The organism is uncultured Pseudoteredinibacter sp., assembly GCF_947502065.1.
GTDB lineage: Bacteria > Pseudomonadota > Gammaproteobacteria > Pseudomonadales > Cellvibrionaceae > Pseudoteredinibacter.
This window is the reverse complement of sequence record NZ_CANMYE010000003.1, coordinates 1-461,373: the sequence shown is the minus strand read 5'-3', so window position 1 is coordinate 461,373 and position 461,373 is coordinate 1. Positions and strand designations below refer to the sequence as shown.

Genomic DNA, 461,373 nt, shown 5'->3' with positions numbered 1-461,373 from the left:
TCAATACCTTTTTCAATATAGGCGGGCAGGGCCTTAGCATAGAGCTCAGCCATATCGGCTTGGGTTGCAGACTCTGCAACGGCCAAATAAGACAAGGCTTCTGAGCGCAGCTTATCTAATAGTAGACGAGCCGTGGCGTAGCTGTAATTCGGTTCTTGCTCTACTAGGGTACGTGCAGTAATCACAAGTGAGGTATTAACATCCTCTAGAGAAACACCATCGTAAAGATTACGCATGGCTTCATCTAGGATAGCTTTTGGTTCTACTTCTTCTAGACCGGCGCAGGCGTCATTCACAATGGTGCGAATACGAGCAATATCTAAAGACTCGCTTTCACCTTTGTTATTGATAACGCGAATTGCTGGGTAATCTGGGTCTTCTGCCTGCTCGGTTTTGTCACCGCGCAAGCGGGCGTGTTCTTCGCGATACAAAACGTAATCGCGAGCCACTTTTTGCTCGCCTGAGCGCATTAAAGCAAGCTCTACCTGGTCTTGAATATCTTCAATATGGATAGTGCCGCCTGAAGGCATGCGACGTTTAAAAGTAGCGCTAACCTGATGGCACAGGCTAGAAACAGTTTCATGAATACGCGAAGACGCTGCTGCGGTTCCGCCTTCTACAGCCAAAAAGGCTTTTGTCATAGCGACAGCAATTTTGCTGTCGTCATATGGCACAACAGTACCGTTACGCTTAATAACCCGCAATTGTCCTGGAGCGGTTGCCGAAACGGTTGAGCTGCTCTGCTCTGCCGGGGCAGGAGCGGCTGGGCTAGATTCATTCACTGAAGTGTCAGTTTGCATTTAATTCTCCGCGATAAAGCTGCAAATTCTAATGTGATATATCAGCCATTTTTTTTAATGTGGAAACGGGAAACCACTACATAAGCTGCCAAAAGCTTTGGCAGCTTATGAGGTAAACTGTTTTAAATGTTTGTTGATCGAAAGATCATTACGCTTTGATATAAAGCGCAGGCTAAGCTCAGGTTGGAAACTGTCGATTGACGGTGCCAAGGCAAGACTTGATGAGCTGCTTAGTTCATGAGAACAGCCTGTCTCGTCATTGATTCTGTCTGCTGAAGAATAGCTTGCTAAGCTGTTCATTGACTTTGTAATACCCCTGACCCTTCCATTTGCCAACACAGTTACTGTGTTGTGCGGTTATGCTCTTTATACTACTCGCGACTAACGTTTTCGGCGTAAATTGCGGGCGTACCCCAACAAAGTTCTGCCATCAGCAATCGTTTTATGTATTGCTAATCCATTCAGGCAGAGTGCTGAGTAAAGCCTTACGTCTTTCCTTAACGCTGCTTATTCCTCGTTATTATTTCCGCTAGAGTCGTGTTTCGAGGTGCTGATATTTCCTTCCAAAATCAGCCCCTTAGCCCCGAATAGCTTATTGAGTGAATATTTCACTTGTGTTTTGTGGGGTGTCGAAACACTAAAACCCCTATATCTAGGGGCTCAACAATCAATACACACAAGATAATGCGCTTGGGCTTGAAAATCAATAGAAAGATTTTGGGGGTATGCTGTGGATAAGTTGTGATTTTATTGCTGTGTCAGTGAGCACTAATCTCTAGGCCTTAGTCCATCTGGGCCCGAGCCAGTTATAGGCTTTATTCAGGCTTGGGGAAAAAATTTATACTTTCTCGATATCAATTTTTGAAAATTTATAATGAAAAATTAGCCTCTGCTAGAGATTTTGAATACGAACTGAACCAATGCGTAAGCATGGCACTTAAAGTGGCCTTTTTCAGTTTTATCCCTCTTAAAGGACAGCTAGGTTGTCTAAAGTGTGAAGGCTATGCCATGGTCTGCACTGAGCTGGATTTTTAGTTGCTCGCCGAGCTGGCAGTCGATGTGACTGCCAAGGGCGGCTTCGACCCGGCTACCGGTCGGCAGTCTAAGGGTATAGAGGTTAGCAGTGCCCGTGAATACCTTATGTACCACCTCGGCCAATTGGCCATGCTCTTGCCCTGGCACGATATCGTCAGGGCGCAACAAAACGTCAACCCGAGTGCCGGCAGCTTCGCTTAAGGTACAGGGCACTGGTCCAAGTTCGGTGTCAATATGCCCGTTTGAACTAATGATGCCGGGCACAAAGGCTCCTCGCCCAATAAAGTTGGCGACAAAGCGAGTTTGGGGTTGGTGGTAGAGTTGGTAGGGGCTGGCCCACTGTTCTATTTTACCCGCATAAACCACGCCGATATGGTCGGCAAATGCAAAAGCTTCTTCTTGATCGTGGGTCACCAAGATGGCCGTTGTACCTTGTTGCTTTAAAATATCTCGTACTTCCAGAGCAAGCTTGCGGCGTAACTCCACGTCTAGGTTGGAAAAGGGTTCATCAAGTAGCAAAAGCTTAGGCTTTGGCGCCAGGGCCCGTGCTAACGCGACACGTTGTTGTTGGCCACCAGAAAGCTCATGAGGGTACCGCTCGGCTAGCCCGCTTAAATTGACCAGGTCTAGTAATCGCTGCAGCTCTGTAGATTGCTGTTGATGTGTTTGCCCCTTTAAGCCGAAGCAAATGTTTTCGCCAACCGTTAGATGTGGGAATAACGCATAGTCTTGGAACACCATGCCGATCTCTCGCTTTTCCGGAGCTAGGCTATGTGCGGAAGAACTTATTTGCTGATTAGCTAAACATATTTGACCTTGAGCTAAGGGGTGAAATCCAGCAATGCTGCGAAGAACCGTGGTCTTACCACAGCCGCTTGGCCCTAGTAGGCAGGCAATATCACCTTCTTGCATTGTAAATGACAAACCGTCTACAACAGGTTTATCTTGATGACCGTTGTAATAACAGCCTAGGTCTTCTACGAGAAGGTGAGGGCTCAAAGTGGTATCCAGATAAAATAAAGCGACGGCGAATTATAAACCTATTTTCTTGGCTTAACACGAGTCAAAATAAAGGTGTACTTAGCGTTTGAAGTATTAGCTGGGTGTAATGCGCCTCAGCTAATACCCTGCAAGGCTATATTGCAAGCCTTACTATAATGCAAATGCGTTTAATGTTGAGCTAGTAAAAATTCCATCAGTGCCTTTTGGGCGTGTAATCGGTTTTCAGCTTCATCCCAAACAACGGAATCATCCTGATCTAAAATTGTTTCGCTCACTTCCAGGCCTCGATACGCCGGTAGGCAGTGCATCATAAGTGCATCGCTGTTTGCCAGGCTCATGAGCTCTTCATTGACTTGATAGCCTGTAAACGCTTTTTCACGAGCAAGCTTTTCTTCTTCTTGGCCCATCGATGCCCATGTATCGGTAACAACCAAGTCGCTGTTGGCGACGGCTTGCTTAGGGTCGCGAAACAGTTCAATACGCTGTTTATTCAGTGCCATAAGTTCGCTATCCGGCTCGAAACCTTCTGGGCAGGCGATGTTTAATTTGAAATCGAACTGCCTAGCTGCGTTGATATAGGATTGACACATATTGTTGCCATCGCCCACCCAGCTGACGGTTTTACCGGCGATATCGCCGCGATGCTCCCAATAGGTCTGCATGTCTGCCAACAGTTGGCAGGGGTGGTAGTCATCGGTCAAGGCGTTAATCACAGGAACAGTTGAGTGTTGGGCAAAGGTTTCTACAATGTCATGTCCGAAGGTGCGGATCATTACGATATCAACCATGCGTGATAATACTCGAGCAGAATCGGCAATCGGTTCACCACGACCTAGCTGGGTATCATTGGAAGACAAAAAGAGGGCGCTACCGCCCATTTGTGCCATGCCTGCTTCGAAGGATACTCGTGTGCGGGTGGAGGACTTTTCAAAAATCATACCCAGCACTTTGCCAGGTAAGGTTTTATCCTCAGAGTCTTGTTTGCGAAGTGCTTTCAGCTCAACGGCGCGCTCAATAACTTGTTTAAGTTCGCTTGGGTTGAGATCCAAAAGTGTTAAAAAGTGTCTAGGCTTCATAGGGCTTCTCCGCGTAATTCTCAGTCTTCACGCACTATGTCGTTGATGATGGCGATAATATGGTTGACCTGTTCTTGATTGATAACAAGAGGTGGTAAAAGTCTTATTGTACTGCCAGCAGTTACATTAATAATAAGACCTTTCTGCCAGGCCTTTTCAACCAGCTGGCCACAGTTTTCATTAAGCTCGATGCCTACCATCAAGCCCTTGGCTCTAATTTCTTTTAGTTTTTCGCAATCCTTTAGGGCAGTAGTTAATCCTGTTAACAATTGTGCGCTGCGTTCGCGCACATTATTCAACAGTTCTTCTTTGCGAAGCTCATTAACGGTCGCTAAGGCGGTTGCGCAAACAAGTGGGTTGCCACCATAAGTTGAACCATGGCTGCCAGCTTGTAATAGCTCGGCGGCTTTACCAGCAGCTAAACAAGCACCAATGGGTACACCGTTACCTAGGCCTTTAGCGGTAGTTAGAACATCGGGTTTTATGTTGTTGTGCTGGAAGGCAAAATATTCACCAGTACGGCCATTGCCTGTTTGGATTTCGTCTAGCATCAACAAGCAATCATACTGATCGCAGATTTGACGTAAGCGCTGCAGATAATTTTCGTCTGGAACTCTTACACCGCCCTCACCTTGAACGGGTTCCACCAGAATAGCGACAACATTACCGGCTTTGCATAGTTCCTCAATGGCGGCAGGGTCGTTGTAAGGGGCGTGTTTAAATCCATCAACTAAAGGAGAAAAGCCTTCTTGAACCTTGGGATTGCCTGTGGCCGATAGTGTCGCCATCGTGCGGCCGTGAAAACTACCGTGAGTGGTAATCACAATGGGCTCGGCTATGCCTTTAGATTTCGCATATAGGCGCGAGATTTTGATGGCAGCTTCATTCGCTTCAGCACCGGAATTGGAAAAAAACGCTCGCTCCATGCCGCTAATCTCGCACAAAGCCTGTGCTAGCTGCTCTTGTCGCTCGATGTTGAACAGATTGGAGGTGTGCAGCAGTGTGCCGGCTTGCTCGGTAATTGCCTGGGTGACTGCAGGGTGGCAGTGTCCAAGGCCACATACGGCGATGCCGCTTAGCGCGTCTAGGTAGCGCTTATTGCTATCATCAAAAAGATAACAGCCTTCGCCACGGCTCAAGCTATGGCTTCTATTGCCATAGTTGTTCATTAAATATTGACTCATGATCTTTACTACTTGCTATGTTGCGATTAAGTCGCTGTTTTAATTGTTAGTGGTCGTATGAGCAAAGCTTAGCAGTGGGCAGCATAGCTCGATAAACCAACGACCAAGCCCTCCATCATAAATGAAAATAAGTGCAAAAGCATTGAAATTACTGGTTAGTGGGCTTGGCTTTCGGGTAGAATACCGCAGCTTAGTGCTTGGGTATTAAATGCTAGTGCAATGGGTAGTCTGATTAGATTATTCAATTAGCTAGATACGGCCCAGCTCACACCCACAAGATATATAGATAGCGTTAAAAGGTTAGCCCATGGATATTTTGGATACCATCAAACAGCAAATTGAAGAGAATACTGTACTGCTTTATATGAAAGGTTCTCCTAATGCACCTCAGTGTGGTTTTTCCATGCGTACTTCACAAGCTGTAATGGCCTGCGGCCAGCGTTTTGCTTATGTCGATGTGTTGTCCAACCCTGAGATTCGTGAAAACTTGCCTAAATATGCCCAGTGGCCAACATTTCCACAGTTGTGGGTAAATGGTGAGCTTATTGGCGGTTGCGATATCGTAACTGAGATGCATGAAAACGGTGAGCTAAAGCCATTGCTTGAAGAAGCTACAGCGGCCGGTGGTGAAGAGGCCTAATTTTCTTAGGTCCATTTTGGGTCGTATTGCTTTAGAGTGAAAAAACGCCGGCAAATAGCCGGTTTTTTTTACTTCTATTCTAGGTCTTGGCGTTGAATTAGACGGTTATAAGCTATAGCTACAATGTGGCTCACTAGAAATCGTTGGTCCATATTTTTGCCTACTCTTAAGCGCCCAACAAGGTATTGTTGCCCTTGTTTCTCACAATTGCTGCTGTATGATATTCCTCTTGTTCATATTGATAGAACAAATATAAATAGCGTTTTTAAACGTTACTAAAGATAGTGTCATTAGGAGTAAATTATGGAATATTTTATGGATGCCCTTAAGCGATATGCAGACTTTAGCGGTCGCGCAAGGCGTAAGCAGTACTGGATGTTTGTTCTGTTCTACTTTATTTTTTCAATCGTTGTTACGATTGTAGATAGTATTTTAGGTACGGCATTCCTGGGCATGATCTTTGGCTTGGCGATGTTAGTTCCTTCGTTGGCAATTGGCGCGCGTCGTCTGCATGATACTGGCCGAACCGGCTGGTGGCAGTTGATTGCATTAATACCGCTGATCGGCATGATTGTGTTGATCGTGTTTTACGTACAAGACAGCCACCCTGATAATGAGCATGGCCCAAACCCAAAGGCGGGTGAAGCTTAATTATTATCTTGGCGATCTTCACGACTTCTTAGAAGATCGCCTTGAACCTGCTGGCTTTATTGTTCTTGAAGCCAGCTTCGTATAACAAAAGCCCCTCTAATATCACCTAAGCTGTAAGCCGTTGCTTTATCATTTGGGTATAGCTCATTAAGCTTTGCGGATAAGCTAGAATTCAATTGTGAACCATGGCAGTTAAGACATAATCCTTGTGTGGGAATTGGACTCATAAATTCTATTGCCACTTTGCCGTTGGACTCTAAAACTCTATAGCGAAAACCCGCCTTAAGCCCTTTGCTTTGTAGCTGATCAAAAGCCCGTAGTTGTTCCGCCTGCCAGGTGGTTGCTTGGTTGTTTTCGTTGCGGACTTTAAGTGAGGTTCTGCTTGCGCTAATAAGTGTATGGGGGTGCTCTGCTTTAAGCTGCTCTGAGATTTCGGGAGCGGCGATATTGCATTGGGAGATGCCGGCTTCTAGACCGCCACTTTTGACGGCAGATATCAGGCGCTCCTTTAATCTTCCAGCCAGCGTTTTACTGATGGTTTGGTTGAACACAATGGCCTGCTTTAGTTGTTGAGGGGTGATAACGGTACTTTTGGGAGTTAGCCCAGAAGCGAATCCATTAAAAGCTTGGCTCGTTAATAGGCTGCAAAGCAGTATTTGGCGAATCACGGTGAATGCCCTCTGTATTTAATTTAGATTATTCTAATATAATAGCTTGAAACATGCTACAGGTAGGCATTTGTCTATGAGTTTATTTGGCGATTTTCAGTACAGGTGGACGTTTTACCGTTTGTTCTAGCAGGCTAACAAAATCAGCCTCGGGTAAAGGGCGGCTTAATAAATAACCTTGAATCATCTGACAGCTATGCTGGCTCAACCATTGAAGTTGTTGATCCTCTTCTACGCCCTCAGCAACTAATTGTAATTTCAGCTTCTGGGCAAGATCGACGATAAACTCGGTTACAGTGGGGTTGTCTAATAGCTTGTCGACAAATATTTTGTCTATTTTTAAGGTGTCTAAAGGCAGGCCTTCTAATTGACCTAGATTGGAAAACCCTGTGCCAAAGTCATCCATGGCGACAGATATACCCATATCCCTTAGGACTTGTAATTGATTTTTAATGTCTTCTCCGTGAGCGAGGTAGCTTTCGGTGATTTCGATCTCAATCAGGCGGGGGTCTAGCTTGTTATCCTCGATAATGCCTTTGACCATTTTTAATAAGGAAACACCATTCAGTAAGCTGGTCGGGGAGAAGTTGGCGGCAATTTTTATTGATATCCCTTGCTCTTGTAGTTGTTTACCAAGCAGCCAAGACTTTTCCATGATGACCTTGTCAAGATCGGCAATCAAATTACACTCTTCGGCAAGTTTGATGAACTCAAAAGGCGATATATTCTCACCCTTATACTGCCAGCGCGCTAAGGCTTCTGCGCCGACTATTTTTTCGGGTTGATGGCAGTCGTATTTTGGTTGGAAGTGGACTTGTAATGATTTTTCACTAATTGCTTGACGAAGACCTTGTTCAAGGTCATTACGTCGATTAACGCTCTCTAGAATGGATTCGTTTACAAAAGCGTGATTCAGTTGCTGAGACTCGGCAAACTGCAGTGCGGCCGATGCAGATTGCAGGCATTCACTAAAGCTATCCTTGGCGCCGTTATTGAAAGCAAGTCCGCAATGTATCCCCATACTGACATTATGCTTATCAATAGACTCGATAGCGCGAATGCTGCCTTCGAGTTCGGCAATCAATAAATCAAGTTCAGTTTTGCTGCGTTCAGTAATGATGACAAACTCTTTGGCAAAATTTCGTCCCAGAAAGTCTTTGTTACCAACGGCAGATATCATTTTTCGACTGGCAACCCAGATGGCGCTATCACCTGCAGAAAAGCCATAGGTGTCATTAATCTGCTTGATTCCATCTAGAGTGAAAAGCAGTAACCAGTAGCTCTGTTCTCGGTTGGCCAGGGCTTCTGCATGCTCGTTAAGGCAGCGACGATTGGGAAGTTGAGATAAGGGGTCGCTATTGGCTTGCATGTAAAGCTGTCGGTTGAGCTGAACAATGATATTAGTGGCTAGCACAAGAGCAAGTACGCTGTAACTGATAAGGTGTATCCAAAAGTGGCTTTGGCTCAAACCCGTTACTGCAGCAAAAGCTAAGGCTATACAAGTGGCCCAAGTGTATAGATTGCGTGTCTGATCGCTTTTTAGCCCAATGGCTGCTATAGCAAACAGAGTGACTGCCTCAAAGATAGGTAGCCAAGAAAACGGGATTACTGAGCCTGTGAGGATTAAAGTACAGCAAATAGCGGCTAATCTTGCTGCTGAAAGGGGCCATGTTTTTATTACATAATTGGCCAGCAAGAGACTAAGGGCCGCGCTTATCAAAAGCTGCGAAACTACCACATTGGCGCTTAGGTATAAGCTTAAAAAATATCCGGCAAATGCAATTGCTGCTCCCAGCAGTATTTTGCCGCTGTTTTCTAGGTGATATCGACAGCTAATGATGACTAGCAGCAGTAGGCTGTATACCACGGTATTGCTCGCGCTTAAGAAGTGCTCTAGCACAAGTTGATCTCCAATCGTCTTCAATCAGGCTGCTGTTGATACGCTTCAGCCTCTATTTTCCCTGATTTGAGTATAGCTAGAGATTTTGTAGCTGCGCTAATGGGAGCTTGCAGTTGGTCGGAAATAAGAAGAGGGGGGTGGACCTAGGTGACAAAAAAGCCCGGTCACGATCCGGGCTTAAGAAAATTAACCAGCTTTCGATTGGATGTAGTTTTGTAGGCCCATTTTATCGATAAGGTCTAGCTGGGTTTCTAGCCAATCTACATGCTCTTCTTCTTCGCTGAGGATTTTTTCTAGCAGGTCACGACTTACGTAATCTTGTACTGACTCGCAATAAGCAATGGCTTCGCGAAGATCGGGTATGGCTTGCAGTTCAAGGCGCATATCGCACTTAAGCATTTCTTCGGTATTTTCACCGATCATCAGCTTACCCAAATCCTGTAGATTAGGGATGCCTTCTAAGAATAAGATGCGCTCGATAATGTCATCGGCGTGCTTCATCTCTTCGATAGATTCTTTGTACTCGTGTTCGGCCAGCTCTTTAATGCCCCAGTCTTTGAACATTCTTGAATGTAAAAAGTACTGATTAATGGCAATCAGTTCATTGGCCAAAACCTGGTTCAGGTGCTCAATTACTTTGCTGTCGCCTCTCATAGTGGAATTCCTATCTAGCTATCGGTTTATCGCGGCTTGCGGTACATCGCTCGATTCTGCCTATAGGTTGGCAGATTAGCTTAGTGTGGCCCTCGCAACCTTCTAAGTCAAGCCTGTGATGGCTCTAAGTTGTTGATTTTCAAGTAAAAATTAATGATATTGAATATGATTATCAGGTGCTTTTAGCTTAGTGGGGTGCATTGTATGTTTAAGCGGCAGAGTGCTTCAAAACAATTTGCCAGCTATAGCAGGTGTTATTGGGTAGATGGATTTAGAAAGGGGGGAGCAATTTGGTGGGTAAAGCGGGCAGACAGAGGTTTATTAATTGGCTGCGTAAAACAGGGATTCGTTGGCGTCAAGATTACGCTGCTCTACAGTTTCCTGCACGATTTCCTTCGTTAGAATGCCGCACTTACCACATTGAGACATGACGCCCAGCTGTTTACGAACCTGACGCAAAGAGCTGGCACCGGCGCAAACCGCATCGCGGATCTGGCTATCGGTAATTCCTTTGCAAAGGCATACGTACATGGTGAATTAAGGCTCTACGGATCAATTTGGCGGTATGTTATTGTTAATGATAATGAGTGTCAATAAAATTTGCACTTAATTCTGACTTGCATCAACAAAAATTGATAAGCGGATCTATCGATACTATTAAAAAAAACAATGGGACAGGAAATATAAGGGGTGTATTATAGTTTTCAGCTATTACACAACCTGTCTTTGATTGTTTTTTGCGCGACAAGTGCTTGCTGTTTTAAAGCTGTAACAAGGCTTTTAGTAACATCAAGAATGCGCTTAAAGCGAGCAGGCGATAGCACACTGTATTTTCGGGCTCAGCATTGGCTGGGCCTTTTATATGTTTCTTTATTAAGGGAGAACGAATATGGGCGTTTTAGTTGGTAAGCAAGCTCCAGACTTTACAGCACCAGCAGTTTTGGGTTCTGGCGAAATCGTAGATAGCTATAACTTAGCTGAAGCTACTAAGGGCAAGAAAGCGGTTGTTTTCTTCTACCCGCTGGACTTCACCTTTGTATGTCCTTCTGAGCTATTGGCTTTCGATCATCGTATCGCTGAATTCGAAAAGCGTGGTGTTGAGGTTATCGGTGTTTCTATCGATTCCCACTTTTCTCACAACGCATGGCGTAACACCCCAGTAAACGAAGGTGGCATTGGCCCAGTTAAGTACACCTTGGTTGCTGATATGAATCACGCTATCTGTCAGGCATATGATGTTGAGTCTGCTGGTGGCATGGCTTTCCGTGGTTCTTTCTTGATCGACGAAGATGGCTTGGTACGTCACCAGGTAGTTAACGATCTTCCTCTAGGTCGTAACGTTGATGAGATGCTACGCATGGTTGACGCTTTGGCATTCCACCAAGAGCACGGCGAAGTATGTCCTGCTGGTTGGACCGAAGGTGATAAGGGTATGACTGCCTCTCCAGACGGTGTTGCTGCGTACTTGAGCGAGAATGCTGATAGCTTGTAATAAGCCTAAGCAAAACTCCTCTAAAAAAGCCGCTAGCGAAAGCTAGCGGCTTTTTTTGTGTCTTGAATAGGCGCATAGGTGAGCGTTTGCCATTAGGTAGAATAAAGAAGAGGGGATGGAGTGGCCGATAGGGGGCAAAGTCAGATGCGCTTGAGTCGTGGCCTAATTTGGCTTGTCGAAATGGTGAGCAGTAGGGGCTGCCTATTAATCAGGCAATTATGTGGGAAATTCGGTTTTAACTTACATATGACGACAAAAGTAGCAAAAAAGTTCCAAATTTTAATATTTTTTTTGAGGGCGAGGTTTTTACTTTCGTTAAGTTTACGTTAACCCTTTATGAAATTTTTGTCATGTCATATTTGGCGAAGTTATATAGGGGGTGAATAACAACTATAAAACATCGGAGAGTATGTATGATCGATCGTCATAAGACCGCAATGTGGCAGCTAAAGCCTCTAGCGGCTGGTGTATCTGTTGCAGCCTTGATTTCTGCGGTATCTTTCCCGGCGTATGCCCAGGAAATTACCCAGCAGCAGGTTGAAGCCCAGGCTGAAGAGCAGGTAGAGCAAAGTTCTGGCCGCTTGGCCAAAAACCGCGATATCGAGGAGGTGGTAGTAACCGGTTCTCGTTTGAAGCGTGACACTTTTAGTAGTGTATCGCCTTTGCAGGTAATTAATGCTGAAGGCGCAAAAGATGTGGGTTTGATTAACCCAGCAGATATTTTGCAGTCTACCGGTGCCGCCGCTGGTCAGCAGATCGATTTGACCTTCTCTGGCTTTGTATTGGATAACGGCCCTGGTTCGCAAACTGTAGACCTACGTGGTCTAGGTGCTGGTCGTACCTTGGTATTGTTGAACGGTCGCCGTTTGGCTCCTGCCGGTGTTGAGGGCGCTCCGTCTGCTCCAGATTTGACCTTGATTCCTTCGGGTATTGTTCAGCAATATGACTTGCTGTTGGATGGTGCTTCATCTATCTACGGTTCTGACGCTGTAGCGGGTGTGGCTAACGTTATCCTGAAAAAAGATTTCGATGGTTTGGAGGTGAGTACTTTCACAACCATGCCTGAGCACAGCAATGGTGAAGAGACCACCTTGACTGTAACTTGGGGCAAAAACTGGGATCGTGGCTTTGTTGGTTTTGGTTTAGATTATTCTGTAGCTGATTCTGTCGCGTTTGATGATCGCCCATGGACTGCTGGCTGTGATAAGCACCGTGAGATTGGTTTGGATGGCAACATCTATTCTGAAGAGCGCCGTTATGAAGAAACTCTTGGTATGGTTACTACAGGTGGTTGTAAGGTAACCTCTAGTTTAGTTGGCCGTACAATCGTCCCGAGTGCAGGTAGTATTTATTATACGCCTGGTAGCTCCAATGGTGGTTGGGGTAACTTTACTGAAACTAACCTTTTTGGCCTTGGTATTGATATCAATGGTGATGGTGTCGCTGATACTTCTTATCAGGATTACAGTCAGAACGGTAATCAGGGTTATGCTCATTTATACCCTGATCAAGAAACTACTAATGCGATGTTTTATGGTGAGTACACCTTTGACGGTGACATGAACCTTACTCCATACTTTGAGACTTTGTACTCGAAGCGTGAAACTACCGCTTTGAACGACGAGCCACAACTGTTTCCAACAGTACCGGCAAACAACCCGTTTAACCTATGTAACCCAGACGGCGTAAATGGCGTTGACTGTGGATTGGCATATGACGAGTTGCTAACTAACCCTGCCTTTGCTGAGCAGGTTCGTGCGCGTTACGGTGGTACGCCAGCTGATTTTGGTTTGCTAGTAGGCCCAATTGGCGCTGCTTCGACACAGCCGGTTGTGAATGTTCGTGGTGATCGTAATATCAGTAACGTCGAAATTGAACTGTTCCGCTTTGTGGGTGGCTTGCGTGGCGATTTGCCTCAGTTGAACATCGGTTCAATGAGCGATTGGACCTTTGATACCTATTGGTCATTTAGTAAGTCAGAAGGTGATTCAAGTCGTCCGGGTATTCGTGGTGACCGTTTAAGCTTATCCTTGAATACTACCATTGAGGATCCTAACAACCCTGGTTCATATATCTGTGGTGCAGATAACAATGGCGATGGTATCCCTGATGGTACTGACGGTTGTGTGCCTGTAAACATGTACGCACCCTCCCTTTACACTATTGGTGTAGGTGACTTTGCTACACAGGCCGAGCGTGATTACTTGTTTGATACTCGTGATTTTAAAACTGAATACTACCAGAGTATTTTCTCGGCTTTTGCAACGGGTAACCTATTTGAGTTGCCGGCCGGTAATGTGATTGCGGGAATTGGTGCTGAAATTCGTGACGACCGCATTAAATCTATTCCTGATGATGTGGCTCGTGATGGCTTGTTCTTTGGCTTCTTCTCTGACGGTGGCGCTACAGGTAGCAAGTACACTCGCGAGATGTACGCTGAGGTTGAAGTACCTCTATTAGCTGACAAATTTTTGGCTACTGAGTTAACTGCGAACTTGTCTGGTCGTTATACCAAGGACGAGCTATATGGTAGTGCTTCAACGTATTCTGGTAAAATCGCTTATCGACCAGTAGATTCCTTATTGCTGCGCGCGACTTTCGGTACCTCTTATCGTGCTCCGAACCTGCGTGAAAACTTCTTACAGGCCCAAACTGGTTTCAATGATGTATTCGATCCATGTTTAATACCGGGTGATGCTATCGATCCTATTAATGGCGGCTACAACCCTGCTCTAGATGACCGTGGTCCTGAGGTTTTGGAAAACTGTCGAGCGCAAGGTCTGGATCCTACATCCTTAGAAAACAATGGCTTCAATACATACAGTGTTGAAATCGCTGAGGGTGGTAACAGGGACTTGCTAGAGGAAACTTCTGACTCTTTCACTGTTGGCTTTAGCTTCGAGCAGCCATTTTTTGAAGAGTTTGACCTAACCTTAGGCATGACTTACTACGATATTGATATCGATAACTCCATTGTTGAGCCATCTGCCCAATTCTTGGTGAATGATTGTTACTATACGACCACTGTGAGTACTTTCTGTGGCAATATTCAGCGTGGTTCTGATGGCTTGATTGATTATGTCGATGCGGGCTTTATTAACCGTGATAATGAAACTGCTCGTGGTATCGATATCAACTTGTTGTGGAAGCAAACTGTAACAATGTTTGACTTGCCATTTGATCTAAGTGTTGATGCTCGTTTCAACCGTTTGATCGAGCGTTCTACTACCTTCACCAACGATGAAGGTGAACAGGATTACGACAATGATGTAGGTGAGTTTGGTTATGCTGAATGGCGTAGCAATACCGCCTTCCGTGTAGAGTATGGTGATTACCGCTTTACTTGGGCAGTGCGCTATATCGGTTCTGTAGAGCAAGAGTTTGAAGGTATTGACGCTTACAGTGACGTTTATGACACCAACGATACTGGTTTCACTTCTGATACTTGTGTGGGTGTTGCAAACGGTGGTACGGACTGTCGCGATGTAGGTTTCGCCGATAACTACTTCAAGCATGACGTTTCTTTCTACTACAATGGTGATGTTTGGACTATTGGTGGTGGTATTCGTAACGTATTTGACGAAGCTCCACCTCAGGTTGATGGTAACGAAGTGTTTGCTTTGAATAACACTCCAATTGGTGTTGGTTACGATTTACGTGGCCGTACCTTGTTCTTCGAGCTAGGGCGCAAGTTCTAATTTGAAGCAAATAAAGCCCGCGCTTGCGGGCTTTTTTTTCCTTTGTTTTTCTAAAAGTGCCAATTTCGGCATCAAAATAACAATGGTGTGATGTATGAAAACACTAAATTTGGCTCAGTTATTATTACTGTCCTTTTCGGTGATGGGTGCTGCACTACTAAGTGCTGCAGAGCCCTATCCTCTAGACTATTTCGCCGTGCGCTCAGCGGTGTCTAATGTGGAGGTTTCTCCAAATGGAAAGCATGTGGCCATGCTTTCCAATCCTTCGAAAGACGGCGATCCGTATATCGAGGTTTATAAAACTGACAGCTTAAGTGCGAAACCTTTTCGCTTAAATGCTGATCCAATGGAAATTACCAGCTTTTATTGGGCAACAGATGATGTGATCGTTTTCCGTGCAAGGCAGCAAGTTCGCGATAAGATCGATGGTTTTAATCAAGGTGTATATGAATTTGTTCTAGCTTCTGTAGATATTAAAAAGAAGAAGATCAAAAAGTATGAGCAAGCTGGCGCGAGTATTTCCAATATTTTACCTGCAAAAAAGAACAAGGTGATTTACTCCTTTGTTCCTGGAAACTTTAAGAGTTCTAAGCTTTCCAGCGCATTCCGCCCTCGCGCTTATTACGAATTAAACCTTAAAACAGGCGCTAAGCGATTGTTGTTTCGTGGTAAGGTTTCCATGGGGCAAGTTGAAACGAATGGCGAAGGTAAGCCTTGGTTGGCGCGAGGTTTTGATATACAGACTGGAACTCTTAGTTGGTATGCTCGCGTAAATGGTGAGGGTGAGTGGGAAGAATTCTACAGTCAACACGAAGATAGTTTCGAAGAGTTTAGTGTAACTGGTTACGATACCGAGAAGCCCAACATCTATTTTGTAGTTGCGAACAACGGTAAAGATAAAGCCGGTTTGTGGGAGTATGATGTTAAGGCCAAGAAATTTGGTGAATTAATCTATGCTCGCAAAGATGTCGATATCGTCGGCACCTTGTCTCATAGTAACTATTGGACTGATCCCGATAAGCAAGTAGCTGTAAGCTACACTACTGATCGAACTCATCGTGAATTCTTTGATGGCCAAGAGGCTGCAGTTTATCAGCAGCTTCAAGGCATAGTGCCTAATGCATACTATCTTCGAGTTAACAGCCGTTCTCGTGACGGTAATACCTTAACGGTATACAACCAGGGTCCTCGTGATCCAGGCTCTTATTACCTTCTTCATAAAGGTAATTTCAACAAAATTGGTAGTACTTATCCATTGCTGAAGCCTGAAGGTCTGGCTGATGTTAAATATATTAAGTACAAAGCTCGTGACGGTCGAACCATTCCTGCTTATATCACGGTTCCTAATGGCAAACCTCCTTTCCCGGCTGTGGTAATGCCGCATGGTGGTCCGTTTGTTGCTGAAGGTATTCGTTACGATGAGTGGGCGCAGATGTTGGCCAATAACGGCTATCTAGTATTGCAGCCGCAATATCGAGGTTCGCGTGGTCATGGCATGGAGCATTATCTATCGGCATTTAACACTGAGGCTGGTGGCCAAGGTGGCTACAAAATGCAAGATGATAAAGACGACGGCATGATGTACTTGGTAGAGCAGGGCTTGGCGGACAAGGATCGCTTGGCATTCTACGGCTGGTCATATGGTGGTTATGCGGCGCTAATCGCAGCCGCGCGTACGCCGAATATCTATCAGTGCTCAATTGCGGGTGCTGCAGTGACTGATAACCAATACCAGGTGAACCACTATCGAGCTCGTATTCGTGGTGCGGGTAAGTTAGAGCAACTGCGTATGTGGGATGACAGTATTTCACCTATTGAAGAAGTGGAAAAGGTGAATATTCCATTGTTGGTGATTCATGGTTCTGTGGACCAGCGTGTACCACCTGCCCATGCTCGAAAGTACATGGATGAAGTGAAGAAGCACGGTAAGAAAGTTTCTTATGTGGAGCTCGATGGCGCTGATCACTTCTCTAATACCCTGTTCTACAATCATCAAAAGGAGCTGTATGAGTCAATTATCGGCTTCTTGAAAAATGAATGCGGTCCAGGCGGCTTATAAGCCATAGGCACTATTCTGATCAAAAGGGGCTTTTAGCCCCTTTTTTTATGCATTTCAGATTGATACAGTGATTGTGTATAAATTCTACGATTTATAAGCAATGGAGGCTGTATGGTTAAATTTATTTCTCTTTTTTGTGCTATTTGTGCGGCATTATCTTTGTCGCGAAACTCATTCGCAAACGCCCCATATCCTTTAGACTATTTTGCGCTTCGCGAAGTGGTAATGGATGCTCGTTTATCCCCTGACGGCAAGCGCTTAGCGATTCTTACTATCCCTTCAAAAGAGGGTGATCCGATCGTTGAGGTCTATAAAACCGACAATATGTCGGCCAAACCTTTTCGGCTAAATGCCGATCCAATGGAAGTACGGAATATATACTGGGCAACCAACGACAATATCGTGATGCGCTTGCGACAAAAAGTTCGTGACAAAATTGAAGGTTTTAATCGAGGTGTGTTCGAGTACAAGCTGGCTTCGGTAGATCTTAAAACCAAGAAATTTAAAGAGTACGATCAGATTGGAGCTTCAATCTCCCATCTTTTACCTGAAAAACCAAAAAAGGTGATCTATTCATTTACGCCTGGCGAATTTGAAAATAACCGTTTGTCAGAGCCGTTTAGACCAACGGCTTATTACGAGTTAGACCTGAAAACAGGGCGTAAGCGGCTAATATTGCGTGGCAAGATTTCCTTAGGGCAGGTGGAATTTGATGGCAAAGGTAATCCCTGGTTAGGGCGCGGTTTTGATATCGCTAATGGTGAGTATGTTTGGTATTTCCGTCGCCCTGGAGAGACTGACTGGAAGGAGTTGTATCGCTTAAGTGAAAACAGCTACGAAAATTTTAGTGTTGTAGGCTTTGACGTTGGCAACCCCCATTTATTCTTTGTTGTCGCCAACAATGGCCATGATAAAGAAGGTTTGTGGGAATTTGATTCGAGTAGTAAAAAATTTACTGAGTTAATTTACCGTCGTAATGATGTCGATGTGCGTGGTATACGTAGTCATAGTAATTCGTGGACTTCTTATGATGAGGTGGTGGCTGTTAGCTATGCGACTGACAAATTGCATTATGAGTATTTTAATGCCGAAGAGGCCGCTATTTATAAGCAGTTGGAGCAGCTCGTTCCTAATGCCTACCGCACCTCAATTTTGAGTCGCACTAAAGATAGTCAGTCCCTAGTGGTCTACAACACGGGGCCTAGAGATCCAGGTTCTTATTATCTGTTGCATAAAGGCAAGTTTAGTAAGGTGGGTAGTGAGCAGCCTTTGCTTGAAGCGGATAAATTGGCAGATCTTAAATACATAAAATTCAAGGCTCGCGATGGTCGAGATCTGGCCGCTTATGTCACTGTACCCAACGGGAAGCCTCCATTCCCTGCGATAGTACTTCCGCACGGCGGTCCATTTGTCCCACAATTAGTGGTATATGATGAGTGGGCGCAAATGTTGGCGAACAATGGTTATATGGTTGTTCAGCCCCAGTATCGAGGATCCTTCAACTACGGCATCGATTTTCATAAAGCCTCTTTTATCAATGGCAGTGAAGCCGGTTATAAGATGCAAGATGATAAAGACGATTCTGCTCTTGAGTTGGTAAAAAGAGGTTGGGCCGACAAGGGTCGCCTAGCCATGTACGGCTGGTCTTATGGTGGTTATGCGGCATTGGTTGCTGCTTCTCGCACACCGCAGATTTATCAGTGCAGTATTGCCGGTGCCGCCGTTGCCGATATGACTATGCAAGTAAATTACTATCGTTCTCGCCTGCGGGGCGTGCAAAAGGAGCGTCAACTTAAGTATCGATTGGGTGCGGTTAATCCGATTGATGAAACTGCCAAGGTGAACATCCCCTTATTGATGATTCACGGGTCAGTAGATCAACGAGTGCCTGTTGATCATGCTAAAAAATATCGCAAGGCTATTGCGGATCAAGGTAAAGACTTTAAATATGTAGAGCTTGATGGTGCGGATCACTTCTATGGCACATTGAACTATGATCACCAAAAACTTCTCTACGAATCAATTATTTCATTCTTAAAGAACGATTGCGGCCCAGGTGGCTTGTAAGTTTTGAGATGCATAAGGGCAGCGAAAGCTGCCCTTGTTTTGTTTATGCCGCCGGAAGTTTAAACTTTTGGGTAAGTTGGTTAAGGTTGCTTGTGTGTTGTCCGACTAATTGAGCTGCAGAGTCGGTTTCGCGCATATTGGTCATCGCATTTTGGGTTTCTCGGCGAATCTCATCGATACTCTCGTTCATGTTTTTGGCGACGGCATTTTGCTCTTCAGTTGCAGAGGCAATCTGAGCATTCATTGAGTTAATAGTGCTTACTGAGCTTGTAATGCTTTGTAGTGATGAGCTGGTACTCTCAGCACTTTGAACGCTTTCGTTAGTTTGTTCCTGCCCTTGTTTCATTACGTTAACAGCTTGTAGGGCGCCATTTTTAAGTTTTTCTAATAGTGAGTTGATTTCGCCGGTGGAATCGCGTGTGCGGCCGGCCAGCGTCCTAACCTCGTCAGCTACTACCGCAAAGCCGCGTCCTTGTTCGCCAGCTCTTGCTGCTTCGATGGCGGCGTTCAAGGCCAGCAGGTTAGTTTGTTCTGCAATATCGTTGATCACCTGCACGATCGCATCGACGCCTTTGGTATCTTCTTCAAGCTCGGCAATAGTGCTTGCGGCGCCTTCAATGCGTTGAGCTAATAGGTTGATTGAAGTCATATTTGTTTCCATGATGCTGTAGCCATCACGGGATTCTTGATCGGCAGAGTTGGCGGCATCGGCTGCCATGGAGGCGCTTTGGGCCATGTTCTCGACGGTGCGAAACATTTCATCCATGGCGGTTACCACTTGACCGCTGATTTGCTCTTGAGATTCCATGCCCTTACTGGTTCTCAGTGAGCTGCCGACCAGTTGCTCCGCTGCGCTGGCAAGATTGTTGGTGGCATTTTGAACTTCAAGTAATAGGCTTCGTAAGCTGTTTGCCATTTCATTGGTGGCATTGGCAAGTTCTCCCAGTTCGTCTCCTCCATCCAATACAAGATCGTCAAAGTCTAAGTCGCCTTTGGCGATGCTTTTGTTCACGTTTAGAATCTTATTAATCTTGCTGACAATTGTTTGACTCAGCGTTACGGCAATGCCAATACCTATGATTAAAGCTAGGCTTGTGCCGATGGTTAGGGCAACATTCGAATAATCAATATCGGCAGCTAGTACTTTGACATCGGCTTTCATTAACTCGTTTTGGTTCTTTCTCATTTCAGTTAAATTAATTTGAATAGCACTGGCTCGCGGCGCCGCTTTTGTTCCGAGCCAGTAATTGGCTAGGTTCCAGTCGTCGGCTTGCCGGCTATTTATGATGCTGTCAGCAATGGCCTTAAAGTTGGATCGACTGTCACTATAGTTGCTCCAGTTGCTATTGGTTTGTAATCGATTGAGTTGATTTAGGCGTTCAAAACGTGCTTGGTTCTTTTTCCATTGTGTATTGAACGTATTTAAGTCGCTGCTTTGCCCGTTTTGAACGTAAGCTCGCAGACTTTCCATGCTGCGATACATGCTGCTCATACTATCGCTGAGATCCTTAAGGCTTTGTGGGCTGCCACCACTGCTGGCGCTGCTTTGTAATAGTTGGTTCAGAGCTAGCGTGCTGGCATTGGCTGCTGGTTTAGCTTCTTCATCGAGCTGAATTAGGATGGGGATATTTTCCTGTGCGTGGGCAATATCTTCAATTTCTTTTTGCGCAACTCGAAATTCCTCAATTTCAGCTTTCATCTCGTTTAAACGACGAACGTTTGTTGGGTCAGTCCAGTTTCTGGCTAATGTGTTTAGCTCGCTCAAGCTGTCGTCAATAAGTTTCCAGCCCTCTGCTCTGTCGGCACGAAATTTCTCTGCCTTTTCGGGAATGTTTCCAAGAATCATATAGCCTCTTAGCCCGGCAAGCGTAATGTTGATTCCCTTGCTGAGGTTTAAGCCAGCGATAACCGTTGGTTTGCGTACTTCGGTTAGGCGAGATTCAATTTCAGAAATCTCTTTAATGTTTAAAAATAAGTAAACTGCTGTTGTTGCAACAAGAGTTAGAACGGCAGCAAAACCAGCCAGTAGTTTAGCGCGAATAGATAAGCGCATAGAGATCACCCTAAGTAAATAAATTTTGTTCTAAATATCACTATAGGATGGGAATTTGAATTGGACAAAATCTTGATAGGCAAAAAGTAATTGAGCTGGCAGCTGAATGTAGAAAGGGTGATATTAGTTTTTCTTAATAGTAGATACGGCGCTAACTTTGTGTTGTGCTTTGAAATAAAATTTTGCGTGTAGGTGGGATTGGTGAAAGAAATATCACCAAAGCCCTAGAGGGGCTAGGGCTTTAGTTTTGGTAATTTTTATTCTTGCGGTAGCGGCCAGCCACCCATGCTTTGCCATTTGTTGACTATCAAACAAAAAAGATCGGCTGTTTTTTCGGCATCGTAAGCGGCGCTATGTGCTTCGCTGTTGCTAAATTCCATACCGGCGACAATGCAAGCTTTTGCCAGTACAGTTTGTCCATAGGCAAGCCCTGCTAAAGTCGCAGTGTCGAAGCAAGAGAATGGATGGAAAGGGTTGCGTTTGATTTGGCAACGGTTTGCGGCCGCATTAATAAAGCCCAGGTCAAAATGAGCATTATGTGCAACCATGACCGCTCGAGTGCAACCATTTGCTTTTACTGCTTTTCGAATGGCGGAAAAAATCTCAGGTAGAGCAAACATTTCTGGTTGGGCATCGCGCTCTGGGCTTGATGGATCAATACCGGTGAAATCGAGGGCCGATTGCTCGATATTGGCGCCTTCAAAAGGGTCTAAGTGGCAGGCGAAGGTTTCGTCGCGATGCAGTAGGCCATCTTCGTCCATGCGAAGGGTTACAGCTGCTACCTCGAGAAGTGCGTCTGTTTCTGCGTTAAAACCACCTGTTTCTACGTCAACAATGACGGGCAAAAAACCGCGAAAGCGCTGCGCAAAAAGGGTTTTAATTTCCGGTGTTTCTTCGGCCGGGCTCATGACTGCCACACTGGCTCCTTAATTCTATTACTGTTTAATCGGCAACGCGCCAGCGCAAGGTTTCGCCGGCTCTAAGAGGAACAAGGTCGCTGTCACCAAAATTCATGCTATCCGGTACCTGCCAGTCTTCCTTAACTAGAGTGATAGTGTCGCTATGTCTGTCAAGGCCATAAAAATCAGGACCAAAGTGACTGGCAAAGCCTTCTAGCTTATCGAGTGCGTTGGCTTCCTCAAAAGCTTCTGCATACATTTCAATGGCAGCAAAAGCCGTATAGGCGCCGGCGCAACCGCAGGCGGCTTCCTTGGCGTGTTTGGCATGTGGTGCTGAATCGGTGCCTAGGAAGAATTTGGGGCTACCGCTGCAAGCTGCCGCGATCAGTGCTTCTTGGTGAGTTGATCGTTTTAAGATGGGTAGGCAGTAATAGTGTGGTCGAATTCCGCCAGCTAACATATGGTTGCGATTGTACAGCAGGTGGTGGGCGGTAATGGTGGCCGCCATATTATCGCCAGCAGCGTTTACGAAATCCGCCGCATCTTTAGTGGTGATATGCTCCAAAATCATCTTAAGCTCAGGGAAATCTTGATTAAGCTGCTTTAATGTTGAATCAATAAAGCGCTGCTCCCTATCAAAGATGTCGATACTGCTATCGGTTACCTCGCCGTGCAGACAAAAGCGAATGCCGTGCTTTTGCATGGCTTCTAAAGCCGGATAGATATTTTTAATATCGGTAACGCCTGAATCAGAGTTTGTGGTGGCCCCGGCAGGGTAAAGCTTACATGCGACAACACCGGCGGCCTTCGCTGCAGCGATATCTTCTGCGTTGGTGTTGTCGGTGAGGTAAAGCACCATTAGTGGCTCGAATTGAGAGCCCTCTGGGCGATTAGCCTGAATGCGATCCTTATAGGCAAGCGCTTGGTCTGCATTTAAAACGGGAGGAACCAAGTTGGGCATAACAATGGCTCGGCCAAAGTAGCGCGAGGCATCCCTAACGGTGTGTTCTAATGCGACTCCATCTCGTAGGTGGATATGCCAGTCGTCAGGGCGGCAGATGGTTAAGCGTTGGCTCATTAAGGTTCCTTGCTAGCAGTATTCAAGCTATTGATAGTAACTATAGTTCTTTGACGCGGCATCCTACCAAAATTGGGCCTAAAGCACATCCGCTGTGTGCCGATATTCTTAGTCTAAGCTTCAGTTATTGAATGTATCGCAAGGGTGTGGGCCAATGTTGCAGTCGCTTAAATCTAATCGTCACCTTGATTTGCTGCAGTCGGCGCTATGCCTGTCCCTGCTTTGTGGTGTTCTGCTTGCTTCAAATGCTGAGGCTGTGCGCTTTGAGGCGGGATTTGATAAGTCTAGCTGGGAGAGCGAGTCCTCCATTTTTGAGTGCCGCATGAGCCAAATGGTGCCTCAATATGGCCAGGTGGTGTTTTACCGTAGGGCAGGGGAGAGGCAGCAGTTCTTCCTGGATACTAAGAGCGTATTCTTTAAGCGTGGCCGAGGCTCCTTGCAAATAACAGGGCCTGTCTGGAAGCCGCGTTCTGCCGTGACAAACCTTGGTTATATAGATGTTGTTGAGTCCAAGCGCCCAGTAACATTAGGGCCAAAACTAGCTGAGCGTATTATGGCTGAACTGGGTAAGGGTCAGCAGGTAGTGATTACCCGTAAACCATGGTATGGAGATAGTGAGTCGCTGTCTGTGGCTTTTAATTCGATGAATTACCGGCCAGTATATGATGACTACATTGGCTGCGTATCTGGCCTTCTGCCTGTGAACTTTGATCAGGTTGAGCGTACGACACTATATTTTGGCGGCTCTAAAGAGTCGCTAAGTAAGCAGCAAAGAGCTTCTCTTGATAAGGTAGTGGTATACGCCAAGGCCGATTCTGAAGTGACCACCTACTATATTGATGGGCATACTGATAGCCGCGGTATCATGGCTGAAAACCTCGAGTTGTCTAAAAAACGGGCCGAGCAGGTAGCAGAGTATTTGCTGCGTGCGGGCTTAGATAAAGATAAAATTCAGATACGTTGGCATGGTGAGCGCTACCCGGTAGCGAGCAATAGCACCGCTAAAGGACGTGCTGTAAATCGTCGTGTAACTGTTCGCCTTGAGAAGGGCGAAGTCTCCTTGGATATGGCTTCACGCTAGTGCTTAGAATTTTCTTCAGCGCTGTTTCTAGTGACGTTTGAACTCAGATACCCCAAAGAGTGTAGTTGTTTTGCGCTAAATTTAGGGATAGTTCTGTGAAATATTTATCCCTCTATGTATAATACGTGCGCCAAATTTTAGGCGCGAAAACCCTTGTTTTCGGCTAAATCGTTCAAAATTTGACTAGCAGATAGAGACTGCGTAACAAAATGGCGAGTAACAGCCATAGGCCTCTGGCAATCACAGGGCTATTAAGCAAGGCTTGTTATGAATGGCGAGCCAAAGTTATCGATCCATAGCGGGAGACAATTATGTCCTCAGTAAAAAAAGTAGTGTTGGCCTATTCCGGTGGTTTAGACACCTCGGTCATCGTGCGCTGGTTGCAAGAAACCTATAACTGCGAAGTGGTAACGTTTACCGCTGATATCGGCCAGGGCGAAGAGGTAGAGCCAGCCCGAGCCAAAGCGGAAGCGCTAGGCGTAAAAGAGATCTACATTGACGATTTGCGTGAAGAATTTGCCCGCGATTTCGTTTTCCCAATGTTCCGTGCCAATACTATTTATGAAGGCGAGTACCTGCTAGGTACTTCAATTGCCCGTCCGCTCATTGCTAAGCGTTTGATTGAGATTGCGAATGAAACCGGCGCTGATGCGATCTCCCACGGTGCGACAGGTAAAGGTAACGACCAGGTTCGTTTCGAGCTAGGCGCTTACGCCCTTAAGCCGGGTATTCAGGTAATTGCGCCCTGGCGTGAGTGGGATCTAACTTCCCGCGAAACCCTTATGAAATATTGCGAAGATCACAATATCCCTGTGGACTTCGCCAGCAGTAAGAAAAAATCTCCCTATTCAATGGACGCTAACTTGCTACACATCTCTTATGAGGGTGGCAATTTGGAAGATCCTTGGTGGGAGGCTAACGATGCTGAAATGTGGCGTTGGAGCGTCTCTCCAGAAGAGGCGCCAGATGAGCCTACTTATTTAGAACTGACCTATGAGAAAGGCGATATTGTTGCCATCAATGGCGAAGCTATGAGTCCAGCGACGGTATTGGAGTATCTAAACAAGGTGGGCGGCGAGAACGGTGTTGGCCGTTTGGATATCGTAGAAAATCGTTATGTAGGCATGAAGTCGCGTGGTTGTTATGAAACTCCCGGTGGCACCATTATGTTGAAGGCACACCGTGGTATTGAATCACTTACTCTAGATCGCGAAGCGGCTCACCTTAAAGATGAGTTGATGCCGAAATACGCCGATCTAATCTATAACGGCTACTGGTGGAGCCCAGAGCGCAAAATGTTGCAAGCCGCTATCGATGAAAGTCAGCAACATGTGAATGGCGATGTTCGCGTAAAACTATACAAAGGCAGTGTGTCGGTTGTAGGTCGCCGCAGTGCTGATAGTCTGTTTGATGAGGCGATTGCAACCTTCGAGGATGACGCAGGTGCCTATGACCAGAAAGATGCTGAGGGCTTTATTCGCCTAAACTCTTTGCGTTTACGAATTGCGGCCGATAAAGGTCGAAATAATCTATAAAAGCTGGCAACAGCAAATAATTAGCCCATACTCCATGGACGGAGGGGCAGACCGTGTTCAGCCAACTTCTTTGCCTAGACTGGCCCTTTTTTAGCTGGCTGACTGGTCTTATTGATCGGAATCAAGTGATAAAAACCTGACATCGTAGATAATTTGCGGTGCATTGGGGTAATTAAAGAAGTATCCAATGACAGCCGAAAACACTCCCTAGGAGTTTTGAGGCGTTGTTAGGTCGAAAAAAGAATCCTCAATTCTTAAAATCAATTAGGAAAGTCGCTATGAGTAGTAACTTGGCAACCGCTGGTGAACAGCCGGCATATAACTACGATATAGTACGTAAATTCGCCGTGATGACCGTCGTTTGGGGCGTGGTCGGAATGACGGTGGGCGTACTGATCGCGTCGCAGCTAGCCTGGCCGCAACTGAATGACATTATGCAACCTTTCTCACACTTTGGTCGCTTGCGTCCATTGCACACCAATGCGGTAATCTTCGCATTCGGTGGTTGTGCCTTGTTTGCAACGTCATACTACGTGGTACAGCGTACCTGTCAGGCAACCTTGTTTGGTGGGTTCTTAGTCCCATTCACCTTCTGGGGTTGGCAATTGGTTATTCTATTGGCTGCAATTACGCTGCCTTTGGGTATGACCTCTTCAAAAGAATACGCTGAGCTAGAATGGCCAATCGATATCTTGATCACCTTGGTATGGGTGTCTTACGGTATCGTGTTCTTCGGCACTATTATTAAGCGTAAGACCTCGCACATTTATGTTGCGAACTGGTTCTTCGGTGCCTTTATTCTAACGGTTGCGATATTACACGTAGTTAACTCTGCGGCTATCCCAGTAACCTTGACCAAGTCGTACTCTGCTTACGCAGGTGCCATGGATGCGATGATCCAGTGGTGGTACGGTCACAATGCGGTAGGTTTCTTCCTAACTGCAGGTTTCTTGGGCATTATGTACTACTTCGTACCTAAGCAGGCTGAGCGTCCTGTTTACTCGTATCGTCTATCCATTATCCACTTCTGGGCTTTGATCTCCCTATACATTTGGGCTGGTCCTCACCACTTGCACTACACTGCATTGCCAGATTGGACCCAGGGTGTTGGTATGGTGATGTCTTTGATCCTATTGGCTCCATCTTGGGGTGGTATGATCAACGGTATCATGACTTTGTCTGGCGCATGGCACAAATTGCGCACTGACCCAACTCTTCGTTTCTTGGTGGTATCTCTGTCTTTCTACGGTATGTCTACCTTCGAAGGCCCAATGATGTCTATCAAGACTGTAAACGCTTTGTCTCACTACACTGACTGGACTGTTGGTCACGTTCACTCTGGTGCACTTGGCTGGGTTGCCATGGTATCTATCGGTGCTCTATACCACTTGATTCCTGCTTTGCTAGGTCGCAAAGAAATGTGGAGCGTGAAGTTGGTTAACTTGCACTTCTGGATGGCGACTATCGGTACTGTATTGTACATCGCCTCTATGTGGGTGAACGGCATTATGCAAGGTTTGATGTGGCGTGCATTTAACGCTGACGGCACCTTGACCTATAGCTTCGTTGAATCTGTAGAAGCCAGTTACCCAGGTCACTATGTACGTGTACTAGGTGGTGCAATCTTCTTAGGTGGCATGCTGTTTATGGCCTACAACACCTACCGTACATTCCAAGCTGAATCTGATAACGCTGCTGCTGCGCAGCCTCAGTCGGCTTAAGGTAGAGGAGAGATAACCGTGAAGAATCACGATAAAGTAGAAAAGAATATCGGCCTGATGATGATCCTGATGGTCGTAGCCATCAGCTTCGGTGCGTTGGTAGAAATCGTGCCTCAGTTCTTTAACAAGGCAACCACCGAGCCTATCGAAGGCCTGAAGCCTTACACTGCTATGCAGTTGGAAGGTCGTGACATTTACATCCGTGAAGGTTGTAACGTATGTCACTCCCAGATGGTTCGTCCATTCCGTTCTGAAACTGAGCGTTATGGTCACTACTCTGTTGCAGGCGAGTCTGTTTACGATTACCCATTCTTGTGGGGCTCTAAGCGAACTGGTCCTGACTTGGCTCGTGTAGGTGGTCGTTACTCTGATGAGTGGCACCGCGCGCACTTATACAACCCACGAAATGTAGTACCTGAATCCAATATGCCTGCTTTCCCTTGGCTGTTTGACAATGTGTTAGATCACACTGTGACTCCTAAGAAAATGGAAGCATTGCGTACCTTGGGTGTTCCTTACACCGATGAAGATATTGCTGGTGCTGAGGAAGCTGTAAAAGGTAAGACTGAAGTTCAAGCTTTGGTTGCCTACTTGCAGAACCTGGGTTTGTTGTTGAAACAGAAGCGTTAATCACTGGGTAGAGCGTTATGGATATTAACGATTGGCGTGGCATCTCAACGGTTTTTTTGATGATTTGCTTTATCGCAACTTGGATTTGGTTGTGGAGCAGCAAGCGCAAAAAAGGCTTTGATGAGGCTGCAAACTTACCGTTTGCCGACGAAGTTGATCACCAACAGGCGTCGACCGAGAAAGACGCCCGGTCCAGCAACGCTGAATAAAGGTATTTGAATATGTTGACTACATTTTGGAGTTGGTGGGTAATTTTATTAACCTTAACCAACTTAGTATTGATCTGCTGGGTCTTGTTCGCGAACAAGAAAGTTGCTGTTAGCGATGATGATGATCCAGAAAACGAAACCACTGGCCACGAGTACGACGGCATTCAGGAATACGATAACCCGCTTCCAAAGTGGTGGTTCCAGATGTTTGTTATTACTTTGGTGTTCGGTGCGATCTATTTTGTAATGTACCCAGCTCTAGGTAACTGGAAAGGTGTTTTAGGTTGGACTTCTGTCGGTCAGTGGGAAGCTGAGATGGAAAAAGCCAATGTAAAATATTCTGAGACTTTCGGTCAGTATAAAGACATGAAAATCGAAGATATTGCTGCAGATCCTAAGGCCATGAAGATTGGTACTCGTTTGTTCGCCAACAACTGTGCTGTATGTCACGGTGCTGATGGTGGCGGTAACGTGGGCTTCCCGAACCTAACCGATAAAGATTGGTTGTACGGCGGAACACCTGCTGAAATTGAAATGAGTATTACTCACGGTCGTAACGGTGCAATGCCTCCTTGGGGTGATGTAATCGGTGAAGATGGTGTAGTAGCTGTTGCTGAGTATGTTCTGAAGATGTCTGGCCAAGAGCACGATGCTGCTAAGCTAGAAAAAGGAATGCAGGTTTACAATACGACTTGTGTAGCTTGTCACGGTCCTGATGGTACAGGTAACAAGATGTTGGGTGCGCCTAACTTGACTGATAGCATCTGGCTATACGAAGGAACTGGCGAAGGTATCCGTCACTCTGTTCGTGCCGGTCGTGCTAACGTAATGCCAGCTCAGGCTGATAAACTACGTGAAGACAAGATTCGCATGTTGACCGCTTATGTATACAGCTTGTCTCAAGATTAATTTTTAATTAATCAAACAAGCTTAAAACGCCACCCTGGGAAACCAGCGTGGCGTTTTTGTTTTTTATCTACTGTGTTTATCAATTTCCTATTTTGATAAACACGTCGCCCTCAACCAGCTGTCGCAATCCTGGGTGGAACATCTTTCGTTGTAATAATTAGTTGGCGGTATTTTGGCCGGAACTCTTATTATTAAAAGAGAAGTTATAGTTTTTGATTACAGTGACTACTGACCAGACACTGGGCTGGGGTAGTGATTTTCCGTTCCGAATGCTGCGTCCATGCAGCCACCCGTTCCATCCAGGAGCCTAGTCACTCCAAATCACTACCCCAACCCAGTATCTTGCATTTGTGGCTCTAACTTATAATTAGCTAGGTTTTGGCAGTATTGCTGGCAATTGAAATGAGGTGATGAATTCACGTCTTGATCAATGTACTAATTATGGAGGAGCCTATCAGGTGGTTGGTCAGCTTTCCGCTTTAAAGCTATCCTGAATAGAAAGCTAATGTAGGATGTTCTAATTGCTATAGGGCTTTTTAGGGCTTGTCCGATTCGGATGAGGACGAGAGCTGGCATGGATGCCGTTTTTTGCGCCCCTAAAAAGCCCTATAGCAATTAGAATAGCCGGTCAGATCTCCAGTTTTTTAAGGCAATGGGTGGTCAGGTAGTGCTAAATGAATCTCACTATTACCGAGTAATTGCCGATAGAGAAGGGGATAGGCTTTTAGTTGATCCAGTGCAAGTAAATGGACTTATATAAGCTAGAGTTAAAGTAATAAAAGGTTTAACATTCGCGCCATAAAAGATTGTGGCATATCCTTAGTGTAAGGCGTTATTAAAACCATAATTTTTAAAGGGCTAAAGCCCAACCTAGATTGCTCGTCCGGGCGATCAACTAAAAAGAACCGCTAAAGCGGCACGAGCGATTGATGGAAGCATGTAAAGCATGTGAATAGCCGTGATACCCAGACAAATACTGGGAAAACCTGAAGAGGTCTCGTTGTGACTGATAAGATTCCTACCACGGAAGTGGAAAGCAAGCCCAAAAAGCAATATATCGACTTATATGAAGCGGGCTCCAACAAAATTTATACCCGAAAAGTAAAAGGCTTTTACCAACGCTTGCGACGTTATACCGGTATACCGCTGCTGCTGGGCTTTATGTTGTTGCCTTGGTTTAACATTGAAGGGCGACAAGCCGTATTGTTTGACCTGCCGGAGCGCAAATTCCACATTCTATGGACAACCTTCTGGCCCCAAGACTTTATGCTGCTGGCCTGGTTGTTAATTATTGCTGCATTTACCTTATTTACCGTCACCGTACTAGTTGGACGAGTGTGGTGTGGATTTACCTGTCCACAAACTGTTTGGACACTAATGTTCATCTGGGCGGAAGATAAATGCGAAGGTGATCGTAATGCTCGAATTAAACTTGATAAGGCCCCATGGAGCTTTACCAAGTTTCGTAAAAAAGCCGCCAAGCATGGCTTGTGGTTCTTAATCTCATTTATTACCGGTCTGACATTTATTGGGTATTTTTACGGAGTAAAAGACTTAACCGTAGATTTATTTACTTTTAATGCGCATCCAGCCGGTGCCTTTTGGGTCTTCTTCTTTGCCGCAGCGACTTATGGCAATGCAGGGTTTTTACGCGAGCAGGTGTGTAAATACATGTGCCCATATGCTCGCTTTCAGTCTGTTATGTATGATCGCGACACCATGCTGGTTACCTATGATGAGGCTCGCGGTGAATCGCGCGGTAAGCGTAAAGCGCGTGAAGATTACAAAGCCAAAGGCTTAGGTGACTGTATTGACTGCGGCTGGTGTGTGCAGGTCTGCCCAGTAGATATCGATATTCGCGATGGCTTGCAGTATGAGTGTATTGACTGTGGTTTATGTGCGGACGCCTGTGACAGCGTCATGGATCGAATGAAGTACCCGCGTGGTTTGATTCGATTTACAACGCAAGATGCCATGGAGACTGGCGAGACTCATGTACTTCGCCCACGATTCATTGGCTATGTAATAGCCGTGTGTTTAATGATCGGCTTATTTGCTTATACCGTTGGCACTCGTACTCCATTAGGAGTAGATGTTATCCGGGATCGTGGCGCCAAACTGTTCCGCGAAACGCCTGAATACATCGAGAACGTCTATATGGTTAAGATTAACAATATGGGCCGTGGTGAAAGTTATTTCAGTGTGGACGTTCAGGCTGACGAGACGGGTGAGTCACCAAGCGACTACCGCATGAAGAAGAAATATCGCGCCTACTTGGAAGAGGGTGAGATTTTCTCCTTACCAGTGAGTGTGAGAATCGATCGAGACAAACTGAATTCCACCAAATCGACCATTTATTTCGTGGTTGAAGCTGAAGACGATGAAACCGTGCACGCCATTCAAAAGGCTAGCTTTATCGGACCGGCACCGAAGTAATTGCCACCAAGAGTAGCTTGATGTAAGCAAAAGGCAGCCTATTGGCTGCCTTTTTATTTGGGCTTTAGGGTTCTTAACAGGTAAAGAACCTGCATCTACTTGATCCAGATACAGCACTTTCAAGGGGCTTAGTTTATAATGCCCCGGATTAAAGGGCCCTGTAAAAAGCCCTTAGTTTCTAGCCAGTTATAAGTTTTAGCGAATAGGATGCTGATATGCCTGCGCCCATTGAAGATACCGTACCTTGGTACAAGCAGTTTTACCCTTGGTTACTCATTGCCTTACCAGGCTCTGTTGTTATTGCCTGCGCCTATACCATTTACTTGGCAGTTAACGCTGATGACTCAGTGGTCAGTGATAACTATTACAAAGATGGCTTAATGATCAATCAGCGTTTAGAGCAGGATGAGCGAGCTAAAGAGTTAGGCTTGGCCGCTCAGGTTGAATTTGATCTTGAAGTTGGCGATATTTTGATGGATGTAACAGGTCTGGTGAATGACCCTGAGCAGCTACAGCTAGAGATTATTCACCCGACCAACCATGAATATGACCGCATTGTGCTTATGCATCAGCTGCAAGGAAATCGCTATCGTGGTGATTTAGAGCATCAGCTTACTTTCCGTCAGTATCTTCGCCTGTCTCCGGTAGGTGATATCAATGAAGTGGAATGGCGCCTCAATGGTGACATTAACTTCAAAGACAGCAAGATCGCCAAGATGGGTGGCCAGTGAGTCAAGCAGCCGAAGAGCGCTGTTTTCACTGTCAGTTAGAAATCCCAGCCGGCGCTGATTTCCCAGTAGAAATTGAAGGTGTCTCTCAGCCCATGTGTTGCGTGGGCTGTCAGGCTGTGGCCAGTGCTATTGTGAATGGCGGGCTAACTCAGTTTTACCAGTATCGCAGCGAAAGCGCTGATCGTCCTGACGAAGACTCCCAACACAGTTGGACCGTTTATGATCTGCCTGAAGTCCAACAGGACTTCGTATTACAGTTGGACGGCAGTGAAAGACAGGCGCAATTACTGCTAGGTGGAATTACTTGCGCGGCCTGTGTTTGGTTAATCGAGCAGCATGTTCAACGTTTGCCTCAAGTGAGCAAGGTTCGGGTTAATGCCAGTACCCATCGCTGTTGGATAAGTTACGATGAGTCTGAAGGCTCACTTAGTGAGATTTTTTCCAGCCTAAGCGATATTGGCTTTAGGCCACAGCCGGCGACTGATGAAAACCAAAATCGCCTACTCGATGATGAAAACCGCAAGGCTTTACGTCGCTTAAGCATTGCCGGCCTAGGCATGATGCAGGTCGGCATGGTAGCAATTGCGTTGTATGGCGGTGAGCTATTCGGCATAAGTGATCAATGGCAGGGCTATTTACGTTTTATCAGCTTTCTTTTTGCAACGCCGGTAGTCTTCTACAGTGCCGTGCCTTTTTATCAAGCAGCATGGCGCGCTATTAAAACTCGCCATCTGGTTATGGATGTGCCGGTTTCCATTGCCATTATCCTAGCGTATTCAGCTAGTGTGTGGGCCACGATAAGCAGCGGCCCTGATGTCTATTTCGATTCTGTTTCGATGTTTACCTTCCTGCTCTTGATTGGCCGCTATCTAGAAATGCGGGCAAGGCATAGAGCCGGCTTTGCCGCGGGTAATTTAGCGCAGTTGTTACCACCTACCGCGCATCGCTGCGATAGCGATAAAAATGTAGAGACAGTACCCTTAAAATTAATCAATGCTGGCGACACTGTAATGGTGATGTCGGGGGAAACGATTCCCTGTGATGGTCATGTATTGGAAGGGCGTAGCCAAGTTGATGAATCCTTGTTAACGGGTGAATCAATGGCGGTGGCGAAAACTGTTGGCCAAAATGTTGCGGCAGGCACAGTCAATGGCGAAAGCCCGCTTTGGATTAAAGTTACAGCCCTCGGAAATAACACGCGCTTATCTTCTATTTCGCGTTTAGTGGCCCAAGCGGAGCAGGAAAAGCCCGCCCAGGTGGCGATAGCCGATAGAGTGGCAGCCTATTTTGTTGCGGCAGTTTTGATTATCGCGGCCGCTGTGTTTTTATTCTGGTGGCAATATAAACCAGAAGATGCGCTTTGGATCACCTTGTCGGTATTGGTGGTTACCTGTCCTTGTGCATTGTCATTGGCTACACCGGTGGCGCTAACGGCGGCGACTAATCGCCTGCGTCGACAAGGCTTATTGATTGTAAAAGGTCATGTGATTGAAACGCTGACTAAGCTTTCCAGAGTGGTTTTTGATAAAACCGGAACCTTAACCGAAGGACAGCCAACGGTTGCCAAGGTGATATGCCATCAAAACGACCTAAGTGAAGAAAAGGTTCTTTCCTTGGCGGCAGCACTTGAACGAGGTAATAGCCATCCGATTGCCAAGGCGTTTCGTGGTTTTGAGCAGCAACTGGAAATAGAGAATATTCAATCCCATACCGGAGCGGGTGTAAGTGGCTTGTGGCAGGGTAAAGAGCTTCGACTGGGCCGCGCCGCATTTGTGTTGGCGGACAACCCTATTGATACGCAAGCTATTGTGTTGGCTGTCAATGGTGAGCTTACTGCGGAGATATTTTTACAAGATCCACTACGTGAGAGTGCAGAGCCTGCTATTTCGCAGTTACGTGACAAGCAAGTACAGATAGAACTCTTATCTGGCGATGCCACTGCGACGGTATGTCACATTGCCGAGCAATTAAATATCGGCGAAGCTAGCGCCTTGGTTTCCCCTGAGCAGAAACTTTCGAAGGTTCGATCGTATCAGGAGCAGGGCGAAACGGTAATGATGGTTGGGGATGGTATTAACGACGTGCCGGTACTTTCAGGTGCCGATGTTTCTGTCGCTATGTCTGGCGCCAGTGATATTGCACAGACCCATGCCGATAGCTTGTTATTAAGTGGTGATCTTCGAGCATTGCCAAAAGCGATAGACAGTAGCTTTTTTGCCCGAAAAATTATTTCCCAAAATATGGCTTGGGCAATTGGCTATAATGTCTGTGCATTACCTTTGGCAGCTGCGGGCTTGGTGCCTCCATATGCGGCGGCTATTGGAATGTCGGCCAGCTCGTTAATTGTGGTGCTTAATGCACTGCGTTTAAACAAGCTATGAGTCAGCCTTAACGCTGAGGTGCAAAATGGACAGCTTATATATTTTAATCCCCATCGCCATCGTCTTTGTAATTGTCGCTGCCAAGGTATTTTTTTGGGCAGTTGATAATCATCAGTTTGACGACTTGGATACCGAAGGGCAGCGCATTTTATTTGATGAAGAACAGCCTGCCCCAAAACAAGAGAAGCGCCAGGCTGAAAGTAGCGAAAGCAGCAACCCAGATTAATGACAGAAAAGTTGAAGTATGGCGGATATTGTTTCTCTTTGGCCGGTTTTTCTAACCACGTTTAGTGTAGGCCTATTAGGTAGCGGCCACTGTTTAGGAATGTGTGGCGGAATCGCCTCGGCTTTGGGCTTTGCTATAGGCCCTGAGAAGCGAGTCAAGCGTTACGGCATTCTGCTGAGTTATAACCTTGGACGCATAAGTAGTTACGCCTTGTTGGGGCTACTTGCTGGTACCATCGGCAACCAAATAGGGGCGAACTCTGTACTGCGCATTATTGCAGGGCTTTTATTGATTGCTATGGGGCTCTACCTCGCTAATTGGTGGCGCGGTTTGAGTTATCTCGAGCGAGTTGGGTCTTATCTATGGCGATATATTCAACCTTTAACGAAGCCCCTGTTGCCCGTCAATAATTCTGGCCAAGCAGTATTGCTTGGTCTGGCTTGGGGCTTTCTCCCCTGTGGCATGGTTTACAGTGCTCTGGCTTATTCTGTTGCGCAAGGTAGTTCCTATGGTGGTGCTATTGCGATGTTGGGTTTTGGCCTAGGAACACTTCCGGCGGTGTTAGCAAGTGGATGGGCCGCAGAAAGCTTTAAGTCTTTGTTTCAAAATATTGCCGTTCGGCGTTTCTTCGCGCTGAGTATTATTGCTTTTGGTGTTTGGACGCTTTGGATGCCCCTATCTCATTCTGGGCATGGTGCACATGCAGGACATGGTTCAAGTCATCAAGGTATGAAGCATGAAGGCATGAACCACGAAGGCATGAACCACGAAGGCATGAACCACGAAGGCATGAACCACGAAGGTATGAACCACGAAGGCCTGAATAACAAAGCCTCAACTGATGACTCAGGGGAAAAACAGTAATTGCTTTGCTTAGATTTCGTCGCTGCAGGGTTTGATAGATTAAAAGGCCGGCGAACCTCTACCGTTACTGAGTAACTCTTCTCTATGTTTAGTTGGGGATTGTCCATCCCACCAGCTTCGGTGCCAAGACGTGAAGGCGCTATTGTCTGAAAACCCTAAAAGTAGTGCCACGTCTAATATAGACAGGCTACTATCTTTTAAGTATTGCTCACAAAGCTCCTTTCTTAAAGTGTTTAGAACCGCTCTAAAGTTTGTTTGTTCCTGCTCAAGTTTGCGCTGCAATGTTCTGCGATTAACTGTCAGTGCAAGAGCGACACTTTCAATATTCGCTTCTCCTTTGGGGAGTAGTCGGTAGAGGTGGTGGCGAATAGTGGCTGTTGTGGAGCTTTGAGAATTAAGTTTATCTAAAAAGTTGCAGGCTTGTTGATTAAGCGCTTCAAAAATTTCGATGTTGGCTTGTGGTGATGGACGCTTTACATCTTCGCTGCGCACATAGATGCGATTGTGCGGGCAAGAAAACTCGACTTCGCAATCAAAAAGCTGATGATGCTCTTTGCTACTAGCTGGTGCTTCGTAGCTGAGTTCTACTTTTTTGACAAGGCCCTGCATGGAAGTGCTCAAGGCGGTAAAATGGACCCAGCCAGAAAAGATAGCGTCTACTAAATAACGCTGCTCGGAATATTCTTTCTTGATTGCACTCCAAGTATAGACCGTCATATCGCCTTCTTCGTGCATATCGGTGTCACCCGCATCGAAAACGATTCTCTTGAATTTGATCATTAACTGACTGGCTTCTAAAACGCTCGCACTGCATTGGCTCAAGTACCCCAAAAGGCCAAAGGAGCCAGCTTTAATATGCTGTCCAACATAGAGGCCTATATCTGGATTTCCAGATAATTTTGCACCCAGCTCTAATAGTTGCACAGCTTTGTCCATTGGAATGCGGCCATTCGGCTCGGCAATTAAATCTGTTGAGATATCTAAGGTTTCAAGCAGGGAGGCTCTTTCAAGGCCTAATGAAACCGCAGTATCTAAGACGGCTCTGAAATAGGCGTTGGAGCAACTGTAATTGTGCTGGGGCACTGGCTTATTAAATGTCATTGCCCACCAATTGTTGTGTCATGTTTGATAAAGAGCTAAAGCAAAAAATCTATAGAATTCGAAAGTCATAGTAGCGGTAAACACGCAAGCTTTTCACTATGCCTCTACTGCCTAAATTAAGGGCAAAAAGACATCAAAATATTAGTGGGACTTATTTAGTGATATTTATAATGCAAATACTAAATTCTAATAAAGTAACAGCTACCTTAACGGCGCTTGGCATCATAGCAGTTAGCATACTGTTGTCTCAAGATTGGCAAGATGAAGCGGCAAAGGATCTTGCGGACCAGATTTATACTAATGCAGAAGTAGTAACCATCAATCCATCGCAAGCTGAAGCCCAAGCCGTGGCGGTAAAGAACGGAAGAATCATAGCCGTTGGCAGTAATAAAGAGATTGCTCGATTTAAAGGGGCTTCGACTGAGCAGTACGATTTATCGGGTTATACTTTAATGCCAGGCTTTATTGAGCCTCACACCCACCCAATAGCGTCGGCTATATTGACTGAGCCAAAATACGAACGCTTCAGTCGGCGATTTTTAACGCCTTTGATTGACTTGAGTGGGTTCAGTCATCCAAACCCAGAAAGCTTGTTTCGGCGTTTAAAACTAGCCGTTGAAGCGGCCGAGCCTGGAGAGTGGGTGCTGGCCTTTGGTCTTGATCCATTATTGACCAAAGACTTAATTCCACCTGATCGCCACAAATTAGATGAAATAGCGCCCAATAACCCTGTTTTTATTCTATCTCAGGTTATGCATACAGCTTATGTTAATAGCTTGGCCTTGGAAAAGTCAGGCTTGACTAAAAGCACTGTCGACCCAAGTGGCGGGCACTTCGAACGTGAGGTCGATGGTAATCTTTCCGGAATTCTTCACGAGTCAGCGATCGCCACTATTAAGTATCAAGATGAGGCTGGCCTGATAGACAAGCTTTCACAGGCTTGGGCCGCTCGCACAGCTTTAATTGATCAATATCAAACGTTTGCAGATGCCGGATACACCACCATAGGCGTTCCGGGTCCGGTTGCCATGTTTGAAGGCTATCTAGATCTATTGGAGCACGTTGCGAGCCGAGAGAGCAGCCCGCTGCGCAGCTATGTTTATCCGATGGTAGATGAAATGCCCAAGACTGACTATACGCCAGGATACCAGAACGGGCGCTTTCACGTTTTGGGGGTTAAAATTTATCTTGATGGCTCACCTTGGACGGGAGCAATGGCGACAGCAGAACCTTATTTGGAAAACAGTTTTACCCAAGACATTATTAAAATGAAAAAGGGAAATCGTGGGCTGTTAAAGGAAACTCGTCGCTCTTTGCAGCAGAAGGTAAGGGATGCTCACGAAGCTGGTTGGCAGATTGCCATTCACAGTCATGGAGAAAGAGCTCACGCTGAGGCTTTAGATGCGCTAGAAAATGCGCAAAAACAATTCGGCAAGAAAGCACTGCGACATCGCCTAGAGCACCTGGGTTTGATTCGTTACGAGGACTTAAAGCGGGCTGCGGAATTAGGCGCTACTCCAAGCTTTTTCATCGATCATGTCTATTACTTTGGCGAGGCTGTAAAAAATTTATTGCTAGGCCCCGAAAGGGCAGAGCGCTTTATGCCACTTCGTTGGGCAACAGAGTTGCATGATCGGGTGAGTATTCATACCGATAATCCCGCAACCCCTATAGATCCTATGAGAGCGCTAAAAACATCGGTTAGGCGTGTACCCAGATTTTCTAATGAAAGTATGAGCGCTTCTCAAAAAATGTCTATCGAAGATGCTTTAGAGGCGATAACTATCGATGCAGCCTGGCAAATGCATGCCGAAAAAGACATTGGAAGTATTGAGGTTTCTAAACGAGCGGACTTTACATTGTTATCCGCTAATCCTAAAACAACAGCGCCAGAAAATTGGCATAAAATTAAAGTTCTAGGGACTTGGCTGGAGGGTGAGCAGGTTTCTGGTTCATCACTTTGATTGATAATTAAGCTGTTTTGAAAAGACGTCACTAATTCGCAAATATGCTGTCACCGAAGAACAATGAAGCTTATCTAGCTTGAACTATTATTGCGCGCCGGAATTCGGCCTTAGATAACAACAATAGCAATTTGAACTAGAGAGCGACAAACATGCGAAGTGAATTTTTACCCAAGCAATTGGCTCAAGCCATTGCGTTGACTGCTTTATCAAGCGGTATAGCCATCGCACAAGAGAGTAGTTTTGCCTTAGAGGAGGTGGTTGTAACCGCCCAGAAGCGCAGCGAAAATATTCAAGATGTACCCATTTCTATTTCGGCGGTTAGTGGCGCTAAGATTGCAGAGGCCGGCATTAAAGATATGGATGATTTGGCAGCCTATGTGCCAAACCTTGATATCAGTACGGGGAACAATACCCAGATTAGGATGCGTGGTTTAGGATCGGGTTTGAACAAAGGCTTCGAACAATCTGTCGGTATGTACATCGATGGCGTATATCATGGTAGGGATCGCTCTTATCGTGGCAGTTTATTAGATTTAGAGCGGGTAGAAGTCTTACGTGGCCCTCAAGGTATCTTATTTGGCAAGAATACAATTGCAGGCGCGATCAACATCGCTACAGCTAAACCGAGCAGTGATTTTTCTGGCGAGCTTGGATTTTCGCTTGGTTCGGATGAGCTGCGTAAGGCCCATGCTGTTATTAACGGTTCACTAAGTGATACTGTTTACGGCCGTGTTGCGCTTATGGGTAGTAGCCAAGATGCTCAAATTGATAATAGCCTAGCGGCGCCAGGTGGTGTCGAGACTGATGATCGCATGATTCGTGCATCACTATTATGGGACGCGAATGAAGATCTAGAGGTTAGTTTAAAGTTAGAGCAAGGACGTTTTGAACGTGCAGGCACTACCTATCAGGTTACCGACAGCGGTGTTTATACCGACGCCTACTTCGCACAGTTCGCTCCATCATTTGAAAGCAATTTTGATGAGCTAACTCATATCGATAATACTCTAGGTGAGCAAAGCGAAAACACAGAGAGTGATAATCTAACCTTAAGTGCGGTATATAGTCTTGGTAACCACAGCTTAACATCGACTACCGCTTATATTGGCTTTGAAAGCCAGGATGGTTTAGATACCGACTTCTCACCCGTACCTTTGTTGTTTAATGAGACCAGTCAAGACTTTAGTCAATTCAGTCAGGAAATTCGCTTGGCCTCAGAAGGCGGTGAGTTATTGGACTACATCATTGGTTTTTACTACCAAAATAGCAATCTGAAATATCGCGATCTTGGACGCTACAATTTGCAGCCTATTGCGGTGCCAGCTCGGGCGGGCAGCATAAAGACCTTTGATCAAGACAGTGAAAGCTTTGCGGTATTCTCTGAGGCCACCTGGAATGTCAGTGAGGCATTCTCTGTGACAGCGGGCTTGCGATACGCAAGTGAAACCAAAGAAGCCGACTCTGAACTGAGTATAATAGAATTTAATGGCCAGGCAGCGTCGCCAGCGACAGCGGGTTTAATGCAGGCATTTGGGTATTTTGCTCACCAGCAAGACGCTAAGCGACGTGAATCAAATATTACCCCCTTGATTAAATTCTCATATTTTCTGACTGATGATGTGATGTTTTATGGTACCGCTTCTACAGGTTTTAAAAGCGGTGGTTTTAATACGGAGGTGCTGAACCCTGCGACCTCGCCATTGGAGTTTGACAATGAGAAGTCTAAGGCCGTGGAGTTTGGTTTAAAAAGCACGTTGCTAGATGGCGCTGCGCAATTCAACCTTGCTATCTTTAGAACCGAGTTTGAAGACTTGCAAGTGTCAGGTTATGACGGCCTAGCATTTATTGTGGGTAATGCCGCCGAGGCTACCTCTCAAGGTATTGAGATGGATGGGATGTGGCGAATTAATGAAAACCTGACCATTGGCGGAAGTTATGCCTATTTGGATTCTAGCTACGGAAGTTATGCCAATGCACCTTGTACCTTTGTACAAAAAACTCAAAGCCAAGGCGTGTGTGAACAAGATTTGAGCGGACAAACTCTGCACTATGCGCCTGAAAGCACAGCCAATCTTAATATCAGCTATGAGTTTGATCTTAATGAAGACTATTCATTGGAGCTGGCAGCCGACGCCAATTACAGTGATGACTTCCTCTTACAAACCGATTTAGATCCAGAAGATAGCCAAGAAGCTTTCACTAAGTTTAATGCGCGAATTGTATTGCGAAATACCGCAAGCGATTGGGAGTTGTCGCTGCTGGGTAAAAACTTGAGTAATGAGTACACCGCTAATAATGGCGTTGATATTCCTTTATTGGAAGGCGGCACTCATATTAAGAACACTCTACCGCTTCGATCTCTTGCTTTGCAGTTCCTGTCCAGGTTCTAGAGCAATTGTTGTATCGCTCGGCCCTCGTGGTCGAGCGCTTTTTACCCTCAGCGAACTATATCCAATTACTTAAGGGCAATTGGACTAAACACTTTCCTGCGCTCACACTTATCAAGCTTGTCTATTTTTTAGGTGGCCGTGTGATTTCATTAGCCTTCGCGCTGCTGCCAACTCATCGTATTCATCCAAAGACTAAGTAGTACTTTTTGACTAATTGATCGAATGATGATCGATCAACAATTTAGGCAAAAATGCTTATTTTTAATAAGGGTTTTTAAGCATATCTTGGGGTGCAAATTTGGCGTGTAATTCCTTATATAAAAATGATTCATATGAGTGCTTGTCTCGGCCTTAGCTTTTCTGTGGTTATATAAGGTGTTGATTTTAAAGGAAAATAATTCCCTCTATATTGTCAATTTGAACTATTTTGGTGCGCTTAAAAAATAATCAAAAAAACTCTGCTAATTTAAATAAAGAAGTTTTTTTTCTGCCGATAGAAGGAATACGAGGGTACGTAAGAAGGCGGGCACTGAAGCCCTGAAAAAATGAATCCGTTGCTATTGAAGTGATTAGGAAATAACAGCGCCATGAGAAAAAATTTACCAATTAATGACAATGAAATTGTTCTAAATGAGTCATCGAATATTTTGTCGACGACGGATTTTCAGGGCAAGATCAGATATGTAAACGATGATTTTATTAAAATCAGCGGCTTTGAAGAAGAAGAGCTTATTGGTGAGGATCACAATATTGTTCGCCATCCCGAGATGCCACCCGCCGCGTTCGCAGGGCTTTGGTCTAGCCTCAAGGATAATAGGTCTTGGAAGGGTATCGTTAAAAATCGCTGCAAGGACGGCAGTTACTATTGGGTAGATGCTTACGCAATTCCGATTGTTAACGGCGATGATATTGAATATCAGTCTGTACGACAAAAAGCTAAGCCTGAGGTGATTGCCCGCGCTAAGGACAGCTATGCCAAGATCAACAATGGTGGTTCTTTACCCTTTTATCTATCCACAAGGTCAAAAAACTTAGCTACCTTGGGTTTGATCAGCTTGCTGTGTGCAGGTATAGCTGGGGTATTTTTTCCAATCTCCATAGTGCAAGCGTTGATGTTAGCTGTTGTAACTATGTTGTGCTTTTCCGCAGGTTTATATGTCTGCAACAAGCCTATCATTAATGCGATTGAGGAATGTAAAGCTGTCTCTGAAGATGAGCTTGCTCGTTATATCTATACTGGAAGGCAGGATGATGCCGGGGCGATATCATTTGCTTTGCAAATGTTACGCTCGGAAGCTTCAGGCCTAATTGGAAGGATGCAGGCTACCTCTAAAGACTTTCAGAAGAAATCGAGTTATGTAAGTGACTTGCTAAAGCAGAGCAAGGATGAGACTCGTAAGCAGTTTTCCGAAACAGATTCAGTAGCGACGGCAGCAAATCAAATGAGCGCTAGCATTCAGGAGGTTGCAAGCAATGCTCAGTTAGCAGCAGATTCAGCCATGGACGCTAGAGAATCAGCTCTGTCTGGTAAGTCGGTAGTGGAAGATACTCAGTCGCTTATTGAATCGTTTAAAAATGAAATGGAAAGTGTCTCCAGTTCTTTAAATAAAGTGGAGCAAGACGGAAATAATATCAGTTCAATATTGGATGTTATTAAGAACGTTGCTGAGCAAACCAATTTACTGGCTTTAAATGCCGCCATTGAAGCGGCTAGAGCCGGTGAAATGGGGCGTGGTTTTGCCGTGGTTGCTGAAGAAGTGCGTACCTTAGCCAATCGAACGCAGGATTCAACGGCTCAAATCGAATCGATGATTGTTGCTTTGCAAAGCAGTACAAAAGAGTCGGTTAATATGATGGGGCAAGGTATAGCGCAGGCTAGCGAGTGTATGGAAAAAGGAATGCAGGCTGTGCAGTCCCTAGAAGCCATTGAAAAATCTATTAATAATATTAACGGCATGAATCAACAAATATCGTCAGCTGTAGAGCAGCAATCAAATGTTTCCGATGATATTAGTCGCAGCGTAACTCACATTCGGGATATTTCAGAAACCAATTTGAAAGCTGCCGAGACATCCGACAATGAAAGTAAAGAGATCGACCAATCGGCCAGGGGTTTGCATTATCTTTCGGAATTTTTCTGGGAGCGTAATCGTCGCCTAAGTCGTTAAAATATGAAATTGCAGGGGTATGGTTTCCGGTGCCATACCCTTGCCACACTTATGGATGGGCATACCGATATACAAATCGAATATATCCTGATGCTTTAGTTTGGTTTTTTGATGGCCTTCCTCTGTTTTTTTAATCCTTCCTGATTACGTTTTAATTCCCTTCTTACACGTCAAATATTCTTACATAATGCGCCCAATGGAATTGCATCTATACTAAAGCGACTCACTGATCTCGGGGCTTGGCAGTGTGAAATGAAAATTTCTGTGGGATTAAAAATGCTTAAAAAATATATTGGTTTAGGGCTTTTCGCCAGCGTCACTTTTCAAGTCTCATATGCAAGCGATATTCTGGAAGAAGTTATTGTATCTGCTCAGAAGCGCGAGCAATCCCTTCAAGATGTGCCGGTTTCCGTATTGGCTTTAAATAGCGCTAAGCTTGATGTTCTCGGTATATCCGACATGGTATCTCTTTCGTCTTATGTGCCCAACCTGACTATTGGCGAAGGTGTTGTCCATACTAATATCTTTATGCGGGGTGTCGGCTCCGGAAACAATCAAGCCTTTGAGCAATCAGTGGGTATGTATATTGATTCGGTTTACATGGGGCGAGGACGGCAATATCGAGCTCCCCTGTTTGATATCGAGAGGGTCGAGGTGCTTCGCGGACCACAGGGTACCTTGTTTGGTAAAAACACGATTGCCGGTGCAGTTAATATCATTACCGCTTCGGCTGATTACGGCGAAGAGTTTAATGGAAAGCTATCGCTCAGCTATGAAGACCCAAAAGGTTATGGTGGAGACTTAATTCTTAGCGGAGCTTTATCTGATGACCTATCCATGAGATTCGCAGCTAGGGTTAAGCAAAGTGACGGTTTCATTGAAAACAAATTTTTGAATCGGGATGAGCCTGCAACTGAAGAAACCTATATTCGCTGGACGACAAATTGGAAAGTGAGTGATGAGATAGAGGCTCAGTTTAAATACAGCTACGCAGATTTTTCTAGGGTAGGGGCTAAAGGCTATATCTATGAATATTTAAGCCCTAAAGATTTGCCTGTAAAGTTTCCAAATTCCAATGGCTTTGCGCTGACCGCCTACGGTGTAGTCAATGTGTTTTTCCCTGAATTGGCATCCTTTGCTGAAGAAGAATTTACCGCCTATCGAGATTCTGGTTTGGGCAACGACAAGAGCAGTTTGTCTCTTGGTAATAAGCCAGATGGCAGCGAAAATAATATTCATAATGCACAACTCAAATTCAGTTACGACGGGGTGCAGCATCAACTCGTTTCGATTAGCGCTTTTTCAGCCTATGACTACTTAGATGGAATGGATGCGGACTGGCTTCCTTTTACTTTTATTAATCGCGATGACGATCAAGATTTTCAGCAGTTTTCCCAAGAGTTTCGTCTCTTAAGTAAAAATGATGGCCCGCTTAATTATCTTGTCGGGGCCTACTTCGAAAAACAAAAATTGGAATACCAGCGCCATATTGGTGTTGATTTTACCTTAGGTGGTTTTTATCAACCCTTAACCGGCAGCCCCAATCGTTCATTGATGACCGATATTACCGCAGGAGCTTACAGTCCTGACATTACCGCGAGAAATACGGATTATCGTTTAGATACTCAGGCTTGGGCTTTTTTCACTCAACTTAGCTGGCAACTTGCTGAACAGTGGTTGCTCAATATTGGTTTGAGATATACCAATGAGGACAAAGATGTTCGTGCCATTACTTTTTTAAATGACAGCATAGATGGCTTAAATACACCAAGCAGTAATCCTGTCGGTGCGGCAATTCAAGGGACTTTCTTTGACGGCTGGGCAAGGAACTTTAATGAATCAAGATCTACTGATAAGTGGTTGCCCTCGATGCAGCTGCAGTGGCAAGTAAGCGATCAGGATATGTTGTATTTATCGGCATCTGAAGGCTTCAAAAGCGGTGGTTTTAGTGCTTCCGATAATGGTAGACCAGCTGACGCCGGTGCTGATAATTGCGTAAGCGTTTGTACTGTGCCAAATGATGATTTTGAGTTTGACGATGAAGAGGTGCTTGCTTTGGAGTTTGGTGGTAAACACGAATTAATGGACGGTCGTCTCAGAGCCAATTGGGCCTTGTTCAGAAGCCAGTATGAGAATCAGCAAGTCTCTGTTTTCAAGGGGCTCTCATTTGCCGTAAGTAATGCCGCCGAGTCGACCATCCAAGGTCTAGAATTGGATTTGGCTTGGCAAATAAATGCAGCTTGGAGAATGGATTTTTCGATAGCCTTACTTGATGCTCAATATGACAGCTTTGTTGATGCCCCGTGTACAGCCTTGCAAATTGATCGTGTCGGCGCCGCCTGTGGTTTGAATGGTGAAAACGATCAGTCTGGTCAAACGACGAATTATGCCCCTGATCAATCTGCCAGCTTAAGTCTGAATTATCAAAACCAATTAAGCCCCGAATGGGAGCTTTTCTGGACAGCCAATATAAATTATTCCGCTGAATATTCCTTAGATGGCGATAATGATCCGGTCGACATCCAAGATAGCTACAGCAAAGTAAACAGTAGGGTGAGCTTAAAAGGGCTGCGCAATGGTTGGGAGTTAAGTTTGTATGGGCACAACCTAACAGATGAGGAAGTTGCGATGTTTAAGTTTGATGTGCCTATCTTGGGGGGAACGCATGGCCATACTCCTGAGCCAGGCCGCACAATTGGCCTGCAAGGCGCCTATCATTTTTAGTTTGGCATAGCTTTGGCAGATTATTTAAGTTCTAGTCGAGCGCTCCTTATCGGGCTGCCCAACAGGCAGTGCTGGCCTGTTGGCTGATTAAATTTTGGCTCGACTTTGGTCACTTTACAGGTAAAGTGACTAGACCCGAAGGCGTCATTCTGACAGTATTAACGCTATATAATAAAAGTTTCACAATGCTGAAGCTTATAATAGCTCGCGGATCAGCCATGTCTGAGCCGGCGAGCTCTAGCGTGAGAAAGCCCTATGTCCACACATATCGAAACCCTAGAAAGCTTCGATAGCTTCCAAAATCATGTCAGCACAACCTTTTGCGATATGAGCTGTGTGCCGGTTGAGCAAAGCAGTGCGAATGGCTTTCAAAGTAGAATTCAAGCCCGTGAAATGAGTAAGCTGGGTGTTGTGGATATCACCAGCAGCGCTATAAATGTATTCCGCCGCAAAGCCCATATGTCCACCATTGACAGTCCTCAGTACCTGGTAAAATTCCAATCATCTGGAGAGGGTTTGGTAAGGCAGCGTGGACAAGAAGCCCACCTTCGCCCCGGCGACTTTGTGCTGTGCAGTAATACAGAACCCTACGAGTTACATTTCCCTGACCACTATCGTCAAATCGTGTTAGCGGTTCCACAGGACGCGCTTCGCCAAGCGGTGCGTGAGCCTGATAGCTTTCTAGGGCAGCGTATGGCAGCTAATGTGGGGGCTAATGGCTTGCTCAGCCAGATGGTACACAGCATGGGGCCCATGCTTGATAATATGGACCCGTTACTGGCCTCTAAGTTAGAAAACAATGTCTTCGATCTGTTGGCGACGGCTTTAGAGCATGGTCAAACCAATCCTCGTCTCGATAATGATGGCGTTAAAACTGAGCACCTATTTCGAATTAAGGCCTTTATCCGCAAGCATCTTGGGGATTCCCGCTTGTGTCCTGATTGGATAGCTAAGGCCCATGATATCAGTACACGCTATCTGCACATGCTCTTCAATGATGAAAACACCTCTGTATCGCGTTATATCCAGCGTGAAAGGGTAGAAGCCTGTAAGAGCTGTCTTGATGACCCAGCAATGGATATCTACACCATTACTGAGATTGCCTTTCGCTGGGGCTTCAATGATGCATCCCACTTCAATAGGGTGTTCAAATCCAGTTTCGACTTAACGCCTAGGCAGTATCGCCAACGACATCAATTGAAAAACGGCTAAGATAGCTGTTTCCCTATTCCTTGTAGCTTGTCTGCCCAAAGTGATACGCAAAAAATAATATCTCTATCATTTTTGTATCTTTATGTGTAATCTAAGTGTCTAGGGCCTGTTAACACTAATTCGGCCATCACTGTTAGAGCTAAAATCGCCTTAATCAAGGTGCGAGGCGCGTGGTTTGGTCGCTCCAAATAAGCAACGAGCAATACCGAGTAAGGCGATTTTAGCCTAACCCTTCGGGCCGACTTATTTCATCGCTCGGCTGTGTTAGTGCTCGCTATAGTGGAATGACCACAATACGCTCACCCCGCCTTGCCGAATCGAAGAAATAAGTTCGGCAGTGACGGCCGCATTAGTGTTAACAGGCCCTAGCTAATTTGGCCGCCCTGTGGCTGTCTTGTCAGAAGAATAATGAGGAGTGAGCATGAGCTTTGAAACCATTGAATTCTCCATCAATGATGGTGTTGCGGTTCTAAAACTGAATCGTCCCGATAACCTAAATAGCTTCAATACCCAAATGCATGAAGAGGTGCGCCAAGCCATAACTGAGGTGCGTACCGGTGGTGAGGCTCGCTGCTTATTGATTACAGCTAACGGCCGTGGCTTTTGTGCGGGTCAAGATCTAGGCGATCGTTCTGTTTCGGCCGATGGCCAGATGCCTGATCTTGGCGATTCGGTAGAGAAAAACTACAACCCTCTTATTCGCTCAATACACAACCTAGAAATGCCGGTAGTTTGTGCAGTTAATGGCGTTGCCGCCGGTGCAGGTGCAAGCATTGCACTGGCCTGCGATATCGTTTTGGCAGGCAAGAGCGCAAGCTTTATTCAAGCCTTCTGCAAGATTGGCTTGATTCCAGATTCCGGTGGTACTTGGGCGTTGCCACGTTTGGTGGGCTTGGCGCGAGCAAAAGGCTTAGCGTTATTAGGTGACAAACTATCGGCTGAGCAAGCTGAAAAATGGGGTTTAATCTGGGAGTGTGTGGAAGATGATGCTCTTATGGAAAAAGCCATGGGCTTAGCTACCCATTTCGCTAGCCAACCGACTAAGGGTTTGGCGATGACCAAGCGCGCCTTGCGTGAATCTACCTCTAACAGTTTGCATGAGCAGCTAGAGTTAGAAAAAGAATATATGCGTATTGGCGGACGTACCGAAGATTACAAAGAAGGCGTAGCGGCTTTTAAAGAAAAGCGTAAGCCAGAATTCAAAGGTTGTTAGTATGGCTGATCAATATTCTGCAGCAGATGTAGCAGCAATGAGCCCTGATGAATTAGCTTGGGCATCAGCCAAAACATTGTTTGATCGCGAGCCTGCCGCACAAGATATGGGAATAGAAATTATTACCATGTCAGCGGGTAAGGCGGAGCTAAAAATGACCGTGCAGCATCGTATGCTAAATGGTCATGCAACTTGCCATGGTGGTTATTTGTTTGCGCTGGCCGATACCGCCTTTGCTTACGCCTGCAATAGCCGTAATCAAAATACTGTAGCCGCAGGTTGTTCAATTGAGTATTTGGCTCCTGGGCGTGAAGGCGATGTACTGCGAGCCGTAGCTGAAGAGCGCTCTCTAGCAGGGCGTACGGGCTGCTACGATATTTCTGTGTTTAATCAAGACGAAACGTTGCTAGCTCTGTTTCGTGGCAAATCATACAAAATTCGCGGCGCCGTTATTGAAGGCAGCGAAGACTGATAAAAGCAATAGCTCTAGTTTGAGGATATTATGAAAGACGCATTTATTTGTGACGCGATTCGAACCCCAATTGGCCGCTATGGCGGCAGCCTTTCCAAAGTTCGCACTGATGATTTGGGTGCGGTGCCGATGCAGGCCTTAATGGAAAGAAACCCGTCCGTTGATTGGACCCAGTTGGACGAAGTATTTTACGGCTGTGCCAACCAGGCTGGTGAAGACAACCGAAATGTTGCTCGCATGTCAGCCTTATTGGCAGGTTTGCCGATTGAAGCTCCAGGCTCAACCATCAATCGCCTGTGTGGCTCCGGAATGGATGCTGTCGGTATGGCGGCTCGTAGTATCAAGGCCGGTGAAGCTGATTTGATCGTTGCCGGTGGCGTCGAATCTATGTCACGTGCGCCCATGGTAATGGGTAAGGCCGAAACCGCCTTTAGCCGTAACGCTGAAATTTTTGATACCACTATCGGTTGGCGTTTTGTTAATAAGCAGATGAAATCTCAGTACGGCATCGACTCAATGCCGGAAACTGCGGAAAACGTGGCGGAAGATTTTAAGGTCAGCCGTGAAGATCAGGATAAGATGGCTCTGGCGAGTCAGACAAAAGCTGCTGCAGCGCAGCGCGAAGGTCGCTTTGATGATGAAATCGTTTCGGTGACCATCCCGCAACGTAAAGGCGATCCCATCGTAGTCGGTAAAGATGAGCATCCGCGTGAAACCAGCATTGAAGCTTTAGCAAAATTACGCGCTCCGTTTCGTGAAGGTGGCAGCGTGACCGCAGGTAATGCCTCGGGTGTAAATGACGGTGCTTGTGCTCTTTTGGTAGCCTCTGAGGACGCCGTAAAACAACATGGCTTGACGCCAAAAGCGAAAGTTATTGCTATGGCGACGGCCGGTGTTGAGCCTCGCATTATGGGTATTGGGCCTGCGCCAGCCTCTAAGAAAGTCTTAGAGAAAGCCGGCTTGAGCATCGATGATATGGATGTGATTGAGCTTAATGAAGCCTTCGCAGCGCAAGGCTTAGCTACCCTGCGTGAGTTGGGTGTTGCTGATGATGATGTGCGTGTGAATCCAAATGGTGGCGCGATTGCTTTGGGTCATCCATTAGGCATGTCCGGTGCTCGCTTGGTTACAACCGCCATGTATCAGTTACATCGTACTGGCGGTCGATATGCGTTGTGCACCATGTGTATTGGTGTGGGGCAGGGGATTGCTTTGATTATTGAGCGCGTTTAATGCGCTAAAGGAGTGCGGAGTAGCTAAGCGCTACTTCGCATTTCAACTGCTGTTCTATAATTAAGGCCAGATCAAATAGAGTCCAGCTAAGCTACTAATTCGCAAAAATTCTCTCAAGTATTTTCTTGGTTTATCCTCAAGAGAGCTTCCTATCCAATAAACATTCACAGCAAACACTCCAGTAGCTATTGAGTTAAATAAAATACTCTGCTTATCGGCAATCGACAAAAATAGCATCAACACCAGTATCAAAATAAAAAACTGGATGGCAAAATACCATTGCAATTGCATTGTCGGTTTAGCATCGAACTTTTGATAGCTCTTGTCTCGCTTTGTCAGTGGATACTCTATAACGACATCACTTGGGCGCCAGCCAGTGGGCATAAACCAGATGAGTAATTTGTCCTTCCAGGAGTTGCAGCGCCAAGCATCTAAGGCGAGCTGGTGGTAAAATACCACATTAGCCCACAGGGGGTTCCAGCTGCGGATGGGGGTGGAAATTCCGTATTCGACGGGTTCTTTGTCGAGTTCCTCTTGGTAAGTGCCAAATAAACGATCCCAGATAATAAATACACCGCCGTAGTTTTTATCCATATAGCAGGCATTGCAACCGTGGTGCACTCGGTGGGCGGAAGGTGTAACGAAAAACTTTTCTAGCCAGCCGAGCTTGGGGATATGTCGGGTATGAATCCAAAATTGATAAAGTAAATCTAGGGTACCCGCAAAAATAAAAACATATAAAGGAATGCCGGCCAGCGCCATAGGTACATAAAACATCCAGCTAAAAACCCAGCTAAAGCTGGTTTGTCGAAATGATGTGGCTAAATTGTAATCTTCGCTTTGATGGTGCACGGAATGCGCGGCCCAGAGGATATTGCGCTCGTGCCCAAGGCGATGGTTCCAGTAATAGCAAAAGTCGTAGGCGATAAAGCCTAATAGCCATGTCCAGATGGATTCGCTAGGCAGCTCCTTAGGGGCGAACTGCAAGAAGAAGCTGTAAATGGCTATGGTGGCAAATTTACTTACCGTGTTACTGCTAATGTTTAATACGCCGGTAGACAGGGTGTTGATGGTGTCTGTTATGCGATACCAGTCTTTTTTGCGAAGTAGGGTGGCGATAATTTCTATCAAAAACAGCAGCATGAATATGGGGATACCCATGGCGAATAGGTCTGGTGCTTGATCCATAAGTCTTATTATCTTTGTTTTGGGCTAGTGTAATAGAGTTCTGCTGACTTAGCGGCAGTTAAAAGCGATAGCTTTTGTGCACTAAAGACCCTTTTCATCCTAAAATTTTGCTGACTAAGACTAGAATTACGGACTTCATTGCAATCTCTTTGCGTGTAAGTGTCTGTTTTATATCGATATATTTGCTTTTGCCTTGAAATGATACAAAAATATTGACTGTGGCCGACAAAAACGTATCATAAACGTATAAAGTAAATTCGACTGGTCTGATTAATGGCCTGCTCTCTAAGGTGTTTGCTTTAGAAGTAGAACAATAATTAGCCAGAGCTAACGCAGTGATAAGCCCCAGGAGGAACGACAATAATGACTCCGCAAGATCAAGTCGTCGACATCGACGCATTAGAAACAGAGTTTCAGGAGCGCATCGACGCTGAAAAGAAGATCGAACCTAAAGATTGGATGCCTGAGGCTTACCGCCGTACGCTCATTCGCCAAATTTCCCAGCATGCCCACTCCGAGGTGGTTGGTCAGTTGCCAGAAGGTAATTGGATCACTCGTGCGCCGTCGCTACGCCGCAAAGCCATTCTACTGGCCAAGGTGCAAGACGAAGCGGGCCATGGCTTGTATCTCTACAGTGCTGCAGAAACCCTAGGGTCTTCTCGTGAGCAAATGGTAGATGATTTGCACGCAGGTAAGGCGAAGTATTCCAGTATCTTTAATTATCCAACCCTAAGTTGGGCGGATATTCCCGCAATTGGCTGGTTGGTTGATGGCGCGGCTATCGTAAACCAAGTTGCCTTGTGCCGTACTTCCTACGGTCCTTATTCACGGGCCATGATTCGTGTTTGTAAGGAAGAGAGCTTCCACGCTCGCCAAGGTTTTGAAGGCATGTTGGCGCTAGCTCGCGGTAACGAAGCCCAAAAGAAAATGTGTCAGGATGCGATCAATCGCTACTGGTGGCCTGCCTTGATGATGTTTGGCCCAAGTGATGCAGATTCACCAAACTCTGCTCAGTCTATGAAGTGGAAGATTAAGCGCTTCTCCAACGATGAGCTTCGTCAGAAGTTTGTTGATCAGACGGTTCCTCAAATCGAGTACTTGGGTATGGAAGTACCTGATGCTGACTGTAAGTGGAACGAAGAACGTGGCCACTATGATATTGGTGAAATGCCTTGGGAAGAATTCTTTGCTGTCATTAAAGGTCATGGCCCTTGCAATCATGAACGTTTGCAGGCTCGCCAAAAGGCTCATGACGAAGGCAACTGGGTGCGTGAAGCAGCCCTTGCTTACCAAAAGAAACAGGCAGATAAAAAACAATCCGTCGCCTAAGGCAGCGCGATTGGCGAATTACAGTTAACGCCAAAATTGGCGACTGAAGGAGAAGAATAATGGTTGATCAGTATTTACCTCTATGGGAAGTTTTTGTACGCAGTAAGCGTGGTATGGACCACAAGCATTGCGGTAGTGTTCACGCTGCCGATGCAGAGCAAGCATTGCAATATGCCCGCGACGTTTATACTCGCCGTAGCGAAGGCAATAGCATTTGGGTTGTGGAAGCCAAGCACATTGTGGCGAGCCAGCCTGATGATCAAGAGGCATTTTTCGAGCCAGCGGACGATAAAGTTTATCGCCACGCCACATTTTATGATGTGCCCGCTGACGTAAAACACATGTAAGCCAACCCATAATATTAGGTAAAAGCAATGAGTGAATTAACACAGCAAGATGCTTTGTTCACCTATACCTTAAGGTTGGCGGACAATGCATTGATTTTAGGGCATCGCTTGTCAGAGTGGTGTGGTCACGGTCCTTTTTTGGAAGAAGATATCGGTGTAATTAACACCGCTTTGGATCTCTTAGGGCGTTGCCGCATGCTATATAGCTATGCTGGTGAAGTAGAAGGTAAAGGTCGCGACGAAGACGATTTAGCTTATCATCGTGATGAGCGTGAATTTACCAACTACCTGCTCATGGAGCAGCCAAAAGGTGATTTCGCCTACACTACGATTCGCCAGTTCTACGCGGATGTTTGGAACCTGCACTTTTATACAGAGCTTTGCAATTCCAAAGACGAGACCCTTGCTGCTATTGCGAAGAAAGTAGTTAAAGAGTGCCGCTACCACTTCCGCCATAACGCCGAATGGGTTAAACGTTTAGGTGACGGTACAGAAGAAAGTATCCAGCGTATGAACGATGCCATCGCTGAAGCCTCTCGTTTCGTTAACGAAATGTTCGAGATGGATGATGTTGACCAAATGATGGTAGATGCGGGTATCGGTGTTGATCTAAACGAAGTGAAAGCCAAGTGGATCGCAAGCGTTGATGAAGTGTTTGCCGAAGCGACGCTGCAGCGTCCAGAGCCTGAGTATGATCGCAGTGGTGGCCGTCTAGGTTTGCACACTGAGCAACTGGGCTTTTTGTTGGCTGAAATGCAGTATGTTCAACGTTGTCACCCCGGCTTACAGTGGTAAGCCTTTAGGTAGCAGCTTTTGAACTCAATTGCGTAAAAGCAGACGGCTTTTAGCCTAGGAGCTTAAGGTGGATTACAACCCAGTTGGCAGTTTTATTGGTAGTAACTTAATCAGCAGCGATAAGCCTATGGCCCTGAGCGTTGCAGAGGCGCAGGCTATTCCGATGACTGAAATTGAGGAAGCCTTAAGCTCGGTAGTCGACCCCGAGATCCCTGTTTTATCGGCAAGGGAATTGGGTGTTCTGCGTGATGTGCAGTGGCAAGAAGATACCCTTGTTGCCACTATCACACCGACTTACTCTGGTTGTCCAGCGATGGGGCACTTCGAGGACGACATTCGAGTGTGCTTGGAAAAGTTGGGTATACCGAATATTAAGGTAGACACCCGTTTGTCTCCGGCTTGGACTAGCGATTGGTTGAATGATGCGGCGAAAGAAAAGCTGCGTGACTATGGTATCGCGCCTCCAGTGGAGTCGACCAATAGTTTAAAAGTCATGCTAGGACATGCCCCTGAGGTTAGTTGTCCCAAATGCCATTCGCATGAAGTTAAAGAAATCTCCAGGCACGGTTCGACGGCTTGTAAAGCGTTGTACCAATGTAATAGCTGCCAAGAACCTTTTGACTATTTTAAATGCATTTAGCAAGTCAGCGGTTTGTAATTAAACAATAAGCGGCCATTTGGCCATAGCGGCACCTGTAAAAAGTGTCGCCAATAAAAAGACGAGTGATTAACCATGACCGATCATCATTTTCACGATTTAACGGTTGCTAAGATTCAGCAAGAAACCAATGATGCAGTGTCCATCGTATTTAATGTGCCTAGTGAGCTTCAAGATCTCTACCTTGGCTTTACTCAGGGTCAGCACCTGGTAATGAAAGCTGACATTCAAGGTCAAGAAATTCGCCGTAACTACTCTATTTGTAGTGGTGTACACGATGGCGAATTACGTGTTGGTATCAAAAAAATTGAGGGCGGCTTATTTTCAAGTTTCGCCAATGATGAGCTTAAAGAAGGTGATACTTTAGCGGTAATGCCACCTGAGGGTAGTTTTAATACACCATTAGACTCGACTGCTCGTAAGCACTATTTGGGTTTTGCCGCCGGCTCTGGTATTACACCCATTTTATCGATTTTAAAAACCACTCTGGAATCTGAGCCAAACAGTGTTTTTACGCTGGTATACGGTAATAAGAGTGTTTCCAATATGATGTTCCGCGAAACTATTCTTGGCTTGAAGAATCGCTATCCTGAGCGTTTTCAGCTATTAAATGTGCTCAGTCGCGAGGAACAGGAATCTGAAATTCTTAATGGCCGTATTAACGCCGAGAAGGTTAATATGTTGGCTGATAAGGTCTTGGATGTGGCCAGTGTTAACGAGGTTTATATCTGCGGCCCGCAGGATATGACCGAGGCGATTCGCGATACGCTACAAGAGCGTGGCATGGATAAAAAGAATATTCATTTTGAATTGTTCGGTGTTGCGCCAACGGCCGTTAAAAAGCAAGCTGTAAATCCTGAAGATGCTGGCCCGGTACGCCAGGTTGCCGTTATTGTTGATGGTATGCAAACCAACCTAGAAGTCGCTGAAGGTGGCGTGAATATTCTGGACGCCGCTTTAGAGGCCGGTGCCGATCTACCATTTGCCTGTAAAGGCGGTGTGTGTTGCACTTGCCGAGCTAAGGTTGTCGAAGGTGAAGTTAAGATGGATGTTAACTATGCCTTGGAAGACTGGGAAGTGGAAGAGGGCTTTGTTCTGACTTGTCAGTGTCACCCAACTACCGATAAAGTGGTTATCGACTTTGATGAGAAGTAATAGTTAATACAGCAAGCAATAAAAAAGGGGCTTTAGCCCCTTTTTTATTGCTTGCTTAAAGATCTTTGTTTTTACGGACTATGGTTTTACGGGCTACGGTTTTACCACCAAGATATCGGTATAGAGCTTTTGAACAATCGCCTCAGCGGAATTGCCCATTAGTTTTGCTTTGACACCTTTTCTTGCCATAGAGCCGCAAACTAAGGCATCTGCCTTTACCTTATTGGCAATACTGGGCACTACCTTGCTGGCATCGCCTTGTTTGATATGCACGTTTTCTTTTTTAAGTTGATATTCTTCACAGAGCTTTTCAATTAAAGGCGCTAGTTTCTTGCGTTTCTCCGCGACGTACTTTCTTGGATCGATCAAGTCCATATCTGCCAATACCTCCGGCACTTTTAAGGCGTAGACTAAATGAACCTCATCGTTGAGATCATGAGCGAGCGCTTTAGCTTGCTCGATCACTGAGTGATTGAGTTTTATCTTGGCTTTATTGCGGCTACCTAGATCAACAGCTGCCAAAATCCGTGGTTTTTTCTTCCAGCCTTTACCGGCGGTGATCATTACGGGTGATTTACAATAGCGGAATAGTTGCCAGTCGGTAGAGGTATACATCCAAGTTTCACTGCGATGCCCTGACTTTATCACTAAGTCGACGTCATGATTTTCACAAAACTTACAGATTGCCTTGCTGATGTCTTTGCTCCAAACGGCTTTGGCGGTCACCTGCTTGGCGCTTAGTTTTTCTTTCTTGAGTAGAGTTTTAAGTTCGGTATTCCGTTGTTTTAAAACAAAATTCTCAAGATCTTTGCGACTGAGTTTGGCCGCTTCCAGATCTTCTGGGTTCTTGATATCGGCGTAGCAAAACCCTAACAAAGTGATGTGGGCCTTAGTTTTCTCCTGTAGGCTTAAGGCTCTTTTAAGTGCGGAGTTTTTGCCACCGCTGCGATCACAAACAACCAGTATGTGCTTCATAGATATCCCCGTTTGGCTAGTCTATACCCAATATATTAAGGGGGTGGTTGGTTTTCAATCAATTTACCTACTTATCGAATTGAAGTTTGTCTTAGATCATAAATTAGACGTCGTTAAAATATGAAGGGGCTGGGTGAGTGCTCAGAAATCACATGTTCTGAGCACCGCTATTGATTTGAGGGCTAAGCAGGCCGCTACTTCGAGCTACGTTTTGCGGCAATGACATGTAATAGCTCGAGAGCTAAGGTAGCGGCCACCAAGGATGTTACTTCGGCATGGTCGTAGGCCGGAGCGACTTCCATGACATCGGCCGCGACTATGTTTAAATCTTGTAGGCCCCGTACAATTTGTAGGGCTCTGTCGGAGCTTAGGCCACCACTCACGGGGGTGCCAGTTCCAGGCGCATAAGCTGGGTCAAGGCAGTCGATATCAAAGCTTAAGTAGACGGGCATATCAGCAACGCGTTGCTTAATATTGCTAAGCACTTCGCCTAGCGAATGCTCATTTACCCAAGCAGCATCTAAAACTTGAAACGGGTGATTATCATAATCGTACTCAGTGCGGATACCCACTTGAATGCTGTTTTCGGGTTTTATTAGGCCTTCTTTGGGGGCATGGTAGAACATCGAACCATGGTTGTATTTGGCTTCGCTGGCTTCGGTATCGGTATGGGCGTCAAAGTGAATGAGCGCCATTTGACCATGCTTTTCAGCCGCAGCTCGTAGTAGGGGGAGGGTGAGAAAATGATCCCCACCAAAACTAAGCAGGGTTTTATTGGCGGCAAAAATTTTGCTCGCCTCGGCTTTTAAAACCGCTAGCATCTCGTCGCTGTCACCATCGGTAAAGCAAATATCGCCATAATCCACACAGCGGAGCTTATCGGCTAAATGAAATGTCCAGGGCCAGCGTTTTTCTTCCCAGCGTAGTTGGGCGGAAGCTTGGCGGATACCTGTGGGGCCCATACGAGCCCCAGAGCGCCCAGACGTGGCTAAATCATAAGGGATGCCTAGGATCACAGCATCAACGTCCTCGCTTAACTCTCGGCTCAGTGGTAGACCCATAAAGCTAAATACATTGGCATAGGTATTGGGTTCGTTATCTAGATCTCTAACATAAAACATAGGCTATCGGGTCTCTTTGATTTCATTATTATGTGTTTAGCGGGTACGGCTACAGTAACGGTTTTCACTACTCAGCTGTTAACAATTTGACAGATTATTCGAGCTTAAAGCCGGATTTTCAAGGGGGATATACCACTTGAGGGGTAGCTGTAGCAGCTAGGTACTCACAGTTAAATGAACAGCGGCCTGCCAGTAATCTAAAATATCGATTGGAAAATATTCTGATACCGGCATAAATTTGTTAGTTTTTATACTTCAATTCGTGACTGGCAGAGAGGCTTGTGATCGCTATCAACTGCACAGAAGAATCAATAAATAGGATGTTTATATGCTTCAGAAACCTTTAGCCCGTACGCTCTTTGTAGGCGCACTTTTAAGTAGTAGTTTTGTTTATAGTGGTGTTGCAAGTACCGATAAGAGCTCAGCCCCGCATCTAAGTGGTCAGCTTAAAGTGTCTATTGAGAATGGGACTATTGATGCAAATATTAGCATCAGCAATATTCCTCGCTCAAAGGATCATAGCTTTCAGCTTAATACGGGCTTGAATATAAAGGGCATTACCAGCGAGGACGGTTCGGTAAACTTCGCTTATCGGAGAACGTCGCTGGAACAATTCTATGAAAGCTTTGCTTATACGATACCTAGTGATGCTCCCAACGAGTTGTATCAGCCTAAAGCCTTGAACTTTCGCTACAGTGGTAAATACCCGGTGTATGGCCAAGCTTTTAAAGCTCGTAGCGATTGGAAAGGTAATATTGCTTTTAATGGCAAAAGCCTCAGAGTTGACGGCATGCAAACGGCTATACTGCCCATTTACTATGACAAACTCAATGACAGGCTTTACAAGGATGTTAGTTACGATATTCAAATAGACTGTGTAGATTGCAAAAGTCTTTTTATTAATGGTTCAACACCGGTTCGCGCTTTCGCTCACCGTTTTGTATCTGAGCATCCTGTCGAACCTATGATGTTCCTTGGAGACTTTGATTTTATAGAGCTCGGCGGAAATCGTGTTTTGAATCCACTTGTCAAAAAGGATCATATTGAGCAAGGCTTAAGTGTCGTTGCGCAGTATAAATCATTGCTAAGTAAGTGGTTTGATCAACCATTAACTAATGGCATTACCTTTATTCAAACTACACCGGTGAGCGAAAAGAACTCTTGGCTATGGGTGTCGGGCAGTACCATTGTTTCTATTTCCCATGATTATTACGCTTTGGATCGCTTGTTCAGTGAAGAGGGCGATGCTCGCTTTAAGGCTCATGATTTTATTGCCCATGAACTTGCTCATGTGCTTTTCAATAGTTACCCTGGCTTGCAAGGTGAGTTATCCAATATTATTGAAGAAGGTATGGCAGAGTACTTATCGTGGAGCTTGGTTTCAGAGTTTAACGGAAAAAGAGCTAAGCAGTACTTGCTCGATTGGCGAAGAGAGAAGCTTGAAGATAAGAAGCTTAAACCCTTGATTGAATTGAGCTTGGATGATGAGTTTTTTCAGTCGAATAGCTTTCGTTACAATGTATTGCCACTGATTATCCATTCAATGGAAACCATAATTGGGAAAGAGCAGGTCATTCAATGGATGCAAAGTTTGGCCACTCGAGAGAAATCTCTTAATCCTGAAAGCTTCCTTTCTTCCATTGAGTCCGCCATCAATAATCCCGAGCAGTATGAACACTTAGCTCAAAAGGTAGATTGGTAATTTGGCTGATAGTTGGCTTGCTTGTTTCGCAGATAAGTATATGGAAATTAGCGATCTAATTTATGGTTGCTAAAGTATATAAACGGCGGGCCGTTAGGCCCGCCAGGTATTTTAGATCATGTGGTTAATGTCATGAGCATCTTGCAGAGGGCTCATCTCTGCAAGTGAAAGCTGTAAATTTCCAAGGTCTATATAACTGCCCATCGAGCTGTCATTCCAAAGCGAATCTTGCTCGTTTAATTCTGTGCCTAACTCAAAGTTGGTAGCCCCAACTGATAGCAAGTCATCGAATAAAAGAAAGCCCTCTTGATTTGTTAGTAGTGCCTCTTCTGAAGGTTCATTGAAGTCTACTTGTTCAAAATCATTGCTGCCCTCGGCAAGGCTTGGAATTGTTTCGTCGCTCATCTCAGCTACGAGGTTGTTTTCGGAGGTTACATTTTTATCAACAGTGGCTGTAGTAACGACAAAGTTATCTCCTGATAAGCTGCCGTCTGCATTGAATTGTTGCCCATGTACACCTAGCAGCTCGCCGTCTTCATTGACTTCCACCCAGGTTATTAGGTAGCCCCCATCTTTCAAACTCAAAGTGTGTGATTCGACTTGTTGGCCAGCTTGATTTTGGTTAACAAGCGTTTGCTCTACAAGCACCTCTCCGCTAGGGGATACAATGCTGTAATAAACACCGGTGTTATCGTCATCATCTGAGACCCAACTAACAAGAATGTTACCGTCTTCCAAGCCCGCAATTTCTGCTTGTTCTCCGGCGGTGGCATTGGCGATAAAAGATGCTTCATCATTCAGCGCTGTGCCGTTCTCATCGAAGCTCTGAATCATTACCGCCGATTCACCATGCTCATTGTTCTCATGCCAACTTACTGCAAAACCACCATCATTTAGCGTGCTGACGTATGGCCACTGCTGAGCTGATGCGCTTGAGCTGACATCTAGGTTCCCCTGGATTAATTCACCTTTAGAGGAATAGATGGCGGCCTTAATAGCGCCGGCTTCACCGTTATTGTGATCTTGCCATGCAACAACTATGTTTCCATTGTTTAGGCTAGAAATAGAGGGGTTTGCTTGGTGAGAAAAGCTACTGTCTGCGACTTGGATGTCGCTGGTAATAGCGTTGCCTTGGTCATCATAAATCTTCATGAAGATGCCCAGCCCGCTGCCATCTTGACCGTCACTCATCCAGGTAATGGCAAAGCCACCGCCTTCGATTGCTGTAATTTCGGCTAAGGACTGATTGTTATTTGTAAAATCATTGATAAGAATTTCATCGCTAACCGCTATGCCTTCAGCATTGTATTTTCGAGCATAGATACCCAGCTTGTCACCATCTTGGTTTTCTGATTGCCAGGTGAGTACGAATCCGCCGTCGTCCAAACCGATAACATCAGAGTGGGTTTGATCGCCTACAAGTTCCTGGTTTACGGCAAATGCACTGCCAACTTCAGCCCCGTTTGAATCGTACCTCTGAGCATAAATATCAAAGCCATTACCTTCTATGTTTGATTGCAAAGCGAAGCTCACAATATAACCACCGTCTTCCAATGCTGCTATCGGATCATAATGTCTTGGTGGTGGTGGTGGAGCAGTACCGTAACGAATAGGCATTACACCGTTATATTGATTACCTGCCCGGTCTTCTAGATTTACATAAACATAGGCAAAGGTTCCCCAAGCTTGATTAGGTGATAGGTCATAGCCTGAGGTTACACCACCGTTGCCATACAGTGTGCCTTTGACGTCGTCAGAGCCTGTTAAATGATATCTAACGGTTTCATTTGCCGTGATTGGGATCCCCCAATTGTTGAGGGTCAATACACCGTAGCCTGTACCCGGAGCTGCAGGAGTGTAATAGCCGTCTACATAGGTATCTATATCTACAGATAAGTTGCTAGATTTTCTGCTTAAGCCAAATCCGTTGCTGGTAACATGAAATTTATGAGTACCGTGATATGTATATGGCACATCAAATTCCCATCTACCATTACCATCCACTCGAACATCGGCTATTTTAGCGCCATCTCGGAATAATGAGATTGTGGAGTTCGCGCGCGCAGTGCCTTGTAGTGTGGGAGTTGTGTCATTGGTTATATTGTCCCAAGAATACCACCCGCTATCACTTGAAGCTGCAAGATCAATTGTTGGTGTTGGTAATTGAGGGGTGACTGCAAGGTTGACCGTGGCCGTAGAAGTACCTCCTCGGCCATCGCTTATGCTGTAGGTGATCTGATCATTTACCGCATAGCTAAGATTAATGTCGGGGGTGTAAAGTAAATTGCCAGCGCTGGTAATGGTAACGGTGCCATATGACGGGCCACTTTCAATTTTACTGATTGTGAGCGGGTCGCCATCAGGATCGCTATCATTTTTAAGAACATTTAGGTTGCTTGGCCCAGTAACATTAAAGCTGTCGTCTACCGCAGTCGGGGCAGTGTTTAATACGACATCAAATTGAAACTTATCAGACTTTCCGCTTTCATTACCGGCAATATCTGTTTGAGACGCTTTGATATTATGAGAACCTTCTTTGAGGTCATTGGTGGTTTCAATCGACCACTTGCCTTTCTTATTGGCGGTAGTCTCACCAATTTTCTTACCATCGACCCATACTGTTACTTTTGCAAAGGCCTCGGCGGTACCTACAATTGTAGGGTTAACATCATCGGTCTCTTCTTGGTGATTTACTTTGCCTTTTGTCGCGCCCACATTGTCCGTTAAATGGGTAATTTCAGGTGCCTCAACAGAACGGTCTACGGTGATTTCAAATTTATTGCTTTCCTGGCTTAAGTTTCCGGCCATATCAATCGAGTAAGCTGTGAATGTGTGTTCACCTTCAAGTAAAGCGACAGTTGGGTTATAGGACCAAACACCGTTGCCGTTACCATCATCGAGAACTTTCGAGAATCCAAAAAACTGGCCAGCGTTATATATTGCAATGGTGCTTCCTATTTCACCGGTGCCGCGTAGCCTAGGGGTATCATCATCAGTATGATCCTTATGCTGCAGATCATCCTGAATCATGCCAACGTTATCTTCTGCATCTACAATCACTGGGCTATCGGGAGCTTCTGTATCGATAATTATGCGATATCCAATGTAGGCATCTCCGGCATTATTACTGGCCTTGGCTGCAAATATTGATTCCCCTTCGGGTAATGGAACGGTTACAGGAATTGTCCAAACCCCGTTGCTGTCTGCAGTTACGGGGCCGTAGGTTTGCCCCTGTACTGTCATGGTAACTTCAGCGCCGGGTTCGGTTGTACCTTGTATAATTGGGGTGCTGTCATTTCTGAAACCATCGTCGACTATACGGGTGCCTGGCGGTAGAACGACTTCCGGTACATTATTAGCAGGGTTAAACGCTCGGCTATTAGCCGCTGTTTGAGCTTGTTGTGAGGCAAGAACTTCTAGGGTGGCTATATTTTCTATGGCGCTTGTATTACCCGCAATGTCTGTTACCTTGGTGGAAATTTCGTGATCCCCACTGCTTAAGTCAAGCTCGACTGACCAATTGCCATTTTCATTTGCAGTTACTGTAGCAATGACGTTATTGCCGTCGATAATCTCGACAGTAGCATTGGCTTCTGCATTCCCTTGTAGCTGGACTTTACCATTATCTATGGATTGGCCACTCGATAATGACTGATTGTTACTACTCAGGTTCACATTGCTTGTTACGCTCACACTACGATCAATAATCACATCGAAAGAATTACTTTGGCTAGACTCTACACCGTTACTGTTTATCGTAGTAACAGTAAATGACGCATCACCTTCATTCATGCCATTGGTGACAAACTTCCATACCCCGTTATTGTTTGCCGTGGTGGTGCCAAGGAGCTGCCCATCTTTGTAAACATTTATTTTCTGCCCAGCTTGGGCTGTGCCATTTAGCTGAAGAGATTTATCGTCAGTGACACTTCCCTGACTTATTTGTCCTTGGATTGAGCCGTAGTTGTCTGAGATGTTTGTGATATTGGCCATGTCAATTCTCTGCTTGGCGTAAAACTGAATCGCATTCGATGATTTTAAAAGTACTGTTGAGCAAGGTGATATTATAAAAACTGTGATAAAGATCTAGTTTTTTGCTGGAAAATACGCAATCAGAACTAGCTAATTTAACAGGTGGTAGTAACGCCTGGTTCTTTAGTTTTAGGGCTGGGGGCTGAGGTTTGGCAAGGAAGTTAGGGGTGAATGAATAAGGGCAAAGGTACTTGAAAGAGGCTGCTGCTGTTTATGTCATGGTTTGCTGCTTAATTGTGATTAGTCAGCATAATAAGTGCCTAGTGAAAACCACCTCGGCACTTAAAGATTGTTGCTTGGGCATGTTAGAAAAAGATGGTGATTTACCTATTCGAGAGCGGCCTCTTAAATCCCGGTAATTTAAATCTCAGCAATAAAAACAGCTCTTCTAGGTGCGGGGTGTCCTTCGGCAGTTTTACTTTTGTCCTGAGGGTGAAGGAATTCATTAAGTGAATGAAACAGCATCCAGTCGGTGCTGCGTTGCTCCTCACAGCTTGTTGTATTTTCATCGACAACCCGAGGGTTTTTAAAACCACACTTTCGCATCCAACTTAGTAGAGTTTCTGAACTGGGTAAAAACCACACATTATTCATCATTGCATAACGATCTTCGGGAACTAGGCAATCGCCTAATTTCCCTTCAATTACCAATGTTTCTAGGACCAGTTGGCCGCCTGGCTTTAAAGTCGATTTTAACTCACGCAAATGATCCATTGGGGAGCGCCGATGATAAAGAACACCCATACTGAATGTTGTATCAAAAGCCTGCAGATTAGCGGGAAGCTCTTCGATTCCAATCGGTAAGAGGTCAACTGGTGCTTTTCCAATCAGTTGCTTTAGCATATAAAACTGAACTACAAAACGTGGTGACGGATCAATTCCTATTACTTGTTTTGCACCTTCTCCAAACATTCTCCAGCAATGGTAGCCATTGCCACAACCTACATCCAGAACGGTTCTGTTGCGCAAAGGTGCAAGGTGGGGCAATACGCGATCCCACTTCCAGTCCGAACGCCACTCGGTATTGATAAAGCTATCAAAAACTTGATAAGGCCCTTTACGCCAGGGAATTAGTGCCCTTAATTGCTGCTCTATAAGGGCTTGTGTGGCATGGTCGATTTCGCTGCTATGCCCAATGTGAACTTTATCTTTGAAGTCCAGGTGCTTGGCCTTGATTGTCGGCATGGCGGCCATGGCGGCTTGCCACTTAGGTAAATCCCCGTAGCGTTTTTCATTGAGGTGAGCTGAAATCTGCTCTGGCATAATTTTGGCCCATTTTTCTAGCGGGCCTGAATCTATACTGTCTAGTAGGTCTTGGTAATACTCAATCATTTAATGGCTATTAAAGAGGCAAAGTTAAAACATTGAAACCACACATCAGCACTGCTAAAGCCGGCTTCGCTTAATCGTTCTTTGTGCTCATCGAGAGTTTCTGGAATTAGCACGTTTTCTATGGCACTGCGCTTTTGAGCGATTTCGAGATCGCTGTAGCCGTTGGCACGTTTGAAATTATGGTGCAGCTCGACCATCAGCTCTTGGTGGGCAGGGTTTTCGAACTGCACTTTTTCTGAAAGAATCAAAACCCCACCGGGCAACAAGCCTTGATAGATATTTCGAATTAACTGGCTGCGCTCTTGCTTAGGGATAAACTGCAGGGTGAAGTTAAGCACCACCACAGATGCCTTTTCTATTTGGCAATCTTGTAAATCTTGACAGCGCAGGTCCACCGCTAGCTCGCTGCTATCGGCTGCCATGACCTGACGACAGCGATCTATCATCGCTTCAGAATTATCAATCGCGATGATTTCACAGTTGCTGGCACGAATATGATGGCGCATAGCTAGCGTAGCGGCTCCCAAAGAGCAGCCTAGGTCATAGCAAAAGCTATTGCTTTGCGCGTATCGCTGGGCAAGGTCACCAATCATGCTGATGGTGGTGGCATATCCTGGTACAGACCGTTTGATCATGTCCGGAAAGACATCTACGACCTTTTTATCGAACGTGAAACCCGCGATATTGGCCAATGGCTCGGCGAAAATTTGATCGCTTAGCCCGCTATCTATAAGGGTAGTAGGGGATTTTGGCTGATCTGACACCTAATTTACCTTTTTTGATGGCCAAGCTGCAGTTTAGTCGTAAGTGGCCGATACATTGAGGGCGAGATTTTAGCGGTGCCTTAAGCAAGTGACAAATGTAAAAGCAGAATTCCGTAAAAGTGCTATAACAATAGATAGAAAAATACAAAAGCAGCCGCTTCTCGCGGATAGTGTTTGCTGATTTTAGAGTTAATCATCTATGTCCTACCCCAATTATGGTTCCTTAAGGATGTTAGTTGTCGATGACTTCGATAACTTTAGGGTAACTGTAGCTAAATTAATGCAATCCCTCGGGGTTGCTGCTGTCGATATGGCTGTCAATGGCACCCAGGCTGTGAGGGCCTGTAAATCACGGCGTTATGACGTGATCTTATGTGATTTCAGCTTGGGCCAAGGTAAAAACGGCCAGCAAGTTTTGGAAGAGCTCATGCAGGAAAAGCTGTTGCCAAAAACGAGTTTATTTGCCTTTGTCTCGGCAGAATCCAGCCGCAGTGTGGTGCTTGCAGCGAATGAATTTGAGCCCCATGGTTACTTTACTAAACCGATTAATGGGAAGGCTCTGCAACAGCGACTAGAGCGCATGTTGCTGCAGCGAGATGCTCTGATGCCGGCCTTAAGAGCACTGGACGAAAGTAATCATGAAGCCGCTATATCCCATCTTCAGGAGCTGATTGATGCCGGTAGCCGATATACCACTGCCTGCCAAAAGCTGCTGGGCCAGCTATATATAGATACTGAAAACTATACCTTGGCAGAGCTGCTTTATGAAGGTGTTCTAGAAGCACGTAGGGTTGATTGGGCAGCTGTGGGATTGGCCAAGGTAAAGCAGTGCCAAGGTCTCTGGGATGTGTCTACTAAGATGCTTCGCGAGATTATCCTAGAAAACCCTTTGTGCATGATGGCCTATGATACTTTGATTGCTGACTATGAGCGCAAAGGAGACAGTATAGGCCTGCAGCAGCTGTTGCAAAAGGCTGTGAAAGTCTCTCCTTTATCGCTTCGGCGCAATAGAGAGCTGGCATATGTATCATTAAAGAATAATGATTCCGCTGTGGCGGCTGGGGCATTTAGAAAAACGGTTCGCCTAGGGACTAATTCCTGCAACGATGACGTAGAGCACCATTTGCAGTTTGGTCGCACTGCCGCAGCTATGTCCCAAGAGGATCACGACGATGGACGAGATTACTTGCGTGATGCCTTGATCAACCTTGAAAGTCTGGATCGACGTTTTGAGCTGAGTGAAGACGAGAAGCTGCAAACGGGTTTGATTGAGTCTCGTATATACCTAGCCCAGGGCAATACTAAAAAGGCCAAGGAAGTGCTTAGCCAAACCGAAGGCTATATGGGGGCTGATGGTCGCAGGCAAGAGTTTGAAACTGAATTGGATCGAGTATATGCCTTATTTGATTTAGGTGAAAACACTCGCGCCAAACAGTGTCTCAATGAGCTGGTAAGACTCTACGAAAAAGACCAAAAGGCTTTAGAGAAACTGGATGTGCTTCTGGACGAACCGCTTAGTGAAGAAAACCGAGCAAAAGTTAAAGATATTAACCGTGAGGGAATTAGCTTCTATAAGAATCACCTTTACGAAGATGCAATTAATTGCTTTGTACAGGCGCGCCAGCTATTCCCAAATCATGTAGGCATTATGCTCAACTTGGTGCAGGCCTATACAGGGCATATCAAGGCCTTTGGGTTTAGCACAGAAAGAATGCAGCACTGCGAAAAAGTATTGCAAGCTGCGGAGTCTAGAATAGCTATGGATAACCCACAATATGAACGTTTCAGGCAGTTACGTGATATTTGCCGTTCAATCAGTCAGGGTAGCCATCGGGCTTCATTTGAATAAGACAGTATAAGGGCCCACTGTGATACAGGATCTACACATGAGCAATGATAATATTAGTTTTCCTCAGGTTTTAGCGGCCAGTGTGCAGGATATGAAAAGCTCCTTGAGCATGCTGCTTAGCTCGCTTGATGTGATTACTGATCTGCAGGAAAACCTTGACGATACTCAAAAGCAAACCCATGCCACCTTGCATTACGAAGCGGCTAGATTAAATACTGAAATATTTCAGCTACAGCTATTCCATAAGTTATCTAAGAATGATCTAGTTCCTCAGATTGATGAGCACTACCTTATTGATATCTTGCAAGAACAGTTGGCCAATTGCGATTCGCTCTTACAGATTCGTGGTGTTGAGGTGGAGCTTGAATGTGATGAAGATTTTAACTGGTATTTTGACAGTGAGCTAATCGCCTCGTTAATCTACAAAACACTGGTGAACTGCGCACGTTATAGTCAAGGCCGTATCAAATTATCTGCAATAGAAGATGATGGGCAGCTGCTTATTTCTATTTCAGATGACGGCAATGGCTATCCGCAGTTTATGTTGGAGCAGGCTCGTTTGGAAAAATTACCTGAACAGTTTAATAGTACACAGTTGGACTTTTTCTGCAGCCGAAGAGTTGCAGAGCTTCATACTAAACAGAGTGATTGTGGTAGTTTGAGTATTGCTAATGGCGGGGCCTATGGTGGTGGTCTATTCCAGGTGCGCTTACCGTAAAGAAACGGCTTAGAACAAAAAAATAGCTGCCATTGGCAGCTATTTTTTTGTTCTAAATCTATGCAATTCGCGATTAGATTTTATGGGCTTCAAGCTGCGCTCTGATATCATCAGGGATCGGGCTAGCCTTTTGAAGTTCGTAGTCAAAATGCACCAGAACGGCTTTGCCCTTGGCTACAACTTGGCCATCTTGCTCTGCAGTTTGAATAACTTCAAATGAAGAATTTCCGATTTTACCTAGACCCGTTTGAATACTCACACTCTTTCCGATAAAGGTCTGCGCCGTATGGTCAATTTCTTGCCTTGCTAAAATCAAGGTCCAATTATGTACATCCATTTTGGGGTTGAAAATTTTAAACACTGGCGTGCGAGCATCTTCAAACCATATTGGGAAAATCGTGTTGCTGATGTGGCCGAGCGCATCAGTTTCGGCAAAACGCGGCTCTAGTTGGTGAATGAACATTGGGATTCCTACTGCTAAATGCTTTATGGTGAGCTTGCGCCCGCTAGGCGGGCGCATTGTTATTAATTAGTTGTTTACTAAAGATTGATAATTTCTAAGCCAAGCTGAGTGGCAGCTTCTTCGCCTGCTGGTGGGCAGATGACGACGGTAGAAGCACGTTCCGGTGTTAAATAGCTTTGCGCTACACGTTGCAAATCTGCAATCGTTACTTTCAGTATGCGCTGTCTAAAATCTTCACGAACTTCGGGGCTGCGACCATGTAAGCGAGCATGAAAATCCTGTTTGGCTTCGCCTGCAGGGGAGCTTGGCTTGTCAATGGCGCTTATCACACCAAGAATGGCTTCTTCTAAGGCTTGCTCATCGTGTTCAGTATTGGCTAGCCAGTCGAGTGCCTTGTCAAAATCATCCAGTGTTTCATTAAAACGCGGATCGCGATACGAATAAAACCTAAACGATGCAATATTGTTATCTTGGCTCGCACCACCGCCGTAGGCACCACCTTGTTCGCGGATGGCTCTATGCAAAAAACCATTTCGTAAGAAGCCGCCTAGCACCGAAAGTGCTGCTGCATCTTGGTGGCCGGAAGCTACGGTTGGATAGGCTTTGGCGCAGAAGTTAACTTGGGTGTTGGTCGTCCAAGCTTGCTGAATACGTGAATCCTGTTTAGTAAGAGATAGCGAGCTGTTTTGCGCTTCCTCATGTTTTGGCCATAGCGCTTGTAAATTATCGCTGAGTGCAGGCAAAGAATCTTTATCGCTGACCAGTAGGTATTGCTTGCTTGAAGCGAGAACTTTTTTATGAATAGTTTGTAAGCGGGCGGCAAATTGTTTCAAGGCCGCTTCGTCGGCAAAGCTATCATCCAAGTTTTTAATTGCTTGAATACCAGCTAAACCGGTAAGACGATGGGTTAAATTAGCGCACGGGCTAATCCCAGCGCTAGCGGCAGTCATTGCCAAGCTATGTCCGTTTCCGGTGATGCTTTGCTGCATACGCGCCCGAGCGTGCGCAACCAACTCTTGCAGGCGCTGAAGCTCATCAAAGCGAACATTTTGTAGGGTGTCTAGCATTAGCTCGCAGAGGGCTTTGTGGTTTCTTGATAAAGCTTTTGCCGACAAAGTGATATAGGCATTTATCTCTTGGCTATCATTGACTGTACCGCGTACGCTTGAAAATGCCGACATTGAGCCGACGATTTGTGATTGCTTCATCTGGCTTTGCAAATAATCAAGCTCACCGACACCTAGTTCGGTAAGCGCCATGCAGTAATAGGGCAACAGGGAAATCAATTCTTCATCGAGCTGCGGAGTCTGAATGATAATTTGCTGATACACCAAGCCATTGGTGCCGGCGGCGTAACGGTTGTAGGGAAGCTCACCAATAGCGCCTTTGATGGGCTCGGGGTATTGGCTGCTATCAGGAACATCAGCGATACCTACTTTCGGTAGAATCGATGCATCGTCCTGTTGGTTCTGTCGCTCAAGTAAGGCAAGGCTTTGATCAATAATCGCCTGTTTTTCTTCTTCATTGAGCTGCGCTTTGATGTCGGCCAACTTCTGTTTTTCAGCGTCAAGCTCCTGCTGTGCCAACTGTGGATCAGGTGACATGGTCAGGGTGACCCGGTGCTGATTATCCAGCAGTAAGCGGCGCGCTAAGTTTTGAACGAAGTCCGCTTTTTCAGCTTTTGCCCTAAGCTCTGCAAGTGCTGGCTCAAGGTTTAATAGGGCCAGTACATCGCCGCGATGGGTGGCTGCAGTAAGGCCCGTTAAAATTAACTGTAAACCATAAGGGTAGCTATCACCGCCGATCTCGCGTTGTTGCAACTCTAGCTGATGCAAGGAAGCTTCAACCTGTTCCTGGGGAAGGCCTTGCTCGGCAAGCTGACGTAGAACACCCAATACCAAATCTTCAACGGCTTGAGTTTGTTCTGGGTTACTGCCTTCGATACCACAGCAGAAGCTCAGTTCGAATTGTGAATCATCGAGGCCACAAAGCGGAGATGGCGCACTGCCAAGATCAGTAGTTTCCAAAGCTTGCTGCAATGGAGAGGCACTGTTATCAAACAATAGGCTCGATAGTAATTGGGCTTCGAGTGTAGCTGCAAGATCGGTACTTTTGCCAAGCAGCCAGCTCATTACGATATGAGTTTTATCGTTTAGATCGGCCTCCGGGTCATCTAAGGGGTAATTGGCCTGGCTGTGTTGCGGGCTGTTGTAGCGTTGCTCAGGCGGTACCGAAATTGTTTTGTCGAGGGCGCTGAACTGGTTCAGTGCTTGCTGTTCAAACTTTTCCTGGAGCTCTTGGGCTGGAATATCACCAAAGGTCATAAAAATGGCATTGCTTGGGTGATAGTGGCTTTGGTAGAAGGCCTGCAGCTCTTCATAGCTAAGCTCGGTAATTTTGGCTGGGTCACCACCCGAATTATGATGATAGGTGGTGGTTGGATATAACTTTTCACAGAGCGTATGCCACAGCTGTGATGGAATAGAGCTCATCGCTCCTTTCATTTCATTAAAAACTACGCCTTTGTAAACCAAATCGCTATCGTCGTTTTGGGTGTCTTCGAACTCAAGGCGATGGCCCTCTTGGGCGAAATCTAATGGGTCTAGACGTGAGAAAAATACCGCGTCGAGATAAACGTCCAATAAATTGTCGAAGTCTTTGCGGTTTTGACTGGCAAAGGGGTAGGCCGTCCAATCTGAACTGGTAAAAGCGTTCATAAAAGTATTGAGTGAGCGACGAATCATCATGAAAAATGGATCGCGTACCGGGTACTTTTTACTGCCACATAGTGCCGTGTGTTCAAGTATATGGGCGACACCGGTCGAATCTTCGGGAACTGTTCGCAAGGCCACCAAAAATACGTTTTCACTATTGTCAGCTTCGATGTGAATATGTTGGGCTCCAGTGACCTTGTGGCGGTATTCGTGGACAACAATATTTAATGAATCCACGGCTTCGCTGCGGATCATTTCAAAGCTCGGGTGGGGCAATTGGCTCATGCAAACCTCATATGTGACACCAATAAATGGCGATATTCCGTAAAACCAGCATTCTAGCGGTTTTGGCGGCTAAGTGGGAGTGGCGATAGCCGCAAGGGCCGCTATCGTTTAGTCATCAGCGCTAGTGTATTTAGCGAATTTTATTGCGCCTGCACCATGGCTAGAATGCTAGGCCAAGCGGCCTCCAGCAGGGCACTCTGAGCACTGGCATTTGGGTGAATACCGTCAGATTGCATGGCATCGGGCTTTACCGCGACGGATTCCAAAAAGGTGGGTATTAAGCTGACCTTATACTTTTCAGCCAATTCTGGAAAGGCTTCGCTAAATAGACGGGTGTAGCGTTTACCGTAATTGGGGGGGATTTGCATGCCAATCAGTACAACTTGAGCCTTCGCCGCTTGGCTTTGCTCAATAATACTGGCCAAATTGTCTTTCATTTTTCCAATTGGATAGCCCCGTAGCCCATCATTTCCACCGAGCTCGATAATAACCCAGCGTGGCTTGTACTGCTCAATAAGTGCGGGCATTCTTGCAAGCCCCCCAGCCGTCGTCTCGCCGCTGATGCTGGCATTTACGGTGCCTACATTGTACTGTTGTAACTTTTCCTCTAGCAGCGCAACCCAGCCTTCTTCCGGCTTCATCCCGTAGGCAGCGCTGATGCTGTCTCCGAGTACCAATAGATTTTGTGTTTGAGGGCTGGCTTTGTCGGCGAAGGCCAGTTGAGTGGCCACTATGGTAATCAGTAGGCAAATGCTGTGCGCTATTTTCATTTTATCTCGCATGCTTGGCAATTTATCGGTTTGAGCAGCCTTTATTCTAAAATCATGTTGAAATCCTAGCCAGTACCCTTGGGTAAAGTAGTGTGAACCATCTTGCTTGCAAGGGATCAGCTGCCAAAATACCTTAGATAACGTTAACTATAAGAGAATTGTACATGCTAAAGGTTACCGAACTTGGGAAGGTTGTGAGTACAGCCGCTGGAGATTTGGAGATACTGCAAGAAATCTCCTTTGGGCTGGCAAAAGGTGAAAGCCTGGCGATTGTTGGGGCATCTGGTTCGGGTAAATCAACCTTATTAGGCATTCTCGCTGGTTTAGATACGGCCAGTCATGGTGATGTTGAGTTAGCAGGGCAAAGTCTCCGTTCGCTAGATGAAGAGGGGCGAGCGGCGCTTCGAGCTGAATATGTAGGCTTTGTGTTTCAGTCCTTTCAACTTTTACCTGGGCTATCAGCCTTAGAAAACGTTATGTTGCCCTTAGAGTTACATGGCCATAAAGATGCCCAGCAGCAAGCCGAAAAGTTCCTACAGCGAGTTGGCTTGGAGCATCGCTTGAACCATTATCCCAAGCAACTATCTGGTGGAGAACAGCAGCGCGTTGCCATCGCGCGTGCTTTTGCCAATGAACCGACGATTTTATTTGCTGACGAGCCTACTGGTAATCTCGATGCTAAAACTGGCGCCACCATCATTGAGTTGTTGTTTGAACTGAACCAAGAGCAGGGTACCACCTTGGTTTTAGTGACCCACGAAGAGCGCCTAGCCGCTCGCTGTGAGCGTCGTATTACCTTAGAAGCTGGCCGTCTTGAAGTGACTGATGCGGCGGCAGAGGCCGTGCCATGTTGAGTTTGAAGCTACTCTGGCGCAATTGGCGCAGTGGTGAGCTTCGATTATTGGCGGCTGCTTTGCTATTGGCCGTGGCTGTTGTCAGTGCGATCGCCATTTTCACGCAACGCTTAGAAGGAGCTTTGATAAAACAAAGCAATACCTTTCTAGGTGCTGATCGGGTAGTGCGCTCATCCCGTCAATTACCTCCTGCCTGGTACGACAGCGCCGAAAAAGCCGGTTTACAACAGGCTCAAACACTCAGTTTTAACTCCATGAGCTTTGCTGGCGATGCGATGTATTTGGCCGATATCAAAGCGGTGAGTGATGCTTACCCCTTGCTTGGCGAGCTGGAAATTAGTGAAGAGCCTTTTAATCAGCAAAGCGACTCCCTGCAAAAGATTAAATCAGGCCCACCTAGAGGTGAGGTTTGGGTAGATTCACGTTTATTGCCGCTGTTAGGTATCGAGCTAGGTGGCCAGCTATTTATTGGTGAAGCTGAATTTACCGCCAGTAAGGTTATCGTTCGCGAGCCTGATCGCGGAGATAGTTTAAGCTTATTGGGTACACGCATCATGATGCATATCGATGATGTGCCCGCGACTGAGGTTATTCAGCCTGGAAGTCGCATCCGTTATAACTGGCTTCTCGCTGGAGAAGAGGCAGTATTGACGTCTTTTTTGGATTCCGCCAAAGAGCAGTTTAGTTCTCACGAACGTATTATCGATTTGCAATCTTCGCAGCGTGGTTTGGCGCGAACCTTAGACAGGGGCAAGCAATTTTTAGGCTTGGCGGCGATGATAGGTTTGTTACTCGCGGGCCTTGCGATAGCGATCGCCGCACAGCAGTTTGCTAGGCGACATACGGATCAAGTAGCACTGCTAAAAAGCTTAGGTGCCGGTGCTAATAAAATCCGTAGCTTGTATGCAAAACAGTTATTTGTTTTAGCGCTTATTGCCTCTGTTGGTGGACTGTTATTAGGTGAGCTATTGCAGCGTTTAATTGCTTCGGTAGTAAGTTCAATGTATCCATTGGATTTGGCCTTTGCTGGACTATTGCCATATGGCTTGGGGCTATTTACTGGCCTTTTATGCTTACTGTGTTTTGCTCTGCCGCCTTTGTGGAATTTGCCTACGATTCCTCCTATCCGTGTTTTACGCCGCGATATTCATATTGCCAGTGTATCTAGCTTTTGGCAGGCGGCACTGGGAATTATTGCGGTCTTTATTTTGGTCGCTGTCTACAGCCAAGATTTGATTTTAACCGCTGTGGTTATGTTAGGCTTTTTTGCGCTATTAAGTTTGGCCGCCTTGATTGCTTTACTTATGTTGAAGTTAGGTAGGGTTTGGGGTAGCCGAAGCGGTAGCAGTTGGCGATTAGCTTGGGCGAGCTTATTGCGTCACAGAGGCCAGACGGTTGCACAAATTTTAGTATTCGCCACGGCCATTATGCTGCTGCTGGTGATTTTTGTTGTCCGTACCAGTTTGATTGAGGAATGGCGATACAAGCTACCAGAGGAAGCACCCAACCACTTCTTGGTGAATATTGCCCAGCATGAAGTGGAGCCCATCAAACAGTTGTTCGCTGATGAGCAATTGGAATTGCAAGGCCTGTTTCCAATGGTTAGAGCACGCTTGGTGGAGATCAATAACAGCAAGCCTGGCGATAAAGTGAAAGAACAGGCTGAAGTGATGAATCGCGAAGCCAATCTAAGCTGGACGGACACTTTGCCGGATGATAATCAAATCTTAGAAGGAAAGTGGTGGCCCCAGCTGGAGTTGGACGGCAAAAAGCACTTTGTGTCGGTAGAAAAAGAAATTGCCCAAAGACTAAAGCTAAAACTGGGTGATCAGCTGAAGTTTAGTGTTGGCGGCTTGGCTCTAGAAGCGGAGGTGAGCAGCATTCGATCCTTAGAGTGGGATAGTATGCGTCCTAACTTTTACTTCCTTTTCTCTCCAGGTGCCCTAGATAGCTATGCGCCGACCTATCTCAGTAGCGTTTACATTCCGGCCCAACAAAAGCCAGTGATCAACAAGCTATTACGCCAATCGCCTACGGTATTGGTGGTGGAGCTGGATCTGGTTATTGAGCAGATTCAGAACTTAACGGCGCAGGTAAGTGATGGCGTAGAGCTGGTCTTGGTCTTGGTGCTACTCGCCGGTGTAATGGTTTTGCTAGCCGCGGTAAATGCCAGCATGGATTACCGCTTACAAGAGGCTGGAATTTTGCGTGCTTTAGGCAGCAGTCGCCGTCGGATTCTAGGCAGCACCGCTCTAGAGTTTATCTGCCTAGGGGCGTTAGCAGGATTGCTAGCCATGATTGGTGCCGAGCTGCTGTTACTGGCCATGCAGCAATGGGTATTGGAAACGCCGCTACAAGCGCACCCTGAGCTGTGGCTAGCTGGCCCCTTAATTGGTGCCATCATCGTTTGTTCTATGGGACTCTGGGCAAGCCGTAAAGTCGTCACGGCCCCGCCCATGCAAGTTTTACGAGAGCTTGCTTAAGAACAGAGTTGTACGTCATTATTCGACAATGCCTTACTGACAGCTGTTGACAGGGGGTTGTTGAATAATGGTCGCTCACTTAAGGCGCCGCTGAGCAAAACCTGCATCAATCAGAGCAGCCTTAAATTAAGCAATCCCAATAATAGGATTATTGGGTAGACGAGGATAACTTGATGATCAAACTGTATGGCTTTGGAAGCGCTTTTGGAATGCCGGACCCGTCTTCTTTTGTACTGAAAGTGGACTGCTATATGCGCATGGCTAATATCGATTTTGAGCGGGTAGACGGACAAGAGTACTTACGCAAAGCGCCAAAAGGGAAACTGCCGTACATTAATTGGGATGGCAAAGTCATTGCTGACTCTCAAGCTATTATCAATGCGCTGGATGAACATTATCACTCCCCATTAGAAGCGCAACTTAGTGAAGATCAAAAAGCTCAATCTTATTTGCTGACCAAATCTTTAGATGAAAATTTGTATTGGTGTTTGGTGCATTCACGTTGGATTCGCGACGACGGTTGGCCGACAACCAAAGACGCATTGTTTTCATCCTTACCTGCACCTTTGTCCACCTTAGTACCTATTATCGTTCGCCGTGGCATTCGTAAAACCTTGAACCAGCAAGGTTTGGGGCGTCACAGTGAAGAAGAAATCTTATCAATCGCTAAGCAATCTATTGATTCTTTGGCCGTTCTATTGGGAGACAAGCCGTATTTCTTTGGAGAGACAGCCAGTAATTTTGATGCAACAGCCTTTGGATTGTTAGCGCAGCTTGTGTTGTCGAATAGTGAAACGGCGATATCACCTTATGCCAAAGCCCATGCTAATTTAGTGGCGTATTGTGATCGAATTGCAAAAGCCTATTACCAAGAGGCTTTTTAAAGCCTTGTAGGGGCAGAGCTGTTAGAATTGCTAACGGGCAGGCGAGTAAGAAGAGTGCGTTGTGGGAATTGAATTAGAGTTTATAGCAAGGGTTCGCTCCCCTTATGTCGAGAAGTTCGCTATCCCCCGTCAACCTGGCCTGGCCCCTGGAATTCGATCCCGCATTGAGTTAATAGGTGAGTATGCCCAAGCTGATTGCTTGCAGGGTTTAGAGCAGTGTAGCCATATCTGGCTGCAGTTTATCTTTCATGAAAGCCAAGATACTCCCTGGAGGCCAAAAGTGCGACCACCTAGGCTGGGGGGGAATCGCAGCATGGGGGTGTTTGCGACGCGCTCTCCTGTTCGTCCTAATCCAATCGGTCTATCGGTTGCGAAGATTGAAAGTATTGATTTGCAAAACCCAGCCATTGAAGTTTCGGGGCTCGATCTTTTGGATCAAACTCCTATCCTCGATATCAAACCCTATGTTCCTTATGCTGACGCAATAACGGCTGCGCATAACGACTTTGCTACAGAGCCGCCGGCAAAGTTAGACGTTAGCTTTTCTGTACATGCTGCTAATGTTCTTGAAAATTTGGCTGACGATAGTTTGAAAGAAATCATTACTCAATTATTAGCGCAGGACCCAAGGCCTGCGTATCAGCGAGGCCAGACCAGTGATCGCGAATATGGTGTAAAGCTTCGCTCATTACTCTTAGAAGAAAGCTTTAATATTCGCTGGGTTTATAGACTTACTGAAAATGGGCTAGAGCAAATAAACGTTTTTTCTATCGAAAGAATTTAGCCCTTGCTTGATAAATAAGGCCACTGCTGCCATGTACCTATTGCATAGGTAAGGCCGTAAAAGGTGCAGATGGCGGAACTCCATATCCAAAAAGAGCTTTGAAACTCTGTGTTGAACGGCGCGATAAACAGAACAGATAGGCCGCGCAACAAATAGATCGTAGTAATCACTACAAGGGCGGTTCTTATCAAGGGCAGTCGCGGAGCTTTGCCTGCGGCTGATAATGCATAAAATCCCCAGCTGAACAAAACGGTGGCGATCCCTATAGTGATTAGGGTGGGTTGTAATTCACCGGCTTCGGCCATTTTTGCCATCGCTTCGCCTGCACCAAAGAAACGATACCAATCTGGCCCGCCAATAATAATAGCGATATGCAATGCCGCCGCTACCATGCTTAATACTGCAGCCATAAGTAGAAATTTATTATTGGGTAATAGTGGTTGCATAATATCTCTGTCCTAGTCAGTGGGTGGTAGATTAGGGCCTGTTAACACCAATTCGGCCGTCACTGCCGAACTTATTTCGTCGATTCGGCAAGGCAGGGTAAGCGTATTGTGGTCATTCCACAATAGCGAGCACTAACACAGCCGAGCGATGAAATAAGTCGGCCTTTATGCCATTTGGGTACGAAGGGTTAGGCTAAAATCGCCTTACTCGGTGTTGCTCGTTGCTTATTAGGAACGAGCAAACTACGCTCCTCGCGCCGTGATTAAGGCGATTTTAGCTCTAACAGTGATGGCCGAATTGGTGTTAACAGGCACTAGCCTGTTTTTAATGAATTTTCTCTATTTTCGGTATCTCAACTGTACAGATTCGTTTTAGCGACTAAACTGTGATGGCGTATTTTGTGGCCAGAGGTATTCAGGGCTTTGCTAGCGAATCAGACTTATGAGTACATCAAGGCTTTGGGTTAATATTGCCCTGTTTATATTTTGCTCTATTTTTGCGAGATTTGCATTTGCAGACTGCGCGGATAGCAAAGCAAACTCCCTTGCTAATTCTATCGACCCTGCCTGCCAAAATTACCAGCTAAGCGGTGAGTGGTCGGGTGTTTCGGGCGTGCTGATCCCACCTAAGCAAATCTCCTTATCTTCACATGACCATCTCGACCAAATAGCCAAATATATGATTCCAGGTTACTGGGACTTAAATAGCTTAGGTATTACTGAAAAAGAGCCCCGGGCTTACATTAGCCTTTGGACTGAAGTATCTCTTTCCGAAGAGCTTAAAGAGGGTGAGCGCTTAGCCCTGTGGCCAGGGCGCTTTCAATCGGCCTATCGCATTTACGTTGACGATGGGCGTGGGAACATTGTTAAGACCTACGATACTTTATCTGAATTTGTTCCAGAATCCGATCAGCCAATAACTGAATTACCCCAAGGGCGTGCTGCGGGGAAGCTTATGAATGGCGCTCACACCCAGCTGCCAAAACTGTACCCGGGTGCCAAAGTCATCATTCACATGTATAACGAAGACTTTAGAACCGGTGGTGCATCTCAGCCTCCGCTATTGGGTAATGCCGATATTTTATATCGCGAGATGATGCAGCGCTGGTCTTGGCATATTCTGTTTTTAGGAGCCTGCCTGTTGGTCGCCATCTACTCCGCTTCTCAAGCGCTCTTCAGTCGTAGCCGCCGGGCCATGTATGCTTTTTCGGTGGTGATGTCACTTGGTGCGGGTGTACGCCTTTTGGTGACAGGAAGTTTGCTTGCCTATTTTGTTCCTGGCTTAACCGTCGTCAGTCATTTCTATTTTACTTGGATTAGCTTTCTAGGATTATTGGCTATTTTTATTTATGGTCAAGCTCATATTTTACCCGAGGTGTTTGAATCTAGGCCTAAACTGAAAACCCTTAGTGTAGCCTTGGCTGTGTTGCCGATACTTTTGCTGCTGTGCATTCCTTTGGTCGACTTGCATCAGTTTCTATTACTAGGGCATGGTATGCGCTTGCTATATATCGCGCTTGCCTTGTTATATGTCGTATTTTTGATCTATCACGTGATCAGGTTTCCTTTTAAACAATGGATTCCCTTCGTGGGAATAATGCTGATTTTGATTGGGGGAACCTCAGACGCTCTCTACTATCGCCGCAATACCGACCCTTATATAGAGCTTTTTGCCATCGCCATGTTTACGTTTATAGCGGTGCAGGTAATGTATGTCGGTTGGGGTTATATGAAGTTACTAATCCGCGAAAAAGGCCTGAGCTTGCGTTTGCAAGAGCTCAATGAAAGTTTGGAACAACAAGTTAAGTCCCGTACTCAAGACTTGCAAGAGGCTAATAAACGCTTGGCGCTAGCGGCGACGACAGATGCCTTGACTAAACTTCCTAATCGCAGAGCTTTTGATTCCAGAATAGAACATGAGCTTGATCGAGCTAAGCGGGATCATAGTGAATTATGCCTTGCTATCGCCGATGCGGATTGGTTCAAAAGAGTAAATGATAAATATGGCCATGATTTTGGTGATCGAGTATTGCAGAAAATGGCAGAGTTTTTCTCCCAGCGATTACGAAGAACAGATTTTGTCGCCCGGATGGGCGGTGAAGAATTTGCGATAATTTTACCTGTAACCAACCTGCTTGCTGCTCAAAAGCTGATGGCTGAGCTGTGCGAAAACATTAAGCAGCTTAAGTTTGAAGGGCAACCCGATTTTACTGTCGGTATTAGCATAGGCGTGGCGCAGTGGCAGCCTAAAGAGAGCTTTGTGGGCTTATATCAACGTGCAGACAAAGCTCTGTATAATGCTAAACATTCTGGTAGGGGGACAGTGTGTGTTGATAATTCTTAAGCGACCCCATGCTAAAGCTTGTTTTTTACAGTATTCTCGAAGTAGCTGATCACTAAGCTTACAAAAAACAATGCGATACTAAGAACCCCCGCATAAAAACACAATCCAAGCGCCCAGCCCCAATTCAGTTGGCAAGTGTAAACGGCCAGTATCAGTAGTATGGCGCCTAAGTACTGCATGAGCTCTTGAACTCTTTTTCCGGGGTGGCGAAATTGACTCAAAAAAGGGATAACTTTCCAGTGTTTTGGCTTCGCAAAAGCCATGCAGGAAAGCCCTAAGCAGCTAATGATCAGTACAGCAAAAATAGTCATCGATATTCCCTTTATGCGACTGCACTATGTGCGTTTGAGGATCTAATCGGGCTCTGTTGTCGTTGCTCTTTTTTACTTAAGATGGCCCATAGCAGAAGGCTGATAGCTGCCATGCTAAGCATAACAACATCAGTCGCAACAAATAGAGTGTCGTTTTGCCAGCTGCTCTGACCTAGGCCTCGGTTCGTACTGAAGAAGTTGACGATAGGTACGGTGAAAAGCGCGATGCTGAGCACAAGAGTGAGCTTTTTCCACATAGCATCTTTTACCCAAAAGGCAGCCAGTACAAAACTCGCTAACCATGCCAAAAACATACTGTGAACCTCCCAATCGGCTCGCTGATCAAGCTCTATTGCCAATAGTCGATTGGATATCATAAAAATGCAAATTGAGATGGGGAGGCCGATAATAGTGCCGCCATTTACGATGTTGACTAACATCTGTTGTTTACTGAGCGCATGTGTAGGGCGTTTGCGTTTTTGGGCATAGTAAATTGCACCGGTAGCTACCATCAAAGTGCCTAATATTCCGGATAAGATATAGAGAAGCCTTAAAGCTGGCCCGGCAAATAAGCCTTCGTGCAAATTAATGAAGACATTGCGAGTTTGCAGGGCTCCACTTTGCTCTTTGCTAGATTCGAGCTTGCCACTGCGACCATCAAACTGAAGCTTGTTTTGTTCTTGAACTGGACCACTCAGGTGGGGGTTGACGAATATCTTAGCATTGCGATCATTTGGATTTTTAATTTCGATAAAGCGCACTAAGGCACCGTCGTTGATGGAGGCTTCAATATTTTGGCTCAATATGTCCATACCAACCAAGTTAGCACTTTCTCCGGCCGCTTTGACGCTAGATCGGCCGCGCATTTCATTGATATCAGCTCGCAGCGATTTGACATCGAAATCGTAGGCCGCTACGCCAACAAAGGGCATCCAAGTACTAATAGCGAAGATGAGTCCGCTATAGGTAATCATAAGCTGAAAGGGAAGGGACGCGATGCTGCTTAGATTATGCATATCAAGCCAGGCGGTTTTACCTTTTTGGGGGCGAAAGCTAAAGAAATCTTTAAACAATTTACGGTGAGCGACCACACCGGTAAGCAGGGCGATAAACATGGCTAAGGTGAAAATCCCCACTAAGCGAAAGCCCCAACCGCTCGGTAAATAGTGTAAGCGGTAATGCATTCGATATAAGGTTTGCCCGCCTGCCGTTTCTCTGTGATGGAGTTCTTCGCCAGTATCTCGGTTAATAAGCTCTCGACCGTTGCTTTTTTCTGAATCTCTCGGGTATCGCCAAGAGACTCTTAATTGTGGGTTGTCACGATGATTGGCAGGTGAAATAAACCAGCGTTCAGCATCGGCGGCATGAGCTTGAAGATAAGTTACCGCTGCACTGAGATCAGTTTCTAAACTGACTTCCTCGGCCGCACTCAGCTCAGGCTTCATCCAGCTATCAAGCTCGCTATCTAGGTAACCTAAAGTGCCGGTAACAAACATAAAGTAGAGCAACCAGCAAAACACTAGGCCTGCCCATGTGTGCAGCCATATCATTGAATGTCGGAAATCTTTTTTCATGGTATTCGTTTCTTAGAATTGTCGATCTAGCCTGCTAAATAACATAAGCCAGAACTGCGAAAATGAAAGTGAGCACTGATAGCTGTCGCCATAGTTTCTTCTGGGAGCGCACGCTAAATGCCCAGAGTATGATCACGCTGTAAATGAAAAATGCACTCAAAGAAGCGTATAGGCTTGCTTCAGACAAGTGTAGGCTGGTCCATCGATCTAGGGACTTCGCCATTACTACGCCAATCGCATTACTTGCCAGGTAACCGATAAGAATGGCTGCAATTAGGCGTAGCAACACCTGGCCATTGTAAGATCTAAAATATGCATTCAGTTTTTTCATTAGGTGTCAGCCCATTGACGTAGCAGATTAGCGTGACTTTTAGTGATTTTATCGAAAGCTTCTGTCTTGCCTTGCTGTTGCATTACATCGCGTCTTGCACAGTCCAAATCGTAGAGAATTTCACGTTTGCTGGCGTCACGCACATAGCTTTCTATCCATGTTAAGGCAACTCTTCTGGTGCCGTTTGTAACCGGCTTTACTTCATGCAGGGTAGTACTTGGATAAATAATGGCATCGCCAGCGGCAAGCTTAAATTCTAAGCCTTGCCCAAAGTAATCCATATGAAGTTCACCGCCTTGATAGCTTTTGGGGTCACTCAAAAAAATAGTGCAGGATAAGTCGCTGCGAGCGATCCCTTCTTTACCCATCAATGCGTCATCGGTGTGCATACCATAATGGCCGCCATCACGGCTTTCGCTGACCATAAAAGGCTGAATGTGCTTAGGGTAACTGGCGGTAGTGAATTTGGTATTTTGGCTGAGAGCGATACTAAGAAAATGATCAAGTTCGTCTTGCTGTTCTTGATTACCTTGCCATTGTCGATTTTGCTTTACTGTTTTTGCATGCCAGCCAGCAGTATTTTGGCCATCTTCGAAGTGGCCACTATCAATGAGTTTGTTAATAGCGGAAACTTGTTCAGTTGTTAATAAGCTATCTACGGTAATAATCATGTTTTATCTAAAATGTAGGTATTAGGTTACTTAAAAATTTGCGATTTATAATCGTAAACAGCGCAAGCCTTTGGGGGGCCTGCGCTGCCACTAGTTAAGGAGTTAGTTAAAAGCTGTAACTAACACTTAGGTTTACCGAGCGAGGATCGTTAGGTTGTACGGTTACCCAGTTTGCACCAGCTTCAGCACGGTTCTTATCAAAAGCGTTTCTTAGAACCAAGGAAGCATTGATGCTATCGGAGTCGTAGTAAACGCCCATATCCGCTTCAACATATTCCTCAAGAATATAGTTTCCATCGTAGCGGTCTGACTCGAATCGCACACCGCCACCAAGGCGGAAGTCTTCTAGATCACCTGTTAGTTGGTAAGTATTCCACCAAGCTAGACTGTGTTTTGGGGTATTAGAAGCCTGACGCCCTTCGCTGTTGCCAATGGTGTCATAGGCTCGAGTGAAGGCGTAACTGATATTACTTAGCCACTGATCGCTGATGGCTAAGCTTGCATCCCACTCTAATCCTTCTGAGCGGAAGCTTGCACCTTCTAGCTGGGTCAGGTGCCACACACCATCAATACGTTCAAACTTGGTGCTGTTAGATCGCTCTAAACGGAACAGAGTTACACCTGAGCTTAGGCGTTTGTCGAAGAAATCGCCTTTGACACCGATCTCGTAGTTATCACCCTCAACTGGTTGGAAGTTGGTTTTTCCTTGGCCGTATTGAGTAATCCAGCGTGCACTTACAGGGTCGTAAGAACGGCTGTAGGTAGCAAAAACATTAATATCGTCATTTAAGGCGTAAACGGCGCCAATATCCCAAATAGTATCGCTGAATTCTCCGCTATAGGAGTTACCACTGCGACTTTCCTGCTGTTCTTGTTTTACGTAGGCAAGGCCAGCAGCCAGCGTTAAATCACCGAAACTGATACGATCTTTTATATAGATATTGGTATCTTTTTCGTTGCGAGGCGTTAAGTCCACCTCCATTAAATCTGCGGGTACTGGACCAACGAGCTGCTGGCGAGGGTTTGATGCTGAAATGGTATTCTTGCCAACCGCATCGCTGTTGCTTTGAAACTTACGCGCAAAGCCTACGTCCATGTCACGATAGTTGGCACCCAGTAATAGGTGGTGCTCGATATCTCCAGTAGAAAATTTACCTTCGATAGCAGCATCATAAAGTACGTATTCATCATCGCCTTTGGCGTATACCCACTTACGATTGATTTCATCTTCGCCGATGCTATTGCCAAGTCCGCTGCTGTCGCTGATGTATAAATCTAGCGACTCAGATTCGGTCTCGTTTTTACGGGCTCGTAAACGCAAATCCCAATCAGTGTTTAATTCATGTTCAAATAAAACACTAAAACTGCGCGAAGAGTTATCGCCCTTGTCTTTGTTGCTACCGTAGTAATAGCTGCGGTTGACAGGCTTGCCGTAAGTGCTGACATCGCCGCTAAAGAAGTTGCTTTCGAACACGCCGTCGGCATAGCCGCTGCCGCCCGAGCGCTCTCGCTCAGAGCTTTCAATACGAGGTGTGATGCGAGTAGAGTCACCAACATTAAATGTCATAGCGACATCGATTAGTTTTTCATCAACACTGCGACCTTCTTGGAAGTGGTCTCCATCAGGGGTGTATTGCGCGATTACCCGATAGAGTACGTCCTCTTCGATCAGTGCCCCGGTGCTATCTAAGCCCAATGTGAAACGGTTAGAATCAAAGCTGCTGCCATCGGTCACATAGGAGCGGCTACCCAGGGCAAGAGTGGTTTTACTGTCCGCCTCTGGCTTTTTAGTGGTGATATTGATCATGCCACCGCCAACACCTGCACCGTAGAGTAAGCCCGCTGGACCACGCAAAAACGTTGTCGCTTCTGCGTTGAATGTGCTCGGTAAACGCGAACCTGTACCCGCTTCTCCCCCTTGAAGCGAGCGTAAGCCATCAACCATTACATTATCGATACTGGTGCGAACGCCGCGCGCCGTATAAGTACGGTCGGCAGGACCGTTACCGCGAAAGCCTGCAACATAGTCGAAAGCTTGGCGAACATTTTCCAGTGCCAAGTCTTTTAGTTGTTGTTCGCTTAATTGAGTGATTGAACGACCAGTTTCTTTAAATGACAAATTCATTTTACTGGCGGTAGGGCTTTTAACTTGCATTAGACCATCTTTGTGGCCAATAACTTTCAGCTCTTCGATCTGCGAATTTTTTTGCTGATCGGCTTGGGCTAGAGGGCTGATGGTGAGGGCAGAGAGCAAAGCTGTGCCCAGCATATTTTTCTGTTTTGTGTTCTTAAACGACATGTAACTGTAGTCTCCAATTAAATACCAAAAAACTTGGCTATCACAGCATTGTCGTGAGGCTTACTGGCGGCCCCATCTTTCGATTTGTGCGCACAGTATCATTAATGATAATCATTAACAAATATTAATTGTTACTATCTAGAGCGGGTGGTTAAAAGCAAGAATAGAAGCGGGCTAAATAAGAGGGGAATATGGCCATCAATTGCAGCAATAACAGGCGATGGCCATGATGCTTAATCGCTGATGGTTACACCAGTGGGTTTTAGGCGGTAAAGGGTCATGCCCTCTGTTACCGAGGCGGGGTCAAATTCAAGCTTATTTTCTTCAGCTCGGTGGGCTAAGTAGGCTTGAGTCTGCTCGATATTTAATTCCGTACTGTTTAATACGCCGGTCGCATAAGCTGTTTTTCCTCTAGCACTAATAGGAAAAACCATATCTCCGTCTTTTACCTTTACGATCAAGTTGTCGTATTGCTCGCCAGCACTTAACTCCATCCAGCAGCCTTTTTTATGGCAGACCTCTTTGATGATACCTTTTACGGTAATGGTCTGCTTATTGTAATTTTTCGGTGCCTGCATCACTTGCGCCAAATCTTCTAACTGATTCATTTGGGCGCCGCTGCCATATTGGGTATCAGCGAGAGTGCAGGCTGAGCTAATGGCCAAATAGATTGGAATGATAATTTTTAGGTGGTTCATCCTTAACTCCTTGGGCGAATTCGATGCGATTTTATCGTTAATATATTGCATAAGGCCATATTGATTATGGGTTTTACCTGCAAGAGGAGAGAAACTAGCCTACATCTTGTTGATAATTATTTGCATTTGGTGGTAGAGTTTCGGGCTCAAAATGTACCACAAGGCCGTCATCTGCATAGGCTGAACTCTGCTTGGCAAGCGGCGGTATCAAATAGGCACTGTATATTCAACACAGCAACTAGCTCGAGGAAGCTCCATGTTATTTAGCTCTAAGCGTTTTATTTTAAAAGCTATCGCTATGGCCGCGGTGCTATCGCCCAATCTTTATGCTGAAGGGGAGACTGAAAAGCAAGTCGTTACGCATTATGCCGATATTGCTCACGCGACCTTTGAGGATGCTTTACAAACTGCCAAGAAGTTAGCAAGAGCATTGCTAGTCTGCTGGCCTACCCTAGGGCAAAAGCGCCCCAGGGTTTAGGATTATTTAGTCTTTACTTGGGTCCGTTAGATCCTGCTCTTGTCGTAAATAGCCAGCCGCTTCCTCATCCTGTTGGATAAGGTTAGCTTGATTTTGCATCGGGATAGCGCGGGACTGTTGATTGATGTCGTGAATCTGAGAAGCATTGTGCAGATCACGTTCGCTGGTAATCGCTGCGATAGATTCGCGATCTTTCAAGAAGCCGATAACGTCACCACGAATACTGGCCAGCTCTTGATCGTTTTTATGCATTTCCAAAATATAACGTGGGTGCTCTAAGTTGCGCATACCGCTGGCGGCGAAGGTGCTGGAAACGATACGGCTGACAATGACCCATGGGGTAATGCTAGAGCGCACCAAGGTATTTTCTGAGCGGGTAGAATCGTGAATGCTGGTGCCGGTGGATATTTTCGATTCGGTAAATGTACCTTCCACTTTTACATAGATTAGGTGGCTCTCAAATTGCATTTCCGCAAAGAAAACATGGGCTGCATTACTTAAGATGCGCGCAAAAGCACGAATAAATACCGCCGCTAAAAACACATGAATAACCGAGCCGGCCAGTGTTGACAGCTCCGTAATTTGAGTATCACTAAGGGCAGAGCCTAAACGCTTAAAGCCAATGTCATTAATGTAGTTGTAAAGCTCACCCACATTAAATGCTAGCCAAACAGTTAATAGGGAGGCTAGCAAAAAGCCGATATTGCCTGTAATTAGGCTAAGCATACGGCTGCTATTAAAAGCTGGACCTAAATCCATCGCTTTAAATTTAGGTTGCACTTCTTGAATCATCTCGCCAAAAAACTTGCCTTTACCTTCTACCTGCTCTTCAAGGTTGGGTTCTAACTCTTGATAAACACGGTTAGGCACCTCTTTATAACGGCGATTAGCCATGACCAAATTGTCGAGATTAATAAAAATCTCATTGGGGTGAACAGATTCCTGCCAGTTCTCTCTAAGCTCTGAAACTTCGGCCTTAGGGTCACAATAGGCTAAACGCTTTTTCAACATCAAGGCACAGAGAATAGTTACGATAACGGCGGCTACACTTATGCCTAGAAGATAAGCCCAGGTGTTGGGCGCCGGCAGCCAAGCCAAAGTTTCGCCCAGTTTAAGCGTGCTCCAACCACTGGCCTTTAAGGCGAATGACAAAGCCAAGCCAACGATGACAGGCAGCAATATAGCGCCGGCGACTACTTTCGTCAGCTCTTTACCGCCTAAGCTAGAAATACGTTTATCCGCTGTGCGATTAATATCTTTTCCTGCAGCGCGCCAAACTAATAATAAGTAGATGGTCAAGGCTACAGAATAGGCAGGGAAGGCAAACTCTCCAATATCGCCTGCAAAGCCTGCCAGCGAGACAAAAGCTGTTAGGGCGTAGGCAATAAGCGCGACAGCGGTTCTAACCCAAGCACCAAAAAGATGTTGTGCCATATTGCGAACTGGGTAGGGCATAAAGGTAAGTTTTGGAAACACGCTGTGCATAAAGCGGGCGACAATACCTTCTGGTTCTACAAAGGTGGAATTCTTACGGCCCACCAGCATCTCGGTAAGGCCTTGGCGGGTATAAGCGAGATGGTCGTATTCTTCCTTGGCGGTACTGGCTTCTGAATGACTAAAGTTCTGCGCCAGTGAAGTTGGGTGATTACGACCAACAAAGAATCGCAATGTAGCGATGATACCACTGGCACAAAAGCGAATGCCGCTGGCTAATAGAAATAAACCGAACAGCACCAAGATCCATCCGATACCAGCATTTTCTTTAACAACAGCGGCCGCTTTAAATAGTAGGAACACGCCCATCACTACTTCGGCAGCCCCTCGAATTGCAGTTACCGCCCCTTCCTTTTTAAAGGGGTTTCTGAGTCCGAGATCAATCGAGCCGTAATCAAAAGCCATTTTGACATCCTTAGCCTATATTAGAGAAACGGCGCTTAGTGTGCCCCAGGGCCGCTTGACCATCAAGCTTCCATTTTCACAATAAAGTGCTCGAAAAGTGATCAGTTTTTGGGGCGTGTGATGTCATTTCACGTTTTATAATCTCAATTAGCTAAGGCTGTGCTCAGCGCTTGATATAGGCTGCGTTGATCATGAAGGGTCGTGGATGTGATATCTGAATCTCATGATTGATTATAAAGTGCTAGTTTGTAATTTATCTGGTTAATAACTAAGCGTTAATTGTATGAATGGTGGACTCGGGCCCCAACTTAAGTGTGTTAGCTTTAACTAAGATACTCAGGGGAAACGGGGAGGCGCTCAAGCCCCATTAGCCTGAATAGCTGTGATTACGAGTCTAGTGAGTCAGGTTAAAGATGCGAAATAAGAATAAAGCATGGCTGCTGTTAATTTCTATGTTTGCCGCCACCATAATCAGTGGGGCACCCCAGCTTTGGGCAGAAGGGCTTCCAGATCTTTTATCCAAGATTGAAAAAGAGCGTTTTCTGATGAAGTCCGATTTGCAAGAGAGGCAAAAGCTTGAAGCCTATATTGAGCAACTTCCATCATACTCTCTTGCTATTCAAGGTGAGTTCTATCTTTATTATCAAAACGCGCTTGTACGAACAGGAAAGCTGCAAGAGTCAATTGACGCACGGCGAAAGCTACTTGCTATCCATGAGCAATCTCCGGTTTCTCCTTCCTTTCTTCGCTATAGCAAGATGTTGCTAGGCTTGGCCTATGCCAATTTGTCTAAGGGTGATCAGTCCAAACCGTGGTTGATCGAAGTTATACAAGATGCCGAAGCTACAGGTGATTATCAGATTGCGTTTCACAGTGCTCTGATATTGGGTGATGTTTACTCTGGGGAAAAGAATTTTTCGCAAGCTTTTGCAAGTTACCAAAAGGCCCAGGCAATGCTATCGGAAAAAATGTTGCCTAATAATAAGAAGCAGCAGGGCTATGCATGGCAGGCAGAAATGAACTATCGGACTGGCTATGTATATAGGCATATGTGGCGTGATGCCGATGCTGCAGATTTTTTTAAACGGGCCTTAGAGTTTGACAGGTTAACCGGAAATGCTCGAAATATTAAATATGATCTGAATCAAATTGCAGATGCCTATTATCGTCTGGGTAACTTTGAACAAGCCATTGTTTATTACAAGCAGCTCGAAGAGAGCCTGCAGCAATCTAAAACGGCTGATAAAGGGCGGCATTTAGATTTTGCTAGCTCTATGGTTAATTTCTTTGTAAAACAAAACAGACTAGATTCCGCAAAGATCTACTTGGAGAAAGCTCAAAAGGTATTTTCATTGGTTCAGTCTACCTCAATAAGAATTCGCTATTTTTTGGCAAGGTCGAACTATTCTCTTTTGTCGGGAGATTTTAAAGCAGTGCTAGAAAACTGCCAAGCCATCGAAGCAGAACTTACAGAGAAATCCTGGGCTGAATATGGCAGCGAAATGTTACGGCTTAGGGCCGAGGCTTATTATGGTTTAGGAGAATACCAACAATCGGCTGAGCTCTTTGAAAGGGTGCATCAGTTGTATCTTGAGCGCAGTGATCATGTGCGCTTGATGACGGCTGAAGTAGAGCGGGCTCGTTTTGATTTCGAGGCTGAAACTTTAAAAGTAGAGCGCTTAATGCAAGATAATCAATTCAAAGAGCTTGAGCTGAAGTCAGAAAAAGACAAGTTTCGAGTTTCTGTGCTCATTATTGTGTTGGCTTTATTGCTCATTTTATCTTTGGTAGCCATGATGGTTATTGCCTTAAGAAATGAAAAGAAATTAAAGTTTCTAGCCGAGTATGATGCCTTGACCTCGGTGCCAAACCGTCGGTCTATTATTGCATTTGGTGAGCAGTTGTCTGATGCTGGAGGGCAGTTCTCCGTATTGCTAATCGATGTTGATCACTTTAAAAATATTAACGATAGTTTTGGTCATGCTCAGGGTGATAGGGTGCTTCAATACATAGCATTGGTGGCTTCTAGCTTCTGCAGTGAGTCGGTGCGCTTTGGCCGCTTGGGTGGTGAAGAGTTCCTTTTTGTTGTTAATAGTGATGCCGAAAATGTGGCCTTGTCACTTGCCTGTTCCTTCTCCGATAAGTTAAAAGAAAAAGTGGTGGGTGGAATTAAGTGCCCTACTGTAAGCGTGGGGGTGGCGTTTAGGTCGGAACTCTCCTTGAGTTTTGGTAAGCTTTTGGAGCAAGCTGATGAAGCGCTCTATCAGGCCAAAAGTAATGGTAGAGACTGTGTCAAACAGTATTGTGCAAGCGAGGCAAAGCAGCTGTTTGATCAGCAATCAAATAGCACGGCGGTGTAAGATGGCATAGTTAATTTTTAATGGGCTTCAATTACTATCTTTTACCCAGCGTTTAGCTGCTACAAAAGGCTCAAATCAAGCAGTATTGAGAATGAGTTAATGATTGAAAGAATGCACAGTATTGGAACCGATAAGGCAACTGCAGTACAAAAATCATTTGGCCTAAAGCCTCAAGTTTACTGCAGTGGTAGATAGCCCAGCTTAAGCTAAGTAAATCCGAATGTGGCTGGGCACTAAGCCCTAAAAACCAGAAAATTGAGAGAAGCCTGATACGGCTTCGCGCTCTGTACGCAAGCTGTTAACGGCTTTACTCTTATCTGGGTGTCCCAGCGCGAGACCAGCGTATATAACGTCTTTGTCATCTAACTGTAAATGGCTGTGTAAAGAGTTGCGAACCATTGCCCAAATCTCCTGCATACAAGTGCCATATCCCTTGGCATGGGCGACTAGGCAGACTGTCTGCATAAACATACCGAGCGATGCCCATTGGTTGCGGCCGTGAACACGATCGATGGTAAAAAAGATAGCTACCGGTGCGCCGTAGAAATTAAAGTTATCGACTGCCCAAGCTTGGCGTGCGGCTTCGTCTTGTCTTTCTATACCCATAAGTTCATACATGGCTTTGCCCACGCCAGCACGGCGATCCTGATATTTTTGCGGCAGATTGTCAGGGTATACCGGAAACTCATCGGCTTCTCCAGCAGGGTTTTTCATTAGCGTGTTTAGAGCTAAGTCGGTAGCTGCTTTGCGAGAGTCACCAGCGAGAACCACGGTGCCCCATGGTTGAAGGTTAGAGCTTGAAGGCGAGAAGCGCGCAATATCTAGTATCTCTTCCACCTCGGCCTGGCTGATCGGAGTATCAAGAAAGGCGCGCGTAGAAATGCGAGTTTTAATTGCGTCGATAGTATCCATAAAAATCCTGCGTTAATAGAGTTTGTGATTTCTCTATACTCCTTGGGCGACGATAAGCTGTAAAGTGTGATTTGGAACAGTTAGTGTGTCAGATGCGATGCGCAAGAGCAGTATTTGTTATACTCCCTTATTTGCTTGCAGAGACTTTGTCTAATCACTTTGCAACTGCAAAGTACCTTGCCACTGGAGATAAAAATGCCCCACTGCATTATTGAACATTCTGAAAACCTTAGCGCTGAGCCACTTATAGAGACTGTGTTCGATACTGTTGTCGCTTCAGGTCTATTTTCAAAAAACGGGGATGATGTAAAGCTTCGGGCGGCTAAATATAGTGACTATAAAGTAGGCAATAGCTCGAGGGGTTTTGTACATATTGTTTTGAAGATTCTATTGGGGCGCAGCACTGAGCAAAAAACTGAATTGGCCAAGATAGTTTTAGGTGGCCTGCAAGGCCTAGCAATTAAAAATTGCTCTTTTACGGTGGAGGTGGTTGATATGGATACACCGAGCTATGCGAAACTGGAAAACTAGTATGCGTTTGTTTTTGCTTGTACTGCTGCTAGGGTGCTCTGCCTTCTCTCATGCTGAGCTGAGTTTAGCTAAGGTGAAAGGCCTAAGTATAGAGTATGAAATTACAGGCCAGGGGCGGCCGGTGATTTTTCTTGAGGCAGGAGGCTCAGCGGGTTTAAGTGATTGGGAGTCGGTTGTAGAAGGTTTTGCAAAGCTAGGAACCGTCATACGATATTCTCGAGTTGGTAATGGCAATTCACAAAAACTACGTAAAAACTACAGCTCAGAAGAGTATGCCCAAGAGGCACTGTTATTGCTCAAAGAGTTGAAAGTCGACGAACCCGTAGTGTATGTGGCGCATTCATACGGAGCCTATATCGCAAGAGTCTTTGCTGCAGCCTATCCCGATAAAATCTCTGCGCTGATGTTGATTGAGCCTGCCTCAGAACATGATGTAGATATAATGCGCGAAATAGACCTTGCTCAAGCTGAGAAAGAAATTGCGCAAATTAAACGCGATGATATGGCTAATGGGATGTCGAATCAGTACCTCGACTTTTGGGCTAAACGCCCCCTACCTGATTACCCTGCGATCCCTGATGTTCCTGTGACGGTTATTGCTTCAGTTAAGAAATATGAGAACCCTGCGGTATTATTCTTTAGCGATGAAGGGCGAGAGAAGTGGGGAATGCTGCATAAACAATGGGCCGAATCTTTTCCCCGGGGGCAGGTCGTGCTAACTAAAAAAAGTTATCATTATCCGCAGTTCGATGAACCTGAAATGGTGATTCATGAACTGCAGCGTTTGATCGAGAGAACTCTTCAATAGGGGCTTTATTTCGGGGTTTAAGTTAGCGTTAATTTGCTGGAAACTGTTGGCCAATCGCACGCAGCAGCTCAAACGTCGCCATTTCTTTATTGCTCGCTTCACCTTCAGTCGTGCCGTACTCGGAATTCGCCGATAGTTTTACGATGACTAAATCGCGGCTAGGGTTTACATAGATAAATTGGTTGTAGACCCCAATGGCAGAGTATTCACCTTCCTTGCCCTCAGGTATCCACCATTGGTAGCCATAACCTAGCGGAAACAATTCATGAATACCTGGGCGCAAGTGAGGAGCTTGTACCGTGGTGGATTTTTCGATCCATTGTGGACTTAAAAGTTGCTTACCTTGCCATAAGCCATTTAAACGATAGAGCTCGCCCAGTTTGGCATAATCCCTGGCCGTAGCGTTCAGCCCCGCAAAAGCCATTTCAACATTGAAATCATCAATTAGCCAATAGCCCGGTGAATTCATGCCCAATGGCTGCCATACCTTTTCCTGCAGGTAATCTGTTACAGAGCGGCCTGTAGCCGCGGCTAGTAGCATACCTAAAGCTTGGGTGTCGGCGGAATTATAGTGATTCACAGTACCTGGAGTATTTTCGCTGATTAGGCTGGGTACAAATTCATCGAGCGAGCCACCCATGGCCATGATTCTACCTAAGCGCAATACGTCTGAATCAGGGTTGCTATAGTCCTCATTCCAGGCGGCGCCGGAAGACATTTGCAACACATGCTCAACCGTGGCTTGATCATAAGCCGAACCTTTGAGGCTAGGCAGGTAGTCGATAATGGGTTTTTGCACATCGATGGAACCTTCGCCAACAGCTATGCCAATACCGGTGGCGATAAAACTCTTTGCGACCGACATAGATAGCCAGTTAACATCTGGGCCGCCACTTAGCCAGTATCGTTCAAAGCGAATATTGCCCTGATGAATCACCAATAAAGCAGAAGTGTCAGTATCGCTAATAAACTGCTCGCTGGAGTAGCGTATGCCATCGTAACTAAAATGCTCCGGTAAAGTGATCTCTGTGCCCTTAGCAAAAGTATAGGGAGTAGGAGAGGGGCTCATGGTGCTAACGGGGAATATCTCCGCTAGGCGGCCAAAGGTTTGATATTGCTCTTGGCCATTAAATAACGACGCGACAAAATGAGCACGCTGTATATCGCGCTTAAAATATAATCCAGCGGCTATTAGCACCAGCAAGGTGACGCTGAGGCCTATAATTAATGGTTTTTTCATAGTCTTATCCATACTACATTGAGCCCTTTGGGCTTGATCATTTACTTGGCTAAGGTTTAATGTAACAAAAATGGCCGAGCAAAATTTATGGGCTTGGCCATAAAAGTTATGCGAATAGTCGCGTGGAAGACTCGATGACAGATAAGAAAGAACGGCGCTCTCAGAATCTACCCTTTTCAGATCCAAGTCGATATCAACAGCGAGATGCTAATCATTACATTGAGCATGACACCCACAACGAAGTGGGCTATGAAGCGCTGTATCAGCTGCCTGGGAAAATTTTGCTGCGAGTTCTAGATCTAAAAAGTTGCAGTGGAGAAGCTGCGGCGATAAGCATTCCACAAGAGCAGTTGGTGTTTTGTTTCAAAACCGCCGGTGAGAATGTGCTTCAAGCAGATGGTGTGGATGTGCGCATGGGGCCAGGACGCTTTCTGATGGGCTATGGTGGAGGCGGCGAAAAAATCACCGACCAAGCCGATGCCGGGCAGCCTTACCAGTTACTGATGTTGGTCTGCCCGCCTAGTGTCTTTAATGAGATGCCCTTTGCTATAGAAAACGAACAACTGCCCCAAGCTATCTTGCAAGCTACTGCAGGTGAAGATCGTTATGTAAGCAGTTATGCCATGGGAACTCAAATGCTTGCGGCTGCAAAGTCCTTATTTGAGCAAAAGGAAAGGGGGCCATGGAATATGGCTTTCTTGCAGGCTAAATCGACAGAGCTGCTATGTTATGCCATCGATGAAATAGGGCGGCACGAGTTGCAAGAGCAATGTAAGCAAGTTTCGCCTCGGGAGCTAGAACAAATACGAGAAGCCCAAGATATTTTGCAATTAGAAATGCAAACACCGCCAACCCAAGATGAGTTGGTAAAACGCTTAGGTATTGGTAAAACTCGTTTAAAAAACTGTTTTAAAGCCGTAACTGGCTGCTCCATGAGTGATTACCTTTTATCGCTACGCATGCAAAAGGCTCAGCAGCAGCTTCATATTGGCGATCTTTCTGTAGCTCAGATTGCAGAATCTATAGGCTATGAGCACGCTGGTAATTTTGTTGCAGCCTTCAAGCGGCGTTTTGGTACCACACCAAAAGCCTACCAGAAGGCATTGCAGTCATTAGCGGATTGATCGTAGTTGCCTACGCTATATCGGATCAACTTTGTGCATATCTACGGATTTGACCATATCCTTGGTGGCCGCTAAATAGGCGGCCATATGCTCTGAATTGGCGTGCGCCAAGAAGGCGTCTTTATCTTGGTAGCATTCCTGCACATAGAACATAGTAGGGGCCTTGCGATCTTGATAGAACTGATAACGCAGGCAGCCAGGTTCTTGGCGGGTAATCTCTTGGGCTTTATGCATCTCGGCTTTTAAAGCTTCGATACTTTCTTCATGGGCGCTGACGCGGACTAAAAGGTTAACTTCTGACATCTACTGCTCGCTTAATTGTTTGAGTGAACGATCGTTCGATATTATTGCTAAAGCAGGGCAAAGGCAAGTGGAGTTGAGTATTAATGGAAAAGAGCAGCTCTGCTGCCATAAAAAAGGGGGCGTATTATGCGCCCCCTTTTTGGGGTTTATAGCTTAGATTATTTTTTATCCTGCTAAGAACTTACGGTAGGGTGCTACAACTGGCTGCGCTAAATGCACTGCCGATGCTGATGCTTGTTGTACCGGTGTTGGATTTAGTTGTATTGATATGAGTGCTGATATCGCCAGAGCTCGTTCCGTTACCAATAAAACCATCTAAGTTAAATGTTGTACCAGGGCGTTGTCTTAAACGATATCCTGGGTCGCCGCTAGCGGTTGTAGAATTGTTATTGCTTATATTTAAGCACAGCAGCTCTCCTGTACCGCCAGCACTTGAACCAGATTCCACTTCAATCCCGCGAAACCCTGTGCCTGAAACAGTATTACCTTCTATAGTTACGTCCATGCTAAGGCTTCCTTGGTTGCTTGGATCTCTCGCTTGGACCCTGATGCCGGAATCACCATTAATATTTGGGTTGCCGGTGCCGCCACTAAGAACGTTATTTTTAATTTCTACAATGCCGTTGCCGGCACCTTCGATAACATTGCTAATGTAAAAGCCTGTGCCACCTCGGCCGACTCGGCTAACGGTATTATTATTAATTAGGCCTAAGATGTTACTGGCATTAGTCGTATTCGCACTATTGGCGTTGATCCCGGTTGACCCAGTGTCGGTAATCTGATTATTTTGAATGGTAAAATTAATACGGCTTGCGTTAAACGCTCCTACATTAAAGCCCGTGCCCGTGCCATTGGTGCGCAGGTTATTATTGATGTGGACCTCGAGTTGTCCAGTACTGCTTGATACGGCTTGAACACCGTCTTGCCCTGTATCAAAACTATTTCTGTTGGCCGTACTACCATCGCCAATATTAACAAGCATATTGGATGTGCCACCGGCCTCAATGCTGAGGTGATCACCAAAAAATATACCGTTGTGACTGCTAAATTGGTTAGCTAAGAAGTTAACGGTATCCGTTCCTCCACTATTGGATGTGTTGTTGATATAGAACTGAAGGGTCGCAGAGTTTGTGAATTGTGACCCTTGAATCGTCGAGTTGCCAAATAAATTATTGATCACGAATCCGTGCTCACTGGCAGAATTGCCACCCGCATTAAAGCGTGAGTTAGAGACGCTTAGGTTGCTAAGTTGAGAGCCTTGAATTGCGCCTTCACCAATTGCACCTACGCCCGCAGTATCAAAATCCACGGCCTCTAAGCTTAAGCCCGTAACACTTGTAGCATCAAGATGATGCAGTGTGCTGTTTTCGATACGCATATCCCTTAGGCTAAGGTTTGCCGTATTGCTAGCAAAAATAGCGCTGCTACTGCTATTACTAATACGCCCACCACTGTAGTTTGCATCCAGATTACCCTCAGTCCCCGTTACTACTAAACCACCGGCACCGCCAGTATTGTTCAGGAAGATAGTATTCGCGGCGCCACTGCTGCTGATCGACTGGAAATTTAAATTGTTACTAGCGATATTGGTATTTACCACAGAGATCGCTGTACCCGTGCTGGTATTAATCGTGTTATTGGGGCCTGTAATCTCTACCGTGCCACCATTAAAAAATTCAGCGCTTAAGCCGCTGCTGCTCTGAAGCTGCAAACCCCCATTGCTCATCTGAAACTGGCCACCGGTATTGTTGTTGATATAAATACCGCGGTTGCTTGCAGTGTTAATTTGCTTGCTCAAACTGCTTATTTGTAGCGTTGCACTGCTATTGGTGAATTCGACACCGCCACCGACGTTACCATCATCTATTAGATTTCCTGAAAACAGCAGAGTACCAGCGCTAATATTGTTGGCGCGTATCGCTAAGTTGTTTTGGCCCGAGGAATTAATAGTGCCTGCAAAGCTAAAGTTCAGATTAGTAGCGTCAGAAAGATCAACAGCATTTAGATTGGCGCCTGCAATCGATGATGCGAGGCCCGCTACAACATTGCCATCGACATTGATAAAAGAAATGGCCTGGCTGCTACTGCTAGTCGATTGCATGCTACTGACATTGATATCAACGGTTCCAGTGGATAGCGCTAAAATTCGCCCAGCACCACTAAACTCGGTTACTTTAACTTCTAGGTTCCCAAAGCCAGTTCCAATCACTTTGTTAATGGCGTCGCCAATTTCGATGCCGTGGATTAAATTGTTTTGCGCGATACTAACCGCGTTACCACTTGCGTTTGAAATGATGGTATTGCTGTTGTCTGGGTTGTCGATGCTCCCACTATGACTTGCCAGTGTTATGCCGCTAATACTGGCTAGGGTGCTATTGCTCATACTGCCAATAAGCTTCTGGCCATTTTTTAAGGCCAATTCGCCTTGATAATTGCCGCCGCGCAAATAGATTGTATCGCCGGTGGAATCGGCCGCATCACTGCCAAAACTATTGCTACCGCTTAACTTTTGGAATGGGCTGCTAAGGCGACCATCGCCCGCCGTGCTGGCGCTACTGTCTACAAACCATATGCGATCGCTAACGGTAACGCTGACGGCACTCGCCTGGGTACAGGCATTGGCATTGTCACAGATATAGTAGCTAAAGCTGTCGGTACCATTGTAGCCAGCGGCTGGGTTGTAGCGGTAGGTGCCGCTATTACTATCGAGCAGAGTCACAGTAGCCCCATTGCTGGTGGTTAAGCTGTTGGTGCCGGCCGTATTGGCTAAGCTGACGCTAAAGCTATTACTGTCAGGGTCTACAATGGTTAAACCGCTTCTCAAACTGTTTGCGCTACCAGGCTCGATAAAAACATTGCCTGTTGCGCTTTGATTATTGGCACTGCCGCTAAGGGTAGGGGCGTCGTTTACCGGAGTAACCGTGATATTCACTGTTGCTGTGCTGCTACTGCTGCCGTCAGAAACTTCTATCGTAAAGCTATCGCTACCAACATAGTTAAGATCGGAGGTGTAACTAACGCTCGCGCTATCGCTACCGGTGCTACTAACGGCCGATAAGCTACCGTTACTTGGTCCGCTTGCTATAGTGAAGCTTAGGTTTTGTCCTTCTGGATCGCTGGCGCTGAGTGCTAGCGACTGTGCTATATCTTCAGGCACAGAAAAGCTGAGTGCGCTCACGACAGGGCTCTGGTTTTCCAGCTCATTAACATCTAATCGCAAATAGAGATTTCGGCCATCGTCGGTAAGGAATGCAGCCTGCAAATCGGCGGCAGCACTACCGGCATCATCAGCTGGATCGGTGCCAGCACTACTGACCGAACTCCAATCGCTAGTTAAGCCGTCTACAGAGATCACAACTGCCCAAGCTAAGGGGATACTGAGTAAGGGCAGCATAATAATAAACACTGCAAGCTGTGGCAGGCGCTTAGGAAGGTGCTTGCGCCCGCTAACAAAAAGCAAAACTCCCATTGCCAGGGCCAACCAGCCTAGGGTTGGAACAGCTGTAGGAGCCAAGGGGGTTAAAGCAATATCGATACGGCTGGCCGCTCCGATGATATCGGCTTGGCCTCCGCCTTCGCTGGTAAAATAAATTCGCACATTGCTAGCATCCACAATACCCAGCTGCGCGAAGCTCAGCTGTGCTTCGATTACATCGCTACCGCCGCTGCCCGTATTGCTGCCAAGTGCCGCTGGGCTAACGCTTGCGCTAGGGCCAAAGCTAGCGCCGCTGCATTGAGCCAGCTCGGTGCTGCTAACCGTTACCGGTGCTGCGCTTAGCGCAATGCTTAGCTCGTATTCCGCCCCTAAAACGGCTGGAAAGCCGGCAGGGTTACAGCCTGTTGCATTGTTATCGTCAGTATCAAAGTAGATGCGATATGTAGATTGTGCTTGAGCATCGGTATTCAGCGTGAAGAAACAGAGACTAGCTAACAGGGCAAGGCAGAAACGCAACATGGCGAACTCTCTATAAGTAGACCGTAAAAAGAAATAGGCGACATGTTAGGGAGGCTGGCTATAGCTAGTCAATAAGTATTAGGTGCACCCCCCTCGTATGGGGGGGATTGAACAGGGTTTGCAACGCCTATTAAGGTCCTAACAAAAATAGCTTGGCCCTAGCTGTTCTTGCTCGTATTATTTTTGTAGAAGCAAAATAACAAGAAGAAAAGCAAGCATAAGGGAGCCACTATGTTTCAAACCAGTAAGTACTACTCAAAGAAGGTATATTTGTTAGCGCTAATATTGCTGCAGTTTGCGGTCGCGATGCTGGCGAACGCTGAATTGAGAAAACAAGGCGACCCTTGGGGCTACTGGGAAGCGGCTGATAAAGGCGCGATAGCGGAAATCTACCCATGCAATCAAGATCGCCAAAGCCTTTGCGCAAAGTTACTGTGGATTAAAGATGACCCAGATGGCACTTTATTAGATAGCAATAACACAGATGCCCAGTTGCAGCAGCGCAAGCTTACGGGTTTGGTATTTGTTGATGGCGTCGCCTTTAAAAAAGCAGGCAAATGGTCTGGGGGTAGCATTTATGATCCTAAATCCGGCAAATCCTATAAAGCCAAGGTTGAGCTAAAATCGGCTGACAAAATTAAGCTAGGTGGTTGTATTGCGTTCTTATGCGATAGTGAAACTTGGAGCCGAACCTCGAAGCCCAAACAGAGCAAATAATAGAGATCGCTGGTGGCGCCAACAGCCACCGATAAGATGCATAAAGTTAACCTGCTGTTTACCCCCAATAGCTGCTATAGTGCAGCTATCGAATCAGAGCTGGCCTTTGCTTAAATATCTTGGCCGGCTTGCGAGTGTTACCTCTATTTAAATACCGAGAATTCCATGCCGTTTACCTCTCTTGGCCTTTCAGAGCCAATTTGCCGCGCTTTGAGCGATCTTGGCTACAGCAAACCGACAAGCATTCAAACACGAGCGATACCGGTGGTATTGCAGGGTGAGGATGTGATTGCTACGGCGCAAACGGGTACCGGTAAAACGGCAAGCTTTGTATTGCCGTTGCTAGAAGCTTTTCAAGCCAAAGAGCCGATGCGCGGAAAGCGGGTGCGTTGCTTAATACTGAGCCCCACTCGTGAGCTGGCCGAGCAGCTACATAAAAACATCCAACAGTATGCTCGCTATTGCGATCAGAGCAGTACGGTGATGGTAGGCGGTGTGGATTCTGGCCCCCAAAAAGAGGCCCTAATTAAAGGCGTGGACTTTCTGGTGGCCACACCTGGTCGCTTAATCGATCTGCTGCATCAGCGTGCGCTGTATCTGGATGAGCTTGAAGCGTTGGTGATCGACGAAGCCGATAAGATGTTAGATATGGGCTTTATTGATGACATTAATCGAATCATCGATCGTGCACCGGAAGATCGACAGAGTTTGCTGTTCTCAGCCACCATGCCACCACCAGTGCGCCAGTTGGCTAAATCGACGATGTACCGTCCCAAAGAAATCAGTATTGATGCCCAGCATCGCGGGGCCGATACGGTAGAGCAATGGTTGGTCGCAGTTGATAAAGATACCAAGTCGGCATTGCTAAGCCACCTGATAAAAGAAAACGATTGGCAGCAGGGTTTGATTTTTATCGAAACAAAGCATGGCGCGGCAAAACTGGCGGAGCAATTGGGCAAGCGCGGTATTGAGGCCGAAGCTTTTCATAGTGGTAAAAGCCAAGCCTCTCGCGAACGTGCGCTAGAAGAGTTTAAAGCAGGCAAGCTGCCGTTCTTAATTGCCACTGGCATTGCGGCTCGTGGTTTGGATATTGAAGCCTTGCCGAGAGTGATTAATTATGACCTGCCTTTTGATAGTGATGAATTCATCCATAGAATCGGCCGTACAGGGCGAGCAGGGGCGAAGGGTGAGGCCATTAGCTTATTGTCTCTGGATGACTTTAAAAACTTGTGCGCGATTGAGAGTCGTTTGGGCCATATTATTGAGCGTCGTGAAATAGAGGGCTTCTCTCCTCGAAAAGAAGTGCCAATTTCGATCCTTAACTATCAACCGAAAAATAAACCCAAGGCTAAACCCAAGGCTAAACCCAAAAAGGATCGTGCTAGCAAATCGGGTGCCGATTTCAAACCCGCTAATAAAGGGCGCGGAAGCAACAGTAATAGTGCCTGGTCTAAAGCCTCATCTACGGAAACGGCTGATCAAGACAAGCCGAGCTTTCGAAAGCATGCCCCTAAAAACACTAAGTCTGAAAAAGCTAAAAAGCCATTTAACCCTTGGCTGAAGTAATGATCATTCGATTCTTAGTTGATAGAGGGGCGAGTTCTATTTGCCCCTAGCGTAAGGCCTTGTTAAGCTAAATCTATAACTTGCAGCAGCATGGCTAAGCCCTGTGTTTAAAAGGATGTAGGCAAAACTATGGATTATTTTGCACCGCTTTCACGACGCATAAAAGCTTTGATGATAGATGGCCTATTGATAGCCTTGTGGTTGTTTCTGGCTATTTTAGTTGTCTCCAAATTGGGTATCAATAACAGCAAATTGGAATCGTTATTGATACTTTTTGTTGTCGTTTCGATAGAGCCCTTATTGCTGAGTCTGACAGGCTCGACAGTTGGTCAGCATCTCTGTGGAATTCGCGTACGTCGTATTGATAGTGATAAGAAGTTAAATATATTGCTTAGCACTATTCGTACTTTATTAAAGCTTCCTTTTGGTATTCTTTCTTTAGCAACCGTTTCCGCCAGTGAACGCCACCAAGGCATTCATGATTTTATCAGCCGCAGTATTGTGGTGCACAAGAGCCCCGAAAGCGCTCCTGTTGGTGAGCGATTAAAAGCGCGTATAAAAGATACGGAAAATTACCGTTACCCATCAGTCATTCGTAGGGTTTTCGTAATATTTTTATACCTGCTAATTAGCATTATTGTGGTTGCCATATTGCCGCTTCTGTTCATCTCAGAGTCATGTTTTGAGGGCCATAGCTGCAGCGATATCGACGGCGTAATCAATATAGGCTTTAGTTTATTGTTTTATATTAGCGTGTTTGTAATTATTGCACTTGCTTGGCAGGCTCGCTTATGGGGGTGCCGAAAGCGTGCTATAAAAACAGAAGAAGGCTCCAGCTAGCACTCTTAGTTCTGTTGCTTCTCATTGTGTTGTATGGCCGGCATGAGTTGAAAGAGGGGCTTGGCACCCACAAAATTTCACTTTTAGCCCTATCAGCTTCTTGGCTATCTGATTAAGCTTGTAAATCTGAGTCTACGCCTACCGGAGCTTAATGATGATCCACTTAAAAACCCTATTTTATGTATTGCTTCTTGCCTGCTTTACCCCCTTTCAGTTCGCCAATGCCGAAGATAACAAGCAACCCCAAAAAGCTATTTTGATAACAGGGGCGAGCTCTGGAATTGGGCTTAGCATGACCAAGCTGTTATCCCAAAACGGTTTTTACATTTACGCCGGGGTTTTGCATAAAGAAGAAATGGCGGCGCTAGATAAGCTGGATAACGTTAAGGCCGTTCAGTTCGATGTGCGAAATCAAGCGCAAATTAATGCGGCCGTAAAAGTTGTAGAGAACGAGGGAAGGGGCTTATATGGCCTGATTAATAATGCCGGCGTCTCGATTTTCGGCCCCATGCTGGAGCTGCCCGTGGAGCAGGTGAAATACCAAATGGATGTTAATGTTTACGGGCCAATGCGCGTAAGCCAGGCCTTTGCTCCGTTAGTTATGCAAAGCAAAGGGCGTATTGCTACCACAGGTTCTATTGCGGGTATTCTTTCGCCTCAGTTTATGGGGGCGTACAGTATGAGCAAGCACGCCATCGAAGCTTACACTGATGCCTTTGCCCAAGAGATGGCAGGCTTTGGCGTTAGTGTGCACGTGATCGAGCCGGGTAATTACGGCACTAATATTGGTAATGCTGCAAAAAAACGCTTGCTTGATATGGACTACTGGCCAGCGACTACGCGTTATGGCAAAGCGCGCAGCCATTTATTGGGGCGTTTAGATCAAACCGAAAAAGGCCCTGATCCAATTGATGTTGCCGAGGCGGCCTTAGAACTTATGCAATCAGAGAATCCAAAAATTCGCTATATGGTAACGGCTACACCAGCGCAAGCGGAGATTACGCTTAGACGTCAGCTTAGCAAAATGCTTGAGTTAAACGCTCAGCAAAAACATGAAATGTCTCGCGACCAGTTGATTAAGTTGTTGGATGAGGAATTAAGCAAAAGCCAGAAAAAATAACTGGCTTAGTAGGTGCTTGGCGCTACATATACCGCCAAGCATTTTCCGCCAACCATTATTGGAATTTCAAATTAACTGGAAAAGCACTTATTAATCCAGGTGCCAATGTCCTGAATCTGCTCCATCACAACTTGATGCTCCATTGGATAAGTCTTCCACTCAACGGAGTAATCGAATTTCTTTAATGTCTCTACCGCATGCTCACCTAAGTCTATAGTCACCACTGGATCGTGAGTACCATGGCTGGCAAAAAACGCCGTGTTTAGATTCGCTTCACTACGTTCTTGCTCAAGCTGATCGGTGAAAACCATATAGGTGGACATGGTTAGTACACCAGCGAGCTTATGTTGAGTACGTAATGCAGTGTAGTAACTGATAACACCACCTTGGGAAAAGCCTGCAAGAATAATATTTTCTGAAGGTATACCTAGAGCAATTTGCTCTTCAATGAGTTTTTCTACCAAAGCATAAGATTCTTCAATTCCTTGGCGATCTTGCCGGCCTTCAATGGTCATGCCTTTGATGTCGTACCAGCCAGGCATCTGCATTCCGCCATTAATGGTAATAGGGCGGTTTGGCGCCTGGGGGAATATAAAGCGTATGGCAGGGCTAGCGTTTAAGCCCAGATGTGGGACAACGGGAGGGAAATCATTGCAAGAGGCACCTAGGCCGTGCAGCCAGATGATGGCATGGCTAGGTTCGCCGCTGCCGTGCGTAAGCTCGATGGTCATAATGAAAGCATCCTAGGAATAAAACGACGCTGCATAATACAGCGTCCGAGTCGAATTCCCAATGATGCTTGATGAAGGGCTAGGCCTAGCCTCCCAAAAGGGCGAGGCTATATTGCACTGAAACTACATTGCACTGAAACCGCCATCCATCAATAGGGGATGGCCGGTCATATAGGTATTGGCGGGGTCGCAGGCGAAGAGCATGCCGCGCACAATTTCCTCTGGCTGAGCGTGGCGTTTCAGGCAAGTGTCAGCACCGATACGCTTAATGGCGGTATCTCGGTCCTTAACACCCTCTAATGCGCGGTCGAACATATTGGTTTCGGTAACGCCTGGACAAATCGCATTTACACGAATATTAAAACGGCCATATTCAACAGCGGCCGATTTACTCATCCCAATAACAGCGTGCTTACTGGCGGTATAAGCACTGCCGGCGGCAAAACCGTTTAAGCCTGCAATGGAGGATACATTCAAAATTGCACCAGATTGCTGTTTCAACATGGCCTTAACTTGATGCTTCATGCCTAAAAACACGCCGCGCACATTGATATTCATCATGCGCTCAAAATCTTCTAAAGGCATATCTATTAATGGCGTTCCTTCAGGATCCAGGCCTGCATTATTAATCGCCACATCCAGCTTGCCAAAGCTAGCAACAGTTTGGCTGACAAAATCTTCTACTTGGCTTTCTGAGGTAACATCGCAGCTCTGATAAAAAACCTCGCTGCCTTGCGCTTGCAGCTCTTCAGCAAGCTCTTTTAGCAAGGTTTCATTGATATCGCTTAAGGCTAACTTTGCCCCAGCCGCAGCAAACTGCTTTGCAGCCTCACGTCCAAGGCCACCACTGGCGCCAGTGATAAGAACAACTTGATTTTGAAACTGTGACATAAATAACCCTCAAGAAAAGACCAACGTGCTGCTTTTATTCTATCGCTGTGAGTTGCTCAAACTAGGGGAGATTGCTACCAATATAATGGTGTAAATGAACAGCTAAGAGATAAGGTAGGGTTGCTTAGCGAGGCGATCGACCATAAACAAACGGTGCTTTCCTATAAGCCAAATTGCTTTGCTAGTTTTATCATTGGTATTTTCCAGGCCAATTCATACCGTTCTTCTCTTGCCGGGCTTTGTGTGACTTTCATTGCTAATTACTCCTAAATCGCGCTCTCTATTCAGAGGGCCCAGTGGCTTGTATATACGTACAATAAGTGGTTCTATACGCTCTCTATTTTTGCAGTAAACGGTTGAGATACAGAAATGGCGTCTTCTCTGGTCTCATGGATAGGGCTGGCAGATTTGTCAGCATCAGAGGGGACTCTAGAAAAAGGCCAGCTTGGGCCTATAGGTAGTGCTCTTGAACAGATGGAGTTTGATCAAATATTCCTCATTTATGATCACAGGGCTGCCACAGCTAAAGCCTTTGAAAGATGGCCTAAAAAACATACAGGTCAGCCCTTGTATTTACACAGAGTAAAGCTGTCATCTCCAACGTATTTTTCCGATATCCATAAGGGTTTTGATGACTTTCTGAGTTCTAAAGTTATACCGGCTAGTATAGGCCGCTTAATGTTTCATCTATCCACAGGGGCACCGGCAATGGCCACTGTTTCCATTTTATTGGGGAAGATTGAGTACTCCACTGGATTTCTTTAGTTACCTCCACAGAGTGGGAAAACTGCCTTTCGAAATTGCCATAGGGTTTTGCCGGATTATTCAACAGAAATAGAAAAGCTCTCTTTTGTTATAGATATTAACTGCACTTTTCCTTTAAAATCAGAGAGTTTGGGCTAACAGTAGGCGTGGTTATAACAGGTGAAGCAGGACAAATAACAACCAGATACCGAATGGAAGCACTTGGGATGAAATTTGAGCATATTGAATATACCTCCCCCCATTGGCTAGGCCACAGGGAGAGGCAATGAATAATAAATCTAATTTTGAATTTCTTAGTAAGCACGATCCGCTGCTGCTTCAGCTCGCTCATACCGCTGAGAAGTCCTTCGTTCCAGACCCTAACACGACCCTAGTTAAACTTCGCCAGTTAGGTGAAGCCATCGCGCAAGATGTAGCTGCCCAGGTCGGCATTGAATCCGATAGCCAAACCCGGCAGTTGGACCTTCTAAGACAAATTGATTTCAAGCTCCGCCTCGACCGTAATGTTTCAGACTCTTTCCATCAAATACGAAAGTTAGGCAATGAGGCGAATCACGATTTCAGTTCCAGTACTCATGGTGATGCTCTCAAAGCACTACAAATAGCCTGGGCTCTTTCGGGTTGGTTCCACAAAACCTTTGGGGGAGATAAAGCGAAAGGGTTTAAGTTAGGTAAATTTGTTAAGCCTACAGACCCTTCAGAACATGTACGTGAGCTTGAAGCCCAGGTTCGTTTGCTTCAAGCAGAACAGCAACGAACCACTGAACGTCTTAAGATGACAGAGGCTCTACAAGCGGCCGAAGCAGACAAGGCAGAAGCAGAGCGTCAGCGCGCTGAACAAATGGCTGAAGAGAGAGCTGTTTATGAGGAGCTGGTCCAAGAAAGTGAAGCCCAGCTAGCAAGCTTAACTACAGAGTTTACCCTTGCTAATCATAACCGAGTAGAGAATTTCACTAAGCAGAGTAAAGATGACCAAATAAACTTTATTCAACAGGTAGAATCCTCAGCTCTAGATCTTTCAGAGCCAGAAACCAGGGTAATGATTGACCTGCAATTGAGAGAGGCTGGCTGGGACGCTGATACCGTCAATCTCAGATACTCTAACGGCTCTCGTCCCGAACAGAATAAGTGTAAGGCCATTGCAGAGTGGCCTACAGAGTCTGGGCCAGCAGACTACGTTTTGTTTAATGGCTTAACGCCGGTTGCGGTTGTAGAAGCCAAGCGAAACTCTAAGAATGTTTATGGCGCGATCGATCAAGCCAAGCGTTATGCCAAAGGGTTAAGCACTAAAAACGCCTTTACTATCGAAACTCAGTGGGGAGACTACAAGGTCCCCTTAACCTTTGCGACCAACGGTCGGCCATATCTAAAACAATTAGAGCAAGAAAGCGGCATCTGGTTCTTGGATGTACGAGACAATGCCAATCGCCGTAAAGCACTCAAGGGGTGGTATTCTCCCCATGAAATCAAAACCTATCTTAAGCAAACACCGCAAGAAGCTGAGCAAAAGCTTGATGATATGGACTTTGCTTACAACCTCCAGCTGCGCGATTACCAAGTTGATGCCATAAGAGCGATTGAAAATACTATCAAACAGGGTAAGTCTCAAGCGTTGGTAGCAATGGCAACGGGTACCGGTAAAACTAAAACCTGTATTGCATTGTTATATCGCTTACTCAAAGCCGAACGTTTTCGCCGCATTCTATTTTTGGTCGACCGTTCAGCGTTGGGTGTGCAGGCTACCGACGATTTTGGAGAGGTCAGGCTTGAGAGTCTGAATACCTTTGCCGATACGTTTGAAGTGATGGGGATGGAACTCAACAAGCAACCAAAAGCGAAGCCGGAAGACGACACCAAAGTACATGTCGCTACGGTGCAGGGTTTGGTTAAGCGCATTATGTACACCGGAGATGACGATTTTAAACCTGGCGTTGGTCAATACGACTGTATCGTGGTTGATGAATGCCACCGTGGCTATCTCTTAGATCGCGAGCTAAGCGATACCGAGCTAGTTTTCAGGGATCAAAAAGATTACCAGTCAAAATACCGTGCAGTCATTGAGTATTTTGATGCCTTTAAAATTGGTTTAACGGCAACGCCTGCTCTACATACCACTGATATCTTTGGTAAGCCCGTGTTTAGCTACAGCTATACCGAAGCGGTGCTGGATGGTTACCTCAACGACCATCTACCACCAGTTCGTATCCATACAAAATTATCAGAGCAAGGTATTCATTATGAAGTGAATGAAACCGTGCAAGTCTATAACCCCGAAGATAACAGTGTTGAAACCTACAACACACCGGACGAGCTAAATTTCGATGTTTCTCAGTTTAATAGGCAAGTCATCGCGCCGGAGTTTACAAAGGTTGTAACTAAGTGGTTGATAGAAAGTGATTCCATAAACCCCTATTCTCAAGCCAAAACGCTTATCTTTTGTGTTACGGATAAACATGCGGATGAAGTGGTAGAAGCTTTAAAAGAAGCCTGTGAAAGCTACCACGGTGAAGTCGAAGATGATGCTATTCAAAAAATCACTGGCGCCAGCGATAAGCCGTTAGACAAAATTCGTTCCTATAAAAATGATCGTCTGCCCAATATAGCCGTTACAGTTGATCTGCTAACAACCGGAATAGACATACCGTCCATCTGCAATTTGGTCTTCCTGCGTCGCGTAAATAGCCGTATTTTGTTTGAGCAGATGCTGGGGCGTGCAACCCGCCTTTGTGATGAAATTGGCAAAGGTCCATTCCATATCTATGATGCGGTTGATATCTACAAGCAGCTAGAAAAAGTCACTACCATGAAGCCGGTAGTGACCAATGTCGATATTAGCTTCAGTGAGCTAGAGCAAGAGATTACCAAGCCCAATGCATCGGACCTCAATGAGCTAGCAAGAAATCAATTCGTTGCCAAGTTACAGGTAAAGCGTCGTCATCTCAGTGAAGATCAACAAGAAAAGTTTGAAACCATAGTCGGTAAGCCGGCCAAGGAGTTCGCTAAAGAAATCAAAGAGATGCCTGTTAATGAAGTGGCGCAATGGTTTACTAACAATCCAGGTTTAGGCGAATTATTGGATCAGCGAGTAACTGGCGCAGGAAGAACAACGCCATTAGTCATCGCGCCAGAAGAAGATGAGGTTACCAATATCACCACCGGCTACGGTGATGGGCAAAAGCCAGAAGATTATCTGCAATCCTTTAACGACTTTGTGAACGCCAATAGCAATCGTTTGACTGCCATTCAAACAGTGGTAACGAAACCCTGGGAGCTAACCCGTAAAAGCCTTAAAGAACTGGCTGTAGAGTTAGAGCAAAACCACTTTAGAGAGAAAGATTTACAAGTGGCATGGAGCGAGGTGAACAGCGAGCATATTACGGCCCGAATTATCGGGTTTATTCGCCAGGCTGCATTAGGCGAGGCGTTGATTCCATTTGAACAAAGAGTAGATAATGCCTTAGCCAAAATACTCGCTAGTCAAGACTGGAAAACACCGCAAAAACAGTGGCTAGAGATTATCGCAAAGCAAATGAAAGCTACCACCATTGTTGATGAGGCTGCATTGGATCAAGGCTTTTTCAAAGATCAAGGTGGTATCAAGCGAGCCAATAAGTTATTCGATCAGCCAATTACTGAAGTATTGGCTGGTTTCAATGAAGCACTTTGGAAACAAGATGAATCGGCATGATATTTATCTTGTTTGAACAGTTTATAAATGAGTGGTCCCAAATGAGTACACAAGATTTAGTCGCCAAACTATGGAATCTCTGTAATTTACTCCGTGATGACGGCGTAACTTATCACGAGTACCTAAATGAGCTTACTTTCCTCGTTTTCCTTAAAATGGTAGACGAAACAGGTAGGCACGAAAATATACCAGAGGGGTATCGCTGGAGTGACCTAGAAAATTACAACGCTGCTTCACGCTTGGAAGAGTATAAAAAATTATTGATACACCTTGGATCACATGGTTCACTGATTACGCAGGCTATCTATGCCAATGCGAATACTGTAATACGCAAGCCAGCTACGCTCACCAAATTAGTGAGTGAAATTGACAAGCTTGATTGGTACAGCGCCAAAACTGAAGGCTTGGGTGATATGTATGAAGGACTGTTAGAGATTAATGCTGGAGAGAAAAAGTCCGGTGCAGGTCAATACTTCACGCCGCGTGTGCTCATTAACGCGATGGTCGAGTTGATGAAGCCTAATTTAAAAGATGTGATTGTGGACCCAACCGCAGGAACAGGCGGATTTTTGATCAGTGCTCACCACTATATCAATGAGAATAACGATGTCAGCACGCTGAATGAAAAGGCTTACGATAAATACCAGCATAAAACCTTCTTTGGAATGGAGCTAGTTCCCGACACCCGCCGCTTGGCAATGATGAACTTGATGCTGCATGACTTGGCGGTAGATGATGAGCACTCCGGTATTCTATTTGGTGACACCTTGTCGAATGAGGGTAAAGCATTACCACCGGCAAGTTTGATTTTGGCTAACCCTCCTTTTGGTACCAAGCAGGGGGGAGGTGTGCCAACCCGTGATGACTTGTTGTATTACACCAGTAATAAGCAGCTCGCCTTTTTACACCTAATGTATTTAAAGATGCTTAAACCTGGTGGCCGCGCTGCAATAGTACTGCCAGACAATGTTTTGTTTGAAGGCTCTACGGGGCAAACAATCCGTAAAGACTTAATGGAGAAATGTGATCTTCATACCATTTTGCGATTACCAACTGGTATCTTTTACGCAGCGGGAGTAAAAACCAATGTGCTATTTTTCTCAAAGCCAGAAAAAGTTACCCAAGATAAAGGCAATACCAAACATGTATGGGTGTATGACTTACGCTCCAATATGCCACAATTTGGTAAGAGAACAACATTTAACGAAAGCCACTTTGAAGAATTTTATGAGGCTGTAGGTGGCGACTTAACTCAAGTAGATGAAAAGGCCCGAAAAGCATTTGTTAAAAAACATAAAGATGATCCCGATGGATGTCGCCTTCGCTGCTTTAGTCGAAAAGAAATTGCTGAAAAAGATGATTCCTTAGATTTATCTTGGATCCGTGATAACAGTGTCGAGGATGCAGATAACCTGCCCGAGCCGGATGTATTAATTAACGAAGCGTTAGAAGAAATGGCTGGGGCGATGAATGAGTTGCAGGCTATTTTGGTGGAGCTAGGTGCAGTTGAAAAAGGCGAAGAGGTTGTGCTGTGAGTGAGTTGCCTAGAGGGTGGGTAAATACAGAATTAGATAATCTTTTCTCATTTGTTATAGGTGGTGATTGGGGGAAAGATCCAGGGTTTTCAGATACCGACTTTGATGATGCATTATGTATTCGAGGATCAGAATTTAAAAAATGGCATAGAGACAAAGGGTCAACGGCTTCCTTTCGCAAAGTGAAGCAAGCAAGTTTAGAAAAAAGAAAGTTAGAACTTGGTGATATATTAATTGAAATATCTGGTGGCGGCCCAGATCAGCCTGTTGGCAGAACTGTACTCATAGATGATCTTGCCCTTAGTCATAATCCTGGCGTCCCTAAGGTATGCACAAATTTTCTTCGATTAGCTCGACCGAGCAAAAAGATAGACTCTCGATACCTAAATTATTATTTACATAGTTTCTACCTTTCTGGTGAAGTGGTCAAATACCAAGGTGGGAGCAATAATCTTAGAAATTTAAAGTTTAAAGAATATAGCAAGATAAATATCCCTCTTGCTCCTCTGAATGAACAAATCCGCATCGCCAATAATCTCGATTCCATCTTAGCCAAAGTCGACAAAGCCCAAACACGTTTGGAGAAAATCCCCCTCATCCTAAAACGTTTTCGGCAGTCGGTACTTGCTGCTGCGACATCTGGGGAGTTGACGAAGGAGTGGAGGAATGAGAATTTTTACTCCACATCAGAGATGCTGAAGGAATTGGTCAAGCCCAAAAAGCCTGCTCGTTATAAGTCAAGGAACATCGGCTTTATAGAAGGAGTGGTTGCTACGGCTGTTGGAAAGCCGAACTCAAAGTTGGTCGATAGCTGGGAATGGGTGCCACTCGTAGATATTGCAGTCATGGGTACCGGGCATACTCCTAGCCGATCGAAGTCAGAGTATTGGGGGGGAGAGGTAAACTGGATCGGAATAAAGGATGCTCGTAATAATCATACTGGAACAATTTTGGAAACTGAGCAGAAAACCAATGAACTGGGGCTTGAGAATTCTGCGGCCAGAATATTGCCCAAAGATACTGTATGCATTAGTAGAACAGCCTCAGTTGGATATGTTGTGAAAATGGGAGTGCCAATGGCTACTAGCCAAGATTTCGTAACTTGGACCCCTACAGATGTTCTTGATCCAGATTGGTTAAAATGGCTGTTTGTTTCTGAAAAAGAATCTCTTTTTCGGTTTGGTAAAGGTACTACTCATACCACTGTATATTTTCCAGAGTGGCTTTCTATGCATGTTGCCTTGCCACCTATCGAAGAGCAAAAGGAAATTGTTCGCCAGGTAGAGTCGTTGTTTTCATTGGCAGATGATGTCGCAAAGAAATATCATGATTCCAAGCAGAGGACTGACCGTTTAACTCAATCTATTTTGGCTAAAGCTTTCCGGGGTGAGTTGCTTCCCCAAGATCCGAGTGATGAGCCTGCTGAGGTTTTGTTAGAAAGCATTAAATCAGTAGTGTCCAAACCTAAGGCGAAGTCTAAAAGATGAGACTTAACCGCTTAGAGATCGTTGGTGAATATAAGTCTATACGTGGAGATAGAGAGAATCCTTTCGTTTATGATTTCGTAGACTCACACAGTAATTACTCCCCTCTATGCCTTGTCGGTTTAAATGGATCGGGAAAATCCAACTTTATAGAGCTGATTGCAGATATATTCGGATATGTTGATCGGTATTACAATAATCAATATATTTGCAAAGAAGATTTAACTTACGATTTCGAAATTGACTATTCAATAAATGATGCCGGGTCATATCGAAGCATCAAGATAATTGGCCGAAATTCACGGCTAGATATGTTCACTTTAGTTGACTCTGTGATTAGAGATTCAATTCAGAGTGGTTACCATCAACTGCTACCATCAAATATTATTGCTTATTCATCAGGACATAATCAGGGTTTAAGTTCAGTTTTTGCTAAGTCTCAATTTCAATATTATGAAGTGATCCGCAAGCAGGCGGCATTTTATCGTGGCTTTCAGCAGCGTTATGAAGCTATTTCTGGTCGCGAGGATCGCTCTGAACAGGAACTATCCAGCTATGTGAGGGAGCGCTATAGGGCCAATTCTAATTTGTTTGAAGTCCCTCGTGGTATAGATGATCTAGATGACTATTTTGACGAGTTAGATTTAGGTGAGCCATTAACATACAAGAAAGCGAATTTGCCCATAGGTATTTTTACTGACCATTCTTTTAACCAGCTGGTGTTTATTTACTTACTGATATCGAATAATCAAGCGTTTAAGCATTTCATCTCTGAAGAAATAAAAATCAGTCATCTGTGTGGTTTTGAATTGGACCTGAGGTTGTCCACCTATAGAGACTTTGAAGTGGTTAATGATATTGCATCTCGTCTCATCGAGTTGAGCGCGGATTCTCTTGGACTTCCAGCTATGGGGTGCCCTCCCACTTTTAATAAAGACACCTTGTCAGGTGTTCTTAGGTTCAATTTGAATCATAACTTCTTCAGCAGTTTTGAGCGACTCTACCTAGATACCTCAATCTTTCTCGAGCACTTAGTGACGCTAATTCAACTATCGGCTAAAAAGTGGAGTTCTGATGAGTGCAGATCACTAAAAACGAGTCGGTATATTAGGAATGTCCCAAATGTGAGTGGCGGTTTAGCTCCCATCAGGTTCATTAATACGAAGATTCAGCTATTAGAGCCAAACGTCGAAACCTTGTATGACAGATTAAGTGATGGTGAACATCAATTAATGCAAATTATTGGTAGTTTGATCATGTTTGGTGAGGAGGAGTCACTTTTTATCCTCGATGAACCTGAAAGCCATTTCAATCCAGAATGGAGGGCCGAGTTTCTTTGTTTGATATCTAAATACACGGATCTTCATAACATAGAGTTGATTATATCGACACATTCACCTTTCGTTTTATCAGCTTGTAAGGCTGACAGAGTATTGGCTTTTAATAAAGATGAGGAAGGTAATGTCTCTGTTCAGTCGCCAGGTGTAGAAACTTATGGAGCTTCTTTTGATTCACTTTTGACATCTGTCTTTGATTTAGATGTTTTAATATCCAAAAAACCCAAGGCTGAGATAGAAAGGGTTATAGAGCTTCAGAAGCTTGACCAAATATCTCGTAACGAGGCGCTAGAAAGGCTCGAAATATATGGGGATTCTTTCGAGTTAAACTTCCGAAGAAATCAGCTAAGAAGAGATGCTTCTAGTCAAGAGCGAGGGAACGAATAGATGCTATGGCAAGTTACTAAGCCTCCTGCTTCTGGCCTATATTGGCTAGATGAAGTCCATAAGAACTTTTATATTGAGTTGTTCGATGGTAAGAACTTTGATGATTGTTTTGTTGATAGGTTTCAGCCGGTTTTAGCCGCAAGTGTTAAGACAAAACGGCTATTTCAATCAGTTTATAATCTTTATACAGCGCTTGGTCTGGCAGAAAAAATTGCGTTTCAGGCTCTGTATCAAAATCATCTTTCCTATCAAGATTGTTTTGATGACACTGCTTTACCCGTATTGCGTCCCGCTCCTGGGTATGCCGACTTATGGGTGGCGGTAAAAAAACTAGGTGGGTATTTGTATTCTACGACAATAGGCTTAGATTGCTTTGCCGATGCAGCGATTAATGATCCATCGATGGATCAGCACTACGAAGACTATAAGGCTTTAAACGGCAAAGTCTGTTGTTTTTGTGGTACAGAAGAAATGATGGAGGAAAGAGATATTGTGCCCGATGAGGGGAATCCTGAAAATGACGAGAAGCAGTGGCGAGCGTCTTATGATCATTATTTGCCAAAAAAGCATTATCCGTTTTTAGCTGTTGATTTTAACAATCTAGTACCTTGTTGTCAGAAGTGTAATGAGAAGGCCAAAGGTGAAAAAGACCTGCTAGAAAATGGAGGAAATCGAGTTCTAGCTTTTAATCCTTATCAGGATACTGACGGTGTACGATTGATTGCAAATTACAAATGTGATGGATTAAAAAATATAATGTCGGTCGAAATAGAGGGAACGGGTTGTACTTTAGAAGATAAGGGCAATACATGGAATGGCACATTTCTTGTTCTCGATCGTGTCAACAAGCGTTTAAATGATTTCGATAGTTCCTGGCTGGCTCCATCCCTGAACGGTTGTGATAACGCAGAGACTGCTAGGAATGCCCTTGGCCAAGAAGCGGCTAGATGTAACGCGGTCAAGACTACAGAGCGTGAGGGCTATTTTAAGTCTCTATGCTTCTCCGAGGTTTTAACTAAGTCTGATGAGCAGATCTCTGATTTGTTACTGGCAGTTGAACAAATATATTCAGGTAGAACACTAGCTTAATCAGAGTTAATAGGAGAACTCTTAAATGGAAATAACATCGAATGTAAGCTCAAGCCATGGCAAGTTAGTCGCAGATTTATTATCCGATTCTAGTAGTGATTTGTTCTTTGTTTCCCCATTTTTAACTGGTGATTTTGAGGCTTTATTCAATGAGGTGGACTTTTCAAAGATAAACTCTATTGTTTTGGTAACAACGCTCAAGAAAAACGATCAGGATCAAATCACAAAACCCAAGTCATTGAAGTCCTTTTATAAGCTAATAAAATCTAACTGCCCCAATGCTAAAGTAAAAGTTCATATTGATAATAGCCTGCATGGAAAGATCTATATTTTTAGGGAAAATGACTCGCAAAAAGCCATAGTGACGTCTGCCAACCTAACTCAAAATGGTTTTTATAATAATAACGAGTGGGGTTTATTAATTGACGATAAAGAAGCCATAGAGCAGCTAGAGAATGAAGTACTTGAATGCATCGATTACCCTGATGTTACAGAATCAATCGTAGATAGATTGCTTATGTTCTCTGAGCAGTATCAACGTGATAACCCTGAATGGGCTAAGGTGGTAACTCCAGACTCTGACATCATGGAGAATGTTTATAATCAGGGAGCTAATAACAACGATAACCCTCGATACTGGCTAAAACCTATTGGTGTCTCAGAAGATCCTATTTACAAAGAAGATAGGCGCGACTTTTCTGACTTACACCAAGATCTAGCCTTTTCCAAAAAGGGAGTCGGCGCAATAAGAGCGGGCGATATTATAATAACCACCGCTGTGGGTTGTGGCTGCTTGCTCTCCTATTTCCAAATTACCGGCTCACCTAAAGAAGCTACACACGAAGAAAAACAACAAAACCCCTGGAAAGAACGCTGGCCCTGGCATATTGAAGGTCGAAGCCTGTCTACGGAGTATGGTGCTTGTTGGTGGGAGTATGATCTTGATAGAAAGGTTCTTCTTGAGCGGTTTCTTGAACAGAACCCTGATGAGATTGTTACTCAGGCTGGGGCTAGGAGTTTGGGCACCCTAAATTTTGGCAGCGATAAAGTAGAAATAACTAAAGGTTTTGCGGAGTTTCTTATATCTGAAATTCGAAAATTTGATTAGCAGTTAATAAATTTCGATTTTTAATAGGATTATTCATACAGCCAGCAACAATTAAGATCTTCCTGCTAGATGGAAAGCCGGCAGGTATACGTACCGCAGAAATTTCCAATTGGACGGGGAAAGCCATTGCGGGGCCGCGTTCTGAATTATCTGAACTATTAAAACGAGAAAAATTGGTTAGTCCAGGTGTCTATCTTCTCACTGGTATCGATCCTGAAAATGACCAAGAGACCTTATATATAGGTGAAGCTGAGTCAGTGGTTAAACGTCTCAAGCAACATCGTGAACGTGATGATTGGACGCATGTTATTGCTTTTGTATCCAAAGATGAAAACCTTACCAAAGCGCATATGATATACTTGGAAGGATCATTAATTCAACAAGCCAACAACGCAGGCAGAGAACTTGTCCAAAATAATGCTAGTAGCGGAGCTAAACTGCCGGAAATGGATCAAGCTGAAATGGATGTCTTTCAGGAAAAGATGTTACAGCTTTTGCCAGTATTGGGTGTGGATTTATTTAAAACACTTGCCAGGGCACCTGTTCAACAGGAGGCTTTGTTGGTGGGTACTATAAAAGGCCTTAAGGGTAAAACTCCCAGATTAAAGCCCTCGTCTCCCATAAAAAACGGGCCCTCAGGCCCGTTAGTAGTTTTCACAATCTTTATTCAAAATCGACAAGATTGAATGTTAATCCATATACTCTTCAATACTAGGACAAGAACACACCAAGTTACGATCACCATACACATTATCAATACGGTTCACTGTTGGCCAAACCTTATGATGCTTTAACCACTCGGCTGGGCGGGCTGCGATTTCGCGACTGTATGGGCGATCCCATTCGGCGGCCATGACATCGTCTTGGGTGTGTGGGGCGTTGTGTAGTGGGTTGTTATCCTTTGGATACTCACCGGATTCTACCTGGGCGATTTCCTTGCGGATAGTAACCATGGCTTCGATAAAGCGATCCAATTCTTCTTTCGATTCGGATTCGGTTGGCTCGATCATTAGCGTGCCCGCTACTGGGAAACTCATAGTCGGGGCGTGGTAACCGAAGTCGTTAAGGCGCTTGGCGATATCTTCTTCGGTAATGCCGCTGGCTTCTTTTAGTGGGCGTAGGTCTAGCAAACACTCGTGGGCCACAAAACCGTTTTTGCCTTTAAACAAAATAGGGTAGTGCTCGCCTAGTTTTTTGGCGACATAGTTGGCGTTTAGCATGGCGTATTGGCTGGCCATTTTCATGCCTTTGCTGCCCATCATCTTAATGTACATATAAGAGATTGGCAGGATAGAGGCGCTGCCCCAAGGTGCGGCTGATACCACACCGTTGGCCACTTCGGTGCCTGGCACTGGTTGTACCGGGTGACCGGCAACAAACGGTGCTAAGTGTTCTTTCACGCCGATAGGGCCCATACCCGGACCGCCGCCACCGTGTGGAATACAGAAGGTTTTGTGTAGGTTTAAGTGAGATACATCACCACCAAAGCTACCTGGGCCGGCAATGCCTACAAGGGCATTCATGTTGGCGCCATCGACATAAACCTGGCCGCCTACGGAGTGAATCAAATCGCATAGCTCTACGATTTCTTCTTCAAATACACCGTGGGTGGATGGGTAGGTCACCATAATGCAAGAGATACGCTGACCGTATTCTTCCACCTTCGCGCGGATGTCATCCATGCAAACGTTACCGTTGGCATCGCACTTGGTTACCACAACTTTCATGCCCGCCATTTGTGCAGAAGCTGGGTTAGTACCGTGAGCTGAAGAAGGAATCAAGCAGATATCGCGATCGAATTCGCCTTTGCTTTGATGGTATTTTTTGATGGCTAGCAGGCCAGCGTACTCACCTTGGGCACCGGAGTTAGGCTGCAGGCTTACCGCATCGTAACCGGTACATTCTTGCAGCATTTTTTCCAGCTCGGTAAACATCTGCTGGTAGCCTTTGGCTTGATCGATCGGTGCGAATGGGTGGATGCGACCAAATTCAGGCCAGGTTACTGGAATCATTTCGGCGGTAGCGTTTAGCTTCATGGTGCAACTGCCCAATGGAATCATCGAGTGATTCAGGGCGATGTCCTTGCTTTCCAAACGCTTCAAGTAACGCAGCATTTCGGTTTCGCTGTGGTAGCGATTAAATACTGGGTGGCTCAGGATAGCATCGTCACGGACTAGCTCAGCTGGAATACCTTCGTTGGCTTCAAGCTCGGCTTCAATGGCAACCGCATCGATCGCTTGGCCAGTAATTACTTCCAATAGCTCGCTTACATCGGCCAGCTTGGTGGTTTCGTTCAAGCTAAGGGTAATGTGCTCTTCGCCTAGCTGACGTAGGTTGATTTCTTTAGCTGCAGCGCGCGATAGAATGTCGGCGCTGTTGTCGGCTTCGATAGCTAGGGTATCGAAATAAGTATCGTGTACCAGTTTAACGCCAGCTTGTTCCAAGCCTTTGGCCAATACGGTCGTTAGGCGGTTGATACGATTGGCGATACGACGCAGGCCATCTGGGCCGTGGTATACCGCGTAGAAGCCGCTCATCAGAGCCAGTAAAACTTGTGAGGTACAAATATTGGAGTTCGCTTTTTCGCGGCGGATATGCTGCTCGCGAGTTTGCATGGCCATGCGGTAAGCTTGTTTGCCGCGGGCATCGATAGAAACACCAATGATACGCCCAGGGGCGGAACGCTTGTACTTTTCGCGGAAAGCAAAGAAAGCAGCGTGTGGACCACCAAAGCCCATGGGTACACCAAAACGTTGGTTGGTACCTACCACTACATCGGCGCCCATGCTGCCTGGTGATTTCAATAGCACCAAGCTCATGATATCGGCGGCTACAGTTACCAAAGCATCGGCGGCGTGCGCCTGATCGATGATGGCTGTTAAATCTTTGATCTCACCACTGGTGCCTGGGTATTGCAACAATACACCGAAGTATTCCAAACCTTCTAGATCGGTTTCAGGATTACCCACTTTGATTTCAAAGCCGAAGTGTTCGGCGCGGGTTTCAATCACCGCAATGGTCTGTGGGTGAGTCGCCGCATCAATAAAGAAGGTATTAGATTTGTTCTTCTTCATCTGGCGCTTACACATGGCCATGGCTTCGGCGGCCGCCGTGCCTTCATCCAACATAGAGGCGTTGGCGATTTCCATACCGGTTAGATCCATCGCCATTTGCTGGAAATTAATTAAGCCTTCCAAGCGGCCTTGGGCAATCTCCGGCTGGTAAGGGGTGTAGGCGGTATACCAACCTGGGTTTTCCAATACATTGCGCAGGATAACATTAGGTACATAGGTATCGTGGTAGCCCATGCCAATGTAGCTTTTAAATACCTGGTTTTTATCGGCAATCGTACGGATTTCCGCTAAAGCCTGTTGCTCGCTTACGGCATCAGCCAAGTCCAAGGCATCTTTTTTCAAAATGCCATTGGGTACGGTTTTCTCGATGAGCTCTTCAACAGTACTTACACCTAGCTCGGCCAACATGGCCTCTACTTGGGCGGAATTAGGACCAATATGGCGGCTGATAAACTCATCGTGATGGGCCAGGGTCTGATACGGAGTAGCGGACATAGACATACCTTTGTGCGGCGCAATCGCTGCTTTTGCTTCATCTTAGAAGCTTTCAGCAAGGCGCAAATCTCGCCCAGGCCAGTAACGGCGGGCGTTTGGGTGCATGGGGCCAAAATGGCAATTAAAAAGTGGCGGCAATTTTAGCAAACGGGTTTCCTATAGGGCAATGGAAATTTCCTATAGGAAACAGCTTGTCTAATAAACGACCATTTACCCGATGTATGTTCACTAATTGCACTAAATTAGCACTTAAGTGCTGGATTGGCGCTCAATAATCATATTTATTGCTTAAGCTATGACCTTATCGGGCGATAACCTTCAATGTACTAATAAAAACAGGGTTTTTGATTGGAAGCGCCGCACTTGCTGATTGGCAGGAAGCAGGAGCCTTACAATCATTCCCTGCGATGAGTGGCTAAAGCCTTGATACCTATAAAAGCAATAACAGATAGATTTGAACAAAGACGCATATTCCTACAGCTTTTGTTGCTGTTAGTTGTGTTGTTTGTTGCTGGTGCTTCTTATGGTGATTCAGCGCAAAACCTGCCTTTACCCAGCGTTGAGGATACCGCCACTTCTTTAAACGCTATTAGCTTGCCCGCGACAGACATCACTCCGCCACACAAATTACCTGATCTGGGCTTACACGATGTGCCTTCTTTACTGATCGGTGCAGTTGCCGCAGCCTTCGCGCTTATTCTTTTGATTGTCGTGCTGGCCTTTATCAATTTAAAAACTAGCCGTCAGTGGGCCTTCTTAGCTGGGGTGTTAGTACTGCTTTTCGCTTTGGAAGCGTGGTTAGAACACTACATTTCCTATCGCTATGAGCAGGATGAGCGTGCCAATGTCGCAAGGCGCTTAGATATGGTGCGGGCCAATCTTGATAGCATCTTAAACAATAACCTATCACTTATTAAAGGGATGGGTATCGCGATTGCGGCTAACCCAAAGCTCAGCAAGGATGACTTCAACTCCTACGCCAAAGAAATTTTAAGAACCGAGACTTTACTGCTTAATTTTGCCGCGGCACCTGATTTTAAGATTCGATACGTTTACCCCTTAAAGGGTAATGAATCTGCCGTTGGCCTAGATTACATGCAGCTAGTAGATCAGCGTGATGATGTACTGAGGGTTGCCCAGCAGCGACGTATGCTGGTAGCGGGCCCGATTGATCTTGTGCAAGGCGGGCAGGCCTTCATTGGGCGAGCGCCGGTATATTATGTTGAACCTGAATCAGGAAAAGAGCTGTTTTGGGGGATTATTTCATCGCCAATGCTGGTAGCTGAGGTGTATCAGGTTGCAGGGCTAACTGAGTTAGCGAAAACCGAAAAAATAGCGGCTCGTAAAAAACGTTTTAGCGGTGAGCACAGTGCGGTATTTTATGGTGATGCCGCTATCTTTGACAGCAGCCCCGTGATCAGTGAAATGCTGATTGGTGCCGAAATATGGCAATTGGCTTCAATACCCAGTAACACCCCTGAAAACCTACCCTCCGCCTTAAACGGCTTACGCTTGGCATTTCTATTTTTGATAATGATGGGTGGTTTTTTATTGCAGCTTAGAATTCGCCAAAGTGATGAGCGCAAAAAGCTGATTTCTGCTTTGCGATATCGAGAGCGAATGTTGGCGCAAGTAGGGCGAATTGCCAGTGTTGGGGGTTTTGAGTATGAAAAGGGTAAAGGCTTTGTTTATTGGTCCAGAGAAGTCTTTAAAATTTTGGGGGTGCCCTTCAATAAAGGGCCGCTTGGCGATACTGAGTTTTTGGATATTATCGAAGCCGAATGCCAAGAAAAGGTTATTGAATCTGTTCGTCAGCTCAGTCGATCTGCTTGTGAGTCCTCCCTAGAATTACAGCTTAATTTAGATGATGGCCGTAAAAAGTGGGTCGCCATACAAGCCTATTCAGAAATTCATTTAAATGGGCATGTGAAGATTAAAGGCGCCATTCAGAATATCACTGAACGTAAAAAATCTGAGCTGACCATCTTGCGCCAGGCCAATTACGATACGTTAACACAATTGCCCAATCGTAGTTTGTTTGATAATCGTTTGGTTGCTGCTGTGGCGAGCGCCAGTAGAAGCGGCGAAAAATTTGCCCTATTGTTTATTGATCTTGATCGCTTTAAGGCGGTAAACGATTCCTTAGGGCACGCGGTGGGTGATCAGTTGCTGCAAATAGTGGCTGGGCGCCTAAGTGCTTGTACCCGCGAGTCGGATACGCTATCGAGGCGCAGTGGCGATGAGTTCACCTTGATCGCCAGTCAAATCAAAGATGAAAAGTGCGTTGATATCGTAGCTCGAAAAATTATCGAAGAATTAAAACAGCCAGTTTGTATCAGTGGGAATCAGATCTATGTTACCGCAAGCATAGGGGTGACACTATTTCCAGATGATGCCCAATCTGCCGACGTCCTATTAAAAAATGCAGACCAAGCCATGTATGCGGCTAAAGAGCTTGGGCGTAATCGCTTCCGTTACTATACCGCGCTAATGCAAGATGATGCTGATGAGCGATTGCGCTTACATATGGATTTGATTGATGCGATTGAGAAAAATCAATTAAAAGTATTTTATCAGCCAATTATCGATCTCCACAGTGGCGAGATATGTGAAGTGGAAGCATTGCTTCGTTGGCAACATCCTAAGCAAGGCTTTATTTCCCCCGACAAGTTTATCCCTTTAGCTGAGGATGTTGGTTTGATTACTCAGTTGGGGGAAATTTCAATGGAAACGGCGATATCGGATATATTAAAAGTTAATCGCGAATTCGATTTGGATATTGGCCTGTCGCTAAATAAATCTTATCGGGAATTCTTCGGCTCCGCTGGCTGTGAAGAGGTTTGGTTGCAAAATTTGCTGTCACCTGCCGAACGCCCGCCAATTACCATTGAGATTACCGAATCCATCCTGATGGAAGATGATCGTGTATACGAGATATTGGATCAGCTTCGTAAAGCCGGCATCAAAATTGCCATTGATGATTTCGGTACGGGTTATTCATCCTTGAGTTATCTGCGCCGCTTCCCGGTAGACTGGCTCAAAATCGACCGCTCTTTTGTGCGTGATATTGTTGATGATAAAGAGGATCTGGCGCTGGTTGAGAGCGTATTGGCCATGGCTCATAAGCTTGGCTTATCGGTAGTGGCCGAAGGTGTTGAAACCGATGAGCAGCTTCAACTACTGCAGATGCATCAGTGTAATATGGCCCAAGGCTTCTTTTTTGCTAGGCCCATGCCTCTGGCCGATCTTAAAATGTGGCTCAATGAGCGCTACAGCCCTGTAAAGCTGGTTCCTCGTAAATCCAGTAGTCTCTAGTCTAGGCGAGCCTCCAGTTTAGGCTGGCCGTTTTCTTCCATCCTGCCGCTGTCGCAGTTCCTTTGTACACAAGCTATAATCGCCCACTTAATCTTCAATCGTAGGTGATGCAGTGAGTGTAGAAAGCGGAGATGTATCCGTATTGGCGGTAGCCCGTAAGGACGACGATAGTTTTGTCGAGCCATTGCAATTGGGTAAACGACTCAAGGAAATCCGTCTAGCCAATAGTCTCACCTTGGAAGAGGCCAGCAATCTTACCGGCCTTGCTCGCTCGACCTTATCCAAAATAGAAAACGAGCAAATCTCGCCAACCTTTCAGGCTGTGCAAAAGCTGACCAAAGGCTTGGGGATCGATATTCCCCAACTTTTTGTACCTCCAGCGGATGGTCCTGAGGCAAATGGTCGCCGTGATGTGACTCGCGCCGGCGAGGGTAAAGCTCACCCAACCAGTACCTATGAGCACGAGCTGCTGGCATCCGATATTCGTCACAAAAAGATGGTGCCTTTTAAATGTACAGTAAGAGCCCGCTCTTTTGATGATTTTGAAGATTGGGTTCGCCACGAAGGTGAGGAGTTTATGCTGGTTCTATCGGGGCGGGTGGCAGTGCATACCGAGTTCTATGAGCCAGTGGAGCTGGAAGAAGGTGATAGCATGTATTACGACGCCAAAATGGGGCATTGCTTGGTATCTTTGAGCGAAGAAGATGCCCAGGTGCTTTGGGTAACGACCCGTTAAACACATGAGCTAATCGATTTTAAGGCGAAACACTGGGGGATATGATGGGGCTGTTCAGTATAGTTTTCCTGATCTGTTTGTTGTTGGGGCTCTATATAGGCTGGCGTAATGGTTGGCTAAAGACGCTTATTCGCTTACTGTCTTTTCTTGGTGCTTACGGGCTTTTATATCTCTACCTAAAACCTTTTTCTGCCTATCTTAGTGAGGTTGCTGGGATTGGCTTTTTATTCAGTAATCTGTTGGCTGGTGGTGCATTGTTAGGGCTTGGTGGCTTTGCCATCTCTCTTTGTTTGCGCATTTTAGTGGCCCTGATCAAATTGCTATTACCTTGGAAAGCGCCAACTGAAGAAAAGCCGCCAAGCAGTGCAAAAGATCCCTTCGGAGCAATTATTGGGGGTGGGCTTGGCTCTATCTTTGCGCTGTTTTTAATTTGGGCAATGAGCTTACTATCTTCAGAATTACCCCAGTTAACGCCTAAAGCCAATCATCAATGGGATCTAAAATTATCGAGCTTGGCCAAGGGTATGGTAGGGGGCTTAAGCGGTCGAGCTCTTCAGTTAGCGGGCGCAGAAACTGAAGATCAAGCCTTAGTGCAAGCTATAATGCGCGATCCGCTATCCAACGCGAAGCGCTTGCGAAGTATCGGTGAAAGCCCCGCTTTTAGGGAATTGTTGCAGGATAAAGATAGCGTTCAATTAATGCGAAGCGGTGACAGCGAAGCGCTATTGAAAGACAAGAAATTTCAGGCCGTCATGCAGCAGCCTGCAATGCAGGATTTGGTAAAAGAATCCGGCTTGGCGGATCAGGCCGGCGGCGAGCAAGCCCTGGCCAAGACTGTAGGAAGTGCTTTTAGTCGCATGGAGTCTTTGCGTAACAATCCAAAAATTATGCAAATCATGCAAGACCCTGAGTTACAGAAGCAGATTAAAAATAAAGACTACTTCGCATTGTTTTCGAACCCAAAGTTTGAGCAAATACTGGAAGCTTTCCAAAATACTCCAGCGCCGAAAGGTGAAGCATCGAATAATGAGACAGAACAGAAAGCTTCATACCCAGAGCCTAGCGATAAGGTTTACCATTGGGTAGATGACGAGGGTAATCATCACTACTCTGATCAGAAACCGGATTAGAGCTGTAAATCAGCACTCAATCTGGCAATCGCCATAATGAGTGCAATGGAAGTCTTATTTCTAAAAAATTGAGCAGTATAAAAATTGTGAAGATCGTAATCTTAGCCTTATCGATATTATTCATTGCATTAAGTGCGGCCGGCAAAGAGGGGGATGTTCCAGATAGAACAGATGCAAATGGGTTTATCGAGCCATTTCAGATGTTTGATAATGTGTATTACGTCGGGGATAAATGGGTGTCTTCGTATCTAATCGATACATCAGGGGGCCTTGTTCTTATAGATACTTTGGAAAGTCCTTATGGGCGTTGGATTCCAGGTAGTATAAAAAGCTTGGGCTTTGCTCCTCAAAACCTTAAATACATAATAATTACTCATGGACATTCAGATCACGTTGGTAATGCCGCCTACCTTCAAAGTAAGTTTGGTGCCGAAGTAATAATGTCTTCTGATGCTCTTGACCTAACAGCCAAGGAAGCACAGGAAAGTAAAGGGAAAAGCCTATTTGTCGCCCCCAAAGTCGAAAATTTTGTCAACGATGGTGACGAATTAACAGTAGGCAACACTAAATTTAAACTCTATTTAACCCCAGGGCACACATTAGGTGGCTTATCTATAGACTTCCAGGTGAAAGACAATGGCAAAAAGCATCGAGCCTTTGTTGTAGGTGGAAATGGTACAAATTTTAAAGGTCTTGAGCTTGCCAAGAGCTATGTTGAAAGCGTGCAACGAATTAAAAAGTTGTCTCAGATTGAGCCAGTCATTGAAGTTAACCTAGCAAGTCACCCACGGATGAATCAGCTTTTTGAAAGGAAAAGTGGGGTTGGCCATGACAAAAACCCGTATATAGATGCAAAGGGTTTTCAAGAATTTCTTGGGTTGCTTGCATCTCGTGGCTCCAAAAAACTAGCCGAAGAGATGGCAGAATAGTCTCCATTGGGTGTAGCGGAGGGTGCCGGGCTTAATTTTAACAAGAGACTGAACGATAGAGTCAAATCCCTAACAGCCGAATTATCAGATTAGGTTTGAGTCTATATATTTGGAGTATTGCTATTTGAAGGCGATTTTGGCTACCCTGATTAAACAGGGTAGTTTGCTAGCTGGCTAAGCTGTATTCTAGTATTTATCCCGGCTTTCTCATAAATTTCTTGAGGTGATTATTAACACTCCAAGGGCTGGCTGCGAGTTGTTACTCACCTTGAGTCTATAATAACGGGCTCAATACATTTGCCAATATCTCCGTTATCAATTGTGTCAATAACACATCGAGTGTTGAAAAGTTATTTTCTTCGTTAGAGAAGGTAATACATGATACATGTCAAAATATCATCCTGCTTGTGCACGGCTATAGTGAGCGCTTAGTCTCGATCTATGGTTTGCATGAGCCCAGTTAGTAGTATGGGCTCAACATTTTAATGTATCTGGGTGCTTAGCTTAGTGTTACGCTCGATTGGTAACTTAGAATCTCGCTGATCAATTCGTGACGGTCAAAATAGACTTCATTGCGGTAGATTTTTCCATCACGCAGGTGCACAAGACAAACTCCGTCAATTTCCACGGTTTTATCGCCGACGGGTGCGCTGACATGCCAATGGTTCACAAATCCATCCTGCATGGGGATCGCGTAGCGTTGTCGCCATACCCAGTTTGGGTTTTGGCTTAAGAGTTTTTCAAAGTGAGGCCTAATTTCTTCGTGCCCCTTAAGAGGCTTAATTAGACCTCCATCCATATAAATAGCGTCTTCGCTGTAAAAGCTGAGAAGTAACTCCGGTTGGTTTCCTGTCCAGGCGGGGTGCCATTTCGCGGCGAAATCCCTGGCCTGTTCTTCGCTGAATCCTGAAAATTGCATGTTAATCACCTATTTAGTTTTTAATTTCTTCTCTGCCCTGTATGCACATTAGCGTTGCACTCATTGTTGCAATACAGCTTTCTTTCCCTTCGTGAATAGCGAAGGCTTTGGCCTGGCTAAAATACAGTTGGCGTCCGGCTCGGATTAACTCGCCTCGATAAATGAAATACTCCCCCTTAGCGGGAGCTAATAGTGTGGTTTTAAATTCCACGGTGAGGATGCCACTTCCCTCTGGCATTTGAGTAAAAGCCGCGTAGCCGCAGGCGCTGTCTAGCGCCGCGGTCGTTATACCAGCGTGAATAAATCCGTGTTGCTGGCATAAGCTTGGCTGATATGGCATGTGTAGTTCTATGTGCCCGCTGCTAACGGATTCGATGCCGATCCCCAGTGTTTTCATCGCATTTTGCTGATTAAAGCTGGCTCGTAAACGCTCGAAGTTCGAATTTGTCGAGCTTATTTCTGTAGACATGGTCGCTGCTCTCTAGTGGTGGAGCAGCAATCCTAAATCGGCAATGGGGTGAGGGGATTGAATAAATCGGACAGTTTTTTGTTGCCAGCTTTTCCTGAATTGCCCGGGTGTCAGCTTAGTAAATTGTTTGAATTCTCTAATCTGGTGGGCCTGGTCGCTATAGTAACTGCGTGATAAATGACAGTCTATTAGACCGTTTTTTAGACTGTATTCACGCCTAAGTTGCAATAGCCACTGCTTAGGGCTAAAACCTAAGGTGCTTTTACAAAGGCGTTGCAAAGTGCGTGGGTGCATATGCATTTGTTCGGCAATAGACTCGACATTCGAATACTGCTCAAGGCTGTTGTTGCTGTTGAGCAGCTGTTGCTGCCTTTCACTATAATAGTCGTTTGCACGATTTTCGATGCGATCTAATAGGGGCGCAAAAGCAGCTATGTCTTTTGGGCAGTTCGGTTTTAGAGGGTGTCGTGCGGATATATAGTTTATCAGGCCCTGGGTTTCTTCCCAGTTTAGAATGTCGTGCAGGCTCAAACCCGGGTTGTAAAAGTGGATGCCGAATAGGCATAGAGGGGATATGGTCGCTCGTTTTTTACTGAACAAATTCCCGGTCTTCAAATGTGGTCTAACCTTTACTTCTTTTTCACAGGGTTCTATGAAAAAGAACAACTGAGACATATGATTGGAAAAGACTTGCCCGCTAGTTTTTTGTAGCGAGCCATCATCATTGAAAAACACTAGTCTCTGCACGTGCTTAAAGCGCGCTTTGCTAAGAGCGAACTCAATATAATAACTATTCTTTGGGCTCGCGGATAAAGTCTCCATCGGGTCCATCTGTGTTCTAAAGAGTCTTATTTTTGATAACGATAGCAGCCATCTTCATCAAAATCGCGCTTGATTAACCCTTGCTTCCAAAGATGGTTAAGGTGGGCGAGGGCCTCACCCATAGCTAGGCGAAACTGAATGCCTTTTAATTCGCGCTTATAAATAATATCAATACTATCAACTGCACGAATCGGCTTTTCGCAAGCCTCTAATAGCCCATCGAGATCTTTCTTGTGGCCAGCTTTTAGTTGATTAAGACGGTTGTGCAAACCGTAAAATGGGTCGCCATGGGATGGCAGCACTAAGCAATCTTTTGGTAGCTTGAAGAACTTTTCCATCGAGATTAAGTATTCACTTAAGGGTGATTGGTTTGGCTCAAGGGACTGCACACTAATATTGGGGGATATTTTAGGTAATATTTGATCACCTGATAATAAGATATTGAGTTCAGGGCAATACAAGCAGGCATGCTCTGGAGAGTGGCCGTAACCAATAATAATTTGCCAGCGACGGCCGGCGATATTGAGCTCTTGCCCTTCTTCTAAACGTTCGTAGCAGATGGGTAGTGGCGCGGTAATTTTGGATAAACTGCCGGTATTTTTAATGAAATCTTCCATCTGCTCGGTATTTAAACCGCAGCGATGATAAAACTGTGTGAGCTCCCAGTTGTTTTCGCGATTATTGCCCTTAAAAAGTGCGCGAGCTGTTAGGTATTCACGCTGAGTGATATAAAAGCTCGCCTGGTATTTGTCGCACAACCAGCCGGCTAAACCAAGGTGGTCGGGGTGCAGGTGAGTCGCGATAACCCCAAGCAGTGGTTTTTCGATCATCATGCGATCGCAAATTTTTTCCCACAGTTGCTTGGTTTCTTCACTGCCGATGCCGGTATCAACGATATACCAACCTTTGGCATCTTGTAAGAGATAAACATTGATGTGTTTTGGGTGGAAGGGAACCGGCATTCTAATCCAGTACACCCCAGTTGCCACTTCCGTTAAATCACCGGCTTGCGGAACGGCAAGCTCACTGTAATCAATGCTAAATTCACTCATATCACTCTCTCAATCGGTGCCGCTTAATAAGAATATTGAATCATCGGGCGACCGCGTGGCTATCGACTAATAGGCCTTTATTATAGGGTATGCTCTAAATTATGTCGTTTCAGCAGGATAGCGGCCGAGAATCGTCTTGAAATCGCTACTGGTATTCGGCTCGGCTAAGCGACATAATTTCTTTGTCTATCATACTAGGCCTTCCCGCTGAGCGAACAAAGGGTAAAAAGGATCAAGCAGTCTGTCTAAAAAGGACATTTGGGGCTTTTTTAGACAGCCTAGCCTAATCTTGCAGCTCATCAGGTCCAGATGAAAAATAAATCAATAAGGAATGTATCCGCATGAAAAAATCCTTTAAGCAGCTATCTATTGCCGCGTTGGGTGGCTTGGCTGCCATTGCACTACCGGCAGGCTTACAGGCCGGTGCTGCCAACACCATCGCCAAAGGTGAAAATGCCAGCTTTGTAGAAGCCTCGGTAAACAAGCAGGCTAAGCAGGCAACGGCTTTAGCCGATAAACTGTGGTCCTTGGCTGAAATGGGCTATCAGGAGCATAAAAGCTCAGTAGAGATGCAAGAGCTGCTTAAGCAGGCAGGTTTTAAGGTTAAAGCCGGGCTTGCGGGTACAGAAACTGCCTTTGTGGCCAGCTACGGTAAAGGCGGGCCCGTAATTGCCATATTGGCTGAAATGGATGCCTTACCGGGTTTTAGTCAGGCTGCAAAGCCTGAAAAAATGGCCGAGCCTGGCATGAATTCGGGCCATGCTTGTGGCCATCACCTTTTTGGTGCCGGCTCGTTAACTGCGGCGATCGCGGTGAAAGAATGGCTGAAAAAAAACAAGGTGGCGGGCCAGATTCGTTTATACGGCACGCCAGCTGAAGAAGGCGGATCAGGCAAAGTCTATATGGTACGCGAAGGCTTGTTCGACGATGTCGATATTATGTTGCACTGGCACCCTGCCAATAAAAACATCGCCCCTGTGGGTACTTCTTTAGCCAATAAATCCGCTAAATTTCGCTTTCATGGTATCGCCTCTCATGCTTCGGCGGCTCCGCAATATGGCCGCTCGGCTTTGGATGGCGTAGAGGCCATGAACATGATGGTGAATATGATGCGTGAGCATATTCCTAGCGATGCGCGTATTCACTATGTGATTACCAACGGTGGTGAAGCGCCTAATGTGGTGCCTGAGTTCGCTGAAGTTTTTTATTATGTGCGCAGCCCTGCAGCAGAAACCCTAGTGCCTATTTGGGAGCGTGTAGAAGATATTGCTAAAGCCGCGGCCATGGGGACGGGAACTAAGGTGGAATGGGAAGTTATCCATGGCAACCACAGTGTTTTACCTAATGTGGCCTTGGCTGAGTTAATGCACAATAGCTTGGCGCAGTTTGGTGGTTTTAGCTATAGCCCTGCAGAGCAAAAGTTTGCCGATAAAATACGTATCAGTTTGGGCGAGCGTGGTGAAAAGGCCAAGGGTGACGAAGCCAAAATATACCCCTTCAGCAAAGCCATTAATTCATCTGGTGGTTCAACCGATGTAGGTGATGTCAGTTGGGTAGTGCCAACCGTTGGTTTGCGTACCGCGACTTGGGTGCCTGGCACTTCGGCCCATAGTTGGCAGGCGGTTGCTGCTGGTGGTACCAGTATTGGCCATAAGGGCATGTTGCTGGCTGCCAAGACGATGGCGACGACTATGATCGATCTCTATCAGCAGCCTGAAGTTATTAAGGCAGCGAAAGCAGAATTTGAAGAGCGCCGAGGCAAAAACTTCGAATATAAAGCCTTGCTCGGTGATCGTAAGCCGCCACTAGACTACCGCGTTAAAAAATAATCTTTTCTATCATGCCTAATAGCGTTTTCCAAAAACCACACAGTAAAGGGGAGCGCTATTATGCAGCCCAGGGCCTGTTAACACTAATTCGGCCATCACTGTTAGCGCTAAAATCGCCTTAATCACGGCGCGAGGCGCGTAGTTTGGTCGCTCCAAATAAGCAACGAGCAACACCGAGTAAGGCGATTTTAGCCTAACCCTTCGTACCCAAAGGGCATAAAGGCCGACTTATTTCATCGCTCGGCTGTGTTAGTGCTCGCTATAGTGGAATGACCACAATACGCTCACCCTGCCTAGCCGAATCGATGAAATAAGTTCGGCAGTGATGGCCGAATTAGTGTTAACAGGCCCTAAGAACTTGCCCAGAAATACGATAAAATCGCCAGTTGGTGGCAGCAGCAACATCGTGATTCGCAATATGGCATTCACCAGTTTGAGCAAGCGCTAAGGTTTACTAAGCAAGAGGGCCAGGCCTTAGATGTTGGCTGTGGTGCAGGTGGGCGATTTATCAATCGTTTGTTGGCTTCGGGTTTTAGTGTGGATGGCGTGGATGTCTCCCCTAAAATGATCGACCTGGCTCGGCAAGCACACCCTAGTGGTAATTTTTACTGTGAAGATATTTGTCACTGGCAGACGAGTAAACAGTATGACTTTATACTGGCCTGGGATAGCCTGTTTCATTTACCCCTCGACCAACAGGTTCCAGTTTTGAAAAAGCTAACGAGCATTCTCAAAAGCGGTGGAGTATTGTTTTATACCTTTGGGGATGCCGAAGGTGATCATTATGATCGTTGGCGTGATGATGACTTCTATTACAGCTCGGTAGGTATTAATAAAAATATTCAAGTGCTTTTGGAAAACAATATGCAGCCTAAACATTTAGAGTTGGATCAGTTTCCAGAAAAGCATGTCATGATGATTGCTATAAAATCCGGCGGTTAAACGTTTGGCATTGCCAGAGATATATCACTAAAGCGTTAAGCGAATTTAAGAGCTGGGAAGGTGAGGCCTGAGCCAAACCTTTGAGTAAAAGCGATAGAAAATCAAAATGGCTTTTACAATATAATCTGCAATCAAAGCGCCAAATATCCATTCCACCGAGAGGCCTAGCATTTTAAATACTAGGGCTACGGCCATGCGGGTCAGCAAAAAGCCACAGAAAGTTGAAAGCAATGGGAAGCGTGTATCACCCGCACCGCGCAGGGCGCCGCCCAGAGCAAAATCTACCGCCATTAAGGGCTGAGAGATGCCTAGCATTAATAAAAATACAGCCGTTAAACGTATAACTTCAGGATCATTCACCATAAAGCTGGCTAGCGCTGTGGCGTAGTAAATGGTAAGTCCGCCCATTAGGGTCATGGTTAATACGGCCCAAAACAAGGTGCGATAACCTATGCCAATGGCTAGCTCTGGGTTACCTGCGCCTAATTCCTGCCCGACTAAGGCTGAGGCGGCCACACCAAAGCCGGCACCAATCACGATGGTGATGGATAAGATTCCTAGACCAACGCCGTATGCTGCAAAGGCTTCGGTGCTATAAGTTGCGACTACGGTTAAAAATAAAAATAGGGCGATTTGAATCACTAGCTGCTCGGCGATTGCCGGATAAGAGATGTGCCAAAGCTTCTTTACGGCTAACCAATCATTTTTAATGCTGCTCGATAGGTAGGGCAGTTGCAGGCAGTGTCGGCGCCACAGCAGCCAAGTTAAAATGCTGCCCAATACATAAGCAATGCCACCACCCAGTGCCGTGCCACGAATGCCTAATTCCGGAATATTCAGCAAAGGCCAACCAAAGGTAAGGGCCGCACAAAGCGGTAGGAATAGCGCATTGCAAACCGCAGTGATATAAAGCGGTACCCAACCATCGCCGGTAGCTCGCAGTGCCGAGGTAATTAAAACGATAATCGCAAAGTTTGCATTGAAGGCGCTGGAGAAGCGCACATAATCAATGGTTGCTTGCTTAGCTTCGCCTTGTAGTTGAAACACATCGGCTAAATAAGGCACCAGCCACATAAACAGGGCGCTGGCTACAATACTTAGTGCGATGCCGAGCTTTACACTAAGGCTGGCTTGTAGCGCCGCTTCTTTGGGGTCACCCGCACCCCAAGCATGGGCGATTAATGCCGTCGCACCAGCACTTAAGCCCATAATGCCAGCATAAACAATAAAGAAGATTCTCGAGCCTGTGGTAACAGCGGCCACTTCAGCCGTGCCTAAGGTGGCCACAATTTTTATTACGGCAAGATTAACCAGATTAAATATCAAAAATAAAGAAATACTCGGCAGAGCGAGGCCGAGAATAGAGGGGCGCTTAGAGTTGGCTGTCGCTTCCATGGTTGCAGGCTTTGGCCCTGTATCAATGCTCGAATATATCGCAGGCATTTAATCTTTGAAATTATCCCTCCAGTGTAGCAGCTGGAGCTGATTTCTAAACAGAGCCAAAGTGTCACCTTCCGTGGTGCGAAATGGTCAAGGGGCGTTTAGCTGGCCTTACTTTGGGGCACCGCTTTTAAAAGCCCTAGTAGGCGTTGTCTTGGTGTCATTATTAAAACATTGCCAATCAGCACCAATAACAGTCCTAAGATACTTAACCAAGTCCACTGGAAGCTTTCAAACCAGGCCGATAATTGCAGCGCAATCACTGGGAACAGCAAGCTGGCATAAGAGGCCTTATCGGCACCTAGACGGCCGACCAAGGTTAGATAGCAGCTAAAGGCAATAATGGAGCCGAATACAGAAAGATAGAGCAAGGAGGCAATATATTCTGGGCGGCTATCAAAATTGAATTCTAGCCCCATCAGCGCGGCAATTACCATCATACTCAGCGCTCCGTAACTCATGCCGAAAGCATTGGCTTGTAGCACGGGTATTTTTCGTTCTTGATTGTGTGAAGACAAAATATTACCGAGCGAGGCACAGTAGGTGGCGGCAAAGCCTAATCCCAGCGCCAGCCATATATCGCCACCTGCACTTTCTACCGCAGCAAGCTCAGGCCAGAACACCATGGAAATACCGATAATACCTATCATGGCGGCCAGCAAAACATGGCTTTGTATTGGGCGGCCTAAAATGATTCGCCCATTGAGAATATTCAAAAATACAATGCCTGCGAAAATCACCGCCACTAGACCTGAGCTGATTCTTTCGGTGGTTAAATACATAAGCCAGTAATTTAAGCCAAATAAAAAATTGCCCTGCAAAAACATCAGCAAATGTTCACGCCAAGCAAAGCGCAAGCGTTTGCCGAACAGGGCACAGAAGAGCATTAATAGAATACCTGCGAGGGCAAAGCGATAGGCCACAGAAACCAAGGATGCAACTTCACCAAGCTGAAAGGTGATTGCAAACCAGGTGGAGCCCCAAATCAGGACGGTGGTGAGGTAAAGACTCAGATTATTCACGGTAACTCTCGGTTAAGGGGCTCTTAGTTCTCGCTATACATTGTCGCTTTAAATAGCGCCTTAGCAGCGAAATCGGGCCCATTGCTATGACAAAAGCTTTATGAAAAGATAAGCCATTACAAGCTGACAATACATGTACAGTTGGGTAAACGGTACATGCCACTGTCATGGTGCTTTTACCAATACACTTTTCTATTTTGGATTCAATGTTGCCGTATAGCATCGGCGAGGAGAGCAGTTTGGCATTGCTAGCGATTAATCGCCACGACGAACAACCCCTAGTAGAGCAAATTGTTCAGGGCTTTAGTCAAAGAATCGAGCAACGCTCGATGCGATCAGGCAGCAAAGTCCCTTCAATTCGTCGTTTTGCTGAGGAACATGGGGTAAGCCGCTTTACTGTGGTGCAGGCCTATGATCGTTTAGTTGCCTCCGGGCATTTGCAGTCTCGTAAAGGCTCTGGCTTTTATGTTGGCAAGCTGGCGGCAACAGAAAATGTGCAGACGGCTTGTCGGCTAGATAGGGCGGGCGATATCTTATGGTCACTGCGCCAAGCCTTAAAAGACGGCCAGCATCGCCTTCAGCCAGGCTGCGGTTGGCTGCCAGCTACCTGGATGGAAAGCACCAATGTGCAGCGCAGTTTACGCCAGCTTTCTCGCCAAAACGGTGGGCACTTAGTTGAGTACAGTCAAGCGGGTGGCTATGTACCATTGCGTCAGCAACTTTCAAGACGTATGGAAGAAGCTGGAATTCGAGCTGAAGTGCCGCAAATAATTACTTGTCACGGCGCATCTCATGGGGTGGATTTGGTTTGTCGATTAATGCTCCGCCCGGGGGATAAGGTATTAATTGATGACCCGGCTTATTTTAATCTATTCGGCATGCTTAAACTTTTTGGGGCGGAAGCATTACCTGTGCCACGAAACGAAGATGGCCCGGATATAGCGGCCTTAAAAGCTTTATTGCAGGAGCATCAGCCCAAGCTGATGATGACCACGGCGATTTTGCATAACCCGACCAGTAGCTGCATCAGTCCAGGTGTTGCTTTTGAATTACTAAAGCTTGCAGAGCAGCACGATTTTTATCTTTTAGAAGATGATATCTATGGTGATCTACACCCCAATCCTGGCCCGCGCTTGGCCTCATTGGATCAATTAAATCGGGTGATTTATGTCAGCAGCTTCTCCAAGACCATATCCGCAGCATTGCGGGTGGGTTACATCGCTTGCCGACAAGACCTCGCCAACGAACTGATGGATTTAAAGCTACTCACCCAGTTAACCTGCAGTGAAATAACCGAGCGCACGGTACACGCTACCTTAGTGGATGGCTTTTATCGTAAGCACTTAAGCCGTTTGCATGGCCGCTTAGAAGAAGCTCGAGAGCAAGCCAGCAATGGCTTAGAGCAGCTTGGTTTTAAAATTTTTGGGCAAGCCGAGCACGGTCTCTTTCTATGGACTGAAGTGCCTGAGGGCTCATTGAATTGTATTGAGCTCGCCCAGAAGGCCATGGAAAATGACATGGTGCTCGCACCCGGTAATGTCTTTAGAGCCGAAGGGCAGGGTGCGAACTCGATGCGTTTTAATGTGGCCAATACCGGGCAGGAAGCATTAAGTTTATTAGCTAAAATACTTGATGCAAACTAGCTCCGCTTTCGCCAGATGATGGCGTATAGGGCTTGGCTTATAGGCCTTGGCTTGTAAAGGTTGGTTTAGCCAAGGGAGTAGTCCATAAAAGCATCATCTAATTTGTTGGCAAATAAATGGTTGCTGTAATTACTAAGAGTCTTAGCAGAAATGGCGACGAGAATTGCCAAGACTACTTCTTCTTCATAGCCTTCGGCAAACGCCTTAGCGACCACTGCCTCACTAGGACGACCCCGGCTTTGATTAAGCTCTATAGTGAGATCTCGCAAAGCTGACAACTTGCTATCATCGATAGCTTCGCCACTGCGCAGGGCGCTCAACAAGGTTGCGGGCATCTGAGCCACTTTATCGGCAATCATGCTGTGTGCGGCTAAGCAATATTGGCAGCCGTTATCCTTACTGATCGCCAAAAAAACCACTTCTTGCTCAATTGGGCTGAGCTTGCTGTTCTCGCGAAACTCAGAGTAGCTCTTTAAGTAACTGCGCAGCAGAGCCGGTGAGTTGGCCATGCTGCGATACATATTAGGTACCAGGCCTAAATTCGCCATGGCGGTGCCGAAAAGCTCAGCTTGTTCTGGTCCGGCCACCTCATCACTGATGGCTTCAAGGTTTTGAAATACAAAGTGCTGTTGTACTGACATAGTGTTCTCCAATGCTTAAATTTGCTGAATGTCTGTTTGCTCAGACAGTGGAGCTAGTCTATTTTTGTGTTTATATTGGAACAATAACCTTGTAATTAACATATTGTTTAATAAAATGAACAATGGTTCGAGGGGTATTTCCAAACAAGGCTGAAACATTTCAAGAAGGCTAAATAGATGCAAAGAAGTAAGTTGCTACCAGCATTGATCAGCTTTGCAGAAGTCGCAAAGCAGCAGTCTTTTACAGCGGCGGCTCAGCAATTAGGATTAAGTAAGTCGGCCGTAAGCCAACAGATAAAGCGCCTTGAAACGCAGCTTGGCCAGCAGCTGCTGTCCCGGCACACTCGTGGTATGAACTTGACGGCACAGGGGCAGCGCCTACTGGCACGCTGCGAGTTCCTGCAGCAGCAAGTGGATCATATAATCAACGAAGTAGAACAGCAGAAAGAACGCCCATCTGGGCGTTTTGCCGTTACGCTACCGCATTCTTGTGAGTTGGATATTGTGATTCCTGCTGTTCAGCAATTATGTGTGGAATTTCCTGAAATTGAGCCCCATGTCGACGTCAGCGATCAACCTAAGGATTTAATTCAAGATAAATACGATGTGGCCATTTACGCTGGTGATCTGGCTGATAGTCAGTATCGCGCGCTGAACATTGGCAAAAGCCAAGAGCTGCTCTGCGCGGGTGCAGCTTATTTGCAAACGGCGAGTAAATTATCTTCCCCCGAGCAATTGCTGGAGCAAGCGATGGTTGCGGCGCCATGGCAAGATAAAAGCATTGAATTGCATCATGAGCTGCATGGGGCAATGTCATTGGAGCCACAATTTATTTGTCGCTGTAATAGCCTCAGCAGCAGCTTGAGTTTTATTGAGAATGGCCTGGGGATTGGACTAATTCCTGAGTTTGCTCTCGCTCAGGCCTTGCGTGCAGGGCGTTTGATAAAAATCCTTGAGGGTTATCGCGGAAAAACTTGGCCGTTTTATTTTCTGCACCGTTTTCACGGAGAAAAGCCAGTTCATGTTGAGCGTTTCTACCAATTGGTAAGGTACTATTTTGAGCAGGCTAACAAGCGATGATTTAATAGCTGTTCTATATTTTGATTTTGGCTTTATGGAAAGCCAGAGCTTTTAGAGTTTTCCTTCTTGGGTAGCCTTCTTCTTACAAATAAAAAACGGGCAATAGCAGTCCAACTACTATTGCCCGTTAGCTCCTCGAACTCGCTTGGCTCAGATTACTTTTTTTGAGCCATATAATCCATAGTTAAATTCACCAATAATTTAACACCTAGCTTCATGCCCTCGTCTTCAACACGAAACTCAGGAGTATGGTGCGCAGGCGCCTCACTAAGTGGACGGTCTTTTGCTTTGCCACCAACAAATAAGTACACACCGGGAACTTTTTCTTGGAAGAAAGAGAAATCTTCAGCACCGGTCACTGGGTTTACTTCTTGCACGTTCGCATCGCCTGCTGTGCGAGTCAGCGTTGGTAACATTTGACGCATTAGCTCTGGAGTGTTGTAAGTTACCGGATAGCTATAGTTCAGCGGCAGAGTTACCTCAGCAGTAGCGTTCATGCTCTTAGCGATATGCTCAGCCTTGCGACGTACCCCTTCGTGTACCTTTTCACGCACGCCTTCATCTAAGGTGCGAATTGTACCGATAATTTCAACTTCATTTGGAATAATGTTTGAGCGAATGCCGCCTTGAATCTTGCCCACAGTCACTACGGCGGCTGATTGAGTAAGGTTGGCTTCGCGGCTTACTACGGTTTGTAATCCCATGATGATTTGTGCCGCGGTAACGATCGGATCAGTACTTAACCATGGGTAAGCGCCGTGGGCTTGTTTACCTTTTACGACAATCTTGTATGGGTCAACGGCTGCCATAATGCCGCCGCTACGATATTTCACTACGCCAACATCGGTCTGTGAATTGATGTGCAAGCCAAAAATTGCATCTACATCCGGGTTTTTCAGAACGCCTTCTTTCACCATCAGTTCAGCACCGCCTTCTTCACCATCTGGGGCGCCTTCTTCGGCAGGCTGGAAAATAAACTTCACCTTGCCCTTAAGCTGATCTTTATGCTCGACAAGAATTTTAGCCGCACCCATCAGCATGGCCATATGGGTATCGTGGCCACAGGCGTGCATAACGCCGGTTTCTTGACCTCGATAGGTAGACTTAGCTTTGGAGGCGTAGGGTAGGTCAACGGTTTCTGTTACCGGCAGGCCATCCATGTCAGCACGTAGCGCAACGACAGGGCCGGGCTTGCCGCTATCTAATACAGCCACAACACCGGTATGAGCAACTCCCGTTTGTACCTTCAGACCTAAACCTTTGAGGTATTTGGTGACATATTTGGCGGTTTCAAATTCGCGATTGGAAAGTTCAGGATTGGCATGAAAATGGTGGCGCCATTCGATGACTTGAGGCTCGATTTTATCGGCCATTTTGCTCACGCTATCGCTGGCGAAAGCCGGACTTGCTACGGCAACAGCTAAGCTGGCCAAAGCAAAGGAGAGGGGCTTCATCATAATACTTCCTTTAGTTTTTGTTTTGCTATGTAAGAGTATAACGATTGAGGAAAGAGAGACCAGAATTAGCTTAGGCATATCAGTAAGTTTTACAAATGCTTTAGCTTGCTTATTCTGCTGAGTCTTTGCATAAAATGATTTTTATTGTGTTGGGGCGGCCAAAATCATTTTTTGCTATTGTATGTCGACTTAATTTTCACAATGGAGCCCACCATGAAAAAAAATGCTCAGATAGCCACCGTTTTATTTTTACTCAGCTGTTTATCATTTGCCCAAGGGCTGCAATCCAAAGAGGTCTTATCTTGGCTGGAGATGGTAGATAGCGGTAAATATGCACAAAGCTGGGATTTGGCTGCACCATTTTTTAAATCTCAGGTGGCCAAAGAAGATTGGCAAAAAGGCCTAACTCAGGTGAGAAAGCCGCTTGGTAAGGTGCTGAGTCGTCAGATCAGCAATAGTGATATTCGCTCGTCATTGCCCGGAGCGCCAGTAGGTGAATATATCGTGGTGACTTTAAACGCCAGTTTTGAAAATATGGCTAGGGCGACAGAGACTGTGACCTTAAAGAAAGAAGGTTCTGATTGGCAGGTTGTTGGCTACTATATTAAATAAAGCTTGAATTGAGAGCTGTAAACCAATTTTCTCTTTAGTTACCCTTTGGGGCTGCCCGGGTTAACTGGTTGGTCGTTATGTGAGCTAAACAGAGGTAATTTAGGCGAGTTACCGTATTTGTTTGCGATTAGATTGAATTGTTGTCTTAAAGACCTTGACTTTATGTGGTCTGGACTATAGCCTGCCTTCAGCTGAAAACGAGTAGCTTTTTACAGTTCCATTACGACGTAATTTATATTTCATCGTCCTGCAGTTGTTAAAGAATTTATCTGTTTCTTCATGCTAAACACGCCTCATGAAGGCACTATTATTTTTACCTACGGGATTTTATCTAATGTCTGACACTGTTACTGGTACCGTTAAGTGGTTCAACGAAACTAAAGGTTTTGGTTTTATCGAGCAAGAGAACGGTCCTGATGTATTCGCACACTTCAGTGCTATTTCTGGCAACGGCTTCAAAACTTTGAATGAAGGCCAAAAAGTTGAGTTCACTGTAACTCAAGGTCAGAAAGGCCCTCAGGCTGAGAATATCGTTGCGCTATAAGCAAAAACGGTAGACATCTCTCAAAAAGCAAGCTTCGGCTTGCTTTTTGCGTTTTTAAGGGGGTAATTTGTTGTTATCCCGCTGGATTTAGAGCCTTGATCCTTTGCAATACAAAAATTAAGGGCTTTTTTAGCTTACCATGATGCCGCAAGTCTTTATTCTTATACTTTGCCTATTCCCCATAGGCCTCAATGCCCAGCAATTGGTCGATAAGCATTATCAAGTCAAAAACACACAAGACTACTTCCCAAACAGTAATCGACCGCGGGTCAAAATAGATGCCGCTCATGCCAATTTCCATACCTTGGAGGGCAAATATCAGCCCTTTGCTAAGGTGCTCAGCAATGCGGGCTTTCAGGTTTCCAGTAATCTGAAAAGCATCGATCGGGACTTGCTTAAGAGCACTGATATCTTGGTGATTGCCAATGCCTTACATCCGCAGAATCGTAGAAACTGGGATTTACCCAATTACCCTGCATTTAAGCGCAGCGAAATAGAAGCGCTTTTTAATTGGGTGAAGGCGGGCGGTTCATTGATGTTGATTGCCGATCATATGCCCTTTCCTAAAGCGGCAGAAGAGCTGGCTGAAATTTTTGGTTTTCACTTCTCAAATTCTTATGTCGAAATACTAGGTAGCCGTGAGCAGTATTTTGAGATTAGTGATAACAGTCTCCAAAGCCATGCGATTCTTACAGGGATGCAAGGCTCACAATCGATCTCTAAAGTTCGTGGTTTTATGGGGCAGGCCTTTCTTTCGCCCCCGCAAGCTAAACCTATTATGAGTTTTAGCAAGGCGGCTGTGGCTTATATGCCGAAGAAGTCTTGGGGTATAAACGATGATACACCAACTATTCCAGTTCAGGGCTGGCATCAGGGGGCAAGCTTAGAGTTGGGAAAAGGTAGGCTGCTGGTGTTTGGTGAAGCCGGTATGTTTACGGCTCAAGTGTCCGGTAAAGAACAATGGAAAATGGGTTTAGCTGCGAAGGGCGCTGAACAGAACGAGCAGTTTTTAATTAACAGCTTGTTGTGGTTGGCGAGAAAGATATAAGTTCCTCGCCCCGGAGTATGTCGTTTTACGGTTTGCTGAATGCAAGAGCGACCTTGCTAGGGCTTATAAATTTAATTTCTTGAATATTGCCATTCTCCAGGCGAAAAACGAGCAGTTTATCTTCGGACGGACTGAGTCTCTCAGCAAGCACTTTGTCTTTAATCAGTAGCAATGTGTAAGTGTAATCTCGCATTTTAGGCAGTGCGAACATCTTGCTAATAAGGCTGGGCATGCCGCTGATATCTGCGATATAGCGTGCATTGTGCTTACTCAGAAAATCTTTTTCTTGCGTACTCAAAAATTCATGAACCTGCTCGGAAACCTTTTTATCAAAGGATATTAAGAGCAATTTATCTTGATTGTTGATTTTGTGTTTTTTGTCGAATTGATCAGTGAATTCAATATCGGGAAACCGATCGCCGGCTTTAAGCTCGGCAAAAGTGGGTAGTGATAATAGCAGGCAAAATGCTATCGCGAGGCTCTTGAATAGAGGCATAGACTGAACTCCAATAAATGGCTAGTAGAGAGGCTGATCAGGGTTCGTAGCTTAGAACCAATAGTGGGCAGGAATGAAAAGGGCCCCTATGATTTTTATAGGGGCCATATTAACACAAGTCGGAGTCATTCATTGAGTCAAAGCGTAGGATAGATTTCCTTTTATTCGCTTTTCTCCCACTGCGGGGCAATTAATCGGCGGCGACCATCTTGGCTGAGGGTGGCTGAGTCTTCGTCACGACCTACTTTATCCCAAAGGTTGCAGGTGACTTCTTGGTGATTTTGATCAAGCCGTTCGCAATAGTTACTGTACTCGCATAATCTTACTTCGGCTCCGCAGCCACTTTTTACTTTGCGAAACCAATCTGGATCTGCAATAGCTTGGCGAGCGATACCAATAATATCAGCCTGCTCTTGCTGCAAGATATTTTCAGCTTGCTGGTAGCTGTGAATGCCGCCGGCGACCACCACGGGGGTATGAAAGCCTGCTTTGCGTATGGCCTGTCGGATGCTGGCTGTGGGCTCAATATTGCGGCCAAATGGGCCTTGTTCATCGGACTGGAAGGACGGCATGCACTCATAGCCGGATTGGCCGGTGTAAGGGTAGGCAGCTTGCCCAACTTTCGGGCGTTTGGCATCGTCAAATTTTCCGCCGCGAGATAGTGAAATAAAGTCCATGCCGGCGCGTGCAAACTCGGTGGCAAAGTACTGCGCGTCGGCTAAATGACTACCACCTTCGATGATTTCGTCACTTAGAAAGCGACAGCCCAATGGATAATCCATTCCTACACGCTCACGAACTTTGGCAAAAACCTCTAAAGGGAGGCGAACTCTGTTTTCGCGCGGACCGCCATAGCCATCGCTGCGAATATTTCGGGCAGAAAGAAAAGAGGCCATGGTGTAGGCATGGGCATAGTGCAGCTCAATACCATCAAAACCCGCAGCCTTGGCACGCTCTGCGGCATCTGCAAACAGGCCAGGCAAAACTTGGGGCAGCTCTTGTATGTGTGGCTCTGGATCAAAAACCCGCTCGCGAAAGCCTTGGTATAAAGATTCCAGCTGGCGCTCATCAAGCACTCTGGCTAAGGTCTGTTCATCCATATCCGCTAAAGCGGATCGAATCTCAGCTTCGCTTTTATCTGTCTCTAAAGTTTCGCGCTCAAATTTTTGTCGCAGCTCCTCGTCGATCTGTAAAAAGCGCTGAAAGAACTTTTCGGGCTCAGGGCGACGTCGTATCGACAAGAAGTCGATCAACTGAATATAAATTTTTGTCTGTCCCTGGCTGGCTTCATGGACAGTTTGAGTTAGCTTTTTTAGACCTTCTATGTAGCGATCATGGCCGATTCGCAGAAGGGGGCCACTGGGCACATCGCGAATGCCGGTAGCCTCAATAACGATTGCGCCCGGCTGGCCTTCGGCAAAGCGGCGATACCAATCCAGCACATTGTCAGACACATAGCCGTCTTCGGTGGCCCGCCAAGGAACCATAGCTGGAATCCAGCTGCGCTGGCTGAGTTCTAACGGACCATGTTTAAAACTTTGGAACAATAAAGCTTTAGCCGCTTCCGCTTGGCTTGGCCAAGGCTCATCCAATGGAGTGAATTTGATTCTCTGGGGCGGCTTCCACATAAGTCTACAACCATTTATTGATAAAAAATTTACATGTAATGTTAATTTTTATGGCTTCAATAAGCAAGCGCGCCCTTAAAGGGGCTTGGTTGCGGCTTTATCTCAGTGGGCTTTGATGCAGTGGCAGAGGTTTCGGGCTATGGGTATATCGGGTTTGATGATATGAGCATTATAGGGAGCGCTCAAGATCAATAACCGCACGATCTAGAACCTGATTGAGGATGATAGTCGACTCAATATGGGCCACCTTATCGACATGGGCCAGATCATGCTTGATGAAGCGCTCATAGGACTCCAGATCTTTAGTAACAATACGTAAGCTGTAATCATGCCTACCGGCAAGCACACAGCATTCCATTACCTGGGGTAATTCGGCAACGGCCTGTTCAAACTCTTTGCCATTTTGAGCGGTGTTGCGCTCGAGTTTTACAAAAACAAAAGCCGATATTTGTAAACCAAGCTGCTTGCGATCGAGCTGGGTGCGGTATTGCTTGATTAAGCCCTGGGCTTCGAGCTTGCGTAGGCGTCTCAAGCAAGGCGTTTGGGACAGGTTAACAGCCTCGGCTAGGTCGGCATTGCTAATACGAGCATTGGCCTGTAAGGCCTTTAGTATTTTTATATCGATCTTATCCAACTTGATCGCTTCTTCTATATTCATTGGCAAAAATCACTCAAAATATTCACTTCAGGGGGATTTTATGCTTGGTAGAGTAAAAAACATAGCCCGCTTCGCCAAAGGGTGCCGATTGGCAAGCTCCTTTGTTTTAGCGGGCCGAAAAAGAAATAATGTCTTAATTTGTGCGCTTAAGCTGCTGCAGCGGCTTCAAACTCTTGAGTGAGCTGTTCCACCCAAGCCTGAACTCGAGCGTCGGTTTGCTCAAACTGCTGGTCTTCATCAATAGCAAGACCAAAGAAGTAGGACTTGTCTTCACTGCAGCCTAAGGAAGCTTCAAAATCGTAGCCCTTAGTTGGCCAGTAGCCAATCATTTTGGCACCTACCTTCAGCACGCGCTCATGCAGCCAACCCATGGCGTCGAGGAAGTAATCACCGTAGCCTAGCTGGTCTCCGAGGCCATACAAGGCGATTTGCTTACCCTGCAAGTTGGCATCTAGGATAATGTCTTCACGCTCTTCCCAGTCTTCTTGGATGCCGCCAAAATCCCAGGTAGGAATACCCATTAGGATTAAGTCGTAATTGGTAAAGTACTGGCTATCAATATCAACGATATTAACCATCTCGACTGCTACGCCTAAGCCGGTAAACTGTTCGCATATCTTTTCACCAACGTCTTCGGTATTGCCGGTATCAGTGCCAAATACCAAGGCTACTCGAGCATCGCTAATTGCGCTCATGGGGAAGGCCTCCAGATTTCAAATTTCGCTAATGATAATGACAATGATTATTATTAACAAGTTTCAATTGGAGTAAAATAAAACTTTATTGCACATAGGTAGGTTTGAACCCCATTGCGAGGCTTTGTACACTTAGGGCTATTCGTCGATTGGGCTTTAAGGCATTGGGGTCGGCAGCTAAGCATTTGATTTGGAAATAATTTTGACTGATAGTTCTGAACTAGAGAATACCGAGCCGGCTAGCGGCAATTTACCTGGTTTAAGCCAGCTACTTGAGGCCTTTCAGAAACAGCGCCCGCTAAGAGGGGGCTCGCTCATTATCACGGTTTTCGGTGATTCAATTTCCCAGCATGGAGGCTCAGTATGGTTGGGCAGCTTGATTGAGGCACTTGAACCCTTTGGTTTAAACCAACGCTTAGTGCGGACATCGGTTTACCGCTTGATTCAAGAGGGCTGGTTGGATTCAACTCAGGTTGGGCGACGTAGCTATTATCGCTTTACCGAGTTTGGTTTACGCCAGTATCAAAAGGCCGCTCGCAGAATCTATGCGCAATCGCGCCAAGACTGGGATGGCAAATGGACGCTGGTGATGCCAGCCTATGTCGTCGATGACGCCCGTGAGCAAATGCGTAAAGAGCTTACCTGGGCGGGCTTTGGACAGCTTACCGCTGGCGTGATGGCTCGTCCCGGTGCCGAGCGACAAAGCTTAGACGAAACCCTACAAGAGTTAGAGATTCACGATAAAGTCGTGGTGATGACAGCTTCAACCGAAGATCTCTTATCCCAGTCAGCCCTTAAGCAGCTTTCGGCAAGCTGTTGGAATTTAGATCAGCTGGAAGCTCGATACCTTGAGTTTTTGGATAAATTCCGTCCACTGCAAGCGGCAATTCCCAAAACCGGCCCGCTTGACCCAAAAAGCTGTTTTCAATTACGCAGTTTATTGGTGCATGAATATCGCCGAATCCTATTAAAAGATTCTGACCTTCCGCAAGAGTTACTGCCCAATGATTGGGCAGGCAATGCAGCGCAACTACTGACAGCCAATATTTATAAGCGGGTACATCGCTACGCTAAACAGTATTTATGTCAGATGATGGAAACCGCTGATGGGCCATTGCCTGAAGCATCAGCCAGTTATTACAAGCGCTTTGGTGAGTTGAGTGAGTGATTTAATTGGCTTCAGTAGAACTCGAATTTTTTAACTGTTCATAAATACCATTGGTAGACTGCTCGTCAAAAAACAGCTCGAATTTTTCATACAGTTTTATCCAAATTGAAAAGTATCCATCTTTGAACTTGGAGTCTTGAGTAAATTGGGTAGAAACACTGTAACTAAAGCTAAATCCGTCACTTGGAATGCTCCCACTGTTGGGGGCGTACCAGTGGGAATATTCTTTTTGCCAATCTTCTTGTAATCGCCGAAAGTCCTCAATCCCTTGAGCGCTAATTTGCCATTCGCTGTACTCTGCGAGTTCATCCTTGCCCAGCCATTTCTTAATTGTTATTTGCTTGTGTAGGTTTCTTGCAAGAGGGAAGTCATAGGATTTCTTTTCTTGATCGTACTCGATCTCGACACTTAAGTAAGTCTGAGTAATGACTAGGTCTTGACTGCTCTGTACCTTGGCTCGAATATTTTGAGGCTCTAAAGCCATAAATTCCTTAATGCCGTGGTTGCGATACTTCCAGGCTGTGGCCAAAGGAATGCTGCTGCAGGCGCTAAGGTGTACAAAGATAATCGTTAGAAAAATTCGCCAGAAAACAAAACTCAGTTTTAATCGCTTGCCTTTAGATTCCATTCTTTCTCCTTGTATAAAAGCTCCCAGTTAGAGCTTCGCCTACCTAAATACCTGCGGTAGTTTAATATCTTTGCCTGCGATAGCAAGACCAAGAGCTTATCGCTCTATCAAAGCCTCTATATCCGAGAGCCCGCCCTCATATTCCCAATACATTACCCGCCCGTGGCTACCGCTCACTAATAGAAAGTTTTCACTAACGGAAAGAAGGCGATCTATTGAAAGCAGTTTGGTGGTGAAGTTCTCCTCTTTAAATTCCTCGATGATTTCCTGGTTGTGGCTGTCGTAACCGTGCACGATTGTGGCAGTTTTAACACTAACTTTGATAAATGACATGACAGGCTCCGTGATTGGGGTTAGATTCTTTGCCCTACTGTATTATAAATCCCCACAAGGTGGATTTAGTTTTATCGATAAATGTAAAGCTGTTCACTGTAGTACTTGATGACAAAAATAATAAGGAATACTTGAGATGCACGCCATTCCCTTTCCGAGCTCTATCGGTGAAGTATTTGCTTTAGGCTTAACCTATAAGGCTCATATCGAAGAAGTAGGGGCGACAGAAACTGAGCCCATGATGTTTGCCAAACACTGCGCAGCAACTGTGGGTGATTGTGATTTAAGCTTGCCCAGTGAAGAGTCTTTATGGCAAGCCCTTGAAACCTTAAACCCTGACATTGCCCAAAAGGTGAAAGCCGCCGTTCCTGCAATGCCACTGATGCTGGATTATGAAGTAGAGTTGGGCATGTATTTGGATGAGGATGTCACTTCGGAGCAATTAAATCAGCCTGACTGGATGCCTCGCTTAGGGCTTTTCTTGGCCAATGATATCAGTGCCCGCAGTTTGCAGATTTGTGGGGAGCTTGCGGCCAGCGACAAAGAACGCATGGAGTATTGGACCTTATCCAAGAGCTTGCCAGGTTTTTTACCGGTGGCTGAAACTATTTTCTTTCCCGAAACACTATCTCCAGAAGCATTCCCTGATATCGAGCTGAGCTTATCGGTGAATGGCGAGCCGAGGCAAAAAGACAATTGTCGCAATATGATTTACCCACCCAAGCTCATGCTGGAATACGCCCTTAAGGCTGCCGGTGATAGGGGTTTAAAAGCAGGGGATTGTATTCTGACGGGTACCCCAGCGGGGGTGGCTCTGCGCCTAAGCCCATTTAAAAAGTTTATGGCGAAGATATTGCCTGCGAAGCTAAGGGTTAAGTTAGCACTTAAAGGCGCGGCGAAGGAGCCAAACTATTTGAAAGCGGGCGATGTCGTGGAAATTTCCGCTAACGGTTTAGGGGCACATTGTTTGCGAATATGTGAGTGAATATTGAGTTTTTGTTGCTCTAAGGCGACAGCTCATTTGTCTGTTTAACCACAAATAGCGATTGTCAGATTTGTCACACTAAAAGTGTGCGCTGGTTCACAAGGGGCGCCCCCCATTTTTGCTACTTTGCAACTGCGGTACTAGATTGTATCGAGTGACTTGGCCTTTTTGATGGTATTTAAAGCCTGATTGATCAGGAATTATTACTACCGTGGAAAACGTGGCCAAGCCAAAACAGTTTTGGAAAAGGATGCCTTTCCATGAGAGCTTTAGTAGCCAGTATCTGTTGCTTGTTCAGTTCTTCTCTTTTGGCCCTGGAAGCCCCAGAGGCCATGGTTCCGAAGGGCGTAAAGCCAGGTGAAACCTTCTATATCGTCTTTGTCACAGCCGCCAATGATATTGGTACCTTCAGCAGTGTCGAAAAACTCAATGAAATCGCCAATTTAGAGGCTGATTCGAGTAATTTCAAAGGCACTGATGACCCTAATATCGAATGGAAGGCGATGTTTGGTCATGCCGATGGTACCGTGCAAACAGCTAATCTGTTTGAGCAGGCCGACGCTGCCATTTATAACCTAAACGGCGATAAAATCGCTGACGATGTCGCCGATATGTTTGACGGCAATCTGGACGCCCCCATCGCCTACGAGCAATCAGGCTTTCAGGTGAGCAGTTTGGTATTGACCAGTTTTAGTGCAGAGGGCGAAACAGTTGCCGGTGGCTTGGCGACAGCCGATGGTAGCTGTCCGGTTGGCCTGGCGGGGCATAAGGGCGCTGCTTGGGCGATGAGTGGCCCGAGCTACTGTGGTAGCGGCAAAGGGGATGAGCGAATGGGCGCCTTGTACGTTGTTTCACCCTTGCTTACCGCCCCGGGTGAGCCTGAAGTGTCCCAGCAAATGGCGGTATTAAACTTCCTTAGCAATTTACTTCCTACAGCCGCTGGCGGTAAAAAGGAAGATGAAGAGCAGAAAGAATGAGCTTGTTTGCACAGCGTTGCACAAAATAGCATTGTACAAAAAAGCGTTGAACAAACAAAAAAAGGCCAAGCGAGTTGCTTGGCCTTTTGCTTCTTAGCGGGCTAAAAACTTCGCTTTACTCTACGTCTAAAGCACCGCGGCGAATTTGATCGCGTTCCATCGACTCAAATAGCGCTTTAAAGTTGCCTTCACCAAAACCATCGTCTTCTTTACGCTGAATAAATTCGAAGAAGATGGGGCCTACCTGGGTTTCTGAGAAGATTTGCAGTAATAGGCGTGGCTCACCACCTTCGGTGGTTCCATCTAACAAAATACCGCGTTTTTGCAGCTCATCTACTGGCTCGCCATGGCCAGGTAAACGCTCTTCTAGCATCTCATAATAGGTATTTGGCGGGGCTGTCATAAAAGGAATATCCTTTTCTTTTAGCTTGTCCCAGCACTCGATAAGATTGTCGCAAGAAAAGGCAATATGCTGAATCCCTTCGCCATTATAGGCCATTAAGTATTCTTCGATCTGACCTTTACCACCTGCAGCTTCTTCATTCAGAGGAATACGGATTAGACCGTCGGGTGCAGTCATTGCACGCGACTGTAAGCCAGTGTATTCGCCTTTAATATCGAAGTAGCGAATCTCTTTAAAGTTAAAGAGGCTCTCGTAGTAATTCGCCCAATAATTCATACGACCGCGATAAACATTGTGGGTAAGGTGATCGATCACTTTAAAGCCACAGCCCTCAGGGTGCTTATCAACGCCTTCTAGGTAGACGAAATCGATATCGTAGATACTTGAGTTGGGCTCAAAGCGGTCCACGAGGTATAGGGCGGCGCCTCCAATACCTTTTACGGCAGGAAGGTTAAGCTCCATGGGGCCGGTTTTAACGTCCATTGGCTGTGCGCCGCGCTTAACAACTTCATCATAGGCATGACGGGAATCTTTTACGCGAAAGGCCAGGCCGCAGGCACAAGGGCCGTGCTCTTCTGCAAAGTAATAAGCTGGGCTGTTCTTCTCATAGTTGGTGATAAAGTTAATATCACCTTGGCGCCATAATTGGCAGTCTTTGCTGCGGTGGTTGGCGATATGGGTGAAGCCTAGTGATTCAAATACAGGCTCTAAAACCCCTTTTTCAGCGGCAGCAAACTCTACAAATTCAAAGCCACAAAGGCCTATTGGGTTCTCAAATAAATCGGCCATTAATGGCTCCTTATCATCAATAAATATCATCGGCTTAGTAAGGCTCACAGGATAAGGGCACAGAGTAGGAATTATCTGTCTATTTTCCCCTGTTTTAACGGAAATAAAGGTGGTATCTTTCTTCTTACCATAAATTACAGGTGATTTTCTTCATGTCTATAGAAAAGGCGAGGTTTTCCACCTCCGAAAAGGCCATTTTGGGGGCATTACAGCGCGAAGGACGAATGTCCAATGTTGAATTGGCCCAGCAGGTGGGTCTATCGGAATCGCCGTGTTTCCGCCGAGTGAAGCAATTAGAGGATGATAAGGTAATTACAGGTTACTGCGCGGTAGTCGATCAACGTCGTTTGGGCTTAGAAGTGACAGCTTTTGTGCAAGTGGATTTGGAGCAGGGCTCAGAGGCCGATACCGAGCTCTTTATGGATGCCGTTAGAGCCGAAGAGTACATTACCGAGTGCTATGCCATGAGTGGTGAATATGATTATCTGTTAAAGGTGGTGGCCAGAAGTATCGACCACTTCGGTGAGATTAGCATGAAGCGTATTCTCAAGTTCCCTGGCGTTAAAAATATTGTGTCGAGTTTTAACTTGCTAGAGGTTAAAAACACCCGCCAACTGCCACTTTCTTAAAAACAAGAAAGCCATATTTTCTGTTGAGGAGTAATAATTGTTGGAAAGCTCTATCCAAGTAAATCAAAACGATATGAACCTAGCGGGGCATGTCGATAACGTGAATTTGTATCGCTGGTTTAATGATCAACGCTTAGAGTTGTTTGACATTATTAGCAGTCGAGTAGGGCAGCCCTTTGTGCCACCTTATGTCAAAACCGAATTGCAGTTTATGCGGGAAGTTTTCGATCATGAGGCGGTATTATTAAGGCTTAACATTTGTCATATTGGTGGGAAGTCTTTTCGTATCGAGCAACAGCTTATGCAAGATCAAACCTTATGTGCGATCTGCGAAACCACGGCTGTTAATTTCTCAGTGGAATCGCAAAGCGCTTGTGTTATCGAAGGCAGCATAAAAGCTGCCTTGGAAGCGTTTAGCCGTAAATAATGTATTTACAGTGATTCAATAAAGCGCTTCATTTTTTGTCGAGCGGCTACGGCTTCTGCAATATGAAAAAAGAAGCCTTGGAACACATGGGGCATCCCTTCATAGATATCGAGTTTGAGTTTTCTATGACCGTCATCCAATTTCTGATACAAGCGTATGCATTGACTCAATAGGGCTTCGCGACTACCGCACTGGATGAGTGTCGCCGGGAATTTGGATAAATCCCCATAAATAGGCGATACCAAAGGGTTTTGCCATTCGGCTTTATTGGGTGCAAACGCTAATGCGGCTGCTTCCATATCCTGACGCTCCAAAATTGGATCAGCATCCATAAGAGTAATCATGGTGTCGTCTTTGGCCGCTATATCCATCCACGGTGACCACAGCAATAGGGCAGCAGGTTGTGGCAGCTTTTCTTGAGCAATGCGTAAACTTAAGGTGCTGGCCAACCCCCCCCCGGCCGAATCTCCAAAGAGAATGATGTCACTCGCTTGATGGCCACTTTCCAATAAGGACTTGTATACCGCTAGAGCTTCGTCATTGATCTGTTGATAGTTAGCCTTTGGCGCTAAGCTGTAATCAACGGCTAAGGTTTTGATGTTGAGATCGTTTGCCACCGGCACAGAGGACGATAGGGTGCTCATTGGACTAAAGCGCGTGTAAGCGCCACCATGAAAGTAGAGCAGTCGCTTGTTGTTCTCTTGCCAGTTATTGGGGGTGATTTCTAAGACCGGAATGCCGGCAACTTTTCGGTTTTTTAGTGTGGGCTGGTAGGCGCCGAGAACCGCGTCTTTAAATAGGGTTTGAAATTGAGCTTCAAGCCGTTTTTGTAGCTGCTGCCATTGGGCCTCGTTTTGTGGTGCAGGGCGTGGAGTATTATTCTGGTAAACGATACTGATGGCTTGTTTACTAGCCTCGCTAATGGAATTGGGTAGCTCTAGGTTTTTAACTGAGCCTTGTTCGGCTAAGGTTATTGAAGATAAACCCAGCAGGAACAAAGAGGTTTTTATTGCTTTTAGCATTGCTTTATTCTCGTTTTGTTGTTTTCGTTTTGCTGATTCCGTTCTCAATTAATTAGTGGCCGTTTAACTGTGGCTTGATCCCGGTGGTATAACCCCTTTGCGTATTAAACAGTTTGCGTATAAACGACGCTCTGATGTGGCGACGATACAAAACGCATTTTTTGCTTGCTGGTAGAAATCTTGTCGGCTGAGCCCATGGGGCAATACCTCTTTCTCTTCAGCAAAATGGCAAATTCTAGAAAAGTCTTGGGCAATTGTTGGGAGTTCACCATTGGCCATGGCCATCACTCGCAAGGAGTCGTCTGTAAAATCATCGACTGGCATCAGTTGTAAAATGGCGGAAAGCAGTTGATCACTGTTGCTAGCATCAGCACGAATGAGTCTTTGAGCGTGGCTTGTCGCTGGAAAGTTGGCATCGACAATCGCTATATCATCACCGTGTCCCATCTGGGCCAATGCATATAAAAGATCTGGACTGATAATATCAGGGATTTTTTTGAGCATGGGAGTTCCTGATAGCTAGCTTGAAGCTCTGAATTTGAACATTCTATAAAAAGCCACGAGCCGATAAATTGTCTATTAAAGAGCCAATGCCAAATGTCCAAGGCCGTACCTGATTACTTTTACCCACCACGTTTGCCAGCAGTCCCAGTTGCTCATTGTAGATCTCTACTATATCCCCATCGAGGTGAGAAAAACCCTGGCCATCTTCAAAACGGTCATCTACAGGGGCATACATGGTGCCGGTAAACAGCATGATGCCATCGGGATACTGATGATTTTCACCGATAACTTGCTGCACAAGTTGCTCGACATCGCGACTGATTCGACTCATATCGCTGCTGCCTTGTAAAAGATAACCATCCTGCCCGAGGATTCGCAATTCGACTCTTGCTCGGCGAATATTGTCGAGGCTAAAACGTTCATCGAATAGGCGAATAAATGGGCCGATGACGCAAGAGCCGTTATTATCCTTAGCGCGCCCAAGTAATAAGGCACTGCGTCCTTCGACATCACGAAGATTGACATCGTTTCCTAAGCTTGCACCTACGATTTGTCCGCGGTTGTTTACACACATTACCAGCTCTGGTTCTGGGTTATTCCAAGTGGAATCTGGATGTAGACCGATAGTGTCCCCCAAGCCAATTGCCGACATGGGTTGAGATTTTGTAAAGACCTCCGCGTCAGGTCCTAGTCCGACTTCAAGATACTGTGACCACATGCCTTTGCTTTGAAGAAGCTCCTTTAGTTTTAATGCTTCCGGGCTGGCGGGTTTAATATTGCGAATGTCGGCGCCAATACTGCTTAGTATCGATTGTCGAATGGCGGCAGCCTCTTGGCGATCACCTAGAGCTTTTTCTTCAACCACACGCTCAAGTAGGCTATCGATGAACGTTACCCCACAGGCTTTGATGCTCTGCAAATCGCAGGGCGCCAATAAGTGGTTGCCGCTTTGTTGCTCAGTACCACTGAGAAGTTCCTGAATATTGCATAGCGGATTGGATAGCTCCAATTCCTGCAAGCTTTCTAAGGGGTTCTGCGTGTTAATCAGAGCAGATGAAGTAGGAAAATACTCGGTAATATCATACACCTGCTCATTCTGAATAAGGATCACACAGGGCCCTCCTTGCTGTTCGCTCCACATACGACCGATTAGGGTAGCGTGCTTAGCATCACGAGGCAGGCAATTGTGGGCGGTAAAGGTTTTTGCGTTTTGCATGCTTAACTTATCCTTAGTATTCACAGCACGGCTCCTAAACTCCAAGGGTGAAAACCATCATCAAATAAAGCGATCTGCTCACCTTTGCTGGGTTCACCTGAAGCGGTATGAATAATTTTTTCTACAATCTCTTGGGCAAGAGAATCCAAATCGACTTCGCCATCGATTAAACGACCACAGTTGATATCGAGATCATCTTGCATGTGATTAAAAATGTTCTGATTGCTGGCTAATTTAAGGCTGGGAACGCTTGGGCAATTGAAGTTAGAGCCACGACCGGTGGTAAAGCAAATCATGTTAGCGCCACTTGCCACTTGGCCGGTAATCGACACTGGGTCATAGCCTGGGCTATCCATAAATACCAGGCCTTGGCTTTGCATGGGCTGGCCATAGTCATAGACATTATTGATGGTGCTTTTACCGGCTTTGGCAACTGCACCAAGAGATTTTTCGATAATGGTGGTAATGCCACCAGCTTTATTGCCGTGGCTTGGATTGCTGTCTAGAGTCTCACCTTGTTGCTTGGCATACTGTTGCCACCAGTGCACTTTTTGTTCTAGCTTTAGAGCAGTTAATGGATCTTTACAGCGTTGGTAGAGCTGCTGTTCGGCACCAAAGATTTCCGGCGTCTCCGCTAATATTGCTCTGGCGCCTTGCTTGCACAGTATATCGACGGCGCGCCCTAGGGCGGGGTTAGCGCTAAGGCCAGAAAAGGCATCACTGCCGCCACACTGCAAGGCAATACTTAATTTTTCGAGACCCTGTGCGCTGCGCTTTGCTTGGTTGGCTTTTTCCATTAAGGGCTTAATTTTATCTAAGCCTTCCCGAATGGCTTGATGGCTGCCACCGCAGGCTTGAATTCCCAAACTTTGAATACGATCTTGTGGCTGAGAGCAGGTTTCGCTGCCAAGCAATTGATCAACTTGATTGGTTTCACAGCCAAGTGATACCAACAGTACTGCGGCAATGTTTGGATGTAAGATCCAGCCCCTAAGCGTTCTCTGTAGGAGTTCCAGTGATTGGCCATTTTGATTTACGGCACAACCGCCACTATGACAAATCGGAATCAGTGCATCGACATTTCTGTATTGCGGCATGTATTGCTGCGCGCTTTGGCAAATCCCGCGTACCACGCTATTCGCACAGCTAACCATGGCGACTACGGCCACTATATTTCTGCTGCCAATCTCTTTTGTGTATTCACGCTTGTAGCCAAGAAATTGTGCATCATTGGTTTTTCTTGTAGCAGGCTTTTCTGGGGGGATAGTGCTGTCTAAACTTTCGGAAGCGAGATGAGTAATATCATTTAGCCCCTCAGGCATGCTGCAATTATGGCTATGTATATGCTCGCCCGCTTTGATATCCAGTGTTGCGGTGGCGATACATTGACCGTATTTTAGGATGCTTTGCCCTTTTGGAATATCATGTAGTGCGATCTTATGCCCGGTAAGGATATTTTCCTGGCAAGTAATTTCAAAGCTGGCAATTTCGCTATGAGCAGCGATGTCCTCCAATGCAACAATGCAGTTATCCCGGCCGGACAGTCGTATACATTGAGTCATGGGAGAAGCTCCTCATGTTGCCTTGTTGAGTTCGCTTCTTTTGAGTTGAATAGAGGCGCTTCTAGTTTGACGCCATAAAAACTCAGTGCATTTTCACCGATTATCTTTTGATAGTCTTTTGTACTTAGTGATTTGCATAAAGTCTCGGTAATATTTTGCCAATCCTGATAACTCGCTGCCAATTTAAGTACCGGCCAATCACTGCCCCACACGAGACGATCTACTCCAAACTGTTCGATTAAAATATCAGTGCAGGGCTGTAGATCAATAGCCGCTGCGGATGATTTTGCCTCTGTCAGTAAACCAGATAATTTACAGTAAATATTTGGCATGCCCGCCAAAATCGACATGTACCTTTGCCATTCTTCCAGTTGTTGTTCACGCAAATTGGGCTTAGCGGCGTGATCAATAATGATCCTGAGCTTAGGGAGCTGTACGGCCGCTTCGCAGAAATAGGGAAGTTGCGCTGGGGTGATAAGGGCATCTAGGCTTAAATTGAGCTCAGCACAGTAATGTAGATTATCGATAACTTGCGCTTGTAAAATCCAACTCGGGTCTTCGATGTCTTGCAGCATGGGGCGTATGCCAACTAATTTATTATGCTTGGCGAGTGCTTTAAGCTCTTGCTTGGCTTCCTTTTTGCTCAAATCAACCCAGCCAACGACGGCTAGAATATCGGCGTTCTTGTCGGCAGTTTCTAAAAGAAACTCAGTTTCCGCCAAAGTAGGGGCGCACTGAACCAAAATGCCAGCACTAACATCACGGCCTCTCTCTTTTTGCCAATCACGGTGTTGATAATCCCGATACAAAGAAGTCAGCTCTGGAGTAATCCATCCATAATCTCCTCGCTGTAGCTTCCAGAGGTGAAAATGCGCATCGATAATCATGCAAGAGCCTCCGGGCATTGAGTTGGTGCGTCTCTATGGAGTAGCCCCTTGTCTTTCAGTGTGTCCCAAAACTCTAAAGGTATATCAGCTTGTATAAGCGTTAAATTATTCTCTACTTCTTTGGTGCTACGTGCTCCCGGTATAACTGAAGCAACGGCAGGGTGCAGTAAAGGAAAGCGCAGGGCAGCGGCGGCCAAGGAAACTGAAAAGTCATTGCATATGGCTTCCATGGCTCTGACTTTAGCGAGAATTTCTTCGGTTGCTAGGCTGTAATTGTAGTAAGCGCCTGCAATGGCGCCGGTGGCGAGTATGCCTGTGTTATATGGCCCGCCAATAATAATATCAATGGCACGTTGCTCGCAGGCGGGTAAAAAGCTTTTGAGTGCTTCCTGCTCGAGTAAGGTGTAACGGCCAGCGAGGAGAAAGCAATCAGGGTCACTATCCGCTAAAAATTGCTCGCAAACTTGCCACTCATTGACGCCTAAACCAAAGGCTTTTATCAGCCCTTGTTCGCGCATTTTCAACAAAGCTTTATTGGCGCCATTTAATGCCTCTGAGTAGACTTTGGCCTGTGCTGAACCATGGGTCCAGCAATCAATATCATGGATATAAACTATATCTAAATAGTTACACCCTAAGCGTTGAAGGCTTTGTTCTACACTGCGCCAAGCACCGTCATAGCTGTAGTCATAATGAGCATGAAAGGGAGGTGCCTGTTGGTATAAGCCGGCGTCGGCGGTTTCGCCTCTATCGCAGGCTTTCAGTAAACGTCCTACTTTGCTTGAGATACACCAGCTTTCTCGATTGGATTCGTTGAGGGCTAAGCCTAAACGACGCTCACTCAGGCCATGACCGTAAAGCGGCGCGGTATCGAAATAATTGATGCCGTTTGCCAGTGCTGTAGAAACACATTGCAAAGCAGTAACGTTATCAAGACCCTGGTAAAGGTTTCCTAGTGGCGCACCACCAAAGCCGATTTCGCTAAGAGCAATCTGACTGCGTTTTAATTTGTTTGTCGCTAACACGATGATTCTACCTTGGCCTCAACGATTGGCTTTGAGATAAGCATCTACAGTGCTCTCATCGATAGTCTGAGTGGGTAGATCGATATATTTTTCCAGCTTCTCGCCTTTCAATAGACGTAGTGCTTCTTGTAGAGCTTTAATCCCAGGAGCGGGATAAACAAAAGTCGCGGTTAAAAATCCACGCTTAACCCAAAGTGCGCCTTCTTTCGGGATAGCATCAACCCCCAGAAAGAACATATCTTTTTCTCGTTGCGCATCGCGTGCCGCTAAAAAGGCGCCAAAGGCCATTGGGTCGTTATGGGCGTAGACTAAGTCAATTTTGGGATTTGCACGCAGGGCATTGCTCATAATGTTATAGGCTTTATCTTGTTTCCAGTCGCCATCTTGTCGATCGACCAACCAATTTAAGCCTTGCTCGTTTTGCAATACTTCTACAAAACCCTGGTGGCGCTCATGGGCAGGGGTAGAGCCCATGCCACCCCAGATCTCGACAATATTTCCATGGGCATTCCCTTGACCACCTAATAGGGCTAGTGCCTTGTGGCCCGCTTGTCGGCCAATTTCTAGGTTATTTCCACCGATAAACTGGGTGAAATGATCACCGTTAATTTTTCGGTCAAGTACGATAACGGGGATGCCTGCTGCCATGGCTTCTTTAACAACGGCCGTTAAGCCCGCACTTTCTTTGGGTGCGAGCAATATGATATCGACCTTTTGCTGGATAAAAGATTGAACATCAGCCACTTGTTTTTCCGTCCGGTCTTGGCCATCAGCGATATACAATTGGATGTCAGGATGTTTCTTGGCTTCAGCGCGTAATTGTTTATTAAAAAGAACTCGCCAGGGCTCTGTGGTCGTCACTTGGGAGAAACCAATACGATAGCCCCAACTTGACGAGGCGCTTATTAATAACAGTAGGGTAGTGACTAGCGTAGCTAGAATTCTAATGTTCAACATGGTGATCCCCTTTGGTCTTATATTGTTATTATTCAACTCGCCTTTAATCGAGTTTTGAGCTTGCTCCAGTCAAACTGTTGTAACAAAACAGCTAAGACTATGATGATACCCTTGAGTAAAAGTTGAGTATTGCTGTCGACATTATTGAGCTGTAAGACATTACTGAGTACACCAAAAATTAGAACACCCAATAAAGTGCCGGGCACTGTACCGCGACCACCCATAAGGTTTGCCCCGCCAATGACTACAGCGGCAATGGCATCGAGCTCCATACCAGTTCCAGCATCGGGCTTGCCTTGAAGATATTGAGCGCAGTACAAGACACCCGCTATTCCGGCCAGTGCACCGCTTAAGGTGTACACCCAAACTTTTACTTTGGCGACTGGGATACCTGATAGATAAGCGGCTCGTTCATTACCGCCGATGGCATATAGGTAGCGTCCAAACCTAAAGTGGCGCAATAGAATCGTGAAGCTCACCACGATAAGCAAAAAGATAAAGCCTGGCACAGGAATACCGAAAATCGATTTACGCAGCCATTCAAAGTTCTCATCGCTGTTGATACCGCTATAGATAGGAAAGACAGACATATCTTGCCCTGCCATCAGACGTGCAATGCCAAGCGCCGCCACCATCATGGCTAGTGTAGCAATGAAAGGTTGGAGTTTGCCTCTTGCGATGAGTTGCCCACTAATTTGACCGAGTAGGGCGGTTGCTGTGATGCTTGCTAAAATAATGGCTAATAGTGAGGCTTGATTGTGCAGGTTGTTGAAATATTGCCAGCCTATATACGCAGCTACCAACAGTCCTGCGACTCTTAAACTTTGACAATAAACCTCGGCCAAGAATCTTCTGATATAAGCCATGACAGGAATCGTGATTAAGTAAGCCACAACAAAACCTAGGGTCATGCCACCAATCCAGCTGCCGTTATGAGCTTCTTCTAAGGTGAGTAACATGGCGCAGAGCGTTGCGGCAAAGGCCATTAATGAGCCTACCGCCAAATCGATACCTCCGGTTAATATCACCAAGGTCATTCCAACGGCCAAGATACCTGTTATGCTAACTTGTCGAAGGATATTTAATAGATTGCCAGAGGCTAGAAATATAATGTCGCCGGCACTGTCTTGTGGTGAGAAGAATATTCCACCTGCAAAAAGCAAGGCGAGGCCTAGTAACAGTTTGCTGCGCCAAAACCAATAGCTGATCGAACGATTCTCTGTCACTTATGTGCTTCCTCTTTAAGATTGCTGCTACTTTGTTGGCTTGATCTACTCAGTTGTCCCTGTGCGGCATTGAGAATTTCACTTTGAGTAAATGGACGTTGTTTGAAGTGTTCAATAATCGAGCCCTCATGCAAGACAAGTACGCGATCGCATAAGCGACAGAGCTCAGCTAAGTCTGTACTGGCAACAATAAAACTCATTCCTGATTGCATTAACTCATCTAAAATCTGATAAATTTCAGCTTTGGCTGCGACATCTACCCCTCGCGTCGGCTCGTTCATTAAAACCAGCTTGGGCTGTAGCGCTAACCATCTGGCAATAACCAGTTTTTGCTGGTTTCCACCAGATAGACTTGCGGCACTTTGCGCTACGCTTTGATACTTAATCGTCCACTGCTGCAGTAGTTTGCTTTGTTTTTCTGTGTCTTCAGTGATGAGCAGGGAATTTTGTTGTGCAAGTGCTGGTAGGCCAAGATTGAAGAGTAAATTTTGATCCAGTACTAAACTGTCGTGTTTTCGATCATCACTGATATAAGCTAGCCCTTGCGAGATAGCATCACTTGGCGAGCCAGGGGTGATAGTTCGCCCATCAAATACGACACTATCACTACTAAAATCGCGAAGACCAAAAAGGCATTCTAGTAACTCGCCACAACCGCTTCCTAGCAATCCGGTAAGGCCTAGAATTTCACCTTCTCGCAAGTTAAGACTGATGTTCTTGAGCTTCCTCTTATCCCAACGACCGTTTAAATTTTCTATGTTCAGAAGTGCTGTCTTTGTCTTTGCAATGCTGGTGTGAACTGGCGCATCGGCTAGTTCCTCTCCGATCATTAACTTAATAACTTGCTTGGCCGAATAATCCTTCATCAGCCCTTCAGCAACTAAAGCCCCATTTCGTAACACCGCAAGCTGATCGGCTATCTGACTAAGCTCATCGAGTCGATGTGAGATATAAATGATACTAACGCCTTGCTTGGCTAAGCGACGCAAGATCGTGAACAACTGCTGGGTTTCTTGATCGCTTAAGGCTGCGCTGGGTTCATCCAAAACTAAAACTTTGGCATCTCGAAGTAAGGCTCGAGCGATTTCTACGAGTTGTTGCTGGCCTATATTAAGCTCTTTTACTAAGGTGCTAGCAGGTAAGCTTAAGCCCAGTTGCTCAAGTATTGATTGAGCCTTGCTCGCCATAGAATTATGTTGAATCAGGCCCAGCTTGTTCTTTTCTTCATTGCCTAGAAATATGTTCTCACTCACGCTTAATTCTGGTAGAAGATTTAGCTCTTGGTGCACCATGATTACACCAGCTGTCTCGGCAGACTTTGGCGAGTCAAAAGTGTAGGGGGTTTCATCAATATAGATTTGCCCTTGATATTCTTGGTAAACACCGCAGGCAATATTCATTAAGGTACTTTTACCGGCGCCATTTTCGCCCATTAACGCAAGCACCTTACCGGCTTCTAGCTGAAGATTAACGCTCTCTAAAACCTTTTGCTTTCCAAAGGATTTGCCGATGCTTTCCAACCTTAAACGCGTAGACATAATTAGCTCTTCGAACGGCTCATTAAAGGCTTAATGAGCCGCTTCCTCCGCTGCTGGCAAGTCAGCAATGCGAGATTTTAGCGCGGGTATTTGGGGTAGAGGGGCGCTTGGAATGGCTTCATACCAAAAGCTAGCCGCCGACCAGTCATCTTCACGTTCATAAAGATCAGACAAATATTCTTCCAGGGTAGTTGGGGTATCGCCATTGTGACCAATTTGCTGAATAGTAATACGTGCCTCTTCTTGCCAATAAATTGGGTCACGTAAATGCCAGCGGTACATGGAAACGCGTCCGGTATCACCATCGTCACTTTTCTCGCGATAGCTAGCACCGTTATATAAAAAGGCAGAATCTTGTAAGCCCCAAGATAGCCCTACATAATCTTCGGCACCGCTGCCGTTCAGGGTAGGAAATTTATCATCGCCATCTATATAGGCTTTCATTTCGCCTTCGCCCCACCAGTTAGTGTCGCTAGGGCGAACGCCTATCACCGTGCCAATAAAGCGGCCCTTGCCTGTTCGTTTTGGGAGCAGGCTGAAGTCTTTGGTTTTTGTGGTCGGGTTTTGGCGCTGAAAGTTTACATGCAGTCTGCCTACTTTTGGGCCGTGATGATCACCCAAGGTGTAATCGATCTGATAGAAAAATGGCATAGACTGTGGCAGCTCATTGGTGATGGTAAAACGAGCCGCTTTAGTAAAGGGCATGGGAAGCCAAATATTCATCCCAGCTTTTGGTCCTACTGAATGAACAGCACTTTGAAATGATGTCGCTTTGCCATGTGCAAAGCCAAAAAAATCTCCCAGCGGGGCTTCGATGCTTGGATGTTCTTGGCCATCCCAATAACCACGAATAACAGCTCCACGCAAAAAAGCAGGCACAGGGAATGTAGTGGCCCAAATATGTCGAATCGTGCCGCTGCCTTGAATATTGGCAAGTTCTACCGTTTCCCCAGGTGCTAATAAGCGAGCTGGCGAGCCCTTGCGGCCTTGGCCAAGTGGACTGGAGGCTTTACCACCTTCACCTTTGGCTCCGGTAGGGTTTTCAAAACTAATGGTTCTTGATTGTAAGGGCGAATCTAAATGATAGGGTTCGCTAAGCAGCTTGTGACTATCATCGGCAATGCTCGCTGGGCTGAAAAAGCAGGCGCATAACAAGGTTGATCGATATAAAACCTTAGCACCGAGAGCAACAAGGGGTTTTGGAAATACGATTTTATTTTTAGTCATATGCATTTCTCTAGAATATAGGTTTAGGGCGATAGCCCAGTTCGCGACTTAGGGCCAAGCACGCTTGTGCTAAATCTTGGCCATTACTTTGGGCGTTTTCCATGCTGGCTTGGGAGGTGGTGCCTGAAATACTAATGCCGGCAAGTGGGCGACCATTGTGGTCCAAAATAGCGGAGGCTACACAGCGAATCTCTACTTCGTTTTCGCGGTCATCAATGGCATAGCCTTGCTTTTTAATTTCTTGCCAAGCGGCTCGTAAATCATCAGCGTTAGTAATGCTATGTTCGGTTTTGGCTTCCATTGGTCCTTGTAAACAGACTCTTTGATTGTCTCGGTCGGCGAATGCCATCATGGCCTTGCCAAGTGCTGTGCAATGCATTTTGCCGCGCCAGCCAATGCCTGACGCTAATACAATTGGGTGACGACTTTCAATCTTGTCAATGTAGACAACTTCATTGCCATCGAGGATAGCGAGATGAATGGTTAAGCCTGTTAGCTCTGAAAATTGCAGCATAATTGGCTTAGCCAGCCGGCGAATATCCATAGTGTTATAGGCTTGCGCCGCTAAAGATAATACCTTGCCGCCGAGTTGAAAACCTTGCTCATCTTGAGTGACTAAACCATGGCTTTTTAAAGTGCTCATAAGACGATGCACCGTCGGGCGTTGAAAGCCTGAGCTATTAACAAGATCGACGATACGTACACGCCCTTGCTGGCTTAGTTGCGCCACCAAATCTAAGAGAATAAGGGCTTTATCAACCGCGGTGGGTTTATTATCAGCTTCACTCATAGTCGGCCTTGAGGATTTTTTGAAATTATTGTTATTGATCTCATATACGTTCTATCTATTGTTGCTGCCCATTGTTACCGGGCAAAAGAAAGATCGCAAGCTAGCTTGCGATCAATTACCTCACTGTACCACTACTTTTTTTATCTATTAAAACTGGTATTTGAAATTCATACCAATGGTTCGCGGGCGAATGGTAAAGACACGTTCGTCAACAACATTTATTGCAGTAGTACGTGCTCTTTCATCCGTTAGATTTTTGCCAAAAAGGCCCACTTCAATATTGTCGCCTAACAAAAGGTTTATGTTGGCACTGAGTACGGCATAGTCGCCGATACGATGCTGCGGGCCGGCGACAAATTCATATTCCATAAATGATTCATCGACGTATTGGTATGCGAGTAAGCCGCGCAATGCCATATCATCGGCGATATCTTTGTCAAAATTGATAGCAAAGTTATAGCTGAACTCTGGAACACCTTGTAGACGGTCGCCATCAGCACCTTGTTGGGTTCCGGCGCTGATATAGTCTTCTTCAAGCTGAGCTTCTTTAATGTCGAAGCCAAAATCTACCGACCAGATGTCATCAATTTGCCAAGCGCCTTCAAGTTCGAAACCGGTAATGGATGCTGAGCCTGCATTATCAATGTAACCAAAGCCATTACTGAGCAGCGATTTGGTTTGAATATCACTCCAATCTAGATAGTAGATGGCGCCGTTTAGGCGAAGCTGATTACCCATCCATTGGGTTTTAAATCCAAGTTCATAATTCCACAGGCTATCTGACTTGTATTGTGCTGGGGCGCCACCGGCGACAGCGATATCTGAGTTGGCGCCACCAATGCGATAGCCCTTTGAGGCGAGGGCGTAGATCATACGATCATCATCAGGTCGAAAGCTCACTTCAAATTTTGGATTTACTGAATCTTCACTTGAGGATACTGAGCCCGTACTGATGCCTGGCGGCGTTCCCACTCGACCGGTTAAAAGATTCTGAATACCACGGCTACTGCCCGCGTCACTGATCTCAGTTTCAAAAGCACGGAGTCCTATGGTTGCAGACCATTGATCGTTAAAGGCATAACTGGCTTCACCAAAAATAGCTTTTTGCTCAATTTGGAAATCATTTTGGTTGCGGTAGACGACTTCATCACCAACATAGAATGGGCCACCTGGTGCCACTAAAGCTCCGCTAATACCCGGTTGTAGTAGACCTAAAACATCAAGTAAACCCGCTAGATTATCCACCACAACGATTTGTTCATGATCAACTTTATCTTTTTGATAGAACAATCCCGCGGTCCATTGAAAAGCGCTGTCGTCAACGGATTGCAGGCGAATTTCCTGGGCGAAAATATCAAATTCTTCATTAAAGTGATGTGGACTAATGGCTTCGATACCAGAGAAGTCATATATCGGCTTAAGAGCAAGGTAGGCGTTTTCAGAATATTCGAATACCCAATCGTTGTCCCCATTAAAGTAGCTAGATGAGGCGTATAGTGCGATGTCACCGAAATCATAATCAACGGTGAAGTTGTAGATTTTAGTGCTATCTAATTGTTCATCTTTAACAGGAGCGTCGATACTCAGATCGCTGCCTGGGTTGAACCACGCCTTACCATTAATGTCTGACTCTTGATAAATATAACTGGCATTTATTTTTAGTTGATCATTGGGCTCATAAGCTAAGGCCAGGCGGCCGCCCTTGGTGCTGATGTCATTGGCATCTTCTTCATTCACCCGTGCGTGGGTATAGTCGATAAAGCCGCCATCGTCTTTCTTATAGGCCACCGCACGCAAAGCTAAGTTATCGCTAAGCGGTATGTTCATCATCATATTGACGACAGTGGCTGGATCGCCAGATTTGGTCGCGCCGTAACTGCCATCAATTTTACCTTGGAACTCGCCTTGTACGGGCTCATTGGTGATGATGCGCAGTGTTCCGCCTAAAGAGCCAGCACCATAGAGTGTCCCTTGTGGCCCACGCAGCAACTCAACCCGAGCAATGTCCGTCATATGAAGATCCGGAGCACTGACACCGCTGGTGAGAGGGATATCATTAAAATAGATCGAAGTGGTAGCTTGCAGCTGTGCGTCAAATTCGGTGCCATCTGATAGACCGCGCACGGTTAACTTTTTCTTACCTGAACCTGCATCCACGTAAGAAAGCCCTGGCAAAAGACGAGCATAGCTTTCAAAGTCGGTCGCGCCTTTGTTTTCCAGTGATTCTCCCGAAAGGGCCGATATCGCAATGGCCACGTCCTGCATACCGAGTTCACGCTTGGTTGCGGTTACCACTATCTCTTCTAATGCCGCGCTGTGGGCAATGCTGATTTGGCTGGCGATAATGCTCGCCAAGAGGGTTTTAGGGAACAGGTTCTTCATAGCAGGCCACTCCTTATAGTCTGTTATGTGGGCGTCGAGCTGATTGCCGCTGGGTCGCTTATTGATTGCTTATTAGCTGTTTATTCGCTATTTATTATTTTAATGTCCATAATATGGACTATTGGTTTTTAATTTGGACGAAAGGATGGTAATGAGGCGAATCTTTTAATGCAAGTGTCCATAATACGACCACTTTATGTGTGTATTTTTTATTTGGGGCGGGTTTAGTAGAATGTTCGCCTAGGCAGCCGTGACTCAATTCATTGAGTGAACCTAGACTTAAGAGAATTAATCCATTGAAAAAGCTCAGTTACTTATTCGAGGCCAACAAAAAGTGGTCTGAATCCATCAAAGACAAAGACCCAGAATTCTTTAGCCGACTCTCCAAGCAGCAAGCTCCCGATTACCTTTGGATAGGATGCTCAGATAGCCGTGTACCGGCTAATACTCTAGTAGATCTCCCCCCCGGGGAGGTCTTTGTGCACAGGAATATCGCTAATGTTGTCGTTCACACCGACCTTAACATGCTGTCGGTATTGCATTACGCTGTAGCGGTATTGAAAGTGAAACATGTAATCGTTTGTGGCCATTATGGCTGCGGCGGTGTAATGGCGGCGATGGAAGATAAGAGCCACGGACTCATTGATAACTGGTTGCGACATATTAAGGACGTAGCTCGATTCCACAAAGAAGAGTTGGCTAAGCTGCCTGAGTCAGAACGTATCGATCGTATGTGCGAGCTCAATGTTATGGAGCAGGTGCGAAATGTCGCCAACACCAGTGTGGTGAAAAATGCTTGGAGTGAAGGCCAAGAGTTATCGGTGCATGGCTGGATCTACAACATCAATAATGGTGTGCTGAACGATTTGGATATGTGTGTTTCTGATAGTTTAGAGCTATCTTCTGAGATTTGATTTTAAAACCGTAGAGCTTGGTGTTATTCAATTCCAAGTTCTATGGCTAAGCGGGTGGCTTCGGCTCTCGAGGATATGCCCAATTTACGATAAATCGATTTAATGTGATCGGCTATTGTATAGTGGGAGAGCGTTAACAGCTCGGCAATATCTGTACGATTTAAGCCCTTAGAAATCAATGACAGAATCTCAGACTCTCGCGGGGTTAAGTCGTGTTTTTTTTGCTTTTTTTCTAACTGCCTAAAATGCTGTAGTATTTTCTTTGATATATCCCCCGAAAGAGGAGGAGCACCATTGACGATATCTTGTAGCTTATCAATCAGCACGCTACCTGGTTCATTTTTAAGCAGGTAACCATCAGCCCCCATTTGTAAACACTCGAATACTGTCTCTTCATCATCAGCTATCGTAACGATAACACAAAGAATTTCTTCATTAGCTTCTTTCAATTTGGGGATAAGCTCACAACCTCGACCATCCGGTAAACTTATATCGATTATTGCAAGTTGAATTGGATGCATTGCTAGCAGTTGTGTCGCTTCAGCCACGTTATTGGCATAAAAAGCTTGATTACTATTGGGGAGTGCTTGTTGAAGGTAGCTGCTCATCAAGTCTTGAAACAGTAGTTCATCTTCTACAATTAAGCATTGTTCAATGTTCATCGATACATCCGTACATCAAAAAATACCCAGCACATAGTTGGGTGTTCATTAAATCTTTCGGCCCAGATTACATAGACAGCAAAAGATAAACGACTACAAGCGATTACGATGACATTATGAGGGGATTGGCAAGGAAACAAAAGCTGTTGTTTGAAGCTGGTATTACTAGTACTTAAGTTTTTGTATAACATTTATAGCGCCAAGGGCTTATTCTGTGCAGCGCAGGGCTTGCGGCACGGTCTAAAGCTATTGCCCTGGGGTATATTGCAGCGTCAATCTGTGTTGGTTTTTTGCGCAATTTGCTGGCTTAGCCAGCTAAGTCCGTTTATGAGGCGCAGTTGAAATTGCCCAATAGCAATATTAATTGCTTTCCATTGAATATGGTTTGCTTCATCCCCACCTTCACTGAGCTGCTGCAACTGTTTGGCTTTTGTGGCGCAGTCTAAGATGCCCAGTGCCGCGCAGAGACCAGCTAAGCGGTGGCTACACGCTGCTAGTTCAATATGGTTTTTTTCGATAGCAAGTTGTTCTAAGCTACCGGATAGCTCAAGACAACTCTTTTGATAGCGCTTAAAGAAATCTTTTAGTTCGATAGCTGTTTTGTACTGTGCGATATCATTGACGAACTGGATATTGTAACGTTGTTCAGAAATATCAGAGCTAAACCCTGTTTGGTGCCGTTGAATCAAACTGTAAAATATCGGCAATGAGAAGGGCTTTTCCATTAGTAATTCCATGCCCTTATGTTGAAGCTGTAGACTAAGTTCTGGAGTGAGGCCAGCGCTAATACCAATTATTGCGCAATCTGCTCCCACCGCTTGAAGTTTGGGCATGAGATCTTGCCCAGAGATAAGTGGCATATGAATATCTAGCAAAATGGCATCGAATTCATGTTTTTCTGCAACCGCGATGGCGTCGTTCGGATCGGTCGTGCTATAGACGGTATGCCCAGCGCCTTTCAGTAAGCTGGTAATAATCTCGTTGTTTAACTCGATATCATCTACTAACAGAACAGAGAGACTCTTGTCGATACTATTGCCATGTGTCGCTATGCGAACTTGTAAATGAAACTCGAAAGTACTGCCCTTGCCTGGAGTAGAGTTAAACTCAATATGCCCACCTAAACGTTCACTGATGTTTTTTACGATGGCAAGGCCCATGCCTGTACCTACAAGATGATTGTGATCGTTGTTACTGGCTTTGGTAAAACTATGAAAAATTCTATCTTGATCTTCGTATGGAATACCAATTCCGGTATCACTTACTGAGAAGCATAAGCCCATATCGCCTTGTTCTAAGTATCTGCCACTGCAGATAACTTTGATTTCTCCGCTGTCAGTATATTTGGCAGCATTATTTAAAAGGTTGTTGATCAGCTGCTGTAGAAGGTCAGGATCTGTTTCGATAACAGTAGGGACATTGGGTTCAATCAGATACTCCACTAGGATGTTTTTTTCATCACACAGCCCCTGAATGAGAGAAACTGAAGAATCCAAAGTGTCTAGTAAAGAGGTGGCTTGAGTTTTAACTTGTTGCTGCCGGCCTGATTCCAGTAATAAAACACTGTTTAGTTGCTGTAAAAGTTGGTGCCCGCTACGATTAATTTGTTCGACGTATTTGTTTTGAATGGGCTCCAGCGATGTTTGTTTGAGAAGTTTGATTAAGCCCAGTATGCCGTTGATGGGTGTTTTTACTTCATGGCTAAAGTAGGAGATAAATGCTGAGCGCGACTTGTCGGTTTCTTTCGCTGCAATATTGTCTAACTGAATGGACCTGAATTTTTGAGAAATAGCCAAAGAGAGCATGTACATCTCAAAGACATGACAGGACAAACCAACCATTAAGATACTTTCAAAGCCTGGTACCAAACCAATGGTTACCAAGGCTGGAAAAGTTGAACCTGCAATAAGTGCAATCCATCCAATGCAAACATAAATAGCGGGTTTTAAGCCTCGAATATAAGCCCATGCGGCAGAAACTATCATCAGTGTGCCGAAAATGGGGTGAGGAGCTGCTGAGGCAATACTAAATGCCTCTCGGCTCATAAACGGGTAAGCCATTAATAGAAGCACATAAAATATGATCAGCGTTTTGAAAGCCCAGTTTAACTCGCGTAGCCGCCTCGGAACTTGAAAAAATACATAGCAAAACCAAGTACCAAATAACTGTACCCCAACGCTGGCGGGTTTATAAAAGTAGAGTTCATAGTCATAAAACCCGAATACTGTTTTGAACAGGCCGTAAGCACTGATGATAAATAGGACTCCACAGAGTGAGTGAATCGCATAAAGAATATGACTTATGTCGCGCACACTCGCGCCGAAGAATAAATTATGAAGGGCAAGTGATAGCGATATCCCAATCAGAAAAAACAGAAAACTAGTACGGGCCACCGAATAGATAAGGGCTTGATCATAACTCTCAATATGAACATTAAGAGAGGATACAATAGGGGATGCGACTCGAATTATAAGCTGGTAGGTTTGCCCGTTTTCAAGTGGTAATTCGCTGAGCCAATCCACCGATAAGGTGTGCAGGCCTTCGGTACTCGCTCGATAGCCGCTCTGTACTTGGTGTAACAATTGGCCATTGCTGTATAAGAATGCATCAATTTCTTTAAAGTGAGCATTGGCTAGGCGAACAGCCCAGCGTTGTTGTGTATTCGGCCTTAGCTCCAGTGCGAACCAATATTGATTTTCATGTTTAGGAAATCCTGTGGCCCCGCTGAGTTCATTGCTACCGGCCTGCAATAAGCGCTCAAGAACTTGGCCAGAGTTTAGCGTTTTCTCGCTATCTAATATCAATATTCCTTGATCACTGACATTGTCGCCTTGGGCAAAGCTGAAGCAAAAGCTTAGTAGTAGCCCTAAAAAGTACTGAACTGTCGGATATTTAATCGAATTAAATGGGGGCATAGGGCTAATTTATCTCGGCAACTAGATAATTCTTATTATTCCACTTTTTGATATCTCGTACTAAGGAAGGTTTCCATACCTTAAGCACATCATAATCTTTGCCCGATTGCGATGCACCCCCCTATGTGAGGGAGTTACATTTGATTTTAAGTAACCATAATGCGACCCATTATCGATGTGCTGTGTACACATTGGGTTCACTGAGGTATCGCTGTATGAAAAAATGGTTGGGCTTAACGTTAACATTATTGGCTATCGAAAACTCGATAGCGGCAACTTGTAATTGGGATTCTACGAGAAGTAATTGGGATAATTGCGAGTTTTTCAGCGAGTACATTTCATTAAATCCAAGCCTTTCATACAGTTTTAACAATGTTACTGTGCAAGGCGGAACCCTAGAGGGTGATTTTTCAGAAGTTGATCTAAGCACAGTGAGGTTCCGACGTGCTGGCGATAATCTCGGGGATGAGGTTGATATAGGGCAGGCTGACTTTTCGCCTTTTCAATGGATTAAGGTTGAAAACAATGGTTTGAACATCTTCTATCTGCTTAGTGGTATGGTCGATGACCCAGATCAGCGGCGTCATGAAGCCAGCGGTAATTTACTCTTTGCCGGTGAGCCCGACATTCTGCCAGCTTCGCAAGCAGGAATAGGTGACCTTGGCGTTTATATTGTTGGTCAGTTTGAACTGAAAGATGAATATCCAATGGGCGCTGCGCCGGTTACGGAAAACCCGCTGTCGAGTTCTTCAGGATCAGCTGAAGCGGCGATCTCAGGGAGCGGTTTTAGAAGCAACGCAGGCGAAGCTCACTTTTGGCAGCTGGACTTTAAAAATAGCTACGAGATTAGTCGACTTGAGCTGCTTCCAAACGCCGGTCAAGAACAGGAGTTGGCTGGTGCTACTGTCTTATTATCCGATTACCCTTTTAGCGTAGACCCATCTGTTGCAAAAGACTTTGATTATATCGCTAGGTTTACATTGCCTGCACTGGAGACTGGGCAGAGCAGTTACCACATCCCTGTGGAGCGTACGGCGCGATTTGTTCGAGTGATTAAACAGGATGGAGAGCGCTTAGGCTTTCATAAAATCCGTGTGATGGGTGAAGTAGGCATTAAAACCCCTGATACGCCATTGCCTGCAAACGCCGTTCGCCCTAGTTGCGGTGGTTTTAGTATTGCTCTAGTTGATAAAGCGAAGCGTTGTGACGTGACGCGATTGCCAGATAGTGGCAGCAGCAATGTTAATATCGATTTCAGCTTTTGTAATTTTAGCGGGCGAGATTTAAGTGGCTTGAATTTCTCTGGAGCTCAGCTCAGCAATGCTGATTTCTCTCAAGCTGATTTAAGTGGTGCTAGCTTTGATAGCTCACAAGCGGAAAATGCTAATTTTTCTGGCACAAACCTGAGTAATGTTGATTTTTCCAGGGCGAACCTTCGTGAGGCCGATATGCGCGGAGCTATTTGGTCGGCCACCTTCTTTGACCAAACCGAGCCGGAAAATGCCTGTATTGATCGTTCTGTATGGGAATCGCGCGCTGGTACTACAGGCGAGGATGGACGCCTAGTTGGTGATACCAGTGATATTAGTAGCGGTGTGAGTAGCCCGCCGCAGTTGGTAGACGAGCGATTCAATAATAGCTTTCAATATGCTCGCCAGCCCAGTGTGGATAATAATGGAGCGGCTGTAAATGCTATCGATGGCAATGCGGCGACACAGTCTCAAACCCGAGCTGATCAAAGCAAACCATGGTGGGTACTTGATCTTGGTGCTACGTTCTTTATTAACGATGTTGAGCTAGATTTAGGTAGCCAGTGTACAGCGGCTGTTTGTTCTGATTTACAGTTGTTAATCAGCGACTGGGATCCGATGAGCTACCCTGTAAGAGACTTGCCTGCAGAAAATCAAAATGATGAGCTGTTTACATGGCAGGCGGTAAATAGAGATGATAAATATAGCTTTAATCGCACTGGTCGATATATTGTGGTGCAAGCAGCCAATGATGTGACAGGCGCTCTTGCGATTGCGGGGCTAAAAGTAAATTCCTCAAGCGAGCCTGTTTTCCCAAGTACTAGACAGCCAATTAGCCCAACTATCTCAAGCAACTTTGGCTCTGCGGTGCGGCTAGGCACGGAGTTAGAGAAGCTGAGCTCAAACTTAGAAAGCTTGGATAGTGATCTAGGTCAGTTGCGCGTACACGCTAGCCAGGCTTATGACGCCACTTTAAAAGTGAAGCGTTTGCATGATCGCCTAAAACGAATCAAGCGTGATCTTGGTCGTGCCGATACCATGTTAAAGGCGGCCAGCTTCTTGGGGCCCATTAAGGCACAGAGCGCACGTATTCGTCAGATAATTTCTACGGTGAAGCCTGGTGTGGATACGGTTGAGAGTTTTGTTGGCCGGGTCGAAAACGACGGGGTTAAGCCCTTACGTGAAAAAATTGCAAAACTGCGCAGTAAGGCAGAACAGGGCCAGCGAGCCAGTGACAATCTCTATCAGTATGTCGATAAAGGTTATGGTTTGTATAGTGATGCGTTTTTCTGTGCGGCGAATACTGAAGGCAATAAGGGGATGGACGCCCTAGAGATTATTGCTACGGGTAATGGTTCGGCGGGAACCACTGTCGATAGCTTTGTCTATACGGAGAGCGGCATTGTTGGCGGTGTAACCCAGTATCAGGTCAGTAGTACGCCAGTAACTTTTAATATTGATGCCCCTCTGGGTTTTAATCCAATTTTAAACACGGCCAGCAAAATGGTTACTGGTCAAAATGATCGTTACGATCGTAGCTCTGTGGCCTCGGGCGTAGATTTATCCAGTTTCCCTTCTGGTCGGCAGGCCCTTGAAGATCGCATTAAGAACTTTGCTGCTGATCAAAACGTTGGCTTAGATACTATTGTTTACAGCACTGATCAATCGGTATTACTAGTTCGTGATGCCTTCACGGCACCAACAGATCTTGCTGATTTAATGGCGGTACTGGATCAAATTGAAGAACAACTGAAGCGCTTAGAAGATGCTTTTTATGCGTTTTTCGACCCATTGTCTCAGCTTATCGCCTTATTTGAGATTCGTATTGATGCTGGTTTTACAAGTTTTTCCGTACTTTCTATCTTAGAAGGCCTTAGTAATATTCCAGGTTTGGATAAGCTAGAGGAATTGGCCAATAAAATTATTGAAGCCATCCTAAGTCAATTGAAGTCACTGTTGCCAGATGTAAGCCTACCCGGGTTTAACATCAGTTTGCCTACTATTCCTGATTTCCCGGATCTATTTAATTTTGATTTCTTGGCATTTCCAAGTTTGAATCTGGTTAAATTTGATTTGCTTGTGGCAGAGCCTTTCCCATTCTGTTTCGATCGACCTGAAATACCCAGCTACCCGGAATTCTACGCTGATCTTGATGGCGATAAGCTTATAAATGGCCAAGAAGCGGAAGCTTGTACACCACCGTCTAGTACACTGCCTTATCGCGCAGGAGACCGCCAAGATCCAAACCCTGGTTGCGACAGTCACCCATTCTTTGGCAGTAATGCTGATACTGTGGATAGCGATGGCGATGGCTTTGATGACTACTTTGAGGCGACATATCATCAGGCCTTTACCGGCTTGGATTTAAACCCGATCGATTCCAATATGCCCAATGCCGCAGCCTTAGCGGGTGATAGTGATGGCGATGGTTTAACACTGGCCGAAGAGTACGCGGCAGGGACCAACCCGACAGAAACCGATACGGATGGTGATGGTTTAAGTGATCAATATGAGCTGGAGTATCAAAATCTTCCCGATCGCCTAAATACTTTCGTACAGGCAAAGCTTCAGCTTGGGAATTTTAATGATTTTCTAAACCCAGTGTCCGGTGAAGCTATTAGCACCGCGGGATTACATTATGAGGCCGCGGCTGACTATGATAATGATGGACTCAATAACTTAGCGGAAGCACAAAACGGCGCAAACCCATACCACCACGATAGTGATGATGATGGCATGGACGACGTCTTTGAATTGGCCAGCGCCAGCCAAGCAAGTTGTGTCAGCTTGTCTTATCGCTTACGTTTAAATGATGCTAGTGACGCAAACGCTGATCCGGATGGCGATAAGCTTAGTAATCAGCTTGAGTCTGAGCTGGGCAGTGATATTTGTAACCCCGACAGCGATGGAGACGGCATCAATGATGGTTTCGAGCATAAATCCAATACTAGCTTGATCTCAGCGGCAGAGAGGCCTGTGGACAGTGATGGCAACGGTGTACCCGACGATATCGAAAACCTTGTTGATAGTGATGGCGATGGCTTTAGTGATGGTGACGAAAAGGCCAACGGTACTGATCCTGACGATGCAGCAAGCAAACCTGCCAACGATGTTGATGGCGACAACATTTCCGATCTGAGCGATACCGATAATGATAACGATGGTTATAGCGATCAAGATGAGCAGGATAACGGTACTAACCCAAGAGACTCTGGCGATACCCCCGTTGATTTTGATGGTGATAAAATATCTGATCGTAACGACGACGATGATGATAACGATGGCTACAGTGATGCCGACGAAGAAGCCAATAAAACCAATAGCAAGGATGCTGCTGATAAACCCGCAGATTTAGACGGCGACTTTGTATCTGACTTGTTGGACGCTGATGCCGATGGCAATGGCAACAATGAGCCTCGTATTGAAAACCTACGAATTAGCGGCAGTCCTGAGGTGGGCGGCGAGCTTATAGCGAGCTTCGATTATGTAGATGATGAAGGTGATGCGGAGCAGGGCACAGAAGTGCGTTGGTTTAGAGTGGTAAACGGCATGAAAGAATTTATAACGGCTAGCCCTCTTAAGAAATCGTCATCACTTAAAGTTCATACAAAACACGCGATGTCGGTACCCAAAACCACCAGCTATCGTCCAACCAAGCAAGATCAAGGCCGTCCACTAGGTGTCCAGATTACGCCAAGAGATGGCGCTGCAAATACCGTAGCGGGCAAAGTGGCCAGCTTTCAGTTGGCATTGAGTAGCGGTGCCAATGGTATTCCAACTATGCCGGTCGGATTGCTGTTTGTGATGGGTTTGCTGATCAGTGTTTTCGCCAGACGCAAACTTTCCGTTCAGTGATTATTAAATCTTGCTTGGAATACTGTGACATCAAAACGAAAATCACAGTAGCAAGACTCTAGTCCAGGGTAGTGCTTTGGAGCGACTAGGCTCCTGGATGGAACGGGTGGCTGCATGGATGCAGCGTTGGAGCGGAAAAGCACTGCCCTGGACTAGAGTCTGGTCAGTATCTACCGAATAGAAAGCCCGACCATTGTTTTACAACACAGTGTTTGGCGTATGATCGCGCTCAGCTATGGAGTAGGTGGCAGCAGTGCTTTTCTGCTCGCAGCAGAAAAGCACTGCCCCAAGCTAGATTCTGGTCGGAAACCACCAAATAAAAAAGCTCAATATTGAATTTCAATATTGAGCTTTTTGCTTGTCGGTTGTCAGAGCCGCCATTTAGAGCGGCTTTTTTATACCAACACGAATACTCAATCAAGCAATTCGCCCCGTCTCAGAACTTTGCACAAGACGATCAAAACACTCACGATCTTGCTTGGCACGCTCAGAGTTATCCATAATGGATACAAGCCAAATAGCCAAGAAAGCTGCAGGCATAGTAAACAAAGCGGGATAATCATAAGGGAAGAGGGCCGTTTCAAAGCCTAAAATATCTACCCAAACCTTCGGCCCGATAATTATAAGACCAATCGCCGACACAAAACCCACAATGGCACCTGCTACAGCACCGCGAGTTGTAAGCTTCGACCAATACAAAGACAGCAGCAAAATAGGAAGGTTAACACTGGCCGCCACAACCATTGGAAGCGTCGCAATAACCGCAACGTTTTGCTCCTGGAAAACAATACCTAATGCAACTGCCAAGAGGCCCAAGACCAAAGTAACGATACGAGTTAAGCGAATCTCTTTATCAGGATCTGGCTTGCCCTTGCACAGAACTTGCGCGTATAAATCGTGAGAGATGGCTGCTGAACCTGCCACCGTTAAACCGGCGACCACCGCTAAAATAGTGGCAAAAGCTACAGCCGACATAAAGCCCATCAAAAGATCGCCACCAACCGCATTGGCTAAGTGAATGGCCGCCATATTGCCGCCACCTAACAACTTACCCGCAGAGTCGGTGTACTCAGGATTACCCATCACATAGACAATGGTGCCAAAGCCCGCCACGATCAGCAGCAAAAAGAAGTAACCAATAAAGACCGAAGCGTAGAATGCTGACTTACGTGACTCTTCCATATTCGGTACAGTGAACAATCGCATTAAAATATGGGGCAAACCTAAGGTACCAAACATCATGGAAACCAAAAGCGTAAGAATCTGAATGGGGTCGCTGATCCAAACACCATTGGTTAAAATGTCACCGCCGCGCGGGTGTTTATCAACCGCTTGCTGAAGCAGTTCATTGAAATCGTAATCGACACTGTGCAACACGAGTACACCGATAATGGTAATACCGCTTAGCAGAAGCAATGCCTTAACGATCTGAACCCAAGTGGTTGCTAGCATGCCACCAAAGGCAACATAAGCCATAACTAAAGCGGCCACGATAATAACAGCCACTTCATAAGGCAAACCAAATAACAGCTCGATAAGTTTACCGGCACCGACCATTTGAGCGATCAAATACATAATTACAACGGATACCGAGCCCAAAACGGCGATCACACGAGTTTTGGTTTGCTCTAATCTAAGCGCCACCACATCGGTAAAAGTTACCTTACCTAGGTTGCGCACTCGCTCAGACAGCAAGATCAGCATCATTGGCCAACCGGCAAATGCCGCAAGTGCCAAGGTCATGCCGTCTACGCCGGTTGCGTAAATCAGTGCGGTAATACCCAAGAATGACGCGGCGGACATAAAATCGCCAGCAATGGCAGCACCGTTTTGCAAGCCACTGATACCACCACCAGCAGTGTAAAACTCGGCACTGGTATTGGTGCGTTTAGAAGCCCAATAGCTGATAAACAGAGTAATACAGACGAAGACCAAGAACATGGCAATCGCGGTGGGGTTAACGCTCTGGCGCTCTACTTCACCATCGATACTGCCCGCAGCCAAAGCTAGGCCCGGTGCTAGCAGTAATAGGCCGGCCAATAGGCTCTTATTTCGCATAATGGCTTACCTCATCTTCTTTCGGGTCGAGCTGCTTGGCTATTTTTAGATAGATCATTTCAATGATTACAAAGCTAAAAATCAGGCCTACAAAGTAAACCAAGCCAAAGGGTATGAGGCTACCGGCCATTTTCTCGGCAAAGAGTTCATTCAGTGGGCCATAACCAAGGGCGAAGCCAAAGTACAAGGCCATAATGACCAGCGCCATGATTAGGCGAAGGCGGTTTTTTTTACGGATAAGCGTCTGCACATCCTGGGGAGTGGACATAGTCATCATCTCTTCTTATTGCTGTTATGTGAGCCTTGCCGCGACGGTTAGACAAGTTGATTAATCCTTGCACAATTCAAAGCTAAAGGCTAGATAGGGCTCAAGCCATATAACACCACAGTGGAGAATAACCTCCATACAGACCGCCCAAAAGGAAAAGGTTTCTGTTTCGGTGTGTGCTCTGAAAGTTGTTTAGAACTAGCTGCAGGTTGTGGGGGAGCTGAACTAGCCACGACAAACAGCTGTGAATGACTTTTATTGATTACTTCGCAGTATGTTTCTACAGTGTCGCTTCCACGCTTAAACCAAATGTCCTAGGAGTACCGTAAAGGGCATAATCGTTGCCGCCCAAAATATAAAGGTGGGTGATATAGGCTCGATCGCTCAAGTTTTTACCCCAGATGCTCAGTTTCCAAGGCTTATCGTTGGGCTGCCAGCTGAGCTTGCTGTCCAATAATGTGATGGCCGGCTGTATGGTAATCTGATTGTTTGGCTCGCGATAACTTTCGCCCTGATATTGAACGCCTAAGTGCCAATTCAGCTTTCCGCTAAATAGGCCGTCATCTATGTTACGTTGATAGTTAGCGCTTAAATTGGCAGTGTGTTCTGGGGATTGTCTAAGAATACTGCCTTTGTAATCACGGCCGTCCGCAGCTAAAAAACGATCGTAGCGTGCATGCAGATAAGCGTAGCTTCCGTTTAATGACCAATGTGAGTTTGGCGAGTAAACGGCCTCTAGTTCAATACCTGATAAGCGGGCAGAGGTGGCATTGGTCGTTTCGAATACACCGAAGTTATCAATGGTTCGAAACTGTACGACCTGTAAATCTTGATAGCGGGTAACGAAGGTCGCTAAGTTTAAGCGCCAACGATTTTGCCATTGTGCTTTTAGCCCCATTTCATATTGCCAAGCCGACTCTGGTTGAATAACCCTTTGGGCTGCCTCAATATTTCCGGGGACTCCTTGAAAGCCTCCGCTTTTGATGCCCTCGGCAATCGAGCCATATACCATTAATTCATCTTGTAATTGATGTCGCCAGGTTAAGCGAGGTGAAAAGTCCTGCCAGCTATTACTTTGCTGATGTTCAAAGTCTTGTAATATGATGGCAGGAGAGTTTCCGTTAAGTGCGCTTTGATTTAGGGTCTTTTTATCATAGTTGTATCGCGCCCCGACACTGATATGATTTTTTTCACCAATATTCCACTCTATCTCACCAAACAAGGCGAGATTTTGGGTGATGTTAAACTGCTGTGAAACTGCCTCGGCACCGGTAAAGAAAAAGGTTTCTTTACGGCGTGTAAGTTCCCTCAAATAATAAATACCTGCGATCAAACGCCAATCTTCTCGTGCTTGCCACTGAAAGCGAAATTCTTGGGAGTATTCACGATAACTCTCGGTAACATTTAAGTCGACGGTTTGAGCGGTTGCGCTGGCTGGTAAGCCCGATGAATCTTCTAGCCAATCAAATTGGCTTTGGCGGTAGGCGCTAATGCTGCTCAGCTGCCATTGTTCCCGCTGCCACCTTAGGCGCTGGGACCCCCCCCATATTGTACGATCGGTATAGCCTGCCAAATCGTTAGTAGCGTTTTCATAGTTACCGCCTAGCTCAGCAAATAGCTGAGTGGGAAGTGCGCTGCCATTGTGGTCTTGACGATTCAGGGGGACTCTTGCAGAAACCGGAATACGACCAGTGGAATTGAGATCGTCTCGGCTGAAATCCAGATTCCAATCAGCATCAAACTGCTCATCAAATTGGTGGCGTAATTGGCCTCGCAGGCGAGTCTTTATTTTCCCCATCTGCTTTTCGCCGCCGCGAACTAGATTATTTTGCCAGCCATCACGATATTGATGATCGGCCGTCAGTCTGGCTTGCCATTGTTCTAGCTCGTCGAGTGCTCCATTGGCACTTAACTGCAGTTGGCGGGAATTATAGTTACCAAGGCCCAATTTGAATCGAAGCTGCTTATCGGCGCTGGCTTGTTGAGTGCGGATATTAATGGCACCACCGATAGAGTTTTTGCCATATAGAGTACCTTGAGGTCCACGCAAAACTTCTACCTGTTGAACATCCAATATATCCAAATCGATATTAGATATACGACCTATATAGACATCATCGACGAATAGCACCACTGAGGAATCCATCGCGGCGCCATCATCATTTGAGCCGATTCCTCGTAGGTGAATTGAAGGCTGCCCAAGACTGTAAGAGCTAATAGAAAGTCCCGGTGTACGATAGGCAATTTCTTGTAAGTCGTTAATTTCGGCGCCGTCGATTTGAACATCATCAATTACACTCAGCGCGATAGGTACTTGTTGCAAGTTTTGACGATAGCGTTGAGCGGTCACTATCACCTCCTCAATTGGGCGATAGTGATCTTCACCGAGAGGTGGCAAGGCTCGTGTCGCAGTTATTTTTTCAGCAGCAATGTGATCTTTTTTGCTTAGCAATAATTGTTCGTTTTGCCAGCTGAGCTGCAGATTGCTGTTCGACAGTAGTGCTTGCAAAGCAAGCTCAATGGTCATCTTGCCCTGTACTGCGGGGCTTTGTTGGTCTGAGATTAAGTGGCTGGGGATCGCAATATTAATTTTGCTGGCTCTTGCCAGTTCCAAAATAGCGGCAGCTAAGGGGCCAGCGGGGATATTAAACTGAAATGATTTTTCGCGTTGCGCTTGGCTAATACTACTAATGAGCTGTTCTGAATTTTGAGCGACGAGCGGGCAGGGCACTATCGCTGCTAACGCAGTTATCGCAGCGACAGCAATTCGCGGCTGCAATCGCCAGTTGATTAGGGCCTTTTGATCACGCAAGGCAATTCCTGAGTATTATCATTATTGTTGCGCAGATCCACTCTGCGTGGGTCTATTTGACCCTTTTATTTTCAGTTTCCTATGCCGGGGGCGGCTAGGAATTATTATTTTACTTTCGTTGTGCTTTTAACAGAATTTCGTCATTGGCCAGTTTAACAATATCTAAAGACATACTGCTTGCCAAAGTATTCAGTGCGGCTTCTTTGTCATCAAGGCGTAGGGCGGCGACTAAGGTTTGCTGGCCTAATGCTTCATCTTGTAAGCGAATGCCGCCTGGGTAATAGCGATTCAAATCATCTATCACTTCACTCAATTGGTTGCCGTTGTAAATGGCTTCGCCACGTTGCCATGCCATTACATCGCTACTGTTAACGCTGCTAACTTCGCTGCGCTTACTAGCAGGGACTTTACCGAGTAGCTCTTCCAACCAATTGTTGCTGTTGAGGTATTTTAATTGAACCTGCTGGTTGGCACTTAATGCTTGTTTACTGCGGTAGCTGAGCTGGCTCAGTTCGCTTAATGATTTATCAGTGCTAACATCAACACTGCCTTCAGCAACAGTAACCTCGCTTCGGGTCTCATCAGTAAACACGTTAAATCGTGTACCTAAAACTCGCACATAGGCGCCGTTGATTTTTACAATTAAGGGCCTACTTGGATCGTGGGCGACATCAAAATATACCTCGCCGTGATCTAACTCTAACAGGCGATAATCATCATGCATTTCGATGTTTAGGGAAGACTGGGTGTTCAGTTGCACTCGGCTGCCATCGGTAAGACTTATTTGCAGTTGCTCGCCGGTTCCAGTTTCTACCTGTTGACCGTTTAAAAGTCCCCAACTTGGCAATAGCGCTACAGCAGCTAAGGTGGCGGCGGTCGCTAAGCTGCCCCAAAGTGCCCAATTTTTGCTGCGAGCCTTAGAGCTATTGAGGCGTTCATCTAACTCTGGTGAATGACCCAAGCTATGCCAAAGTGCTTCTGCACGCAGGTAGGCGGCTTGATTGGCGGGGCTAGATTCCAGCCACTGAAAGAACTCATGCTCTTCAGATTGCGAAAAACTGGGGGATTGTATGCGGATTAGCCAAGTTTCAGCGGCTTCATCCACAGCTGAGTCGGCTGGCCAGGAAAGGTCCTCAGGGCTCGGCGCACGCTGGGGCTTTCCCAGCTCGTCGTTTGCTGCGTTAGCAAAATTGTTTTCGGCCATTCCTGCGTTATCTCGTGTATCTACTTACCTCTATAGACACACAAGTATGCCATAGCCTCCTGCATTAGTTGCAGAAAATTTGGATTTCAGTGGCTGAGCTAATCAGATCCCAGTTTTTGCGGCATTAAAGCGCTTCTCGCATCTCTTTTAAGGCACGAATCAGGTACTTTTCCACGGTGCTAACGGCGACATCTAGCTCTTCGCTGATTTGCCGGTAGCTGTAGTGCTGTACCCGGCTCAGAATAAAGGCTTGGCGGCACTTTTCCGGTAAGCGTTCAAGTACATGTTCGATTCGCTCGAGATCTTGCTGGGCCAATACAGATTGCTCAGGTGCTGGTGCCTCTTGAGACTCTCTATCGGCTTCGGTCAGCTGTTGATAGTTGGTATGGCGACGCAGTTTTCTAATACGATTTAGCGCTAGATTGGCCGCTGTTTGGAATAGGTAGGCCCTAGGGTTTTCAAGGGTTTCGGTATTCTCACTACGAATCAAATTATGATAAGCGTCTTGAGCGATATCTTCAGCTTCGCTGCTGCTACCAAGGCGAAAACGTAAAAAGCGCAGCAAGGCAGATTGATTCTGCTGATAGAGCGCCTGCACAGCTTGGCGATTGGGGTCTGGCTTGACGGACATCTCGGCTACCTCGTATCGGTTTTACCGATTAGGGCTAGAGCTTATTATTTTTGTTTCAGCGCCTGTTTCAGGCAACTAATTGCTAGTTAAACACTTAATTACATGTAAAGCAATACCGAATCGCCTCATATGAGACGATCCGTGTATCACGTGCTTTGAGCTACAGTTTACGGTGATCGATCACGCGCTTGGCCTTGCCTTCTGAGCGAGGTACTGAGCCAGGTGGCACAATCTCAATGCGGGTAGATACGCCAACGATCGATTTAATATGGTGTTGCAGTTCTTTCGAGGTGAGCTGCTTTTGAGCATCGTCCATATTATCTTGGCTCTCTACTTGTACGCTCATGGTGTCCAAGTTGCCATCACGATTAACTTCGATCATATAGTGAGGTGCTAACCCAGTAGTGCCGATAATCTGTTCTTCGATCTGTGTAGGGAATACGTTAACACCACGAATAATAAGCATATCGTCGCTACGACCGGTAATACGATCCATGCGGCGCATGGTACGTGCTGTGCCTGGTAGCAAACGGGTAAGGTCGCGGGTGCGGTAGCGAATAATCGGCAGGGCTTCTTTGCTTAAACTGGTAAATACCAGCTCACCTTCTTCGCCATCAGGTACCACTTCGCCAGTTTCGGGATTGATAATTTCTGGGTAGAAGTGATCTTCCCAAATCGTCGGGCCATCTTTGGTTTCGGCACATTCCATGGCTACACCTGGCCCCATAACTTCGGAAAGGCCATAGATATCAATAGCATCAATGCCTAAGCGCTGCTCTAGCTCTTCGCGCATCGAGCCAGTCCAAGGCTCGGCACCAAAAATACCTAGGCGTAGGTTTAGTTTGTGTGGATCAATACCCTGGCGCTCCATCTCATCGGCAATGTTTAGCATATAAGAAGGGGTAACCATGATGATGTTTGGATTAAAGTCCTGAATCAGCTGAACTTGCTTTTCAGTTTGTCCGCCAGACATTGGAATAACTGTACAGCCCAAGCGCTCGGCACCATAGTGAGCACCTAGGCCTCCGGTGAATAAGCCGTAACCATAAGCTACATGCACAAGATCTTTACGGCGGCCACCAGCGGCGCGAATGGAGCGGGCGACGACATTGGCCCAAGTGTCGATATCATTTTGGGTGTAACCCACTACCGTTGGTTTGCCGGTTGTGCCACTTGAAGCATGCACTCGAACGATATCGTCCATGGGGGTGGCAAACATTCCAAAAGGGTAGTTCTCACGCAAATCTTGTTTGGTGGTAAATGGAAATTTGGCGAGATCGGAAAGCTCTTTCAGCTCGCTTGGGTGAACACCGTGGGCATCGAATGCCTTGCGATAATGGGGGGAATTCTCATAAGCGTGATGCAGGCTTTTCTGCATTCTTTCCAATTGCAAAGCCCGCAGCTCATCAATGCTGGCTTTTTCGATGGATTCAAGTTCATCGCTTATCACTTCTCTGGTCACTGTCTGCCTCCAGGTGCTAGATCCGGAATAATTTTATGGGGAAACTCGTCAATATCGCCTTGAGTTTCGATTTATCGTTGTGACGTTTGGGCGTTTATAATTTTATGTTTATCTTGTTAATCTTATAAGTTATTGATTTACATGCAATATTTTATTTTTAACAACATAATCGCGGGGTGCTCGCCCTGATTTCAATCAAATATAACACGAAAAATCCGTTGTAAGCACTATTTTTGTATCATATACTTTTTTCAACTTTAGTCGATGTGCAAGAGTCGACGTGTAAAGGTCGATGTGTAGAGATTTATCTAAAGTCTTTGCAAAGCAAGATAAAAGCACTGCCAAAATTTTTGGTGGTGCTTTTTAGTAACGGTGTTACAACAGTGTTACTAATATGTATCGCAATCACAGTTAATGCTGGTGATAGCAAAATCGACCCCGCCCAATGTTAATCACAAGTGGCTTGTGATGACTAAACAATAAAAGTGAGGCCTAGATGAGCAAAAAACTGCAGAGTTACGTCAACGGACAATGGCTGGAAGGTCAAGACGATGGAGTTATGGTGTACAACGCCATTAACGGTGATGCCATTGCCAGTGTGAGCAGTAAAGGCGTCGATTTCCAGGCGGCTATTGATTATGGCCGCACTGTGGGTGGCCGTGCACTTCGCGCTATGACATCCCATGAGCGTGCTAATCGCCTAAAGGCTTTGGCCCAGCACTTGATGTCCATTAAAGATAAATTTTATGCCGTATCGGCTTGGACTGGCGCAACGAAAGCTGATAGTTGGGTAGATATTGAAGGCGGTTTAGGTACTTTGTTTACCTACTCTTCATTAGTACGTCGCGAGATGCCAAATGAAACCTTTTGGTTGGAAGAGGGCGTAGAGCGACTTTCTGCTAATGGTACCTTTTTAGGTCGTCACGTATTGGTGCCCAAAGAAGGTGTGGCTGTTCACATCAATGCCTTTAACTTTCCATGCTGGGGCTTTTTAGAAAAAATGGCGCCAAGTATTGCTGCCGGTATGCCAGTAATTATTAAACCGGCAACGGCATCTTCTTATTTAACCGAAGTTATGGTTAAAGAAATTGTTGATTCAGGTATTTTGCCAGACGGCGCCATTCAGTTAATTTGTGGTAGCGTTGGCGATACATTAAATCGCCTAAACGAGCAGGATGTAGTGACCTTCACAGGCTCTGCTTCCACTGGTCAAATGCTTCGCTCGCATCCAAATATTGTGGCTAAATCGATTCCATTTACCATGGAAGCGGATTCATTAAACTGTTCAATTCTAGGTGCGGGTGTTGAGCCAGGCAGTCCAGAATTTGATTTGTTTATCAAAGAAGTGGCCAAAGAAATGACCACTAAAGCGGGGCAAAAATGTACCGCAATTCGTCGTACTATTGTGCCGCGTGATCGTGTTGAAGCCGTACAAGAAGCCTTAGCTAAGCGTTTGGATGGTATTAAAATTGGTGATCCAGCCGCTGAAGGTGTGCGCATGGGGGCATTGGTTGGTCGCGATCAAATGGCCGATGTTCGCTCTGCCGTTAATAGCTTATGTGAAGCTGCCGAAGTAGTTTACGGCGGTAATGATGATTTTGATGTTGTCGGTGCTGATAAAGACAAAGGTGCCTTCTTCCCAAGTACGGTTCTGTACTGCGATAAGCCTTTAAGCACTGAAGTGCCGCATTCGGTTGAAGCTTTCGGTCCAGTAACCACTATGATGCCTTATGATTCCACCGAAGACGCTATCGAGCTGGCGAAGATGGGTAAAGGTAGTTTGGCGGGATCTTTGGTTACGGCGGATGATCAAGAAGCTGCAAAAGTTATTCTAAGTACTGCGGCTTATCACGGTCGTATGTTGGTGTTAAACCAAGAGTGTGCCAAAGAATCAACGGGTCACGGCTCTCCAATGCCTACCTTGGTACATGGTGGCCCAGGTCGCGCTGGTGGTGGTGAGGAGCTCGGTGGTTTGCGTTCGGTAAAACACTATATGCAGCGTACTGCGATTCAGGCATCGCCAACTACCATGACGGCGATTACCAAAGAATTTAACCCAGGTTCTGAGCAATTAATCGATAAGGTTCACCCATTCCGTAAGAACTTTAATGAAGTTCGTATCGGTGACACTTTGATTACCCATAAGCGCACAGTTACCGAAGCTGATATTGTTAACTTTGGTTGTATCTCTGGTGATCATTTCTATGCGCACTTTGATGAAACAGCTGTTGCTGATTCGCTATTTGGTAAGCGAGTAGCACACGGTTACTTTATTATCAGTGCCGCCGCAGGTATGTTTGTTGATCCAGCACCTGGCCCAGTATTGGCCAACTACGGTTTGGAAAATCTACGCTTTGTAGAGCCTGTTGGTATTGGTGATACCATTCAAACGCGTTTGACTTGTAAGAAGAAAATTAAGAAAGACAAGCGTCCAGATGAAGATAAAGCCAACGGCGTGGTTGTGTGGGATGTCGAAGTTCGCAACCAACACGACGAGCCAGTAGCGCTTTATAATATTATGACCTTGGTTGAGCGTGAGGAAGACGAGTAAGTCTTTCTTGCAACTGACTGAAGGCTCATAGCGAATTGATTCAGTCGATCATACTGTTCCCGCAGTAACTTCAAGCCGCGCCTAGCGCGGCTTTTTTTGTGCCGTTTTTTTATAAACGATACCGGGGTCAGAACCAATAGGTTCTGACCTCGTTCGAAGCCAATAGAGTAAAATTACTAACTGAATATTTAAAAGCCCCGAAACTCGGACTTTGATGAGTAATATGCTGTGATTTAGATAAATCGGCTTCGAAGAGGGTCAGAACCCACAGGGTTCCGCCCCTGGTCTAGTTAGCGCAAACATTATGCAGTGTCGGGGTCAGAACCAGCAGGTTCTGACCCCACTCGAAGCCAATAGAGTAAAATTAATAACTGAATATTCAAAAGCCCCGAAACTCGGACTTTGATGAGTAATATTCTGTGATTTAGGTAAACCGGCTTCGAAGAGGGTCAGAGCCCACGGGGTTCCGACCCTGGTCTAGCTAGCGCAAACATTTATTCAATGTCGGGGGGAGAACCAATAGGTTCTGACCTTTTTAACCCCAGGGTGATTTAGGCTTATTTTCAAAGGTTGAAATATAAAGTTCTTCAACTTGATCCCTAGCCCATTGTGTTCTGCGCAAAAATTTCAATGATGACTTCACTGAGGGCTCATTCTTAAAGCAGTTGATATTAACTCTATTTGCCAAGCCATCCCAACCATAGTGCTCTTCTAACTGCACCACGATCTTTTCCAGGGTAATGCCATGTAAGGGGTTGTTGGGTTGTTCCTTGCTCATAGTTATATCGCACTGGGTACAAATGGATCAGCAAGAGTAATGGAATAGGGGGAAATAACAAGCTCTGATAGTATTGCTGTCTGAGATATTAGGCTCAGACAGAGTACCTCAGGTGTCTAAGGCAGGCTTTCAGCCACTATAAAGCCCGCTAGAAAGGCGATAATAATATAAACCCATATAGCCTGTTCTTTGGATTTTTGCTCTCGTAGGTACAAATCCTTAATTATGGCGTCCTTTGAGGCTTGGTACGGCCCTGTTCTATTGAGTACATACTTTTCGCTGCCACCAACCGAGCAAATGTAGTCTTTATTAGCCTGGAAAAATTCCCGTAAGCTACTTTGGGGGATGTTGATTTTATTGGATAAGCCGATAACGGTAGCCCCCTTAGGGCTGGTTTCGGCTAGGGCTTCGATCAATTTAATTTTATCGTCAAGATTCATGCTCGGTTCCCGAATAGGCTATTGTTCAATAGGCTTTTTAGATATTACCAATTAGGAACATCTAAAGACTTTGCTTTGGCTCCCATAAACGCTGCCATGATAAAGCCAAATAAGCCCCCGGCTATAGCTGCTAAGAACAAAAGGCCGAGTATCCAGTCGCTTTGCCAATATAGAAAGTTCATTAGCAAAGTCCACGGAGGGCCGAATAGAAGCGCAAACAAAAGGAAATTAATAAAAAATGTTGAACTCAGAGGAGGTGTAATATTGATGCCCAATTTAAGTATTAGCCGATGAAGCAGCGGAACAGAGGTGTAGGGGCTAACACCTTGCTTTTTGAGCTCTGTGGTATAGATATCAATTTTTTCTTGGGTACTTCTTTGCATCCGTTCAAGCCTCTCGTTTAGCCTATTATCCTTTTAAGGCTTCATTAGGGGTGGGTGTCCATATGTATGGATCTTTTTTCTCTAGGTTAAATCGCTGAATTTGATAGCTTTTTTCAGCTACTGTAGCAGTTGCCATTGTCTTTAGGTCGCAGCTAAACGGCCTATAGATCTAAACATCTGGCTGGGCTTCAAATTCCAAACGTTTGTCATTCAGCCATTTGCCCATGGCTTCAGGGTTTTGCATAAGTTTGCCCATCTCCCGCATGGCGTCTAAATGTGCTGGGTCTTGTTGTTCATGCATGGCCATGCCATGTTGCTGGCTTAGCTCAGCGATTTCTTCAAAACTATTGGCGCGAAATTCCAAATCGCAAGCGCCGCCGAGCTGTTTGCAGGTCATGGATTTCATAGTTTTCCTCTTTTATTGAGTAGGTTTAATGAGCTACTTTGAAAGAATGAAACGTCAGAATTAAGCCTATATCTATTAGGTTCATCTCGCAAGATTATATCTCATGACTTATGTGGGGCCTATAGTTGGCTCAATATGTAATGTCCTTAGAAAATAAGGTATAAGAATGAAATCATAAAGCCAAAAGCCGACAGGAATCCAGTCCAGTAAATCGGCTTTACCCAGTATGTAGGAACTATTTCGTTTAAGTGCTTATACCAGTGACCAATAGATCTAGTTGCCAGTAAGCCTAGGTCGACACCCTCGTTTTTCTTAGCGAAAAGTAGAAGTCCGGATAAGATTCCAAGAATAGAGGAGGAAAAAAACAGCAAATGGAATATAGCATCAAACAATGAGCATGACCTTATTGTAATTGGCTTTCTAAGAACTTTGGCATTATGCCAAAATTGTAAGCCAATGTAATAGCCACTAAACCACCTTCTTTGATTAAGTAAACCCAATCACAACGGAGGTGCAATATGGCGAAGTATCGAATTTTAAGTTTAGACGGTGGCGGTCTGAGAGGTTTGATAACGGCGCGTATTTTACAGCGCTTAAATGATCATTCAGACACTAAAAACTTTTTGGATAAAGTTGATCTGATAGTGGGGACGTCCACGGGCGGTATCTTGGCTTTAGGTTTAGCGAAAGGATTGAGCCCGGAAGATATTTGCCAGCTTTATATCAAGCGGGGCGGGAAGATTTTTGATGACAGCCTTTTGGATAATATTCTCGATCTCGGTAAAGTTATCGGCGCTGAGTACTCTACAACAGATCTCAAGCGGGAGCTCAAAAAAGTATTGGGTGCCACTACGCTTGGCAAGTTAAAACGAAACGTCGCCATTACGGCCTTCGATTTAGATAATGGCGCCAAGCAACGCAAAGACAGGCATTGGAAGCCTAAAATTTTTCATAATTTTAAGGGTAAAGGTAATGACTCAAAATTGTCGGCCTTAGATGTTGCGCTTTATACCAGTGCCGCGCCGACTTACTTTCCATCAGTGGACGGCTATATCGACGGCGGGGTTTTTGCCAATAACCCCAGTATGGTCGCTATAGCCCAGGCGATCTCCGAGGATAATGTTGCTGCGGAGCGGGCCAAACTTGCTGATATCGTTTTGCTTTCAGTTGGTACCGGTTATACACCCACTTATATCAAAGGGCAGCGTTTGGATTGGGGTTTAGGGCAGTGGGCAAAACCTCTAGTCGATGTCTTAATGGATGGTGTGAGCGGCATTGCCGACTATCAGTCGCGGCAGTTATTGGGTGACCGCTATATCAGAGTACAGCCAGAGTTACCTGAAAAGCCTGCCATTAAGCTAGATAGCGTAAAACAGATACCGCTAATGGATCAGTTAGCCAGTGATTATTCCATTTCGAAAACGAGCGCTTGGATAAAACAAAACTGGTGAACGCCCTAGGCTCAGAGCCTTTCGGCTCTGAGCCTGACTTAAGGAAGGTGGCTCAGGCATGGGATGGAGGTCTAAGAAGGCACAAAGCAACCATGAAAACCAAAGGGAAACTGCTCTTCGGCCCAGGCCATGGCTATCGGTCCGGCTTTGAGTTCGCCGGATCTAAATAGGGCCAATCCACTGCGAGATTTTTGACGATCAGCTAAGCTGTGAATGACGTATTCTTGGCCACTAGCACCATTGATAAACAAGGGCTCTTCAATGGTGAAGCCACTGCCGAAATCGTATATCTCGCGCTCGCCGCTTAGCGGATGATAGCTAATAAGATAGTCTTGATCGGCTTTATCAGTTGGCCCAGTTGGGCGTCCCATACCGATAAGATTTTGAGCGGTATATGGCGTGGCCTCCCTAAAGTTCGGAAATTCCATAGCTAGCTGGCTGCTTTGTTTTTGCCATTTCCCGTTTTTTAAGTTGATACGATATACGCTTAAATCGCTGTTGTATTGGGTTGCTTCCTTGGCAAAGGCTGATTGTGGTCCTAGCCCTAAGCCTTTAGCCATGATATCGGCGTTATGGTATTGGGCCATTGAAATAAACAATTCATCACCTTGCTCAAAGGCATTGCCAAAATGGAAAACAAAATTGGCGGGTATCTCGATGGTTTTGAAGACACTTAGGTCATTTTTATCGAGCAGCACGATTTCCGTTTTACCTTTGGCATCAAAGTTAAAGCTATCAAAGTATCGTTTACCTGGCGTATATAAATGGGCAGTGTTCACAAGAATGACAAATCGTTGGCTCAAGGCAAAGGCGTGCATATAGCCTGCTTGGTTCATTGGGATGGCTTTGACTCTTTTCAGCTTCGCCTGTGCGTCAAGCTGGTAAATAATCGTGCGAGCTTGCCCACTGTATATCCAAGAACCAATATTCCACCAATCGCCGTTGGCATCACGCAGGGGGTGTGCTGAAAAGGGTAGGTGTTTGAGATCTTCACCCCAATCAACACGTCCGTAGGTCGACAAATTTTCAGGGTCGATTTCATAGGCAGAGCCTGCCTCCCATAAGGCAAACAGTTTGTCGCCCATTTTGCGTACAGAGATATTGGCAGGATTGGCGCTGTCATTATTGCGCGCTGCTCGAGCATTTGGCGGGCTGCTGCCAAGGCCGTGATACAAAAAGCGCTCCGCATCTTCCTCCTTCAAAAACTTATCAGTGGCGACCATCTGTGCTTGGTGAAAGACTTTGCCACCTTCCAAACTGAATTTCTGAATCATGCCATCACCATCAAATAGATGGCTGTGTTGAAAACCGTTGCGCTCTAGCATAGCTGGGCTATTACGGTAGAGTGAGCCGCGCAAATCAGCCGGCCAATTACCCTCCAGTGTTAAAGCACGCTTTTCGAAACTCTTGGGTACGGCTTTAAAGGCTCCACCCAAATCAGCTGGCATTGCTGAGCCAGAAGCTAAACTTAGGCCACTCTTCGCTGCTAAGCCACAGGCTGTGCCTGCCGCTAAGGTTTGTAGAAACTCTCTTCGATTACTCATCATGAGCCCCTTATCGTAAATTAATGACTACGGTCTTATCGCCATCTAGTTTGAAGCTGGCTTTATCGAATTTTGCCGGGCCAAATGCCCCTGCGTCATTGGAAAAACCATATTGCTCACTTGGGATACCTAAGAGGTTACGATCCAATTTGCGATTATTGTTTGCATCGTGATACAGGCTAATCGCATATTCGCCTTTGCTGAGCTGGTTAAAGCTAATACTCAAGGTATCGCCCTGTATTTGGTGTTGAACATTGGCAATGGATTTACCATTCATGCTGTTGAAATTCTCTGCATTGTCGTAAAGGCTCAAATAGGTGACACCCTGCTGTTCTTCGTAACCTTTAATCAGCAAGGTCAGTTGGTGTTGCGATTCTTCGGCCTGAATTTGGCTGGCAAAACTTAGAGTCGGGTAAAGCGCCGAAGCGAGTACTGAACTGAGAGTCAGGGCGGCTAGCATAGATTTACGAAAAGGGTTGCATGGCTTAGTGATATTCATGTGGCTGTCTCCGTTTGGATATCTCTGTAATTGTCGATGATGCTAGTGTGCGAGAATCCAGCCCTGCAGACAGCTGCCAAAGGTCACTTCTTTTGCTCGGCTAAAACATGACTTTCGTCATTGTGGCTAATTCTTGATCAATTAACGAAAAGGCTATGAATGACTAGAGGTGGAAGCCCCTAAGCGGGATAGGTGTTGAAGGGCCGCAGCTAAGAAATCAACGTCGGTCAGATGAGTGTAAAGCTAGACAAACAGTATGCAGATATAAGCTACGCGGCCGATAAAACTAAGATAAGTAGTTTTCCAAGGCCGGACAATGAATATTAATAGCAGTAATTTCAATACTACCATCACCTCGCTTAGCTCAAGTTTGTCTAAGTCAACAGTGGCACCAGAGTCTACAGCTTTATCTTCAGAGCAAATAGCCTCGGTGCAGCTCTCCATTGAATCTTTAAGCGCTGAATTAGAGCGTAAGCCAGTGCTGAATCCGGATCTGGATCTGCCCAAATTTGCGGTATTCCAGGGTAATAATTATGGCTTGATCATGCCTGAATCCGAGAAGACGGATCGTATGCAAGCCCAGCTGGATCGCTTATCGAGTTCAGCTGGCAAGGGCTTGGTAGACTCAGGTCTATTGGAGAGTGAGAAGTTTCTGGAGTTTGCCGAAGGGCTTACAGATCAAGAGTTGGCCGATTTTGCCAAGGTATCCACGGCGATTCAAACGCCCGGGAAGTTTGAAAACTACCGCTTTGATGGCTCGCCAAAGGATAAGGCCGAAGCCTTTATGAACAACCTAAGCAAGATGGGCAGTGAGCTTAGAAGTGAGGTGCTAGCAAAAGCTGCAGAACTTAGCCATGGTGTGCCGTTAAAGGACAATAGCGCGACATATAGCGTGAAGGGCTTGCTGGATACTGGCTCCATTAAGGCCAATGATATCCATAACTTCTTGAATGCCATCAATCAGTTGACTGGAAACGCTGAGGCCCAGGGATCCTTTATGCAGGGTCTGGCTTCTTATCAAGAGGAGCAGCAGAGCAATATATTATCTGTGGCCGCCCATAGCGCTGATCATGCCTTACGATTAATGGACAGTCTGCAGCAATTTGAAAAAGATGTGCAAGATGAGACTCTTGATTATCTGGCACAAGTCATTGCTAAAAAATCATCTTTTGACATAGTGCCTCAAAAAGCGACTGACCCAGAAAACTGGAGTGGCGCGATATTGGGGTACGATAATCACGCGCCGACTGTGGTGGCCGGCTTAGTTGAGGACATCACTAGCCTAAGCGAAAACTACCGCTTTAATAATGAGCAGTGGCAGACAATGATGGGTGAGCTTTCCGGGCTGGATGCCGCTGCCCAGCGATCCTATGTAGCCATTACTAAAACCGGCTTAGATACCTTATTCGATGGCAGTAAAGATAAGCCTCAAGATCTGCAAGCCCAAGGCCACGCGATGGAAACCATCTCGCGATTGCGAGATAACGCGGTGATTCAAGATATAGTGTTGAAATCTAGGGTTGGAGAAGAGCGAATTTCAGGTGGGCGAAGCTATTTTGCCCACAAAGATCCAGCTGATTCTGAGCGAGACCAACAGGCAATGGTGTCCTTTTTAGTAACGGATGCCTGGTTAAACCGAGAAGATGAAGCTCGCACTAGCCTAATTGCTTCTAAGTTCAACAGCCTAAGTGCAGAGCAGCGCGACGAGCAAGTTGCCAAGATTAATGCGCTTGCTGGCGATAGCGAAAAACCCCTAGCCCTACAAAGTGATTTGCAAAACCGAGAAGATTACAGTGAGTTTTTACAACGTAGCGATGTAATGCGCTATAGCAACGATATAGCAGCCGTGGCAGCTCTGGATGAATCTCTCGAGGGCGTGCAAAATGAACAGTTTTGGTCATTGGCGCCACTTATGGAGCAATCTGTAGACAGCTTTGTCGCGACCTTAGCGGCCGCTCCTGAGCCACAGCAAATTATGATCCTAGAATATCTCGACTCCATTCAAAAGCAACAACTGCAGGACGAAGAAAACGGCCTTGAAACTATGAGCAAAGAGCAATTGCAAAGCACCTTAGTGGACTTTGTTGAGCAGTTTGCCAAAGCACAGCCAAATAACTAAAACGTCGTCAAATAACTAAATGCAATAGCTGCTTCAGGAACGAACGTGACTTTTGGCACCTATACACCTCTACATTAGAACTTATAATAGGCTCCATTACGCTTTTTACAGCTGATTGTTGGTGCCAAATAAGTTGTCGTTTATGGGGGGAATGTCTATGTCTATACCACGCTTGAGCCTAGGGGAGTGGGCGCTTATCGCCAGTGGCCTGCTCACCGTCTTGGTCGTAGCGGCGGTAGATTATCAAGTCAATAATCAATGGCAGCTCGATCGGGCGATTGCGTTTTTTGCTTTTATGTTGTGTTTTACTTGGTTCTGCCTAATGGCCGATGTTGAGAGCAGCTTGTTGGCAAAGGGGCTGGTGGCCTTTGAGGTTGTCAGTGCGTTTTATTTGTTTGCCGGTTATGCCTTTGAACCCATTATGGTGCTGTTGGTTGTAAGTGCAGGGCAGATGCCTTATGTGGCCGGGCGATATAACAATCTAATTCTGATTATTCTCAATATTCCTTTCTTTGTTTATTCCCAGTATTTCACCGAATCTCCATTACATTTGTTGAGTTTGGTCATGTTCATCGGCTTTCAGTTATTTGCCAGTTCTTCCAGCCAAGCGCGAAAAGAAGCGAAGGAAAACAAAGAGCAGCTGGAAGCCACTAACTTAAAACTACATGCTACTCAGGCTTTATTGGCTCAGCAAAGTCAGCAGCAAGAACGCATGCGTATCGCTAGAGATTTGCATGACAGTATTGGGCATCGCCTTACCGCCCTGAGCTTACAGCTAGAACATGCTAAACATGCCGAGCCATCGGACTTCCAGCTGTGGCGTGATGAAATCGGCCAGCAGATAAAGGAAACCCTAGGGCAGTTACGTGAGATTGTGAAGGCACGTAGGCAGCAAGAAGCTATTGATTTGGTGGCGGTACTTGATCAGCTACATAAACATTTACCCGAGAATATTGAGTTGAGATATCCAGCTTCACTAGCGCTTGAAGCGCCGGAGCTTGCGGAGCAAATGGCTTTTTGTTTGCAGGAAGCCATTAGTAATGCCTTGCGCCATGGTGCTGCTACTCGAATTGAAATTAGCTGTCCTAGCGAACAGCCCTTTCAGTTAAAGGTGAGCGATAATGGCCGATCAATCCAGCAGTGGCATGCCGGCAGTGGTTTATTGGGGATGCGTGAGCGTCTAAAAGAGTTTGGAGGCACGGTTGAGCTCAAACCCAATAGTGAAGGTATGGACTTACACCTAATCACAGCAAAAACCTTATAGCGAGTTACAGATGACGATTTCGATAGCGCTAGTGGATGATCAAGCTTTAATCCGCGAGGGCATTAGCCGTTTATTACAGTTGAATCCTCAGTATCATATGAGTTGGGAATCTAGCAACGGTGAGCAAGCCCTGAATATTCTCGAGGAACAGCCAGTAGATATTATTATTAGCGATATTCGAATGCCTAAGATGGATGGTATTGCTTTTGTAAAGTCGCTACGAGAACAGGGCAATAATACCCCAGTGCTTATGTTGACGACATTTGATGAGCATCAGTTGTTTATTCAGGCTTTACGGGCGGGCGCCAATGGTTTTTTATTAAAAGACGTCAGCTTAGAAAAATTGCACAGTGCCGTAGAAGCCGTCGCTGCAGGTGGCTTTTTGGCTGAGCCAGAATTGCTACAAAATGAATCGCTTCAGAGCATCGATGATGAACAATTAAGCCGCCCTTTGCTGATGGAGCAGCTGAGCGAAAAAGAATTACAAATTTTGCGTTACATCGCTGCCGGATTCAGTAATAAAGAGATCGCAGCGGCTGTTTTCTTGTCTGAGGGAACGATAAAAAATCATATATCCGCCATTCTACAGAAAATGGATGCTAGGGATAGGACCCAAGCCGTGGTGAAGGCACTTCGCTGGAAGCTCTTAGACTAGGCAAACAACAGCAGTCTATTGATCTCAGTGCGCGATAAGCCACATCCATATTCGCCCAAGCTATTATTCGGGTAACTTCTCAAGCCTTGTCTATACTGCTAACAATAATAAATGTATTTGGAAAAATGTTTGCATAATCAACTAGGTGATTGATTATGCAAACTACCATGCAGTATCCGCAAGGAGAAGTTTATTGATGAACGGCGGTAGTTTACACAGTGCGACAAAGAAGTTTTTTAGCCGGGGGGACCGCAATAGTGTGGCCTGGCGATTGCTGTTGTATGTGCTCTTGGTAAGCAGCCTATTTGCTTGTGTGCAGACTGGGGTTCAAATCTATTTGGATTATCGTTCTGGCATAAATCACATCGAAACTCAATTTCAACAAATAGACAGTAGTTATCGTTCAAGCTTATCTAGGAGTATATGGGAAGTTGATCGTGGCCAGGTCAAGAGTATTGCCAGCGGCTTAAATTCGCTACCTGGTGTTGAATTGGTGGTGGTGGATGAGTTTATCGGTGAGGCTAATAAGACGCAATGTGAGGGTGGTGAGTTTAGCGAGTTGGCTAGAGTGGCTGCCGGCCAATCGCTTGATTTTATCGAGAGGGTGTTTTTAATCCATAAAGGAGGAAACGCCAATGATAGTTGTATCGGTCGGCTAATGGTCCGGGTGTCGCTATCACCGCTTTATATCGACTTGACCAATAAATTCCTATTTATATTGGCGTTTCAAATGATTAAAACGCTTTCCGTCTCAATATTTATATTAGCAATATTCCATTATTTGGTCGCAAGACATCTGAATAAAATGGTTGATTTTGCCAACGCTATGGACAGTAACCCCGGAGGGGATCGACTGCGGCTTGATGGCGTAGATAAAGCAAACGATGAGTTGACGACTCTTGCGAGTGCTTTAAACAAAGCCAAAGAAAATATGCATAATCTGGTTGAATCCCGAACGGCGCAATCTTTGTTAACCCACGAATTGCAAAGCCGAAAAGACAAAGAAAAGTTAGAGAAGCAGCATCGTGAACAAATGCAGCGGAAAAATGAGGCGCTCGCTGAAGCTAATGAAGAGCTATTAGCTACCGTTGAACAGCTCGGCTCTACCCAAGAACAATTGGTTCGTTCAGAAAGGATGGCATCTATCGGCAATATGGTCAGGGGCGTTGCCCATGAGCTGAATACCCCAATAGGTGTGGCCGCTACTGGTGCAAGTCTCATTCAAAGTAAAGTTGTACACCTTAAGAGTCGATATCAAGCCGGCAGTTTAACCTCTAATGATCTTGAGGCAGGACTGGGATCGACTGAAGATTCGGCGGATGTAGTCGTTAATGCTCTAGGGCGCGCGGGCAAACTTATTAGAAGCTTTAAGGCCGTCTCGGTTGATGATCAAGATGACCAGCGAACGGTATTTGATATTGTCGAACACATCGAAACGGTAATGGGCTCTCAAGGACGGGAGCTGAGTGAACATAATATTGAATTTAAGGTTATCGGTGTTGACGCTCTTGAAATTAATAGCTTTCCGTCGGCTATGTATCAGGTGCTGACCCAGTTGGTTAGAAACTCTATTACTCATGCTTTTGAAAGTGATAAGGAAAACTATATAGAATTTCAAATTCAGCAATCCGGAGAAGATCTTGTGCTCCATTATCGTGATAATGGTAGGGGACTATCTTCGGAAGAGAAACAAAATATCTTCGATCCCTTTTTTACGACCTCATCGGATAGTGATCGAACGGGGCTGGGAATGAACATTGTTTATAACCTGGTACGGGATAGGTTCAATGGCACTATCAATGTCATGAGTGAACCAGGGAAAGGCGTGGATTTTCAGCTTCGCTTTTGCGAGGTCTTAGTCGATGAAACTAGCGAAGCTTAGCTATTGCTTGCTGCCTATTTTTCTTCTGCTTTCTTTACAGGTGTGGTCTGCAAATAGCGATCAAAGGATATTTTACAGCATAGCCCAGCTTTCAGTAGGCGATGAGGACAAAACCAATGTGAGCTTAATGCTTGCGGAGATGGTAAAGGAGATTGGGGGTACCAAGGAGCATGGTGAATACGATTATGGAGTTTTCCCTTTCCCTCGTTCTTTATCTAATTTGGCCTTTGCTAGAGCTGATGTCCATCTACCCGTTGTAGTGAATAAGGCCGGAGCCTCTGAGCTGGCTAAGCGTGGTTATGCCTATATTTCTGAGCCATTTGGCGAAGTGTCTTTTTCGGTCGCTTATCGAAGGGATGACTTAAAAATGCAAACTTGGCGAAAGGCAAACTTCGCAGCACAGCAACAAGGTGAGCTAAGTTTGATCAGTGATTCCTCTCAGGAGTGGTTTTTCTCTTACTTCAATAATATTGAATTTTCGAGTTGTCGGGCCTGCGCACTGGAAATGGTCGCTCGAGGTAGAGTAGGTGGCTTCTTGTTTGCGACGTTAGAGCTTGATATTTTAGTCAGTAATAGTGACTACGATAATATTGTTATAGAGCCGCTTGAAACTTTTCCAATGTCTATGATTTATCGTATGGATAACACTAAGAATGTAGAGAGGCGGGTAACAAGGGCCTTACGCGGCTTAAAACAAGATGGCCGGATAAAAGCCATAACTAAGAAATTTATTGATTTTCATCAGCAGCCCAATCAGCCGCTGATGAATAGCTCGGTTAGTAACTAGGCTTCATAGCCAAATGGGTCGTCAACAGAATAGCTTGGCTCCGTAAACCAAACAGGCCCGTCTTCGCCCATATAGAAATGATCCTCTAAGCGCACACCAAACTCTCCAGGCAGCACTAACATCGGCTCATTGGAAAAAACCATGCCCGGAGCTAAAGGCGTCTTGTCTCCGCGAACTAAGTAAGGGCCTTCGTGAATATCGATACCGCAACCATGCCCGGTGCGGTGAGGTAGGCCCGGTAATTCATAGTCTGGGCCAAAGCCTGCCGCGTCTAGGACCTCGCGCGCAGCGTAATCCGCTACTTCACAGGCTTGCCCTAGCTGGGCGGCGGAAAATGCGGCGGCTTGCGCATCTTTTTCAACCTGCCAAGCCTGACGCTGACGGTCAGTGGCATCACCATAAGCGTAACTGCGGGTGATATCGGAGTTATAACCTTCGACAAGGCAGCCCGTATCGATCAGTACCCAGTCGTTCTCTTGCAAAACTTGCGGATCTTTCACACCGTGTGGAAAGCTGCTGGCAAGGCCAAATAATACAATGCAGAAGGAGGAGCCGCTGGCGCCTACACGTTTATGGGCTTCATTAATAAACTGCGTGACCTCAGTAGTGCTAATGCCAGGGCGCAAGATTTTAGCCGCTGCTTTGTGCACTTCCAGTGTCATATCTTTAGCTCGTTGCATCAAAGCCAGTTCGGCTTTTGACTTTTGAGCGCGACAGGCCGTGCTAACACTGGCACCGTTTACAATCTCAAGCTGAGGGTTGGCTTTGGCAATAGCGTCCACTTGAAAGAAGCCTGTGGAATCGTCAATACCGAGTTTGCCGGAACCAATACCGGCTTGTTTTAATACCTCGCCCAACAGCTGATGTGGGCTTTCATGCTCATGCCAGCCGTGAAATGGGGCGTCGATCAGCATAAAGTCTCTTAAAGAATTTTCTTCAAAGTGCGGTGCGATATAGTGAAGCTCACCATTAGCCAAAAGAAGGGCACCGACCAAACGTTCACTGGCATACCATTTAAGACCAGTGAAGTAATACAGATTTGTACCAGCATTTAGATAGCAGGCCTCTACACCCTGTGATTGCATGAGTTGACAGGCACGCTGCTGGCGTTCGATAAATTCTTCTTTACTGATAGGCACAATATTACTCATATCTGCCGCTATCTCGCTCAGTTTTGCCAATTCTACTTCGGGGCTCGAGCCGCCTACGCCTATGGTCATGCTAATCTCCATGAGTATTTTTAGTTTAGGGGCTTATTATTATGTCTATCGGCAAAAAGGTGTAGCGGTTTTCTGCAGTCCCCTCCAAGTAGAATGCGGAAAAATTCGCTTCGACGGCATAAAATTTGGCTGGCCTAGGGCCTTGTCATGGTGGGGGCGGCAGTGGAGAGGGGCCAAGGTGGGCTAGTGTAGGACAAGGGTGGAGTAAGTGGAGGGCTATACAAAGAACCAGCAAAGCTCTTTGTATGTTATCTGATCAGTGTTTTATTGCATTGTCATACTGGATTTCACGGTAATTAATAAAGTGCCTGCAAAAATTAATACGACACCGCTTATTGCCGCCGTATCAAAACGTTGTTGCCAGATAAAGACCGAGGCTATACAAACTAAGGCGATACCTACCCCAGACCAAATTGCATAGGCTAGCCCAACATTCATGGATTTGAGCACAAATGCAAAAACAAGCCCAGACAAGGAGTAAAAGAATATCGAGCCCATGCCATACTCCCATTTCTCCCATCCATTTGAGGCTTTTAATAACAGCGTGGCGCAAACTTCGGTGATGACAGCCGCAGCTAAGAGTAGATAAGTCATTTCTATGCTCTATTTGACGTTAGGATTTTACAACCAGCCTTTCTGCTTGGCGATTCTTGCCGCGTCGATACGGTTACTGGCGCTAAGCTTGGCTATGGCTTCTGATAAGTAATTACGGACTGTGCCTTCCGATAAAAATAACTTTTCTGCGATTTCACTGGTCTTTAAGCCTTCTCCGGCTAGACGCAAGGCCTTGCGCTCCTTATCGCTTAACGGGTCATTATCGCCAAGTGCACTTAAGGCTAGCTCTGGATCGATAACTGTTTTGCCTTGCATAATCTGTGAGATTGCTGCTAGCAGGGTTTCTGAGGGCGCTTCTTTTAAAATAAAACCACCGACACCCGCTTCGATCGCTCGTCGAATATAACCCGCGCGAGAAAAGGTGGTCATTATAGCTACGCGAATTTTGGGAAATTGCTGACGCAGCTTTTCCGCTAGCTCAAGCCCGGTCATATTGGGCATTTCAATATCGCTCAATACCAAATCAGGTTGCAATTCTTCAATCAACTTCAAGGCTTGCAGACCGTCTTCCGCTTGCCCAACCACCTCCAAACCTTCCTCTAGCTGAATTAATGCGGCGATAGCACCGCGCACCAAGGCTTGATCTTCAACAATTAAAACTTTAGTCATTACTTATCTCTTTTCGAATAATCACAGAAGTGCCTTCAGGGCCTGCGCTAATGCGGTAGTCGGCCGCAATGGCGGAGCAACGCTCTTGCATGCCTAAGGTTCCATTGCCGGGTTTTATCTCGGCGTTTTCGCCGTTGTCCCAGATGCTCATGTACAGCTCAGCCTGCTCCAGCTTTAGACATAGGCGAGCTTTGTTACCTTTGCTGTGGCGTAAGACATTCGTGCAGGCTTCTTTCAATAGCAGAATAAAAGTGGTTTCGAGCTCGGGACTTAAGATTGAGTCCGCCTTGAGTTGATTGTCACACTCAGATTCAAATCCGGCACTTGTTAGCCTCTCACACATCAGTTTGAACTCTGCGCCTAGGCCTGTTTTCTTTAAACCGGAAACACTTTCGCGGACTTCGCTCAATGTGCTGCGGCTTAGCTCAGCCACCTCGCCGATTTCTTTGGCGGCATTGTCATGTTGACCAGCCTTCAGCAGTTTCTCAGCTAGGTCGGCTTTTAGTGCAATACTCGATAAGCTGTGTCCTAGTAGATCATGTAGGTCGCGGCTGATACGCTCACGTTCAGCGATTGTTGCCAATTGTTGAATCTGTTCTTGATCTTTCGCTTCGGCGAAGCGATGCAGTAAATCTTTGCGTACGAAAACGGCGTTAATAAAAAGGGCTAAGCTCAGAAATATCGCGATCCCCAAAAACATAAAGTCATAGTTGCGCAGCAAAGCGAAAGCAACGATCTCCGCAGCAATCGTTAATGCAAGTATCCACAAGGCTTTAGGTAATGGAAAATAGTAGGCGGTAAGAAACATCGCAAAGCCAAACAGAGCGTTGCTGCCAGGCGTAAAGCTAGAAACATAAATGCAGCAAATGATCAGTGCCGCTATGGGGTAGATTGCATTTTTCGAATCGCTCTTTAAGCCCCAAAAATACAAACCGAGAAATACGGCATAGCTAACAAAGATTTTAATCCAATCCGCTAGCTTCAAATACTCTGCCGACATAATGACAGGTAGGAAATAGAACAAGGAAAATAATAGTGAGATCATATTCCACTTTTGCGCCCGAGGGGCAAAGAGTGAAGGCATATAGTCGTTTTTCATTATGTTTCCTTATTTTTGAAGCACACATTTTTAGGGATTGTGTAGGCGCTGTAAAGTACCTTATCCGAGATAAGGTACTTGCTCTTTAGCGAGTGGATATTTTTATTGATGCTTTTCGATCAATGAACTGGCCCAGTAGAAGTTTGGCTCGATAGCCACTGCAGCGCGCCAGTCATTTAGTGCCTTATTGCTCTCACCCAGTTCCATTTGTGCAAGACCGCGCCATACATAAGCTTCCGCAAGACCCCAATGGTAACCAGAGTCGCTGTCATCAGCGTATTGATTGATGGCAGAACTTAGTGACTTGATGGCTGTGGTCTTACTGCCGCCAAACAAAGTTGGGGTAAAGTAATCGCTAACGCCTGATACCAAATTTACTCTTGGGTTTTCGGGGGCTAGCTCTTTCGCTTTGGCGATGCTTTTGCCAGCCTTAGGGCCGTAATACATGCCTTTCATTGGGTTAAAGCCGATCTTGGTGCCGTAGATATGTCCCAATAGAGCCCAGGCTTCTGGATTTTCAGGCTCTTCGGCCGTTAGACCTTCCATGGTTTCCATGGCTTTGTCTAAGGCGGCGTTAGCGGCTTCGCTATCGGCTTTTACATTAAAGCTCACCGCAAGGCGATAGTTGGCCAATGCGCTATCATAGCTGTCACTGCTTTGGCTCAGCTCTTGTAGGCTGACGGTATCGAGGGCGCGAGCTGCGGCTTCGATGTCATTGATGGTGGCTTGGTCCGCTAGGATGTTCATGCTGTTTAGACTAAAGATACCAATAACCGTTGCTAAGATTTGCTTTTTCATAATGATCTCCCGAGGGCTGTTGTTTAATGTGGGATCAGTATGCAAAAACTCAGCAAGAGTTTTTAGAGAGCTTTGTCAGGAGTTTTGGGTGACAAATGTCATAAGATGAAAAGTGGATGAATGAGCTTCGAATTGTTAAGAGGGGCGGGTTGATTGGGGTTTGATTAAGGCGTGATGAGGGAGGCGTGATGAGGAAGGCGATATAGAGATGGGGAGTTATTGATGCGTGTTAACGGATGTCTAAGTCGGGGAAGGCAGTAAGATTTCTACCTTCCCCATAGCTTTAGCTCGCTGCGCGTAGGCCTTCAGGAGCGTAAACGCGTTGCGCAGCAACTTGATCAGCAACGCGATTGGTCGGTAAACCTTGCTCTTGGGCACGCCCAAAGATCTCTTCAAGTGTGTGCGCAATCGTATCGACGTGGGCTAGCATCTCGTCGCGACTTTTGCCTTCACGTTGATAAGCGATATCAATGATGCCACCGGCATTCAAAACATAATCCGGAGTATACAGAATGCCTTTTTCTAAAAGGGTTTCGGCAACCTGGGCTTGTGCCAGCTGGTTATTGGCGGCGCCGGCGATGACCTTGGCCTGCAGCTCCTGCACGGTATCTTGATTAATACTGCCGCCTAAAGCACAAGGGGCAAACACATCGGCTTGCACGCCGTAAATATCAGTGGGGGCCACTACGGTTGCGCCAAGTTGTTCAGCGGCACGCTCGCTATTCTGGGCGAAAATATCGCTTACGATAAGCTCAGCACCGGCATCTTTCAGATGTCGCGCCAAGTGAAAGCCAACATTCCCGACGCCCTGGATAGCGACTTTTAAGCCAGTCAGATCGCTTTGGCCGAAGCGGTGCTTCACGGCAGCCTTCAAGCCTACAAAAGTGCCGTAAGCCGTAGTAGGCGACGGATCTCCACCGTGCTCACCTTCGGGATTAATGCCGGCAACATAGTCTGTACTGCGAGAGATGACCTCCATATCGGGCACAGAAGTGCCGGAATCTTCGGCAGTAATATAGGCGCCTGAAAGGCCATTAATATACTCTCCCAGTGCTAGTAGCATCGCTTCGCTTTTGTTCGCACGCGGATCGCCAATAATGACGCATTTACCGCCTCCAAGTTGCAAGCCAGCAACAGCCGATTTATAAGTCATGCCTTTGGATAGGCGCAGCACATCTGTGAGTGCATGTTGAAACGAGGCATAGGGCCACATGCGACAGCCGCCTAGTGATGGGCCAAGATTGGTATTGTGGATAGCAACAATGGCCTTTAAGCCAGATTGTGGGTGGTTAAAAAATACCACTTGTTCATGTTGGTCAAAGTCTGGATGGTCAAAAACAGACATAGTCTCGCCTCGTTCTTTCTAATTCATTGTACTGTTTAATGCCAAGCTTATTGGGCTCGAATAGCCCTCAAATATAGTCCTATCGGGATGTAAAATTTATGCCTTTATTTAGAGAATATGGCTATTTTGTGAATAATAATTACCTTAAATATGTATATTGGATATAAAATATTCTTTGTTGTGGCAGGCGAGGCTTTAAAAGATACTTCCATATATAAAAAGCTCGATTGTTTGCGGGGCCTGCCTTCTTTGTGGCCAGGCTTTGGGTGAATTGATAAAAGGGGTAAACATGGATCTCGATAAAGTCGACCGAAAGATACTCAAGCTTATCCAGCGCGATGCCAGTCTAACGGCCTCAGAAATCGCCGAGCGGGTAAACCTCTCACAGCCGCCGTGCTGGCGCCGAATAAAAAGGCTAGAGGAGGCCGGTTATATTAGGGCGAGAGTGGGGCTGCTTAATCGGCAAATGTTGGGCTTAAATACCGTCATCTATACCGAGGTTAAGCTTACCGCCAATGGCCGACAGGAATTGCATGCCTTTGAGGAGCGTATTCGAGAGGTGGATGAGGTGACGGAGTGTTATGTGATGCTGGGGCGGGTGGATTTTCTATTGCGCATTGTCACTAAAGATATGGAGCACTACGAGCGCTTGTATCGTGATGTTTTATCCCAATTGCCAGGGGTGCAAGAATTCAACTCCAGTGTAGCGATGAGTGAAATTAAATTGAGCACAGAACTGCCCTTGGATGCGGTTTAACGGTGGTTTGCAATCGAAGCAAGGCGGCTCTGCAGGTTACCAACATGTAATTCAAGTTGATGGCCATCTGGATCTAAAAAGTATAGCGAATCGCCTTCGCTGCTATTGTCTTGCCATTGTTGTACCTTGGCGGCCTGCAATTTGTTTTTCCAGCTTTCAAAATTTTCTTGGGCAACGCTAAAGGCTAGATGACTATAACCTTGTAGTGCGGCTCGATAGTTTTCTTTTTCTACCAGGCAAAACCATAAACTACCGCAGCTAAGGTATACGCCTTTGTCCCAGCGGTGCTCGATATCAAACTGCAGTAGGCCATGATAAAAAATAAGGGACTTTTCGAGGCTACTGCAGCTTAAGGTAATATGATTTAAACCGGTAATCATAGTTATTTAGGTATAGTTATTTAGGTATAGTTACTTAGGCATTGTCGGCGTATTGCCTTGTAACACTTGGCTAAACAGTTCTCGATCGATATTAGCGCCACTCAAGACTAGGCCAATATTCTTGTTCTGTTGTAGATCCCGTTCTTGTTTGAGTGCAGCTAGCGCAGCAGCGCCTGCGCCTTCAGCAACAGTATGGCAGCATGAAAATAGTTGTCGCTGGGCTGAGGCTATCTCGTCATCATTTACACTGACAATACGGCTGGCACCATTTTGAATGATATTCATGGCGGCTGCTTGAGGTTCACGACAGGCCATACCGTCGGCATAGGTATTTACACTGTCGGTACTAATTATTTTCTTTTGTTCGAATGATTGCTTAATGGCATCGGCACCAGTAGAAACCACACCAATAACTTCGGTATCCAGCTTGAGTAAGTCCCTTATGGTTATGACGGCGCAAATACCTGAGCCCATGCCAATGGGGATATAAACAGCATCAAGGGGCTGGCTATTGAACATTTCATAAGCGTAACTGGCCACCCCCAAAACTAAATCTCGGTGGAAAGAGGGCACCATATGCCAGGACCTTTCTTCCGCCATTTGTGTAGCAACTTTTCTGGATTCGTCAAAGTCTTTTCCGGCGATTACAAGTTCAGCCCCAAAGGCCTTCATAGCGGCATTTTTCTCAATTGAATTACCCTCTGGCACAACAATCAGAGCTTTGAGCCCCAGCTTAGCCGCGGCCATTGCGATCGATTGTCCATGATTACCGCGGGTAGCCGATGCGATGCCCTGGCAAGTCGGCTCACGTTTTAACAGGTTTTCCAGATATACCAAGCCGCCTCTGACTTTAAAGGCGCCGGTTGGATTGTGGTTTTCATGCTTGAGGAATGCTGAGCACCCTAATTCATCGCTCAACAGTGGCCACTGTCGGCAGGGACTGGGATTTAAGGTTTGATAAATTTGGGGTAATACGGTTTCTAACTCTGCCAGTTCAAACAGGGGTTGCATCTTAGCCTCGTAACTAGATCTATATTCACAGTACTTGTTGTAGCATGAATATATTTGCAGGCCAAGTTTTGATCCGCTGAGGCTGTGCTTAGTTGGAAATTGCGAGCAGTGGCTTTGGGTTACTGCAATCCCCTCTTTGCGCACGATTGCGGCCCGCTTGCTTGGCTTGGTACATGGCAGCATCTGCTCTTTGGAGCATGGTTTCCAAGTCATAGTGGTTGCTGCTATCTACCCAACCAATACTCACTGTGTAGGCGATGCAGTGTTTGCGGTCAATATAGTTTTCTTGAGCAACAAGCTGGCAAATCTCGTTTAAAAACTTCTCACATTGTCGAGCACTCATATTGGGCAAAAGCAACACAAACTCTTCACCTCCATAGCGTACAAAGGTGTCGGATTGGCGAGTGCGGCTACCAACGATTTTACAAAAGTGTTGCAAGATATGGTCGCCAATCTGGTGGCCAAAGTTGTCATTAATTTTTTTAAAGTGATCGATATCCATCAAAGCAAGGCAAACGGCGTTGCCGTGTCTACGATGATATTGTAAGTACTGCGGCCCGTATTCAGATAGATATTTGCGATTGTTTATTCGGGTGAGATGATCCTTCATGGAGAGGCTAACAAGTTCTTTGTGGTGGCGATTAAAACGAATATTGATCATGACAAAAATTGCGGCCATCAGTAAGGTGTTTAGACCTAATAGAATTGGCAAAGACTGGGCCAAACTTTCTTCCCTTTGGTGTAAATCTCTAAGCGTATTAGCCAGACGTTTATTGAGTAGAATTAGAAACTGATCAATAGGGGCCATTATACTATGCTTGGCTTCTTTGTAGCGCTCACCAAATAGCAGCGCTTTGGCTTTTTCCTTGTCGTTTGGCGCCAATGTAAAAGCTTGTTGCTCGATAAGTGCCAATTTATCAGATTGGTTTTGAGCAAGATTAAGGAGCGCGAATTCGGCCTCGCTATAAGGCATTTTGTTCATCAGCTCAGTCAGAGCGACACGTTCCTGGCCATAATGCTGTGAATTACGTTCACTCTCATTTAAATTCCAGTAAGTGGCGTGATAATCCTGAGGACGCGCTGTGATACCGTCACGTATAGCAAGGATTTGCTGAAAAGATTCTAAATATTGTGCTTTTCCGGTAACGACATAGTTTTGAGCAAAAAAAGTGAGTTGATCCGAGCTTTGTTGCAACTCATTGGCAAGAGCCACCATGTCAAAGCGGTTGTTCTCGACTCTGGCAATTTCATGGGTGAGTTGATAAAAGTCGTTTATGAGGTAGGCACTATAAACCAATAGGCCCAGTAGCAGTGCCTGTAATGCATAAAAGTAACGATGGAATCCCTCTGACAGCTTCATAAATACCATTTACCTTGACTTTCCTACCCTGCCTGGCCTGCTGCCTAGACAATATCCTTCGCTTTGCTAACGGCAGAAAGTGATGATAATTGAGTAAGCCATTAGTATTTGTATGGCTTTATGACAGGCGGTAGTTTGATGATGCCGCTGCTTGGGCGCAATAGTGTGAATTAAGCTGGCTGGCTAGGGGCATCATTAATCTTGGCTTTAGCGCAGATGCATAAAGGGAGCACTTTGGGCGGCGCCAATCTGCAGTGTCACCCTAGAGTTGCTGGGGGCCTTGGGGTACAATTCGCGCCTTTCAAATTACCAGTACAGCCCCAAAACGGTGGGCCAAATAGGCTGGTGATGCATTAATGAACAGTGATTTAGTGACTCTTTATGGAAATCAACCCCATTATTAACCAGTTAAAAGACCTACAAACGCGTACCGATACGCTTAGGGGGTATCTTTGACTATGAACACAAGAAAGAGCGCTTAGACGAGGTAGAGCTGTTGTTGGGCGAGCCTGATGTCTGGAATGACCAGGAAAAAGCCCAAGAGCTTGGCCGTGAACGATCTTCTTTAGAGGCGGTGGTTGAGACCATTGATACTCTAAATGCGGGTATAGCCGATGCCCATGAACTGCTCGAAATGGCTGTTGAAGAGGACGATGAGGATACCGTTGCTGAGGTAGAGTCCGAGCTTGAGGGGCTAAATCAGCACCTAGCCAAACTAGAGTTTCGTCGTATGTTCTCCGGCGAGATGGACCCCAACAATGCCTATCTTGATATCCAATCAGGCTCTGGTGGCACCGAGGCTCAGGATTGGGCTGAAATGGTTTTGCGCATGTATTTGCGCTGGGGTGAAGCCAAAGGCTTTAAGACCACCTTAGAAGAGGCTTCGGCAGGTGATGTGGCAGGTATTAAGTCTGCCACCATCCGTTTTGAAGGTGAGTATGCTTTTGGTTGGTTACGCACCGAAACGGGTGTTCATCGTTTGGTGCGAAAGTCTCCCTTTGATTCGGGTAATCGTCGCCATACCTCATTTTGTTCGGTTTTTGTGTCTCCAGAAATTGATGACAATATCGAAATTGATATCAACCCTGCCGATGTTCGTACCGACACCTATCGCGCATCGGGTGCGGGTGGTCAGCACGTTAACAAAACCGATTCTGCGGTGCGTTTAACCCACGAACCCACCGGTATCGTAGCGGAATGTCAAAGCCAGCGCTCACAACATAAAAACCGCGATCAAGCTTGGAAGATGCTGCGTGCAAAATTGTACGAGCAGGAAATGCTTAAGCGCAACGAAGAAAAGCAAGCCGCTGAAGACAGCAAGGCCGACATCGGTTGGGGCAGTCAGATTCGCTCCTATGTGCTGGATGATCAACGCATTAAAGATTTGCGCACCAGTGTGCAAACCAGCAACTGTAATGCGGTACTCGATGGCAATCTCGACCAATTTATTGAGGCAAGCCTGAAGGCTGGTCTATAAAAATTTTACTGAATTAACTAACGAAAGAGCTTTAATCATGAGCGATAACAAGCCACAAGACGAAAACAAATTAGTTGCCGTGCGCCGCGAAAAATTAGCCGCGCTGCGTGAAGCTGAAGGTCCAACCTTTCCGAACGATTTTCGCCCGAAACATAAAGCTCAGGACGTACAAGATAAACACGCCCAAATCAGCAAAGAAGCCCTAGAAGAAGACGATATTCAAATTTCTGTGGCTGGCCGAGTGATGGCGATGCGTGGCCCTTGGATTGTGATTCGTGATGTTAGCGGCACTATTCAGTTGTACATCACTAAAGAAGCTCGCCCCTTTGCTAAGAAGCTCGACCTAGGTGATATCGTTGGCTGTGAAGGTAAATTGCACCGCTCGGGTAAAGGCGATCTTTACGTTAACATGGACAGCTATCAGCTGTTGACCAAATCTTTGCGCCCGCTACCTGATAAATACCATGGCCTGGCCGATCAGGAGATGCGTTATCGTCAGCGTTATGTCGATTTGATCGTTAACCCCGAAGTGCGCGATGTTTTCCGTACCCGTTCAAAAGTTATCGAGTTTATTCGCAGCTACTTAAACGGCCAAGATTATATGGAAGTGGAAACGCCCATGTTGCAGGCGATTCCAGGAGGGGCGACAGCGCGTCCTTTCGTTACCCATCACAATGCTTTGGATATCGATATGTATCTTCGTATCGCGCCAGAATTATACCTTAAGCGTTTGGTTGTCGGTGGTTTCGAGCGTGTTTATGAAATTAACCGTAACTTCCGTAATGAAGGCTTGTCGACTCGTCACAATCCTGAGTTCACCATGTTGGAGTTTTACCAAGCCTATGCAGATTACAATGATCTGATGGATCTCACCGAAGATATGTTGCGCAAAATGGCTGATGCGGTGTTGGGCACCACCAAGGTTCGCAATACGGTGAAAAACGCCGAAGGTGAAGTAGAAAGCGAAACCATTTACGATTTCGAAAAACCTTTTGATCGTATTTCTGTATTTGACTCTATCTTGAAGTACAACCCAGATATGGACCCTGCGGAGCTTGCTGATGAACAGGGCGCTCGCAAGATTGCTGAAGGCTTGGGTATTCCAATGAAAGATATCTGGGGCTTAGGCAAGGTACAGATCGAGATCTTTGAAAAGACCGTTGAGCACCGCTTGGATAATCCAACTTTTATTACCCAGTATCCAGCTGAGGTTTCACCGCTAGCGCGTCGTAATGATGACAATCCATTTGTTACCGATCGCTTTGAGTTTTTCGTCGGTGGCCGTGAAATCGCAAACGGTTTCTCAGAGCTTAATGATGCGGAAGATCAGGCTGAGCGTTTTCAACAGCAAGTTGCCGAAAAAGATGCCGGTGACGATGAAGCCATGCATTACGATGCCGACTATGTTCGCGCATTGGAATATGGTTTACCGCCAACGGCGGGTGAGGGCATCGGTATCGATCGTTTGGTAATGTTGCTCACGGATTCCCCGTCAATCCGCGACGTCTTACTATTCCCAGCTATGCGTCCGGAATAATTAGGCTTCACTTGTGTACAGTGCTCGCGATATTCAATTAGAAGGCAGTTGGAATAGGCTTCTCGCAGAAGAATTTGAGAAGCCGTATATGCAACAGCTGGGTGATTTTTTGCGAGCCGAAAAAGCGGCGGGTAAAACCATTTACCCGCCGGCCCCCTTGATGTTTAACGCCCTAAATAGCACCCCTTTTGATAAGGTCAAGGTCGTGGTATTAGGACAGGATCCGTACCATGGGCCAGATCAAGCTCATGGTTTAAGCTTTTCTGTACCCGCCGGTGTTCGAATACCCCCGTCTTTGTTGAATATTTATAAAGAAATCGAGCGGGATTTAGGCATTCCCATTGCGAGTCACGGCTGTTTGCAAAGCTGGGCTGATCAGGGAGTGTTGCTGCTTAATGCAACGCTTTCGGTTCAGCAAGCCAGTGCAGGCTCTCATCAAAATAAAGGCTGGGAGCCGTTTACCGACCGCATAATTGCTTTGCTAAACGAGCAGCGTGAAGGCCTAGTGTTTCTACTTTGGGGTAGCTACGCCCAAAAGAAAGGACGTATTATTGATACCCATAAACACTGCGTTCTCAAATCTGTTCATCCATCACCACTGTCGGCTCATCGAGGCTTTCTTGGTTGTGGTCACTTTTCTGCTGTGAATCAATATTTGCAGCAACATGGATCGAGCCCAATTAACTGGGCGGTGCCTGCGGTATAGTTTGTAATAACAGCACTCCGCCTACGGTTTATTGTATATTTTGACGACTTTTTCTTCGAACTCATAAGTTTTTGTGATATTTCCGTGAGCAATTACGCTCATGCTATGGCCAAATAAATAAAATTATTAAAGGCCTTTGAGTGAGTACGCATCTTAGTTGGTCACAATATTGGCGCGGTGGTGCTGGAGAATCTTTACAGGCTCACCCTGCTAGCCCGTTGTATGGCTTTGCCTCTGAATATTTTCTTAAGCGCATAAGCACTCAAGAATCAGTATTGGATATAGCAACTGGTAATGGAGCGCTTTTACGGCGTTTGCCTCTTGAACACGGTGGTCTGCGTGCAGGGGTTGATTACAGTGATATCTCGCCTCAGTTAGAATTGCGAAATAAACATAGCTTCGTCCGTATGGACGGCTCGCGCCTAGGGTTTGCAGCGAGTAGCTTTGACTGGGTTGTCAGTCAATTTGGTTTTGAATATGTAAGCAGAGAGCCGGCATTAGCTGAGTTGTTTAGAGTTTTGCGTGAGCGGGCACAGGTTATGCTGTTGTGTCACCGTGAAGGCTCTTACCTTTGTGCTCACTCTAAGCAGCAGTTGCTAGAAGCGCAGCTGCTCATGAAGAGCCCCTTGTTTCTATTGGCGCGGCAATGGTCGGAGTGTTTTCACTGCGAGCAATTCGAGCGTTGCGAGCTGAAATTATGTATGGATTCCTTATTTGCCCAGATTCGTTTGCCAAAAGAATCGAGTTTATTGTTGGCGCTACTTCACGGTGTGATGCAATGGGTTCGGGATGTTCAATCCGGACGCTATACCGGGCAACAAGCTCAACAAATCGTCAATCAATGGGTGATAGCCTTAGAAGCAAACATTGAGCGCTTAGCGCATCAATTGGATGTTGCTTTAGGCACTAAAGATCAGAAATATCTGATCAATGAATTTAAGCGCCAAGGCTTTAAAGCCAAGACCGTTGCCATTTCAGAGCAGGGGCGGTCATTGGCTTGGGGGATGTATTTTTCGAGAGGGGGCTAGGCTAGCATGGACATTGCTGCTTCCATCTCAGCCGAAATATCTTCGCCTTCGGCATCTTCCATATTGGGGTCTAGGCCTAGTCGTTTAAAGGCAGTGACTGTAGCGTAGTCCGTATTGGCAAATGGGTGGTTGCCGCCCATATAGTTTTGCAGCATGGCTACAGTAACAATATCGGCGTAGCTTACCTCGTCGCCTTCTCGGTTAAAATCTAGGTGCTGACTTGGTACGTGCACTAGTTCTGGCGAGAATTCCCAGGTGCTTAAAATCTTGTCGCCAAGTTCTGCGCCGAGATCATAGATAAGCATATCCAATACAAAGGGGTTGTTTAAAGATTCTGGGTTTTCTTCAGCGTATTTAAATATCGGTAGGGTGCCAATATTATGTACCAGGCCAGCGAGTGTTGCTTGGTCTGGTTGCAGGTCTGTACGAAACTTGCACAGCACATTGCACATCCCGGCAATTTCGCTGGAGCGGCTCCAAACTTCACGAATTCGACGATCGATCTCCTTGGATTTGGCTTGGAACATTTGCTCCATCGCAAGCCCCATAGCTAGGGAAGCCGTAAACTGTAGGCCAAGGCGTGAAAGGGCCATTTGTAGGTTGGTGATTTCCTGCGCTCCGCGCATTGTCGGACTGTTGGCTACTTTAATGATTCTGGCGGTAAGCGCTACATCATTGCCAATAACCTTATTTAGATCCATTACTCCGGCATCAGGGTCTTCAGCGACCTCGCGCACTTGCAAAGCTATCTCAGGCAGGCTGGGCAGTACCAATTCGTCATTATCAATGGCGGAAAGAATATCTGTACGGGCTTGGGCCGCTAGTGGATTCATTGCGTCGTCTCGTTTCAAGCTGCATTTAGGCCGCCAACGAGCGACCGGTGTTTAAGTTATAGCATATGGCAGCGGTTCTATCGTGAAATTCCAGGGTCCATCCTCAGACAATGCTAGTGCAGTTTGCTCAGCACCATCTTTGACAACAGCTAATGCTTCAAGGCCTTGGGGCCCTTTGGCAAAGTTAACCAGTTCACCGACAGCTTGTTTGTTGGCACCGTAAACACTCATGCCGCTGTATAAGCTTGCAAGTTCAACTTGCGACTCGGTTATCCCCTCGACGAGGCGAACTGTGTGGCGTTTAACATTACCCCGGTATTGCATTCTGGCGATAATTTCCTGGCCGGTATAGCAACCCTTTTGATAGTTAATGCCGTCCAGTTCATTGAAATTGAGCATTTGAGGAATGATTGCTTCCTCAACACCCGCTTCAACTTCAGCGATCCCCGCTTGAATATCTAATAACTTCCAATGGGAGCTATCGACCAAAGTGGCCTCAGACTTTAGCTGTTCAAGCAAATTCTTTATATTTTCTTGCTCTGCCCAAAGTTCGAAGCGCCCCTTGCCAATATTCAGCACATGCACACCGTCTTTATAGGCGCTATTCCCTTCTTCAATGGGCAGCTCCCAAGCGGACAGTTGTTGCTCAGCTTGCTCGCCGGCAAGACCTAAGCCCATCAGTTTGTCGTTAAGGCTAAGTTCTACCTTTGAAAAGATCGCATATTTAGCCAAAGCGGCAAGGGCGGAGTCGCTAATGTTGTGGCGTAATGTAAGAAGGATATGCTCATCGCTAAGTGCGCTGGCGCGAAAACTGCTGATCATGCGTCCTTTGTGATTGCAGTGTGCCCCCAGCTGCCATTGACTGGGGCTAACGTCATCTAAATTACAGGTCAGCTGTCCCTGCAAGAACTTTTTGCTGTCTGGGCCCACCACAGCAATGGCGCATTTGTGATCTAAGCTGCAAAGCTGCAGCGGGCTATTAAAACTCTTAGCGGCTTCGCTGTTGCTTAGCTCGAGTGAAAGGGCTTGCTTAAGTTCTGACCAGTTGCTCATGGTGATTCCTAATTGAATTAGCCCGATATTGTAAAATATTTTTTAACATCTGTGGTCGCTGTCGCAGGCTTTCAATTATAATTAGTCAAAGCTGAAATTGAGGTACCTATGGAGAAGAATCGCCTATTCTGGGGCAGTCGTCGAGGCATGCTAGAGCTAGATCTGGTGTTGTTGCCATTTCTAGAGAATATTTACCCTAATCTTGAACAAGAAGATAAGGAGCGTTATTGGGCTCTTTTAGAGTGTGAAGATCAAGATATGTTTGCTTGGTTTTTAAAGCGCCAGGACCCTGAAGACCCAGAATTGCTGAAAATCGTCACTATTATTCGCAATAACACTGGTCTGCAAGACTAGAATTTTGGATCAGCTGTTGCCGCCAAGTAAATTTTCGGGCGGAGCCGTTGAGGCCTTTAGGCTGCCCTTGCAGCCTTCTCGTTTGCTAGCCCTCTCGCTGTGCACTTTACACTTCATTATAGCCGCCTGCGTTCTGTGGCTTTTACCTTTAAATAGCTGGCTGCTGTGGCTTATTGTCCTCACCTTGCTACTCAGCTGTGCTTTATGGCTGCTTAAGCATTGGTCCATGTCTGGCTTTCAGTTGTGTTGCTGTTCTTGTGAGCATGCTGGAGTAGAATTTACATTGCAGGCGGTTGGTGAGGATCTGCTCAATGCGGTTAGGTTAGAACTGGAATGGCAGCATTATGAGATGATGATTTGGCGAGCCAGGTTATCTTCTCGTAGGCTTGCAGCACTGTTATTGGCGCAACAAAATCAAGCCGAAGCGGCAAACATCGGTAAGCTATATGGTCGACTTTTGTCTTTGCTACCGGATCATAGAGTAGGGTGGCGCCTGCAATTGCTGCGTCGTTGCCATGATGCAAATAAGTGGCGCCTATTGTGCCAGCGAGTCAAATATCAATAACTGCTGCGTCGCTTTAAAGCTTCTGAGAGTTATTGACAATTAAATCTTGCCCGGCGAAATTCATAGGTACCAAAATTGTGTCTTTGGCCACTGCCGATAGTTCTGGGTAGTCCAAAGAGTAATGTAGCCCGCGACTTTCTTTGCGGCTCATGGCGGATCGAATAATTAATTCTGCCACTGTTGCCAAGTTTCTTAGTTCAATTTGGTCGTTACTCACTTTGTAGTTGCTGTAGTATTCAGCAATTTCTTTTTGCAGTAGCTTAATTCTGTGGGTAGCTCTTTCCAGGCGTTTACGGGTTCTTACAATGCCGACGTAATCCCACATAAATCGTCGCAGCTCATCCCAGTTGTGGGAGATAACCACGTCCTCGTCTGAATCGGTCACGCGGGAGGCATCCCAAGGGGCGATAGGTTGAATGTCGGCGACATCGCTAATTGTATCACTGATGTGTCGTGCGGCCGCTTGGGCATAAACGATACACTCGAGTAGGGAATTACTGGCCATCCGGTTAGCGCCGTGCAGGCCAGTAAATGAGGTTTCACCGATCGCATAAAGCTGTTGTAAATCGGTTTGGCCTTTGTGATCAACTACGATACCGCCGCAGGTGTAGTGGGCTGCAGGTACGACGGGAATCCATTCTTTGGTGATATCGATACCGAATTCAAGGCAGCGTGCTTTTACGGTGGGAAAGTGTTCAGCGATAAAGGCTTCGGGTTTATGGCTGATGTCGAGATACAAACAGTCGCTACCTAGGCGTTTCATTTCATGGTCAATGGCGCGGGCGACGATATCTCGCGGGGCCAATTCTTCCCGTTCATCGAATCGGTGCATAAAGCGCTCGCCATTTGGCAGGCGTAGATAAGCGCCTTCACCTCTGAGGGCTTCGGTGATCAAGAATGATTTTGCCTTTGGGTGGAATAGACAGGTCGGGTGGAATTGGTTGAATTCCATATTGGCTACTCGACAACCTGCGCGCCAAGCCATCGCGATGCCGTCACCGGATGCTCCGTCGGGGTTACTGGTGTATAGGTAAACTTTGCTGGCTCCGCCGGTTGCTAAAATTACCGCCTTTGCCTGAAACAGATCGACTCTATCTTTGGGGCGGTTATAAACATAGGCGCCTGCGCAGCGTAACTTACGACTATTAGGGCTTGGCTGTTTGACCAGATCTACGGCGACATGGTGCGCATAGACATCAATGTTTTTATGGCTAAGAGTACGATCAGAAAGGGCTGAATGCACCGCCTGACCTGTGGCGTCAGCACTGTGAATGATGCGTCGATGGCTGTGGCCACCCTCTTTGGTTAAATGGTATTCCTCGCTTTCGGCCTCGCGGGTAAAATCGACGCCTTGATCGATCAGCCAGCGGATAGCATCGGCGCTATTTTCTACGGTAAAGCGCACAGAATCTTCGTGGCACAGCCCTGCGCCTGCATTTAGTGTGTCTTTGACGTGAGCTTCTACAGAATCATCAGAGTCTAAAACCGCCGCAATACCCCCTTGTGCAAACCAAGTTGAGCCTTGATTGATGTCGGATTTACTCAATACGGCCACTTTAAATTTTTCGGCAAGATTCAGTGCTAAAGTGAGACCTGCGGCGCCACTGCCAACAATTAACACGTCGTATTGGTGTCGAGTTTTCATTCTGTAGTTCCTAAAATCCACTGGCACAGAGTGCGAAGTTGGGCGCTAGTATACCGTATCTCAAGCTTTCAGGGGCTGATGGATAATCTTTGCAAAGACAGTGGCTTAGTTTGGCTAACTTAGGTAAAACCTCAGCAAGTAAATTGCTAATTGATTTGGGAACTTGTCTCAGCTTAACCAGTCTATGAGCTATCTTAGGCTCGTCCGTGGTAAAATTAAGCCCAGAATCGGCCAGTGAATTAGTAAAAGAACAATATAGCATCCATCTGAAGGTGGATTGATTGGAGTGAGGCATGGCAGCGCAGTCGGCGCCAACAACAGACCAGCAGTTGGTCGAGCGTGTTCAGAAAGGGGACAAGAAAGCCTTCGATTTGCTGGTGTTAAAGTACCAGCATAAAATCCTGTCTATTATCGGCCGCTATATTAAAGACTCGGCTGAAGTGCATGATGTCGCCCAAGAAGCCTTCATTAAAGCCTATCGCGCTTTGCCCAATTTTCGGGGCGATAGTGCGTTTTATACTTGGCTTTATCGGATTGCTATTAATACCGCTAAGAATTTTTTGGTTTCTCGTAATCGACGCCCACCCGCAAGTGACGTTGAGGTAGAGGACGCCGAATTTTATGGTGGTAGTGAATACTTAAAAGACGTTGATAGCCCAGAAAACAACCTGTTTCGCGATGAGCTGCAAGAAGTGGTCGATCGCGCAATAACTGAATTGCCTGAGGATTTACGTACCGCGGTAACTTTGCGAGAAATGGAAGGCTTAAGCTACGAAGAAATTGCCAGTGTGATGGCCTGCCCGGTAGGTACTGTGAGATCCCGTATTTTCCGTGCCCGAGAGGCGATCGAGAAGGCGATAGCGCCTTTGCTTAAATAGTACGGGCTTGGGCTTAGGTCGCAAAATGTGCGCGAGTTCAAATTTGGCTGAGCTTTTTGTGAACCTTTTGTGAGTCACTGAGTCATATTGAATGATTGTTAGACTAGTCATTTAGCCGTCGTGTTTAGCGGCTCCTAAGTGGCTTTGATGGTGAGGGGTCGCAGCTTCACTATCGCTGCAACTAAGCTAATTGCTTGCAGCAAAACGTATATGGCCTTCAATTGGAAGAGCCGTAATAGATTTGCAATAACTTAAAGCACCGCCAATAGGGTGCTTAACGGGGAAATGCTATGACCGATAAATCCATTGATCAGCATCGTCAGCAGGGTCAGCAATTGGCTGAATCACTGTCGGCTTTGGTAGACGATCAAGCCAGTGATATGGAATTGCGTAGGCTGCTTAAGCAGTCAGATGCTAAGCTGGAGGAACAGTGGTCCCGTTACCATATGATTGGCGCTGCCATGCGTGGTGAGTCGGTTACAGCCAGCGGCAGTCTGCTGCCTGGTGTTCAAGAGGCTTTAGCAGAAGAAGCTCCGCACAGCGCTAAGCCAGCAGGCTTTTGGGCCGGAGCCGGTCGTTTTGCCATTGCCGCTTCGGTAGCTTGTGTAGTGGTTTTAGGTGTGCAGCAAAATTGGCAACAATTTGCGGAGCCTGTTGGTGAAACTGCTGTAGCCGAGGCGCAAGCCAGCCCAGTTATTAGCCAGCCTACCCTGGTAGAGCAGCCCGTACTGGCAGCAGGTGTTAACAGCCCCTTACCAAGAAGTCAGAATCCGGCTATCGTCAATCGCAGCCCTAATTTCTTAATGCCCAGCCAGCTAAGTGGTCAGCAGGCCGCACAAAAGGCCTTAACTGAGGAGCAGCTGCAGCGACGTCTTAATATTTTAATGATGGAACATGCCAATAATGCGGCGGCTAACAGTGGTCGAGGTGTGTTACCTTATGCGCGTGTTCCAAAAATCGAACAGTAATCTGTAAATACCCGCTGTTTTATGTTCCTGCCATAGGGCATGTTGGTGAGCGGTGTGAGGTCATGATCTAACATGCAAGCTAGCTATTTGGCTGTGGCGCTGTCTCTTTTCAGCGCCATGGCTGTTGCTCAAACTGAGCCAAATCCTGAACATTCTCCTAGTAACTCCGCCGCCGCTAAGGTGTCCGATATACCTTCATCGGCCGCGCCTCTTGAATCGTCCGGCGATGCACCGTCTGCACAGGGGCAAGGCCCCCAAGGCTCGAGGACCCGTCCTTTAACTGAGCAAGAGCGCCAAGTGATTATTCACAAAGAGGTGCAGCTCATCCTCAATAAAATGTCTCGCGCCGTTCGTGAGTTGGATTACCAAGGCTTGGTGACCTTTGAGTTTGATAATCATGTCGACAGTATGCGCATCTCACATAAAGTGATTGATGGGGTTGAGCATGAAAGCTTGATTCAACTCAACGGTGCACGTCGTGAAGTCCGCAGTGTTGGTCGTGGAGCCAGTTGTACGGCGATTGGTGAGCATCTTTTACGTGGTGCCAGCATGCGCTTAGGTGAGCGTATTTTACGTCTTTGGGATCTTTATCAATACAGTATTCTAGGTCGGCAGCGGATTGCTGATCGCGATGCGCTGTTGCTGGGCGTAAAGCCTCGTGATGAGCACCGTTATGGATATGTTATTGCGGTCGATCGTGAAACGGCTTTGCCGCTTATGCTGGAGCTGGTTGGCGGGGCCAATAAAGTTCGTGAGCGCTTCCAGTTTGTTGACTTGAAATTGGGGCCTGAGGTGGAGCTTTCACCATCGGATGCCACCGATGAGAAGGTGGAGCAGGTTGATCGTTCGCATCTGTGTAGTGATAAAGAACAGTTGCCAGAGATACATAAAACCCGACAAACTTGGGAGGCAAGCTGGTTGCCCGAAGGTTTTGTATTTTCAGGGCAGCAAGCTTCCAAAGCCGGCGGCGATCAAATTATGTATACCGACGGTTTAAATGCCTTATCTATCTTTATTCAGCCGGCTACAGAAGAGCAGGTGATCATTGGAACAACGCATCGTGGCGCAACCTCCGTGGTTATGAGTAAAATGTCCCTAGGGCAGCAGTTGTACACGGTGACAGCGGTTGGGGAAATTCCTGGTGGCAGCCTGCGGCAGATTGCCGAATCGGTGAGACCAAAAGCGCGCTAGCGAGTATAAGTAACACATGGTTGAAGAAGAAGGCCGCATAATAGCCGTGGCCGAAGATCATTTGTGGTTGCAGACCACCCAAAAATCCAGTTGTGATAGCTGTCGAGGCCGTAATGTGTGTGGCCAGCGCTTATTGCAAAACCTTAATGAAAGTCATGGCTTGCTTAAGGTGCCTTTAGATGGGCGGGCGCAACGCGACTTTAAGCTACAAGATAGGGTGAGTATTGGAATCGAAGAGTCTACTTTGGTTCGAGCTAGCGCTATCGCCTATTTAATTCCTTTGCTAATGTTGATTGTATTGGCCTATGTTGGCCAGCAGTTGGGTGGTGAAGGCCTTTCAATTCTGGGTGCGGTGTTGGGCTTGTTGTTGGGGAGTTTGTGGGGGCGTTACCGTCTAGCCGCAGCGGATTGCCAGTCTCGCTATCAGCCGCGCCTCCTTCAATGATATCTGTGTGTAAATTGTACAACTGACAAAATTACCTTTGAGTTTGGAACCAAGTTGTCAAAGGCACATCCAAATTATGACTGTTACGGCTTGAGCCGTTTTTAGAAAACGCTATTGAGGTTAACTATGACGCGACGCAAAGCATCGTCTCTAAAACACTTTCAAAGTTATTTTTACATGATTCTGTTGTTGTTACCGGCTGCTCTGCAGGCGCGCGGACTCCCAGAATTTACCGATTTAATTGAAGAGCGCTCGCCAGCGGTGGTTAAGATTAATACCATCGAAAAAGCTCGTAGTCGTCGCTCTGCGCCCCAGCGACAAGATATTCCGGAAATCTTCCGCCACCTTTTTGAGCAGCGTCAGCGGCAGCAACCGCAGCGTCAGGCTCGCTCTATGGGCTCTGGTTTCATCATCTCTGAAGATGGTTACCTGTTGACCAATAATCACGTTATTGATGGTGCCGACGAAATCAGTGTCAGCTTATTGGACCACCGTGAGTTTGAGGCTGAAGTTATTGGTGTGGATGAGCGCTCTGATCTGGCGCTCCTTAAGATTGAGGCGAGCGACCTGCCTTTTCTAAGCTTTGGTGATTCTGATGAACTCAAAGTAGGCCAGTGGGTGTTGGCTATCGGCTCCCCCTTTGGGCTCGATTTTACTGCTAGTCAGGGCATAGTGAGTGCCATTGGCCGCAGCATTCCGACGGAAAACAACGAAAACTATGTCCCTTTTATCCAGACCGATGTGGCTATTAATCCTGGTAATTCCGGTGGTCCACTGTTCAATTTGGCGGGTGAGGTGATTGGTATTAATTCCCAGATCTTTACCCGCTCTGGTGGGTCTAACGGTCTTTCATTTGCTATTCCTTCAACTGTTGCGCAAGAAGTGGTTAGGCAGCTGCGCGAAAAAGGCCGTGTTGATCGTGGTTGGTTGGGTGTTGCTATCCAAGATGTAGATTCAGATTTGGCCGCTTCCTTAGGAATGTCAAAACCGGTCGGTGCCTTGATTTCTCAAATTGACCCGAAAGGCCCCGCAGCGGAATCCGGTTTGCGTGCTGGGGATGTGATTACCAAGTTTAACGGTTACGACATCAACACTTCTGGTGACTTGCCCCATGCGGTAGGTCGAACTCAACCCGGTAATCAGGTTGATGCCAAGGTAATGCGCGAAGGTAAGGAAATCACACTTGAGGTGACGGTTGGCTCGCTTGGGGGTGAAAATGACCAGGTCGCCGGCACTCGAGCCAATATGGGTGGCAGACTTGGGGTCGAGGTTGAAGAAGTAGGTGATCGTTTACGTCGTGCATGGAACCTAGATGGTGGTGTGATTATTAAGCGCGTTCGCCCTGATAGTCCAGCATCCAAGGCCGGACTGCGCCCAGGGATGGTGATTGTACAGATGGGCTTTAAGGCAGTTAAGGATGTTGAAGGCTTCCATAGCATCATGTCTGAGCTGCCCGCCAAAGAGCTGCTGCCCATTCGCTTCTTTGTGAACGGTCGCCCTGTCTTTAGAAGCTTCTCGCTACCTGAGTAAATCATTGCCGGCGCGCGCCTGAAATGGCGCCGCCGGGCTAAATGAGGTAGACTTGCGCCCTATAATTTTCCTGTGCCTTGGCTTTTGCCGGGGCCGTTTTATTTATGGCGCCTGATAAAGCGCGCCCCTGGATGTTTTGACTATCGTGACTGACCTCAGCCATATCCGTAATTTTTCGATTATTGCCCATATTGACCATGGTAAATCCACCATTGCTGATCGCTTTATTCAGCATTGTGGAGGCCTTTCTGACCGTGAAATGGAAGCCCAAGTACTGGACTCCATGGATCTTGAGCGTGAACGTGGTATTACCATTAAGGCCCAAAGCGTGACCTTGAACTACAAGGCCCGCGATGGTGAAACCTATCAGCTGAACTTTATTGATACTCCAGGGCATGTGGATTTCTCCTATGAGGTATCTCGCTCTTTGTATGCCTGTGAAGGTGCGCTTTTGGTTGTCGATGCCGCGCAAGGGGTCGAGGCTCAATCGGTGGCGAATTGTTACACCGCTATCGAGCAAGGCTTAGAGGTTATTCCAGTACTGAACAAAATGGATCTCCCTCAGGCTGAGCCTGAGCGTGTGGCCCAAGAGATTGAAGATATTATCGGTATTGAAGCTCTTGAAGCGGTGCGCTGCAGCGCTAAGTCGGGTTTAGGTATTGAAGATGTCTTAGAGGAGCTGGTCAGCGGGGTACCTGCGCCAGTCGGTGATACTGAAGCGCCACTACAGGCCCTGATCATTGATTCTTGGTTTGATAATTACCTGGGTGTGGTGTCTCTTGTTCGTGTTAAGGAAGGTACCTTAAACGTTAAAGACAAGATCATGCTGAAATCCACCGGCAAGGCTCATGTTGTTGATGGTGTAGGCATCTTTACTCCTAAGCGCCACCCAACCAAAGAGCTAAAAGCTGGTGAAGTTGGTTATGTGGTTGCCGGTATTAAAGATATTCAGGGCGCACCTGTAGGCGACACAATTACTCATGCCAAAACCGAGCAGGTTGAAGCCTTACCGGGTTTCCAAAAGGTCAAACCACAGGTTTACGCTGGCTTGTTCCCCATCAGTTCTGATGATTATGAAGCCTTCCGTGATGCCTTGGCCAAGCTAACGCTAAACGATGCCTCCCTGTTCTATGAACCCGAGAGCTCTGATGCTTTGGGCTTTGGTTTTCGCTGTGGTTTCCTTGGCATGCTGCACATGGAAATCATCCAAGAGCGATTGGAACGTGAGTACAATCTCGATCTAATTACCACCGCACCTACCGTGGTATTTGAAGTCGTCAAAAAAGATGGTGACACGATTTATGTCGACAACCCATCAAAACTACCAGAACTTGGCGATATCGAAGAAATGCGTGAGCCTATCTGCCAAGCCAATATTTTAGTACCCCAAGAACACTTAGGCTCAGTGATTACCCTTTGCGTTGAGAAGCGCGGTGTGCAAAAAGACATGCAGTATGCGGGTAAGCAGGTATCGGTTACCTACGATATGCCAATGAACGAAGTGGTGATGGACTTCTTCGACCGTTTAAAATCGGTAAGCCGTGGTTTTGCTTCTTTGGATTACAGCTTTGATCGTTTCGAAAAGGCAAATCTGGTTCGTTTGGACGTATTGATTAATGGTGAGCGCGTTGATGCGCTTGCGCTGATCGTGCATAAAGACAATGCGCCGTTTAAGGGGCGTGCACTTGCTGACAAAATGAAAGAGCTGATTCCTCGCCAAATGTTTGATGTGGCAATCCAGGCGGCTATTGGTGGCAATGTTGTTGCACGAACTACAGTAAAAGCACTGCGTAAAAACGTAACCGCAAAGTGTTATGGTGGTGACGTTACCCGTAAGAAAAAACTGTTAGAAAAACAGAAAGCGGGTAAAAAACGTATGAAACAAGTTGGTCGAGTAGAGATTCCCCAAGAGGCATTCTTGGCGGTTCTTAAAGTCGACGGTTAATTGATAAGACCTTGGTGAATTCTTTTAATGGATATTAATTTCCCCTTAGTGCTGGTTCTTGCGGTTGCGATCACCGGTGCAATTTGGCTGTTTGACGCTTTGATGCTGGCGCCTGGTCGTAGGCGTCAATTGGCTGAAGTGAAAACGAATCAACAAGGCTCCAAGGCTCTAAGTGAAGAGCAGCAGGCTGATTTGGAAGCGGCGGCGGAGCAAGAGCCGGTGGTCGTTGAGTACGCCAAGTCGTTTTTTCCGGTGTTGGCCATTGTATTGGTTTTACGCTCTTTTATTGCTGAGCCTTTTCAAATTCCGTCGCCATCAATGGTGCCCACATTAAAAATTGGCGACTTTATTTTAGTCAACAAATTTACCTACGGTTTACGTTTGCCGGTTGTGCGCAGCAAGGTGCTTGATATCAATGATCCAGAGCGTGGCGATGTAATGGTGTTTTTCCCGCCCCACAAGCCCGATACTTATTATATTAAGCGGGTTGTTGGCTTGCCTGGTGATCATATTCGCTACACTAATAATGTCCTGTACGTTAACGGTGAAGAGATGCCTCAGAAGGTATTGGCTTCATTACCACCGGCACGACCGCAATATCAGCTGGTAAAAGAAAAGCTGGGTGAAGTCGAGCATGATATGCGCAAGAGTATTATTCCAGGCCGTCTAAGTCGCCACGGTGAGTGGGTGGTTCCTGCAGGTCATTACTTTATGATGGGCGATAATCGCGATAATAGCTCGGATTCACGTGATTGGGGCCCGGTTCCCGAATCGGCAATCGTAGGTAAAGCTTTCGCCGTTTGGATGACTTGGGAATCTTTATTAAGCTTGCCCAGTTTTGATCGCGTCGGCGGTATTAACTAAGCTAATTTGGGAGTAAACATGTCATCTAAGAACTTGTCTCGCCAGCAGGGTATGTCACTAACGAGTATGTTGGTGGTGGCCTTTATTTTTGGCTCGTTGTTAATGTTCCTAAGTCAGACGGTACCGGCCTTTATCGACGACCGCTTTGTAAAGTCTACTTTGGTTTCTCTCACCAATGGGTCGATGAGTGTAGTTGGTAAGTCACCGCGAACTGTGCGAGATAACTTATCGAAGCAATTCTCTTTAAATAATGTTCGTGGTGCTGCCTCAGACCCGAAGAACTGGACAATTGAGCGTATTGACGATCATTTTATTGTGATTATCGATTATGAGGTGCGCAACAATCTTATTTCTAATATTGATGTGGTCATGCATTTTAGACATCGTTTAGATACCCGTAACCCAGAGATTTGTTGTACCGATCGTGCCAAACCCTAATACTCAAAGCCCAAGCCGCATTCGCTTGTTACAGCGCCTCGGGCATGACTTCGAAGATGTTGAGCTGCTTGAGTTGGCTTTAACTCATCGCAGTTGCGGAAAGCGTAACAATGAGCGTTTGGAGTTTCTAGGAGACTCCATTTTAGGTTTTGTAATCGGCCAGCGCTTGTTTGAAATTATTCCCGATGCCAGCGAAGGCCAGTTAAGTCGCGTTAGATCAGCCTTGGTTAAAGGTGAAACCTTAGCAGCCATTGCTCGGGAGTTTGATTTGGGCGAAAGCTTAAAGCTAGGCGGTGGCGAAATAAAAAGTGGAGGCTTTCGCCGAGAATCCATTTTAGCCGATGCTGTTGAAGCGCTTATTGGCGCCATTTATGAAGATGCTGGCTTTGAAAAAGCAAAATCTTGCGTTTTAAATTGGTTTGATAGCCGTTTAGATGCCCAGCAGTTGATGGAAACAGACAAAGACCCCAAAACCAGTTTGCAAGAGCTTATGCAGTCTCGCAAGTTAGCTTTACCGGTTTATGAGGTGGTGTCAGTTGAAGGTGAGCACCATCAACAGAGCTTTGTTGTTCAATGCCGCGTTGCGCTATTGGCGGAGCCTGTTAAGGCTGAAGCGACTTCCCGCCGTAAAGCCGAAAAAGCGGCTGCTGCGGATGCTTTGAATATGATCAAACAACAACAGTTGTAAGGGTGATTTATGACTTCTAAAAACGTTCAACCCGAACGCTGTGGCTATATAGCCATTGTTGGACGCCCCAATGTTGGCAAATCCACTTTGTTGAATCATATTCTGCAGCAAAAAATCAGTATAACCTCGCGTAAACCCCAAACTACAAGACACAATGTGCTTGGCATCAAAACTGAAGGGCCGAGTCAGTTTATCTATGTTGATACTCCGGGTTTGCATTTGCAGCATAGTCGGGCAATTAACCGCTATATGAATCGTGCTGCTACAACGGCAATTCGCGATGTAGATTTGGTTGTTTTTTTAGTTGATCGATTGGCTTGGACCGAAGAAGATGAAATGGTCGTTAAGCGCCTGCAGAACCTCAATTGCCCCATTATATTGGCGGTAAACAAGGTTGATATGTTGGAAGATAAAGAACAGTTACTTCCGCATCTGCAAACGCTTATGGACAAGCTTCCCATTGAAGAGGTCGTACCGATTTCGGCTCTACGGGGGCATAACCTAGAGGCGCTGGAAAAAGAAGTGGAAAAACGATTGCCAGAAGGCATGCACTTTTTTCCCGAAGATCAGGTTACCGATCGCAGCTCCCGGTTTATGGCAGCGGAAATTGTACGAGAAAAAATTACTCGCCAGCTAGGCGATGAGTTGCCCTATCAGATGACCGTTGAAATTGAAGAATTTTCAGCGCAGGGCCATGTATTGCATATTTCTGCGCTAATATTGGTTGAGCGTGATGGCCAAAAGAGAATCCTTATTGGTGATAAGGGCGCGAAGATTAAAAACATAGGTTCTCAAGCACGAGAAGATATGGAGCATTTGTTCGATTGTAAGGTGATGCTGAAACTTTGGGTTAAAGTGAAGTCAGGCTGGTCGGATGATGAGCGGGCTTTACGTAGTTTGGGCTACGACGACCTGTAAGAATCGGCGGGTTTTTTAGGTGACGATTTATGGCCCAGCTTGAAGTTGTCGAAAACCAAGAAGTCTATGTTCTTCACAGCCGCCCGTTCCGTGACAGTAGTCTATTAGTAAACTTAATTAGCCCAGAGTATGGTCGCGTTAATGTCATCGCAAAAGGCGCGCGCAAACAATCGGGTAAACGCCAACTTCGCCAACCCCTGCAGGTTTTGACCCCCTTATTGGTCGACTGGCAAGGGCGCACTTCTTTAAAAACGCTATTGCGCTGGGAGTATCGCCAGAGCGCGCTTCCACTTCAAGGGGAGCGCTTGTACAGTGCGCTTTATCTGAACGAGCTACTGCTAAAGTTATTGCCAGAGAACGACAGTTCGAGTGAGTTATTTAAACCCTATGAAAGTTGTTTGCAGAATTTGTTAAAGGACCAACCTTTACAGCCTGTACTGCGTAACTTCGAGTTAGATTTACTGACATGTTTGGGTTATGGCTTAGATTTTGAGCACGAAGAGAATGGCCAGGCCATCAGTTCTGAGGGCTATTATTGCTGGCAAAAAAGCGGGCTGTTTTGCCAGGCTAGAGGCCCTAATGCATACGCTGGCACTCATTTGCTTGCCATCTCTCAGCGTGACTTTTCTGAGCTGCCAGTGCTCCGCAGTGCCAAAATGTTGATGCGAGAGGTTATAGATCAGCTACTTGATTACCAGCCATTAAAAACTAGAGAATTTTTCCGACAGATGCAGTCTTCAAAATCCAAATCGAGCTCAGCCTTTACACTCGCTAGCGCTGCTTCGGTAAAGGAAGGGAGTCATGATTAAAGGTTTGGGAACCGATATAGTGCAAATTGCTAGGGTGGCTGCTAGTTTAGAGCGCACTCAAGGGCGTTTGCTGCAACGTATATTGACCCCCACCGAACAGGAAATATATGCGATAAAAGCGGCTGCGGGTGAACAGCAAGCGCTGCATTATTTTGCTAAGCGATTTGCGGCGAAAGAAGCCGTAGGCAAGGCTTTGGGTACGGGTATAGGGCAAGGGGTTTCCTGGCACCATATTGAAGTTCGCAATAACGACATTGGGGCTCCAGAGGTCTTCTTAAGTGACAAGGCTTCCTTCCATATGCAGCGCCTAGGTGCAAACAGCTGTCATCTAAGTCTCAGCGATGAACAAGAATACGCCGTAGCTTTTGTAGTTTTGTCTTAACTTAGGCCAGACTATTATTACGCTATTTTTAATGGAATTTAAGGCTACTTATTTGCCTATTCATAAGCCGCCGGTATCAATGGCATTTCCATTTAGCCGCAGACTTGGGTCACTAGTTAAGATAACGATGACCATTGTTAGAACAAATTGCCCCAAGCAAAGACCTTATCGCTCTAAGTGAAAGGTTTTCCCTATTTACGCTTGGCATTAGAATGCAAGCTCATAGACGTGAATAATCATAGAGAGCCAGCCTGTGTTTCCAAGCATTGAAGATTATATCGGTAATACCCCTTTGGTCCGTTTGCAGCGCCTGCATGGACAGAGTAGTAATACAATTTTGCTTAAATTGGAGGGTAATAACCCAGCTGGCTCTGTAAAAGATCGGCCGGCTTTATCGATGATTCAAAGGGCCGAAGCTCGTGGAGATATTCAGCCCGGGGATACCTTAATTGAGGCCACCAGTGGCAATACTGGCATTGCTTTGGCGATGGCGGCGGCCATTAAAGGTTATCGAATGGTTTTGATCATGCCTGCCAATTCGACCCAAGAACGCAAAGATGCCATGGCAGCTTATGGTGCGACCTTAATCGAGGTAAGCCAAGAGCAGGGTATGGAGTACGCCCGCGACCTTGCAACGCAAATGGCGGAGCAGGGTGAGGGCAAAGTACTTGATCAGTTTGCGAACCATGATAATCCACTGGCCCATTATCAGGGCACAGGGCCGGAAATTTGGCGTCAGAGTGAGGGTAAAATCACTCACTTTGTGAGCTCAATGGGTACAACTGGAACCATTATGGGTACATCTCGCTACCTAAAAGAGCAGAATGCTGATATTGAAATTATTGGTTTGCAGCCTGAAGATGGCGCTAGTATTCCAGGTATTCGCCGTTGGCCTAAGGAATATTTACCTAGCATCTTCGATGAGACTCGGGTCGATCGGGTCATCAATATGGGGCAGCAAGAAGCTGAAGATACCATGCGCCAATTAGCGCGCGAAGAGGGGATCTTTTGCGGTGTCTCATCGGGTGGCTCGGTAGCGGGAGCCTTACGATTAAACCAAGAGCTGGAAAACGCAGTGATCGTTGCGGTGGTGTGTGATCGTGGCGACCGTTATTTATCCTCTGGCCTATACACGGCTAAATAATCACTGGCTAGTATTGCACCATGCTCTCTACTTTCTTAGGTGATCGGTACTGGATTGACAGGTGATCGGTACTGGATTGGCACGTAAAATTGCCGGCAGCCTCAATCAAGTTGGATTGAGCTTGCAGGCAAGGTAAAATGCGATTCGCTTTTACATCACGTTGTTCTGCTATGTCTCGCTCTGCACATTTTTCTCGCCTAAAAACGGCCAAATCATTTAGCAATAAAAGTAAGCTCGCTGGGCAACCATCGCAGGAGTTGTTGTTAGATGTTGTGCGCTTGGACGATGAAGGAAATGGTATTGCAAAAGCTCCTATAGGGGGGCTAAACCAGACCACAGACATAAAGATACCGTTTTCTTTACCAGGCGAGCGTTGCCTCGTTAACTATGTTGAGGGCTCTGACTCGGCGGAACTGGTCGAGCTTGTGCGCCACTCACAGCAACGTCAAGAACCACCCTGTGAGCACTTTGCTCATTGTGGCGGCTGCCAGCTGCAACATATGACATACTCGCGACAGCTGGAATTTAAACGTGATCGAATGTGGGCGGGTTTACAGGGTTTGCTAAACCTCAAAAGCCAAGCTACAAAGTCGAAGGTCAAACCTAAGCTAGGCAAAAAGCCAGCAAGCAAAGCCTCAATACCCTCTGTCATCCAAACTAGGCTCAAGTGCCGCGAAGACATTTCCTTATTGTCCTGTGACCCTTTTGAATATCGGCGCCGGGCGCGTCTGGGGATCAGCAAGGGGGGGCAGTTAGGGTTTCGCCGTGCGAATAGCAACGACACAATAAGTTTGGGCAATTGTCTTAATTTAAGTTCAAATTTACAGCAAGTCATGCAGTCTTTGAATGAGTTTTTCATTCGACACAAAGATGTGCCATGGTCGAAGCATGTTGGCCATGTCGAATTACTGGACGTCGCACCTAGCCCGCTAATTTTAATGAGGCTTGTAATGCCTGTCGCCGATAAAGTATTTGCTGAGCTAAATGACTTGATCGCAGCCCGTAACTGGCGCTTAGCTGTTCAAAGCGAAAAGTCAGGGAATTACACTCCCCATCAGGGGCTCTTAAACAGTTATTACCCTTTACATGGTTTGGATATTGTCTTTGAACCAGGAAAGTTTATTCAAATAAATGATTCACTAAACCAAGCAATGGTGTCACAAGCCCTAAGCTGGTTAACTTTAGAGGGTACTGAACGTTTACTGGACCTGTTTTGCGGTACTGGAAATTTTAGCCTTACATTTGCGCAACATGCCGGCCAGGTCTTAGGCGTAGAACTAAGTCCAGAGATGGTCGCCATTGCAGCGCAAAACGCTGCGGATTTGGGGATAGAAAATGTCGAGTTTGTGGCGGCGAATCTTGATGCAGGTGAAAGTTTCCTCCGTGCTCACGAAAAACTGGCGCAGGCGAAGCCAGATATTGTCGTTTTAGATCCGCCAAGGGCCGGTGCAGCGGGCTTTATACCAACTTTGTTAGAACTTTCACCGCAGCGAATACTCTATATTTCTTGCCATCAAGGCAGCTTTCTTCGAGATTTACGCAAACTTGGCGGTGCATCGTATCGACTCGAAAAATTGTCTGTTATGGATATGTTTCCAAATACGGAACATGTAGAATGCATGGCGCTGTTGTCTAGGTAGACTTTCTAGACCACCCATTTAGTGCCTTCAAGGCACCGAAGAGAAAAAAACAATAACAAGTAAATGCAGTATTTGTCAGCAGGAGCGAGCACAATTCTATAGTCTGATTTATTAAAACGGGGCGATTTGTAAATACTGCCCTAGTTCGACTTGCAGTTGTGAATTTAATATATGGTCAAAGTACGTGAAGATCACCCCATTGGTGCCGACGGCAGTGTAGATATCCCCTCTTGGATAAGGCGCCTACAAACTCGTTTTGATGATAGCGAGCATCTGAGCCCTGGCGACCAAGCTCTGCTGCTCCAAGTTTGTCAATTTGTGCAGGAAATTGAGGCCAATGTAGAGCCTTCCGAGAACAGCTGGGCTGACAGTCAAGGCTGCTTCCGCACAGGCTTGGAAATGGCTGAAATTTTGGCTGACTTACAAGCCGACACTGATGTCTTATTGGCAGCCATTTTGTATCGCGCCGTACGAGAACACAAATTAGCTTTAAATACTGTAGAAAAAAAGTATGGCTCACAGATATCGGCCTTGATATCGGGTGTGTTGCGAATGGCTGCCATTAGTAATTTACGCAACGATAGTGAAGAAAGTGTTTTAGGTAGCCCGTCTGCTGAGCAAGCAGAAAATATCCGCAAAATGCTTGTGGCCATGGTGGATGATGTTCGGGTTGCTTTGGTAAAGCTTGCGGAGCGTACCTGTGCAATTCGAGCCGCCAAACATGCGAATGACGATAAAAAGCGCCGTGTTGCCCGTGAGGTAGCCGATGTCTATGCGCCTTTGGCCCATCGTTTAGGCATTGGTCATATCAAGTGGGAGCTGGAAGATTTATCGTTTCGTTATCTCGAGCCTGATGACTATATGCACATCGCTAAACTATTGGATGAGCGTCGAGTCGATCGACAGGACTATATCGAAAATGTGATTCAGCTTTTGCAAGATGCCGCTGAGGAGTCACGCATTGAAGCCGAGATCCAAGGTCGTGCTAAGCACATCTACAGTATTTGGCGCAAGATGCGTCGTAAAGACATTGGCTTTTCACAAGTTTACGATATTCGGGCGGTGCGGGTTTTAGTACCGACAGTGCGTGACTGTTATACCATCTTAGGAATTGTTCATAGCCAGTGGCGCCTGATCCCCAATGAGTTTGATGACTATATTGCCTCGCCGAAAGAGAATGGCTATCGCTCTTTACACACCGCTGTTATTGGTCCGGACCGTAAAGTTTTAGAGATTCAGATTCGCACCCATGCTATGCATGAAGAAGCCGAGTTTGGCGTTTGTGCACATTGGAAGTATAAAGGCACTGACGACAATCAAAATCAAGATAGTTACGAGCAAAAAATTGCCTGGCTGCGACAGGTCCTGGAGTGGAGTGAGGAGCTTGGCACCAATGCCTTGCAGGATGACCTGCAGCGTGGAGTAGAACAAGATCGAGTGTATGTTTTCACACCCGATGGCCATGTTATTGATTTGCCACCCAACTCTACGGTTTTGGATTTTGCTTATCGCATACATACCGATGTAGGGCATCGCTGTTGTGGAGCGAAACTCAATGGTCGTATTGTTCCTTTGAATCATACGGTAAGTACCGGTGATCAAATTGAGATTTTGACAGGCAAACGGGAGTCACCAAGTCGAGATTGGCTATCTCCAGCATTGGGTTATTTGAATACCGCACGGGCTCGTGCAAAGGTTCAACAGTGGTTTAAATTACAGGCGAGAGATCAGCACCTGGCTAGCGGACGAGCGTTGTTAGATAAAGAATTCAAACGCTTGGCTGTGGAAAATTTGGATTTTGAAGCGCTGGCACAAAAGCTCAACCTAAAAAGCTTAGAAGGCTTGTACGTCGCGGTTGGGGCAAGTGATATTAGCGTAGGGCAGGTATTAAATGCGGCCCAAAAACTGCTTGGGGTCGATCAGCACCATCCTACCCAACTGGTTGGTCGCGCCAGCGAGCAATTTAATAATGATGATGTTTACATTGATGGTGTCGGTAACCTGATGACCAGCTTTGCGCGTTGTTGCCACCCTGTTCCTGGCGACAGTATCGCTGGATACATAACCCTAGGGCGTGGTGTATCTATTCATCGGCAGGATTGTTCCAATTTATTGCAGCTGCAAATGGAAGAGCCGGGCCGCATTATTGAAGTTTCTTGGTCGGCGGCGCCACAAGATGTTTACGCCGTTTCTATCGCTGTTGAAGCTATCGATCGCCATGGCTTGCTTCGTGATATTACGGCATTGTTGGATGTCGAGCGTATTAACATTACCGCAATGCTTACGCAGTCAAATAAAAATTCTCATACCGTAAGTATGCAGTTCGATATCGAAATCCACAGTTATAGTGAGTTGAGCCGTGTGCTAGAGCGACTCAATCGATTGCCGAATGTGGAATCAGCAAGCCGTAAAAAATAAGACGAAATTTATTGAAGACCATGAAAGATCAACCAGGTATTAGAAAACTCTTAGAGATTATGGCTCAGCTCAGAAACCCTGATGGTGGTTGCCCCTGGGATTTAGAGCAGAGCTTTGCATCTATTGTACCTTCTACTTTAGAAGAAGCGTATGAGGTGGCCGATGCTATTGAAAGCCAGGACATGTCTCAATTAAAAGAGGAGCTTGGCGATCTATTGTTTCAAGTGGTTTTTTATAGCCAATTGGGTAAAGAAGAAGGCCTGTTTGACTTCAACGATATCGCTCAAAGTATGAGTGATAAACTCATCCATCGGCATCCACATGTTTTTTCGGATGAGTCACTGACGCAAGAGTCAGATATAAAAAGCAATTGGGAAGCGCTTAAAGCCGAGGAGCGAGCAGCGAAAGGGCATGCTTCGGTATTAGCCGATGTGCCAGTGGCTTTACCGTCATTAAGTCGTGCCCAAAAACTCCAGCGACGTGCAGCTAATGTTGGCTTCGATTGGCAAGATAGTGGCGCTGTGCTTAACAAACTCGATGAGGAACGACAGGAGTTTGAAGAGGCGCTAGCTGAGCATGATCAGGCCGCCATTGCTGATGAGTTGGGTGATATGATGTTTTGTATGGTCAATTTATCTCGCCATCTTAAGCTTGATGCTGAAAGCGTTTTACGCGCTGCGAATCGCAAGTTTGAGCGTCGTTTTACAGAGGTGGAAAGCTTGGTCGATAGCAGCCAGAAAGATTGGCAAGACCACAGCTTGGATGAGCTAGAACACTATTGGCAACAGGCTAAACAAAGCACGGATACGAAATAGATCGACCGCCTTACAAAGTGACTTAGGGGCTCGACTAATGTCCACTAATCCAGTTCGAGCTATCCTTATATAGTGGCAGCCATATGGGGCTACCGTAAACGTGTAATGCCAGCTAAAGCGTCGCTTGAGCTTTTAATAGCTAAGCAATTTGTAAAATTGTTTAAATATTGACCAGTTGAGCTGCTCCTTGGCGCTAATCCCCTTGTGATTGACACGGCCTAAGTGTATGGTTACGGCCCTCTCAATCCCGTATTAGAAGAAGCTCCCAAGACGAGCCTCGGGAAGCCGAGCCGCTAGGCGGCCTCGCGATGAACAAGTTTCTACATAATTAGGAGAACTCCGTAATGCGAGTCATTTTATTAGGTGCTCCAGGCGCTGGTAAGGGTACGCAGGCCCAATTCATTATGGAACAGTACAATATTCCACAGATTTCAACTGGGGATATGCTACGTGCGGCGGTTAAAGCGGGCACCGAACTGGGCTTGAAGGTTAAGGATATTATGGCCAGTGGCGGCTTGGTATCTGATGAAATCATTATTGCTTTAGTAAAAGAGCGAATCGCCCAGGATGACTGTGCAAATGGTTTCTTATTCGATGGTTTTCCACGCACTATTCCCCAAGCCGAAGCTTTATTAGAGTCTGGCGTAGATATTGATCATGTTATCGAGATTGATGTCGATGATGAGGAGATTGTTTCTCGTTTGAGTGGTCGCCGTGTGCACGAAGCTTCTGGTCGCGTTTACCACTTAGTTTACAATCCACCTAAAAACGAAGGTGTGGATAATGAAACTGGCGATGCCTTGGTGCAACGTCCAGACGATCAAGAAGACACTGTGCGTAAGCGTTTAGCGGTTTATCACGATCAAACTAAGCCACTGGTTAACTTTTACCAAGACTTATCTAGTGCTGGTAAGGCTGACACTAAATACGCCAATGTTCCTGGTGTAGGCAGTATGGAAGATATTAAAGCTAAGGTTTTCGCTGCCTTAGCTTAAGTTTATCGCTTTTCTAAAAACCCCGCCTAGCGGGGTTTTTTTATGTGTATCGAAAATGGCCATGCAATATTGACGCTTGATCAAAGTGAGTAAATTCACCACATAATTGCGTCGCTGTATGGCTTTTCGATAGTATGCAGGTTGAATGATGAGTACCGTTAAAGGAAGCCGCTATGCCCACTAATACAAAACACCCCGCTGTGCAGATTTCCAAAAATCTCGCCGTGTTGTTGGTAAATTTGGGCACCCCTGAAGCTCCAGATGCGACCTCAGTTAGGCGTTTTCTATCTGACTTTTTAAGTGACCCTCGGGTAGTGGAAATCCCCAAACCCATTTGGTGGGTGATTTTGAACGCTTTTATTCTTCCCACACGCCCTAAAGCAGTTGCAAAAGCTTATCAGAGTATCTGGTGGCCCGAAGGCTCGCCTTTACGTGTGATCACTGAGAGGCAGTGCAGCGCACTCGAAAAAAAGCTTAATGTTCTTTACCCTGGGCAGGGTGTTAGCGTTAGACATGCTATGAGTTATGGCAAGCCCAGCATCGCTGAGCAGCTTGATGAATTGCAGCGGCAGGGGATTGATAAAATTGCGATAATTCCCTTGTATCCACAATATTCGGCAACTACCACAGCGGTTGTTTATGATCAGCTCGCAAAGCTACAGACAAAACAGCGAAATATTGTCGATACACGGGTGAATAAACAGTATTTTGAGCGGCCCGCTTATATACACGCCTTGGCTCAGTCGGTAATCAGGCATCGCCAGCAACACGGTTCAGCCGATAAACTGTTAATGTCCTTTCATGGTATTCCTCAGCGCTGTGTCGAATTGGGCGATCCCTATTATGAGCAATGCGTTGCTACAGCACAGGCACTTGCTCAGAAATTAGAACTATCTGAAGATCAATGGGGAATAAGTTTTCAATCCCGACTCGGAAAAGCTCAATGGTTACAGCCTTATACTGTGGATGTTGTAAAGCAGTGGGGAAGTGAGAAGTTATCTTCATTGGATGTGATTTGCCCGGCTTTTGCTGCAGATTGCCTCGAAACCTTAGAGGAAATCTCAGAAGAGATCTGCGAAGATTTTCAAAATGCAGGAGGAGGGCGCTTTTCTTATATCCCTTGTTTGAATGACAATGAAGAGCATATCGATTGTTTGGCCGAGATATCTCAGGAATTACTAGCCTTAAATTAGACGTTTGTCTCTGCTGTTTATTATCTGCTGTCAAAAATAACCAGCCGTGATTATCGCTCTGCGCTTGCTCAGTGCAGGCTATAAATTGAATTTTCTAAAACGAAGGAGATCTTTTTTGATGCTTTTATCGAAAAGCTCTCGACAGAATTCCTTTTTTAACAAGAAAATTCTTAGAAACAGCCCGTTCTACTCTCCGATTTTTTAAAAAAAACGAAATTTTCACTTCAAAACGCAAAAAAAGCGTTGTAAAAACGTGCAAATTGGTTTTTTTTTAAATAATATCGGCTTTAGCCCTTGGGCTGTTGAATTTTTGTGCTATTGTTCTAATTGCTAGTGGACTGGCAAATATCGAGGAGAAACCTTATGGCCAAAGTTGCAAAAAAGACAGCAAAACGTAAAGCTGCATCAACAAAAGCAAGTGCAAGCAAAACAAAGGTAGAAGTATCACCTGCAACCGCACGCGCTCAAACCTCATTAGATAAATTAATAAAGGAGCTAACCGCGCAAGCGAAGAAAGTCGCTGCTGCTCGTAAAAAGGCAGCTTCCGCTAAAAAGAAGTCAGCGAAAAGTAAAAAAGCTACTGATAAACGAGCGGCGAAATCAGCTGCTGCTGCGGTAAGTAAAGCGGCTGATAAAGCGAAAGCGCTTCGTGCTAAAGTGGCAACTTCTAAGCAAAACTTGGCAAAAGCCAAGAAAGCAGAAGCGGCCAAGGCTGCGCAAGCGGCTGCAAAAGCTAAAGTTGATGATTTAGAAGCCAAATTGGCTGCTAAATCAGAAGCCGATTTAGCAAAAGCCATGAAAGCCTTCCAGAGTAAATGGGAAGCTAAGCGCAAAGCGGCCGATAAGAAGAAGGTTGGTTCTTTAGCTAAAAAGCTAGCGGCTAAGTTGAAAGCGGCTGAAAAGAAAGAGAAGGCAAAGACCAAAGCGGCAGAGAAGAAAGCAGCCGCTAAAGCTAAAGCTGCAGAGAAGAAGGCCGCTGCTAAAGCAAAAGTCGCCGCCAAAAAAGCCGCTGCCAAAGCAAAAGCTGCTGAAAAGAAAGCTGCTGCTAAAGCAAAGGCTGCTGAAAAGAAGGCTGCCGCCAAGGCCAAAGCTGCCGCTAAAAAGGCCAAAGCTAAGCCAAAGGCCAAGCCTAAGGCCAAAGCCAAACCGAAAGCCAAAGCTAAGCCAAAAGCCAAAGCCAAGCCAAAAGCCAAAGCTAAGCCAAAAGCTAAAGCCAGTAGCGCTAAAACCAAGAAACGCGGCCGCCCAGCTAAAAAGAAGTAATCATACTTAGCTTTTAGGCACGCAAAAGCCCGCTGTGCATACGCGCAGCGGGTTTTTTTATGCTTTTTTTACATTACCACTGTAATAGGGGCCTAAATCTTCGCGTCGCAAGCGAGATCGCATCTATATGGGCCAATTGGGGGTAAACAGTACTGGGGATTTGGAGTAAAATTACCTTTTTAATTCCCTATTAGAATACCCTATGAGCTACATTCTTGCCCTGGACACCGCTTCGGATTATTGCTCCGTGGCCCTTATGAATCCATCTGAGCCAAGCAGCCAATTATTAGAAATTCGCCGCCATGCACCAAGGCAGCATACCCAACTGCTCTTACCCATGGTTGATGAGTTACTAAAACAGGCCAATATTACTCGCAAGGACTTAATCGCTATCGCTTTTGGCGCAGGACCTGGCTCCTTTACTGGCTTGCGAATTTGCTTTGCTGTGGTGCAGGGTTTGGCCTTTGGTTTAGACATTCCGGTTATACCTGTTTCAACATTAGCGGCTATGGCCAATGCCCAACATCAGCAACTCTTAGACAAGCCGCTTGAACAAGCGTTAAGTGAAGACGCTCTTTATTTCAGTTGCTTGGATGCCAGAATGAATCAAGTCTATTGGGGAGGATATCGCTTCGATGGCCGTAAACTTATAGCGCTGCAGGATGATGCCTTGGATGACCCTGCTGCAGCGCTCGAAAAGATGCAAATGCTCGCCAAGCAAGCGCAAAGCCAAAAACCAACAAAGCTCTATTGCGGTGGGCCTGGTTGGCATTACCCTGAATTAAATGTGTTTTCCCAACAAGCTACGGGGCTGGATCAAAATATTGAACCTTGGGCTGGCGATGTTTTAACTATTGCCTGTAGAGAATGGGCGGACGGCGTAGCTGAAAATATTCGCCAGGTGCAGCCGGTGTATTTAAGAAACGAAATCAGCTGGGAAAAAAGAAAACGAATTCGCCAACCTTAATTTGCTAACTAAGTTGCCAGCTAGGAGGGCAACTTACCACTATCGTCAGGAGACAATATGGATAGCTTGCAGGCTATTTTACTCGCCTTAGTTCAAGGATTAACGGAATTTTTGCCCATATCAAGTTCAGGGCATTTAATTCTTCCCTCGGTTTTATTGGGTTGGCCAGATCAAGGTTTAGCTTTTGATGTTGCAGTGCATGTGGGCTCTTTGCTGGCTATTGTATGGTTCTTTCGCGGTGAAGTTTTTGCCATAGCACAAGGCTCTGTGACTACTATAAAAACACGCCAACTCAATGAGCATAGCCAACTGCTAATTTTTTTAGCGCTTGCCACTGTGCCAGCGGGCCTATCTGCTTTGAGCTTTAATGATTTCATTGAGGCTCAATTGCGTTCTCCGTTGGTTATTGCAACAACGACCTTAGTTTTCGCTTTGCTGTTGTTGTTAGCCGATAAAACCGGTGCTCGACGTAAATCCATTATTGAAATGAGTCTTTGGGCGGCGTTTATAATTGGTTGCGCCCAAGCTATTGCCTTAATTCCTGGCACCTCCCGCTCGGGAATTACCATGACTGCCGCATTGCTACTGGGCTTTCAAAGAGATGCGGCGGCACGCTTCTCATTTTTAATGTCGATCCCAATTATTTTTCTAAGTGGTGCATACAAGGGCATAGAGTTATTGTCGATGCCGGCGCCAGCTTGGGACTTAATCGCTATTGGAGTGGTTGTTTCGGCGGTATCAGCTTACGCCTGTGTTTATTGGTTTATGGCTGTTATAGAACGCATGGGAATGTTACCGTTCGTTTTATATCGAATAGTTTTAGCTGCTATTCTTTTTGCTCTATTTCTATAATAGAAGGCGAGAGTAGGGCCTTAAAGCAGGGCGAATCCTCTACGCTAGTCTATTATGAGATTAAATAATCAATTTGTCGTTAGCCTCACAAGCCGTGGCTAGCGAGGCTAACTGGCCTTTTATTGGAGGATGTTATGCATCAAAAAGTCGCATTTATTGGATTGGGTGTGATGGGCTACCCTATGGCAGGCCACTTGCAAAAAGCGGGCTGTACCGTGACGGTATACAATCGTAGCAGCCAAAAAGCCGAGCGCTGGGTAGAAGAATTTGGTGGTTCGATGGCGCTTACGCCTCGAGAAGCGGCCGAGGGTGCTGAAATCGTTTTCACTTGTGTAGGTGATGATAGTGACGTGCGTCAGGTTTGCTTAGGTGAAAATGGCGCATTTGCTGGCATGAAAGTAGATTCTGTTTTGGTCGATCATACAACGGCCTCGGCGGAATTAGCCCGCGAGCTCTATCAAGAAGCGAAAAATCGTAAATTACATTTTCTTGATGCCCCAGTATCTGGTGGCCAAGCTGGCGCAGAAAACGGCAGTTTGACGGTGATGGTCGGTGGCGATACCACGGTGTTCAACCATGTCGATCCGGTTATCGATCATTACGCTCGTTCATGTCGACTATTAGGGCCAAGCGGCTCAGGTCAGCTCTGTAAAATGGTGAATCAGATTTGTATCGCGGGTTTGGTGCAAGGTTTAGCGGAAGGTTTGAATTTTGCCGAAAAAGCGGGTTTAGACCCACATCAAGTTGTCGATGTAATCTCCAAAGGTGCAGCGCAATCGTGGCAAATGGAAAATCGTTATCGCACCATGTTGGCCGGTGACTATAATCACGGCTTCGCCGTTGATTGGATGCGTAAAGACCTCTCTATCGTTTTGCAAGAGGCTGCTCGAATTAATGCCTCGCTACCAGTGACGGCGACAGTTGATCAATTTTACAATGATGTACAGATAATGGGCGGGGGGCGTTGGGATACTTCGTCCTTGTTGGCTCGTCTAAAACGCAGCTAGTTTTCTTTAAGTCCAAGATAAAAGCGGCCAAGCCTAGCGTTTAGCCGCTTTTTTTGTTTTATATTTATCAGATGCTGAGTCTTTGCGACAAAACTGCTAAGATCCATAAGCTTAGTTTCTAGTGAAATTCCTAAATTGAGGATCTATGACTGCTCATGACTCCACCGCTGCGGCGGACTTTCTAAACCGCTGTATAGCGTTTCTTAATGAATCTGTAACGCCTTTCCATGCGGTAAAAGCTATGACCTCTCGACTGGAACAGGCCGGCTTTACAGCATTGCATGAGTCTGAACATTGGCAGCTTAACCCCGGCAATAAATACTACGTGTGCCGAAACGACTCATCTATAATCGCTTTTGTTTATGGCACTGAAGACCCTCTCGAATGTGGTTTGAGAATGGTTGGGGCTCATACTGATAGCCCTTGTTTAAAGGTAAAGCCCCAGCCAGATTTACATCAACAAGGCTATGCTCAATTGGGCGTTGAAGTCTATGGCGGTGTTTTGTTGAACCCTTGGTTTGATCGTGATTTGTCTTTGGCAGGTCGTGTTAGCTTTAGCGATAAACAGCAGCAGTTACAGTCTGCATTAGTAGATTTTAAGCGCCCAGTGGCAACCATCCCGAGCTTAGCAATACACCTAGATCGCGGTGTTAACGACAAGCGCAGTGTGAATCCACAAACCGATATGCCGCCGGTATTATGTCTGAGCGAATCAGCCCTCTGCTTTGAAGATTTGCTAAGGGCGGAGTTATTAGCCTCGCAGCCTGACTTGGATATCGATAAAATCTTAGATTTCGAGATTAGCTGTTATGACTGTCAGGAGGCCGCCAGGATCGGCTTGCACGGAGACTTTTTAGCCAGTGCTCGATTGGATAATCTACTCAGTTGCTTTATCGGCTTAGAATCGTTGTTGCAAGCTGGCATTGAGCAGAGCAGCTTGCTGGTGTGTAATGATCATGAAGAGGTCGGCAGTGCTTCGGCCTGTGGGGCTCAAGGCCCAATGCTGGCAAGCTTCTTAGAGCGAATTTGGCCAGAAATTAACCCGCGTGAGCAGATTATCAGCCGAAGCTTGATGATTTCGGCCGATAATGCCCACGGAATCCACCCGAACTTCCCCAATAAGCACGATGGCAATCATGGCCCCAAGCTCAATGCTGGCCCGGTGATCAAAATTAATGCAAATCAGCGCTACGCCAGTAATAGTGAAACCTCTGGCTTGTTTAAGCTATTGGCAGAGGAATTACCGGTGCAAACCTTTGTGACCCGTGCTGATATGGGCTGTGGTAGCACTATTGGGCCGATTACGGCAACTGAAATTGGTGTCAGAACCGTCGATGTCGGTGTTCCGACCTTCGGTATGCACTCTATTAGAGAGCTCGCCGGTAGCGAAGATTGTTATACCTTGCATCGCATTTTTAATAGATTTTTAGACAGACAAAGGGTATAACCTGAACCACATTTTGGCATGGATGGTGGTAATAACTGTGTAGTTACAAATGTAGTTACGAATGTAGTTGTAGAGATAATTACCTAAGTGGTAGCTGCTTGAGTTACCGGGCCGGGCAAAAGCCAATGGAGTGGCCGTTTTAGCTAAGCTAGCTATTATTAAGTGTAAGCGACGTTGTCAGTGCGAATCTGGCGATGGTGATCTCCACGGTTATGGATGTTCGACTAAGTAATGACAATAAGTAAAGAAATATTACAAGAGTTCTCGCCATTTGATAGCCTTTCTAGTGATTTCCTAGAGCGTGCATTGGGGCGTATAAGCGTAAGAGAGTTTAAAAAGGGAGATGTGCTGTTTCAGCGCGGCAAAAACCTCTCAGAAACCTTTTACCTACTCAAAGGTGGGGTAGACCTGCTGGCCGCTGACCTGTCTCGTATTAGCGTAAATCACACCAGTCCACAAGCTCGACACCCCTTGTGCAACACTCAGCCAGCAAGGGTATCAGCATTCGCCAAAACTGATGTTACCGCCTTGGTTATCGAGCGTGACTTTCTAGACCTTGTGATGGTCTGGAGTGAATCAAGCTTGGTCGAAAATAGCATACCTATTGATCCTGATGATGAGGTCGACGCTGACCCAATTATTGAAGAGCAGCTGAGCAAAGACTGGATGAGTGTTTTGTTATCGGCGCCATTATTTTCCAGAATTCCCCCTGGAAATATCCAGGCTTTATTCCAGCGATTTATCCCGCGCAATGTCAGTAAAGGTGAAAAGGTCGTTGTGGTGGGCACTCAAGGTGACTATTTTTATGTTATTAAATCCGGTACAGCACAGGTATTAGATTCGGCAGGGTATTGTAAAGCCAATTTATCTACCGGTGATTATTTCGGTGAGGAAGCTTTAATCGGTAATACCACCCGTAACGCTACTGTGGAAATGAGCAGCGATGGGGAGTTAATGTGTTTAGGTAAAGAGAGTTTTGCCGAGCTGCTCCACAAGCCTTTGGTGAGTTACGTTTCAGTCGCTGAGTTTTTCAAATTGCAGCAAACAGGGCGCTCTATTCGTTTAATCGATGTGCGTTTGCCCATTGAATTTAAACAGCAGCAGCTTTCGGGCTCGGTGAATATTCCTTTGTCTTACTTACGTCCAAAATTGGACGAAATGTCGAAAGACATTTTGTACGTGGTTAGCGATTACGGTGGTCGGCGTTCAGAGGTTGCAGTGCAGCTGATGGTTCAGGCCGGTTTAGATGTGTTGCTGCTACGCAGTAGCGATGTACAAGAAGTAGAGCTGTAAAGCGTTCAACACGGTAAGCCGTTAAAAGCCTTTATTTATGACAGCTTTATGAAAAAACAGTGTGCTGCCCCTAAAGCCCTGCTGTTATCGGCCTATGATGCTCAAAGCCATGCTTACTGGAGAAATCAACTCACCACTGGCTTAAAGCAATGGCAATGGACTCAGCTTTGTCTGGCGCCACGCTATTTTAGCTGGCGTCAGCGCGGTAATAGTTTGAGTTGGGCTTTTAATGAGCGTGAAACTCTTCAGCAAGATTACCAATTTTTGTTAGCCACCTCGATGGTTGATCTTTCTGCCCTGCGCGGATTTGTGCCTGAGCTGGCTCAATTACCTACCATTTTATACTTTCATGAAAATCAGTTTGCTTACCCCAAGAGCGCCAAACAACACAGTCTGGTAGAGCCACAGTTAACCAGTATTTATAGCGCCTTATGCGCAGACCGTTTGATCTTTAACAGCCAATACAATCAGCAAAGCTTTTTGAATGGTGCAAAAAAACTGCTAAAAGCGATGCCGGATAACGTCCCGAAGGGGCTGTTAGAGCGATTGCGTTCAAAATCAGAGCTTATTCCTGTACCTATTGCAGCGGCAAAGGTTAGCGATAAAGCGGTTTATGCCGGGCCTGGGGCCTTACGTATCCTATGGAACCATCGTTGGGAGTACGACAAGGGGCCCAATCGTTTGCTGGCTTTAATTCAATCTTTACAACATATGCTTCTGGCCCTTCCAGCACAAAAGCGACCGAGTATTGAGTGGTATATTGTTGGGCAGAGCTTTCGGCAAGTGCCCTCTGAATTTGAGCAGATTCATAAGCTGCTCAGTGCTCACGATAGCCCTATGAAACTGGTGGCATGGGGCTATCAGGAGTGCCTTGAGGACTATCATGCGCTATTGACCAAGGCAGATATTGTGTTATCTACCGCCGAACATGATTTTCAAGGCTTAGCCGTTCTGGAAGCTTGTAGCTATGGTTGCCTGCCGCTACTGCCTGATCGCTTGGTATATCCAGAGTGGTTTGCTAAAAACGCTTGTTACCAATCAGGTAGTATAGAGCTAGAGGCCAGTGGCTTGGCGGCTAGAGTACTGGATATGGCATTGTCTCGGGCGGCGGGACAGCCATTAGAGGAAGTGCAAGCGAAGCTTGATTTCAGCTGGCCCAACCTTGGCCCCAAGTATCTACACTGTATTCGTAAGCTGCTTGAAGGCCGCCAGGCACCCTGACTTTGCTCCATGCTCTATGTTCTTAGCCCTAGGCACTGTATCATAGCGGCGCCCGGCAGCTAAGGCTGCCCCTATATAAGATTTTTGGACCAAGCATGAGCAGCAAAGAAAAACAGCGTATTCTCACGGGGATTACAACTTCAGGTACCCCGCATATCGGTAACTATGTTGGCGCCATTCGCCCCGCGATTGAGGCAAGCCGCAACCAAGATAACCTATCATTTTATTTTTTGGCGGATTTCCACGCCCTTATTAAATGTCAGGATCCGGAACTCGTTGCGCAATCTACCAAAGAGATTGCCGCCAGCTGGCTGGCTCTAGGTTTAAACCCAGAAGAAGTCGTTTTTTATCGTCAATCGGATATTCCGCAAATTGCTGAGCTGTGCTGGATGCTAAATTGTGTGTGCGCCAAAGGCTTGATGAATAGAGCACATGCCTATAAGGCGGCCGTAGATCAAAACGCTGAAGCGGGAGAAGATCCTGATTATGGCATCACCATGGGCTTGTTTAGCTATCCGGTCTTAATGGCAGCAGATATTTTAATTTTTAATGCGAATAAAGTACCTGTTGGGCGCGATCAGATTCAGCACGTAGAAATGGCCCGTGATATGGCACAGCGTTTTAACCATTTGTTCGCGAGTAAAAAGCAGCCAGTTTTTACCTTGCCTGAATATCTTGTTGATGATGACGTTGCAGTTTTGCAAGGTTTAGACGGCCGTAAAATGAGTAAGAGTTATGGTAATACCATTCCCTTGTTCTTAGGTGAGAAGCCGCTACGTAAACACATCAATAAAATTAAAACTAACCTGCTTGAGCCTGGTGAAGCAAAAGATCCTGATACCTCGACGGTATTTCAAATCTGGAAGGCCTTTGCCAATGAGCAACAGCAAGCGGAAATGCGTCAAGCCTTTGCTGACGGCATCGCTTGGGGTGAAGCTAAGAAGCAACTGTTTGAGCTAATTAATGCCGAGCTGGCAGAGCCGCGTGAGCGATATAATGAGTTGCTGGCGAACCCTTCTTATATTGAAGATGTTTTACAAGCCGGTGCTGAAAAGGCCCGAGGGTATAGCGAGCCGCTGTTAGATAAACTACGCAGCTCGGTTGGTATTCGTAAATTGTCTTAATAACTGCTAGCCTAGCGTCGTTAGAAATACAAAAAAAGCCCTGATGAATATACCATTCGCCAGGGCTTTTTAGCTTTTGCGTTTGAAATCAATGTGTTAATTTGAATCTATGGAACGGCTGGCATGTTGCAAAAGGAGATTTGAGTATATGGCTGCATTCGCATTCCTATATTTAATTCTAATTATTTACTCAGTTGTACTTAGGTTAAGTGTTAGAGCTCAGATTAAAGAAAGTGGTTGTGTTGGTTCACTTTATAAAATTCAAGCCATTACCGTAATTGTCATTTCACTTGCTTCAGGCTCGTGGCTAAGTCATCTTTTTGCGCAAAATCCAATAGATTGGTTGTTTCAATATATACCAACCATTGTCTGTATAGGTGTTTTAGTTGTGTGGCAAAGAGTTAAGGTGAGCAACGCGACATAGCAAGTAATCCAAAAGGACACAAAGCGCTTGGATTTTGCTCCTTTGTCGCTAATTTAATCTAAGCATTTATGCGCCCATTAGTAAGGCGATCTATTGGCTTAAAGTCTCCACCATTGCGGAGCAAAGCTGCTGTAACTCTTCATTGGTACTTACAAATGGAGGCATGGTGTAAACCAGCTTGCCAAAAGGGCGCAACCATACACCGCGCTCAATCAATGCACTTTGCAAGGCTTCTTTATCAACGTCCTGTTTCATTTCCACCACCCCGATGGCGCCCAATACTCGTACATCAGCGACATCGGGAGCATTTCGCAATGGGGCAAGGCCAATACTTAGCTGGGTTTCAATGTTCGTTATTTGGCTGGCCCAGTCCTGTTGAAGTAGCAGCTCAGTGCTGGCCAGCGCAGTAGCACAAGCCAGGGGGTTTGCCATAAAGGTGGGGCCGTGCATAAAAACTGACGCTTCTCCATTGCATATGCCATTGGCAATTTTTTCGCTGCAAAGTGTCGCCGCCAAAGTCATGTAGCCTCCACTTAATGCTTTACCTAAGCATAATATGTCGGGGCTGATGCCAGCATGCTCGCAAGCAAACAATTTACCACTGCGGCCAAAGCCAGTTGCAATTTCATCGGCGATGAGCAGTAAGTCAAACTCATCACAAAGCACCTTAATCTCTTGTAAATACGCTGGTGAGTAAAAGCGCATACCGCCAGCCCCTTGAACAACAGGCTCCAGTATAAAGGCGGCAATTTCATGGTGATGCTTAGCAATGTAATCTCTGATGTCTTGTAAATAAGCAGAGCAGGGGGGCTTATCAAAACCCATCGGTGGTGCTTCTAAAAAGTGATGTTGTGGCAAATTAGCACTAAAAAGGTGGTGCATGCCGTTTACCGGATCGCAGCTGGCCATCGCGCCAAAAGTATCACCGTGATAGCCATTTTTGATGGTAATTAAACGCTGTTTTTCAGGTCGGCCGAGGGAATGCCAATACTGCAATGCCATTTTAATTGCGACTTCGACACTCACAGAGCCCGAGTCGGCAAAGAAGACCTTATCCAAACCGGCAGGAGTGATATCTACCAGTAACTTTGCCAATCTAACGGCCGGTTCATGGGTTAAGCCTCCGAACATGACATGGGACATTTTATCAAGTTGGGCCTTGGCGGCGGCGTTTAGTACGGGGTGATTATAACCATGCAGCATGCACCACCAGGAGGACATACCATCAATTACCTGCTCGCCGCTGGCCAGCTTTAAATAGACGCCTTGGGCGCTATCAACTATGGGTAGGGCAGGGCTTTGATCTTGGGCTACTTGACTATAGGGATGCCAGATATGCTGTTTATCGATGGCTTGGAGTTGTTCGGGGCTCATGGCCATGTTGTCACTCATGCTCAATGTTAACCAAATGTTATAAATTGGTTAACTATTCTAGAGTATCGATGGGCCACATGCCATGGCAAACTAGAACTTAGCCCTTAGTCACCCATAAATATTGGTTTACGGAGTGTGCGGCCAAGCTTGTTATTGACATAAACTGGGAATTCTATGAGTCGTAAATCCTTTCGATTGTTGCTAAACCTTTGCCTTTGCGGCGTTCTTTGTTTTACGTTTACTTTAGAGGCTGCCCCACAGGCTGAGCTCTGGGAAGAGTGGCTGCCAAGCCCATCAGCTACCGAAGAGTACACAGAGAGGCCCTCTTGGGCGCTTTGGCAGGCGTTTTTAGAGCGTTATGTCAGTACAGACAGCTCTGGCTTAAATCGTGTGGACTACGCGGCGGTGACTGAAGACGATAAGCTTGCTTTAAATCGCCTGCAAGACTCATTGGTAAATGTTGATCCGCGCGGCTGGAGCGATAGTGAACAGCAGGCATTTTGGATTAACAGTTACAATTTGAGCGTGGTTAGCTTGGTGTTGCAACATTATCCCGTATCTTCCATTAAGGACATTCGATTAAGCTTTAAAAGCCTGTTTAATGGCGGCCCCTGGGAAGACAAGTTGATTAAAGTTGCTGGTATTAAATTATCTCTAAACGATATAGAGCATCGAATCCTTAGACCTATCTGGAAGGACCAGCGCTTTCATTTCGCCTTAAACTGCGCCAGCGTAGGATGTCCGAATCTGGCGAATGATATTTATCGTGCGCAGACACTTAACGAGCAATTGAACCTTGCTGAAAAAACATTTTTGCAGTCGCTCAGAGGTTTTGAGCGTACAGATAATGCTTATCAAGTGTCCAGTATCTTCAATTGGTACTGGCGGGATTTCAGTGATAAGAAAACCAATCTGTGGGAGTATTTTCAAAAGCAGGGACTCATTGACGAGCCTGTTGAAGGATTTCAGTATCAATACGACTGGAGCTTGAATGAGGCTATGCCTGAGACTAGGTGATGGAGGTGAGAGTTGAGAGGTGAGGGGATAGAGGTGTGAAGTGAGAGGATAGAGGTGAGGTGCTAGCTGTGAACTATAGTGCTGTTAAAGCGTCTAGGTATTTATCATTAACTCAATTGCATTTAGGTGCATCATGTCTATTAAAGCGAAAGCGCTGCTGTTGTTCACAATGATATTGGCTGTACAGGCCTGCACGCAGCAGGATATCTATGAAATGGCCCAAGACAATCGAAAGCAAGCTTGCCACAAGGAGCCGCTAGCGCTGCAAGAGCAGTGTCGTCAACAATACGAACAGAGCTTTGCTGAATATCAGCGCGAGAGGAAAGCATTGCTAGAAGATGGCAAGAAATAAAGCAAAGACTTCAACTTTATTTTAGTCGACAACAGATTTTAAATTGCTTGCGCTTGTATTTGTTGTTGCTGCATTGATTTTCGCAGCATCTTGCTGCAAAGATTTAATTGGAAAGCTTGCCGCTTGCAGCCATTTCTGCATGGCGATTTCGTCCAACGGTTTGGCGATAAAATAGCCTTGCATATAATTACATCCCCAGTTAATTAGCTGCTTTAGTGTCGCTTCATCTTCAACACCCTCAGCCACCACCGACAAGCCTATATTGTGGGCCAGCTCGATAGTAGAGCGGACTATGGTGCGATCTTCTTCATCAGTTGCCAGATCTTGTACGAAGCTTTTATCAATTTTCAATTCATGCACGGGCAATTGCTTTAACTGGGCTAGGGAAGAATAACCTGTCCCATAGTCGTCAACCGATAGCTTAATACCAATATCTTTAAGGTGGCTTAATTGGGCAATCGCTTGTTCTGGGTTTTCTACAGCCGCACTTTCAGTAACTTCAATGATCAGTGCGCTTGAAGGTAAACCTGCTTCTTTTAGCATTTGCGCAACGTCTTTATCGAAGTTTTTTTGAGCTAAATCCAAGGCGGAGATGTTAACCGCAATGGCAATATCAAATCCTTGCTGTCGCCAGCTGATACATTGCATTAACGCATTTTTCAAAACCCAGCGTGTCAGCTCTACGATGTAGCCGGTTTTTTCTGCAAGGCCAATAAAATCATCTGGCGGGACAAAACCCAACTCCGGGTGTTGCCAGCGTACCAAGCATTCAACGCCCTCTACCTGAGTGCAGCCATCAATGTGTCTAAGTTTAGGCTGGTAGTGCAAGCAAACCTGATTTTCACTAATGGCTTTGGGCAACTCAGCCATCAAAGTAAGCTTACGGACACTATCTTCATCGTGCATTGGATCATAGGTCACCGTAGCTCTTTGGCTATGGCAGGCTTCATTTAGAGCCACGCCAGCACGGCGTAACAAACCTTCAGCGTCCAAAGCACTGAAAGGGTAGAGCACTATCCCCACTGAAATTCTTAGCGTTAAATCGATACCGCTTACACAAAATGGGTCTTCTAAAGCGTGATGAACCTGATCGTTTATCTCTTTGGCGCCCATGATATCTTTGGTTTTTGCCAATAGCACGAACTCATCGATATTTAGGTGTGCCAAGACTTGGCCGTCCAGCCGCTTGCGCAAGCGTTCAGACACTAAATTGATTAGTTTATCACCCCAGGAATAGCCCAAAGCGTCTACAATATCTTGGAAATAATTCAGCTTAAAATTAGCCAGCACAGCAATTTCTCTATTGCTATCGAGATCTTTTATGGTTTCGTCGATGCAATCAATCAAGCCTTCGCGGTTCAATAATCCGGTGAGGCTATCGTGGCTGGCTTGGTAGGTAATATGATCTTCTCGTTCAGATACGGCTTTTTGCATTCTAGAAAAAGCTTTCGCCAGACGACCAATTTCATCGCGCCGGTAAATTCGAATTGGGGTGTTGTAGTCGCCTTTGGAGACATCGTCAATAACGTGTAATAATTGATTAAGTGGTTTGGAAATGCCCCGTGAAAAGATATAACCAAAGGCCAGCGCTAAGACAGATATCAAGCTGAATATTGACAATAAACTCAACCACCACTGGCTAAATTTTTCTCTTGGTTCATTAAGAGACTGTTGAAATAAGATAGCCAAGCCGCTACTCGATTTCTCATCGAAGGGACTGTAAAGTGCGAGATCTTCCCAGCGTCCCTGTTGTATTACCCATGGCTTTTCGGTTATTTCTCCAGGCGTAGGGGGCATGCTCTTCAATCTTTCAGGGGGGAGGCTGCTAGCGATAAATTGTAAGCTATGGCTCATTGGTAAAACAAAGCTAATGTTAACGCCACTAATTTCGCTGTAGCGATTTGCCATGTCGTCATCAATTTCGAATCCCATTCCAAGCCAGCCAACCCGAATGGGCGCCTTGACCTCTGTAAGTACTAATTGATAGTGGCGCTGATTGATTTCTGTGATGGTCTGGAAGGTTATGCTGCTGCTATTGTTAACTAGATCCAAGATTTGCTGTGGCAGATCTTTATTTTGACGAATGGTGCTAACGGCTAGTGCCCCTTCGTTATCAACAAAGAGTGCCACATCGGCTCCTACACGATTGCTGTGGTTTTGTAACACGCTTTGCAAGGTATCAAAATCACGTTGCCCAATCGATTGGCGCAGGCCCCAATCTTTTACAACGGTTTCCACGCTGGTATTAAGAAGATGGTGCTGATTGTCTAATACATCAAAGAAGGTCTTTTGAGCAACAAGCAGTTTGTCTGAGGCGTCTTGTTCGACTTTCTGGCTAGAAGACTGATATAGAAATACCATGCTTGAGATACCCAAGCCTATCAGCGTTATAGCCAGCAATGCGAAGATTCGAATATGCAGTTTCATAGAGGTCGGTGCTTGCCGTTAAAAATAATATCGCGCACTGAAGCTTAATTGCTCTTCTTTGGCGTAGTTGGGCACTTGGCGGTAACTACGCCTAGCTTGCCGGGATCGTCTTTGCTGATATTCTCCGCTAAATTTCCAGTGGGGCGCTAAGTAATAACTGTAGTTCAAATTGAAGCTATTGCCCGCTTCGTTATTATCATCCAGGACGGTATCGTCCAAATCATCTATTACGGCTCGCTCAAAGCGGGCTGTCAATCGATGCGGCCCTTGGTTTTTTGCGATAGCGATAAAAGCCGATTCAAAGCGGTTATTGACGAAACCGTTTCCCATGCTGGTACGACCGCGAAGGTATTGGCCGAAGGCCTCCAGCTCTTTTGTTAAAAAATAGTGGGCGCTGATATGATCAAATGTGGTATGCCAAGCGTAATGGCCGTTTTCAAATGCGGTGTCCTCAGCCTGGTTGTCATAATGAAACCATTCCACTTTAAAAGATTTTTTACGGGACAGACCTATACCTATATAAGCGCCAGGGCGATCATCAATTTCTCTAAAGCTTTGAAAGTTACTGGCTTGGCTGTTATCAGCCGCTGCCACACCGGGTGGTGCCGAAAAAGGTAATTCATTATCAATGCCGCTTTGTAAATCATGATTAGACCAGCCTTTCCAGGCGAGAATGGCCCCAGTAGGATCGTTGTAAGCAAAAGCCGCGGTTGTGAGGTTTAAAGTTAACGGGGCCTTACCATAAACCGGCTTATCGATTTTCCAGCTCCAGAGACCTTCGACTCCAAAGGTACGAAGCTCTTCGGCTATCCATGAGTTAATAGCAGAGTAATTAATATTGTAGAGCGAGCTCCAAACGCTGCCTCGATTTTCAATAGATAGCTTGGGATAAAAGAATCCCACTCTCCAGCGGCTGCGCATTGCTGAAAGGTGAAGTGGTCGATATTGCCAATAGAGCTCGGTAATCTCTAGGCCGGCGTTTTGTTCCGGATAGGCATGTATCTGAGTGATGATTTGGCTCCCGGCTTTCAAGTCCGCTTTAATTTCGGTGGCGAAATCTGCCAGCAAAGGGCGGTTGTTGTGGCTGCGATCAAAGCGAGAGTGACCGGTCCCTGAATCTAGCCAGCTTTCATTGCCGCGAAAGTGCTGCCAACGAAAATCAATATAGCCCTTAGCCGAAATGCGTTGGCTTAAATTGCTTGGACGGTCACCGGAGGCATTGGCTGCTCCAGCAAGCATGCCACTTAGTGCAAGACATAAGCCCTTAAAAGTATGCGGCCAGCTTGCCCGCCAGGGTGCGTTTTTATTGTTGTTGCTTTTATAGGGCTTAATAGGCATGAGCTAAAATAAACAATCAGTGCTAAATGGGGCTAGTAATCATCGTCTTCATCCAGCCGCTCAGCGGGCGCACGGACTTGGGCTCTGCTGACCACCTTTTGAGGCATTGGCCAATCAAATATCTTTTGGCCTTGATAGTTCAGTTCGGTCTTAAGTACCTGAGCCGAATTAATATCAGGGTGCCAAAGTAGTGCTTGATACTTGCCATGGGGTAGATCGTTGAACTCGACACTGTGCCCTTGTAATTGACCATAAAAAGGACTGTCTACAACCAGCAGATAAGCAATCATCCAATCGTGAATATTGCAGCCCAGAGCGATGAGTCCAGGCTTGTCTACTCGAATAGGGGCCGGTGTGCGCTTTTTAAAAAGTGGCAATTCAAAACTCAGCGGCTCGGAGAAGGAGTAAACATGATGGGCGGTATTGTCACGGTTAGGAAACTGAATATCGCTACCTACCTGAGTGACACTAATATAAGGCGAAAACTGCCGATCTTTTTGTTCGATAATATGAGGGGGCTTTGCTTCTTGTGCTGCGGTTGTATTACCTTGTTGAATTTCGATTGGCTTGAGCGCTTGCAGCCACATTACTGCGCCCGGAGCCGATTGCAGCTGCCCTTGATGTGTTAGCTGGATTGAGAGGGGCTCACTGATGCTCCAGCAAGAATAAAGACTGAATAATATCGCGGCGAGCCTTGGAGTACGAAACACGAACCACCTCTAGGTACAAAAGACTGTTGTTTATTGAAAGGCATCTGAATATAGAAATTAGTGCTTAAAGCTTAGTTTGTTTTCTATATGCTGCAAGTTGAGCAAACTAAATGGCGCTTTTTTTATTTCTTTGGGATGGTTTTGTGATATTTACCCAAAGTATATTAGCCGCATCTTGTATTCCCTATGTTATTTCTGGCGTTAATTTTGTCGCGCTCTAAGCTGCCACATCACAGCGCTGGCCAATGGCTTCGATAAGCCCTTCGAGTTGCTGTCGTTGTGCGGGTGCTAAATCTAAAAAGCTGAGGCTTATGCTGGTATGGCGCCGCGGCTGTCGTAAAAATTGTATGCCTTTAAGCTTGGCTCGACAGCGAATGTTAAAACCACCGGGAAAAGCGAGATCACACATGGGTAAGACAGCGCCGGGGTAAAGGTCTTTTAATTGGTTGCCCGAAAACCTTAAGCGTACGCCGCCACATGATAAATTTTCCACGCCGCCAAACAGCTTTTGACCCACAGGAGTTTGTAAACTGGCGGCGATAGGGAAATCCTCGTCAATAGCAATGCGCCGTTGTTTGCGGCGTTGGCCATATGCAATACGCTCTGGAATCGCTAGGCTGTAATAGGGCATGGCACTGTGGTGGTGATAGCTCAGCACAGAGCATTCCATTTCTTGCACCTGGCCGCCATTGTGAACGCGGATATGGAGTGAATCGCCAGCCCTAATTTGGCCGTGATATTGGCTGGGAAATAGCTCATCAATCTCAAAACTTCCATTGGCGAGGTCCACGGAAAGTATAAGGCTTTGTTGATATTCACTCTGGCGGGCGCTTTTTACCTCAATTAACTGGCGCTGCTTTTGCCACACTCGCAACTGCCGAATTACTTCAGGGTTAATATTCCTGGTATCGGCCGTCTCATGTTGGCTTAACTCATTGAAAAAGCCTGGCATGGTGCGCTCTTCAGCAACAGCTGCTCTACCAAACATTTTTTGCCATAAAGTCATAGCGAGTCCTAGCATTTTAACTGGATTATAAAGTTGGCCTAAAGCCTAAGTATTGATAGTTCAGCAAGGAGCATGCCAAGAAGGAAATTGCTTATGAGCCTTTGAGTTGGCGGGGGAGGGGGCCCTTATAGGGCGTACTTAGGGCTAAATTGAATGCGTTGCTTTTGCCGTAGGAAAATCATTGCCGCTTTAGCTGGAACTTGTCATAAGCGGGTGACAATAGGATTTTAGGTGCAGATCACGATGCGCGTGGGGCACTCCTGCACCGGCTTAAAGCCCACAGAATCATAGCGCGTCAGATTTAAACACCGTACAATGCCGCCTTTTTGCCGGATGATTTGAGCACAGCATCAGAACACTATGAGTACAGCACAACATGATGGGCGCCAAGCCCGTATCGAGTTCAATAAACTCCAAAAACGTCTACGTCGCCACGTAGGCAGCGCTATTATCGACTTCAATATGATTGAGGAAGGTGACAAGATAATGGTGTGTTTGTCAGGCGGCAAAGACTCCTATGCGATGCTCGATATCCTGATGAACTTGCAGCGCACTGCGCCAATCAACTTTGAGTTGGTGGCGGTTAATATGGATCAGAAACAACCTGGGTTCCCAGAAGAGGTGTTGCCAAGCTACTTAGAAAAGATCGGTGTGCCTTATCATATCATCGAAAAAGACACTTACAGTGTCGTTAAAGAGGTTATCCCAGAGGGTAAAACCACCTGTAGCCTGTGTTCAAGACTGCGTCGTGGAACCTTATATGGATTCGCTGAAGAGATTGGGGCTACTAAGATAGCTTTGGGGCACCATAAGGACGATATTGTCGAAACTCTATTCCTCAACATGTTTTACGGGGGCCGGCTGAAGGCGATGCCGCCGAAGTTATTGGCTGATGACAAGCGCAATATAATCATCCGACCATTGGCCTACTGCCGCGAAAGTGATATTGCCGCTTATGCAGAATTAAAGGCTTTCCCCATCATTCCATGTAACTTATGCGGTTCGCAGGAAAACCTGCAACGCCAAGCGATCAAGCAAATGCTACAGGACTGGGATAAAACCCAGCCTGGCCGCACTGACACCATTTTTGCTGCCTTGCAACGAGTATCTCCTAGTCAGCTCGCCGACCGTGATTTATTTGACTTCTTATCCCTTTCTCTTGATCGAAGCGGTGAGGCCAGACCTGGGCGTGAGGATGAAGATCTATTTGGTACCCAAATGCCCGAAGTTGATAATAAAGAAGCAGGCGTACAAATAATGGAAATAATGCCTTCTTCTTAATTTTGCCCAGCGGTAGGCACTATGTGACGCGTTTCACACTGATTGTGTTAGCTTAATATCATTGGCTGGATTCATCGGCCATAAGGTTAATTAAGTTTAGGTCTGTGAAACACATGAGTGCGCTAGAGTTTGAGTACGCTGTCATCTTCCACAATACTTGTCCGCAAAGCCGTGAGGCTGAACTTATTTTAGAGCGGATACGCAAGCGTTTTGGCTTAAGTAATGACCGCTTATCACTATTGGCTCAAAGTAGTCCTTTGGTGGTAAAAAGAGCCTCTGAAGCTGCCTTGGCTAAAAAGCTGAAAGACATGCTGCTTGAGTTAGGCGCTGTAGCTTGGGTGCAGCAGCTTCAAATCGGGCAGGAGTATAGCGATCGTCGTGGAGCAAAGCGCCGCCAGCAGCCAGATCGCCGCAGTGCATATCGCCATACCTTGTCAATCCCTGAGCGTCGTTTTGGTGGTGGTCGCCGCCGCAGCGATATCGGGATGAGTAGCCGAGAGTACTGGCGCGGCTTGGTTGTCTAAGTCTTCGCGTAGGCCATAATCGCTTTTAAAATAACGGTATTACCCTATTGCCTTCCTGGCCTCAAATACTCGCTTTTTGCACAGCCTGATTTTTTTGCTATGTTTGCTAGCGGTTGTAATGCACAGGGATTTCTAGGGTTTCTTTGACCTGTTCCATCACCACATAGCTGGTACATTCTTGCACGCCCGGCAGGGTAAGTAAGGTTTCACCATAAAACTTACGGTAGGCACTCATATTGGCCACCCGAGCTTTTATGAGGTAATCAAAGTTTCCTGAGACCAAGTAACATTCTTGCACCTCTGGCAATGCGGCTGCGGCATTGCGAAACTCTTCAAATATATCCTGGGCAGATCGTAATAGACGAATTTGCACAAATACCACCAGGGCGGCATCTAAATATTCAGGGTTGATAATGGCCGAGTAACCTTGGATGACATTATCTTTTTCCAGCTTTTTGACTCGCTCCATGCAAGGCGTCGCGCTGAGCCCGACCTGCCTCGAAAGCTCAGCATAGGTGCAGCGCCCATTACGTTGCAGTACCCGTAATATATTTCGATCAATTGTATTGAGTTCGCGATCACGCTTAGACATGTTTACCTCGGCACGGTTTACAACGTTTTATAAAGTCTTGCTTATGGCGTTGTTTTATAGGTTTTATATAGTTGAATTCGCTGACTATAACTCAAATTCAGATGAAAACACTAATTTTCTCACTTTAGAATAGCGGCATCCTCTGTTGAGGCCGAGTTGATTAAGGTCTTCCTACTCCAAGGGCAGGCCATTACTTATTCTGGAGAAGCGATTATGTTGATCGGTGTACCTAAAGAGATTAAAAACCACGAATACCGTGTTGGTCTAACCCCAGCCTCTGTTAAAGAGCTGATTAACAATGGCCATCAGGTCATTATTGAAACCGAAGCGGGTAGCTCAATTGGCTTTGATAATCAGCAGTATATCGATGCTGGTGCCACTATTATCGATACTGCTGAAGAAGTATTCGCGCAAGCGGAAATGATCGTAAAGGTGAAAGAGCCTCAACCCAATGAATGTGAGATGCTGCGCCCAGATCAGATTCTTTATACCTATTTGCACTTGGCCCCAGATCCACGTCAAACCGAGTTGCTGGTTAAATCTGGTGCAATCTGCGTTGCCTATGAAACTGTCACAGCACCAGATGGCACCTTACCGCTATTGGCTCCTATGAGTGAGGTTGCTGGCCGTATGTCGGTTCAGGCGGGTGCACATCACCTTGAAAAAGCACAAGGTGGTCGTGGTGTATTGCTAGGTGGTGTACCTGGTGTTGCGCCGGCAAAAGTATTGGTTATCGGTGGTGGTGTTGTTGGTGATAACGCAGCGGCGATGGCAGTGGGCATGGGTGCTGATGTGACCATTATGGATCGCTCACTACCACGCTTACGTCAGTTGGATACCGAATATGAAGGTCATGTTAAGTGTGTTTATTCTACCGGTGCTGCGATCGAAGAATACGCACTAGAAGCCGATCTTGTTATCGGTGCAGTATTGATTCCAGGCGCTGCTGCCCCCAAATTGCTAACTCGCGATATTATCAGCCGTATGAAGACCGGTTCAGTCGTTGTTGATGTGGCGATTGATCAAGGTGGATGTTTCGAAACGTCTAAAGCAACGACCCACCAAGAGCCAACTTATGTGGTAGACGGTGTCGTACATTACTGCGTAGCTAATATGCCCGGCGGTGTGGCTCGCACTTCCACCATGGCCCTAAACAATGCCACCTTGCCTTACGCACTTGAGATTGCCAATCGCGGTGTTAAAGAGGCTCTTGAGCGTGACGCAGGCTTGATGGCCGGCTTGAATGTTTGCCGTGGCAAAGTGACCTATAAAGCGGTTGCTGATGTGCTAGGTTATGACTATGTTGAACCAGGCGCCGCTTTATAAGTAAGTAGTCGCAATATCTATAAAAAAACCGCCATTAGGGCGGTTTTTTTCGTTCTGGGATGTTCTTTTTGTGCAAAGGACGTTATGTTCTCCCTCCTTTGGTCGACACAGTAATAAAGCATTCATTTGTCTGCTGTTTAAGGCAGTTTTCGCTTATAATTTGAGCCGGCCATAAAGAGAGTTAGTGATAGCTAGCTGGTAACTAAGTACTAATTTTTGTAGGGTTGTTGTGCCGTTTTTTTTCTCTAGTATTTCATTTCGAATGATGCGCATTAGTGTGCTGTTGGCCATGGTATTGGGCCTGCTGACAGCAACTTTGCAGTTCTACTTGGATTACAAAGAAGAAGTGACTGGTCTCGACGATCTCATCGAACGCATCATGGAGGCTTCTCGCCCTCCAACCGCGAAAGCCATTCATACCCTCGATCATGAACTCGCCACTGAAGTTGTCAATGGAATTTTAAGTTACGACTTTGTCCAGCGGGTAGTTATCCGAGATGAAATGGGTATGATTTTGGCGCAGGGGGAGCGCCCTCCAAGGCAAAGTAATACTCTGTGGTTAACAAGCCAAATTGCAGAGCCTGTTAAGAACTATGAAAAGTTAATTCGCTTTCCGGTCTTTGATAAGCAAAGCCACGGAAAAATGGAACTATTGGTGGACGTGGATTGGGCGCTTGCCAGTTTTTATCGTCGTTCAGGCTTGGTGGCGGGTGCAGGCTTTTTACGAAATGTAGTGTTGATTCTCTTATTGTTCACCGTTTTCTATCAAGTGTTGGCTAAGCCCTTGGCAAGACTGGCGAGAGAGGTTAAATCTATTAACCCTGACCACCCGGGGGAAAAGCGCCTGACACCTATTAATTATAGTGGTGAACATGAATTGGCTCAGGTAATCGATAGTTCAAACAGCTTATTGGATGCTGTAGATCTATCGCTAGCAAAGCGCCGAGCGGTAGAGCTTGCTCTTCGTAAAAGTGAGGAGCATGTTCGCCAGATTATTGATAGCTTGCCTGTTCTTGTAGGCGCTAGAAATCGCGACGGAATATACATATTCGCCAACCATGCTCTTGCTAAATTCTTGGGCAGCACGGTTGAGGATATGCAAGGCTGCAGCATCCATGATTTCTCTGAATATTACCTGTCGGATATTGCTCGTGTTCAGGCTTTGGATTTAAAAGTCATTGAGTCAGGTAGTGGTGTAGAAGTCATTGAAGAAATCTATGTGATTAATGGTCGCCAACGCCACTATTTGCAAACTCATATCATGCCGCTCGACTTTTACGATGAAGTCGTTTCATTGGCGGTATCTACCGATGTAACCGAGCAGCGCCGTGCCCAAGCAAAAATGGAGCATATGGCATACCATGATTCGCTCACCAACTTACCAAATCGTCTGCACCTTGTTGAACGTCTAGAGCATGAGTTACGTCGTGCTCAGCGTCACCATTATTTCGGTGCGGTGCTCTTTATTGATCTCGACCAGTTTAAGAATATCAATGACTCCTTGGGGCATCCGGTGGGGGATGCTGTTCTCAAAGAAATGGCGGCACGACTTTTAGATTCGGTGCGCCAGGAAGATTTGGTCGCCCGCCAAGGCGGTGATGAGTTTGTAGTTATACTCACGGTATTGGATACCGAAGCCAGCACCGCCGCCATTAAGGCGGGTGAGGTTGCCGAAAAAATCCGCCAACAACTATCAGCCCCTTTTTACTATGGCGATATGGAGCTGAGGGTAACCTGCAGTGTAGGGGTGGTTATTTACCCTGATTTTAAATCTTCTGTGCATGAACTGCTTAGCTTTGCCGATACTGCAATGTACCAAGTTAAAGATAAGGGCCGTGATGCGGTAGAATTTTTTAACGAAGATATGGCCGACCAGGTTAGTCGGCAGTTGACGATGGAAGGGGATCTGCATCGGGCCATCGAAACTGATCAGTTTGAACTTTACTTCCAGCCAAAAGTTAATACCGAAACGAATCATATCGTGGGTGCGGAAGCATTAATTCGTTGGCACCACCCTAATGATGGCATGGTTTCTCCGGCGGTGTTTATTCCAGTGCTGGAAACTTCTGGGCAAATCATCGAGGTTGGTAATTGGATTGTCGAGCAAGCCTGCATAAAATTGCGTGATTGGTTTGATCGAGGGTTATGGCAGGAGGGCATGACCCTTAGTGTGAACATCAGCCCGCGACAGTTTCGACATCAGGGCTTTGTTGATGATGTTAGCCAGATATTGGCTGATGTTCAAATTCCCCATGGCGCCTTGGATATGGAAATCACCGAAGGTGTTGTTATTCAAGGTGTTGAAGAAACCATCAGTACCATGCGTTCATTATCGGTATTGGGGGTGAGTTTTTCCTTAGATGATTTTGGTACGGGTTACTCTTCGATTAGCTATCTAAAGCGTCTTCCTGTAGCGACCTTAAAGGTTGATCAGAGTTTCGTGCGTGATATACCCGAGGATCGTAGTGATAGGGTGTTAGTGGAAACCATCATAGCGATGGCAAGGCTACTGGGTTTAAACGTAGTGGCTGAAGGGGTAGAGACACGTGAACAGCTGGATCTATTGAGGCAATATGGCTGCCACCAATATCAGGGTTATTATATTAGTCCGCCGATTCCTGAACATGAATTTATCCAATTACTGACAGAGAACCAAAAGCGCTCTCACGGTGAAGAGCTTGATCTAAACAGTGACTAATTAGTATTCATGTTATAGCGCTTATTCAGTTCGCCAGCTTGGCTAGTAATACCGGAACCGCCGTTTCAACTCGCAAGATTCTAGGGCCTAGCGACAAGGTCTGCATACCCGCTTGTTCAAACTTTTCTACTTCGTAATCCGTAAAGCCTCCTTCAGGGCCGACAGCTAAATAGCAATCCTGCTGGCAGGCTTTGGCTGACTTTGCATTGGCGCTGGGGTGGGCAACATAGGCTTTATGGTTTTCAATTAACTCAGGTAATTGATCTTCCACAAAAGGTCGAAAACGTAGGTGCTTGCTGATCTTGGGCAATACCGTATCGACACCTTGCTCTAAGCCCAATAGGGCTTGCTGAAATATTTCTTCATCACTAATTTGCGGTGATTGCCAGTAGCTTTTTTCAACCTTATTGCTGTGAATTAGATGAATTTCCTTAACCCCCATGCTTACCGCACTTTGCAGTACCCGCTTTAACATGAGTGGACGAGGTAAGGCTAGAATCAACTTTATAGGATTGGCAGCGGGTGGTTCGCTGGATAGAGACACTTCAATCGTTGTGCTGTCTTGATCCTGTTCCACAATCAGGCCACGACCCATATTGCCATTGAGTAAGCCGATCTGAATTTCTCGCCCTGGCCCTAACTTTTGAATTTTGACAATATGCTCGTGTTGGCGATTTTTTAGACAAACCCTGATGCGCTCATCGGATTGCGATAAAATATTCTCGTTTTGGAAAAGGGCAAGGTTCATTTGGCTAAAATAGCTGTAAATATTGATGTGTTGGGCCGAAAAATGGCGCCCCCGGCTGGAATCGAACCAACAACTAAGTCTTAGGAGGACCCTATTATATCCATTTAACTACGGGGGCGAAGTTGGCTATTCTATCAATAGCATCGTAATTTTGAAATCTCTGTGAGGAATTCCAACTCAGCTGGAGTACACTTCCTTACCTTAAGCGAACTTACCCTTTATAAAAGCATATCTTTAATGTGCTAATAGCCATAAAAATGACTATCGATTAATAAGAGGCTTGCCTTGAAAGATTCCCGTGATTTGTTATTCCCCAGTGATTTTCCAAGCTTAAAGCGTGGTCGATTGAGCATACTTCAGCTTAATTTGGGCTATTTATGTAATTTAAGTTGCACCCATTGTCACGTTAATGCTGGGCCTAAGCGTACCGAATTAATGGACAGTGACACTATTGATATCGTCATTAAATTGCTTGAGCGCGGTGATATTGAGTGCCTAGATCTAACCGGCGGTGCTCCAGAAATGAATCCTGAGTTCAAGCGACTAGTAATCGAAGCTAAGGCCTTGGGTGTTAAGGTTATTGATCGCTGTAATCTAACCATTTTGCAGGAGCCTGGGTATGAAGATTTAGCACAATTTCTCGCCGATAATGAAGTGGAAGTCTGTGCCTCTTTGCCTTGCTATAGCGAGCAAAATGTTGACGCCCAGCGAGGGAAAGGTGTATTCGAAGAATCCATAGAGGCACTGCAGAAGCTCAATAAACTGGGATATGGCACTGGCTCAGGCTTAGTCTTAAACCTTGTCTATAACCCAGGTGGTGCGTTTTTACCACCACCGCAAGAAAGCCTGGAAGCCGACTATAAGCGTGAGCTGGCCGAAAACTATGGCATTAGTTTTGACCATCTTTTAACCATTACCAATATGCCTATTAGTCGCTTTGGTGCAGTGCTGCATGCAAAGGGTGAGTTTGAAAATTATCTGCAATTGTTAAAAGATAACTTCAGCTCGGAAAATCTCGCCGCTGTAATGTGTCGCCAGTTGGTGAGCGTCGATTGGCAGGGCTTTATGTATGATTGTGATTTCAATCAGATGTTAGAGATGCCTATGACCACTTCATTATCGTCGAATGATTTAATTGTCAGTGATCAACGTCTGCATATTCGCCAGTTACTTGAGCAGTCTTTTAGTGGTAAACCAATCCAGGTGGCTGAGCACTGCTACGGTTGTACCGCAGGCCAAGGTAGCAGCTGCAGTGGTGCGTTGTGACAGCTAAACGGCCAGCTAAACCTTTCATATCGGGTAGAGTAAAACCCTATTTGTCGGTAATAGTACCGATTTATAATGAAAGTCAGAATCTCCACCATGCCTTACTAGGCTTCCAAGCCTTAAGAGAGTTGGGTGCAGAATTAATTTTGGTGGACGGCGGTAGTAGTGATGGTAGCCATGCATTATTGTGGCGTTATCGAAACTTGTGGGATAGCTGTATTGTGGGCAGCCCTGGGCGAGCTAGACAAATGAACGCTGGGGCAGCTTTAGCCCAAAGCGAGCTGCTAATGTTCCTTCACCTTGATTCAAAACTTATCGGCTCGCCTCCTCTTGATAAGCTTTTAGAGCTTGCCGAAATGGGTAAGTGGTCGTATTTCACTTTAGCCCTTAGCTCTAAAAAGTTCCCCTATAATTGGATTGCCTCGTCTATAAACTGGCGTTCTCGGATAAATTCGAATGTAACCGGCGATCAGGTCTTTTGTCTTTCTAAAAAGCAATTTATGGCTCTTGGCGGATATCAAGATATCCCTTTGATGGAAGATGTGGCCTTGTGTGATCGATTAAAACGTCAAGCACGTGGTGTCTGTTTATCATATAAAGTAGAGACATCCTGCCGTCGTTGGCAAAAAAACGGTGTACTGAAAACCATTGTCATGATGTGGTGGTTTAGGTTTTTGTATCGCTGCGGTGTCAGTCCCAACTCACTCGCCAAGCGTTATTACCCAGGTATTAATTTTGACGCGCAGCCCCCCCCAAGTTACCAGCCTTTAGAATCTCTAATTCAGCAACAATCATTTGAGGCCTCTTTGAGTGTCTAAGCAAAATCGTAGACTGCTTATCCAGTTCGCCAAATGGCCAGAATTGGGCAAAGTTAAAACAAGAATGCAGCCTTATCTCACGGTGCAGCAAAGCAAAGCGCTACACAGTAATTTATTGAGGTTCTGTGCAGATCGCCTGTATCAGCCTGAGAAGTGGCAGTCTCAACTTTGTTTGGCTGGCAAAAGCTTTGACCCGACGCTTGATCGGCAAGAGATTTTATCTGAGCTTGGCATCTCGCGAGCGCTTGATTGTTCCTCGCAGGGGAGGGGTGATTTAGGCGCGCGAATGAAATTGGCGGCAACAGAGGGATTGCTGTCAAATAGTAGCGTCGTCATTATTGGCAGTGATTGCCCATTTATCGAGCCAAACTATATTGAAGAGGCTTTTTTAAAGCTTGAGTCATCAAGTGATGTTGTTCTGGGGCCAGCCTTTGATGGTGGTTACGTCCTAATAGGCTTATCTAAAGCCGCAATACTGAATGTAGTCTTCGATGATATGCCATGGAGCCAGAGCCACCTGTTTGAGAGGACCCTGGCTGAATTACAAAGTCATAATGTGAGCTATAGCACTTTAGCCGGCTTGAATGATATTGATCGCCCAGAGGATTTGGCTTTGCTTGAAAAGATAAATTATGAAAAGCTTTGGTTTTAAGCTCTGTCTTTCAAAGCGCAAAAAAGCAACGGTAATTGGAGTTAACTGGCAAATAACCATTGGGGCTAAATTTAAAAGGGCCCTGTAAAATGGGCCCAAGAATAGGGGGGAATAAATACGGCTAACGAAGCGATAAAGTATGCTTAGGCTTGAATAGCGGCGTTGTTGATAAGGCCGGAGCGATTCGTTGTGCCACTGGCATTATATAAACCTTGCTTGCCGTCTTCGCCGCGTATTAGTTGCATCAAACTGCGTACGGTCTGCTGGCTACGAGCGATAATTTTGCCATTGACTTCATTAAGTTGCTGGCATTGTGCAATAGTGTCCTTGAGTGATTGCCAGTGATCTTTTAAATCGGCATCCCCCATAGCGTCAATTAAACTTTCCCACGCGAACTGATCATTTGGCTGCTGTAATTCCTTGAGAATCTCTGCGCGTTGCAATGAACCTGAGTCTAGGGTGTTAAGCAGAGCCGTTTTCTCTTCGAGCAGCTCTCGAAGATATTCGTGGTCACGCTCCTGCAGCGCTTCTTGTTCTTTCTCAAGTAAGTGTAGCAGGGCAAGGCTGCTGGTTAGGTCCTGATCTACCAAGTCAGCAATTGCCATAGAAGAGGCGCTGCGGTTTTTCTGGCCTTGGCCATGTTGGGCTTGTAGTTGTGACATCTGTCTCTCCTGTAGAGCAATAAATTGTGCCGCTTGCACTAGTCCTTTATGTCTAGCCGGCCGAGCGAGACCGGCTCAGATTTAACGAGTAAACACGAGCTGCTTATTCTGGCTTTAGCTGAATAAGTCTTCTTGTTGCAGCATCTTTGCTGCAATGCGCTCTGGGTTTACTTCAAATTTTCCTTCAGCGATCGCTTTTTTAATATTGGCTACCTTTTCGCTGTCCACTTCAGGCGCCTGTGCAACTGCAGCAGATAGCTTGCCGAATGATTTAGCTTCGGAGCTCAACATAACTTTGTCGCCCATATTGGCGGCTGTGGCACCATCTTTAGCGTTGCTGCTGGGTGCTTTGGCATTACTTTCGATGCCGTTACGTTCGCGTGTTGTATTGGTCTGGTTGGCATTGTTAAAGCCGTTGTTGGTATTGATGACCATAATCGTAAGCCTCTGATAAGTATCGTGTTTTTCGCTCGTTTAGATGTTGCATAAAGGGCTCAGTTGCTCTACTGAGAGTTTTCCTTACCCTTGTTGTCGGCTGCTCAAAAGTAATCTTTAGTGTTTTTTTAACTTTTTTTACTTTTTATTTTGGCAATCGCCAAGTGCTTATTCAGCCTATAGTACAACCTCCACTCGACCGGCGGCCACGACACGTGCCTTTACTATTTGTTCTGAACGGTTATTTCTAACCCGGATATGTTGGCCGATCTTACCATCAGCCATTGCAGTGGCTGAGGTGCTGACGCTGGCGCTGCCTAATCGTGCTGCAAGTATTAAGCTGTCCCCGCGACGAATGACTTTGGGTGCTGTCACATAAATCTCTCTTAAGGCTTCACCCTGTGGAACAGAGCGCTTCATTTGTTGGCCGATCAACTGTTCTTCTTGTAATAGCGTCTGACTGGGGCTTACGCTTTGGCTCTGCCAGGAAATATCGGCCTTTTCTATGATTTGCCCTCTGACCAATGGCTGCGCAGCCACAAGAATTTTGGCATAAGCTGAAATACGTGCACTTATAAATATTGCCCAAGGCTTTGGTGCTGCGCAGCTAAGTCTGACACTGGTCTGATTGCGCAGCTTACTCGGGTTGTTTTGTTCAAACTTAATTGGATCAGAGCAAGGCGTTAAACGCAGGCGCTTATCCACTTGGTTTACTCGAACATCAACCCGCTCATAGCCTTGATCTAAGAGGTTGGCGTATTGGGACTCCAAATAGAGTTTGGTTTGCTGCTGCAATAACGTGTTGTATTCAGACTGGGCCGCGCTCACACAGGAAAACAAAAGGCCTGCGCATAATAGCGCGGATCTAAACAGTAGTTTCTGTGCCATGTTGAAGCCCTATTGAATAATTACATTAAAGTGTTGCTTTTGATCGCCGCTAACTTTGCTAATCGCTGTATCACAGCCACGCAAAGCCAAGCGCTGAAAAATTGACACTTTTGCCCTTTTGGGGCGGCTTATTGAATACAAAGCAATAAGTGTGCCCAAAATTAAGGCGGCTGAGAGGCGAGAATTAACCCGGTACCAGGTTCACAGTTTCCGAAGGAATCAAAAATGACAAGATCAAATGCGGCTTATAAAGAAGCAATCAGTGCGGTTGGTAATACTATTGAGGTACTGCTGTTTAAGCTAACAGGTGATCAGCTTTATGGCATCAATGTGTTTAAGGTAAAAGAGGTTTTGCCTTGCCCGTCACTAAGCAGCATCCCGAACAGTGACGATAGTGTTCCTGGCTGTGCCCATATTCGCGGACAGACGATCCCAGTTATTGATCTAGCTAAAGCCGCTGGGATGGGCGAAATTACAGATTTTGATGATCGTTTTTTGATCGTTACCGAATACAGCCGATCGATTCAGGGCTTCTTGGTTTATTCAGTGGATCGCATTGTGACTCTTCAGTGGAGCGACCTGTCAAAGGCTCCTGCGGGGGTCGGTGAGGACAATTACTTGACGGCGGTAGCAAAGATAGACGAGAAGCTTGTCGAGATTATGGATGTAGAGAAAGTCCTTGATGAGGTCAATCCCGTCGATGAGGAAATTGAGGAAGATGTCGTACCTGATGAAGTGATGCATGAAGCGCATGAGCGCAAGCTTCTGATCATTGATGACTCGGCAGTAGCGCGTAAACAGATCAAGCGTGTAGCCGATAAAATGAACATCGACTCAGTCCAGGCTATTAATGGTCAAGATGCTTTGGATTATCTCAATAAGCAATCTGCTGAGGGCCATAACCTCAACTCTGAAATTTATGCCGTTGTGTGTGATATCGAAATGCCAGGTATGGATGGCTATACCTTTGCAACTAAGGCGAAAGGGGATGAGCGATATAGTCAGATCCCGATCCTGTTGCACAGCTCATTGGGTGGGGTTTTGAATGAAGAATTAGTTAAGAAATCCGGTGCCAACCAGTTTTTGGCGAAATTTGAGCCTAACGAGCTTGCCAAGTGGATTAGCACCCAGGTTATAGCGCGTGGAGGCGTTGTAGAAGAGGGTTGATTGGCCTTCTAATTCAGAGCTCTGTGATACGGAGCTCTGTGAGCATGGCCAAAGATGCCGGCAGTCATAGGGTTTATAGGGATGGAAGTAGCATTGGCAATAGCACCAGAAGAAGCGATCGAATTTGAACGGTTCAGGCAGTTTCTGAAAACCGAGTGCGGTATTCACCTTGCTGAAAACAAGCAATATTTGGTGCAGACGAGAGTTAAGCAAATTCTCGAACACAATAAGTTGTCTAGCCTTTCAGAGTTAATTAGTAGGGCAAGCTTGTCACCGCAGCTTAGGCTCGAAGTGGTTGATGCAATGACTACTAATGAAACCTACTGGTTGCGCGATAGCTATCCATTTGAGCTGCTAAAAGACAGTTTGTTGCTAGAGGTTCAGGCTCGCAAGATGGCCACACGAGGGCGCATTAGAATCTGGTCGGCAGCGGCATCTTCAGGGCAGGAAGCCTATTCGATCAGTATGACGGTCGAGGAAACCCCAGCATTACAAATGCCTGTAGAGATTGTTGCTAGCGATATTTCACCCACGATGCTAGATCAAGCTGCGAGCGCTAAATATGATGGCTTAGCCATGGCACGAGGCTTAAGCCCGGTATATAAAGACCGATACTTCACTCAGCAGGGTGAGGACTCATGGCAGGTCAATGGTGATATTCGTCGCCGAGTTAGTTTTCAAACGCTTAACTTAATGAGTAGCTACGGCGGTTTGGGTAAATTCGATATTATCTTTTGCCGAAATGTGCTGATTTATTTTGATCAAGAATTGAAACAGGATATTTTACGTCGCCTGCACGCCTGCCTGAACCCTTCTGGAACTTTGTTCTTGGGGGCCTCTGAAGGTATCAGCGGGGTAGAGGATTACTATGAGATGATAAATTGCCGCCCTGGCATCTGCTATGTAGCTAAGCCCCTGAGCGTCTAATAAACCGATCGATTCCCTGCTCATTTTTTAAAGCCTCAATAGAGGCTTATACCTCTCACGATAAAGCGGAGGCAATGGCTTGCCGCTTTGCCTCCTTGCGCTGTTCCAGTTTATCCATCTTGTTTTTCTTATAGCGTGGTTATTTCAGTAAAGCCTATATAAATCAATGGGTTAAGATTTTTATTTTGTTTTGGCCCAGCTCTTGCTTTGTTTAACGCAACGTCCATTGGACAACTTATTTAGCAGGAGATCTATCGTGGCTATTAGTTTTCAGAACGCTTTAGGAATTCATGATTCGGCCCTTCGCATTCGCGCTCAGCGAGCAGAAGTCATTGCTGAAAACCTAGCCAATGCTGATACCCCTAACTACAAGGCCAGAGATCTTGATTTCCAATCGATGTTGCAAAACCAGCAGCAGCTGCAAAGTCGTGGATTGGAAATGAATGTGAATAATGACATGCATCGCCCTGGCGGCGCGACTTTATTCACTGAAGAAGAGCTGATGTATCGCAACCCATTAGCCCCCTCAGTTGATGGTAATACTGTTGAGGCGCATGTGGAGCACGCTAAATATATGGAAAATTCTTTGGCCTTTCAAAGTAGTTTCACCTTTTTAAACAGCAAATTTAAAGGCCTGATGACGGCCATCCGTGGCGAGTAAGGGGAAGTATCATGTCTCTAAACAATGTATTTAACATTTCTGGTTCCGGCATGAACGCCCAGAGTGTTCGCTTAAACACTACCGCCAGTAACCTTGCCAATGCGCAGTCAGCGAGTTCGAGTATTGATCAGGTTTATCGCGGTCGTCATCCAGTCTTTGCTGCGGCTCATCGCGATGCCATGAATGTAGATTTTGACACCTTGGACGACGGCTTGCCGGCAGCGGCGGGTGTGCAGGTGCTAGGTGTAGTAGAAAGCGATGCTCCATTGCAACGCCGTTATGAACCTCACCACCCTGAATCTGATGAGGAAGGTTATGTGTATTACCCCAACGTTAATGTCGTTGAAGAGATGAGTAATATGATTTCAGCTTCGCGTTCGTTTCAAGTCAATGTCGAAGTGATGAATTCAGCTAAGCAAATGGTTCAGCGCGTCTTAACCCTCGGCCAGTAATTTAACTCTAAGTTTTATAGCAGGAAATTAACATGAGTACGGTGAACGGCAGTATTCAAGACAATCCTTATCTCAGCGGCTTGATTCAAGGCAATGGGACTCAGGCAGCTCAGTCCGGTGGCACTAAAGAGGCCGATAATGAGTTGGGCAAAGATGCTTTCTTAGAGTTGATGGTTGCCCAGTTGAAAAACCAAAGCCCCTTAAACCCTACTGAAAACGGTGAGTTTGTAGCTCAGCTGGCTCAGTTTAGTAGCGTTGAATCCTTGGATAACTTAAATACCAGCTTTGATACTTTTCAATCCAACTTTCAATCGAATCAAGCCTTGCAAGCGTCTTCGCTGGTGGGCCGTTATGTCACAGTACCGGCCAGTGAAACTCAGTTGCCGCCTAGTGGTGTTGTGTCTGGTGTGGTCAAAATGCAAAACGCGGCGAGTGATGTTTTCCTTACTGTTAGTAATGAGGCGGGCGCAACGGTTGATCAAATTCCATTGGGTAGCTTGCCGGCGGGTGAGCACAATTTCCGTTGGGATGGTAAGCAGTTAGAACTTAATGGACAGCTATTGGATTGGCAATCGGAAAACGAAACCGTAATTCCAGGTGAATACGGCTTTAGAGTGGCTGGCAGCAGTGGTGGGAATAGCGAGCAATTTGATACTTCTTTAAGTGCACAAGTTAGCAGTGTCACTATGGGAGCAAATAGCCAGCTTACTCTGAATCTGAAGGGTATGGGATCAGTTGGGTTTGATCAAGTTGAGCAATTCAATTACTAATTGGGCACGATTTTTGAATCGTATTTAACAAGAGTGCTAAACAGCTGGGCAGCACTAAAGCAGTAATCGTGTAGCGCAGTAGGTATAAAATTTTTTAGTAAAAAATTTGCCGCAGCGGCAATAAGTGTCCCGCGGCGAGTAGAGGAAGGCCTCTACTTAAAATCAGGAGTAGATTATGTCATCGTCATTCAATATAGGTTTAAGTGGTATTCGTGCGGCAAACTCTGATTTGTCGATCACTGGTAATAACATTGCCAATGCCAGTACCGTTGGCTTTAAAAACTCCCGTGCGGAATTTGGGGATGTTTACTCCAATCAGCTTTTCGGTTCAGCTTTGAATCGTCCTGGTTCAGGTGTGGGTTTGCAGGCGGCCGCCCAGCAGTTTAACCAAGGGAGTATTAACGAGACCTCCAACGTATTAGATATGGCGATTAGTGGTGATGGTTTCTTTGTTGTTAATCAAGGTGGCGAGCAGCTATATACCCGTGCAGGCACCTTTGGCTTGGATAATGAAGGTTATATTATCAGTAATACTGGAGCAAAGTTGCAGGGTTTTGATGTTGATGAGACCGGCAAACCCAATGGTATTTTGGGCAATTTGCAAATTGATGCAAGCTTGCAGCAACCGCAACAAACAAGCTCTGTAGACTCCTCTGTTAACTTAGATGCAAATGAGCCGGTGCTGGAGCGAATTGGTAAAAAGTTCTCAACAGATGGCAATTCGGTTGCGGTTACCCAAGTGGGTATAAGCAATCCGACTCGAACTCAGGCTGATGGTGCCAGTACTGCCTTCCCTGGTGGTGGTTTTGATTTCTCTACCGATAATGTGACTTTCGATATCACCTTGGCGAATGCCGACTCCGGTAATAATGGTACCGTTAGCATTAATCTGAATTCCGCTGCAGGTTTGCCAAACAACGTTAATAATTACAATGATGTTCGCACTTTAGTGAATGTTATTAATGCTCAAATCTCTTCTCCTGATTTACCACAAACCGCTATCGATGTGCAGGCGGTAGCCGTTAACGACGGTGGCGGTAACTTCCATATCGAGTTTAGAGCGCTACGAGACGGCGATCCATCGCAGGTTACTATTGATAATGGTAACGGTAATGTTGGCCAGCTGGGTTTAACCTTGCCGCTTACGGATAACTCCGGCACGCCGGCAGTAAACAATGGTTATCCAGAACAGTCCATTGATGTAACTGGGCCGGATGGCAGCACAATCACCTATCAAAGTACCCAGGGTGCGACCGCCGCAGCGACCTCAGCAGAATTGAATGCTTTGGCCGGGGTAACGGCAAAGGCGTCAACAGAGGCTAAAATTACGGCAACCAACTTTAACAACCCCAATGGCAATATGGTACTGGAGTTAAATGGTGTTGCGCTAAATGCTGATGACCTTGAAGGTTTAGCGACCCAGATTAATAATCTTAGCGATACTTCGCTTTCCGGTATTTCAGCTGAGATGGATGCTGGCGATCTGGTGATTAAATCCAGCATAGGACATGATTTAAAATTCGCCTTAACGGCAGGTGACGATGAGACGTCCATTCAGGTCATTGGTAATGAAGATGCACCAGAGCAAATTTTAGAAATTGATTCTGCCGGTGGACTTGCCATCGCTACCGCAACCAATGCGGCCGGTAATTCAATTGTTGTGGGCGGTAATATCGACATCCAATTGGAAGATGGTTATTCCGTCGATAACTTAAATCCTCCAGCCTTGGGTTTGTTCCAGCCATTTAATGCTAATAGTTTTGAAGAGGTTGTGCTGAACCCCTTTGATCCTAATGACCCGGATAGCTATAACCATACAACAGCGGTTAAAGTTTTTGATAGCTTGGGCAACGCCCACACCATGAACCAGTACTTTATCAAGCAGGACTATGACCCAGCAGTGGCGGGCAGTTCTCCAAACCACTGGAAAATGGTCGTTACTATTGATGGTAAAGACGTTGGTGATCCGGATACTTCTTTGGCGGCGCCTGATAATAAACTGGCGACTCGTGCGGAATTCGATTTGCATTTCAAAGAGAATGGTGATTTTAACTCAGCCTTGTCAGATGACGTTTTGATTTCCAACTGGACTCCCTTAGACGCACAGGGGCAGGAGCTCGGTACATTGAAGCCTTTACCGGTACTAGAGGGTGGGGTAGCGCCAGTGCCAAAGCCTTCGACCACCTCTAACTTCACCATTGATATGAGTGAGTCCAGCCAGTTTGGCGACAAATTCACCGTGAAGTCTGTAGATCAGGATGGTTTTGCCACAGGTCGTTTGACCGGCGTGACTATCAGTGATGAGGGTATTATTTTTGCGCAATTCAGCAACCAAGAATCAGAAGCCTTAGGGCAGGTTGCGATGGCTAACTTTACTAATAATCAGGGCTTGCAGCCACAGGGTAATACCATGTGGGCAGAGAGTTTTGATTCTGGTGTACCGAGTATCGCCTCTCCGAAAAGTGGTGGTCTTGGTTCCATTAAGGCCTCGGCGCTAGAAGACTCGAATGTGGACTTATCGACCGAATTAGTGGATTTAATTATTGCCCAGCGTAACTATCAGGCAAACGCTAAAACCATTGAAACGGCCAACCAAACCACCCAGACCATTATTAATCTACGTTAAAGGTAGCGGCGGCAATGCTTTGCCTAGGGGCTTTGCCGCTGTTTTTCTCCTTGTCTATATATCCATTCTTCTTAGCAGTCTAATTTAAAAATGCCTGCGGCGTAGCTCTTTATCCCTTTGAATTTCATAGGTTTTTTCCTGCTTATTCTAGCGTGGAGAATTCTGGCATCCATATTGCAATTAACTTCTTGAATGAAAAAATGCGGCGATAGTGTCGATTGTGTGACGCTTGTAATTGCCGGCCAAAGATTTCGAGAAATGCCCTAGAGCAGAGATATAGCAATGGATAGAGCCCTTTTTACGGCCATGAGCGGCGCCAAGAACAATATGTTGGCACAGAGTAATCACGCCAATAACTTGGCTAATGCCAATACACAAGGTTTTCGTGCCGATTTCACCCAAGCTCGTAGCATGGCCGTTTATTACGGCGAAGGTCACCCCAGTCGAGTGTTTTCTCTTACCGAAAACCCAGGAACAGACTTTCGTCCCGGTCCCATTGACTATACCGGTCGCGAACTCGATATCGCTATGAATGGCGAAGGTTTTTTTGCCATCAGTGCGCCAGATGGCACCGAAGCCTACAGTCGCGATGGTGCGCTTAGCATCGATATCAACGGCATTTTACGCAATAGCTCGGGTCATCCAGTGTTGGGTGATGGTGGTTTTATTGCGATTCCGCCGGCGGAAAAAATTGAAATTGCTTCCGACGGCACGATTTCAGCTGTGCTGTTAGGGCAGGGTGTCGATCAGCCGGTTCAGATCGATCGCATCAAGATGGTTAGCATTGATCATCAGGAACTTGAGAAGTTTGAAGATGGCTTAGTTCGCTTGCGCGAAGGTGGCCTTGATGGTGCCACACGTGATGCCGACGTAAACCTGCGTTTACAGTCGGGATATATAGAAGCAAGCAATGTAAATCCCGTTGAAGAGTTTACAGATCTTCTAAGCCTGGCAAGACAGTACGAAGTGCAGGTGAAAATGATGAAAACTGTCAAAGAAAATTCAGAAGCTTCTGCGCGATTGTTGCAGAGCTCTTAATCAAATTTGTACGGCATTGCCTTTAGCTAATAGGCAATAGGAAAAAGGTAACGATATGCACGCAGCGCTTTATGTCAGTAAAACCGGTTTGGCCGCACAAGATAAGCAGCTAACAACCATTTCAAATAACCTGTCAAACGCTTCAACCGTTGGTTTTAAACGTGACCGAGCGGTATTTGAAGATTTGATGTATCAGATTCAGCGCCAACCTGGTGGTCAGTCTACGGTAGATACCCAGCTACCTTCGGGTTTGCAGCTTGGAGCTGGTGTGCGTGTGGCCGGAACCAGTAAAGAGTTTACCGTTGGTAGTATGCAAGTGACGGATCAAACCTTAGATGTCGCTATCAATGGTCGAGGCTTCTTTCAGATAGTTCAGCCCAATGGGGATATTGCATACACCCGTAATGGCCAATTCAGTCTTAATCGCGACGGCCAAGTAACCGATGTAAACGGCTTGCTACTTGAACCTGCCATTACTATTCCAGAGGGAACCAATCGAGTAACGATTGGCACTGATGGTGTCGTTACCGCTTATACCGATGGCCAGGTTACCGGCCAGCAGTTAGGGAATATTCAGCTTGTAGATTTTGTTAACCCAGCAGGTTTGCAGGCCATTGGTAGCAATATGTATTACCAAACGGCCGCCAGTGGTGATCCGATTAATTCGATTCCTGGGCAAAACGGTATGGGCTCTTTACAGCAAGGTGCTTTGGAGAATTCCAATGTCGATATTGTTGAAGAGATGGTCAATATGATTACCACTCAGCGAGTCTATGAAATGAACTCAAAAGTGGTATCTACTGCCGATCAAATGCTGCAGTTCGTTTCTCAGAATATTTAATTTGAATAATGGTTAAGCCAATGAAATTGCTCAATGTAAATAAAGTTTTCCGCTTCAGCGCTGTGGCCTTATTGTGCGGCTCATTGGCAGCCTGTGTTATTCAAGCGCCAGCGGAGCCAGGTGCGGCTGCCTTTGCGCCTGCTCACGATGTACCAGCGCCTTTACCAACCCCCACTTCTGGCTCTTTGTATCGTGAAGGCGTCGGCTTGGCACTATATAGCGATCGTAAGGCCCACCGTATTGGTGACATTATCGAGATCATTTTGTCTGAACGGACGACTTCAACAAAATCATCTAGCTTGGTAACCAAAAAGGAAAACACCATCGATATTCAAGAGGCTCAGGGTGGTGTGGGTACTATCTTGGGCAGCAATGTGTCGGCGGCAAATCTCAGCCTGCTTACCGATTTGATTGGCAAACGTAACTTTAGCGGTAATGGCGATGCTGAGCAAAACAACAGCCTAGATGGCAGTATCACGGTAACGGTTTCGGGCGTGCAGAGTAACGGCAATTTGCTCGTACGCGGTGAGAAGTGGATGACCTTAAATCAAGGTGATGAGTATATTCGTATCAGCGGTATTTTACGCCCGGATGATATCGCCCCGAACAATACCGTTGCCTCTACCAAACTGGCCAACGCACGCATTACCTACAGCGGCGAAGGTGCGGTTGCGAATTCTTCTAGAATGGGTTGGCTATCTCGTTTCTTTAACAGCGAATACTGGCCCTTTTAAAGGCAGTGGATATGATTTTTATGAAGCATATTGGCCTAGCATTAGTTTTGTTATTCAGCTCTACTTTAAGTATGGCAGATCGTATTAAAGATCTGGCTTCGGTGGCGGGAGTACGCAGTAACCAGCTAGTTGGCTATGGGTTGGTGGTTGGTTTAGATGGTACGGGTGATCAAACCAATCAAACTCCGTTTACTACTCAAACCTTTCTCAGCATGATGAAACAATTTGGCGTGACGGTACCGGAAGGGGAGCGTGTAACGTTAAAAAATGTTGCTGCGGTGGCTATCCATGCCGAATTACCTCCATTTTCCAAGGCCGGTCAAACTATTGATGTTACGGTCTCTTCTTTAGGCAATGCAAATAGCCTTCGTGGCGGCAGCTTGTTGATGGCACCGCTAAAAGGTGTTGATGGAAACATCTATGCCTTGGCCCAAGGTAACCTTGTTGTCGGTGGTTTTGGCGCCGAAGGTGCCGATGGATCTCGTATTACCGTTAATGTGCCGGTAGCAGGCCGCATTCCAGGTGGCGCAATCGTCGAGCGAGAAGTGCCCAGTAATTTTAATAATGGTCAGCCTTTAGTGTTTCATTTAAAACGCTCGGACTTTACCACCGCTAAACGCGTAGCCGATGTTATCAACACCACTTTAGGCCCTGGTGTAGCGCGCCCAATGGATTCTACCTCGGTAGAAGTGGATGCCCCGATAAATCCTTCCCAGCGTGTTAGCTATTTATCGATGCTTGAAAATCTTGAAGTTACTCCAGGTGAAGAGGCGGCCAAGGTAATTATTAATTCACGCACTGGCACCATCGTTGTGGGTAAACACGTAAAAGTAGATCCCGTTGCGGTAACTCATGGCAATCTAACTGTGACTGTTTCTGAAAGCGTCGAGGTCAGCCAGCCCAATGGCTTGGCAGCAGGTACCACGGCGGTCGTTCCGGATAGCCAGGTAGCCATCGAGCAAGAAGATAACCCAATGTTTAAGTTCGCGCCAGGTCCTTCTTTGGAAGATATTGTTCGTGCAGTCAATAAAGTCGGCGCGGCTCCTGGTGATTTAATGGCAATTTTAGAAGCCTTAAAACAATCCGGTGCCTTAAAAGCAGAATTGGTGGTGATTTAATGAATAATCTAGATACCTTATCACGTCCAAGTTTGGTGAACGCCGGGGTTAATTACAATGATCTTAATTCTCTCAACAATATTAAGCAGGCGGGGCGAGATAAAGATCCGGAATCCTTGCGTAAGGTAGCTCAGCAATTTGAGGCTATGTTTATCCAAACCATGTTGAAAACTATGCGTCAAACCAATGAGGTTTTTGGTAAAGATAATTTTTTAAACAGTAATGAAACATCGATGTATCAAGGCATGCTGGATGATCAGATGAGCCTAACCTTGAGCAGCGGTCGAGGTTTGGGCCTGGCCGATGCTTTCTTTGAGCAGATGAACAATCAATACAATTTTTCCAAGACGAACTCGCAAAGTACCGAGCCTGAAGATAAGCTGGCCAATACTATGCTTGATCGTAGCACTGCACCAACAGGGGATATTAATTGGCGTGCTATTACAAGCAGCTCGGCTTTCGAAGGTGTTGATCTAGATGCGATGCGTGTGAAGATGGCGGAAGCCGCTGAAGCTCGTAGAGCCTTTTTTGAAGCCGGTGCTAATAAAGCCCGGGAATTACAAAATGGCGTTTCAACCCAATCGATTGCCAGCAGCATTCAAGATTTTATCGAGCAACTGGCTCCGGCTGCAAAACGAATTGCCAATTATCTTGGTGTCGAGGCTAAAGGTATTATCGCGCAAGCGGCCCTAGAGACAGGCTGGGGGCAACATATTATTCAAGATTCGACGGGCAATAGCAGTTTCAATCTATTTAATATTAAAGCTCGTAAGGGCGAACCGAGTGTTCAAGTCGGTACTGTAGAGTATCGTGATGGAAAACCCGTAACTGAACAGGCGGAGTTCCGTAAGTACAGCAGTATCCAAGAGAGCTTTAGCGACTATGCCCGCTTACTGAAAAGCAATCAGCGTTATCAATCTGCGCTCGCCGAAGGCGGTGACGCCAACGCTTTCGCTCAGCAGCTACAAAACGCCGGCTACGCTACCGATCCTAAGTACGCCGAAAAGATCCAACAAATTTTGCAACGTCAGGAGTTCAAGCTGCTAGATTAAAGCAGTCTTGATAGGCATCGATTATGACTAACAGCCTTTTAAATATTGGACGTACGGGCTTACAAGTAAGCCAGAGCCAGTTAAATACGACGGGTAATAATATTACCAATGCTAATACACCTGGTTATAGCCGTCAGCGCGTCGATGTTGTTACTCAAGATAGCTTTTCTACCTCGGCAGGTTTTATTGGCACCGGGGCCAAGGCGGTTGATATCGAGCGGGTTGTTAATCAGTTTGTCATCGAGCAGGTACGTACCAGTGGCTCAGCATTCAGTCAGTTAGAGGAGTACTCGACCAAGCTTTCACATCTGGATAATTTATTGGCCAATGAATCCAGCGGAATGTCAGGCGTTTTGAATAGCTTTACCTCGGCTGTCGCAACTGCGTCCGATGACCCAGCTTCCTTACCAGCACGTGAATCAGTATTGGCACAAAGTCGTATCCTAGCCGAACGTTTTAATACACTTGATAACACCATGAACGACATCGCTGATGGTATTAATGATGAGCTGGAAAGCACCACTCAACAAATTAATATTTTGGCGAACGCAATCGCAAGCCTAAATCAACAAATAGTTGAATCTACCGGCAACAGCAATATTCAAGTACCCAATAACCTGTTTGATCAGCGCGATGAACTCTTGCGGGAGTTGTCTAGCCTGGTAAATGTGTCGGTCGTCAACGAAGGTAATGGCAATGCCAATATCTTTTTTGGTAATGGTCAGAGCCTTGTGGTGGGGTCAACTACCTATGAAATCATGGCTATTCAAGGTGAAGAAGACCCATCCCGTTACGATATTGCCATTCAAGATGGTGGAACTTTAAAAACCATCACTAAGGATGTTACCGGTGGCAAAATGGGGGGCTTGCTTGAATATCGTCAAAATTTCCTAGACCCCGCGATCAGTGAGCTGGGACAAATGGCGATTACGATAGCCGATACCATGAATCGTATACAATCGGGTGGTTTGGATTTAGAAGGGCATTATGGTTCTGAGTTGTTTCGCGATATTAATGACCGTGAATCCACCTTGGAGCGAGTTGCCTATCACAGCGGTAACAAATCACCGAATGATCGAGTAGTGAGTGTCGAGATTACCGATACCAGTAAGCTCTCTTCCGACAACTTTCAGATGCGTTTGTCGGGCGGTGCTCCCAGTGTTTTTGAGGTGCTAGATAGCAGTGGCAATGTTGTCAAAACGGGTGGCCTTAATGGTGTATTCCCGCAAACCATTGAAATGGATGGCTTTAATATTAAGCTGGAAAGTGGCAACTTCAGTGCTGGTGATCAATTCTTAATAAAGCCCACTCATAATGGCGCGGCCAATATCAGCCTTACTGGTATTCAGGCCGATGGCTTAGCCTTTGCGCAGCCTATTGTAACGGGTACTTCTTCCGGAAATACCGGTAACGGCAGTATCTCAAAAGGTAATGTGGTATCAGCGGTAGATCCGAAAACAGGTGAGCTTTTACCCAGCTTTCAAAAAGCCGGCGAGTTGGCGCCGCCACTGATAATTCGTTTTACCTCAGAGACATCTTACGATGTCTTAGACAACACTGACCCGTCGAATCCAATCAGTTTAGTTCCGCCACTAGAGAATCTGCCATTCACTCCGGGTATTAGTAACGAGATATTGCCTGGGAATACGGGGCAGACCTTTATGATTAGCGACGGTTTTAACGCCGGTCGCACACCCTTATCAACCGAAATTCAAACCGGGCCCATTGGTACCGAAGCCAGCAATGCCATTGTCGAAGAAGTGATAACGATTTCTAGACCATTGGATAATGGCAAGACAGAAACTCAAAAATTAGTTATTCCTCAAGGACAATCTGCACAGGCGGCGGCAGCTTTATTGAGCGAAGCTAATGGGGTAAGTGCCACAGCATCAAGCTATGCAGAGCTGAATGTTAACGATAACGGTGTGGGTACTGATTTTGAGCTGTACTTAAATGGAAAGCAGCTAACTCTATCGCAACCGAATCTATTAGGAGATTTGCCGTCTCCAATGACGAATGATTATTTGGCTGATGCCATCAATGCCGATGGTAATTTACAAGCCCAAGGAATACGGGCGATCAGTGATGGGAAAAGTGTAAAGATCTACTCTAATCAAGGTGTCGATTTAAAGTTTCAGGTCGAAGGTGGTACGGGTGACAGTGTTGAATTCAAAGGTAATAAGCCAGCTTCGGCCTTAGGTACGGTTGATGTAAATAACCCAATAAACTTCAATGCCGGCGGCCCAAATAGTTTTAATTTAGATTTATTTGATGGCCCGGGTGGTGCAAGTAACCCGAGAACTGTGGAGTTGGAGGGCAGTTTCAGCGACACCAATTTGCTACTTCAGCACGTGCAGACCCAAGTTGATAAGGCCTTTGGTGAAGCTGGCAAAGTTATCGTAGCGAAAAATGCAGATGGAACGATTCGCTTTGATACCGTCGATAACGATATGTCTACACAGCTGCGTGTTACGGGGCCTTTGGGGGCTGATCCTTTAGGTATGGCTGCGGCGGTAGGGCAGGGTACGCTTCGCCCCGATGACATTATCGAAGTTAACGGTGTTGGGGCAGGTAATGTTCAAGCGTTAACTTTTGCTGGTGATGTCTCGGTGACTATGGAAGATGGGTATGAACTAAGCACCGATGCCGCGTCTCAAGGAAACTTCTTTAGTCAGAACAGTACGGCGCAGTCAGCCTTTATGGGTTATGGCCTGAGTATCAGTGGCAACCCCGATAAGGGCGACGAGTTTACCGTCGATTTTAATACCGATGGCCACTCTGATAACCGCAATGCTCAAGCACTTATTAATCTAATGAGTGAGCAGACCGTTGGCGGCCAAGCAAGCTTTCAAAAAGCCTACTCGCAGATCGTCGAAAAAGTCGCTACAGAAACCTTTGAGGCAAAAAGTAATCGCGATGCGGCCAAGGTAGTCTATGAGCAATCGGTGGCACAGCGTAATAGCATTTCGGCGGTAAACCTAGATGAAGAAGCCGCCAATCTCATTAAGTTTGAGCAGATATACAACGCTTCTTCGCAGGTGATTAGCGTCTCAAGACAAATTTTCGATACCTTACTGGGAATATTCTAGTATTCCGGGATCTAACTCATGAGAATTTCATCAATACAAACTTTTACTACCAGCGTAAATCGAATTGTTGATTTGACCGGCCAGGTAGGTAAAACCCAGAGTCAAATCTCGGCAGGAACTCGAATCCTTCAACCTTCGGATGATCCAGTTAATGCCGCTAAAATTCTCGATTTAGAGCAAGAGCTGACTTCTAGAGATCAATATGTAAAAGATATTAACCTGTTGGAAAATAGAGCGAAGCTAGAAGAATCGACCCTTAAGACGGTCAATGATACTTTGATTCGTATTCGAGAATTGACGACCCAAGCGGGTAACGGCGCCTTGATTCCATCGGATAAGGAAGCGATTGCGGCAGAACTTCGCCAGCGTCTCGATGAAATGCAGAATTTGATGAACACCAAAGATACCTCCGGTGAGTATTTATTTGCAGGCTATAAAGGGCAGAGCGAACCCTTTGTAGATACGGGTAATCGTAACTTCGTATTTGAGGGTGATGAAGGCCAACGGTTTATTAAAATATCCAATACGGTGAGTATACCTGCCAGTGATTCTGGTAAAGATATTTTTGTGGATATCAAAAGTGCTCAAAATACCTTCACCACCCTTGCCAGTGACAGCAATACGGCCGTTCCTCCGGCTACGGTATCAGTGGGTTTAGTGGTTGATCAAGAAGCTTATGATGAGTTCTATCCAGAAGATATTATCATCGAGTTTCAAAATCCAGATGAGCGCACGTTGGTAGGCCTGCCTGCCCAAGCTAACTTCAATATTATCTCTAAGTCTGACGGTCGCGTTTTGCAAGAAAACCTGCCGTATATTTCGGGTAAGCCTATCGAGATTAATGGTGTGCAGGTACAGATCGAGGGCAATCCAAATACCGGTGATACCTTCTTAATCGAATCATCTGAAAATCAAGGTTTATTAACCAGTGTTAGCCGTTTGATTTATGGCTTGGAAACACTTGGAGATAGCGAAGAAGATAAGAAGGCTTATACCCAGTTAATCGAAGACTCTATTACTAATTTAAAAGCGGCGGAAGACAGTGTTCTTGAAACTCGCGCCGAAATTGGTGCGCGCCTCAATACCATGGATAGTACCCGAAAGCTACATGAAGATCTTAAAATAGTCAGCACAGAGTTATTATCCAATATCCGTGATTTGGATTTTGCAGAGGCCAGCAGTCAGTTGTCCTTTGAATCTTTTGTGCTGAAGGCAGCGCAGCAAAGCTATGTGAAAATAGCAGGCCTATCGCTGTTTAATAACCTTCGCTAATTGCATAACTCGCTTACTTAGATAACGAGTTATGAAAAAACACCAGGCATAAAAAAGCCGCTCAAGCTAGCGGCTAAAATTTCCGAGAATATTAATTCCTACTGCGGAAACGTAATGGTACAGACTGCAGATTGCTCTGTGTTATGTTCGTAGCTGTTTAGTTACGAACATAAAATTGGTACATGGCCCCGAAAGTTTGTGGGTTTCTTTTTTCATAGGCGTCCCAGTAACTCAAATTGCGCATTGCTTCGTCGCAGGGGTAGGTGTTCTTATAAGCTTGATAATGTTTAGCCGGTACGCGAACAAAGCCTAAGAAATCCATGTCGAGATCCTCGCAAAAATTTTCCAGCTCTAATGGCGTAAAGCGGTGCTCTTGTTCATGAAACAAGAGATCGCGACAGCCGCTAAGGCTGTAAAAATCCGGTGAAGCCAAGACGGCCGGCCACTGATCAGGGCGCTCTAAGATTTGGCGACGAAGCTCGCGCATATCTTTCGGACGGCTTTTTAAGCCTTGCTCGGCGATCATTTCGCGACAGCGAATGACTTCTTTGCGGGCACGCTCACTGTAGAGCCCGATTTTCATTAGGCCACCAGGTTTTAGCAGTCGTTTCAACATTTGAGCCCCCTCAAGCGGAGAGTTCATATGATGCAAAACACCACTACATTCGATTATATCAAAACGCGTTTCAAGATCGGCAAGTTCAAGTATGTCGGCTTGTAAAAAGACAATATTGTTTAGTTGATACTGTTCAGCTTTTTCCTTGGCGTAGGCTAAGCTAGCTTGACTAATATCAATGGCCGTTACTTGAGTGTTGCGAAAGTAGCGCGCGCATTGTAGGGCGTGTTTGCCTGTACCGCAGCCGGCTACCAGAACTTTTAAAGTTTTGCCTTGTTCATTAGGCATAAAACCATGCTCTGGCAGTGCAGCATCTAGCGCATGCTGATATTCAGTAGGGGTCTGATAGGGTAAGGCCAGCCAGCGTGGATAAGGGTTCTCCTCATACTGGGCCTTTACCTTGCAAGAGACGCTGTCACTGATTGTGCCAAGGCTTTCAATATTGATTTTTTTCTCGACATCGCTAAAGCACAGTTTCAACAGCTGCCCTAGGTTGCTTAGCAGCTCACCTCCAGTGTTGATATTGCTGGCGGTATCGATAAGGTTATTTAATAGGGTGCCAGTATAAAGGCTTGGAAAGTTCGCGCTGGGCTCGTACATCATTAAGCTTACCCAGTTATCTAATAGGGCAAGCTGCTCAGATTGCCCAATTTCGCTACTTTGCAGTATTAATTCGGATTGCTGGATGCGGCTTTCAAGAATCATCCGCTCGCTGTCGTCGTAAGCCATAACATGTTCATTGTTATAGGCTTGAATCGCGAGGCTGATTTTTAGATTTAGCTCATCCAGGCTGCAGCGTCTTGCGAACAATAGATGCTGCCTGACCGAGCTGTTTAAGTCTTCAATTAGATCACTGCTAAAAATGACAACTCTTAGCGCCTTTAAATAAAGCTCATCTACACAGAGTCCGGCGATGTCAACTTGGCTGTCTGCGTCTTTTAGTTGGTAGCGATGAATCAGTAGGGATGCGATTAAACGTGAAAGGTCGCTATGATCGACATCTTCTAAGTTAAGATAAAAGCGCAGCTGTTCGTCCAGATCTTCGGTGTCAGCGTCGGCGGTTAATTGCTTTAAGCAGGCAAAAAGATTGCTTTTAACGTGGGCGTCATCCGGATTTTGATGAATCAGTTTCTTATAGATATTAAAGGCACTGACAATTTCACCTTGATGAAAGCAGCTGTAAGCATAGGCAGCCTTTGCGCGAAAGTGACTAGGCTCAAGCTTGACGGTTTTTTGAAAGCACTCGCGTGCTTTTTTGTGTTTGTCTTCGGTCAAATAGATGTGACCTAAGCTAAACCAACAAACGCTGGCCTCAGGGGCGTGTTGCAAGGCTTGGCGAATCAGTTTTTTCGCTTTGCCCAGTTCATTACAGTCCAAAGCAATACGTGATAAAAGGGCGAGTGCATCAGCACATTGTGGATAGATATGCAGAATATTTTTGCAGTACTCACGGCATCGTTGGCGAAGCTCGGCGACTTCCCGTTGTGAAATTCCTGGTGCTAAGCTTTTGCCATAGCAGTCTGAAGACTTTTTCAGTAGCTTATTTAGGATTTTCCACTGCCCAGAGCTTAAGTCGAGCTGCTGGTGCTGCCCGCTATAATCTCTAGCTAATGTCTGCTTTATCGCTGCTTGTGTCACAATCTAGCTTCCCATTGTTCTTTTATGTACCCAGTTTGCTGCCAAATTTTTAACAGTTAACGAAGGGCACAATTCACTTATTGGGAATAAGCAAAATATTTGCCAATTGCTTTGTTTTTGTTCGATATTTTAGGTTTTTGCTTATAAGTTTATTAAAAACAATAGCTTATGATATTTGAGGGGAGTCTTTTAAAGCTGCAGAAAATGGCAAAAGAAAGCCGCAGGCTAGGCTGCGGCAAAAAATTGCCATTGGCAATTGGGGGAGTAGTCTGTGTAAAGTCTGTGCGGTTTGCCCTATTCGGCTACTTAGCGACGCTCAGATAACTGATCGCGCCACGCTTGGCTTTGTTAAGTGCATCGGCCTGCTTGCTTAGATCTTCTTGCCTCTGCTTTAGGTCTTCAATGACTGATTGATAACATTCCAAAATTCTACCTAGCTCAAGAATATCTTGTTCAGTAGCGGCGCCTTGGCCGGGAATCTGTCCGCCATCCAGGATGGTTCTCAACTGCTGATCGATATCCAGTAATTGATTCCAGCTTTCTTCTTGCGCGGCATCGATAATGGCCAGGCGCAAATTGCGAATAGCGCTCATAAAAGTCCTATCTTTGTGTGCTGGGGCATTGTGCCCTAAATTCTGTTTCACGGTGCTGTCCTTTTCCACCTGCAGCGCAGATGTCATTCAGGCAATTAGCGATATAGCAAATTGCAGGCCAAACTTAGCTATCGATTTCTTGCCAGGCGGTATAGATGCCATGCAGCAAGCTATATACCTCGTCGATCATCGCCGGGTTATTTTCAGCATTGGCGCTGAACAAGCGAAAGGTCATATAATCGTACAGCTGCTCTAGATCGCGGGTCATCTCCGGGCTATGTTTGTGATCCAAAGATTCACGCAAGCAATCGATCATTTCTGTAGCCTTACCGATAAAGCGGCTGCGCTGCTCGTGCTCGCCGCGCTCTGCGTGACCTTTGGCCTTAGCCAGGCGATCAAGGGCGCCGCCCATTAAAAGGCTGATCAATTTATGTGGCGATGCATCTAGTGCGCTATAGCTATTGTTTCGCTGGTATTGCGCTGCTGCAGAACCTGAACCGTAAAACATAAAAAACCCCATTTGTTTTTAACGACGTACCATCGCACCTGTGTCTTATATTTAGGTTTACGGCCGTAGGCGGGGTGGCTTTAACAAAAAGCGAAAAAAAGTTTTACCACTGGTCGAGCGGCAAGATTTCGCTTAAATACTCTTTGTAAGCGGTAGCGCTTTGCCGTTCATCGGCCAATCTTTGTTGGCTTCTTTTTGGATTGCTGTTCCTGTTGCTCAACATTCTTTCATTATCTTGTTTCTTTCTTCTTTATATAGCCAGTTTAAACATTTTCTCATTTGGCAAAAAAGTAAGCTTGGTATCTAGCCAGAGCAGGGGGCTTGCCTGATTAATTTTTTTAGAAAAACTGACAATCTAAAAAATTTTGTCTATATATAAGGTCCGTAAAAATAGTTTAGGCAATTATTGCTTTGGCTTAGTTGGATGAGGCAATGCTGCTAAAACAACTATTTTTAAAGTACTTTTAAGAGCTTGCTTGTGAAGTCATCCTCTTATTCCCATCATTTTTCCACCAGCTTTGTGGGTGTTTTGATTAAAAACACGACAAACGGTCAAATTCAACCTAAAGCATTTCCCTAGGGTGCCGTTAAGACCATTGAAACATTTTGCTTTGGCAAATATGGATCAAAGTGCAGTTACCTAATCTGGTATGGATTGTGCAACCGATGATTGTCCAATTATGGATGCATCAAAGATTGAGCAATCATCTTCGTCAGAACGCACGATTGAGCACTTTGATCAACAAGGTCGCGAGCTTGCTTAGGCAGGAGCGCAGGTAATCTCTAAGGAGTAATGATATGGCTTCGGTTATTAATACAAATATGGCGTCGCTGACAGCGCAACGTAACTTGAGTAACGCCCAGGGCGCTCAAGCGGATGCCATGCAGCGCCTGTCTTCAGGTCTACGAATTAACAGCGCTAAAGATGACGCCGCAGGTTTGGCAATCTCGACTCGCTTCTCTTCACAGACCCAGGGTTTGGCGGTTGCAATCCGTAACTCGGGTGACGGTATCTCCCTTGCGCAAACTGCGGAAGGTGCACTAGGTACCATGACAGAATCTTTGCAGCGTGTACGTGAATTGGCACTGCAGGCTGCTAACGGCACCAACTCGGCTTCAGACCGTGAAGCATTGAATGCTGAAGCACAGCAGATGATTGCGGAAATTACCCGCACAGCTAAAGAAACCAACTTTAACGGCCAGAAGCTGTTAGACGGTTCTTTCAGCACCGCTTTCCAGGTAGGTGCGAATGCCGGAGAAACCATTGATGTAACCGTTTCTGATCTAAGCGTTGATAAGTTGGGCGTATCTGATCAGGCGGGTGTTTCCGCGGTGGGTACTGACTCGGCACTAGGCAACGGTGATTTGGTAATTAATGGCAAAACCATTTCTTCTTCATCAGCTGCTGACGATGATGCTTCTACTGATAATGCGGCGGCCTCTGCGATCGCAAAAGCTGCGGCCATTAACAAGCACTCTGATGAAACTGGTGTTCGTGCGGTTGTTGACGAAAACACAGTGGCGGGCTCTGTACAAACTGCCGACGCTCAAAGCGGCACCATCACTTTGAATGGTGTAGATATTGAAATTGATACCACTGGCGATGCGGCCACTACTCGTGCTGCAGTAGCTTCTGCGATCAATGCAGTATCTGAGCAAACAGGTGTTACCGCAGTTGATACAGGCGATGCTGCAACTGGTGTTACTTTGGAAGCCGCGGATGGCCGTAATATTCAGTTGAACCTAGGTGGTGGTGACTTAAACGAAGCCAATACCGGTTTGGCGGGCACTGACACTTATGAAGGTGGCTTCACTTTGGTTGCCGAAGGCGATACTAAAGAGATCAATGTTCAGGGTGGTAATGGTACTGGTAATGGCGATATTGCTAACGCTGGTTTGTCCAAAGGTAGCTATACACCGGGCGTAAGTGCTGTAAGTTCTTCAGCTAAGACTGGTACGCCTGCAACAGGCGCAACGGCTCTAGTTCCTGGTACAGCCGGTACGGGTACTTTAGCCCTTGCTGCTGTGAATGCTGACCATACTTCCGGCTCAGGTGGTGATAATATTCTTGCGCTCGAAGATTCGGGTGGTAATGCAGTAGGCACCATAACATTTACTGGTAACTTTACCGGTGGTAGCGCACTTACTGCAGCGCAAGTGGTTGATCACTTAAATGGTGGTACCACGGTAGCGGGTATCACTGGGACCTTAAATTCTGGATACACCGCAAGTGAAAGTGGCGGTAACATTGTTATTACAGGTCCAACACCTACTGATGAAAACGCTGGCTTGGCGGTTGTAGCCGCAGGTTCTTCTGAGGTTCCATTGGCAGCATCTGCTGCCGGTACAGCGGGTACGGCGGCTACGCCTCCAACTACTCCAGCGCCTGATCGTGACTTAGATGCTGGTGATTTGGTTATCAACAACGTCGCAATTAAGGCTGCACAGGCTGGAGATGATACCGCTTCTTATGATGGCGCTTCGAGTTCAAGTAAGGAAGCATCGGGCATTTCAATCGCTGCAGCAATTAATAAATCCACTGGTGAAACTGGTGTAAGCGCTGAAGTTAATGCAACCGAGTTTGTGGGTGGCTCTACCACTGCTGCTCCAGCGGCCTCCGGAGCTGGTGCGTCGGGTAACACTGGTGCGGTTTGGGTTAACGGTGTAGAAGTTAACTTAACCGTTCAATCAGATGCAGGCTCTAGCCGAGCACATGCTCTAGAGCAAATTAACAAAGTAAGCGGTCAAACAGGTGTTACAGCTACTGATAACGGCGAAAGCTTAACGCTTACTGCAGCCGATGGCCGTAATATTGTACTGGCATTTGATACTAATGCTGCTGATGCAAGTGGTGGTGTAACTGCTGCAAACTTTGGCCTAAATGGTTCTAGTGGTATTTCGTCTTCAGACATTACTGCGGCCGGTGGCACCCAGGGTGAGGCAGACAATGTTGCTGAGACTACTTACTCAACAGTGACTTTAAGTGGCGCTGGTGACATCGAAGTAGGCGCCGGTATTAACGGTAGCACTAAACTAGACGAGCTCGGCTTTACGGCAGGCAACTTCGGCGGCGGTGAAGACGGTACTTTCTTAAAAGATATCGATCTTACCACTGTAGACGGTGCCAACGATGCTCTAACTGCCATCGATAACGCTTTGGATACCGTAAACGCTCAGCGAGCTGATTTGGGTGCGATCCAAAACCGTTTCGAAACCACGGTGAAGAACTTGCAAGTTAATGCCGAGAACTTAACCGCGTCTAACTCTCGTATTCGTGATGCTGACTTCGCATCTGAAACCGCTGAGTTATCACGTGCTCGAGTTCTACAGCAGGCAGGTACTTCTATCTTGGCCCAGGCCAACGCCCTGCCAAACCAGGTGTTGTCTCTACTTCAGTAATCTTGGAGTAGATAACCTAGTGGAAGAGGGGGCCACTAGCCCCCTTAACCAAGCAGCGGCCTGAGGAAAACATTATGAACGATTTGCAAACCTCCTATACAGCGACCCCGCTAAGCGTAAAGCCTAGCGATCCGATTCAATCGTCTGTAGCGAGCAATGCTGGTGTTCACACTCAGGTGTCTACTGCACCATCTTCTGAGCCAGCCGTAGCAAGCTCAGAATCCGTGCAGCAGGATTTGGAAAAGGCCGTTTCTCGTTTGAATGATTATGTGCAGTCCACTCAGCGGGATTTGAAATTTTCCATGGATGAGGAGACCGGGCAAACAGTTATTACTGTAACCGATCGTTATACATCCGAAGTCATTCGCCAGCTGCCAGATCAAGTAGTTTTAGATTTGGCAAAAAAGTTAAACCATGAAGAGCCTTTAAAACTTTTCAGCGCGCAAGCGTAAATTTAGAAAAAGCTGCTTTAAAATAATTATTCTTAAGCAGCTATTGATGAGTCAGCTAAATTATTTTTGCTGACTTGTCAAACGAAGTGAAGTTTTTAAAAGCGGTTTTAATTTTTAAAAAGAGGATTTTTAAAGAAGACATTTAACGATTAAGAAGTTCGATAAAAGTCATAATTTTCAGTTAGTTAAACAAATTTGTTAGCCATAACAAACACCGATTCAAAGACCCGTTTAAGCAACTGAAATAAAAATCTTTAGAGAACGTGATCTGTTTTATTCGATGAATGGTTCAGTGGCCGTCTAAATTTTCAACGATTTAGGCCGCCAAGGAATTTGAATCGGATGTAAATGGGTCGCGTGCTCGCGTTTGCGTGTACGCCTTTTTAAAGTAAAAGGTGTTTGTTATGGCTTCGATCATTAATACCAATATGGCGTCCATCATGGCGCAACGTAATTTAAGTAAGTCGCAGGGTGCGCAGGCCGAGGCCATGCAGCGCCTATCTTCAGGTTTACGCATTAATAGTGCAAAAGACGATGCGGCTGGCTTAGCAATTTCTACTCGTTTTTCTTCTCAAACCCAGGGCCTAGCCGTTGCCATTCGCAACGCTGGCGACGGTATCTCTTTAGCGCAAACTGCAGAAGGTGCATTAGGAACTATGACCGAATCGCTTCAGCGTATTCGTGAGTTGGCACTGCAGGCTGCGAACGGAACTAACTCTGCGTCTGACCGGGAAGCTCTAAATGCTGAAGCGCAGCAGATGATTGCTGAAATTAATCGCACAGCGTCAGAAACCAATTTTAACGGTCAAAAATTATTGGATGGTTCGTTTACCACTCAGTTTCAGGTTGGGGCAAATGCTGGTGAAACAATTGCTGTAACTGTTGCCGATCTAGGTGTCGATACTCTAGGCGTTTCCGAACAGTCAGGCGTTTCTGCTGTTGGTACTCAAGCTGCCTTAGGTAATGGTGATCTCGTTATTAATGGTGTAGGTATTTCATCCTCTTCAGCTGCTGACGATGATGCTTCTACCAATTTAGCTGCATCGAGTGCGATTGCAAAAGTAGCTGCAATCAATAAGCATAGTGATGAAACTGGTGTTACAGCAATAGTAGATAAAACGTCGGCTGGTGGCACCGAGCAGAGTGCGGCAGCAGTTAGTGGCGACTCGATTTCTATAAATGGTGTTGACATCCAAGTGGATACAACTTCAGATGCCGCAACTACTCGCGCAGCAGTCGCTGCTGCGATTAATGCGGAGTCTGATCGTACTGGGGTTCGCGCTGTTGATAGTGGAGACGCAGCCACGGGTGTTACCTTAGAAGCAGAAGATGGTAGGAATATTGAGCTTACTTATTCCGGTGGGCTGAATTCTCAAAATACTGGATTGGCTGACGCAGGTACATTTACCGGCGGGTTCACACTAATTGCGTCAGGTGAAACAAAATCTATCGATGTGGATGGTGGTAATGGGACGGGTAATGGTGACTTAGCTAACGCTGGATTGAGTAAGGGTGACTACACACCTGGTGTAAGTGCTGTAAATTCCTCAGCTAAGACGGGTGACGCGGGTATAACTGCGCAAGGAGCTACGGCAACTATTGATTTAAGTGGTTTTACCGGGAAAGATTTCGACACTGGCCCATTGGCAGCAACAACTTTTGATGTTGACGTAACAGATTCGACTGGTGCAACTACTACACATAATATTGATATTACAGGCGTTTTGACGCCGACAGCTACGCGCGCCTCTGTAGATCTAAACTTGTCTGCTGTTTATGGAAATGATTATAGTACCAACAACGCTTCATTTACTATTGATACTGGAGATGGAACTGGTGCTCAGACAGTTACTCTTACAGGCGATTACCGTACAACAGCTGATAGTGTGAACGGTGGATTATCAGGTATTACCTCTGCTGATTTGGATGCTTTGGATAATACCGTTAACGGTACCATTACCGTAGACGGCACTGACATTACCTTTACACTTGGTGCGATGTCTTCGTTGGATGATGATGCTAAAGCAACAGCTCTGCAAAATGCCATTAATAGTGGTATTGCTCAGTATGAAGCTAACCCGCCAGCCCTGCCTGCGGCGCAAACAGTTAATGACGTAACTGTTACAGTAGACAGTGGTGTATTCACAATTTCTTCTGGCACTGCTGGGTTCGGAACTATTGCTGAATCCGCAACTGATTTTGATTCGGTTAGTGGTACCGCTGCAGCAGTTTCATCTGCCACTATTGAAGCCAATGCTGGTCTTGTGTTTGATAGCGCAAGTGTCCAAGCGTTAGCTAATGATAACGACACTTTTGTAATTAACGTTGACGGTGTTGATTACACAGCGGATATTGGGGTCGCGGCAGATCTTGATACCGATGCTGAGGTTCTCAGCGTTATCCAGAATGCGGTTGACGGTAGCGGTACTCTATTGAGCGCTGTAGCAACTGTAGCGGCAGATGCAAACGGTAATGTAAAAGTTTCAAGCCCTACAGCGGGAGCAACTGGTAATGTAACTTTGGGTGCAATTTCTGGTGGTCAATCACTTACAACTGCCGGTGTGCAAGCGGCTGCAACAGATACAGATTTGCTGGCAGAATTAACTGGCGCGGGTATCACTGGACTGGATAATTTAGTGGAGCAAACTGTCGGCGGCACTGACGGCGTATTCAACGTGTTAAGTTCAACTACCGGTGCAGGCGTGACTATAGCACTTGTTGATGGGGACGGCACTCCAGGTAACGAACCTACTGGTTTTACCACCGCCAATGCTGTTGATGGTACAGCGGGAACCATTACTGACGCTCAACTTATTGCTGCTTTAGATAGCGCACAATTAACCGCTGCAGGTTTAACTATAAGTGACGCTGACGCCTCGACTGAAGATGGCAAGGTTCTATTGACGACAACCGATACTGGGGCAGCGACTGGTATTGCCATTGGTGGTACAACCGTAGGTACTGTTACTACTAATGCGACTACAGGTGCGATTCAAGATAGCGCCGACGACACTGTGGGGGTTACCGCAGTTGCTGCTACAGATCATAACTTGGATGCGGGTGACTTAGTTGTCAACAATGTGGCAATCAAAGCAGCGCAAGCCGCTGATGATGTCGCTTCATATGACGCCGCGGTTTCTAGTAGCAAGACGGCAAGCGGCATTGCGATAGCATCTGCTATTAATAAATCAACAGGAGAGACTGGTGTTTCGGCTGAGGTTAATGCTACCGAGTATGTTGGTGGTAGCTCATCATCTGATGGTACTGCAGGCAATACAGGTTCAGTTTGGATAAATGGTGTAGAGGTTAATTTAACTGTTCAGACGGGTTCTGGAGCAAATAGGGCTCACGCTGTTGATCAAATTAATGCAGTATCTGGACAAACAGGTGTGATAGCTAGTGATAATGGTAAGAGCTTATCATTGACTGCCAGTGATGGTCGAAATATCGTTTTAGCTTTCGATACTAATCAGGCTGACAATGGTGGTGTAACTGCTGAAAACTTCGGTTTAGGCAAAGGTGCAGCGCCAAATGCTACCGCTATCTCTGAAAGCGATTTAACTACCGCTGCTACTACCGCTGGTACAAGTGAAAAAGAGCAAGCTGATCTAGTAGCAAAGACTACCTACTCGACGGTTACTTTGACTGGTGCAGGGGAAATTAACGTAGCGGCAGGTATTAATGGTAGTGACGACCTAGCGAACCTTGGTTTTACAGCAGGTAGTTATGGCGGTGGCCAAGATGGCACCTTCCTAAAAGATGTTGATCTTTCGACAGTTGACGGCGCCAACGCCGCCCTGACCGCCATCGATAACGCTTTGGATGCTGTAAACGCTCAACGGGCTGACCTAGGTGCGATTCAAAATCGTTTTGAAACCACGGTGGAGAATCTGCAGGTAACCTCGGAAAACCTAACCGCTTCTAACTCTCGTATTCGCGATGCGGACTTTGCGGCGGAAACCGCTGAGCTGTCGCGCACTCGAGTGTTGCAGCAGGCGGGTACTTCGATCTTGGCCCAGGCCAATGCCTTGCCTCAGAACGTATTGTCACTGTTGCAGTAATTTCGCAATAGGCAAATGGAAAGGGGGGCTGACAGGCTCCCTAAACCACAATAGCAACTGAGGATAAGGCTATGAACGAAGTGCAAACCAGCAACCCAGCGATGTCTAGGAGCACTTCTGCCGTTACGCCGGTGAAAAAACCGACCGATGGCGGCAAAGATTTGCCTCCGATGGACAAAGGCACTACAGAAATCGTTAAGGAGGTCGCTAACAATAGTGAGGCTGTGCAAGAAAACTTAGAAGAAGCCGTTTCGCGATTAAATGACTATGTACAGTCAAGCAAGCGTGAACTGCAGTTTTCTATGGACGAAAGCACGGGGCGAGCCGTAGTTACCGTGATCGACAGTGCAACATCTGAAGTGATTCGGCAATTACCCGATGAAGTAGCCTTGGATTTGGCCCGAAAATTGAATGAAGAAGAGCCGATACGGTTGTTCAGTGCTCATGCCTAAATTACCCACAAGGTAAACAGGTAAGGGGTTTATCAAACCCCAGAGCCGCTACAACCCCTGGCCCGACTAGGGTCTTGAAGTAAAAAGCCCCACTTAGTGATACTGAGAGGGGCTTCTTACGTTCAATCAGCTGATATAGAAAAAATAGAATATCACTCGGTATTCGGGGAGTTAGACATGGCCAGTATTTCCTCTGTAGGCGTAGGTTCAGGCGTACTGAACAACGATTTGATCGATCAGCTGATTGAGGCTGAGCGTGCGCCCACCGATAAGCGCCTTGACGTAGAAAAGGTCGACCTCGAAACTAAAATTTCTGAGTTGGGCAATATCAAAAGTGCCGTATCCAGCTTGCAGTCGACGGTAAGCTCGCTGACCTTGGCATCTTCTTTTGAGACCAATACTACCTCGAGCAGTGACAGTACTAAACTTACGGCGACGGCAAGTAGCTTGGCAAGTCCTGGGGTTTACAATATTGAAACCACCCAGTTGGCGCGTTCGCAAACCATTGCATCTAAAACCTATGAAAACCTGAACGATGTTGTTGGTCAGGGTAAATTAGTATTTAAGTTCGGCGAAGTGGAAACCACACTGAATGCCGATAAGTCAGTCGACACTTTTGGTAGTTTTACAGAAGACCCTTCCCAGCCCAGTAAGAGTATTACGATCAACTCCGGCAACCATACCTTGGCCGGTGTGCGCGATGCTGTAAACTCGGCCGATATTGGCATTCGCGCTTCTATTGTTGATACCGGCGATGGCTTTCGTTTGCTGTTTGAATCGGAAGATACTGGCAAAAGCAATGGCTTTACCATTGAAACCCAAAACGCCAACAATGGCTTGGATGATTTTGAGTTTAACGAAACCAATTTTGATAATGTTTTGCATGCGACCAACGCGGTAGACGCCGAGCTTAAAGTTAACGGCTTAGAAATTACCCGTGAATCGAATCAGATTGCGGGTGTTATTAATGGTGTAACCCTAAACCTACGTCAAACCTCGGTGGGTGAGCCGGTGACCTTAACGGTGGAAGCCGATATGGAAACCATTAATAAACGTATGCAGGATTTTGTAACCTCCTATAACGAGTTAAAAACCCTAACGAATGACCTCACCGCTTATAATTTAGAAGAGCAAGAGGGCAGTGTTTTTACCGGTGACCCGACTGTACGCAATTTGGAGAATCAGCTAAAGCGAATTTTAAGTAGCGCTTTACCTACAGGTGCAGGGGGTAGTTTGAGCTCTTTGGCTGAGATCGGTATAAAGACCAATGAAAAAACCGGTTTAATCAGCTTCGATTCAACAGAGTTTGCTAACTATGCGCGCAATGAACCGGAAGCTTTAACCAAGCTATTTGGTACTACCGGTGTAGGTGCTGATAATGTTGAATATATTCGAGGGAATAATCAAACCAAATCGGGCGATTACGATGTTGTCGTTACCGAGTTGGCAACGCAAGGTGAGTTTAAGGGCAATGCCACGTCAGGCGGGCCTTATATTATCAATGCTTTAAACGACACATTTACAATAAATGTTGATGGCGTTAACTCAGAACAGATTGAGCTTAATCAGAGCCCGGGTTTAAGCGGGACAGAATTGGCTAATTTACTGCAAACTCAAATCAACGCGGACGAGAAACTAAAAGCAAATGCAAAATCTGTTTCGGTAGAATTTGATAGCAGCAATAACAGCTTTAATATTACCTCGGCCAGTTTTGGCAGTAAGTCATCGGTATCTTTTAACAGCATCGATAGCAATATGGCCCAAGACCTAGGCCTTTACCGCCCAGGCCAAGGCCCGCGAACTTTGGATTTAAGCGATGCGCTTCGTACCACGCCAGAGCTGCAAAGCGCAGTTGTCATTGATGACAGTAATGATAATTTCACCTTAAGTGTCGGTGGCACTAGCAGTGCTGAAATTTCGATTGCCCAAGGCAGTTATAGTGATGGTGAGGCGTTAGCCTCAGCAATTCAAAGCGCGATTAATGCCGATAGTGCGATATCACAGCAAGGCCTTTCGGCAACCGTTAGCTACAACGGCGAGCAAGACGGTGGCCAGTTTAATATTAGTTTTAATAATCAAGAGTCTTTTCAAGTGCTTAGCGCCGATGCAGCGCTCAGTGATATTGGTATTACTGCCAATGTTTCTTCGACCAGCAAAGTGTCAGGTTTAGCCAGCAATGATCAATTGGCAGCGTCATTAACCGTTGATGCCAATAACGATACCTTTAGCTTGAGTTTAAATGGTAAAAGCTACGAAGATATCGAAATTGCCCAAGGTAGCTATACCACCGGGCAAGCCTTGGCAACGGCGGTACAAGATGCGATAAACGCCCAAACTAGCACGGGTGAGGCGGCTAAGACAGCGGCCGGCAGTGTGGATTTATCGACTCTAATTGATTTCACCAGTGAAGAATACGGCTTTAAGCTTTCAGTAAATGGTGATCCTGCGGTAGACGTTGTGGTGGATCAAAATGCGGGAACAATGAACTTAGAATCCATCCAAGCGGCGCTCGATACAGCCTTAGGTGGTACGGGCATCGTCACGGCTTCATTGGATAATGGCAATCTCGTCCTTGAAGGTTCAACGATTGGTGAAGCTGGTACCATCGAAGTCATAAACGATGGCCGCGTAGCATCAACTAATGCCGGCACTGTAGATACCACTACTATCCCTGGAGCGACCAGTTTTGCTGCAGCAGAAATAGAATTCTCGCTAAATGGCGATAGCTTCACCTTAGATTTGAGTAGTCTTTCTGACCCGCTAAGCTTGCCGGCCGATATTAATACCTTATTAAATGATCAACTTACCGCCCACGCTGACTTTTCAGCCGGTGATATTGTTGCCAAACTAGATGCATCCAACCAGCTTTATTTTGAAGGTAATACCGCCGCAGCGAGTGAGGCATTAAGCATTAGTAGCACCACTAACGATGTGTTCGGGGTAGATGGTGTAGCAAGCACCGCTGGTGCCAATGGCTTTGGCTTAGCCGAAAGCACCAGCACAGGCCTAGATGGTAGCAATGCCACCGTGAGCTTTGTAGGTGGCAACGGTGAAGGTGGATTGCGTATCGCCTTCGACAATGAAGATATCTTCCGCATCACGGCGGCCGAAGAAAACATGGCCAATACACTGGGTATTGCGGCCAGCGATGGCAGCGAAACCCAAGTTACTAAAGGCAAAGATGTGGTGGGCACTATTAATGGTGTAGCCGCCGTAGGTAGTGGGCAACGCTTAACCGGTGCCGAGGGCAACGATGCCTATGGCCTGGCGCTGAATATCAGCGGTGATGCGATTGGAAAGCGCGGTACGGTTAACTTTAATCTAGGCTTAGCTGAACAGACCGAGCGTTTTTTACAGGCCGCTCTCAGTGCTACAGGCTTTTTAACCGAAAAAGAATCTGGCCTACAGGCATCGTTGAAAGACATTGCCGAAGAGAAGGCCGAGTTAGAAACCCGTATGGAATCACGCCGAACATCGCTAAGTCGTCAGTTTACCTATTACGATACTATTGTGGCTCAATTGAACTCATCATTGGATTTCATCAAGGCCAACTTCGAAGCGCTCAATGCTCAGAATAACTAGCCAAAACTAGTTTAGTCTTGTGGGCGGGCTTTCCTAGACCAGCAGCCAAAATTTCCTTCGGCTGTTGGTTTTTTCATCGTTTTCTAAAATTCTTCCTTAAATTATTGATTTTTCATGTCATTTAATTGACTCCCGCCAAGGTATTGACTATTAATTACCTTATGATTTCTGCAAAGTAATCGTGGTCAACTATGTGACATAGACCATGGACTGAGCATATAAGGGTACCTTGGAGATTGAGGAAGCAAAACGATGTGGCGAGACATCAAAGTATTAGTGGTAGATGATGACGCAGAGCGCCGCCACAACCTAAAGGTGATTTTGGATTTTCTTGGTGAGCCCAGCGTTGCCACATCCTTATCGGGTTGGCGAACCTTTATTGATAGCTCTGGCGAGAATTCCGATGAATTTGTGGCGGTGTTGCTAGGTGATTGCCAAGCCGATAGCCCGATTCAAGAACAGGTTCAGGAAGTGCATCAGTGGGACGCCAATTTGCCCATTATCATGTTGGGCAAGCGCTCGGCCGATCTAGAAGAGTTGCGTGAAGGCCTGCCGGCGGAATTAAAGCACAGCTTAGTGGCCGCAATCACAACGCCACCGACGTACAACCAGCTATTAGACACCTTACACCGTGCCCAGCGCTATCGCGAAGCTAAGCGCTTGGCGTCTAGCAGCAATGGGCAGCGACCTTCACATTTGTTTCGAAGCTTGGTAGGCACATCACGCGAGATTCAAACGGTTAGAACCATGATGTCACAAGTAGCCGATAAGGATGTGTCGGTGTTGATTACTGGTGAATCCGGTACGGGTAAAGAGGTGGTCGCCCGTAACTTACATTATCATTCAGATCGTCGTGACGAGCCATTTGTACCGGTGAACTGTGGCGCGATTCCCCCCGACCTTTTAGAAAGCGAATTATTCGGCCATGAGAAGGGCGCCTTTACCGGAGCGATTAGTTCGCGCGCTGGGCGTTTTGAAATGGCGGAAGGCGGCACATTATTTTTAGATGAAATAGGCGACATGCCGCTGAATATGCAGGTGAAAATCTTGCGTGTTCTACAGGAAAAAACCTTCGAGCGAGTGGGTGGCAATAAGAGCATCCCCACCAATGTGCGTATTATCGCGGCGACACACCGCAATCTCGAAAGCATGATCGAAGAAGGCAGCTTCCGTGAAGATTTATATTATCGCTTAAATGTATTCCCAATCGAGATGCCATCATTACGTGAGCGGGACGAAGATATTCCTTTACTGCTCAATGAGCTGGTCTCTAGATTAGAGAGTGAAAATCGTGGTTCTATCCGTTTTAACTCGGCGGCTATTTTGTCTCTGTGTCGTCATCAGTGGTCTGGTAATGTTCGAGAACTGGCCAACCTGGTAGAGCGCATGGCGATAATGTATCCCTACGGCGTTGTCGGCGTGCAGGATTTACCGAGTAAATATCGCCATGTCGAAGTTGAAGAGGAAGACTTTGGCATCAGTGAAGAGCTTGCACCACGCCAAACCAATGTGGTCAGCATGTTTGATACCACTTTATTACCTGAAGCGGGTATCAATCTAAAAGAGTATTTGGCGAATTTAGAAAAGAGCTTAATTGAGCAGGCGTTGGACGATTCCGGTGGTGTAGTAGCGCGTGCGGCCGATCGCTTAACCATTCGACGCACCACACTTGTGGAAAAGCTGCGTAAGTACGGCTTGCAGCGTGGCTAACTGCTTTTAGCAAATCAACATCAAAGCCCGCCTAGCGGGCTTTTTTATCACTACGGTTTTTCCTTCCACGGCCCTTGGGTATTTCTTTTGTATTCCCATTAAATCGCCGCTGGGCTATTCCACTGCCAAATTGGCACTCGCTTTGCAGTAACCCTTATAAATCGATCAATCGCCAGTTTTTCGGCGTTTGGCTCAGCTTGTATTGAAAAGGGTTAGATACTCATATGCCTTCACCGACTGCCATGGAAGTACCTGCATTTGCAAAGTCAGATATTGCCTTTGATTTTAATCCAGATGTGGAGCGCTTACAGGAGGCTTTTTCTCAATTTAACGAGTTATCCCAACATCTCGCGGAGTCCTATCAGCTGCTAGAAGATAGAGTGACCGAGCTGACCGATGAGCTTAACAGTGTAAGCCAGCAAAGAATGCGAGAGCTGGCGGAAAGAGAACAGCTAGCCAATCGTTTAGAAACACTGCTTTCGGTACTGCCAGGTGGCGTCGTGGTATTGGACGATAAAGGCTTGGTCAGCCAGTGCAATCCTGCAGCGACGCAATTGTTAGGTGAGAGCATCGATGGGCGTTTATGGCGTGATATCGTGAAAGAGTGCTTTTCGCCAAGACAGATTGATGGTCATGAAGTTTCCACCAAAGATGGTCGTTTTTTTAGCATTGCCACATCATCGATTGATGAGGGTGGTCAAATTATTTTGCTTACCGATCAAACACCTACTCGCAAGCTTCAAGCTGAGTTGAGTCGCCATGAGCGTTTATCGGCGATGGGAAAAATGGTTTCGGCCTTAGCCCACCAGATTCGCACACCGCTATCGACAGCGATGCTTTATGCTGGGCATCTTTCTTCTAGCAATCTACCCGCCGAGAAAAGCCAGCAGTTTGCGCAAAAGCTAATGGGTCGTTTGAGTCATTTGGAACAACAAGTCCAAGACATGTTGTTATTTGCCAAAGGTGAGTTGCCGTTGAACGATAGCATCACCTTAAGCGACTTGTACCAAGGCTTGCGTGAGGCGATGGAAGAGCCCTTGCATAGCAGCCAATCAAACTGCGATTTTATCCCGCTGACAGAAGAGCGATTGTTACGTTGTAATCGCGAAGCGCTCATTGGTGCGATTCTCAACTTAGTGAACAATGCTATTCAAGCCGTAGGTCGTGAAGCCAGCTTGAGCCTGCAGTTTTGTGTGCAGGATCATCAACTGAAAATTCTAGTGAACGATCAAGGTCCAGGCATCGATCGCGCTGATGTACAAAAAGTACAGGAATTATTTTACACCACTAAATCCCATGGTACTGGTCTAGGCTTGGCAGTGGTGCACTCTGTAGCCAAAGCACATGGCGGGGTATTTAGCTTGGACTCTGAACTAGGTCAGGGCACCTGTGCGGTAATCAACTTACCGCTATTAGAAAATTCTTAAAAATTGATACTTATAGAACATAAATAGACAGGCGAATTTACGATGGATAATCACAAAATCCTGGTAGTTGAAGATGACATGGATTTGCGCGAGGCGCTTTGCGATACCTTAGAGATGGCTGAGTATCGTGTGGTCGCTGCTGAAAGTGCCGAGCGAGCTCTACAGGAGCTGGCATTACACAGTGATATTCATATGATCGTTTCGGATGTCAATATGGGTGGCATGTCAGGTCATGAGTTGCTTGTTCAGGTTAGGCAGCAATACGCCCACATTCCCATGTTATTGGTAACTGCTTATGCCAGCGTGAGTGATTCAGTAGAGGCCATGCGTTTAGGTGCGGTCGATTACTTAGTAAAACCATTCCAGCCAAAGCTATTACTCGATACCGTGGCTAAGTATGTTAAAGGTGCCTCTTGCGATCAAAGCAGTGCGCCAGTTGCAGAATCGGAATCCAGTCAACAATTGCTGCATTTGGCCAGTCGTGTTGCACAAACCGATTCCACGGTTTTAGTCGTTGGAGAATCTGGAACCGGTAAAGAGGTACTGGCACGCTACGTTCACGAACAATCCCCTAGGGCCAATAAGCCTTTTATCGCAATCAACTGCGCTGCCATACCAGAAAACATGCTAGAGGCTATGTTGTTTGGTCATGAGAAGGGAGCTTATACTGGCGCGACCAGTTCGGCGCCTGGCAAGTTTGAGCAAGCCAATGGCGGTACTCTGTTATTGGACGAAATCTCTGAGATGGATCTTGGCTTACAGGCGAAGCTATTACGTGTTTTACAGGAAAAAGAAGTAGAACGCTTGGGTGGCCGAAAAACTATTAAGCTGGATGTTCGTGTTATTGCGACGTCTAACCGCGATATGCGCCATTATGTAGCTGAAGGGAAGTTCCGTGAGGATTTATACTATCGGCTCAGTGTGTTGCCACTGCAGTGGGCACCTCTGAGAGATCGAAAAGAAGATATTATTCCGCTGGCAAATAAGTTACTGCAGCGACACGCTGAAAAACAACATCGACGTGGTATTGAATTAACGGCATCGGCGCAAGAAACTATGCTGGCTTATGCTTGGCCGGGGAATGTGCGCGAACTGGATAATGTTATGCAGCGCGCTTTAATCTTACAGCCAGGCAGTCAAATAGTGGCTGAAGATTTAGGTTTAGAATTTGCCAATAGTTACAGCCCTAAACCAAGTATTCTGCCCACAGCACAATTGGAAGCTGTTGTTGTGGCTCAAGAAGAGTCGCAGCAACCTGTGTGCTCGCAAGAACTTAAAGAGGAAGTTGAAGACGACTTGCACTCAGCAATGCTAGGTGATGATCTAAAGCGTCGGGAATTTGAAATTATTGTGCAAACCTTGAAGCAGGAGGGGGGCAGTAAAAAGAATACCGCTGGTAAGCTCGGCATCAGTCCGCGCACGCTGCGCTATAAGATCGCCCGATTCAAGGACTTGGGCTTAAATGTTGATGCTCAACTTGCTTGCTAGTATGTTCTAATTGGAAAAAAAGGGGCTTTTAAAAGCCCCTTTTTTGTAGTGCTGATTAGATGACTTCGATTAAGTGCTGGTTATTACCATGGCTTAATAGATCATTTAACTCAAGACTTCCGTCGAAATATGTTGCTTGATCAGCGGTTGGATCGCTTGCAGATTTAGTGTCGCCCAATACGACGCCATCATCCAAGCCTAGGTAGCTGTCAATCAGTAAATCGTTAAAATCAACAGAACTTAAACTCTCGAAATCAACATTGAAGAGTACCGCTTCACTGTTGTAATTTAGCGCAAGATCTTCGCCGTCGGTCAAAACGCCAGAAGAGGAGAATTGCGCATCGGTTTCTGGAGGAAGGATCAAGTCATCATCGACATCGCCACCTTGACCGCTGCCCACGCCGCTAGAGGCCTGGCTTTCATCTTGATCTTCAACAGCGTTAGGAATTAGCTCTTCATCACTAGCTACCGTAGCTTCATTACCGTAATCGGCAACTTCGCCAACTTCAAAAGCTGGGGCTGCGGCGCTGTCATCGGCATTAAACTGTTGGCCCCAAACCGTAGATCGAGCTTCTTCAATTTGTAGATCTCCCCAGGTGATTAGGTAGCCGCCATCATTAAGCGCAACAATGTGAGGCTCTGTTTGAACTCCGCTTTCATTGTGATTGATGAGTTTATTTTCATAGACTATTTCGCCAGCAGCGGTATAGCGTGTTGCAAATACCCCCAGCTGGTCAGCATCATCAGAGGTCCAAACAACTACAATGTCACCATTGGCCAAGCCTGCGACTTCGGCTTTACTGGCGCCTGCACTGATGGAGCTATGAACATCAATGGCATTGCTTAGGCTTGGGCTGCCATCGCTATTGAATAGCTGCACTTTGACGATTGTTTCTTTATCCGCTTGCTCTAGCCAGCTTACTGCAAAACCACCGTCAGCAGTCGCAGTTACATGGCTTAAGCTCTGGGCGCCACCGACGTTAGAAAGGGCAAACTCTCCACTTAAGCTGCGACCTTGATCGTCATAGATTTTCGCCATGGCTTGGTTTTGCCCAGCGCTGTTTTCAGTATCCCAAGATACGATAAAGCGTCCGTCGCTGAGAGTTGTAATGCTTGGATTGGCTTGGCTGTCGATAGTGCTGTCATTAACTCGAACATCACCGGTAACCGCAATTCCTTCAGCATTAAATAGGCGCATATAAACACCTTCGCCGCTACCATCTTGGCCATTGCTCATCCATGTGATGATGTAGCCACCGTCGTCTAGCTCACTGATCGCAGGGCGTTGCTGATTGGATTCTGTGTAAACATTAATTTGAGTCTCAGGACCCACTTTATTGTTGTCGGCGTCATAGCGCTGGGCGTAAATTCCATCAAGGTCGCCATCTTGATCTCGGGACTGCCAAGTTACAACAAAGCCGCCGTCGCTCAAGCCGATAACATCCGAGTTGATTTGATCGGCAATGGTATAGCTGTTGACCATGAAGCTGTCGCCAGCAGTGCTGCCATCAGCATTATAGCGTTGGGCAAAGACATCAAAGCCTAGCTCTGCCTCATCTGAAAGCTTGAGATAGGTGACCAAGTAGCCGCCATCAGCTAAGGCTGTGATTGGATCGACCACAACCGGTGTAAGATCCATGTCGAGTTCATTACCCGCCAAATCAGTAAAGGCGGCGTTAAAGGTGAACCAACCATGGGAATAGCTAGCGGTATACTTTGCGGATACGGTTACATCCGAGGAAGTGGAGCCTGTGGCGGTAATACTCGTGCCTGGGTTAATCCAGCCCCTTGAGCCCCAGTGGAAGGCAACATCTTTAATGTGGTAGCTAACTTGTTCATTAGCGGAAATTTCGAACTTAACTACGCCGGCCCAACCAAACCAAGCGCCGTTTTCTTGAGCCGATGGTAGCTGAGCTGAAGCCTCTACAATCGTATCAATTTCTACGGCCAAATCGTCAGAATTTTTACTGGTGCCCGCTAAGCTGCTTTTAACATGAAAATCATAAACTTTGTCAGCCAAATTGCTGCTGGTAATAGTCCAGGTACCGTTACTATTGGCGGTAGTTTCACCGACTTTTTTATTGTCGGCATATAACACAACGGTAGAACCTGCAGTCGCTTCACCGGTAAAAGTAGGGGTGGTGTCATTGGTTAAATTATCGAAATCGTATTTACCGCTATCACTACTGGCTAATAAATCGATTGTTGGTTTAATTAACGGCGCAAGTACCTCGATGTTAACAGTAGCGGTATCAAAGCCGCCACGGCCATCACTGATTTCATAAACAAGGGTATCGTTTACAGTTTGGGTGTTGCTGCCATCTGGGGTGTAAATTAACTCCCCAGAATTGTTAATCCGCGCAGAGCCGTGGTTACCTTGGCTGACGATCCGAGTCAGGCTTAGGCTGTCATTGTCAGGGTCGGTATCGTTCGCTAATACATTAAGCTTGGAAGATTTTATAACCGTGTAGCTATCATCGTTAGCGATGGGCTCCGCGTTTAGCGCCACTTCGAATTCGAAATCATCCGACTCACCACTTTGGTTGCCCGCTAAATCTAATTGGGTAGCGTTAATTGAGTGGTCGCCTTCATCCAAATCGGTAGTCAGCTGAATTGACCAATTACCTTGATCATCAGCTGTCACAGGCGGTAGCAATTGGCCATCGATGTTTACACTAACGGTGGCGCCTGGTTCGGCGGTGCCGACGATTACAGGCAGCTGATCATCAGTTTTCTCGCCATGTTTTACGTCGTCAGTGTTGCTACCTTGATCGTCAATTAGGTGGGTAATTTTAGGTGGTTCTACTGAACGATCTACGGTGATTTCGAAATCGTTACTTTTTTGGCTGGTATTGCCAGCACCGTCGGTAGAGTATACCGCGATCGTGTGGGTGCCTTCTAAGAAGCTTTGGGTGGGGCGAAACTCCCAGCTATTGTCACTTTGAACGATGGTGAAACCGAGAAAACTATTACCATTGTAAATCGTAATAATTTCTCCGGCGGTGCCGGTACCATGGAAGGTGATGGTGTCATCATCGGTGATTGCTGGGTGATGAAGATCGCCTTGGTACAGGCCAACATCATCGTCGCCATGAGTAATTACCGGAGCAGGCGATGCTTCGGTGTCAATTGTTAAACTGTAACCGGAGTAATCGGTTCCGGCGCCGTTAACAGCCTTGGCTTTAAAGACGGCTTTACCTTCTGGCAGTGGAGTGGTGGTCTGAATGGTCCACTCACCATTACTATTGGCGGTTACTGGGCCATAGGTATCGCCATTAACCGAGAGTGTTACCGTGGCGCCTGGGGTAGCAGTACCTTGAATTTGAGGTGTATTATCGTTAGTGAAACCACCGTTTTGAATAATGGTGCCCGGTGGCAGAATAACTTCGTCTGGGCCAGAGCTATTGTTTAGCGGAGAAGCATTGAACTGTTGCTGCTGAGCGGCTTGAACATTCAAGCTAATCGACATGGACTCAACGCTTTCATTGCCTGCTTGGTCCACAACAATTGTGCTGATATCGTGATTGCCGTCTGCTAAATCAAGCTCGATTTTCCACTCGCCATTCTCGTTGGCTTGGGCGCTAGCAATTTTTTTGCCTTGATCGTAAATGTCTACGCGGGCATTCGCTTCAGCAAGACCGCTAAGTTCAAGCAAACCATTGCTAGTGGTGTCGCCATTATTCAACAACCCCGTTGCGCCTTTGAACTGAATGGCCTTAGCGGTAACGGCGGTCTGATCAACATTTACAACATGTTCTGTAGAGGGCAGCGACTCTTGGCCGTTAGTATCAATACTGGTCGCCGTAAAGCTATGACTCCCTTCGCTCAGCGGCGAAGAGGTGTAGCTCCAGTTACCTTGGCTGTCTGCTGTCGTTTCTCCGATTACAACACCGTTTTGATAAATGCGAACAGTCTCGCCAGGGTTCGCAGAGCCAGTGAGCTCTAGTGTGCTGTCATCGGTACTAGATTGGTGTTGGACTTGGCCATGAATACTGCCGCTATCATCCAGAATGGCTGCGATGGTGGTCATAATAAGTTTCCAATATTTACGCAGAAAGTGAACAGGGCAGCAATAAATCCATGCCCTCAGTATTTATCATCAAGTGGATGATACGAGTTTTGTTAACGGGTTCTATCTTTTGAGCTGAAAATACGAATTAGTAATTAGGTCAAGGTTTAAGCGGTAGCTTAAATTGATAGTATAGTGCTAATTGTTTTACCTGCTTTTGTTTCCTAGGTAGGGGTAGCGTTTGAGTGGTAGAACTTTGTTCTTTGAACGTTGACAGCTGAGTGGCTGATTTTAGCGGTCAGGCTTGCACTTTCGCTTACTTGCCAAATTTTGAGCTTTTATTCAAGGCTGGCGGTCTTTTTACTGCCTTTAAACAGGCGCTTTAGCTAACCCATTTTTGCAATACTATCGCGGCCTTTGTCATGCAAATGTCATTCTGAGTGGGTAGATTGCACTTGACGGTGAGGGTAGTAGGGCGTTAATTTTGCCCTACAGCAAACTAAGCTGGCAGCGATGAGAAGCCGGACAGTCTTCATCGTAAAACCACTTTTAGCCAACGTGCGCAGTGTGCATATCGCGACAGGAGTATCGGTATGAACTATCAAGTCTTAGAGCAAGAGCAAGAATTTACCCCGCAATTGGAAACGGTTATTAGCCCTACTGTCGAGATTTTAGATGCCCGCCGGCGTTTAGAAGATCGCCTTGAAGAGGCTCGCTTAAGGCGAGAGACTCAAGAATTTCCCTTTGATTTTGAATAGCTTAGCCTATCTTTTCTGTTAAGCAGCTGCAGTTCTGCGGCTGCTTTAATTGGCACTTTATTGTTCCACTTCTCTTAAGCTCGACTTCCTTAGCGGAAAGCTTTCACCGCTAGGCATTCCATGCGGCAATTTCTGGCCCGCTTTGTGCATAACTCATATTGAGGGCAGCTAACGCCAGCTTTTTGTCACTATAACTTTGCGAGCTTAAGGCCGAGTCATGACAGACCGAGTAGATATCAATCGCTTACTAGTAGAAATGCGTACTTTAAAATCACAAACCCAGGCATTTAATGGCCCAGGTGCGGTTGATCAAGTCGCCTCTACAGTCCGCCCCGGTGTGAAGGTGCAAGGTAGCGAACAAACCCCTTCCTTTAGTGAAATGATGGGCCAGGCTATCAATAAAGTGAATAGCGTACAAAAGGAGTCAGCAGCGCTGGCGACGCGCTATGAGCAGGGTGATAAATCGGTTGATGTAACCGATGTCATGATTGCTTCACAAAAAGCCTCCGTCAGTTTTCAGTCAATGCTGCAGGTACGTAATAAGCTGGTAGATGCCTACCGCGATGTTATGAACATGCCAATGTAATTTAGGGACTGCTTGTTATGTCTACTGCAGAAACAGATATGGGTGATTTCGCCGATGAAGGCGGAGTCGACGGGGCCAAAAAATCTTCCTCGGATTTAGTTGAAGGCTTTAATAATCTCAACTTAATGCGACAGGTTGGCCTCATGGTTGGCCTGGCGGCCAGTGTGGCGATTGGGTTCGCAGTCGTGCTATGGACCCAAGAAGATAACTATCGCCCGCTGTTTAGCAGTAGCAATATTCTTGATGTCCCTGAAATTGCGCGCTTGTTAGAAGAAAGCGAAATTGAGTACAAGGTTGACCAAAAGAACAATACAATTTTAGTGGCCGAACAAGATATATATCAGGCCAGAATTAAATTAGCGGAAGTTAACAACGACAGTCGTGATGGCACGGGCTTTGAGTTGCTCGATCAAGAACAACCTCTTGGTACCAGCCAATTTATGGAAAGTGCTCGCTATAAGCGCAGCTTAGAAGGCGAATTGGCGCGCACCATCACTGCCATTAAAACTGTCAAGGCGGCCAGGGTTCACCTAGCGATTCCTAAGCGATCGGTGTTTGTGCGAGATGCACGTGAGCCGAGAGCTTCGGTATTTATCGACCTTTTTGCCGGGCGCAGTATTAAGCCTGAACAAGTTAAGGCAATTGCCAATCTAGTTGCATCGAGTATTCCCGAGCTCAAGCTTGAAAATGTTACGGTCGTTGATCAGCGTGGCAGTTTATTGTCTCACGGGGAAGATAACGAAGAGCTACTTATGGCGGCCAAACAGCGTGAGTTTACGCGCAAGGTCGAAGATGATCTTACTCGCCGTATCAATAGTATTCTAGAGCCTGTGGTAGGCGCCGAGGGCTTTAAAGCTGAGGTGAGCGCCGATGTCGACTTTACTCAAGTAGAGCAAGCCGAAGAAGTTTTTAACCCTGATTTACCCGCGATTCGCAGTGAGCAAACGTTAAATGAACAGCGCGGGGCTGATCTTGTAGCCGGTATCCCTGGTGCGTTGACTAATCAACCACCGGGAATGGCCGAGGCGCCTGAAGAAGCGCAAGCTCGAGATGCCAATGGTGGTGGTGCTAATGACCGTGTGCGCAGTCAAGCAACACGCAACTACGAGCTTGATCGAACCGTTAGCTACACTCGCCATCAGCAGGGCAATATTAAACGACTTACCGTTGCGGTGGTAATCGACGACAAGATGGCTATGAATGCCCAAAGCGGTGAATCGAGTCGAGTGCCTTGGACTCAAGATGAGCTAGACCGCATGACAATTTTGGTTCGCGATGCAGTGGGCTTTTCTTCTGCCCGGGGTGATAGTGTCAATGTTTTGAACTCACCATTTATTGCCAAAGATGAAGAAATCTTAGAGGAGCCTCCGGTCTGGGAGCAAGCTTGGTTTGGTAACTTAACTAAGCAGGCAGTGGGTTTATTGATTATTCTTATCTTATTGTTGGGCTTATTGCGCCCATTGCTGAAGAACCTAGCCGAATCTGGCCGCGAGCGCCGAGAAGCTGAAGAGGCCGCACAGTTGGCTGAGCTGGCTGCTGTCGAAATGGAGGGCTTTGATTCTCTTGCTGATGATGCGGTGACCTTAACCGGTGGTGAAACTTTGGCATTGCCAAGCCCGGATGAAAATTACGAAACCCAGCTCAATACGGTGAAAGCACTTATTGCTGAAGATGCCGGTCGTGTGGCACTCGTAATCAAAGCTTGGGTAACTGAGGAAGAGTAGTAATGGCTGAAGATCAGAATCAAATCGAAGGCAGCTCAACACGCACGGAGATTGAGCAAGCAGCTATTTTATTAATGGCGTTAGGCGAATCTGATGCCGCTGAAATTCTTAAGCACCTTGGTCCGAAAGAAGTGCATCGTTTGGGCTCGGTGATGACCGATCTGGGCTATATTCACCAGAAAGAAGTAGAAGTCGTCATGGGTAAGTTTCTTGACGATGTGAAGTCCCTTACCGGTCTAGGTGTGGGCTCTGATGACTACATTCGTAAGATGTTAGTGGCTGCTTTAGGTGAGGATAAAGCGGGCAGCTTAATCGATCGTATCTTGATGGATGGGAATACAGCCGGCCTGGATACCTTGCGTTGGATGGAGCCACGTTCCATTGCCGATATCATTCGTGATGAGCATCCACAGATTCAAGCCATTGTTGTGGCGTATCTAGATTCAGATCAGTCGGCTGAAGTTTTGAGCTTTATGCCCGACAAGGTACGTCTTGATATTATGATGCGCGTGGCCTCACTTGAAACCGTACAACCTTCGGCATTGCAGGAGTTTAACGATATTCTTGAGAAGCAATTCTCAGGCAGTGCAACCAGCCAAGGTAAGGATATGGGTGGTCTGCAAGTGGCCGCTGAAATCATGAACAACTTAGGCGGTGCTGTTGAAGGCGAGTTGATGGAATCCATTAAGGAAATCGATGAGCAAATGGCGCAGCAGATTCAAGATCTGATGTTTATCTTCGATAATCTACAAGAAGTTGATGATCGTGGTATCCAGGCCCTGCTGCGTGAAGTTTCCTCGGAAATGCTGATCATAGCGCTCAAAGGTGCCGATGTTACTCTGCAAGAGAAAATCTTTAAAAATATGTCTAAACGCGCTGCTGAGTTGCTACGTGATGATCTCGAAGCTAAAGGGCCTGTGCGCTTGTCTGAAGTGGAAGCAGCCCAGAAAGAAATTCTGGTTATTGCTCGAAGAATGGCTGACGCCGGTGAGATTATGCTTGGCGGTGGCGGAGAGCAGATGCTTTAAAATTGTATCTTTTGGCAAAGATTGGCGACAACGTACATGGTCGTTAGAAAGGTGAGTATTAGTAATAATGGGTGATGGTGCAGTGTCAGTAAATAATCAGGAATACAGCAGTTGGACACTCCCTTCTTTTGACGAAAGTTCTACGTCAATAATCGCTTCTGAAGAAAAGCTTGCCCAAGATCGAGCTGCTGCTCAAGTTGGTGAAGATGAATCTATCGACGAATTTGAGCAAGAAGTGGAGCCCCTAACAGCGCAACAGCTTGAAGAAATTCGTTTGCAGGCCCATAAAGAGGGGTACCAAGCCGGCTACGAAGAAGGTCAAAAACATGGATTGGAGGCCGGTGTTCAGGAAGGGCGGGCACAAGGCGAAAAGGATATCAGAGCCGAGCTCGAGCCCAGTTTAAATGGCAAAATTAAGCAGTTTTCTCAGCTCGTAGAGCAGCTCGAGCAAAGCCATTTAGAGCAGCAAGATCAGCTCAAGCCATTGATACTGAACATGGTGACAGGGCTAACGCGCCAGTTTATCGAAAAGGAATTTCAAAGCTCACCAAGTTTGCTGATCGATTTTATAAAAAAAGCGGTTGCAAGCTTACCCGGTAAGCCGCAAGAGTTAAGCATCAAACTAAACCCAAATTCAGTAGGCGCCGTTAAGTCGGCTTTGCTGCTTGACGACTGTCAGCTGTCTTTTTCCTCTGACGACAGTTTGGGCAACTGGGATTGTATTGTACGCAGCGAGCACAGTCGGGTTGTCGTTGATTTTGAATCGCGCTGGCAGGCTTTATTGGAGCAATTCGCAAGTGGTGATATGGCGGGCAGTGAAGAAGAAATACAAAGTCAAATGCACACTGCGCAAATTCAGGTTCAACAAGAACTCAACCAAGATTTAGACCAGGCGATGGATGCAGTAGCTCAAGATGACGTCTTGCTTAGTCCGGCCCCGGAAAATACTAATTAGCATTTGTGTTTCATTGTTCTCTAGCGAGCGAATCTAAAAGATGGCAGCGCCATGAAAAATATTTGTGCCGAGTTAAGTGCCTTAACACCGTCTCAACACCCTGACAGATTTAATTATGATTATGTGGCCGAAGGTCGCTTAACGCGGCTTGTGGGGATGACCTTAGAAGCTGAGGGTTTGCGTACAAGTCTTGGGCAAACCTGTCAGATTGTTAATCAGTCGGGTGTTGAAATTGAGGCTGAAGTGGTTGGTTTCAATGGCCAAAAAGTTTACTTGATGCCCATCACTCATTTCGCCGGTGTCGAGCCTGGCGCGATTGTTCGACCGGTAACACAAGCCGCTCAAATCCCAATTGGTGATGAGATGCTTGGGCGGGTGATTAATGGAATTGGCAAACCCATTGATGGTCATGGGCCGCTGCGTGCAAAGGATCGTTTAAAGCTATTGCCAGAAATGATTAATCCCTTGTCGCGAGATCCGATCAAAGAGCCAATGGATGTTGGTATTCGAGCGATAAACGCCTTATTGACAGTTGGACGCGGGCAGCGCTTGGGGCTTTTTGCAGGCAGTGGCGTGGGTAAAAGTGTGCTGTTGGGAATGATGACGCGCTTTACCAATGCTGATGTTGTGGTGGTGGGCTTGATTGGTGAGCGTGGTAGAGAAGTAAAAGAATTTATTGATCATAGCTTAGGAGAAGAAGGCCTAAAAAGAGCAGTGGTGGTTGCATCACCAGCAGATGATGCGCCGTTAATGCGCTTGAGAGCGTCAGAGCTTTGTTGTCGTGTAGCTGAATATTACCGTGACCAAGGCAAAAATGTGCTGCTATTGATGGATTCCCTGACTCGATATGCACAGGCCCAACGAGAAGTGTCCCTGGCCGTAGGTGAGCCGCCGGCTACCAAAGGCTATCCTCCTTCGGTTTTTGCAAAGCTACCGCAGTTAGTGGAACGGGCGGGTAATGGTGAGGCTGGCGGAGGCTCTATTACGGCTTTTTATACTGTTTTAACAGAAGGCGATGATTTACAAGATCCGGTGGCGGATTCGGCTAGAGCAATTTTGGATGGTCATATCGTTTTATCCCGTCGTTTAGCAGAGGAGGGGATTTATCCAGCCATTGATGTTGAAGCTTCCATTTCTAGAGCGATGCCCAATATTGTCGCGCCGGAGCAACTTCAAAAAATGCAAGCATTTAAACGCCTGTTGGCGATCTATCAGGAAAACAAAGACTTAATTAATATTGGTGCTTACCGGCCTGGAAGCAATCCAGAGGTGGATTTGGCAATAGATCGAGCACCTCAATTACGTCAGTTTGTATGCCAAGGAATGAATGAGGCGGTTGCTTACGACATGGCTTGTGCAATGCTAGATCAAGTGCTCTCGGCGTCAGAGGCGAATTCTGGTGGCTAAGTTACGCAGTAAGCGTTTAGCAATTGTGCTAAGCCTAAACCAAAAAGAATTGGATGCCATTAGTCAGCAGCTATCCCATCACAAAGAAAAACTTTCTGAGGAACAGGAAAAATTAAGCCAGTTAGAAGGCTATCGAAATGATTACCTAGACTCGGTTCGCTCACTTAAACAAACCGATGTTCAAAGCATGCAGCGGCAAAGAAGCTTCATACAAAGGATGCAGCAAGCCTGTGATCAGCAAGGAGCAATGGTCGATAAAGTTAATGAACATTGTGAAGCGATTATGGATTTGTGGCACCAGCAAAGCCAAAAAATTAGTAAGCTGGAAGAGCTGATCGCGCGTTATATGAAGGAAGAGCAGGCCGCCGTTGATAAGGAAGAGCAGAAGCTTATCGATGAATTGAGTACCCAAAAGGCTTCACGCAGAATGTCTGCAGGTTAATGCTTGTTCTGATAAGTGCTTGTCCTAAGAGCGCTAGCTCGTTAAAGTGATAGCGTGGCATATTCATCAAGTCATAAGTCTATCCAGGGTGGGGAGCAGGAACATGGAAGCGGCGCTAAATGAACATCTGTTGAATGAATTGCGTGATTTAATGGGGGAAGATTTTGATTTGCTCATTGATACTTATCGCTTTGACTCTAACAGCCGCCTAAATAAAATTCAGGAATCCATTGCCGCTTGTGATTACTCCGAGGTGGTAAGTGCCGCTCACAGTCTTAAGGGCAGTAGCGCAAATATTGGCGCTTTGAATATGGAGGAACTGTGTCACCAATTGGTATTGGCCGGGCGAGAAGGCGATGAAGGTTCAATGTCCTATTTGTTGCCTAAACTTCAGTCAGAGTTTGAACGAATCTGCGCTTATTTTGCAGACATTCCATCCCAATAGCTTTTCTTTTCTCTTTCAGATGCCTCTGTTAAAAGGCTGTTTGTCCAGTTAATTTCAGTGCTAATAAACTTTGGCATTGGATTTGCAATTTCTACGAAGTATTAGCCGTACTTTCTAATAAACCACTCAGTTCGCGCTAAAAGTCATTTGAGGTGGCAGAGTTTTTCTGTTTTGAATGCCTAGGGCCTTCGATACAGGCAAAAATTTGCCGCTGTAAAATTAATAAGGAAAGAAATTACATGCCAGCGACAACAAGTGATCTTCTTTTGAATACTCTGCCGTCTGTCAATAAGACGCCAAGTCGCTCATTTGGGCCAGCAAACGGTGCGAGCTTTTCAGAGCACTGGGCTGAACAGTCACAGCTAGGGCAAAAGGCAAGCGGCGCGTCCAATTCTGCAGCTCGGGAGTCATCTGAGCACCCGCGTCGAAACTCTAATGAAGCCGCTAGAAACAATAGTGGCTCTAGTAGCAATTCTAGCGAGAAAGATCGCCCTCGAAGTCGTGTTGATAATCATCAGAATGAGTCGTTTACTCGTCAAAATAGTGATCGTGCGGACAATCGTAGTCAGCGGGCCGATCAAGAGGGTACTGGAGAAGTTCAGCCAAAATTTGAAAAGGCGAGTCCCTCTGAGAGATCTGAGCACAGTGATGCGAATGAGGTAGACAGTGAAGGTGAGGTGAACGGTGAAGCCCTGGCAGCTTCCTCAGGATTGGCGCCCAATGGCGCGGATCACGGCGATATGAGCTCTGAGGAGCGGTTTATTTTGGCCTTGCTCGGGGTATCTGTTGCAGAGCCTGTAGCAAAAGCTGATGCCCTTAGCGATGGCAGCCGCTTGGCAGCGGATCTGGATTTGGAAGACGCTTCAATGTTCACTGACGACGAAGCCGCTGTGGAGCTTGAAACCGAAAATTTAAGCGGCGTCGACTTGCTGGAAGATCAGCAGCTAACGGTTGAAGAGCAAGCAAAAGAATCAATAGTCGGCGAAATTGAGCCTGTGCAGGCCATATTGCCAGGCAATGTCGCAAAAAGCTCTGACAGTGGGGTTGCCAAAACAGTCGATACAGAACTTGCCGGCAAACTCGCAAGCCTAAATCGACAGGGGCCTAGTATATCGATATCACAAGAAGCCAGTGTCGCGCCAATCGAAGAAGGTGACGCTGAGCTGATATCTGAAACGATCCCAATAAGCAGTACGGATTCGAAATTAAAAAGCGCTAATGCCGAACTGGCACCAGTCTCAAAACTAGCGGCTAATCAGTTGTTTAGAGAAGTTTCTAGTGCCCCCAGCGCGAGCGCCTATGGCGAAAGTAACGGCGTGAGTCATAGCCAAAGTCTTGGGCGGGCCAGTGGCATGGAGCACAACTTCCAGTTGCAGCGTGGCGCTGATGTACAGGGGCGTAGCACTATGCAGTCTGATATTGGTCAAGCTCAGTGGAAGGCTGAGATTGCCGAAAAAGTAGCTTGGTTTTCTGCTAGAAATATCTCAAAAGCCGAGATACGTCTCGACCCTCCAGAATTGGGAAGCTTACAAATCAAAATCCAGCTAAATCAAGAGCAAGCCCAGGTTAGCTTCAACAGCCCCCATGCGAGTGTGCGTGAGGCACTTGATCAAAGCTCAAGTCGCTTACGGGAAATGTTTCAAGAGCAAGGTTTAAACCTTGCTGATGTCAATGTCGGTGGTGACGGGGCGCAGCAGCATGCCGAAGACGGCGAAAAAGGAACTCGCTCAGCATTTGATGAAGATGTGGCTGATACCGAGCTTGCCCCCAAACCACAATTGCAGTCTCTTGCTCTTGTAGATTCTTACGTCTAAGTACCCTAAAGCTTATCTAAACCGCTCCGGCAGCCTCTGTTAGTGTTTAGCTAACACTAACAGAGGCCAAATTCTGTTCCGACTCCCCTCGCAAGTCCGCTATATCCCAGCTAAGTCCTTGTTGAGCTTGCCTTCGCTCATTGAGCTATGCTGAAAAGAAGTTAAGAGCGCGAGGCAAAATAATGGCACGGCTCTTGCTCAAATATTTGCGTAATCCAAGATGTGACTGGAAATTGACGGAGAGCCCATGGCTGAAGAAAACGAATCCTCTGGCGGCGGAAAAAAGAAACTCATCATCTTTATTGTATTGGGTTTGGTATTGATTGGCGCTTCAGTAGGCGGAACCTTGTTTGCATTGGGCTTCTTTGATGAAGCGAAAACAGAACAAACAGAAGAGGGTGACAGTGAAGGCGAAGAAAATTCAGAGGAGGCTGAGGAAGGCGAAGAAGGTGATGAAATGGAAGCCGCTGAACCGACTCCGTCGGCCATCTACCTGCCGCTCAAACCTGCCATTATCGTAAATTTTGAGGCGCGCGGTCGCCAGCGTTATCTGCAGGCCGAGGTTACCTTAATGATGCGCACCGACCAGGCTCTATCAGCTGCGGAATTGCATATGCCGATGATTCGTAATGCTTTGGTTATGCTGTTTAGTGGTCAGATTTACGAAGAGCTACAAACGCCTGAAGGCAAAGAGCTGGTGCGCCAATTGGCGCTGGAAGAAGTTCAGACCATGATGGATAGAGAGATTGGTGAGCCTGGTGTTGAGCAGGTTCTATTTACCAATTTTGTCATGCAATAGGCCATCACTAAGCAGCGGGTGTACTCATAATGCAAGATTTACTCTCACAAGACGAAATTGATGCCTTATTGCATGGTGTTGATGATGGCGAGGTAGAGACAGAGGTTGAAGTTGAAGAGGGTGATGTCGTTCTTTATGACTTAACCGCCCAAGATCGTATTGTTCGCGGTCGCATGCCATCACTTGAAATGATTAATGAACGCTTCGCGCGCTATACGCGGATCAGTGTTTTCAATCTTTTACGCCGCTCTGCAGAGGTTTCTGTGGGCGGTATGCAAACGATGAAGTTTGGCGAATATGTTCACACGCTGTATGTGCCAACCAGTCTAAACATGCTTAAGTTTCGCCCATTACGAGGTACTGGGCTAATAATTCTTGATGCCAAGCTGGTGTTTAAGTTGGTTGATAACTTTTTCGGTGGTGACGGCCGTCATGCCAAAATTGAAGGCCGTGAGTTCACCCCAACGGAATTGCGCGTTGTACAAATGGTTGTAGATCAATGTTTGATGGACTTGGCGGAAGCTTGGCGGGCGGTTATGCCCGTAGAGCTAGAGTTTTTAAACGCTGAAGTGAACCCAGCTATGACCAATATTGTTGGTCCTAATGAGATCGTTGTGGTGAGCAAGTTTCACGTTGAACTTGATGGTGGTGGCGGTGAAATGCATATCACTATTCCTTATTCAATGTTAGAACCCATTCGAGATCTTTTAGACAATAGCGCGCAGAACGAAACGGACGAAACCGATAGTCGCTGGGTCAAATCAATGCAATCGGAAGTATTGCAGGCCAGTGTTAATCTTGAATGTGACATTGTCCGAAAGCCTCTGCTGCTTAGGGAGGTTATGGACCTAAAGCCTGGCGATGTGATTCCTATAGAGCTGCCCGAAGAGCATGTTGTGACCGCCAATGGTGTGCCGGTTTTTCGCAGCACCTTGGGGCAATCTAGAGGCAATCTTTCTATGCGCATCGAAGGTGTTGTAGAGAATAAAGATGAAGAAACCGCGGACTTACTGCGTATTGCAGGAGTTAACACGTCCAGTGATGATTTTAACGAAGATCTTAATAAGGCTTCAGCTTAAGAGTGAAACAGGCATATTGCCTAAGAGGTGGAGAAGACCATGAGTGATGACGATCAGAATGATTCCGGTGAGGTAAACCAGGGCGACATGGCTGATGAATGGGCAGCAGCCATGGAAGAGGCCGGTGAAACGGGCGGTGATGTAGAAGATGATTGGGCAGCTGCGATGGCCGAGGCTGGGGTCAGTGAAGAGGATGAAGCTGAGCCGGAACCTGAAGTGGCCGCCGATCCTATGCCATTGCAGGATTTTTCCGCCCCAGGTGGTGGTTCTGCAGAGCAGCCAGACTTGCAGGTGGTGTTGGATATCCCCGTATCCATGTCGATGGAAGTTGGACAAACATCGATTTCCATTAGAAATTTACTTCAGCTAACCCAAGGTTCAGTGATTGAGCTTGATCGTTTAGCTGGAGAGCCCTTGGACGTACTGGTAAACGGGACGTTGATCGCTCACGGCGAGGTTGTGGTGGTCAATGAGAAATTCGGTATTCGCATGACCGATGTGATTAGCCCGCAAGAAAGAATAGCGCGTTTACGTTAGAGCTTAGTGAGCGTGATTGGAGGAGTAGTAGAAATGACTTTCGCAAATAATAAGTTTGGTCTTCAAATAAAGCTGTTTTGTACGATTTCTTGCGCCCCAGTATTGGCGCTTGCCGAGCAAACTGCGGTAAGTCCGCCTATTTCAAACCTGCCTAATGCATCGACTCAGTTGTTTCAGGTTTTTATTGCCCTGGGTTTAGTGCTTGCCATCATTTATGCGCTGGCATGGTTTGTGAAGCGTTTTTCAAATCAGAGCAGCCTGTCTGCTAGTCCGATTAAGGTGCTTAACAGTACCAGCATGGGAACTCGCGAAAAGCTGGTACTTGCTGAAGTGAATGGTCAGCAAATTTTACTGGGCGTTACCGCGCACTCGATTAATGCTCTGCACAGCTTTGAACAGCAAAACTCCCCCGATTTGGTAGCCGAAAACCCAGAATCAGTGGTTGATTTCAAAGCCAAATTGGCCGGCCTAATGGCGGTGAATAAGAAGCCTGTATAGCGCATTAATAATAGAGTCTTGTTGTCAAAAGCTTGGGTAGTACTGATATTTTAAAGAGCCGCTATTGTTATAGATTTATTATGATAAAAACATTCCTAGAGCGAAAAAATCTACCGGCTGCAGCATTCTGCAGAATGTGTTTCTTGGTTTTTGCCATGTCATTTATGTTGGTAGGACAAAGTCTTGCTCAGCAAACTGAAGAAACCCCATTGCAAGGCTCAGATGTGGCGACAGCAGCAAAGATCGCCAGTGAAGAACTTCAAAGTGAGGAGCCTAGTGCGGCGAATATCCCCTTAAAATCTATTCCTGGTTTACCCGCATTAACCGTGACCACCAATGCTGACGGTAGTGAAGATTATACGGTGAGCTTACAGATTTTGGCGATCATGACAGGGCTTACCCTGTTGCCAGCTCTGTTAATGATGATGACATCGTTTACCCGTATCATTATCGTATTCGCAATTTTGCGCCAAGCTTTAGGTTTACAGCAATCTCCCTCGAATCAGATCTTAATTGGTTTGTCTTTATTTTTGACCATGTTCATTATGACGCCGGTATTTGAGGTGGTGAATGAACAGGCTTTGCAGCCCTATATCGAAGAGAAGATGACCTCTCGCCAAGCATTAGAAGCGGCGAGGGAGCCAATACACCAGTTTATGTTGGCCCAAACTCGAGAGTCTGACATTGACTTGTTTATGCGTATCGCGCAGAAGCCACCTGTAGCTACGCCAACTGAAATCCCCTTAAACATACTTATTCCGGCCTTTGTTACTAGCGAGCTAAAAACAGCTTTCCAAATAGGCTTCATTATTTTCATTCCATTTTTGGTGATCGATATTGTTGTCGCTAGTGTCTTGATGGCCATGGGTATGATGATGTTGTCACCGCTCATTATTTCATTGCCGTTTAAAATTATGCTATTTGTTCTTGTCGATGGTTGGGCGATGTTAATTGGCACCTTAGCTGCCAGCTACGGATATTGAGGAGCTTACCATGACCCCAGAGCTCGTAATGGATATACTCGGCGATGCGCTCTACCTCATTGTATTAATTGTCTCTGTCATCGTGGGCCCAAGTTTGGCGGTTGGCCTTTTGGTCAGTATGTTTCAGGCGGCCACTCAGATTAACGAGCAAACCTTGAGTTTTTTGCCTCGATTACTGATCACCTTAGCGACAATTATGGTGGGCGGCAGCTGGTTGATCACCAAGTTTACCGATCTTTTTGATCGCCTATTTACTAATATTCCTTTGATGATTGGCTAAGCTGTGGAGCCTATCAGCGAACAGCAAATCCTTCAGTTTGTTGGTCAGTACATCTGGCCGCTGACTCGTATTAGTGGTGTGTTGTTAGCTATGCCATTGATCGGAGCGAGAGTTGTTCCTGCCAGAGTTAGATTGGCTTTGGCATTTGCGCTGGCTGTTTTAGTCACGCCGCTTTTACCCCCGATGCCTGAAGTTAAGCTTATGTCTTTGCAGATGATGGTGATCAGCATGCAGCAGCTCGTCATCGGTTTGGCGATGGGGTTTTCCCTGCAGGTATTTATGCAAATCTTTGTTTTGGGGGGGCAGGTGATTGCGGGTAAGTTGGGCCTCGGTTTTGCAGCTATGAATGATCCTTCGACCGGCGTTAGTATACCTTTAATTTCTCAGTTCTATTCTATTACTGTTACTTTGTTGTTCTTTGCTGTTGATGCACATTTATTGGTTATTGAGGCATTAACAGCCAGTTTTTATTCAATCCCGATTGGAACGGTTGGATTAGATCAGCAGGCTATATTGATGATTGTCGGGTTGGGCAGCTGGATGTTCAGTTCATCTTTAGTCATCGCTTTGCCCTTGTTAACCGCCTTGTTGGTGGTGAATTTAGCATTTGGTGTGATGGGGCGGGCGGCGCCCCAAATGAATATTTTTGCGGTTGGATTTCCTTTAACCTTGGTGTTTGGCTTGTTTTTAATGTGGCTATCTCTCGTTAGTTTTTTGCCAAATTTCAATACTTTTATGTACGAGGCTTTACAGTTTTTACAAAACCTCGTTCAGAACCCTTAATTCTTTTCTGGAGGCAGCGATAGCATGGCTGAAGATTCCAGTCAGGAAAAAACAGAAGAACCCACGCCCAAACGCTTAGAAAAGGCTAAGGAGGAGGGCCAAGTTCCGCGATCACGGGAACTCACGACCTCAGTGCTGTTATTGGGTGGCACGATATGTTTGTTCATGCTCGGCGGCTATATTACTGAGCGCATGGAAGCCATTATGCGCTTCAACTTAAGCTTGGATCGTGACGTGGTTTTCGATACCAACTTGATGTTTACTCAATTGGGTGAATCCATCTATGACGGCTTGTATATTCTGGTGCCTATTTTTTCGGTATTGGCACTTGCCAGTATTATTGGCCCGATTTCTTTAGGCGGTTGGCTGTTCAGTGCCAAGTCCCTTGCACCGAAGGGCAGCCGAATGAACCCCTTCTCCGGTCTTAAGCGTATGTTTGGCGTTAAAGGCCTGATGGAGTTACTCAAGAGTGTCGGCAAAGTGGCCGTTATTCTCGTTCTGTTAATCGTTATATTACTGGCGCAACAAGAAGATATTTTGCGCCTGGCTTACCAAGATGTAAATGTAGCCCTCGAAAATTCCATGGTGCTGTCAGGTATCGCGGCAATTATCCTTGCGGCTTCTACTATCCTAATTGCCATAATCGATGTTCCGTTTCAGATATGGGATAACTCCCGTAAGCTGAAGATGTCGATGCAAGAAATTAAAGACGAGATGAAAGACTCTGAAGGTAAGCCAGAGGTTAAAGGTAGGATTCGTCAGCTACAGCGCGAAATGGCTCAGAATAGAATGATGTCGAATGTGCCAGAAGCGGACGTGGTTATTACTAACCCAACGCATTTTGCCTGTGCGTTGAAATACGACCCGAACAATATGTCCACGCCTATTTTGCTTGCTAAGGGTGGCGATAACATTGCCTTTAAAATTCGGGAAATTGCCAAAGCGAATGGTGTAGAAATCATCGAATCACCCCAATTGGCAAGGGCTATTTTCTATACCACTGAGATTGACGATGAAATCCCTGCGGGCCTATACATGGCGGTAGCGCAGGTATTAGCGTATGTCTTTGGCTTGAGGAACTTTAGGCGAGGCCAAGGCGAAAAGCCAATGTTTCCAAAAGATGTGCCGATTCCGCCAGATATGCGTTACGACAAATAAAATTGCGATCCGAATGGCCTTTCGAGCTGTGGGGGCAAGCTCGGATAGGGTAGAATCTTTGCTGCGATATTTGTTTTTGCGCTGCCAAGCAGCTTTGATCTGTTTGCTCGTAAATCGACAAGACCCTAACACTGGCCCTATTAAAAATAAACAAAAGGCACCTTATGTTTCGCATCAGCTCAATTATTGTCACCTTATTAATACTCTATTTTTGTTTTTGGCCAGTTCCTGTCGAACCTATAGCTTGGAATGCGCCTAAAGATCTAGGTTATCAAGGGGTGTTTGCTCAAAACCACAAACTTGCCGATCTCGAGCATCTTGATATTGCTAGGGAGCACGGCCCAGAAGATATGGATGCCGATTCAGAAGGTGCAATTTACGCTTCTGTTCACAGTGGCTGGGTTCTCAAAAAAGAAAGTGGCTCAGATCGTTTTGAGCGCTGGGTGGATACTAAAGGGCGCCCATTAGGGATGGATTTTGATGCGGCTGGCAATTTGCTTGTTGCTGATGCCTACCGCGGTTTGCTAAGTATCGCAAGGGATAAATCTATTACCGTATTAAGTGATCACATTGGTGACAGCCCAATCTTATACGCCGATGACGTCGATATCGCGCCAGACGGCAAAATTTACTTCTCCGATGCTTCTGTTCGTTTTGGTGTTGAAGTAAACGGCGGTACTTATGAGGCTAGCTTGCTCGACGTGATGGAGCATTCGCGTTCGGGCAGAGTATTGGTTTATAACCCTGCGGATAAAAGCACTAAGCTACTTGTGGATGGCTTAAGCTTTGCCAATGGCATTGCTATGGATCCGGCTGGGCAATTTATACTAATCAATGAAACCAGTGAATACCGAATACATAAATACTGGATTGCTGGTGAAAAAGAAGGGCAGATGGAAGTCCTTATCGATAACTTGCCTGGCTTTCCGGACAATATTGTAACCGGGCAAGATGGTCGTTTTTGGTTTGGTCTGGTCTCACCGCGTTTACCGATTGTGGATTTCTTAGCCGATAAACCCTGGCTGCGTAAGCTAGTGCAACGCTTGCCAGCATTTGTTCGCCCAGCGGCAAAGTTTTATGGCCATGTGGTGGCGATAGATGCGCTAGGTGAAGTGCAAGTTTCACTGCAAGATCCTAGTGGGAAATACCCAGTTACCACAGGTGTTTTAGAAACTGATGATTATTTGTACATCAGCAGTTTAATGGCAGATGTTGCCGCCAGAGTTAAAAAGCATGACAACTTATTGGCGCATAAAGGCGCCAAGCAATAATCGATCAGTCAGATACTTTGCTATTTGCTAAAGAGCCTTCCCCAAAGCCCGCTAAAGTCACTATTTAGCGGGCTTTTTCATTAGTCGGCAAAAATATTCCGCTGTGCGGCAATTTCGGTACACTTCTTGCGATACTCAATTCTCAATCCATTGAGTGTCAAAAAGCCGAATTATGCAGTTACCCAGTTTTGCTGATATCAGAGCCTTACCACAGCAGTTTGATCGCGATACCGCCATCCACCAGGCGCGCAGCTTAAGTCAAGGTAATCTTGGTGTACCGCTGCTATTGTTGATGTTGTTGGGCATGATGATCCTGCCGCTACCGGCCTTTCTTTTGGATCTATTTTTCTCTTTTAATATCGCCTTATCGATTGTGGTTTTGCTGGTGGGTATTTATACCTTACGCCCCTTAGATTTTGCGGTTTTCCCTACTATTTTGTTGGTCGCAACCTTGATGCGCTTAGCGCTTAATGTGGCGTCTACTCGCGTGGTCTTATTGGAAGGGCATAATGGCGGTGACGCGGCCGGTAAGGTAATTCAGGCATTTGGTGAAGTGGTTATTGGTGGTAACTACGCGGTTGGTTTGATCATCTTTATCATTTTGATGATTATTAATTTTGTGGTGGTCACCAAGGGTGCTGGCCGTATCTCCGAAGTGAGTGCACGTTTTACTTTGGATGCAATGCCCGGTAAGCAAATGGCCATTGATGCCGATTTGAATGCCGGTCTAATCGATCAAGATCAAGCGAGAATTCGACGTGAAGAAGTCGCAGGTGAAGCCGACTTTTACGGAGCAATGGATGGTGCCAGTAAGTTTGTTCGCGGTGATGCCGTTGCCGGCATTTTAATTCTTGTTCTCAATGTTGTCGGTGGCCTTATCGTCGGTATGGCACAGCATGAACTTAGTTTTGCTGAGGCTGGCGAGAAATATGTGTTGCTGACCATCGGCGATGGTTTAGTTGCCCAGATACCTTCGCTGCTTTTGTCCACCTCAGCTGCAATTATGGTAACGCGCGTAAACAGCTCTGAAGATATGCGCAGCCAAGTTATGGGGCAGATGTTTGACTCCCCGAAAGCTTTAGGTGTGGCCGCTGGAGTGCTGTTTTTAATGGGTTCAATTCCGGGGATGCCGCATTTTTCCTTTTTAAGCTTGGCATTTTTAACCGGCACCATAGCGTTTTTTATTCATAAGCGTAATACCGCTGCAGAGGAAGGTCCTGAGCCTGTTGCGCGCGCCGCAGCACCGGCAGCTGGACATGGAGGGGCCGGAGAGTTGGTTCCTGTGGCGGGTGCAGTTGAACCGCCTGACATCAATGAAGAGATTAGCTGGGATGATGTTGTGCCAGTCGATGTAGTTGGCCTGGAAGTTGGGTACCGAATTATTCCGCTGGTGGATACTAATCAAAATGGTGAGCTGCTTGGTCGCATTAAAGGTGTGCGTAAGAAGCTATCGCAAGATGTTGGATTTTTGATTCCATCGGTTCACATAAGAGATAACCTAGATCTTAATCCAACCGCTTATAAAATCTCACTCATGGGTGTCACCTTGGGCGAGGCTGAGGTATACCCCGATTCATTCTTGGCTATCGATCCGGGTCAGGTTTTTGGCAAGCTCGAAGGTATTCAGACCCAAGATCCAGCGTTTGGCCTTGATGCGGTATGGATTGAGGAATCTAAGAAAGATCACGCGCAGACCATGGGTTATACCGTTGTCGATGCGGCAACTGTTATTGCGACCCACCTTAACCAGATTCTACAAAAACATGCCTACGAGCTATTGGGGCACGAGGATGTACAGAAGTTACTGGATATCTTGGGTGAGAAGTCACCTAAGCTCGCTGAAGAACTTGTGCCCAATACGATCAGTTTGAACGTCCTCTTAAAGGTATTACAGGGGCTGCTGCAAGAAGGTGTTTCTATTCGTGATATGCGCAGCATTGCCGAGGCGATCACCGCTAATTCCGACAAGAGTCAAGATCCCGTCGCTCTGAAAGCAGCGGCAAGAATTTCTTTAGCGCGCCAAATCGTCCAAGGCCTTGTGGGCTCTGAGCCAGAGCTGCCCGTTATGACCTTGGATCCACAGTTGGAACAGCTTTTGCTTGGTTCTGTACAGCAGGCACAAAAATCTGGCAATGATGATGGTGCATTCATCGAGCCAGGTTTGGCAGAGCGTCTACAGCAAGCTCTGATTAATGCAGCACAGCAGCAAGAGTTGGCGGGTAAACCCATTATTCTTCTGGTCGCTGCTCCGCTAAGAGAATTGATGGTGAAATTTAACCGCTTCTCTGTGCCAGAAATGCGTGTTTTGGCGTATACCGAAATACCAGATAACAAACAGATTACGATTGAAATGGCGGTCAGTGTTGATGCCGCTTAAATCGATACCCACGAACAACCCGTTGCTTCATTTAGCTGGGTGAGTAGGAGAGTACAATGCAAGTAAAGCGTTTTGTCGCGGCTGATATGAGACGTGCTTTGGAGCTAGTGCGCCATGAATTGGGGCCAGATGCTGTAATTCTTTCCAATCACCGTAATGAAAAGGGCGTGGAGGTAATGGCTTCGCTGGAGTTACCACAAAAGCCAGCGGCGACTCCGACCAAACATCTACAGGATTCTCCGGCCGCTAATTACGATCTGCCTATGGCCAGTGATCAAGCTTGGCAGCAACAAATGAATGCACAGCAGCTGGCGCAGGAAATGACTGGCGCAAGCATGATGAATGAACAGCCACCTATGCGAGGCCAAGCTTCCGGTAAAACCCAAGAAGAATTGGCCCAAGAGGTTGCATCGGCGCGCGATAAAATGTTGGCCGCAAGGCAGCGAGCCGAAACTCCGACAGTTGGAGCAGTAGGAAACCAGCGCCCGCAGCTTAAAGCTCAGCCAGCTTTTACACCATCCAATGCGGTGGCCGCCGCGCCAACGATGAACCCAGCTAATAATGTCCCGGCTGATGTTGCCGCACATTGGCAGGGCGGCAATGTGGCCCCAGCAATGCCTCAACCGCAACTGCAGGTTGATCAATATCCACAGCACAGCAATGTTCCTCACTCACAGGCTAGAGTAGATCATCGTGCTATGCAGAGTGATTTAAGGGCGCCTTCACACCCAGCTCCCATCCAACCTCAAGCGATGGATGTTGATGACAAAATGAAGTTATTGATGTCCGAGCTGTCGGATATGCGTAGCTTGTTAGAAGAACAAATAGCCCAAACGACTCACCAAAGTGGCGTTAAAAACCCCGTTGAAGATGCGGTTCGCGCTCGCTTAGAAAAATTAGGTTTGAGTCAAGGTGTGAGTAAACAACTGCTCAATCGATTGAGCCCTGGGCAAAGTATTTCAGATAGCTGGAACGAAGCGCTATCACATTTAACACAGTCTATTCCGGTGCTACCTAAAGACATTACAGAGCAGGGCGGTGTTTTTGCCTTTGTTGGTCCAACGGGGGTGGGCAAAACCACTACTGTTGGAAAATTGGCGGCGCGCTATGTTATGAAGCATGGCCCGGAGCAAGTGGCATTAATTACCACCGACACTTATCGCATTGCCGCACATGATCAGCTGCGCGCTTTAGGGGCAATCTTAAAAGTGCCCGTTAAAGTTGTCGAAGAAGATGAAAGCCTTAAGGATGTTATCGATAGCTTTAAGCAGCGCTCCTTGGTGCTGATTGATACAGCGGGCTTTCGACATGGTGATCCTATGCTGCACCAGCAGCTTGCTTTGGTGCAGCAGCACAGAGCAGTGCGTAGCTATTTGGTGATGGCGGCAAATAGTCAGTGGCAAATGTTAAAAGCATCTGCACACGCCTACGCCGGACGTGGATTGAGCGGTGCGGTACTGAGTAAGCTAGATGAAACAACAGGTTTGGGTGAAGCATTAAGTGTAGTAATCGAACATGATTTACCGCTTGCTTATAGCACTGATGGGCAGAACATTCCCCAGGACATTGCTGTTGCCAGAAGCCAGCATTTGATTTCGACGGCATTGGAGCTTTCCCAAATGGATTCTCGACAGCTTAAGCAGTCGGCGGAATTTTAATCAACAAAATACTGGCTTCGGAAAACTTTAATTTTTTTGGCCAAACGGCAGGATAAATGGAAATAGCCATCTATACTTAATGAGTTATTCCATATTCCCGCTAGATACAGGAGCGAATTATCCCATGAGTTATGGTCGACCGGTTCAAGTGATTGCAGTGACCGGAGGTAAAGGTGGGGTTGGAAAGAGTAATATCTCTGTTAACCTAAGCATTGCCTTAGCCGAGCTGCATCGCCGGGTAGTACTTCTTGATGCCGACTTGGGATTGGCGAATGTGGACGTACTATTGGGTTTGAAAGCTCAATATAATTTATCTGATGTACTGTCAGGTGAACGTCGCCTGCCAGAGATAATGGTCCCAGGCCCAAGTGGTGTAGACATTGTACCTGCCGCCTCTGGCGTGCAGCAGATGGCCACACTGGGTGATCAAGAGCACGCCGCATTAATCAGAGCCTTCAGTGATATTGCCGATAATCTCGATGTCTTAGTGGTAGATACCGCTGCGGGCATATCAGATTCGGTAGTAAGCTTTGTGCGCGCTGCTAATGAGATTCTAGTGGTAGTCTGTGATGAACCATCGTCCATCACGGACGCCTATGCCCTAATCAAATTAATGAATACCGAATATGGCACCTTCCGATTTAGAGTGGTTGCGAACATGACCCGCAGCAACCAGGAAGGCAGTAAACTATTTGCAAAATTAAACGCAGTTTGCCAGCGCTTTTTGGATGTTTCCCTGCAGTACATTGGGCATATCCCCTTTGATGAAAATGTTCGTAAAGCGGTACAGAAGCAAACGCCTATCTTAGAGTATGCGCCTAGATCGAAGGCAGCGCAGGCAATTCGAACTTTGGCACAAAAAGTGGATGAACTTCCTCTGCCCAATAACCCAAGAGGGCACTTGGAGTTCTTCGTTGAAAGGCTGCTCAATGTGGCAAACTCAGGATTTTAGAGATGGCAGTATCCGATAGCTTGGCAATGTACGGCCAGACACAGACACCGAGTGTCAATATTCGTGTAGAGGATTATGCGACTTTAGTTAAGCGTATTGCGCACCATATGATGGTTAGGATGCCAGCTTGTGTGCAAGTGGAAGACCTGATCCAGGCGGGCATGATTGGGCTGCTAGAAGCTTCTCAAAAATACGATGCTTCTCGAGGCGCAAGTTTTGAAACTTACGCAGGAATTCGCATACGTGGTGCAATTGTTGATGAAATGCGTAAAGGCGATTGGGTGCCAAGATCTGTGCACCGTAATAATCGAAGGATTTCTGATGCAATCAATACGGTAGAGTCTCGTGAAGGGCGTGATGCTTCAGACCAAGAGATTGCCGCTGAGTTAGACATGACGCTCGACGAGTATTACAGCGTTCTAAAAGATAATGCCAGTAGTCGTCTATTCAGTTTTGAAGAAGCCTTTGGTGGTGAAGATACTCGCATGAGTAGCGAGCAAACCAGCATGGCGTTTATTGCACCACATGACAATATGCAGCGTGAGGGATTGAAAGAATCGCTTGCTAAGGCAATTGCAGAATTACCAGAAAGAGAGCGAATGATATTGGCGCTATATTATGACGAAGAGCTCAATCTAAAGGAGATTGGTCAAATTATTGGTGTCAGTGAATCTAGGGTTAGCCAAATACACAGCCAAGCTACAGCAAGGCTGCGATCTAAACTCGGTGACTGGCAGAAAAACGGCGCTAAATAACAGCGCCGTTTTTTTTAAGGCTATGTGTCATAAAACCGTCCGCTAAATGCTACATAAGCTACTTTAAAAACCCCGCAAAAACTAATTCCTTTCCTTACTAAGGCAGATATAAAGCATAAATACCTCCTCGTTTTTATGTGAATTTTCCACAATCTGCCTAAATAAAGTGCTATTTAATTTAATTTCTAAAGAAATTCCAAATACGACCAATATAAGTATTTGAGTGAGCGTGGATTGTGCAGATATCCGCATCTTAACTCGAGGTAATAAATTCGTATAAATATCGGACGCAACTGCGCAGATCGAGAATTACCAACTATCATCAAATATATATTCACCGTTAGATGAGCCCGCTTTTGGGCTGCCTGGAGGCTACATTGGATACCGATATGAAAATCCTAATTGTTGATGACTTTTCAACAATGCGTCGGATTATCAAAAACCTATTGCGTGATTTGGGGTTCAACAATACCCAAGAAGCTGATGATGGCATGACTGCCTTGCCAATGCTAAAAGCAGGGGGCATCGACTTTTTGGTTACAGACTGGAATATGCCGGGTATGACGGGCATTGATCTTCTGAAAGCTGTACGTGCTGATGACAATCTTAAGAGTTTGCCAGTGCTTATGGTTACTGCAGAGGCCAAACGTGAGCAAATTGTAGAAGCTGCACAAGCAGGGGTTAACGGTTATGTTGTTAAACCTTTCACAGCGGCCGTTCTTAAGGAAAAGATCGATAAGATCTTTGAACGGGTCAATGGCTAAGCAATACGCTGAGGACAGTCTATGAATACCCAATACATTTCCGGCCAATCAGACAGCTTTACTTGCGAATTACGTGAGTGTGCGAAGCTGCTCATTGAAAAGCTGGAATCAGATCAGATGGAAGAAGCTGGTCAATTGATACATGCGTTAATGGATGCGCGTGATCGACACTTGTTTACATCAGTGGGCCGCCTAACACGCGGTCTACATAACGCCATCGTAAATTTCCATGTTGATGAGCAGTCTAATAATCAGCCGGCGCCTCTAGAGGGCACTGAAATCCAGGATGCTTCGGACCGTTTGCATTATGTCATTAAGATGACTCAGCAAGCTGCCGATAAAACCATGGATAGAGTTGAAGCAACCGCTCCGGTGGCTGATCGCTTAGGTCGAGAAGCTGCTGAATTACGATCAGATTGGATGCGAATTAAAAGCCGAGAAATGTCGGCGCAAGAATTTAATAAGCTTTACCCCAGAATGGATATGTTTCTGAGTCGCATGAGTGATGATGCGAACCTGATTAATTCTAACCTCCAGGGAATTATGATGGAACAGGAGTATCAGGATCTCACTGGCCAAGTGCTGAATCGTGTCATGGCACTGATCAGTGATTTGGAAAGTGATTTGGTAGAGCTGATCAAGGTAGCTTCTCAAGTTGAAGATATCACTGGAATTATTCCAGATGAAAATGCCCCAGCCGCAGTTGAGGCGAAGGCAGGCGAAGAGTTGAGTGGACCACAGATCAATCCCGAGCAGACAGATGGTGTTGTTAGTAGTCAGGATGAAGTTGACGACCTACTGTCCAGCCTTGGATTCTAAGAGGTGAGATATGAGCTTTGGGGACGACGAAGAAATACTCCAGGATTTTCTTGTAGAAGCTGGTGAAATTTTAGAGCTACTTTCTGAACAATTAGTTGATTTGGAAAATAGCCCTGAAGATACAGATTTACTAAATGCAATTTTCCGTGGCTTTCACACCGTAAAAGGTGGGGCCGGGTTCTTACAGATTGATGCCATGGTAGAGTGCTGCCATGTAACTGAAAATCTGTTTGATATTCTGCGCAACGGAAAGCGTAAAGTGTCACCGGCATTAATGGATGTGGTGCTGCAAGCGCTGGATATGGTCAATCAGCAATTTGCCGAGTTGAGTGCGGGGCAAACCCCAAGTTCTGCTAGCCCTGAGCTGTTAGAAGAACTAGGTAAACTTGCCACTCCTGAAGCTGAAGGTGAAAGTGCAGCTGAAGCGCCAGCAGAGGCTGCGCCGACAGCCGTTGAAAGCCCAGAGCCTGTTGTGCAAGAGCCGGTAGCGGCTGCTGGTGATGAAATTACCGAGGCGGAATTCGATGCTTTACTCGATGAGTTGGATGGCGCTAAAGCCAAACCTGACGCTGGCGGTAATGTCGATGAGATAATCAATTCTGATAATCCAGAAATTACCGATGCTGAATTTGAAGCTCTGCTGGATGGTTTGCATGGTGCCGCACCTCAGCCGGCTGCTGCAGCTTCAGCCCCAGCTGCTGAATCCAAAGCCGCCGTAGCAACGAACAAAAGCGGCGATGAAATATCAGACGCTGAGTTTGATGCATTATTGGATGATTTGCATGGTAAGGGGCAAGGCCCAACCGCGCAAACCGAAGCGAAAGCCGCTGCGCCCGAGCCGAAGGTGAGCAAGATTGAACCGGCCAAGGCAAGCCCTAAAAAGCCTGAGCCGAAAGAAGCCGCCAAACCAGCTGCCAAAGCCAATGTGACTAATATCGCTAACGCTAAGAAAGCCAATTCTGGTCAAAATGCACCCGCTTCGGGTGAGGCTTCAGTTCGAGTTGATACTCAGCGTTTAGATGAAATCATGAATATGGTGGGCGAGCTGGTTTTAGTTCGCAATCGGCTGGTTCGAATTGGCGGAAAGTCTCAAGATGAAGCCTTGTCTAAAGCTGTCGCTAACCTAGATGTAGTAACTGCAGATTTGCAATCTTCGGTGATGAAGACGCGCATGCAGCCCATTAAGAAAGTCTTCGGTCGATTCCCTCGCGTAGTGCGAGATTTGGCTAGAAACTTAGGCAAAGAAATCAAACTAGAACTGGTTGGTGAAGATACTGACTTAGATAAAAATCTAGTTGAGGCCTTGGCTGATCCACTGGTTCACTTGGTTCGAAATGCAGTCGATCACGGCATCGAATCACCTGATAAACGTGAAGCCTCAGGAAAAAGCCGAGTGGGTACTGTGACACTGGCTGCGGAACAAGAAGGTGACCATATCCTATTGTCCATCACTGATGATGGTGGCGGTATGGATCCAGATGCATTGCGCAAAAAAGCAGTCGAAAAAGGGCTTTATGATGAAGATTCCGCTGCGCGATTAACAGATGAAGAAGCATTTAATCTCATCTTTGCACCAGGTTTTTCTACCAAGGTAGAGATCTCAGATGTATCTGGTCGAGGGGTGGGCATGGACGTGGTTAAAACCAAGATCTCCCAGCTTAATGGCTCGGTAGATATTAAGTCACGCCTAGGTGAAGGCACCAGCTTAGTTATTAAGGTTCCGCTAACCTTGGCGATCATGCCTACCTTAATGGTTATGCTTGGTGATCAGACCTTTGCTCTGCCATTAATGAGTGTTAATGAAATCTTCCAGATGGATTTAACCAAAACCAATATTGTGGATTCGCAAGAATGCGTCACCATTCGTGATAAAGCGGTACCGCTGTTTTACCTGAAAAAGTGGCTAGTTGAAGATGAGGTTGATCCTTTAGCTGAATCCCATGTCGTTATTGTCAGTGTGGGCACCGATAGAGTGGGATTTGTTGTGGATCGATTGATTGGCCAGGAAGAGGTGGTTATTAAACCACTTGGTCAGATGCTACAAGGAACACCAGGAATGGCCGGTGCAACTATTACCGGTGATGGCACCATGGCGCTTATCCTAGATGTGCCAGCCATGTTGAAACGCTATGCCTAAAAAATGATTGCCAGTCTCGCTGGCAATTATTTTTCTGTCGAATGATATAGAGAGCCAAGTCTGCCTCTGCCAACAGCTGTTCAAGGCGTTTAAGTGCTTTGCTAGCAGTTGCTACTTGGATTGATTGGGTCTGCTATAAGAGGAAGGGCGTAATGTCCGTTAAAGTACTAATTGTCGACGACTCTTTGTTTTTTCAAAACCGTTTGAAGGAAATGATCGGTTCTCACTCCGATATTGAAGTTGTGGCTGTGGCTAATGACGGTAAAGAGGCAGTAGCAAAAGCCGCTGAATTAAAACCGGATGTCATAACCATGGACTACGAGATGCCTGAAATGGACGGCGTCACAGCGGTACGTGAAATTATGGCGAATAATCCCATTCCCATTATCATGTTTTCTTCTCTAACCTATGAGGGAGCCCAGGTTACACTGGATGCCTTATCGGCTGGTGCTGTTGATTTTATGGCGAAGAACTTTGCTGAGTTTTCCCGCGATTCAAAGAAATTGAGTACTACATTGCAAGATCGCATTTTGGCAGTGGCAATGCGTGGCGATACCGCCGTTGCAAGTGCAGCTCCAGCGACAGGCTTTAGTACGTCGGATAGTGCTTTTAAAAAGACTTTAACGAGTCATGCCCCAGCGCAAAAGCCTGCAGTTATAGTTATTGGTGCCTCGACCGGTGGCCCGGTAGCGTTGACAGAAGTGTTGTCAGCTTTGCCCGCAGATTTTTCTATTCCCATTGTTTTAGTACAACATATGCCAGCTAATTTCACGATGGCATTCGCTGAGCGACTGGATAGGGAGTGCCAGATCAAAGTTCGCCATGCTGAGCACGGCGAAAATATGGAGCCTGGCACAGCGTATCTTGCCCCAGGTGGCAAACAGCTGTTGTTTAATAAATCAAACCCACTTAAGTTGGATGTGATCGATGGCGATGCTTCGATCAGTTACAAACCATCGGTAGATTTAACCTTTACTTCGGCTTCAGAGGCATTTGCTAGCCGATCTTTTGGTGTTGTGCTCACAGGCATGGGGAGCGATGGTTGCGAAGGTGCTAGGGCGATTAAAAATCGCGGCGGCATTATATGGAGCCAAGACGAAGCTAGCTCTGTAATTTATGGTATGCCGATGGCAGTTGCTAGGGCAAACTTGAGTGACCACGTATTACCATTGCATCAGTTTGCTTCGCAGTTATCAGAGGTTAGCTAATGGATTTATTGACTCTCATCGGGCTTGCCATAGGTACGGCAGCATTGCTCGGAGGGAACTTTCTTGAAGGCGGTAGCCTTCAGTCATTGCTCAATGGCCCTGCCGCCTTGATTGTGTTGGGTGGTACCATAGGCGCCGCCGTATTACAGACCCCCCAAGATAACCTCAAGCGCGCAATTCGCCTAGGTAAAAGAATTTTTATAGCCGACTCCCCGGAGTTTGATAGTGGTATTAAGCAGGTTGTTAATTGGGCCGTAGTGGCTAGGCGCGATGGTTTGCTAGGTTTAGAGCCGCTGGCCGATAAAGAAAAGAATCGATTTGCCCGTAAAGCTTTGCTACTGCTCATCGATGGCAGTAATACCCAATCGATACGACAAACTTTAGAAATAGACCTGATTGCGCAAGAGCAGCGTGATCAAAATGCCGCAGGATTTTATGAGTCAATGGGTGGCTATGCACCAACGATAGGTATTATTGGTGCGGTTATCGGCTTGATCCATGTAATGCAAAACCTGTCTGACCCAAATCAGTTGGGCCCAGGGATTGCGGTTGCTTTTGTGGCTACCATCTATGGGGTAGCCTTTGCTAATCTGTTTCTATTACCTATAGCAAGTAAGCTTAAGCAGTCGGTTAATGCCGACTCCCTTTTTAAAGAGTTGATTATCGAAGGTATTGTCGCCATTGCCGAGGGTGAAAACCCTCGTAGTATCGAGCTTAAACTGCAAGGATTTTTGCCGCGCAATTAAAAGCGCGTATAGGTGTTGATATGCGACGCAGGCAAGTGGGTATCGAAGTAAAACACGAGCGTTGGATGGTTTCCTACGCGGACTTTATCACTTTGTTATTTGCATTTTTTGTTGTGATGTATTCTATTTCACAGCTTAACGAAGCGAAGTATAAAGAACTATCGACCAGCCTAAATGCGATATTTACCTCACCTCCACGTAATCCCGATCCAATAGCATTAGAGTCTGCAGGCGAATCAATTGTCGCCAGTGAAAATATAGCCTCGAACCCAGCAAGTACTAGCCCTTCTTTAGTGGCCGATTTAAGCCAAATGGAAAGTGAGCTGAACAGCGAATTCGCGGACTTAATCAATGATGAACTTATAGAGTTGGACAGCAATGAACTGTGGTTAGAGTTAAAACTGAATTCGAACGTATTGTTTGCCAGCGCAAGTGCCAATCCGTCTGATGCGGCAAAATCACTGTTTGAACAGCTATCGATGAAGTTGCGTGGCTATGAAAACCAAATTCAAGTAGAAGGTTATACAGATAATCAAGCGATTAGCTCTTCTCGTTATGAAAGTAATTGGGAGTTATCCTCAGCTCGTGCTGCTGCAATTGTAAAATTAATGATCAGCTACGGTGTGCGACCACAGCGTCTATCGGCGGTCGGCTATGGAGAGTTCCAGCCGATCGCGGATAATAATACTGTTGAAGGGCGACAGCAAAATAGACGCGTTGTACTGATGATTTCGCGTCGCCCCCCCCAAAGAATTACCGTTAATGCTCGCACAGCCATGGAGATGGCCAGTCAAGATGGAAAAACTTTCTTAAGCCAAAGTGAGCTCAATAGAGCGGCAAGCCGTGCATCGGCGATCGCCGAGATTAGGCAAATGGCTGAGCAACGATTATTGAGGGAACTCGAAGCTGAAGCGGCCGCACAAGCGCAGGAGCAAAATTTGCCGCCTCTGATTCTTCAGCCACAATCTACCGAAGAGGGCATTCTTTATAGCAATGACGACGTTCAATAAATTGTATTTTTGCCCTTGAGCCATCGCTCTACATTGTTGCCCCGTCCCTAATCAACCATCTGTCTTCACATTCACTCGAATTTAAAACATTGGTACAGCCCTTGCTCTTATGCCTAGGTAATCCACGACGTATTTCCCGAATAGGGTGTTAGGTGGTTAATAGGTGGTCAAAGGGCAAGCTTTGGCCTATAGGGTGAAATGCAGGCGGCAAGTCATTACCGTCGTGGCAATGAGAGGATTCAATCATGCAAGTTTGGACCGTGGCCAACCAAAAAGGTGGCGTAGGAAAAACAACCAGTGCAGTAACTTTGGGCGGCTATGCCGCTCAGGCGGGAAAACGCGTATTGCTGGTGGACTTAGATGCACAGGGCTCAATGAGTTGCTATTTTGGGCTTAAACCCCAATCGCTTCGGCAGTCATCGGCGGAGTTAATGAATCATGAAGGGCCGATTAGCCGAGAGCTAATCAAAGATATTGTGGTTGAGCTTCCCTATGAGGGCTTGAGCTTACTGCCATCTTCCCCCAGCTTGATTACTTTGGAGCGAACGTCGCAGAACAAACGTGGCTTTGGTTTGATTTTAGGCCAGGTTCTCAGTTTACTAGAAGAGGACTTTGATCTGGTGTTGATCGATTGCCCACCAGCTTTAGGCGTATTGATGATCAATGCATTGGTAGCAAGTACGCGATTGATTATACCTGTGCAGGCCGAGTTTCTATCATTACAAGGCTTCGCTCGAATGCAGCAGACCGTTGATATGGTGCAGCATTCGCTTGATACCGTAATTGATAGGGTAGTGGTGCCAACCATGGTGGATCGTCGCACCCAAGCCTGCCAACAAACGGTAAGGTCTCTACGCAATGAGTTTCCTGTTGATCTTTGGCCTGGCCATATCCCTATTGATACTAAGCTTCGAGACGCGAGTCGTTTGGGCGTGCCAGCCAATTTGTATCAACCTGCGGCCAAAGGTGTGCAGGCTTACGGTGCTCTGTTTCGCTACCTAGAACAGCGTATTTCTAGTCAGCGTAGCGTGAGTAGTGAGGATGAGTTGTACGCTAGCGCTGATAATGCCACAAAAGCTTATTGGGCTGAGGCTGTATAAATCTGAGTTCCCGCCGATAACCCCCTTGGGTGGTCGTTTAATGTTCCGACCAAGGGGTGTACTTTTTACAGTTTACTCCTGGCACAGAACCTGCAAACGACTATATTTAAAAACAGGTGCGTGAATTTTTTGACGCGAAATAATGCCTGTCAGGCCCATAGTGGTTAAAAATCGTATTGAGGGAGTCGAAATTATGTCGGCCAATGCCATTGATGAGAATGTAAATGATGATCCTACCTTGCAATGGGTGACCTTTAAGCTCGCCGGTGAGGTATATGGAATCAACGTTATGCAGGTGCAGGAAGTGCTGCGCTATACTGAAATAGCGCCTGTTCCTGGAGCTGCTGAGTATGTTTTAGGGATTATCAATTTGCGCGGTAACGTCGTCACCGTTATTGATACCCGTGAGCGTTTTAATCTTGAATCTACCGATATTACCGACAATACACGTATTGTGATTGTTGAAGCCGATGGTCACGTAGTGGGTATTTTGGTGGATTCGGTAGCCGAGGTAGTTTATCTGCGCCAATCCGAAATCGAGATAACTCCGAATGTCGGTAACGATGAAAGTTCCAAGTACATTCAGGGGGTTTGTCATAAAAATGACGAGCTACTCATTTTGGTTGATCTAGATAAGTTGCTTACTGAGGAAGAGTGGGCAGAACTCAACAATGAAGAGGTGGCGGTATAGGCCCGGCGCCATACTCGACACCGCTAGCAATGAGGCATTTAATATGTTCGCAGCAATGTTGCATCCTACCGTCTATATAGGTATTGGCTTAGCATTGGGAGTATTCCTTCTGTGCGTCAGCTATTGGCGTCAAAACCGTCAAATTCAAAGACAGCTTCAGGATTTGCAGCATGCTCGACAAGAGCTTAAATCTATCAATGCGAGTAATATTGGCCTGGGTCGCAGAATCAAGTCTTTAGAGGCTGACGGCGGCCCACGCCTAAATCTAGTTGAGCCTAGTCAGTTTGCCCAAGCCGAACAGCCCGTTGAAGAATATGGCCATGAGCAGCAATCGGTTGTCTCTGAAACACCCGACACGGTGGTGGCAAAGGATCTAAGAGAACTGCAGGCCCAGCAGCAAAGCTTACTGGCCAGTCTGGCCGCTCTTGAACAAGAATCTGGCTTAAGTAAAGCGGCGTTGCCTGAACACAGTGCAGTGTCAGAGCAGTTTATTCACAACGAACCGTCTTTTGTTGACGATCACGCTGAGCCTAGTTTTCAAGACAGCTTAAGCGCGCAGTTGCAAGAGAAGGCATTGTCCGAGCAGCATTTTGAACAGCCGACCTTAGAGTCAGCAGAAGCTGAAGAGGTGCTGCAAGCGCCCTACAGCTATGAAGATGAGCCAGAGCCTGACTTGGAACAGACACCTTATACGCGAGCTTCATCAATGTTAGATGAAGGTCTTGATCTGGACGAAATCGAGCGTCAAAGCGGCTTGTCTAAAGCCGAGATAAAACTGATGGCAACCATGCATAAAAATATGAGTAAATTTGCTTTAGCCTAAGGGCCTTGCGGCCGATAACCCTATTATCATCTATATTCGGGTAATAGGGAGTCCATATGTCTCGTCATATTCTGCTACTGCTTAGTAGCTTCTATCTCACGGCTTGCACCGTGGTAGATTTATCCAAAGATGTACAGTATTCCACAGCGACTCAGCCAGTGTCGGCTCAGGCCTTGCGAGATATACGTCCAGGCAAAACCAATAGTCGTTGGCTGTTAAATAATATTGGCTTGGCGAGCGAAGTAGAGGCTTATGGCGAGAGAAAATCAATCTGGCGCTATGATCTCAATGAGATTCGTCGCTCGCGCACTAAAGTTGCTCTGCTTTATAGTAATCACGAGCGTATCAAAAGCCGTTGCCAGTTATCGCTGCTTTTAGTTGACGACATCGTCAGCGCTATGTGGAGTGGAAATTCGGCAGAAACCATGGCTAGGGTATCCGAATCTTTTAAGTTAAGTATGAGCGGTGCAGCCCAAGATATGCCAATGTGTGAGAGCTTTAGTTATATCCAGGCTGATTAGCTCAGTGTTGAGCTGTCAGCAATATGTCCAAGCGCGGCGTACTTTTGAGCTTGGCGTTGACTGAAATTATCGGCCGCTGTCAACAATTGCGGTTTTAGATTTAGTGAGTGTAAGCTCTTGAGTTGCCTGCCGAATCATTTCTGATAAGGCAGGGGCGTGAATCTGGCTGATAAGAATATTATTTAGGTTGCGCATCAATAGAGATGCCATTTAAAGCTTCACTTTTCGGGCTTAGCAGGTAAAGGTAACTCGGCATTATTTCGGCGGCGGTTTTTAAGGTCGCTGGATTCTCACTCGGGTAAGCAGAGGCCCTCATTTGAGTTCGTGTCGCGCCTGGATTGATGCAGTTGACCCGTACTTTATTAATGCCATCCATTTCATCGGCAAAAACTTGCACCATATTTTCTACGGCCGCCTTGCTGATGGCATAGGCTCCCCAGTATGCGCGACCTTTGCGGCCAACAGATGAGCTGGTAAAGACGACGCTTGCCGCGCTGGATTTTTCAAGCAAAGGTAATAGTGCCTTTGTCATCATAAATCCGGCGGTGACATTTACTTGCATCAATTTCTGCCAAGTATCGATCTCATAATTGCTTAAGGGGGTTTGTGGGCCAAGTTGCGCGGCATTGTGCAGCAGGCCATCTAGACGGCCGAATTCTGCGTCTATTGCATCGGCCATGTCGTTGTAATCTTTTTCAACAGCACCTTCAAGATTAATAGGAAATATTGCCGCTTGTGGATGGCCGGCCGCTTCAATTTCATCATAAACCTGTTCGAGCTTTGGAATAGTGCGGCCTAATAGGATCACTGTTGCACCGTGAGCAGCACAGCTTAACGCCGCTACTTTTCCGATTCCGTCTCCGGCGCCAGTGATGGCAATGACTTTATCTTTTAAAGCATCCCCAGAGGCAATAAATGCAGCTGCTGTTAGGCTTAATTCTTGGGGTGATTGTGTTTGATCCATAGTTATCTCAGTGCTACTACTCATTGTGTGTTGAGTAAGGTTGGGATTAGTTAAATGAGTTCTCTAATGATTGGCCAGATGTCTCGGGCTGATTGAATGGTGTAATCAGCATTCCAGTCCTCAGCGCTTTCGCCTACTGGGACATAGCCATAGGCGGCTGCGATTGTGGGCATGCCGGCCCTCTTGCCGCTTTCTATATCGCGTTCATGGTCGCCAATATAAATCGCTTCTTCCACAGAGCAGCCAATATATTCACAGGCAATCAGTAATGAATCAGGAGCCGGCTTTGCATTGGGAACTTGATCGGGTGATAAAACAATTGCTGGGCTTGGATCCAGAGGCAGTTGTTCCATTAATAGACGAGTGTAATATTCAGGCTTATTAGTGGATATGCCCCAGGCAATATTGTGTTCGCCTAGTTTGTTTAGCAGCTCATTGATTCCTTCGAATGGTCGGCTATCAATGGCGAGTTGTTGTTCGTATAGCTTTAGCAGGCGTTCACGAATCGCTTCTACCTGCTCGTCTCCAGCGTTCAAATTGTAAGCCAGTTGTACAAGTGCTCTTGATCCGGCCGAAACGGTTGCCCGGATACTCTCATCAGAAATTGCTGGACGTTTATCCTCCGCTAATAACTGATTGACCACACGAATGAAGTCTGGGGCCGTATCAATCAAGGTGCCGTCTAAATCGAATAGCACAGCTTTTAGTTTTGACATAACGATTTTCTTAAGCAGGTTTTCGTGCGTGAACCAGATAGTTTACATCAACGTCATTTGGGTTGATCTTATAACGTTTTAGTAAAGGGTTGTAAGTCATGCCGCTTAGGTCAACAAGCTCAAGCCCGGCTGCCCGCAAGCCGCTGGCCAATTCAGAAGGGCGAATAAATTTACTGTACTCATGGGTGCCTTTGGGTAACCAGCGCAATAGGTATTCAGCGCCTACAATAGCTAGGGCGTAAGCTTTTGGGCTGCGGTTTATTGTGGAAAAGAATAAATCACCACCGGGCTTACACAGTTTTGCACAAGCAGCAATTACAGATGCAGGGTCTGGCACATGTTCAAGCATTTCCAGGCAGCTTACGACATCATATTGCTCGGCTTCTTGCTCAGCTAACTCTTCGGCGGTACAGCGGCGGTAATTGACCTCGACACCAGATTCTAAGCTGTGGAGTTTGGCAACTTGCAGTGGGGCTTCCCCCATATCAATTCCGCTGACAATGGCGCCACGTTGCGCCATCGCTTCGCTTAAAATTCCACCACCACAGCCCACATCTAAGTAATTTTTAGCGGCGACTTTAGCTCGTTCATCTATATAGTTTGCTCGCAGTGGATTGATATCATGTAGCGGCTTGAATTCGCCTTCTCGGTCCCACCAGCGGCTGGCAAGGGCTTCGAATTTGGCGACCTCGGCGTGATCGACGTTGGCGGAGGCAGAAGAGCTCATGGATTGTGCAACCTTACTCAAGTAAATTTCAGGAATTATAACACCGCCTTGGGCATGCTGGGGTAATTAGCGCTCGCTTATATTTTGCTTTTGTTCAGCTCCTGCCTGTAAAATCGCGCGCAAATCAATTGGTGAGTAGGAAGTGCTCATGTTTTATCACCGCCTTTGTCATATCGCAGTCTCTGTAGCGGCTGTATTTTTGTCCTCTTTTGCCGCCGGGCAAGCAACACAATTTGCAGTCTGCCCAAGCCCTTTTTACCTGAGTCAAGGTAGTCGAGATAGTATCCAGCTCTTTAGTGGTAACCCGGATGCTTCGGGAGGGGTGGCATTTACTGAAGTAGATGCGCCGCAGGCGCCAAAGCTAGATTACAATGCAATTGCCTTTAGAGAATCTGACCGTTTTATGTACGGTTTGCGCTCAAATTCAAGCTCGGCCGTTACTGGCCCGGATGCCCATTTAATTCGCATTGGTGCTAATGCTGAGATTGAGGACTTGGGTGCTATAGCGGGTATGCCCGACGCCTTTTACCTAGCTGGCGATATGTCTCCAACGGGAGAATATTACGTCCTTTCTGCTACCGCTAGAAGTACTCTCGTGACATTAGATTTGGGAGCGGGGCCTGTTTCTGGTGCGGCAACCACGGTGACTACGGTAGGATTAAATGACGGTGCTGGCGGGCCTCTAGAAATCAATAGTGGTGATATCGCTTTTGCTGATGGCCGCTTGTGGGGGCTGCACTTGTCCGGCAGTGGACAGTGGTATCTAGCTGAAATTAATGTGACAACAGGTGAGATAACCCTCGCGCCCAACCCAACAGGAATCAGCAACCCCTTTGGTGCGCTTTGGGGTACACCTGATGCAGTATATGGCAATGCCAATGATGGGGCGGGGTTTTTCTATTTTGATTTAAACACCGGTAAAGCGACACAGATTGCAACATCTAATGGTGCTGCGCGAAATGATGCCGCGCGCTGTGTTTCTAATCGACCGATCTTTCCAGCCGACATCGCGATCACTAAAGATAATGGTCAGAGTGAATATACCCCAGAGCAAACGGTGGTTTATACCATTGATGTGAGTAATCAGGGCTTGTTTGGTGCAGTGGGGGTGCAAGTGGAAGACCCTTTGCCAGCCAATGTTAACTCCGCAACTTGGACTTGTACGTCGCAAATTGGCGATGGGGTCTGTCGAGCAGCAAGCGGAAGTGGCGCTATTAACGCGATTGTAGACTTGCCAGCAGGTTCCAGTGTGCGTTTTGAGTTAAGCTTTACCTTAGATCCAGGTTTTAGTGGAGATTTGGTCAATACTGTAACGGCAACCTTGCCAAACAATGCCGGGGCTCCTTTACAGGCCCAAGACAGCGACACGAGCAATAATAGCGCGACTGACCGTGATAGTTCGCCAGCGGGGCCGCAAGCGGTGCCTGTTCCTATGTGGGTGATTGCGATACAGGGCTTATTTTTGCTGCTACTTGGCGTAAGAAAACTTAAGCCCGGTCGTTTTCGCGGCCAATAGAATGATCGCAGTTTTGTAAGGACGGGTTTCGGCCTCTATCGCTAGCAGTGTTACGCACTGTTATGCGGTATAGGCTTTATTTACATTCTTTTCGGCTGCTTATATTCAATAGCGCCAACCCTTAAGCACTCTATTTTCGAGCGTTTGTTAGCTTTAATTTCCGCACTTTGCCAAAAGTCATTTTTATCAGTAACGGTATTTTGGTCTTGTATCCATCGAAGTAACTATTTTCAAATTATAAAAATTAGTTCTAGCGCGGGATCAACTTTACATTGATGGCCGACTAAGATGCGAGCCTTTAGCCGTGCTTGTAAGTGATATTCGAAGTGCTTGCTTTTCGCCAGCGCTCAACGACTTCTCCTTCTCGCACCCACATTAGCTTGCAGTTCGGACTGTGGTATGAAGTCTTTCCATTCCTTGATGGCTTTCTCTGTTTTATGTTTTACCGTTTCAGTAAAAGCGGCACCCATCTCTTTTGGCAGTTGCCCAAATGGTTTTTTCTTAAGCCAGGGGGATAGGGATGCCATAAGGCTTTTTCAGGGTGAGCCAGATGCTAGCCCTGCCGTAGCCTTTACAGAAGTAGCTGCGCCGCAGGCAGCGATGCAGGATTACAACGCGTTAGCCTTTAGGGAAGGTGATGGTTTTCTATATGGCTTGCAATCGGTAACCAGCTCGGCATTACCACCGGGCTCAAATGCGCGCCTGTTGCGCATTGGTGCCAATGCTGAGGTGGAAGATCTGGGGGCAATAGATGATATGCCTGATGACTTTTATCTTGCTGGAGATATGTTTCCTGATGGTCGATATTTTGTTTTGTCCGCGACAGCACGAACTACCCTAGTTGCAATTGACCTGGGGCCCGAGCCTTTTGCTGGGGCAAGTGCTACGGCGACAAGAATTTCAATGCACGATGGCAGTGGAAGCCCGAGAGAAATTAATAGCGGTGATATTGCCGTAGCGGGAGGGAAGCTGTGGGGTTTGCATCGCAACGCGCTCAATGAATGGTATTTGGCCGAGGTTGATACGCTGAGCGGAGAGGTTCGCTTAGCCGCTGCGCCTACTGGCCTGGATGTAAAGTTTGGTGCTCTGTGGGGATCGCCAAACGCACTGTATGGAAAAGCCAATGATGGAGCCGGCTTCTATCGTTTTGACTTGGATACAGGCGCGGCCACCCGGGTGGCTGATTCTGCTGGAGCCGCCTTTAATGATGGTGCGAGTTGTTCAAGTAGGCCGCCAATATTTGGCCCTGATGTGGCCGTCAGTATAGATAATGGCCAAACAGAATACCGCCGTGGACAAACGCTCAGTTATACAATAGAGCTGCGTAATCAGGGAATTTCAGCGGCCAATAATGTTTCTGTTTCGGCGCTACTCCCTTCAGCTATTAGTGCGCTTAGCTGGCAATGCGGGGCGCAGCAGTTGGGTGCTGTTTGCCGTCAGGCGAGCGGGGTGGGGGCTTTTTCAACAGAAATTGATTTGCCGGTTTCTGCGAGTTTGCAGTTTGAATTGAGCTTTACACTTGCTGCCGATTTTAGTGGAGATTTATTGGTATCTGCTGAAGCAAATTTACCGCTGCAGCCATTGAGTACGATTCAAAATGAGGATAGCGATTTAAGTAATAATCGCGCTGCGGATAACGATGTGCGGGCATTGCTCGCGATGAGTGCTAGAGCTGTTCCCAGCGTGCCGATGCCTCATTGGCTAATGTTTGTAGCAATGTTGATGCTACTAGCGAGCCGTGGTTTACGGGCTCGCTAGTGTGGCTTCATGTATTAATCGGCACTGATTTTACTTTGCCACTCTATGGCATTGTCACGTAGTGCTTGTTCATCAATGGTTTGCAACAACCCTGCAGCTAATAGGCGCTCGCCTGAAACCCACACATCGCTGACTTGGTGACTGCAATTGGTGTAAACCAAGTAGCTTACAGGGTCATACATGGGTAGGGCATTTAGGGCGCTCAGCTCAACAGTGGTAATGTCGGCGGCTTTGCCAACTTCAAGGCTCCCTGTGTAGCTGTCAATATTTAATGCTTTGGCGCCATCAATCGTGGCCATGGCTAAGCTGTCCATCGCGTTTAGGGCGCTGGCGTTGTTATCTACAGCTTTGGCGAGCATCGAGGCGGTGCGCATTTCACTGAGCATATCCAAATCGTTATTGCTGGCGGCACCATCTGTACCGAGAGAAACATTAACACCGGCTTGGCGCAGCTTCTCTGTTGGGCAAAAACCGCTGGCAAGTTTTAAGTTGGATTCGGGGCAGTGCACCACATGGCTCTTGCTGGCTTGTAAAATACTGATGTCTTCATCACTAACGGCAGTCATGTGGACACACTGGGTACGCTCATTCATAACGCCCAATGACTGTAAGCGCTCGGTGGGGCGCTGGCCATATTGCTCAATCGAGTCATCAACTTCTTTTTGGGTTTCTTGCAGGTGAACCATGATGCCACATTGGTATTTGGCTTCTTGTTTGGCAATCTCAGAGAACGCTTCATTGCTGACCGTATAAGGAGCATGCGGTCCGAAGCCTATATTCACCAAGGCGTGTTCTTGATACTGCTCGATTAGCTTACAGCTTTTGGCAATGGTTTCTTCAGGGCCGCTGCCCCAAGCGGTTGGAAAATTCAAGATTGGGCTATATAAGCTTCCACGCATGCCGACTTCCGCGCAAACCTCAGCAACAGCTTCAGGGAAAAAGTAGTTGTCGCTAAAGGCGGTGGTACCACCGCGGATCATTTCGGCCATTGCTAGTCGAGCGCCATCGGCCACAAACTCGTGACTCACAAACTTACCTTCTGCCGGCCAGATGTGATCATTTAGCCAGTCGTGCAGCGGGTAGTCGTCGGCATAGCCCCGTAAAAGGCTCATAGCTAAGTGGCCGTGGGTATTTACCAGGCCTGGAAGGGCAATGTGTTGCTCAAGTTTTATACATTCATTGGCTTGATATAAATCTTCGGCCTCACTATTTGGCACGATGGCGGTAATTTTGCCGTCTTTAACAGCAATGCTGTGGTGCTCAAGTACGCGACGCTTGCTATCCATAGTGATTAGCCAGCGACATTGAATAAGGGTATCAATCGGCTGTGACATAAAAAGTGGTCGACCTCGTTGTTGTAAGTATATGCTTAGGGAGCCTCTGATTAAGTCCCGCCCGCCTCTGGCGATCAGAGCAGTGCGGCAGCTAGGCAATGAATACAGGTGGGCCGGTTGCCCGGCGAAACTCATTAATTCCACTGCTACATTGCTCTGAACGCCCCGAAGGGCGGGCACTAAAGCGGCCATCTACTTTGTCAGCCAGCTTGCAAAGGACCCGGCCATTCACTGCACTGTCTTTCGCGTAGCTGGCCGCTTTATTGCCCGCAGAGAACTGACGGGACTTATTCAGAGGCTCCCTAGGTCGAGCGCTAAAAGTTAGGCTCGTTGTATATAGCTTCATTATAGGGTGTTCTTGCAGCGAAGGTGGGCTGCGAGTTTGTATGGCGATTTTATGCCATTTGAGGGCCATTATACGCCCCTTATGGGCGTAGAATTATGTCAATTTTATCAAATCTTTAGGGATTCCTTTGGAAATGACCTTGAGCGCCCCACAAATGCCCCAAGTGCATGATTTTATGGTAAGATTTACGGCTTTATGTGCCTGCCAAATGACACGCCGCTAAAGGGGCTTAAATGCTCCATAAATTGGGGGTGGCGATTAAGTGCAAATGGCAGGTAAATACTAAGCCAGGCAGTGTTTGCTTAATTTTTAAGCGTTTCACATTTCGGCGTGAATCTATGTCGAATGGAAAAGGTTTAAAGCCCAAGCAAAGACTGACCACAAGAGTGGCCGTACTCCCGCAGTCGGGCATGACAAGATAGGCATAATAAGGAAAGCGATCGTTTATGGGCGATTTGGCAAAAGATATATCACCGATCAATATTGAAGACGAACTGAAGCAGTCCTATTTGGACTACGCCATGAGCGTTATCGTTGGGCGAGCACTGCCCGATGTGCGTGATGGCTTAAAGCCGGTACACCGCCGCGTGCTGTTCGCCATGAATGAATTGGGCAATGATTGGAATAAGCCCTACAAAAAGTCGGCTCGTGTAGTCGGTGACGTTATCGGTAAATATCACCCGCATGGTGATTCTGCTGTTTACGACACTATTGTTCGTATGGCTCAGCCCTTTTCTTTGCGCTATATGCTGGTAGATGGCCAGGGTAACTTTGGCTCGATTGACGGTGATGGCGCGGCGGCTATGCGTTATACCGAAATCCGCATGCAGAAGATGTCCCATGATCTGCTGGCCGATCTCGATAAAGAAACTGTCGACTACGTACCTAACTACGACGATACCGAATTAATTCCCGAGGTTTTGCCAACTCGTGTTCCTAATCTATTAGTGAACGGCTCATCCGGTATTGCAGTGGGCATGGCGACCAATATTCCTCCCCATAACCTTACCGAAGTGGTAAATGGTTGTTTGGCATTGATCGACAATCCTGAAATTAATGTCGATGAACTGATGGAAATCATCCCTGGACCAGATTTCCCAACCGCCGGCATTATTAATGGCCGTGCTGGTATTGTTCAGGCATACCGCACGGGTCGTGGTCGCATTTATGTGCGCGCCAAAGCCGAGGTTATCCATAACGAGAAAACCAATCGCGACACTATTATTGTTCACGAGATCCCCTACCAAGTGAATAAGGCGCGTTTGATTGAGAAAATTGCTGAGCTGGTAAAAGACAAGAAGATCGAAGGTATTGCCAGTGACGGCCTTCGTGATGAATCGGATAAAGACGGTCTGCGCGTTGTTATTGAAATGAAGCGTGGTGAATCCGGTGAAGTCTTGCTGAATAACTTATACGCACAGACACAATTGCAGTCGGTATTCGGCATTAATATTGTTGCTCTAGTCGATGGTCAGCCACGCGTATTAAACCTTAAGCAGATGTTGGAGTATTTTGTACTGCATCGTCGCGAGGTCGTTACCCGTCGTACCGTTTATTTATTGCGTAAAGCGCGTGAGCGTGGCCATATCTTGGAAGGTTTGGCGGTAGCTATTGCCAATATCGATCCTGTCATTGAGTTGATTAAATCCTCACCTTCACCCGCTGAAGCGAAGCAGGGATTGATGGCTCGTGGCTGGGAAACTAACGAAATTGGCGACTTTATCGAACGTTTAGAGCAGGGCGCTTGTAAGCCTGAAGGCCTAGGCCCTGAGTTTGGTTTGCGTGATGGTAAATACTATTTATCAGAAGCTCAGGCTCAAGCTATCTTGGAATTGCGCCTACACCGTTTAACCGGTATGGAGCACGACAAGCTGCTGGCTGAATATAAAGAGCGTTTAGAGCAGATTGCTGAGTTCCTAGAAATTCTAGGCAGTTCTACCCGCTTGATGGAAGTGATTCGCGAAGAATTACAAGAGGTTGTTTCTAATTATGGTGATGAGCGTCGTACTGCGATTCAGCATTCCCAAGAAGATCTCACCGTTGAAGATTTGATTGCCGAAGAAGATCGCGTTGTGACGATTTCTCACGGTGGCTATGCCAAGACGCAGCCGCTGACGGATTATCAAGCTCAGCGCCGTGGTGGCATGGGTAAGGCCGCGACATCGGTTAAAGACGAAGATTTTGTTGAGCATCTCTTGATTGCTAGCACCCACGATACCATTTTGTGCTTTACCAATGCCGGTAAAGTGTATTGGCTGAAGGTTTATCAAATTCCTGTGGCGGGCCGTCAATCACGTGGTCGCCCAATGGTGAATTTATTACCGCTTGAAGATGATGAGCGTATTACGTCGATTCTGCCGGTTAAAGAATACGATGAAGATCACTTTATCTTTATGGCCACAGCCAATGGTACCGTGAAGAAAACCTCTCTTATGCAATTCTCACGTCCACGTAGCTCGGGCTTGATTGCGATCGACTTGGAAGAGGGTAATGAGCTAGTCGGCACCGCGATTACTGAAGGCAGCAATGATGTGCTATTGCTATCTTCTGCGGGTAAAGCGGCGCGCTTTAAAGAATCTGATGTTCGTGCGATGGGACGTACCTCTCGAGGTGTTCGCGGTATTCGCTTGCAAGAAGGCCAAACTGTTATTTCCATGGTAATTCCGCAAGATGATGGTCGTGTAATGACCTTGAGTGAAAACGGCTACGGTAAGCAGACTAAGGTTGATGACTTCCCAACTAAAGGTCGTGGCACCCAAGGTGTGATCGCTATGCAGGTTACTGAGCGTAATGGTCCTTTAGTGGGCGGTGTTCAGGTGTTCGAAGGTGATGAGATTATGTTGATCTCTGATCAGGGTACCTTGGTTCGCACTCGCACTGATGAAGTTTCAGTTATGAGCCGTAACACCCAGGGTGTGCGTATGATCAAACTGAAAGAAGGTGAGCACCTGATCGGAGTAGAGCGCATCGAAGAATCTGATGCTGAAGACGAAGAGGAGTCTGGCGCTGAAGAAGAATAGGGAATTGGGCCCAGTGGCCCAGCTCTCGCTGCAAAATAAAAAGCCCGACAGTGAAGACTGATCGGGCTATTTAAATTCTATGGCCTGTTATTTGTAAATCATTAAAGTGATTTTCAGTGTAGTCGTAGAATGAATAGCTTGATCATAGAAGGTAAAGATAGAACGTACTTAAAGAAAGAATAGATAGAAATATAGAAAGCAAAACCCATAGAAATCACGGCTTAAGCAACACGGTTTTGGCCGCACAATAGCAAAGTAAATATCATGTCAGAGCAAGAAAATAACCCCGCTAATGAAGCCCAGCTAAGTCAGCTGCGCGATGAAATCGATCGTATCGATAATGAAATTTGTCAGCTTATCAGCGACCGTGCGCGCTGTGCTCAAAATGTTGCCGATGTTAAAAAGGCGGCGTTAGAAGCGTCTGGGAGCAGCGAGTCTGTAGTTTATTATCGTCCAGAGCGTGAAGCCAAAGTGTTGCGCAAAGCGATGGCGATGAATAATGGCCCGCTTGATGATGAAGAAATGGCGCGCTTGTTTCGCGAGATCATGTCAGCTTGTTTGGCCTTAGAAGAGCCTACAAAGGTTGCTTATCTTGGCCCGGAGGGAACTTTTACCCAGCAGGCGGCTTTAAAGCATTTTGGTCACTCTGCAGTGGCCATGCCATTTTCGGCCATTGATGAAGTATTCCGTGAAGTTGAAGCGGGCGCGGTCAACTATGGTGTTGTTCCCGTTGAGAACTCTACCGAAGGCGTTGTAAATCATACCCTTGATAACTTTATGGGCTCGAATCTGCAGATTTGTGGTGAGGTTGAGCTACGTATTCACCAGCATCTATTGGTTTCGGATGTCACCAAAACTGATAGCATTACGCGCATATACTCCCACTCGCAATCTTTGGCGCAGTGTCGCAAATGGTTAGATGCCCATTACCCAAATGCGGAGCGTATTGCGGTTAGCAGTAATGCCGATGCCGCGAAGCGTTTAAAAGGTGAGTGGAATGCTGCGGCTATTGCTGGCCAGATGGCTGCCGACTTGTACGACTTAAAAGTACACGCAGAAAAAATCGAAGATCAGCCAGACAATTCTACCCGTTTCTTAATTATCGGTACTCAAAAAGTACTGGCGAGCGGTAAAGACAAAACTTCGGTTGTTGTGGCTATGCGCAACGAGCCAGGTGCATTGCATGATTTGCTGCAACCATTTCATATTTACGGTATCGATTTAACCCGCGTCGAAACTCGCCCTGCGGCATCTGGCACTTGGAACTATGTGTTCTTTATCGATTTTTCCGGTCATGTTGAAGATGCTGTAGTGAAAAAAGCCTTGGATGAAGTTGGTGCAAAAGCCGCTGATCTTCGTGTACTTGGTTCATACCCTGAAGCGGTATTGTAAGAGCATTCAGTAAAGAGGTTACTATGAGCCAATGTAAACGTTTGGTGGTCATTGGTATCGGTTTAATCGGCGGCAGTTTAGCGAAAGCAGCTCGAGAGCGATCTCTCTGTGATTGCGTAATCGGTATTGCGAGACGGGAACAAACCTGTCTTGATGCCGTTGAGCTGGCTGTTGTCGATGAAGCTTTTACTGATCTTGCTGACATCAAGCCTGCCTTAGGAGCAGGGGATGTCGTTTTTGTTTCTGTACCGACTTTGGCGGTTGAGGCCACTTTGGCTGATATCAAAGCGAAGTTATCCCCTGAGGTCACTATTACTGACGGTGCCAGTGTTAAGGGTAGCGTTATCGAAGCCGCCCAGCAGGTTTATGGTGAGCTGCCTAGCCAGTTAGTGCCCGGTCATCCCATTGCTGGTGCTGAAAAAAGTGGCGTCACCGCTGCTAATGCTGAGCTCTATATTGATCATCGTGTCATTCTGACCCCCCATGCTAACTCCGGCGAAGGCCACATTCGGCGGGTCCGCGAATTGTGGCAGGCAGTGGGTGCTGAAGTTTTAGAAATGGACGTGGCTGAGCATGATGAGGTACTGGCGGCGACTTCCCATTTGCCCCATGTGATTGCTTATTCCTTAGTGGATACCTTGGCTCACGATTCAGAAAACGAAAATATATTCCGTTATGCCGCCGGTGGCTTTCGAGACTTTACTCGCATTGCCTCCAGTGATCCGGTGATGTGGCACGATATTATGCTGGCCAATAAGCGCAGTATTTTAGATTCCTTGACGATGTTTTCAGACAATTTAAACCGTCTGCGTCATGCCATTGAAACCGAAAACAGCGAACATTTATTGGGCGTATTTACAAGAGCGAAAGCCGCTCGTGATCATTTTACGACCCTACTAGAACAAAGAGCGTATACCCAAACCATGCAAGATTCACAGCAAGACATTATCGATTACCATGTGCAGCCTGGCGGCAGTGTTAAAGGGACTTTAAGAGTACCAGGTGATAAATCCATTTCGCATCGCTCCATTATGCTTGGCTCGCTGGCAGAAGGGATAACCGAGGTGGAAGGCTTTCTCGAAGGCGAGGACGCCTTGGCAACTTTGCAAGCCTTCCGTGATATGGGGGTGGTTATTGAAGGCCCGGATCAAGGGCGTGTTCGCATCCACGGTGTCGGTTTGAATGGTCTAGAGGCGCCCCCGGGTAAGCTTTACGTTGGAAACTCCGGGACCTCTATGCGTTTATTGGCCGGTATTTTGGCTGGACAGCAGTTTGCCAGCGAAATGAGTGGTGATGTATCACTAAATAAGCGCCCAATGAACCGCGTGGCCATCCCGTTGCGTGAAATGGGTGCTGAGGTGGGTACTGCCGAAAATGGTCACCCGCCCATGCTAATCAGTGCAAATAAGGGGCTAAGCGGCATTCACTACGATATGCCGATGGCCAGTGCCCAGGTGAAGTCTTGTGTTTTGTTAGCCGGTTTGTACGCGGATGGTGAAACTTCAGTGAGCGAGCCTGCGCCTACTCGTGATCATACCGAGCGTATGCTGCGCGGCTTTGGTTATGAGGTGAAGCGAGAGGGTGATCGCATCAGTTTACAAGGTGGCGGCAAATTAACAGCCTGCCAGATTGAAGTGCCGGCCGATATTTCTTCGGCGACATTCTTTATGGTGGCGGCCGCGATAGCTCCAGGCTCTGATGTCACTTTACAGCATGTTGGTATGAACCCAACCCGTGTAGGTGTAGTAAATATTCTCCGTCAGATGGGTGCTGATCTAACGTTACACAATGAGCGTGAAGTGGGTGGTGAGCCCGTGGCTGATGTGCGTATTCGCTACCAGCCGTTAAAAGGCATCCGTATTCCAGAAGATCAGGTGCCACTGGCCATTGATGAGTTCCCAGCCTTGTTTATTGCGGCGGCCTGCGCTGAAGGCGAGACCGTATTGACCGGCGCCGAAGAGTTACGTGTTAAAGAAAGCGATCGTATCCAGGTAATGGCTGACGGTATGGTGAGCTTAGGTATCGATGCAAAGGCCACTGAAGACGGTATTATTATCCAGGGTAAGGGCGCTCAAACTGAGGTGTTCAGTGGTGGAGAGGTTGAAAGTCATCACGATCATCGTATCGCCATGTCCTTCACCATTGCTGGCCTGCGCGCTAGCGATACCATTGTGGTGAATGATACCGCCAATGTGGCAACATCCTTCCCGACTTTTGTCGAATTGGCTCAGACTTCCGGCATAAGCTTAGAAGTAAAGAGTCGTTAACCTTTCGGTAAAAGATTTTCTATAATGTGCCCGCCTAGGTGCGGGTACAGTTCTCCTGAAGAGTCCCGCCCCAGCTGAAGATTATTCAGCCTGCATAGCATGAAAGATAGCAATTGAAAGAGACGACCATGTCCGAAGCAGCCTCTAAAGCGCAATTGACGCACTTAAAACAGTTAGAAGCGGAGAGTATTCATATTATCCGCGAAGTAGCCGCGGAGTTTGATAACCCCGTAATGCTCTATTCAGTGGGTAAAGATTCCGCTGTGATGATGCACTTGGCGATGAAAGCCTTCTACCCAGGCAAGCCGCCGTTTCCATTGATGCATGTGGATACCACCTGGAAGTTTCGCGAGATGATTGAGTTTCGCGATCAGCGTGTTAAAGACCTAGGTTGGGATTTGATTGTTCATATCAATCAAGAAGGCGTCGATATGGGCGTGGGGCCTTTTACCCACGGCAGTGCTAAGCATACCGATATTATGAAGACCGCGGCGCTAAAGCAGGCCCTAGATAAATATGGCTTTGATGCGGCTTTTGGTGGTGCGCGCCGTGACGAGGAGAAGTCTCGAGCAAAAGAGCGTGTTTATTCCTTCCGAGATAAACATCACCGCTGGGACCCTAAAAATCAGCGTCCAGAACTGTGGAATATTTATAACGGCAAAGTTGATAAAGGCGAGAGTATTCGTGTTTTCCCATTATCGAACTGGACCGAGTTAGATATCTGGCAATATATCCATTTGGAAGAGATTCCAATTGTGCCGTTGTATTTGGCTGAAAAGCGCCCTGTGGTTGAGCGCGATGGTGTCTTGATTATGGTTGACGATGATCGCATGCCATTGGAAGAAGGCGAACAAGTGCAAGAAAAAATGGTGCGCTTCCGTACGCTAGGTTGTTACCCGCTTACCGGCGCGGTGGAATCTGAGGCGAATACCTTGCCTGAAATTATTCAGGAAATGTTACTGACGACGACTTCAGAGCGTCAAGGCCGTGTTATCGATCACGATAGTTCTGGCTCGATGGAAAAGAAAAAACAGGAGGGCTATTTCTAATGTCCCACCAATCCGATTTAATTGCAGAAGATATTCTCGCCTATCTTGCCCAGCACGAGCGCAAAGAACTGCTTCGTTTTCTAACCTGTGGCTCCGTTGATGATGGTAAGTCGACGTTAATCGGTCGATTGCTACACGACAGCAAAATGATCTATGAAGATCAATTAGAAGCCGTGCAGGCCGACACCTCAAAGCATGGTACTACCGGCGAGAAAATTGATTTAGCTTTGCTAGTGGACGGCCTTCAGGCTGAGCGTGAGCAAGGCATTACTATTGATGTAGCTTACCGCTATTTTTCAACCGCCAAACGTAAATACATTATTGCCGATACCCCAGGGCACGAGCAATATACTCGCAATATGGCCACTGGCGCATCTACCTGTGATCTGGCGGTGATTCTTATTGATGCGCGCTATGGCGTAATGCCACAAACCCGTCGCCACAGCTATATTGCCTCTTTGTTGGGCATTAAGCACTTGGTGGTTGCGGTCAATAAAATGGATTTAAAAGATTTTAGCGAAGATGTTTTTGAATCCATTAAGGGCGATTATCTAGAGTTCTCTAAAGAGCTGGCTAACATTCAGGGCGAGCAGGGCGCTGATATTCAGTTCGTTCCTATGTCGGCTTTAGAGGGCGACAATGTTGTGAACGCCAGCGAAAACACCCCTTGGTATAAAGGCCCAACTTTAATGGAAGTTTTGGAATCGGTATCTATTGCAGAAGATAAAAATCTCGAAGATTTTCGCTTCCCCGTGCAATATGTTAACCGTCCAAATCTCGATTTTCGTGGCTTCTGCGGTACCGTGGCTTCGGGGCAAGTCGCTGTGGGTGACAGCTTAAAAGCGCTGCCTTCTGGTAAGCAAAGCAAGGTAAAAGAAATCGTGGTGCACGGTGATTCACCAAGCCAAGCCTTCGCGGGTGAAGCGATCACCATTACCTTGGAAGATGAGATTGATATTTCCCGTGGTGATACCCTTGTTAAAGCCGATACTGATGGCGACAGTATTCAAAGCAATCGCTTAAAAGCGCATTTGGTTTGGATGGCTGAAGGCGCTATGCAGCCAGGGCGCGAGTACTTATTTAAATTCGCCAGTAAAGTAAGCCCTGGGCGTATCAGTGATATTACGCACCGCATTGACGTGAATACTCAAGAGCAGCTTGCTGCCGATGAGCTTGCCTTAAACGATATTGCCCTAGTTGATGTGCAATTGGAGCAAGCAGTTGTCGCCGATGCCTATCAAGTTAATCGTGCCACTGGCGCTTTTATCGTGATCGATCGCCTTAGTAATATTACCGTAGGCGCAGGCATGGTAACTGAATTGCTAGAAGGCGAGGCAGTTGCACAACAACAGGAATTCTCTGAGTTCGAGTTGGAATTAAATGCTCTAGTACGTAAGCATTTCCCACATTGGCAAGCGATTGATTTGAGAGCAATTGCAAAGAAATAAATAGGGTGGGGCTCTTAGAGCTCCTTTCTATATTGATACAAAAAAGGCCAGCATATCGCTGGCCTTTTTCATTTTAGCTGCAGGTTATTACTTACGAATACCTTCAACCAACAACTCTAGCTCAACATGAGTAGAGGCCGGGCCAAGGTTATAAGTCATACCATAGTCGGCCAACTTCAATGTGGTTTTACCTTCGAAACCAACACGGTAACCACCCCAAGGATCTTTACCTTCACCAAGCTTTTCTACAGGAAAGCTGATGGTTTTGCTTACACCGTGTAAGGTTAGGGTGCCAGTTACTGTACCCTCTGTGGCATTGCTAAATTCGATCTTCTCGCTCACAAAGCTCGCTTTGGGGAAGTCTTTAACATTCAAGAAATCTTTGCCACGTAAATGCTTGTCGCGCTCAGCATGGTTTGAATCGATACTAGCGGTATCGATTTCAATATTGATTTTACTGGCGTTAGGTTGATCTTTGTCCCAAGTAAACTGGCCGTCAAAGGTGTTAAAGCGGCCAGTTAACCAGCTGTAACCAAGATGTTTAATTTTGAAGTTAATAAATGCATGGGCGCCTTTAATATCTACCTGGTAGTCAGCAGCGCTAGCTTGAATGCTGGCAACAGCGGTGGCGGCAATAGCAGTAAATTTAACGAGATTTTTAATTAACATAATGTTTCCTTAAATTAAGCGTTGGCTAAATGCGGCTTATTGTGGCCGCAGCATGCGCTTTAGGGTGTTATCTTTCAATAAAAAGTGATGCTGCAACGCGGCTAGGGCATGTACAGCGACAATAAACATCAGGCTCCAGGCTAATAGCCAGTGAATATAACCGGCAATATCTTCTTGTTGCTCAAAGGCAAATGGTAGCGCTGGCACCGAAAATAAGGCAAAAATCTCAATACTGCGACCGTCCGCGGTCGATATTAAGTAACCGCTCACCATGATGGCCAGCAATACGAGATAAAGCAATCCGTGAGTAAGTTGAGCTGCAATTCTTTGCCAGGCTTTATCAGCAATAGGCTCGGGGCAATCTTGCTGCAGTTTCCACAACAGCCTCAAAACATAAACAAAGGCCAACACCAAGCCTATGCTTTTGTGTAAATCCATGGAAGATCGGTACCAGGGGTCGTAATAGCCCAGTTCTACCATATATAGGCCCAGACCAAACAGACCAAAAATACTTAAAGCCATTAGCCAGTGCAAAAGGATGCTTATCCAGCCATAGCTCTCTGTTGTGTTGCGAATCATTCTTACCTCCAAGAAAGACGTACTTTAACCAGCTTTGGGCTTGAAGGCTATTCAATTATTTATAAAATAGATGTTCATATTTGAACAAGTTGTTTGCTGGGTGGGTGGAGATGAGCGGGAAACAAGCAGAAGGTATCGGGCTGAGTCGACGAGAAATTAGCTGGGATCTCTATCGGGTTGCCTATCAGGTTGCCACATCGGGCTCCTTGAATAAAGCGGCGAGGGCGCTTGGCACCAGTCACGCTACAGTACTTAGGGATATTAACCGACTTGAGGAAAGCTTGAACCTAAAACTCTTTCTTAGGCACCAGCGTGGTTATCAATTGAGCGATGCCGGGAGGGTGCTGATGCAGGGCTTGCCTGATATCCAGGAGTTATTTTCTCAGCTCGACAGTCGAATGGAGGCGGTAACTAATGCAGCCAGCGGAAAGCTCAAAATTACCTGTTTGCCAGATCATGTCTCCTTAATAACCCCAGCTATCAAAATGATGCGGGAGCGATTTCCGGGCATGAGCATTCGACTGCTAACTACCGAAGAGATTATTTCTCCGGCCACTGGTATTACTCATGTGTCATTACGAGCTGGCAGTGAGCCCCAAGGGGCAGACATTATTGCTCGCCGTATACTAAATTTTAGAATGGGGCTGTATTGTCATCGTGACTATAGTAAGCAACGAGGGATGCCAAACACGGCGGCCGATTTTGCTGAGCATGACTGGTTATTACCATCACCGGATAAACACCATATTCCCTTCGTAAAACATTTGGTAGAGCAGGTGCCCGCGCAGAGTGTTGTAGTGCAAAGCAATCATTTTTCGGATTTGGATTGGTCAATACGTGCGGGGATGGGAATTGGGCTAATGGCAGAATTTAAAACTAAAGCTGATAAGAATTTGCTAGAGATTCCCTATCAGCTACCAGAGTCGGTAAATAGTGATGGTTTGTGGTTTGTGTATCACAAAAACTATATTGGCAATATTAAAATAATGACGCTGCAAGAGTGTTTGGATATGTGTCTTGGAGAGCTCACTGCTTGAACTCGTTAAGAAAAATTTTAGCAATCAGAACAAAAAAACACAGCAAAAAAAGGGCTATCTAGCCCTTTTTTTGCTGTGTTTTGTTTGTCGTGTCTATTTCGCAATACCTATCACAACATCTTTATAACTCTCTTGGCTGCCGTTAGGAGTGAGAGAAAATCGACCGCTGAAAAAACCGTCATTATTACTTACTCCCAAGCTGGCGCTGTACTTACCTTGCTCGTGTTCGCAGCTGTACTGACCTTCACTGAGTAAGCCAGAAAAACTAAAAGTGATATTGCCTGAATAATCGCATTGTCCAAAATTTTCACTGTGTCGGGTCAATTGAAAATCCTGTCGATTGATGTCAAATATAAACTCAGAAGGGTCACGTTCAGCGACTAGGATGTCACCTTGTTTAAGGCCTCTACCATGACCTAAGAATGAGCGATTAAACCTGACGACCGTAAAGCCTTCATCTAATGCGTTTCGAAAACTCCGCCTTGCAGTAAAAGATTGCTTAGCGGTTTCCCATTCCAGTTCTACAATATCTCCAGCTTTAGGGAAATCGTAAACATAGCTAACCGCAGAGAGGCTGCTGGTGAAATCGGTCAGTGCGCCAGCGGGGCGCAGGGTGTTAAAAATTCGTTGTGCAAACAGCTCACCATCGGCGTAAACACTAATGCTGTGTCTTCCTTCGCTCAGTGCGCCATAGTTAAAGAGAAGGGAAAACCCACTGTCTTGATGACCACAGCGCTCTTGGGTATCAGGGCGTTGTGTTCCCGTGCCTGCTAAACCAATGCTCTGTCCGTCGATAAAAACTTCGATTTCATCTGCATCACAATGCCAACCACTGATTACAGAAATGCCCGATTCTACTTTCAGGGCAACGGGGTTCTCCAAATTGCTTTGAGCTTGTACTGTGCTTGAATAGACGAAGCAAGCGGATAAAACCGAGCTGGCCAGAGTGGCTCGTTTTGTGGGAATAAATTTGGATAAAGTAGTGCTATTGAACATATATTCACCTCCAATTGTGATTGCTACTCCTGATAAAAGATTCTACCTGAATGTTCTGAGTTGACTATCCCTTTTTAGTGGTAATTTGAACTTAATTAGAAAAATGATTGCAGGGCCTGATAGAAGCCAATCAAGCAAATACACAGTAGCGCCAAGCCGATTACCCGGAAAAACATGACAGGCTCAGCTTGCTGTAGGCGATGATGCAGTTTTAAGCCAATCCAATGCCCCAGTGCAACAGGCGGCAATAGGTAGAGGGCGTGTTTCAATTGAAGGTCTAGGCCGACCCATATAAATGCGGCCATTTTGATGGAGACCAAAATAACCCATAAGGCAAATAGAGTATCGCGCAGTTGGTTTTTATGAACGTGTTTGCTGAAAACGGTAATAATGAGAGGGGCACCAATAAGCGATGTACCACTGATATAGCCCCCTAGTATCAAAAAGGTATTGTCAATCCAGGGGTGCTGACTTTTAAAGGGCTTGTTAAAAATATAGCTCAGGGAGTAAGCAAAAACGATCACAAAAATGATTCCGCTAAGAACATTATTGGGCAAGCTGACGAGGCCTAAAACCCCAATAATTTTGGGAATTAACATAACCCCCATTGCTTTCTTTAGATAGTTCCAATCAATCGGACTTAAGTGTTCGTTTTGATTATTCTTGAATTTCTGTTGTCCTCGTAGGACGGTAAGGCCGCCAAAGAGTAATAGGTGCACAGAGATGATAGGGAGGTATACCTGAGGTCGGTCATCGATCAATAATAGAAAGGGCAGTGATAATACGGCACCGCCAAAACCGAGCCCAGAGCGAACAATGCCGCTCCAAACAAATACTAAGGCAATTAAGAGATATTGACTTAAACTTAGGCTATCCACTGCTTAAGATTGGTCTACCTGTTGTGGGAATAAGCTCCGCCAATGTTCCATTCCGCCATCTAGGCTGTAGACATCGGTAAAATCTTTTTGCGCTAAAAAAGCGGCGGCCTGTTGACTGCTATTGCCATGGTAGCAAATAACAATCGTGCTTTGATCTGGATCTGCAGCCATTAAGAACTCATCTAAGTTTTGATCGCTCAAATGAATAGAACCGGGAATATGACCAAGTTGAAAAGATTGTGGGTCCCTTATGTCTACCAGTTGACACTCGCTTTCTTCTAGGCGAGCAGCAAGGTCTTTGCAGTTGATGTGGTGGAATTGCATTGGCTTGGCCTGTCGATAAATCAGCTTGCTATTGTAGCTTCAAATCTGGGGCGGGGATAGCGAAGGAAATGGGAGGCGTTAAGTTACAGTTCTGTAGTGTGCAGGCGAGGGTGAGGCTTGTTGAGGCAGGGTAGAAACGCGCTCTGCCTCAACACGCTAGATTTGCATCGACTTAAACGGAGGTGCCGTCAAGCAACGTGGTTAAGTTTCTGTCTAGGTCTTTAGCCCAGCGATTGATCATGCGTTTTGCTTCGCTGCGGTTAAATACACTGCTTGCATTGCGAAGCTCGTGATAGTCGGGGCTCTCTCGACGAGATTTAATGGTGCCTAGCAATGTCCCAGTAGCGCCATCAACTACCTCTAGGACAAGAGTGGCTTTACCGGCCGAGTAAACCTTAACCTGGCGGCTGGCGCGGCCGTGCTTTAGATCAGGCCCGTTTATCACAAGATCTACGATCTTGGGTTTTAGAATCAAAGTCTTACTGTCGCTGTTCGAGCTTAGGGTAAAGCGACTGTGCTTTGGTAAGACTTTGAGAAATTCCTCATTAAACAGTTCGGTGGCGCTTGCGAGCAGTTTCTCTTCATCCTGCTTACTGATGTGATCCATCAAGGAATTCCTGTCCAAGTTGTAATCTCGTCGCCAGTTGCGGCGAAATTTCACGCTGGCAGGATGTACTTGAATCTGACTGAATGCGCTGCTGGCCCTTGGGGATTCTTCCAGATCCTTACTGCGGTGAATTTGCAGGCGCGACTGGTCGACGATCAAAGACATCTCTTCGGCATTACTGGAAGCTTGTAGCTCAGCAAAACTCATTGGGCTCATCAGCCCGGCTAATGCTGCGCAGCACATGCTGAGGCATAGAGATTTCATGGGTTTCATAGTTCGACTCCTATCACGAATTAAGCGCCAACTCTCGTCAGGCGAATGACATAGCTGGCACTGAATGCTTCGACTGCGGCTATCGCTATAAATTCCCTTTCTTAAGACGAATATTTCGCCTTCGCCCAATGCTCGATCGGTAGCTCATACAACTGGCTAAGCTTGGGATATTGAGCTAAACCTAAAACAAGTGGTGGCGCTTTAGATTTGCATAAATTTGCCGCTACAAAGCTTAAGTATGTCATATGGAAATCCGTATTTTGACGTACTGGATCAAGCATCGTTGAAGAAACCCGAATTGAATCAAGGAGAGGACGTTTTGTCTCGCTTTAAGTACGCAATATGCAGCTTGCCTGTAATCCTGCTGCCACAGCTGGCTACTGCGCAATATATTGATGGTATCAATGAGCAAGTTTTAAGCAAAGTCGAGTCGAAATACGGTAATTCAGCCAGGGGCAGGGTTGCAGACTGGAAGAAGTTGATGGATCGAAATGCCAATCCCCAAAATGCCGTCAGTGAAAGTAAGAAGCTAAAAAGCTCCAATAGCTTTTTTAATAAGGTTCGATGGGTAAGTGATCAGCGCCACTGGGGGCGGGAAGATTATTGGGCAACGCCCATCGAAATGCTTGGAACCAATGGCGGAGATTGCGAAGATTACTCCATCGCGAAGTATTTCACTTTGAAAGATACCCATGTATCAACAGGCAAATTGCGTATTACCTATGTAAAGGCGATTGAATACAATCAGGCGCATATGGTGCTCGCTTATTATGAAACGCCTGACGCTGAGCCCCTTATTATGGATAACATAAACTTGCGAATATTGCCGGCGTCAAAGCGCAATGATCTCCTGCCGGTCTACAGCTTTAATGGTGAAAATCTTTGGCTGGCGAAGGCGCGTGGGAAGAAGCTAAAAGCAAGCAGCCAAAAAAGCCTACCGCAATGGCGTAAACTCAATGAAAAATTGCTCGCCGAAGTCATGTAGACTTTGGTCTTAACTGCTCATTTTTCGCATAGTTGGCCTGTCAATTGGCTCGATTCACCTCTATTCTTAAATAGCTCTAACACATAAAGCAAAGAAAGAGGTGATACGATGATTCGACGTAAACAACCCTTGCGTGATGGCACTGATAAAGCTGAAATCGACTTAACTCCAATGCTTGATGTCGTCTTTATCATGTTGATTTTCTTTATCGTAACGGCGTCCTTTATCAAGGAGGTGGGCATAGCCGTTGATACCCCTGATTCGACCCCAGAAAACATTAGCAGTACTAATGAGCCTATTTTGATACAGGTAGCTGCCAGCGATGAAATTTGGATGGAAGGCCGCCGGGTAGACATACGTGCTGTACGCGCTAATGTGGCAAGGCTGCATGCCGAGAACCCAAAGGCGCCAGTTGTGATTAAGGCTGATGGAAAATCCAGTGCTAAAACTTATGTGGCTATCGCCGATGCGGCTCGTCAAGCCAATGTTTATCAAGTCTCTTTACTGCCTGATATCAAGAGCTTATGAGCAATAACTGGCCGTAAGGCTAGGCAGTTTTAAAATGCAGAAACAAAAAAGCCCGAGCAGTGCTCGGGCTTTTTTGTAGGCGGTAATCGCAAGGATTAGCGCTTGTCCACTGGCTGGTAGTCGCGAGACTCGTAACCGGTGTACAACTGGCGCGGACGGCCAATTTTGTATGGGTTAGAGATCATCTCGTGCCAGTGTGCAATCCAGCCAACGGTACGGCCAGTTGCGAAGATCACGGTGAACATATCGGTTGGGATTCCGATCGCCTTCATGATGATGCCAGAGTAGAAATCAACGTTTGGATACAGTTTCTTCTCGATGAAGTACTCGTCTTCCAAAGCGATTTCTTCTAGACGCTTGGCGATAGCCAATAGTGGATCGTTTTCCAAACCTAGCTCAGACAATACTTCGTCACAGGTTTCTTTCATTACCTTGGCGCGTGGGTCAAAGTTTTTATAAACACGGTGACCGAAGCCCATTAAGCGGAAAGGATCGTTCTTGTCTTTCGCTTTGGCAACAAACTCATCAATGCGATCTACAGTGCCAATCTCTTCAAGCATGGTTAGTACAGCTTCGTTCGCACCACCGTGAGCCGGGCCCCACAAAGTAGCGATGCCCGCAGCGATACAAGCAAATGGGTTGGCGCCAGAAGAGCCTGCCAAGCGAACGGTAGAGGTAGAGGCGTTCTGCTCATGATCAGCGTGCAACAAGAAAATCTTGTCCATGGCGCGCGCCAATACTGGGTTTACCTTTGGTTCATCGCAAGGTGTGCCAAACATCATGTGCAAGAAGTTCTCTGAGTAGCTCAGATCGTTGCGTGGGTACATGAATGGCTGACCAATGTGGTGCTTGTAGCACATAGCCGCCAAAGTTGGCATCTTAGCGATTAAGCGGTGCGCAGAAATTTTGCGATGCTCTTCGTCGGTAATATCTAGGGAGTCGTGGTAGAAAGAGGCTAATGCACCAACCGCGCCACACATAATAGACATTGGGTGGGCGTCGCTGCGGAAGCCACGGAAAAAGCGAGAGATGTTCTCGTGCACCATGGTGTGGTGGGTAATGGTGTCTACAAATTCTTCTTTCTCGGTTTTGCTAGGTAGCTCGCCGTTTAATAAAAGGAAGCAAGTCTCTAGGTAGTCAGAGTGCTCGGCTAGCTGATCAATTGGGTAACCGCGATGCAATAAAACACCGGCGCCGCCATCGATGTAAGTGATTTTAGAATCACAGGCTGCGGTGGCCATAAAGCCCGGATCGTAAGTGAAGTAACCTTTTGAAGTTAAGCTGCTAACATCGATCACATCAGGACCGACGCTGCCAGAGTACATTGGCAGTTCTATGGTTTGCTCTAAACCGTCGACCGAAAGGGTAGCTTTCTTATCAGTCATTACGGGCTCCTATTTCTGCTGTAAATTCTGCTTCAATTTCGCAGTGTATGGCGATGCCATAATTGCTATCCGTACGAGAACAACACTGCACATTTATGCGGCCTTTTTAGTTAAAAATTCGCGAAAATTCTTCACTTTGGCTCTAATTGGGTGGACAACTATAAGCACCGGAGTGTCAAAGTCAATGATCTAAAGCGGATAAACCGTGGCTTTTTCGACTTAAGTATAGTCTCTTAATTGCTACAGGCTGTCTTAGGGCGCGCTTTTGCTTGCTTTGCTGGATGTGAAGCTTAAAAACGATTTCAGGCGACATTTTTTGAGCTTTGATTATTGTTTGTACGAATTTCTGTCTTACATGTGAACTGTTCTCAGTAAGTTCATATTTTTCTTAGACATTTGGCCATATAAACCCCTTTTCATTTGTAATTTTACAGTGTGATCTCTATAATTCCGCGCGATCTTGCAGGGGGGTAGATGGCAATAAACGTGCTGTTTACCTATGCTAGGGAGGTGGATTCAAACGGTCTAAGTTAGGCCCGCTGAGCTGTCTCAAACCCGCCCCCGTGTTTAGCGACCATAGCGTGTAGCAAAAACCGGGCACAATAGGTGTGATACAACCGTGAAAAAAAACAGACCTGTCAATCTCGACATTTCAACGATAAAACTACCCATCACCGCCTACGTTTCCATTCTTCACCGTGTTTCCGGTGTGGCCTTGTTTGCCGGCGTAGCCATTTTGCTTTGGATGCTCGATAAGAGCTTATCTTCAGCTGCAGGCTTTGCTGAGATGCAAGACACCCTGAGCAGTCCACTGTGCCAATTCATTATTTGGTTGACGCTGGCTGGACTGATTTATCACATGGTGGCAGGTATTCGACACCTGATTATGGATGCTGGTATTGGTGAAGACCTTGAAGGTGGCCAGAAGGGCGCGAAAATCGCCATTGCCGTCATCGCTGTATTGATTCTACTTGCGGGGGTTTGGGTATGGTAACTGCAGTTACAAGTTTTGGTCGCAGTGGCCTTTACGACTGGATGATTCAACGTGTTAGCGCTGTGGTAATGGCGGCTTACACAATATTTCTGGCAGCCTTTATTGTGCTAACTCCAGAGTTGAGCTACGAGGTTTGGAAGGGCTTGTACTCCACATTGTGGATGCGTGTTTTCTCCTTAATTACTCTTTTATCAATTGCTGCGCATGCCTGGATTGGCTTGTGGGCAGTATTGACGGATTACTTAACCAACCGATTGATGGGCAACAAGGCGACTATCTTGCGCGTATTGATGCAGATGGTTCTTGGTTTGATCACAGTTACCTATGTCGTTTGGGGCATAGAGATTCTTTGGGGGGTTTAACACATGGCGAATATGCGCACGATTTCATTTGACGGCATCGTTATTGGCGGTGGCGGTGCAGGCATGCGAGCTGCCCTGCAATTGGCCCAGTCTGGTTATAAGACTGCGGTAATTACCAAAGTATTTCCAACTCGCTCACACACAGTATCAGCGCAGGGTGGTATCACCTGTGCAATCGCATCGGATGATCCGAATGACGATTGGCGCTGGCATATGTATGACACCGTAAAAGGTTCCGACTATATCGGTGACCAGGATGCTATTGAATATATGTGTTCAGTAGGTCCAGAGGCGGTGTTTGAGCTAGAGCACATGGGCTTGCCATTTTCTCGTACTGAAGAAGGTCGTATTTATCAGCGTCCTTTTGGTGGCCAGTCTAAAGATTTCGGTAAGGGTGGCCAGGCCGCTCGTACCTGTGCAGCGGCGGACCGTACCGGTCACGCGCTTTTGCACGCCTTGTACCAAGGTAACGTAAAAAACAACACGGTTTTCCTGAATGAGTGGTTTGCGATCGATATCGTGAAAAACCAAGACGGCGCTGTGGTTGGTGTGATCGCCATGAACATCGAAGATGGCGAAGTAGTTTACGTTAAGTCCAAGGCAACCGTATTTGCCACGGGCGGTGCAGGTCGTATTTACGCCTCTACCACTAATGCTCACATCAATACCGGTGACGGTGTTGGTATGGCACTACGTGCTGGTTTCCCGGTACAAGATATCGAGATGTGGCAGTTCCACCCTACCGGTATCGCAGGCGCGGGTGTATTGGTTACTGAAGGTTGTCGCGGTGAAGGTGGCTACCTAATTAACAAAGATGGCGAGCGTTTCATGGAGCGTTATGCGCCGAACGCCAAAGACTTGGCTGGCCGTGATGTTGTTGCGCGTTCAATGGTTCAAGAGATTCTTGAAGGTCGTGGCTGTGGCCCAGAAGGCGATCACGTATTCTTGAAGCTGGATCACTTGGGTGAAGAAACCCTTAACGCCAAGTTGCCAGGTATCCTTGAATTGAGCCGTACTTTTGCTCACGCTGACCCAGTTAAAGTGCCTATTCCTGTAGTGCCAACCTGTCACTATATGATGGGTGGTATTCCAACCAACATTGATGGTCAGGCGTTGACCGTTGATGCGGAAGGTAACGATCAGATTATTGATGGCTTCTACGCTTGTGGTGAAGTGGCTTGTGTATCGGTACACGGCGCTAACCGTTTGGGCGGTAACTCATTGCTTGATTTGGTGGTATTTGGCCGCTCTTCTGGTCTGTTTATTGAGAAGGCTTTACGTGAAGGTATTGAGCACCGTGAAGCCACTGATTCCGATTTGGAAGCGGCTCTGTCCCGTTTGGATCGTGTAAACAACAAGAACGACGGCGAGAACGCTTCGGTACTTCGTAAAGAATTGCAGACCGTTATGCAGAATCACTTTGGTGTATTCCGCAAAGGCGAATTTATGCAAGAAGGCATCAAGAAATTGGCCGATCTGCGCGAGCGCATTGAAAATGTTAAGTTGGATGATAAGTCCAATGCGTTTAATACCGCCCGTATTGAAGCTCTTGAGCTACAAAACTTGCTAGAAGTTGCAGAAGCGACAGCGATTGCAGCGGAAGAGCGTAAAGAATCTCGTGGTGCCCATGCTCGTGAAGACTTCCAAGATCGTGATGACGAAAACTGGTTGTGTCACTCCATGTACTACCCAGAGGACAAGCGTGTTGGTAAGCGTGCTGTTAACTTTGCGCCGAAAACCATGGACCACTTCGAACCTAAAGTTCGTACCTACTAAACGGGGCTTGGAATCATGTTGAAAGTAGAAGTTTATCGTTACAACCCTGACGTTGATGCTGAGCCATCCATGCAAACTTATGAGGTGGACACTCAGGGTAAAGACCTGATGGTTTTGGATGTGCTTGAGTTGTTGAAGGCTCAGGAGCCAAGTTTGGCGTTCCGCCGTTCATGTCGTGAGGGTGTATGTGGCTCAGATGGCATGAACATCAATGGTAAGAACGGCTTGGCTTGTGTAATGGCCTTGTCTGAGTGTGTGGAAAACAACACCTTGGTGTTGCGTCCGCTACCTGGCTTGCCGGTGATTCGTGATCTTGTGATCGACATGTCTCAGTTTTATGAGCAGTACAAGAAAATCACGCCTTACTTGCAGAATAATGAGCCGGCACCTGCTATTGAGCGTTTGCAGTCTCCAGAAGATCGTGCCAAGTTGGATGGTTTGTACGAGTGTATTTTGTGCGCTTGTTGTTCAACCTCTTGCCCGTCTTTCTGGTGGAATCCAGATAAGTTCATTGGTCCTGCTGGTTTGTTACAGGCTTACCGTTTCTTGGCGGATAGCCGTGACACCGCAACCGAAGAGCGTTTGGCAAATCTAGATGATCCGTTCAGTGTATTCCGTTGTCACGGTATTCAGAACTGCGTATCGGTTTGTCCTAAGGGTTTGAACCCAACCCGCGCGATTGGTCATATTCGAAATATGCTAATCCAAAGCGCCACATAACTGTGGGCTTTAGCCGCCTAAAATGGGCGGCTTACAAGCGGTTTACAGAAAACCTTGGAGGTTTCGGCCTGCCAAGGTTTTCTTTTGATAGAATATCGTTGTAAAAAAACAACAATGTCTTATCAATTTTCACCCAAATAGGGTTAAAATATCGCGCCTTTGATCGCTAGCTTAGGCTATCGACTAAGGCCCAATAGGGCGAAGTGGTGATTTTGTTCTACACTATTGCTCTAAATGATTAATAAGCGAGTGTTTCAGTGCGATTTTGCACGAAATTACCGCTGATTTCTGGTAAAAGGCCTCTAAACCGAGCTGAAGGCAAGGTTAAAGGCACCAGAAAACTCAAGATCCGTTGAAAAAACTTTTCAGCGTAGTCACGGATCGAGTGATAAGAGCTCAACAAGATGTAAAAGGCGCCAATAAAGTCGTCAACAATAAAGAGCTCGCTCCTTAGGGAGTTAATAAAACGTGCGGGAACCCAGCTACCCAGCCACCTGCTGCTAACCGGCGAAAGCCAAGGGCAGGGTAGTCAAAAATAAGCCAAGCCTTGAGTGGCGTGGCGGATATCGCTCCGGCGACTGTCCAATAGAGTTAAGTGCCTGTGGCTGTTTGATAAATAAGCCAGGGCGATATGTTGTAGTGGCTCATCAAGCCTTGCAGCACCGGGGAAGAACCGGAAGAAATGATGAAGGGGGAGGTCCACAAGACCAAACCTTGGAATAGCAAAAAGCTAATGGTATGTAGCAGGGGTAATCTGGGTTATGCCCAGACTATCTGTATTAGGTCGATTTATCGGCTTGGGTAACACGTGCAGCGATTCGGTTTTCCGAATCAGCGACGGCAAGAACTGACGTGCTGATCGCCTTGGTGCATTGCGGCTGTGGTATGGCTGTGATGGACGATTGTAAACAATCAGAAGAAATCAGTGATCTTGTATCCCGTGCAGATGGGACGCCCCTTTTAAAGGTGGGCAATAAATGCAAGAAAGCATCATGGAGCTACTGTGGAGCACCTCCCATATTTCTGGGGGCAATGCGGCCTATGTAGAGGAACTCTACGATACATATTTACACGATCCAAATGCTGTGCCGGAAGAGTGGCGCAGTTATTTTGACCAACTGCCTCGAGTTAATGGCGTTGTAACTCAGGATACCCCTCACTCTACGATTCGTCAGCACTTTGAATTGCTGGGTAAAAATCGTGCACGCCCACTGGCCGCGCCAGGCTCCGGTGGTGTGGATATCGAACACGAAACTAAGCAGATTAGTGTGGTTCAGCTGATTAGCTCTTATCGTTTTCGCGGCCACAAGAAGGCGAAGCTAGATCCCCTAGGGATTATGATTCGTGATGAGGTGCCTGATCTTGCTTTAGGCTTTCACGGCTTAACGCCTGCCGATTTAGATACTGTTTTCCAAACGGGTAATCTGTTTATAGGCAAAGATGAGTGCACGCTAAAAGAGATTGTCGATTCTCTTGAGCAGACTTACTGTGGCTCAGTTGGCCCAGAAATTATGCACATCACTGATTTTGCGGAAAAGCAGTGGCTCCAACAGCGCTTAGAAAGCGTACGTTCAAAGCCGGTATTCAGTGAGCAAATCAAGAAAGAAGTTTTAGAGCGTTTAACCGCAGCTGAAGGGCTTGAGCGTCACTTGGATTCTAAGTATCCCGGTACCAAGCGCTTTGGTCTAGAAGGTGCGGAAAGCTTAATTCCTATTTTGGATGGTACCATTAAACGTTGTGGTCATTTCGGTGCAAAAGAAATTGTACTGGGTATGGCTCACCGTGGTCGTTTGAATACCTTGGTTAATGTTTTAGGTAAGAACCCATCCGAGCTTTTCGAAGAGTTTGAAGGTAAGCGTTTGCTGTCCGATAGCTCCGGTGATGTGAAATATCACCAGGGTTTCTCTTCGAACGTGATGACTCCAGGTGGCGAAGTACACTTGGCCATGGCCTTTAACCCGTCTCATTTGGAAATTGCTTCGCCAGTGGTTGAGGGTTCGGTAAGAGCTCGCCAAGATCGACGCGATGATAACGAAGGTAACACCGTGGTGCCTATCGTTGTTCACGGTGATGCGGCATTCGCAGGTCAGGGTGTGGTCATGGAAACTTTCCAGATGTCACAAACCCGCGCCTATGGCACTGGCGGTACTATTCATATTGTACTGAATAACCAGGTTGGCTTTACCACCAGTAAACGTGAGGATTCGCGCTCTACTGAGTACTGTACTGATGTTGCGAAGATGATCGAGTGTCCGATCTTGCACGTCAATGGTGATGATCCAGAGGCCGTTGCATTTGTGACGCAGCTAGCGGCTGACTACCGTAACGAATTTCACAAAGACGTAGTGATCGATTTGGTTTGTTACCGCCGTCGTGGTCACAATGAAACCGATGAGCCATCAGCAACTCAGCCGCTAATGTACCAGGTGATTCGTAAGCACAAGTCGACCCGTACTATTTACGCCGATCAGCTGGTTGCTGAAGGTGTTATGAGTCAGGCCGAAGCTGACGATATGTCGAATGAGTATCGTGCACGTCTTGATCGCGGTGAGCATGTGGCACACGGCTTAGTTAGCGAGCCAGATTCTTCGATGTTTGTTGACTGGAGTCCATACATTGGCCACAACTGGCAAACTGATGGCAACACCGGCTATGACATGAAAGAACTGCAGGAAGTGGCCAATAAAATTGCTCATGTTCCTGATGGCATTCAAGTTCAGCGTCAAGTAAATAAAATTTACGAAGACCGCAGCAAGATGGCCCAAGGTGCTCTTTCTATCAACTGGGGCATGGGTGAAACCCTAGCGTATGCAACTTTGCTAGAGCAGGGGTTCCCGATTCGAATTACGGGTCAAGATGTAGGTCGAGGCACTTTCTCCCACCGCCATGCGGTGGTTCATAATCAGAAAGATGCAGAAACTTATCTTCCTTTAGAAAACTTATACGCTGATCAGCCTCCTTTTGAATTGTACGATTCATATCTTTCAGAAGAAGCTGTGCTGGCATTTGAGTATGGTTATGCCACCACCAGCCCGAAAGGTTTGGTGATTTGGGAAGCGCAGTTTGGTGATTTTGCCAACGGTGCTCAGGTTGTGATCGATCAATTTATTACCTCGGGTGAGCAAAAGTGGGGCCGCCTATGTGGTCTAACTATGCTGTTGCCGCACGGTTATGAAGGTCAGGGGCCAGAGCACTCATCAGCACGTTTGGAGCGTTATTTGCAACTATGTGCTCAGCACAATATTCAAGTGTGTATCCCAACCACACCGGCGCAGGTATTCCACATGTTACGTCGCCAGGCGATTCGACCAATGCGTCGTCCGCTGGTGGTGATGTCGCCTAAGTGGATTCTGCGTCACAAATTAGCGACGTCCAGTTTGGAAGAGTTGGCCGAAGGCCAATTCCAGAATGTGATTGGCGATAATCTTGAAGATAAATCTAAGATTAAGCGCGTAGTATTGTGTTCCGGTAAGGTTTATTACCACTTGTTGGAAGCACGTATGGAGCGCGGTCAAGAAGATGTGGCTCTGGTTCGCTTGGAGCAGTTATATCCGTTCCCAGATGAAGAGTTGAAAAACGAATTGGCCAATTATCCGAACTTAGAGGAAGTGATTTGGTGTCAGGAAGAGCCTAAGAATCAGGGTGCTTGGTACAGTAGTCAGCATCATTTCCGCCGAATTATCGAACAGGTTAATGCAAGCTTGCCATTGAGCTTTGCGGGTCGTCCAGCGTCAGCGGCGCCAGCAGCGGGCTATATGTCCCAGCACATTGAAGAGCAAAATCGCTTTATTGACGAAGCGCTTAACCTCGATAAATAACACTCGGATTAAAAATTTAATTAGTAACCCAGATATTGACCGCGCCAGGGCAGGGGCCCTGGCTTAGAAGGAAAAACGACACAATGACTATTGAAATTAAAACTCCTACGTTTCCAGAGTCTGTCCAAGACGGTGAAGTGGCAACTTGGCACAAACAGCCTGGTGAAGCAGTTGCTCGTGATGAGCCCATCGTTGATATTGAAACCGATAAAGTGACCCAAGAAGTGGTGTCTCCGGTTGATGGTGTTTTAAAAGAAATCATGAAAGCCGAAGGCGACACAGTTGTTTCTGAAGATGTGCTGGCGATTATTGAAGCTGGCGCGGTTGCCGAAGCACCGGCGGCCGCTGCTGCTCCTGCAGCTGCTGAAGAAAGCAGTGATGGTGATGCCATTGCTAGCCCATCAGCGCGCAAGTTAGCTGATGAAAAAGGTATCGACCTGGCTACTGTAAAAGGTACGGGTAAAGATGGTCGCATCACTAAAGAAGATGTAGCTAACCACAGTGCTGCCCCAGCTGCAGCACCGGCCGCTGCTCCAGCCCCAGCTGCGAAAGCGGCAGCCGCTCCTGCTGCTGCGATTAACTTACCCGCCGGTGAGCGTATCGAGAAGCGTGTACCAATGACGCGTATGCGTAAGCGTATTGCTGAGCGTTTGATGGAAACCACTCAGGGCACCGCCATGCTGACCACCTTTAACGAGGTGAACATGGCGCCAGTGATGGCTTTGCGCTCTAAGTACAAAGATATGTTTGAAAAGAGCCACAATGGTACGCGTCTTGGCTTTATGGGCTTCTTTGTGAAAGCTGCCACTGAAGCTTTGCGTCGCTACCCAGCGGTTAACGCTTCAATCGATGGTGATGATGTGGTTTACCACGGTTACCAAGATGTGAGCGTTGCGGTTTCAACTGATAAAGGTTTGGTTGTGCCGGTATTGCGTAATGCTGAGCACATGAGCCTAGCTGAAGTAGAAAACACGATTCGCGATTTCGGTTTGCGCGCTCGCGAAGGCAAGCTAACCATGGACGAAATGACTGGCGGAACCTTCTCTATCACCAATGGTGGTGTGTTCGGTTCTTTGATGTCGACTCCAATCATTAACCCACCACAAACAGCAATCTTGGGTATGCACAAAATTCAAGAGCGTCCTATGGCGGTTAATGGTGAAGTAAAAATTCTGCCAATGATGTACTTGGCGCTGTCTTACGATCACCGCTTGGTTGATGGTAAAGATGCGGTTCAGTTTTTGGTGGCCATCAAGGACATGCTGGAAGACCCAGCGCGTATCTTGTTAGAACTGTAATCTGATTGTAAACACTCTTGCCCAGTGTAAGCAGGCAAAGCCTCGCACTGGGCTTTTTCATATTTAGAAAAGAACAAGTTGGGAATCATCTATGTCAGACAAATACGATGTGATTGTCATTGGCTCCGGCCCCGCCGGTTATGTTGCAGCAATCCGCGCTGCTCAACTAGGTCTGAAGACCGCCTGTATCGAAAAGTGGAAGGATAAAAAGGGTGCCGGCGTTAATGGCGGTACTTGCTTGAATGTAGGTTGTATCCCATCCAAAGCTCTGTTGGATTCCTCTCACAAATACCACGCTGCAAAAGATGACTACCAATCACATGGTATTGCAACTGGTGAAGTAACCATTGATGTACCTGCTATGATTGCTCGTAAAGAGAAGATCGTTAAGCAGATGTCTGGTGGTATTGCGGGTCTGTTCAAGTCTAATAAAGTGACGTCTTTATATGGCAGTGGTAAGTTGCTAGCGGGTCGTCAAGTAGAGCTGACCGACAACGATGGCAATGTTTCAATTCTTGATGCAGAAAATGTCATCTTGGCTTCGGGTTCTGTGCCGGTTGATATTCCAGTAGCTCCTGTTGACGGTGATGTCATTATTGATTCTACCGGCGCGCTAGAATTAACAGAGGTACCTGAGCGCTTAGGTGTTATTGGTGCAGGCGTTATCGGTTTGGAGTTGGGTTCTGTATGGGGCCGCTTGGGTTCTAAAGTGGTTTGCTTAGAGGCTTTAGACAGCTTCCTGGCCAATATGGATCAGCAGATTGCCAAAGAAACCCGCAAGATCTTGACCAAACAAGGTTTGGACATCCGCACTAGCTGTCGTGTAACTGGCAGTGAAGTTAAGGGTAAAGAGGTTGAAGTTACCTTCACCGACGCTGATGGCAATGAACAGAAAGAAACCTTCGATAAGTTGATTGTTTGTGTTGGGCGTCGTCCATACACCGAAGGCCTGTTGGCTGGCGATAGCGGCGTAAACTTAGATGAGCGTGGTTTTATCTACGTTAACGATCTTTGTTCTACCAGTGCTCCTGGCGTATGGGCTATTGGTGATGTGGTTCGTGGCCCAATGTTGGCGCACAAAGGTTCCGAAGAGGGTGTAATGGTCGCTGAGCGTATTGCTGGCCAGAAGCCTCTGGTAAACTATGACATTATTCCAAGTGTAATCTACACCCACCCAGAAGTGGCGGCTGTGGGGCGCACCGAAGAGCAGATTAAAGCTGACGGCGAAGAGTACAATGTGGGCGTTTTCCCATTTGTTGCTATTGGCCGTGCAGTCGCGGCTGATGAAGCCGAAGGTATGGTGAAGATGATCGCCGATGCTAAGACCGATCGCGTTCTGGGTTGCCATATTGTTGGCCCTAATGCGGCGGACTTGGTTCAGCAAGTTGCCTTGGCGATGGAATTTGGTACCACAGCGGAAGATATTGGCATGACTGTTTTTGGTCACCCTACCTTCTCAGAAGCGGTTAAAGAGGCGGCTTTGGCTGTAAATGGCCATGCTATCCACATGCCTAACCGCAAGCGTCGTAAGTAATATAGACGCAGGAATTAGCTCGTTAAATTAAGTGCACTTGATTTAACGGGCAAAAGGAATAACAACAAAACAAAAGGAATTGAGGGGTTTGTCCCCGGCCGTGTTCGAACTTGGCGGGAATAGCTAGGCGGTTCTGTTTACGAAAAGACAGCAGCAATCGCTCGAATGTGGCATTTAATTAGGACGTTCTAGGCAATAATGCATAGGCGTAAATAAACAGAAATATGCTGTTCGCAGCATTGGATCAATTAACGGAAAAGCATCATGAATTTGCATGAGTATCAGGCCAAACAATTGTTTGCCGAATACGGTTTGCCGGTTTCCAAAGGTGTCGCTGCAGAGACACCAGCTGAAGCCGCAGGCGCTGCCGCTATTATCGGTGGTGATAAGTGGGTAGTTAAAGCTCAGGTACACGCAGGTGGCCGTGGTAAAGCTGGCGGTGTTAAGCTGGTTGATAACAAAGCGGAAATCGAAGAGTTTGCCAAACAGTGGTTAGGCAACAACCTGGTAACTTACCAGACAGACGAAAATGGTCAGCCTGTTAGCCGTATTTTGGTTGAATCCTGCACCGATATTGACCAGGAATTGTACCTGGGTGCAGTAGTAGACCGTTCTACTCGTCGCATTGTTTTCATGGCCTCCACCGAAGGTGGTGTAGAGATTGAAAAAGTTGCTGAAGAAACTCCAGAGAAAATCTTGAAGGCTGAGATTGATCCATTGGTAGGCGCACAGCCATACCAGGCTCGTGACTTGGCGTTCCAGTTGGGTTTACAAGGCGATCAAATCAAGCAGTTCACTAAGATTTTCTTAGGCTTGGCGCAGATGTTCCAAGACCACGATTTCGCATTGCTTGAGATTAACCCTCTAGTAATCACTGATCAGGGTAACTTGCACTGCTTAGACGGTAAGATCAACATCGATTCTAACGCTTTGTACCGTCAGCCTAAGATCAAAGAAATGCACGATCCTACTCAAGAAGACGAGCGCGAAGCGCATGCGGCTAAGTGGGAGCTAAACTACGTTGCACTAGACGGTAACATTGGTTGCATGGTGAACGGTGCTGGCTTGGCCATGGGTACCATGGACATTGTTAAATTGCACGGTGGTGCACCGGCAAACTTCCTTGACGTAGGTGGCGGCGCGACTAAAGAGCGTGTTGTTGAAGCGTTCAAGATCATCTTGTCTGACGAAAGTGTTGAAGCTGTTTTGATCAACATCTTCGGTGGTATCGTGCGCTGTGACTTGATTGCTGAAGGTGTAATCGGTGCAGTTGAAGAAGTAGGCGTAAAAGTTCCTGTGGTTGTACGTCTAGAAGGTAACAACGCTGAGCTAGGCGCTAAAGTTCTAGCCGACAGCGGTTTGAACATCATTGCGGCAACTAGCTTGACCGATGCTGCTCAGCAGGTTGTAAAAGCTGCGGAGGGCAAATAAATGAGCGTATTAATCGACAAGAACACTAAAGTTTTGTGTCAAGGTTTCACCGGTTCCCAGGGTACTTTCCACTCTGAGCAAGCGATTGAGTACGGCACAAACATGGTTGGTGGTGTAACCCCAGGTAAAGGTGGCACGACTCACCTTGGTCTACCGGTATTTAACACCATGCGTGAAGCGGTTGAAGCTACTGGTGCTGATGCCTCTGTAATCTACGTACCTGCGCCATTCTGTAAAGATTCTATCTTGGAAGCAGCTCACTCTGGCGTTAAGTTGATCGTATGTATCACTGAAGGTATTCCTACTCTAGACATGCTTGACGCTAAAGTTAAGTGTGACGAGTTGGGCGTACGTTTGATCGGCCCTAACTGCCCAGGTGTTATCACCCCAGGTGAATGTAAGATTGGTATTATGCCAGGTCACATTCACTTGCCTGGTAAAGTGGGTATCGTATCTCGCTCTGGTACTTTGACTTATGAAGCCGTTAAGCAAACAACTGACTTTGGTTACGGCCAGTCTACCTGTGTTGGTATCGGTGGTGACCCAATCCCAGGTTCTAACTTCATCGACATTTTGGAAATGTTCCAAAACGATGATAAGACCGAAGCGATTGTGATGATTGGTGAAATTGGTGGTACTGCAGAAGAAGAAGCTGCTGCTTACATCAAGGCCAATGTTACTAAGCCTGTTGTATCTTACATCGCAGGTGTTACTGCGCCTCCAGGTAAGCGTATGGGTCACGCCGGTGCGATCATTTCTGGTGGCCAAGGTACGGCTGATGAGAAGTTCGCTGCTCTACAGGACGCGGGTGTTAAAACCGTTCGTTCTTTGGCGGATATCGGTGAAGCATTGAAAGAAATTACCGGTTGGTAAGCACTTTTATTGCTTGAAAAGGCGGGCATAGCCCGCCTTTTTTGTTTTTGCTTTACAAGTTAGAGAGCTTTGGAACAAACTCTGGTTTGTGTAGCACGCTAGCTATAGAATATTGCCTTGATGTATGGACGCCGGGCTGTCTATAACCTTGAGGAATATCACATTGTTCAGGCAACTTTCTCTCACTCGAAATCCTCGTTTTGTATCCGTACTTGCGTGTATCGCTGTTTTCTTCCTATTTAATTCTAAACACCTTCACGCCCATACTAGTGCTTCGAGCGAAGTCTCCCAAACGGTCGCTGTCGATCTTTGGTATTTTCAAACCCATGTTCGCCATCGTTTTCGAACTGAAGCTATGGAGTTGATCTTAAGTTATACAGCTCAACAAAAACCTTCCCTGCGTTTACAACCATGGACTCGCCCCCTGACTCAGCAACGTGCTGTTTCTATTATGCGCAATGGGCAATTCCCGATGTTTGCCACGCTGTCTGAACATCGCCAGTTTCAACTTCCTGAGCTTATACGCACAGAAAGTCATTTAGTGGCGGGCTTGATGGGGTTTCGAATGTTGTTAAGCCATAAGCAAAATCTAGAAAAGCTTTCAGGCATTCAATCTATTGAGCAAATGCGGACAAAGTTACGTATTGGTTTTGGTCAGCATTGGCGGGATTACTCGGTATTGCAAGCGAATGACTTAACTTTGGTTGGTACACCTCATTACAGTAATTTATTTCCTATGTTGGAAGCTGATCGATTTGATGCTATTCCACGGGGCTTAAATCAAATTTTTATAGAAGAGCAATACTGGCAAAGCCGTTTTCCTGATATTCAAGTGTTTGAAGAATATGCTTGGTACTACCCATATCCCATCTACCTTTATATGCATAAGGACTATCAATGGATAATGGAGCGCATCAATTATGGCTTTTTTCGTGCCATGCAAGATGGCCGCATGAGAAGCCTGTTTAAAAAGCACTTCCAAGAAGAAATCGACTGGCTTGAAAAGAAGCAGCCTAAATTATTTGTGTTAAAAAACCCGTTCCTTGAGAGTGAGCCAAATTTTCATAACCTATGTTGGTGGGCGCCCAGAGCTTTGATTCAGCAAATCACAGCTTTTCCGGCAGAAGATTGCCATTAAGCACTTTGATTTAATATAAGTATAAGCTAATATTGTGTTTTATGGCTGTACTTCAGGAATCCCTATGTTGCGCTCAATACCCGAATTAATCAGTGAGGCTAGACAAGAGCTACGCTGTCTTAGTGCAGAAGATGCTTTCGCTGAGCAAAGTACCAATGATGGAATTGTTATCGATGTGCGCGAGGCGGCTGAGGTAGCCGATAAGCCAGCACCTAATTCGGTGCATATTCCTAGAGGGGTACTGGAAATGAAACTATCCGCTAGCCACCCAGACCCAGCTCAGACTATCTACATTCATTGTGCTTCAGGCGCACGTGCGACTCTTGCCGCTGAGCAATTAAAGCGCTTGGGCTATCAGAATGTCACCGTAATTACTTGTGCAATTGATACTGTCTGTGAAAATCAGAAATAGTTTTTAAGCTGTTGTAGCGACGTGATGTAGAGACAGTTTATAAGTAAATTAAATAGCGCTTTGCAGTCTCTGTGAATGCGGTACAATCCCAGCCTTTGTTTATTTGATTAGCTGGAACCCCATTCATGAATTGGTCCCCCAATAGTTGGCAGCAATTCCCAATCCTGCAACAACCCACATACCCTGATCTTGACGCTCACAAAGCGGTGCTAGAGCAAATAGCTCAGCAACCGCCTTTGGTGTTTGCAAAGGAGTCTGAGCGTCTAAAGCAGCAATTAGCTGATGTTGCCAATGGAAAGGCTTTTTTGCTGCAAGGTGGCGACTGTGCAGAGTCGTTCCGGGATTTTTCTGCAAATCAAATCCGCGATACTCTGAAAGTCATATTGCAGATGGCGATTGTACTTACCTATGCCGGACGAAAGCCGGTGGTGAAAGTAGGGCGCATCGCGGGACAATTTGCTAAACCAAGGTCTTCAGATACCGAACAGCGTGACGGTGTTAGCCTTGCTAGCTATCGCGGAGACATCATAAATGCGACGGATTTTACCGCAGGCGCTAGAACGCCAGATCCAGAGCGATTACTTAAGGCTTATCACCAATCAACGGCAACCTTGAATTTGCTTCGCTCTATGGTGCAAGGTGGCATGGCGGACCTTCACCAGGTTAGCCGTTGGAATTTAGACTTTGTTGAAGGCAATGAGCAATGTGCTCGCTATCAAGAATTGGCTGGGCGTATTCAGGACACCTTGGATTTTATGGAAGTTTGTGGTGTCAGCAGTGAAACTCATCCAGCCTTAGCCAGAACCGATCTATATACCTCCCATGAGGCTTTATTGCTTAATTATGAGCAGGCCTTAACACGACAAGACAGCTTCAGCGGGCAGTGGTACAACTGTGCTGCCCATATGCTTTGGATTGGTGAGCGGACACGCCAACTCGATGGCGCCCATATTGAGTACATGCGGGGCATTCAAAATCCTATTGGCGTTAAGGTTGGTCCAAGCGTCGATGGCGACGATTTGATTCGCTTGATTGATCGTTTGAATCCTGAAAATGAAGCAGGTCGATTAACTCTAATTACCCGTATGGGGGCAAATAAAATAGCCGAAAAGCTACCGGCTTTAGCCGCTAAGGTTGCCAGTGAAGGACGCTCAGTAGTGTGGTCTAGCGATCCTATGCACGGCAATACGGTAACCTCTGGAAATGGTTTTAAAACCCGCTCATTCGATGAGATTTTGAAAGAAATTCAAAATTTCTTTCAGGTGCTTGAAGCTGAGGGGCAACATCCAGGCGGTGTGCATTTGGAGATGACAGGAGCACATGTTACGGAGTGCCTTGGTGGAAGCTACCATGTTAGCGAAGCAGATCTTGAAAACTGCTATCGCTCCCAGTGTGATCCACGCCTAAATGCTCAGCAGGTATTGGAGCTTGCTTTTAATATTGCTGATTGTTTGCGCTGAGCATAAGAATAGGTTGGCAGTGGCTTAAAAGTGATGGTGGCTTATTAGATGGTAGAGGCTTCTAAATGGCCTCTTATAATTGCTGGGCATTTCCCGCCTGGTTAATAACTAGGGAATTGCCCGGTACTTGTTTAGCGGCGGCTTTGAGAGGTGATAGCGCGCTGGATATTTCAAAGGCATTATTGAACTGATTGGTTTTTACATTCAAGGCGGCCACGGAAATACTCGTCAAAGGGAAGAAGCGAGTTTCATCGTAGCGGTCTTTGCATTCAAAACCTCCGTCCTGAACATGCTCTGGCAAATATAAATCTCGGCTGATGTTACTAAAACTTTGTCCTACCCGTTTAAGTCGCTGCTGCCAGTCCTCACTGTTCCACAGTACCACGAAGTCATCTCCGCCAATATGACCCACGGTATCGCTGGCGTTATCGGCGTGACTTTTCAAGCTTTGTCCCAGGGCTAAAATAACTTCATCGCCTTTTGAAAAGCCATAAACATCGTTAAATGGTTTAAAGTTATCTATGTCGAAATGACAAACAACAAAATCACGCTGGCCTGCGAGCAGCTGTTCTATACAATCGTTGATGGGGATTAGTCCAGGTAACTGGGTAAGGGGGTTGGCGTGGCGGGCCTGCTTAAGTTGCAGTTCGGTAACCTGTTTGAGGAGATCGATAACATGACCAATACCCAAAAATTCCCCCTGATCACAGATAACAAAGTCATCCTCTTGATGGTATCTGGCTCTAGAGGTAACCATGCGACTAACCTGCTCAATGCTAAGCTGAGCATCTACAATCAGTGGAGCTTTTTCCATAACAGAGGATATCAATCGGCTGGCGTAAAGGTCTCGACCAAAAGGTTTGGCGAGTAGACCTTGTAGTCGGCTTCTATTTGCTATGCCAATCACCTTTTTATCTTTTACTACAGCGATTGAGTTAATGCTGGGTCGATTCAGAAACAGTTGTACCGTTTCCTCAACCGTATTTTCTTCTGTGACATTGATTGAGTGTATTGCAAGATTGCGAGCATAAACGCCATGTCCATTGCGCCTTTCGGCATGTGAGCGAACGACACGGCTAAGGCGAATGGTCGTAGGTGGTCGTGCATTGGGACGGCAGAAAAAATAGCCCTGCAGATAATCCACTTTTAATTGGCATAGGTACTCAAACTCTGATTCCGTTTCTACGCCTTCAGCAATAACTTTACAATGCATGGATTGTGCTATTTCAACAAAAGAGCGAACAAACTCCTGCTTGGTAGGGTCGGCTTCTATGCCTTCGATAAAATGACGATCAATTTTGACAAATTCAGGTTTTACTTGTGACCATAATCGTAGGGATGAATAGCCGGCACCAAGGTCATCTAGGGCGATGGCGAATCCCATTTCTTGATAGTATTGCAGGGCCTTTATAACAGCGCCTTCGTCGCTGCCGGGGTGTTGTTCGGTTAGTTCAATTACGATTTGGTCTGGACTAATGTCGTATTCAGCAAGTAGTTCTAGGGTTCGCCCTTGTTGGTGATCAACTTGCTGAATGGTTTGCGGGGAAACATTTAGAAATAGTTTTCCCGGTAAAGATAAGTCACAGAATCGCTCAATAGCTCTTTGTCGGCATAGATGCTCGATAGCCGCTAAAAGCCCATGTTGTTGAGCTTGCTCAATCAGTTGGGTGGGGGAATGTAAAATGCTGTCTGATGGGCCGCGACTCAATGCCTCATAGGCAAATATTTCACCACTTGCTTTATCTATGATCGGTTGGAATAAACTATTTACCGACTTATCGGCAATAATACTTTGTAATTCGCCACGCATATTGTTAACTCACATCAAATAGCTTCTTGCTACCAGATGGCATCCTGCCGGCTCGTTAGCATCCAATATTAATATGACAGTTTTATTTAAATTGTGATGTGTCTACTGATTGGTAGTTGGACGTATTGCCTGTATCGGCACAAATAAGGGTATTTGAGTGGATTACCAAGATTAATAGCAGGGTGTGAAGAGTGCTAGCGGAGAGGAAAACTCCGCTAGCCGAAGATGGAATGGTTTTAACGACTCGTAACCCAATGGGCTAGGCCTTGGGCGTTGATCTTTTGATCCAAGCCAATAATGCTAAGAATATCTTGATCGCTTAGCTGGCAGTTCATTGCCCGCAATCTACGGATGCTGTCTTCACAGATGTCAGCTTCTATTTTCTCCAGCGCTTCGCTTCGCTGTTCAGCGTATTTAGCATAGCAGTCGATTTGAACTATTAAATCTTCAGCGAGCTTGTCGAGCTGCTCAACCATGCCGTAGTGGGTAAGGTACACTCGCTCGGCCTGCAGTGACATTAATCGCTCAATACTCTGTTTCCATACTGGAGGGTCAAAATGTACTGGCGTGCTTGGTGGGAAAATAAAATTCCCATCGCAGCTTTGATTGAGCGCCGGGTAGGAAACACCAAAAGTATCACCGCTAAAAATCCCACGACTTTGCGCATCATAAATACAAAAATGATGACGCGCATGTCCTGGGGTATCTAAGAAAGTGAGCTTTCTTTTCCCGAGCATATGAAACTCACCATCATTAACGCTAATGACTCGCTCTGCTGGCACCGCAATGAGATCGCCGTAAGTGGCGGCAAATATTTCTTCGCCATAAACCGCAATGGTGGCATTTTTTAACTTTTCAGGCTCAACCATATGCCTTTCACCGCGCGGGTGAATCAATAGCGTGGCATTAGGGCATTGCGCCATTAAGGTACCTGCGCCCCCAGCGTGGTCAAGGTGAACATGGGTAGGGATAATGTAACGTAACTGCGTTAACTCAACGCCCAATTCCTTAATTGCCGCAATGATGGTGGCGGCACACAAATGTGTGCCGGTTTCAACAAGGGCAGCTTCTTCACCGTCTACGATTAAATAACAGCTCGCCAGCCCAGGGCGCCCCATGCCAGTATCAATGCAATACACGCCATAGCCTAAGTGCTCTGTCGCCAATACATTTGCCATCTTGTAAACCCTTTTACTTTAAGTCCTGACTACCATCGAGTACATTTTCAGGCATGAGTGCAGCAAATTGCTGTTGCAGTTTCTGCATGCCGCCTAGCCAGCGGCCGTAGTCGTTGGCTTTATTTTGAAAATACTGCTTAACATTAGGGTGTGGCAAGATTAGGAATTCTTCACTGTCTATGCCTTCAAGCACGCAGTCAGCGACAGTTTCGGCAGGCAACATGCCATCAATTCCCGCGACACTGCCGTCGGTGCCGGCGGTCATATTGGATTCAACCGCCTGTGGGCAAAGGGCTGAAACTTTGATGCCTTGGTGGCCGTGGGTTACTGCCAGCCATTCCGCAATGGAAAGCGCGGCATGTTTACTGACCGAGTAGCTTAGTGAGCCAAGCTGAGTAAGTAGCCCTGCAGCGGATGCGGTGATTAAAAAATAACCGCTGCCGCGCTCTAGCATGCTAGGCAGGGCGGCTCTGGCAGCCCATATATGGGATTGCACGTTGATATCCCATACTTTTTGAAAGTCACTTTCGCTGGTATTTACGCCGCCGAGGCGCAAGATGCCGGCGTTGCCGCAAAATAGATCGATGTGCCCATGCTTACTTAGGGTGCTGTTTACCAGCTCTTGTACGCCTTCCTCGGTGCCGATATCACAGACTTTGGCCTCGGCCATTGGCAGGTCTTGGCAGATGGCGTTTAGACTATCGCCATCAATGTCTGCAAGGACCAATCGTTTAGGTGACTCCTGGGCGAATCGCTGTGCTAGGGCCTTACCAATTCCGTTGGCTGCGCCGGTAATGACGATGATTTTATCGTTTAGCTTCATGGTGTTCTCAATTGCTTTATTATTTTAGTTCAAAGGTTATGTCATTTTGGGCTGCTGGCAGCCTAATATGATGGTAAATATTGGGCTTTAGCATGTCACAGGCTTTGCCTATTCCCAACATATCATGCTGAATGGTAAATGATTCACAGAGGTGATAGTCGTGGGGCTTATTATTACCAGCAATGATTCGTGAGGCGAAATACTGGGCGCTTTTATGTCAGGCAATGTGGTCGGATTTACCATTGGCCGTTTTTGGGCGAATCCTTAACCTTGTTACACCCTAAAGTTGGGCGCGTAGCGTGCCTTTAGGCGCCAAAAGTGTTCAAACTTTATTCCATTCACAAAGTGAGGCTGATAGATGATCTTTTCAGGAAAGGCCATAACAGTAACCCAGCTAGATAACGGGTTTGCTGAGTTGAATTTCAATCTCGAAGGCGATTCAGTTAATAAATTTAATGCCTTGACCACCGATGAGTTGCGTCAAGCTGCGGAAACCTTACGCTCTGCAGATAATGTAAAAGGCCTATTGGTCACCAGTGGTAAAGACGTATTTATCGTCGGTGCAGATATTTCTGAATTTGGTAACAACTTTTCTGAATCCGAAGAAAATATTGCTGCCGGTGTACTAGAAACCAATAAGTCAGTTTTCAATGTTATCGAAGACTTACCTTTCCCAAGTGTTGCCTGTGTAAACGGTTTCGCATTGGGCGGTGGTTTAGAAATGGCTTTGACCTGCGACTACCGAGTGATGTCGACCGCAGCCAAGATCGGTTTGCCAGAAACTAAGTTGGGTATTATCCCTGGCTTTGGTGGTACCGTGCGTTTGCCTCGCGTTATTGGTGCTGATAATGCCATTGAGTGGATCGCTTCTGGTAAAGAACAGCGTGCAGATGCTGCACTTAAAGCCGGTGCTGTGGATGCTGTAGTAGAGCCTGCTAAATTGAAAGAAGTGGGTATCGCCATGCTAGAGCAGGCGGTTGCCGGTAAACTTGATTATCAAGCTAAGCGTCAAGAGAAGCTTCAGCCATTACAGTTGAACGACATCGAAATGATGATGAGCTTTGAAACCTCTAAAGCTTTCGTTGCCGGTCAAGCGGGCCCTCATTACCCAGCACCTGTAACGGCAATTAAGGTTATGCAAAAAGCCGCTAAATTGGATCGTGATGGTGCATTGGCGGAAGAAGCGAAAGGTATTGCCAAACTGGCGAAAACCGAAGTAGCGAAGAATTTAGTTGGTTTGTTCTTGGGTGACCAAGAGTTGGCTAAAACCGGTAAAACCTGGGCCAAGAAATCTACCGCTAAAGTAGAAAAAGCGGCCGTGTTGGGTGCTGGTATTATGGGTGGCGGTATCGCATACCAGTCAGCCCTTAAAGGCACGCCAATTATTATGAAAGATATCGCTCAAGAGGGTATCGACCTAGGTTTGAGTGAAGCCACTAAGTTGTTGTCCACTCGCGTTAAGCGTGGTCGCATGACAGCCGAACAAATGGCTGGCGTTTTAAATGCGATTGATCCTGCTCTTAGTTACGAAGGTATGGAAACAGCTGATATTGTTGTTGAGGCGGTGGTAGAAAACCCTCAGGTTAAGCATGCTGTATTGGCTGAAACTGAAACTAAGTTGAAAGAAGGTGCTGTACTGACTTCTAACACTTCAACTATCTCTATTAGCTACTTGGCTGAAGCGCTAAAGCGCCCAGAAGATTTTTGTGGTATGCACTTCTTCAACCCTGTGCACAAAATGCCCTTGGTAGAAGTTATTCGTGGTGAGAAAACCAATGATGAGGCGGTTGCTCGTACCGTGGCTTACGCTTTGGCGATGGGCAAAAAACCGGTTGTTGTTAATGACTGTCCAGGCTTCTTGGTAAACCGTATCTTAAGCCCTTACATGGGTGCCTTTATGGGCCTTGTTAAAGAAGGTGCTGACTTTGTCCAGATCGATAAGGTTATGGAGAAGTTCGGTTGGCCGATGGGTCCAGCTTATTTGTGTGATGTTGTTGGTATCGACACGGGTGTGAAAGCAGGCGCGGTTATGCGTGAAGGTTTCCCGACTCGTATGTCAGCTGATTATAAGAGTGCTTCCGAAGTGTTGTTTGAAGCTGGTCGCTATGGTCAGAAGAACGATGCGGGTTACTACAAGTATGAATTGGATCGCCGTGGTCGTCAGAAGAAAGTCGCTGATGAAACCGTTTGGGATCTTTTGGCTGATCATGTTGATGCGCGCCAGGATTTCGATGCCGAAACCATTGTTGATCGCTTGATGATTCCAATGTGTCTTGAAGCGGTTCGTTGTTTGGAAGAAGGCATTGCCGACAGTGCAAACGACGTTGATATGTCCCTAATTTACGGTGTAGGTTTCCCTCCATTCCGCGGCGGTGCATTGCACTATATCGATGATATGGGTGTGGCTGAGTTTGTTGCTCGCGCTGACAAATACGCTGAGATCGGCGAAATGTATCAGGCGACCGAGCGTTTACGTGAAATGGCCAAAAATGGCGAAACCTTCTTTTAAGCCACGCTTAAAAGACCTGAATCCGAATAGCAATTGGCAGGTAGAACCTGCCAAATAATAGGAGATTAAGACGTGAGCTTAAATCCAAGAGATGCAGTAATTATTGACTTTGGTCGTACCCCAATGGGTCGTTCCAAAAATGGTTGTTTCCGTAACCGTCGTGCGGAAGATATTTCGGCTGATTTGATCAACGGCCTATTGGCGCGTAACCCTAAAGTAGATCCCGCTTTGGTTGAAGATGTGATCTGGGGTTGTGTAAACCAAACCAAAGAGCAGGGCATGAACATTGCTCGTATGGTTTCTTTAATGACCGATATTCCTCACACTGCTGCGGCCCAAACCGTTAGCCGTTTGTGTGGCTCTTCCATGTCGGCATTGCACACCGCAGCTCAAGCCATTCAAACCAATAATGGTGATGTGTTTGTTATTGGTGGTGTTGAGCATATGGGGCACGTTGCTATGGATCACGGTGTTGATCCTAACCCGCGCTTAGCCAAGCACGTAGCAAAAGCCGCAGGCGCTATGGGTTTAACCGCTGAAATGTTGGGTTTAATGCACGGCATGACTCGTGAGCAACAAGATCAGTTCGCTGAGCGTTCTCATCGTCTAGCCCACAAAGCTCGTACTGAAGGTGGTTTTGATAACGAAATTATTCCAATTCAGGGCCATGATGCCAATGGTGCTCTAGTGTTGGTTGAGCAAGATGAAACGATTCGTCCTGAAACTACCGTGGAAGGTCTGTCGCAGCTGAAGCCTGTATTTAACCCTAAGGGTGGTACTGTAACGGCTGGCTCTTCTTCTCAGATTACCGATGGCGCATCGTGCATGATCGTTATGTCAGCGCAAAAGGCTGAAGAGCTAGGTATTCAACCGCAGGCGGTTATTCGTGCGATGGCGGTTGCCGGTGTTGATCCTTCTATCATGGGTTACGGTCCAGTACCTTCAACTCAGAAAGCGCTAGAGCGTGCTGGCATTAGCATCGAAGACATCGATTATGTTGAGCTGAATGAAGCCTTTGCAGCGCAAGCCTTGCCAGTATTGAAGGACTTAAACTTACTTGACTGCATGGATGAAAAGGTAAACCTACACGGTGGCGCAATCGCATTGGGTCATCCATTTGGTTGTTCTGGTGCTCGTATTACCGGCACCTTGTTAAATGTTATGCAGCAAAACAATGGACGTTATGGTTTGTCGACCATGTGCGTTGGTTTAGGGCAGGGCATTAGTACTATTATCGAGCGTTTGTAAGTTTAAACTCTTGATGAAAAAGGCGGGCTATATGCTCGCCTTTTTTATTTCTATTGGCTTGCAGATACAGGCTTCATTTTACAGTGTTGCTCAATGTCTATGAAAAGCCCCTTCTCAGTTTTCTGTGTTTTTGCTTGTAAAAACTTGATTGTTGCAAAAATGTAAGAGCTTGTATTCTAAGGTTTCTTATTTACATCGCCACACTAGGCAGGCTAGTCTTACTTCTTAATATAATTTTTCCAAGCCCAGCTCAACTTATACAAGGATAGAGTTAAGTTGCGAATAACAATAATCAAAATTTTAAGATAGGTGATACTTATGAAGTATGTTCTGTTTTTGTGTTTGTCGCTGTTGACATGCTTAGCGCACTGTAAGCCTTTAAGTTACGCCCAAAAGGTGGATATAGACTCTACGGTGCTGGCTGAAAAACGTTCGGTTCAAGTTAGCCTTCCTGAATCTTATTCAAACGGAAGCAGCTCTTACCCGGTAATTTATGTGTTGCATGGCCAATGGGATACCCTGCCAGCTGTTGCAACACTTTCGCTGCTGGAAAATTTATTGCCTGAATTCATTGTGGTTGGTATCGAGGGGCGCGGGCCAGAGCTTAAGCCTGCAGGAAGCGAAGAGAGAAGCCCGTTTTATCATTTCGTCTTAAGTGAGTTGATACCCTATGTGAACAAAAACTATCGAATAGCGCCTTATAGTATATTGTCTGGTCATTCCAATGCCGGTCGATTTGTTTTCGATATGTGGCTGCATGACGGAAAGGCATTTAGTGAATTCTATGCGTTCAGCCCCTCTTTAGATGATGGTTATTTAAGTAAGCTAATTATGGCAGAAAATTTTGATGCTAATGGGCGCTCACCATTAACTCTGACTATGGCTGATGAGGGCGAGCATATGCTGAGCCCTTTTCAGGAAATATCGAAAAAGTTGGCCGCTTTGCCTAAGGGCAACTTAAACTCCAAGCACTTCCCTGAAGAAAGTCACAGTACCACTCGCCACGCTTCACTTCGCTTTGCTTTGAGCAAGAGCTTTTCAGCTTGGAACCCAAGCAGAGAGGTAAAGAAGGGAGGTTTGGAAAGTTTACAAGCGCACTATAATGGGCTGCTTGAGAAGTATGGCTTTACTGAAGATATACCGATGGAGACATTGCAGCGTTTGGCGGCTTCCTATGCAATTTCTGAAGAAGCAGATAAGCAAGCCAAATTGCAGCCCGTGCTAAACTACTTTGTAAAACAACAAGGCCACTCACTCGAACCTATGGTAGAGATTGCTCAGTTTTTATTGGCAAATAACTACCAGCAAGGTGGTGAGAGGATGCGAGCCTTATTGTGTCAGATGGATAACAAAATCGAGTTTTGTGGAGCAAAGTAGATCGCCTATTGTGCCCCTGTGCCAATTGATTTGCAGCTTTGCTTGAAGTTTCTCTTTGCAGGCTATAGGGGTAGACCTCTTGGTTTGAGCAGGACTTCAACGCTAGCTGCTCTTCCTGTCTTAATTTTTGTCTTTCTGTATTAAGGATCTTTTAGCAGCTAGCAACAATTTCATTTGTCTTTCCTTCACCAACTCCCAGGCTGCTATGCCTTCTCTATTGTCCTTCATGGTAGTGTCATATAATCCGAGTACAAGGTAGAGTTCGTTTATCTTGATCAATTAAGGCGAAGAGCGCTGTTGCACGGTTCGGTAATGGTAATAATCCAATATGTTGCAAGTTAAGTTAATAGGAATTCTGGTTCTGCTATGTGGCCTGTGCTCACAGGCAGCAATATCTGAAACGTCAGTGGTTGATAAGTCCTGCGATGATTCCTGTAGTTTTGTTCTGCTAAGTGAAGCTGATGGTAAGTTTCACTTTAGTAACCGTCAAAGAGCAGAGCAACGTTTCACGCCATACTCTACCTTCAAGGTTGTGAATACTCTCATTGCCTTAGAAGAAGGGCTCATCAAAAGCTTAGATCACACTCTGCAGCTTAATCAGGGTCGCTATCCGATTGAGAAGTGGTGGCCCCAAAGTTGGTATCAAGCGCCATTGAGTATTCGTGAGGCCTTTCATGCTTCGGCGTTACCGCTATACCGTCAATTAGCCCTTGATGTCGGGAAAGACTCGATGAGTACACGCTTGCAAGGCCTGCACTATGGGAATAGTGATATAAGTTCTGGGTTAGATAGCTTTTGGCTTAATGGAAGTCTACAGATTAGCGCTGTAGAGCAGCTGTGTTTTCTTAGACGCTTGGCACGTCACGAGCTGCCACTGAAGGACGAAACCTTTACAATCTTCAATCGGATTATGGAAGTTGATCTTGATAAAGAGAGTAAAGGCTTTGCCGATGCTATTCGAGCTTTCGGGCCTGACGTTAAACTGTTTGCAAAAACAGGTGGCGGCCCAATTCGAAAAGGGCGCTATATAGGTTGGTATGTTGGCTATCTGCAATCGGCGAAATCCAATTACTATTTTGCCCTTAATATGGAAGCGGATAGTTTTAAAGCCTTACAGGGCGCGCGCAAAACTATGCTGATTTCTCAACTTAGACGTATAGGGCTTTTATAGGCGGGCCGTTAGCGTCCTTTGCTGCAAAATTGCAGCGGCTATAACTGAGCTTAACATCGGGCTGGTGGCAATTGCGAGTGCAGCGCTAATCATTGTGTACTCGCTAAAACTCAAGGCGCTCCCGACAATGGCATGACGCGCTGCCAAATAATATTGGCAGCAGAAGATTAACATTATACCCGTCCCTCTTAGGTAATCCTTTGCAAGCAGCAGTTTTGAGCTGTTTTCATCTCGTGTTATTTTCTTGGTGCTTCTCATCGCTGTGAACAAAGCCGCAGCTGCAAGCAGTGTCAGCAGATAGTTTGCGCTCAATAAATGATCGATGCTGGCTAATCGAGCTAGCGAAACAGAGATAAAAATCAACGGCAGTATCGCCAGCTGTTTTAGACTTGCGCTTCTCGCTCGGCTTTGCCAAACGGAGAAAATCAGTAATAGTACAAATAAAGGGAATACCCAGACTGGGGTGCCGCTTAGTATATTCATGTTGTTACCCTAGTTTTCAGTATGGACTCAGTTTACAAAGCTAAGAAAACGGCAATCAGTGCCAAAAGTCATTTTGGGCTAAGGCATAAAACTCGCTATACTCTGATACGACAATAAGGCAGCCCGGCTGTCTTAACTCTTGGGCGCCAAAATAGGAATAACTAGGCTTATGGCCGTCGATATCGTTTTAGTGAAAAAGCTCAGTAAGCTGATGGTAACAGCCAATAAAGGCGATCACTTTCATCAGCTTGGTTTGGAATTCACCCATATGGAGACTGGTGCCTGCGAGATGCTTCTCCCCTATAGTGATCGCTTAGTCGGTAACCCAGACACCGGAGTGGTTCATGGAGGAGCGATTACCGCTCTGCTTGATACTTGTTGTGGTATGGCCTGTGCGTCAGTTTTGGAGGATATTGGCTTGACTCCAACTATGGATCTTCGCATCGATTATATGGGTGTGGCAGAGCCGGGTCAGGATATCTATGCCCGTGCCGATGTTTATCGCAGTTCACAAAGTGTCTTATTCGCCCGCGGGCGTGCTTACACCAAAGGCCAAGAAGATCGCCCCGTTGCCCACTGTATAGCTAATTTTATTCGCTTAGATGATGAGGTTTTGAAAAATTTGAGCGAACAGTTTAGGCCCTTCCTTGATGCTGTGGAGATAGACGAATGAGTGCAATTTCAAAGGCCTGCGAACAGGCCAGAGCAGAGTGGAAGCCGGAATTAATTATCGAGCAAATCCCATACGCCAAGCTGCTTGGCATCGAAACGCACAATATGGGCGATGAGCTATTCTTCGTTTTGCCGCCGAGCAAAGGTAATGTAGGCAACCCAACCTTGCCCGCGCTCCATGGTGGAGCTATTGGTGGCTTTTTGGAGCTCGCTGCGAGTTTGCACCTCATGATGACCTTGCCAACCCAGGTCACCCCCAGGGTCGTAGATATTTCGGTGGATTATGTGCGTCCTGGGAGGCTTGAGCCCCTTTATGCTCTGTGCACCGTTGTTCGCCAAGGGCGCAAGCTGGTGAATGTTTCCGTAAATTGCTGGCATAAATCCCGCGATGAGAGTGTGGCTACCGCTCGAGCTCACTTTTTAGTCGATTAAGGCGCTTTTTAACCGTCCTTATCTCGTCCTGAAGGGGCCTCTTAACTAAAGACGGGGCCCTAGCAAAGAATCTCTTTGATCCGCTCCTTTCCCCCTTTAAAAGTCGAAATTGAACCCCATAACAGGGTTTATACACCTTAATGGTGACTCGACTGACCAAGGAGAATGCTTAGATGAGCGTTGATGCACAAAAACAAACCATGGGATTCCAGACCGAAGCCAAGCAGCTGCTTCACTTGATGATCCACTCTTTGTATTCCAATAAGGAAATCTTCCTTCGTGAGCTGGTATCTAATGCTTCAGATGCCGCCGATAAACTGCGATTTTTGGCACTTTCGAACGGCGACTTATATGAAAGTGACGCCGAGCTAAAAATTCGAGTTGATTTTGATAAGGACGCTAAAACCGTCACTATTGCCGATAATGGCATTGGTATGAACCGTGACGACGTGATTGAGCACCTAGGCACCATTGCTAAGTCCGGCACGGCTAATTTTCTTTCGAATCTATCTGGTGATGAAAAGAAGGATTCACAGCTGATTGGTCAGTTCGGTGTTGGTTTTTATTCGGCCTTTATTGTTGCTGATAAAGTTGAAGTTTTTACCCGTAAAGCAGGGGAATCCAGCGAGCAAGGGGTACACTGGGAATGTGACGGCGAAGCGGAATTTAGCGTTGAAAATATAGATCGAGCTGAGCGCGGTACTACAGTTGTTTTGCATCTAAAAGAAGATGCCAGTGAGTTCGCCGATGATTGGCGTCTGCGTTCGGTTATTAAGAAATACTCTGATCATATTTCTTTGCCAGTGGAGATGCTTAAGCAAGAATCGCCGGCTGTTGATGGCGAAGAGAAAGCTGATAGTGCACAAGCCCCAGAGTACGAAGTGATTAACACGGCGACCGCCTTATGGACTCGCTCTCGTAGTGAAGTGAGCGATGAGGAATACAAGGAGTTTTATAAGCACATCTCTCACGACTTTGCAGATCCAGTTAAGTGGAGCCACAACCGGGTAGAGGGTAAGTTGGATTACACCAGCTTGCTGTATATCCCTGCTAAAGCGCCTTTTGATATGTATAACCGTGAGGCTGCGCGAGGCCTAAAGCTATATGTGCAGCGCACTTTCATTATGGATGATGCGGAGCAGTTTCTGCCGATGTATCTGCGTTTTGTAAAAGGTGTTGTCGATTCTAACGATTTATCATTGAACGTTAGTCGCGAAATTTTGCAGAAAGATCCAAATATCGATGCGATGCGTTCAGCATTGACCAAGCGTGTTTTGGACACATTGAGCAAAATGGCGAGCAAAGAGCCTGAGCAATACGCAGAATTTTGGACCGAGTTTGGCCAAGTGCTAAAAGAAGGCCCGGCCGAAGATTTCGCCAATAAAGAGAAGATTGCTAAGCTGTTTCGTTTTGCTAGCACTCACACAGATAAAGCCGATCAAGATCAATCTCTTGAAGCCTATATTGAGCGTATGCAAGAAGGCCAAGATAAAATCTACTACGTGGCTGCCGAGAATTTCAATACTGCGAAAAACAGCCCGCATTTAGAGGTATTCCGTAAGAAGGGTATTGAAGTATTGCTACTAAGCGATCGTGTAGACGATTGGCTAATGAGTCATATGATGGAATTTGAAGGTAAGCAATTCCAAGATGTGGGTAAAGGCGCCTTAGATCTAGGTGAGCTGGAAAGTGAAGAAGACAAGAAAGCTCAAGAAGAATCGGAAAAGCAGTTTGAGTCTTTAATCGATCGCGCCAAGGCTGCTTTAGAGGGGCGTGTGGATCAAGTACGCATTACACACCGCTTGACCGATTCACCCGCTTGTTTAGTGGTCAATGAGCACGATATGGGTGCTCAAATGCGCCGCCTGCTAGAGCAGGCTGGGCAAGATGTACCAGATAGTAATCCGAATCTTGAGCTTAACCCTGAACATCCGCTTGTCGTGAAGCTTGACCAAGAAGCCGATGAAGATCGCTTTGCTGATTTGGTGGGCATTCTATTTGACCAAGCCAATTTGGCGGAAGGTGGGCAATTGGAAGACCCTGCCAATTATGTGCAAAAGCTCAATAAGCTCTTGTTAGAGCTAAGCCACTAAGCTTTTGCTATAGTAGCTTTTGTTGTGTTGCACTCCTTGCGGTAATTGGCATGGGGTGCATTTGCTTTGACGATGGGTTTTCAGCTTCTAATTGCGAGGCCCGGCATACAAAAGTGCAAAGACATTAGCTGATAAAAGCGGGCAAGCAATAAGCCTGTATATAAAAGTATAAGTTCAAGTTAAAAGGTTGATAAGGCATTATGACAACACCACAACATGTAGCGGTTCTAGGTGGTGGCAGTTTTGGTACTGCCATTGCAAATATTGCAGCAACTAATGGTCATAAAACCTTTCAATGGATGCGAAACAAAGAGCAGGCTGCCAAAGTACAGCAGGCTCGTGAAAACAGTGACTACCTACCGGGTTATCAGCTGAGCGACAACTTATCTGCAACGGCCGATCTTGCTGAGGCGGTTAGTGCTGCCGATGTGGTTTTTATCGCCATTCCCAGTAAAGCGTTTAGAGATGTGGCTCGCTTAGTGTCGCCACTACTAAAAGCTGGGACTATGGTTATCAGTACCACTAAGGGTATTGAGCCCACAGGCTTTACTTTGATGAGCCAAGTGCTGGAACAAGAGTTAAGTGATGCCCGCATTGGTGTTTTGAGTGGGCCAAACTTTGCCAAAGAGATTGTCGCCCATCAACAAACAGGCTCAGTAATCGCCAGTTCAGATGACGAATTGATAGCCTGTGTTCAGGAATTGCTTTGTTCCAGTACATTTCGTTTGTATGCCAATAGTGATTGCTACGGTGTTGAGCTAGGCGGTGCGCTGAAAAATATCTATGCCATTGTCACTGGTTTGGCAACGGCCTTAGGTTGCGGCCACAATACTATAGCAATGTTGTTAACCCGTTCATTAGCAGAAATGGGGCGCTTTGCTAAACATATGGATGCTGATCCTATGACATTTTTAGGCTTGGCAGGGGTGGGTGATTTAATTTTAACTTGTACATCAGATTTAAGCCGAAATTATCGTTTAGGAATGGCCATTGCCCAAGGTAAGTCCTTGGAACAGGCAGAAAGTGATATTGGCCAGGCGGTGGAAGGTGTCAATACCTTACGCTTGGTAAAGCAAAAAGCTGATGAACTCGATGTTTATATGCCTTTGGCGAGTGCCTTGCATGGCATTTTATTTGAGGATTACAGCATTAGCGATGTCGCCGATAAATTAATGGGTGGCGAGCAGAATACCGATGTTGAATACTCCCAAAAAGATCTTTGAATCTTTTAAGCATAATTGATAAATCTGATAGTCTAATCGTTCTTGACGCTAAGACAAAAATCAAAAGGTGGCGATATGAGTGATTCTCCGAACGATCAAAAATATTCAATATTAGGCGCTGAGATCTGGTTACGCCTCGCTTTTATGGTGATTTTCGCTTTAGCTTTGAAGCTGGCTATCGTGGCTTTAACTGCTTTTGTGGTAGTGCAATTTATTATTGTGTTGTTTACGGGAGCTGTTAACAATTCACTTTTGGCGGTCAGTAAATCCACGTCTGAATTTGTACTGCAATCATGGTTATTCCTGAGCTTTGCGAGTGAAGAAAAACCCTTTCCATTTCGTGATTGGCCATCTTAATTGGATTCGCACCGCGGTATGGTAATGAGCTGTAATGCAATAACAGCGGTCTAATTTAGTTTGCTAGGTAACAAGGGAAGGTGAAATGCGCTTGTATATATTAAGGCATGGGCAGGCCTCCTATCAGGCTGCGACTGATGCCGAAAGAGAGCTAACCGATAGAGGTCGATCTGAAACCCAAGCCATTATTCGTCAGTTTTTAGCGACATCAGAGCGACCTATAACTATTGTAAGTAGCCCATATATTAGAGCACAGCAAACGGCCGAAATTGTTGCCAAAGAGCTGGCTTTTGATGCTGCTTCAATCGAAAAAATTCATCAATCTCCTTGGCTTGAGCTGCGCTCCGAAAGCTCTCCTGATCAGACAATTCAGAAAATATCACAGTGGTTTGCTAACAATAGTGAGCGTGATTTACTTTGTGTGAGCCATCAGCCATTGGTGGGGCAGTTAATAAATAGTTTGGCGAACTTGAATCCTGGGCGTTATATGATGGGAACCAGTGCTTTAGCCTGTTTGGAGGGTGAAGACTGTTTGCCAGCCTGTATGGATTTGCTGTCTTTGCAGCAGCCGTAGTCATCAATAAACATTCATAACCCAAGGCATGATATGAAAGAGCAGTTAAGTCGCGGTCGTGATATACACTTCGATGTATTCGATCGTGTGATTGCGGCCCAAGAGTGGGGCAAACCTGGTGGTCGAAAAGTTCTGGCGATCCATGGCTGGCTAGATAATAGTGCCAGCTTTGCGCCAATGAGTAATCATTTAGAAGATGTACACTTTATTGCTTTAGATACTGCAGGGCATGGTCACAGCTCCCATATTGCTCCAGGTTTAGCCTACAACATTTGGCAGGACATTGCGGATATCTTCGCGATTGCCGACAGCCTTGGTTGGCAAGAGTTTAATCTGATTGGTCATTCCAGAGGCGCTATTATTGCAGCGCTTGCAGCGGGGACTTTTCCAGAGCGTATTAAAGGCTTAGGTTTAATCGATGCCTTAGCTCCGCCGCCAATTTCGGCTGAAGATTCTCCGGCGCAATTAGCTAAATCAATCGTTGATGTGGCTCGTCGACAAGATAGGGCTACAAGTATTTTTAAGGATGCCGATGCCGCTATAGTTGCCAGACAAAAAGGCATGCACAAGATTTCAGAGCAGGCCGCACGCTTGATTGTGGAGCGGGGTATAAAGCCGGTAGCGGGTGGTTATACATGGTGTAGTGATCCACGATTGATGTCTGCATCGGCCTTTAAGCTCAGTCAGGAGCAGATAGAAGCTTTTTTAGGGCGCATCTCAGCCAATTGTTGTTTAATCGCTGCAAGTTTAGGTTTGCAAAAGTACATTGCTAAGCAAGAGGGCTTGTTAGGTAAAATTAGCCATATCGAGAAGCATCTATTTGATGGTGGTCATTTTCTTCATATGGAAGAACATCAATATGATATTGCTAGGCTAATAGATGCTATCCTAAGGCCCTAAGCTTCGGCCCCAAACCCTAGCTGTGCTTATAAACCTAAACTGCAGTTCTATAGCAGCTCTATAAAGGGACGCCATGAATATATTAAAAGTGCTGGCAAAACAAAACCATCTTAGCTTGGCGTTTAGCTTAATGCTCGGTCTGTTGTTGGCAGGCAATCTTCAGGCTCAAAGCTGGATCGATCCTGAAAATAGTAAGGTGAGCCGGGTAGTCTACGACTCAAAAGCTGAGGCACAGCAATGGCTACTACCCCAAGGCCCTATAGAGCGCATCGATGGCTTATGGCAACCAGAGCAATCGCGTCAACTTGAGGGAAAGCTGCGACGTCGTACATTAGAATTTGGAGCCGAGAACAGTGAGGCTGGTTTATTCAAGGAATATGAGCAGCTATTGAAAAAACAAGGCGCCCAGCTTTTATTCAGTTGTCTCGGACGTGATTGTGGCCAGAGTAATAATTGGGCCAATCGATTTTTTAACATCTATCAGCTCTATGGGCGTGAAGACTCTCAGCGTTTAAGCAGCTACTTTTGGCAGTCGGGTGGGCAGGATCATTTTGCATTGCTGTATTTGGTTAGGCGTGGGAATCAGCGTATTTATCTTCAGCAAGAGTTGCTGAGCTTAACAAGCGACCTTGCTGGTACGGCGGTGCTGCCGAGTAAAGAGCAAGTTTGGAAGCAGTGGCAAAGCACGGGCTTGCTAAGATTAAGTCAATCTACGGGGCAGCTAGATCAGCAGGGGACATTGCTTCCGGCTTGGTTAAAGCTGATATCAGAGTTGATGCGAGAGCACCCTAAAGCAAGGTTGGATGTGGTGGGTCATTCCTATGCCTTGCCTGGTTCTCGACCAGGTGCGGGGCCGGCGGCTAAAGCTGAAGCAGAGGCGATGTTGGAAACCTTGAAAGCTGGCTTGTTGTCGGAGGGCGTGTCACAGGGGCGCATTACGCTTCATAACTTAGAAAATTTGGCGCCTCTTAACTCCCGCTTGGAAGGGGCTAGATTGGATTTGCTGCTACATAAATAATCCTGCTTAGAGCTTAGGAGCTGTTTTTAAGCCTAAAAACAGCTCGGCTCAACGCCTTTTCCTCGTTTTAAACCCTATCCATTCCTAATTCTCGCCCGCATTCACTGAGGTGGCTTGCTTCTGTCTCGTTATAATTTCATGTAGTCAAAAAAAGCGATAACAAGAAGCGAGAATGTTATGAATAAATACCTTGGGGCGGCCATTGTCTATGGCGTCAGCGCATTATCTGCAGCGGTATCTTCTGCCGCCGAGCAAGATCCATTCATGTGGCTAGAAGATGTTGAGGGCAAAAAGCAGTTAGATTGGGTCGCTCAAAAGAATGAGCGAAGCCTTGCAGAAATTAAGCAATATCCTGGCTTTCAAGGTTTGGTCGATAACGCTTTGGAGGTCTTAGATAATAAAGACCGTATTCCTTATGCTGGCCGAAATGGCGATTACTATTACAATTTTTGGAAGGACGCCACTCACCCCCGAGGCATCTACCGCAGAGCCACACTCGCTGAGTACAAGAAAGATCAGCCTAAGTGGGAAACGGTATTGGATATCGATGCACTGGGTAAAAAAGAAGAGGTCAATTGGGTCTATAAGGGCATGAGCTGCCTGCAACCAGAATATACCCAGTGCATGGTAGCGCTTTCGCGCGGTGGTGCCGATGCAGTTGAGTATCGAGAATTCGACTTGCTTAGTGGCAAATTTATAAAAGATGGCCTTTATCTTCCAGAAGCTAAATCTCGCCTGACCTGGATTGATAAAGATACCTTGATCGTGGGTACAGATTTTGGTGATGGTAACAGCCTTACCGACTCAGGTTATCCACGTGTATTAAAAATGTGGCATCGTGGCAAGGGTTATAAGAGCGGTAAGACGGTTTATGAAGCCGATAAAGCCTCTGTTTCGGCTGCATCTTATACCATGGGTAAGGGCGCGCAAAACACAGTATTTATTCACGATGCTACTGACTTCTATAATGCCAAAACCTTCGTGTACAACGAAGGCAAACTATTAGCGGTTGATGTGCCTAGCGACTCCGATGTTGAAGGCTTGTTTAAAGGCAATGTTTATCTCTTGCTGAAATCTGATTGGGAACACCAGGGCAATAGCTTTAAGCAAGGTTCCTTGCTGTATTCTAGCTTGTCGGATATTAAAGCTGGCAAAGCAAGCTTTAAATTGTTCCAGGCTCCAAGTACTGGGAAAACCATTAAGGGCGTGGCGTTTACTAAAAACAGTTTGTTGATTAGCTGGTTGGATAATGTGCGAAGCTCAGTAGTACGTTATACACCAACTAAGAAAGGCAAATGGCAAGAGCACCGCCTGGAGCTTGATGATAAAGCGGTTGTTGGTTTGGTTGATGTCGATGATCGCTATGACGATTTTCTGGTGAGCTATTCAAGCTTTATTGAGCCGTCTACGCTTTATCAATTTAACGACGGAAAAACTGGCAAGGAGAAAATAAAATCTACGCCAGCCATGTTCGACGGTTCTCGTTTTAAAGTTGAGCAATACAAGGCTAAATCTAAGGATGGCACTATGGTGCCGTACTTTGTGGTGATGGATAAAAAGCTGAAGTTTAATGGCAAAAATCCTACCTTATTGTACGGTTACGGTGGCTTTGAGATTTCACTGCTGCCTCGCTATTCAGCAACCATCGGTAAAAACTGGTTAGAGCAGGGCGGTGTCTATGTGCTGTCGAACATTCGCGGTGGTGGTGAGTTCGGTCCGGCTTGGCACCAGGCTGCGTTGAAAGAAAATCGCCATAAGGCTTATGAAGATTTTGAAGCCATTGCTGAAGATTTGATTGACCGCAAGATTACCTCATCAAAACATTTAGGTATACAAGGCGGTAGCAATGGCGGTTTGCTAATGGGTAATGCCTTTACTCGTCGTCCAGATTTATACAATGCTGTTGTTTGTCAGGTTCCATTATTGGATATGAAGCGCTACAACAAGTTGCTTGCAGGCGCGAGTTGGATGGCTGAATACGGTAATCCAGATATTGCTGAAGAGTGGGATTTCATTAAAACCTTCTCGCCGTATCACAATGTCAGTAAAGATAAAAAGTACCCTAAAGTATTTTTTACCACGTCGACTCGTGACGACCGAGTACATCCAGGTCATGCTCGTAAAATGGTGGCGCTGATGGAAAGCCAAGGCCACGATGTTTTGTACTTTGAAAACATCGAGGGTGGTCATGCCGGTGCTGCCGATGTTAAGCAGCGCGCAGAGCTCAGTGCTCTGGCTTATGCGTATTTACTCAGTCAGCTTAAATAATCGAGTCGAATGGCAAGCAGGGTTGAACAAAAAGGGGCTTATTAAAGCCCCTTTTTTAAATTAACATTCTAACATTCTAACATTCTAATATTTGAATTTATGAACCAGGCCTTGTAACTTGCTTGAAAGCCCTGCTAGCTCTTCGCTGGCAGCAGATATTTGGCCAATCGAACCTCCTGATTCCGCTGACATTATATTTATTTCATCGATTCGTTTACTAACCTCTTCGGCAACCTGGCTTTGCTGGCTAGAAGCCGATGCGATTTGTGAGGTCATGTCGGCAATTCTATCGACAGCGTGAGCGGCACCTTGTAGTCGCTCTGAGGTTTCGGTGGATTCGGTAGAGATACGGTTAGCGAGCTCAACACTGTCATTCATTGCACTGCCAGCTTCTCTGGCCGCTAAAATTAAACCTTCAATTACCGTTGATATTTGTTCGGTGGCGGTCTGTGTGTGTCCTGCTAGGCTTCGCACTTCTTCAGAAACTACAGCAAACCCACGACCATGCTCTCCGGCTCGAGCCGCCTCAATTGCCGCATTGAGCGCCAGTAGATTGGTTTGGTCGGCTATGCCTGTGATGGTTTGCAAAATGCCAGCGATCTCATCGGTATTTGCTTGAAGTGTTTCAATTTTCTTTTGGCCAGCACTGATTGAACTTGCCATAGCTCTTACATTTTTCGCGGCATCGTTTACGGCCGTTGAGCTGGCATTAACTTGTATGCGAGCATCGTTTGCTGCCTGAGCGGTAGATTCAGTCGTGCTGGATACTTCATTGACTGATGATGACATTTGCTGCACAGATGCCGCTACACTTTGTGTTTTTTCTGATTGTTTAGAAATGGTGCTGCTCGTTAGGCTGGTTACTGTGGCCAACTCTTCGGCTGCACAGGCCTGTCGTTGTGATGCGGTATTGATCTCTCCGATAATACTTCTTAAATTGCTAGCCATATTTTTCACGGAGCCGTAAACACATTCTTGGCTGTCTATCTCTTTCATTTTAATGGTTAGATCGCCATCGGCAATCTTTTGCGTGATGCTTTGCATCTCTTTTGGTTCGCCACCTAGGGGGCGCATCACTGAATTGCTTAAAGTCCAAGCAACAATCGCGATCAGTACAACGCATAACAGTACGGTAGCTAGCAGTAATAATTGCAATTTATCAACGGCTGCCATGGCTTCGGCCTCGTCGATCTCTACTAAGATTGACCAGTTTAGCCCGTTAAAACCCAGCGGTGAAAAGGCCGACAACACTGGATTGCCATTGTAATCCTGAATGACTTCGGCACCACTTTGCCCGCGTGCCGCAAGTTCGGTTGCTTGAGTTCGAACCGCACCTTTTTCAGGGTTTCGAAAAGAACCTACTACTGAATGGTCGATAGGGCTTAAATAGGAATCTGAACGCATCAAATTATCTGGGCCTACTAGGTAGCTTTCGCCCGTTTCTCCGAGCCCCGAGCGTTCTGTCATGATGGCGTTAAGTTTATCGATTGGAAATTGAAAGATTAAAGTGCCTATGCGTTCGCTCTCGGAAAAGATAGGTTGTGCGATAAAGCCTGCTGGCGCATTAAAAGAGGGAAGGTAGGTTTTGAAGTCGATAAAAATTGCCGACTGTCTTTCATTGGCACTTTCTGAGCTGCGAAAAGCGTCAGCTAAGCCACTGCTGGCGTATGGGCCATTTAACAGTGAGGTTGCAAAATCTACCTCTTTGTATACCGAATAAATAACATCGCCTGCAGAGTTGATAAGAAATATATCGTAGTAACCAAAGCGCTCTAGGTAATCACGCAAATAGGGGTGGATGTTTTTGTGCGCATTGTCGTAATCCGAAAAAATGCTGGCTTCATCAAGTAAGTGTTTATTGCCAACAGGGTTGGGATTGTTACTAATATAGGCTTGTTGAAGATCGATGGCATTCGCGGAGAGGTTGGATAACAAATCATCGACATTGACTTGATTGTCTGGCTCAAGCTGCTTCAGTTTGGGCAGGAAATGCCGGCTGTAATATTCTGCTAATTCTGCACGCGTATTGTTTACATTGCTCGCTTGTTCACTGGGGGAGCTGATTTCTTCATAGGCCAGTGCAAGCTCTTTAGTGGCGCTGACAATTAGCTCGCTACGACTCAAAGAGGCGATTTGATGTGCTGAATTGTTCAAATAATTAACAACAGACACTTTTTTTGTTTCGCGCAAAGATTCCAGTTGCCGAAAGGTTTGCTGCGTTAACGAGTCGCTGGCTTGAAAGAGGGCGAAGCTTGCTACAAGTAATGCAGGCAAAAGGCCGACGAGCAGAAGGTTGCTAAGAATTTTGTTTTTAAAACCGATGTTGAACACGAGACATCCCTCCGGCATGGCCAATCTTTTACAGGCAGCCTTATGTGGCTAAGAAGCTATGAATGATGCCGGGCGATCCGTAGTTGGGGCAGGCAGTTCATTCCTTTGAAGGGTATAAAGCCAATCATATTTACTGCCCCAGATTGATACCTTATATAAAGGTTTAGCAAAATGCTGTGGCTTTACAAGCTTGCAGGAGGCTTTAGGTGACGCTTTGCCAATGGCCGATCTGCGGTTCGGTAGGGGCTTATAGGCCTACAAAATATAGGTATTTAATTTGTGTTAGCGCACAGTGTGTGGGTGGCTTTGAGGCTCTGGCCAAAAAGCTTATGCTTGCTCGTCAATTCCCGTACAATATGGCCCCTTTGCCCCTTAAGACCCTATTCCTAATGGCTGTTGAACAAGAACTGTACACAATCAGAGACTATATTCGTTGGGCTGCATCGCGCTTTAGCGAAGCTAGGCTGTTTTTTGGCCATGGTACGGATAATGCCTGGGATGAGGCCACAGCCTTGGTATTACAATCCCTTCACCTGCCTTGGGATTGCGATAAGGACACCTTATCAGCAAGGCTGACGCTGGTTGAGCGTGAGTTAATTGTTGAGAGGGTCGGTCGACGTATCGACGAGCGTTTGCCGCTTGCTTATTTAACAGGCCAGGCTTATTTCTGTGGCTTGTGTTTTGATGTTAATGAACATGTTCTGGTGCCAAGGTCGCCGATAGCCGAGCTCATTGAAAATGGCTTTGAACCTTGGTTGGCGAGCCCACCTAACTCTGTGTTGGATTTGTGCACCGGCAGTGGTTGTATCGGAATAGCCTGTGCCTACGCATTTGAGTGGGCTGAAGTTGACCTCAGCGATATTTCAGCCGAGGCGATTGCGGTGGCTGAGAAAAATATAAAACGTCATCAATTAGAGGATCGAGTTCGCGCCGTCGAGAGTGACTTATTTGAAGGCCTGCAAGACCAGAGTTACGATTTGATCGTTAGCAACCCGCCTTATGTAAACGCCGAAGACTTGTCTACTATGCCAGCGGAATACCAACAGGAACCTGAAATCGCTTTGGGTTCTGGGGCTGACGGCTTGGATTTTACTCGTCGATTGCTCAAAGAGGCAGCGGCTAGGCTTAATGATGGCGGTGTATTGATTGTAGAGGTGGGTAATAGCTGGCCAGCACTTGAACAGGCATTTCCAGAAGTCGCTTTTACTTGGCTGGAGTTCGAGCATGGTGGCCACGGTGTATTTATGTTATTCAAAGAGCAGCTTACGCAAATAAAGTAACGGGGCTTTTCGGCTTCGGCAATTAAACGCCCTTAGTTTGATAAAAGACGACCTTTTAGAGTCGTTATGCATAGCAATTGAAAGTTCAAGGTAATTAATCTTATGTCCGGTAATAGTTTCGGAAAATTGTTTACGGTAACCACCTTCGGTGAAAGCCACGGTTTAGCTTTGGGGGCTATCATTGATGGTTGCCCGCCGGGCTTAGAGTTATCAGAAGCTGATCTACAGGGTGATTTGGATCGTCGTCGCCCAGGTAAAAACCGCTATGAGACCCAGCGTAAAGAAGCGGATGAAGTTAAGATTCTTTCGGGTGTTTTCGAGGGTAAAACTACCGGTACGCCGATTGGTTTGCAGATTATGAATACCGATCAGCGCTCTAAAGATTATTCCAATATTAAGGATTTATATCGCCCAGCTCACGCTGATTACAGCTATATGCAAAAATACGGTGTGCGCGATTATCGTGGCGGGGGGCGCTCTTCGGCGCGAGAAACAGCAATGCGTGTTGCTGCCGGTGCAGTGGCTAAAAAGTATTTGGCGCAAGAATGCGGCATTCAAGTGCGTGCTTATTTATCCCAGCTTGGCCCGATTAAAATTGAAAGCTTTGATTGGGACGAGATCGAAAACAATGCCTTCTTTTGTCCTGATGTTAATAAGGTTCCTGAGATGGAAGCTTTTATGGCGGGGCTAAAGGGTAACTCTATCGGCGCGAGAATTTCAGTTGTAGCCTCCGGCATGATTCCAGGTTTGGGCGAACCAATCTTCGATCGCTTGGATGCTGATCTGGCCCACGCCTTAATGGGGATTAATGCTGTGAAAGGTGTTGAGATTGGCGCTGGATTTGATTGTGTCGAGCAGCTTGGCACTGAACATCGTGATGAAATAACGCCTGAAGGTTTTTTAAGTAACCGCGCTGGTGGTGTTTTAGGTGGAATTTCAACGGGCCAAGACCTGGTTGCTCATATAGCGCTCAAGCCAACCTCCAGCATGCATATTCCTGGGCGCAGTGTAAATGTGCAGGGCGAGCCGGTTGAAGTGGTGACCAAGGGGCGTCATGACCCCTGCGTAGGCATTCGCGCAACCCCCATTGCTGAGGCGATGATGGCGCTGGTGTTAATGGATCACTTGCTGCGCCACCGTGGGCAGAATGGCTCGATAAAGCACAATATTCCTGTCATCCCTCCACAGGCCTAAAGGTCGCTATTTAAGATGTTCGATAGGTTCAGAGCGCAAGCTGCGTCGGCTTCCGGTCAGGATACTCCATACTGGCGCCTATCGACCTTCTATTTCTTTTACTTTGCCGTATTAGGCGCATTGGTTCCGTTCTGGGCTTTGTATTTGCAAAGCCTGTCATATTCCGCCCAGCAGATCGGTTATGTCATGGCTGCGCTGGCTATTTCTCGTATTGTTGCCCCGAACATCTGGGGATATCTGGCTGATAAAACTGGCCAGCGTTTACGAATTATTCGTTGGGGCAGCTGTTTGGCCGCGCTCTGTTTTTTAGGCGTGTTTTGGCAAAGTAGCTATCTAGCCATGTTTTCTGTGGTTATTGCTTATAGCTTTTTTTGGAATGCGGTATTGGCTCAGTTCGAGGTGGTCACCCTAGATCATCTTACTGAAAACACCGAGCAATACAGTCGCATTCGTCTATGGGGCTCAGTAGGTTTTATTGTGGCGGTGATGCTTTTAGGGGCATTGTTTGATGCCTTTTCTATTGCATTACTGCCTGTGGCTATGCTGGTTTTATTGTTGGCGATCTGGTTATCGAGTTTAACGGTGACTGAAGCTAAGCCGCGATCTTTAGTTAGCAAAAGTAGTGATAATGTTGCATTGGAGCGCTTTCTCGACATCGTGCGCCGACGTGAAGTCTGGGTCTTTTTTACCGCGTCATTTTTTCTACAAATTAGTCATGGCGCTTACTACACTTTTTTTTCGGTCTTGCTGGAGCAGCATGCTTATTCAGGCTTCGCCATAGGTCTGCTTTGGGCGTTAGGTGTACTGGCTGAAATTATTTTATTTATGTATATGCCGTCATTGCTGCGGCGTTTTGGGGCTCGCTTGCTGTTTTGGGCGGCTTTGCTGGCTGCTGCTGGGCGCTGGTTGTTAACCCCTGTATTGGCTGATTCATTGCTTGCGCTCATATTATTGCAGTGCTTGCATGCTCTAACCTTCGGTGCGGCGCACGCCGTTTCTATTGAGTGGGTGCACCGCTTTTTTCCAAACAGTAGCCATGGCCAAGGGCAGGCGTTGTATACCGCAATGTGTTTTGGGGCTGGTGGTGCGATCGGTGCGATCCTTTGTGGCTACCTCTGGGATATTAGTCCGTTTTGGTGTTTCGCTTTTTGTGCGGCGGCGGCATTTATTGGTTTTTTACTGTCTTATTGGGGAATGCGTCAAGCTCAACTCGATTAGGCTTAGCTGCAGCTTCTACTTGACGTCTTTAAGCGGCAAGAGTAGCGTGTTGTCAGTCTTGCCCGTCGGCAACAAGGATGTTCACAAATATAACAACTCGGGCGAATTTTGTACGGGGGTTTCTCATGTCAGCTAAGCTGCGCTCTGTCTTGCTGTATTCTCAATCGGTCGTTTTCCTTCTTTTAGTGGGTGCTGTTCAAGTGTCTGCGCAAAACATCCAGCAATGTCAGAAGATTGATTGTCGATGTGATGGTTTGTGGAATGTATGGGGCGAGGCCTGCAAGACACAGGAAAGTCAGTTAATAGAGCAGTGTTCCGAAAATGAAGGAAAAATAAGCCGTTACTGCCATTGGCAGGGGCCGAATGCTTTTCCATCGGTTTTGTCTTCTTTACAAGCCGCAAAGGCCTATCGAGCTGATCAGCTAGAGCAAGCAAAAACTAGCTTTAATTCCAAGCTGTGGTCAATGCAGCAGGACTTTAATAGCAGTCAAGAGCTCTACAGTGGGGGCGATGTAAAGTCGGCTGCAGCGATTGCAAAGCGTGTTGATAAGCAGGCGAGCTCTGCGATTTCCCAAGGCTTGGTGTTGCTTAGTTTGTATCGACAGTTAGAGGATGAGGAGGCGCGAAGTCTAGCGCTAGACCAACTACGCGGTAGCTTATCTGATCAGGAAAATCGCTTTTTGGCTTGGTCGGCGGCCATGTCTAATGCCGGGCAGCTTAAGTTGGCAAGACGCTTCTCGCGATACAGTGGCAATATGGCTGAAGCGCAGGGGTTGCTGCTAGATGCTTTGGCAGAGTTTGATTCTGCGGCTAATGCTTGGCAGCGCGCCGCTAATAGAGCAGAGCAGTTATTGGAGGCAAGCACCAAGCCTAGAATATGGAAATTCTATCGTGCCCAGGCAGCCAGCCGTTACAGTAAGGCTGCATCTTCAACTCGCCGATACTCTGGAAACGGTGATTCTTTTGCGGCGCAGGCCGAAAATCTTTGGGGGCTCAGTCAGTTGAGCGCTGCAAAGCCTGAATAAACGCCTGTGCAGCCTTGGATAAGCTGCGCCCTTCATGGTAGATGCAGCCCAGCTCTCGACTGACTTCAAGTTGTGGGACATCAATAGACGTCAGTGGCCCATCGATCAAGCTTTCAGGTAAAACGCTCCAGCCAAGACCAATTGAAACCATCATTTTGATGGTTTCTAAATAGTTGGTCGCCATGCTGACATCCAAAGGTAAATGAAACTGATCAAATTGTCGTTTGAGGATTTGCCCTGTGAAGGTACTCAAGTCCGGTAATATGGCTGGGTGTTCACTAAGGGTTTTTAGCTCGATGGCCTGGCCGTTGTTGAGCGGGTGCTCTTGGGCAACGACACAGATCAAAGGGTCGTGCCAGATATGCTGGGCTATCATCTTTTCGTGTTTTTGTGGTGCGAGTGTTACCACGGCAAGTTCCAGCTGCCCGTGTAGAATCTTATCGGTGGCTTTTTCCGAGTCGATAAAGTCAATGGCCAGTTTTACCTTAGGGTATTGCTGAGAAAACTGGCGCAATACCGGAGGCAGCCGATGAAGGCCAATATGGTGGCTGGTGGCCATATTCAATGTGCCACTGATTTCGCCACTTTTGTCACTGATTAATCGGCGAGTTTCCTCAACTTCCATTAAAATCTTATTGGCCCTAGGAAGCAGTGTCCGGCCGGCTTCAGTCAAATCCACAGTACGACCAATTCGGTCAAACAGTTTACAGTCAAGTTGCTCCTCCAGGCCGGAAATGCGTTTGCTCACAGCCGGCTGGGTTAGGTGAAGCTTTTGCGCCGCGGCTGAAAAAGAGCGCAGCTCAGCTACCGCACAAAAAGCGCTAAGTGATTGTGTATCCATAGGTCTCGTTTACAGTCCTCGCTTAAGGGTTTAACACAGTTTTCTCGAATTCCAAAATGGAATCGAATGTATGAAAAATATAAATTGGATTTATACATTTTGGGGGCATAGAATGCAATGCATACCCCGCAATAAAGCTGGGGCTTTACTCGCCAGCTATCTAAATGGCTTGCGAAGTAATAAGACCTGATAAGTAGACCCAAACAGCCTTGCACAACAAGCTGTTGCAATGAGAGACAAGAATATGTCCGCCAAGACCTTGTATGACAAGCTCTGGGATAGCCACTTCGTGAAAGAACGCGATGACGGCTCGGCCCTAATTTATATTGATCGCCATGTAATTCATGAAGTGACTTCGCCCCAGGCTTTTGAAGGTCTGCGTTTGGCCGGGCGTGATCTTTGGCGGGTTAACTCTGTTATTGCTACACCAGACCATAATGTCCCAACCACCTCCGCTGAACGCAGTGCTGGGGTAGCAGGTATCAAAGATGATGTTGCCCGTATACAGGTGCAAACTCTTGATGATAATTGCGCGGATTTTGGTGTGCGAGAGTTCAAAATTAACGATCAGCGCCAAGGTATTGTGCATGTGATCGGCCCTGAAAGCGGGGCTTGCTTGCCAGGTATGACCATTGTTTGTGGTGATTCCCATACTTCGACTAATGGTGCTTTGGGGGCTTTAGCTCACGGTATTGGCACCTCAGAAGTTGAGCATGTGTTCGCAAGCCAATGTTTGGTTGCTAAAAAAATGAAAAACATGCTGGTTAAAGTTGATGGGGAGCTTGGCCCTGGTGTTAGCCCAAAAGATGTTGTGTTGGCCATTATAGGTAAAATTGGCACTGCAGGTGGAACCGGTTACGCCATCGAGTTTGGCGGCCAAGTATTTCGAGACATGTCTATGGAAGGCCGCATGACAGTGTGCAATATGGCCATTGAAGGCGGTGCTCGAGTAGGTATGGTCGCGGTTGATCAGACTACCTTGGATTATGTGAAAGGGCGCCCATATGCCCCTACTGGTGAGCAGTGGGAAATGGCTGAAGCCCAATGGCGAGACCTGCATTCTGATGCGGACGCGCATTTTGATGCCGTGATAGAAATCGATGGCGCCAGTATTGAGCCACAGGTGAGTTGGGGAACTTCGCCAGAAATGGTGCTGCCAGTGTCGGCCACCGTACCTAACCCAAGCAATGAAAATGACCCAGTAAAGAAAGAAGGTATTGAGCGCGCTTTAGAATATATGGGCTTAAATGCCGATCAGGCCATTACCGATATACAGCTTGACCGAGTGTTTATTGGTTCTTGCACTAATTCCCGTATTGAAGATATGCGCGCTGCAGCCGCCGTTGTTAAAGGCCGCAAAAAAGCTGATAACGTCAAAGAAGCCATCGTTGTGCCGGGCTCAGGCTTGGTTAAAGCGCAGGCCGAAGAAGAGGGGCTCGATAAAATCTTTATCGAGGCGGGACTCGAGTGGCGTGAGCCGGGGTGTTCTATGTGCTTGGCCATGAATGCTGACAAGCTCGGTGCAGGTGAGCATTGCGCCTCCACCTCAAATCGAAATTTTGAAGGTCGTCAAGGTTATGGTGGTCGCACCCATTTGGTTGGCCCTGAGATGGCAGCGGCAGCTGCGATTGCAGGTCATTTCATTGATGTACGTGAATTGATGCAGCACTAAGCCAGGCAAAGGAAAATATTATGAAAGCTTTTACTCGTTTGCAGGGTTTGCTTGCACCGATGGATCGCGCCAATGTGGATACGGATTTAATTATCCCAAAGCAATTTTTGAAATCCATTAAGCGTAGTGGTTTTGGCCCTAACTTATTTGATGAGCTGCGTTATTTGGATGAGGGCTACCCTGGTCAAGACAATAGCCAGCGCCCAATAAACCCAGAGTTTGCCTTAAATCAAGAGCGCTATCAGGGTGCCCAGATATTATTGGCGCGTAAGAATTTTGGTTGTGGCTCTAGTCGTGAACACGCGCCTTGGGCGCTGGATGATTTTGGTATTCGCTGTGTTATTGCCCCAAGCTTCGCCGATATCTTTTTTAATAACTGTTTTAAAAATGGCTTATTGCCTGTGGTGTTGCCTGAAGATGTTGTTGATAGCTTGTTTCAGCAAATGTATGACAAGGAAGGCTACAGTATCGTTGTCGATTTAGAAGCGCAAAAAGTAATCAGCCCAGATGGTAGTGAATATGGCTTTGAAGTCGATTCCTTCCGTCGTCACTGCTTGCTAAATGGTTTGGACGATATTGGTTTAACCCTACAGCATAGTGAAGATATTAAAAAGTTTGAACAGCAGCGTCGAGCCAGCTCGCCTTGGTTGTTTCAAGACTTATAAGTTGAATTGCTGACTTTTTAAAAAGAAAGCAACACCAAGAATTTAATTGGAATTTAGCATGTCAAAAACGGTATTGATTTTACCCGGTGATGGAATTGGGCCTGAGATAGTCGCTGAGGCAAAAAAGGTTCTCGATGCGATTAACACCAGTGGTTCGCTAGGTATCGAGTTTAGCCATGGCAAGCTTGGGGGTGCCTCTATCGATGAATACGGTGTGCCACTGAGCGACGAGACCTTGGCTCTAGCGCGCGCGTCTGATGCGATTTTGTTAGGTGCGGTTGGTGGCCCTAAATGGGATCAGCTCGATGCCGCAATTCGCCCTGAGAAAGGTTTGTTGAAGATTCGCTCTGAGTTAGAGTTGTTTGCCAATTTGCGTCCAGCAATTTTGTATCCTCAACTGGCCGAGGCTTCTACTTTAAAGCCGGAAGTGGTTTCTGGTTTAGATATCTTGATTGTTCGAGAACTGACTGGCGGTATTTATTTTGGTCAGCCTCGTGGCATTCGTACCCTAGAGAATGGTGAGCGCCAAGGCTATAACACCTATGTGTATGCCGAACATGAAATCGAGCGTATTGGCCGCAATGCTTTTGAAATGGCACGTAAACGTGGCAAGAAAGTGTGTTCAGTTGATAAGGCTAACGTTCTGGAAGCTACTGTATTGTGGCGAGAGGTAATGGATCGTCTGTCTGCTGAATATCCAGATGTCGAGCTAAGTCATATGTATGTTGATAATGCCGCGATGCAATTGGTTCGTGCGCCAAAGCAATTTGATGTGATTGTTACAGGCAATATGTTTGGCGATATTTTATCGGATGCGGCAGCCATGTTGACCGGTTCTATCGGTATGTTGCCTTCGGCATCGTTGGATAAAAATGGTTGTGGCATGTACGAACCTTGTCACGGCTCGGCCCCCGATATTGCTGGGCAGGGTATTGCTAATCCACTGGCGACTATTTTGTCGGTAGCTATGATGTTGCGTTATTCACTCGACATGTCAGAGGCTGCAGAGCAAATCGAAGAAGCGGTATCTAAGGTATTGGATCAAGGGCTGCGTACCGCTGATATTTATACTGACGGTATGAAAAAGGTGAGCACCAGTGAAATGGGCGATGCTGTAGTAGCTGCTCTTTAGAGATTTCTAAAAATTAAAACCGCGAGCACCATAGTTGTAGCACAAAGTAATATGCTCGTAAAAACCTGAAGGCGTAAACTCAAAAAGAGGAATGCCTTGGGATTTAAGATCGCCCATTGTTAATTTTTTTGTTGGCAAATAGGGCGGCTAGAATTAAAAGCTTAAACGCGGATTTTTAGCTCCGCTTAAGCACCACAATAGCAGCACATATAGCACATCACAGTACGTGAAAGAGAGAAAACAATGCGTGTAGGTTTTGTAGGTTGGCGAGGCATGGTGGGTTCCGTTTTGATGGAACGCATGCGCGCTGAAAATGATTTTAGTGGCCAAGATTTAGAGCCGGTTTTTTATACCACCTCAAATGTGGGTGGTGCAGGGCCGGATATTGGTCGCGATATTGAGCCATTGCAAGATGCCTACGATATTGAAAGTTTAAGTAAGCTGGATGTCGTTTTGACCTGCCAAGGCGGAGATTATACCTCGGCGGTTTATGGGAAATTACGCGAGACGGGTTGGCAGGGCTATTGGATTGACGCTGCCTCAAGTCTTCGGATGGCCGATGATGCCATTATTGTTTTGGATCCTGTGAACAATAAAGTGATTCGAGATGGTTTGGCAAAAGGTGTTAAAAACTACATTGGTGGTAACTGTACCGTCAGCTTAATGCTCATGGGCTTAGGCGGTTTATTTAAAGCAGGCCTGGTGGAGTGGGTTAGTGCCATGACCTATCAGGCGGCCTCAGGTGCTGGTGCCCGAAATATGCGTGAGTTGATTTCACAAATGGGCAGTATTCGAGATGCGGTAGCCCCAGAGCTGGCCGATCCTGCCAGCGCGATTTTGGAGATCGATCGTAAGGTGGCTGAGCATATGCGAAGCCAAGATTTGCCAACAGATGAGTTTGGTGTCCCTCTGGCGGGGAGCTTGCTGCCTTATATTGATCGTCAGCTAGATAACTTCCAAAGTCGTGAAGAATGGAAAGGGCAGGCGGAGACCAACAAAATCCTAGGCTTGGATGCCAAGCCTGTTCCGGTTGATGGTTTATGTGTCCGCGTCGGTGCGATGCGCTGTCATTCACAAGCTTTGACTATCAAGCTTAGGCAGGATGTGCCGCTGGCTGATATTGAGTCGATGTTGGATGAGGCCAGTCAGTGGTCTAAAGTTGTGCCCAATAACCGCGAGCAAACCTTGAGCGATTTAACCCCAACCGCCGTGACAGGGACACTTTCTGTGCCGGTGGGCCGATTACGTAAGATGAATATGGGGCCGCAGTATTTATCGGCCTTTACAGTGGGTGATCAGCTGTTGTGGGGGGCTGCGGAGCCCTTACGCCGCATGTTGGCGATACTGCGAGAAGCTTAAAGCGCCAAAAGCAGGCAGCTGCGCTGAGCCGCTGCCTCGCTTCTCTTTGGTTCAATGTCCCAGTCCCCCTGTGATAGCCCTCTCATTTTTTATCTGAATCTTTCAATCTAGGCGGTTTCGCTCAATTAAAGCTCGAATTATGCCCTCTAAAATTGGGCGAATAGTTGCGAAAAGCCTATTTATATTGAATACTTACGTGCAATTGTGAAGAGTTATTCTAGGCTTTATTCACATTTCTTAATAATTGGCTCTGGGCGCTTATGCAGCTCAACTCTAAAGCGAATTAGCCGAAATGATAGGAATGATGCCTTAGCACTCGGGCGGCTCGAAAGGGGCGCTTATGTTTCACTGCAGAGTTGGCACATTATCCTCTGAGCGTTTTAGGTGACAAACCTAAAGGTCGGCGGATTTGTGCTTTGTGTTTATTGTATGGCGCCTAGCACAGGGGCAATACGGCTTTAAACACAAAGAGAGATAGGGGTTTTACTCCTCGAACCAAGCAAAAAATTAAAGGATCATCCTATGCGTCTTGGTAATTTGGCGGTAGCTATCGGTTTGGTTACAGCTATGTCGTCACCGGGTTTAAGTGCTTTAGGCCTCGGGGAGATAACATTACACTCCACACTTAACCAACCTCTAGATGCAGAAATTAAACTACTGCAAACTCGTGATTTGGATAAAGGTGAAATTATAGCGGCTTTGGCATCAGGTGATGACTTTAAGCGTGCTGGGATTGAGCGCAATTACTTCTTAACAGGCTTAAAGTTTACCGTCGATTTAAAAGCCCCTGGCGGACCCGTGCTGAGAGTACGGAGTGATCGTCAAGTTCAAGAGCCTTATTTAAACTTTTTGGTTGAAACTCGATGGCCTGCAGGTCGTATTTTACGTGAATACACCTTGTTAATGGACCTGCCGGTGTTTACTGAAGATGCTGCGCCAGCTGTCCAAGCGGCTAAACCTGCGGCACCAAAACCACAAAATAGGGTTCAGCGACGCCCAAAGCCGAGTGAGCCAGTAACTCGCCCGGTAGCAGAACCAGCCGAGCCTGTAGAGCCAAGCACACAGCCCCCTCAAAATGAAGCTGAGTCGACTAGCAGCTATGGCCCTGTAGGTGCCAACGAAACATTGTGGGGGATTGCCAGCCAGGTTCGACCTAGCCGAGGCGCGAGCATCCAACAAACAATGCTGGCCATTCAGCGTCTTAACCCCGAAGCCTTTATCGACGGCAATATCAATCGCCTGCGTCGCGGGCAAGTTTTAAGAATCCCAACAGAATCTGAAATTTCTCGATTAACAGCGCGTCAAGCGATTGCTGAAGTAGCCCAGCAAAATACTGACTGGTCCGGTAATGCTAATGGTGATGTGGGTGCCCCAATTGATGCGGTGGCCAGTCGAGCTCGTCGTGACAGCAGTGCTCAACAAGCGAGTGGCCGGGTGACCTTGGCGAGCGGCAGTGAAACTGCTGGGTCGGCTAGTCGTGGTGCGGGAAGCGGCCAAGCGGAGCTAAGCCAAGCTCTGGAGCAGTTGGATAAATCGCAGCGCGAAAATAATGAGCTAAAATCACGTCTTGCGGATCTAGAAGCCCAAATCGAAACCATGGAACGACTGGTTGAGGTGAGTAGCGAGCAGATGCGTGCCTTGCAGTTGGCTGCGCAGAAAGGTGATTCGCAGCTTGCAGATACACCTCAAGAAGACGTTATTGATCCGCTTAACGACGCCTATAAAGATAGCATTGAAAGCACTTCGCAGGATTCCGAAAAGTTAGCCGAGCTTGTAGCCGATGAAGAGGCTGAAGCTGAGGTCAAGGCCGATCCTGAACCGGCTAAAGCCAAGCCTGTAGCCAAGAAGAAAGTAGCTGCTGTAGTCAGTACACCAAAAGCTGAACCTGGCATAGTTGATATGTTGATGGATAACATCCTCTATATCGGCGGTGCTTTGTTGGCAATTTTACTAGCTGCTTGGGCGATATTGCGCCGTCGAAAAGATGAGGATGAAGAAGCCATTGAGCCTGAACTGGATGTCACTTCTTTTGACAATCAAGAAGGTCAAGCTGAAGAGGCTCAAGCTCAGCAAGAAGAGAATGACGTTTTAGCTGAAGCTGATGTTTATATTGCTTACGGCAAATTTGATCAGGCTGAAAGCTTATTGCGGGGGCATTTAGCTGAGCAGTCCGAAGACAGCGCTGCGAGACTTAAGTTGCTAGAAGTCTTCAGTGAAGCTAAAAATTACACCGCTTTTGATGAGCAGGCTGAAATCTTAGATAAGTCTGCCGATGATGCCACGCTCGCTAAAATTGCTAGCTTGCGTGACAGCATGGGAGGCCCTGAAAACGCGACTGATGCGCTCGACGCTCTTGGCTTGGAAATAAACGATGAAGAGCAAAGTTTGGATGATCTGCAGTTAGATGCTGATGCCGATGAATTTGATCTTTCAGATATGGACTTTAGCTTAGATCAAGACTCGCAAGGCCTAGATGCAGGTGGTTTAGATTCATTAGCGCAAGAAGATGAAATTATTGAGCCTATTGAAGGCCTAGACGATTTGAATCTTGATGATGGCAATGCAGAAGATGGCAATGAATTATCGGATATTGAGTTTGATCTGGCGCTTGGTTTGGATGAGGCGACGGAAGATACGCCAGTCAGTTTGACCGAATCAGAAACAGAAACTGAGTTCGATACCTCTGGATTGGAAGATGAAATTGACGGCCTTGGCGATATTGAATTTGAGACAGCTCTTGATGAGCCGCTCGAGACCGTGTCCGAAGAGCTAGAAGATAGCAGTGCGCAAAGCTCGGTCGATAGTGCTGAAGATGCCCTAGCTGCATTGGATGATTTTAGTTTAGAAGATGATGCAGAGCAGGGCTTGGCTGAGTTAGAAGATGTTGATTTGGATTTGTCGACGTCTGACGACTTAGATAGCACAGAAGCGTCGGATGAAGTTGAAGAGCCAGCGTTGCAGTTGGATGAGAAAACAGCGGCTGTTGCAGCAGCTGGCGCCGCCGCGTTGGGCGCAACGGTGGTTGGAAGTCTAACCATGCATGACGAGCCAGAGTCTCGGGCGGAGTCAGCTGGGCAAGCTGCCGAAGCTGAAAGCCTTGATGAGCCAGATGATTTTGACTTGAGTTTAGAGCTCGATGCGAATGCAGAAGACGATCTCGATTTGGGTGCTGGCGGTGAGTTAGATTTAGCAGAGCTTGATAAAGAACTGGATTCCGAGTTAGGCCTTAATGATGAACTGGATTTGGATGCTGAGCTGGATTTGGATGCGGATCCTTCAGTGGAGCTGTCAGCAGATGATGACTTTAGTTCTGATTTTGGTGAGGAAGCTAAAGATTTAGATGCCTTGGCTGCCACGGATATGGATTTGCCAGCTTCCGATCTTTCAGTTGGTGATTTGGCTGGCGGTACTGAAGAATTGGGTGATGATTTAGCAGCGCTGGATATCTCTTTGGGAGATGAGCCTGCCATCAATAGCGAGCTGGAAGAGAAGCCTGCTGAGGCGGCAAGTGAGCTTAGTAATGAGCTGGACTTTTTGGCTGATAGTGATGAGGTGGCGACTAAGTTAGATCTCGCTCGCGCCTATATGGATATGGGAGACAAAGAGGGCGCCAAAGAAATCCTAGAGGAAGTTGTCAACGAAGGTGATGAGGGGCAGCAAAAGGAAGCCCAAGAGCTTATCGACCGTATGGCTTGATAGTAAGTTAGTTATGCTTCTTCTAAAGGCCCGAAAGGGCCTTTTTTAATGCTCGAGGTTTGTCGTCTAGCCATTTGCCTTGCTTTGTTTCAATGGCTTGGCTCAGTTACAATGCCTGCGATTTCCAGTCGATAGAGAATTAAGCAAAAGAATGGTTCGAGCCTATAAAACAAATGGTGAAATTCTGCCCGGACAAAGCTTACCAGAGGGTGTGCAGCGCTACGCGGCAATCATTGAATACAATGGTGCTCGTTACCGCGGTTTTCAGCTGCAAAAGCACGATAAGCAAACCGTTCAAGAAACCTTACAAAATGCGCTTAGTCAGGTAGCTAATGAAGATATTTCATTGGTTTGTGCAGGCCGTACCGATGCGGGGGTTCATGCAAGTGCGCAAGTGGTGCATTTTGATAGTAAAGCGCTGCGCCCAAGCAAGGCATGGGTGCAGGGTGTCAACACTGCAATGAGTCGCGATATTCGAGTTCGCTGGGCCGATCAAGTATCGGCTCAGTTTCATGCACGTTTTAGTGCAACTGCGCGCAGTTATCGATATCTTATTTCAGATCAGAGTGTTTCCTCAGCTTTGTTAGAGGGGCAAATTACCTGGTCAAAGTTTCCGCTTGATATTGCAGCTATGCAGGCGGCAGCCGACGCATTAATTGGCGAGCATGATTTTTCCTCCTTTCGAGCTGCCCAATGCCAGGCTCGCCATGCCGTTCGTGAAGTGCAAGCCATTCAATTCTATCGTCTACATGGCGGCATGATTGTTATGGAGATAAAAGCCAATGCATTTTTACATCATATGGTGCGGAATATTGTCGGTGTGCTAATGGCAATTGGTGGCGGCCATAAGCCCGTTCGTTGGGCTCGAGAAGTATTGCATGCTCAGGATCGTTGTGCCGCGGGAGTTACGGCTCCTGCTTCGGGCTTGTATTTTGTTGCGGCTCACTACCCTGAGCACTTAGCCATACCGGCGATCGAAAAGGGGCCTTTGTGGCTGCCTGATGATCTGAACCTGGTGGGGCATCGGCAAGCAGCCAAGCAATAATATTGAAAACTAGAGGCAAAGATGAGTGCTAACAAGCCGTCGGCAGATAAACCACAGGCAAGCAATAGAACCTTGGTAAAGGTTTGTGGATTCACCCAAGTAGAGCAAGCTAGGCAGGCGGCAAAAATGGGAGTTGATGCCCTAGGTTTGGTGTTTTATGGTCCAAGTCCTCGTTGTGTGGATATGGCGAGAGCCCAAGAGATTGCCGCTGTTGTCGCCCCGTTTTGCAGTCTAGTTGGTTTGTTCGTGGATGAACAAGAAACCGTCGTTAAGCAGCTGCTTAACGAATTACCTTTGGATATCTTGCAGTTTCATGGTGATGAATCCCCGGAGTATTGCGCCTCTTTTGGGCGTCGTTATATGAAGGCAATCCGCATGCGTGAGGGCCTTGATTTGCAGGCAGAGATTCATCGCTATCAGGGGGCGAGTGCTATTTTACTTGATGCCTATCGTCCAGGGGTACCGGGTGGTACTGGCGAGAAGTTTGATTGGCAGAGGGTGCCCCAGGATTCAGCTGTGCCTATTGTTTTAGCGGGGGGGCTGGATGCCAATAACGTTGCACAGGCGATAAGGCAAACGGCTGTCTATGGCGTTGATGTAAGTGGCGGAGTTGAGCGAGCAAAAGGGGATAAGTGTTTGTCCAAGATTGCGCAGTTTCTGGAAGCGGTGCGTGCTCGCTAAGACTTCAGCCAAAGCAGCGTTCTTGCTTGGGCCTAGGTCAGCGATTTACGCAGGAGTTCAGCTAAGATTAAGGGCTAAGATTGCACTCTCGATGGGAGCTTAGTTACCCTATTGCTGTTAGACCAGACAAATTGGAAAAAATAAGGGGGATTTTGCCACTGAATGAATATTTTAGTGTCACTTCCGCGCCCCATTATTTATCATAGCGCATTGAGAATTAATGATGACTCAGCCGGTAGTAGTTTGGCTTGGCTGGTTAAAATCTAGGCAGTGTAAGAGCTGGATAGGCCGCCAAATTGGTGACAAATGGCACATAGAGCCTGCCCCGAAGCCTACGCCGCCTAGTGAGAAATACGATACCGTAACCGAGTTTATCGGTGACAATGAATCAGCGAGACAAATATGAGTTGGTTGGACAAGATTATTCCTAATTCTGTGCGCTCTGAGGGGCGTCGTGATGGGGCCAGCAAGGTGCCAGAAGGGCTCTGGAAGAAATGTGTCAAATGTGGGTCGGTACTTTATCGCCCTGAGCTTGAGCGCAATGATGATGTGTGCCCTAAATGTGACCACCATATGCGCATTGGTGCTCGCAAGCGCTTAGATATCTTCTTGGACAAAGAAGGTCGCGAAGAGTTGGCCACTGAGGTCGAGCCGGTCGATCGCCTCAAGTTTAAGGATATTAAAAAGTATAAAGAGCGCTTAAGTACTGCACAAAAGGCCACCGGTGAAAAAGATGCCTTGGTCGCTATGCGTGGCAGTTTAAAAGGCATGCCAATTGTAGCTGTCGCTTTCGAATTTGCGTTCCATGGGGGCTCAATGGGCTATGCTGTGGGCGAAAAGTTTACTCGCGCCGCAAAAGTTGCTTTGGATGAAAATATCCCGTTGGTGTGTTTTTCCGCTACCGGTGGTGCGCGTATGCAAGAGGCGCTTATATCATTGATGCAAATGGCAAAAACATCGGCCATTATCGAGCGCTTAAAGCAGCAAGGCACCCCATATCTTTCTATTATGACCGATCCGGTATACGGCGGTGTATCGGCGAGTTTGGCCCTATTAGGCGATATTAATGCCGCTGAGCCAGGCGCTCGTGCAGGTTTCGCTGGTCCAAATATTATTGAGCAAACCATCAGGCAAAAACTGCCTGCGGGGTTCCAGCGCAGTGAATTTTTGCTGGAGCATGGTGCGATTGATATGATTATTCATCGTAACGAGATGCGTGATCGCTTGGCGTCCCTATTGGCTAAGTTTACCAACTTCAGTTTGGAAGAGTCGCCGTTGCAGGAAGAAACCGAGATTGATGAAGAGCCAGAGTTTGTTGAGGCGAAGGCCCCTGAAGAGGGTGAGGATTCCTAACTTTTTTGCTTTGTCGTGCTAGCAAAACCCGCTACCTTTAGAGCGGGTTTTCATTTATCTGGCCCCGCTATTTGCAGTCATAAACAGCTTTTCAATGTTAATGTGCTTAATGTGCTTGAGAAGCGCTAAGCGGCGACTGCGTTTTATATAATGATATGTAGTCAGATACCCATATTCTTTCTGAAGTTTTATTTGTCTATAAGATAACTCTATGTCCGATGTCCCCAACGAGCGTTCATTAAGCCAGTGGTTGCAATATATCGAGGCGCTGCATCCGAGTGAAATCGACATGGGGCTTGGGCGTGTGCGCGAAGTTGCAGAACGTATGGCCTTGCCCGAGCAGTTGTCTCAGCGAAAAATAGTAACCATCGCCGGTACCAATGGTAAGGGCTCTTGTGTAGCCAGTCTCGAGGCTTTGTTTAAAGCCTATAACGATGGCAGCGAAGCCTCAAAGAACATTTGCTATGGATCTTATACTTCCCCTCATTTTATCGCATACAACGAGCGTATTCGTTTAAATGGCGAGGACGCGAATGATGCTGTCATTTGCCAAGCGTTTAGCAAAATCGAGGCGGCCCGCGAAGAGATTAGCCTAAGTTATTTTGAATTCGCGACCCTAGCGGCTTTACAGGTTTTTGTGCTTGCAGGTTGCGATTATATCGTTCTAGAGGTGGGCCTGGGTGGACGTCTGGATGCGGTTAATATAATTGATGCTGATGTCGCAGTTGTTACGTCCATTGCGCTTGACCACCAAGATTGGCTGGGGAGCGATTTAGAGCAAATCGCACGTGAAAAAGCGGGTATTTTTAGGGCTGAGAAAATCGCCATCAGTGCCAGTGCAGAAATGCCAAATGGGGTAGCTGAGACGGCAAGGCAACTCGGGGCAAAGCATTGGCAGGTTCAGCAGGACTATAGCTACCGCCTAGAGAATGGCCGTTTGCATTTAAGGCTGGCCGCTCAGCAGTTGGATATTGCAAAGCCTGGTTTGCCTATTCCTAGCGTCGCTGCGGCTGCTCTGGTGGTGGACTTGCTGGGGTTGTGGCCAGGGGATGAGGCTTTTGCAGAGGCATTATCCAAGGTGCAGCTAACGGGTCGTTGTCAGCGTATTTCATGGCAGGGCAGGGAATTGGTGTTGGATGTGGCGCATAACCCTGCGGCCAGTGCACATTTGCGTGCTCAACTAGAAGATACAAGGAGCGATTTTCTACTGCTTGCCGCCATGGCGGATAAAGATTTGGCCGGTATCATACAGCCCTGGGTGGGCTCGGTGAAGCAGGCTTTTTGTTGTGACTTGCCCGATACCCCTAGGGCTGCCACTAGCGAGCTTTTATACTCTCAACTGCAGGCAGCAGGTATAACAAGCCAGGCTTTTGCAGACTTTGATGCGGCCTTTACGCAGGCATTGAATTGTAGCGAAGAAGAGGATCGTATTATCATTATGGGCTCTTTTTTCACGGTGGCAGCTGCGCTGCGATATCTAACCGCGATTAAGTAAAGCGTGAATTCGTAAAATACGCCGTTGAATAAAGTAATAGGCTTGGGATTTAATGGGTCCAGCTGTACTCTAAGCTGCAGTTCAACGTATTAAAACAATTAAGAGGTTAAGTATTCCAGTGGATGACGGCTTAAAACAGCGATTAGTTGGTGCGGTGGTACTGTCCGCGGTGGCGGTGCTTTTCGTACCAGTGCTCTTTGATCAGCACGATAAACACAAAGTTGATACCGTAAGCCAGATCCCGGCCATGCCAGATGTTGAGCCTGTAAATTATCAATCGCCTAGCAAAGTTGAGGGTATCGACCCGGCCCCAAAACCCGAGCAGATGTTTATTCCAGAAGGTGGTAGTGAGCAGCTCATAGACGATACGGCTTCTGTAATAGCGTCCAGTGGGGCTGAAGAGGCGCCCTTTGTTACCAAGCCGAAACAGCTTCGTTCATCTGAACCTGCGGCAAAGAATAGCCAAAGTCCTAAATCGCAAAACCTTGCCGCAAGCCAAATTGATAAGGCTGCTAAGGCGAGCAGCCAAAAGCCAGCAGTGCAGCCGACCTCAAGTAACGATATTTTAAATGCCGATGGCACTCCTAACGCCTGGGTTTTGCAGCTTATCAGCAGCTCTTCTGAGGCCAAGGCTAAAGGCATTGTTAAGCAACTGCAGGATAAGGACTATAGGGCGTATTATCGCTCTGCTAAAACCCCCAAAGGTTTGATCTATAGGGTTTTTGTCGGACCAAAAATCAGCCGTCGAAAAGCTGAGCAGTTGAAGCGAGAGCTGGATAAGCTATTAAAAGTCGATGCCTTAATTCTACGCTTTCAGCCTTGAGCTAAGCTCTGGTAGAATGCGCGCAGTTTAGCCCTGTAGCGGGGCGTTATTGAGTAGAAATATGGCACTTATCTGGGCAGATTGGTTGATCTTGGGCATTATTGGGGCCTCGGCCTTGGTGGGTCTGATTCGCGGCCTAGTCAAAGAAGCGCTTTCATTGGTCAATCTGGCCGCTGCATTTCTAGTCGCTATGAGTTTTAAGGCTCAGCTGGCCCCTATGTTGGGCGGTTGGTTGAGCACGCCATCGCTTAGAGAGCTTGCCGCTTTTGCGATTTTGTTTTTGTTTACCTTGATTGCCGGCTCCTTGCTTAACTATCTGCTGGGTCAGCTGGTGAGAGCGACTGGGCTTTCGGGTACTGACCGTCTTTTAGGTGTGCTGTTTGGTGCATTACGCGGTGTGGCAATAGTGCTGGCCATGATCATAATTATTCCAAAAATTCTCCCTGTTGAGCAGGATCCTTGGTGGCAGGCATCTGCCATGATTAAGTATTTTAAAGGTATGGAAGGCTGGGCGATTGGCACAGCAGAACAGGCCTTTGACTGGTTTAAATCTTTGTTTTAATTCGCTGCAAATTCGTTTGTAGCGCCGTGATTGTTTTGGAGCGTAGGCTTTATGTGTGGTGTCGTTGGTATAGTCGGCAAAAGTGATGTCAATCTGCAGATTTACGATGCATTGACCATGTTACAACATCGGGGCCAAGATGCCGCCGGTATCATGACTTGCCACGAGGGGCGTCTAGCCCAGCACAAGGCAAATGGTTTGGTGAGTGATGTATTCCGTACTCGCCACATGCAACGTTTAGTCGGCAACTATGGTATCGGTCATGTGCGTTATCCTACGGCCGGTAGTTCAGGCCCTGCGCAAGCACAGCCATTTTACGTGAACTCGCCTTATGGTATTGCACTGGCCCATAACGGTAACCTTACCAATACCGAGGAAGTTGAGCGCGATTTGCTTCAAAATGACTTGCGCCATATGAATACCGATTCCGATTCGGAGTTGCTACTGAACGTATTCGCTCATGAATTATTAGAGCAAAACAAAGCCAAGCCATTGCCGGCTGACTTTTTCAACGCTATACGTGAGCTACATAAACGTGTGCGTGGCGGTTATGCCTGTGTGGCCCTGGTCGCTAACTACGGCATTATTGCCTTCCGTGATCCCCAGGGTATTCGTCCGTTAGTCTACGGTAGTCGCGAAACGGCCAATGGCACTGAGTATATGATTGCCTCTGAAAGTGTTGCGTTGGATGTTAGTGGTTTTACCATCGAGCGTGACGTGGCACCAGGTGAAGCGATCTTCATTAGCAGAGAGGGTGAACTTTACAGCGAGGTCTGTGCTGAGGAAGTAAGCTTGGCGCCGTGTATTTTTGAGCATGTGTATTTTGCGCGCCCTGATTCCATCATAGATGGTGTCTCTGTGTACAAGTCGCGTTTACGCCAGGGTGAGCGTTTGGCGGATAAAATTCTGCGTGAACGCCCCGATCATGATATTGATGTGGTGATCCCAATTCCGGATAGTAGTCGTGTGGCAGGGCAGGCCTTGGCCCACAATCTGAATGTTAAATTCCGCGAAGGACTGGTTAAGAACCGCTACATCGGCCGTACCTTTATTATGCCCGGCCAGCAGCAGCGTAAAAAATCCGTGCGCCAAAAGCTCAATACCATTGAGCTTGAATTTAAGGGCAAAAACGTATTGTTGGTTGATGACTCTATTGTGCGTGGTACGACTTGTCAGCAGATTATCCAAATGGCCCGTGATGCCGGTGCCAATAAGGTTTATTTCGCCTCTGCAGCACCAGCGGTTAAATACCCTAATGTTTATGGTATCGATATGCCTTCGGCCAGTGAATTGATTGCCAGTGGCCAAACCGATGAAGAAGTTTGCAAAGAGATCGGCGCTGATTGGCTGCTGTATCAAGACTTGGACGACCTGGTAGCCGCATCTAAAGACGGTAACCCGGATATCGATCAGTTTGAATGCTCGGTTTTCACCGGTGAGTACCTAACTGGCGATATTGATGATAGTTATTTCGCAAGGTTAGAGGCGGCTCGCAGCGATAGTGCCAAAGCTAAAAAAATCGATAATTCGGATGATACTGCGGTAATCGGTATTCATAACGGTGCAGTAGAGTAAGCAGCTGCCGTTTTAGGTAATAGCTATATAAGTAGCTGTTATTTGGTATCCGAGCTGTGCTCGGGCTAAACTAAAGCCTTTTGTGGCTTTTAGTCTTTGTAAAGCCTAGGGTGATGCCCTGGGCTTTTTTGTTTGGTTGAACTTTAAGCAAGCCCCTTGTTTTATGCTGCCAAGTTTAATCATCATCCTAAACTAGAATCCTATACAGATTAACGCTCGACACAATGTTGTGCTCGAGTTCGACTTAAACAGTGGCAATCCCATGAACCAAGAATTTTTAGATTTGTGTCAGTTAGACACCTTAGGTATTCGAGCTGGACATCAGCGTACCGCCGAGGGCGAGCACAGCGAGCCATTGTTCAACACATCTAGCTATGTATTTGAATCGGCTGCGGATGCCGCTGCCAAGTTTGCTGGTGATGTAGAGGGGAATGTGTATTCTCGTTATACCAATCCCACCGTTAAGATCTTTCAGGACCGAATTGCGGCCTTGGAACGGGCAGAGGCGGCGGTAGCCACATCGTCGGGTATGGCGGCAATCTTATCGGTTTGCATGGCTTTGCTAAAGCCGGGTGATGAAGTTCTGGTTTCGCGTAGCGTCTTTGGCACTACCAGCAATTTGTTTGGTAAGTTTCTAGTTAAATTTGGTATTTCAGTAAAATTTGTCGAGCTTGCTAAGCTGCAAGATTGGCAGGCGGCCATAGGCCCTGCAACTCAAATGCTGTTTCTGGAAACACCCTCAAATCCTTTGTGCGATGTTGCTGATCTTGAAGCCTTGTCGGCTTTGGCAAAAGCTAATAATTGTCGGCTAGTGGTCGATAATTGTTTCTGTACGCCAGCCCTACAGCGCCCCCTTGAGCTTGGCGCCGATATTGTTGTGCATTCAGCAACCAAATATCTCGATGGCCAAGGGCGCTGTGTTGGTGGGGTTGCTGTTGGTAATAAAGCTGATATGGAAGAAGTCTTGGGCTTTGTGCGAACCGCTGGCCCAACCATGTCGGCATTTAATGCTTGGGTATTTTTAAAAGGCCTTGAGACTTTGCGTTTGCGTATGGACGCTCACTGCCAGAATGCTCAAAAGCTGGCTGAGTGGCTGCAAGGTCAGGATGCGATTGAACAAGTTTACTACGCAGGCCTAGCGGATCATCCGGGGCATGAGCTGGCCAAGAAACAACAGCGCGGTTTTGGTGGGGTGTTATCGTTTAAATTGAAGGTGAGCGATGAAGCTGAGCGCAGGGCGGCAGCTTGGCGTTTTATTGATGCCACCCGTCTAGTTTCGCTGACAGCTAACTTAGGCGATGTTAAAACCACCATCGTACACCCGGCAACCACGACTCATTCGCGCTTGAGTGATGAAGAAAAAGTAGAAGCGGGGATTAGTGAAAACTTAATACGCATCGCTGTCGGTTTAGAAGATATTAATGATTTGATCGTTGATATGGAGCGTGGTTTAACTGCTCTATAAATACGATATGCTGATGGCGTAACAATGTGTGCCTCAGCAGATGCTTTCGTTTTACATGGCCAAAAAGGAGATGCCCTTGAGCCACTTGGTATTGCAGCAATCCATTGCGCAGCTTGGCAAAGTCGTATTGGGAAAAGAACCTCAAATAAAATTAGCCATGGCGTGCTTGCTGGCAAAGGGGCATTTACTTATAGAAGATTTGCCGGGCATGGGAAAAACAACTTTAGCCCATGCCTTAGCGGCGGTGTTGGGTTTGCAGTATCAGCGAGTACAGTTTACCAGCGATATGTTACCGGCCGACTTATTGGGTATTTCTGTCTTTGATGCTCAAAATAGCAAGTTTGATTTTCATCCTGGCCCAATTTTCACCCAGTTAATGCTCGCCGATGAAATTAACCGCAGTACCCCTAAAACGCAAAGCGCCTTACTAGAGGCCATGGAAGAAGGGCAGGTGAGTATTGAGGGTGAAACAAGGCCCTTACCACAGCCGTTTTTTGTATTGGCAACTCAAAACCCTGTGCACCAGTCGGGTACCTTTCCATTACCAGAATCTCAACTCGATCGCTTTTTAATGAGAATCTCACTCGGCTATCCAAGTGCTGCAGCGGAGCGTATGCTTTTAAAGGGTATAAACCCAAGGAGCTTATTGAAAAGTCTGCAATCCACCATGAGTTTGCAGCAGTTGGCAGATTTGCAAGAGCAAGCGCAAGCGATTCATGCCAGTGATCATGTCTTAGATTATGTTCAGCGCCTTATTCAGTTTAGCCGCGAGTACGAAGGCTTTAGCTACGGCATTTCTCCACGCGGTGCCTTAGCTTTGATCTCCGCAGCTAAAGCATGGGCTCTTATTGAAGGGCGTGAGCATCTAATTCCCGAAGATGTACAAGCGGTTATGCCAGCGGTTATGGAGCATCGTTTGCGGGCGAGCAGCCATGGGGCGGCAGCTGAGGCTCTCGTTGATATCGTCTTGAATGCTGTGGATGTGATACAGGGCTAGCACCATGCCTAGTAGCCTTAATGCAACAACTAAAAAGAATCCTGTGTTGCAAAAGCGCGATTCAATTCAAACGGGCTGGCTAGCGGCTTGGCGTCGTAGAGTTAGGCGTTGGGCACTGAAACGTCGACCCGCGCAAAGTTCGTTTGTGTTGGACAGAAATAACCTTTTTATCTTTCCAACCGGAGCCGGTTTTGCGCTGTTACTGATAATCTTTCTGATGTGGTTGTTGGGTACCAACTACGATAATAATTTAGTTTTGGCTCTGGCATTTTTACTCGCCAGTATTCTCATTAGTTGTATTCTGCATACACATGCCAGTTTGGCAGGCTTAAAAATCGAAGTCTCCAAGTTACAAGAGGGGTTTGCTGGCGATGAGTTAGGCGCTGAGTTACGTTTAAGCCGCCAAGGAAAACGAAAATACCACGATGTACGATTATTCTGGGCCGGCCAATATCCTAAAGCCGTAACCGTAGACCAAGCGGATGCTAGCTACGTCTCATTAAGCATTAATGCTGTACGTCGAGGCATTATCGAACCGCCACTGCTCTGTGTAGAAAGTCGCTATCCTTTGGGCTTATTGCGTTGTTGGGCTTGGTTGAAGTTTGATACCTCAGTGCTGGTTTACCCTAAACCTATAGAGGCAGGCCCACTGCCTGCAACGGCGAGTGATGAAGGTAGCGGTGACAGTGAGCCTGTGTTATTGGATGGCGCCGAGGATTTCAGCGGCTTTCATAGTTACCGTGACGGCGAATCTCTAAAGCATGTCTCTTGGAAACATTACGCCCAGGGTAAAGGAATGTTCGTGAAAGACTTTCAATCCTATGCCGATGAACAGCTTTGGGTAGATTGGGACGCATTGCCGGGAATGGGTCGTGAAGCACGTTTACAGCGTTTGTGTGATTGGTTGTTAATCTTAGCGGATGGCAGTCAGCCATTCGGTATGCGACTACCGGGGCAAACAATTGCGCCTGCTATCGGCATGTCTCATCGCTTAAACTGTTTACGTGCATTAGCAAATTTCGAAGCTAATCAACTAGCGAGTCTAAGTAGCAATTACTACTTGGAAGGCAAGTTATGAGTTTAATTTATCAGATTCCGCGTCCTGCGCTTTGGTGGCTTTTGCTGGCACAAGCCGCTGTTATCTTACCTTTAATGCAGTATTTGCCGCTATGGTTGCTGGCGGTATGGGCCCTTTGTGTTGGCTGGCGCATACAGGTAGTTCGCGGAGTTTTTGATGCTCCCAAGGTCATGGTAAAGGTGCCCTTGGCGCTTTGTATGGTCGCCGCCTTGGTGTTGAGTTATGGCAAATTATTTGCCTTAGAGCCTCTGGTAGCCTTACTGCTATTGGCGTTTTTATTAAAGCTTTTAGAGCTGCAGTCACAGCGAGATGTATTGCTTTTATTGTTGCTGGGCTTTTTTGTAGCATCTACGCAATTGTTGTTTTCTACCAGTATTATTGCTTTTTTGTATGCCATAATTTCGTTTACCTTTTTGATGGCTGCCTTTATGGCCTTGCATACGGCGACCGCCACGCACTCTTTTTGGCATAGTCTCAAAACATCATCAGTGATTACTTTACAAGCGATACCCTTGGCCTTGGTGTTATTTTTTATCATGCCTAGGATTGGTTCGTTGTGGACCGTGCCTTTATCGGATGGAAGCGCTAAAACCGGTTTTAGCGACTCTATGGAGCCGGGCAATATAAGCCAGCTTAGCAAAGATTACTCGCCGGCTTTTCGAGTAGATTTTACGGATAAGAAAGCGCCTGTTCAAAGCAGCTTGTACTGGCGGGGCTTAAGCTTGAGCAGTTTTGATGGCCGTCGTTGGGAGCTTCCTTTTCAAGATCGCGATGACAATATACGCTATAGGAGAATTGCCCAAGAGCAGAAAAAGCTCAACTATGATTGGCAAGTTGATTTCGCCAGTTATCGCAGAAAAGATAGTTCGCCTTACATTGATTATCAGGTCATGATGGAGGCCAGCTTTCAGCCTTGGCTATTTGCTCTAACTACCGCCAGTGTTACGGCTAAAGATGTTTTGAATACACCTGATTATTTGTTTTTAAGTAAAAGACCGGTTTCACAGCGATTTTTATATCAGGCTCGTTCTTACCCGGAGTTTAAGAGGCAGAGTCAATCCCTGGGGCCGAGTGAACGTTATCAAAATACGTTGTTACCAAAGGGCAGTAATCCTAGAGCTTCCGCGTTGGCTCAACAATGGCGCAGTGCGGGTGATAGTGATCGCAAGGTGATCGCAAATGCGATGAGGCTATTCCAGCGCGAGTTTACTTATAGTTTGCAAGATACATTATTAAGTGAGCTAAATCCTGTCGATGATTTTCTCTTTAGTCGAAAGCGCGGCTATTGCGAGCATTATGCCAGTGCATTTGTGGTCTTAATGCGAGCTGCGGATATTCCGGCGAGGGTGGTGATAGGCTATCAGGGTGGACAATGGAACGACGAAGAAAAGTATTTGTTGGTAAGCCAAGCAGATGCCCACGCCTGGGCGGAGGTTTGGTTGCCAGAGCAGGGTTGGACTAGGGTAGATCCAACCAGCGCGGTTGCTCCTGAACGAATAGAATTGGGCTTTCGCGATTATATCCAGCAGAGCAGCACATCAATTGAGCAAAACGGTTTTGCAGAGTTACGCCAATCACCTTTGTTGATGCAGTTACAGATGCAATTAGATGCCATAAATTACAGTTGGCAGAGCTGGGTGCTCAGTTACGACCAGGATCAGCAAATGATCTTTTTCCAAAAAGTGTTAGGTGGGCAGGAGCACTGGCGTATCGTAGCTGCATTAATGGGAGCTTCAACGTTCATGTTGGCGTTGCTGGCCTTGTGGTTATGGTGGCGCGCGCGTCCAGAAGCACCTGCGGCTGAATTAGTGCCTTGGCTAGAGCTGGAGAAAAAGCTGGCCGCAGTGGGTTGGAATAGAGAGCCAGGTGAAACACCGCAGCAGTTCACTTTGCGTATTGCTGGGCAAAGACCAGACTTGGAAGTCCTGTTAGAGCGCTATACCAAGATGGCCTATACTTTACTCTATACCCCAATTGGCTCAGATCAGCATCAGCAGCTACTAAAAGATCTAGCTGGCTTACGAAACTCTATCCGAGTATAGAGCTCAAAGAATGGCGATAATATGCCTTTTATTGCCTAGCATTCGATGGCAGAATCCTGCACTAACTTAATGTTGCCGGGAAAATTTTGTGCGATGGAGCGCATCGTACGAGCGCTCTAACTAGCAAGTACCAAGCAGCCTTAGCAAGCCACTGAGCTTGTTATAATTATAGTATTGAATAGATAGTTGAAATAATGATCAGAAATGTGTTTTTAGCCATAAGCTATATGCGCCAATTGATAGGCAGCGGTTTTCTTAAGCGCGATTTTCTTAACCACGACATCCTTAACAAACTGATTTTGATTCCCATAGCAGCAACGCTCATGCCGGCTTATACATACGCAAAGCCACTTGCCGATTACTTAAAAGAAGTTAAGGCGATGCCTGAGGCTAGCTTGTTGACAGCCAAAGGTGAGGGGGCTGTCGATATTCGTAGCGATAAGCTTCTAATTCCAGCATCTACCATGAAATTACTGGTTGCCTATTTGGCCTTAGATCATTGGGGCGAGGATCATCGCCTTAGCACGGACTTTTATCTTGAGGGCGATACCCTTTGGGTGAAAGGTTTAGGAGACCCTAACTTAACTTCTGAAGAGCTTGAGTTGGTTGCACTTGCTTTGGATAAAACAATAGATCTGAGTAAAGTGAAAAAGTTGGCGGTTGATCATAGCTTCTTTCCTGAGATTCGCCTGGACGGACGTGGTAAATCTAATAACCCTTATGACGCGGCGAATTCAGCTTTGGGTGTTAACTACAATACCGTTTATTTAAAGCGTGATCGCCGTGGCTTGTATTCCGGTGAGGCCCAAACACCAATGACGCCCATGGCCAAGAAGCTTGGGCGCTGGGTAAAAGGGAGCTATCGTATGAGCTTGCCCGGTGGGCGAGATAAGGCCGCACAATATTTTGCACAAGTTTTTAGTCAGATAGTGTTTGCTAGGCAGCTGCCTATAGAAATTGCTGTAGTACCGGCAACTGCCGATAAAATCTACACCCACAAAAACTCCTTAACCATCGCTAGAGTCGTTGAGCAGTTACTCGAGTACTCCAACAATTACACCACGAATCAGTTGTTTTTGTTATTAGGTGCTGAAGCGAATGGTGGGGTGGTTTCCGAACAAGCCGCGATTGATTACGCGAGTAAAACATTGCGGGAAAGGTTTGGCTGGCAGGACTTTGCAATATACGACGGTGCTGGCTTATCGCGCAAAAACCGTTTAAGCACTAAACAGTTACTTTCGGTTGCTGAAGCCTTACGCCCATGGCGCTGGTTATTGCCAAGCGCTAGGGGGCATATTCGTGCAAAGACAGGCACCATGCTTCGAATTAGCAGCTTGGCGGGTTTTTATCGAGATAACGATGATAAATGGCGCGCTTTTGCTTTGATGATCAACGATCAAGATGTCACCTTCGATTATCGCTTTCGTCTTTCTGAGCAGCTCGGCCGTTAATCTTTTCTATATTGCTGATATAGGCATTTTCTAAGGCGATTTTATGGGGCGCATCATTGTGGTGCAGCCCTTCTGATCTTCGCTTTATTTTGCTATCTATTAGTGCGTTGCTCCAAGCTAATCATTCCCTTCACTGGTGCGTCTCTCCCCGCATATGCTTTATCACAAGGCATCTCAAAATATTTAGTCGTGTAGGCACGATTTCTGCAATACAGCTGTGAAGTGGCTTTTAGGGCCTATAACAACCATAGCAATTAATGAGATGTGCTTTATGAAACGATTTTTACCATTGGCTTTACTCGGGGGAGTCTTGCCCAATACGGTATACGCTGAGGGCTTAAACGGCGCGAATACTGCTTGGATTTTAACGGCTACCGCCTTGGTGTTGTTTATGACTTTGCCAGGGCTTTCTCTTTTTTACGCGGGTTTGGTCCGCAGTAAAAACGTTTTGTCTGTTCTTATGCAGTGCTTTGCGATCGCCTGCATTGCGTCAATACTCTGGCTGATGTTTGGCTATAGTCTCGCCTTTGCAGAGGGAAATAGCTGGATTGGTGACTTCAGTAAAGCGTTTTTGTATGGCATTAATGCACAAACACTCAGCGGTGATATTCCAGAGCCTTTATTCTTTATTTTCCAAATGACCTTCGCTGTGATTACGCCAGCATTGATTGTGGGTGCCTTCGCAGAACGCATGAAGTTTTCTTCGATGCTGCTATTTAGTGCGGCTTGGTTGATATTTGTTTATGCACCTGTGTGTCACTGGGTGTGGGGTGGTGGCTGGCTACAGCAAATGGGCTTGTTAGATTTTGCTGGCGGCACGGTGGTACATGTTACTGCGGGTGTTGGTGCCTTAGTAGCCGCGATGGTGATTGGTAATCGTCGAGGCTACCCACGTACGCCAATGCCTCCTCACAATCTCACCATGACAGTGACCGGTGCAGGCATGTTATGGGTTGGTTGGTTTGGTTTTAATGGCGGCTCTGCTTTGGCGGCTAACGGCGATGCAGCGATGGCCATGCTAGTAACTCACATTTCTGCTGCAGCTGGCTCCTTAGCTTGGATGACTATCGAATGGCTGCGCCATGGTAAACCCAGTGTTCTCGGTATTGTAACCGGTATGGTTGCCGGTCTTGGTACCATTACCCCGGCGTCAGGCTTCGTTGGGCCAGGCGGTGCGCTTATTATTGGTTTAGTTGCGGGTGTCGTGTGTTTTTACGCTACTCAATGGATCAAGCGTAAGCTGTTAATTGATGATTCCTTGGATGTTTTCCCGGTACACGGGGTAGGTGGCATTATTGGTACATTATTGGCCGGTGTGTTTGCTTCACAAGAACTCGGAGTGTTCTCTGGTTGGGGTTATGCTGATGGTATTGAAACTATGGTGGCCCAAGTTTGGGTGCAATTTGTTGGCGTTGCTGCGACCTTTATCTATACCGCTGTTGTTAGCTTTATTTTGTTGAAGATCGTATCCAAACTAACCGGTGGTATTCGTGTGAGCGATGAAGAAGAAGTCGAAGGTCTAGACATCGTATTGCATGAAGAGATGGGATATAAACTGTAATTGTTTGCCTGCCCGAGGCGGGACCTATGGTCCCGCTTTTCTTCATTGCTACGTACTTAGCTAAATAAGTAACCAAATAATTAAGAAACCATATAGCGAAACAAATTATTTGGTAATTAAACGGCCGAACTCAAAGGTCCTTTCTTGAATTTTAAGGCAGGCCTTTCTGACCCACATGGTTTCTCCGGCATTATCTATAATCTTAAAGCAGTTGCCTTTACCATCGCTAAAATGTTCAACACCGCTTTGATCGATGTAATTGCCAACGTCTATGCTTTGACGTCTTCGGTTAAAATCTCTCAACTTCTCGCTGTGAAGCTGCTGCCTTAAACGGTTATCGAATACGGTGTTATGGGCTTCGGTGTTTTTGCTCTCATGTTGCTTGATACTGCCGTCAAAATACAGTTCTTCTTCTTTGATAATTGATTGAATAAGATCGTAGTCAAGAGTTGTCGCCTTAACACTGGATTCAATTTCCTCTGTGGTTTCTTTGTGTTGAGGAGATTCTATGGAAGGCGCTGATTCAATATCCTGAATCTTTTCGAGCTCAGTGCTCATGGCCTCCGATGCTTGCTCTGCTATACTTTTTTCTTTCTCGGGCTTTTTGACGGATGGCTTTGCTTCTTGCAATCTAACGCTCAATGTCGCATGTTTTTCAGTGGTTTCAAAGTCTGGCTGGCTCAACAAGGCGAGGCTGATAAAAATAACAAATGCCGCAAGGCTGCTGACGAGTGCGGCGCCATCCCAAGGTGATACGAGATTCTTCGGGGGGCAAAAATCTGGATCTGCAGTGGCTAAATATTCGGGAACAGTGAAGCCTAGCCTAGCAAGGTCAGCACCTATATGGCGATTATCTATCGCTATTGAAAGATCCTTATCTAAATCCACTTACCCAGACCCACGGCACTATCACTCTATGATTGATAGTGTTGTTGGGCCTTCTTTTCTGCAATTAGTTCCTCAAGTCTCTACGCCGAGCAATTGGCGCGGGCTTATATTCTAGGAGTGAGTGTGGCGTCGAGTTCATTACAGAGCTGGTTGAAGGCTTGGTACTGACTTAAGAACACCTTGCCGCTGATATCGCTTAGAAAGTTTGACTGCTTGAGCTGGTCCATCACAGGGCCTTTAACCTCGGATAAGTGAAACTGAATGCCAGCGTGATGTAAGCGCTCATTCAAAGATTCAAGCCCTTCTAAAGCGGAGTAGTCAATGCTGTTTATTGCTGAACACATCAGTACCACATGCTCGATACCCTCGCGACTAATGGCTTCTCCATAGAGCGCATCCTCTAAGTAGCGGATATTGGCGAAGTAGAGGCTTTCATCAACACGAGCGCTTAATACAGCGCCGCTGCATATCACTTTATGTCGATCCTTATTGCGAAAGTGCTGGGTGCCTGGTACCAAACCAACCTCAGCAATGTGAGGGCGGGATGTCTTCCAAAGATGTAACGCTAGGGAAATTCCAACACCGGCCATAATGCCAGCCTCTACACCTTGCAGTAACACAAATAGCAGAGTGCAAAGCAGGGCTGCGAAATCAATCCTGCTAAAACGCCATGTGTCTATGATGGAGCGCCATTCAATCAAGGTGCTGACAGCGACGATGATAGTGGCCGCGAGAGTGGCATGGGGCAGAAAAAAGAAAATAGGCGTTAAAAACAAGGTGGTAATGGCAATGCCGAAGGCGGTAAAAACGCCTGCCATCGGGCTGACAGCTCCTGCCTCGTAACTTACAACAGAACGAGCAAAGCCCCCAGTAACTGGGTATCCTGTTGAGCAGGCTGCTGCAATATTGGCTGCACCTAAGCCCATTAACTCTTGGTTGGCTTCAATACGTTGACGACGCTTCGCTGCTAAAGATTGAGCGACAGAAACCGATTCAACAAAGCCTATCAAACTGATCATTATGGCTGCTGGGAGTAGCTCCTGAATCAATGGCCAGTTGGTTTCAGGTAGTTGTAGCGTGGGTAAGCCAGCGGGAATTTGGCCCACGATTGAAAGACCCGCTTGATCAAGCTTAAACAGTTGAACGCCTAGAATGGCGAGTGCTACCGCTAAAATGGGCCCAGCTTTACCTAATAAATTGGCAGTGTCAGTCGATAGCCCGAAGTGCTTTAGTAATGTGGAAAAATATCGGCGGCACAATAGCAATAAACCTAAACTTAAAAGGCCGACGAGCAGCGCTACACCGTTAAATTGATCGCTGGCTTGTAAAAATGTAGAAAACATTTCTGGTAAATTGTGGCCGCTTACGGGAATAGCTAAAAAATGTTTTAACTGACTGATGGCAATCAGTAGTGCTGAGCCCGTTATAAATCCTGACATTACCGGTTGCGAGAGCAAGCTGGCTAGCCAACCTAGGCGCAACAGGCCCATTGTGAGTAATACTGCACCAGACAGAAACGCTAATAGCAAAGCGGCCGCAATGGCTTGCTCGCCAGCGTATTGGCTAATGGTACTGGCCGTTAAAAGTGAAATAATTGCCACTGGGCCGACGGCTAACACTCGGCTGCTGCCAAAAATAGCATAGGCCAATAAGGGTAAAATACTAGCGTATAAGCCCATTTGCGCTGGTAAGCCAGCGAGCATCGCATAGGCCAAACTTTGCGGGATCAATAAGATTGTGACGATAATGGCCGCAAGGGCATCGGCAGGAAGATCTGCTTTACGATAGTCTTTACGCCAAGGTACGAGTTTTGGCCAGAAAGATTTAGCGTTCATTTGTTGGCCCTATTGATGTTTACAGCTGTTTTGCTTCATAGAGCATCCAAAGGTATTTTGAGGTAGCGTTTGCCATTACTCTCGGGGGGCGGTTTATGGCCGGCGCGCATATTGATTTGTACCGACGGTAGTATCAACCTTGGCATCGCCAATTGCGCATCGCGGCTTTGGCGCATGCTGACAAATTCGGCTTCACTTTGTTGGGCCAGGTGAATATTGTCTCGCTGGGCTGCAATGGTGCTTTCCCATTGATATTCACTGCGACCTTCAGGAAGATAATCATGGCAGAGAAATACGCGGGTATTGCCATCGAGTTGCAACAGTTTCTGAATGGATTGATAAAGAGTGCGAGCATCTCCGCCTGGGAAGTCACAGCGCGCAGTACCGTAATCGGGCATAAAGAGTGTATCGCCGACAAAGAGTGCATCTGCAAGCAAGTAGCTAACACAAGCTGGTGTATGACCTGGGGTATGAATAACTTTTGCGTTTAGCTTTCCAATGGTGAATTCATCTCCGTCAGAAAACAACTGGTCGAACTCCTTGCCATCACGCTTGAACTCGGGCTCGGCATTGAATAAATCACCAAACACATTTTGCACTTGGGTAATGTGCTCGCCAATAGCGATTTTACCGCCTAGCTGTTTTTGAAGATAAGGCGCAGCCGATAAATGATCGGCGTGTACATGTGTTTCTAAAAGCCATTCAAGTTGTAAACCTTCCGCTTTAACTAATGCAATTAAACTATCGGCATTGTGAGTTGAGCTACGGCCAGAGGCTGGATCGTAATCCAACACTGAATCAACGATGGCGCAGGCATTGCTTGCAGGGTCTTTCACCAGGTAACTGATGGTATAGGTATCTGGGTCGAAAAAGCCGCGAACCTGGGGGGAATTGAGTGTGCTAGACATTTGAAGATCCTAATATACGCGTAGAACCTAGCTTATTCCTCCTGTTTTCTTATGTCAATTATGGAATAAGCTTATAATAAACGGGAATATAATGCTATGGATTGAATTATCGATTTGGGTGTTGAAGTTATCGTAAAGCGATAATATATTTGCTGCCAGTTACTCTGTTGTTGCTATTTTGTTTTTGAAGCTTGCTTGGCAACAGCTCATTCGGTATTGGAGCGTACAACATGGAAGAGAGTGTAAATATTCGAGACAGAATTCAGGGCTTGTCTAAGTGGATGGTTCGCCTGATGTATTTATTGGGCTTGCTATTGCCGCTACTCATCATTGTCTATCTAAGCTTTTTGAGTATGCCATTGGGGAAGTTGGTCTTGGTTGATGATGGCGGAGGGCAATATAAGCATTGCACGGTTACGAGTGAATCGGGATCTTCCAATACGCAATTATGTAGTAGTTTCGATTCGATTAGTGGTGAGTTGACTAGAGATTATTACCTAGTAAGCATTATTAGTTTGTTTAATCTTACTTGTGGCCTAGTGGCCTATTTTTCCTTGCTGAGCTTATTTAAGCAGTTCAAACAAGGCTTGATATTTGTTGAACAGAATATTAAGTCTGCCAATCTGATCTTATATGCCGCCGCAGCTTACTTTTTGGGTGGTGGTTTATTGAACGGTTTAATTGCTATGCTGTATAAGAGCATTGATAAGATAAATTTCAACTTCGATGGTTACACGCTAACTGTGCTGATTAGCTTATTGGCATTGTCTTTATTCAACGCGCTGCTGCGCTATGGCACGGCATTACGATCCGAAAATGAATTGACCATATAGGAACAAAAGCTATGCCTATAGTGGTAAATCTAGATGTGATGTTGGCTAAACGCAAAGTTAGCTCAAAAGAGCTGGCTGAAAAAATTGGGATTACACCGCAAAACTTATCGGTGCTTAAGACGGGCAGGGCAAAGGCCATACGTCTTGAAACACTAGAAAAAATTTGTCGGGTTTTGGATTGCCAACCTGGTGATTTGCTTGAGTTTAGAGAGTAAATCTGCCTAACAATTGGAATATGTAGTAAAACAAGGAAGCAGGGAGTAGTTACATGCTATTTAATAAATCTAAAGTAGGGCTTTTTACCTTATTTTTTTGGGGACTTTCATTGATCTCTGCAACGGCAGTTAATGCTGAGTTGCTAGAAGAGGATTGGCTCCGTATTGAGAGTAATCACTTTACGGTGTATAGCGCTTTGGGCGAAAAGAAGTCGAGGGAGATTGTATTAAACCTTGAAGCATTTAGGCGTGCTGCTTTGGCGCTTACTAATATTCATCAGGCAAAGCCCAGAGTCCCCACCAAAATTTATTTAGTAAAGAAGTCGCACCTTTCGGAATTAGACATCTCTCGGAATATCGCAGGGTACATACGGCCTGAAGTTGATAAAAATACAATTTTTGTTTCCCATAGCCCAAGATTTGATGGTAGTACCGTTATCTATCATGAGTACGTGCATTTTCTATTGAGGAATCACTCCCAGCAACGTTATCCTCGTTGGTATGATGAGGGCTTTGCTGAATACTTGGCTTCTGTAAAAACAACTGACAAGCATTTCCAGGTGGGGCAAATTGCCGAACACAGGCTGTCGAGCCTGCAATATGGCGATTGGTTAAATGTACGAAGTGTAATCAACCCAATAAAAATGGATCAGTGGTCAGATGAAAAGTATTCTCAATTCTATGCGAACGCTTGGTTGTTAGTACACTTTTTAAATAATCACCCTGATTTTAAAGGACGGCTTTCTGAAAGTCTAAGCAAGTACTTTAAATTGAAGAATCAGGGTGTCGACAATATAGATGCTTTTGAAAGTGCCTTTTCAATAAAGGTTAGCCGCCTAAATGCAAGGCTAAAGAGCTATTTCCGTAGAGGCAGAGCCACAGCCATCCAGTACGATAAAGCTATTTTGCTAAACGGGATTAGCGTCAATATGCACTCTATGCCAAAGGCTGAAGCAGCAATGGTTTTGTCTGAGTTTGCAGTGGCGTCGAAAAATAATTTGGCTGGAAAGTGGTTGGAAGAAGCCGGAAAAAACCCTGATCAATTGGTAAAGGTTAAGCTTTTAGAGAAGAAACTATCTATCGGGAAAAATAGGAAAGATGGCGAAAAATTAAGTGAATACTCACTGGATGACTTTTCCGAAGAGCTGAGTGATTTTGAAGATTTGATTCAGCAGGCCAGAAATATTGTTGATTACCTTCAAGCAACTAGGAGTCGTGATCCAGATATGATCGCGCTTGCTAGGGCTTATTTGTTGAAGGCTTGGAAGCAAGATAAGGAATCCCCAGCAGTATATTTTTACTATGGGAAGCTGTATCTCATTGAGGGTAAAGACTCGGCGAAGGCAATAGATATGTTGGCTGAGGCGGAGTACTTTCTGCCTGCTAACCTGCAAATTAGACTTAATTTTGCAAGGGCATTGGCATGGGCAGGAAAGAAATCCGAGGCCTATGCCAAAGCAGAGTCTGTGGCAAACTGGACCCATGAAGGCTCGGGCAATCATAAGTACGCCAAGCGCTTAATGAAGGAAATTAGTTCTTCACAAGATTCAGATAAAAAGCAATAATCTAAATCCTAAGTAGCCAAACAGGGCGCTCAAATGGCCACTGTTTGGCTTTTGGCCGAGTCTAGCATTAGTTAAGATAAAGGTGCATCGAGTCTAGTTAGAACCATGCGTATTAATAAAATGCCGCCATTCCAGCAAAACATCTTTAAAATCTGCTAAACCACAGGCTGAGCGAAGCTCGCTTTCATAGAGTTCAGTGTTTTCAGGTAACTCAGTTTCCATGTCTAAACTATTGGCCAAGATTTCTACTTCATCATCACTGATTAGAAGGCGAAATTCTCGGCCTTGCTGCTGATGTTGCAGGCTTTCTTTCGCTTCAATTTTTAACACCGTTTCTAGGAGCTTGTTGATGTTCTCGATGTGGCTGCCAAGCTCATCATTAAACCAGCGCCCTAAAGCTTCGTGCCCCATGGAAAAATCTATGGCGATTTGCTGTTGTTCATTTTGACTGATGGAATATTCCATGGGTACCTCGTGCTAAATCAGCTGGCTATGATTTAGGCCAGCTTACAAACGTAAACGGAGTTGGTGGACTCTTGGTTCATAAAGGGATTGTAAAAAGAGACAATATGAGAATTGACCTCTGGGAATACCGTTCTTAGTAGAGCTTCGAAGCTGGCTTCGGGAAGGTTTTGCGACCACATGGCGAATACGCCTTCTGGCTGTAGTTTCTTCGCCATATTGGCTAGGTTTTCCGTGCTGTAAAAACTGGCATTTTCGGAGTTTAAATACTCTGTTGGGGAATGATCGATATCAAGCAATATCGCATCGAACTTTTTGCTATGATCATTTGGGTCAAAGTTCAGCGCGGGGTCACTGGCGAGCTCAAAAAAACTGCCTAGAATATAGCGATTGCGCGGGTCGGCATTGAGTTCTTTACCAAGTGGTACGAGCTCTTTTTGGTGCCATTCAATAACGGTTTCTATCGCATCAACCACCAGTAGCTCGCTCACCCGCGAATCACGCAAAGCGGCGGCGGCGGTGTAGCCCAAACCAAGCCCGCCAACTACGACAGAAAGTTGTTGTTTGCCGCTTGCCGCTAGACCGAGATCTGCAAGGGCTTCTTCGGCATCGACAAACATGCTGGACATTAGGAACTCATCGTTGAGTTTTACTTCGTAGATATCCCGGTCACCTAGAGCAGGGATTTTCCGGCGGCGTAGGCTGATATCTCCTAAAGGGGATATTTGATGATCAATTTCTTCAAATAATGGAGGCATGGTCTAAATTGGTCGATTAGCTGGCGCTAGAGTCTAACATATACCGGTAACTACGACCTTATTCCTTTCACTGTTGACCATTAAGTGATCGTTTTAACTCTACCTGCCTCGCAAAATTCGTATAGCCTAGAATTAGCTCAAGAGGGCAAAGCATTGACGTGCTTTGCCTGTTTGAATGCTATGCCTGTGGCTTTTTCCAAGCTAAGGGCTCAGAGCCTTTATCCAAGGGGGTTTGCATTAGGTGGTTGGCGTAGTTGGATATCGTTTTATGGGCGATACCAATGATGACGTCCATAATATTTTCTTTGTTATAACCTGCATCCAAAAACGCCTGTACCTGATCATCATCAGCCCAGCCGCGTTGGCGGATCATAATAAGCGTAAATTGGCGTAGAGCTTCTAGCTTGGAATCTTTGTAACTTGTTACATTTCTCGCCGAATCAATGACTCCTGGGTCTATATTATCCATCATGGCTAGGCCGGTATGGCCTGTCATGCAGTACTCGCAGCCGTGCTCGGCGTTGGCAGTAAACCACATAACATGTTGTTGTTCTTTGCTGAGGCTACCTTTGACTACAGCTTTTGAAAGCGCCATATAGGCTTCGGCCGCAGCGGGTGATTCTGAAAGCCCCGCGATCATATTGGGAATCATGCCATAACCAGCTTGAGCTTTTTCCAGCAGTGCCTTGCGTTTGGGATGGTCTGTTTCGGTGGTATGAAAAGTAAACTCTGCCATGCTGACTCTCTCTATTTGAACTGTTTGTAATATTCAATATCATTAATTGTACATGTGTGTACAATTGGATTAAAACAAAAGCAATGTGGGAAAAATAGAGGCAAATTTGACAAGGTTTTTCTATAATCACCTGCAATATGAATTAAGCGGTGGTAACTATGGCTCGGGCTAGGCAATTTGATCGCGAAGCGGCATTAGACTTGGCCATGAATGAGTTTTGGCGTAAAGGTTATTGTGCTGTGTCGGTTAAACCTCTGTGTGAACAGATGGGTATTACTCGCTCAAGCTTTTATCATAGTTTTGGCTCGCTGGATGCCTTGTTTGAGGAGGTGATGTCGCTTTATCTTAGCTATAACCCAATGCTAGAGCTTGACGATCAGAATTTAACGGCGGCCCAAGCAATCCGGCGTTGTTTTAAAGTGCTGTGTAAGCTACGGGCGAAAGACAAGCAGCATCGCGGTTGCTTAATCATAAATAACTTAAACGAAAGTTATGCAATGCCACCAAAGACTGCCAAATCCTTGCAGGCTAAAATTGACAATAGCATAAGTGCTCTTGAAGCAAGCGTTGAGCGTGCGAAGTCAGAAGGCCTGATCAGCCCAACCCAAAATAGCCGGGCGCTAGCCTTGTGCTTACAGTCTTTAGCTACAGGTATCAATACCTTATCTATGCAGGTGCATAATGAAAAAGAGTTGTGGGAGATTGCAGATACCACTTTAAGTGGTCTAGGTGTTTAGTGCTATAAAGGGCCCACTTTAAGCGCATGTGGGCCTTGAAATTATCTTTAGGCTAAACAAAGTTTGCAACTCAACACTTAAGGATCAAAGGTGATAATGCCATTATTGATTAAGGCCTGAAGAATAGCAGCTTCACCACTTGCCAGGCTACTTAGATCGAGATCAACGAGTACAATTTCCTGAGTATTGCCATTAAAAGATCCGTCACCATCAATGTCGATGCGTATGACGGTATCGGTGATGCCATTGTCTAGAGTTGGGCGTACATTTCCTTCGATGGAGTTTAGGTGGTTGGTATTGGGGAGCATCTGATCAGTACTGATAAATTGAATATCTAAGAAATCGGTAATGTCGTCACCAGCTGTTGGATCGTAGTTAACCAGAAGATCGGATAAATTGATCACATCTTCGGTAGTATTAAAGTTATAAATGGTATCTTGATTTGTACTGCTACTGCTTAAGTTATCAGCTTGAGAAAATACAAAAGTATCGTTACCTGCGCCGCCATCCATAACATCTAAACCACGCCCGCCGCGAATAATGTCGTCTCCATCGCCGCCTGATATGCTATCGTCCCAACGCCCGCCGTCTATGTTGTCATTACCGTCGCCGCCTAGAATGATATCCATACCTGTGTTACCGATTAAGGTATCGTTGCCATCGCCGCCATCAATCAGGTCATCCCAACTACCACCGTCGATGGTGTCGTGTCCCTGGCCACCATAGTTTTTATCTTTTCCGTTTCCAGAATTTAAAACGTCATCACCTTGGCCGCCATGTAATTCGTCGAATCCAGTTTGGCCAAAAATAGTGTCATTCCCATCTCCACCATATAGGGTATCCCAGCCGCCACCGCCGTCGATGGTATCGTTCCCATCAAAGCCACTGATCTGATCATTACCGTCGAGCCCAAAAAGATTGTCGCCATTACTTAAGTTTGTTCCTTCGATAATATTGGCCCCACTTGTGGGTACGATTAAGGTGAGGGTCGCGTCACTGCTCTGGGAAAAACTGTCACTGATGGTGTAGCCAATTTGCTCATCGCTATCAATATTCTGAGTGGCCGCCTGAAACTGATAGCTGCCGTCGCGATTAAATATCAATTGGCTTAGATCGTCTTGATTCGTTAAGGTTAAGGTGCCGCTTGCGCTCACTGAATAGTTATATGTTTGGCCGTTGTTGGTAGTGCTGTTTTGGTTGCTTACTGCGCTCTCTAAACTAATTTGGCTGCCGCGATACAAAATTTGGCTTACTCTAACAGGGCCACTAAAAGTGTCAGCCCCTTGGCCGGTCAGCACATTTCCTGTGATCAATTGACCGTGAAATTCAGTGCTATCGTCATTGGCTTGCAATGCGGGTGTGACGATAAGCTGTTCTAATATTGATGTGTCATTACTGCTAATAGCATTGCCCGCAGAATCAAGGTTTGTCGCTATAACTGTTACTGTATCACCTTGATTAAACGAGCTTAAATCTACATTAAGATTGAATTGCCCACTGCCATTGAGGTTGGCTTGAGTTTGAATTTGGTTACCGCTCTGATCTTGAATGGTAAGTTGAACGAAATTATTGGCGCCTGCCTCTCGTTCTACTTGGCCGATAATGTTGGTATTACTAGCGTCAGCAATATTAATTAGCCCATCACCACCATCAATAATGGCAACGGAAATGCTACCTTCATTGAGAGCATCAATGCGGCTATTATCACTGGCATCTAAGCTATTACCGGCCTTGTCCATTACTGTCGCAGTGGCCAAAACTGCATCACCACTTCGAAAGCTTGTTAGATTAACAAATGCTTCATAGCGGCCAGAAGCATCGACTGTGGCGTTAAGCTCTAGCTCATTTGAACTCTCATCACGAATGATCAGCTTGACGGTATCGCCAGTTTGAATTTCGTTGCTATCTACTATGCCATGTAGACGAACACGGCCTAGTTCATCAGCGCTCAATAACTCATCACCGCCGTCATCAATGTTTATAGTTACAAGACCTGCAACGTCACTATCAATAAAACTCTTGTCAGTAGCCGTTAAGGTATTACCGGCTGTATCAACAACGGTAGCGAGGGCAGTTACTTCTCCGGTAAATGATGTGAGGTCAACGTCTATGCTGTAACTGCCATCTTCTTCGAGTATCGCGGTAGTATTGATAACATGATTTTCCTCATCCGTAATTCGTAGGATAACTTGCTGATTGGCGATGTTTTCGGAGCCTTGAAACTGCCCGCTGATTGTTAAAGGAGCTTGTTCGCTGGCATTAATAATATCATCGCCGCCATCGTTAATGACTACGTTGAGTGTACCGCTTACCGCAAGGTCAATTAGGCTATTGTCTTCGCTATTGAGCTGATTGCCAGCGGTATCCGTCAGGGTTGCTGTTGCCGTTAGGGTGTCGCCATCATTGAAAGCGCTGAGGTCAAATGACGTTTGATAATTACCGTTTGCCTCGAGCAGGGCGCTACCGGAAACCGTTTGACCATTTTGGTTGCTAACAGAAATTTGAATCAAACTACCCGCAGTGGCCTCATATCCCAACGCTGAGCCGCTAATAATTACCGCTGCCACTTCTTGTTGGTTCAAAACTCCGTCAGAGCCGTCCTGAATCTCAATGCTTAGTTCGGCCAGAACCTCAGTATCACTATTATTTGAGTTATCTAGGGCATTAAAGGTTACCGCTTCACCTGCTTGGGTCTCAAACCCGGCTAGTGGTACAACTTCTTGTCCACTTAAAGTAAAGCGAACAGCATTGGCCAGGCTTGAGCCTGTTCCTCCTTGAGCGCCGGCGGCTGATGGATCAAGGTTCAGAATATCTTCTAATGCTTCGCCTTGATCAAGCAGCTCCTCGATCTTGTTAATCGAAGAAAACTCTTCCAGATCAAGATCTTGCGGTTCTTTTTGGCTTGAGTTGCTCAATCCTTTAGTTGCCATAATTCCCATTTCTCCCGCGTAGTTCAGGTGCTCAGCGGTACCAGAACTAGTGCTAAATTCTCAATGTATTATTAAAAATAGGTGCTTTTGCCCTAAATGCAATAATGTGAAATCTATCACAAAAAAGCTGTATTTGAGCTGAGTGGCCAATCGGGGCTTGAAAATAAGCAGAAAGTGCTAGGTGTGCTGGCCAGCCGTCGTTAAGTGCCGTAGCGATATGAGCACCCTTAGAGCTTGGTAAGCGAATGTAATCGGAAAGATCGCCGCTGTTACTGACAATAACTTCAGGTTGAAGGAATACTTATCTGACATGAGGTCTTTTATGAATATACATTGTCTAACTTGGCTTGTTGCGCTCGTGTTCTTAACTGCCTGTGCAGTTGCACAGGCAGAGGAATCGGCACCCCTGGCGGCCTACGAGATTGTTACTGGAGAAACAGATTTAAGCGATGCACCCTTTGAGCAACAGCTGATTGTAAAGTGTCCTGAGGGTAAGCGGGCCTTGGGTGCGGGCTGGGCGGTATTGGATAAAACTGGAGCAATTAAACAAGGTCGAGTCAGTTATTTTATGCCGTCGTATGATGGTTCCGGCTGGATGATTAATGCATCTGACGATAGCGACTGGCTCGGGGCTTGGAAGATTCGATTGCGGGTAATGTGTGCCAAAGTTCAAATGTTCGATTTTTAAGGCCTTGCTGAATACTGGCTCTTGCGTTAACTAAATTCACGGCTTATTTTTTGTTTTTACCTACTATTATTCTAGTGCTCTCGTTGTTTTAGCTTTGCGGGTTAAGGTTACTTAGCCCGTTTTTTAATTCTAAAAGCGGTTAATCAAATCTTGTAGCGCTTCTATAAAAATACCCATGTGGTAGCCATCAACAAAGCCATGGTGCACATGAACAGAAAAGGGGAGGCTTAAGGATTCTGCGCTCTTGTTAAGCTTGCCTATGGAAATTTTGGGGCAGCTTTCTTCTGCTTTAAAAGTCCGTGCATGACTCATGCTGCTAAATCCTAGCCAGGGAAGCGCGGAAAAATGCAGTGTGTCTGGGCGGGCAGAGTCTTCGTCAAGCTGGATTTGTTGAGCGTTTAAGGCTTGCACAGCTTTGTTTTTATAAGCTTGGCAGTGTTGCTCGAAATTATCGTTAAACTCGATAAATCCAAAGCTAAATAATTTATTTTCGCGAAGAAAAACGTTTGATATATGTGTTGTCTCGAAGTGGTAGACATCATTGCCTACGATACGATAACGCATATTCTCAACTTGGTTAGCCGCTTTGGTGGCCAAGAAGAGGAGGGCGGCACTGAAAGAGAAACCATTAGCTTTGCTTTGCTGATAGAGCTTTGCTACCTGTAGTTCCACGCAGACACCCCAGTAAGGCTCTTGCGCACTACGGTAAAACTCAAAATGTTCATTGCGCGACCAGGTCGCTATGTCGATCTTCACAAGGGGCTCCTGTACTCAAGGGGCGCATCTTATGGTTTAGCCATTAAAATGTCATCCATTTATCGCCGTTTGACCAGTAGCTAAATTAAAGGGTAACATTGTTTCCTCTGCTTGCTTTGGCTGTTTGCAGAACGAGACAACAATAAAGAAAATCGAGTAACGATAAAAATTATGCAACGTCTAATGCCCTATATGGCTTTCCCACTGGTTTTAATCGGTGGCTTGTTTTTGTGTTATGGCTTATTTGTTCCTTTGGGCGAGCCTGCAATAGCGCCCTTTGTGGTGATGTTATTGTGGACTATCCCTTGGATGTTGTTGTTGGAGTGGTGGACACCTTTTCGCCGTAAGTGGTCTGAAAGCCACAACGATGTATTAACCGATACTTTATATCTATTGTTTATTCAATCGCTATGGCCACGCTTGCTGTCTGCTGTTTGGATTGGCCTTTTAGCCTCGGCGACGATTTGGTTCAGTGAAAACATTACTCTATTTGCGGGTCAACCTTGGCCTCATGAGTGGCCTCTTGTCTTGCAGTTAACGTTAGCGCTGGTGCTGGCTGAGTTTGGTCGCTATTGGGTGCATCGTTGGGCGCATGAGGTTTCGTTACTGTGGCGCTTTCATGCGGTACATCATAGTGCTCAGAGGCTATATTGGCTAAATGCCGCACGCTTTCATCCGGTAGAGAAAATACTTCTTCATATTCCTGAAACGGTGCCGTTTATTCTTCTGGGTGTGAACGCTGAGGTATTGGCTTTGTACTTTGTAACAACTGGCATCCACGGTTTGTTTCAGCACTCCAATATTCGTTTAAAGCTTGGGCCCTTGAATTACATTTTTGCCATGGCTGAATTACACCGATTCCACCATTCGAAAATCATTCGGGAATCCAATACCAACTATGGCAATAATCTTATTATTTGGGATCTAGTGTTTGGCACCTTTTATTGGCCTAAAGATCGAGATGTGGCCGAAATAGGCTTATTAAACCCCGATTACCCCAAAGATTTTACAGGGCAGCTAAAAGCACCATTTCATAAAGCAAAGCTCGATAAACCAGCGGATTACGCCAGTAACCCTGAAAAGTATCAGTAGTGTTTTTACATTGCATGGGGGTTAGACACGATGGCATAAACATCGGCTATTGCCTTGGTACTGTCATCTATTCGACATAGAATCAATACTTTAGTCGAATGGTAAGCAAACCTTATGAGCTCCGCGAATTCTAATCCTAGCTCCTCCCAAAAGGCTTCTACGTCTGAAGTTTTTGTGGAGTTTTTAAAGCTTGGGCTTACTTCATTTGGTGGGCCTGTTGCTCATATTGGTTTTTTTCAGCGGCGTTTTGTTGATCAACTGGCTTGGCTAGATGCAAAGCGCTTTGCAAGCTTACTGGCTTTGTGTCAATTTTTACCCGGGCCTGCCAGTAGCCAATTGGGCTTTGCAATTGCTCTTCAGCGCGGAGGGCTTTGGGCCGCGGTGGCTGCTTTTTTCGCGTTTACCTTACCCTCCGTACTCATTTTGCTTTGCCTCGTGGCTATTACGCCTTATCTGCCCCAATGGCTATATAGCAATATGTTTGGCGCTCTAAAGTTGCTGGCTGTTGTAGTTGTGGCGGATGCGCTCTGGGGGATGGGGCAGAGCTTGTGTAATAGCCTTTTTAAGCGCATCTTAGCGCTTGCGGTGGCTTTGGCCTTATCTATTGGCAGTATTGGGCCTTGGCCGCTACTGTTGCTGGCGGCGCTGCTCGGGCTGTTGTTTATCCCTGTGACCAACAAGCTGGCGCCAGATAGATCAAAGTTTACCATCAAGCGCTCCTCGGTAGTTTGCCTAGCTACCTTTTTGGGTCTTTTGCTACTAACGATGCTGCCAAAGCCGGATGTTGCTGGGGGAGATCAGCAGGCGTTGTTATGGTATTTGGCCAGTGAGTTTTATCAAGTTGGCTCTTTGGTATTTGGTGGTGGCCATGTGGTATTGCCTTTGTTACAAAGCAGCGTATTACAGCCTGGCTTGCTGAGTGAGGCCGAATTTCTAAGTGCGTACGGATCGGCTCAGATAGTACCTGGTCCTATGTTCAGTATAGCGGCCTACCTTGGTGCTGTTGCCGGTGCACAGAGCTTGTCTTTGCAAGGCGCTGTCGTGGCTTTGCTCGCTATATTTTTACCGGGTTTTTTACTGTTAATGGCGGTGTTGCCGTATTGGCAAAAAGTAATGAATAATCGTCAATTAGCGGCCGTTGTGGCTGGGGTCAATGCGGCGGTTGTCGGTTTGTTATTGGCGAGTTTCTTTCACCCAGTACTGAGCAGTGCTATTTATTCTTACTCGGATGTGGTGGTGGTAGCGTTTGGCTTTTATGCGATTCGCTTTTTAGGCTGGTCCATGTTGTATATCTTGCCCTTATTGCTGCTCGCTGCAGCGATTTGAGCATTAGCTTTGGCTTTATAGAAATAATTATTTGAGCCAGTTTTTGCTATCGATTTCAAATAGCTGTTGATCACCTCGGTGATCTTGAAAGGCCAGTTTCTGCGCGCATAATTGCAGGTTTGAAAGTGCGCTTGAGGGGCTGGGGTTGTAGCGTTGGTCGCCAATCAATGGATAACCCAATAAAGCTGCATGGCGTCTTACTTGATGTTTACGGCCGCTAAGAATCTTTACGGCAACAAGGCTGCGATTACCGTCTAGAGTTTTTAGCAGGCTGAACTCACTGTGCGCTGTTTTTTCATCGAGAGGCGCATCGATTACCTTTGGGGCTGTTGGAAATAATCCTTCAACAATAATATGGTAGCACTTATCAATATCGTGATTTGCAAAGAGCTCGCTCAAATGGCGTGCGGCGGCTTTATTGTGGGCCAGCAAAATGAGCCCGCAGGCATCTTGATCTAGGCGGTGAACAATACGACAGGGACGGCTAAGTTGCTGTTCGGCCACTCTGACTAAGGCGCAGTGATCGCCATAGCGGCTTCCTTGGCTACGCATTCCACGAGGTTTTATCCAAACGCTATAGTCTGTTTTATCAGCAAGTAATTCAGTGGATAGGGCTTGTTCAGCCAAGATGGTGGGGTGATAGTAAAAGTGCAGTTGTGAGATGTCTTGACAGTGCTCACTATTACGCCGCATAGGAATGACTTTTTTGCCGCGCTGTCGCCAGACAGCGCCTTTAGTCATGGCTTGTTTGATTAGGCTGCGTGAGAGCCCTGTGTAGTGGCTTAACAAATCCAATGGGCGAGCGGACTTTTCTTGTTCTGATATCGTTATATGGAATTCTTTTGGCTCGCTCATGCTGTTGCCGCTTGTTCGCTTAGTGAGCGTCGAACATTTGAATCATATAACCGCTGTCCAATGCCTCGGCCAGCGCTTTATCGTTTTTAAGCATCTCAGCATCAAGCTTTTCGTTGGGGATTAGCTTTCTTTTTTCGATGTGAATATCGTGAAAGCCTTCTTTGAATAAAAATATTTGTGCTAGCTTTTCGGCGCCAAACATATCTTTAAAGTCGATGTAAACGATAAAAGGAATGCTGTCGCCAATTTTAAATCCTGGCTGTTCTTTTTTTGATTTGGCGCTTGCTGAGAAAATAAACATAATAAATCCAAGGCCGCAAAAAGTTGCGGCACTGTTGTAGGTCTAAAAATTAATACAATGTTCGCTAGGATCCCGCTGAGCATGACTGGGTTTTTCAGAAGTGCCCTAGTTATAGAAGTACCCTAGTTTTTAAGTCGTTAAAGCAATGCGGATAGCATCAAGATTGAGTTTGGCGGTACCGATTGCTTCGCAAATTAACGCGCGTTTTTGAATCAAGTGTTCAACTTCTTCTTGTCGAATATTAGGGTTCACTTGGGCTAATGCCTGCAAACGTTCAATTTCTTCGCCCAGTTGAACATTGGCTCTATCTAAAGCGGCCTGTCGTTGGCGCTCTTGCTCGGGGGAGACCATTTGCTCGGCTTTATCGATCAAAGCGGTAATGGCGTCGCGTCCTTGGCGAGCAATTTCTTGGGCGGTTCGCTTCGGTATTTTCTGGCCCAACTGATTAAAGTGTTCAATTTTAATGATATTGGAAAAGTCTTTGTCATTGGCATCTACCACAATGCGAACTGCTTGTACGGGCAAGTAGCGATTAATTTGCAAATGCTTTGGTGCTTGGCAGCTCATGGTGAAAATAGCTTCAAGCAACAAATTGCCAGCTTTTAAAGGTGGTAGCTTTATGCTGCAAATACAAGTGTTGCCCTTATCGCCGCTGCGGATCATATCCATCGCGCCGACTACCATTGGGTGCTCCCAGCTTAGAAACTGCATATCATCGCGATGGAGGGCTTTTTGTCGGCTTACTGTGCCGGTAAAGCCGTCTTCGGGCAGGCCAGGAAAGTGGCCTTCGCGCATATGGTCACCTGGGCGCATGATCAAGGTCGCTTCACTATGCGCTTCGCTCTCTACGCCATAACTGTCGAACACTTTCTCAAGATAATCGAGTAGTTCGCCGTCGTTTTCATGTTCGCTAATGTTGTCTACAAGCTCTGTGGCGTGTTCTTTATTGAAAGAACTCAGTTCAAGTAGGTGGTTGCGCCCTTCGGCTAGCTTGGCATTCAGAGCCTCGCGTGCTTCAAAGGTTTTTTGATGCAGCTCGTGGTGATCGGCATCGGCTTTAAGTAATGCTTGATCGAGCTCTGCGGCAAATTGCTGGCGTAGATGGTGGGCGCCAGGGCAAGCATGTTCAAAGGCATTCAGGCCTTGGTGGTACCAGTTGAGCAAGACTTCTTGTGCCGTATTTTGGTAGTAGGGCACATGTATCTGGACAGTATTTTCTTGCCCAATGCGATCCAGGCGGCCAATGCGCTGTTCTAGTAAATCTGGGTTGCTAGGCAGATCAAACAATATTAAATGTTGGGCAAACTGGAAGTTACGGCCCTCACTGCCAATCTCAGAACAGATCAGTATATCGGCGCCGTCTTCTTGATCAGCAAAGTAGGCGGCCGCGCGATCTCGCTCTAGCAAGCTCATGCCTTCGTGGAAAACGGCGCTGGCCAAACCCATACGTAAACGAATATGGGACTCTAAATCCAATGCGGTATCAGCATGGTGGCAAATCAGTAAGGTTTTTTCATGGCGATGCTGTTTTAGCCAATCTTTCAACCACTGCACGCGCGCGTCGTGGTTCAGCCAGCTAAGCCCCCATTGGTGCTCGGCTTGTAAAACGCCATCTAAGCCCTGTTCAAGCTCGCTATGTTGATCAACCCAACCTTGAGGTTTTTCGAGCGAGTAGGGTATTAACTTGCGGCTTGGGAAGCCCGCTATATTGTCACGGGTGTTACGCATTAGCACCCGACCTGTACCATGTTGATCAAGAATCCTAGCAATAGCGTATTGCGATGCTGCCTCAGCATCGAGCTGCTGATAGTGGCTCCATTGATGCTCACCCAGCCAGTCTTGTAATTGCTGTGTTTGCTCTTCACTTAGCGTCGTTGCATTTTGCAGGGCGACCACCAGCTGATTAACGGCGGTGTAGTCGTCTTCTTCAGCAAGGTATTGCCCAAGACTTGGGTAGCGGTCAGGGTCCAATAGTTGCAGGCGGGCAAAATGACCTTCAATGCCAAGTTGCTCTGGTGTTGCGGTTAATAGCAGTAAGCCACGGCTATGTTCAGCCAGCTGCTGCACGCATTGGTATTCTTGACTTGGGCCGGTCTCGCTCCATTCTAGGTGGTGAGCTTCATCGACCACTAATAAGTCCCAGTCGCAGGCCAAGGCATCTTGCAAACGTTCTGGGTTTTCTTTTAGAAAGCTAAGCTGAGTTATGATCAGCTGGCTGCTTTCAAAGGGATTTTCATCTTCTTCGATCGCCTCGCAGCGGCTTTTGTCGATAATGCTAAAGCTTAGATTAAAGCGGCGTAGCATTTCGACCAGCCACTGATGCACCAGGCTGTCTGGCAGCACAATCAGCACTCGTTCGGCCATGCCGGTAAATAGCTGCTTGTGGATGATCATGCCGGCTTCAATGGTTTTACCTAGGCCAACCTCATCGGCCAGTAGCACGCGCGGCGCATAGCGGCTGGCGACCTGCTCGGCGATATAGAGCTGATGTGGCAGAAGCTGCACACGAGCGCCAGATAGGCCTTGTACAGGTTGATTGCCAATCGCCTCAAGCTCTTGCAGGGTTCGGTAACGCAGGGCAAAGCTACGCGGGGAATCCAATTGACCAGCAAACAAGCGATCTTTCGGCGCACTAAACTGAATAAAGCTGGTAAGTTCAAGTTCACTGACATTGACCTCATCACCGTTTTCACTGCGCCCGGCATACAATAATATACCTTCGTCTTCTTCAATCAGCTCGATAGTAAAGCGTTGATTGTCAATGGTGCTGACTTCATCGCCTTTGTGATAGATCACGCGGTTAAGGGGGGCATTATTAATGGCGTAGTGACGGCGCTCGCCAACTGCCGGGAAGCTGATTTCTACCATACGCTCGTCGGCGTCGACAATGATGCCAAGGCCTAGCTCAGCTTCGGTATTACTTACCCAGCGTTGGCCGGGGCAAAAACTGTGTATCGATAAATCTGACAAGAGAAATCCTGTTTTATGCTGGTGACGCTTAAAATAAAGGCGGCGATGATAGGTCTATGTGGCGGTGCTGACAAGGTTTCATCCCGCTAAGCTGGTATTAACATGGGCGTATGCGGTAATTTGAGCAGCCTTACGTTACTGGATGGTTAACAGGCATTCGCCTTTTTGTTACCTTAGCAGGCTATCGAGTCATAGGCCTTTGGCTCTAATAATAGTTCATAGCGACTCAGTGAGAGGAAATTATGCCCGCCAAATTTATCAAAACTGTCAGTACCGTAGCTGCCTTGCTAAGTGTAAGCGCCATGGTATCGGCCCAGCAAGACTTTTCAAAGGTTGAAATTACGCATCAGCCTGTTGCTGGTTCTATTTTTATGTTGCAAGGCTCAGGTGGAAATATTGCTTTGTTGGTGGGCGAGCAGGGCAACTTGATGGTGGATGATCAATATGAGCCCTTGGCGCCTAAAATTAAAGCAGCCATTGCCAAGTTGAGTCAGCAACCTGTACGTTATGTATTGAATACCCATTGGCATTTCGACCACACCGGTGGCAATGCCGAGTTTAATACCGGGGAAGCCTTGCTGATTGCCCAAGATAATGTACGCAGCCGTATGTTAAGTGGCGGTGAAATCAAAACCTTCAACGCCAAGATACCACCGGCCAAGAAAGAAGCACTGCCAGAACTGACCTTTAAAGAGCGGATGCAATTGTATTTCGCTGGTGAGGATATTGAAGCCCTAGCCGCGCCCAATGCCCACACCGATGGAGATGCGGTAGTCTTCTTTAAAAATAGTAATGTTGTTCATATGGGCGATTTGTATTTCAAAGGCGTCTTTCCATTTGTTGATCTTAGTAGTGGGGGCTCCGTCCCTGGTGTTTTGGCTGCGGTAGAAGCGGCATTAGGGCGTATGGACGACAAGACGAAAGTCATCCCAGGTCATGGTAGCCTGAGTAATAAAGCTGAATTAAGTGAATACCGTGATATGTTAAAAGCTTCTATTGCAGCAGTGGCACCTTTAAAGAAGTCTGGAAAGAGCCTGCAAGATGTGCAAGCCGCCAAACCTCTTGCGCATCTTAATGAGCGTTATGGCGGTGGCTTTATCAAGCCCGACCTTTGGTTGCAGTTTGTTTATCAAAGCTTGTAGGTCTGCTTAAAAAAGCCCCTTTTATAGGGGCTTTTCCTTTAGTTCTTGTCTCTGAAAACTCATTAAGCAGCTATAGCTGCGCCTATTTTGTCTCTTCATAGATCCTAGTGTTATCCCCTGCGTTTTCCTGTCTTAATTGCCTAATAAATAGTGCTTAATTGAACCTAGCCTGACTAAAAACAATAAAAACTTAATTATCACTAGAAAACCAATCAAAAGTACTAGGTGATTTAGTTGTCTTTATGAGGTTTATCACCGATATTTGTCTTGTAGCGTAGTTTTTGCTTTTGAAACTTGAGGGATGAATAGGCAATGCTATGTTTTATAGAGGTTGTCCATTACCGGATGTTATGGCACCTCGATCTTGGCGAGCTATGTGCTCATAAACTCTGCTAGAGGTATTAGCTGCGCACTCCAGGCAGTTTGTTCCGCAAAGTGCCCAACAAAGGGGTTACACGAGTGATTAATAAGGATCAATGGCTATTAGAGTCAGACTCTGCAAATTTCTGTCTCAATAAATGGCAAAAAACCGTAGGCCTCATGGCTGAGCTATACGACGCCCCTGTAGGTCTAATAATCCAGGCCAATGGCCAGGGTTTTCAATATACCGCATCTAACTTTGGAAACCGGGGGCCTTACCCAGCGGGTATGACCTATGCACAGGATGCCAATGTGTTTGCAAAAACCGTTGTTGATAGCGGTGAAACTTTATACGTGGCCGATGCCCAGGCTGACCCGCGCTGGTCCGATAACCCTGAGGTTGTAGAAGAGGGCTTTTGCTCTTTTCTTGGGATGCCCATTCTATGGCCTGATGGCACGGCCTTTGGTTGTATCTGCGTTATGGATCATTCCATTACGGCCTATGGCGATGCCTTTATGCGTCTGATGGTGCAACTGCGCGATTTGATTGAACAGGATCTGCAATTATGGGATCAGTTCGAGTTAATGCGTGAAATGGCGCTTAAAGACCATCCTGATGATATGTATAACGCCCAGGGCTTAAGTACATTGGGGCAGTCTTGTATGCAATTTGCTCGACGCTATGGTTTTGATATCGGCGTAATCGGTGTCAGCATTGAAGGCTTAAGCCAGAGTGAAGATGGCAGCTATGAACAAGCGCTTTCAGCGATAGGTGATACTATCCAAACTCGTTTGCGGGGGTCAGACGTGGTCGCTCGCATGCGCGATGACAGCTTTGTTGTTGTAGCCTTAGCGAATAGCCCAGAGGAAATTGAGTTATTGAGTCAACGCCTTCAGGAGGCGGTTGATGGGCTAGGTGAAGCGTATAGCTTATCTTGCACTCAGCAATTCTACCCCTTGGATAAAGCGCCGAATGTCGAAGCCATGTTAAGTGGGGCGGCCGCCGTCGCTTAGTAAGGTTACCATCCAGGCAAGTCTAAAGCAGCGAGCTTCAAGCTTCTCGTATTGAGGCTCGTTCAAATCTCTTGTTCTCCTTGAATTTCAGTATACTTAACCCCATTTCCAATATATAAGAAGCCTTGCCGTGGAATGCCTCTCTGTGCAAGCTAATGTCTCAAACTATTCTTGGAAGCCTTAAATGAGCGAGTTTATTGTTGATATCACGATGGAAAATGCCCAGCAGTTGCTGATTGATGAGTCTATGCAGCGGCCAGTGGTCATCGACTTTTGGGCGGATTGGTGTGGCCCTTGCAAAAGTCTTATGCCGATACTGGAAGGCTTGGCTAATGAATACGCCGGCGCCTTTTTATTGGCTAAGGTTAATGCCGATGATCAACAACAAATTGCCGCTCAATTTGGAGTGCGCAGTCTGCCAACGGTAGTGGTGATGCAAAACGGCCAGCCAGTCGATGGTTTTCAAGGGGCGCAAAGCGAGGTGCAGGTTCGTGAGGTTTTAGCGAAATACCTGCCCAAACCTTGGGATGCACTGTTACAGCAGGCTGCACCTTTACTGCAAGAAGAACAGTGGGCCGAAGCACTAGAGCTATTGCGCCAAGCGTATGAATTATCATCGTCAGATATCGCTATTGGTAAAACACTGGCCCGTGTTTATCTGGAGCTGAATCGCTGCGCTGAAGCCGAAGCTATTATTCAAAGCATTCCAATGGCTGAACAGGATGCACAATATGAGCAGCTGCTAGCACTATTGGATCTAAAACAGAATGCGGCTAAATCCCCAGAAGTTACGGCACTAGAAGAAGCCTTGGCAGCAGATCCTGAAAATATCGACTTGCAATTGCAGTTAGCCATTCAGTATTCCCAGCATCAGCATTCTGAAGAGGCGCTGGAGCTGTTGTTGAGCATGTTGCGTAAAGATATTAACTGCAAAGAAGGTGAGGTAAAGAAGACCACCTTAGATATTATCGCTGCGTTGGGTAAAGCTGATCCTTTGGCGATCAAATATCAACGTCAAGTTTTTAGCTTGCTTTACTAGGGTGCATAAGGCCTTTTAGCAGATAGATCACCGAGTAGCAGTAGTTTAAACATCATAACAGCCGCATAGTAAGACTTTAACTTGGGCTGGTGATTTGGCGACTAGGCTCCTGGATGGAGCGGGTAGCTGCATGACTATTGTGCTCGGAGCAAAATAGGGCTTGCCCGCAGGGTGAGTAACTGGATGTTACCAATCCGCGCAGCGTTGGAGCGGAAAATCACTAGCCCGAGTTCGAGTCTGGCTAGAATACAAGGAGTTAAAAAGCCCGACATAAATATTAATGTCGGGCTAGGGGCGGCAACTTAGGCCAAACAAATTTAGCCTTATTTGTGTTTGCTTATCCGTTTTTAAGCTTGCGCACTTGGACGCGCTGAAACAGCTTCACGCCAGCGTAGCAAATTAGTGTGACGCTCTTCTGGGTTTAGCTTCATAACGCGAGCAAAATCAATAGCGCATATTGCAGTGATGTCGGCAATGCTGAAGCTGTCACCTGCGATAAACTCATTTTGGCTAAGTTGGTGATCTAAAACATCATAAAACTTAATCGCTTGCTCGCCGCAGACCTCGCCCCATTCTTTTACCGGTGTTTCGCGATCTTTAAAATATCCGGTCACATTTCTAAAGCAAAAGCCGACGTTCATCATAAGATTAAATTCCACAAGACGCTGCCACATATCAATACGGGCTTTATCTTCTGGAGTGCTACCCATTAGAGGGGTATTGCTAGGGTCAGATTCTTCAAAGTAGCGGCAAATCGATACGGTTTCGCTGATGTAGCTGCCATTGTCCAATTCCAACACAGGGATTCTGCCGCCAGGATTCTTGGCTAGAAACTCAGGGCTAATATTTTCACCCGCCACAATATCTACCTGTACATACTCGATGTCGATACCTTTTTCAGCTAAAAACATGCGTACGCGTCGGCCATTGGGGGTGGTTTTGGTTTCGAATATTTTCATGCTTGGATCCTGTATTGGGTTTTTCAGCTTATAGTAGAGCTTCAAATATCGAGAAACAATAGAAATCCTGCGCTTGAAAGGTTTGCGAGCTACGTTTAAGTTTCTTTCTTCAAGACGTTGCGAGAAAGGCTGCTAAAGTGGCACTTTTGGCGCTGGCGTACTTTAGTTAGAGCCTAGATTGAGTTCACCTTGATTATCATCGTTGTCTTCTTTGCCAATAGAGCGGGTGATATCAAAGCTTGGGTCCAGTAAGCGACGGTGCTGCTCTTGAATGAAGTCTTCAAGGTGCGGTGCTGGCATGGGGCGCGCAAATAGGCTGCCTTGAAATAAATCACAGCCATAAGTTTTTAGAAGTAGCAGATGATGCCTGAGTTCCACACCCTCAGCGACAACTTGCAGGCGATAGTGCTGGCCAATCGCTAAAATGGATTTTACCAACACGACGTCATCGTTATTGTGCTCGAGCTCGCTGATAAAGGAGGTATCAATTTTAAGCTCTCGTATAGGCAGCTTTTTCAAATAACTCAGCGAGGAAAAACCGGTTCCAAAATCATCCAGTGAGGTGTAAATGCCCATATCGCGCAAGCGGTTGATCAGTTCTACCATGCTATTGAGATCTGACATGAATGTGTTTTCAGTAATCTCTAGCATTAAGAAGCCTGGCGGCAAATCGTGCTTTTCACAGAGCGCTTCAATAATTTTAATAAAGCTCGGGTGTTCCAGTTGTTGTGGACTTACATTGACCGACAAGCGAATGCGATGATCGGGGTGCAGGCGCAGGTTAAGTTTATGAATCTCAGCTACGGCATTTTGTAGCACGCGTTTGCCAAGCTCAATAATAATGCCTGATTCTTCGGCAATAGGAATAAATGTTCCTGGGCTGATATCTCCCCATTCAGGGTGGTTCCAGCGACATAAAGCTTCAACCGCGACCGGTCGATAGTGTCGGTCAAATTGCAATTGGTAATTCAAATCGAGCTGCTCATTGGCGAGTGCTTTATGCAACTCATTCTCCATGGCAATGCGTCGATCTACGGCCTCGTAAATAGAGGCGTGGAATACCTGTACGCGATTGCGGCCATCTTGTTTGGCAAGGTACATCGCCATATCGGCTTTCTGTAAGGCCGACTCACTGGATTCGTCGCCAAGTGGAAATACCATAACACCAATACTGGCGGTAATGTGGCAGTCACCGGACTCAAGGGGAATGGGGGATTCTAATGATTGCAGCAGTTTATCAGCCAAGTGGCTGGCGTGAGCGGTGGCGGTTTCAATATTGCTGTCTAGATCTTCCATGAGCACGACAAATTCATCGCCGCCAAGCCGTGCAAGGGTATCTTGGCTGCGAATTAAACCCTGAAGGCGAGCAGAAAACAATTGCAGCAGTTCATCGCCCGCCGCATGGCCGCGCGAGTCATTAATATTTTTAAACCGATCAAGATCGATAAACAGCAAGGCAAGTTTATGTGAGCGGCGGCGAGAGTTTTCAAAACTCTGTTCTAGCCTATCTAAAAACAGGCGGCGGTTTGGCAGGCCAGTTAAGGCATCATAGTAAGCGAGATAAATCGCTTCTTCTTGGGCGCGTTTGCGTTCGCTGATGTCACGAAAAACAACCTGTAAGACTTCACCACCTTCAATGGGCAGCGCGGTAAGTAGAATTTCTACCGGAATAGCATAATTGTCTTTGGTGCGAGCCTGCCACTCAAAAGTGTGGCTACCTTGGCTATGCGTTTTAAAGATCATCTCCTGGAATTTCTCCAGGCCTAGGGAGCTTTCGGTTTTGCTAATGCGTACAAGCTGCATTAAACCCATGCCGAGAACATCGTGCTTGGCGCTGTAGCCAAATAGTTTGAGGGCGGCTTGGTTGCAATCCATTACCGCACGTGATTGCAGTACAAAATGAGCGTCGCCGGAAGCTTCAAATAAAATGCGATACTTTTCTTCGCTGCGCTGGAGCTTCTGCTCGATGCGTTTCCAGCGGTTTAGGTCTTCATTGAGCAGTCGGTTGGCCTCAGCCAACGCTTCGATTTGCTCATAGCTTGCTTGCGAGTTCAGCTTGTTAGCTTCTTCGTCTTTTATCATTATGGCTATTTACCTATTACTGCAGCCGCAGGGCAGCCTGAGGACGACTCAGGTGCCAACTGTTTGGGGGCCTTAGGTTTTGCTGTGGTAGCAACTGGCTTATTTGCAATGTCCATTTATTCCTTGCGCCTGTTCATCTGCTTGCCAACTTTTGCCTGACGGATTGCCTGACCTTCTATTCCTGCAAGAGGGTGTTATCTAAGGTTCTATTTCTTGGTCCTTGTCAGGCATTTAAGCGATAGATGTTCCAGTGTCATCGAATACGCTATGAAAACAGTTGCCCACTAGGCGGCAAGATGCTTCAAAGTGTTATTTCATGTGCCAAATTGGCACCATTCGATTGGACCGCTACTTCTATTAGCCTAGCCTTTTTTTGGCGTTATACAAACCGCAGGACGATTCTATATAGGACAAAGTGCTAAAAAGTAACGTGAATCTTCTTTAGGTGCTATCAGTCGAAGGTATGTGCTTGATAATAAGAAAGAACAATACCTGAAATGCTGAATTCTGGCATAATGCGCCACCTGATCAATTTGCCTATTGATAGGCTCCGATGTAACGAGGCTGTGCATGAGCGCTTTGCTAAAACCAACCGATAAACCCCTTAATCCACACTTCTCTTCTGGCCCCTGTAGTAAACGTCCAGCTTACTCTGTTTCGGCCTTAGACATTAGTACTTTAGGACGATCTCATCGTTCTAGCGTGGGTAAGGCAGCTCTGCAAAAGGCCTGTGAGCAAACTGCTGAATTATTGGGGCTGCCAGAGGGTTATAGAGTAGGGATTGTGCCAGCTTCCGACACGGGGGCTGTAGAAATGGCGCTATGGTCGCTACTGGGGCCGCGGCCTGTCGATGTGTTGGCCTGGGAGTCGTTTGGCCGTGGCTGGATGACCGATATCTCCAAACAATTGCGCTTAGACAATGTGCGTTTGATTGATGCGGATTATGGTCTCTTGCCCGATCTCAGTCAGGCAAATTCGGATCACGACATTGTGTTTACTTGGAATGGGACGACATCTGGGGTGCGAGTTCCCAATGCCGACTGGATTGCTGATGAACGTCAGGGGCTTACGATTTGTGACGCAACCTCGGCGGTATTTGCCATGGATATGCCTTGGCATAAGTTGGATGTTGTAACTTTTTCTTGGCAAAAGGTTCTGGGGGGGGAGGGTGCTCACGGCATGCTGATCCTGAGCCCTAGGGCTGTTGAGCGACTAGAAAACTACCAACCACCTTGGCCATTACCGAAAATTTTCCGATTGACGAAAAACGGTAAGCTTATCGAAGGTATTTTTAAGGGGGCTACCATTAATACGCCCTCTATGCTGGCGGTGGCCGATTATCTAGATGCCCTAAATTGGGTTGAAGAAAACGGTGGCTTGCCTTGGGCTATCGCAAGAGCCGAAGCTAATTTGGCAGTATTACAAAAGTTTGTTGTAGATTATGACTGGGTCGATTTTCTCGCACAGGATCCTGCAACTTTATCGAGTACGAGTGTTTGCTTAACTCTCAAAGCGAGTAATGAGCAACTCAAAGGTATATGTGCATTATTAGCCGAAGAGAATATCGCCTTTGACATTGAATCTTACCGAGACGCCCCAGCTGGGCTGCGCATTTGGTGTGGCGCCACGGTAGAAGCATCCGATTTGGCTAAGATGCTACCTTGGTTGGCTTGGGCCTATCAGCAGGTTTGCGAGGCTTAAGTGCTCGCTTAATGTCGAAATTTGGTTTAAATATCAACAGCCTGATTGGCCTTTGAGCAGCGTAAAAGCTGGGCTTGCATGTTGCTCAAAAAGCGCGGATAATGCCGCGCTCTTGCAATGGTGGCTCTTGTCGGTCCCCTCGCAATGATTAACTACGAACCCCGCCAGGCCCGGAAGGGAGCAACGGTAGTAGTGACATCATGTGCCGGGGTGTGGCTGGCTTGAGCCGCCACCCAAGCTTTCCTTATCGTTTAAATCTCCCCCTTAATACTTCTCTGCTGAAGCACCTTAGCCGGTAATGTAATTCTGAGCCCGCCTTATCTGTCTTTGTGGGCTAGATATTTGATTTGCTTGGCAAATAAAGCGCTACTAACGTAGTGGCCACTGGCTGGTCTGGGATATAATGGCGTAATCGTAGAATAGGAATAAGCAACCGCAATGAGCTATCAGGTATTGGCGCGCAAATGGCGCCCGCGTATTTTCCGTGAAATGGTTGGGCAAGAGCATGTGCTCAGGGCTTTGATCAATGCCCTAGACCATAACCGCTTGCACCATGCTTATCTATTCACCGGTACCCGCGGTGTGGGTAAAACCACTATCGCTCGTATCTTAGCGAAGTGTTTAAACTGCGAGCAGGGAGTGTCGTCAGAACCCTGTGGTCAATGTGGGGCCTGTATTGAAATTGCCGAGGGGCGATTCGTAGATCTTATTGAAGTGGATGCGGCTTCAAAAACCAAAGTGGAAGATACTCGTGAGCTGCTCGATAATGTGCAATATGCGCCGACCCGAGGACGCTACAAGGTGTATCTTATCGATGAGGTGCATATGCTCTCCAACAGCAGTTTTAATGCGCTGCTAAAAACACTGGAAGAGCCGCCCCCGCATGTTAAATTCCTACTGGCCACTACCGATCCTCAAAAGCTACCGGTAACTGTGCTGTCGCGTTGTTTGCAGTTCAACCTAAAGAACATGAACCCCGAGCGCATTGTCGGCCATCTACAGTTTATTCTAGATAAAGAAATGGTGCCCTTTGAAGAGCCGGCACTATGGCAGCTCGGCCGGGCCGCCGATGGCAGTATGCGCGATGCCTTGAGTTTAACCGATCAGGCCATTGCATTTGGCAGTGGCAAAGTGCACGAAGCTGAAGTGCGAGCCATGTTGGGGACATTGGATCAGTCCCATATCGTGTCTATTTGCCAGGCGCTCGCTGTGGCCGATGGTAGTCAAGCGCTGGCGGTCGTTGCTCAAATGGCCGAACAGGCCCCTGACTATGATTCGGCCTTGGCCGAGTTGCTGGCCTTGCTGCATCGGGTGGCTATTGCCCAGGCGGTTCCAGATGCGGTGGATAATAGCGCCGGCGATAAAGATCAGGTTATTGCATTAGCCCAGCAAATGGCGGCTGAAGATGTGCAATTGTTTTACCAAACGGCTTTGCTAGCCCGCCGTGACCTGCCGCTGTCTCCTGATCCACGTGGTGGCTTTGAAATGGCGGTTTTGCGGATGCTGGCTTTTAAGCCGCAGGGCGTTCCTAAAGTGCCTAATAAACCTTTAGCAAACAGTGCGCCCGCTGCAGCGGTGAACGCCGCTACAAATACCGTAGACGCGAACAGTTCTATTGCAAACACAGAATCTCAGGTCGAAAATCCTGCTGCACCTGCACCTGCACCTGCACCTGCACCTGCACCTGCACCTGCACCTGCACCTGCACCTGCACCTGCACCTGCACCTGCA

General features: G+C 46.4%; 378 protein-coding genes, 1 tRNA gene, 1 other RNA gene and 2 pseudogenes (1 of these 382 only partly in view). 246 read left to right on the top strand and 136 right to left on the bottom strand.

Features of this window, described 5'->3' with window-relative positions; genetic code table 11:
- The 4 genes from Q1A41_RS11600 to Q1A41_RS11585 form a co-directional block, all read right to left on the bottom strand.
- Positions 1 to 800, bottom strand: partial view of a ribonucleoside-diphosphate reductase subunit alpha gene (locus Q1A41_RS11600; RefSeq protein WP_299978872.1) — the start only. It extends 2,080 nt beyond the left edge of the window; the window shows 800 of its 2,880 coding nt (coding positions 1–800); the start codon lies at positions 798 to 800; its stop codon lies off the left edge, out of view.
- Between the two features lie 987 nt (positions 801 to 1,787).
- Entirely contained in the window at positions 1,788 to 2,834 is a 1,047-nt protein-coding gene (locus Q1A41_RS11595; RefSeq protein ID WP_299978869.1) for an ABC transporter ATP-binding protein, read from the bottom strand.
- A 170-nt stretch (positions 2,835 to 3,004) separates the two neighbouring features.
- Positions 3,005 to 3,913, bottom strand: coding sequence for an ornithine carbamoyltransferase (argF, locus tag Q1A41_RS11590; RefSeq protein ID WP_299978866.1), 909 nt, complete (start codon positions 3,911 to 3,913; stop codon positions 3,005 to 3,007).
- 20 nt (positions 3,914 to 3,933) lie between these two features.
- Positions 3,934 to 5,097 (bottom strand): aspartate aminotransferase family protein, encoded by a 1,164-nt coding sequence (locus Q1A41_RS11585; RefSeq protein WP_299978863.1) that lies wholly within the window; start codon positions 5,095 to 5,097, stop codon positions 3,934 to 3,936.
- 307 nt (positions 5,098 to 5,404) lie between these two features.
- Here Q1A41_RS11585 and grxD point away from each other — a divergent pair, with 307 nt between their 5' ends.
- Together grxD and Q1A41_RS11575 are read left to right on the top strand one after the other, a co-directional pair.
- A complete protein-coding gene (grxD, locus tag Q1A41_RS11580) occupies positions 5,405 to 5,737 on the top strand; it encodes a Grx4 family monothiol glutaredoxin (RefSeq protein WP_299774889.1) in 333 nt (110 codons plus the stop codon).
- A gap of 303 nt (positions 5,738 to 6,040) precedes the next feature.
- Positions 6,041 to 6,388 carry a DUF805 domain-containing protein gene (locus Q1A41_RS11575; protein WP_299978860.1) on the top strand — a complete coding sequence of 116 codons (348 nt, stop codon included), beginning with the start codon at positions 6,041 to 6,043 and terminating at the stop codon, positions 6,386 to 6,388.
- Between the two features lie 56 nt (positions 6,389 to 6,444).
- On the opposite strand, the gene Q1A41_RS11570 is transcribed toward Q1A41_RS11575, so the two are convergent.
- The 4 genes from Q1A41_RS11570 to Q1A41_RS11555 all read right to left on the bottom strand — a co-directional run bounded on the left by Q1A41_RS11570 (position 6,445) and on the right by Q1A41_RS11555 (position 10,141).
- Positions 6,445 to 7,056: a DUF3365 domain-containing protein gene (locus Q1A41_RS11570; RefSeq protein ID WP_299978858.1), complete on the bottom strand. Its 612-nt coding sequence runs from the start codon at positions 7,054 to 7,056 to the stop codon at positions 6,445 to 6,447.
- An 82-nt stretch (positions 7,057 to 7,138) separates the two neighbouring features.
- Complete coding sequence (locus Q1A41_RS11565; protein ID WP_299978855.1) at positions 7,139 to 8,980, bottom strand: GGDEF domain-containing phosphodiesterase; 1,842 nt, start codon at positions 8,978 to 8,980, stop codon at positions 7,139 to 7,141.
- A gap of 162 nt (positions 8,981 to 9,142) precedes the next feature.
- A complete protein-coding gene (bfr, locus tag Q1A41_RS11560; RefSeq protein WP_299978852.1) occupies positions 9,143 to 9,610 on the bottom strand; it encodes a bacterioferritin in 468 nt (155 codons plus the stop codon).
- A 321-nt stretch (positions 9,611 to 9,931) separates the two neighbouring features.
- Positions 9,932 to 10,141 (bottom strand): bacterioferritin-associated ferredoxin, encoded by a 210-nt coding sequence (locus tag Q1A41_RS11555; RefSeq protein ID WP_299978849.1) that lies wholly within the window; start codon positions 10,139 to 10,141, stop codon positions 9,932 to 9,934.
- A gap of 358 nt (positions 10,142 to 10,499) precedes the next feature.
- On the opposite strand from Q1A41_RS11555, the gene Q1A41_RS11550 reads away from it, so the two are divergent.
- The 4 genes from Q1A41_RS11550 (at position 10,500) to Q1A41_RS11535 (ending at position 18,926) form a co-directional block, all read left to right on the top strand.
- Positions 10,500 to 11,102: a peroxiredoxin C gene (locus Q1A41_RS11550; RefSeq protein WP_299774878.1), complete on the top strand. Its 603-nt coding sequence runs from the start codon at positions 10,500 to 10,502 to the stop codon at positions 11,100 to 11,102.
- 413 nt (positions 11,103 to 11,515) lie between these two features.
- Entirely contained in the window at positions 11,516 to 14,800 is a 3,285-nt protein-coding gene (locus tag Q1A41_RS11545; RefSeq protein ID WP_299978847.1) for a TonB-dependent receptor, read from the top strand.
- 94 nt (positions 14,801 to 14,894) lie between these two features.
- Positions 14,895 to 16,859 (top strand): prolyl oligopeptidase family serine peptidase, encoded by a 1,965-nt coding sequence (locus Q1A41_RS11540; RefSeq protein ID WP_299978844.1) that lies wholly within the window; start codon positions 14,895 to 14,897, stop codon positions 16,857 to 16,859.
- A 111-nt stretch (positions 16,860 to 16,970) separates the two neighbouring features.
- Positions 16,971 to 18,926 (top strand): prolyl oligopeptidase family serine peptidase, encoded by a 1,956-nt coding sequence (locus tag Q1A41_RS11535; RefSeq protein WP_299978841.1) that lies wholly within the window; start codon positions 16,971 to 16,973, stop codon positions 18,924 to 18,926.
- Positions 18,927 to 18,969: 43 nt separating this feature from the next.
- Here Q1A41_RS11535 and Q1A41_RS11530 read toward each other — a convergent pair whose 3' ends face one another.
- The 3 genes from Q1A41_RS11530 to pyrC all read right to left on the bottom strand — a co-directional run bounded on the left by Q1A41_RS11530 (position 18,970) and on the right by pyrC (position 22,956).
- Complete coding sequence (locus Q1A41_RS11530; protein ID WP_299978838.1) at positions 18,970 to 20,979, bottom strand: methyl-accepting chemotaxis protein; 2,010 nt, start codon at positions 20,977 to 20,979, stop codon at positions 18,970 to 18,972.
- A gap of 257 nt (positions 20,980 to 21,236) precedes the next feature.
- On the bottom strand, positions 21,237 to 21,887 hold the full coding sequence (gene rnt / locus Q1A41_RS11525) for a ribonuclease T (protein ID WP_299978919.1): 651 nt from the start codon (positions 21,885 to 21,887) through the stop codon (positions 21,237 to 21,239).
- Positions 21,888 to 21,921: 34 nt separating this feature from the next.
- Positions 21,922 to 22,956: a dihydroorotase gene (pyrC, locus tag Q1A41_RS11520; RefSeq protein ID WP_299978835.1), complete on the bottom strand. Its 1,035-nt coding sequence runs from the start codon at positions 22,954 to 22,956 to the stop codon at positions 21,922 to 21,924.
- Between the two features lie 154 nt (positions 22,957 to 23,110).
- Between pyrC and Q1A41_RS11515 the strand changes: the two genes are divergently transcribed.
- The 11 genes and pseudogenes from Q1A41_RS11515 to Q1A41_RS11465 all read left to right on the top strand — a co-directional run.
- Positions 23,111 to 24,037, top strand: coding sequence for an OmpA family protein (locus tag Q1A41_RS11515; protein WP_299978833.1), 927 nt, complete (start codon positions 23,111 to 23,113; stop codon positions 24,035 to 24,037).
- Between the two features lie 311 nt (positions 24,038 to 24,348).
- Positions 24,349 to 25,572 (top strand): argininosuccinate synthase, encoded by a 1,224-nt coding sequence (locus Q1A41_RS11510; RefSeq protein WP_299978830.1) that lies wholly within the window; start codon positions 24,349 to 24,351, stop codon positions 25,570 to 25,572.
- A 278-nt stretch (positions 25,573 to 25,850) separates the two neighbouring features.
- Positions 25,851 to 27,293, top strand: a complete 1,443-nt coding sequence (gene ccoN / locus Q1A41_RS11505; protein WP_299774860.1) for a cytochrome-c oxidase, cbb3-type subunit I — start codon at positions 25,851 to 25,853, stop codon at positions 27,291 to 27,293.
- Between the two features lie 18 nt (positions 27,294 to 27,311).
- Complete coding sequence (gene ccoO / locus Q1A41_RS11500; protein WP_299774858.1) at positions 27,312 to 27,923, top strand: cytochrome-c oxidase, cbb3-type subunit II; 612 nt, start codon at positions 27,312 to 27,314, stop codon at positions 27,921 to 27,923.
- A gap of 17 nt (positions 27,924 to 27,940) precedes the next feature.
- Positions 27,941 to 28,132, top strand: a complete 192-nt coding sequence (locus Q1A41_RS11495; RefSeq protein ID WP_299774856.1) for a cbb3-type cytochrome c oxidase subunit 3 — start codon at positions 27,941 to 27,943, stop codon at positions 28,130 to 28,132.
- Positions 28,133 to 28,147: 15 nt separating this feature from the next.
- On the top strand, positions 28,148 to 29,041 hold the full coding sequence (gene ccoP / locus Q1A41_RS11490) for a cytochrome-c oxidase, cbb3-type subunit III (RefSeq protein WP_363322378.1): 894 nt from the start codon (positions 28,148 to 28,150) through the stop codon (positions 29,039 to 29,041).
- A gap of 1,002 nt (positions 29,042 to 30,043) precedes the next feature.
- Positions 30,044 to 31,477, top strand: coding sequence for a cytochrome c oxidase accessory protein CcoG (gene ccoG, locus Q1A41_RS11485; RefSeq protein WP_299978824.1), 1,434 nt, complete (start codon positions 30,044 to 30,046; stop codon positions 31,475 to 31,477).
- A 215-nt stretch (positions 31,478 to 31,692) separates the two neighbouring features.
- Positions 31,693 to 32,208, top strand: a complete 516-nt coding sequence (locus Q1A41_RS11480) for a FixH family protein (protein ID WP_299774849.1) — start codon at positions 31,693 to 31,695, stop codon at positions 32,206 to 32,208.
- Positions 32,205 to 34,589, top strand: a complete 2,385-nt coding sequence (locus Q1A41_RS11475; RefSeq protein ID WP_299978821.1) for a heavy metal translocating P-type ATPase — start codon at positions 32,205 to 32,207, stop codon at positions 34,587 to 34,589. The genes Q1A41_RS11480 and Q1A41_RS11475 overlap by 4 nt, the downstream gene beginning before the upstream one ends.
- 25 nt (positions 34,590 to 34,614) lie before the next feature.
- The gene (gene ccoS, locus Q1A41_RS11470; RefSeq protein ID WP_299978818.1) at positions 34,615 to 34,815 is read left to right on the top strand and encodes a cbb3-type cytochrome oxidase assembly protein CcoS; all 201 of its coding nucleotides are present in this window, start codon (positions 34,615 to 34,617) and stop codon (positions 34,813 to 34,815) included.
- Between the two features lie 18 nt (positions 34,816 to 34,833).
- Positions 34,834 to 35,463 (top strand): annotated as a pseudogene (locus Q1A41_RS11465) (sulfite exporter TauE/SafE family protein); the annotation flags it as partial.
- On the opposite strand, the gene Q1A41_RS20385 reads toward Q1A41_RS11465, so the two are convergent.
- Both Q1A41_RS20385 and Q1A41_RS11460 read right to left on the bottom strand, forming a co-directional pair.
- The gene (locus Q1A41_RS20385) at positions 35,456 to 35,653 is read right to left on the bottom strand and encodes a pentapeptide repeat-containing protein (RefSeq protein ID WP_363322376.1); all 198 of its coding nucleotides are present in this window, start codon (positions 35,651 to 35,653) and stop codon (positions 35,456 to 35,458) included. The pseudogene Q1A41_RS11465 and the gene Q1A41_RS20385 sit on opposite strands and share 8 nt — an antisense overlap.
- A gap of 65 nt (positions 35,654 to 35,718) precedes the next feature.
- Positions 35,719 to 36,780, bottom strand: a complete 1,062-nt coding sequence (locus Q1A41_RS11460) for an AraC family transcriptional regulator (protein ID WP_299978813.1) — start codon at positions 36,778 to 36,780, stop codon at positions 35,719 to 35,721.
- Between the two features lie 170 nt (positions 36,781 to 36,950).
- Here Q1A41_RS11460 and Q1A41_RS11455 point away from each other — a divergent pair, with 170 nt between their 5' ends.
- The 8 genes from Q1A41_RS11455 to pcaF all read left to right on the top strand — a co-directional run bounded on the left by Q1A41_RS11455 (position 36,951) and on the right by pcaF (position 50,159).
- Entirely contained in the window at positions 36,951 to 38,744 is a 1,794-nt protein-coding gene (locus Q1A41_RS11455) for an amidohydrolase (RefSeq protein WP_299978810.1), read from the top strand.
- Positions 38,745 to 38,896: 152 nt separating this feature from the next.
- Positions 38,897 to 41,137: a TonB-dependent receptor gene (locus Q1A41_RS11450; RefSeq protein WP_299978808.1), complete on the top strand. Its 2,241-nt coding sequence runs from the start codon at positions 38,897 to 38,899 to the stop codon at positions 41,135 to 41,137.
- A 587-nt stretch (positions 41,138 to 41,724) separates the two neighbouring features.
- Positions 41,725 to 43,305, top strand: a complete 1,581-nt coding sequence (locus Q1A41_RS11445) for a PAS domain-containing methyl-accepting chemotaxis protein (protein WP_299978805.1) — start codon at positions 41,725 to 41,727, stop codon at positions 43,303 to 43,305.
- A 276-nt stretch (positions 43,306 to 43,581) separates the two neighbouring features.
- Entirely contained in the window at positions 43,582 to 46,029 is a 2,448-nt protein-coding gene (locus tag Q1A41_RS11440) for a TonB-dependent receptor (RefSeq protein ID WP_299978800.1), read from the top strand.
- Between the two features lie 255 nt (positions 46,030 to 46,284).
- On the top strand, positions 46,285 to 47,241 hold the full coding sequence (locus Q1A41_RS11435) for a helix-turn-helix domain-containing protein (RefSeq protein WP_299978797.1): 957 nt from the start codon (positions 46,285 to 46,287) through the stop codon (positions 47,239 to 47,241).
- A gap of 421 nt (positions 47,242 to 47,662) precedes the next feature.
- Entirely contained in the window at positions 47,663 to 48,454 is a 792-nt protein-coding gene (paaG, locus tag Q1A41_RS11430; RefSeq protein WP_299978794.1) for a 2-(1,2-epoxy-1,2-dihydrophenyl)acetyl-CoA isomerase PaaG, read from the top strand.
- Between the two features lies 1 nt (position 48,455).
- Complete coding sequence (paaI, locus tag Q1A41_RS11425; RefSeq protein ID WP_299978792.1) at positions 48,456 to 48,926, top strand: hydroxyphenylacetyl-CoA thioesterase PaaI; 471 nt, start codon at positions 48,456 to 48,458, stop codon at positions 48,924 to 48,926.
- Between the two features lie 30 nt (positions 48,927 to 48,956).
- Positions 48,957 to 50,159 carry a 3-oxoadipyl-CoA thiolase gene (gene pcaF, locus Q1A41_RS11420; RefSeq protein ID WP_299978789.1) on the top strand — a complete coding sequence of 401 codons (1,203 nt, stop codon included), beginning with the start codon at positions 48,957 to 48,959 and terminating at the stop codon, positions 50,157 to 50,159.
- A gap of 60 nt (positions 50,160 to 50,219) precedes the next feature.
- Here pcaF and Q1A41_RS11415 read toward each other — a convergent pair whose 3' ends face one another.
- Positions 50,220 to 51,347 (bottom strand): sterol desaturase family protein, encoded by a 1,128-nt coding sequence (locus Q1A41_RS11415; protein WP_299978786.1) that lies wholly within the window; start codon positions 51,345 to 51,347, stop codon positions 50,220 to 50,222.
- A 363-nt stretch (positions 51,348 to 51,710) separates the two neighbouring features.
- On the opposite strand from Q1A41_RS11415, the gene paaA reads away from it, so the two are divergent.
- The 5 genes from paaA (at position 51,711) to paaE (ending at position 55,631) form a co-directional block, all read left to right on the top strand.
- Positions 51,711 to 52,676 (top strand): 1,2-phenylacetyl-CoA epoxidase subunit PaaA, encoded by a 966-nt coding sequence (gene paaA, locus Q1A41_RS11410; protein ID WP_299978783.1) that lies wholly within the window; start codon positions 51,711 to 51,713, stop codon positions 52,674 to 52,676.
- 59 nt (positions 52,677 to 52,735) lie between these two features.
- Positions 52,736 to 53,023: a 1,2-phenylacetyl-CoA epoxidase subunit PaaB gene (paaB, locus tag Q1A41_RS11405; protein ID WP_299774817.1), complete on the top strand. Its 288-nt coding sequence runs from the start codon at positions 52,736 to 52,738 to the stop codon at positions 53,021 to 53,023.
- A gap of 27 nt (positions 53,024 to 53,050) precedes the next feature.
- The gene (paaC, locus tag Q1A41_RS11400; protein WP_299978780.1) at positions 53,051 to 53,818 is read left to right on the top strand and encodes a 1,2-phenylacetyl-CoA epoxidase subunit PaaC; all 768 of its coding nucleotides are present in this window, start codon (positions 53,051 to 53,053) and stop codon (positions 53,816 to 53,818) included.
- 67 nt (positions 53,819 to 53,885) lie between these two features.
- Positions 53,886 to 54,458 (top strand): 1,2-phenylacetyl-CoA epoxidase subunit PaaD, encoded by a 573-nt coding sequence (paaD, locus tag Q1A41_RS11395; RefSeq protein WP_299978777.1) that lies wholly within the window; start codon positions 53,886 to 53,888, stop codon positions 54,456 to 54,458.
- A gap of 93 nt (positions 54,459 to 54,551) precedes the next feature.
- Complete coding sequence (paaE, locus tag Q1A41_RS11390; RefSeq protein WP_299978773.1) at positions 54,552 to 55,631, top strand: 1,2-phenylacetyl-CoA epoxidase subunit PaaE; 1,080 nt, start codon at positions 54,552 to 54,554, stop codon at positions 55,629 to 55,631.
- A 93-nt stretch (positions 55,632 to 55,724) separates the two neighbouring features.
- Here paaE and Q1A41_RS11385 read toward each other — a convergent pair whose 3' ends face one another.
- On the bottom strand, positions 55,725 to 56,606 hold the full coding sequence (locus tag Q1A41_RS11385; protein WP_299978770.1) for a universal stress protein: 882 nt from the start codon (positions 56,604 to 56,606) through the stop codon (positions 55,725 to 55,727).
- 194 nt (positions 56,607 to 56,800) lie between these two features.
- Positions 56,801 to 57,727 carry an agmatinase gene (gene speB / locus Q1A41_RS11380; RefSeq protein WP_299978767.1) on the bottom strand — a complete coding sequence of 309 codons (927 nt, stop codon included), beginning with the start codon at positions 57,725 to 57,727 and terminating at the stop codon, positions 56,801 to 56,803.
- 328 nt (positions 57,728 to 58,055) lie between these two features.
- On the opposite strand from speB, the gene Q1A41_RS11375 reads away from it, so the two are divergent.
- A complete protein-coding gene (locus tag Q1A41_RS11375; RefSeq protein ID WP_299978764.1) occupies positions 58,056 to 59,429 on the top strand; it encodes a hypothetical protein in 1,374 nt (457 codons plus the stop codon).
- Between the two features lie 111 nt (positions 59,430 to 59,540).
- On the opposite strand, the gene Q1A41_RS11370 is transcribed toward Q1A41_RS11375, so the two are convergent.
- From Q1A41_RS11370 to cmoA, 3 genes are all read right to left on the bottom strand, one after another.
- Positions 59,541 to 63,422: an Ig-like domain-containing protein gene (locus Q1A41_RS11370; RefSeq protein ID WP_299978761.1), complete on the bottom strand. Its 3,882-nt coding sequence runs from the start codon at positions 63,420 to 63,422 to the stop codon at positions 59,541 to 59,543.
- Between the two features lie 399 nt (positions 63,423 to 63,821).
- Positions 63,822 to 64,793, bottom strand: coding sequence for a tRNA 5-methoxyuridine(34)/uridine 5-oxyacetic acid(34) synthase CmoB (cmoB, locus tag Q1A41_RS11365; RefSeq protein WP_299978758.1), 972 nt, complete (start codon positions 64,791 to 64,793; stop codon positions 63,822 to 63,824).
- Positions 64,790 to 65,524: a carboxy-S-adenosyl-L-methionine synthase CmoA gene (gene cmoA, locus Q1A41_RS11360; protein WP_299978916.1), complete on the bottom strand. Its 735-nt coding sequence runs from the start codon at positions 65,522 to 65,524 to the stop codon at positions 64,790 to 64,792. Before cmoA ends, cmoB begins: the two co-directional genes overlap by 4 nt.
- 232 nt (positions 65,525 to 65,756) lie before the next feature.
- Here cmoA and Q1A41_RS11355 point away from each other — a divergent pair, with 232 nt between their 5' ends.
- Together Q1A41_RS11355 and Q1A41_RS11350 are read left to right on the top strand one after the other, a co-directional pair.
- The gene (locus Q1A41_RS11355) at positions 65,757 to 67,406 is read left to right on the top strand and encodes a tetratricopeptide repeat-containing response regulator (RefSeq protein WP_299978755.1); all 1,650 of its coding nucleotides are present in this window, start codon (positions 65,757 to 65,759) and stop codon (positions 67,404 to 67,406) included.
- A gap of 37 nt (positions 67,407 to 67,443) precedes the next feature.
- Positions 67,444 to 68,124, top strand: coding sequence for a sensor histidine kinase (locus Q1A41_RS11350; RefSeq protein WP_299978752.1), 681 nt, complete (start codon positions 67,444 to 67,446; stop codon positions 68,122 to 68,124).
- A gap of 73 nt (positions 68,125 to 68,197) precedes the next feature.
- On the opposite strand, the gene Q1A41_RS11345 is transcribed toward Q1A41_RS11350, so the two are convergent.
- The 3 genes from Q1A41_RS11345 to Q1A41_RS11335 all read right to left on the bottom strand — a co-directional run bounded on the left by Q1A41_RS11345 (position 68,198) and on the right by Q1A41_RS11335 (position 72,356).
- On the bottom strand, positions 68,198 to 68,587 hold the full coding sequence (locus Q1A41_RS11345; RefSeq protein WP_299978749.1) for a thioesterase family protein: 390 nt from the start codon (positions 68,585 to 68,587) through the stop codon (positions 68,198 to 68,200).
- Between the two features lie 77 nt (positions 68,588 to 68,664).
- Positions 68,665 to 71,586 (bottom strand): insulinase family protein, encoded by a 2,922-nt coding sequence (locus Q1A41_RS11340; protein WP_299978744.1) that lies wholly within the window; start codon positions 71,584 to 71,586, stop codon positions 68,665 to 68,667.
- A 140-nt stretch (positions 71,587 to 71,726) separates the two neighbouring features.
- Positions 71,727 to 72,356: an arylesterase gene (locus Q1A41_RS11335; RefSeq protein WP_299978741.1), complete on the bottom strand. Its 630-nt coding sequence runs from the start codon at positions 72,354 to 72,356 to the stop codon at positions 71,727 to 71,729.
- A 164-nt stretch (positions 72,357 to 72,520) separates the two neighbouring features.
- On the opposite strand from Q1A41_RS11335, the gene Q1A41_RS11330 reads away from it, so the two are divergent.
- From Q1A41_RS11330 to tsaA, 4 genes are all read left to right on the top strand, one after another.
- Positions 72,521 to 73,210: an ABC transporter ATP-binding protein gene (locus Q1A41_RS11330; protein WP_299978738.1), complete on the top strand. Its 690-nt coding sequence runs from the start codon at positions 72,521 to 72,523 to the stop codon at positions 73,208 to 73,210.
- Positions 73,204 to 75,693 carry an FtsX-like permease family protein gene (locus Q1A41_RS11325; RefSeq protein ID WP_299978735.1) on the top strand — a complete coding sequence of 830 codons (2,490 nt, stop codon included), beginning with the start codon at positions 73,204 to 73,206 and terminating at the stop codon, positions 75,691 to 75,693. Before Q1A41_RS11330 ends, Q1A41_RS11325 begins: the two co-directional genes overlap by 7 nt.
- 173 nt (positions 75,694 to 75,866) lie before the next feature.
- The gene (locus Q1A41_RS11320) at positions 75,867 to 76,577 is read left to right on the top strand and encodes a glutathione S-transferase C-terminal domain-containing protein (protein ID WP_299978732.1); all 711 of its coding nucleotides are present in this window, start codon (positions 75,867 to 75,869) and stop codon (positions 76,575 to 76,577) included.
- Between the two features lie 61 nt (positions 76,578 to 76,638).
- Positions 76,639 to 77,361 carry a tRNA (N6-threonylcarbamoyladenosine(37)-N6)-methyltransferase TrmO gene (gene tsaA / locus Q1A41_RS11315; protein ID WP_299978731.1) on the top strand — a complete coding sequence of 241 codons (723 nt, stop codon included), beginning with the start codon at positions 76,639 to 76,641 and terminating at the stop codon, positions 77,359 to 77,361.
- Here tsaA and Q1A41_RS11310 read toward each other — a convergent pair.
- Positions 77,358 to 77,807 (bottom strand): hypothetical protein, encoded by a 450-nt coding sequence (locus Q1A41_RS11310; RefSeq protein WP_299978728.1) that lies wholly within the window; start codon positions 77,805 to 77,807, stop codon positions 77,358 to 77,360. The two genes, tsaA and Q1A41_RS11310, sit on opposite strands and share 4 nt — an antisense overlap.
- Before the next feature lie 442 nt (positions 77,808 to 78,249).
- Here Q1A41_RS11310 and Q1A41_RS11305 point away from each other — a divergent pair, with 442 nt between their 5' ends.
- Positions 78,250 to 80,151, top strand: coding sequence for a GGDEF domain-containing protein (locus Q1A41_RS11305; protein ID WP_299978725.1), 1,902 nt, complete (start codon positions 78,250 to 78,252; stop codon positions 80,149 to 80,151).
- An 11-nt stretch (positions 80,152 to 80,162) separates the two neighbouring features.
- Here the strand turns inward: Q1A41_RS11305 and Q1A41_RS11300 are convergent, their stop codons facing one another.
- From Q1A41_RS11300 to Q1A41_RS11275, 6 genes are all read right to left on the bottom strand, one after another.
- Positions 80,163 to 80,462, bottom strand: a complete 300-nt coding sequence (locus Q1A41_RS11300) for a DUF3325 family protein (RefSeq protein ID WP_299978722.1) — start codon at positions 80,460 to 80,462, stop codon at positions 80,163 to 80,165.
- Between the two features lie 11 nt (positions 80,463 to 80,473).
- A complete protein-coding gene (locus Q1A41_RS11295) occupies positions 80,474 to 82,036 on the bottom strand; it encodes a PepSY-associated TM helix domain-containing protein (protein ID WP_299978719.1) in 1,563 nt (520 codons plus the stop codon).
- Between the two features lie 34 nt (positions 82,037 to 82,070).
- Positions 82,071 to 82,367 (bottom strand): hypothetical protein, encoded by a 297-nt coding sequence (locus tag Q1A41_RS11290; protein WP_299978718.1) that lies wholly within the window; start codon positions 82,365 to 82,367, stop codon positions 82,071 to 82,073.
- Complete coding sequence (locus Q1A41_RS11285; protein ID WP_299978715.1) at positions 82,367 to 83,038, bottom strand: Fe2+-dependent dioxygenase; 672 nt, start codon at positions 83,036 to 83,038, stop codon at positions 82,367 to 82,369. Before Q1A41_RS11285 ends, Q1A41_RS11290 begins: the two co-directional genes overlap by 1 nt.
- A gap of 106 nt (positions 83,039 to 83,144) precedes the next feature.
- The gene (locus Q1A41_RS11280; RefSeq protein WP_299978712.1) at positions 83,145 to 85,337 is read right to left on the bottom strand and encodes a TonB-dependent receptor; all 2,193 of its coding nucleotides are present in this window, start codon (positions 85,335 to 85,337) and stop codon (positions 83,145 to 83,147) included.
- A 233-nt stretch (positions 85,338 to 85,570) separates the two neighbouring features.
- Positions 85,571 to 86,035 (bottom strand): DUF4920 domain-containing protein, encoded by a 465-nt coding sequence (locus tag Q1A41_RS11275; RefSeq protein ID WP_299978709.1) that lies wholly within the window; start codon positions 86,033 to 86,035, stop codon positions 85,571 to 85,573.
- A gap of 256 nt (positions 86,036 to 86,291) precedes the next feature.
- On the opposite strand from Q1A41_RS11275, the gene Q1A41_RS11270 reads away from it, so the two are divergent.
- Entirely contained in the window at positions 86,292 to 86,513 is a 222-nt protein-coding gene (locus Q1A41_RS11270) for a hypothetical protein (protein WP_299978706.1), read from the top strand.
- Positions 86,514 to 86,519: 6 nt separating this feature from the next.
- Here Q1A41_RS11270 and Q1A41_RS11265 read toward each other — a convergent pair whose 3' ends face one another.
- Positions 86,520 to 88,412, bottom strand: a complete 1,893-nt coding sequence (locus Q1A41_RS11265; RefSeq protein WP_299978702.1) for a hypothetical protein — start codon at positions 88,410 to 88,412, stop codon at positions 86,520 to 86,522.
- Between the two features lie 413 nt (positions 88,413 to 88,825).
- On the opposite strand from Q1A41_RS11265, the gene Q1A41_RS11260 reads away from it, so the two are divergent.
- Positions 88,826 to 90,772: a tetratricopeptide repeat-containing diguanylate cyclase gene (locus Q1A41_RS11260; RefSeq protein WP_299978699.1), complete on the top strand. Its 1,947-nt coding sequence runs from the start codon at positions 88,826 to 88,828 to the stop codon at positions 90,770 to 90,772.
- Positions 90,773 to 91,012: 240 nt separating this feature from the next.
- Here Q1A41_RS11260 and Q1A41_RS11255 read toward each other — a convergent pair whose 3' ends face one another.
- Positions 91,013 to 91,684 carry a nitroreductase gene (locus Q1A41_RS11255; protein ID WP_299978696.1) on the bottom strand — a complete coding sequence of 224 codons (672 nt, stop codon included), beginning with the start codon at positions 91,682 to 91,684 and terminating at the stop codon, positions 91,013 to 91,015.
- Positions 91,685 to 91,879: 195 nt separating this feature from the next.
- Between Q1A41_RS11255 and Q1A41_RS11250 the strand changes: the two genes are divergently transcribed.
- Both Q1A41_RS11250 and Q1A41_RS11245 read left to right on the top strand, forming a co-directional pair.
- Positions 91,880 to 92,215: a 5-carboxymethyl-2-hydroxymuconate Delta-isomerase gene (locus Q1A41_RS11250; protein ID WP_299978693.1), complete on the top strand. Its 336-nt coding sequence runs from the start codon at positions 91,880 to 91,882 to the stop codon at positions 92,213 to 92,215.
- Position 92,216: 1 nt separating this feature from the next.
- On the top strand, positions 92,217 to 93,023 hold the full coding sequence (locus Q1A41_RS11245; protein WP_299978690.1) for an alpha/beta fold hydrolase: 807 nt from the start codon (positions 92,217 to 92,219) through the stop codon (positions 93,021 to 93,023).
- A gap of 28 nt (positions 93,024 to 93,051) precedes the next feature.
- Here the strand turns inward: Q1A41_RS11245 and Q1A41_RS11240 are convergent, their stop codons facing one another.
- Entirely contained in the window at positions 93,052 to 94,263 is a 1,212-nt protein-coding gene (locus Q1A41_RS11240) for a serine hydrolase (protein ID WP_299978687.1), read from the bottom strand.
- Positions 94,264 to 94,397: 134 nt separating this feature from the next.
- Here Q1A41_RS11240 and Q1A41_RS11235 point away from each other — a divergent pair, with 134 nt between their 5' ends.
- On the top strand, positions 94,398 to 95,387 hold the full coding sequence (locus Q1A41_RS11235; protein WP_299978684.1) for an AraC family transcriptional regulator: 990 nt from the start codon (positions 94,398 to 94,400) through the stop codon (positions 95,385 to 95,387).
- 15 nt (positions 95,388 to 95,402) lie between these two features.
- Here Q1A41_RS11235 and Q1A41_RS11230 read toward each other — a convergent pair whose 3' ends face one another.
- Together Q1A41_RS11230 and Q1A41_RS11225 are read right to left on the bottom strand one after the other, a co-directional pair.
- On the bottom strand, positions 95,403 to 95,690 hold the full coding sequence (locus tag Q1A41_RS11230) for a putative quinol monooxygenase (protein ID WP_299978681.1): 288 nt from the start codon (positions 95,688 to 95,690) through the stop codon (positions 95,403 to 95,405).
- A 181-nt stretch (positions 95,691 to 95,871) separates the two neighbouring features.
- Positions 95,872 to 99,645 (bottom strand): Ig-like domain-containing protein, encoded by a 3,774-nt coding sequence (locus Q1A41_RS11225; RefSeq protein ID WP_299978678.1) that lies wholly within the window; start codon positions 99,643 to 99,645, stop codon positions 95,872 to 95,874.
- A gap of 231 nt (positions 99,646 to 99,876) precedes the next feature.
- Here Q1A41_RS11225 and Q1A41_RS11220 point away from each other — a divergent pair, with 231 nt between their 5' ends.
- The 4 genes from Q1A41_RS11220 to Q1A41_RS11205 all read left to right on the top strand — a co-directional run bounded on the left by Q1A41_RS11220 (position 99,877) and on the right by Q1A41_RS11205 (position 103,888).
- Positions 99,877 to 100,362: a DUF2147 domain-containing protein gene (locus Q1A41_RS11220; RefSeq protein WP_299978675.1), complete on the top strand. Its 486-nt coding sequence runs from the start codon at positions 99,877 to 99,879 to the stop codon at positions 100,360 to 100,362.
- Positions 100,363 to 100,527: 165 nt separating this feature from the next.
- A complete protein-coding gene (locus Q1A41_RS11215; RefSeq protein WP_299978672.1) occupies positions 100,528 to 101,928 on the top strand; it encodes a DEAD/DEAH box helicase in 1,401 nt (466 codons plus the stop codon).
- 129 nt (positions 101,929 to 102,057) lie between these two features.
- Positions 102,058 to 102,768 (top strand): RDD family protein, encoded by a 711-nt coding sequence (locus Q1A41_RS11210; RefSeq protein WP_299978669.1) that lies wholly within the window; start codon positions 102,058 to 102,060, stop codon positions 102,766 to 102,768.
- A 151-nt stretch (positions 102,769 to 102,919) separates the two neighbouring features.
- Positions 102,920 to 103,888: an SDR family oxidoreductase gene (locus tag Q1A41_RS11205; protein ID WP_299978666.1), complete on the top strand. Its 969-nt coding sequence runs from the start codon at positions 102,920 to 102,922 to the stop codon at positions 103,886 to 103,888.
- Positions 103,889 to 103,959: 71 nt separating this feature from the next.
- Here the strand turns inward: Q1A41_RS11205 and Q1A41_RS11200 are convergent, their stop codons facing one another.
- Together Q1A41_RS11200 and Q1A41_RS11195 are read right to left on the bottom strand one after the other, a co-directional pair.
- Complete coding sequence (locus Q1A41_RS11200) at positions 103,960 to 104,619, bottom strand: alpha/beta hydrolase fold domain-containing protein (RefSeq protein ID WP_299978663.1); 660 nt, start codon at positions 104,617 to 104,619, stop codon at positions 103,960 to 103,962.
- Positions 104,620 to 104,742: 123 nt separating this feature from the next.
- The gene (locus Q1A41_RS11195; protein ID WP_299978660.1) at positions 104,743 to 105,510 is read right to left on the bottom strand and encodes a glucose 1-dehydrogenase; all 768 of its coding nucleotides are present in this window, start codon (positions 105,508 to 105,510) and stop codon (positions 104,743 to 104,745) included.
- A gap of 369 nt (positions 105,511 to 105,879) precedes the next feature.
- Here Q1A41_RS11195 and Q1A41_RS11190 point away from each other — a divergent pair, with 369 nt between their 5' ends.
- The 8 genes from Q1A41_RS11190 to Q1A41_RS11155 all read left to right on the top strand — a co-directional run bounded on the left by Q1A41_RS11190 (position 105,880) and on the right by Q1A41_RS11155 (position 117,589).
- Positions 105,880 to 106,275, top strand: a complete 396-nt coding sequence (locus tag Q1A41_RS11190; protein WP_299978657.1) for a hypothetical protein — start codon at positions 105,880 to 105,882, stop codon at positions 106,273 to 106,275.
- A gap of 265 nt (positions 106,276 to 106,540) precedes the next feature.
- Positions 106,541 to 109,963, top strand: a complete 3,423-nt coding sequence (hsdR, locus tag Q1A41_RS11185) for a type I restriction-modification system endonuclease (RefSeq protein ID WP_299978654.1) — start codon at positions 106,541 to 106,543, stop codon at positions 109,961 to 109,963.
- 41 nt (positions 109,964 to 110,004) lie between these two features.
- Positions 110,005 to 111,498: an N-6 DNA methylase gene (locus Q1A41_RS11180; RefSeq protein WP_299978651.1), complete on the top strand. Its 1,494-nt coding sequence runs from the start codon at positions 110,005 to 110,007 to the stop codon at positions 111,496 to 111,498.
- A complete protein-coding gene (locus Q1A41_RS11175) occupies positions 111,495 to 112,985 on the top strand; it encodes a restriction endonuclease subunit S (protein WP_299978648.1) in 1,491 nt (496 codons plus the stop codon). The genes Q1A41_RS11180 and Q1A41_RS11175 overlap by 4 nt, the downstream gene beginning before the upstream one ends.
- Entirely contained in the window at positions 112,982 to 114,706 is a 1,725-nt protein-coding gene (locus Q1A41_RS11170; RefSeq protein WP_299978645.1) for an AAA family ATPase, read from the top strand. The genes Q1A41_RS11175 and Q1A41_RS11170 overlap by 4 nt, the downstream gene beginning before the upstream one ends.
- Positions 114,707 to 115,795, top strand: coding sequence for a hypothetical protein (locus Q1A41_RS11165; protein ID WP_299978642.1), 1,089 nt, complete (start codon positions 114,707 to 114,709; stop codon positions 115,793 to 115,795).
- 25 nt (positions 115,796 to 115,820) lie between these two features.
- On the top strand, positions 115,821 to 116,903 hold the full coding sequence (locus tag Q1A41_RS11160; protein ID WP_299978639.1) for a phospholipase D-like domain-containing protein: 1,083 nt from the start codon (positions 115,821 to 115,823) through the stop codon (positions 116,901 to 116,903).
- 173 nt (positions 116,904 to 117,076) lie between these two features.
- Entirely contained in the window at positions 117,077 to 117,589 is a 513-nt protein-coding gene (locus tag Q1A41_RS11155) for a GIY-YIG nuclease family protein (RefSeq protein WP_299978636.1), read from the top strand.
- 3 nt (positions 117,590 to 117,592) lie between these two features.
- On the opposite strand, the gene gcvP is transcribed toward Q1A41_RS11155, so the two are convergent.
- A complete protein-coding gene (gene gcvP / locus Q1A41_RS11150; protein WP_299978633.1) occupies positions 117,593 to 120,472 on the bottom strand; it encodes an aminomethyl-transferring glycine dehydrogenase in 2,880 nt (959 codons plus the stop codon).
- 498 nt (positions 120,473 to 120,970) lie between these two features.
- Between gcvP and Q1A41_RS11145 the strand changes: the two genes are divergently transcribed.
- The 4 genes from Q1A41_RS11145 (at position 120,971) to Q1A41_RS11130 (ending at position 126,582) form a co-directional block, all read left to right on the top strand.
- Positions 120,971 to 123,787, top strand: coding sequence for an EAL domain-containing protein (locus tag Q1A41_RS11145; protein WP_299978630.1), 2,817 nt, complete (start codon positions 120,971 to 120,973; stop codon positions 123,785 to 123,787).
- 112 nt (positions 123,788 to 123,899) lie between these two features.
- On the top strand, positions 123,900 to 124,523 hold the full coding sequence (locus tag Q1A41_RS11140; RefSeq protein WP_299978627.1) for an XRE family transcriptional regulator: 624 nt from the start codon (positions 123,900 to 123,902) through the stop codon (positions 124,521 to 124,523).
- A 41-nt stretch (positions 124,524 to 124,564) separates the two neighbouring features.
- Complete coding sequence (locus Q1A41_RS11135; RefSeq protein WP_299978624.1) at positions 124,565 to 125,653, top strand: CvpA family protein; 1,089 nt, start codon at positions 124,565 to 124,567, stop codon at positions 125,651 to 125,653.
- Positions 125,654 to 125,739: 86 nt separating this feature from the next.
- Positions 125,740 to 126,582: an MBL fold metallo-hydrolase gene (locus Q1A41_RS11130; protein ID WP_299978622.1), complete on the top strand. Its 843-nt coding sequence runs from the start codon at positions 125,740 to 125,742 to the stop codon at positions 126,580 to 126,582.
- 499 nt (positions 126,583 to 127,081) lie between these two features.
- Here Q1A41_RS11130 and Q1A41_RS11125 read toward each other — a convergent pair whose 3' ends face one another.
- The 4 genes from Q1A41_RS11125 to Q1A41_RS11110 form a co-directional block, all read right to left on the bottom strand.
- Entirely contained in the window at positions 127,082 to 127,501 is a 420-nt protein-coding gene (locus Q1A41_RS11125) for a nuclear transport factor 2 family protein (protein ID WP_299978620.1), read from the bottom strand.
- A 13-nt stretch (positions 127,502 to 127,514) separates the two neighbouring features.
- Positions 127,515 to 127,970 carry a PaaI family thioesterase gene (locus Q1A41_RS11120; RefSeq protein WP_299978617.1) on the bottom strand — a complete coding sequence of 152 codons (456 nt, stop codon included), beginning with the start codon at positions 127,968 to 127,970 and terminating at the stop codon, positions 127,515 to 127,517.
- 12 nt (positions 127,971 to 127,982) lie between these two features.
- Positions 127,983 to 128,570 carry a helix-turn-helix transcriptional regulator gene (locus Q1A41_RS11115; protein WP_299978614.1) on the bottom strand — a complete coding sequence of 196 codons (588 nt, stop codon included), beginning with the start codon at positions 128,568 to 128,570 and terminating at the stop codon, positions 127,983 to 127,985.
- 248 nt (positions 128,571 to 128,818) lie between these two features.
- Complete coding sequence (locus tag Q1A41_RS11110; RefSeq protein WP_299978611.1) at positions 128,819 to 129,844, bottom strand: MBL fold metallo-hydrolase; 1,026 nt, start codon at positions 129,842 to 129,844, stop codon at positions 128,819 to 128,821.
- Between the two features lie 341 nt (positions 129,845 to 130,185).
- Between Q1A41_RS11110 and Q1A41_RS11105 the strand changes: the two genes are divergently transcribed.
- Both Q1A41_RS11105 and Q1A41_RS11100 read left to right on the top strand, forming a co-directional pair.
- On the top strand, positions 130,186 to 131,673 hold the full coding sequence (locus Q1A41_RS11105; protein WP_299978608.1) for an amidohydrolase: 1,488 nt from the start codon (positions 130,186 to 130,188) through the stop codon (positions 131,671 to 131,673).
- A gap of 378 nt (positions 131,674 to 132,051) precedes the next feature.
- Positions 132,052 to 132,615 (top strand): class I SAM-dependent methyltransferase, encoded by a 564-nt coding sequence (locus tag Q1A41_RS11100; RefSeq protein ID WP_363322374.1) that lies wholly within the window; start codon positions 132,052 to 132,054, stop codon positions 132,613 to 132,615.
- Between the two features lie 45 nt (positions 132,616 to 132,660).
- Here the strand turns inward: Q1A41_RS11100 and Q1A41_RS11095 are convergent, their stop codons facing one another.
- Entirely contained in the window at positions 132,661 to 134,058 is a 1,398-nt protein-coding gene (locus Q1A41_RS11095; protein ID WP_299978605.1) for an MATE family efflux transporter, read from the bottom strand.
- A gap of 98 nt (positions 134,059 to 134,156) precedes the next feature.
- Positions 134,157 to 135,077, bottom strand: coding sequence for an EamA family transporter (locus Q1A41_RS11090; RefSeq protein WP_299978602.1), 921 nt, complete (start codon positions 135,075 to 135,077; stop codon positions 134,157 to 134,159).
- A gap of 167 nt (positions 135,078 to 135,244) precedes the next feature.
- On the opposite strand from Q1A41_RS11090, the gene Q1A41_RS11085 reads away from it, so the two are divergent.
- Positions 135,245 to 136,720 (top strand): PLP-dependent aminotransferase family protein, encoded by a 1,476-nt coding sequence (locus Q1A41_RS11085; RefSeq protein WP_299978599.1) that lies wholly within the window; start codon positions 135,245 to 135,247, stop codon positions 136,718 to 136,720.
- A gap of 65 nt (positions 136,721 to 136,785) precedes the next feature.
- Here Q1A41_RS11085 and Q1A41_RS11080 read toward each other — a convergent pair whose 3' ends face one another.
- A complete protein-coding gene (locus tag Q1A41_RS11080) occupies positions 136,786 to 137,361 on the bottom strand; it encodes a carboxymuconolactone decarboxylase family protein (protein ID WP_299978596.1) in 576 nt (191 codons plus the stop codon).
- 177 nt (positions 137,362 to 137,538) lie between these two features.
- Between Q1A41_RS11080 and Q1A41_RS11075 the strand changes: the two genes are divergently transcribed.
- Entirely contained in the window at positions 137,539 to 138,441 is a 903-nt protein-coding gene (locus Q1A41_RS11075; protein ID WP_299978593.1) for a LysR family transcriptional regulator, read from the top strand.
- Positions 138,442 to 138,596: 155 nt separating this feature from the next.
- Here the strand turns inward: Q1A41_RS11075 and Q1A41_RS11070 are convergent, their stop codons facing one another.
- On the bottom strand, positions 138,597 to 139,898 hold the full coding sequence (locus tag Q1A41_RS11070; protein ID WP_299978591.1) for an amidohydrolase: 1,302 nt from the start codon (positions 139,896 to 139,898) through the stop codon (positions 138,597 to 138,599).
- 213 nt (positions 139,899 to 140,111) lie between these two features.
- Between Q1A41_RS11070 and Q1A41_RS11065 the strand changes: the two genes are divergently transcribed.
- The 3 genes from Q1A41_RS11065 (at position 140,112) to Q1A41_RS11055 (ending at position 142,102) form a co-directional block, all read left to right on the top strand.
- Positions 140,112 to 140,510 (top strand): DUF4019 domain-containing protein, encoded by a 399-nt coding sequence (locus Q1A41_RS11065; RefSeq protein ID WP_299978588.1) that lies wholly within the window; start codon positions 140,112 to 140,114, stop codon positions 140,508 to 140,510.
- A gap of 334 nt (positions 140,511 to 140,844) precedes the next feature.
- On the top strand, positions 140,845 to 141,054 hold the full coding sequence (locus tag Q1A41_RS11060) for a cold-shock protein (RefSeq protein WP_299774630.1): 210 nt from the start codon (positions 140,845 to 140,847) through the stop codon (positions 141,052 to 141,054).
- A gap of 139 nt (positions 141,055 to 141,193) precedes the next feature.
- Positions 141,194 to 142,102 (top strand): hypothetical protein, encoded by a 909-nt coding sequence (locus Q1A41_RS11055; RefSeq protein ID WP_299978585.1) that lies wholly within the window; start codon positions 141,194 to 141,196, stop codon positions 142,100 to 142,102.
- A gap of 25 nt (positions 142,103 to 142,127) precedes the next feature.
- Here Q1A41_RS11055 and Q1A41_RS11050 read toward each other — a convergent pair whose 3' ends face one another.
- The 4 genes from Q1A41_RS11050 to Q1A41_RS11035 form a co-directional block, all read right to left on the bottom strand.
- Positions 142,128 to 142,598 carry an FAD/FMN-containing dehydrogenase gene (locus Q1A41_RS11050; protein WP_299978582.1) on the bottom strand — a complete coding sequence of 157 codons (471 nt, stop codon included), beginning with the start codon at positions 142,596 to 142,598 and terminating at the stop codon, positions 142,128 to 142,130.
- 161 nt (positions 142,599 to 142,759) lie between these two features.
- The gene (locus tag Q1A41_RS11045) at positions 142,760 to 144,226 is read right to left on the bottom strand and encodes an NADH:flavin oxidoreductase (RefSeq protein WP_299978579.1); all 1,467 of its coding nucleotides are present in this window, start codon (positions 144,224 to 144,226) and stop codon (positions 142,760 to 142,762) included.
- Between the two features lie 169 nt (positions 144,227 to 144,395).
- Positions 144,396 to 144,884 carry an Lrp/AsnC family transcriptional regulator gene (locus Q1A41_RS11040; protein WP_299978577.1) on the bottom strand — a complete coding sequence of 163 codons (489 nt, stop codon included), beginning with the start codon at positions 144,882 to 144,884 and terminating at the stop codon, positions 144,396 to 144,398.
- A gap of 146 nt (positions 144,885 to 145,030) precedes the next feature.
- On the bottom strand, positions 145,031 to 145,579 hold the full coding sequence (locus Q1A41_RS11035) for a flavodoxin (RefSeq protein ID WP_299978575.1): 549 nt from the start codon (positions 145,577 to 145,579) through the stop codon (positions 145,031 to 145,033).
- A gap of 202 nt (positions 145,580 to 145,781) precedes the next feature.
- On the opposite strand from Q1A41_RS11035, the gene paaX reads away from it, so the two are divergent.
- A complete protein-coding gene (gene paaX, locus Q1A41_RS11030; RefSeq protein WP_299978572.1) occupies positions 145,782 to 146,747 on the top strand; it encodes a phenylacetic acid degradation operon negative regulatory protein PaaX in 966 nt (321 codons plus the stop codon).
- A 1-nt stretch (position 146,748) separates the two neighbouring features.
- On the opposite strand, the gene Q1A41_RS11025 is transcribed toward paaX, so the two are convergent.
- Both Q1A41_RS11025 and Q1A41_RS11020 read right to left on the bottom strand, forming a co-directional pair.
- Positions 146,749 to 147,375, bottom strand: a complete 627-nt coding sequence (locus Q1A41_RS11025) for a hypothetical protein (protein ID WP_299978569.1) — start codon at positions 147,373 to 147,375, stop codon at positions 146,749 to 146,751.
- Between the two features lie 96 nt (positions 147,376 to 147,471).
- Positions 147,472 to 147,708, bottom strand: a complete 237-nt coding sequence (locus Q1A41_RS11020) for a hypothetical protein (RefSeq protein WP_299978566.1) — start codon at positions 147,706 to 147,708, stop codon at positions 147,472 to 147,474.
- Between the two features lie 136 nt (positions 147,709 to 147,844).
- Between Q1A41_RS11020 and Q1A41_RS11015 the strand changes: the two genes are divergently transcribed.
- Together Q1A41_RS11015 and Q1A41_RS11010 are read left to right on the top strand one after the other, a co-directional pair.
- A complete protein-coding gene (locus Q1A41_RS11015) occupies positions 147,845 to 148,693 on the top strand; it encodes a fumarylacetoacetate hydrolase family protein (RefSeq protein WP_299978563.1) in 849 nt (282 codons plus the stop codon).
- A 260-nt stretch (positions 148,694 to 148,953) separates the two neighbouring features.
- Positions 148,954 to 149,670 carry a hypothetical protein gene (locus Q1A41_RS11010; protein ID WP_299978560.1) on the top strand — a complete coding sequence of 239 codons (717 nt, stop codon included), beginning with the start codon at positions 148,954 to 148,956 and terminating at the stop codon, positions 149,668 to 149,670.
- Between the two features lie 115 nt (positions 149,671 to 149,785).
- Here Q1A41_RS11010 and hppD read toward each other — a convergent pair whose 3' ends face one another.
- A complete protein-coding gene (hppD, locus tag Q1A41_RS11005) occupies positions 149,786 to 150,862 on the bottom strand; it encodes a 4-hydroxyphenylpyruvate dioxygenase (RefSeq protein ID WP_299978557.1) in 1,077 nt (358 codons plus the stop codon).
- A 152-nt stretch (positions 150,863 to 151,014) separates the two neighbouring features.
- On the opposite strand from hppD, the gene Q1A41_RS11000 reads away from it, so the two are divergent.
- Both Q1A41_RS11000 and Q1A41_RS10995 read left to right on the top strand, forming a co-directional pair.
- Entirely contained in the window at positions 151,015 to 151,491 is a 477-nt protein-coding gene (locus Q1A41_RS11000; protein WP_299978554.1) for an Lrp/AsnC family transcriptional regulator, read from the top strand.
- A gap of 37 nt (positions 151,492 to 151,528) precedes the next feature.
- Positions 151,529 to 151,918, top strand: coding sequence for a thioesterase family protein (locus Q1A41_RS10995; RefSeq protein ID WP_299978551.1), 390 nt, complete (start codon positions 151,529 to 151,531; stop codon positions 151,916 to 151,918).
- Positions 151,919 to 151,923: 5 nt separating this feature from the next.
- Here the strand turns inward: Q1A41_RS10995 and Q1A41_RS10990 are convergent, their stop codons facing one another.
- The 12 genes from Q1A41_RS10990 to Q1A41_RS10935 all read right to left on the bottom strand — a co-directional run bounded on the left by Q1A41_RS10990 (position 151,924) and on the right by Q1A41_RS10935 (position 166,254).
- Positions 151,924 to 152,940 (bottom strand): alpha/beta hydrolase, encoded by a 1,017-nt coding sequence (locus Q1A41_RS10990; RefSeq protein WP_299978548.1) that lies wholly within the window; start codon positions 152,938 to 152,940, stop codon positions 151,924 to 151,926.
- 63 nt (positions 152,941 to 153,003) lie between these two features.
- A complete protein-coding gene (locus Q1A41_RS10985; RefSeq protein WP_299978545.1) occupies positions 153,004 to 153,444 on the bottom strand; it encodes an RbsD/FucU domain-containing protein in 441 nt (146 codons plus the stop codon).
- Between the two features lie 43 nt (positions 153,445 to 153,487).
- A complete protein-coding gene (locus Q1A41_RS10980; RefSeq protein WP_299978542.1) occupies positions 153,488 to 154,684 on the bottom strand; it encodes a fumarylacetoacetate hydrolase family protein in 1,197 nt (398 codons plus the stop codon).
- Positions 154,681 to 156,222, bottom strand: coding sequence for an altronate dehydratase family protein (locus Q1A41_RS10975; protein ID WP_299978539.1), 1,542 nt, complete (start codon positions 156,220 to 156,222; stop codon positions 154,681 to 154,683). Before Q1A41_RS10975 ends, Q1A41_RS10980 begins: the two co-directional genes overlap by 4 nt.
- The gene (locus Q1A41_RS10970; RefSeq protein ID WP_299978536.1) at positions 156,219 to 157,109 is read right to left on the bottom strand and encodes an amidohydrolase family protein; all 891 of its coding nucleotides are present in this window, start codon (positions 157,107 to 157,109) and stop codon (positions 156,219 to 156,221) included. Before Q1A41_RS10970 ends, Q1A41_RS10975 begins: the two co-directional genes overlap by 4 nt.
- Entirely contained in the window at positions 157,106 to 158,134 is a 1,029-nt protein-coding gene (locus Q1A41_RS10965; RefSeq protein WP_299978534.1) for an aldo/keto reductase, read from the bottom strand. Before Q1A41_RS10965 ends, Q1A41_RS10970 begins: the two co-directional genes overlap by 4 nt.
- Positions 158,135 to 158,152: 18 nt before the next feature.
- Entirely contained in the window at positions 158,153 to 159,091 is a 939-nt protein-coding gene (locus tag Q1A41_RS10960; protein ID WP_299978531.1) for a substrate-binding domain-containing protein, read from the bottom strand.
- A 32-nt stretch (positions 159,092 to 159,123) separates the two neighbouring features.
- Positions 159,124 to 160,317, bottom strand: coding sequence for an ABC transporter permease (locus Q1A41_RS10955; protein WP_299978528.1), 1,194 nt, complete (start codon positions 160,315 to 160,317; stop codon positions 159,124 to 159,126).
- Positions 160,314 to 161,855: a sugar ABC transporter ATP-binding protein gene (locus Q1A41_RS10950; RefSeq protein WP_299978525.1), complete on the bottom strand. Its 1,542-nt coding sequence runs from the start codon at positions 161,853 to 161,855 to the stop codon at positions 160,314 to 160,316. Before Q1A41_RS10950 ends, Q1A41_RS10955 begins: the two co-directional genes overlap by 4 nt.
- Before the next feature lie 30 nt (positions 161,856 to 161,885).
- Entirely contained in the window at positions 161,886 to 163,082 is a 1,197-nt protein-coding gene (locus Q1A41_RS10945) for a glycoside hydrolase family 172 protein (RefSeq protein ID WP_299978522.1), read from the bottom strand.
- A 10-nt stretch (positions 163,083 to 163,092) separates the two neighbouring features.
- The gene (locus Q1A41_RS10940; protein WP_299978519.1) at positions 163,093 to 163,872 is read right to left on the bottom strand and encodes an IclR family transcriptional regulator; all 780 of its coding nucleotides are present in this window, start codon (positions 163,870 to 163,872) and stop codon (positions 163,093 to 163,095) included.
- 147 nt (positions 163,873 to 164,019) lie between these two features.
- Positions 164,020 to 166,254 carry a TonB-dependent receptor gene (locus Q1A41_RS10935; RefSeq protein ID WP_299978516.1) on the bottom strand — a complete coding sequence of 745 codons (2,235 nt, stop codon included), beginning with the start codon at positions 166,252 to 166,254 and terminating at the stop codon, positions 164,020 to 164,022.
- A gap of 296 nt (positions 166,255 to 166,550) precedes the next feature.
- On the opposite strand from Q1A41_RS10935, the gene can reads away from it, so the two are divergent.
- Complete coding sequence (gene can / locus Q1A41_RS10930; RefSeq protein WP_299978513.1) at positions 166,551 to 167,168, top strand: carbonate dehydratase; 618 nt, start codon at positions 166,551 to 166,553, stop codon at positions 167,166 to 167,168.
- A 23-nt stretch (positions 167,169 to 167,191) separates the two neighbouring features.
- Here the strand turns inward: can and Q1A41_RS10925 are convergent, their stop codons facing one another.
- Together Q1A41_RS10925 and Q1A41_RS10920 are read right to left on the bottom strand one after the other, a co-directional pair.
- Positions 167,192 to 167,830: a response regulator transcription factor gene (locus tag Q1A41_RS10925; protein ID WP_299978510.1), complete on the bottom strand. Its 639-nt coding sequence runs from the start codon at positions 167,828 to 167,830 to the stop codon at positions 167,192 to 167,194.
- 272 nt (positions 167,831 to 168,102) lie between these two features.
- Entirely contained in the window at positions 168,103 to 170,745 is a 2,643-nt protein-coding gene (locus tag Q1A41_RS10920; protein ID WP_299978507.1) for an ATP-binding protein, read from the bottom strand.
- A 215-nt stretch (positions 170,746 to 170,960) separates the two neighbouring features.
- Between Q1A41_RS10920 and Q1A41_RS10915 the strand changes: the two genes are divergently transcribed.
- Complete coding sequence (locus tag Q1A41_RS10915) at positions 170,961 to 175,850, top strand: pentapeptide repeat-containing protein (RefSeq protein ID WP_299978504.1); 4,890 nt, start codon at positions 170,961 to 170,963, stop codon at positions 175,848 to 175,850.
- A 417-nt stretch (positions 175,851 to 176,267) separates the two neighbouring features.
- Here the strand turns inward: Q1A41_RS10915 and actP are convergent, their stop codons facing one another.
- The 6 genes from actP to paaK form a co-directional block, all read right to left on the bottom strand.
- Positions 176,268 to 177,908 carry a cation/acetate symporter ActP gene (gene actP / locus Q1A41_RS10910; protein ID WP_299978501.1) on the bottom strand — a complete coding sequence of 547 codons (1,641 nt, stop codon included), beginning with the start codon at positions 177,906 to 177,908 and terminating at the stop codon, positions 176,268 to 176,270.
- Positions 177,898 to 178,176 (bottom strand): DUF485 domain-containing protein, encoded by a 279-nt coding sequence (locus tag Q1A41_RS10905; protein ID WP_299978498.1) that lies wholly within the window; start codon positions 178,174 to 178,176, stop codon positions 177,898 to 177,900. The genes actP and Q1A41_RS10905 overlap by 11 nt, the downstream gene beginning before the upstream one ends.
- 280 nt (positions 178,177 to 178,456) lie before the next feature.
- Positions 178,457 to 180,988, bottom strand: a complete 2,532-nt coding sequence (locus tag Q1A41_RS10900; protein ID WP_299978496.1) for a TonB-dependent receptor — start codon at positions 180,986 to 180,988, stop codon at positions 178,457 to 178,459.
- A gap of 109 nt (positions 180,989 to 181,097) precedes the next feature.
- Positions 181,098 to 182,192 carry a FecR domain-containing protein gene (locus tag Q1A41_RS10895; RefSeq protein ID WP_299978493.1) on the bottom strand — a complete coding sequence of 365 codons (1,095 nt, stop codon included), beginning with the start codon at positions 182,190 to 182,192 and terminating at the stop codon, positions 181,098 to 181,100.
- Between the two features lie 124 nt (positions 182,193 to 182,316).
- Positions 182,317 to 182,823: a sigma-70 family RNA polymerase sigma factor gene (locus Q1A41_RS10890; RefSeq protein ID WP_299978490.1), complete on the bottom strand. Its 507-nt coding sequence runs from the start codon at positions 182,821 to 182,823 to the stop codon at positions 182,317 to 182,319.
- Between the two features lie 160 nt (positions 182,824 to 182,983).
- Positions 182,984 to 184,285 carry a phenylacetate--CoA ligase PaaK gene (paaK, locus tag Q1A41_RS10885; protein WP_299978487.1) on the bottom strand — a complete coding sequence of 434 codons (1,302 nt, stop codon included), beginning with the start codon at positions 184,283 to 184,285 and terminating at the stop codon, positions 182,984 to 182,986.
- Positions 184,286 to 184,781: 496 nt separating this feature from the next.
- Here paaK and paaZ point away from each other — a divergent pair, with 496 nt between their 5' ends.
- Positions 184,782 to 186,836, top strand: a complete 2,055-nt coding sequence (gene paaZ, locus Q1A41_RS10880) for a phenylacetic acid degradation bifunctional protein PaaZ (RefSeq protein ID WP_299978484.1) — start codon at positions 184,782 to 184,784, stop codon at positions 186,834 to 186,836.
- 535 nt (positions 186,837 to 187,371) lie between these two features.
- Here paaZ and Q1A41_RS10875 read toward each other — a convergent pair.
- The 4 genes from Q1A41_RS10875 to Q1A41_RS10865 all read right to left on the bottom strand — a co-directional run bounded on the left by Q1A41_RS10875 (position 187,372) and on the right by Q1A41_RS10865 (position 188,843).
- On the bottom strand, positions 187,372 to 187,614 hold the full coding sequence (locus Q1A41_RS10875; protein WP_299978481.1) for a VF530 family protein: 243 nt from the start codon (positions 187,612 to 187,614) through the stop codon (positions 187,372 to 187,374).
- Positions 187,615 to 187,730: 116 nt separating this feature from the next.
- Positions 187,731 to 188,054, bottom strand: a complete 324-nt coding sequence (locus Q1A41_RS10870; RefSeq protein ID WP_299978479.1) for a hypothetical protein — start codon at positions 188,052 to 188,054, stop codon at positions 187,731 to 187,733.
- A gap of 44 nt (positions 188,055 to 188,098) precedes the next feature.
- A complete protein-coding gene (locus tag Q1A41_RS20380) occupies positions 188,099 to 188,437 on the bottom strand; it encodes a DUF6404 family protein (protein ID WP_363322366.1) in 339 nt (112 codons plus the stop codon).
- 169 nt (positions 188,438 to 188,606) lie between these two features.
- On the bottom strand, positions 188,607 to 188,843 hold the full coding sequence (locus Q1A41_RS10865) for a DUF1059 domain-containing protein (RefSeq protein ID WP_299978476.1): 237 nt from the start codon (positions 188,841 to 188,843) through the stop codon (positions 188,607 to 188,609).
- 518 nt (positions 188,844 to 189,361) lie between these two features.
- Here Q1A41_RS10865 and Q1A41_RS10860 point away from each other — a divergent pair.
- Positions 189,362 to 190,294 carry a CBASS cGAMP-activated phospholipase gene (locus Q1A41_RS10860; protein WP_299978473.1) on the top strand — a complete coding sequence of 311 codons (933 nt, stop codon included), beginning with the start codon at positions 189,362 to 189,364 and terminating at the stop codon, positions 190,292 to 190,294.
- Positions 190,295 to 190,365: 71 nt separating this feature from the next.
- Here Q1A41_RS10860 and Q1A41_RS10855 read toward each other — a convergent pair whose 3' ends face one another.
- Together Q1A41_RS10855 and Q1A41_RS10850 are read right to left on the bottom strand one after the other, a co-directional pair.
- Positions 190,366 to 191,838 carry a carotenoid oxygenase family protein gene (locus Q1A41_RS10855; RefSeq protein WP_299978470.1) on the bottom strand — a complete coding sequence of 491 codons (1,473 nt, stop codon included), beginning with the start codon at positions 191,836 to 191,838 and terminating at the stop codon, positions 190,366 to 190,368.
- A 10-nt stretch (positions 191,839 to 191,848) separates the two neighbouring features.
- Positions 191,849 to 192,337: a DUF2141 domain-containing protein gene (locus tag Q1A41_RS10850; RefSeq protein ID WP_299978467.1), complete on the bottom strand. Its 489-nt coding sequence runs from the start codon at positions 192,335 to 192,337 to the stop codon at positions 191,849 to 191,851.
- 316 nt (positions 192,338 to 192,653) lie between these two features.
- Between Q1A41_RS10850 and Q1A41_RS10845 the strand changes: the two genes are divergently transcribed.
- The 5 genes from Q1A41_RS10845 to Q1A41_RS10825 all read left to right on the top strand — a co-directional run bounded on the left by Q1A41_RS10845 (position 192,654) and on the right by Q1A41_RS10825 (position 199,044).
- Positions 192,654 to 194,456 (top strand): hypothetical protein, encoded by a 1,803-nt coding sequence (locus Q1A41_RS10845; RefSeq protein WP_299978464.1) that lies wholly within the window; start codon positions 192,654 to 192,656, stop codon positions 194,454 to 194,456.
- Positions 194,457 to 194,613: 157 nt separating this feature from the next.
- Positions 194,614 to 195,720: a histidine kinase gene (locus Q1A41_RS10840; protein ID WP_299978461.1), complete on the top strand. Its 1,107-nt coding sequence runs from the start codon at positions 194,614 to 194,616 to the stop codon at positions 195,718 to 195,720.
- A 10-nt stretch (positions 195,721 to 195,730) separates the two neighbouring features.
- Complete coding sequence (locus Q1A41_RS10835; RefSeq protein ID WP_299978458.1) at positions 195,731 to 196,375, top strand: response regulator transcription factor; 645 nt, start codon at positions 195,731 to 195,733, stop codon at positions 196,373 to 196,375.
- Positions 196,376 to 196,571: 196 nt separating this feature from the next.
- Entirely contained in the window at positions 196,572 to 198,257 is a 1,686-nt protein-coding gene (locus Q1A41_RS10830) for an ATP-binding protein (protein ID WP_299978455.1), read from the top strand.
- Positions 198,238 to 199,044, top strand: coding sequence for a transporter substrate-binding domain-containing protein (locus Q1A41_RS10825; RefSeq protein ID WP_299978452.1), 807 nt, complete (start codon positions 198,238 to 198,240; stop codon positions 199,042 to 199,044). The genes Q1A41_RS10830 and Q1A41_RS10825 overlap by 20 nt, the downstream gene beginning before the upstream one ends.
- Here Q1A41_RS10825 and Q1A41_RS10820 read toward each other — a convergent pair.
- From Q1A41_RS10820 to Q1A41_RS10795, 6 genes are all read right to left on the bottom strand, one after another.
- Positions 199,041 to 200,264 (bottom strand): Xaa-Pro peptidase family protein, encoded by a 1,224-nt coding sequence (locus Q1A41_RS10820; RefSeq protein ID WP_299978449.1) that lies wholly within the window; start codon positions 200,262 to 200,264, stop codon positions 199,041 to 199,043. The genes Q1A41_RS10825 and Q1A41_RS10820 overlap by 4 nt on opposite strands.
- Positions 200,265 to 200,528: 264 nt before the next feature.
- Positions 200,529 to 200,858 (bottom strand): multidrug efflux SMR transporter, encoded by a 330-nt coding sequence (locus Q1A41_RS10815; RefSeq protein ID WP_299978446.1) that lies wholly within the window; start codon positions 200,856 to 200,858, stop codon positions 200,529 to 200,531.
- A gap of 27 nt (positions 200,859 to 200,885) precedes the next feature.
- Positions 200,886 to 201,488, bottom strand: a complete 603-nt coding sequence (locus Q1A41_RS10810) for a response regulator transcription factor (protein WP_299978443.1) — start codon at positions 201,486 to 201,488, stop codon at positions 200,886 to 200,888.
- Positions 201,481 to 202,587 (bottom strand): sensor histidine kinase, encoded by a 1,107-nt coding sequence (locus Q1A41_RS10805; protein ID WP_299978440.1) that lies wholly within the window; start codon positions 202,585 to 202,587, stop codon positions 201,481 to 201,483. Before Q1A41_RS10805 ends, Q1A41_RS10810 begins: the two co-directional genes overlap by 8 nt.
- Positions 202,588 to 202,689: 102 nt before the next feature.
- Positions 202,690 to 203,385, bottom strand: coding sequence for a hypothetical protein (locus Q1A41_RS10800; RefSeq protein ID WP_299978437.1), 696 nt, complete (start codon positions 203,383 to 203,385; stop codon positions 202,690 to 202,692).
- Positions 203,386 to 203,668: 283 nt separating this feature from the next.
- A complete protein-coding gene (locus tag Q1A41_RS10795) occupies positions 203,669 to 204,730 on the bottom strand; it encodes a Glu/Leu/Phe/Val dehydrogenase dimerization domain-containing protein (protein ID WP_299978433.1) in 1,062 nt (353 codons plus the stop codon).
- Positions 204,731 to 205,019: 289 nt separating this feature from the next.
- Between Q1A41_RS10795 and Q1A41_RS10790 the strand changes: the two genes are divergently transcribed.
- Entirely contained in the window at positions 205,020 to 205,487 is a 468-nt protein-coding gene (locus Q1A41_RS10790) for an Lrp/AsnC family transcriptional regulator (protein WP_299978430.1), read from the top strand.
- On the opposite strand, the gene Q1A41_RS10785 is transcribed toward Q1A41_RS10790, so the two are convergent.
- The 3 genes from Q1A41_RS10785 to Q1A41_RS10775 all read right to left on the bottom strand — a co-directional run bounded on the left by Q1A41_RS10785 (position 205,484) and on the right by Q1A41_RS10775 (position 208,238).
- On the bottom strand, positions 205,484 to 205,867 hold the full coding sequence (locus Q1A41_RS10785; protein ID WP_299978427.1) for a VOC family protein: 384 nt from the start codon (positions 205,865 to 205,867) through the stop codon (positions 205,484 to 205,486). The genes Q1A41_RS10790 and Q1A41_RS10785 overlap by 4 nt on opposite strands.
- 30 nt (positions 205,868 to 205,897) lie before the next feature.
- Positions 205,898 to 206,878 (bottom strand): threonine dehydratase, encoded by a 981-nt coding sequence (locus tag Q1A41_RS10780; RefSeq protein ID WP_299978424.1) that lies wholly within the window; start codon positions 206,876 to 206,878, stop codon positions 205,898 to 205,900.
- Between the two features lie 88 nt (positions 206,879 to 206,966).
- Complete coding sequence (locus tag Q1A41_RS10775) at positions 206,967 to 208,238, bottom strand: GGDEF domain-containing protein (RefSeq protein WP_299978421.1); 1,272 nt, start codon at positions 208,236 to 208,238, stop codon at positions 206,967 to 206,969.
- 381 nt (positions 208,239 to 208,619) lie between these two features.
- On the opposite strand from Q1A41_RS10775, the gene prfB reads away from it, so the two are divergent.
- From prfB to Q1A41_RS10755, 4 genes are all read left to right on the top strand, one after another.
- A protein-coding gene (gene prfB, locus Q1A41_RS10770) for a peptide chain release factor 2 (RefSeq protein ID WP_299978419.1) occupies positions 208,620 to 209,715 on the top strand; the annotation gives its coding sequence in 2 pieces (ribosomal slippage) (positions 208,620 to 208,691 and positions 208,693 to 209,715; 1,095 coding nt in all).
- 37 nt (positions 209,716 to 209,752) lie between these two features.
- Entirely contained in the window at positions 209,753 to 211,252 is a 1,500-nt protein-coding gene (gene lysS, locus Q1A41_RS10765; RefSeq protein ID WP_299978416.1) for a lysine--tRNA ligase, read from the top strand.
- Between the two features lie 13 nt (positions 211,253 to 211,265).
- Positions 211,266 to 211,958, top strand: coding sequence for a uracil-DNA glycosylase (gene ung, locus Q1A41_RS10760; protein ID WP_299978413.1), 693 nt, complete (start codon positions 211,266 to 211,268; stop codon positions 211,956 to 211,958).
- A gap of 140 nt (positions 211,959 to 212,098) precedes the next feature.
- Positions 212,099 to 212,986, top strand: coding sequence for a class I SAM-dependent methyltransferase (locus Q1A41_RS10755; RefSeq protein ID WP_299978411.1), 888 nt, complete (start codon positions 212,099 to 212,101; stop codon positions 212,984 to 212,986).
- Here Q1A41_RS10755 and Q1A41_RS10750 read toward each other — a convergent pair.
- Positions 212,983 to 213,819 carry an HDOD domain-containing protein gene (locus Q1A41_RS10750; protein WP_299978408.1) on the bottom strand — a complete coding sequence of 279 codons (837 nt, stop codon included), beginning with the start codon at positions 213,817 to 213,819 and terminating at the stop codon, positions 212,983 to 212,985. The genes Q1A41_RS10755 and Q1A41_RS10750 overlap by 4 nt on opposite strands.
- A gap of 51 nt (positions 213,820 to 213,870) precedes the next feature.
- Positions 213,871 to 214,872: a hypothetical protein gene (locus tag Q1A41_RS10745; protein WP_299978405.1), complete on the bottom strand. Its 1,002-nt coding sequence runs from the start codon at positions 214,870 to 214,872 to the stop codon at positions 213,871 to 213,873.
- A 108-nt stretch (positions 214,873 to 214,980) separates the two neighbouring features.
- Here Q1A41_RS10745 and Q1A41_RS10740 point away from each other — a divergent pair, with 108 nt between their 5' ends.
- On the top strand, positions 214,981 to 215,226 hold the full coding sequence (locus tag Q1A41_RS10740; protein WP_299978402.1) for a succinate dehydrogenase assembly factor 2: 246 nt from the start codon (positions 214,981 to 214,983) through the stop codon (positions 215,224 to 215,226).
- A 226-nt stretch (positions 215,227 to 215,452) separates the two neighbouring features.
- Positions 215,453 to 215,791: a hypothetical protein gene (locus Q1A41_RS10735; RefSeq protein ID WP_299978399.1), complete on the top strand. Its 339-nt coding sequence runs from the start codon at positions 215,453 to 215,455 to the stop codon at positions 215,789 to 215,791.
- Between the two features lie 13 nt (positions 215,792 to 215,804).
- Here Q1A41_RS10735 and nadB read toward each other — a convergent pair whose 3' ends face one another.
- Positions 215,805 to 217,436: an L-aspartate oxidase gene (nadB, locus tag Q1A41_RS10730; protein WP_299978396.1), complete on the bottom strand. Its 1,632-nt coding sequence runs from the start codon at positions 217,434 to 217,436 to the stop codon at positions 215,805 to 215,807.
- A gap of 293 nt (positions 217,437 to 217,729) precedes the next feature.
- Between nadB and rpoE the strand changes: the two genes are divergently transcribed.
- From rpoE to Q1A41_RS10595, 27 genes are all read left to right on the top strand, one after another.
- Positions 217,730 to 218,314, top strand: a complete 585-nt coding sequence (gene rpoE / locus Q1A41_RS10725; RefSeq protein ID WP_299978393.1) for an RNA polymerase sigma factor RpoE — start codon at positions 217,730 to 217,732, stop codon at positions 218,312 to 218,314.
- 290 nt (positions 218,315 to 218,604) lie between these two features.
- A complete protein-coding gene (locus tag Q1A41_RS10720) occupies positions 218,605 to 219,282 on the top strand; it encodes a sigma-E factor negative regulatory protein (protein ID WP_299978391.1) in 678 nt (225 codons plus the stop codon).
- A gap of 72 nt (positions 219,283 to 219,354) precedes the next feature.
- Positions 219,355 to 220,473, top strand: coding sequence for a MucB/RseB C-terminal domain-containing protein (locus Q1A41_RS10715; protein WP_299978388.1), 1,119 nt, complete (start codon positions 219,355 to 219,357; stop codon positions 220,471 to 220,473).
- A 16-nt stretch (positions 220,474 to 220,489) separates the two neighbouring features.
- Positions 220,490 to 220,918, top strand: a complete 429-nt coding sequence (locus tag Q1A41_RS10710; protein WP_299978385.1) for a SoxR reducing system RseC family protein — start codon at positions 220,490 to 220,492, stop codon at positions 220,916 to 220,918.
- 126 nt (positions 220,919 to 221,044) lie between these two features.
- Positions 221,045 to 222,448, top strand: coding sequence for a DegQ family serine endoprotease (locus Q1A41_RS10705; protein WP_299978383.1), 1,404 nt, complete (start codon positions 221,045 to 221,047; stop codon positions 222,446 to 222,448).
- Positions 222,449 to 222,593: 145 nt separating this feature from the next.
- Positions 222,594 to 224,393 (top strand): translation elongation factor 4, encoded by a 1,800-nt coding sequence (gene lepA, locus Q1A41_RS10700; protein WP_299978380.1) that lies wholly within the window; start codon positions 222,594 to 222,596, stop codon positions 224,391 to 224,393.
- A gap of 27 nt (positions 224,394 to 224,420) precedes the next feature.
- Positions 224,421 to 225,257 carry a signal peptidase I gene (gene lepB, locus Q1A41_RS10695; protein WP_299978377.1) on the top strand — a complete coding sequence of 279 codons (837 nt, stop codon included), beginning with the start codon at positions 224,421 to 224,423 and terminating at the stop codon, positions 225,255 to 225,257.
- A gap of 18 nt (positions 225,258 to 225,275) precedes the next feature.
- Complete coding sequence (locus Q1A41_RS10690; protein ID WP_299978375.1) at positions 225,276 to 225,695, top strand: DUF4845 domain-containing protein; 420 nt, start codon at positions 225,276 to 225,278, stop codon at positions 225,693 to 225,695.
- A complete protein-coding gene (gene rnc / locus Q1A41_RS10685) occupies positions 225,682 to 226,383 on the top strand; it encodes a ribonuclease III (protein WP_299978372.1) in 702 nt (233 codons plus the stop codon). Before Q1A41_RS10690 ends, rnc begins: the two co-directional genes overlap by 14 nt.
- Before the next feature lie 9 nt (positions 226,384 to 226,392).
- Positions 226,393 to 227,301 (top strand): GTPase Era, encoded by a 909-nt coding sequence (gene era / locus Q1A41_RS10680; protein ID WP_299978369.1) that lies wholly within the window; start codon positions 226,393 to 226,395, stop codon positions 227,299 to 227,301.
- A gap of 29 nt (positions 227,302 to 227,330) precedes the next feature.
- A complete protein-coding gene (gene recO, locus Q1A41_RS10675; protein ID WP_299978366.1) occupies positions 227,331 to 228,110 on the top strand; it encodes a DNA repair protein RecO in 780 nt (259 codons plus the stop codon).
- Entirely contained in the window at positions 228,103 to 228,492 is a 390-nt protein-coding gene (acpS, locus tag Q1A41_RS10670) for a holo-ACP synthase (RefSeq protein ID WP_299978363.1), read from the top strand. The genes recO and acpS overlap by 8 nt, the downstream gene beginning before the upstream one ends.
- Before the next feature lie 253 nt (positions 228,493 to 228,745).
- Entirely contained in the window at positions 228,746 to 229,636 is an 891-nt protein-coding gene (gene cysM, locus Q1A41_RS10665) for a cysteine synthase CysM (protein ID WP_299978360.1), read from the top strand.
- 137 nt (positions 229,637 to 229,773) lie between these two features.
- Positions 229,774 to 231,276, top strand: a complete 1,503-nt coding sequence (gene rlmD, locus Q1A41_RS10660; RefSeq protein ID WP_299978357.1) for a 23S rRNA (uracil(1939)-C(5))-methyltransferase RlmD — start codon at positions 229,774 to 229,776, stop codon at positions 231,274 to 231,276.
- Between the two features lie 171 nt (positions 231,277 to 231,447).
- Positions 231,448 to 233,694 (top strand): GTP diphosphokinase, encoded by a 2,247-nt coding sequence (relA, locus tag Q1A41_RS10655; RefSeq protein WP_299978354.1) that lies wholly within the window; start codon positions 231,448 to 231,450, stop codon positions 233,692 to 233,694.
- Between the two features lie 20 nt (positions 233,695 to 233,714).
- Positions 233,715 to 234,509, top strand: coding sequence for a nucleoside triphosphate pyrophosphohydrolase (gene mazG, locus Q1A41_RS10650; protein ID WP_299978351.1), 795 nt, complete (start codon positions 233,715 to 233,717; stop codon positions 234,507 to 234,509).
- Between the two features lie 344 nt (positions 234,510 to 234,853).
- Complete coding sequence (adk, locus tag Q1A41_RS10645) at positions 234,854 to 235,504, top strand: adenylate kinase (protein WP_299978348.1); 651 nt, start codon at positions 234,854 to 234,856, stop codon at positions 235,502 to 235,504.
- Positions 235,505 to 235,677: 173 nt separating this feature from the next.
- Positions 235,678 to 236,697: a ferrochelatase gene (gene hemH, locus Q1A41_RS10640; RefSeq protein ID WP_299978345.1), complete on the top strand. Its 1,020-nt coding sequence runs from the start codon at positions 235,678 to 235,680 to the stop codon at positions 236,695 to 236,697.
- Positions 236,698 to 237,060: 363 nt separating this feature from the next.
- On the top strand, positions 237,061 to 237,960 hold the full coding sequence (locus Q1A41_RS10635; protein ID WP_299978342.1) for a hypothetical protein: 900 nt from the start codon (positions 237,061 to 237,063) through the stop codon (positions 237,958 to 237,960).
- A gap of 202 nt (positions 237,961 to 238,162) precedes the next feature.
- Positions 238,163 to 238,927 (top strand): tRNA (adenosine(37)-N6)-threonylcarbamoyltransferase complex dimerization subunit type 1 TsaB, encoded by a 765-nt coding sequence (gene tsaB, locus Q1A41_RS10630; protein WP_299978339.1) that lies wholly within the window; start codon positions 238,163 to 238,165, stop codon positions 238,925 to 238,927.
- 57 nt (positions 238,928 to 238,984) lie between these two features.
- Positions 238,985 to 239,779 (top strand): undecaprenyl-diphosphate phosphatase, encoded by a 795-nt coding sequence (locus tag Q1A41_RS10625; protein WP_299978336.1) that lies wholly within the window; start codon positions 238,985 to 238,987, stop codon positions 239,777 to 239,779.
- Positions 239,780 to 239,901: 122 nt separating this feature from the next.
- The gene (locus Q1A41_RS10620; protein WP_299978333.1) at positions 239,902 to 240,786 is read left to right on the top strand and encodes an NAD(P)-dependent oxidoreductase; all 885 of its coding nucleotides are present in this window, start codon (positions 239,902 to 239,904) and stop codon (positions 240,784 to 240,786) included.
- Between the two features lie 145 nt (positions 240,787 to 240,931).
- The gene (locus tag Q1A41_RS10615; protein WP_299978331.1) at positions 240,932 to 242,233 is read left to right on the top strand and encodes a M18 family aminopeptidase; all 1,302 of its coding nucleotides are present in this window, start codon (positions 240,932 to 240,934) and stop codon (positions 242,231 to 242,233) included.
- Positions 242,234 to 242,464: 231 nt separating this feature from the next.
- On the top strand, positions 242,465 to 243,526 hold the full coding sequence (locus Q1A41_RS10610) for a cyclic nucleotide-binding domain-containing protein (protein ID WP_299978328.1): 1,062 nt from the start codon (positions 242,465 to 242,467) through the stop codon (positions 243,524 to 243,526).
- Positions 243,527 to 243,574: 48 nt separating this feature from the next.
- Entirely contained in the window at positions 243,575 to 244,747 is a 1,173-nt protein-coding gene (locus tag Q1A41_RS10605) for a DUF3524 domain-containing protein (protein ID WP_299978325.1), read from the top strand.
- A 95-nt stretch (positions 244,748 to 244,842) separates the two neighbouring features.
- Positions 244,843 to 245,871 carry a tryptophan--tRNA ligase gene (gene trpS, locus Q1A41_RS10600; protein ID WP_299978322.1) on the top strand — a complete coding sequence of 343 codons (1,029 nt, stop codon included), beginning with the start codon at positions 244,843 to 244,845 and terminating at the stop codon, positions 245,869 to 245,871.
- 148 nt (positions 245,872 to 246,019) lie between these two features.
- Positions 246,020 to 246,295 carry a hypothetical protein gene (locus Q1A41_RS10595; RefSeq protein WP_299978319.1) on the top strand — a complete coding sequence of 92 codons (276 nt, stop codon included), beginning with the start codon at positions 246,020 to 246,022 and terminating at the stop codon, positions 246,293 to 246,295.
- 90 nt (positions 246,296 to 246,385) lie between these two features.
- Here Q1A41_RS10595 and bioA read toward each other — a convergent pair whose 3' ends face one another.
- On the bottom strand, positions 246,386 to 247,687 hold the full coding sequence (bioA, locus tag Q1A41_RS10590; RefSeq protein WP_299978316.1) for an adenosylmethionine--8-amino-7-oxononanoate transaminase: 1,302 nt from the start codon (positions 247,685 to 247,687) through the stop codon (positions 246,386 to 246,388).
- Between the two features lie 156 nt (positions 247,688 to 247,843).
- Between bioA and Q1A41_RS10585 the strand changes: the two genes are divergently transcribed.
- Both Q1A41_RS10585 and Q1A41_RS10580 read left to right on the top strand, forming a co-directional pair.
- Positions 247,844 to 248,686, top strand: a complete 843-nt coding sequence (locus Q1A41_RS10585) for a DUF547 domain-containing protein (protein ID WP_299978313.1) — start codon at positions 247,844 to 247,846, stop codon at positions 248,684 to 248,686.
- Between the two features lie 133 nt (positions 248,687 to 248,819).
- Complete coding sequence (locus Q1A41_RS10580) at positions 248,820 to 249,038, top strand: hypothetical protein (protein WP_299978310.1); 219 nt, start codon at positions 248,820 to 248,822, stop codon at positions 249,036 to 249,038.
- A 21-nt stretch (positions 249,039 to 249,059) separates the two neighbouring features.
- Here Q1A41_RS10580 and Q1A41_RS10575 read toward each other — a convergent pair whose 3' ends face one another.
- The 4 genes from Q1A41_RS10575 to Q1A41_RS10560 form a co-directional block, all read right to left on the bottom strand.
- On the bottom strand, positions 249,060 to 251,465 hold the full coding sequence (locus Q1A41_RS10575) for an EAL domain-containing protein (RefSeq protein ID WP_299978306.1): 2,406 nt from the start codon (positions 251,463 to 251,465) through the stop codon (positions 249,060 to 249,062).
- A gap of 18 nt (positions 251,466 to 251,483) precedes the next feature.
- The gene (locus tag Q1A41_RS10570; protein ID WP_299978303.1) at positions 251,484 to 252,704 is read right to left on the bottom strand and encodes a hypothetical protein; all 1,221 of its coding nucleotides are present in this window, start codon (positions 252,702 to 252,704) and stop codon (positions 251,484 to 251,486) included.
- A 131-nt stretch (positions 252,705 to 252,835) separates the two neighbouring features.
- Positions 252,836 to 253,390 carry a hypothetical protein gene (locus Q1A41_RS10565; RefSeq protein WP_299978300.1) on the bottom strand — a complete coding sequence of 185 codons (555 nt, stop codon included), beginning with the start codon at positions 253,388 to 253,390 and terminating at the stop codon, positions 252,836 to 252,838.
- 340 nt (positions 253,391 to 253,730) lie between these two features.
- A complete protein-coding gene (locus Q1A41_RS10560) occupies positions 253,731 to 254,519 on the bottom strand; it encodes a flagellar brake protein (RefSeq protein ID WP_299978297.1) in 789 nt (262 codons plus the stop codon).
- A gap of 360 nt (positions 254,520 to 254,879) precedes the next feature.
- Between Q1A41_RS10560 and ttcA the strand changes: the two are divergent.
- Together ttcA and Q1A41_RS10550 are read left to right on the top strand one after the other, a co-directional pair.
- A pseudogene (gene ttcA, locus Q1A41_RS10555) lies at positions 254,880 to 255,683 on the top strand (tRNA 2-thiocytidine(32) synthetase TtcA); the annotation flags it as partial.
- A 221-nt stretch (positions 255,684 to 255,904) separates the two neighbouring features.
- Positions 255,905 to 256,324, top strand: coding sequence for a hypothetical protein (locus Q1A41_RS10550; protein ID WP_299978294.1), 420 nt, complete (start codon positions 255,905 to 255,907; stop codon positions 256,322 to 256,324).
- Positions 256,325 to 256,430: 106 nt separating this feature from the next.
- On the opposite strand, the gene Q1A41_RS10545 is transcribed toward Q1A41_RS10550, so the two are convergent.
- Complete coding sequence (locus Q1A41_RS10545; RefSeq protein ID WP_299774409.1) at positions 256,431 to 256,916, bottom strand: Lrp/AsnC ligand binding domain-containing protein; 486 nt, start codon at positions 256,914 to 256,916, stop codon at positions 256,431 to 256,433.
- A 213-nt stretch (positions 256,917 to 257,129) separates the two neighbouring features.
- On the opposite strand from Q1A41_RS10545, the gene ald reads away from it, so the two are divergent.
- The gene (gene ald / locus Q1A41_RS10540; RefSeq protein ID WP_299978289.1) at positions 257,130 to 258,242 is read left to right on the top strand and encodes an alanine dehydrogenase; all 1,113 of its coding nucleotides are present in this window, start codon (positions 257,130 to 257,132) and stop codon (positions 258,240 to 258,242) included.
- A 262-nt stretch (positions 258,243 to 258,504) separates the two neighbouring features.
- Entirely contained in the window at positions 258,505 to 260,940 is a 2,436-nt protein-coding gene (locus tag Q1A41_RS10535; protein ID WP_299978286.1) for an EAL domain-containing protein, read from the top strand.
- 25 nt (positions 260,941 to 260,965) lie between these two features.
- On the opposite strand, the gene Q1A41_RS10530 is transcribed toward Q1A41_RS10535, so the two are convergent.
- Complete coding sequence (locus tag Q1A41_RS10530; protein ID WP_299978284.1) at positions 260,966 to 261,688, bottom strand: 16S rRNA (uracil(1498)-N(3))-methyltransferase; 723 nt, start codon at positions 261,686 to 261,688, stop codon at positions 260,966 to 260,968.
- Between the two features lie 43 nt (positions 261,689 to 261,731).
- Positions 261,732 to 261,806: transfer RNA gene (locus Q1A41_RS10525), tRNA-Arg, on the bottom strand.
- 167 nt (positions 261,807 to 261,973) lie between these two features.
- Here Q1A41_RS10525 and arsS point away from each other — a divergent pair.
- The 3 genes from arsS to Q1A41_RS10510 are packed head-to-tail and all read left to right on the top strand — an operon-like array spanning position 261,974 to position 264,424.
- Positions 261,974 to 262,954 (top strand): arsenosugar biosynthesis radical SAM (seleno)protein ArsS, encoded by a 981-nt coding sequence (gene arsS, locus Q1A41_RS10520; protein ID WP_299978281.1) that lies wholly within the window; start codon positions 261,974 to 261,976, stop codon positions 262,952 to 262,954.
- A 50-nt stretch (positions 262,955 to 263,004) separates the two neighbouring features.
- Positions 263,005 to 263,772: a TIGR04283 family arsenosugar biosynthesis glycosyltransferase gene (locus tag Q1A41_RS10515; RefSeq protein ID WP_299978278.1), complete on the top strand. Its 768-nt coding sequence runs from the start codon at positions 263,005 to 263,007 to the stop codon at positions 263,770 to 263,772.
- Positions 263,765 to 264,424 carry a TIGR04282 family arsenosugar biosynthesis glycosyltransferase gene (locus Q1A41_RS10510; protein ID WP_299978275.1) on the top strand — a complete coding sequence of 220 codons (660 nt, stop codon included), beginning with the start codon at positions 263,765 to 263,767 and terminating at the stop codon, positions 264,422 to 264,424. The genes Q1A41_RS10515 and Q1A41_RS10510 overlap by 8 nt, the downstream gene beginning before the upstream one ends.
- Before the next feature lie 143 nt (positions 264,425 to 264,567).
- Here the strand turns inward: Q1A41_RS10510 and Q1A41_RS10505 are convergent, their stop codons facing one another.
- From Q1A41_RS10505 to flgA, 3 genes are all read right to left on the bottom strand, one after another.
- Positions 264,568 to 265,086: a flagellar protein FlgN gene (locus Q1A41_RS10505; protein ID WP_299978272.1), complete on the bottom strand. Its 519-nt coding sequence runs from the start codon at positions 265,084 to 265,086 to the stop codon at positions 264,568 to 264,570.
- 114 nt (positions 265,087 to 265,200) lie between these two features.
- Complete coding sequence (gene flgM / locus Q1A41_RS10500; protein WP_299978269.1) at positions 265,201 to 265,521, bottom strand: flagellar biosynthesis anti-sigma factor FlgM; 321 nt, start codon at positions 265,519 to 265,521, stop codon at positions 265,201 to 265,203.
- Positions 265,522 to 265,698: 177 nt separating this feature from the next.
- Entirely contained in the window at positions 265,699 to 266,409 is a 711-nt protein-coding gene (gene flgA, locus Q1A41_RS10495; RefSeq protein ID WP_299978266.1) for a flagellar basal body P-ring formation chaperone FlgA, read from the bottom strand.
- 225 nt (positions 266,410 to 266,634) lie between these two features.
- Between flgA and Q1A41_RS10490 the strand changes: the two genes are divergently transcribed.
- The 13 genes from Q1A41_RS10490 to flgL all read left to right on the top strand — a co-directional run bounded on the left by Q1A41_RS10490 (position 266,635) and on the right by flgL (position 282,156).
- Positions 266,635 to 267,576, top strand: a complete 942-nt coding sequence (locus Q1A41_RS10490; RefSeq protein ID WP_299978263.1) for a chemotaxis protein — start codon at positions 266,635 to 266,637, stop codon at positions 267,574 to 267,576.
- An 81-nt stretch (positions 267,577 to 267,657) separates the two neighbouring features.
- Complete coding sequence (locus tag Q1A41_RS10485) at positions 267,658 to 268,503, top strand: protein-glutamate O-methyltransferase CheR (RefSeq protein ID WP_299978260.1); 846 nt, start codon at positions 267,658 to 267,660, stop codon at positions 268,501 to 268,503.
- A gap of 256 nt (positions 268,504 to 268,759) precedes the next feature.
- Positions 268,760 to 269,164 carry a flagellar basal body rod protein FlgB gene (gene flgB, locus Q1A41_RS10480; protein ID WP_299978258.1) on the top strand — a complete coding sequence of 135 codons (405 nt, stop codon included), beginning with the start codon at positions 268,760 to 268,762 and terminating at the stop codon, positions 269,162 to 269,164.
- 11 nt (positions 269,165 to 269,175) lie between these two features.
- Complete coding sequence (flgC, locus tag Q1A41_RS10475) at positions 269,176 to 269,616, top strand: flagellar basal body rod protein FlgC (protein ID WP_299978254.1); 441 nt, start codon at positions 269,176 to 269,178, stop codon at positions 269,614 to 269,616.
- A gap of 32 nt (positions 269,617 to 269,648) precedes the next feature.
- Positions 269,649 to 270,386, top strand: a complete 738-nt coding sequence (locus tag Q1A41_RS10470; RefSeq protein WP_299978251.1) for a flagellar hook assembly protein FlgD — start codon at positions 269,649 to 269,651, stop codon at positions 270,384 to 270,386.
- A 175-nt stretch (positions 270,387 to 270,561) separates the two neighbouring features.
- On the top strand, positions 270,562 to 273,012 hold the full coding sequence (locus tag Q1A41_RS10465; RefSeq protein WP_299978248.1) for a flagellar hook-basal body complex protein: 2,451 nt from the start codon (positions 270,562 to 270,564) through the stop codon (positions 273,010 to 273,012).
- A gap of 282 nt (positions 273,013 to 273,294) precedes the next feature.
- A complete protein-coding gene (locus tag Q1A41_RS10460; protein ID WP_299978246.1) occupies positions 273,295 to 274,050 on the top strand; it encodes a flagellar basal body rod protein FlgF in 756 nt (251 codons plus the stop codon).
- A 55-nt stretch (positions 274,051 to 274,105) separates the two neighbouring features.
- Positions 274,106 to 274,891, top strand: coding sequence for a flagellar basal-body rod protein FlgG (gene flgG / locus Q1A41_RS10455; RefSeq protein WP_299978243.1), 786 nt, complete (start codon positions 274,106 to 274,108; stop codon positions 274,889 to 274,891).
- A 20-nt stretch (positions 274,892 to 274,911) separates the two neighbouring features.
- A complete protein-coding gene (gene flgH, locus Q1A41_RS10450; protein WP_299978240.1) occupies positions 274,912 to 275,625 on the top strand; it encodes a flagellar basal body L-ring protein FlgH in 714 nt (237 codons plus the stop codon).
- Positions 275,626 to 275,645: 20 nt separating this feature from the next.
- Entirely contained in the window at positions 275,646 to 276,743 is a 1,098-nt protein-coding gene (locus tag Q1A41_RS10445; protein WP_299978909.1) for a flagellar basal body P-ring protein FlgI, read from the top strand.
- The gene (gene flgJ / locus Q1A41_RS10440; RefSeq protein ID WP_299978237.1) at positions 276,743 to 277,795 is read left to right on the top strand and encodes a flagellar assembly peptidoglycan hydrolase FlgJ; all 1,053 of its coding nucleotides are present in this window, start codon (positions 276,743 to 276,745) and stop codon (positions 277,793 to 277,795) included. The genes Q1A41_RS10445 and flgJ overlap by 1 nt, the downstream gene beginning before the upstream one ends.
- 23 nt (positions 277,796 to 277,818) lie before the next feature.
- Positions 277,819 to 280,884 (top strand): flagellar hook-associated protein FlgK, encoded by a 3,066-nt coding sequence (flgK, locus tag Q1A41_RS10435; protein WP_299978234.1) that lies wholly within the window; start codon positions 277,819 to 277,821, stop codon positions 280,882 to 280,884.
- Between the two features lie 18 nt (positions 280,885 to 280,902).
- Positions 280,903 to 282,156 carry a flagellar hook-associated protein FlgL gene (flgL, locus tag Q1A41_RS10430; RefSeq protein WP_299978232.1) on the top strand — a complete coding sequence of 418 codons (1,254 nt, stop codon included), beginning with the start codon at positions 280,903 to 280,905 and terminating at the stop codon, positions 282,154 to 282,156.
- 157 nt (positions 282,157 to 282,313) lie between these two features.
- On the opposite strand, the gene Q1A41_RS10425 is transcribed toward flgL, so the two are convergent.
- The 3 genes from Q1A41_RS10425 to fliS form a co-directional block, all read right to left on the bottom strand.
- Positions 282,314 to 284,410, bottom strand: coding sequence for a class I SAM-dependent methyltransferase (locus tag Q1A41_RS10425; RefSeq protein WP_299978229.1), 2,097 nt, complete (start codon positions 284,408 to 284,410; stop codon positions 282,314 to 282,316).
- A gap of 302 nt (positions 284,411 to 284,712) precedes the next feature.
- Positions 284,713 to 285,054, bottom strand: a complete 342-nt coding sequence (locus tag Q1A41_RS10420) for a hypothetical protein (RefSeq protein ID WP_299978226.1) — start codon at positions 285,052 to 285,054, stop codon at positions 284,713 to 284,715.
- Between the two features lie 73 nt (positions 285,055 to 285,127).
- Positions 285,128 to 285,511 carry a flagellar export chaperone FliS gene (fliS, locus tag Q1A41_RS10415; protein ID WP_299978224.1) on the bottom strand — a complete coding sequence of 128 codons (384 nt, stop codon included), beginning with the start codon at positions 285,509 to 285,511 and terminating at the stop codon, positions 285,128 to 285,130.
- A 798-nt stretch (positions 285,512 to 286,309) separates the two neighbouring features.
- Between fliS and Q1A41_RS10410 the strand changes: the two genes are divergently transcribed.
- The 8 genes from Q1A41_RS10410 (at position 286,310) to Q1A41_RS10375 (ending at position 302,082) form a co-directional block, all read left to right on the top strand.
- Entirely contained in the window at positions 286,310 to 288,910 is a 2,601-nt protein-coding gene (locus Q1A41_RS10410; RefSeq protein ID WP_299978221.1) for a flagellin, read from the top strand.
- A gap of 74 nt (positions 288,911 to 288,984) precedes the next feature.
- The gene (locus Q1A41_RS10405) at positions 288,985 to 289,362 is read left to right on the top strand and encodes a flagellar protein FlaG (RefSeq protein WP_299978218.1); all 378 of its coding nucleotides are present in this window, start codon (positions 288,985 to 288,987) and stop codon (positions 289,360 to 289,362) included.
- A 404-nt stretch (positions 289,363 to 289,766) separates the two neighbouring features.
- Positions 289,767 to 293,423, top strand: coding sequence for a flagellin (locus Q1A41_RS10400; RefSeq protein ID WP_299978215.1), 3,657 nt, complete (start codon positions 289,767 to 289,769; stop codon positions 293,421 to 293,423).
- A gap of 71 nt (positions 293,424 to 293,494) precedes the next feature.
- Complete coding sequence (locus tag Q1A41_RS10395; RefSeq protein ID WP_299978212.1) at positions 293,495 to 293,875, top strand: flagellar protein FlaG; 381 nt, start codon at positions 293,495 to 293,497, stop codon at positions 293,873 to 293,875.
- 177 nt (positions 293,876 to 294,052) lie between these two features.
- The gene (fliD, locus tag Q1A41_RS10390) at positions 294,053 to 297,457 is read left to right on the top strand and encodes a flagellar filament capping protein FliD (RefSeq protein WP_299978209.1); all 3,405 of its coding nucleotides are present in this window, start codon (positions 294,053 to 294,055) and stop codon (positions 297,455 to 297,457) included.
- Positions 297,458 to 297,709: 252 nt separating this feature from the next.
- Positions 297,710 to 299,167 carry a sigma-54 dependent transcriptional regulator gene (locus Q1A41_RS10385; protein WP_299978206.1) on the top strand — a complete coding sequence of 486 codons (1,458 nt, stop codon included), beginning with the start codon at positions 297,710 to 297,712 and terminating at the stop codon, positions 299,165 to 299,167.
- Between the two features lie 224 nt (positions 299,168 to 299,391).
- The gene (locus Q1A41_RS10380) at positions 299,392 to 300,594 is read left to right on the top strand and encodes an ATP-binding protein (RefSeq protein ID WP_299978203.1); all 1,203 of its coding nucleotides are present in this window, start codon (positions 299,392 to 299,394) and stop codon (positions 300,592 to 300,594) included.
- Positions 300,595 to 300,636: 42 nt separating this feature from the next.
- Complete coding sequence (locus tag Q1A41_RS10375) at positions 300,637 to 302,082, top strand: sigma-54 dependent transcriptional regulator (protein ID WP_299978200.1); 1,446 nt, start codon at positions 300,637 to 300,639, stop codon at positions 302,080 to 302,082.
- Between the two features lie 55 nt (positions 302,083 to 302,137).
- On the opposite strand, the gene Q1A41_RS10370 is transcribed toward Q1A41_RS10375, so the two are convergent.
- Positions 302,138 to 306,112, bottom strand: coding sequence for an Ig-like domain-containing protein (locus Q1A41_RS10370; protein ID WP_299978197.1), 3,975 nt, complete (start codon positions 306,110 to 306,112; stop codon positions 302,138 to 302,140).
- 572 nt (positions 306,113 to 306,684) lie between these two features.
- Here Q1A41_RS10370 and Q1A41_RS10365 point away from each other — a divergent pair.
- From Q1A41_RS10365 to Q1A41_RS10210, 32 genes are all read left to right on the top strand, one after another.
- On the top strand, positions 306,685 to 306,849 hold the full coding sequence (locus Q1A41_RS10365) for a PA3496 family putative envelope integrity protein (protein WP_299978194.1): 165 nt from the start codon (positions 306,685 to 306,687) through the stop codon (positions 306,847 to 306,849).
- A 217-nt stretch (positions 306,850 to 307,066) separates the two neighbouring features.
- Positions 307,067 to 307,435 (top strand): flagellar hook-basal body complex protein FliE, encoded by a 369-nt coding sequence (fliE, locus tag Q1A41_RS10360; RefSeq protein WP_299978191.1) that lies wholly within the window; start codon positions 307,067 to 307,069, stop codon positions 307,433 to 307,435.
- Positions 307,436 to 307,473: 38 nt separating this feature from the next.
- Positions 307,474 to 309,159: a flagellar basal-body MS-ring/collar protein FliF gene (fliF, locus tag Q1A41_RS10355; RefSeq protein ID WP_299978906.1), complete on the top strand. Its 1,686-nt coding sequence runs from the start codon at positions 307,474 to 307,476 to the stop codon at positions 309,157 to 309,159.
- A 2-nt stretch (positions 309,160 to 309,161) separates the two neighbouring features.
- Positions 309,162 to 310,187, top strand: coding sequence for a flagellar motor switch protein FliG (fliG, locus tag Q1A41_RS10350; protein WP_299978188.1), 1,026 nt, complete (start codon positions 309,162 to 309,164; stop codon positions 310,185 to 310,187).
- An 82-nt stretch (positions 310,188 to 310,269) separates the two neighbouring features.
- Positions 310,270 to 311,142: a flagellar assembly protein FliH gene (locus tag Q1A41_RS10345; protein WP_299978185.1), complete on the top strand. Its 873-nt coding sequence runs from the start codon at positions 310,270 to 310,272 to the stop codon at positions 311,140 to 311,142.
- A 51-nt stretch (positions 311,143 to 311,193) separates the two neighbouring features.
- Complete coding sequence (fliI, locus tag Q1A41_RS10340; RefSeq protein WP_299978182.1) at positions 311,194 to 312,549, top strand: flagellar protein export ATPase FliI; 1,356 nt, start codon at positions 311,194 to 311,196, stop codon at positions 312,547 to 312,549.
- On the top strand, positions 312,542 to 312,991 hold the full coding sequence (gene fliJ, locus Q1A41_RS10335; protein WP_299978179.1) for a flagellar export protein FliJ: 450 nt from the start codon (positions 312,542 to 312,544) through the stop codon (positions 312,989 to 312,991). The genes fliI and fliJ overlap by 8 nt, the downstream gene beginning before the upstream one ends.
- A 103-nt stretch (positions 312,992 to 313,094) precedes the next feature.
- Complete coding sequence (locus Q1A41_RS10330) at positions 313,095 to 313,436, top strand: Hpt domain-containing protein (protein WP_299978176.1); 342 nt, start codon at positions 313,095 to 313,097, stop codon at positions 313,434 to 313,436.
- Between the two features lie 239 nt (positions 313,437 to 313,675).
- A complete protein-coding gene (locus Q1A41_RS10325) occupies positions 313,676 to 315,250 on the top strand; it encodes a flagellar hook-length control protein FliK (protein WP_299978174.1) in 1,575 nt (524 codons plus the stop codon).
- Positions 315,251 to 315,497: 247 nt separating this feature from the next.
- Entirely contained in the window at positions 315,498 to 316,049 is a 552-nt protein-coding gene (locus Q1A41_RS10320) for a flagellar basal body-associated FliL family protein (RefSeq protein WP_299978171.1), read from the top strand.
- 29 nt (positions 316,050 to 316,078) lie between these two features.
- Positions 316,079 to 317,128, top strand: a complete 1,050-nt coding sequence (gene fliM, locus Q1A41_RS10315) for a flagellar motor switch protein FliM (protein ID WP_299978169.1) — start codon at positions 316,079 to 316,081, stop codon at positions 317,126 to 317,128.
- A gap of 39 nt (positions 317,129 to 317,167) precedes the next feature.
- Positions 317,168 to 317,665 (top strand): flagellar motor switch protein FliN, encoded by a 498-nt coding sequence (gene fliN, locus Q1A41_RS10310; RefSeq protein WP_299978166.1) that lies wholly within the window; start codon positions 317,168 to 317,170, stop codon positions 317,663 to 317,665.
- Positions 317,666 to 317,698: 33 nt separating this feature from the next.
- Positions 317,699 to 318,163, top strand: a complete 465-nt coding sequence (gene fliO / locus Q1A41_RS10305) for a flagellar biosynthetic protein FliO (RefSeq protein WP_299978163.1) — start codon at positions 317,699 to 317,701, stop codon at positions 318,161 to 318,163.
- 155 nt (positions 318,164 to 318,318) lie between these two features.
- Positions 318,319 to 319,146 (top strand): flagellar type III secretion system pore protein FliP, encoded by an 828-nt coding sequence (fliP, locus tag Q1A41_RS10300; RefSeq protein ID WP_299978161.1) that lies wholly within the window; start codon positions 318,319 to 318,321, stop codon positions 319,144 to 319,146.
- Between the two features lie 10 nt (positions 319,147 to 319,156).
- Positions 319,157 to 319,426: a flagellar biosynthetic protein FliQ gene (locus Q1A41_RS10295; RefSeq protein WP_299774326.1), complete on the top strand. Its 270-nt coding sequence runs from the start codon at positions 319,157 to 319,159 to the stop codon at positions 319,424 to 319,426.
- A gap of 3 nt (positions 319,427 to 319,429) precedes the next feature.
- Complete coding sequence (fliR, locus tag Q1A41_RS10290; RefSeq protein ID WP_299978158.1) at positions 319,430 to 320,209, top strand: flagellar biosynthetic protein FliR; 780 nt, start codon at positions 319,430 to 319,432, stop codon at positions 320,207 to 320,209.
- A 24-nt stretch (positions 320,210 to 320,233) separates the two neighbouring features.
- Positions 320,234 to 321,367 carry a flagellar biosynthesis protein FlhB gene (flhB, locus tag Q1A41_RS10285; protein ID WP_299978155.1) on the top strand — a complete coding sequence of 378 codons (1,134 nt, stop codon included), beginning with the start codon at positions 320,234 to 320,236 and terminating at the stop codon, positions 321,365 to 321,367.
- A gap of 164 nt (positions 321,368 to 321,531) precedes the next feature.
- On the top strand, positions 321,532 to 322,638 hold the full coding sequence (locus Q1A41_RS10280) for an SMP-30/gluconolactonase/LRE family protein (protein ID WP_299978152.1): 1,107 nt from the start codon (positions 321,532 to 321,534) through the stop codon (positions 322,636 to 322,638).
- Between the two features lie 172 nt (positions 322,639 to 322,810).
- The gene (flhA, locus tag Q1A41_RS10275) at positions 322,811 to 325,015 is read left to right on the top strand and encodes a flagellar biosynthesis protein FlhA (RefSeq protein ID WP_299978151.1); all 2,205 of its coding nucleotides are present in this window, start codon (positions 322,811 to 322,813) and stop codon (positions 325,013 to 325,015) included.
- 56 nt (positions 325,016 to 325,071) lie between these two features.
- Complete coding sequence (gene flhF, locus Q1A41_RS10270) at positions 325,072 to 326,673, top strand: flagellar biosynthesis protein FlhF (protein WP_299978148.1); 1,602 nt, start codon at positions 325,072 to 325,074, stop codon at positions 326,671 to 326,673.
- 124 nt (positions 326,674 to 326,797) lie between these two features.
- Positions 326,798 to 327,625: a MinD/ParA family protein gene (locus tag Q1A41_RS10265; protein ID WP_299978145.1), complete on the top strand. Its 828-nt coding sequence runs from the start codon at positions 326,798 to 326,800 to the stop codon at positions 327,623 to 327,625.
- A gap of 26 nt (positions 327,626 to 327,651) precedes the next feature.
- Complete coding sequence (locus Q1A41_RS10260) at positions 327,652 to 328,380, top strand: RNA polymerase sigma factor FliA (protein ID WP_299978903.1); 729 nt, start codon at positions 327,652 to 327,654, stop codon at positions 328,378 to 328,380.
- Positions 328,381 to 328,757: 377 nt separating this feature from the next.
- On the top strand, positions 328,758 to 329,144 hold the full coding sequence (gene cheY, locus Q1A41_RS10255; RefSeq protein WP_299774312.1) for a chemotaxis response regulator CheY: 387 nt from the start codon (positions 328,758 to 328,760) through the stop codon (positions 329,142 to 329,144).
- Positions 329,145 to 329,165: 21 nt separating this feature from the next.
- Positions 329,166 to 329,963 carry a protein phosphatase CheZ gene (locus Q1A41_RS10250; RefSeq protein WP_299978142.1) on the top strand — a complete coding sequence of 266 codons (798 nt, stop codon included), beginning with the start codon at positions 329,166 to 329,168 and terminating at the stop codon, positions 329,961 to 329,963.
- A 10-nt stretch (positions 329,964 to 329,973) separates the two neighbouring features.
- Positions 329,974 to 332,100, top strand: coding sequence for a chemotaxis protein CheA (locus tag Q1A41_RS10245; RefSeq protein ID WP_299978139.1), 2,127 nt, complete (start codon positions 329,974 to 329,976; stop codon positions 332,098 to 332,100).
- 152 nt (positions 332,101 to 332,252) lie between these two features.
- Complete coding sequence (locus tag Q1A41_RS10240) at positions 332,253 to 333,308, top strand: chemotaxis response regulator protein-glutamate methylesterase (protein ID WP_299978136.1); 1,056 nt, start codon at positions 332,253 to 332,255, stop codon at positions 333,306 to 333,308.
- Positions 333,308 to 334,054 (top strand): flagellar motor protein, encoded by a 747-nt coding sequence (locus tag Q1A41_RS10235; protein ID WP_299978133.1) that lies wholly within the window; start codon positions 333,308 to 333,310, stop codon positions 334,052 to 334,054. The genes Q1A41_RS10240 and Q1A41_RS10235 overlap by 1 nt, the downstream gene beginning before the upstream one ends.
- 20 nt (positions 334,055 to 334,074) lie before the next feature.
- Positions 334,075 to 335,064, top strand: a complete 990-nt coding sequence (locus Q1A41_RS10230) for a flagellar motor protein MotB (protein ID WP_299978131.1) — start codon at positions 334,075 to 334,077, stop codon at positions 335,062 to 335,064.
- A 245-nt stretch (positions 335,065 to 335,309) separates the two neighbouring features.
- Positions 335,310 to 336,164 (top strand): ParA family protein, encoded by an 855-nt coding sequence (locus Q1A41_RS10225; protein WP_299978128.1) that lies wholly within the window; start codon positions 335,310 to 335,312, stop codon positions 336,162 to 336,164.
- A gap of 193 nt (positions 336,165 to 336,357) precedes the next feature.
- Complete coding sequence (locus tag Q1A41_RS10220; protein WP_299978125.1) at positions 336,358 to 336,855, top strand: chemotaxis protein CheW; 498 nt, start codon at positions 336,358 to 336,360, stop codon at positions 336,853 to 336,855.
- A 43-nt stretch (positions 336,856 to 336,898) separates the two neighbouring features.
- Entirely contained in the window at positions 336,899 to 337,678 is a 780-nt protein-coding gene (locus Q1A41_RS10215; protein ID WP_299978122.1) for a DUF2802 domain-containing protein, read from the top strand.
- A gap of 56 nt (positions 337,679 to 337,734) precedes the next feature.
- Complete coding sequence (locus Q1A41_RS10210) at positions 337,735 to 338,199, top strand: hypothetical protein (RefSeq protein WP_299978120.1); 465 nt, start codon at positions 337,735 to 337,737, stop codon at positions 338,197 to 338,199.
- 178 nt (positions 338,200 to 338,377) lie between these two features.
- Here the strand turns inward: Q1A41_RS10210 and Q1A41_RS10205 are convergent, their stop codons facing one another.
- From Q1A41_RS10205 to ubiG, 3 genes are read right to left on the bottom strand one after another with little or no spacing between them, the layout of a single operon-like run.
- Positions 338,378 to 339,163: a YciK family oxidoreductase gene (locus Q1A41_RS10205; protein ID WP_299978118.1), complete on the bottom strand. Its 786-nt coding sequence runs from the start codon at positions 339,161 to 339,163 to the stop codon at positions 338,378 to 338,380.
- Between the two features lie 50 nt (positions 339,164 to 339,213).
- Complete coding sequence (locus tag Q1A41_RS10200; RefSeq protein ID WP_299978115.1) at positions 339,214 to 339,879, bottom strand: HAD-IA family hydrolase; 666 nt, start codon at positions 339,877 to 339,879, stop codon at positions 339,214 to 339,216.
- Between the two features lie 10 nt (positions 339,880 to 339,889).
- Entirely contained in the window at positions 339,890 to 340,606 is a 717-nt protein-coding gene (gene ubiG, locus Q1A41_RS10195) for a bifunctional 2-polyprenyl-6-hydroxyphenol methylase/3-demethylubiquinol 3-O-methyltransferase UbiG (protein WP_299978112.1), read from the bottom strand.
- 148 nt (positions 340,607 to 340,754) lie between these two features.
- On the opposite strand from ubiG, the gene Q1A41_RS10190 reads away from it, so the two are divergent.
- Positions 340,755 to 342,122 (top strand): DUF11 domain-containing protein, encoded by a 1,368-nt coding sequence (locus Q1A41_RS10190; protein WP_299978109.1) that lies wholly within the window; start codon positions 340,755 to 340,757, stop codon positions 342,120 to 342,122.
- Between the two features lie 399 nt (positions 342,123 to 342,521).
- On the top strand, positions 342,522 to 343,880 hold the full coding sequence (locus tag Q1A41_RS10185) for a hypothetical protein (protein ID WP_299978106.1): 1,359 nt from the start codon (positions 342,522 to 342,524) through the stop codon (positions 343,878 to 343,880).
- 14 nt (positions 343,881 to 343,894) lie between these two features.
- Here the strand turns inward: Q1A41_RS10185 and Q1A41_RS10180 are convergent, their stop codons facing one another.
- On the bottom strand, positions 343,895 to 345,214 hold the full coding sequence (locus Q1A41_RS10180) for a TRZ/ATZ family hydrolase (RefSeq protein ID WP_299978104.1): 1,320 nt from the start codon (positions 345,212 to 345,214) through the stop codon (positions 343,895 to 343,897).
- Between the two features lie 91 nt (positions 345,215 to 345,305).
- On the bottom strand, positions 345,306 to 345,629 hold the full coding sequence (locus Q1A41_RS10175) for a hypothetical protein (protein WP_299978101.1): 324 nt from the start codon (positions 345,627 to 345,629) through the stop codon (positions 345,306 to 345,308).
- Between the two features lie 377 nt (positions 345,630 to 346,006).
- On the opposite strand from Q1A41_RS10175, the gene gyrA reads away from it, so the two are divergent.
- The 5 genes from gyrA to cysN all read left to right on the top strand — a co-directional run bounded on the left by gyrA (position 346,007) and on the right by cysN (position 354,736).
- Positions 346,007 to 348,580 (top strand): DNA gyrase subunit A, encoded by a 2,574-nt coding sequence (gyrA, locus tag Q1A41_RS10170; protein WP_299978098.1) that lies wholly within the window; start codon positions 346,007 to 346,009, stop codon positions 348,578 to 348,580.
- 264 nt (positions 348,581 to 348,844) lie between these two features.
- Positions 348,845 to 349,972: a prephenate dehydratase gene (gene pheA / locus Q1A41_RS10165; protein WP_299978095.1), complete on the top strand. Its 1,128-nt coding sequence runs from the start codon at positions 348,845 to 348,847 to the stop codon at positions 349,970 to 349,972.
- Positions 349,973 to 349,995: 23 nt separating this feature from the next.
- Positions 349,996 to 352,239, top strand: coding sequence for a bifunctional prephenate dehydrogenase/3-phosphoshikimate 1-carboxyvinyltransferase (locus tag Q1A41_RS10160; RefSeq protein WP_299978092.1), 2,244 nt, complete (start codon positions 349,996 to 349,998; stop codon positions 352,237 to 352,239).
- Positions 352,240 to 352,367: 128 nt separating this feature from the next.
- Positions 352,368 to 353,288 (top strand): sulfate adenylyltransferase subunit CysD, encoded by a 921-nt coding sequence (gene cysD / locus Q1A41_RS10155; RefSeq protein WP_299978089.1) that lies wholly within the window; start codon positions 352,368 to 352,370, stop codon positions 353,286 to 353,288.
- The gene (gene cysN / locus Q1A41_RS10150) at positions 353,288 to 354,736 is read left to right on the top strand and encodes a sulfate adenylyltransferase subunit CysN (protein ID WP_299978086.1); all 1,449 of its coding nucleotides are present in this window, start codon (positions 353,288 to 353,290) and stop codon (positions 354,734 to 354,736) included. The genes cysD and cysN overlap by 1 nt, the downstream gene beginning before the upstream one ends.
- A gap of 87 nt (positions 354,737 to 354,823) precedes the next feature.
- On the opposite strand, the gene Q1A41_RS10145 is transcribed toward cysN, so the two are convergent.
- Both Q1A41_RS10145 and Q1A41_RS10140 read right to left on the bottom strand, forming a co-directional pair.
- Positions 354,824 to 355,405, bottom strand: coding sequence for a YceI family protein (locus tag Q1A41_RS10145; RefSeq protein ID WP_299978083.1), 582 nt, complete (start codon positions 355,403 to 355,405; stop codon positions 354,824 to 354,826).
- 36 nt (positions 355,406 to 355,441) lie between these two features.
- Positions 355,442 to 355,984 (bottom strand): cytochrome b, encoded by a 543-nt coding sequence (locus Q1A41_RS10140; RefSeq protein WP_299978081.1) that lies wholly within the window; start codon positions 355,982 to 355,984, stop codon positions 355,442 to 355,444.
- A 110-nt stretch (positions 355,985 to 356,094) separates the two neighbouring features.
- Between Q1A41_RS10140 and Q1A41_RS10135 the strand changes: the two genes are divergently transcribed.
- Positions 356,095 to 357,021: a LysR family transcriptional regulator gene (locus Q1A41_RS10135; RefSeq protein ID WP_299978078.1), complete on the top strand. Its 927-nt coding sequence runs from the start codon at positions 356,095 to 356,097 to the stop codon at positions 357,019 to 357,021.
- 93 nt (positions 357,022 to 357,114) lie between these two features.
- Here the strand turns inward: Q1A41_RS10135 and Q1A41_RS10130 are convergent, their stop codons facing one another.
- From Q1A41_RS10130 to Q1A41_RS10115, 4 genes are all read right to left on the bottom strand, one after another.
- A complete protein-coding gene (locus Q1A41_RS10130; protein ID WP_299978075.1) occupies positions 357,115 to 358,017 on the bottom strand; it encodes a hypothetical protein in 903 nt (300 codons plus the stop codon).
- Positions 358,018 to 358,112: 95 nt separating this feature from the next.
- Positions 358,113 to 358,895 (bottom strand): sulfite exporter TauE/SafE family protein, encoded by a 783-nt coding sequence (locus Q1A41_RS10125; RefSeq protein WP_299978072.1) that lies wholly within the window; start codon positions 358,893 to 358,895, stop codon positions 358,113 to 358,115.
- 3 nt (positions 358,896 to 358,898) lie between these two features.
- Positions 358,899 to 359,219 (bottom strand): thiosulfate sulfurtransferase GlpE, encoded by a 321-nt coding sequence (gene glpE, locus Q1A41_RS10120; RefSeq protein ID WP_299978070.1) that lies wholly within the window; start codon positions 359,217 to 359,219, stop codon positions 358,899 to 358,901.
- Between the two features lie 172 nt (positions 359,220 to 359,391).
- Positions 359,392 to 360,099, bottom strand: coding sequence for a hypothetical protein (locus Q1A41_RS10115; RefSeq protein ID WP_299978067.1), 708 nt, complete (start codon positions 360,097 to 360,099; stop codon positions 359,392 to 359,394).
- Between the two features lie 238 nt (positions 360,100 to 360,337).
- Between Q1A41_RS10115 and Q1A41_RS10110 the strand changes: the two genes are divergently transcribed.
- Both Q1A41_RS10110 and Q1A41_RS10105 read left to right on the top strand, forming a co-directional pair.
- Positions 360,338 to 361,084: a transglutaminase-like cysteine peptidase gene (locus Q1A41_RS10110; RefSeq protein ID WP_299978064.1), complete on the top strand. Its 747-nt coding sequence runs from the start codon at positions 360,338 to 360,340 to the stop codon at positions 361,082 to 361,084.
- Positions 361,085 to 361,192: 108 nt separating this feature from the next.
- Entirely contained in the window at positions 361,193 to 361,612 is a 420-nt protein-coding gene (locus Q1A41_RS10105; protein WP_299978061.1) for a biopolymer transporter ExbD, read from the top strand.
- A gap of 95 nt (positions 361,613 to 361,707) precedes the next feature.
- On the opposite strand, the gene gltA is transcribed toward Q1A41_RS10105, so the two are convergent.
- Positions 361,708 to 362,997 (bottom strand): citrate synthase, encoded by a 1,290-nt coding sequence (gltA, locus tag Q1A41_RS10100; protein ID WP_299978059.1) that lies wholly within the window; start codon positions 362,995 to 362,997, stop codon positions 361,708 to 361,710.
- A gap of 619 nt (positions 362,998 to 363,616) precedes the next feature.
- Here gltA and sdhC point away from each other — a divergent pair.
- From sdhC to Q1A41_RS10040, 12 genes are all read left to right on the top strand, one after another.
- Positions 363,617 to 363,991, top strand: a complete 375-nt coding sequence (gene sdhC / locus Q1A41_RS10095; RefSeq protein WP_299774255.1) for a succinate dehydrogenase, cytochrome b556 subunit — start codon at positions 363,617 to 363,619, stop codon at positions 363,989 to 363,991.
- Positions 363,985 to 364,353 carry a succinate dehydrogenase, hydrophobic membrane anchor protein gene (sdhD, locus tag Q1A41_RS10090; protein WP_299978057.1) on the top strand — a complete coding sequence of 123 codons (369 nt, stop codon included), beginning with the start codon at positions 363,985 to 363,987 and terminating at the stop codon, positions 364,351 to 364,353. Before sdhC ends, sdhD begins: the two co-directional genes overlap by 7 nt.
- Positions 364,354 to 364,356: 3 nt before the next feature.
- Positions 364,357 to 366,129 (top strand): succinate dehydrogenase flavoprotein subunit, encoded by a 1,773-nt coding sequence (gene sdhA / locus Q1A41_RS10085; RefSeq protein ID WP_299774251.1) that lies wholly within the window; start codon positions 364,357 to 364,359, stop codon positions 366,127 to 366,129.
- Between the two features lie 15 nt (positions 366,130 to 366,144).
- Positions 366,145 to 366,849 carry a succinate dehydrogenase iron-sulfur subunit gene (locus Q1A41_RS10080; protein WP_299978055.1) on the top strand — a complete coding sequence of 235 codons (705 nt, stop codon included), beginning with the start codon at positions 366,145 to 366,147 and terminating at the stop codon, positions 366,847 to 366,849.
- A 977-nt stretch (positions 366,850 to 367,826) separates the two neighbouring features.
- A complete protein-coding gene (locus tag Q1A41_RS10075) occupies positions 367,827 to 370,667 on the top strand; it encodes a 2-oxoglutarate dehydrogenase E1 component (protein WP_299978053.1) in 2,841 nt (946 codons plus the stop codon).
- 83 nt (positions 370,668 to 370,750) lie between these two features.
- Positions 370,751 to 371,965 carry a 2-oxoglutarate dehydrogenase complex dihydrolipoyllysine-residue succinyltransferase gene (odhB, locus tag Q1A41_RS10070; RefSeq protein WP_299978051.1) on the top strand — a complete coding sequence of 405 codons (1,215 nt, stop codon included), beginning with the start codon at positions 370,751 to 370,753 and terminating at the stop codon, positions 371,963 to 371,965.
- Positions 371,966 to 372,056: 91 nt separating this feature from the next.
- Positions 372,057 to 373,499: a dihydrolipoyl dehydrogenase gene (lpdA, locus tag Q1A41_RS10065; RefSeq protein WP_299978048.1), complete on the top strand. Its 1,443-nt coding sequence runs from the start codon at positions 372,057 to 372,059 to the stop codon at positions 373,497 to 373,499.
- A gap of 264 nt (positions 373,500 to 373,763) precedes the next feature.
- Positions 373,764 to 374,930 (top strand): ADP-forming succinate--CoA ligase subunit beta, encoded by a 1,167-nt coding sequence (sucC, locus tag Q1A41_RS10060; RefSeq protein ID WP_299774242.1) that lies wholly within the window; start codon positions 373,764 to 373,766, stop codon positions 374,928 to 374,930.
- Positions 374,931 to 375,803 carry a succinate--CoA ligase subunit alpha gene (gene sucD / locus Q1A41_RS10055; protein ID WP_299774240.1) on the top strand — a complete coding sequence of 291 codons (873 nt, stop codon included), beginning with the start codon at positions 374,931 to 374,933 and terminating at the stop codon, positions 375,801 to 375,803.
- 163 nt (positions 375,804 to 375,966) lie between these two features.
- A complete protein-coding gene (locus tag Q1A41_RS10050; protein ID WP_299978045.1) occupies positions 375,967 to 376,941 on the top strand; it encodes a hypothetical protein in 975 nt (324 codons plus the stop codon).
- A gap of 64 nt (positions 376,942 to 377,005) precedes the next feature.
- Positions 377,006 to 377,353 carry a rhodanese-like domain-containing protein gene (locus Q1A41_RS10045; protein WP_299978042.1) on the top strand — a complete coding sequence of 116 codons (348 nt, stop codon included), beginning with the start codon at positions 377,006 to 377,008 and terminating at the stop codon, positions 377,351 to 377,353.
- Between the two features lie 125 nt (positions 377,354 to 377,478).
- Positions 377,479 to 378,813: a class II 3-deoxy-7-phosphoheptulonate synthase gene (locus Q1A41_RS10040; RefSeq protein WP_299978039.1), complete on the top strand. Its 1,335-nt coding sequence runs from the start codon at positions 377,479 to 377,481 to the stop codon at positions 378,811 to 378,813.
- A 73-nt stretch (positions 378,814 to 378,886) separates the two neighbouring features.
- Here the strand turns inward: Q1A41_RS10040 and Q1A41_RS10035 are convergent, their stop codons facing one another.
- The 3 genes from Q1A41_RS10035 to Q1A41_RS10025 all read right to left on the bottom strand — a co-directional run bounded on the left by Q1A41_RS10035 (position 378,887) and on the right by Q1A41_RS10025 (position 382,624).
- Positions 378,887 to 380,623 carry a bifunctional diguanylate cyclase/phosphodiesterase gene (locus Q1A41_RS10035; RefSeq protein ID WP_299978036.1) on the bottom strand — a complete coding sequence of 579 codons (1,737 nt, stop codon included), beginning with the start codon at positions 380,621 to 380,623 and terminating at the stop codon, positions 378,887 to 378,889.
- A gap of 236 nt (positions 380,624 to 380,859) precedes the next feature.
- Complete coding sequence (locus Q1A41_RS10030) at positions 380,860 to 381,801, bottom strand: MBL fold metallo-hydrolase (protein ID WP_299978033.1); 942 nt, start codon at positions 381,799 to 381,801, stop codon at positions 380,860 to 380,862.
- A gap of 13 nt (positions 381,802 to 381,814) precedes the next feature.
- A complete protein-coding gene (locus Q1A41_RS10025; protein ID WP_299978030.1) occupies positions 381,815 to 382,624 on the bottom strand; it encodes an SDR family oxidoreductase in 810 nt (269 codons plus the stop codon).
- Between the two features lie 358 nt (positions 382,625 to 382,982).
- Between Q1A41_RS10025 and fadB the strand changes: the two genes are divergently transcribed.
- From fadB to Q1A41_RS10005, 4 genes are all read left to right on the top strand, one after another.
- Positions 382,983 to 385,133, top strand: a complete 2,151-nt coding sequence (gene fadB, locus Q1A41_RS10020) for a fatty acid oxidation complex subunit alpha FadB (RefSeq protein ID WP_299978027.1) — start codon at positions 382,983 to 382,985, stop codon at positions 385,131 to 385,133.
- Between the two features lie 72 nt (positions 385,134 to 385,205).
- Positions 385,206 to 386,381 (top strand): acetyl-CoA C-acyltransferase FadA, encoded by a 1,176-nt coding sequence (gene fadA / locus Q1A41_RS10015; RefSeq protein WP_299978024.1) that lies wholly within the window; start codon positions 385,206 to 385,208, stop codon positions 386,379 to 386,381.
- A 318-nt stretch (positions 386,382 to 386,699) separates the two neighbouring features.
- Positions 386,700 to 387,758: an alpha/beta hydrolase-fold protein gene (locus tag Q1A41_RS10010; RefSeq protein ID WP_299978021.1), complete on the top strand. Its 1,059-nt coding sequence runs from the start codon at positions 386,700 to 386,702 to the stop codon at positions 387,756 to 387,758.
- A 328-nt stretch (positions 387,759 to 388,086) separates the two neighbouring features.
- Complete coding sequence (locus Q1A41_RS10005; RefSeq protein ID WP_299978018.1) at positions 388,087 to 388,929, top strand: penicillin-binding transpeptidase domain-containing protein; 843 nt, start codon at positions 388,087 to 388,089, stop codon at positions 388,927 to 388,929.
- On the opposite strand, the gene Q1A41_RS10000 is transcribed toward Q1A41_RS10005, so the two are convergent.
- Positions 388,924 to 389,412, bottom strand: coding sequence for a hypothetical protein (locus tag Q1A41_RS10000; RefSeq protein WP_299978016.1), 489 nt, complete (start codon positions 389,410 to 389,412; stop codon positions 388,924 to 388,926). The two genes, Q1A41_RS10005 and Q1A41_RS10000, sit on opposite strands and share 6 nt — an antisense overlap.
- A 169-nt stretch (positions 389,413 to 389,581) precedes the next feature.
- Between Q1A41_RS10000 and Q1A41_RS09995 the strand changes: the two genes are divergently transcribed.
- From Q1A41_RS09995 to Q1A41_RS09955, 9 genes are all read left to right on the top strand, one after another.
- On the top strand, positions 389,582 to 390,085 hold the full coding sequence (locus Q1A41_RS09995) for a PaaI family thioesterase (RefSeq protein WP_299978013.1): 504 nt from the start codon (positions 389,582 to 389,584) through the stop codon (positions 390,083 to 390,085).
- A complete protein-coding gene (locus Q1A41_RS09990; RefSeq protein ID WP_299978010.1) occupies positions 390,082 to 390,516 on the top strand; it encodes a PaaI family thioesterase in 435 nt (144 codons plus the stop codon). The genes Q1A41_RS09995 and Q1A41_RS09990 overlap by 4 nt, the downstream gene beginning before the upstream one ends.
- A gap of 173 nt (positions 390,517 to 390,689) precedes the next feature.
- A complete protein-coding gene (htpG, locus tag Q1A41_RS09985; RefSeq protein WP_299978007.1) occupies positions 390,690 to 392,609 on the top strand; it encodes a molecular chaperone HtpG in 1,920 nt (639 codons plus the stop codon).
- A gap of 200 nt (positions 392,610 to 392,809) precedes the next feature.
- On the top strand, positions 392,810 to 393,832 hold the full coding sequence (locus Q1A41_RS09980; protein ID WP_299978004.1) for an NAD(P)H-dependent glycerol-3-phosphate dehydrogenase: 1,023 nt from the start codon (positions 392,810 to 392,812) through the stop codon (positions 393,830 to 393,832).
- 75 nt (positions 393,833 to 393,907) lie between these two features.
- Complete coding sequence (locus tag Q1A41_RS09975; protein ID WP_299978001.1) at positions 393,908 to 394,189, top strand: DUF4389 domain-containing protein; 282 nt, start codon at positions 393,908 to 393,910, stop codon at positions 394,187 to 394,189.
- An 85-nt stretch (positions 394,190 to 394,274) separates the two neighbouring features.
- Positions 394,275 to 394,763, top strand: a complete 489-nt coding sequence (gene sixA / locus Q1A41_RS09970; protein WP_299977998.1) for a phosphohistidine phosphatase SixA — start codon at positions 394,275 to 394,277, stop codon at positions 394,761 to 394,763.
- A gap of 33 nt (positions 394,764 to 394,796) precedes the next feature.
- Positions 394,797 to 395,663 carry an alpha/beta fold hydrolase gene (locus Q1A41_RS09965; protein WP_299977995.1) on the top strand — a complete coding sequence of 289 codons (867 nt, stop codon included), beginning with the start codon at positions 394,797 to 394,799 and terminating at the stop codon, positions 395,661 to 395,663.
- 73 nt (positions 395,664 to 395,736) lie between these two features.
- Positions 395,737 to 396,681: a DUF4892 domain-containing protein gene (locus Q1A41_RS09960; RefSeq protein WP_299977992.1), complete on the top strand. Its 945-nt coding sequence runs from the start codon at positions 395,737 to 395,739 to the stop codon at positions 396,679 to 396,681.
- A 177-nt stretch (positions 396,682 to 396,858) separates the two neighbouring features.
- Positions 396,859 to 398,949, top strand: coding sequence for a prolyl oligopeptidase family serine peptidase (locus Q1A41_RS09955; protein ID WP_299977990.1), 2,091 nt, complete (start codon positions 396,859 to 396,861; stop codon positions 398,947 to 398,949).
- A gap of 84 nt (positions 398,950 to 399,033) precedes the next feature.
- Here the strand turns inward: Q1A41_RS09955 and Q1A41_RS09950 are convergent, their stop codons facing one another.
- On the bottom strand, positions 399,034 to 401,280 hold the full coding sequence (locus Q1A41_RS09950) for a methyl-accepting chemotaxis protein (RefSeq protein WP_299977988.1): 2,247 nt from the start codon (positions 401,278 to 401,280) through the stop codon (positions 399,034 to 399,036).
- Positions 401,281 to 401,669: 389 nt separating this feature from the next.
- On the opposite strand from Q1A41_RS09950, the gene prmB reads away from it, so the two are divergent.
- The 4 genes from prmB to Q1A41_RS09930 all read left to right on the top strand — a co-directional run bounded on the left by prmB (position 401,670) and on the right by Q1A41_RS09930 (position 405,997).
- A complete protein-coding gene (gene prmB, locus Q1A41_RS09945; RefSeq protein ID WP_299977985.1) occupies positions 401,670 to 402,560 on the top strand; it encodes a 50S ribosomal protein L3 N(5)-glutamine methyltransferase in 891 nt (296 codons plus the stop codon).
- A 102-nt stretch (positions 402,561 to 402,662) separates the two neighbouring features.
- Positions 402,663 to 403,754 carry a chorismate synthase gene (gene aroC / locus Q1A41_RS09940; RefSeq protein ID WP_299977983.1) on the top strand — a complete coding sequence of 364 codons (1,092 nt, stop codon included), beginning with the start codon at positions 402,663 to 402,665 and terminating at the stop codon, positions 403,752 to 403,754.
- A 15-nt stretch (positions 403,755 to 403,769) separates the two neighbouring features.
- Entirely contained in the window at positions 403,770 to 404,972 is a 1,203-nt protein-coding gene (locus tag Q1A41_RS09935; protein ID WP_299977980.1) for an MFS transporter, read from the top strand.
- Between the two features lie 125 nt (positions 404,973 to 405,097).
- Positions 405,098 to 405,997, top strand: a complete 900-nt coding sequence (locus Q1A41_RS09930; RefSeq protein ID WP_299977977.1) for a hypothetical protein — start codon at positions 405,098 to 405,100, stop codon at positions 405,995 to 405,997.
- Here the strand turns inward: Q1A41_RS09930 and Q1A41_RS09925 are convergent.
- Entirely contained in the window at positions 405,966 to 406,838 is an 873-nt protein-coding gene (locus Q1A41_RS09925; protein ID WP_299977974.1) for a LysR family transcriptional regulator, read from the bottom strand. The two genes, Q1A41_RS09930 and Q1A41_RS09925, sit on opposite strands and share 32 nt — an antisense overlap.
- 244 nt (positions 406,839 to 407,082) lie before the next feature.
- On the opposite strand from Q1A41_RS09925, the gene leuC reads away from it, so the two are divergent.
- The 18 genes from leuC to Q1A41_RS09835 all read left to right on the top strand — a co-directional run bounded on the left by leuC (position 407,083) and on the right by Q1A41_RS09835 (position 431,490).
- Complete coding sequence (gene leuC / locus Q1A41_RS09920; RefSeq protein WP_299977971.1) at positions 407,083 to 408,510, top strand: 3-isopropylmalate dehydratase large subunit; 1,428 nt, start codon at positions 407,083 to 407,085, stop codon at positions 408,508 to 408,510.
- Between the two features lie 20 nt (positions 408,511 to 408,530).
- On the top strand, positions 408,531 to 409,175 hold the full coding sequence (gene leuD, locus Q1A41_RS09915) for a 3-isopropylmalate dehydratase small subunit (protein ID WP_299977968.1): 645 nt from the start codon (positions 408,531 to 408,533) through the stop codon (positions 409,173 to 409,175).
- A gap of 58 nt (positions 409,176 to 409,233) precedes the next feature.
- A complete protein-coding gene (gene leuB / locus Q1A41_RS09910; RefSeq protein WP_299977965.1) occupies positions 409,234 to 410,307 on the top strand; it encodes a 3-isopropylmalate dehydrogenase in 1,074 nt (357 codons plus the stop codon).
- A gap of 243 nt (positions 410,308 to 410,550) precedes the next feature.
- Positions 410,551 to 411,666: an aspartate-semialdehyde dehydrogenase gene (gene asd / locus Q1A41_RS09905; RefSeq protein WP_299977962.1), complete on the top strand. Its 1,116-nt coding sequence runs from the start codon at positions 410,551 to 410,553 to the stop codon at positions 411,664 to 411,666.
- A 522-nt stretch (positions 411,667 to 412,188) separates the two neighbouring features.
- On the top strand, positions 412,189 to 415,362 hold the full coding sequence (locus Q1A41_RS09900) for a FimV/HubP family polar landmark protein (protein WP_299977959.1): 3,174 nt from the start codon (positions 412,189 to 412,191) through the stop codon (positions 415,360 to 415,362).
- Between the two features lie 151 nt (positions 415,363 to 415,513).
- The gene (truA, locus tag Q1A41_RS09895) at positions 415,514 to 416,407 is read left to right on the top strand and encodes a tRNA pseudouridine(38-40) synthase TruA (RefSeq protein WP_299977956.1); all 894 of its coding nucleotides are present in this window, start codon (positions 415,514 to 415,516) and stop codon (positions 416,405 to 416,407) included.
- Positions 416,408 to 416,428: 21 nt separating this feature from the next.
- Positions 416,429 to 417,088 carry a phosphoribosylanthranilate isomerase gene (locus Q1A41_RS09890; protein ID WP_299977954.1) on the top strand — a complete coding sequence of 220 codons (660 nt, stop codon included), beginning with the start codon at positions 416,429 to 416,431 and terminating at the stop codon, positions 417,086 to 417,088.
- A 402-nt stretch (positions 417,089 to 417,490) separates the two neighbouring features.
- Complete coding sequence (gene accD, locus Q1A41_RS09885; protein ID WP_299977952.1) at positions 417,491 to 418,441, top strand: acetyl-CoA carboxylase, carboxyltransferase subunit beta; 951 nt, start codon at positions 417,491 to 417,493, stop codon at positions 418,439 to 418,441.
- Between the two features lie 211 nt (positions 418,442 to 418,652).
- Positions 418,653 to 419,936, top strand: coding sequence for a folylpolyglutamate synthase/dihydrofolate synthase family protein (locus Q1A41_RS09880; RefSeq protein ID WP_299977949.1), 1,284 nt, complete (start codon positions 418,653 to 418,655; stop codon positions 419,934 to 419,936).
- A 118-nt stretch (positions 419,937 to 420,054) separates the two neighbouring features.
- The gene (locus Q1A41_RS09875; protein WP_299977947.1) at positions 420,055 to 420,759 is read left to right on the top strand and encodes an SPOR domain-containing protein; all 705 of its coding nucleotides are present in this window, start codon (positions 420,055 to 420,057) and stop codon (positions 420,757 to 420,759) included.
- 61 nt (positions 420,760 to 420,820) lie between these two features.
- Positions 420,821 to 421,321: a CvpA family protein gene (locus Q1A41_RS09870; RefSeq protein ID WP_299774160.1), complete on the top strand. Its 501-nt coding sequence runs from the start codon at positions 420,821 to 420,823 to the stop codon at positions 421,319 to 421,321.
- A gap of 51 nt (positions 421,322 to 421,372) precedes the next feature.
- Positions 421,373 to 422,896: an amidophosphoribosyltransferase gene (purF, locus tag Q1A41_RS09865; RefSeq protein WP_299977944.1), complete on the top strand. Its 1,524-nt coding sequence runs from the start codon at positions 421,373 to 421,375 to the stop codon at positions 422,894 to 422,896.
- Positions 422,897 to 423,158: 262 nt separating this feature from the next.
- Positions 423,159 to 424,361: an O-succinylhomoserine sulfhydrylase gene (locus tag Q1A41_RS09860; RefSeq protein WP_299977941.1), complete on the top strand. Its 1,203-nt coding sequence runs from the start codon at positions 423,159 to 423,161 to the stop codon at positions 424,359 to 424,361.
- 70 nt (positions 424,362 to 424,431) lie between these two features.
- On the top strand, positions 424,432 to 425,358 hold the full coding sequence (locus tag Q1A41_RS09855; protein ID WP_299978900.1) for an AAA family ATPase: 927 nt from the start codon (positions 424,432 to 424,434) through the stop codon (positions 425,356 to 425,358).
- A gap of 4 nt (positions 425,359 to 425,362) precedes the next feature.
- Positions 425,363 to 426,436, top strand: a complete 1,074-nt coding sequence (locus Q1A41_RS09850; protein WP_299977938.1) for a DUF58 domain-containing protein — start codon at positions 425,363 to 425,365, stop codon at positions 426,434 to 426,436.
- Positions 426,433 to 428,478 (top strand): DUF3488 and transglutaminase-like domain-containing protein, encoded by a 2,046-nt coding sequence (locus Q1A41_RS09845; RefSeq protein WP_299977935.1) that lies wholly within the window; start codon positions 426,433 to 426,435, stop codon positions 428,476 to 428,478. Before Q1A41_RS09850 ends, Q1A41_RS09845 begins: the two co-directional genes overlap by 4 nt.
- Positions 428,479 to 428,672: 194 nt before the next feature.
- Complete coding sequence (locus Q1A41_RS09840) at positions 428,673 to 429,929, top strand: D-alanyl-D-alanine carboxypeptidase (protein ID WP_299977932.1); 1,257 nt, start codon at positions 428,673 to 428,675, stop codon at positions 429,927 to 429,929.
- Positions 429,930 to 430,200: 271 nt separating this feature from the next.
- On the top strand, positions 430,201 to 431,490 hold the full coding sequence (locus Q1A41_RS09835; RefSeq protein ID WP_299977929.1) for an ammonium transporter: 1,290 nt from the start codon (positions 430,201 to 430,203) through the stop codon (positions 431,488 to 431,490).
- Between the two features lie 105 nt (positions 431,491 to 431,595).
- Here the strand turns inward: Q1A41_RS09835 and Q1A41_RS09830 are convergent, their stop codons facing one another.
- From Q1A41_RS09830 to Q1A41_RS09820, 3 genes are all read right to left on the bottom strand, one after another.
- Entirely contained in the window at positions 431,596 to 432,378 is a 783-nt protein-coding gene (locus Q1A41_RS09830) for a hypothetical protein (protein WP_299977926.1), read from the bottom strand.
- 104 nt (positions 432,379 to 432,482) lie between these two features.
- Positions 432,483 to 434,213, bottom strand: a complete 1,731-nt coding sequence (gene sulP, locus Q1A41_RS09825) for a sulfate permease (protein WP_299977923.1) — start codon at positions 434,211 to 434,213, stop codon at positions 432,483 to 432,485.
- Positions 434,214 to 434,248: 35 nt separating this feature from the next.
- The gene (locus tag Q1A41_RS09820) at positions 434,249 to 435,121 is read right to left on the bottom strand and encodes an MBL fold metallo-hydrolase (protein WP_299977920.1); all 873 of its coding nucleotides are present in this window, start codon (positions 435,119 to 435,121) and stop codon (positions 434,249 to 434,251) included.
- Between the two features lie 230 nt (positions 435,122 to 435,351).
- On the opposite strand from Q1A41_RS09820, the gene Q1A41_RS09815 reads away from it, so the two are divergent.
- From Q1A41_RS09815 to Q1A41_RS09805, 3 genes are read left to right on the top strand one after another with little or no spacing between them, the layout of a single operon-like run.
- The gene (locus Q1A41_RS09815) at positions 435,352 to 435,954 is read left to right on the top strand and encodes a DUF2975 domain-containing protein (RefSeq protein WP_299977917.1); all 603 of its coding nucleotides are present in this window, start codon (positions 435,352 to 435,354) and stop codon (positions 435,952 to 435,954) included.
- 11 nt (positions 435,955 to 435,965) lie between these two features.
- Positions 435,966 to 436,169 carry a helix-turn-helix transcriptional regulator gene (locus Q1A41_RS09810; RefSeq protein ID WP_299977915.1) on the top strand — a complete coding sequence of 68 codons (204 nt, stop codon included), beginning with the start codon at positions 435,966 to 435,968 and terminating at the stop codon, positions 436,167 to 436,169.
- Positions 436,170 to 436,222: 53 nt separating this feature from the next.
- Positions 436,223 to 437,734 carry a DUF1570 domain-containing protein gene (locus Q1A41_RS09805; protein ID WP_299977912.1) on the top strand — a complete coding sequence of 504 codons (1,512 nt, stop codon included), beginning with the start codon at positions 436,223 to 436,225 and terminating at the stop codon, positions 437,732 to 437,734.
- A 93-nt stretch (positions 437,735 to 437,827) separates the two neighbouring features.
- Here Q1A41_RS09805 and Q1A41_RS09800 read toward each other — a convergent pair whose 3' ends face one another.
- From Q1A41_RS09800 to Q1A41_RS09790, 3 genes are all read right to left on the bottom strand, one after another.
- Positions 437,828 to 438,199, bottom strand: a complete 372-nt coding sequence (locus Q1A41_RS09800; RefSeq protein WP_299977908.1) for a YacL family protein — start codon at positions 438,197 to 438,199, stop codon at positions 437,828 to 437,830.
- 32 nt (positions 438,200 to 438,231) lie between these two features.
- Entirely contained in the window at positions 438,232 to 438,954 is a 723-nt protein-coding gene (locus Q1A41_RS09795; RefSeq protein ID WP_299977905.1) for a spermidine synthase, read from the bottom strand.
- Between the two features lie 178 nt (positions 438,955 to 439,132).
- A complete protein-coding gene (locus tag Q1A41_RS09790) occupies positions 439,133 to 439,690 on the bottom strand; it encodes a carboxymuconolactone decarboxylase family protein (RefSeq protein WP_299977902.1) in 558 nt (185 codons plus the stop codon).
- A 158-nt stretch (positions 439,691 to 439,848) separates the two neighbouring features.
- Here Q1A41_RS09790 and Q1A41_RS09785 point away from each other — a divergent pair, with 158 nt between their 5' ends.
- On the top strand, positions 439,849 to 440,427 hold the full coding sequence (locus Q1A41_RS09785; RefSeq protein WP_299977899.1) for a TetR/AcrR family transcriptional regulator: 579 nt from the start codon (positions 439,849 to 439,851) through the stop codon (positions 440,425 to 440,427).
- Between the two features lie 77 nt (positions 440,428 to 440,504).
- Here Q1A41_RS09785 and Q1A41_RS09780 read toward each other — a convergent pair whose 3' ends face one another.
- Positions 440,505 to 443,357 carry a hypothetical protein gene (locus tag Q1A41_RS09780; protein WP_299977896.1) on the bottom strand — a complete coding sequence of 951 codons (2,853 nt, stop codon included), beginning with the start codon at positions 443,355 to 443,357 and terminating at the stop codon, positions 440,505 to 440,507.
- Between the two features lie 322 nt (positions 443,358 to 443,679).
- Between Q1A41_RS09780 and Q1A41_RS09775 the strand changes: the two genes are divergently transcribed.
- Entirely contained in the window at positions 443,680 to 444,045 is a 366-nt protein-coding gene (locus Q1A41_RS09775) for a hypothetical protein (RefSeq protein WP_299977893.1), read from the top strand.
- Between the two features lie 129 nt (positions 444,046 to 444,174).
- On the opposite strand, the gene Q1A41_RS09770 is transcribed toward Q1A41_RS09775, so the two are convergent.
- Positions 444,175 to 444,801, bottom strand: a complete 627-nt coding sequence (locus tag Q1A41_RS09770; protein WP_299977890.1) for a CatA-like O-acetyltransferase — start codon at positions 444,799 to 444,801, stop codon at positions 444,175 to 444,177.
- A 171-nt stretch (positions 444,802 to 444,972) separates the two neighbouring features.
- On the opposite strand from Q1A41_RS09770, the gene Q1A41_RS09765 reads away from it, so the two are divergent.
- Positions 444,973 to 445,893, top strand: coding sequence for a sterol desaturase family protein (locus Q1A41_RS09765; protein ID WP_299977888.1), 921 nt, complete (start codon positions 444,973 to 444,975; stop codon positions 445,891 to 445,893).
- Positions 445,894 to 446,007: 114 nt separating this feature from the next.
- Positions 446,008 to 447,219 (top strand): chromate efflux transporter, encoded by a 1,212-nt coding sequence (chrA, locus tag Q1A41_RS09760; RefSeq protein WP_299977886.1) that lies wholly within the window; start codon positions 446,008 to 446,010, stop codon positions 447,217 to 447,219.
- Positions 447,220 to 447,246: 27 nt separating this feature from the next.
- On the opposite strand, the gene Q1A41_RS09755 is transcribed toward chrA, so the two are convergent.
- From Q1A41_RS09755 to rapA, 3 genes are all read right to left on the bottom strand, one after another.
- Positions 447,247 to 448,074 carry an RluA family pseudouridine synthase gene (locus Q1A41_RS09755; RefSeq protein WP_299977883.1) on the bottom strand — a complete coding sequence of 276 codons (828 nt, stop codon included), beginning with the start codon at positions 448,072 to 448,074 and terminating at the stop codon, positions 447,247 to 447,249.
- A 19-nt stretch (positions 448,075 to 448,093) separates the two neighbouring features.
- Positions 448,094 to 448,375 carry a hypothetical protein gene (locus tag Q1A41_RS09750; RefSeq protein WP_299977880.1) on the bottom strand — a complete coding sequence of 94 codons (282 nt, stop codon included), beginning with the start codon at positions 448,373 to 448,375 and terminating at the stop codon, positions 448,094 to 448,096.
- 129 nt (positions 448,376 to 448,504) lie between these two features.
- Positions 448,505 to 451,345 carry an RNA polymerase-associated protein RapA gene (gene rapA / locus Q1A41_RS09745; protein WP_299977877.1) on the bottom strand — a complete coding sequence of 947 codons (2,841 nt, stop codon included), beginning with the start codon at positions 451,343 to 451,345 and terminating at the stop codon, positions 448,505 to 448,507.
- A gap of 242 nt (positions 451,346 to 451,587) precedes the next feature.
- On the opposite strand from rapA, the gene Q1A41_RS09740 reads away from it, so the two are divergent.
- The 3 genes from Q1A41_RS09740 to trxA all read left to right on the top strand — a co-directional run bounded on the left by Q1A41_RS09740 (position 451,588) and on the right by trxA (position 454,900).
- Entirely contained in the window at positions 451,588 to 452,487 is a 900-nt protein-coding gene (locus Q1A41_RS09740; RefSeq protein ID WP_299977874.1) for an MBL fold metallo-hydrolase, read from the top strand.
- Between the two features lie 459 nt (positions 452,488 to 452,946).
- A complete protein-coding gene (locus Q1A41_RS09735; RefSeq protein ID WP_299977871.1) occupies positions 452,947 to 453,861 on the top strand; it encodes a GAF domain-containing protein in 915 nt (304 codons plus the stop codon).
- Between the two features lie 184 nt (positions 453,862 to 454,045).
- On the top strand, positions 454,046 to 454,900 hold the full coding sequence (gene trxA, locus Q1A41_RS09730; RefSeq protein WP_299977868.1) for a thioredoxin: 855 nt from the start codon (positions 454,046 to 454,048) through the stop codon (positions 454,898 to 454,900).
- 347 nt (positions 454,901 to 455,247) lie between these two features.
- Here trxA and Q1A41_RS09725 read toward each other — a convergent pair whose 3' ends face one another.
- Positions 455,248 to 455,859, bottom strand: coding sequence for a glutathione S-transferase family protein (locus Q1A41_RS09725; RefSeq protein ID WP_299977865.1), 612 nt, complete (start codon positions 455,857 to 455,859; stop codon positions 455,248 to 455,250).
- A gap of 162 nt (positions 455,860 to 456,021) precedes the next feature.
- Positions 456,022 to 457,941: an EAL domain-containing protein gene (locus Q1A41_RS09720; protein ID WP_299977863.1), complete on the bottom strand. Its 1,920-nt coding sequence runs from the start codon at positions 457,939 to 457,941 to the stop codon at positions 456,022 to 456,024.
- A 570-nt stretch (positions 457,942 to 458,511) separates the two neighbouring features.
- On the opposite strand from Q1A41_RS09720, the gene Q1A41_RS09715 reads away from it, so the two are divergent.
- The 3 genes from Q1A41_RS09715 to dnaX all read left to right on the top strand — a co-directional run.
- A complete protein-coding gene (locus Q1A41_RS09715) occupies positions 458,512 to 459,642 on the top strand; it encodes a phosphoserine transaminase (protein ID WP_299977859.1) in 1,131 nt (376 codons plus the stop codon).
- Positions 459,643 to 459,770: 128 nt separating this feature from the next.
- Positions 459,771 to 459,867: signal recognition particle sRNA small type (gene ffs, locus Q1A41_RS09710), an RNA gene on the top strand.
- 213 nt (positions 459,868 to 460,080) lie between these two features.
- On the top strand, positions 460,081 to 461,373 hold a 1,293-nt coding region (gene dnaX / locus Q1A41_RS09705), incomplete at its 3' end, for a DNA polymerase III subunit gamma/tau (protein ID WP_299977856.1).

What these genes read in the sequence shown, in the direction of transcription:
- Q1A41_RS09960 (WP_299977992.1), top strand. Translation starts at nt 395,737, where the DNA reads ATGAATATATTAAAAGTGCTGGCAAAACAAAACCATCTTAGCTTGGCG.
- Q1A41_RS11510 (WP_299978830.1), top strand. Translation starts at nt 24,349, where the DNA reads ATGTCCTCAGTAAAAAAAGTAGTGTTGGCCTATTCCGGTGGTTTAGAC.
- Q1A41_RS10820 (WP_299978449.1), bottom strand. Translation starts at nt 200,264, where the DNA reads ATGACCATAGGCGTAGGCGGCTCGAGCCCCGAAGTAGAATTGGCAAAA.
- Q1A41_RS10890 (WP_299978490.1), bottom strand. Translation starts at nt 182,823, where the DNA reads ATGTCCGTCAAGCCAGACCCCAATCGCCAAGCTGTGCAGGCGCTCTAT.
- Q1A41_RS10605 (WP_299978325.1), top strand. Translation starts at nt 243,575, where the DNA reads ATGAAAAAACAGTGTGCTGCCCCTAAAGCCCTGCTGTTATCGGCCTAT.
- fliP (WP_299978161.1), top strand. Translation starts at nt 318,319, where the DNA reads ATGTCATTTATGTTGGTAGGACAAAGTCTTGCTCAGCAAACTGAAGAA.
- Q1A41_RS10785 (WP_299978427.1), bottom strand. Translation starts at nt 205,867, where the DNA reads ATGATTACCGGTTTAAATCATATTACCTTAAGCTGCAGTAGCCTCGAA.
- Q1A41_RS11035 (WP_299978575.1), bottom strand. Translation starts at nt 145,579, where the DNA reads ATGAGCGCAATTAGCGATGCTCGAGTAGCCTTGGTATTTGGCACTGAT.
- paaA (WP_299978783.1), top strand. Translation starts at nt 51,711, where the DNA reads ATGACTCCGCAAGATCAAGTCGTCGACATCGACGCATTAGAAACAGAG.
- Q1A41_RS11000 (WP_299978554.1), top strand. Translation starts at nt 151,015, where the DNA reads ATGTCTATAGAAAAGGCGAGGTTTTCCACCTCCGAAAAGGCCATTTTG.
- Q1A41_RS11075 (WP_299978593.1), top strand. Translation starts at nt 137,539, where the DNA reads ATGCAAAGAAGTAAGTTGCTACCAGCATTGATCAGCTTTGCAGAAGTC.
- rlmD (WP_299978357.1), top strand. Translation starts at nt 229,774, where the DNA reads ATGCGATTCGCTTTTACATCACGTTGTTCTGCTATGTCTCGCTCTGCA.
- Q1A41_RS10115 (WP_299978067.1), bottom strand. Translation starts at nt 360,099, where the DNA reads ATGAAACCCATGAAATCTCTATGCCTCAGCATGTGCTGCGCAGCATTA.
- paaZ (WP_299978484.1), top strand. Translation starts at nt 184,782, where the DNA reads ATGAGCAAAAAACTGCAGAGTTACGTCAACGGACAATGGCTGGAAGGT.
- Q1A41_RS11575 (WP_299978860.1), top strand. Translation starts at nt 6,041, where the DNA reads ATGGAATATTTTATGGATGCCCTTAAGCGATATGCAGACTTTAGCGGT.
- Q1A41_RS10635 (WP_299978342.1), top strand. Translation starts at nt 237,061, where the DNA reads ATGGCCAAAGTTGCAAAAAAGACAGCAAAACGTAAAGCTGCATCAACA.
- lysS (WP_299978416.1), top strand. Translation starts at nt 209,753, where the DNA reads ATGAGCGATAACAAGCCACAAGACGAAAACAAATTAGTTGCCGTGCGC.
- Q1A41_RS10190 (WP_299978109.1), top strand. Translation starts at nt 340,755, where the DNA reads ATGTTTTATCACCGCCTTTGTCATATCGCAGTCTCTGTAGCGGCTGTA.
- gltA (WP_299978059.1), bottom strand. Translation starts at nt 362,997, where the DNA reads ATGACTGATAAGAAAGCTACCCTTTCGGTCGACGGTTTAGAGCAAACC.
- Q1A41_RS09835 (WP_299977929.1), top strand. Translation starts at nt 430,201, where the DNA reads ATGAAACGATTTTTACCATTGGCTTTACTCGGGGGAGTCTTGCCCAAT.
- Q1A41_RS11245 (WP_299978690.1), top strand. Translation starts at nt 92,217, where the DNA reads ATGCGTTTGTTTTTGCTTGTACTGCTGCTAGGGTGCTCTGCCTTCTCT.
- Q1A41_RS10625 (WP_299978336.1), top strand. Translation starts at nt 238,985, where the DNA reads ATGGATAGCTTGCAGGCTATTTTACTCGCCTTAGTTCAAGGATTAACG.
- lepB (WP_299978377.1), top strand. Translation starts at nt 224,421, where the DNA reads ATGGATATTAATTTCCCCTTAGTGCTGGTTCTTGCGGTTGCGATCACC.
- flgK (WP_299978234.1), top strand. Translation starts at nt 277,819, where the DNA reads ATGACTAACAGCCTTTTAAATATTGGACGTACGGGCTTACAAGTAAGC.
- flgC (WP_299978254.1), top strand. Translation starts at nt 269,176, where the DNA reads ATGTCTCTAAACAATGTATTTAACATTTCTGGTTCCGGCATGAACGCC.
- Q1A41_RS11250 (WP_299978693.1), top strand. Translation starts at nt 91,880, where the DNA reads ATGCCCCACTGCATTATTGAACATTCTGAAAACCTTAGCGCTGAGCCA.
- Q1A41_RS10130 (WP_299978075.1), bottom strand. Translation starts at nt 358,017, where the DNA reads ATGTTCAATAGCACTACTTTATCCAAATTTATTCCCACAAAACGAGCC.
- Q1A41_RS09995 (WP_299978013.1), top strand. Translation starts at nt 389,582, where the DNA reads ATGGCCGTCGATATCGTTTTAGTGAAAAAGCTCAGTAAGCTGATGGTA.
- Q1A41_RS10000 (WP_299978016.1), bottom strand. Translation starts at nt 389,412, where the DNA reads ATGAATATACTAAGCGGCACCCCAGTCTGGGTATTCCCTTTATTTGTA.
- sucC (WP_299774242.1), top strand. Translation starts at nt 373,764, where the DNA reads ATGAATTTGCATGAGTATCAGGCCAAACAATTGTTTGCCGAATACGGT.
- Q1A41_RS10375 (WP_299978200.1), top strand. Translation starts at nt 300,637, where the DNA reads ATGGATAATCACAAAATCCTGGTAGTTGAAGATGACATGGATTTGCGC.
- Q1A41_RS10265 (WP_299978145.1), top strand. Translation starts at nt 326,798, where the DNA reads ATGAGTTATGGTCGACCGGTTCAAGTGATTGCAGTGACCGGAGGTAAA.
- Q1A41_RS09750 (WP_299977880.1), bottom strand. Translation starts at nt 448,375, where the DNA reads ATGTTTATTTTCTCAGCAAGCGCCAAATCAAAAAAAGAACAGCCAGGA.
- Q1A41_RS10205 (WP_299978118.1), bottom strand. Translation starts at nt 339,163, where the DNA reads ATGGATCAAACACAATCACCCCAAGAATTAAGCCTAACAGCAGCTGCA.
- Q1A41_RS10215 (WP_299978122.1), top strand. Translation starts at nt 336,899, where the DNA reads ATGTTCGCAGCAATGTTGCATCCTACCGTCTATATAGGTATTGGCTTA.
- Q1A41_RS11335 (WP_299978741.1), bottom strand. Translation starts at nt 72,356, where the DNA reads ATGAAAATAGCGCACAGCATTTGCCTACTGATTACCATAGTGGCCACT.
- Q1A41_RS11015 (WP_299978563.1), top strand. Translation starts at nt 147,845, where the DNA reads ATGCACGCCATTCCCTTTCCGAGCTCTATCGGTGAAGTATTTGCTTTA.
- Q1A41_RS10945 (WP_299978522.1), bottom strand. Translation starts at nt 163,082, where the DNA reads ATGACTAAAAATAAAATCGTATTTCCAAAACCCCTTGTTGCTCTCGGT.
- Q1A41_RS10940 (WP_299978519.1), bottom strand. Translation starts at nt 163,872, where the DNA reads ATGAGTGAAGCTGATAATAAACCCACCGCGGTTGATAAAGCCCTTATT.
- Q1A41_RS10705 (WP_299978383.1), top strand. Translation starts at nt 221,045, where the DNA reads ATGACGCGACGCAAAGCATCGTCTCTAAAACACTTTCAAAGTTATTTT.
- paaG (WP_299978794.1), top strand. Translation starts at nt 47,663, where the DNA reads ATGAGCTTTGAAACCATTGAATTCTCCATCAATGATGGTGTTGCGGTT.
- Q1A41_RS11255 (WP_299978696.1), bottom strand. Translation starts at nt 91,684, where the DNA reads ATGGATACTATCGACGCAATTAAAACTCGCATTTCTACGCGCGCCTTT.
- Q1A41_RS11025 (WP_299978569.1), bottom strand. Translation starts at nt 147,375, where the DNA reads ATGGAATCTAAAGGCAAGCGATTAAAACTGAGTTTTGTTTTCTGGCGA.
- Q1A41_RS10825 (WP_299978452.1), top strand. Translation starts at nt 198,238, where the DNA reads ATGAAACTAGCGAAGCTTAGCTATTGCTTGCTGCCTATTTTTCTTCTG.
- ccoS (WP_299978818.1), top strand. Translation starts at nt 34,615, where the DNA reads ATGGACAGCTTATATATTTTAATCCCCATCGCCATCGTCTTTGTAATT.
- trxA (WP_299977868.1), top strand. Translation starts at nt 454,046, where the DNA reads ATGAGCGAGTTTATTGTTGATATCACGATGGAAAATGCCCAGCAGTTG.
- Q1A41_RS09990 (WP_299978010.1), top strand. Translation starts at nt 390,082, where the DNA reads ATGAGTGCAATTTCAAAGGCCTGCGAACAGGCCAGAGCAGAGTGGAAG.
- Q1A41_RS10865 (WP_299978476.1), bottom strand. Translation starts at nt 188,843, where the DNA reads ATGAAATCCATGACCTGCAAACAGCTCGGCGGCGCTTGCGATTTGGAA.
- Q1A41_RS10750 (WP_299978408.1), bottom strand. Translation starts at nt 213,819, where the DNA reads ATGAATCCACTAGCGGCCCAAGCCCGTACAGATATTCTTTCCGCCATT.
- Q1A41_RS10045 (WP_299978042.1), top strand. Translation starts at nt 377,006, where the DNA reads ATGTTGCGCTCAATACCCGAATTAATCAGTGAGGCTAGACAAGAGCTA.
- Q1A41_RS10180 (WP_299978104.1), bottom strand. Translation starts at nt 345,214, where the DNA reads ATGTCACAGCCGATTGATACCCTTATTCAATGTCGCTGGCTAATCACT.
- Q1A41_RS09820 (WP_299977920.1), bottom strand. Translation starts at nt 435,121, where the DNA reads ATGTCTAGCACACTCAATTCCCCCCAGGTTCGCGGCTTTTTCGACCCA.
- Q1A41_RS09795 (WP_299977905.1), bottom strand. Translation starts at nt 438,954, where the DNA reads ATGCCTCCATTATTTGAAGAAATTGATCATCAAATATCCCCTTTAGGA.
- Q1A41_RS11310 (WP_299978728.1), bottom strand. Translation starts at nt 77,807, where the DNA reads ATGCAACCACTATTACCCAATAATAAATTTCTACTTATGGCTGCAGTA.
- Q1A41_RS10465 (WP_299978248.1), top strand. Translation starts at nt 270,562, where the DNA reads ATGTCATCGTCATTCAATATAGGTTTAAGTGGTATTCGTGCGGCAAAC.
- Q1A41_RS11120 (WP_299978617.1), bottom strand. Translation starts at nt 127,970, where the DNA reads ATGTCTACAGAAATAAGCTCGACAAATTCGAACTTCGAGCGTTTACGA.
- Q1A41_RS10715 (WP_299978388.1), top strand. Translation starts at nt 219,355, where the DNA reads ATGCAAGCTAGCTATTTGGCTGTGGCGCTGTCTCTTTTCAGCGCCATG.
- Q1A41_RS11040 (WP_299978577.1), bottom strand. Translation starts at nt 144,884, where the DNA reads ATGAATATAGAAGAAGCGATCAAGTTGGATAAGATCGATATAAAAATA.
- Q1A41_RS11200 (WP_299978663.1), bottom strand. Translation starts at nt 104,619, where the DNA reads ATGACCATCGAGCTTACGCACGGCAGCGGCGAACCTAGCCATGCCATC.
- htpG (WP_299978007.1), top strand. Translation starts at nt 390,690, where the DNA reads ATGAGCGTTGATGCACAAAAACAAACCATGGGATTCCAGACCGAAGCC.
- Q1A41_RS11225 (WP_299978678.1), bottom strand. Translation starts at nt 99,645, where the DNA reads ATGTTGCGTTTCTGCCTTGCCCTGTTAGCTAGTCTCTGTTTCTTCACG.
- accD (WP_299977952.1), top strand. Translation starts at nt 417,491, where the DNA reads ATGAGTTGGTTGGACAAGATTATTCCTAATTCTGTGCGCTCTGAGGGG.
- Q1A41_RS11455 (WP_299978810.1), top strand. Translation starts at nt 36,951, where the DNA reads ATGCAAATACTAAATTCTAATAAAGTAACAGCTACCTTAACGGCGCTT.
- Q1A41_RS10745 (WP_299978405.1), bottom strand. Translation starts at nt 214,872, where the DNA reads ATGAGCAACTGGTCAGAACTTAAGCAAGCCCTTTCACTCGAGCTAAGC.
- Q1A41_RS10225 (WP_299978128.1), top strand. Translation starts at nt 335,310, where the DNA reads ATGCAAGTTTGGACCGTGGCCAACCAAAAAGGTGGCGTAGGAAAAACA.
- Q1A41_RS10110 (WP_299978064.1), top strand. Translation starts at nt 360,338, where the DNA reads ATGTCATATGGAAATCCGTATTTTGACGTACTGGATCAAGCATCGTTG.
- Q1A41_RS10135 (WP_299978078.1), top strand. Translation starts at nt 356,095, where the DNA reads ATGAGCGGGAAACAAGCAGAAGGTATCGGGCTGAGTCGACGAGAAATT.
- Q1A41_RS11345 (WP_299978749.1), bottom strand. Translation starts at nt 68,587, where the DNA reads ATGTTCATTCACCAACTAGAGCCGCGTTTTGCCGAAACTGATGCGCTC.
- flhB (WP_299978155.1), top strand. Translation starts at nt 320,234, where the DNA reads ATGGCTGAAGATTCCAGTCAGGAAAAAACAGAAGAACCCACGCCCAAA.
- Q1A41_RS10740 (WP_299978402.1), top strand. Translation starts at nt 214,981, where the DNA reads ATGGAGAAGAATCGCCTATTCTGGGGCAGTCGTCGAGGCATGCTAGAG.
- Q1A41_RS10295 (WP_299774326.1), top strand. Translation starts at nt 319,157, where the DNA reads ATGACCCCAGAGCTCGTAATGGATATACTCGGCGATGCGCTCTACCTC.
- fliO (WP_299978163.1), top strand. Translation starts at nt 317,699, where the DNA reads ATGACTTTCGCAAATAATAAGTTTGGTCTTCAAATAAAGCTGTTTTGT.
- Q1A41_RS10830 (WP_299978455.1), top strand. Translation starts at nt 196,572, where the DNA reads ATGAACGGCGGTAGTTTACACAGTGCGACAAAGAAGTTTTTTAGCCGG.
- Q1A41_RS11495 (WP_299774856.1), top strand. Translation starts at nt 27,941, where the DNA reads ATGGATATTAACGATTGGCGTGGCATCTCAACGGTTTTTTTGATGATT.
- Q1A41_RS10460 (WP_299978246.1), top strand. Translation starts at nt 273,295, where the DNA reads ATGGATAGAGCCCTTTTTACGGCCATGAGCGGCGCCAAGAACAATATG.
- Q1A41_RS10570 (WP_299978303.1), bottom strand. Translation starts at nt 252,704, where the DNA reads ATGCTTGCTGGAGCAGCCAATGCCTCCGGTGACCGTCCAAGCAATTTA.
- Q1A41_RS09780 (WP_299977896.1), bottom strand. Translation starts at nt 443,357, where the DNA reads ATGGCAACTAAAGGATTGAGCAACTCAAGCCAAAAAGAACCGCAAGAT.
- Q1A41_RS10250 (WP_299978142.1), top strand. Translation starts at nt 329,166, where the DNA reads ATGAATACCCAATACATTTCCGGCCAATCAGACAGCTTTACTTGCGAA.
- rnt (WP_299978919.1), bottom strand. Translation starts at nt 21,887, where the DNA reads ATGAGCCCGGCCGAAGAAACACCGGAAATTAAAACCCTTTTTGCGCAG.
- Q1A41_RS11540 (WP_299978844.1), top strand. Translation starts at nt 14,895, where the DNA reads ATGAAAACACTAAATTTGGCTCAGTTATTATTACTGTCCTTTTCGGTG.
- Q1A41_RS10080 (WP_299978055.1), top strand. Translation starts at nt 366,145, where the DNA reads ATGTTGAAAGTAGAAGTTTATCGTTACAACCCTGACGTTGATGCTGAG.
- ccoN (WP_299774860.1), top strand. Translation starts at nt 25,851, where the DNA reads ATGAGTAGTAACTTGGCAACCGCTGGTGAACAGCCGGCATATAACTAC.
- Q1A41_RS11045 (WP_299978579.1), bottom strand. Translation starts at nt 144,226, where the DNA reads ATGTGGAAGCCGCCCCAGAGAATCAAATTCACTCCATTGGATGAGCCT.
- Q1A41_RS10010 (WP_299978021.1), top strand. Translation starts at nt 386,700, where the DNA reads ATGAAGTATGTTCTGTTTTTGTGTTTGTCGCTGTTGACATGCTTAGCG.
- adk (WP_299978348.1), top strand. Translation starts at nt 234,854, where the DNA reads ATGCGAGTCATTTTATTAGGTGCTCCAGGCGCTGGTAAGGGTACGCAG.
- Q1A41_RS11230 (WP_299978681.1), bottom strand. Translation starts at nt 95,690, where the DNA reads ATGTCAGAAGTTAACCTTTTAGTCCGCGTCAGCGCCCATGAAGAAAGT.
- Q1A41_RS09890 (WP_299977954.1), top strand. Translation starts at nt 416,429, where the DNA reads ATGAGTGCTAACAAGCCGTCGGCAGATAAACCACAGGCAAGCAATAGA.
- leuC (WP_299977971.1), top strand. Translation starts at nt 407,083, where the DNA reads ATGTCCGCCAAGACCTTGTATGACAAGCTCTGGGATAGCCACTTCGTG.
- Q1A41_RS09880 (WP_299977949.1), top strand. Translation starts at nt 418,653, where the DNA reads ATGTCCGATGTCCCCAACGAGCGTTCATTAAGCCAGTGGTTGCAATAT.
- fliN (WP_299978166.1), top strand. Translation starts at nt 317,168, where the DNA reads ATGAGTGATGACGATCAGAATGATTCCGGTGAGGTAAACCAGGGCGAC.
- Q1A41_RS11555 (WP_299978849.1), bottom strand. Translation starts at nt 10,141, where the DNA reads ATGTACGTATGCCTTTGCAAAGGAATTACCGATAGCCAGATCCGCGAT.
- gcvP (WP_299978633.1), bottom strand. Translation starts at nt 120,472, where the DNA reads ATGTCCGCTACTCCGTATCAGACCCTGGCCCATCACGATGAGTTTATC.
- Q1A41_RS11330 (WP_299978738.1), top strand. Translation starts at nt 72,521, where the DNA reads ATGCTAAAGGTTACCGAACTTGGGAAGGTTGTGAGTACAGCCGCTGGA.
- Q1A41_RS09765 (WP_299977888.1), top strand. Translation starts at nt 444,973, where the DNA reads ATGCAACGTCTAATGCCCTATATGGCTTTCCCACTGGTTTTAATCGGT.
- Q1A41_RS10565 (WP_299978300.1), bottom strand. Translation starts at nt 253,390, where the DNA reads ATGTGGCTGCAAGCGCTCAAGCCAATCGAAATTCAACAAGGTAATACA.
- Q1A41_RS10595 (WP_299978319.1), top strand. Translation starts at nt 246,020, where the DNA reads ATGGCTGCATTCGCATTCCTATATTTAATTCTAATTATTTACTCAGTT.
- Q1A41_RS11055 (WP_299978585.1), top strand. Translation starts at nt 141,194, where the DNA reads ATGATGCCGCAAGTCTTTATTCTTATACTTTGCCTATTCCCCATAGGC.
- Q1A41_RS10795 (WP_299978433.1), bottom strand. Translation starts at nt 204,730, where the DNA reads ATGTCTGTTTTTGACCATCCAGACTTTGACCAACATGAACAAGTGGTA.
- Q1A41_RS10560 (WP_299978297.1), bottom strand. Translation starts at nt 254,519, where the DNA reads ATGACTTTATGGCAAAAAATGTTTGGTAGAGCAGCTGTTGCTGAAGAG.
- Q1A41_RS11195 (WP_299978660.1), bottom strand. Translation starts at nt 105,510, where the DNA reads ATGTCACAGTTTCAAAATCAAGTTGTTCTTATCACTGGCGCCAGTGGT.
- sucD (WP_299774240.1), top strand. Translation starts at nt 374,931, where the DNA reads ATGAGCGTATTAATCGACAAGAACACTAAAGTTTTGTGTCAAGGTTTC.
- Q1A41_RS11095 (WP_299978605.1), bottom strand. Translation starts at nt 134,058, where the DNA reads ATGCCTGCGATATATTCGAGCATTGATACAGGGCCAAAGCCTGCAACC.
- Q1A41_RS11435 (WP_299978797.1), top strand. Translation starts at nt 46,285, where the DNA reads ATGTCCACACATATCGAAACCCTAGAAAGCTTCGATAGCTTCCAAAAT.
- Q1A41_RS10735 (WP_299978399.1), top strand. Translation starts at nt 215,453, where the DNA reads ATGTCTGGCTTTCAGTTGTGTTGCTGTTCTTGTGAGCATGCTGGAGTA.
- pyrC (WP_299978835.1), bottom strand. Translation starts at nt 22,956, where the DNA reads ATGAGCCAACGCTTAACCATCTGCCGCCCTGACGACTGGCATATCCAC.
- hsdR (WP_299978654.1), top strand. Translation starts at nt 106,541, where the DNA reads ATGAATAATAAATCTAATTTTGAATTTCTTAGTAAGCACGATCCGCTG.
- Q1A41_RS11480 (WP_299774849.1), top strand. Translation starts at nt 31,693, where the DNA reads ATGCCTGCGCCCATTGAAGATACCGTACCTTGGTACAAGCAGTTTTAC.
- Q1A41_RS11375 (WP_299978764.1), top strand. Translation starts at nt 58,056, where the DNA reads ATGCTTCAGAAACCTTTAGCCCGTACGCTCTTTGTAGGCGCACTTTTA.
- Q1A41_RS10855 (WP_299978470.1), bottom strand. Translation starts at nt 191,838, where the DNA reads ATGAGTAATCGAAGAGAGTTTCTACAAACCTTAGCGGCAGGCACAGCC.
- acpS (WP_299978363.1), top strand. Translation starts at nt 228,103, where the DNA reads ATGATTAAAGGTTTGGGAACCGATATAGTGCAAATTGCTAGGGTGGCT.
- Q1A41_RS09840 (WP_299977932.1), top strand. Translation starts at nt 428,673, where the DNA reads ATGATCAGAAATGTGTTTTTAGCCATAAGCTATATGCGCCAATTGATA.
- Q1A41_RS11350 (WP_299978752.1), top strand. Translation starts at nt 67,444, where the DNA reads ATGAGCAATGATAATATTAGTTTTCCTCAGGTTTTAGCGGCCAGTGTG.
- Q1A41_RS09800 (WP_299977908.1), bottom strand. Translation starts at nt 438,199, where the DNA reads ATGGAATATTCCATCAGTCAAAATGAACAACAGCAAATCGCCATAGAT.
- sdhD (WP_299978057.1), top strand. Translation starts at nt 363,985, where the DNA reads ATGGTAACTGCAGTTACAAGTTTTGGTCGCAGTGGCCTTTACGACTGG.
- truA (WP_299977956.1), top strand. Translation starts at nt 415,514, where the DNA reads ATGGTTCGAGCCTATAAAACAAATGGTGAAATTCTGCCCGGACAAAGC.
- Q1A41_RS10040 (WP_299978039.1), top strand. Translation starts at nt 377,479, where the DNA reads ATGAATTGGTCCCCCAATAGTTGGCAGCAATTCCCAATCCTGCAACAA.
- Q1A41_RS10925 (WP_299978510.1), bottom strand. Translation starts at nt 167,830, where the DNA reads ATGAACATTGAACAATGCTTAATTGTAGAAGATGAACTACTGTTTCAA.
- Q1A41_RS10245 (WP_299978139.1), top strand. Translation starts at nt 329,974, where the DNA reads ATGAGCTTTGGGGACGACGAAGAAATACTCCAGGATTTTCTTGTAGAA.
- Q1A41_RS11445 (WP_299978805.1), top strand. Translation starts at nt 41,725, where the DNA reads ATGAGAAAAAATTTACCAATTAATGACAATGAAATTGTTCTAAATGAG.
- Q1A41_RS11295 (WP_299978719.1), bottom strand. Translation starts at nt 82,036, where the DNA reads ATGAAAAAAGATTTCCGACATTCAATGATATGGCTGCACACATGGGCA.
- Q1A41_RS10860 (WP_299978473.1), top strand. Translation starts at nt 189,362, where the DNA reads ATGGCGAAGTATCGAATTTTAAGTTTAGACGGTGGCGGTCTGAGAGGT.
- grxD (WP_299774889.1), top strand. Translation starts at nt 5,405, where the DNA reads ATGGATATTTTGGATACCATCAAACAGCAAATTGAAGAGAATACTGTA.
- Q1A41_RS10330 (WP_299978176.1), top strand. Translation starts at nt 313,095, where the DNA reads ATGGAAGCGGCGCTAAATGAACATCTGTTGAATGAATTGCGTGATTTA.
- Q1A41_RS10810 (WP_299978443.1), bottom strand. Translation starts at nt 201,488, where the DNA reads ATGACTAAAGTTTTAATTGTTGAAGATCAAGCCTTGGTGCGCGGTGCT.
- Q1A41_RS11275 (WP_299978709.1), bottom strand. Translation starts at nt 86,035, where the DNA reads ATGAACCACCTAAAAATTATCATTCCAATCTATTTGGCCATTAGCTCA.
- Q1A41_RS11585 (WP_299978863.1), bottom strand. Translation starts at nt 5,097, where the DNA reads ATGAGTCAATATTTAATGAACAACTATGGCAATAGAAGCCATAGCTTG.
- Q1A41_RS11530 (WP_299978838.1), bottom strand. Translation starts at nt 20,979, where the DNA reads ATGCGCTTATCTATTCGCGCTAAACTACTGGCTGGTTTTGCTGCCGTT.
- Q1A41_RS09870 (WP_299774160.1), top strand. Translation starts at nt 420,821, where the DNA reads ATGGCACTTATCTGGGCAGATTGGTTGATCTTGGGCATTATTGGGGCC.
- Q1A41_RS09810 (WP_299977915.1), top strand. Translation starts at nt 435,966, where the DNA reads ATGCCTATAGTGGTAAATCTAGATGTGATGTTGGCTAAACGCAAAGTT.
- Q1A41_RS10815 (WP_299978446.1), bottom strand. Translation starts at nt 200,858, where the DNA reads ATGACTTATCTACTCTTAGCTGCGGCTGTCATCACCGAAGTTTGCGCC.
- Q1A41_RS10920 (WP_299978507.1), bottom strand. Translation starts at nt 170,745, where the DNA reads ATGCCCCCATTTAATTCGATTAAATATCCGACAGTTCAGTACTTTTTA.
- fliI (WP_299978182.1), top strand. Translation starts at nt 311,194, where the DNA reads ATGAAAAATATTTGTGCCGAGTTAAGTGCCTTAACACCGTCTCAACAC.
- Q1A41_RS10505 (WP_299978272.1), bottom strand. Translation starts at nt 265,086, where the DNA reads ATGTCACAACTACAAGCCCAACATGGCCAAGGCCAGAAAAACCGCAGC.
- Q1A41_RS11280 (WP_299978712.1), bottom strand. Translation starts at nt 85,337, where the DNA reads ATGTCGTTTAAGAACACAAAACAGAAAAATATGCTGGGCACAGCTTTG.
- sulP (WP_299977923.1), bottom strand. Translation starts at nt 434,213, where the DNA reads ATGAACGCTAAATCTTTCTGGCCAAAACTCGTACCTTGGCGTAAAGAC.
- Q1A41_RS09805 (WP_299977912.1), top strand. Translation starts at nt 436,223, where the DNA reads ATGCTATTTAATAAATCTAAAGTAGGGCTTTTTACCTTATTTTTTTGG.
- pheA (WP_299978095.1), top strand. Translation starts at nt 348,845, where the DNA reads ATGTCAGAGCAAGAAAATAACCCCGCTAATGAAGCCCAGCTAAGTCAG.
- argF (WP_299978866.1), bottom strand. Translation starts at nt 3,913, where the DNA reads ATGAAGCCTAGACACTTTTTAACACTTTTGGATCTCAACCCAAGCGAA.
- mazG (WP_299978351.1), top strand. Translation starts at nt 233,715, where the DNA reads ATGAAAGATCAACCAGGTATTAGAAAACTCTTAGAGATTATGGCTCAG.
- Q1A41_RS11215 (WP_299978672.1), top strand. Translation starts at nt 100,528, where the DNA reads ATGCCGTTTACCTCTCTTGGCCTTTCAGAGCCAATTTGCCGCGCTTTG.
- Q1A41_RS10535 (WP_299978286.1), top strand. Translation starts at nt 258,505, where the DNA reads ATGATGCGCATTAGTGTGCTGTTGGCCATGGTATTGGGCCTGCTGACA.
- Q1A41_RS11110 (WP_299978611.1), bottom strand. Translation starts at nt 129,844, where the DNA reads ATGAGTGAATTTAGCATTGATTACAGTGAGCTTGCCGTTCCGCAAGCC.
- Q1A41_RS10220 (WP_299978125.1), top strand. Translation starts at nt 336,358, where the DNA reads ATGTCGGCCAATGCCATTGATGAGAATGTAAATGATGATCCTACCTTG.
- Q1A41_RS10840 (WP_299978461.1), top strand. Translation starts at nt 194,614, where the DNA reads ATGTCTATACCACGCTTGAGCCTAGGGGAGTGGGCGCTTATCGCCAGT.
- Q1A41_RS11300 (WP_299978722.1), bottom strand. Translation starts at nt 80,462, where the DNA reads ATGACTATTTTTGCTGTACTGATCATTAGCTGCTTAGGGCTTTCCTGC.
- Q1A41_RS10875 (WP_299978481.1), bottom strand. Translation starts at nt 187,614, where the DNA reads ATGAGCAAGGAACAACCCAACAACCCCTTACATGGCATTACCCTGGAA.
- Q1A41_RS11285 (WP_299978715.1), bottom strand. Translation starts at nt 83,038, where the DNA reads ATGATTATTACCGTAGATAGCTTATTAACAACTGAACAAGTTTCCGCT.
- Q1A41_RS10105 (WP_299978061.1), top strand. Translation starts at nt 361,193, where the DNA reads ATGATTCGACGTAAACAACCCTTGCGTGATGGCACTGATAAAGCTGAA.
- sixA (WP_299977998.1), top strand. Translation starts at nt 394,275, where the DNA reads ATGCGCTTGTATATATTAAGGCATGGGCAGGCCTCCTATCAGGCTGCG.
- Q1A41_RS11260 (WP_299978699.1), top strand. Translation starts at nt 88,826, where the DNA reads ATGCGAAATAAGAATAAAGCATGGCTGCTGTTAATTTCTATGTTTGCC.
- Q1A41_RS11210 (WP_299978669.1), top strand. Translation starts at nt 102,058, where the DNA reads ATGGATTATTTTGCACCGCTTTCACGACGCATAAAAGCTTTGATGATA.
- flgH (WP_299978240.1), top strand. Translation starts at nt 274,912, where the DNA reads ATGAAATTGCTCAATGTAAATAAAGTTTTCCGCTTCAGCGCTGTGGCC.
- Q1A41_RS10075 (WP_299978053.1), top strand. Translation starts at nt 367,827, where the DNA reads ATGCAAGAAAGCATCATGGAGCTACTGTGGAGCACCTCCCATATTTCT.
- Q1A41_RS11165 (WP_299978642.1), top strand. Translation starts at nt 114,707, where the DNA reads ATGCTATGGCAAGTTACTAAGCCTCCTGCTTCTGGCCTATATTGGCTA.
- Q1A41_RS11085 (WP_299978599.1), top strand. Translation starts at nt 135,245, where the DNA reads ATGGTGCTTTTACCAATACACTTTTCTATTTTGGATTCAATGTTGCCG.
- sdhA (WP_299774251.1), top strand. Translation starts at nt 364,357, where the DNA reads ATGGCGAATATGCGCACGATTTCATTTGACGGCATCGTTATTGGCGGT.
- Q1A41_RS10145 (WP_299978083.1), bottom strand. Translation starts at nt 355,405, where the DNA reads ATGTTAATTAAAAATCTCGTTAAATTTACTGCTATTGCCGCCACCGCT.
- Q1A41_RS10200 (WP_299978115.1), bottom strand. Translation starts at nt 339,879, where the DNA reads ATGTCAAAACTAAAAGCTGTGCTATTCGATTTAGACGGCACCTTGATT.
- Q1A41_RS10935 (WP_299978516.1), bottom strand. Translation starts at nt 166,254, where the DNA reads ATGAAGAACCTGTTCCCTAAAACCCTCTTGGCGAGCATTATCGCCAGC.
- asd (WP_299977962.1), top strand. Translation starts at nt 410,551, where the DNA reads ATGCGTGTAGGTTTTGTAGGTTGGCGAGGCATGGTGGGTTCCGTTTTG.
- Q1A41_RS09715 (WP_299977859.1), top strand. Translation starts at nt 458,512, where the DNA reads ATGAGCGCTTTGCTAAAACCAACCGATAAACCCCTTAATCCACACTTC.
- flgA (WP_299978266.1), bottom strand. Translation starts at nt 266,409, where the DNA reads ATGGCACAGAAACTACTGTTTAGATCCGCGCTATTATGCGCAGGCCTT.
- Q1A41_RS10805 (WP_299978440.1), bottom strand. Translation starts at nt 202,587, where the DNA reads ATGAAAAACGACTATATGCCTTCACTCTTTGCCCCTCGGGCGCAAAAG.
- hemH (WP_299978345.1), top strand. Translation starts at nt 235,678, where the DNA reads ATGCCCACTAATACAAAACACCCCGCTGTGCAGATTTCCAAAAATCTC.
- flgM (WP_299978269.1), bottom strand. Translation starts at nt 265,521, where the DNA reads ATGGTCATCAATACCAACAACGGCTTTAACAATGCCAACCAGACCAAT.
- Q1A41_RS09790 (WP_299977902.1), bottom strand. Translation starts at nt 439,690, where the DNA reads ATGGCAGAGTTTACTTTTCATACCACCGAAACAGACCATCCCAAACGC.
- Q1A41_RS11050 (WP_299978582.1), bottom strand. Translation starts at nt 142,598, where the DNA reads ATGCCTCTATTCAAGAGCCTCGCGATAGCATTTTGCCTGCTATTATCA.
- tsaB (WP_299978339.1), top strand. Translation starts at nt 238,163, where the DNA reads ATGAGCTACATTCTTGCCCTGGACACCGCTTCGGATTATTGCTCCGTG.
- Q1A41_RS11105 (WP_299978608.1), top strand. Translation starts at nt 130,186, where the DNA reads ATGAAAAAATCCTTTAAGCAGCTATCTATTGCCGCGTTGGGTGGCTTG.
- Q1A41_RS10320 (WP_299978171.1), top strand. Translation starts at nt 315,498, where the DNA reads ATGGCTGAAGAAAACGAATCCTCTGGCGGCGGAAAAAAGAAACTCATC.
- Q1A41_RS10545 (WP_299774409.1), bottom strand. Translation starts at nt 256,916, where the DNA reads ATGTCTAAGCGTGATCGCGAACTCAATACAATTGATCGAAATATATTA.
- Q1A41_RS10365 (WP_299978194.1), top strand. Translation starts at nt 306,685, where the DNA reads ATGAACTATCAAGTCTTAGAGCAAGAGCAAGAATTTACCCCGCAATTG.
- Q1A41_RS10235 (WP_299978133.1), top strand. Translation starts at nt 333,308, where the DNA reads ATGGATTTATTGACTCTCATCGGGCTTGCCATAGGTACGGCAGCATTG.
- Q1A41_RS11515 (WP_299978833.1), top strand. Translation starts at nt 23,111, where the DNA reads ATGTTGCAGTCGCTTAAATCTAATCGTCACCTTGATTTGCTGCAGTCG.
- flgL (WP_299978232.1), top strand. Translation starts at nt 280,903, where the DNA reads ATGAGAATTTCATCAATACAAACTTTTACTACCAGCGTAAATCGAATT.
- Q1A41_RS09860 (WP_299977941.1), top strand. Translation starts at nt 423,159, where the DNA reads ATGAACCAAGAATTTTTAGATTTGTGTCAGTTAGACACCTTAGGTATT.
- cysN (WP_299978086.1), top strand. Translation starts at nt 353,288, where the DNA reads ATGTCCCACCAATCCGATTTAATTGCAGAAGATATTCTCGCCTATCTT.
- Q1A41_RS10970 (WP_299978536.1), bottom strand. Translation starts at nt 157,109, where the DNA reads ATGATTATCGATGCGCATTTTCACCTCTGGAAGCTACAGCGAGGAGAT.
- Q1A41_RS09965 (WP_299977995.1), top strand. Translation starts at nt 394,797, where the DNA reads ATGAAAGAGCAGTTAAGTCGCGGTCGTGATATACACTTCGATGTATTC.
- Q1A41_RS10990 (WP_299978548.1), bottom strand. Translation starts at nt 152,940, where the DNA reads ATGCTAAAAGCAATAAAAACCTCTTTGTTCCTGCTGGGTTTATCTTCA.
- Q1A41_RS11160 (WP_299978639.1), top strand. Translation starts at nt 115,821, where the DNA reads ATGGAAATAACATCGAATGTAAGCTCAAGCCATGGCAAGTTAGTCGCA.
- bfr (WP_299978852.1), bottom strand. Translation starts at nt 9,610, where the DNA reads ATGAGAGGCGACAGCAAAGTAATTGAGCACCTGAACCAGGTTTTGGCC.
- Q1A41_RS11385 (WP_299978770.1), bottom strand. Translation starts at nt 56,606, where the DNA reads ATGAAGCACATACTGGTTGTTTGTGATCGCAGCGGTGGCAAAAACTCC.
- fliF (WP_299978906.1), top strand. Translation starts at nt 307,474, where the DNA reads ATGGGTGATTTCGCCGATGAAGGCGGAGTCGACGGGGCCAAAAAATCT.
- fadB (WP_299978027.1), top strand. Translation starts at nt 382,983, where the DNA reads ATGATCTTTTCAGGAAAGGCCATAACAGTAACCCAGCTAGATAACGGG.
- Q1A41_RS10780 (WP_299978424.1), bottom strand. Translation starts at nt 206,878, where the DNA reads ATGCAACCCCTGTTTGAACTGGCAGAGTTAGAAACCGTATTACCCCAA.
- fliS (WP_299978224.1), bottom strand. Translation starts at nt 285,511, where the DNA reads ATGTTTTACGGTTCAGGTTCTGCAGCAGCGCAATACCAGCGAAACAAT.
- Q1A41_RS10400 (WP_299978215.1), top strand. Translation starts at nt 289,767, where the DNA reads ATGGCTTCGATCATTAATACCAATATGGCGTCCATCATGGCGCAACGT.
- Q1A41_RS10370 (WP_299978197.1), bottom strand. Translation starts at nt 306,112, where the DNA reads ATGACCACCATCGCAGCCATTCTGGATGATAGCGGCAGTATTCATGGC.
- Q1A41_RS10975 (WP_299978539.1), bottom strand. Translation starts at nt 156,222, where the DNA reads ATGACTCAATGTATACGACTGTCCGGCCGGGATAACTGCATTGTTGCA.
- Q1A41_RS11190 (WP_299978657.1), top strand. Translation starts at nt 105,880, where the DNA reads ATGGCGTCTTCTCTGGTCTCATGGATAGGGCTGGCAGATTTGTCAGCA.
- Q1A41_RS10690 (WP_299978375.1), top strand. Translation starts at nt 225,276, where the DNA reads ATGTCATCTAAGAACTTGTCTCGCCAGCAGGGTATGTCACTAACGAGT.
- Q1A41_RS10490 (WP_299978263.1), top strand. Translation starts at nt 266,635, where the DNA reads ATGACAAGATCAAATGCGGCTTATAAAGAAGCAATCAGTGCGGTTGGT.
- speB (WP_299978767.1), bottom strand. Translation starts at nt 57,727, where the DNA reads ATGTTTTATGTTAGAGATCTAGATAACGAACCCAATACCTATGCCAAT.
- cmoB (WP_299978758.1), bottom strand. Translation starts at nt 64,793, where the DNA reads ATGATTGAGTATTACCAAGACCTACTAGACAGTATAGATTCAGGCCCG.
- Q1A41_RS10185 (WP_299978106.1), top strand. Translation starts at nt 342,522, where the DNA reads ATGAAGTCTTTCCATTCCTTGATGGCTTTCTCTGTTTTATGTTTTACC.
- Q1A41_RS10210 (WP_299978120.1), top strand. Translation starts at nt 337,735, where the DNA reads ATGTCTCGTCATATTCTGCTACTGCTTAGTAGCTTCTATCTCACGGCT.
- Q1A41_RS10575 (WP_299978306.1), bottom strand. Translation starts at nt 251,465, where the DNA reads ATGAAACTGCATATTCGAATCTTCGCATTGCTGGCTATAACGCTGATA.
- Q1A41_RS09755 (WP_299977883.1), bottom strand. Translation starts at nt 448,074, where the DNA reads ATGAGCGAGCCAAAAGAATTCCATATAACGATATCAGAACAAGAAAAG.
- odhB (WP_299978051.1), top strand. Translation starts at nt 370,751, where the DNA reads ATGACTATTGAAATTAAAACTCCTACGTTTCCAGAGTCTGTCCAAGAC.
- Q1A41_RS11220 (WP_299978675.1), top strand. Translation starts at nt 99,877, where the DNA reads ATGTTTCAAACCAGTAAGTACTACTCAAAGAAGGTATATTTGTTAGCG.
- Q1A41_RS10720 (WP_299978391.1), top strand. Translation starts at nt 218,605, where the DNA reads ATGACCGATAAATCCATTGATCAGCATCGTCAGCAGGGTCAGCAATTG.
- paaB (WP_299774817.1), top strand. Translation starts at nt 52,736, where the DNA reads ATGGTTGATCAGTATTTACCTCTATGGGAAGTTTTTGTACGCAGTAAG.
- Q1A41_RS11460 (WP_299978813.1), bottom strand. Translation starts at nt 36,780, where the DNA reads ATGACATTTAATAAGCCAGTGCCCCAGCACAATTACAGTTGCTCCAAC.
- actP (WP_299978501.1), bottom strand. Translation starts at nt 177,908, where the DNA reads ATGCGAAATAAGAGCCTATTGGCCGGCCTATTACTGCTAGCACCGGGC.
- Q1A41_RS20380 (WP_363322366.1), bottom strand. Translation starts at nt 188,437, where the DNA reads ATGCAAAGAAGTACCCAAGAAAAAATTGATATCTATACCACAGAGCTC.
- Q1A41_RS11305 (WP_299978725.1), top strand. Translation starts at nt 78,250, where the DNA reads ATGAGTACATCAAGGCTTTGGGTTAATATTGCCCTGTTTATATTTTGC.
- Q1A41_RS11180 (WP_299978651.1), top strand. Translation starts at nt 110,005, where the DNA reads ATGAGTACACAAGATTTAGTCGCCAAACTATGGAATCTCTGTAATTTA.
- Q1A41_RS11135 (WP_299978624.1), top strand. Translation starts at nt 124,565, where the DNA reads ATGATGGGGCTGTTCAGTATAGTTTTCCTGATCTGTTTGTTGTTGGGG.
- Q1A41_RS11270 (WP_299978706.1), top strand. Translation starts at nt 86,292, where the DNA reads ATGTTATTTAGCTCTAAGCGTTTTATTTTAAAAGCTATCGCTATGGCC.
- Q1A41_RS09930 (WP_299977977.1), top strand. Translation starts at nt 405,098, where the DNA reads ATGTCAGCTAAGCTGCGCTCTGTCTTGCTGTATTCTCAATCGGTCGTT.
- Q1A41_RS10030 (WP_299978033.1), bottom strand. Translation starts at nt 381,801, where the DNA reads ATGGCAAATGTATTGGCGACAGAGCACTTAGGCTATGGCGTGTATTGC.
- Q1A41_RS10230 (WP_299978131.1), top strand. Translation starts at nt 334,075, where the DNA reads ATGCGACGCAGGCAAGTGGGTATCGAAGTAAAACACGAGCGTTGGATG.
- Q1A41_RS11170 (WP_299978645.1), top strand. Translation starts at nt 112,982, where the DNA reads ATGAGACTTAACCGCTTAGAGATCGTTGGTGAATATAAGTCTATACGT.
- aroC (WP_299977983.1), top strand. Translation starts at nt 402,663, where the DNA reads ATGTCCGGTAATAGTTTCGGAAAATTGTTTACGGTAACCACCTTCGGT.
- rpoE (WP_299978393.1), top strand. Translation starts at nt 217,730, where the DNA reads ATGGCAGCGCAGTCGGCGCCAACAACAGACCAGCAGTTGGTCGAGCGT.
- Q1A41_RS09975 (WP_299978001.1), top strand. Translation starts at nt 393,908, where the DNA reads ATGAGTGATTCTCCGAACGATCAAAAATATTCAATATTAGGCGCTGAG.
- Q1A41_RS11070 (WP_299978591.1), bottom strand. Translation starts at nt 139,898, where the DNA reads ATGATGAAGCCCCTCTCCTTTGCTTTGGCCAGCTTAGCTGTTGCCGTA.
- Q1A41_RS09955 (WP_299977990.1), top strand. Translation starts at nt 396,859, where the DNA reads ATGAATAAATACCTTGGGGCGGCCATTGTCTATGGCGTCAGCGCATTA.
- paaC (WP_299978780.1), top strand. Translation starts at nt 53,051, where the DNA reads ATGAGTGAATTAACACAGCAAGATGCTTTGTTCACCTATACCTTAAGG.
- Q1A41_RS10585 (WP_299978313.1), top strand. Translation starts at nt 247,844, where the DNA reads ATGAGTCGTAAATCCTTTCGATTGTTGCTAAACCTTTGCCTTTGCGGC.
- Q1A41_RS11080 (WP_299978596.1), bottom strand. Translation starts at nt 137,361, where the DNA reads ATGTCAGTACAACAGCACTTTGTATTTCAAAACCTTGAAGCCATCAGT.
- Q1A41_RS11205 (WP_299978666.1), top strand. Translation starts at nt 102,920, where the DNA reads ATGATGATCCACTTAAAAACCCTATTTTATGTATTGCTTCTTGCCTGC.
- Q1A41_RS10915 (WP_299978504.1), top strand. Translation starts at nt 170,961, where the DNA reads ATGAAAAAATGGTTGGGCTTAACGTTAACATTATTGGCTATCGAAAAC.
- Q1A41_RS10610 (WP_299978328.1), top strand. Translation starts at nt 242,465, where the DNA reads ATGACAATAAGTAAAGAAATATTACAAGAGTTCTCGCCATTTGATAGC.
- Q1A41_RS10905 (WP_299978498.1), bottom strand. Translation starts at nt 178,176, where the DNA reads ATGTCCACTCCCCAGGATGTGCAGACGCTTATCCGTAAAAAAAACCGC.
- Q1A41_RS11355 (WP_299978755.1), top strand. Translation starts at nt 65,757, where the DNA reads ATGTCCTACCCCAATTATGGTTCCTTAAGGATGTTAGTTGTCGATGAC.
- Q1A41_RS11265 (WP_299978702.1), bottom strand. Translation starts at nt 88,412, where the DNA reads ATGGCTTTTGATTACGGCTCGATTGATCTCGGACTCAGAAACCCCTTT.
- leuD (WP_299977968.1), top strand. Translation starts at nt 408,531, where the DNA reads ATGAAAGCTTTTACTCGTTTGCAGGGTTTGCTTGCACCGATGGATCGC.
- Q1A41_RS11060 (WP_299774630.1), top strand. Translation starts at nt 140,845, where the DNA reads ATGTCTGACACTGTTACTGGTACCGTTAAGTGGTTCAACGAAACTAAA.
- ald (WP_299978289.1), top strand. Translation starts at nt 257,130, where the DNA reads ATGTTGATCGGTGTACCTAAAGAGATTAAAAACCACGAATACCGTGTT.
- Q1A41_RS11340 (WP_299978744.1), bottom strand. Translation starts at nt 71,586, where the DNA reads ATGAGCCAATTGCCCCACCCGAGCTTTGAAATGATCCGCAGCGAAGCC.
- fliE (WP_299978191.1), top strand. Translation starts at nt 307,067, where the DNA reads ATGACAGACCGAGTAGATATCAATCGCTTACTAGTAGAAATGCGTACT.
- Q1A41_RS11450 (WP_299978808.1), top strand. Translation starts at nt 38,897, where the DNA reads ATGCGAAGTGAATTTTTACCCAAGCAATTGGCTCAAGCCATTGCGTTG.
- Q1A41_RS10035 (WP_299978036.1), bottom strand. Translation starts at nt 380,623, where the DNA reads ATGCGTGGCGAATTACAAAGTATTATTGCCGATAAGTCGGTAAATAGT.
- cysD (WP_299978089.1), top strand. Translation starts at nt 352,368, where the DNA reads ATGTCCGAAGCAGCCTCTAAAGCGCAATTGACGCACTTAAAACAGTTA.
- Q1A41_RS10895 (WP_299978493.1), bottom strand. Translation starts at nt 182,192, where the DNA reads ATGGCCGAAAACAATTTTGCTAACGCAGCAAACGACGAGCTGGGAAAG.
- recO (WP_299978366.1), top strand. Translation starts at nt 227,331, where the DNA reads ATGGCCCAGCTTGAAGTTGTCGAAAACCAAGAAGTCTATGTTCTTCAC.
- Q1A41_RS09935 (WP_299977980.1), top strand. Translation starts at nt 403,770, where the DNA reads ATGTTCGATAGGTTCAGAGCGCAAGCTGCGTCGGCTTCCGGTCAGGAT.
- Q1A41_RS10395 (WP_299978212.1), top strand. Translation starts at nt 293,495, where the DNA reads ATGAACGAAGTGCAAACCAGCAACCCAGCGATGTCTAGGAGCACTTCT.
- ubiG (WP_299978112.1), bottom strand. Translation starts at nt 340,606, where the DNA reads ATGAGCTCTTCTGCCTCCGCCAACGTCGATCACGCCGAGGTCGCCAAA.
- Q1A41_RS10800 (WP_299978437.1), bottom strand. Translation starts at nt 203,385, where the DNA reads ATGAAAAAGCAAATCTTAGCAACGGTTATTGGTATCTTTAGTCTAAAC.
- Q1A41_RS09775 (WP_299977893.1), top strand. Translation starts at nt 443,680, where the DNA reads ATGAATATACATTGTCTAACTTGGCTTGTTGCGCTCGTGTTCTTAACT.
- Q1A41_RS10410 (WP_299978221.1), top strand. Translation starts at nt 286,310, where the DNA reads ATGGCTTCGGTTATTAATACAAATATGGCGTCGCTGACAGCGCAACGT.
- Q1A41_RS10615 (WP_299978331.1), top strand. Translation starts at nt 240,932, where the DNA reads ATGACTGCTCATGACTCCACCGCTGCGGCGGACTTTCTAAACCGCTGT.
- trpS (WP_299978322.1), top strand. Translation starts at nt 244,843, where the DNA reads ATGAGCAGCAAAGAAAAACAGCGTATTCTCACGGGGATTACAACTTCA.
- Q1A41_RS10985 (WP_299978545.1), bottom strand. Translation starts at nt 153,444, where the DNA reads ATGCTCAAAAAAATCCCTGATATTATCAGTCCAGATCTTTTATATGCA.
- Q1A41_RS09720 (WP_299977863.1), bottom strand. Translation starts at nt 457,941, where the DNA reads ATGATAAAAGACGAAGAAGCTAACAAGCTGAACTCGCAAGCAAGCTAT.
- Q1A41_RS10260 (WP_299978903.1), top strand. Translation starts at nt 327,652, where the DNA reads ATGTACGGCCAGACACAGACACCGAGTGTCAATATTCGTGTAGAGGAT.
- hppD (WP_299978557.1), bottom strand. Translation starts at nt 150,862, where the DNA reads ATGGCCGATTTATTTGAGAACCCAATAGGCCTTTGTGGCTTTGAATTT.
- Q1A41_RS09725 (WP_299977865.1), bottom strand. Translation starts at nt 455,859, where the DNA reads ATGAAAATATTCGAAACCAAAACCACCCCCAATGGCCGACGCGTACGC.
- flhA (WP_299978151.1), top strand. Translation starts at nt 322,811, where the DNA reads ATGCAGTTACCCAGTTTTGCTGATATCAGAGCCTTACCACAGCAGTTT.
- Q1A41_RS10850 (WP_299978467.1), bottom strand. Translation starts at nt 192,337, where the DNA reads ATGAATATCACTAAGCCATGCAACCCTTTTCGTAAATCTATGCTAGCC.
- Q1A41_RS09900 (WP_299977959.1), top strand. Translation starts at nt 412,189, where the DNA reads ATGCGTCTTGGTAATTTGGCGGTAGCTATCGGTTTGGTTACAGCTATG.
- Q1A41_RS11240 (WP_299978687.1), bottom strand. Translation starts at nt 94,263, where the DNA reads ATGAAAAAACCATTAATTATAGGCCTCAGCGTCACCTTGCTGGTGCTA.
- glpE (WP_299978070.1), bottom strand. Translation starts at nt 359,219, where the DNA reads ATGCAATTCCACCACATCAACTGCAAAGACCTTGCTGCTCGCCTAGAA.
- Q1A41_RS11370 (WP_299978761.1), bottom strand. Translation starts at nt 63,422, where the DNA reads ATGGCCAATATCACAAACATCTCAGACAACTACGGCTCAATCCAAGGA.
- fliG (WP_299978188.1), top strand. Translation starts at nt 309,162, where the DNA reads ATGGCTGAAGATCAGAATCAAATCGAAGGCAGCTCAACACGCACGGAG.
- paaE (WP_299978773.1), top strand. Translation starts at nt 54,552, where the DNA reads ATGACCGATCATCATTTTCACGATTTAACGGTTGCTAAGATTCAGCAA.
- Q1A41_RS11065 (WP_299978588.1), top strand. Translation starts at nt 140,112, where the DNA reads ATGAAAAAAAATGCTCAGATAGCCACCGTTTTATTTTTACTCAGCTGT.
- flgG (WP_299978243.1), top strand. Translation starts at nt 274,106, where the DNA reads ATGCACGCAGCGCTTTATGTCAGTAAAACCGGTTTGGCCGCACAAGAT.
- Q1A41_RS11550 (WP_299774878.1), top strand. Translation starts at nt 10,500, where the DNA reads ATGGGCGTTTTAGTTGGTAAGCAAGCTCCAGACTTTACAGCACCAGCA.
- nadB (WP_299978396.1), bottom strand. Translation starts at nt 217,436, where the DNA reads ATGAAAACTCGACACCAATACGACGTGTTAATTGTTGGCAGTGGCGCC.
- Q1A41_RS11440 (WP_299978800.1), top strand. Translation starts at nt 43,582, where the DNA reads ATGCTTAAAAAATATATTGGTTTAGGGCTTTTCGCCAGCGTCACTTTT.
- Q1A41_RS10025 (WP_299978030.1), bottom strand. Translation starts at nt 382,624, where the DNA reads ATGAAGCTAAACGATAAAATCATCGTCATTACCGGCGCAGCCAACGGA.
- Q1A41_RS09815 (WP_299977917.1), top strand. Translation starts at nt 435,352, where the DNA reads ATGGAAGAGAGTGTAAATATTCGAGACAGAATTCAGGGCTTGTCTAAG.
- Q1A41_RS09845 (WP_299977935.1), top strand. Translation starts at nt 426,433, where the DNA reads ATGAGTTTAATTTATCAGATTCCGCGTCCTGCGCTTTGGTGGCTTTTG.
- Q1A41_RS11535 (WP_299978841.1), top strand. Translation starts at nt 16,971, where the DNA reads ATGGTTAAATTTATTTCTCTTTTTTGTGCTATTTGTGCGGCATTATCT.
- Q1A41_RS09785 (WP_299977899.1), top strand. Translation starts at nt 439,849, where the DNA reads ATGGCTCGGGCTAGGCAATTTGATCGCGAAGCGGCATTAGACTTGGCC.
- Q1A41_RS10175 (WP_299978101.1), bottom strand. Translation starts at nt 345,629, where the DNA reads ATGGCCCTCAAATGGCATAAAATCGCCATACAAACTCGCAGCCCACCT.
- flhF (WP_299978148.1), top strand. Translation starts at nt 325,072, where the DNA reads ATGCAAGTAAAGCGTTTTGTCGCGGCTGATATGAGACGTGCTTTGGAG.
- Q1A41_RS10325 (WP_299978174.1), top strand. Translation starts at nt 313,676, where the DNA reads ATGCCAGCGACAACAAGTGATCTTCTTTTGAATACTCTGCCGTCTGTC.
- Q1A41_RS11325 (WP_299978735.1), top strand. Translation starts at nt 73,204, where the DNA reads ATGTTGAGTTTGAAGCTACTCTGGCGCAATTGGCGCAGTGGTGAGCTT.
- Q1A41_RS10280 (WP_299978152.1), top strand. Translation starts at nt 321,532, where the DNA reads ATGTTTCGCATCAGCTCAATTATTGTCACCTTATTAATACTCTATTTT.
- Q1A41_RS10445 (WP_299978909.1), top strand. Translation starts at nt 275,646, where the DNA reads ATGAAGCATATTGGCCTAGCATTAGTTTTGTTATTCAGCTCTACTTTA.
- Q1A41_RS10790 (WP_299978430.1), top strand. Translation starts at nt 205,020, where the DNA reads ATGGATCTCGATAAAGTCGACCGAAAGATACTCAAGCTTATCCAGCGC.
- flgJ (WP_299978237.1), top strand. Translation starts at nt 276,743, where the DNA reads ATGAATAATCTAGATACCTTATCACGTCCAAGTTTGGTGAACGCCGGG.
- leuB (WP_299977965.1), top strand. Translation starts at nt 409,234, where the DNA reads ATGTCAAAAACGGTATTGATTTTACCCGGTGATGGAATTGGGCCTGAG.
- Q1A41_RS10960 (WP_299978531.1), bottom strand. Translation starts at nt 159,091, where the DNA reads ATGTTGAACATTAGAATTCTAGCTACGCTAGTCACTACCCTACTGTTA.
- Q1A41_RS11290 (WP_299978718.1), bottom strand. Translation starts at nt 82,367, where the DNA reads ATGAAAAAACTGAATGCATATTTTAGATCTTACAATGGCCAGGTGTTG.
- Q1A41_RS10870 (WP_299978479.1), bottom strand. Translation starts at nt 188,054, where the DNA reads ATGAATCTTGACGATAAAATTAAATTGATCGAAGCCCTAGCCGAAACC.
- relA (WP_299978354.1), top strand. Translation starts at nt 231,448, where the DNA reads ATGGTCAAAGTACGTGAAGATCACCCCATTGGTGCCGACGGCAGTGTA.
- Q1A41_RS11415 (WP_299978786.1), bottom strand. Translation starts at nt 51,347, where the DNA reads ATGGATCAAGCACCAGACCTATTCGCCATGGGTATCCCCATATTCATG.
- Q1A41_RS09740 (WP_299977874.1), top strand. Translation starts at nt 451,588, where the DNA reads ATGCCCGCCAAATTTATCAAAACTGTCAGTACCGTAGCTGCCTTGCTA.
- Q1A41_RS09980 (WP_299978004.1), top strand. Translation starts at nt 392,810, where the DNA reads ATGACAACACCACAACATGTAGCGGTTCTAGGTGGTGGCAGTTTTGGT.
- Q1A41_RS10470 (WP_299978251.1), top strand. Translation starts at nt 269,649, where the DNA reads ATGAGTACGGTGAACGGCAGTATTCAAGACAATCCTTATCTCAGCGGC.
- Q1A41_RS10005 (WP_299978018.1), top strand. Translation starts at nt 388,087, where the DNA reads ATGTTGCAAGTTAAGTTAATAGGAATTCTGGTTCTGCTATGTGGCCTG.
- Q1A41_RS11010 (WP_299978560.1), top strand. Translation starts at nt 148,954, where the DNA reads ATGAGAGCTTTAGTAGCCAGTATCTGTTGCTTGTTCAGTTCTTCTCTT.
- purF (WP_299977944.1), top strand. Translation starts at nt 421,373, where the DNA reads ATGTGTGGTGTCGTTGGTATAGTCGGCAAAAGTGATGTCAATCTGCAG.
- era (WP_299978369.1), top strand. Translation starts at nt 226,393, where the DNA reads ATGACTTCTAAAAACGTTCAACCCGAACGCTGTGGCTATATAGCCATT.
- chrA (WP_299977886.1), top strand. Translation starts at nt 446,008, where the DNA reads ATGAGCTCCGCGAATTCTAATCCTAGCTCCTCCCAAAAGGCTTCTACG.
- Q1A41_RS11235 (WP_299978684.1), top strand. Translation starts at nt 94,398, where the DNA reads ATGACAGATAAGAAAGAACGGCGCTCTCAGAATCTACCCTTTTCAGAT.
- Q1A41_RS09925 (WP_299977974.1), bottom strand. Translation starts at nt 406,838, where the DNA reads ATGGATACACAATCACTTAGCGCTTTTTGTGCGGTAGCTGAGCTGCGC.
- Q1A41_RS10775 (WP_299978421.1), bottom strand. Translation starts at nt 208,238, where the DNA reads ATGAAGCTGTCAGAGGGATTCCATCGTTACTTTTATGCATTACAGGCA.
- paaI (WP_299978792.1), top strand. Translation starts at nt 48,456, where the DNA reads ATGGCTGATCAATATTCTGCAGCAGATGTAGCAGCAATGAGCCCTGAT.
- bioA (WP_299978316.1), bottom strand. Translation starts at nt 247,687, where the DNA reads ATGAGTGACAACATGGCCATGAGCCCCGAACAACTCCAAGCCATCGAT.
- Q1A41_RS10160 (WP_299978092.1), top strand. Translation starts at nt 349,996, where the DNA reads ATGAGCCAATGTAAACGTTTGGTGGTCATTGGTATCGGTTTAATCGGC.
- pcaF (WP_299978789.1), top strand. Translation starts at nt 48,957, where the DNA reads ATGAAAGACGCATTTATTTGTGACGCGATTCGAACCCCAATTGGCCGC.
- lpdA (WP_299978048.1), top strand. Translation starts at nt 372,057, where the DNA reads ATGTCAGACAAATACGATGTGATTGTCATTGGCTCCGGCCCCGCCGGT.
- Q1A41_RS10580 (WP_299978310.1), top strand. Translation starts at nt 248,820, where the DNA reads ATGTCTATTAAAGCGAAAGCGCTGCTGTTGTTCACAATGATATTGGCT.
- Q1A41_RS10710 (WP_299978385.1), top strand. Translation starts at nt 220,490, where the DNA reads ATGGTTGAAGAAGAAGGCCGCATAATAGCCGTGGCCGAAGATCATTTG.
- Q1A41_RS10845 (WP_299978464.1), top strand. Translation starts at nt 192,654, where the DNA reads ATGAATATTAATAGCAGTAATTTCAATACTACCATCACCTCGCTTAGC.
- Q1A41_RS10240 (WP_299978136.1), top strand. Translation starts at nt 332,253, where the DNA reads ATGTCCGTTAAAGTACTAATTGTCGACGACTCTTTGTTTTTTCAAAAC.
- prmB (WP_299977985.1), top strand. Translation starts at nt 401,670, where the DNA reads ATGGCTGTTGAACAAGAACTGTACACAATCAGAGACTATATTCGTTGG.
- Q1A41_RS10485 (WP_299978260.1), top strand. Translation starts at nt 267,658, where the DNA reads ATGGAAGTAGCATTGGCAATAGCACCAGAAGAAGCGATCGAATTTGAA.
- Q1A41_RS10530 (WP_299978284.1), bottom strand. Translation starts at nt 261,688, where the DNA reads ATGAACCTTGCCCTTTTCCAAAACGAGAATATTTTATCGCAATCCGAT.
- Q1A41_RS10385 (WP_299978206.1), top strand. Translation starts at nt 297,710, where the DNA reads ATGTGGCGAGACATCAAAGTATTAGTGGTAGATGATGACGCAGAGCGC.
- Q1A41_RS11320 (WP_299978732.1), top strand. Translation starts at nt 75,867, where the DNA reads ATGATCAAACTGTATGGCTTTGGAAGCGCTTTTGGAATGCCGGACCCG.
- Q1A41_RS09855 (WP_299978900.1), top strand. Translation starts at nt 424,432, where the DNA reads ATGCCCTTGAGCCACTTGGTATTGCAGCAATCCATTGCGCAGCTTGGC.
- Q1A41_RS10950 (WP_299978525.1), bottom strand. Translation starts at nt 161,855, where the DNA reads ATGTCTACGCGTTTAAGGTTGGAAAGCATCGGCAAATCCTTTGGAAAG.
- Q1A41_RS11125 (WP_299978620.1), bottom strand. Translation starts at nt 127,501, where the DNA reads ATGCAATTTTCAGGATTCAGCGAAGAACAGGCCAGGGATTTCGCCGCG.
- Q1A41_RS10405 (WP_299978218.1), top strand. Translation starts at nt 288,985, where the DNA reads ATGAACGATTTGCAAACCTCCTATACAGCGACCCCGCTAAGCGTAAAG.
- gyrA (WP_299978098.1), top strand. Translation starts at nt 346,007, where the DNA reads ATGGGCGATTTGGCAAAAGATATATCACCGATCAATATTGAAGACGAA.
- fliM (WP_299978169.1), top strand. Translation starts at nt 316,079, where the DNA reads ATGCAAGATTTACTCTCACAAGACGAAATTGATGCCTTATTGCATGGT.
- Q1A41_RS11020 (WP_299978566.1), bottom strand. Translation starts at nt 147,708, where the DNA reads ATGTCATTTATCAAAGTTAGTGTTAAAACTGCCACAATCGTGCACGGT.
- Q1A41_RS10140 (WP_299978081.1), bottom strand. Translation starts at nt 355,984, where the DNA reads ATGATTCGCAACACAACAGAGAGCTATGGCTGGATAAGCATCCTTTTG.
- Q1A41_RS10835 (WP_299978458.1), top strand. Translation starts at nt 195,731, where the DNA reads ATGACGATTTCGATAGCGCTAGTGGATGATCAAGCTTTAATCCGCGAG.
- Q1A41_RS09850 (WP_299977938.1), top strand. Translation starts at nt 425,363, where the DNA reads ATGCCTAGTAGCCTTAATGCAACAACTAAAAAGAATCCTGTGTTGCAA.
- Q1A41_RS10380 (WP_299978203.1), top strand. Translation starts at nt 299,392, where the DNA reads ATGCCTTCACCGACTGCCATGGAAGTACCTGCATTTGCAAAGTCAGAT.
- fliD (WP_299978209.1), top strand. Translation starts at nt 294,053, where the DNA reads ATGGCCAGTATTTCCTCTGTAGGCGTAGGTTCAGGCGTACTGAACAAC.
- Q1A41_RS11545 (WP_299978847.1), top strand. Translation starts at nt 11,516, where the DNA reads ATGATCGATCGTCATAAGACCGCAATGTGGCAGCTAAAGCCTCTAGCG.